Origin of the sequence: Chryseobacterium oryzae, assembly GCF_022811665.1 — a bacterium.
Classification (GTDB): Bacteria; Bacteroidota; Bacteroidia; order Flavobacteriales; family Weeksellaceae; genus Chryseobacterium; species Chryseobacterium oryzae.
Genome location: NZ_CP094529.1, coordinates 1,038,089 through 1,499,461 on the forward strand (window position 1 = coordinate 1,038,089; position 461,373 = coordinate 1,499,461).

The following is a 461,373-nucleotide window of genomic DNA, read 5'->3' on the forward strand; positions in this document are numbered from 1 at the left end:
TAACTCCCGCAATCATGAAAGGGATAGATAATACCTGTCCCGTATTCAGTCCAGCAATAGAAATGAATTCTTTTCCTTGAGGTTCTTTTAAAAATTCAACAAAAAATCTTATTGCCCAAAGGATAATAAAGAACAATCCGAAAAGCCATCCCTGTTGGTATTTTTTGTCTGTTTTTCTGTACAAAAACCATAAAAGAACGAATAATAATACATATCCGGTGGCTTCAAATAACTGTCCTGGGAATCTTGGGACAGTAACTCCGTATTCATCACTCATCTGCGGGAAAAGTATGGCAAACGGTGAATTGGGATCTGCAGGTTTACCTACAATTTCAGAATTGAAAAAATTTCCCATTCTTACAAAAGCACCTCCTAAAGCAACTACAATTCCTAATCTATCGTAAACCCAAAAAGGATTTTTCTTGATGATCTTAAATGAATAATAAAGCGTAGTTAAAATTAACGCAATGGTTGCCCCATGACTTGCCAACCCTGAAAACCCTGTAAATTCAAATTCCGGTTTTGTTCTTATCGGTAGAAATACACTTAAAAAATCTTGTTTGAAAAGCTCTGGCTGATAAAAAATTACGTGTCCTAATCTTGCTCCTAGAATGGTTCCTATTAAAGTCCATGTAAAAAGAGGATCCAAATATTTTTGGTTTACGTGGTCGATATCAAATATTTTTTTCATCAGCATATATCCGAAACCGAATGCAAAAACAAACATAAGACTGTAGAAATGCAGTGTAAAAGGTCCTAATTGTATTCCTACGGAAGGATCCCAAATTTTGTAGCTGGTTTTTAAAGAAATTTGGTCACTTTCTTTTAATGGCTGTTTGCTTTTGACAACGTATTTGTAATCTGATTTGTTTTCTGTAGGTTTAAAATTTTTGTCTAAAAACTGATACCCATTTTGTTTCAGAATAGAAAAAGAATTATCATAAAAAGCTCCCCAACCGTTTTTAGATTCCAGATTGGCAGAATTTACGATAACAAGACTGTTAGGAGCATTTTTTCCTGCAAAATCTGCAAACGTTTTTGCATCGGTAGTGGAGAATACTTTTACAGGAACCGCCTGATTATTCACCATCAAATCCGCATCAGAAACGCCATCCGGATAGCTTTGGGCAAAAGTATTCTGCACAAAAAAGGCAAGAATTAAAAGATAAACTCGAAAGATTATATTATTCATTATTAAAAATGTTTTAAAATTAATTTTTTTTATGAGGAACAGGATCATAACCGCTTCCTCCCCATGGATGACATTTTGAAATTCTCTTCGCACCCAGCCAAAACCCTTTAAAAATCCCATGAACCTGCAAAGCTTCTACCATATAATGGGAACAGGTGGGTTCATACCGACAGCTTTTGGGAAGTAAAGGCGAGATAAACCACTGATAAAACCTGATGAGAATTACCAGAGGAAAAGTGATTATTTTGTTGAATTTTTGTTTCAAAACATTGCAAAAATAGGGTAAAAAATTTAAAATTAGTTTAATTTTGTTAGAAGTTTCGGGGAAGGAATAATGTTTGCCTTTTACACAAAATCTGTATTTGCAGAGGCAAGTCTGTTATATAATTATTCCGCTAACTCATTCTTTAATTATATTTAATTCAAATTCAAAAAAAATTGGCTCAGAATATACCTTTAGCAGAACGATTACGACCAAAAACTTTGGATGAGGTTTTGGGGCAGGAACATCTTACCGGAGAAAAAGGTACAATTAGAAAAATGCTGGAAAATGATACCCTAAATTCTCTTATTCTATGGGGTCCGCCGGGAACAGGTAAAACCACTTTGGCTGAAATTATTTCTGAACAATCGGGGAGAAAATTTTTTAAACTTTCTGCAGTTTCTTCAGGCGTTAAAGATGTTCGGGATGTAATTGAAGATGCCAAAAAACAAAATCTTTTTTCCGGAAAATCGCCCATTCTTTTTATTGATGAGATTCACCGTTTCAATAAATCTCAGCAAGATTCTTTGCTTCATGCAGTAGAAAAAGGTTGGGTTGTTTTAATCGGTGCAACTACAGAAAATCCGAGTTTTGAAGTGGTGTCTGCATTGCTTTCCAGAAGTCAGGTTTATATTTTGAAAGCATTAAGCTACGAGAAATTGGAAGAACTGATTGATATTGCCGTTACAAAATTCAATAATGATGAAAATTCTCGTTTTCTCATTAAAGATAAAGCTGCATTTATACAATATTCGGGTGGTGATGGCAGAAAACTGATAAATTCTGTTGAGCTGGTTCTTAATCAGTTTAAAAATTCTGGCAAAAATGAGATTGATAATGAAGATGTTATGTCTGTGCTTCAAGAAACAATGGCATTGTATGATAAAAATGGAGAACAGCATTATGATATTATTTCGGCATTCATAAAATCTATGAGAGGCAGCGATCCCAACGGAGCTGTATATTGGCTTGCCAGAATGATTGCCGGAGGTGAAGATATTAAATTTATCGCCCGAAGAATGCTAATTTTGGCCTCTGAAGATATTGGTTTGGCAAATCCGAATGCACTTATAATGGCTAACAATTGTTTTCAGGCAATTAATGTTATCGGAAATCCTGAAGCAAGAATTTTACTGAGCGAAACTGCAATTTATCTGGCGGTTTCACCTAAAAGCAATTCTGCTTATGCAGCCATTAATGAAGCTTTGGCGTTTGTAAAGAAGACAGGAAATCTTCCGGTTCCGTTGCATCTTAGAAATGCTCCAACCAAGCTGATGAAAGATTTAGACTACGGAAAAGATTATAAATATGCACACTCTTACGATGGCAATTTTGTGGATCAGGATTTTTTACCTGAAGAAATAAAAGAAGTGAAATTTTATCAACCCGGAAATAATGCTACCGAAAAAAAGATTTATGACGAGTTGAAGAAGAAATGGCAAAATAAGTACGAGTAATTTACTTTACGGCGAAAATAAAACGGTCATTTCCGCTTAAATCCTGAATAAGTTCTGCGTTGCTGAAATTATTTTGATACAAAGCTAAAGTTTCCTTACCTAATTTTTGATTGATTTCTAAAAAAACAAGTCCGTTTTTGATGAGGTGATGATTGCTGTCTTGTGCGATTTTTCTGTAAAAAATAAGCGGATCGGAAGTTGGTGAAAACAATGCCATTTTGGGTTCGAATTCTTTTACAGAATCTTCAATTTCGGTTTCTTCATCTATTCCGATGTAAGGCGGATTGGAGATAATTACCTCGAAATTTTGATCTAAATGTAAATTCAGATAATCTGCATGGATAAAATTGATGTTTAAATGATGGTATTCGGCATTTTTTTTCGCTATTTCTAAGGCTTTTTCTGAAAAATCAATAGAAATTATTTCGGCACTAGGAAAATGTTTTTTTAAAACTAAAGGAATAATTCCGCTGCCCGTTCCGATATCTAATATTTTAAAATTATGAGCAGAAAAATCAGTGTTTTGGATTGTTTTTATGGCAAACTCCAGAAGTTCTTCGGTTTCTGGGCGTGGAATTAAAACATTTTTATCAACAAAAATTTTCATTCCGTAAAATTCTGTTTCTCCTAAGATTTGTTGGTAAGGTTTTCCTGTTTTTAATTCTGAAATAATTTCGAGAAATTTTTCTTTATTTTTTTCGGAAATTTCTTCATTGAGGAATTGTCTTTGCTGAAATGCATTTAAATCTAAAATCTTTTCCGCAAAAATCTGAAACATAAAATTACTTTCAGATTCCGAATATAAATCTGAAAGTTGCTGCGAAAAAATTGCCTTTATTTCCTTGAATTTCATCTTACAAAAACCAATTTTTTTTCTGTGGATTTCTCTTCATCTATTCTGTAGCCTTCGTAGTTGAACGCTTTTACATCATTAAGTGTTTTAGCATTGGTTTCTGCACAAAATCTTGTCACCAAACCGCGTGCGTGTTTTGTATAAACTACGATGGTTTTTGGTTTTCCGTCTTTCAGTTCATAAAAATCAAAATCAATTACTGTGTGATTAAGTTTTTTTCTGTCGATTACTTTTACATATTCATTACTTGCCAGATTAAGCAGGATTTCATTCTTTTTCATTTCAGAATTGAGTTGGTCGGTTACTTTTTCCGTCCAGAATTCGTATAAATTCTTGTGACCTTCAAATTCGAAGTTTCTACCCATTTCTAATCGGTAAAGCATTACTTTATCAGAAGGTTTCAGGAGACCATACAAACCCGAAAGCATTCTGTAGTTTTTCTGAAGATATTCTACTGCTTTTTTATCTAAACTTTTGGCATCTAAACCTCTGTAAACCTCTCCTGTAAAGGCGAATAAAGCGGGACAGGATTCTTTTGCCGAGGGTTTTGCTTTCCATTTTTGGTTTCTTTCCCAGTTTTCGTCTGCAAGTTTTGGCGAAATCTCCATTAATTCTGAAAGATATTTTGGTGATTTTTCTTTCAGATGAGATTGAATGAGTGCAGAATCATCAATGAATTTTGGAGTTGTGGATCTGAAAAAATCCGTTGTATAATCAATATTCATTAACTTGGCGGGAGAAGTTATAATTTTCATAGTTTTTATGAAGGATATTTTATTTGAATTTTTAAAATTTTGAGATTACTGGACTTGTTTTACTTATTCAGAATACAGTTAAATGTTTTGCATCCAACAGATTCATAGCCATTAATGAGATGAAATCTATAAGAAAGTGGCAGATAATCAGTATTTTAATATTCGAATATAATTTATAAAATATAGAGAAAACAATACCGATAAAAAATGGAATCACCACCTGACTAACTGTTCCGTAAGTGCTGTGCAAAATCCCAAATAACAACGCCGAAATTACGATACCCAATAACGGACTGTTGTATATTTTTTCAATTCTTGGCTGAATGTAAGCTCTCATCAATAATTCTTCAATTACACCGGCAGTTAGACACGTAAAAGCAATGAGAAGATAGTTATTTTGAAGCAGATTTTTAAATTCTAAAAGCCTGTCGCTAAGTTTTTCCTTGGTTAAAAGTTTAATAATGATATTCAGAAATGCTCCTCCGAAAGCGCATATTAAATACAGTACTACTACAGCACCGAAATAAAATACAATAGAATATTTTTTATCTTCCCAAACGAAAAAAGAACGATTCTCAAAGGTGAAATTATAGATTAAAACCATAATTAAAACCAACCATAAAGAAAGTCTGTTGTAAAAAAATAAATCTACAGTTAATGTTTTATAATGAAAAAACTGATTAATTAAAGGAATTGAATACAACATTGAAGCTGCAAGCATTACAAATGCCAATATAATTCCTAAAGAATATCTTCCGTTTACACTCATTTTTTTGCAGAACAGTCTATATTTCTCCTTTTCCCTGACGGATAATTTCGGGTTCTCCAGATGTTAAATCTACAATTGTAGATGCCATGTTATCTCCATATCCGGAATCTATGACGATATCCACCAAATGATCATATTTTTCGGCAATCAGTTCGGGATCTGTAGAATATTCAATAATTTCATCATCATCTTTAATAGATGTTGAAGCTATTGGATGCCCTAATTTTTCAACAATTAACTGCGGTATAGGATGGTCGGGAACTCTTATTCCTATTGTTTTGTGGTTTTTATAAGCTAACGGCAAACTTTTATTAGCTTCGAGGATAAAAGTATATGGTCCCGGAAGATGGCTTTTCAAAAATCTAAAAACAGAAGTGTCTATGGGTCTTGTAAAATCAGAAAGATGGCTGAGATTATTACAAATAATCGAAAATTTTGCTTTTTCCAGTTTTTGTTTTTTTATCTGGGCAAGTTTTTCCATCGCCTTAATGTCAAAAATATTACAACCTAAAGCATAAACCGTATCAGACGGATAAATAATTAATCCTCCGTTATTTAATGTTTTAATAACTTCATTAATGAGGTTTTCCTGAGGATTATCGGGGTATATTTTTAGAATTTTTGCCATAAACAAATGTACGAATATTTACTCTGAAACAAAGAATATGCCTTATTTAAAAGAAAAACTTGCAGTTGTAAAATAAATTCGTATATTTGCAGTCCAATATCGCGGGGTAGAGCAGTAGGTAGCTCGTCGGGCTCATAACCCGGAGGTCGCACGTTCGAGTCGTGTCCCCGCTACAAAGTTCACTTTTAGTGAAATAACAATACATCGCGGGATGGAGCAGTAGGTAGCTCGTCGGGCTCATAACCCGAAGGTCATCGGTTCGAGTCCGGTTCCCGCTACTAATTTAACGTTTTCGGTAAACGTTCAAAAAAATATACCGCGGGGTAGAGCAGTAGGTAGCTCGTCGGGCTCATAACCCGGAGGTCGCACGTTCGAGTCGTGTCCCCGCTACCAACAGGAGAATCAGAAACGGTTCTCCTTTTTTGTGTTTGAGAATCAATGGATTGTCATTTTTGAGGAAATTCAAAATTCTTGCAATTTGGTAAAAATTGAGCATTGGGAGGCACACTTTTAGGCATACCTTAAATTTTATAAATGATAAAAAATCAAAATAATTTTCGAATCCAATTGAATTTCTTTTCAGAATAAGGAGGATATTTTATTTTAGGCTCTCCCCAAGTTGCTTTTTCTAATACGGATTTTTGGTGTGAGAATGTTTCAAAACCAAATTTACCGTGATAACTGCCCATTCCGGAATTTCCAACTCCTCCGAATGGAAGGTTTTCATTTCCCAAATGCATTACCACATCATTAATACAGCCTCCGCCAAAAGATATTTTATCAAGAAAACTCTCTTTTTCATCTTGATTGTCACTAAAAAGGTAAGCTGCTAAAGGTTTGTCTTTGTCAAGGATATTATCCAAAGTTGTATTGAAATTAGCAAAAGAAATTACAGGCAGTAAAGGGCCAAATATTTCTTCTTTCATAATTTCATCATTCCAATTTATATTTGATAGAACAGTGGGCTGAATATATAATTGTTCTTCATCATAATTTCCACCAAAAATTAATTTATTCTTATCAATTAACGTTGTAAGCCGAAGAAAATTTTTGTGGTTAATAATTTTCGTATAATGTTCTGAATTTGCCTGATAGTCGAACTCTTTAATGTATTTTACTAAAATTTCAAGAAATTTTTCCTGAACCGATTCTTCCACTAAGAGATAATCAGGAGCAACACAAGTCTGTCCGGCATTAAGGTATTTTCCCCAGACAATTCTTCGTGCAGCAACTTCAAGATTGGCGTGTTGTGTAATAATTGTAGGCGATTTTCCACCTAGTTCTAAGGTTACCGGAGTTAAGTTTTCTGCGGCAGCCTTATATACAATTTTTCCTACGTGACTGCTTCCTGTAAAAAATATCTTGTCAAATTTATGTATTAGAAGTTGTGTGGTTTCTTCAATTCCACCTTCATACACATAAAGATAATCGGGAGGGAAATTTTCGTTAATCAATTTAGCCATTGTGTGCATTGTATTTTCTGCAATTTCACTAGGCTTCAGAATACAGCAATTTCCAGCAGCAATGGCTGCGATGATTGGTGAGAGCGAAAGCTGATAAGGGTAATTCCATGCTCCAATCACAAGAATATTACCGAGTGGTTCAGAGTAAATTCGACTTTTTCCAAATAGATTGGTAAAATTTGTTCTTACTTTTTTGGGTTTAGAAAGCGATTTTAAATTTTTAAGATAATATTTAATATCATTTAGAATAAAAGATATTTCGGTAGTGAAGGTGTCAAATTTCGATTTTCCAAAATCTTTATAAATAGCACTGAATAATAATTCTTCATTATTTATAATAATATCTCTAAGTTTCTCTAACTGTAATGTACGAAATTCAATATTTTTAGTCTGTTGAGTTTTGAAAAACTTTTTTTGAAGAGAGATTACCTGAGAAATTTCCATTGCTTGAACCTTTTTGCAATTTTAAGCAAATATTTTGCCCAAAATGTCTTCATAATCATAATTTAATAAAAGTATGATAAAATAATTCTATGTTTTTTAGAATACTGTGTGGCACTTTGTTTGCTCGAAGATATTTGAGTTAATAACAAAATATAAAATATCATGAAAAAACTATTCTTATTAGGAGCATTTGCTTTGTTTGGATCGGTAAATGCACAAAGTGGATTTAAATTAGGAGGGCACATTGGTGCACCGGTAGGAGATGCATCCAAAATGTCTACTTTTACCCTTGGTGTGGATGCAGCATATATGTGGACAATTATGAAAGGCTTGGATGTGGGAGTTACAACCGGATATTCTCATTTTTTCGGAAAAGATAGGTTTGATGATTTCGGATTTGTTCCTTTGGCTGCATCAGGTAAATATAAATTTGCTAAAGTACCATTGTTCGTAGGTCTTGATTTGGGTGGTGCAATTTCAACAAAAGACGGCATCAACAGTGGCTTGTATATTTATCCTAAAGTGGGTTACCAAATGCCAAATGCTGAATTATATTTAGGTTACCAAAATATAGGCAGTGAAAGAAGGGATTTCGACAGAGACAGAAGGATAGATTCTAATTTTGGAGCAATTAACTTAGGAATTAACTTTTTTCTGAAGTAAAAATACATTTTTATCTATCATATAACACTCCAATTGAAAAGTTGGAGTGTTTTTTGTGATATTTTTAAGTTTTTGGTATTTAAAACCTATTTTTTTAAAAAATTGATTTACAAAAACCTCCTGTTGATGCGTGATATTAATCATATTAACAAATTTTAATATAACATAAAAGCCTTATAAATTTGCAGCATAGAAAGTATTAAAATAGTTTAAAACATGAAAAAATTATTATTAACAGCTGCTGTTGTAGCTTTTGGTTTATCAAATGCGCAAATCGCTAAAGGAACTACTTATTTATCTGGAACTGTAGGATATTCTTCTGTAGAAGATAATAACGAAGATACTAAAGATGATAACTTTGCAGTTGTTCCAACTGTGGGTTATTTTGTAGCACCAAACTTAGCAGTAGGTTTAGGAGTTGGTTATGCTTCAACAAGTAAAAAAGAAAATTTCAACAATGGTTATGATAAAAATACAAACGCTGCTTTTGTAGTTGAGCCATTTGCAAGAAAATATTGGACTTTAGGAGATAAATTATATATCTTCGGACAGCTTTCTGTTCCAATGCATTTTGGTAACGAAAAATCTGAAGAAAATGTAAACAATACTACTGTTTCTCAAAAAGTTAACTACAATTCTTTCGGAGTTTCTGTAAAACCAGGTTTAGATTATTTCTTGAACAAAAACTGGACTATTGAAGCTACAATCGGAGAATTTGGTTACAGCACTTCTAAATATGATATCGACGGAGCTAAGAATGTAAACAACTTCAACTTCGGATTGAATTTAGCTAACGTAGGTGTTGGTGTAAAATATGTTTTTGCTAAGTAATTAACAAAATATAGTACATAAATCCCGGACTTAACGTTCGGGATTTTTTTATGCCACGAATCTAAATTTCATTTATAAAATAGAAATTATCTTCTGTACAGAATGCGTAAATTTGCTTTTTTACATTTTACAGAAAAACTTTATGGATAATATCATCAAAATACTCCAGTCGGGCGGAACCATACTTTATCCTACAGATACTATTTGGGGAATTGGTTGCGATGCAACAAATACAGAAGCTATTAATAAGATTTTTGACATCAAAAAAAGAGAAAAAAATAAATCTCTAATTATCCTTGTTGAATCTGAGAAAAGATTACAGGATTTAGTAGATGTTCCGGAAATGGCTTGGGAAATTATAGACTTAAGCGAAAAACCCGTTACCATCGTTTATGAAAATCCTAGAGGATTACCCAAAGAAATTTTAGCAGAAGATGGAAGCATAGGAATTCGCTTGGTAAAAAACGATTTTTGCAAAAAGCTGATATCTAAACTTAATAAGCCTTTGGTTTCTACTTCAGCCAATTTTAGCGGAGATAAAAGTCCGATGAAATTTTCTGATATTTCTGATGAAATTATTCAGCTTGTTGATTATGCTGTGGAAGAAGACCGGGATAAAGTTTCAAAGTATTCTGGTTCCTCAGTAATAAAAATCTGGAATGATAACAGAATTAAAGTTTTAAGAGAATAATTCTGTTTCTGATTTCGTATTGTAGAGTGAATCCTTCAAGCGAACCCTTATTCTCATTTCGACCTAAAATAGTTATCTTTGCAGCATGTTTAATCATTAATATTGGAATGATCTGAATTTTAATTCGTCAATTCCAAATTCTTAATGGTTTCGAATTAGATAAACTTTAATACAAGTTTTATCTGAACCTAAATTATACCGAAAATGTTCATTAATCTCGCCCAAAATAAAAATCTTAAACTCTTTAAACTTATTTCAGAAGCCGCATCCAAAAACAATCAGTCTGTTTACATTGTAGGAGGCTTTGTCAGGGATTTACTGATGAAAAGAAAAGCGTCAACCGATATAGATTTTGTCACAGAACAAAGCGGGATTGAGCTGGCTCAAAACGTTGGAAAAGAAATTGATCCTAAAATGAAAGTTTCAGTTTTTAAAACCTACGGAACTGCAATGATTCGCTATAAAGATTTGGAATTGGAATTTGTGGGAGCCAGAAAGGAAAGTTACACAGAAAACAGCCGTAAACCGGAAGTTGAAGGCGGAACTATAGAAGACGATCAAAAAAGACGGGATTTTACCATTAATGCAATGGCAATCTCCCTTAATCAGGATAATTTTGGAGAATTAATTGATCCTTTCGAAGGAGTAGAAGATTTAAATAAAGGTATTTTAAGAACCCCACTTGAACCTGAACAGACTTATTCAGACGATCCGCTCAGAATGATGAGAGCAATTCGTTTTGCATCAACTTTAGAATTCAAAATTGAAGAAAATTCTTTAAATGCGATCAAAAAGGAAGCAGAGCGACTCAAGATTGTTTCGATGGAGAGAATTATGGTTGAATTTAACAAAATTATGCTTTCCAAAAAGCCATCGGTAGGTCTTAAACTTATGGCAGAATTAGGTTTAATGCAGCTCATTATTCCAGAACTTATGGATCTGAAAGGAGTTGAGGAAGTTGAGGGACAAATGCATAAAGATAATTTTTACCATACGCTTGAAGTGGTAGACAATATTTCAGAAAATACCGATAATCTCTGGTTACGCTGGTCTGCCTTGTTACACGATATAGGAAAAGCTCCTACTAAAAAGTTTGTAGAAGGAACAGGATGGACGTTTCACGGGCACGAGTTTTTAGGATCCAAAATGGTTAAAACTCTTTTTCAAAGGTTAAAATTACCATTAGGAAACGATATGAAGTATGTTCAGAAAATGGTGAAGCTTTCTTCAAGGCCTATTGCACTTATTACCGATGATGCATCGGATTCTGCACTTAGAAGACTGCTTTTTGATGCCGGAGAAGACATGGAAGATTTATTCACTCTTTGTAAAGCTGATATTACTACAAAAAATTCCAAAAAACAGGAAAAATTCAAAAGAAATTTTGAATATGTAGCGGTTAAAATTAAAGAAGTGGAAGAAAAAGATCAGGTTAGGAATTTTCAGCCACCTATTTCCGGAGAAGAAATTATGAATATGTTCAATTTAAAACCTGGTCGCGAAATCGGAATTTTAAAAGATAAAGTAAAAGAAGCAATTCTGGAAGGCGAAATAGCCAATGACAGCGAAGAAGCAAAGAATTTTGTGATTTCAGAAGCTGAAAAACTAGGATTAAAACTTGCTTAAAATTTATAAAAAAATTCGGCGGCATCGAAGATGCCGCCGAATTTGTTGTTCAAAACCAGAAAATATTAGTTGGAATAAACTCCGTTTGCTCCCATTCCTACCGTAAATTTTTTGATGAAAGTTCCAGAAGTAGTGTAAACACTTATTTCGCTTGCCTGTGTAAAGCCTTTCACATCCGAAGTGAAAATTCTTCCTTCCAAAACATTAAATCCATATAAAGTAAAATATTGTCCACCATCAACTGCGGTAATAATTGGCGCTGTAGGTGCTGCGGTAGCATTCATATCCATAGAATAGATTTTGTTTGCAGAACTGTAGAAAAACTTACCACCATCAATTTGTAAATTAGTCGCATTGGCAACATTGCTCAACGTTATGTTTTTGGTAATAGTTCCTGCTGGAGAAATTTCGTAAATATAAGAATCTGTAGTACCAGTTGCAATTACATATACATTGTTGTTGTATGCAATGGTTTTATTGATGTTTCCGTTTGGAATAGATACCGGAGTGCCATCAATTTCGTTGGTTGTAGTATTAATCTTAGTTAAGGTAGTACCAAATCCGTAAGTAGCATTTTGTACAAAAATATTCCCTCCTGCAGCTACAACTCTCTCAGCTGTATTGGTAAACGGAATTTTTTTCACAAAAGACAAATCAGAAACTTTATAAATACTCACGTATTTTGCTCCCATGTACTGATCGTTAGATACATAAAGCATATTGTTGGCAATTGCCATGTATCTTGGCTGATTAATTTCAGTACTAATTGTACCTGCTTTTTTGAATGTATAACGGTTAACAACCTGAATTTTGTTGGAATTATTCAGCAGTAAAAAAGCTTTGTCTCCGTCGATAACCATCGTTTGAAGTACCTCTCCTAAATTTTCGCTACCGTTATTGGCTTTGTAAAGATCATTTTGCATCAAGCTTAGATCTTTTGTAATGAAACTTACATCTGCATTTGGCGTTCCGAAATTTCCTTCATTAGTAATAAGATATCCGTTCTGATAATTTATGGCAACCGGAATTTCTTCATAGTCGGATATACATGACACCGAAAAAATCAGTGCAAATGCAAAAAAAAGCTGTAGTAATCTGTTAAATTTCATAATATATAGATTTAAATATTTTAAAAATTAATGGTTGCGTAAATGCTGTAATTTCGCTGAGGCATATAATAATAAGCGACTGTTTGGTAAGCTGTATTGGTTATATTATTAACTCTGGCTCCCAATGTATATTTTTTTGTCAACGTTGCAGAAGCTCCTGCGTTCACTACGAAATAAGGATTAATTGCATATTTTCTGCTTTCATCGGCAGTGGTATAAGTAAGTCCGTTATATAAGCCTTGTGCGTAAATATTCAGGAAACGATATGCATAATCCAAATTAGCCGAAATTTTGTGCAGCGGAACATACATCAATTGTCTTTGTGTTTCCACATCGGTCGATTTTGTATAAATATATCCAGCAATCAGCCTCAAATTATGATGATTGAATTTTTTCTGATAAGTCAGCTGTGATTCTAAACCATAAGATTCCACTTTTTGAGTATTGAATGCAGACCAATACCCCATTGGTGTAGGAAGCCAGCGAATCATCTGGTCGATTTTCATGTAGTACGGACTTATTTTAAGGGTGAAATCAAAAGCCTTCAATTCATGCGTCATATCCGTCTGAAGAGATGTTTCGGGTTTCAGATTAAGATTTCCTCCCTGTTCCCAGTACAAATCATTGAACGAAGGAAATCGGAAATTTTTAGACACGTTAAGACTCATCTGATACCATCGATTGGCTTTCCATTTTCCCGAAAAAGAATACAAAAGCGGAGATTTAATATCTTCTACAAAGTCTTGTTTTATACCTGCTTCAAAACTAATTTTTGAACTTGGGAAATATCTCAGCAAACCTGCAACAGAGCCAACGTTTCTATGTACATTACTAATTCCTGATTGGTAGCCTTCTCCAATATTATGCTGAAATTCTCCGATTACATTAAGATTGAGTTGAGGAACAATAAAATAATTGAAATCGTTTTTTACGATATAGTTTTTTGCTGTTCCACCACTTGTTTTCGGGGCATTTATAATTCCGAAATACTGAAAATTGTCTTCCGTATAAGCGGTTTTCAAACTGTTGGATATTTTTTTATGATTAAAATCCCAAGCCAGTAAACTTCTTACCGTCTGTGCTTCGTATTTTGTTTTATTTCCGTTTTCCTCAAAAATAGGGTAGTTCTGTGTTGCATCAAACCATTGGCTTTGCCAGGAAACCGTGTTTTGTTGAGAAACTTTATAAGAAGTTCCTATATTGAAAGTGGTATTAAAAAATTTTCCGTTTCGGTTAATGTAATTTTTTTCTTCAACCTTGTAGTTGTTTTCGCTGATGAGGTAATTGGCAGAAGCTTTAAAACTGAATTTATCATTATTGAAAGAGCCTTTCGCAAAATTTTGATACGTACTAAAAGAACCTCCTTCTGAATGGATTTGTGCATTAAAACCTTTGTTGAAGCTCAAATCATTATTCAAATGAATGCTTCCTCCAATCGCTCCGCTTCCGTAAATCACACTTCCGCCTCCAGATTTCACTTCCATTTGGTCGTATCCGGAAAGGGCAATATTATTTACATCGCCTTGCCCTAAAAACAGAGAGTTAATGTTGATTCCGTTCCATACAAAGGCGGTCTGCTGAGCTGTTGTTCCTCTAAAAGAAGGTGAAGATACAGCACCCCGTCCATTTTCTTTAATATATACCGGTGACTGAAATCGCAGAACTTCTGATAGATTGGACGCATTTTTTTGAATATCTGCCGCAGATAATGTTTGAACCTCATGAAAAAGTTTAACCTTTTTCATCTGAGTATCGAAAATATAAAGGGTGTCAATCTGGGTTTCCTGACCAAAATAAAAATTCAGACTGAAGAATCCAGAAACTACAACGAATGCTTTTTTTAAACTCATATTACGCTTGTCTTTCCTCCGAAAACAATAATTTTAGGGTTAAATTCTGGCAGGTCTCCTGGCTTTCGTTTTTCTGTACCTTCCCGCTTTAGCAGTGGTTTTTCACAGAAAATTCTTATTACGATTTACAGTTGCGGGGACAGCTTGGGGTTTTCTCCCAATTCCCTCTTAGTTCCAATATATTGGAAACCAGAATTTTTACAAAGATAAGTTTTTAAACGAATTGGGCAATATGCGGATATTGGCGTTGCCTTTTCTTCGTAATTATCTAATTTTGTGTTGTCTATAAAAAAGTAGCATCAAAATAGAATGGGAGCAAATCTTTAATAGATGACACTTTAATAACATCATCATTCAAATTCGCAAAATACAATTCTATATTTTCATTCTGCTTGGTTTCATATTCTATAATACTTTGTCGGCATGCACCGCATGGAGGAATTGGCGGGTTATTTTCTGCAGATTCTTTAGGACCGCCAACAATAAATATTTTCTTGATTTTTTTGTCCGGAAAATTGGCTCCAACCCAAAAAAGAGTAGTTCTTTCGGCACATAAACCCGAAGGAAATGCAGCATTTTCCTGATTGTTACCAGAAAAAATTTCTTCATTCTCCAACAGAACTGCACATCCAACATAAAATTCTGAGTAAGGTGCATAAGCGTTTTTACGGGCTTTTTTGGCTTCTTCAAACAGTTTTTGCTCAATTTCGCTTAGTTCGTTTCTGTCTTTAAACTGTTGGTACCTTATTTCTATATTTTTTTCCATATTCATTTCAAAAAAGGGGAGTAAATGTAAACTATTTTAATCATTTAGGCAATAAGGTTTATGAATGTATTTTCGTATTTTTAATGTTTTAAAAATTAGTTAAATGTTATATACATCAATAAAATTCAGAAATGTTGAACTGAAAAACAGATGGGTAATGTCGCCTATGTGTATGTATTCTTGCGAAAACGGTCTTGCCAACGATTTTCATTTTGTACATTATGGCAGTCGTGCACAAGGCGGAACCGGGCTTATAATGGTTGAAGCAACAGGTGTGGAACCTAAAGGAAGAATTACCAATCACTGTATGGGGATTTGGAATGACGAACAGGCAGAAAAACTTCAAAAAATTGTCGATTTTGTACATGGAAACTCAGACAGTAAAATAGGAATTCAGCTTGCACATTCAGGAAGGAAGGGTTCTACATGGAATAATAAGCAGATTTCTCTTGAAGAAGGTTGGGAAACGGTGGCGCCAAGTCCTGTTCCGTATCAGCCGGGGGAGAGAGTGCCTCACGAATTATCTGTGGAAGAAATAAAAAATCAGATTGATAATTTTAAGAAAGCTGCAAAACGTGCTGTAAATGCTGGATTTGATGTAATTGAAATTCACGCAGCCCATGGTTATCTTGTTCATCAGTTTCTTTCACCGCTTTCTAACATTAGAACTAATGAATATGGGGGTAGTTTTGAAAATAGAATTAAATTTTTGATCGAAATTGTGGATGCTGTTAATGAAGAACTGAATGATAATGTTGCCCTTTTCGTGAGAATTTCAGGAACAGAATATGCTGAAAATGGTTGGAATATTAGTGATAGTGTAAAACTGGCAGAAATTTTAAAGAATCATCATGTAGATTTAGTTGATGTTTCTAGTGGCGGAAATATCCATGGAGCCAAAATTTCTGTGTTTGACGGCTATCAGGTTCCTTTTTCTTCCGCAGTAAGAGAACAGGCAAATGTAAAAACCGGAGCTGTAGGATTAATAACCAACGTGAAACAGGCTGAAGAAATTCTGCAAAATGGAGAAGCAGATCTTATTTTTGTAGCAAGAGAAATTTTAAGAAATCCTTATCTTGCGGTTCAGGGTTCTTTTGATATGAAAGAGAATTGTTTTTTTCCGCATCAGTATATGAGAGCTAAAATTTCTTAGATTTGTGAAATATAATTTAACATCATGCATATAGAAGATTTTATGCTTCCTTGTCCGAGTAAAAAGTTTTTGGGCATCGAGTGTTTTGGATGCGGAACTCAAAGAGCAATAGTTTTGGTGTTTCAGGGGAAGTTTCTGGAAGCCTTCAAAATGTTTCCTGCGGTATATACTCTTTTGATGTTTTTTGGTTTTGTCGCTGTCAATTTTTTAGATAAAAAAAGAAATTATGGGCAAATTCTTATATTTTTAGCGATAATTAATTCCATTATTATGGTTTTTTCTTATTTTTATAAACATTTTTTCAATTAATAAATTATAAACTTTAAAAAAATCAAATTATGAATCAACAAAAATTACCTAATGCACAGACGGTACTCATTTTAGGAATAGTATCTGTTGTCGGAACATGTTGCTGTACAGGTTTAATAGGAATTATTTGCGGAATTATTGGTCTTAATAAGTATAAAGCTGATAAGCTTTTGTATGACCAAAACCCATCAGAATATTCAGATTTCAATAATCTAAATACGGGTAGAATTTTGTGTATTATTGGTATTATCTTAGGAATACTTAATGTTGCTTATACCATTTTTGTCCTTGCAACAGTTGGTGTAAGTGGATATATGGAGCAAATGGAACAATTAAGAAATATGGGTAAATAACGTCATATAATAACTGAAATAAAAAAAGCTGTTTTAAATATTTAAAACAGCTTTTTTATTTTTACAACAAAATAACATTTTCAATTTTTGCAACTTCCTGGTAAATATTAATTACCTGATCGGCATCCAAAACAAAAGCATTAATATTGCAGGCTGTGTATTTGCCGTTTTTGCTTTCGCGGTTACTCAGTGTAAATTTAATTCCGTCGAAAACTTTGTAAATTTCTGTTATCTTCGACTGGTCTGTCGGAATAATGAATTTAAATAAATAATCCTCAGGAAAATCATGATGATTCTCCAGTTTTTCTTTTAATGATTTATAAAACTCTTCCGGGCTTGCGTGTTCGTTTCCTTGTAAAATTTCCATACTTTAAAGATACTAAAAAATATTATTTTCCGAAAGGCCCCAGTAAAGATGCAGAATTTTGCTTTTCATGATCTTCTATGATATTAAAAAGCCCATTTACGATTTGCTCTGAAGCCATTAAACTCAATCCGCTTGCATTTACCTTAGAATTATTATTGCCTCCTAAAAGACTTCCCAATAAATTGCTTCCCGATAATGCCGTATTAATTGTTTTTACAATACTGTATTTATTCAATTCCTGTTCAACTCTCGGAGCAATTGCCTGAATAAGCTGACCTTGTGTTTTTTCCTTTAAAATAAGCGTAGCAGTACCTTTTTCACCTTGTATAATTCTCGTTACATCCTGAGCATTAAGACTGTTTACGGCATTTTCTAATATAGGCTTAGAAATTCCGACAGTATAAACTGCAGCTTCAGCAATGTATTCTCTTTCTTTTGCTACAAGAGAAGGTGCAATTTTCTCTAATGTTGAATTAATATCTCTCAATTCTTTTGGTAAAGCTTTATCTACAAGGTTATTTTGAAGAAAAGCTTCTTTATTTCCATAAATATTTACTCCTTTATTAATACCTCCCAGTAAAACTCTTTTAATAACAGCCAATCCTAAATCTGAGGTGGCAATTGTTGTACAAGAGTTAAGGCTTGTACCTATAAATGCTGCTGAACCTATCGCAATAGAAGCAGCTATAATTATTTTTTTCATGTATAAATTTTAATTTTTGATGGATTTATTGGTTCTATTTTAATTTTCTCAGCTATAAGAATAGATTACCAACAATAACATTAGACAAACTTAATATTATTTTTTCAAACATGAATGCATGACAAAATTGATGCCTTTTTTATTAATCATTTCAAAAAAGAGTTCTTGGCTGCAATTTTGGAGATTTTCTGAGTTTGAACAAAATGTATTAAGTTCCGTTATTTTAATGAACTTGCAAAATATAGTAATATTTATATGATTTTATTTTGTGAAACAATAAATACCTAAATAAAAGAGCAGAATAAAATTAGCCAAGAATTTTATAATGTATAGTAAGTATTTCGTGATCCTTGTTTAATATCGTTTATCTTTACCCTAAACTTAAAAAATGAAAAAATTAGGCATCATTGGCTGTGGCTGGTTGGGGATACATATTGCAGAACGGTTATCTGACCGTTACGAAATCTTCGTAACCACAACCACAGAATCAAAAATTGGCGCTTTAGAATCCAAAGGCTTTCATACTACTTTGATGAATTTCTCTGATACCTTGGATTTTCAAATAAAAGAATGGAATGTTGCTTCAGACTTAGACGCCATCATCATCTGCGTTCCGTTTTCGGGACTTAGAGGTTCGCAAATCCCGATGAATGGCAAGCGCCAGAACTTACTCAATTTTCTGGGTGATTATAAAGGACAGTTGTTTCTGATGAGTTCTACAGGCGTTTATCCTCAAGCAGAGAAAGAATTTGTGGAAGAAGACCAACCTACTAAACAAGTAGAAAGTGAACAATTTATTCTGGAAAAATTTCCTCAAACCAATATTCTTCGGTTTGGTGGATTGATGGGCGGTGAAAGGCTTTTGAAGAATTATAATATTTCGAATCTGGAGCAGTTGGTGAATCATATTCACTACGTTGACATCTGCTCGGTAGTTGAGAAAATGCTGGAAAATCAATCCCAATCGAAAGTTTATAATGTAGTAGCACCCTTCCACCCAAATAAAGAAGAAGTGATTAATGCCCAGAAAAACTTACCTTATGAAGGTGAAAGAGCAACGATGGGCAGAACGATTTCTCCGGAAAAGATAATTAAAGAACTTGATTTTGAATTTCAGTATCCGGATCCGAGGTATTTTCATGTAGACAAATAACTCACTCCAAATATTTTTAAAGTCTTTTGATTTTCAAGGTTTTTATTTCTCCGGTTTTTACATCTTTTACAGTAAGCACCGATTCGTTATTGGAATTGCTGTTGTTTGAACGGAATAATTCGCATACATCCATATTTTTATAGTCCATGTCATTAAAATTCTGAATTTCATCACCGAGATTAAGATTTTTTTCAAGAGATTTATCCCATATAATTCCAACAACTAATTTGTTGTTCTGGATGGTTGGATAAATTTGCCACGGATGTAAGGCAATAAGTTCTTTATTTGCATCAGAATAAGGTTCAAAGTAAAATCTTTTTTTGTTATAATCGAGAGTTGTTTTGCCATATTCTAAAACTTTGTAACCTAACCTAGATTCTTTGCTGCTTGTTGTTGAAGATATTACGTTATTGAATTTGTCTTCAACAATGGTCATCAACGGGATTTCTATTGCAAACTGTTCAGTAGTGTCATTCATGCCGTGAAAACCATACACAAAACTGCCTTTGCTTTTAGCCAAGGTTTTAATGACGTTGTTTTTTTCATTGAAGAAATGATAGGCGGAGGTAGACATTTCATAAAAATTATCTGCACCGGTATCAAAAAGCACCTGATCTACCACTTTAACACCATCTTTTTGAAGAACAATTCTTATAAATGGGTTGCTTTGTGATTCAGATAGCTTCATGTCGAGATAAGAATTTCCTGTTATTGTAAGATTTTTCACATTATCAGTAATGGTAATCTGCTTTTTTTGATGATCGATTTGTACAACAGAATTTCTCAGCATATTGCTTCCGGTAATTCCTTCAACTCCAAAACATTTCATCATTGCTGTGGATGATTCGTCGAAAACGATTCCAGGTGTATTTAGAAAATCTATTTCGCCCCACTTCAAACTAGGAACTGTAGTAAGAATCATTTCCTGTTTTTTTCCTGAAGCGTCTGCAAGAGGAATACTACCCGTTTTTGGTAAAGAATATTCATCGAATATTTCCTTAGAAACAGCCATCGGAGCACCTGTGTCAAAAAGAAATTTGTGAGGTTTTCCGTTGATTGAAACATTCACAATTATTTTTTTCTTAACTAATTCGTAAGATAGGGTCTGATTGTATCTTTTTTGTGCAATATTTCCTGTGTTGAGATTGATGGGGGCTTGAGCTTTATCTAATACAAAACAGAAAGTGAAAAAGAAAAGAATTAATATATTTTTCATTCGGAAGAGAATTTTAATGATGAAGTATTGACAAATTTAGAAAAAACTTAGCAGCAAAGATTGTTTTTAATAAGATAAAAAATATTTAATTGCTAATAAACAACTTTTTGGAATTATTATTGACTCTTTACTAAAATGAAGTATTAATTCTATCATTAAGAAAAGAAATATTAGAATTATTACAACATCAATTTGCTTAACCAAAATATTTAGATATGAATTCGGATACCATCAAAACCATCGCAAAATACGGATTAGGTGCAATGCTCATTACTGCTGGTATTGGTCATCTTACGTTTGCAAGAAAAGAATTTCAGGCGCAGGTACCAGAGTGGGTTCCTTTGGAAAAAGATGATACTGTCGTGTATTCTGGCATTGTAGAGATAGCAATGGGTACAGCCATTATCGCAGCTCCTAAAAGATACGAATCTTTGGTCGGAAAAGTAGCCGCAGGATTATTTGCAGCAGTTTTCCCCGGGAATTACACCCAATATAAAGAAAGAAGAAATGCTTTCGGTTTAAATTCTGACAATAAAAGGCTTGCTAGACTTTTTATGCAGCCTCTTTTGTTGTATTGGGCTATAAAATCTACAGATTAATATTAATTCTAAACCTGTCTTTAAGATAGGTTTTTTGTTGGTTTATAAATGTTTATATTTGTTTCATAAACTGATGCGAGGGTGTATTCAAAATATTATAAACTGATTATTTTTATTTTTTTGTATGTTCTAATGGGGTTTTACGCAGTTCAGGATATTCGGCTTGTATATCCGACGTATTTTCCTAAACCAGTATATAATTTCAAGAAAAATCCTTTAAAAAGTTCTACCGTTGCATTAGGAAGACAACTTTTTTATGATCCTTTACTCTCTAGGAACAATACCATTTCATGCTCATCATGTCACAATTCAAAACAAGCATTTTCACATGCAGGAAATCATTTAAGCAAAGGTGTTGAAGATGGAATAGGAGAGCGAAATTCTCCTGCAATTTTTAACCTAGCTTGGCAGAAAACTTTTATGTGGGATGGTGTTGTAACGAATATTGATGTTCAGGCTTTAGCTCCCATTAATCATCCCAAAGAAATGGGAGAAGATATTAATGCAGTTGTTCGCAGACTGAATAAATCTAAAGAATACAAAGGACTGTTCTACAGAAGTTTTGGAGATAGTATTGCAACGGCAGAACGGACAATGAAGGCACTTTCTCAGTTTCAGCTTACTTTTATTTCTGCGGACTCAAAATATGATAAGGTAAAACAGAAAAAAGCTCAGTTTAATGCCTCTGAAAAAGCAGGATATGCACTTTACAAAGCCAATTGCAGTTCCTGCCATACCGAACCACTGTTTTCTACCTACGATTTTGCCAATAATGGGCTGCCTGTTGATCCTTCGCTGAATGATTTCGGAAGATGGAATAAAACAATGGAACCTCAAAACAAACAAATGTTTAAAATTCCGAGTCTTAGAAATCTCGCATTTACTTATCCTTATATGCACGATGGAAGACTCAAAACGTTAGATGAAGTTTTAGACCATTATGAGAAAGGAATAGAAAAAACTCCGACTTTAGCGAAACAACTGCAAAAACCCATTGTTTTTAACCAAAAAGAAAGAGTAAATCTTTTAGATTTTCTTGCAACTCTTAACGATTCTGCTTTTATTTCCAACACCGCTTTTCAGAAGAAATAGAATGGTTTTAAAATATCAAATATTTAATATGCAATTTCCATTTTCACTTTTTTGTTTTTGAGCCTTTCTGAGCTGAGTTTTTTCAGTAAACTGTTAACTTTATTTCGGGAAACGGCAACATACGAAGTGGTATCTTTTACTTCAATAAGTCCGACATCCTCTTTTTGAAGTTCCCCTTTTTTCATTAAAAAACCTACAATGTCTACTTTATTTACTTTATCTTTTTTTCCTGCACTTATGTAAACGGTCTGAAATGGTGTTTTCCCCGGAACTTTCGTAAAATCTTTTACCTCTTCTACCGGAACATTATTCTTAATGAAAGGGAAATTTTCTTCTTCAGTCATAATAAGATATACAAAACCTTTGGCATTCATTCTTGCAGTTCTACCGTTTCGGTGAATAAATGCGTCTTCTTTTGGTGGAAGCTGATAATGAACAATAGATTCCACTTCAGGAACATCCAATCCTCTTGCTGCTAAGTCGGTCGTGATTAAAACTCTTGCAGAATCGTTTCGGAATTTCAGCAAAGCACGTTCTCTTTCATCCTGTTCCATACCTCCATGAAAGGTTTCTCTGTCGATTCCTTTTTCACGTAAAAGTTCAGAAATACGGTCTACTGCTTCACGGTGATTGCAGAATATAAGGGTTCTTTTGTTTCCTATTTTGCAGATGAGGTGAAAAAGAGTATCTAATTTTTCTTCAGAAATTGTCATTACTTTTCTAAGCTGAATATCGGGTTTATTTTCTCCTAATTTAAGAAAATCTACCGTTTTTTCATTTTTCAGACCTGTAAATTTTGGGATTTCGTCCATGGCAGTAGCAGAAGTAAGAATTCTCTGCGACAGACCATTAAGATTTCCAATAATATAATCCATATCTTCCTGAAAACCAAGTTCCAAAGCTTTGTCGAATTCATCCAAAACAAGAGTTTTAATGGTTGAAGCATCAAAATTTTCATTTTGAAGGTGATATCTTATTCTTCCGGGAGTTCCGATTAATACGGCTGGAGCTTCAATTAAATTATTAATTTCAATTTTTTTATCATGACCGCCATAGCATACAGAAACTTTAAACTCTGTTCCCATTGTCTTGAAAACCTGCTCAATCTGTAATGCCAGTTCTCTTGCAGGAACCAAAATTAAAGCCTGAACTCCTGTTGTATTTTTTTTAAGATTTCTGAGAACCGGAAACAAAAATGCTAATGTTTTTCCCGATCCGGTAGGAGAGAGCAGAATAACATCTGTGTTGTTTTCTGTAGCTTTAAATGCAGATTTCTGCATCTGATTCATTTCCTGAATCTTGAGGTTCTGATAAATTGACTGTAATTCCATAATGCAAAGGTAAGTGAAAGATTTTTACTGCCATTTGAATTAATTTCAAGAAATTTGCTATAATAGTAGAATCATTTTTAATTAAAATATGTCTCCAGAAAAAATAAAACTTATTATCGACAGCTTCAACCGTTCAGAAACTTTACAATTTTATAAAGCAGAATTATTGGAAGTTGAAACAGATTTTGTTTCCATTAAAATTCCAAAAATGGATCTTATGACAAGAAAAGCCGGGATGTTTAACGGTGCAATGATTGCTTCTTTGGTGGATGTTTCGTCTGGATATGCCGCAGTAAGCCATTATGAAGAAGATTGCTATGTAGTAACTGTGGAGCTAAAAGTGAATTACTTGAGACCGGCAATGGGTGATGCATTGGTTTCAAAATCTTACGTAATAAAAGGAGGTTCTAAAATTAGTGTGATAAGAACTGAAATTTATACCATTAACAACAGTAATGATCACGAAAGTCATGTGGCTACTTCTTTAGTAACAATGATGAAAATTAAATAGACAGTTAAATAAAACAAACTTTTTGTAATTTTAATAAAATAAATTTTAAAACATGAATTTGATTATCCGATTATTCATCACGGCAATTGTGGCATTTTTGCTTACCAAAATTCTGCCCGGAGTACATTTCGACAGTTTTTCTTCGGCGGTAATTTTCGCTATTGTTATGGGAATTTTAAACTTAGTGGTAAAACCCATTCTCAGCCTTTTCAGTCTTCCGCTTACCATTATTACTTTGGGGTTTTTCTCGTTGGTTATTAATGCAGTAATTATTCTTATTGCAGATTATTTTATCGACAGTATGCATGTAGACGGATTTTGGTGGGCATTTATTTTTGGTATTGTCTTATCTGTAATTACTTCTTTGGCAAATTCTATCTTTTCTGAAGATTAATTCATTCTTAAAACGATTTTAAACAAAAAGTTCGGCGAAATGCCGAACTTTTTTATGATTATGAAGTAAAAAATGAAATTAAATTCCGTCGATAATTTCATTCAAAACTGTACTTGGTCTCATAGCTGCATACGTTTTGTAAGTATCAGGTTTGTAATAACCTTCAATGTTTTGCGGTTTACCTTGTGCCCCAATAAGTTCAGCATTAATAACTTCTTCGTTTTCTTTCATTGCCTGAGCAACAGGAACAAACTGTTTAGCTAATTCAGCATCTGCAGTTTGGTTTGCTAAAGCTTCAGCCCAATACATTGCCAAATAAAAGTGAGAACCTCTGTTGTCGATTTGTCCAACTTTTCTTGCAGGAGATTTATCAGTAGCTAAGAACTTAGCATTTGCTTCATCCAGTGCATCAGCCAAAACCTGAGATTTTGTATTGTTCTGAGTCTGTGCCAAATGCTCTAAAGATGCCTGTAATGCAAGGAATTCACCTAAAGAATCCCATCTCAGATAACCTTCTTCTAAGAACTGCTCAATATGTTTTGGTGCAGAACCTCCGGCTCCTGTTTCAAAAAGGCCACCACCATTCATCAACGGAACAATAGAAAGCATTTTGGCAGAAGTTCCAAGTTCAAGAATTGGGAAAAGATCGGTAAGATAATCTCTCAGTACGTTTCCGGAAACAGAAATGGTATCTTTTCCTTCTCTTGCTCTTTTTAAAGTTTCGGTCATAGCATCTTTTACATCCATAATTCTGATGTCAAGACCTGTTGTATCGTAATCTTTTAAGTATTTTTCAACTTTTTTGATGATTTCTCTGTCGTGAGCTCTTCCTTTATCAAGCCAGAAAATTGCAGGAGTGTCGGATAATCTGGATCTGTTTACAGCCAATTTTACCCAGTCCTGAATTGGAGCATCTTTCGTTTGGCACATTCTGAAAATATCACCTTTTTCAACTTTCTGAGAAAGCAGAGTATTTCCGTTTTCGTCCAGAACTTCTATGGTTCCTTCCGCAGAAGCCTGGAAAGTTTTGTCGTGAGAACCATATTCTTCAGCTTTTTGAGCCATTAAACCTACGTTTGGAACAGATCCCATAGTAGTAGGGTCCAATTTTCCGTGAGCTTTCATATCATCAATCACAGACTGATAGAAACCTGCATAAGAACGATCCGGAATAATACAAACGGTATCTTCTTCTTTTCCTTCTTTGTTCCACATTTTACCGCCTCCTCTTACCAAAGCAGCCATTGATGCATCTACGATAATATCAGAAGGAACATGGAAGTTGGTTATTCCTTTGTCAGAATTTACCATAGCTACTCTTGGTCCGTTTGCCAAAGCCGCTTCAATATCTGCTTTAATTTCAGCTTCCTGAGCATTGCCTTTTATTTTTTCGAAAAGATCGGCAAGACCGTTGTTTGGGTTGATGTCTAAAGCCTTGAAAGTTTCGGCATATTTAGTGAAAACATCTTTGAAGAAAGTTTCTACAACAGCTCCGAAGATAATAGGATCGGAGATTTTCATCATCGTAGCTTTAAGGTGAGCAGAAAGAAGTACGTTTCTGTTTTTAGCTTCTTCAATAGCTTGCTGAACGAATGCTTTTAAAGAATTAAGATTCATCACAGAAGAATCGATAATTTCACCCGCTTTTAAAGGAGCGAAATCTTTTAATGTATTTTCTGAACCGTCATTTCCTTTGAAAACGATTTTATATTGAGTAGCATTTTCTAAAGTGGTAGAAGTTTCTGTTCCGTAGAAATCTCCGCTTTCCATGTGGGCAACATCAGTTTTGCTGTCAGATGCCCAATCGCCCATTCTGTGAGGATTTGCTTTAGCATAATTTTTCACGGCTTTCGGAGCACGTCTGTCAGAATTTCCTTCTCTCAATACAGGGTTTACAGCACTTCCTAATACTTTGGCATATTTAGCTTTAATGGCTTTTTCCTCATCATTTTTAGGTTCTGCAGGATAGTTGGGAACAGCAAAGCCTTTAGATTGTAATTCTGCAATAGCTGCGTCTAATTGTGGTGCAGATGCGGAAATATTGGGTAATTTGATGATGTTTGCATCAGGCTGAGTAGCAAGCTCTCCCAATTCTGACAAAGCATCACCGATCTTCTGATCGTCTTTCAAAAATTCTGGGAAATTGGCTAAGATTCTTCCTGCCAAAGAAATATCCGGGACAGCGATCTCGATGTTTGCTGATTTTGTAAAAGCTTTTACAATAGGTAAAAACGAATGTGTTGCCAACATTGGAGCCTCATCTGTAAGGGTGTAATAGATTTTTGATTTTTCTGACATTATAATGTTAGTTTATTGTTTGAAATTTTAGATTCACAAATTTAGTTAAATTTTAATTTCTTTTAATTTAATAATCAATGAGATTTTCTACTTTAAGAATTTTTTAACCTTTATAAGGTAGGAAAAATTTTCTTTTATGACTAAATTTGAAAAACTAAAAAATAAATTATGTCCAATATTACCTTAAAAGGAAACCCAGTACATACAAAAGGAAGTTTGCCATCTGTAGGAACTACAGTAAAAGATTTTAATCTTGTAGATTCTTCGCTGAATGTAAAAACACTGGAGAGTTTTCAAGGAAAGAAAAAAGTATTTAATATTTTCCCAAGTATAGATACACCTACATGTGCATCTTCTGCAAGACAGTTTAACGAGCAGGCTTCAGCTTTAGAAAATACAGTGGTTATTAATGTTTCCAAAGATTTACCTTTTGCTTTGGGCAGATTCTGTGCAGCGGAAGGATTAAAGAATGTTGAAACTTTATCAGATTTCAGAAGTAGTTTTGGGGATGATTATGAACTGACAATTGAAGATTCTCCTCTAAAAGGTCTTTTGAGTCGTGCTGTAATCGTAACAGATGAAAACAATAAAGTTCTTTATACAGAACAGGTTGCTGAAATTGCTGATGAACCTAATTACGATGCTGCTTTAGAAGCATTAAAATAATTTCAAAAAAAAGATTTTCTAAAGCCTTGGAAAGTTAATTTCTGAGGCTTTATTTTTTTTAACCATATTTGTTAAGATGAAACGTTCCGGAACTGCAACATTACCGCTTCATTATGGAAAAGTACCGCCTTGGCTGTATGAACGTATGTCTGTTCTCGGACTTTCTATTGTTGAGGTAATTCTTGCCGATTACGGTAAAAATGAAGTTTTGAAAAGACTGGCAGATCCTTTCTGGTTTCAAAGCTTTGGTGCAGTAATGGGGATGGATTGGCATTCTTCAGGAATTACAACTTCAGTAATGGGTGCGCTAAAAAGGAGTATAAATCCTAATTCTAAAGAACTGGGGCTTTATATTTGCGGAGGTAAAGGCAGGTTTTCAAAAGAAACTCCAAATGAATTATTGGTGATTGCCGATAAAACAGGATTGAATGGAAACGAATTGGTTAGAGCCAGCAAATTATCTGCAAAAGTAGATAATACAGCTATTCAGGATGGTTACCAGTTGTATCTTCATAATTTTATTTTGTCGGATGAAGGAAACTGGTCGGTGGTGCAGCAGGGTATGAACGATTCCGATGGTACAGCGAGGCGTTACCATTGGCATTCTGAAAATTTAGAATCTTTTGTTGATGCTCCACATAAAGGGATTCAGGGAATTAATAGAGGAAATATTCTCAATTTAACAGCTACTGAAGCAGAGGAAAACAGAAAAGGTATTTTGGATATTTCTCATACCAGTTCAGAAAAAATAATGCAGGATTTTGCCAATCTTATTTTGCCATCTCATCATGATGTACGTGCTTCTGATGTCGATTTAAAAAAATTGGGAACTCTTTTGTATATGACCAGAGAAACGCAGCCGGAAAATTTCGAGGAATTACTTTTATTAAAAGGAGTAGGTCCCAGAACATTGCAAAGTCTTGCGTTGGTGAGTGAAGTAATTCATGGGGCGCCATCAAGATTTAAAGATCCTGCAAGATTTTCTTTTGCACATGGCGGTAAAGATGGGCATCCTTTTCCTGTTCCTATTCATGTGTATGATGAAACAATTTCAATTCTGAAAAAAGGAATTGAGAAGTCTAAACTTGGAAATTCAGATAAATTAAAATCAATTAATAAGCTTCATACCATTATTTCTGAAGCTGAAAAAAAATTTACACCCAATTTTAATATCGATGATGTTATAGAAGAAGAACGGCAAAACTCTTGGCGTTTTGGTGGTAAAACCGTTTTTGGTGACGCTGAAAAACCTTCTCCTCCAAAACCTATTCAGTTATCTTTGTTTTAAGAAAAATTAATTCTTTAAATGACCCAAAATATTTATTTCCAATAGTTAAAATGAAAAAAATTGGGTATAGTATTTAGTTTTCATAAAATTTCGGATACCATACTATTTCTATTCGGCTTGTGGTTTGTTATTCAATCATAAAAGTATGGTTATGAAAACGAAGAATACATCAAATTCCAAATCAAAAGTTCCTCAAGAAGGATTGTTTCCGGAAATTATTCGCGAAAACTATAAAGGAAGTAGTAAACTTCAGTTTAAAAAAGCTGTAATTACTGGCGGTGATAGCGGGATCGGACAAGCTGTAGCAGTACATTTCGCTCGAGAGGGAGCCGATGTAGCTGTTATTTATAAAGAAAGCGATGATGATGCAGCCGAAACCAAAAAGTTAATAGAAAAGGAAGGTCGAAGCTGTATTCTGTTGAAAGGTGATATTTCTAAAAAAGATTTTCAGGCTGAATGTTTAGATATACTAAAAAAATATTGGAATTCTTTCCACATTCTTGTTAATAACGCAGGAATTCAGTTTCCGAAAAATGAAATTTCTTCCATTTCGGATGAACAGATTAAAGAAACATTTGAGGTTAATATCATATCAATGATAAGTTTTACAAGAGATTGTTTAGAATTTATGAACAAAGGAAGTAAAATTATCTGTACTACATCGGTCACAGCGTATCGTGGAAGTGATCATTTAATAGATTACTCAGCTACAAAAGGAGCAATTGCTACATTTATACGTTCTTTAGCTGTGAATATTGCAGAAAAAGGAATTCAGGTAAATGGCGTTGCTCCAGGACCTGTTTGGACGCCTCTTGTGAAAGAAACTTTTGATGATTTGTCAACTTTTGGAAAAGATAATCCAATGAAAAGGGCAGGGCAACCTTCTGAAGTTGCTCCTGCTTATGTTTTTCTTGCTTCAGAAGATTCCAGTTTTATAACGGGAGAGATTATTCATGTCAATGGAGGAGATTTCGTGGGTGGATAATGTTTCAATAGTTCTGTAAAATACTTTTATGGCATCACCTTTATTTTTTTTGTTTTTTTGGATTTGAATTATAATAATGAATCGATTGTAATTGCTTTTTTTAATCAAAAATCAAAAGATTGATCACTATTTTTATCTCTCATCAAAAAATCTTATTTTTGCATATAAATTTAGTAAAAGTAAAGAATGAATTCCTACAAAAACCCATTGGAAGAGCGCTACTCCAGTGAAGAAATGCTGTTTAATTTTTCGCATAACAACAAGTTCCAGAACTGGAGAAAACTTTGGATTGCATTAGCCGAGATTGAAAAAGATTTGGGATTGGACATCACAGACGAGCAAATCGCAGAGCTAAAAGCCAATGCCGAAAACATCGATTATGCAAAAGCAGCTGAATATGAGAAAAAATTCCGACACGATGTGATGGCTCACGTTCACGCTTATGGAGATGTAGCGCCTTCTGCGAAAGGGATTATCCATTTGGGAGCTACTTCCGCATTTGTAGGAGATAATACCGATTTAATCCAAATCCGTGACGGACTTTTAATCTTAAAGAAAAAGTTAGTCAATGTGATGAAAAATCTTTCGGATTTTGCGATTCAATACAAAGATTTACCGACTTTAGGCTTCACGCATTTTCAGCCAGCGCAGTTAACAACGGTTGGGAAGAGAGCCACACTTTGGCTACAAAGTTTGGTTCTCGACATCGAAGAGCTTGACTTTTTCTTAGAAACATTAAGATTCAGAGGGGTAAAAGGAACAACTGGAACGGCGGCAAGTTTCCTGGAACTTTTCAACGGTGATTATTCTAAAGTTAAACATCTAGATAAAGAACTTTCCAAAAGATTCGGCTTCGAAAAAGTGTTCGGCGTTTCGGGACAGACTTACGACAGAAAAATCGATGCTAAAGTGGTTGCTTTATTGGGAAATATTGCGCAATCTGCCCATAAATTCACCAACGATTTACGTCTTCTTCAGAATCTTAAGGAGATTGAAGAACCATTCGAGAAAAACCAAATCGGCTCATCGGCAATGGCTTACAAACGTAACCCGATGCGAAGCGAAAGAATCGGAGCTTTGGCAAAATACGTCATGTCTTTAACCACAAGTTCTGCAATGGTAGCTTCAACCCAGTGGTTTGAAAGAACCTTGGACGATTCTGCCAACAAGAGATTAACCATTCCGCAGGCATTTTTAGCAGTTGATGCGATTCTGTTGATTTGGAATAATATTCTAAACGGCATTGTGGTGTATCCAAACAGAATCAACAAACATATTATGGAAGAACTTCCTTTTATGGCGACAGAATACATTATTATGGAGGAAGTGAAAGCCGGGGGCGACCGTCAGGAAATCCACGAAGTTATTCGCGTTCACTCAATGGAAGCTTCTAAAAAAGTGAAAGAAGAAGGAAAAGAAAACGACCTTATCGAGAGAATTCTGAATGATGATTCATTAAAACTAGACAAATCAAAACTAAAAGAAGTTCTTGACCCTAAAAATTTCATTGGTTTTGCACCAATCCAGACGGAAGAATTCATTGCCAATGAAGTTCAGCCGATTATTGATGCTAATCAAGAATTGATTGGCCTTGAAGCTGACCTTAAAGTATAAATCAATATGCAGTCTTTTTTTGGCTGCATATTTTTTTAAAGTAACCCAATTTTAAATATTGAAATGAAACGAAATTTTTTACCGCTGATTTTTTTAACTTTTTTTGTTTTGTCGTGTAATAAAAATTCAAAAAACGATACAGTTACAAATCATCATTCTGATACAATAGCGACTTCAAATAAAGAAGAAAAAGTTGAGAGTAAGGAAAGTTTTAATATCGAGTCAATACCTGTAAGTAACCAACTTACCGGAAGTTTTCCTTATTTTAAAATGCCTGAAAACTATGTTTTTAGAGATCCGAACCATTATAATGGAGATGGTCAAATAAAAGATATTGACAGAGAATATTTCTACGTTAACGGGAAGTATGTTATGCAGGAAGGGAAAACTTTCAAAGCTGATATTAGAGCTGAAGATAGTAAAAAATATAATGTTCTGGAACTTCAGAAAAGTTTTGATGACCTGATTTTCAAACTTGGCGGAGTAAAAGTCAATAATGGAGAAACTTTAAAAGAAGGTGAAGAAGAATCTTTGGCGAAAAGTGATCCCAACGCTTATACCAATGGATATTTGCATTCTTCCAATAATTGGAAAGATGTACATACTTATGTTATCAGAACGCCTGAAAATGTACTCTGGATTCAGTGTAATTATGGTTCAGAAAGTGCTTATTTAACTGTTTTGCAGGTTAGCGAATTTGTTAACAAAATGAGTATTCTTCCTGCGTCAGAGATTAAAAATCAATTGGATAAAAATGGTAAAGCAGTTTTACATATCAACTTTGACACGGATAAAGCAAGCTTGTCATCTGAAGGTAAAAGTGCTGTAGCAGAAATCAAAAAAGTTTTGGATCAAAATCCAACAATGAAAGTTTCTATGAATGGATATACCGATAATTCTGGAAACAAAAGCCATAATCTGAAACTCTCAGATGATCGGGCAAAAACAGTAAAAACTGAATTGGAAAACTCAGGAATTTCTTCTCAAAGACTTATTTCTAAAGGTTTTGGACAGGAAAATCCTATTGCCGACAACGGTAATGAAAAAGGAAAATCCGAAAACCGAAGAGTTGAAATTGTTAAAATTTAAGTATTAATAAATCTAATAAAACCATTCTTGATGCCATTTTTATCTGAAATCTTGTGTCTTGAATCTTGTGTCTATAAAAAATGAACAAAAGAATTTTCGTAGAAAAAAGAGGAATTTTCGATGTAGAAAGTCCAAAAATTTTTGATGAAGTAAAAGCGATAGTTCCGTCTATCCAAAGTGTAAAAGTGTATAACGTTTACGATATTTTTGGATTAAACGATAGCGAATTTGATAAAGTGGTCAATAGTACCTTTGTTGACCCGGTTACCGATATTTTAATTGATGAAAATCCTGCACAGGGAATTTACTTCGCCTTAGAATTTTTACCAGGACAATACGATCAACGTGCCGATTCTGCGCAGCAGTGCATTGCTCTGTTGACTGGAAATGAGAAATCAAAAGTTAGAAGCGGTAAGCTTATCGAGTTCGGAGGGGTTTCTGAATCTGACTTAGTTAAAATCAAGGATTTATTAATTAATAAGGTAGAATCTCAGGAGAAAGATTTATCAATTTTAGATATTCCTGCGGACGAAACACCGTCAAAGGTGATTGTTCACGAAGGTTTTATTGATTTTGATGACTCTCAACTTGCAGAATTCTTTAATAATCACGGTTTTGCTCTAGGATTGGATGATTTGAAATTCATTCAGGACTATTTTAAATCTGAAAACAGAAATCCAACAGAAACCGAACTGAAAGTTCTGGATACGTACTGGAGTGACCACTGCCGTCACACCACGTTTGAAACCGAATTATCAAGCATAGAATTCGAAGGTAAATTCAAACAAACTTTGCAAACAATTTTTGATGATTATATCGAAAAAAGAAAGTTCTTAGGACGTGAACTAAAGCCTATTTCCTTGATGGATTTGGCAACCGTTTGCGGAAGATATTTTCATAAAACAGGCCAATTGGAGAATCTCGTGGTTTCTGATGAAATCAATGCCTGTACCATCCAGATTGAAGCTGAATACGATGGCAAAAAAGAGCCTTGGTATTTGTTATTCAAAAATGAAACCCACAACCACCCTACTGAAATTGAACCTTTTGGTGGGGCTTCAACGTGTTTGGGTGGCGCTATCAGAGATCCTTTGTCTGGGCGTTCTTTCGTCTTTCAGGCGATGAGATTAACGGGTGCTGCTGATGTTTTGGAACCGGTTGATAAAACTTTGGCGGGCAAATTACCTCAGAAAACCATTACAAAACAGGCGGCGAACGGCTATTCGTCTTACGGAAACCAAATCGGTTTGGCGACCACAATGGTTTCTGAAATCTACGATGAAGGCTACAAAGCAAAAAGAATGGAAGTAGGATTCGTTGCCGGAGCGGTTCCTGTGGATTGGGTAAGACGTGAAAAACCGGAAGCTGGTGATTCGATTATCATTTTGGGTGGCGCAACAGGCCGTGACGGTGTTGGTGGAGCAAGTGGAAGTTCAAAAGAACAGGACGAAACCTCTATCCATACAATGAGCTCTGAAGTTCAGAAAGGAAATGCAGTGGAAGAGCGTAAAATCCAGCGTTTATTCAGAAATCCGGAAGTGACGAGATTGATTAAAAAATCAAACGACTTCGGAGCCGGCGGTGTTTCTGTAGCAATCGGTGAAATCGCTGATTCTTTGGAAGTAAACCTTGATGTTTTACCTTTAAAATATGAAGGCTTAAACGGAACCGAATTGGCTATCTCCGAATCTCAGGAAAGAATGGCAGTGGTGGTTGAACCAAAAGATAAAGAAAAATTCATCAAATTATGTGAAGCTGAAAATATTGTCGCGGTGGAAGTGGCAAAAGTGACAGATTCAGGAAGAATGCAGATGTTCTGGAAAGGTAATAAAATTGTGGACCTTTCAAGGGCATTTTTAGATACAAACGGTTGTTCTAAAAGCCAGGAAGTCAAGATTACGCATCTTGATGAAGTAAAAGAAGAAACGTCAGTATTTAACGAAGAAAATTTCTTAAAAATATTAAGTGATAAAAACGTCGCTTCTCAGAAAGGATTGTTGGAAATGTTCGATTCATCCGTTGGAGGAACGACGGTTGCGATGCCTTTAGGCGGGAAATACCAGCAGACGCTGATGGAAGGAAGTGTTCAGACTTTGCCAATTTTAGGAGCAAAAGATGTTGAAACAGTTTCTCTGGCGAGTTGGGGATTTGATGCTGAAATTTCTAAACAAAATTCTTTGCTGGGCGCTGCTTACGCTGTTGTAGAAAGTGTGGCAAAAATCGTGGCGATGGGTGGCGATTATAAAAACATCCGATTCAGTTTCCAGGAATATTTTGAGAAATTAGGTCAGAATCCAGAAAAATGGGGAAAACCTTTGGCTTCACTTTTGGGAGCTTATGATGCCCAGATTAATTTCGGATTGGCTGCCATCGGAGGCAAGGATTCAATGAGTGGAACGTATCAGGATCTGAATGTTCCGCCAACCTTGATTTCATTTGCCTGCGCCAATGGAGAAAAGAAAAACATTATCTCACCTGAATTTAAAGGTGATGGAAATAAAGTGTATTTCTTCAATCATATCCCTCAGGAAAATGGACTTCCGGATTACGATAAACTGAAAGCGATTTATGAACTTATTTTTGAGAACATCAAAGCAGGAAAAATCGTTTCTGTTAAAACGGTGAAAGAAGGCGGCGTTGCTGTTGCTTTGGCAAAAATGAGTTTCGGAAACAGATTAGGTGCTGACATTACAGTTGATGAAAACGTTTTGTTGGCGAAAAATATTGGTAGCTTAATTATTGAATCCAAAGAAGAATTAAGTTCGACAAATCTTCAATTAATCGGACAAGTTAAAGATTCAAATATTATTAAAATTAATGATGCTGAATTCTCAATTGAGAAACTTCTATCAGCTAATACAGATACATTCGAAAACCTCTTCCCAACGGTTGAAAAAGATAAATTGACGGTTGAAATCGATTCAGCATTAAACTCAATCAACCCAAGAAATATCATCATTAAAAACCACGGAATCGCTCAACCAAAAGTGTTTGCGCCGATTTTTCCGGGAACTAACTGTGAGTATGATACGCTGAATGCTTTTGCCAAAGAAGGTGCTGTAACAAGCAGTTTGCCTTTAATCAATATCAATCATCAGTTGTTGGATGAGAGCATTGATGCATGGGTAGAAGAAATTAAACAATCTCAAATTTTAGCATTTTCAGGAGGCTTCTCTGCGGGTGATGAGCCAGATGGTTCTGCAAAATTCATTGTGAACGTTTTGAAAAATGAGAAAATGAGAAATGCCGTTCACGAATTGCTGGACAGAGACGGGATGATTATCGGGATTTGCAACGGATTCCAGGCGTTGGTAAAATCTGGATTACTGCCTTACGGAAGAATTAAAGATTTGGACGAAAATTCTCCGACACTGGCTCACAACGCCATCAGAAGACATATTTCCCAAATGGTGCATGTAAAAGTCGTTAATGACGAATCGCCTTGGCTAAAAGGAATGAAAGACCAGGTTTATACCATTCCGATTTCTCACGGTGAAGGTCGTTTTATGGCGTCGGAAACAGAAATCCAAAAGCTGTATGAAAACGGACAGATTGCAACACAATACCTGGATCTGGAAGGGAATATTGCTCACGGAATGCCGTTTAATCCGAATAATTCCTTATTCGGAATTGAAGGTGTAACAAGCCCGGACGGGAAAATATTCGGTAGAATGGGACATCCGGAACGTTTTGCAGAAGGATTAATGAAAAACATTCCCACCGCGAATTACCACAATATCTTCAAAAATGGAGTGGAATATTTTAAGTAAATATTGATTCAAAATAATAAAAATAGCTGTCAATCTTGGCAGCTATTTTTGTTTCAAAAAAGAAATTTTATTATTTTATGTAACTGAAAATCAAAAATATAAAATATTTTATTTGAAAAAATAAAATTATATTGCAACATTCTAATCTTATTTTTGTCTTACTATTATAAAACAATAATTTAGAAAGATTTTATCTTTTGAAAACAACTACTACTTTGAACGACAAGGATTTGCTGGAACTTTGCCAACTGGGCAAAACCCAAGGCTATTCTCTGTTGTATCAAAAATATTCTAAGTTGGTTTTCAACTCGATTTATCGTATTGTGAATGACAGAGAGGAGGCGGAAGATATTTTGCAGGAGGTTTTTGTAAAGACTTTTTCGGAAATTAAAACACTGAAAAATGCAGAGAGTTTTGGTGGTTGGGTGAAGAGAATTGGAGTCAATCAATCACTGAATGCACTTCGGAAAAACAAAATTTATTTTGCAGAAATTGATGATGATAAAATGCTTGATGAAACTGATGAAGATGAACAGGAAAATTTGGAATTTCAGGTAAAAGAATTGCAGGAGGCGATAGCAGAACTCCCACCACAAAGCAGAACCATTGTCAATCTGTTTTTGTTTGAACAGATGTCGCAGGAGGATATTGCAAAAACGCTGAATATCCCGCACAGCACGGTGAGATGCTATTATCACCGGGCTAAAAAGAAAATTTTTGACAAATTATCTCAAAAGAAAGAAAATGAAAGATTCGCTTAAAAAATATATTGACGAACATCGGGATGAATTTGATTCGATGGAAGTTCCGGAAGGAAGTTTTGATAACATTATGGCAAAACTTAATCCTGAAAAAACCATTGATGAAACAATAAAACCATTATTTCCGGTCAAAAAATGGTTGGCGGCTGCGTCTGTGGTGATTTTGATTTCGGCTGGCATTTTCACTTTTTGGAATCAGAAAACGGAACAAACAATGCTTGTAAAACAATCGAAAACTAAAGAAAATAGTAATTCAGAAAATGTAAATTACAATAATTTAGACATTCCTGAGCCGAGAAAAATTGACTTACAAGAAGTGAAAAATGAAAATCAAAAATTAGCTCAAAACGCTCAGAAACCTGTTGATAAAATCCCGAATAAACCTAATTCCAGGACTAATTCTGATTCAGAAAAACAATCATCAGACAAGGAAAAAGCACTTGAATTGATGAACAATTCTTTTTCTGCCAGCAAACGATTAGAAGGTATCGCATTGATTAAAAATCAAGAGAAATATGATAATGAGATTATTGATTATTTATCAGAAAAAGCTTTGTCAGATGAGAACACCAACGTCCGATTAGCCGCTGTGGAAGCTTTGGAAAAGCACTCAAAAAACTCTAACATTGAAAAGCAAATGCAAAATATTTTCCTGCAACAGGATGACCCGATGGTTCAGAGAGAGCTAATCGCCATTTTAGGACAGAAAAAATCTTCTCAACATAACGCATCTGTTGATGCAAAACTGAAGGAACTGACCACCAATCCAACCACATTAGATTTCGTGAAAGACGAAGCCTATGCGGTATTATTACGATATTAAAAGCTTTTATATATACAACTCAACTTTAAAATTCAACTTTATGAAAAACATATTTTTAATACTCGCAATAGCGATGGTAACATCCATCCACGCACAGGAAACCGATTCTGACAGCACATCAATTTCCCATCATTCGAAAACCTATAAAGTCAAAAAAAACAGTGGTAAACTTCAAATCAATCTCGGAAAAGTAACGGTGGAAGGTTACAAAGGGAACGAGATTATTTTCTCTCTGGAAAATTCTGATGAAGAAGAAGACAAAAGAGCTGAAGGACTACAGGTAGTCAATGCTTTAGGACTGAAAGACAATACAGGATTAGGCATTAACCTTAGCGAAAAAGATGGTGTACTGGAAGTGAACCCTTTGAAGAAAATTTCGCATCCGGAAATCAAAATTATGGTTCCTCAGAATATGATTATTGCTTTCAAACATCAATCGCAATACGGTGGCGACGTGATTTTCAGAAATATCCAAAACGAAATAGAAATTGCAACCACTTACAACAAAATCGAATTGGAAAACATTACCGGTCCGGCAACTGTAAAATCGATCTATGGAAACATAGATGCTATTTTCTCCCAAAATGTGAAAGGTCCGTTATCCATCATTTCAATTTACGGTCACGTAGATGTGACGCTTCCCAAAGCGATTAAAGCGAATCTGAAAGCCACAACTTCTTACGGCGAAATCTATATGTCTCCCGACATAAAAGTGGTTGTAGAGGGCAAAAACGGAGATAATGATTTGGTTGGGAAAATCAATGGTGGTGGTTTGGACACTACAATAAGTTCCGATTATGGTAAAATTTATCTGAGAGCAAAATGAGAACAATTGTAAGCATTGCAGTCGGTTTGGTTTTTTATCTAAGCCCTGCGCAGAGCCAGATTAATAAAAGTTTCCCTGTGAAAGCCAATGAACAAGTAGTGATGAAATTCGATTATCCGGAAACCATTAGAGTAAGCACTTGGGAAGGAAACGAAATTCAGATTACAGGAACGGTGGATATTAATAATAATGAGTCTAATCAATATTTTAATATCAAAGATTCTAAAAGTGCGAACAGTCTTTTAATTGAAGGAAAAATTAAAGATATTGACAAAATCCCTCACAGAATTACGCTGAAAAATGGCAATGGGAAAATTGTTTTGCAATCTAAAGAAGATTTAAAGAAATATGCTAAAGAAAACAATCTGAAAAACTATTCAGTTACCAATGGCGCTGCTATTAACATCACGCTCGACATTAAAATTCCGAAATCGGTGAAAGCAAAAATAGAATCTACTTACGGCGTTGTAGAACTTGTGAATTACAATAGCAATATTGATGTAAACGCAATCTATGGCGGTATTGATGCCAAGATTGCGGAAAAAATTACCGGAAAAATTATGACCGAAACACAATTCGGAAAAGTGTATAGCAATCTGGATGCACCACTCAGCGGAAAAGATTTGGATAATTTTCAAACCTTTTTAACTGCAACTCCGGGAAGCGGACCACAATATAATTTGCAATCTAAATTCGGAAATATTTATCTTCGGAAATAAAAACAATTGGAAAACGAGAAATTAAATAAAAAAATGACGGTCATTAATGGCGGTCATTTTTCTGATTTGGACGGTTTTTATCAGGAAATCAATCGACTTTTTATGTCTGATGAAGATTGGAATGTCGGAACTTTAGATGGTTTTGATGATATTTTGTATAGCTATAAGGGTGAAATCATCTGGAAAGATTCTGAAAAATCGAAAAAGGATTTAGGTTTTGATTTAACTAAGGAATTTTACGACAATAGAATCAGAATTGGAAAACCTTTTAACGTGAAATTAATTCAGCAAAAGCTGGATGATTTGATGGAAGGAAAAGGGCAAACTCTTTTTGAAATTTTAGTTGAAATTATAGAATTTCACCAAAATATTAAGCTGGTTTTGGATTGAATTTTCTATGTGTTTTTGTCAAAGGAAAATGTATTTCCAATAGACCACAAATCCGATAATAACAGAAAGAATTGCCATAAGAACAACAGCTCCCGCAGAAATGTCTTTAATGAAGCCGATTTTTGGATCGAAGTCGGGCTGGATAAAATCGCAAATTTTTTCTATTGCCGTGTTAAAAATTTCAGCAACTAGAACTCCAAAAGAAACCGTTACAATAAGAATAGAATCAATATTAGAAAGTTTCAGATAAAAAATCAGTATCAGATTAACTACAAATGCTAAGCATTCCAGCTTAAAATTTCTTTCTGAAAGCATGAGGAAAATCCCATTGAGAGCGTGAAGAAAACTTTTTTGTAAAGAAGGTTTTCGCATTGATATTTAATTTCAAATTAGGTTTTCGGAAGTAGGAGACCTGTTTTTTTCTTTAGTGTTCAAAGATAAACTTATTTTGATGTTTGTTAATAACTCTCAGAATTAAATTTCTCAGTCTGTTTTGTATTTGTTATATTTGTAAAAACTTATTTTAAATCTATGAAATTTATTGTTTCAAGTGGTGAGCTGCAGAAGGCTTTACAAACTGTAAGTGGTGTAATATCAAGTTCTCAGTCGAGACCGATCTTAGAAAACTATCTTTTTGAGCTGAACGAAAATAATCTTACCATTACTGCATCTGATGGCGAAACAACTTTAATTACTTCTTTGGAAGTGAAATCTGATGATTCTGGTAGATTTGCCGTTCCTGCAAAGATTTTTCAAGATTTTATAAAAACTTATGGTGAGCAGCCTCTTACTTTGGCGGTGAAAGACAATGTGGAAGGAACAGGAAGTCAGCTTGAAATTTTAGATGAAAAAGATAATTTTGCCGTTGCTTTAGACAATGCAGACGATTATCCTGAAATCCCGGAATTTGATGCTTCACAGTCTGTTACAATGCCTGCAGGAGTTCTTTCCGAAGCTTTAACCAATACACTTTTTGCTACCAGTAACGACTCGCTTCGTCCTGTAATGACGGGTGTTTTATTTCAATTTGGAGAAAATGAAACCAATTTTGTTTCTACAGATTCTCATAGATTGGTGGTTTACAAAAGAACCGATTTGATGAATGCCGAACCGATGGAATTCATCATGCCTAAAAAACCACTTAATATTTTCAAAAATATTTTAGCATCATCCAACCAAGATGTAACGATAGATTTTAATGAAAATATGGCTAAATTTACTTTTGGTCAGCACGTTTGGATTTGTAGATTAATAGACGGAAAATACCCGAATTATACAGCGGTAATTCCTAAAGAAAACCCAAATGTTTTAACGATTAACAGAAATCTTTTACTCAGTGCAATTAGAAGAGCTTCTATTATGTCGAATAAATCTACCAATCAGGTAAGATTTAAGCTTTCAGGAAATATTCTTCACCTTCATGCAGAAGATACAGAATATGCAAACAAAGCAGATATGCAGATTCCTTGCGATTACAACGGGGAAGATATTAATATTGGTTTCAGTTCTAAATTTTTAACTGAAATGTTAGGGATTTTGGCAGCCGATGATATTACAATGAAAATGTCTCAGCCAAACAGACCGGGAATTATTGAGCCGCTAGATGGTTTAGAAGAAAACGAAAATATTTTAATGCTTTCTATGCCTGTTATTGGTTTGTAGGATTAAAATACGCATAAAAATAAAAGGATTTCAATATTTGGAATCCTTTTTTATTGTTTTGAATCTATCAAAATCAAATTATCAAAAGAAAAATGGAAATTGAAGTTAAAAAATGAACTAAGATTGGTTTTCTTTTTCCAAATTTTCAATAAGTTTTCCTTTTACTGCGGTAAATGTTAGATCTTTTGCTTCTGCGAATGAAATTTCATATTTTCTTTCAATATTTCTCAAATTCTCAGGAAATTTTTCGAGAAGATTATCGTAATACTGGTTTAAAAAAGTTTGGGATGGTAAAGTGTAGTTTATTTTAAGCTGAAACCTTCTGAGAAGAGCAGTGTCAATAATTTCCGGATGATTTGTCGCACAGATTAGCATCGCGTTTTCAGGATAATAATCTATAAGCTGGAGTAGGGTATTTACGAGCCTCCTCATTTCTCCAACGTCTTTATCATCACTACCTCTTGCTTTGCCTATCTGATCCAGTTCGTCCAGAAAAAGAACCGATTTTTCTCTTGCTGCTTTGTCGAAAATCATTTTAATATTTTGCGATGTTTCCCCAATTCTGGAAGAAACAATGTTGCTGAGATTCAGAATGATAATATTTTTATTCAAAGCATTGGCAATTGCCTTGGCGGTCATTGTTTTTCCGCATCCCGAACTGCCTTGCAATAGTATTTTGTTGTTAACAGGCAAACCAAATTCCTGAAGTTGCTTAATGTATGTATGTTCTTTAATAATCTGTATGATCTCTTTTTTGTTTTCAGGCGAAAGATATATATCATTCAAATTGAGTTCTTCTTTATCCTGAATAATAAGATTGTACAAATTCATTACTTTATGCTTAAAAACTGCACAAAGATACTGAGTTCTGAATTGATTTTAAAGTAAACGGAGAAAATGAAAGAGAAAAAAGGAAGTCTTATGTTTTTAGGCTCTTTTACTCCGGTTGAGTAAAAGAGCAGACAGTTTTAGAGAAAACTGCAAACATAAATAATAATAATTTGTTAAATAAGAAATGTTGTGTAGAGAATGAATTATCCTTCTCTTCTAACTGTTACAAAATATGAAGAAACTAAAACTGCACATGTTGCGATACCTATATAAGCGATCATAATTTTGAATTTTTTAATTATACTGATTTTTATTGATAATTTTGTAATGCAAATGTCGGGCAATCTTTTAGCTCCTCAAATAGTATAATTATGATGTTTATCAGTGTTGTTTGTTGTTTAAATGCTGTTTTTAGTATTTTCTAATTTGTTTTAATGATTGTTTTGTATGGGTTTGTAATGTTTATTTAATTGTGTTTTTGATAAAAAATTATTATATTTTTAATAATTGTATATTTTGTTTTGAATCTTCCATAAATACAAATCCAAAATATTTTCTTTTGAATTGATGATTTATCATCCTATTTTTTTGAACTAGATAATTGTCTTTAATAAAGTTTTTGATCTTTTTTGCAGAAGAAGCTTGTTCTCTTATTTTTGCCGGTTTCTTTTTTGGTAATTGTGCCACCACAAAGAGGGCATTTTTCTCGATGATATACCTGAAAATGTTTTCTGAGCTCATTTTTTATTTTCCATTTTAGAAAATCGAAGCTGTAATCTATTGTCTCTGAAATAATTTGTTGGAGAATTTTTTTTGGTATATTCTGAATTTTGCTTTCAGGATGTACTTTTGCACGGAATAATGCTTCATTTTTTATAATATTTCCGACTCCGGAAAATATTTCTTGATTCATCAATGCATCACAAATCAACATAGTAGGATGAGTGTTCATTTTTTCAATCGCTTTTTCAGTATTCCAGTTTTTGCTCATAACATCGGCTTCCCAATCTATGGTATTTAAGATACTTTCATCCACAATTTTTACAGAACAGGTATAAAAATACACAGTTCCGTTTTGAAATTTTAACCCAAGGCGCAAAGATTTCATTTCTGGTTTTTCTTCTAAGCTGTAAGATCCGAACATCAGCAAATGTATTCTGAAGATACAGTCATCAAAAATCAGGAAAGTTAGTTTTCCGAAAGTCTTAATTTTTTTCAGAACTTTGCCAGCTACGATATGTTCATCCGGAACTGAACTTCCTTCCGCATTAATTACTTTTTTGCCTACAAATTTCAGTAGGTCATCTTTCATCAGTAAAATGGTTGGTCCTTCTGGCATAATATCTATTTTGGATAAAAATTCAAATATTATTCCTCAGAAAATAAAATTTGCTTTAATTTTGAAAAATGATGAATTTGAATCAGATTTTTACCAGTCAGAGAACCGGTAATAATCCCAATACGGTGGCTTCGAGAACAGATTTTCAGAGAGATTTCGATAGAATAATTTTTTCTTCGGCTTTCAGAAGATTACAAAACAAAACACAGGTTTTTCCGCTTCCCGGAAGTGTTTTTGTGCACAATAGGTTAACACATTCTTTAGAAGTTTCTTCTGTGGGGAGAAGTTTGGGAAGTGTGATAGGAGAATATATTGCAGAAAATTTTAAATCTGAACTTAATGAAGAATCCAGAAATTTTTATCAGCATAATTTAGGAAATGTTGTCGCTGCAGCTTGTCTTTGCCATGATGTGGGAAACCCTGCTTTCGGGCATTCGGGTGAAGATGCGATTGCCAGTTATTTTGAAAGAAATGAAAACCAGATAAAACATCAGTTTTCCGAAAAAGAATGGGCAGATCTTGTTAATTTCGAAGGAAATGCAAATGCGATAAGAGTTTTAACGCATCAGCAACAGGGAAAAGATTTTGGAGGAACTCAACTTACCTTAACCACTTTGGCCAGCATTGCAAAATACCCTTGTGAAGCAGTGGCGAAGAAAAAAGGATATGTGCACAGAAAGAAATTTGGTTTTTTCCAGAATGAAAAAGAAACTTTCCTGGAAATAGCAAAAGGCGTAAAACTTATTTGTGAAAATAACCAACCCTATATTTTCAAAAGGCATCCATTCGTTTGGCTGGTAGAAGCGGCAGATGATATTTGTTATAACATTATAGATATGGAAGATGCTCACAGATTAGGAATTGTATCTACAGCAGATTGCAAAAATCTTTTTTTTGAGCTGGTGAAATCTGAAACAGACGATATAAAAAGAGTAGAAAATAAACTTAATTCTATCGGAAACGAAAACGAACAGATTTCTTACCTCAGAGCGAAAGTAATTAATGCATTAATTAATAAATCTGTTGAATTATTTAAGCTGAATTTTAATAAAATATTAGATGGAACCTTAGATAAAGCTTTGTTGGATATTTATAAATATGAAAACACAACTTTACAGGATATTGAAACTTTTTCAATTGAAAAAATTTACAATCACCGAGCAGTTGTAGAAATAGAAAACGCAGGATATAATGTGATGTATGAATTGCTGGATCATTTTATTCCATCAATTCTGAAAAAAGATGATGAGAGGAAATCTTATGACAAAAAAGCACTGAAATTACTGCCAAAACAGTTTGTGTATGAAAAAGGCAGCGACTATCAGAAAACCTTGGGAATTATAGATTTCGTGTCGGGAATGACGGATAATTACGCGACAGATTTATACAGAAAAATTAAAGGGATAGATATTGGGATGACTATGTAGACAAATGTTGGTTTTATTTCAGAAAATTTTTGTATCTTATCAACAAATCAAATATTAAAAAACTACTATGATCTATTTAGGTATTTTGGTCTTTTTCGGACTGATAACATTATTTGCTTCTTTTTTTACGGTGAAGCAGGAAACAGCGGCTATCGTTGAGCGTTTAGGTAAGCTTCATTCTGTTCGTCACGCAGGTTTACAGCTTAAAATTCCTTTTGTTGATCAGATTTCTAAAAGAATGAATTTAAGAATTCAGCAACTGGATGTAATTATCGATACCAAAACATTGGATAACGTTTTTATCAGAATGAAAGTTTCAGTTCAGTTTCAGGTAATCAGACAACAGGTTGCAGATGCATATTATCGTTTGGAAAATCCTGAATCTCAAATTACTTCATTCGTTTTTGATGTAGTGAGAGCAGAGGTTCCGAAGCTAAAACTGGATGATGTTTTTGTAAGAAAAGATGATATTGCAATTGCTGTAAAAGGTGAGTTGCAAGAGGCTATGAACAGTTATGGTTACGATATCATTAAAGCATTGGTTACGGATATCGATCCGGATGAGCAGGTAAAACACGCCATGAACAGAATTAATGCCGCTGAAAGAGAAAAAACTGCTGCAGAATACGAATCTGAAGCTCAGAGAATCAGAATTGTGGCAGTTGCAAAAGCAGAAGCAGAATCTAAAAAATTACAGGGACAGGGTATTGCAGATCAAAGAAGAGAGATTGCAAAAGGTTTGCAGGAGTCTGTACACATGCTTAATTCTGTAAATATTAAGCCTCAGGAAGCTTCAGCTTTAATCGTTGTTACACAGCATTACGATACTCTTCAGTCTATTGGTGCCAACAATAGAAGTAATCTTGTACTTCTTCCAAATTCGCCAACTGCAGCAAGTTCTATGCTTAATGATTTGGTGGTTTCCATGGCTGCAACGCAAAAAATGGATGATTTAGGAATTACCGGTAATAAATAATCATTAATATCATAAAAAAACAGCACTCAAATTCTTAGAAATTGAGTGCTGTTTTATTTTCAGTTGTCAAAACCGATGATTTTAGATATTATTCATAGGGTTTATATGATTATTGAATTTTTCTTTACCAATAAGAAGTTCAAAAAACAGTTTGAAATCTGATAGTAATGACCATAGCGGATATTTAAATGTAGCAGGCGTGTTTTTTTCTATAACTGCATGGCTGAACCATGCGAAACCGTATCCAAAAATCGGAACGTACCATAAAAATCTTTCTTTACCCGAATAAATTACATATCCTACAACAAACAAAACCAAAAGAGTACCTGTAAAATGGAAGATTCTTGTTCCGGTTTTACTGTGCTCTGTAAGATAAAACTTATAGAATTCTGAAAATGTTTTTATTCTGTCGGGCATGGCTTCAATTTTTTAATTATAATGAAAGCTATGCAATAAATCCGCCAAATTTTACAAAAATTTACAATGAGAAATGGTTATTTTTAAACAAAATATTCTCTATGTTATTTTTGAAAATTAATGAAGCACAAAAATATTTCTTATCTGTTTTTAAGTTTACTGTTTCGATAGCCATAACAAAAGTAAATAACCAAACCAACGGCAAACCAAATCCCGAAATAAAACCAGTTGTCGTGGCTCATTCCGGTTAATAAATACAAACAAGAACTTAAACCTATTAAAGGAATTAATGATAGGTTCTTAAGAAATGCAATAATACAAAGTCCCAAATTAATGAGAATAAAAAAGAAAATAGACGCTCGGAATTCGCCTTCTTTGGAATCTCCCCAATTCATCAGATTTTCAAAAAATTCTGGTTGAAAAATATAAAATCCAATTAATCCACCAATAAAAATTATTGGGAAAAGAATTTTTCCGTTGATGTAAGGAAGGTGAAATCTACCTTTAATTTTCTCTTTCGGAGGAAGGAGCAGTACACCTGCGCAAACCAATACAAAAGCGAAAATAGTCCCGATGCTGGTAAAATCCAGAATAAAACTTTTATCTGTAAAAATAATGGGAATTCCAACCACAATTCCTGTTACAACAGTTGCAAAAGCCGGGGTTTTGTATTTTGGGTGTACATTTTGAAATTTTTCAGGCATCAGTCCGTCACGGCTCATGGCGTACCATATTCTTGGCTGTCCCATTTGGAAAACCAATAATACTGTAGTAATGGCAACAATAGCAACAAATGAAACCGTAAGTTCCATCCATGCAACATTGGCGTTAGATTTTTCAAAAATGAAAGAAAGAGGATCTCCAACTCCGTCGAATTTTCTGTAATCTACCATTCCCGTAAGAACCAAAGTAAGACAGATATATATTACAGTACACAACACTAAAGAAATAATCATTCCCTTTGGCAATGTTTTCTGCGGATTTTTTGTTTCTTCCGAAAGTACACTCAATGCATCAAAACCTATATATGCAAAGAAAACTCCCGAGACAGCACTCATAACGCCGGCAAAACCATTTGGCATAAACGACGGCTTTCCTGTTTCTATACTTATGGGAGTCCAGTTGTCGGTATTCAGATAAGCAGCGCCTACTAATACAACAAGAACAATTACGGCAAGCTTCAGAATTACCAAAGAATTATTGAAGTTTTTACTTTCTTTTACTCCGCGGTAGCAGAGCCATGTTATGAGACCATTAATAACCAATGCGGGAATATCTACAATAAATTTAAGGCTTCCCAATAAAGGTGCAGTTTTCCATGCGTTGATAAGTTCTTTATTTTCGGAACCGTTCAAGAAAGCTTTTTTAGCTTCCGAATAGCTGCACGTTAAATAGTCTGGAATATGCATTCCCAAACGTTCTAGAAAACTTGTAAAATAATCTGACCAGGAAAAAGCGACATAAATATTTCCAAAAGAATATTCCATAATAAGTGCCCATCCGATTACCCATGCCATAAGTTCGCCAAAACTTGCATAAGCATAAGTGTATGCAGAACCTGCTTTGGGAATTCTGCTTGCAAATTCTGCATAACATAATGCCGTGAAACCGCAGGCAAAACCACAAATTAAATATAAAAGAATAACACCGGGACCGCCTCGGAAAACGGCTTCTCCCAAACTGCTGAAACTTCCTGCTCCAATTATAGCTGCAATACCAAAAAAGACGATATCCCAAACGCCCAAAACTCTTGCTAAACTGGTCGAAGTATCTGTTTCTGAGTAGTGTTTTCTTCTAAAAAGTTGATTCATTCAATAATTAATTTGAAATTGAAAAAAACAAATGTAATTATTTCTCTTAAATAATTATTGTTTTCTTAATATTTCTTTCAAGTTTGTTAAGAAGTATTAAATTTTTATTCACATATTAACATTATCATAAAACGCTTGTTTACATAATATATTTTGTATATTTTCGTTGGTAATTTGTGGATAAAATCTCATCAGAAATTTAATACAATCGGTCTCAAATTTGATTCTGATTTCCATTTAAAATTTGATATTAATGAAATCAAAAAAAATACTTTTAGCCGTTGCTGTTTTCTATTTCGGAATGTCTGAAGCGCAACAGTCTCAATACTTCACCCAAAAAGAAAACTATAGATTTAATCTTGCCGAAAACCTCTATCAGACAAAGGTTTATAATGCTTCTCAGTTCGAATACGCAAGACAGTATTTTTACAATCAGAATCTTGAGCAGTCTAAAAAAGAAGCAGCACAGTTTTTCGATAATGTAATAGGCGTTATTCTTCAAAAAAATCATGCAGAGGAGGGTTTAACTGCATTTATGAAAGAATATCCGAAATCTGCTTATTTTGCTCAGGCAAATTTACCTTTGGCAGATTATTATCTGGCTAAAAAGGATTTTAAAAAAGCTTTAGAAACCCTTAAAAAAGTAAATCAGTACCAACTTACCAAAGAAGAAAATACACAATATGTACTGAAACTTGGGTATGCAAAATTCATGACTGGAAATTCTAAAGGTGCTATTGATGCTCTTGAAGAAGCATATAAAACTGCAGACCAGTCTCAGAAAGGAGATATTGCCTATATGCTCGGTCATCTTCATTATTCTAAAAGAGAAAATAATGAAGCTTTCCAGTATTTTGATTCTATAAAAGACCAGCCGGAATTTTCTAAGTTAGTGCGTCCGTATTATGTACAGATGTATTATAACGATAAAGATTATGATAAGGCGATTGCGGAAGGAACCGCTTTACTGAATGAAAATCTATCAGATTCTTACAAGGCAGAAGTTCATAAGATTATTGGCGAAAGCTACTTTATGAAGAAAGATTATGATTCTGCTTATCCTCATCTTAAAGATTACCTTAGTGTACAGCAAAATCCTTCTGAGAACGATTTGTATGAAATGGGATTTGTGGCTGCACAGCTGAAAAAATATGATGAAGCTGTTTCTTACTACAATCAGCTTATCAATAGCAATTCTGCATTGGCTCAGAACGCTTATTATCAGTTAGGAAATGCCTATTTGGCGGTTGATAAAAAACAGGAAGCTCTTTCTGCATTCCGTTCTTCGTATCAGATGGATTATGATGCGACTGTAAAGCAACTGGCACACGAACAGTATGCTAAGTTAGGATATGATATCGGAAATCCATTTGAAAGTCCTACAACGGTAATTCAGAATTATATTGCAGCCAATCCGAGTGGTGCTAAAAATGCTGAAATGCGGTCTCTTTTGGTGAAATCTTATCTTTATTCTGGGAATTTTAAAGAAACGCTGAATGCGATTGATAAATTGCCCAATTCAACTCCGGAAACAGACAAAGTAGATCAGGAAGTTTCTTATTTATTAGGAACTGAAGAATTCAACAAAGGAAATTTTGATGAAGCTGAAAAATATTTCTTAAGAAGTCTGGAATTCGACATCAATAAAGAATTCAATTGCCGTGCTTTATATTGGCTGGGGCAGGTATATTACCAAAAAGGAAACTATCCATCGGCAATTGTACGATACGAAAAACTTCTTGATAAAACTTTTCCTGAAAAGCAACAACTTTATTATGACTTGGGATATGCTTATTTTAAGTCTAAAAAATTCGATCAGGCAGAGAAATATTTTACAGAATATTTGAAAAACCCAAAATCTGAATTTAAAAATGACGCCGAACTTCGTTTGGCAGATATTAATTATGCAAATAATGATTTGGATAATGCCATTGCAATTTATGATAAAAACAATGAAGATGCCACAGATTATACTTTGTATCAGAAAGCTCTTGCATTAGGTTTTAAAGGAGATCAGGCATCAAAAATCAATAATTTAAAAGTACTTATTTCCAAATATCCCAATTCGGAATATGTAGACGATGCACAATACGAAATTGGTGTAGCTTATGCATCGCAGGATGATTTTAATAATTCTAATGATTTCTTCGGAAAAGTGATAAAGTCTTCTTCGGATAAAGATTTGGTTGCTAATGCATCTATTTACAGAGCTCAGAATTATATCGATCAGAATCAAAATGATAAAGCATTATCAGAATTGAAATCTTTGGGCGAACAGTATAAGAATACGGCGTATGCACAGAAAATAGTTCAGGCTGCAAAACCAGTTTTTACGAAAAACGGAGATGTTTCCGGATACCAAAGCTTTGCAAGGAATATCGGAGTTAATGTAGATGCATCAGAGATTGATGAAATTAATTTATCTACCGGAAAACAATATTTTTCTAAAAAAGATTATAAAAATGCCATTTCGTATTATGAAAAGTATTTAACCCAAAATCCTACTGGTGACGGTCTTTATCAGGCTAAATATGAGTTGGGTGAAAGTTATTACCAAACCAATAACCCAACAAAGGCACTTTTGGTTCTTCAGGAAATTGCAAATATTCAAAATGATTATCAGGATGATGCTGCAACAAGAGTTGCACAGATTTATATTTCTCAGGGAAATTCTGCCGAAGCCAAAAAATATTTAGAAAATATTAAAAATTCATCCAATATTAATGTTAAAAACTACGCTAATATCGAATTGATGAAGATGTATGCAGAAGAAAAGAATTTTTCTGAAGCGGAAAAATTAGCCAACGCTGTTATTTCCAATAATAAAAACTCTGCGGCAGTTATAGAAACAGCAAAAGTTATTAAGGCGAGAAGCCTCATGAACTCGGGAAAAGACAAAGAAGCACAGTCTGCCTATACATCGTTGGAGAAATCTTCTAACACAGAAGTGGCTGCAGAAGCACTTTATGCAAAAGCATTCTACCAAAATAAAGGAAAAGCTTATAAATCTTCCAATGAAACAATTTTCAGATTGGCAAACAATTATGCATCAGAAGATTATTGGGGAGCAAAAGCATTGGTGCTGATGGCGAAAAATTATATTGGTTTGAAAGACAATTACCAGGCGAGTTACACTTGCGATCAAATCATCGCTAATTATACAGATTTCCCGGAAATTGTAGCAGAAGCAAAAGAAGTTAAAAAGACGATTAAAAAGTAAAAGTGTACTGTCGTATTTATGTAAGATGTATTTATGTTATTTAATCATTAATACTTTTTACTTTATACATTAATACAAGATATATGAACAAGAAAATTCAAATATTATCGATATTATTTCTGGGAATTTCATCAGTAGCGTTTTCTCAGATCAAAGAAGAAAGACTGATTCTTAATAAAAAAAGAGAACCGGAAGTAAAAAAGATTGAAAAGAAGAAAACCTCTGTGGAAACAGTAAAAAATTATCCACCGGAAGAGAAATCTGCAAATCCTGTGAAATATAATATTACAGATGTTCCGGCAGTTTCAGATTTCAAAACTTCAACCATTCAGGGGGAAGATGTTGCTCCTAAATTTGAAGGAACAGCTCAAAATAACTATTTCCAGATCGGAATGGGTAATTACGGGAAAATTTTAGCCGATGGTAATATCTCTAAAACCCTTGAAAATAAGCTAGAAGTAGGAGCAGATGTACATGTGCTTTCTACCAACGGGCTCAAAAAAGAGTATGCATGGGATTCTAAACAGAGTTCGGCAACTTTGGGTGCTTTTCTGAATTCTTATGGAGAAAAAGGCAAAATAAATGTGAACGCCGAATATGGTTTGGAAAACTATAATTATTACGGAATCTATGCTTTGGAACCATCTTCTGATGTTGATCTGAAGCAAAAGGTGAATCAGTTTAAAGTAAATGGTTATTATGATTTTTATTCGAATGAAATACTGAACGATGTAAGAGTAAAATCTTCATTTTTAACCGATCACTTTAATGCAAAAGAAAATCAGGCTTCGATATTGGCAAATTTTTCGAAACATGCTGTAAAACTTTCCGATAACGGAATTGTAATGAACGCAGATTTAGGCTTGGGATTAGAAACCGTAAAAACAGATTTTGCTTTGTTGAGTAAAAATTCTGCTACATTCTTTAATGCAGATATTGCTCCGAAATTAACTTTTGCGAAAGGGGAGTCTTATCTAACTCTTGGTTCAGTTTTTAATTTTCTGAATGCAAGGAATTCAAACATAATGTTTCCAGACGAAATTAAAAACAATAAAACGTATTGGTTTCCAAAAGCTGAATTTCAGGTTGCTGCATCTAATGAATTTAAATTTTATGGAGGAATTGATGGAGGTTTGAAAATCAATACTTACGGTGAATTATTACAGGTAAATCCGTTTTTGGTATCAGATCAGATGTTGAAGCCTACAGAAACTACTTATCACTTTTATGCAGGTTTACGAGGCGATATTGATGAAACTTTTAAATATGATGTTTCTGCAGGATTCGGAAAAATGAAAAATATTATGTTTTTCTCTGCCAATAACCTGTTTTCTAATCAGTTCACTTTAGACAGACCGGGGTACGATTTTGCGAATACTTTTTCTGCTGTGTATGATGACGGAAACGTAAGTGATATTAAAGGAAGTTTACAATACTTTCCATTAGAAAATCTTGTAGTAGATGCAGGTGTGAGATTTTTAAAATATGATTTGAAAAATTTTGAAAATATTTATAATGTACCTTTATTAACGGGAAGCGTTGGTGCAAAATATACAATGCTGGAGAAAAAACTCTCATTAGGTTTTAAGGGGATATTTGCAAGTGACAGAACCACAAACTCTTATATGCTTGAGGGAGTAGGGAATCCTGCATTGATGTTTCAGTCTACAGAAAACAGAAATGATAAAGTTGGAGGATATGCAGATTTAAACTTATCCGCAGAGTATAAAATTCATAAAAATTTCAGTATTTTCGCACTCGGAAATAATCTTCTAAGCAAAAAATACCAAACCTATAACGGTTACAAAGTTTTGGGTGCACAGGTTTTAGGAGGAGTGAAGATTACATTCTAAAAATTATTGATAAATGATAATATATGAACAACAATGATTTATCGCTTATATTATCATTTATCAATTGTAAAATAGGCTGCATAGTTTAATGGATAGAACTTCGGATTTCGGCTCCGACAGTGAGGGTTCGAATCCTTCTGCGGTCACAAAACGCCCTATTTTAGGGCGTTTTTCGTTTGTGCTTCAAAAATTTATCCTCTGACCAATAGAAAATATCATCACTTTTTTATTTCCGTTGCTTTTTTGCTATTCAAAATGAAACACACTAACTGATATTTTTTATTTATTTTCTCTCTTTATAATTTAATTAAAAAGTTCTGAATATCAACAAAGTATTATTCTGAGTTTTATTAAGCGCAAATAACTATATGCAAAAACAGAATTTCGGAGTTTTGGAATCGGGACAAAGGTATTTTGAAAATGACAGTATAGAAAATTTGGTAATTACCGTAGTTCTATGTTAAATTCTGCTATTTTTTAGGAATGTACCATTCATATCTTGGATTATTTTCAAAAGAAATTATCCTTAGAATTCCTTTGCGCATAGATAAGTAAATATCATTTCCGTCAATTAAAGCATTTGAAGGATACAACATTCCCCAATAAAAATGACTTGTTAAGATAGTAGTAATTTCATTTTTGCTGTCCAATTTTAATATATGCTTGTCAGTAATAATTAATTTGTTTCTATTATGTTCAACGGTGAAAATTGGAATTCCCTCGATTTTAGAAATTTCCTTGTAAATCCAATCTTTTTCCTTTTTGATTTCAAATATAGCTCCTCGTGATGAACCAAAATTATAAGACATTTCTGTGACAAATATTTTGTTGTTGAATTGAAAAATTTCCTGGACTCTCATACAACAATTTAATTCAGTAATTTCTTCGCCATTTTTTGAAATAACAAATAAGCTGCCTCCGAATTCTCCATTATTTACTCCTACTATATATTCATTACCAATTTTTTTTACTTTTCTATTATAAGAATTTATTGCAATATTTTTCTTGTAAATTTTCTCCCAAGGTAATTCTAATTTGTTTTCAGAATTTTTATTGAATTTCATTTGAATGATATTCCACTCAGTTCCTATTTTCTCAAATGTCCAATGTTCTTTCGAATCACCAGCATCAAAGATATTATTATCTAAAGGGAGGTCAGTTTTTTTCCAATCATTTAGATTGGGTTTTTGAGAAAATGAACTTATTGAAAAAAATAGAAAAAATAATCTGAATGTTTTATGCATAATTTTTTTTCAATAGAACTAAATTACAAAAAAATGTGGAATTGAAAAGCGGCGGCGGCAAAAAAAGTTTTGGATTTTTAATTCAGGCTTTAAACCCGCATTTTGCCAATACCGTGTTAGCTGACGTTTTTCTTATTTTTGAATTAATACATCAACATTTATAGAAGGTTCTCCAACCGAAAATTTTTTCCAATCTCCAAAATAATTTCTGTAGTATGTATTTTTAGAAAACGCAAAAATATTTCCGCCAAAATATAATCTACCATCTAAATTTTCATCAACTCGAACCAAAACAAAAAAATCTTGATTTGTCCAAATATTTTTGTCCTCCACATTCAATGAAACCTTATTATTCCTAATGTCATCTTCAGTTAGTTCTAACTTTAACGTTTCATTTGCTAAAGATTGAGAATCATCGGGAAATCCATTTTTTGCATTTTGTATGTCAAAAATTAAAACTGCTGGTTTATTGAGTTTGAAATTTACAATATTTACATTAATATTTTTAATTTTTAAATGTCTTTTGTTACTTATTTTTATTGCATATTCATTAAATATTTTATCTTTTTTTTCAGAATCATATCCACAATAATTTGTTTTAGAATTTGAGGTTCCAAAATTTCTTAAAATATACTTTTTAGGATTTATTATTACGGGTTCAATATTTATAAATTTTTCCTTTAATATAATTTGATGTGCTGAGTTTATAAAATCAGAAATCTTAATTTCAAAAGGTTGAAATTCACTAACAACAACTTTAAGATTTTTATTTTTTTCAATGTTTGAAAAATCAATTTGAAAATTTCCATTTTCATCAGAAATATCACCAATTTCTTCACTTTCGATTCCAACTCTTGCATTTTTGATTGGTTCGTTTTCTTTATCTACTATTTTCCCGGAAATTTTTTGAGCTTGACTTTGGAAAAAGAATAAAATAATTACTAAAAATATGTTTTTTTTCATTTCAGGCACAATATTTTGATAAAATGTAAGCTAACGGGAAAAGTATTGCTGAAGTGCGGGAGAAAGAAGAACTTTAGTTCAATTTCGACCAAGCGAAGCAATTGCTTTTTCCGTGAACTAAATTACAAAAAAATGTGAAACGGAAAAGCAAATGGGACAAAAGCTGTAAATAAGTTCAATTTAGCATTCAACCCCGCATTTTAGCAATAGAATGTTAGCTGCAGTTCTTTTATGAAATTATTATTGACACAATTATTGCAATAACTGAAATTACTAAAGCGATTAGACTTAGATTTATTGCTTTTTTATTCAGATTATATGATTGATAACTGTAAAAACTGGATGTCTATAGCGAAGAAGAAGGACATGGAGAGTTTACCAATACCTCAGAGGGCTTTAAAAATCTTGTTGAAGTTTATGGCGCAAGTTCTCATTACGTAATGGAGAGTACTGGCTGTTACCACGTTCTATTGGCGCTTTATCTCAGTAATAAAGAGATTAAAGTAAGTGTAGAAAATCCTTTGAAGATCAAACGTTTTATCCAGATGTGTCTGATACGTGTAAAGACGGATAAGGCTGATGCAAAGATGATCTGCAATTATGGTTTGAGTCATTGTCCGAAACTATGGGTTGCACCAGACGAAGTCCATCAATCCAGTAATAATCTGTTTAGTTTACTGCAGTATTACGAGAAACAGCGTACCTCATTGAAGAATAAGATCCATCGGGAGGAATCCTTAGGAAGTCCAAGTCGTGAGGTAATATCATCCTTAAAAAAGCTATTGAAGACTTATAATAAGGAAATGGATCAATTGGAGTTATCGTTAGAAAAGTTGGTAAGCTCAATTTACAAAGAAGAATTAAAGCTGCTGCGTAGTATTCCTGGAATCGGGGTTAAGACGAGTATTTTATTGGTGTTGATGAGTAATGGTATGCAAAATTTCGAGAGTTCGGGACAGTTGTGCAGCTATGCGGGTTTAACACCTGTAATCCGGGAATCAGGAAAGAGTGTACGTTCCCGTCCAAGAATCAGCAAGATGGGTAATGGGCTTTTGCGACGTCATCTGTTTATGTGTTCGTTCAATGCGGTGAAATACAATGGGAGCTGTAAGGCATTGTATGAGCGTATCAAAGGGAAGGGCAAGAGTGGGAAAGTAGGGATGATAGCGGTATGCAACAAACTTTTGAAACAGAGTTTCGGGGTATTGAAATCTGGGCAACCGTATAGTGAAAATTTTTCGTTAAAAACTGTATAGAAAATTTGGTTGTTACCATAGTTCTATGTTATGTGCAGTGCTATTTGATTCCGTTCAAAATTTTATTTTTCTAAAAATGGATTATTTCACTGCGATTAATACTTGTAATATCCAAGAAAACATCCAACAATTGCGAAAGTATGGTAAGTGCTAAGTTTGCTTTTTTTGTTAGTTATGATTAGCTTATTCTCCCCGAATCTTTCCATCTCTACGATACCAAATTTTCATTGTTTCATATTGTAGAGAAAAAAGATCGTCATTTAAGAATTCGTTATTATAATGGGAAGCGATTTTTTTAATTTTTTCTAAAATAACAACACCATTTTTTCTATTAAAATAATATTTTTTAATCGCATTATCTTTATTGACTTCAACTAATACTAAAGAATTATCAATCCTCTCTCTCTTTTCTGAATAACAGATTTTCTCTATTTTTGTTAAATCTTCTTTCTCCACTTGGTAATTGACTACCGGAAAATCGTTCTCTTTTGGCTTCTTATTTGTAAGAACAATTATTGAAGGTGGAGCATCACGAGAACCTATATAGTATATTGTTATTTCATAAACATTTATGTTTTTATTTTCTTTTTTAGAACAACCTAATAATAAAACTAAAAAAATGAGTAAATGTTTCATATTCTATCTTTTTAACCATCAATATTATTTGTTTTTCTTATCTTATTTTTTTTGATTTTAAGCGGAATTTTTGGAAGCATTGCACATAACGGAAAAAGCATTGGCGAAGTGCGGGAATTCGAAGAACTTTAGTTCAAGAAAGACCAAACTAAGCCGATGCTTTTTCAATGGAACTAAATTACAAAAAAATGTGGAATTGAAAAGCAGTAGCGGCAAAAAGTGATGGATTTTCAATTCAGAGTTTAACCCCGCATTTTGCCAATACCGTGTTAGCTGAAGGAATTTTTAAATATCTCTAATTTCAAGTTTTGCAGATTTCAAAATCATATTAAGTAACTCGTGAAATTTTTCATCTTTTTTCGGAACACCGATATAATAAAAATCCTTTTTGAAATTATCTTTTTGATATTTTATTTTCAATATTGGTGGATCCAACCATAAAGATTTAGAAGAATCCTTTTCAAAAATTTGATTATAAATACTTAAAATTTGTTGGTATTTTTCTTTTGAAATTTTTTTATTGTCAAAATATTCATTTTTTCTAAATATTTTGACAATTACTTTTTTGTTTCTCGGAACTAATGTTATATTAGTTTTATTTTCTCCAATAATTACAGCATTTGAGCTCTCAAACTCTAAAAATTCAGTTTGGTGAGTTTTGCACGAGCTTAAAATACAAATAAAAACAAGAAAAGTCACTAATTTACTCATGTTTATTCTTAAGTGGTTTGATGGTAAGGTGGATTCAAATTGCTAGTGCAACTTTTTATTTTTGTAAAAATATTTAAAATTTGTGATTTCTGAATAAAATATGGATAACTTTTTAGCCTTTTTGGCAAAAAGTTACCCACATTTTATTTTCAGCGACAACAACGGCGTTTTTCAATGTAATTGATTTAGAATAAGATTATTAAATACATCTTTCGGTGTTTGATAGTCTAATACCTTTCTTGGTCTTTCATTAAGCTGGTTTTGAACCTCTTTAATTCGTTTTTTAGAGATTTCGTTGAAGTCAGTTCCTTTAGGGAAATAGTCTCTTACAATCCCGTTCGAGTTCTCATTGGTAGGTCTTTCCCAGGGGGAATAAGGGTGTGTAAAATAGACCTGAACTTTGGTATTCTTAGTGAATAGTTTGTGCTCAGACATCTCAGTTCCATTATCATAAGTGAGAGTTTTCTTCATAGTTTTGGGGAGTTTTAAAAACTCTTTTTCAAAGGCTTTACGCACCGTTTCGGCGTTTTTGTTTTTCAGAGGGACAAGAATAATGGTTCTAGTGGTTCTTTCCACGAGTGTTCCAAGGCAGGATTTGTGTTCTTTACCGATGATTAAGTCACCTTCCCAATGCCCGGGAATCTCTCTTCCCAGGACTTCTTCCGGTCTTTCATCAATAGAAACACGGTCTTTAATTTTTGGTTCTAATACAGCTTTTGTTTTAAAGTTTCCTCTTCGTTTACGTTCTTGTCTGAGCTGTGATATGAGTTCTGCTTTTAGTTCTTTTTTCGAGTGAAGATAGATGTACATGTAGATGGTTTCGTGAGATACATTCATGGTTTTATCATTTGGATAAAGTCTTTTCAAAGTAACGGCAATTTGATCAGGTGACCAACGCAGGGCTAGTTTTTCGTGAACGAATAGTTGAAGTTTTGGATTGGTATTAATCTTATCTTTCCACCATTTTCTGTCTGAAGATCTCAGGAATGCCTTTCTATGGGCATTATCAGCGTAATAAGATTTGTGCGCATATCTATTTCTTTTGAGTTCTCGAGTAATGGTTGATTTACTTCGTCCAAGTTTTTGAGCAATTTTGGATGGTGAATACTGAAGATTTCTAAACTCTTCGATTTTCACTCTTTCGTGAAGGGTTAAACGCGTGTATTTTTTCATAGCAACAAATGGATTTTGTAAAGTTAAAATCTTTAACATTTGTTGCACTAGATTCCTGAACCGGCGTCTACCATTGCCGCTAACGGAAAAAGTATTGGCGAAGTGCGGGAATTCGAAGAACTTTAGTTCAAGAATGACCAAACGGAGCCAATGCTTTTTCAATGGAACTAAATTACAAAAAAATGTGGAATTGAAAAGCAGCGGCGGCAAAAGTTGCGGGAATTTTCAATTCAGACTTTAAACCCGCATTTTGCCAATACCGTGTTAGCTGCAGTCTCTTTATTTCCATTTTTTTCGTAACTTATTCCATTCATTCCAAAATGCAGAATAGCCAATTTTATTAAAGTCATTTTCTTCTATGACTTTTGGTTTACTTTTTCTGTAAAAGTCTTCAATTTTATCAGCAAATTCCAAAATAATTTTTTTATAAATTTTAAATTCTAATTCGGCTTCGTTTCCTTTTTCAGTTACGTGTTTTATTTTTTTATTGTCGGTGTGAGTTATTATCAATTCCACTTGGACAACCAACTATATTTACAAAATCATCGTTTTCATTTTCCGCAAAAAAATTAAATCCACAACAAGGAAGTAATTGACTTGCGTAATCATCTTTTTTATAATTTTCTTCTAATGTTCGCATTAAATATAATGCAGTTGAACTTACAGTTATTTCAGAAGTGTTTTCATCACAAATTATTTCATCACCGATTTTTACAAATAATTTTCCGTGTGCACATAAATCAAGTTCTTCATTCATATTTCCAAGCCAATATAAACTTAAAAGTTTAAATTCAAAATTTTCGGAATTCATTTGTTGACGGAGTTTTGGTGAGATTGCAGCTAACGGAAAAAGTATTGCTGAAGTGCGGGAGAAAGAAGAACTGAAAGTTAAATTTCGACCAAGCGAAGCAATTGCTTTTTTCGTGAAGCTAACTTACAAAAAAACTGCGGAACGAAAAAGCAATTGCGGCTGAATTTGCAGAATCTTCGATTCAAGAATTCAGCCCCGCATTTTAGCAATACGATGTTATCTGCAGTTACAATTTTCCGTTTATGATTTTTTTATAAAGTTCTTTGTTATGCTTTCTATTGTTAATCTTACTCATTGTAATCCAATAGAAAATTGGACTAAAGATTATTGCAATCAATAAAGGAATCCAATAAGTTTTAAATATGAAAAATGCTGTAGTCAATATTAGAATTAATAAAAATTCAAAATAATATTTGTCTTTTTCAGCAATTCTTTGTTTAATTATGATTAAATTTCCTTTCCTTTTGTTGATTCTCTCTTGAACCTTTTTTGTTAATTGTTCGACACTATAATAGGGATTGTCAAGATCAGAAAGAGTGAAGCAGATCGAAAATTCAATTTCTAAACTATCCATAAATCTATAGTATTTTCTAACTCCTTTAAAAGAGTTTTTAATTTGTCCTTTATTTTTTGGCGGAAATGTCAAATAATCCAAAAAATGAGATTCATCAAATTTAGTATTCGCTTTTTCTCGTTTTTTATTAAAAAGTTCTAGAATCTTATTTCCTATTTCAACTTGGGTCACTTTAGCAGCATTTTTGGAGTAATTGCAGATAACGGAAAAAGTATTGGCGAAGTGCGGGCTTTCGGAGAACTGAAAGTTCAAGAAAGACCAAACGTAGCCGATGCTTTTTCAATGGAACTAAATTACGAAAAAATGTGGAATTGAAAAGCAGCGGCGGCAAAAAAGCTGAGGATTTTCAATTCAGACCTAAACCCCGCATTTTGCCAATACAATGTTGTACGCAGTTTTTATTCTATATCTATAAAATTATTGAACTTTTTGATTTTGTCTAATCTGTCTTTTTCAATGGCTCTAATCATTTCTGGACTTGCGCCGTTCGTCAAATTAATTTTTAAACCACTATCATCAACATATACACCATTTCGTAGTTGTTTTGCAGGATCCAAAGTATAGGCTTTGTACACTTTTTTATATTTATCAGATTTAATCTCGATACTTTTTGAAAGAATACTCGGAAAGTAGTCTTCAACTAAATCACTTTTTTGAAGAGAAATAAGGTTAAAGTCATAATCTCCGGAATCGTCATTTGCTAAAAAAACTAATCCTGGTAAATCCTTGAAAAGATATGGACCATCTGAAACGGGAATTTCATTACTGTACCAAACTGTCCAATTCCGCCCAAGAATTTTAGCCGTTGCTTTTTGTAATTTATAATCTTTCCAATATTTTGTTTCATTACTGATTTTCCAAGAGGGTTTGTTCTCATTAATTTTATAAGAATCACCGTCTAAAGTTTTGACTAAATAAAAACCTGTTTTCGTTTTTACAACACCTAAAGGATAATTTGCTTTTTTGAAACTCTCAGTATTTATATCAAAACCTCCTTGGGGATTCTTATCTTTAATAGAAGTCATTAAAGAATCACTATAATAGTAGTTATAATTGTAAAATTTGCTAGAATTAGTTTTTGGCTTAATCATTAATACAAAATGTTCTGAAACAATAGAATCTTTACCTTTTTTTGGCTTAAATTTCATTTCGTAAACGACTTTATAATCTTGGGCAAAGGATAGATTAATTAATAGAATAGCAAGAAAAGTAAATAGTGATTTCATTGTAAAACTTTGATTTAAGGCAGTTTGTTGTACAAAATTGCGTACAACGGAAAAAGTATTGGCGAAGTGCGGGAATTCGAAGAACTTTAGTTCAAGAATGCCCAAACGTAGCCGATGCTTTTTCAATGGAACTAAATTAATAAAAAAATGTGGAATTGAAAAGCAGCGGCGGCAGAAAAGTGATGGATTTTCAATTCAGACTTAAACCCCGCATTTTGCCAATACCGTGTTATCTGCAGTTTTTATTGTATTTCTTCGCTTGCTTTATTTTTTACGTCTTCAACATTATATTTATTTTTAACGAAATATTCTTTAGGAACATTCAGCGTTTTTAATCCACCAACAGCAAAGCCTAATTTATAACCTTTATTATCTTCAGTTGTTAGAAAAACATTATCATATTTTTTGTCATCGGAAGGGATATAAAGCATTACATATTTGTTTGAATTGTCAGGAGAAATAAATTCATCATTTGATTTTGTTGTTGTCCAACCTTTAATGTTCGCATTGTAGAAAATTTCGTTTGGATAGTAAAGATAATTGATTAAAAAACAAAATGTTGTAAAATTAATTCCATAAGGAAAAGTCAAAACGAATTCATTTTGTGAAATTGCGGTTAATCTAATTATTGCCTGATAATTTTCTTTATTATAAGTATTACAAAATTGATTTAATGCTTTTTTAATATCATTATAATTCGCACCATTTATAATAACAATTCTGTCATTTACAATTTCGTTTTTTTCTGCAGGAAGTTTTGGTCTTGAATTATCGTTAAATTTATTTTCGTTTTTTGGAATACAAGATTTTATCAAAATTAAAATTCCAATTATTCCTAAAATTATTAAAATTACTTTCATAGCAGATGTTTGGAGAAAATTGCAGATAACGAATAAATATTGGCGAAGTGCGGCTTTTGAAAGACTAAAAGTTCAACCAAGACCAAACTGAGCAAATGCTTTTTTCGTGAAGACTAAATTACGAAAAAAGTCGAAACGAAAAAGCATTTTGCGGACAAAAAAAGTGGAGTAGTTCAACTGAGAATTCAAGCCCGCATTTTGCCAATATCCTGTTGTCTGCAGTATTTTTAATTCAAGAGAGTGAATTTCAGTGAAATTCAGTTTCGAAGAATTCAAAATCAAAGACGACAGTTTTACGTTTTTATTCTTAGTTTTTTAATTTTTGAGTTCACTTTTTCGGAATTTGAGATTAAATCCAATATTTGAATATTCAGTTTTTAGATTTACAATTTAATTCCAGAATTTAAGAACATTCATTACCAATTTTCATGATTTGAATTCAGTAATATTTGTTATTTTTTTAAATTTAGTTTGCTTTTTTGAATTTACTTCACTTTAATTCTGCTTTAATTCAAGGAAATTCAGAGCGTTTCGATTCAGTTCAATTTCAGAATTATTTCAAACTAAATTCAATACTTATTTTGAGATTTTTAGAATGATTTTTAAGTAAAATATTTAAGTAGGAAAAACCCTTTTAAATCCTTTCAAAATTTGAAAAAGTCTCTATTTAATGCCGCTTTGGTAATATTGCAGACAACGGAAAAAGTATTGGCGAAGTGCGGGCTTTCGAAGAACTGAAAGTTCAAGAACGCCCAAACGTAGCGAATGCTTTTTCAATACTGCTAACTTACAAAAAATTGCAGAATTGAAAAGCATGAGTGGATTATTTTTTTCTGCTTTTCAATTCATTACTTCTCCACGCATTTTGCCAATACAATGTTGTCTGCAGTTTTTTTTATTCATTTGATTTTAGGACTTGTAACATTATTTCATCATGCCTTTCTTTTGCTTCTTCGATAGATTTATAGTTTTGAAAATTATGATAATATGTTGCATAAAATAACCTATTGTCAACAATGAACATATTTCCAACGGCAATCATATTTCTTTGATTTGTACCACTTTTAATTGATACTAAAGTTACATTTTGTATTGAATTTGGAGTAAGCGAATAATTTTCTACAATTATAGGTTTTTCGAAAACATTATTTTTATTTATGTCTTCAAGTTTACTTTTCAAATACTTCCAATTTGATGAATTTACATATTCTTTAGCTCTTTCGTTAATACTATTTAAATATTCGTTATTAACATCTATATCATCATTACTATTTGTAACATAAATTTGAAAAAAATCATCAAATTGGTCTTCATACAATTTTTCTAAATTTTGAAATATTTTTTCATTAACAAAGTAAGCAACAAATGTGTTTCCAGGATAATTTTTACTTTGAATATAGTCTTTTGATTGTGGATTGAGAATGATATTGTGCATCCCTTTAATTTTTGGAACACATAACGTTGATTTTCCAAATTGAAATGAATTGTCACAATTTTTTTTTGTTGGATTTGTATTTGTATTTGTATTTAAGGAGTTATCAATACTGACATTGTTTTGAGATTTTGAACAACTAACTGCTAAAATTAAAAAAAGTATATTAAATATTTTCATATTGAGTTTTTATGCAGTTTCATTGTAAAATTGCAGACAACGGAAAAAGTATTGGCGAAGTGCGGTCGAAATTGAACGGAAAGTTCAATTTCGACCAAACGTAGCCGATGCTTTTTCAATGGAACTAAATTACAAAAAAATGTGGAATTGAAAAGCAGCGGCGGTAAAAAAGCTGTGGATTTTCAATCTTGACTTAAACCCCGCATTTTGCCAATACCGTGTTATCTGCAGTCTTTTTACATTTCATAGAGTGTTGTATAACAATCAACTCTGTAAGTTTCAATTCTTAAATTATATTCGTCTATATTTTTCGATTCGTTAAATAATTTATAAACTCTTCCATTCTCTTTATCCAAAATGTAAGTAGGTCTTATACCATTTTTTCTATCTTCTAATATTTCTTTAAATAATTTTGATGTTCTTTCCAAGCAATTTTTTGGCTCTTCATCCTTGTATTTTGATTTTCGAGGTGAAAATTCTACAAAATCTTCGAACATTTGAGGTTTTTTTTCAAGCATATCTTCTGTATTTAAAATACTTGTAATAAGTTGAATAAAAACTTGCTGTTTTTCGTCAACACTTAATTTTAAGTTAACTGCACTATTTTGGAGTTCTTTTTCGAACGTTGTATTTGTTTTAGAAAATTTGCTTTTTTCAGTTTCATTTTTAAAATTCCAAAAATCATAATACATATTTGAAAGAAAAGGAATTGCATAAAATTTATTTCCTTTTTGAAAGACTAAAATTTCGTCATAATCTGTTTTATCAATATTACGGTAAAGTGAAATTGCTAAAGAGTTAAATTCAACTTTCTTAATTTTTTCCAGTTTTTTGTCAATAAATGGAAATTGTTTAAGAACGAAATTTATGCTTTCTTGTTCATTTTCAGAAACTCTATTTAATTTTTCATTTTTACAAGAAAAAGCAAAACATAATACAAAAATTATTAAGATTCTGAATTTCATTTTGTTGCGGGGTTTTTGGAAGATTGCAGATAACGGAAAAAGTATTGGCGAAGACGGGCAAAAGGAATTCGAAGAATTCAATTTTGCGGAGTAGAAGCCAATGCTTTTTCGTGAAAACTAAATTACAAAAAAAGTTGTAACTAAAAGCATTGGCGGCTAAGAATATTCAAATTTTCAATTTGGATATTCAAGCCCGTTTTTGCCAATACCGTGTTATATAAATAATTCAATTTATTGTTACCAATTGCACTTAAAATACTGTAAATAAAGCATTTGTATTTTTATAATAATTAAATAAATGCAAAAAAAAGCAATTAAAATAGATAATTGTTGTACCAAATGTTGTATCTTTGAATTACAATGCTTCCGTTTATATCTTGTTGATTTCATGTTGCTTCATTGGATTGCATTGTCTTTCAAAATTAGTTCAATTTTCTAAAATTTCAAAGATTATGGCAACAGTTAAACTTGTTCTTAGAACACAGCAGAAAGATAAAAACGGAGACAGCCCCTTGTATATTCGGGTTATCAAAGACCGCAAGACCAGATTCATAAGCACAGGTTATAAATTCAAAGAAAACCAATGGGACGACGAAAAGCAGAGAGTACGCAAAAACTTCCCTAATTCTGCTAGAGTAAATGCGCTATTGTCCCAAAGGATTGCAGATGCGGAAGGACACGTTGCAGATTTAGAACGTAAAACAAAATCGGTTTCTGGTAGAAGATTAAAAGAAGCCATAAAAGGAAAAGGCTCGGTTAATTATTTTGCTTATGCCACTAATAGATTGGAGCAGATGAAAAATTCTGTTTCCTACAGAACACATAGAGGTTACAAAGATATTCTCGCAAAATTTGAGAAATACAATGGGAGTAAAGATTTGAATTTTGATGATATTACATTTAGCTTTCTTAAGGATTTCCAAAACTACTGCAGCAATACGCTTAGTAATAACAATACCACAATAAAATTGTCAATGACAGTTTTGGGTAAATTCTACAAAGATGCCATAAAAGAAGATTTGGTTGGTGCAAACCTATACCCTTTCGACAAAATCCAGATTAAAAAAGAAGCGGGAAAAAGAACTTTCCTAAATAAAGATCAGATTAAAGCTTTTTCAGAAATTGAAGTTAATCCGGAGACTAAGGCCCAAATTATAAAAGATATGTTTTTGTTTTCGGTTTATGCAGGAGGTCTACGTCTAAGTGATGTTTTGGAATTGAAATGGGAAAACATCAATCTTAACGAAAATAGAATTACCAAAACCATCCGGAAAACTGGAAGACTACACAGTTTTAAAATCGGACAGGTGGCAATCAGTATTCTCAACAAGTACAAAACAAAGGAAAGCGAAGAAACTCATTTTGTATTTCCAATGCTCGTAAATGATACGCCTTATTTTCAAAATAAAGAATACGCCAATGCAGAAATTGAGCGTTGTACTTCTCTCTGTTCTTTGCACCTTAAAAAAATCGGAAAAGCATTAAAGTTGCCTTTCAATTTATCATTTCATTTAAGCCGCCATACTTTTGCTACCAATGCTTTGAATAACGGAATGCGGATTGAGCACGTCTCAAAACTAATGGACCATTCAGACATTGGTATTACTCAAATCTATGCAAAAATCATTTCACAAGAGTTGGATGACGCCGTTGATAAATTCGTATTCTAAGAAAAAGTAAACAATTATTTTTTTTAACATGCTCAAAAGTAAACAAAAAGTAAAATTAAGTTTACATATAATGTAAACTTATTTATGCTTTTGTGATAAAAAGTTCACTATTTTAGACAAAAAGTTATATAACCTTTATATAACTTTTTGTTTTGTTAAAAATAATTTAAAATTTACTTTATTGTTTATTTCTGTTTTATTAATTTAGCTTTCAGATGATTATGATGAAATTTTGCAATTGACTTGAATGATAGACGAACAATTTTTATCAAAAACCTCCACAATGATTTACCAAGTGAAAGGAATACAGTTCAATGATCTAAAACACAAAGAGAGAAATGTCCGACCATTACAATTTATTGGAAACTTCACCGTTTTCTGAGTTTACTGTCGTTTCAAAAGGAAAGAATTTTGATGTTGATTTTGATATAGACAAAGAGTTAGTTACCGACTTGCATTCTTACTGCCAACAACTCATTTACAAAACCTTTGCAATTACGCATTCTCAAATTCCAGATTTTATCAATCATCATTGTAGCCTTGCTAAAAATCCTTTGCATTGGCTAAACAAATTTGAAAAACTTATCCAAGTTAATGTAGAACTATTTCATGGAGCTAGAAACGAGAGTAGAATGATGAAGTTTTATACCAGTATGGAATTGAAACGAAATAAATTGGTTGTAGCACAAAAGAAAATACCAAGTAAAAAACCACCACATCGAGAAATTAATGCTTTTTCAGACGAAAGATACTTCAGCTTCAAAGAAACAAAACTAAAAACGTACAACTACTTAACCATTCAAGAACAGGTATATTTTCTTACTTCCGAGATATTTGAGTACAGAACAGCAGACATAGAATTGGTAAATAATAAACTGCCTAATTTTGAATCGGAATGTGAGAAGCTAATCGGTAAAATTCAAACTCTCGCCAAGATGAAAGCGGATATGGAGCCTATTTCACAGTCCCTCCCTCCTACATTAATGCCATTTTCAAAACTCAAAATCAACTGTAATACCAATCAAATAGTCGATGTGTTTTACCAATTATCTAGAGAAATGTTTGTAGATGGAAAACCATTTATTGATGGCAGTGTCAATGACATTATTGCAATTATTGCCAATTCTTTTATAGACAAAGGGGGACTTCCTATAAGTCCCCTCACAATAAAAACTATTTTGAAACCTTCACGAGACGACAAACGTCCAAATTCTGAGAAAAGAATAGACTTAGACGACATTCTATAAAAAACTTAGTCCCCAGGAGACCATTTGGAGACCTGGGGACTTTTTTATTTCACACAACTTTGCTTCATAATTATAAAACAAGTTTTATTATGGAAGCAATTATTTTATCCAAAGAGCAATTCGACCAACTAATGACGAAAGTAAACGATATTGCCGACAAAGTACAATCCAAAACCACTCAAAAACAAGAAGTTTTTGTGGATAACGAAGAGTTTATCAAGATGATGAAAATCTCTCGCAGAACAGCACAAACCTGGCGAGACGAAGGAAAAATTTCATTCTCCCAAGTCGGCAACAAAATCTACTACAAACTTTCCGACATCGAACGCACAATGCAGGACTACTACAACAAATCATTTCAAAAGAAATAGTTGTAAACCAGGTCGACATAGGAAACGGAGGCGTAAAGAAAAATGAATGCTTTGGCGTAAAAAAATCTCTACTGTTTGAGCAAAGGCATAGCCAAAGCGAGTTTTAGAGATTTTAGTCAAAGCATTTGTTTTTTAGCCGAGTTTCCAAGTCTTGATCTTTTGGTTCTTTTATATCAAGATAAAAGAACATATAAAACTCATCTAAAATCCTCATTGTCACGCCGAGCTTGTCGAAGCATCTCAAAACATCAACTATCAACAATCAACCAACAGCCAAAATTATGAAAACCTCCATATTCCAAAACTTCAACGAAGTTACAGACACGCAACCCATTTCTAAAATTTTAGAAAACATACAAAACGGAACCTATAAAAATCAAGTCATCTACTTAAGAAAATCTTTGGCTGATAACAAAAAAGAAGCGGCAGAAAGAATCAAAAAATCACTACCTGCATTCACGCCTAGTGCAACATTCAAAGGGGGTAGGAAAATGGAATTTCTGCAAGATTACAATAAACTAATATGCTTAGATATCGATAAATTGGAAAAAACAAAACTAGCCGAAGTAAAATCAAAAGCCACACAAAACAAATACATTTATGCAGCCTTTATCAGCCCATCCGGAAACGGTTTAAAACTATTCGTAAAAGTAGACTCAGAACAAGAAAATCACAAAGAAACTTTTCTAAAATTACAACGATATTTTGAAGAATTATTGGCGATAGAAATTGATAGATCTGGCAAGGACATTACAAGACTATGCTTTATATCTTTCGATCCGGAACTTTTCACAAACGAAAATTCTACCATATTTACAACAGGTATACACGCCCAACAACCATCAACTGACAACTGTCAACCAAAATCTAACAGCCATCAACCATCAACCGACAACTACGATGTAATCTACGAGCACACAGTCCGCTTCACAGAGAAAAAAGAACAATTTATAGAGGGCAACCGCAACAATTTTGTCTTTCAATTAGCTAACAATCTCAACCGAAAAGGCGTTCCCGAATCAATGGCATTAGGCTATATTTTAGCCGATTATAATTATGATGACAAAGAGGTAACCATTGCCATAAAAAGTGCCTACAATAACACCGCAGACCATAACACAGACGAATTCAAACCGAAAAATAAAAGTGCAACAAATGAGAATAAGAAACCCACATCGGTGGCTGAGCTTGTCGAAGCCGACGACGAAGAAAAACCCAGCTTCATAGACCGATTAGAAATATTCCTAAACAACCGTTACAACTTCCGATACAACAAGGTATTAGGAAAATTAGAGTTCAAAACAATTAAAGCCACAAAGTTCAAACCAATGACCGACTTCACAGAAAACTCAATCCTACGAGAAATTCTAAAAGCTAAAGTGAAATGCAGCATCAATTCTTTACGGAATTTACTCCATTCCGACTATTGCGAAATGTTCGATCCTTTTGAAGTCTACTTTGAAAATTTGCCTAAAAATGAAAATGATTTAGATTACGTTCAGCAATTAGCAGATACAATTACCACCACAAAACAAGACCTTTGGCGTATCTGTTTTAAAAAATGGTTTGTCGCTATGGTAGCTTGTGTTTTGGATGAAAAGCAAGTCAATCAAACGGTAATAGTATTTTCGGGAAAACAAGGCTTAGGAAAAACAACTTGGATAGAAAAACTAATGCCCCAACCCCTCAAAGAATACATTTTTTCGGGAACCATCAATCCAACTAATAAAGACACTTTAATCCATCTGGCAGAATGTATGTTAATCAATCTCGATGAACTCGAGAATCTCAACCGTTCAGAAATTGGCAGCTTAAAAGAAATCATTACAAAAACCCATATCAGAATGCGAAAAGCTTACGGACACAACAACGAGAATATGCCAAGAAGAGCCAGCTTCGCTGGCTCAGTCAACACCGCTCAATTCTTGAACGACACCACAGGCTCACGCCGTTTTCTTTGCTTTGAAGTAGAGCATATCGAATATTCCCACAACATAGACATCAACAAAGTCTATGCACAGGCTTTTTCTTTATTTTCCAATGGCTTTCGCCATTGGTTCAACCAAGAAGAAATAAAAGAAATAAACCAAAACAACGAGCAATACCAACTCAGAAGTCCAGAAAAAGAATTGCTTTTAACATGGTTTGAACCTGCGGAAAAAGACAAAGCCCAATACTTCTTCAATACCACCCAAATAGCTCAAATTCTTTCCACAAGGGCAAATATCAATATCAATGAAGCAACAGTGCGCAAATTAGGAATGGCGTTGAAAAAGTATAATTTCAAAAAAATCGTTAAAAACAAAGTCTATGTTTACCCAATAATCCTCCACGAATACGAAGAAGTAGACAAAGACAACAAACAATTTGAAACTCCAAATTCTGAAACTTTGGAACAGCAAAAAATACCTTTTAGATTTGATAATTGATAGCGAGTGCAATAAAGCACTCGTTTTCCTTATATTTCCTCAAAGTAACAACGTAAGTAACGTAAGTGATTTTTCACAAAACACTTTTTAATTTTTTTCCTACGAAAAAAAAAATGCTGAACTAGAGTAGAATAGTGCAAACCGCGCACCTCGCTTCTTTTCTTTGCTCTTATCCCCTTCTTTTAAATAGTTTTTTTTAAACTCTAAAATAAAAATAATCTTTTTGCCGATTTTCTCTTACGTTCTTACGCATTTACGGTTTTCCGTAATTTGCGTTTGATTACTTTTTGTATATTTATAAATTGCTTAACACAATAAAATTATTTGCAAGTTTTTAAACTAAAAACCTAATAAACGATTAATTAATGATAGTCTCGGACATGACAATTGACGAAATTTATAGAAATGACGAATTAAGTGTTAGGTCTTATAATGTTTGTAAGTATAATGAATTGAACTCAGTGAATGATTTACATCAATATTTCCTAAAACATAAATCTTTTAATAAGCTAAGGAATTGTGGACGTAGATCTAATGATGAAATTATCGAAATTTATAAAAAATATAAGTATTCTGTTGAAATTGTTGAATCCAATGAAATAAAACCTTTAAAATTAGAAAATGTTATTGGTGAATTATCCAGAGTTCAAAGAGAGGTCGTTAATAGCTTCATCTTAGTTAATGTAGGTGCTTTGTCCGTGAGAAGTAAAAATGGTATAGCTCGCTATCTAGATGATAATTTCAAAATAAACAATTGGTGTTCAAAAATATTTATGAATGATAATTTTATACTTAGAAATATTGAAAATATTGGTGCAAAATCAATTGAAGAGTTAGATTTTTTTATTAATTCTATAAAGGATTTTATATACGAAGTCAGTAGTTTGAAAGATGAAAAACAAATACTAACTCTAAAAAATAAGTATCTAATTCAAAAAACATTTTCAACTTCTGATATACCTTCTGAAATATTGGAAGCCGATTCTATCTTTCAGCTCACCGATTTTTTGTTGATAAATAATTTGTTATTTAATTATAATCAAACTAAAATAGTACAAATGTCTTTCAAGTTTTATCTTGATTCGCAAATGCATAGTATTGAAAATGTTGCGCTTGAGCTTGATTTATCAAGAGAAAGAGTTCGTCAAATTAGAAAAGAAAGTGTAAATGAGTTATTTCAGAAATTAACATTTATAAAAAATTTTAATGATGATCTTCTTAAAAATTATAGTTTGGATGTTTCTGAAAAAATAATCAGAATTAAAGACGATACCGTTGAAAGGGTAAATCTTAGAAGTAATACCAATTTTTCTAAAGAATTTATATCGTGTATTCTATCTGTGTATCTAAATGATGAATTTGATTTAGTTGGAAATATTGAAGATTTATTACAAACAAAACTTTTTACTAGTAGAAATAGACACAATTGGAATAATTTCTATATCATACACAAAGACCTAAAAAATGTTGATTTTGTTTCATTATCAAATGATATTAGCTCAAGATTAAACGATCGGATAGAAGAAACATACTCATTTAGCTTTAAAAGTTATTTATCTAAATTTATTACGGATTCTGAAGAACTAATAGAACATATAGATTCTTTATTACCCATTGCTGAAACTATTATCAATGAGGAATTCAACTTATATCTTGATATAGATGATAATATTGTATTTAAGAAAAATACAAGTAAACAAGCTTACGAATATGCTTTTGAAGCTTTAGAAATTTTAGGAGTAGCTTCAAAAGTTGAGGATATAAAAGCTAAAATATTAGAAATTTATCCGCATTATGAAACTGATGAAGCAAAAGTTAGAGTATCAATGAAAAGAAAGGATGGTTTTGTACCCGTTGGAAGAGCAAGCGTATTTGGATTAAAAAAGTGGGAAAGTGAATTAAATGATTTTAAAGGTGGCACAATTAGAAGTATAACAAATGAATTTTTAGAAAAATTTGATGAACCAAAACATATTTCAGAAATTGCAGAATATGTACTTAAATTCCGCCCAGATACGAACGAAAAAAGTATTTACTACAATCTTAGGATGGAGGAATCTTCTTCCTTTATATTTTTTAAAAAATCATATGTAGGTTTAAATAATAAGGAATATTCAGAAGAATTTGAAGTTTTACAAGAGTCTGATAAAAGAGATAGAAACTCTTGGGAAGATCGTTATCAAGATTTGTTAGAATTCTTAGATTTAGAAAACCGACTCCCATTTTCAGCTAATGTACCAGATGAGGAAATAGGTTTGTATAGATGGCTCAATGTGCAGAAGGGAAAAATTAAATCAAAAAAATTATCCTCTGAAAAAGAGCAATTAGTTAATGGGGTATTTGAGAAGTTTCCTCAAATTAATGGCAGAAGACGTATAAATTCAGAAGAAAAATATAATGAATTATTGAACTTTATTGAACTTCATAAAAGACTTCCATCTGCAAATAGAGAAGACGAATATAAATTGTATCAGTTTTTTTACAACCAACGAAAATTACATAATATGAATGAACTAGATAAAAATGAAAAAAAATATTTTATGAAAGTAGCTAGTTTTTTTTAAAATAATAACTTATGAAAATAAAAGAGAATAAAATCATTCAAAATGAAAGACTTAAAGAAATCTGCATAGCTAAAGATGTTGATTACAAATCATTAGAGCCATTATTGGATTCTGTAAGAGCAAAAAAAATAAAACGTGTTAACTATCATCAACAAAAAATAGTTGATGTAATTGAAAAAGCTACAAAATGAAATTTTCCAATATAAAAATTAACAATTTTAAGCAATATTATCGTACTGTAGATATTGATTTGCAAACTGATAATGATAAAAATATTGTCATAATTGGAGGTAAGAATGGATATGGTAAAACAAACTTTTTACTTGCAATAGTTTGGTGTTTGTATGGAGAAAAGATTTCTCAAATTGATGATAATTTTAAAAAAGAAATTCAAAAAGAGAAAAACTACTCTTCTTTTATGCAACAATCTATCAATTGGTCCGCACAAAAAGAAGGTGTAGATTCTTTTTCTGTGAGTATTTTAATTGATGAAATAGAATTGCCTGAGATTAGTAAGTTATCTTCTAATGCTGAAAAAGTTTTAATCTCAAGGTCTCGAAATATAAACACGACGGAAGAAAAACTATCTATTGTTGACCCAATTTCTAATATTGAAATATTTGATAATGAGGAAGATAAATTTAATTTTATAAATGATTATATTATTCCTATTGATGCAGCAAAATTTGTTTTTTTTGATGCTGAGAAAATATCTGAGATAGCAAATTTATCTATTAAGGAAGAGGGAAGTTTTATAAATGACGCATTAGGCAAAATCTTAGGTTTGGATAGCTATGAGACCCTTATAGAAGATTTTGAGTATTACATCAACACATTGAAGAAGGAAGGTGCTAATAAAAATCTTCAAGAGGAAATTATTGACCGTGAAAAATCCATAGAATTATCAAATTTAGAAATCGAAAAATTAGAAGAGGAAAATGCTGAAAAGCTTAAAGAAATTGATGAATTAAAAAAGAAAATAAGAAAGTTTGATAACTTAATTTCTTCAAATAGCAAACAAGGAAATTCTAGTTTTGATAGAGATTCAATAGTACAAGAAATTGAAAAAATCAAAGCAAAAGAAGCTGAACTGAGCGAAAAATTTAACGAATTGAGTGAAGTTATTCCCTTGGTAATTTTGGCTGGAAAATTAGAGGAGGTTAGAGAACACATTACAATTCAAGGTACAAACGAAATTTCTTCAAGTTCTGAAAAAGAAAACTTAGAAAAAATAGAAAATTTTATCGAACTACTTTTCAATAAGCCACCAGAACCGGATAATTCAACAATGTCTTTTAGGGATAAAAGTTTTTATTATGAAAAAGCAAAAAAGCTGGGGAATGAACTTTACAATTCTGAAACTGATTATATAGAGTTAGAATTCGAGCACGATTTAAACAATGCCGAGAAAAAATTAATTGAAGATGCTATTAACTTAATACATTCTCAATCAAATGATTTGTTTCAAGCTACCATTGAAGAATTTAATATTATTGGAACAAAAAAAACAGATTTAATAAAGACTTTAAGTAAAATTGATGCAGATTTAGAAGATGATATTATATTAGAATATCTGTCAGAGAAGGAAACAGCTGAACATAACAATGCTTTAAACAACAGAAATATTGGAGAAAACACTCAAAAGATTCTTAAATTAAAAAAAGATATTACTCGTATAAATCAAGAACTCGTAAACCTCAGAAATAAAGTTGATATTAATGCTCAAAACAAAGTTAAAATCAAAGAAACAGAAAAGTACATTGAAGTACTTCGCTTATTCTTAGAAGAGCAAAAGAACAATCATAAAGATAGTTTAGAAAAGACTATTTTAAGTGAGCTAAAAATATTGATGCACAAACTTTCGAATGATGAGAATAGAAGCAAATTTATAGAGGATGTGCAAGTAACGATTTTAGCTGCAGGGCAAGGAATGAAAATCACTTTGCTTGACCAAGATGATAATGAAATACGAAAAGAAAGCTTATCCTCAGGCGAAAAGCAAATTTATATTTCTTGCTTAATTAAGGCTATTCTTAATGAATCTATCCAAAGTCTTCCAATATTTATTGATACACCTTTGGGAAGATTAGACGAAGAACACAGAGATAGTATTACAAAGAACTATTATCCAGCATTATCAGAGCAAGTTGTTTTGTTTTCAACTAATAGTGAGATTACACCTAAAAGATATAAAGATATTTCTGAAAATATTTCAAAAGCATATTTACTAAGCAATGATGGGGTGAATACAAACTTAAGACAAGGATATTTTAATACAATACATAATGATTAGATTTAAAATTGATATAGAAAGTACAGAATTGTTGGATAGAATAACAACAATCTATAATTTTAAAAGAGATACAATTACTGCGAGAATTGCATTATCATTAAGTATTGAGAAAGGTAAAGTTTATACAGAAGATATTTCTAGTTTACCGCAAAATGGAAGAGAATATACTCCTACTAGTAATATTTTTGGCAGACTGATTAATGATACAGACAATTTTACTTTGTATAAAACTATTTTTGATCAACATTATGGAAAAGAGCTTAGTGAAAATGATTTCGTAAGATTGTATAAATTACATTTAAAAGATGGACTCGATATTTGGAATACACAATTAGACAATTGCGATATTACAAAAGGTGAACATATTAGCATTTTATTGAAACCAATAAAAAAAGGTTTAACATTAAGATCTAATACACCATATATTTCCACTGACAGGAAGAAAAGTGATATTAGGGAATTTCAAGATCTACTTTCTTTTGAAATTGGAACTTCTGAAAACAATGAGCCAATTGTAATCAATATAAATGATTTAAGAGAGTTTGACAACAGAAATATTGCAATTGCAGGAATGGCTGGTTCTGGAAAAACCCAACTTATTAAAGATATTTTATATCAAATCTCAAAAAAATCAAATTATGAATTAAAATATATTTTCTTTGATTATAAAGGAGAAGGAAATCCCGAACAACTTAAGCCTTTTTTAGAAGCTACCAAAGCAAGTTTCGTCGATATTGTAAATGATGGAGGAATTGATTTTAATCCTTTCCTTTCAATTAATTTAGAAGAAAGGCAGAAACCTTTTAGTATTCGTGCTTTTGTTGATACAATTTCAACATTTGTTCCTCGTATGGGAGTAAGCCAAGAAAATATTCTTATTAGTTTAATCAATGATTTGCTAGATAGAAAAAATGGAACATATCCAACTATTGCTGAGTTGTTTAGCGACTTAGAAAACTATTACGAAGAGAATAGTATTAGACAAGATACACTATATGGTGTAGTACGAGATTTATCTACAAATATTTTTAATTGCGATCCAAATAATCCTGATATTTTAAGCAATAGTCTGTATTTAAATCTTCCTCCGGCATTATCGGATACACTTAGGCAGTTGGTTGTTTTTCTTTTGCTTAGATATTTCAATTCTTATTTTAGTTCTACCAACGATTGTGAGCCAAAGGAACATATCTTTCCTTTACGATACGTTATTGTAATCGATGAAGCGCACATCTATTTAAAAAATAAAAATGCTAGGAAAGCTTTAGAAGATTTGTTAAGACTTTTACGCTCAAAAGGGGTTATTGTCGTTATGCTTTCACAGGGTGTTGAGGATTATAAAACCAAAGACTTTGATTTTGCATCTCAAGTGAAATTACCAATATGTTTGAATATTCAGAATAAAGATTATAAGGCGATAAGCAACTTTGTTGGAACTCCAAATAGTAAGTATAAGTTGGAAACTGAGATTAAAAAATTAGACTCAGGTAAAGGACTAATTAATATTGGAGAACCCAAAATAATTGAATTGAGACAGTGGTGGAGAACGACTAAATTAGTTTGATTTATAGTGGAATGCATGTTCATAATTTCTTTATTGATTGAATGGAAATAGAAATTTATTTTTCAAAAGGATTAATTTCAGTTCGTACTTACAATATTTGTAAGAGAAATGATTTAAACACCTTGTTTATCATACAGGAATATTTGAATAAAAATAAATCTTTCAAAAAGTTAAGAGGTTGTGGATTAAAATCAACTTATGAATTAATTGATTTATGCAATCTTTCAGATGACTCTATAGAAACTGAGGATATTAATGATATTTTACGTAGCAATGTTAGTGAAAAAGAAAAAAGTTATGATTTTGAAAGTATTGTATTACCCAATAAAAATGGATTGAATTTTCTTACAGGAAGATTTATTAAAGAATTGGGGATTAATGAAGATACTGTTGAAAATTCTGAGAAACTATTTCAAATTCAATTATACTTGAAGCAGTTAAATATTGAATTTTTATCTAAATTATTTCCAAAAATTTTATTTCCAGATACAATACTGGATAATTTATCAGTTTTTTCATTTATTGATTTTATAACAGTTACAGATGGGTTCTTAAATATTGAAGAAAAAAAACTATTTCAACTTTATTTCACTTTAAATAGTGAATCAGACCAGGATTATAATGTTTTAAAATCCAATAAGTTTAAGCAACAAAGAGACGCTTTAAAACTATTAAATAAAATATCTATATGTTTTCAGATATTTCAGTCTATTGATGATGAGTCTATTAAAGAGATTTTGTACGATTCCGATGGAGATTTTTTTGTTTTTACAAACCAAGAATTTAAGTACATAAACGAGAAAAATAATACGAAGTTCACTGCTGATTTTGTAACATACACATTTTCACTTTTGAAACAAGATGAATTTACTTTAGTTGGAAGTATTAATCATTTTTTTTCAAAAAGAACCATTAATAGTGAAAAATTATTTTATTGGAAAAATAATTATCTAATTAAAAATGACTATTTCTTACTGTTTAGCTTTGACAATTTTGTAAATGACCTTGAAGAAAAATTGCATAATATAAGAGATAATGATTTTGAATTGTATTTTAAAAGTTATGCTAGTCGTTTTCTAAGTAGTAACGATGCTACAATTTTAGATAAATTATTGCCATTATTGGAGATCATATTAAATAACGAGTTTAATATGTTTTTAAGTTTGAATGATAGTATTTTATTTAAGAAGAAATCTAATAAATTTTTATATTCAATTGATACTTTGGATGATGTTATTAATGCAATTAGATTGAAACAATCTGTTTTTTTTGAAAATGGTAGATATGAAGATTTAGTGCCTATGCAACTTAAAGATATTGCTTTTATGATAAGAAAAGATTTGTCAACAGTTTCAAGAACCTTACTAAAAAAGCAATTTGTTCTTAATAACAAGCTTGTCCCTTATAAAATATTATTTAGTGATGGATCAATTAAAACGATTACAGGAAATAGTGTTTCACAGTATGAAATTATGAACAAAATTTTATTTATTATTAATTCTGAAGACAAAAGAAAACCATTGACTGATGACTCAATTATGATGATCTTAAATGAACAAGGATATATTATTGCAAGAAGAACTGTCGCAAAATATCGTGAAGAGAAATTGGGAATATTAAAAAGTACATTGAGGAAAGAAAAGAGTAACTCTAATAATATTAGCTAATTGTCAAGTATCAATATTTGTAGAGATTTTCTTTTTCTACTTAATCTTATGTATATTAAGAATGTCTAAATTTCATACTTTTGCACAATGAGCCAATTAGAAAAATCGCAGCTTTTTCAGTCCATTAAAAATCTTGTTGATACAGCAAGAAATAATATTGTTCGTAATGTAAATTCGGCGATGTTGTTAACCTATTTCGAGATTGGAAGAATGATTGTGGAGGACGAGCAAAATGGGAAAGAACGTGCAGATTACGCTAAAGAAACGCTTAAAAACCTAAGTAAACTCTTAAATTCTGAGTTTGGAAGAGGTTTTTCCGTTGATAATCTACAATGGATGAGGAAGTTTTTTCTAACTTATCAAAATTACGAGACACCGTCTCGTATTTCCAACGAAGAACAAAATTATGAGACACCGTCTCGTATTTCTCAAAAAACTGAAAACAAATCCAATACTAATGCAATTTCTTTTAATTTATCGTGGTCGCATTATATTCAATTGTTGAAAATCGACAATGAAGATGAAAGAAAATTCTACGAAATCGAAGCAGCTAATAATAATTGGAGCATTCGTGAACTGAAAAGACAATATTGTTCCGCAGTTTATGAACGTTTAGCTTTAAGTCGTGATAAAGAAGGTGTAAAAGAATTGGCTAAAAAAGGACAAATCATAGAAAAACCTACCGATGTTTTGAAAAGCCATTATGTCTTAGAGTTTTTAGACCTAAAAGAAGACAATCGCTATTCTGAAACCGATTTAGAAACAGAAATCATCAACAAATTAGAGCATTTTATGCTTGAATTGGGAAAAGGATTTTTGTTTGAAGGGCGACAACGCAGATTTACATTCGAGGGAGATAGTTTCTTTGTCGATCTGGTTTTTTACAATCGTTTGCTGAAATGTTTCGTTATTTTCGATTTAAAAATTGGGAAACTCACCCACCAAGACATCGGACAAATGCAGATGTACGTCAATTATTATGATAGAATGATAAAACTACCCGAAGAAAATCAAACCATCGGAATTATTCTTTGTAAAGAAGAAAACAAAACCGTTATCGAATTTACCCTTCCTGAAAACAATAAAACCATCTTTGCAAAAGAATACAAAGCCGTACTACCAAGCAAAGAAGAACTAAAACGCCAAATCGAAAAATAAAGAGATAAGTCCAAGATACGCCTCAGCAAATAACATAATCGAAATTATACGCACACGCCACCGCTACGGGGATTGCCTCCACTTCGTTACTGCAACTGCTAACAAGGTGCGCCTATAATTTGAGATTATGCTAAATGCTTCCCTACAGTCGGGCATAGCCCTTTGTGTCAGCCAACGCTCTGTCGTCCTTCGATTCATATTTTGTTAACAGTACAACTATTCTAATTTCCCACCCACCCATATTTTAGGATGCAAAAAAATGATGCAGAAGAGTAGTGTATTGCCAATCGCTACAGTCGCTTCATAGTTGAAACTATTTTAAAGGAAATAAAAAAATAGTTCATCTATTCAGCCACTTTCACTCACGCACATAGCAGTATTCCTTTCTTCCTACAGCTGCTTTTTCCTATGCAATATTTTCATCCCATTCCAAAAATGCGATTGTTTCATAGGCTAATAGTTTCAGTGCATTTTTGCATCGGTCTGAAAACGCTACCGCCAAGCTGCTTCCGTCAGGCAGTCATACAGCTATCTTTCCCTCCGCTTATCATACTTTCGTCTTGATTCTTGGTTCTTGTTTCTTGAATTTGTAGTAAAGCATCATTTTTTCGCGAGCTTTTTTACCCGTTTTTGCCTTTTCTTCCCTATGCTAAATCCAACCTTTTCCAGTTCCTTCACAATATGGTTATGCAAGCATATCCATACTGTTTCGTCACTGCACGCAGGAGTATGTCGCCAAAGCAAATCCCATCTGCTACATACCCCTGCCTTTCCCCTCGCTCACCATCTTTTGCCAAGCAACTTCCTTCACCTTTTTAACCATTCTTAGAACTTTTGGGTTCCTACAAAAAATAAAAAAAGCAAAGCAAGATAGGGGGCTTCCATTTCCAGCCGCTATGTTCAGTAAAGGTCAAGCACTTCGTGTTTTTGAAAAAAAGATTTTTGGCTAAAAAATATAGCAAAAAACTTTTTTCAAAAAACCTTGACAGAACGCCCCGCCCCCTTTTAATCGGCTTTCTTTTTTTCTTTTTTTTTCGGTTTTTTTCTTCGTTTTCTTTTAAAAATATTTCGGCGGAGCATGAATTTTTAAAACTCATGCTATGTCAAATTTCAAAGTACGCACGTACAATTCCGAAAAGGAAACGCCCAAAAATGCTCTATTTATCCTGTCAAGAGGAAAAAACGCAGGGAAACCACTATTTCAGCCTTGCCCCAACTGTTACATTCTGTATTGCAACAATTCCGAAGAACTCGAAAACCTATATTGGACCTTCTTCACCCTTTGGAAAAACGGTTTTTTTCACCCTTACCTTTGTGGAAGTGTTATCGAAATGCTTCGCCTTTTGGAACTAAAAAAGATTTTGCAAACTTTTATCGTTCCAAGCCTTACCAAGATGGAGCAAAACGAGAAAATCCTTTCAGATATCAAAGCCATTTATCAATTGGAGCAGAAGTTTACAAAACAACTGCAACAGCTTTCAGAACTTCGCTCCATTCTCGTAAGAAAGTACTATTTCCAAATCTAAAATTTCAAAATCCCCACTTCGGGGATTTTTCATTTAATTGAACTTTATTTCCACCCAAAGACGTAGATAAGTGCAACATATTTCGCCCTCCTAAATAACGGAATGCAAGAAGATGAAAGCAATAGAAGTATATAGAAAAAGCCCGACTAAAAGCCGAGCTGAAAAAGAGCTAATTGCGAGTTTTTTACTTTGAATCCTGGAGTGAATCTTGATCTAGCTTCGGATTTTCTGGATTTTTTTCTGATTTTTTTCCGAATTCTTCGGAGCTGATTGCCGTTTGTGATATCGCACTGGCAAGAGTTCCACCGAGAAGCAAATACCCACCAATACTGACTAGAGTAGCGGGCAATGCAACCGGAGCAGCCACTAAAGTACCACCGACAGCCGACAAAATAAGTCCTGCAGAGCGAATTATTTTAAACCATTTCGGAGTAGGTTCTTGGATTCTGTTTACTAAATTGAAATTATTTGCTTTCATTGTCTTGAATTTTTGTAAGGTTAAACTCTATTTTATTGACTCTTTGCTCCAAATATTCTACTTTTTGATTGAGTAGATCCTGAGAGTTTTTAAACTCAGTTTTGATCAGCAAAGCCATTGTTTTGACTTCGGAAATATCTCTTTCCATATTCTTGAAATCGGAGTGTAATTGCCTGATAAAATAAGCAACAACTGCCAATAAAAGACTTGAAACCGAACCAAACAGAATATTGATGTCTAAGGTTGCGTTCATGAGTTCCATGTTTTAGAATTGAAAATTGTTTTCGATGGAAATTCCATTATCCTTTCTGTTAAGAATGGATAGGAGTTTTGGATAAATCATTTTGTAAGCATCGGTACTTTGCAAAACCTGAAAATCACCATCTTTTTTAATATAACTAAGACCGCAAAGCGGACAACCAGCCGTTTGAGTAATCGTATTTCCAATATGGATATAAACAGCGTCAAAGGTTGGTAAACCGTCTATTTCTATCATTCCACGATGCATAACGGGAAACCTATTGGCGTAGTCTGCATTCTTGCCACCCCAAGTATTTAAGGTTAAATAAAATTCACCTGTCGGAATTGCCGTTTGCTTCATTATTTTTATTTCACGGATTTTGTCTTCCAACAAAAAACATTGAAAAATTCCGTCAATGTATAAATGCGAAAGCGTGGATTGTTTGCCTTGAGCAACACGAATTATTTTTGTTCTCATAACATCTTTTTATCAAAAAAGCCTTCCCGAATTGAGAAGGCTTTGATTAAACATTTTCTAAAAAACTTCCTCAATTTTGAGACAGTTACCGCTCGCAAAAGGGTAATACTGACTGTTGACCTCTTGGAAAAACTCAATTCCGATACACTGAACTACCGAAACATTAGCCCCTAATGTTGGTGTACCAGGGAATTGTGCAGTAATGGTAGAACCTGCATAAGCCGTATTTAACGGAATATATCCCGAATACTCAACGATAGTCAATTCGTTATTTGCCATATCGTCTGGCTCATAACTTCCTGTAGTCGGATTGTATGAAAAATCTGATAATACTGCTAAAGCATTAATTAAGCGAAAATGAGTTGAACCTGAAGGGGCAGAAATCAAATCAGCCGGATTAAACGGAGCAATTACAAAATCTGAAGAATCTCTTCCTGCAGTATGTGTAACATCATACGGAGCATTGAAAATACCACTAATAGAAAGATTTTTGTTGAACTCAAAACCTTCTAAATATTTTCGTTGTGTAGAAACTTCTACTTTTCGGTAGCCTCTGGCTTCCGTTCCGTCTTCCAAGTTGATTTTCTTCATAACAGAAGTTAATCTTCCTGTAACTTGTGAATCAGTAAATTTGCCCATTAACGCAGATAAAGCCGTTCTGAGCGACTTTCCAACTTTGGCGCATCCGCCAAATTCGTTCATATTTTCGCGAGTTCTTTCGAACTCAGGGGCGCTTTTCACTTGTTCGGCGGTAGGTCCGCCTACCATACCAGCGAAAAAACCTTCTTGCCCTTTGATTTTGAAATGTCTTACATCGCCAATTGTTCCGACGTATTTCATAAGACCTTTTTGTCTTGCCATGATTGTAAATTTTAAGTATTAGAAAAGAATGAAAAACACTGTTGTCTAGACAGATATAAATTTCTTGAATTAACTTTACATAAACAATAGATAATATACTGTAAACCAATGAAATACAATGCAGTTATACCAAATCAAACGGAAATAGACCGCAACTTATCCATAGTTGAGCAAGAAAATTATTTTCTAATGAAAGACATCCAAATAGAAACTCATTTGATAATTGAAAGAGTTTTAGACGGAGATAGTTTAATAGTGAGACAAGAATACGGGCAAATAAGAAAGGAAATAAGATTATACGGATTGGACGCTCCCGAAGTGAAGATAAGCCGAAAAACAAAGGAAGACGAAGTCAAAAGCCACGTTCCTGCATCTTTGTTGGTACAATATGGACTGATGAGTTTAGATTTTATGGTAACTCTTGCACCTGTTGGTACAAGAATTACCATTTTGACCGAACCCAAAAATAGAGTAGACTTCTGGAAAAGACAATTGGCTTATGTTATTCTACCGAACGGAAAATGCCTAAATGAAGAGTTAATAAAAAATGGCTATGCTAAAGCAAGCCACCATTATTACTGCGAAAAATTAACTATCTACCAAGCAATGAATTTTGAAGCCAAACAACAAAAGCGTGGAATCTATCTATTCATCGATGTTTTATGATTTGTTGTACATATGTTGTACTTTTTTAAACAAAAACGTAAGAAAGTACCATTAATAAAGGACATCTTATATAGACTTTATATAATACCGTGTTGTACGCAGTATTTTTGGCTCGTCGAATTGAATTTAGTGCCATTAAATTTGATTCAGAGAAGTGAAAATTCAAGTGCGACAAATATTTTCACTCATTTTTATCACACTTTTTATTCATGTCGATATTCACACAGTTTGTAAAAGTTAAAACTTTTTTTCAAAAATTTTCAGTGTAAAAATTTAAGAATTTTTTAAGTCAAATACATCCTTTTTTTAGTTTTTTATTCGAATATTATTCAAAAAATTTTGGAGAATTTTGCTTTAATTTTTGCCATTAATTTATTCAGTTAAATTTTAGAAAATATGAGAGAATTTAGTCATTTTCATAACAAAATTCAGCGTAAATATTTCAGAATTATTTTTCAAAAAACTCCTGAAATTGTTTTCAGCGCGAGTTTTGAGGATATTGCGTACAACGAATAAATATTGGCGAAGTGCGGGAATTCGAAGAACTTTAGTTCAACATAGACCAAACTGAGCAAATGCTTTTTTCGTGAAGACTAAATTACAAAAAATGTCGAAACGAAAAAGCATTTTGCGAACAAAAAAAGTGGAGTAGTTCAACTGTGAATTCAAGCCCGCATTTTGCCAATATCCTGTTGTCTGCAGTATTTTTAATTCAAGAGAGTGAATTTCATTGAAATTCAGTTTCGAAGAATTCAAAATCAAAGACGACAGTTTCCATTTTGAAATTTAGTTTTTTAATCCAAGATTTAAGAACTCTAGATTAAATCCAATATTTGAATATTTGCTTTTAAGATTTAGATTTTAAGTCCAGAATTTAAGAATATTTGATGCCAATATTGCAGAACTAAATTCAGTAATATTCGTTTCAATTTAGAATTTAGTCTGTTTTAAGCTTGCTTTGATTTCAGTTTATTTAAAGCATTTTTATTCAGATAATTTTCATGGAATTCAGTTTTTAAAATCCAATTATTATTCGATGCTTATTTGAAATTTTTAGAATTATTTTTAAGTCAAATATTTAGAAATAAAACCCCATTTAAATTATTTCAAAATTTGAAAAAGTCTCTATTTAACGCTACTTTGGTAATATTGCAGACAACGGAAAAAGTATTGGCGAAGTGCGGGCAAAAATGAACTTTAGTTCAATTTTCGACCAAACGTAGCCGATATTTTTTCCATGAAACTAAACTACAAAAAATATGTGAAATGGAAAAATAGCGGCGGCTAAATATTACGAATAGTTCAACTTTGCACTTCACCCCGCATTTTGCCAATACAATGTTGTCTGTAGTTTCTTTTAGCAATCACTATTTAATCATCATAATCATGATTTTCTTCTTCTTCATCTTCGTCTCCGACACGATTAATACTTCGATTTCCCGTTGAATAATCGGTTGAAATTTCATCTATTGATGTTGAACCACATTCTTCACAAGTCCTAATCGGATAATCATAAGCCATGTCACAACTTGCACATGCCCATTTTATCTCAGTTGAAAAATTATTCCACATAAAAAATTACCATTTAGGTTTTCCGTCTTTTCCAACTATTGTATTAGCAATATCATTTGCTGAATTAGAATTGCCATCTTTTTCTGTGCTGTCATAAAGTGTGCTTACATATCTTGCAACTCCTCGACCTCCATCTGAACTATATTCAGTATCTTTATCAGTTCTGTATCCGTTATTATTCAGTGCATTAGCAATATCTTCAAAATCAAGATTTTTTCCAGATCGTTTTGCTCCTTCTACCATTCCTCGTACAAAAGTGTCTTTTTCCTCATTTCTCATAATATGTAATTATTCCCGATTTATTCCACTTTGGAACTAAGGACATCGAATTGGAATGAATTTTTAAATTAAATTTCCCTGCCCGTTGTTTGAATATCCACTTTACATGGAATTACAGACAACGGAAAAAGTATTGGCGAAGTGCGGGAGAAATATGAACTTTAGTTCAAGTTCGACCAAACTGAGCCGATGCTTTTTCAATGGAACTAAATTACAAAAAAAATGTAAAATTGAAAAGCAGCGGCGACAAAAAAGGTGAGGATTTTCAATTCAGACTTAAACCCCGCATTTTGCCAATACAATGTTGTACGACGTTTTTACTTGATTCCATATTCTTTGAAATATTTTTTTACATTTTCTTTATTGTATTTGTCTTCTCCACGCCAAAAAAGTACAAAAGTCCAATCATGTTTTCCTGGTTCTTTTCGGTCAAATCTTAATGGTTGTAAAATATCTGCACAACCTAAAATTTCCATTAACATATGTCTTTCATTTTTAGAAGACTTAATTACTTCAGAAAGTCGATCTCTTAAAATACTCGGAGTTTCACCAATTTTCGAGGTATTAATCGTATCTAATATATTCTGAAATATTTGTATATCAATTTCTGTTGGCTGTGGTATTATTTCTTTTTGCAGTAGAGTTAAATCAAGCAAATTATATAAGCCATTTGAGTGTCTTACTCCGCTCCATTTTATTCTTTCAAAATTTAGAATATTTAAATCCTCATTTTCTCCAAATCCTAAAAGATAATCAGAATAATTATTTGTCTGTAATATTCTTTCGGCATTTCTGTAACTTGCTAATCCTGATCTCCAATCAAGTCTTTTATTTGTTAAACTAGAAAGAAAAGCGTTTGTAATTTTACTTAATGGAATTTCATTTACGGTTTTTCTTAATTTTTCAAGCAATTCTTTTTTTGTTATTGAAATAGGTTCAAACATTAAACCTTTTTCTTTCGCATACTCAAAATCTTCGCTTGATAATTTTCTATTTTCGTCACTCAACCAACCTTGAGAACTCCAAAAAGTTTTGAATAAAATGTTTTTTGCTTTTTTATCCACAATATTGTTTTAAAATGTCGTACAACTCTCAAATATACGAAAGTTTTAGAAATTAACAAGAAAAAGTTGTATTTTATTAAAGCTTTGCTAGAGAGATAATTAAATATAATTTTTATATTTGTTATACAAAATACGCAATTCGCATTTTGTATAACTTATGGAAGGTTCTTCAACTGATTTTCAAAGTGACTTTTTTCAAACTAAATTGGGAAGTCACAAAGATAGAAAAGTGATATGGGTGAAATTTGAGAAAAATTTTAACCTTATCAGAATTCTCAAGCAAACCACAAAATCTTTTTGGAGTAATTCTCAAAAATGCTGGTATGTTGCCGATAATAATTTTAACAGAAATCTGTTCGGAATCGAAAAACAAGTTATTGGGAAAGATGTTTTGATGAAAATTGGCACTATTAATTTACCTGAGCTAACGCGTTTTCAGGAACATATTATTCTTAAAGGTTACAGCCAAAATACGCTAAAAACCTATACCGTAGAATTTGCACAACTGCTTTATATTCTTAAAGATTTCCCTGTTCAGAGTCTGTCTGTAGAAAAAATAAGGAGTTATTTGTTGTATTGCCATCAGACTTTAGAATTGTCAGAAAATCAAATTCATAGTAGAATGAATGCACTGAAATTTTATTTCGAAAAAGTTTTGCGAAGAGAAAAAATGCTTTTGGAAATTCCAAGACCTAAAAAGAAACAAATTTTGCCAAAATATCTGGATCAGGAAGACATCAAAAATATTTTGAACGTTACCGAAAATCCAAAACATCGACTTGTCATTAAGCTTTGTTACGGAATGGGACTTCGTGTAAGCGAAATCGTCAATTTAAAAGTTGAAGACATAAGCAGTAGTAAAAAACGGGTTTTCATAGAAAATTCTAAAGGTAAAAAAGATCGTTACGTAAATCTTCCGGATAGTGTTTTAGATGATTTAAAAGTTTACCATGAAGAATTTAAGCCTCAAAAATATCTTTTTGAAGGACAATACGGGGGTCAGTACACCGTAAGAAGTGTACAGCAGATTTTCAAAACTGCAATGAAAAAAGCTAAAATTAATAAAACTGTAGGTATACATGCCCTAAGACACAGTTACGCAACTCATCTACTAGAATTTGGTACTGATATTTCCCTAATTCAAAAACTGTTAGGACATAATGATATTAAAACCACTCTTATTTACACCCATGTAGCTAAATCTGTTAAGAATGTACAGTCTCCATTAGATAAAATTTAATACTATCGTCTTTTTAAGTTGTTGATAATTAGCAATAAATCCATTTGCAAACGTTTACAAACGTATTTAAATGTTTTACTACCGATTAATTTTTTTCAATCTCGCAATCTTTGCAACAGAGATTAGAGAAAACAGTGAACGTCTCTTATCTGAGTTTAATAATTTAAAAAAATAAAGTTATGTCACTAAGAAACAAAGTAACATTAATTGGTTACACAGGAAAAGAGGTTGAAATGATTAACTTCGAAAATGGAGGGATAAAAGCTTCGGTATCATTGGCTACTAACGATCATTATACCAATGCAAAAGGCGAAAAAGTAGAAGAAACTCAATGGCACAGTTTGGTTGCGTATGGGAAAACAGCCGAAATTTTTCAGAAATATGTTCCTAAAGGAAAAGAAATCGCTATTGAAGGTAAAATTACCTACAGATCCTACGAAGATAAAGACGGTACAAAAAGATATATTACCGAGATTAGAGTAGAAGAACTACTTCTTTTAGGGAGTAAATAATCTATGAACTTTAAAATCATAATAGCATGAAAATTAAAGTTTTAAAAATCCGAATTGATGATGAACATCTGTTGGAAGATCAAAAAATAGTTGATTCTTTTTTGAAATCTCATGAAATTATTAAAGCTGAAACCGCATTTGTTCAGAATGAGCAGTTCTGGTCTGTTTTGATCTACTTTAATAATTTGGAAGATGTTACCAAAACAACAATAAAAGAGCCTAAAAGTTTGAAATATTCCGCAGAAAATGAAGACTTAAACAACGATGAAATAGAAATTTTGGAAGCTTTGAAGCTTTGGAGATCCGAAAAAGCAAAAGAACAGAATCTTCCTACTTATTTTATTGCAACCAATAAAGAATTAATTTCTGTAGCAAAATACAAGCCGGCAAAGAAAGAAGAGCTTTTAGACATTAAAGGTTTCGGAAAACATAAGATTGAAAATTATGGCGAAGAAATTTTGGAAATTTTAGACAGTGTTTAATCATCAAAAAATTTACTTGTGAAGTTTTTATTGATTTAAAAGTCCCTGCGATTGCTTATTTTTGCAGTTAATAATAATCAATCATTTATAAAAAATGAAGCCAGGTTTAGCAAAAGGAACCAGAGATTTTACATCGCTAGAAGTTTCAAGAAGAAAATACATCATCAATATATTACAGAAAAATTTCGAACTCTTTGGTTTTCAACCTTTGGAAACACCAAGTTTCGAAAATCTTTCAACACTCACCGGGAAATATGGTGAAGAAGGAGATCGTCTTATTTTTAAGATTCTGAATTCAAGCATTAATGAGGCTAAAGATGATAAAAAAACGCAAATGCTTAATGATTTTCAAAGAGCGTTAGAAAAACCTTTCAGCTCTGAAAATCTTACCGATAAAGCTCTTCGTTACGACTTAACTGTACCTTTTGCAAGATTTGTAGCCATGAATCATGGGAAATTAACATTTCCATATAAACGTTACCAAATTCAATCGGTTTGGAGAGCAGACCGACCTCAAAAAGGCAGATTCAGAGAATTTTACCAATGCGATGCAGATGTTGTAGGAAGCGAAAGTCTTTTGCAGGAAGTAGATTTGGTACAATTATATCTAAAATCTTTTGCTGAACTAAAAGTTTCAGTGACAATTCATATCAACAACAGAAAAATCCTTTCAGGATTAGCAGAATATGCAGGAATTACCGATAAACTAATCGATTTTACCGTAGCTCTAGATAAATTAGATAAAATTGGTAAAGATGGTGTTGTGAAGGAACTTTTGGAGAGAGGAATTTCTCAGGAGTCTATTAATAAACTGGATTTCCTGTTTAACCAATCTGATGATGCTTTAGAAAATCTTCTTCAGTTAAAAGAGAAATTCGCAGGAAATGAAATTGGCTTAAAAGGTGTTGAAGAACTAGAATTTGTAATTACTCAATCTTTAAATTTAGGTGTAGATATTCAGAATCTTGTTTTTGATATTACTTTAGCTCGTGGTTTAGATTATTATACCGGAGCAATTTTTGAAGTGAAAGCAGACGAAGCACAAATGGGTTCTATCGGCGGAGGTGGAAGATATGATAATCTTACTGAAGTTTTCGGGGTGAAAAACGTTCCGGGAATTGGGATTTCTTTCGGTCTTGACAGGATTTATTTGGTAATGGAAGAGCTGAACCTTTTCCCTGAAGAAGCCACATCTAATGTTGAATATCTCTTTGCGAATTTTGGTGGCGAAGAAACTATTGAAGCTTTAAAATTGATTATTCAGTTGAGGGAAAAAGGAATTTCTGCTGAACTTTATCCTGAAAATGCAAAAATCAACAAACAATTCACTTATGCTGAAAAGAAAGGCATAAAAAATCTTGTTTTTTTAGGCGAAGAGGAAATTAAAAACAGAACGGTAACTTTTAAAAACCTTGAAATTGGCGAACAAAAGACAGTTTCTCTTGATGAGTTTTTAGATTAAATTCAAATATAAAAAAAAATAAATGTAATCGCTTTTCTTTGGATGAGCGATTTTTTTGTTCACTTAAAACTCAATTAGCTTTACTAAATTTTAAAAATAGGAAACTACAATCTGCACGAAGTTTGTACTCTTTTAGAAACACTAAACAAATATTGATTATGAGTAAAGACATTTTACGAAAAGAACACGTGCTGGGATTAGGTGGAGTTGCAATAGGAACTGCTTTCGAAAAACTGACGGATGAACAGTCGTTCGAAATTTTAAATAAAGCCTGGAATGAAGGAATAAGATATTATGATACTTCTCCATGGTATGGGCTTACAAAGAGTGAGAGAAGATTTGGCGAATTTTTAAAGACGAAAAAACGAGAAGATTTTGTTTTCTCTACCAAAGTGGGAAGGCTTTTTACAGAAGTTTCAGCAGGCGAAGTCCCAAAAACAATGTGGAAGGATCCATTGAATTTCGATTTTGAGCATAATTATACTGCAGATGCAATTAAAAAATCTATTGATGAAAGTTTAAAAAGGACGGGTTTAACTCATATCGACATTGTGTATGTTCACGATTTATCCGAAGATCAGGTAGGAGACAGGTATGATTATTTTTTGGAACAGGCTAAAAATGGAGCTTTTAAAGTTTTATCAGATTTGAGAGATCAAGGGATAATTAAAGCTTGGGGAATGGGTGTTAATAAAATAGAACCTATATTAGATTGTCTGGAATTTGCAGATCCAGATATTTGCTTATCTGCCACACAATATTCTATCTTAGAACATGAAGACGCTGTAGATAGATTGTTACCTGCAGTAAAAAAAGCTGGTGTAAAGTTAGTTTCCGGAGCGGGATTTAATTCGGGATTTATCAATGGGAGAGATCGGTATAATTATAAAGATGTTATTCCTAAAGGAATGACAGAGAAAAGAAATCAGATTTCAGAAATTGCATCGAAATATAATATTAGCATTGTAGATGCTGCATTACAGTTTGTTTTGTCTGCCGACGAATTTGCATCCATAATTCCCGGAGCCAGCAAACCGGAACAGGTAAAAGATAATATGAAAGCTTGGAATACAGAAATTCCTAAGCAATTCTGGCTCGAACTTAAAGAAAAAGGATTGGTGTATGAAAAAGCACAACTTCCTATATAATTGTAATTCTAAACCTGCTTCGATGCAGGTTTTTTTATGTGGAACATACAAATAAGTTTATAAATTTCTTATTTTTACAAGAAAAGCAAAAATGCAAGATTATCTCGAAATAAACAGAAAATCATGGAATGCAAAGGTGGATGCCCATCTTCAGTCAGATTTTTATTTTGTGGAAGAATTTTTAAATGGGCGTACCTCTTTAAACTCCATAGAATTAGAACTGTTGGGGAATATTGAAGGTAAATCTATTCTTCATCTTCAGTGTCATTTTGGTCAGGATTCAATATCTCTTTCAAGAATGGGAGCGAACGTTACAGCAGTAGATCTTTCGGACAAAGCAATCGAAGCCGGGAACAATCTTGCTGAAAAGTGTAACCAAAAAGTAGAATTTATTTGCTCGGATATTTATGATTTACCGAATGTTTTAGATAAGAAATTCGACATTGTATTTACAAGCTATGGAACAATAGGCTGGATTCCTGATCTTGAAAAATGGGCAAAAGTTGTAAGTAAATATATGAAGCCGGGCGGCGAATTTATTATGGCAGAATTTCATCCTGTGGTTTGGATGTATGATGATGATTTTGAAAATGTTTCTTATAACTATTTCAACGAAAAGCCCATTGCAGAAACGTACGAAGGAACTTATGCCGATTTTTCAGCCGATATTGTACAGGATTATGTAATGTGGAATCATTCTCTTTCTGAAGTTTTTCAGAATTTAATTAATGAAAATTTGGAAATTCAAATCTTTAAAGAGTTAGACTGGTCGCCTTATCCATGTTTTAAACATATAGAAGAATTTGAAAAAGGTAAATGGCGTACAATAAAGTTTGGGAATAAAATCCCAATGGTATATGCCCTAAAAGCACAAAAAAAGTCATCTAACTGATGACTTTTTCTGTATATATGAATTTTTTGAATAATATATATATCGTAGATTTTAAATGTTTGAAGCTGTATCTTCTACTTTAGTTTTTGCTTCATCAAATTTGTTTTGTGCCTGAGAAACAACATCATTGGCTTTGTCTTTTAGATCATTACCCCATTTGTTGATGTTATCTTTTGCATTATTAATCTTATCTTTCACCGCTTGTTGTTGTTCTGGAGTAGATTTTTTGTATTTCCAATACGCTAAAGCACCTAATCCTAATAAAGCTAAAAGTCCGTTTGTTTTATTTCCCATGATTTCTGATTTTTTAATTGTTATTTTAAATTTATTAATAATAACTATGTAAAATGTGTGCCAAAAAACAAAAGGGTAATAATAAAAAAATGTTAATTTTTATTAGAATATTTCAAACTGATTTCCATCGTAGCTTGCAAATACCATTGTAGGATAAGAATCCTGATGGTATAGATTTCCGTTTTTATCTATGGCAATGGCACCCGCAAAACCGTCAATAGTTTTTAATTCGGTAAATGTTTTATCAAAAGCTTCTTTTAAATTTAAGCCATCGGTAACTCGTGTTACTATTTTGGCAGCCGTTGCATTACTTACAATATCTTCGCCTACACCGGTACAGCTTACGGCACAGAATTCGTTGGCGTAATTTCCTGCAACAGTGGCAGAATCTGATATTCTTCCGGGAATTTCGAAACCTTTTCCTCCTGTAGAAGTTGCCACTGCAAGTTTAAAATCTTTATCTAAAGCGACACAGCCAACTGTTCCTTTTCCTCCATTTTTTAGCTTTTCTTCGTATTCTTTTCTGCGTTGAGGAATTTCTGTAGAAAAGTTTTCGAATCCGTTTTCAGAAGCGTATTTTTTGGCTCCGCTTCCGCCTAAAACTCTGTCGTCTTCTTTCATAAGTCTCTGGGCTACAAATATTGGATTTTTTATATCTTCAATATTAATTACTCCGCTCATTTTTTGAGTAGTACCGTCCATTAAGGCTGCACTCATTCTTATAACTCCATCACTTTGAATTTGCGAACCTATTCCTGCATTAAAAAGTTCATCATCTTCCAGAAGAGATACCGCATACGCAACCGTTTCTACTGCCGAATGATTTTTTAAATATTCAAAAGACTTTTCAACAATACTTTTTAAAGAGTTTTGCTTGGCAATCTTTGTGTCTTTACTTTGGTCGCTTTCGGAGAAAAATCCTCCGTGGATGATGATTTTCATAAGAATTTTTTTGAGAGATGATGAGTAATATAGTATTTAAGCTAAGCTCAATACAATTAAAACTGAAGATTAATTAGGATAAGGAATAGCTTTATCCAGTTCAATAGGATAATAATACTTTTTTATATTTTCCTGTACGAATTTCCTCTGTTGATCCAGCTGTTCCTGACTTGTTATTTTACTTCCGTTAATAATAATTGTACCTCCATTTTTCAGGTTGTTTCTCATTTCAGAAACAGGATCGTGGTAATAATCGAGTTTTACCTTGTAAAATTGTTTTAAATTTACAGAAACCGGTTTTATTCCATAATGAGTTTCTAAAAAATTGCTGGTATCAAAAGTTTCATTAAGGTTGGTGCTTTTCACCAGTGAGTATTCAAAATTGTTTTTGTCGTCACTTAGTTGAAAAATTAAACCGGGAAGTCCACGAAATTTATATGGTCCTTCCTGAAACGGAATACTTGGACAAAACCAGGCGGTCCAGTTTCTACCACCAAAATTGGTGGTTGCTTTTTGCAAAGTATATTCACCTACTTTTTTGGTGTCATTATCAATTTTCCAAATCATTTCATCCTTTGAGTTGATTACAAAGTAATCAAACATATTATCGTGAAAGGCTTTGTTTTCAAACGTATTAATTTTCCTTAGAATGAGCTGGTCTGTTTGTGTATTTGTTTGATAATTGTGTCCCGTTTTTTTACTTAATGAGTCATTTTTAATAAAATCATAATCATAAAACTTTACATACTCTTTGTCAATATCCAAAACCATATTTGTTTTGGGAATTTGGGTGTTAGATTTTATTTGCAACTCATAAATGAATCTATGAGTTTGCGAAAAAGATTTCACAAAAAATAGTAAAGATAGAATGAAGATAATTTTTTTCATTTTCTACTGCTAAGCAAATTTCAGCGGAATTTCACCCAATTTTATGTCTGCGGAATAGGATTAAACTGCGAATTTTCTATCGTAAGAGTTTTGGTTTTAAGATCATAATGATCGTTCATAGACATTACATGTACAATAAGATTATCAATAGAAATTGGCTCTCCCAAATTAATATTGGTAAGATTGGTATCTTTAATAAATCTTCCGTCTACAATAATTACCAGTCCAGACCCTACGGCTGTCATCACATCATTATGAATAAAAAGCCCGGTATCTTCTCCTAAACCAATTCCCAAAGTTCTTGGATTATTTACTACAGCCTGAAAAAGTCTACCAATTCTTCCTCTCTGTACAAAATGGGTATCTACAATTACATTATCTATAAGACCAAGTCCTTGCGTAGTTTTTATTTCACCTTTAAGCAAGGCTTCCGAACTGCTTCCCTGATAAATCATGTTTTCTGATGCGGCAGCTGCACCGGCAGAAGTTCCGGAATAAATAAAATCCTGCTCCTGATATTTAAGCAAAATAGCGTCGTGAAATCTGGTTCCTCCAAGTATGGAAGTTAATCTCAGCTGATCTCCACCGGTAAACATTACCACATCTGCTGCATTGGCTCTTGCCACAATAGCATCAGAGTTGGCTTCTTCGCGGTTGTGGATATCAAGAATATTCACATTTTTAGCTCCCAAAAACTCGAAAGCTTTTTTATATTCTGCTCCCACAATTTGTGGAATTTGCGAAGCAGTTGTAATTACTTCTATAATAGAATTCTCTTTATTTTTAGATTCAGTAATGATTTTTCTTAAAATTCCGCGCTCGAAAAAGTTTAGATTTTTTTCTACATTCTGATCATAATCGGTTTCTGTAAAGCTGCCTTTATTCACAGCTCCGCCGATAATAATTAATTTTCCAACAGGTTTCATGGTTGCAAAATTAAAAAATTATAATTTGATGATGAAATTTATTGATGTTTTTATCGGAATGAAATTGATTTGTAACCTTTTACCGAATAAATATATTTTTTCGTAAATCTTCAAAAGAATTTAATATTTTTTTCATCTTTTGCATTATCTTTGATATGAAATGATGTTTTTATTAATGATAAGAAATTACGGAACTAAACTATGAAAATTGAAAAAATACAGGCACTTCGAGGTCCAAATATTTGGAGTATAAGAAGAAAAAAATTAATCCAGATGAGGCTGGATCTTGAGGAAATGGAAAATTTCCCCACCAATAAAATTGAAGGTTTTAGAGAAAGAATAGAAGAACTTTTACCGTCTCTTATAACCCATCGTTGTTCGGAAGGTGTAAGAGGTGGTTTTTTTCACCGAATTGAAACGGGAACTTGGATGGGACATGTGATAGAACATATTGCTCTCGAAATTCAGACTCTTGCAGGTATGGATACCGGTTTCGGAAGAACAAGAGAAACCAAAACTCCTGGTGTTTATAATGTGGTATTCGATTATATCGAAGAAAATGCAGGAATTTATGCCGCAGAACAATCTGTTGCCATTGCAGTAGCATTAATAGAAAATAAAGAATACGATATTAATGCCTGTATTCAAAAATTAAAAGAAATCCGTGAACGCGTAAGATTGGGTCCTTCTACCGGAAGTATTGTAGAGGAAGCTGTTTCAAGAAAAATTCCTTGGATTAGATTGGGTAATAATTCTTTGGTTCAGTTGGGTTATGGGGTAAATCAGGAAAGGTTTCAGGCTACAATTACCGGAAAAACAAGTTCGATTGCCGTAGATATTGCATGTAATAAAGAACTTACCAAAAGAATGCTTCATGATGCCGCAATTCCTGTTCCTATGGGAGATCTCATTATGGATGAAGGCGGTTTGAAAAATGTTGTTAAAAAGATAGGATTTCCCGTTGTGATAAAACCTTTGGATGGTAATCACGGTAAAGGTTCATCTATTAATGTAAATGATATTGAAGCTGCTTTAATAGGGCTAGAACACGCTCAGAAATATTCTAAAAAAGTTATTGTTGAAAAATATATTACTGGCTACGATTTCAGAGTTTTGGTTATCAATAATAAAATGGTAGCTGCAGCAAGAAGAGTTCCGGCACATGTTGTGGGTGATGGAGAATGTAATCTTCAACAATTAATTGATAAAGAAAATGAAGATCCTAGAAGAGGATATGGACACGAAAATGTGTTAACCGACATCAATGTAGATAAAGATACTCTAGAATTATTAGACAAACTTCATTATACATTAGAAACTGTTCCGCAAAAAGGAGAGGTAGTCTATTTAAAATCAACAGCCAATTTGTCTACAGGAGGAACATCCATTGACGTAACCGATATGGTTCATCCGGAAAACATTACAATGGCTGAAAGAATTTCGAAAATTATCGGTTTGGATGTTTGCGGAATCGATATCATGGCAGAAAATCTTACTCAACCTTTAAAAGAAAGTGGCGGAGCTATTATTGAAGTGAATGCAGCTCCTGGTTTCAGAATGCATCTTGCTCCAAGTGAGGGACTTCCAAGAAATGTTGCGGCGCCTGTTGTAGATATGCTTTATCCACCGGGAAAACCTTTTACTATTCCAATTATTGCTGTAACCGGAACCAATGGTAAAACAACCACAACAAGACTTATCGCACATATCGTAAAAAGCAATGGGTACAGAGTAGGCTTTACTACTTCGGATGGTATTTATATTCAGAATACCATGCTCACAAAAGGAGATACAACGGGTCCTATTTCCGCTGAATTTATTTTAAAAGATCCTACCGTAGAATTTGCTGTTTTAGAGACGGCGAGAGGTGGTATTTTACGTTCTGGTCTAGGTTTTGGGCAATGTGATATTGGAGTTTTAACCAATATAAAAGAAGATCATTTGGGGATGAATGATATTCATAATCTTAAAGATCTTACCAGAGTAAAAAGAGTTGTTCTGGACAGTGTTAAGAAGAACGGATGGAGTGTAATGAATGCAGATGACGAATATTCTATGAGGATTATTAATGATTTGCCAAGTCAGGTTGCTTTATTTAGTTTGGATGAAAATAATGAATACATTAAGAAATTCGCAAAAGAAGGCAGAACGACCTGTGTTTATGAAGAAGGTTTTGTGACGATTAAAAAAGGCGATTGGAAAATAAGAATTGGTAAAGCAAAAGATTTCCCGATTACCATGGAAGGAAAAGCTAAATTTATGATTGCGAATATTCTTGCAGCAAGTTTAGCATGTTACCTGTATGGTTTTGGGATTGAAGATATTTCTAATTCTTTAAGAACATTTATCCCAAGTGCACAGCTTACTCCGGGAAGACTTAATGTTTTCAAGTTTAAAAACTTTAAGGTTCTTATAGATTTTGCACACAATCCTGCAGGATATGAAGCTATTGAAGATTATCTGAAAAATGTTGAATCTACCAAAAAAATAGGAATTATCTCTGGAGTGGGAGACCGAAGAGATGAAGATATTAAACTTTGCGGAACTATTGCCGGAAGAATGTTCGACTATATCATCATTCGCAACGAAAAACATCTTAGAGGAAGAACGGAAGAGGAAATTAACGGATTGATAATTGACGGGATTCAGGCATCCGGAAGAGATGTAAGCTACGAAATTATCCCTAAAGAAATTGAAGCTTTGAAACATGCGATGAGCATGGCAGAAGAGGGTACTTTTATTACAGCATTAAGTGATGTTATCTCTAATGCAATAGATTTGGTGCAAGATTATCAGGCAAGAGAATTGCTTGAAGATGGCAAAATATAAATACAAAACGGCGGCATCGAAGATGCCACCGTTTTTTTTTGATTATTATTTCTGAGAGATTTATTCTTCAGCAAAAAATGCAGTAGAACTTCCAATCCAGATGGCATCTTTTTTATTGAAATCTACATTTACCATAGCTGCTTTCGTCATTCTTCCAAGATTTTCAATAAGAATAGGGTAGTCGTCATTTTCTCTCCAAATATACAGTAAACGGATTTCAGCTTTTGAAAATTCTCCGTTAATATCTTCAAAAATAGGTTCGTAATTTACTTTTCTCTGTAAAATATAATTTTCTTTATCCTGTATAGCATCAGTAATTTCCTTTGTGGGATTTAGATTAACTCCGCTTCCTGCAAAAGAAAATAAAGGCTTCAATACAAAATTTTCAAGATTTTCATCTGCTGGAAATTCATGTAGGAAATAACTTTTCGGTACAAACTGATGATTCAGCATCGGTAAAAGAAATTTTGAAATTTTGAAAAACCAGTTCGGATGGGTAATCCATTTTACATCGACATCTTCACGAAAATCAAATTCGAGATTAAGATTAGGTATTTTATCTAATTCGTCGAATATTACACGATTATAGATTCTTTTAATTTCAATTTTCTTTCCTTTATTTTCATAAAAAAGTTTTTTGCCTTCTTTTTTTACTTTGGTAAGACAAACTGTTTTTATACCTAAAAGTTTTTCAGTTAAAACAAAATCGATTAAAGTTTTTTGTTTTTCAGGAAAAATCTCCAGTAAAATTACATTTTCAGGATTTTCTTCTCCTATAATTAATTCTGATAAATATTTTTTTAAATCTTCTGAAGTTAATTCATTTTGAAGATCCGAAAGAAAAGGATAAACTTCACAAAGGGTATCTTCGAAAACTTTTTGGAAAGCGAATAGAGAAGGAAATGCCTGAAGTTCTATCAACTGAGGTTCTATGTTTCCGTTTTCGTTTCGGCAAATTCCAAAGTCGATTGTGAAAAAATGCGGCTGTTGAGTATCATTAGGAACTTTGCAATTCTCCGGAATAGCTTTTTCAAGGGTTCCTTCAGGTAAATTTTTAATCTGTTCGATAATGCTGTTGCTTGCATCCAGCAATTTAGCCTCAAATTCTTTAGTTAAGAATAAAGGACTTTCTGAAAGCCTGAAACTTGGCTGAATACCGCTTTTTTCCATCAAAAGTCTTTGAACTTCCTCATATTTTTGCGGAGTAAATTCTTTATTAAACTGTTTTCTGTATTTGGAAATCATATTTTTTCTTCTTTTTTGTGATTTAAAAAATCGAGCAGTAATTTGCTCGATTTTTTGTTTAATTTTTATTTCTTGTTCAGACTAAAATTTCATTTTTTTTTAAAATGTTTCTTTTCGCTGAATGTAAAAACCGAGGTAAAATCTGAGCCTGAGTGAGAATGATTTTATCTTCATCATTCATGCGGTCTACTGTTTCAAGATACTTTTCCATCCCGAAATTTTCGATCATGGCTTCTTTATTTTTTTCGTCTTTAAGATTTTCTATCATTCCTGCAGGATTCGCTTCAGGATGAAACTGTGTGCCAAAAATTTCATCAGAAAAACGAATAGCCATTACCGCTCTCTCCAAATTTATATGAGGTCTGAATTTTTCGATGGCAACAATCTGCATTCCGAGTTCCTCAAAACGATCCGTATCTGGTTTTATAAACTGATAAGCTCTGGAATCGACAGCATAAAAAGGATCGGGTAAATTTTTAAACAAAAATTCACTTTTACCTTCTTGCGTTTTATGTACCGGCATTACTCCGAAAGAATAGGATTTTCTTTTGCAGATATCTCCTAATTTCCAATGAATGCTTGCAAGCTGAAAAGAATGACAAATAAGGAAAAGATACTTTTTATGATCATTTTCAAGATTATGGCGATAAACAGAATCCAGAAAATCGGCAAACTTATCTTCCCATGCATGTCCTTCTCTGTGAGGATTTCCAGGTCCGCCAGATGAAATGAAAATATCAAAATCTTCAATATTGGGTATTTCGTTTTTAAACCTTACATCAAAAGTTTCGATAGAAATTTCTTCTTTAGATTCGTTTTTAAAAGTTTCTGAAATCTCTTTAATATTTCTAAATCCCTGATTGACATGGTTGTTGTTCATATCCAGCAACGCAATTCTTACCTCTGTCATAACTTTAAAATTTCGGCAAAGTTATTAAAAATTTATAAAGCAGCTTGGCTATGGGTAATTCCGTACTCAGTTTCAGAAATCATGTAATCTACTACTTTCTTCAAATCTCCGGTTTCTTCGTAAATTTTAAGCTGTCGGTCTGCTCCGGTTCCGTTTTCCAGAATTTTCCATGCATATTCTACTTCTTTTCGGCAGCCAAGATCGTCTACAACATCATCTATAAACTCCAAAAGTTCTTTCAGTAAATCAGGATAAGGTACAGATTCTTCTTTTCCGAAATCTATAAGTTTAGAATGAATTCCTTCTTTGGAAGCCCGCCATTTATTTTCATTTAAAAGCAGTCTTCTATAGCTTCTGAAACTTAAATTCTGCTGATGGAGTTTATAAATTTTAGCCACAAGACTTTGCATAATTGCTGCAAGACATACCGTTTCTTCTATTCTTAAAGGCATGTCGCAAATTCTAAACTCAATGGTAGGATAGAAAGGATGTACTCTTAGATCCCACCAGATTTTTTTAGCATTATCAATAGTTCCTGTTTTCACAAGAAGATCAACATAACTGTCGAATTCTGAAAGAGAATTGAAAAAGCTCGGAATCCCTGTTCTCGGAAATTTTACAAATACCTCCTGTCTGTAAGATTTAAAACCTGTATTTCTACCAATCCAAAAAGGTGAGTTGGTAGACAATGCATATACGTGTGGTAAAAAATAACGCATTACATTCTGAATTCTTACTCCTTCTTCACGATTAGGAATCCCAATGTGAACATGCAGACCAAAAATTAGATTCCCTCTTGCAACATCGCCCATGTCATCTACGATTTTATTATATCGCTCTCCATTGGTAATGGTATTGTGTTCCCAGTTGGAGAATGGGTGTGTTCCTCCGCCAGAAACACGGAGTCCCTGTTCATGAGCTGTTTTTATCAGGTGTCTTCTTAGATTGGTAAGTTCTTCTTTTGCTTCCTGAATGTTTTGGCATATTCCTGTTTCCATTTCAATCATAGATTCGTGCATTTCGTGCTTTAAGTTTTCGCTTAAAACAGCTTTTCCACCTTCTATAATTTTAGAAACATGAGAAATTAAATCGCGGCTTTCCACATCAATTATCTGATATTCTTCCTCGATTCCAATAGTAAATTGATGCATTTTCTTGTGTTTTTTTTAATGATAATTACTTTACAGAATCTTTCACGAATGTACCCCAAGAAATATTTGGTTTTCCGGGAACATATTCTTTAGCTTTTTCTATAGCTAATTTGGCAGCGTGTTCTACAATCCACGCAAAATTTTCTTCTCCAACAGAGTTTTTATCAGCATCCGGAGCAGGGTTACAGAAGTCGATTGCATAAGGAATGCCGTCTCTTACAGCAAATTCTACGGTATTAAAGTCGTATCCTAAAGCCTTATTCATCTTTAATGTATAATCGTGGATGGTTTTTAATAATTTTTTTAAATCTTCACCTTCAGTCTGATGTGTGGTTGCATATCTAAGATGATGAGGATTTCTAGGTTCATAAGGCATTATGTGTACATATTTTTGCCCCAAACAATATACTCTGTAATAATCTTGGAATACAATTTCTTCCTGAACCATCATTACAAGCTGCTCGGTTTCGCTGAGTTTGTTCCAAAGATCTTCAGGGTTTTCTACTCTGTAAACACTTTTCCAACCACCGCCATCGTGAGGTTTCATATATGCCGGAAATCCTACATAATTGAAAATGTAATCCCAATCGTGAGGAAATTTAAGGTTTCTGAAAGAGGTTTCTGAAGTATTTTCAGGTCTTTCGTGAGAGGGTAATAAAACGGTTTTCGGTAAAGGAATTCCCAATTTAGACATCAATGCATTATTGAAAAATTTTTCATCGGCACTCCACCAAAATGGATTGTTGATTACGTAAGTTCCGTTCAGTGCTGCATTTTTAAGGTATGCTCTGTAAAAAGGAACATCCTGAGAAATTCTGTCGATAATAACTGCATATCCGTAATCTGCACCTTGTTCAAGTTTATCAATATTAACGGGTTCGGCAATAATTTCACCTCCGCCCATTTCGTTTACTTTATCTATAAATGCCCATGGAAAAGTATCTTCCATCCCAAATAAAATTCCTACTTTTTTTGCCATAATCTTATTGTTTATTTTTTGTTTTTATATTATTAATTATTCAAAATGAGTTAAAACCCAATTTTTACTTTTATCCACAAATGGAGATCCACAGTAGGAGCATTTGTCTAATGTAGTATCATCATACGGTGCAGCACAATTCGGACATTCGTGGCTGTAAGATATTTCTAAAGGTAAAACAGCATCCTTATTTCTGGATAACGTCATGTAAAACTCTTGTGTTTCCAGTTCATTTACTTTTTGTATTGTATTGTTTGCCAATTTTACTTCAGAGTAAGTTGCTGAAATTTTAAACTTAAGATCAATAATATTTCCTTCAACAGAATAATCATCCAATGTTACAAAATTGGTATATAAACGATTGAATATGATACCATTATAACTGTTTTTTATACTGATGAGCTGTGAAAGAGTATTTTCATCTGAAAACTTATCCAGTTTATCAATTTTTCCTCCCGAAAATACTTCCATAATCTGCATAAAGATATTGGAAGCGATGTCTTCCATCTTCTGAACTGCAAATTCTTTATCGTGAGTAAATAGTGATAAAAAGTTCTGATCCAGCAATACATCCTGTTCTCCTTCATAATCGTCTTCTTGTGTAATTTCACATAAAATCCAGTCATAAGCAGCATTATTCACCAGTGTTCCGCAACTGCTGCATCTGCTTATTTCACCTAAATCATCCGATAAAACATCGCCACAATTTGGGCAATTATTACTGGTGTATAGATCTTTGCTTTCTACGTTTTGTTTTCGGATTAAAGTCCAGTATTCAACTATATTTTCTTCGTCGTAATCTTCATTGAATTTTGGATAAATCTCACTTATAAATTTGTCGCGAACCGAAAAAATAAACTCAATATCGGTAACATCGTAGCCATTATCTTTTCTTAAATCGGCAACTCGGATGTTTTCTATCCTAAGATTACTTAACTCGTTGCGTTGCGAAAGAGTATTCATAATAGAAATCTGGGTATGAAGTCTTTGATACATACCGTCTGACATCCATTTGCGTACATTCTTCAAATCCTTGTTTTGCCAGGCTTTTTGCATTTCTCTGAATGCAAAGGTGAGTTTCTTTTTATCTAATCCGTCCGGTAAAGGAACATCCGTATACTCATCAACAAAATTTTGATTGTTGTCTGTAAGTGTATTTCCAAACATGCTCGGAAATTTTTTCTTTAAATAGAAATAAACAACAATACAGATCACAATAAAAATGATAATTACAACAGGACTGATGGAAGAACTTCCTCCACCTCCTGAAGAATGACTGCTGTAAGAATGACCAGAAGAACTCCAACTGCTTCCACTGCTTCTAGAGCTGCTTCTGCTGCTTCTACCGCCACCGCCACCAAGTCTTGCGTATAAATTGGGAAGACTGTATAAAAACAGTAAAAATCCGAAATAATACTTTCTTTTCACCTCTGTATTTCTTCTTTTTTAATTGTGTAAAGGTGGTGGTGTGTTGGCAAACAGATTTTTGAGTTCATCTAAACTATTTGCTGAATCCCAATTTGCCATTCCATTTTTCCAAACCTGGGTGGTTGCAGAAAGACTTCCGTTTTGTACCAAAGGCAAGAGCTGTTCTATAGTGAAAGGACCAGTCTGCTGTCCGTTCACCGCCACAAAATATTGTGCAGAAGAAGGTAATGGAGGAGGAGCAGACTGAACTGCAGAAGATGTCTGATTCTGAGTGAAAACTCCAGCCATTGCATTTCCTACACCAATTCCTGCACCAATTCCTGCAAGTCCGCCCTCATTGGCTGCTGCAATTTCTATACTTTGCGCAGCTTTAAATTGAGAAAGTTTCTGCATATCCAATTTGTTTAATCTAGAATATTCAAAAATTTCTTTTTTAAGATCTTCCGGCATAGAAACATTTTCAATTAAAAATTTGGTAATTTCTAAACCGTAACCGGCAAATTCATCATTTAATTTTGTCTGACAAATTCGCGATAAATCTTCAAGATTGGCAGCGAATTTATCAATAGGAATGCTTCCGTCTCCAATGGCGGAAGAAAATTTGGTAACGATAATACTTTTTAGCTGTCCTATAACGTCTTCTGTTTCGTACGTATCGTTGGTTCCTGCAATTTCTTTGATGAATTTTCCTGCATCAATAACCTTGAAAGCAAAAGTTCCGAAAGATCTCAGCTCAATCATTCCAAATCGGTCATCATTAAGCACAATGGCATTTTTTGTCCCCCATTTCTGATCGATGAACTGTTTGGTGTTTACAAAAAATACATCTGCTTTAAATGGACTTTCAAAACCGTATTTCCAACCTTTTAAAGTAGCCAAAATAGGCATATTCTGGGTCTGTAAAGTGTACATTCCCGGGTTGAAAACATCTGCTATTGTTCCTTCATTAAAAAAAACTGCTTGCTGCGATTCTCTTACAGTGAGTTTCGCATTCATTTTAATTTCGTTATTGAATCTCGGAAATTTCCATACTATGGTATTCTGGGAATTATCCGTCCATTCTATAATATCAATAAATTCCTGTTTAAGTCTATCAAATAAACCCATTTTTCTTGGTTGTTGTGTGTTAAATTAATTAAAAAAAGCTTCAATGTAAATAGGAAAAGTCATTCTCCATAAAGGCCAATCGTGGTTGATCCATTTTTTTTCGTCGTACCAAAAATTGATTCCTTTAGAAGATAAAATTTCTGCCATTTCTACATTTTTATCTCTGCAAATATCTTCGTCTGATGTGCTTAGAACAATGTGCATGTGTTTGTATTTCCATGCTTCGTCGTTTCTTACAAATTCTCTCGGGCAGTTAAAATAAACCAGCTCGTCCGAATATCCATCCATGAAATTTCTGATACTGAATGCACCGGAAAGACAAAATAAATGAGATACAACATCAGGAAATCTGAATGCAAAATTGGCAGCATGATAACCTCCGAAACTTGCTCCCGCAACAGCAACTCTATGGGTTTGATGCATCTTTTGAATGTACGGAACAAACTCCTGAATTAAAAACTGCACATATTTTTCGTAATTTCTGATTCTTTGCTGAGGCGAAATATTTTCATCGTAAAAACTCCATGCATCAATGGTCTGAATATTATACAGCTTTACTTTACCCTGTTCAACAAAATAATTAATGCTGCTGTTCAGATGAAAATCGTGATTTTGAGTATATAAACCCTGCGAAGTAGGAAACATGATTATCGGATAACCGTAATGTCCCGTAACTTCTACTTTAAGGCTTGTTCCTAATATATGAGAATAATAATCTGTATGTTCTATTTTTGGCATTTAAATTTTTTTTAAAATGTGTCTTAATAAATAGTTTTGTTAAGTTAATTTCTAAATTAATTCTAAGAGCTCGGTTTATCTTTTGGAGGAAGAATATTAAGCATCTCTAGTTGAATTTTTTCTGCTGCAAAATCTAACCTTTCCTGCACGACATGAGCGTCTTTAGACTTGTAAACAATTCCTACATGATAATCTATCGGAATAAACTTTACCGCTTCTTCGCATTCAAAATCACTGTAATTTGGTGAAATATCCTTTATTAACGCTACAATTAATCCTGAGTAATAACCTGTTGGTTTGGCAACTTCGTAATTTTTACCTTTTAGTAATGCATCTTCTATTTTTGCCCATTCTCTCCAAATATTGATGTTGCTGGATGCTTCTACCAAGTCTGGAATATGAGCTCCACCAACCCGCGATGAAGTTTCTAAAAAATACCACTTTCCATCTTCTCTATTTCTAATGAATTCGGTATGAGTAGCCCCATTTAGAAGCCCGAAGCTTAATAAAACTTTAGCGTTAACCTTTTCCAAAGCTTTAAATTCATCGGAATATCTGCCCAATGTTTTTGTCCTGAAAACTCCGCCTTCATGAGAAACCTGCATCGGTGGAGCAAGGTATTTTGAAGCTGAGGTAAATACAATTTCTTTATTGAAAGTTAAACTGTCAACATGATAAACATCTCCTGGTTTGAAGCTTTCTAAAAGGAACAAATGTCTCTCTTCACCCAATTGTTCTAATGCATTCCAAAGTTCTTCCTGAGATTTTAATTTTTTTATACCAGAAGCAGAAGCTTCGGATCTTGGTTTTAAAACCCATGGAGCAGGAACCTTTTCGGTAAAATCCTGAACTTCCTGATCGTTAAAAACAGCCGTAAATTCTGGTACATTTATACCTGAATCTTTTGCTTTTTGCCGCATGGCAAGTTTATCCCGAAAATAGCGATGGGTTGTTTGTCCCATTCCCGGAATTCGGAAGGTTTCTCTTATGAGAGCTGCCTTTTCTACATCATAATCGTCGAGAGCGATTACAGCATCTATTTTTCGGCTTTTCATTAAGTGAGAAAACCCCTGAATAAGATGATCGAGATTCCATACCGAAGGTTTTACTTCTGGCATATAAAAAACTTCATCTATTGCATGCCAAGGCCAATTTTTTTCTTTTAAATTTTCGGAAGTAATGAGGATAATCTTATTGCCAAGATTTTTCATTTCGTCCATAAAATCGTATCCTTTGTAATAGCACGAAATACACACGATGGTTTTCTCCTTCATATAGTGATTTTTAAATTTTGTTAAATTATAAAAAATAAAAGCTTTTGTTTATTAATTATTTAATATTAAAATTTAATAATTGCTAAGCTTTTTTAAATTTACTAATCAATTATACAGAGAAATTTTGAAAAAAACTAATTTTTAATGATAATTTTCAATTAAATCCGCTAATAATTGTACGCCATAACCAGTTGCTGCCTTTTCTTTTGCATATCCTACATTTCCAAATGCAACTCCGGCAATATCCAAATGTGCCCAATTGGGATGGTTTTCTATAAACTGTTCTAGAAATTTTGCCGCTATAATGCAATCTCCTATAGGCTTCATGGAGATGTTTTTAAAATCTGCAACATCCGATTTAAAATCTTCCATCCAAATATCCCAAAGTGGTAAATTCCAAACCCTTTGATTGGTTTTGTTTCCAGATTTAATCAGTGTATTTTTCAGTTCTTCATTGTTGGAGAACATTGCTCCGCAAGTATCGCCAAACATTCTTACAGAACTACCGGTAAGAGTTGCCAAATCAATAAGAACATCGGTTTTGTAATTTTTGGTAAGATAAGACAGTCCGTCTGCTAATGTCATTCTTCCTTCTGCATCGGTGTTCAGAACTTCTATAGTTTTTCCGTTGTAGGCGGTGATAACATCACTTGGAAGATAGGCATTTTCCGAAACTGCATTATCGGTAATAGGTAAAATTGCCGTAATGTTTATTGGAAGCTGCATTTTTGAAGCATAAATAAGTGCTCCAATTACTGCGGTTGCTCCACCCATGTCAGATTTCATATAATGCATATTGTCTGATGGTTTAATGGAGATTCCTCCAGTATCAAAAAGTACACATTTACCTACTAATCCGAAGGTTTTTGCATTTTTTTCTGAAGATTTGTATTCCAAAATAGTAAAAGCGGCATCATAAGCACTTCCCTGATTAACAGCTAAAAAAGCTCCCAAACCAAGACTCTCACATTTCTTTTTGTTGAAACATGTGTATTTCAGATTGTATTTTTTTGCAGTATTCTTTAAGAAATCACTCAGCATATCCGGCTTTTTAAAGTTAGCAGGTTTGTTGAGCCATTCCTGACAGGCAAACTGACCTTCGCAAATCGCTGAGGTTCTTTCTGAAATCTTATCTAGTTTTTTCTGACTGATGTTGCTGAAATGCAATTCGAAAGCATCTTTCCAAAACGGATGATTTTCTTCAAACGGATAGTGGTAAGTTCCTAAGTAAAGTCCTTTAAAAAATTCTTCAAATTGTTTTTCTAAAATAAAATCGGCACTTAGAAGTGTTTTTACAGACTGAATGTTTTTTTTGTGTGATTGAGAAAATTTCATTCCGACTTGTTGAAATTCAAAGTTTTCTGAATTTTCTTTTCCTAAGCCAATGAAGTAAATAATGCTTTCTTCATTAGTTTGTACAAATACTTCATTCTTTTTACCGGAAAAAAAATGGGCAGTATTTTTATTGTATTTTTTGGAATTGTTTTTCCATGATTCTTCTGTGAAAAGTTCGAATATCTGACTGTATTGCTTATCTACTTTATTGTATAATTTCATTATAACTAAATTATTTTTGTATTTCTTGTTCTTGATGTGGTTTTACTTCCACCGGGTTTTCTGTATTGTTATAAAAAAGCCATTCAATAGCTCTTGGGAATTCCTGAGACCAGTAAAATTCGCTATGGGAACCATCGGGATTAATGCTGGTTTTAAATTCAAAATCGAAAAGATTTTTTTGCTCCCATTTTCGAAGGTAATTTTCGAAAATTTTTATTCTTTTTACCATTTTTGAACCTTCTTTTTCTCCACCGTACAAATAAATCTTGGTTTTAAAAGGTGTCCTGAAATTCATCATTGGGAAATTATTATTCGGTTCAACCCACAGAGATGGGGAGAAAATAAGTAGTTTAGAATATACTTCGGGATATAAAAAACCACTGTAAATACTGATGAGTCCACCTAAAGAACTTCCGCCAATTCCTGTATGATCACGGTCTTTTTTAGTTCGGTAATGGGTATCAACATAAGGTTTTAAAGTATCGGTAATAAATCTGATGTATTTTTTACCTTCCGAACCGTTTGCGACATGGTCATTATCAAAAATATATTCTTTTATTCTGTCTTCGCTTCCGTGTTCTACAGCAATCACAATAACTTCACCACGACCATATTCGGAAAGTATGGAAAGTTTTTTATCTATTTCCCAATTGCCATAAGGACTGCCTTCGTTAAATAAATTTTGAGCATCCTGAAGATAGAGAACCGGATAATTTTTTTCTGAAAAATAATAATCGTAAGGTAAAAGAGCCCAAATTTTACGGTAACGGTCTAACTGAGGGATGTAAAATTCTTCTGAAATAATTTCTACAATTGGGAAAAATTCTTCCTTAAAAGGTCCCCAATTTAATCTCCATTGTTCAACAAAATCTACAGTTTCATGAGAAGATGTTTCTATTTTTCTGTTTGGGGTAATGCTTCCGTATTTGTCCAGCTCTACGTTTTCCCAGCCTCCTTTGGTGAATTTATAATCTATAATCTCCGGAAGTTGATCATTATCTATTGTTATGTTGTAGGTATTGTCCTCAGATTTTTCTAGTTGAAAATTGTAGTCTTTAGGATTCCAGTTGTTAAAATTTCCGGTTATAAAAACAGGTCTTGCATCATTTTCAGCTGTTTTAAGTGTGAACTTCATTTCGTGTTTTATCTGTTTTAAACTTATAAAATTATTAATTTTTTTCAATAATTCGCATGAAAATTGATTTAAAAAAATATTCAATTCAAATAAAAAAATATCTATATTTGATAGTCATCGCATAATTTAGGAAGTTTAGATTTTATGCAGAGTGTTAAAAACAATTATGATGAATTTTGTTAAACCTTACACCCTTTTTACGGATCACGATATTTATCTTTTTAAAGAAGGTAAACATTACAAACTTTACGAAAAGTTTGGGGCACATTCTGTAGAAAAAGATGGTGTAAAAGGAGTTTACTTTTCGGTTTGGGCACCCAATGCCAAAAAAGTTTCTGTTATCGGAAATTTTAATAACTGGAATCACAGGGAGCATATTTTGTTCCCAAGATGGGATAAATCCGGTATTTGGGAAGGCTTTGTTCCTGGTCTTACTTGGGGAACACTATACAAATATGCGATTGAAACTCAAGGTAAAATTTTAGAGAAAAGTGATCCTTATGCATTAAGCTGGGAACAAAATCTTCAGGCAGCATCCTTGGTTTCCACCAATTGGTATGAGTGGAAAGATAAAGATTGGATGGATAACCGCTGGAAAAAAAACAGCTTGGAAGCACCCATTTCCGTATATGAAATGCATTTGGGTTCGTGGCTCCGAAATGAAAATGAACCCGAAAAATTCCTAAATTATAGAGATATTGCAGAAAAACTGGTTCCTTATTTAAAAGAAATGGGATTTACTCATGTAGAATTTATGCCGGTGATGGAGTATCCTTATGATCCCAGTTGGGGATATCAGATAACAGGTTTTTTTGCGGCAACTTCCCGTTTTGGCTCTCCTCAGGATTTAATGTTTTTAATAGATGAACTTCATCAGAACAGTATTGGGGTTATTTTAGATTGGGTTCCTTCCCATTTTCCGGGTGATGCCAATGGTTTACATCTTTTTGATGGTACTTATTTATATGAACATGAAGATCCGCGAAAAGGATTTCATCCAGACTGGAAATCTTACATTTTTAATTACGGAAGAAACGAAGTGAAATCTTTTCTGATATCTAATGCTGTTTTTTGGTTAGATCGCTATCATGCAGACGCACTTCGGGTAGATGCTGTAACTTCTATGCTGCATTTGGATTATTCCAGAAACGAAGGCGAATGGGAACCAAATATATTTGGAGGGAATGTAAATTTGGAAGCAAAAACTTTTCTGCAGGAATTTAATACCGCTGTTTATAAGGAATTTGGTAATAATATTATGACGATAGCGGAGGAAAGTTCAGATTTTCCTATGCTTACAAAGCCTGTGCATGAAGGAGGTGTGGGTTTTGGAATGAAATGGATGATGGGCTGGATGCACGATACACTTTTTTATTTTAAAAAAGAGGTTTCAGACCGGAAACATTTTCATCATAAGCTTACTTTTTCCTCTATGTACATGTACAATGAAAATTATATGATTCCCCTCTCTCATGATGAGGTTGTACACGGAAAAGCAAGTCTTATTTATAAGATGAAAGGTGACGAATGGCAGAAATTTGCTAATTTAAGAGCTTTATATGTTTATATGTATACTCATCCCGGTGCTAAACTTCTTTTTATGGGTGATGAATTCGGACAGACCGGTGAATGGAATTTTAAACAGAGTTTAGACTGGCATTTACTAAATTATCCCATTCATAAAGGTTTGCAGAATTTAGTAAGAGATATTAACCATTTGTATCGTGATGAAACGGCTTTGTTCGAAAATCAGTTTAAACCTGAAGGTTTTGAATGGCTTGAAGCAGATGATGCGAATCATTCAGTGTATATTTATCTGCGTAAAGGAACAAAAAAAGACGATGTTCTGATGATTGTTTTGAATCTTACTCCCAATGTGTTGGATTATAAAATTGGGATTGATTCTGGAGTGAGTTGGGAAGTAATTCTTAATTCTGATAATCATCTGTATGGAGGAAGTGGAGTAGATGCTCACATTTTCAAGAAAACTAATGAACCTTGCATGAATAAAAAACAGTCGATGTACATCAATTTACCGCCATTAAGCGGAATTGTTCTTAGACAGAAGAAAGACAAGAAAAATAAGTTGCAAAAAACAAAACAACACAAAAAATAAAAATGACAATATTTCATTTGAGTACCGAATGTTATCCGGTAGCAAAAGTTGGCGGACTTGCTGATGTAGTGGGTGCACTTCCAAAATATCAAAATAAAATAAAAGATATTAATGCCAAAGTGGTAATGCCTTGGTACAATAAACAATTTGTGTACGATTATGACTTTGAAACCGTTTTCGATGGTTTTATTCATCAGGGAAGTAATATGCTTCAGGTTCAGGTTTTAAAAGAACGTACAAATGTTTTGGGTTTTGAGCTTTATATGGTGAAAATTCCCGGTTTGCTCGATCGCGAAAATCCTTATGGTTATCAGGATGAAAGTTTTCAGTTTTTAGCATTTCAGCAAGGAATTTTGCATTGGCTTTCTGCGATGAAAATTCGTCCGGATGTTTTGCATTGCCATGATTATCATACTGGTTTGGTTCCTTTTATGATAGAAAACTGTCCCGAATTCGATTTCTTAAAAGGGGTGAAAACCATAGGAACCATACATAATGGAGAATATCAGGGGATGATGAGATGGGATATGGCGAATTATATGCCCGCTTTCGATCAGTATAAATGGGGACTTTTAGACTGGAACGGATTCATTAATCCTTTAGCAAGTATGATTAAATGCTGTCATGCTTTTACAGCAGTTTCCGAAGGTTATCTTGAAGAACTTTTTGTAAGCTTTCATGGTTTGGAAAGTTTGGTGAGAGAAGAATTTTCTAAAGCTTTCGGAATTATAAACGGTATCGATACGGAAGTTTGGAATCCACAGACTGATCCTATGATAGATTTTAATTTCAACAGTAAAAATGTTCTCAAAGTAAAGAATAAAAACAAAGAAAGACTTTGCAAAGAATACGGTCTGAATCCTAATTTGCCTCTTTATGCTTTCATAGGAAGATTTGCTACAGAAAAAGGAGCAGATTTGCTTCCCGATGTAATCTGGAGAAGCATTAAGCAAAGCTTTGGCGGTTTAAATATCATTGTTTTAGGCTCGGGTAATGCATATCTGGAGCAGCAATTGAAAGAGCTGGATTCTGTTTATTCTAATTTTGCTTCAGATTTGGGGTATAAAGAACATCTTTCCCATAAAATATATGCTTCGGCAGATTTTTTGTTGATGCCTTCCAGAGTAGAACCTTGTGGTCTTAACCAGATGTATGCAATGAGATATGGTACAATTCCTGTGGTAACATATACAGGAGGATTGAAGGATACGGTAAAAGATATTTCAACTGGAGGTTCAGGTCTTAATTTTACTTATCCCGGTGTTGATGATATCGTTCATGCGATGAGCAGAGGTCTTCAAATTTATAAAGATCGTTCTAAAATGGAAGAATTAATTCTTTCTAACATGAAATTTGATTTTTCTTGGGAGAAATCTGCAGAAAAATATATAGCTTTATATAAAAACTAAAATTCAGTTGATGAATAGCGGATAGCGAATCCGAATCAGTAAAAAATTCAGAAAGAAAAATAAAAAATTAATCATAAACCATTCAATAGATTCTAAATCTACAAATAAACCACAAATAACTTATGAACCGAAATGTTATTTCAATTGTTTTAGGAGGAGGCAGAGGCACAAGACTTTTTCCTTTAACCTATTCCAGATCTAAACCTGCAGTACCTATTGCCGGAAAATACAGATTAGTAGATATTCCTATTTCCAACTGTTTAAATTCAGGGTTAAATAAAATTCTTGTTCTTACTCAGTTCAATTCAGCATCTTTAAATTCTCATATCAAAAACTCATATCATTTTGATATTTTCAGTAAGGGTTTTGTAGATATTTTGGCTGCTGAACAAAATGTAGATAGCGACAGCTGGTTTCAGGGAACAGCAGATGCAGTTCGACAGTCGATGAAGCATTTGGAAAAATACGATTACGAATATATCTTAATTCTTTCTGGAGATCAGCTTTATCAGATGGATTTCAGAGAAATGTTAGATTTTCATATCGAAAAAGGTGGCGATGTTACCATTGCTACAATTCCTGTAAATGCTAAAGATGCAACAGGTTTCGGTATTTTAAAGTCTGATGATGAAGGTAATATAACTTCTTTTATCGAAAAACCTGGTTTTGATGAATTGAATGGTCTTCAGTCTGAAGTTTCAGAAAAAAACAAAATGAAAGGCAAAGAATACCTTGCTTCTATGGGAATTTATATTTTCACAAAATCTATTCTTAAAAAAATGTTTGAAGAGGGTGCGGGAGACGATTTTGGAAAAGATATTATCCCCAATTCTATAGGGAAATATACCACTTTAAGTTATCAGTACGAAGGGTATTGGACGGATATTGGAACTATTGAATCCTTTTATGAAGCCAATTTAGATCTTTGTCAGGATTTTCCTCAGTTCAATTTATTTTCTTCATCACCGATATTTACCCGTGCAAGAATGCTTCCGCCATCTAAAGTTAATGGTTCGTATGTGAGTAAAGCTGTTTTTGGAGACGGATCTATCATTATGGCAGATAAAATTGAAAATTCTGTGATAGGAAACCGTACGAGAATAGATAAGGGAAGTACAATTGTTAATTCTTACATTATGGGTGCAGATTTTTATCAGAATACGACCGAAATTGTAGAAAATGACAGAAAAGGTTTACCAAACATGGGGGTTGGTAAATATTGCTATATCGAAAAAGCCATTTTAGATAAAAACTGTTTTATTGGAGATAATGTTAGAATTATCGGTGGAAAACATCTTAAAGATGGCGATTACGGAACCCATTCTGTACAAGACGGTATTGTTGTTGTGAAGAAAGGTGCAGTTATTTCACCGGGAACTCACATTGGATAAGAGTTTAGAAGTTTGATGCTGGAAGAGGGATGTTTTTAGAAGTGAAAATTTTGAGGTTTTTTTTTACCGTCGAGTAACAAACATCAAACTTTCATCATCCATTAAAAATAAAAACAAGAGTGATCATAATATTGGTCACTTTTTTTATTTGTATTACTTTTGTGCAATGCGTTTTATTAAAATTATAACGGTTATTATTGCTTTGCTCGTAGGGATTTATGCAGCATCTATGTATTTTTTTGTGGATGACAGTAAAAAGTTCACGATAGAAAAAGAAGTAGATTTTCCTTTGGAAAAAGTGTTTGCCCAATTCAATAATCTGCAGAATTTTACCCGATGGAATAATTTTTTTGCCAGTTCAAAATCTATAGCCATAGATTATTACATTCCTTACGAAGGTCAGGGAAGTGCCATCAGTTATAATGATCCTAAAAGTGATGACGGTGGAGAAATGTTCATCAGATATTCCAATCCTAATAAAACTTTAAGATACCAGCTTTTCGAGGATGAAGATGAAAATCCGACTCTTATCGATGTTAAATTTTCTCCTGTTTCTGCCGAAAAAACAAAAATAACCTGGTTTGTTCATACACCAAAATTATCTTTACTGTCCAGAGCTCAAAATTTCTGGACGGAGGATAAATTTGCAGACAATATAGATAAGAGCATGCTTAATCTAAAAAATGTTCTCAGCAATAAAGTTGAAAAAGACAATATGCTCGCCACTATAAAATATGATAGTGTAATGGTGGAAAAGGAGGAAGAAAAGATGATTTTAGGCGTTAATGTAAGCGCTTCCAACAAAAAAGATGCTTTATTTAAAAACATCGTGATGAATTTTAATAAAGTGAACAATTTTGTAACGATGGATTTGGGCAAAAAAAACGATGAAATTGGTTATCCGGTTTTAATAACAGATGCAGATAATTATAAAGATAAAGAAGTTTCTTATTTTTTAGGAATTCCTTTGTCGAAAAAAATAGGAGTTACAGATAATAATTTCAGTTTCAGATCGGTAAACCCTACCGAAAACTATGTAATTTATTATAAAGGCAGCTACGAAAGAAGAATAAGAGCAATTCAGCAGCTCATTCAGAAAGCCAAAAAAGATGAAATGAGGTTTGGTGATGTGTATCAGACTTTTATAGAATCTCCTTCGGAAGGAAGTGACGTAAATATGAAGCTGTCTTTATCTGTTTATAAATAATTTTGAAACAAAAAAATTCAATGTAATTTTTGTCGTTCCCAAGTCGGTTTTTTTTATTAAATTTGAAGATTAATACGTTAAACAAAAATTTAATAATAGATAAACTGTAATAATGGACAGATTTTCATTCCTAAACGCAGCTCATTCTCAGTTAATTGAGGACTTATACCAACAATATTTAAAATTTCCTGACTCTTTAGAATCATCATGGAAAGCCTTTTTTCAAGGCTTCGATTTTGCTTTGGAAAACTACAGCGATGAGGAAAGCGTTCAGTATATACAAAATTCGGTAAATTCTGCACCGGTTGTACAACAGGTTTCTCAGGCGGCTTCCAATGGCGAAATCCCTGAACATATTAAGAAAGAATTTAAGGTAGTAAACCTTATTGAAGCGTACAGAACGAGAGGTCATCTTTTTACAAAAACAAATCCTGTTCGCGAAAGAAGACATTATACACCTACTTTAGATATTGAAAACTTTGGTTTGAGCAGTGCAGATTTGAATACTAAATTCAACTGTGCCACAGAAACCGGGATGAAAGAGCCTTCAACTTTGCAGGATATCATCACTCATCTTCAGCATATTTACTGCGATTCTATCGGTGTGGAATATATGCACATCAATAATGTTCAGGAGAAAGATTTTATCAAACAGTGGCTTCAGGTAAACGAAAATCATCCAATCCTTAATGCCAACGAAAAAACTGAAATTTTATTAAAATTAAATCAGGCAGTTGCTTTCGAAAATTATCTTCATACAAAATTTGTAGGACAGAAGAGATTTTCTTTAGAAGGTGGTGAAACATTAATTCCGGCCTTGGATCAGTTAATTTCGAGATCTTCTCAACTTGGTGTTGATGAGGTTGTTTTAGGGATGGCTCACCGAGGAAGATTAAATGTTTTAACCAATATTTTTGGTAAATCTTACAAACAGATTTTCTCAGAATTTGAAGGAAAAGAATTCGAAGAAGATGTATTTTCAGGGGACGTAAAATATCACTTAGGTTCATCTAAAAAAATTAAAACAGCTTCAGGAGAAGAGGTTTCTATTAATTTAACACCAAACCCATCTCACTTAGAAACCGTTGCCGCTTTGGTAGAAGGTATTTGCCGTGCAAAGGTTGATGATAAGTATAAAGACTTTTCTAAAGTTTTACCAATTATTATTCATGGAGACGGAGCGATTGCCGGACAGGGAATTGCTTATGAAGTCGCTCAAATGATGACTTTGGAAGGCTATAAAACTGGAGGAACTGTTCATATTGTTGTAAACAACCAGGTTTCGTTTACGACCAATTATATGGATGCAAGATCTTCAACCTACTGTACAGACGTTGCAAAAGTTACAGAATCTCCTGTAATGCATGTTAATGCAGACGATGCGGAGGCGGTAGTTCATGCAATTCATTTTGCTGCAGATTTCAGAGCGAAGTTTGGCAAAGATGTGTATATCGATTTGTTAGGATATAGAAAATATGGACATAACGAAGGGGATGAGCCAAGATTTACACAGCCAAATTTATATAAAACAATTTCTAAACATCCGAATCCGAGAGAGATTTATAAAGATTTACTATTGAAAGAAAACGTAGTATCTAATGAACTCATCGGTAAAATGGAAGCAGATTTTAAAGCGCTTTTAGATAAAGATTTTGATGCTTCTAAAGAAATTGAGAAAAATGTAATGGATCGTTTCATGGCAGATGACTGGACGAATTTTCCACTCGGAAAAAGAGGTGCAGTTCAGGAGCCTGTAGATACAAAATACAATTTGGAAAAGCTGAAAGAGTTGGCAGTTAAGATGTCTACACTTCCGGCAGATAAAAAATTCATCAATAAAATTACCAGACTTTTCGAAAACAGATTAAAAGCTATTGAAGCTGACAATTTAGATTGGGCACTTGGAGAATGGCTTGCGTATGCAACACTTTTATCGGAAGGTCATAATGTTAGAATTTCTGGTGAAGATGTAGAAAGAGGTACTTTCTCTCACAGACATGCTGTGGTAAAAACTGAAGATACAGAAGAAGAATATATTCCTTTAAGACATGTTTCTGAGAGCAGATTCGATATCTATAATTCTCACCTTTCAGAATATGGAGTTCTTGGGTTCGATTACGGGTATGCAATGGCTTCTCCAAATACATTAACAATCTGGGAATCTCAATTTGGAGATTTTGTAAACGGAGCTCAGATTATTGTAGACCAATATTTGGCTGCAGCAGAAGAAAAATGGAAAATTCAGGATGGTTTGGTAATGTTATTGCCTCACGGTTCGGAAGGACAAGGTGCAGAGCACTCTTCTGCAAGATTAGAAAGATTTCTAACGCTTTGTGCGAATGAAAATATGGTTGTGGCGAACATTACGTCTCCAGCCAACTATTTCCACTTACTGAGAAGACAATTAAAATGGTCTTTCAGAAAGCCTCTTATTGTAATGAGTCCGAAATCATTGTTAAGACATCCAAAAGTGGTTTCTCCTTTGGAAGATTTTGCCAATGGAAGTTTCCAACCTATATTAGATGATCCAAATGCAGAAGCTGGTAAAATAGAAAAATTAGTTCTTTGCTCTGGTAAACTTTACTTTGAACTTTTAGCTAAGCAGGAAGAATTAAACTGTGATACAGTTGCTTTGGTAAGATTCGAACAGCTTTATCCTTTACAGAATGATGCTATTGAGAAGATTTTTGCAAAATATAGCAATGCAAAATCTATTATTTGGGCACAGGAAGAGCCAGAAAATATGGGAGCTTGGTCTTATATTTTGAGAAATTTCAGAGATACAGGAATTCAGGTAATTGCTCCGGTTCCGAGTGGTGCTCCAGCTCCTGGAAGTTATAAAATGTTTGAAAAAAATCAGAACGCGGTAATCAACAGAGTATTCGATAGAGATGATGCTCCTGCCAAAAGACCTGTAACTGCTTAATAAAAATAGCAAGAAAATAGATTTTTGAAGTTAAGTTTTAAAAAACCTTTTTTCTTTTATCTGTTTTTAAAGTCAAAATAAAGAATAATAATAAATAAAAAAATAAAATACGATATGTCAGTTTTAGAAATGAAAGTTCCTTCACCGGGCGAATCAATAACCGAAGTTGAAATTGCAACTTGGCTTGTAAAAGATGGTGATTATGTTGAAAAAGACCAGCCAATTGCTGAAGTAGATTCAGATAAAGCTACTCTTGAGCTTCCTGCTGAAGAAAGTGGTGTTATCACTTTAAAAGCTGAAGAAGGTGATGTTGTTCAGGTAGGACAGGTAGTTTGTCTAATCGACAGAGATGCTGCAAAACCTTCCGGAAGTTCTGCTCCTGCTGAAGCTCCTAAAAAAGAAGAGGAAGCTCCAAAAGCTGCTGAGCCAGCAAAAACTGAAGCTCCTAAACCGGTAGCTGCGGCAGCCACTCAAACGTATGCAACAGGAACTCCTTCTCCGGCTGCTAAAAAAATTCTTGATGAAAAAGGAATTGATGCTTCCCAAGTTTCAGGTTCTGGAAGAGACGGAAGAATCTCTAAATCTGATGCTGAATTAGCGGCTGTTCCTGCTTTTGGAGGAAACCCTATGACTGCAACTGGATCTAGATCTACAACGACAACTAAACTTTCAGTTCTTAGAAGAAAAATCGCTCAGAGATTGGTTTCTGTAAAGAATGAAACAGCGATGTTAACTACTTTCAACGAAGTAGACATGTCTGAAATCTTCAGACTGAGAAAACAATATAAAGAAGAATTCGCTCAAAAACATGGAGTAGGACTTGGTTTCATGTCTTTCTTTACAAAAGCAGTTACAAGAGCTTTACAAATGTATCCTGATGTAAATGCTTCTATCGATGGAGATTATAAAGTAAACTATGATTTTTGCGATATTTCGATTGCAGTTTCCGGACCTAAAGGGTTAATGGTTCCTGTATTGAGAAATGCAGAAAATATGTCTTTTGCAAGTGTTGAAGCTAACATAAAAGACTTGGCAATTAAAGTAAGAGACGGAAAAATCACTGTTGATGAAATGACTGGTGGTACTTTTACAATTACCAATGGTGGTACTTTTGGTTCTATGATGTCTACGCCAATTATCAATCCGCCTCAATCTGCAATTTTAGGAATGCATAACATCATCCAAAGACCGGTTGCTATAGACGGACAAGTTGTAATTCGTCCTATGATGTACCTTGCGATGTCTTATGACCACAGAATTATTGATGGTAAAGAATCTGTAGGATTTCTTGTGGCAGTAAAAGAAGCAATAGATAATCCTGTTGAAATTTTAATGAATGGCGATGAGAAAAAAGGTTTAGGTTTATAAAAAATCTTTTTATCATTATTTAATATAATCTCGCCTTTCAAAAAGGCGAGATTTTTGTATCTTTTACTTTAAATTGAATGAGATGTTTTCTAAAATTACTTCCAATATAAAGGTTTCGGTAGTTCCGGAGTACGATATCAAGAACAGTTATCCCTCAGAAAACCGTTTTGTTTTTAAATACAATATCGTAATCGAAAATAAGGGAGAAGCTACCATCAAAATCCTCAAAAGAAAATGGCTCATTTTCGATTTGGGATTTGGCTTTACAGAAGTTGTTGGCGATGGAATTATCGGTTTAACACCTGATATTGAGCCTGATGAAAAATTTGCCTATTTTTCTAATGTAATGTTGCGTTCAGGAGTGGGGAATATGTCTGGAAAATATTTAGTTCAGAATTTAGAAACTAATGAAAATTTTGAAATAGATATCCCTAAATTTGAACTGCTTTCTGAAGTTTTAAGCAATTGATTTTAAGCTATAAACATTTAATTTTCGTTTTCATATAGTCAGAAATTTCTTCGTTAGTGGTTAATAAAAGTTTTTCAAAGGCTAGGAGTGAGATTTTAGCACAAGCTTCGGCATCATCTCCAGCTCTATGATGTTTAAATTCAATATTATGATATTCAGCTAAATGTTTTAAACCATAACGGGGAAGATAATCCCAAGATTTCTTTGCAAGCTGAATACTGCACAGATAATGCATTGTTGGAGCAAAAATTCCATAATGATTAAAACAGCCTCTTAAAACTCCGGCATCAAAACTTGCATTGTGGGCAATCATTAGAGTTCCGTACATCATTTCTTCAACTTCATACCAAATATCTTCAAATGTAGGAGCATCTTTTACATCTTCAGGATAAATTCCGTGTACATCTATATTTCTCGGATGGAAGTAAGGATAACTTGGCGGTTTAATAAGCCAGGTTTTAGTTTCAACAATCTTGGAGTTTTGTACGATGCAAATTCCCAACTCACAAGCAGAATTTTTCTCGTGAGTAGCAGTTTCGAAATCTAAAGCACAAAAATCCATCGATTGTAATATATTAAGTTAGATATTTTTCTGTCCAAGAAAGTGTTTGAAAATAAGCCACTTGCTTTGATAATAGTCTTTTTTTTGATGCTTTTGTCTGCGTCTTATTGTTTCAGGTAATTGAGCGTAAAATCCAAAATGACCTCTTGCCACAGCCCAAAGATGGGCAAAACCATTTTTATAGGCAAAGTAAAAAGATGCAACTCCGTCTAAGCATAACCGGAAAAAAATCAAAGGAATTAATTTTGGGAAAGGTAAGTTTTTTGCCATCATTGATAAATTATTCCGAATATTGAGAAAAGTTTTTTGAGGACTTTGTTTGTTTAAAGTACCGCCTCCTACGTGGTAAATTTTAGATTTTCCGGTATAATAAATTTTCCTTCCGGAATTAATTAATCTCCAGCAAAGATCTATTTCTTCCTGATGGGCAAAAAATCTTTCATCAAAACCATTTTGTTCCCAAAAATCTCTGGATCGAATAAAAAAACAACATCCGGAAGCCCAAAAAATTTCTTTTTCGTCGTCATATTGTCCTAAATCTTCTTCAACCTCATCAAAAACTCTTCCTCGGCAATAAGGATAACCTAAATTATCAATTAATCCGCCACCAGCACCGGCAAATTCAAACTTTGTCTTGTTTTCATAAGATAAAATTTTAGGCTGAATTGCTGCAATTTCGCTATTGTTTTCAAAAAGGTGTATTACAGGTTCAATCCAATTTGGAGTGACTTCCACATCAGAATTCAGAAGGCAATAATATTCTGCATTAATGTTCTTTAAACCTGCATTATAACCACCTGCAAAACCAAGATTTTCGGTATTAATTACAATTTTTATTTGTGGATATTCTCTTTTTAAAAAATCTACAGAATCATCTGTTGATAAATTGTCGATTACATATATCTCTGCTTCTTCAGAATTTTCAGTGACACTCGGAAGAAATTTTTCAAGCCAAACCTTGCCATTCCAATTAAGTATAACAACGGCAATCTTTTCATTTTTTACATTCATCTATTCTCCGTCGTAAGTTTTAATTGCGTCCTGATACTTCCATTTTCTGTGAGACCACAAATAGTTATCAGGATTTTTTCTGATTGTATTTTCAAGCAATTGATGAAATTTTTTAACCACTTCGTTTTTCACAAATTTCTCACCGTCGGGATAAATTCTATGGTAATTGACTTGGTAAAATCCTCTTTTTACCTTCTTCATTTCACAGTAAATAAAAATGAGATCCATTCTTGTAGCCAGTTTATCGTAACCAATAAAAGCGGGAGTGCTTTGGTTAAGAAATTTTAAACCATAATTTACATGAGCAATATGAGGAGTCTGGTCTGCCACAAACATATAAATAGATTCTCCATCATTGGGATTTCGGAAAATATTTAAGATGACTTCATTAGCTTCCAAAGCTTCGTTTCCGAATCTGTTGCGGACTTTTTTCATCTGGTCTTCCCAAAAACTACTGTTCACTTTTCTGTAAACAGGATGAGAATTTTTTTGCGGAGTAAGAGTTGCTAATGCATTGATCCATTCCCAGTTAAAAACATGACCTGCCAAAAGAATAATGTTTTTTCCTTCTGCTTTGGCTTCGTGGAATAATTCTTGATTAATATGCTGCATTCTTACCCGAGATTCTACTTCGGAAATACTGAAAGATTTAACGGTTTCTGCCAAATAATCTGAAAAATTGCGATAGAATTTTTTACGAATTTCGGTGATTTCTTCTTCAGATTTGTCTGGAAAAGAATGTTGAAGATTTTGGGTAATTACTTTTTTCCTGTATCCGATTAAATAATAATTGAGGAAGAAAATAATGTCCGAGAAAATATAAAGTATTTTCAGCGGAAGTTTAGATATTAAGTAGAGTATTTTTATTAATAAATTCATAAAACAGACAAATTTACTAATAAAATTTTTACGGTTTTAAATTTCAGCTTAATTACCTTTAATTTTTTAATTTTAACTGCTGAAATTAATGAGCAAAAGCTTTTACGGAGTTGAAGCAGTTGGTTATAATATTTTAATAAATTCATTATGAAAAAATTGTTGATAACAGGGCTTTTAAGCTTTGGAATCCTTACTTTCTCTCAGGAATTGAAAGAAAAAACGAATGAAAGAGAAACCAATAAAGCGCTGTTGATAAAAACAGATCATGCAGAATTGCAGGCTCAAAAAAAAGCAGCAGAAGAGAAATCTACATTACCAAAACCTTACAATCCGAAGGCTAATGCAGAACAGGATATTAAAAAACTAATTGCAAAAGCTAAAAAAGAGAATAAAAATATCATGATTCAGGCGGGTGGAAATTGGTGTATTTGGTGTTTAAGATTCAACCAGTTTGTTCAGACTAATGACGAGCTTAAAAAAATTGTAGATAAAAACTTTCTGTATTATCATCTTAATTATTCTCCCGATAATAAGAATGAAAAAGTTTTTGCTAAATACGATAAACCGGGAGATAAATTCGGATATCCAGTCTTTATTGTTCTCGATAAGACCGGAAAGCTCATTCACATTCAAAGAAGTGATGTTTTAGAAGAAGGTAAAGGATACGGCTTGGAGAAAGTAAAAGATTTTTTTCTACAATGGGTTCCTAAAAAGTAATAAAATAAATTTTATAAAACTTAAATCGGTTTGCAGGTAATGCAGCCGATTTTTTGTTTTAATTTAGATTTCTGTAAATTTTCCATTCTTCAAAACGATGCTGTATCATTTGTTTCATAAGATTGTAATTTTCGAAGCTGTCTTCAATATGATAAAAAGTTTCGTATTCAAAACCCATTTGCTCAGCTTTTAAGTCGAAAAGATGAATATAATCATTTGCGAAAGAACTGTATTCTTCCCCAAAATCTGTATCATCAACATAATAATCTTTCGCGAAACTATTTCCCATTTCAGTAAGATGTAATTCAGAAAAAACACCTTTCAGCTCATCAAGAATAAATTCTGCACCGGTTATTTGTTTTTGTTTGAGTTTTTCAAGACTAGTTGAAGCATTTTTCTTTAAGTCAGAAGAAATCATATTATTTTCAACACACCAAAAGAAAAACATACCTGTATGAGAAGCACTGTTTTGCTGAGGAAGATTCTTCGGGAAATCACTTCCGAAATGCCAGGAAGCATCGTCATATATAACCATAAATAGAGAGTTGATAATATTTTTCTGTTCGTTTCAAAGATATAAAAAATCATTTTTTCTTTGTTGGCTCCCGATAATTTTACTTCATTTGTATCATGAAAAATGCAGTTCTTATTACCATTGGTGATGAAATTCTTTCGGGCAATACGTTAGACAGCAATTCTAATTATATTGCAGCACAGCTTAAAGATGTTGGGATTACTGTTAAACAGATTTTTACAATATCTGATGAGATTGAAATAATTAAAAATACCCTTACATCTGCTTTCGAGATAGGCGATTTGGTGATAACAACCGGCGGTCTGGGTCCTACAAGAGACGATAAAACAAAAAAAGCACTTGCCGAATTTTTTAATGATGAAATCGCTTTAGATGAAGCTACTTTTGAACATCTTAAAGCTTATATGGAGAAACGCGGAAGAATAGAAATTCTGGAAAGAAACCGAGAACAGGCATTTGTTCCTACAAAATCAACTGTTTTTCAGAATCATTACGGTACTGCACCTTGTATGATGATGAAATATGGAAACAAACTTTCTTTCAGTCTTCCGGGAGTTCCTTATGAAGTAAAACCGCTCATAAAAGATCAAATTATTCCTTATTTGCAGGAAAAATTTAAGCTGGAATTCATCCAAAGCAGAATAGTTTCTGTTGTAGGAATTCCGGAAAGTATTTTGGCGGATAAAATTGAAAACTGGGAATTATCACTCCCGGAAAATATGCAATTGTCTTACCTTCCTATTGGGAACCGTGTAAAATTAAGAATTACAGCCAACGGGATAAATGAACAGGTTTTAAATATTCAGCTTGAAGATGAGATTCAAAAATTGTTTCCCATTATCGGAGAAAATATAATTGCAACTTACCAAGACAAAATAGAAGTGATTCTAGGGGAAATTTTAAGTGAAAAAAAACTGACAATTTCTACTGCAGAAAGTTGTACAGGAGGAGAACTGGCAAAAATGCTTACCTCGAATCCCGGAAGTTCACAGTATTTTTACGGAGGAATTGTAGCGTATGCAACCGAAAAGAAAACCAAAATTCTGAACGTTTCTGAAGGAACCATAGAGCGTTTTACCGTTGTAAGCGAAGAAGTAGCAAGAGAAATGGCAGAAGGCTGTCAAAATCTTTTCAGCACAGATATTTCTATTTCTTCAACAGGAGTTGCCGGTCCCGGAAAAGGAGAAGATGGAAAAGATGTAGGAACTGTGTATTATACTATTAGAGTGAATAATCATTCTCAAACTTTCAAACTGTTTCTTCCACATCTCGAAAGACAGGATTTCATTTACTTTGTTTCGCAGAAAATTCTTCAGGATCTGGTAGGAATTTTAATTGAAAAATAATTGGAAGTTTTTTAAGTAACAAAAATTTAAAAAGAGATACTCATTAATATGTAATTCAAAATCGTTAAGATTGTTTTGAGGAACCTTATTTTAAACCATTTCAATTTAACGATTATCTGGAATATAACCGATGAAATGAAATAATTTCATAATTTTAACAAAAAATAAAAGACTTATTTAAATATGAAAAGACTCACATTTTCCTTGTTTTTATTAGCAGGAGTTTGTTCACAGAGTACACTTACAGCCCAAACAAAATCTACTCAGGCTACAGCGCAAAAAGATAATGGGTTAGATATTAGTTTAATGGATCAGTCTGTACGTCCACAAGATGATTTTTACAATTACGTAAGTGGTAGTTGGATGAAAACAGCAAAAATCCCGGCGGATAAACCCACTTGGGGAAGCTTCAACAAGCTTGCTGATGATACCGATAATAATTCGATGACGATTCTTAACTCTCTTTTGAAAGATAAATTTGCAGACGGAAGTGAAGGGAAGAAAATTCAGGATCTCTATGCTACATATATGGATATGAAGAAGAGAAATGCAGACGGAATAAAACCAATTGGGGAAAACATCAAGAAAATTGATGCGATAAAAAATCTTACAGATTTACAGAATTATCTTGCATCGGTTACCAAAGAGGGAGACAATAATTTCTACGGATGGGGTGTTTATGCCGATTTGAAAAATTCTAATATGAATGCGGTATATTTAGGAGACGCTTCATTGGGTTTAGGAAGAGATTACTATCAGAAAGTTGATACCAAAAATACAGAAGCACTTGCTGAGTACGAAAAATATGTTGCATCTATGCTTTCTGAACTTGGATATAAAAATTCTGCAGCTTCGGCAAAAGCAATTGTAAATTACGAAAAAAGCATTGCTAAACATTTGCTTACCAACGAGCAAAGCAGAGACAATACTTTACAGTATAATCCTAAAACGATGGCAGAACTTTCTGCTCTTGTGAAGAATGTAGATTTACCATCTTACCTTAAAAAAGTGGGTGTGAAAACAGACCGAATCATCATTGGAGAATTAGATTATTACAAGAATTTTGATAATCTTGTAAATGCAAAAAATCTTTCGGTTATTAAGGATTATCTTAAATTTCACTTAATTAATGGCAGTGCTAATTATCTTAGTGAGAAATTAGGGAATATGAAATTTGCATTCTATGGTAAATATCTTAGAGGGCAACAGGAACAAAGAGCTTTAAACAAAAGAGGTTACGAATTAATCAATAGTTCTTTAGGGGAAGCTTTCGGTAAGCTGTATGTAGAAAAATATTTTCCTGCTGAAGCAAAAGCACAGATGGTTGAGCTAATTGATTATTTAAAGAAAAGCTTTGCAGTTCACATCAATAATTTAGAATGGATGTCTGCGGTTACGAAAGAAAAAGCAATGGCTAAATTGAATAAATTTACCGTAAAAGTTGCTTATCCTGATAAATGGAAAGATTATTCTAAACTGAATATCGTTCCGGAATCTAAAGGTGGAAATCTTTATGCCAACCTACAGAATATTTCTGAGTGGCAATATAACAGAGAATTGGAAAAAGTAGGAAAACCTGTTGATAAAACAGAGTGGGGAATGACTCCGCAAACGGTAAATGCTTACTACAATCCGGTTTTTAACGAAATCGTTTTCCCTGCGGCTATTCTTCAGCCACCATTTTTTAATCCTAAAGCAGATGCAGCGGTGAATTTTGGAGCCATTGGAGCTGTAATTGGACACGAAATGAGCCACGGATTTGATGATTCTGGAGCACAGTTTGATGCAGACGGAAATTTAGTCGATTGGTGGACACCAGAAGATAAAGCTAATTTTGAAAAAGCAACAAAAGCTTTAGCTTCTCAATACGACAAATACGAACCTGTGAAAGGAACTTTCGTTAACGGAACTTTCACCAATGGTGAAAATATTGCCGATTTGGGAGGAGTAAGTATTGCTTATGATGCATTGCAAATGTATCTTAAAGATAAAGGAAACCCAGGTAAAATAAGTGGTTTTACTCAAGATCAGAGATTTTTCCTAAGTTGGGCTACAGTTTGGAGAACATTATCCAGCGAAAAATATATGGTAAATCAGGTAAAAACAGATCCGCATTCGCCTGGTTATTTTAGAAGTTTTGGACCTCTTACTAACGTAGATGCTTTTTACAAAGCTTTCGATGTAAAACCTGGGGATAGACTATATAAAAAACCGGAAGAAAGAATTAAAATCTGGTAATTACTATAATTTATAACAAAACAAGGGCTGTCAAGAAAAAGATTTGACAGCCCTTTTTTGTTTTTGTACTGAATCAATCATTTTTCTCAATCACGATTATTAAATCTTAGTTTACGCTTTCTATTCCCTAAATTTGTAGTTTTTAAGAATAATAAGAATTTTAATGATAATGATTGATAAGATATATATTGAACGTAATAGGACAGATAAAAATAATCGCAAATACATTACGGTAGATAACGACAAAAATAATGTTAGAATTTATACTCTTAAAAATGGTCTGCAGATTTTTCTTTCCCAAAATTACGATGCTCCAAGAATACAGACTTTTATTCCCGTAAAAACAGGGAGTAATAATGATCCTTCAGACAATACAGGATTGGCTCATTATCTCGAACATATGATGTTTAAAGGAACTTCCAGACTTGGAACTCAAAACTGGGAGCAGGAAAAAGTGTTGCTTAATGAAATTTCAGAATTGTATGAAAAGCATAAAGCAGAGCAAAATTCAGATAAAAAGAAAGAAATTTATCAGGAAATAGACCGCCTTTCGCAGGAAGCAAGTAAATATGCTATTGCGAACGAATATGATAAAGCAATTTCGTCTTTGGGAGCTACAGGAACCAATGCTCATACTTGGTTTGATGAAACGGTGTACAAAAATAATATTCCTAAAAATGAACTCGAAAAATGGCTGAAAATTGAAAAAGAAAGATTTTCTGAAATGGTTTTAAGGCTTTTTCATACCGAACTAGAATCGGTATATGAAGAATTTAACAGAGCTCAGGATAATGATTCTCGATTGGTAAATTATGAGCTGATGGATGCTCTTTTTCCAACTCATCCTAACGGACAGCAGACTACTTTGGGAAATCCTGAACATCTGAAAAACCCTTCAATGAAAGCTATTCATAAATACTTTGATGAGTATTATGTTCCAAACAATTTTGCACTGGTATTAGTTGGAGATTTAGATTTTGAAGAAACCGTAGAGCTTATTGAAAAGTATTTTGGAACTATTCCTTACCGAGAATTACCTCAAAAAAATAAAATTACAGAAAAGCCGATTACAGAAGTGGTTGTTAGAACTGTAAAAAGTCCTACGACACCAAGAGTTCAGCTTGCTTGGAGAACCGATAGTTATGGCACTAAAGAAGCCATGCTAGCCGATATTACCGCAAATATTTTAAGCAATAGAGGAGAAGCGGGATTGTTGGATCTCAATATCAATCAGACCCAAAAAATGCTTTGGGCACAGGCATATTCTTTAGGATTAAAAGAATACGGTTATTTCTCTGTTGTAGCTGTTCCAAAAGAAAATCAAACTTTAGACGAAGCTAAAGATATGATTTTGGATCAGATTAATTTGGTGAAAAAGGGTGATTTCCCAGATTGGATGCTTCCTGCCATTATCAACGATTTCAAAATTCAGCGTCAGAAAGCCCTAGAAACGGCAGAAGGTTTGGCTACCAATCTTTATGATACTTATATAAAAGGAAGAACTTGGGCAGAAGAACTTAGTGAAATGGATTTATATGCTTCGTTTACCAAAGATGATATTGTTGAATTTGCCAATAGTTTTTTTAAAGAAAATTATGTGGTTATTAATAAAGAAAAAGGGATTAATGATAAGCTTTTAAGAGTAGAAAATCCGGGAATTACTCCTATACAAATTAACCGTGAAGCTCAATCTGAATTTTTAACGGATATTCTGAACGAAAAAACGGTGGACATTCTGCCTGAATTCGTTGATTATCGAAAGGAAATCAGCACAGATGTCATTAAAAATAAAAAGATAAGCTATGTGAAAAATAAATACAATGATATTGCACAGGTACATTTTATTTTTCCGATGGGGAGCGACAACGACCGGGAATTGGGGATATCTACTCAGATAATTCAATATTTGGGAACAGAAAAATTTTCGCCTGAAGATCTCAAAAAAGAATTTTTTAAAATTGGAATTACCAACGATTTCAAAACTGCTTCAGACCAGCTTACTATTTCGCTAAACGGTTTGGAATCTAATATTGAAAAAGGAATTGAGCTTTTGCTTCATTGGCTGTCGGATGTAAAACCGGAGCAGGAAATCTACAATCAGTTTGTAGAAACACTTTTAGAAAATCGTGAAGCGGTTAAAAAAGATAAAAACCGTATCATGACTGCACTTACCACTTATACAAAACTGGGTAAAACATCCAGATTTTTGGATATTATCTCAGAAAATGAGCTTAAAAATGCTCAAATTGAAGATTTTACCAATCGTATGAAGCAGCTTTTTAGATTTCCATATCAAGTTTTTTACTACGGAAAAGATTGGGGAAACTTTAAAAATTATATTTCCCTCTATATTCAGCCTGAAACCTGCAAAGTTGCGGAAGCAAAGATTTATCCAGAGCCGGAAACTTCCGGAAATGTATATTTTACAGATTATGATATGGTACAGATGGAAATGAGTAAAGTGGGAAGAGGAAAACTGGTGAATCCTGAAAATTTCGGTAAAATAAACGTTTTTAATGAATATTTTGGTCGTGGTTTGTCATCTATTGTGTTTCAGGAAATTCGTGAAAGTAAAAGTTTAGCGTATTCTGCGTATGTTTCCTATGCTCCCAATTCCGAACTTCACCATCACGATTATATTTCTACCTATATAGGAACTCAACCCGATAAGCTGCAAATTGCAGTCGATACCATGTCAGATTTGATGAATGAACTTCCTGAAGTACCCGTTCAGTTTGAAAATGCTAAAAAATCTGCTCTAAAACAGATTGCATCGACAAGAATTACCAGAACGAACCTGTTTTTCAATACTTTAAGACTTAAAAAACTTGGGATAACCCATGATTTCAGAAAAGATATATTTCGACAGATTTCAGATCTTACATTTGATGATTTGAGAGATTTTTACAATCAGGAAATTAAGTCTATACAATACAATACTGCAATAATCGGCAAAAAGGAAAATCTGGATGCTGAAGCAGCCCATCAAATGGGAACATTCTCGGAACTTAATTTGGAAGAAATTTTCGGGTATTAAATTTAAAGAACTGAAATAAAAAGACCATTTCATATTCATTGAAACGGTCTTTTTTTATTTTTAAACTCTATTTTTAGCTCAAGAAATTTATTTTACGATTTTCATTTCGTTGATTAGCCATTTAGAATCGGCAAATTTATCGATGATGAAAAGAATATACTTCATATCTACCATTATATTTCTACTGAAACGAGGATCATAATTAATGTCGCTCATTGTTCCTTCCCACTGTCTGTCGAAATTCAAACCAATTAAATTTCCTTTGGCATCAAGAGCCGGGCTTCCGGAATTTCCTCCCGTTGTGTGATTGGTAGCGGTAAATCCTACAGGAACATCTCCGGTTTTATCCTTGTAAATTCCGTAATTTTTTTGGTTGTAAAGATCAATCAGTTTTTTAGGAACATCAAATTCGTAGTCTCCCGGAACATATTTTTCCATAACTCCGGCTAAATGGGTTTGGTAATTGTACGAAACCGCATCTCTTGGGCTGGAACCTTTTACTTGTCCATACGTTACACGAAGCGTAGAATTGGCATCCGGAAAGAATTTTCTGTCTTTGTCGGTTTCCATTTGCTGTGCCATATACTTTTTCTGCAAAGCATCAATCTGTGTTTGTAGAGAAGAATATTTAGGATCTGCAGTTTTCATGTAAGCGTTTCTTACGTTGGCGAAAAGTAAAAAAACAGGATCCTTTTTTAGAGCAATGATTAAATTTTCCTGATTTGAAAATGCTTTATCTATATTCTCACTCAAAGAAGCTCCATTTACATTACTACGACCTGTAATTACAGAATTTTTTGAAATTTTCTCTAAGTTGATGATGTTTTTACTTTCATCTTTAAACTCTGTAAAACCTTCAGGTAAAAATTGCGATGCTGTTTTATTGGCATATAATGCCAAAAGTTTTGCGGTAACTTTTGCATCTAACTCTGCATTGTAATCTTTATAGAACGAACTGAGTCTGTTTTTGAATGATGTAATACTTTTCTCGTCCATTTTTCCAGCATCAAAAGCAGAAACAAAGTTGTAAAACATATTGGCAAGCGTTAATGTTTCCGCATTTCTTACAACTTCACTGTAATAAGCATTATTAAGTGCATAAGGAGCCTGTTCTGCATACAGCTTATTCATTTGTTCGATGGTCGTTTTTATTGCAGGATTTTTGGCAGCTAAAGAATTTTCGTAATTCTTTTTCTTTTGCACGGCATTAGATTTCTTTAAACCTTCCACTTCGCCAATCCATTTTTTCCAATAATTTGCAACAGAAGCGTATTTTGATGCATATTGTATTCTTGTAGCATCATCCGTACGCATTTTCTCATCTAAAGTTTTGAGTGCCACATCACGAACGGCAATCCTTGCAGGATCTATTTCGGTCATAATTTTTTCTACTGCAATTGCCGGAAGATACTCGGTGGTTCTTCCCGGAAATCCGAAAACAAAGGTGAAATCATTTTCTTTTTTATCTTTAATGGAAACCGGAAGATAATGTTTAGGCACATACGGTACATTGTCTTTAGAATATTCCGCAGGTTTATTGTTTTTGTCGGCATAAATTCTGAACATAGAGAAATCTCCAGTGTGTCTTGGCCAAACCCAATTATCGGTATCGCTTCCGAATTTTCCTATGCTTTGCGGCGGAGCTCCCACAAGACGGATATCTTTAAAAGTTTCTATAATGTAGGCGTAATATTTGTTGCCATAATACATCGGTTTAATCACCACTTTCTGATATGCTGCAGGATTAATTTCCGCAGAAACTTTTTGTATGTTGGCATTAATCTGAGCAGTTTCTAGATTAGAATTTCCCTGAAGAATTTTGTCTGTAACATCTTGTATATCTACAATAAAATCTACAGTAACACCAGGATTTGGAAGTTCTTCGCCATTATTTTTAGCCCAAAAACCATTGGTTAAAAGATCATTTTGAACCGTAGAATGCGACTGAATTTGTCCGTAACCGCAGTGATGATTGGTGAGTAATAATCCTTTCGGCGAGATAATTTCAGCTGTGCAACCGCCATTAAACTGTACAACTGCATCTTTAATGCTCGGTTTCTGAGTATTGAAAATGTCTTTTGCAGAAATTTTCATACCGAGGTCTTTCATTTCCCTTTCATTAAGCTCTGTCGGAATCCACATCCCACCATATTGCTGTGCTATTCCCAGAGAAAAACTGAAAAAAGCTGAGGCAATAAGAATATTACGTTTTATCATATAAAAAAAATTTTGACTAAAATACGCATTTTAGTTTTTTTATTAAACTAAAAAAAGTCTTTTCTGAATTTTAAAAATATCAGTAGAGACTTCTTACGTTTTTAACAAAATCTTGTAACGATTAACAAAAAGATGTTGAGGGAAGTGTTTTAAAGGTTATAAACAAATTTTCATCACTTGTGTTTCCTTTATAGCTGCAAAGGAAAACAATATTTTGAAAATAAAAAATGAACATAGGTTCATAAAAGCTGCTTTCTGATACGGCTTAAAGCTTGGGGCGTTATTCCTATATAGGAGGCTATATGCTTCAAAGGAACTTCTTGAATAAGCCTTGGATTAGAACGAAGTAAATTCATATAACGCTCTTCGGCACTGTGCGTTAATAATGATATTTCTCTTTGCATTTTCCTTACATACAGCTGTTCTGCAGAAATTCTTCCCAGATAATTACTGATTTTTGTAGTAGTATATAATTCCTCCAGATCATCAAAATGAATTCTGTAAAGCTCGCTATCAGTAACTGTTTTTACATTATAAGAACAAGGTGAACGGGTTATGAAAGAATCGTAAGCGCTCACAAACATATTTTCTGTAAGAAGAGAAAATGTAATTTCTTTAGAAGGTTCTGCAGGATGAATTTTGTTTAAAAAGAAACGTATAATACCTTTATCTATGAAGTAAAGATAGTTTTCTACTTCACCTTCTTTTAATATGATGGTCTTTTTAGGATATACAACTTTTTCGTATTTACTGAGATGATATTTTGCCTCTTTTGGACTAAGTTCCTCTATAGAATGGTAGAAGTGAGCGAGTTTTTGCATGAAAAAGTCGAATTTTAAAAATACAAAGTTACCGTAAATTTAAGTTAAAACTGATATGCAATGATTTTATCATCTTCCATTAAATTTTTCATTAATTTTTCATGGTTGCTATTTTTACCGGTAACTATCCAAGAAGTAGAAAGGTTTCCCTGAGTGTATTGCTGTTTTAATATTCGGAATTTCAAGTTGTTTTCTATGAATATATTTTCGCAGTAAGCAACATCGTGATAATTGGTTACGGCTATTTTATACTCCCGGATTTTATGTTCGCGATCGATAAATTTTTCAAAAAAAGTTAAAAAACTGAGAATAATTAAAATTAAGAAAGTTCCTAAAAAAGATAAATATACATATCCCGAACCCACTGCCATTCCGATTGAAGATGTTGCCCAAATGGTAGTAGCAGTGGTAATTCCGTCTATTTTGTTATCACCTTTAAAAATAACTCCGGCACCCAAAAATCCGATTCCGGTAATAATATTAGCCGCAATACGGTCAGGATTATTAACTCCGATTTTAATCGATAAAATAGTGAACAGACAAGACCCAAAGCAGATAAGAATAAAAGTACGCAAACCTGCCGATTTGTTCCTGTATTCGCGTTCGGCTCCGATAAGAACTCCTAAAATTACAGAAACAAAGATGAGTAAAAGCTCGTTTTGAATGGAGTGATCCTCGAGAAAATCCATAATTATTCTTATTTTCAATTTAAAAATACAATAATTTTTCTTAGTTCTGATGGAAATTCATGTTTTGTATTCTCACGGCATTTAAAATTGCAAGCAAAGCAACCCCAACATCTGCAAAAACGGCTTCCCACATTGTGGCAATACCGCCTGCTCCAAGAATTAGAACAATGGCTTTTACACCGAATGCCAATATGATATTCTGCCAAACAATCTTTTTGGTTTCTTTTCCTATTTTAATGGCAGTCGCAATTTTGGAAGGTTTATCATCCTGAATGATGACATCCGCAGTTTCAATGGTTGCATCGCTTCCTAATCCTCCCATCGCAATTCCCACGTCACTAAGAGCGATTACGGGGGCATCATTTAAACCGTCTCCTACAAATGCCACACTTTCATTCTTAGATTTAATGTTTTTTACCGAATTAACCTTGTCTTCCGGAAGAAGATCTCCAAAAGCATTGTCAATATTAAGGTTTTTGGCAATTTCCTGCACAACTGAAGATTTATCACCACTCAACATTGTAATTTTTATTCCTAAATTTTTAAGTTTAGAAACAGCTTCCTGTGCATCAGATTTAATTTTGTCGGCGATGGTTATATAACCGGCAAATTTATTTTGATAGGCAATTGCTATAACAGTTTCGTGAAATTTTGTTTCGTCAACATGATATTCAAGTCCGAATTTTTTCATCAACTTAAAGTTTCCTGCAAGAAAAACATTACCGTTTACTTCAGCTTTCAAGCCGTATCCAGGAACTTCTTCAACATTTTCTATATTTAAAGTATGGTCTATTTCTCCTGCAAATTCATGAATTGCCATTGCAATGGGATGTGTAGATTTACTTTCAACAAAATTGAGGTATTTAAGAATTTCAGACTGATTAAATTCCGGTTCTATTTTAATATCTTTTACCTTAAAAACGCCCTCGGTTAAAGTTCCGGTTTTATCCATGACAACATTTTGAACGGTTGACAAAATATCTAAGAAATTACCGCCTTTGAAGAGAATACCATTTTTGCTTCCCGCTCCAATTCCGCCAAAATATCCTAAAGGAATTGAAATTACCAATGCACAAGGACAAGAAATAACCAGAAATACCAATGCACGATACAGCCAGTCTTTAAAGTCGTAATTTTCAACAATAAAATAAGGAATTAAGGCAATTCCCAAAGCTAAAAAAGTGACAATTGGGGTATATATTTTGGCAAATTTCCGAATAAATAATTCTGTCTGAGCTTTCTGAGTTGTGGCGTTCTGAACAAGTTCTAAAATCCTGGACAGTTTTGAATCTTTGAATTTTCTCAGAATAACAATTTCTGAAACCGAATTCAGATTAATCATTCCTGCAAGAATCTCATCGCCTTTTTTCTTGGTATCGGGTGTGCTTTCGCCAGTGAGAGCAGAAGTATTAAAACTTGCTTTTTCGGAGATAAGTTCACCATCTAACGCTAGCTTTTCGCCCGGTTTTAGTTGGATAATATCACCAATTTCTGCTTCTTCTGCTTTTATTTTGAAAGTTTTGTTTTCTTTGAGAATAATAATTTCGTCTGGTCGCTGATCGAGTAGGGTTTTAATGTTTTTCTTTGCCCTCTGAACTGCCAAACTCTGAAAATTTTCTCCAATGGAATAAAACAGCATTACAGCCACACCTTCCGGAAATTCTCCAATTCCGAAAGCACCAAGAGTTGCAAGAGACATGAGAAAAAACTCCGAGAAAAAATCACCAAAACGGATGCTTTCCACAGCTTCTTTTAGCACCGGTACTCCAACAGGAATATAGGCGACAAGGTATAATATAAAACGAACCCAGCCGGAAAACCACTCAGGTTTTACATAATAATCCAGAAAAATTCCTGTCATTAATAAAATGAAAGAAATTCCTGCAGGAAGAAACATTTGAAAGATACTCTGGTCTGCAGAATCATGCGTATGACCATAAGAATGATCATGATCGTGATGATTTGCAGGTTCGGTATTAGGATGAGAACAGCATTCTTTTGACATTTGAAATATATTTACGACAAATGTAAAACAACAATCAATGCAACACTATTGCAAACTACTTTTGGCAATCTTTACAGATTCCGTTGGCTACAAATTTCAGTTCTTTAATTAAATAATCTTCGGGAAAGTGAATGTTTTCAAAACGCACTTCTTCCAGACAGGTTGTTTTTTTGCATTCTGTACAGTAAAAATGAAGATGGTAATCGTGATGTTGGCTTTCGTCACAATCGTCATGACACATTAGATATTGTGTAGTATTGTTTTCCTGAATACTGTGTATGAGACCTTTTTTTTCAAAAGTTTTAAGAGTTCTGTAGATGGTGCTGCGATCCGACTGTTGCAAAAGTTCTTCAAATTCCGATAAAGAAATTGCCTGAGAGCTTTTCATTAAAGCATCTAAAACAATCATGCGCATCGGTGTGATGGGAATGTCTTTTTGGGCAAGTTTTTTTTCAATGACTGAAACTTCCATGTTAAAATCTTCTACAAATTAAAATTGATATGCTTTTACATAAATCCCTTTAAATAACGGAATCCAATTTATTTTTCTATCAGATCCAAAAACTGTTGTTCGTCCAAAATGGTAATGGTCCCGATATCCTGAGCTTTTTTCAGTTTGCTTCCCGCTTTTTCGCCTACAACCAGATAATTTAGATTTTTAGATACTGCTGAAATGTTTTTTCCGCCGTGCTTTTCTACCATTTCCTCAGCAGATTCTCTTGTGAAAAGTGCCAATTTACCTGTAAAAAGAAAAGTTTTTCCTTCTAAAGCATTGGATAAAATTTCATTGGTATTTTCTCCTTTTTCCAATTGTACACCATAAGATTTAAGTCTTTCCAGCATTAAAATATTTTCAGAATTACTGAAAAAATCTGAGATACTTTCTGCTATTTTTATACCAATATCTTCAACCTGACAAAGCTCTTCTACACTCGCTTTTTTAAGTTCATCAATAGTAGAGAAATTTTTTACCAATTTTTTGGCAACGGTTTCTCCAACGTGCTTAATACCAATTCCGTATAAAACCTTTTCGAAAGCAACTTCTTTAGATTTTTCTATTCCCGAAATAATATTTTGTGCAGATTTTTCTGCCATTCTTTCTAGCGGAAGAAGCTGTTCTTTGCTTAATGTATAAAAATCTGCAGGATTTTCTATGAGTTTTTCTCTGTAAAGCTGTTCTATGGTTTCGCTTCCTAAGTTTTCTATATTCAATGCTTTTCTTGAAACGTAATGAATCATTCTTCCAACTACTTGAGGAGGACAGTGAAGTTCATTCGGACAGAAATGTATTGCCTGATCTTCAATTTTTACCAGTTCGGTTCCACATTCCGGGCAGTTTTTAATGTATTCTATTTCTTTGCTGTCAGAACTTCGTTTTTCGGTATTTACACCCACAATCTTCGGGATAATTTCTCCGCCTTTTTCTACAAACACAAAATCTTGTTCGTGTAAATCGAGTTTTTTAATGATGTCTTCATTGTGTAGCGATGCACGTTTTACCGTTGTTCCTGCTAATAAAACAGGCTTTAGATTGGCAACGGGTGTTATTGCACCGGTTCTTCCTACTTGGTAAGAAACGCTTTGCAGTTGTGTTTCTACTTTTTCGGCTTTAAATTTATAAGCCATTGCCCAACGCGGAGATTTTGCTGTATAACCGAGCTGTCTTTGTTGTTTTAAAGAATTTACTTTCAGAACAATACCATCAATTTCAAATGGGAGTTGATGCCTTTCGGTATCCCAAAAATTAATGAATTCTTTTATTTCATCCAGATTTCTGCACAGTTTTGCCTGATCTGAAATTTTAAAACCCCAATCCTGAGCTTTATGCAACAAATCCCAATGGGTTTCTGCAGGAGCTTCAGCCGAAACAAACTGATAGAGAACCGAAGAAAGTCTGCGTTTTCTCACTTCTCCGCTGTCCTGCATTTTCAAGCTTCCGCTGGCGGTATTTCTGGGATTCATGAAAGGATCGAACCCTTCTTCTTCACGAGTTTTGTTTATTTTGGCGAAATTTTTTCGTGTTAAATATATTTCACCACGCATAAAGAATCTTTCCGGAAAATCTCCAACAAGCTTCAAAGGAATATCCGAAATAGTACGAACATTAGCGGTAATTTCGTCTCCCTGAAAACCATCACCACGCGTTACGGCTTCTGTAAGTTTTCCGTTTTCGTATAATATGGAAATGGAAGCTCCGTCATATTTCAATTCGGCAACAAATTCTACAGGTTCATCAATGGTTTTAATAATTCTTTTTTCCCAGTCTTCAAGATCATTAAAATCGTAAGAATTATCAAGAGAATACATTCGGAACTGATGCTGAACAGTTGGGAAAATTTTTGTGACACCACCGCCAACACGAATGGTAGGAGAGTTGTCGTCATGAAATTCGGGGTATTTTGCTTCCAAATCCTGAAGTTTTTTCAGAAGCAAATCGAAATCCATATCAGAAATGCTCGGCTCATCTAAAAGATAATAGTTTTCATTGTGTTGATGAAGCTCTTTTCTTAACTGCTCTATGGTATGTTGAATGTTTTCAGACATGGGTTTTTCTTTAATTCAACAAAAATAATTAAATCCGACGTAAAAAATAAGCCAATTACATATTCTACGAAAATTAATAATGCGTAACATGTTTTAAAGAACTGACAATCTATCTTATAAATTCTGAGTTAAAAATTATTTAACATAATATTTCTATTTAATTTAAAAAATGTTAAAACTCCCTTAAACAAAGGATTCATAGCGACTCAATACCTTTGCGGCATCTAATTTATAAAAATGAAAAAAGTAAAAATTGTATTGGGTTTATTGTGTCTTAGTTTCGGGACACTGGCTTATGCACAAACTACTCAGGCTTCAATTGTTGGTAAAGTAATCGGTGTCGGTAAAAAACCACAAGAAAAAGTAAAAGTTACCATCATTAACGAATCTACCGGTTTTAAAACAGAAACAGAAACCAATTCTAGAGGTGAGTATATTTTTAAAGAAATCCCTTTGGGTGGACCTTATACTGTATTGGTAAATGATGAAAAAAGAGAAGGTTACAGCGTTAACTTTGGAGATCAGGTAACGGTAGATATGGATTTGGGCAACGAAAAAACTATTGAAGAAGTTGTTTTAGCTGGAAATCTTAAAAATAAAATCGGAAATTTGGGCGCAGCAACAGCAATTACTACCAAAAATATGGGTATTTTGCCTGTTAATGGTAGAAATTTTGCCAATCTGTCTGAACTTTCTCCTTTAAGCGGTAAAAACGGAAGCATTTCCGGACAGTTGGGTTCTTCTACGAATTTTACTATTGATGGAATGACTGCGAAAAACCCTACTTCAGCCGGTGCAACTACAAGCCGAAGTGGTGCTCCATTTTCGATTTCTATTGAAGCGGTAAGAGAATTTAAAGTAACAACCAACCAGTATGATGTTACTCTGGGAAGAAGTGGTGGTGGTACTATTAGTGCTGTTACCAAATCGGGTACCAATAAATTTTCTGGCAGTGCATGGGAATATTTAAGAACAAACTGGCTTTCTAGCAAGTATGATATTCGCGGAAATAAAAGAGATAATGATTTTTCTACTTCTCAGTTTGGTTTCTCATTGGGCGGGCCTATTATTAAAAACAAACTTCATTTTTTCACGGCGTGGGATCATCAGTTAGATTCCAGGCCGCTTCAGATTGCAGATATCAAATCTCATGATGATGAGTTGAGACTGAATACCACAACAGGTACTCTAAATAAATTTCTGGATATTGCGAGAGCAAAATATGGTGTTGCGAACAGTCCGCAATTCGGAAGTTTTGATAAAGTAAGAAATTCTGATGCTGCTTTTTTACGTTTAGACTGGCAGATTAACGAGAAAAATTTATTGACGTTAAGAAATAATTTCACTTACGATTTGAATAAAAACGGATTGGGCGATAATACGGCAATTAATGCTTTCGAATCTTATGGGAATGATAAAAACATGGACAACAGCTTATTGCTGACTTTAAGATCGAATATTAAGCCTAACATGACCAACGAATTGAAGGCGCAATATCTTTACACTTATCAAGACAGTTACCAAAACGATCAGCTTGGCCGTCCTGTACCAAGAGCGATTGTTGAGAACATCGTTTCCAGCATAGACGGTAAAGATAAAGCTACAAATATTCAGATTGGAGGACACCGTTTTGCTCAGGAAAGTTTTAAGAATAATGTATTTCAGATTGTAGATAATTTATATTACAATACAGATAAAATTAAATATACTTTTGGAGCAGATTTAATGTACACTATGGCAAGATCTGTATACGGAAGTGAAGTAAACGGTAGATTCCATTTCAGAGAAAATCCTGGGCAAACCGGAGATAATCTTTTCAATTTTAACAATCAGATTGCATACAGATTTTATAGAGAAGTGCCTTTAATGGATGATCCTTCTGTGAAATCTAACATTTACAATCTTGGAGTATATGGGCAGCTACAAACCAAAGTTGCAAAAGGACTAGACTTCATGGCGGGTTTAAGATTGGATTACGGTGGTTATCCGAAGGCGGGATTCAACCAAAAACTGTATGATGAAATGGGAATAAGAACAGATAATCAGATTAAATCTTTTATTATTCAGCCAAGATTCCAGTTCGACTGGAATATCAACGAAGGGAACAAAGATTTCTTGAAATTCGGAGCAGGTATATTCTCATCCGATATCAACAATTACATGATTATTAATAATCTTGTGTTCGATGGAAGACATTTAGCAACAGTGGATGTAAACCCTTCCCAAATTGGTCTTACTCCAAATTTCATAGATTATAGAAATAACTATGGGAGCATTCCAACATTATCTCAATATCAGGTTCCTACCATTAATTATACAGGAAAAGATGCTAAAATTCCTGTAGTTTATAAAGCGAATATTTCATATACACACTTCTTTAACGAACGTTTCAGAGCAGGTGTTGCGGGATATATGGCATTAGGAAGAAACAATTATTTCTACTATGACAGAAATATGGTAGCTAACCCTTATTTTACTCTGAATAACGAAGGTGGAAGAGGAGTTTATGTTCCTGCCGCAAGTATTAATTCTAACGGAACATTAGATTGGAAAAACGGAAGAATCAATAAAAACTTCGGAAGAGTATTAGAATTAGTGAGCGACGGAAAAGTAAATCAGTTTTCATTTGTAGTAGACACAAGTTACCGTTACTGGAAAGACGGAGAAATTACGGCAAGTTATACTTGGTCTGATATTAAAGACAATACTTCTTATAATGGGAACGTAGCCAACTCTGCAACCCTTTCTACAATGGTATCTGGTGATCCTAGAAATCTGAGAATGACGTATTCTGATAATCAGTTCAGAAATAAATTGGTTCTTTACGGTAATTCACCTACTATTGCAGGATTTACATTAGGAATTAGATACGCAGGAATGGGTGGAACGCGTTTCTCTGTAACAGCCGGAGGAAACGTAAATGGAGATTTTGTAGATTCTAACGATCTTGCTTATATCTTCCCGAATCTTACTCAGACACTTATTGATAATCCTGAAGTTGGAAATGCACTTAAAAATTATATCACAGACTATAATAATAAAATTGCCGAAAGAAATGGTGGAAAGAACGGATTTTACGGTGTTTGGGATCTTCGTGTAGCTAAGAAAATTAAATTTGAAAAAATCGGAGCATTCGAATTTTCAGTAGATATCTTCAATGTGGCAAACCTATTGAACAAAGAATGGGGAGTTAATAAATCTTATAACACGATGTCTTTGTACAGAATTACGGGATTCGACCAAGCTACACAACAGTTTAAATACAGTTTGAATACGAGTGGATTGGCGCCATTGAGTGGAAATCCTTATCAGATACAGATCGGAGCAAAATATTCGTTCTAAAAATCTAAAAAGTGAGTGGTTGGTTTTGAGGATATGATTATAAAGAAAATTATTCTGAGACTAACCATTTGCTTCATTTTAATTACCTTTATATGAAAGTTGAAAACTTTTTAGTTTAATATTAATTTATATTATGAAAAAAATTATCTTAGGGTTAGCAGTTTTAAGTACCGTTGTAATGAATGCGCAAACCCAGATTATTGCACACAGAGGCTATTGGCAAACCCAGCCGGAAACTACAGAAAATTCTCTCAAATCTTTAGAAAACTCTCAGAAGCTGAAGATCTATGGTTCTGAATTTGATGTCCGAATGACAAAAGATGGAGTTTTGGTAGTGAACCACGACGAGCATCATGCAAAAATGGAAATCTCTGAAACCAATTTTAAAGATCTTGAAAAAGTAAAATTATCCAATGGCGAAAATTTTCCTACGCTTAAAGATTATCTTAAACAAGGGAAAAAAGATAAAGCATTGAAGCTGATTGTCGAAATTAAGCCAGATAAAACGAAAGAAAAAGAAGACGAGCTTACAGCGAAAACCATCAAAATGATTAAAGACATGAAATTGGGCAGTCAATGCGAGTTCATTTCTTTTAGCTTGAATATCTGTAAGGAAATCAAAAAATTGGAACCCTCATTTAAAGTTCAGTATCTGAGAGGAGAACTTTCTCCAAAGCAGATTAAAGATGAAGGATTAGACGGAATAGACTATCATTACAGTATCTTCAAGAAAAATCCTACATGGATTTCTGAAGCAAACAGCTTAGGGCTAATTACCAATGCCTGGACGGTAAATGACATTGAAATTGCCAATGAACTGAAAGCAGAAAAAATTGGTTTTATAACGACCAATATTCCCGATAAACTTAAAGATTAAAATTAAATTTTTTTTCAAATACATAATCTGTCTCTGTGAAGAGGCAGATTTTTTTTGTCTCATGTTTTTTAATGTTAAATGGTCATTAAAGTACGATGAATAAAGGAAAAATCAAAATTAATTATCATTCATTCTTGTAAATGCCTTATAGAGAAGCTTTTATAAGAATCTGTTAAAAGTAAATTAATATTTTGTTTAAAAATTCTTTAAAAAATGTTAAAATGATATTAAAAATGTCGTCATAAAGCCTTTTTACTTTTGCACAAACAAAAACGAAATGCGTAAAGAGACTCAAAAAATACTTTTGTTATCTGTTTTAGGATTGGTAAGCATCAATCTTACAGCACAACAGAAAGTGAAGAAAGATTCCGTCAAGGTAATTGATGAAGTGGTAGTAACCGCTTTAGGTATTAAAAGGCACGATAAGTCTTTGGGATATGTAGCAGAAAAAGTTGGTGCTGAAGAGTTTGTAAAAACACAGAATAATAACTGGGCACAAGCCTTGGAAGGTAAAGTTGCCGGACTTAAAATTCTAACTGCAGGAGCAGGGCCTCTCGGTTCTGCACATATTACTTTAAGAGGAGCACAATCCATGAATCCTGCCAATAACCGTGCATTAATTGTTTTAGATGGAGTTCCTTTGGGTGGAACAGATACGGGAACGGGTAATTCGGCTTATGCAGCTGGTTCTGGAGGTGATCTTCCTGTAGATTTCGGGAATAATTTTAACAGTATAAACCCGGATGATATAGAATCTGTAACTATATTAAAAGGTGCAACCGCATCTGCTTTATATGGAGAAAGAGGTTCTGCCGGAGCGATTATGATTACCACGAAATCGGGTAAAAACAAAAAAGGTGGAATTAGAGTAACATTCAATTCCAACACAAGCTTTGATACCGTTTTAAGATGGCCCGATTATCAGTACGAATATGGACAAGGTACTCTTACCAAAGATAAAAACGGAAAGTTTTACTATACTTATGGCGCATCGCCGGATGGCGTAAATACAGGAGGAACAAGTAGTGCTTTCGGACCTAAATTCGATGGACAGAGCTATTTTCAGTACGATCCTACTACCGAAACGCAAAGTGCAGAAAGAAAACTTTGGAGACCTTATAAAAATAATATTAAGGATTTTTGGGGAGTGGGAACTACTTACGCCAATACAGTTAGTATTGAGTCTTCTAATGATAAAACTGCTTTCAGAACATCATTATCGTATGTTAAAAATAATTGGATGATGCCTAATACAGGTTTCGACCGTTTCAATTATGCATTGTCAATCGATCATAAACTGACAAGTAAACTAAGATTGGTTTCTAAATTTGCTTACAACCAGACAAAAAGTGATAATTTACCTGCAACAGGGTATAATAACCAGTCGATTTCCTATTTCATGATTTTTCAAAATCCTAACGTAGATTTAGATTGGTACAGACCAATTTGGAAAAGCGGAAAAGATCAGATAGATCAGATACATCCATTCAGTTCTTACATTGATAATCCGTTTCTTATTGCTTATGAAATGCTGAATGGAATCAATAAAAAATTCATTACAGGAAATATTACTGCAACTTATAACGTAACTCCCAATTTTGATATCATGCTTCGTTCGGGGATTGAAATTACCGATGAAGAAAGAACAACTAAAAGACCTTGGAGTTCTGCCAATTATCAGCAGGGGTATTACAGAGAACAATACATTAAAAATACAGAATATAATACCGATGTGCTTTTTACATGGCATAAAAGTTTTGGGAAATTTAATCTTAACACATCTGCCGGAGCTAATGTAAGAAACAATAAGTATGTTCAGAACGATTATCGTGCAATAGGATTACGTGTTCCGGGATTATACCAACTTACGAATGCCATGTTTCTCAATAGCAAATTTCCACAGCCTTATGATAAAGCTACAAACAGTATTTATGGATTGGCAAATTTTAATTATGACAATCTTTGGTTTGTGGATGTTACTGCAAGAAACGACTGGAGTAGTTCTCTTCCTAAAGAAAACCGTTCTTATTTTTATCCGTCTGTATCATCTTCATTAGTGCTTTCAGATATTTTAGGGCTTACTTCCGGAAAGTTTAATCTTTGGAAATTGAGAGGCTCTTGGGCACGAGTAGGTATAGGAACTACTCCTTATAATTTAACACAATATTTCAATTCCAGCGATTTTGTGGGTTCGGCAGAAGTAAGTTCTACGTATATGAACCCTAATCTAAGACCTGAAATGAGTACGAACATAGAAGCCGGGATGGATTTTTCTTTGCTGAAAAACCGAATTACTTATGGAATTACATTATACCAAAGTAACTCCAAAGACCAGATCGTAAGGGTTCCTACCATGATAGAAACTGGTTATTCTTCAAGATGGATCAATTCTGGGGAAGTAAGAAACCGAGGTATAGAAATGACTTTAGGATTGAACCCGGTGAGAACAAAAGATTTTTCATGGAATATCAATGCCAACTGGTCTATGAACAGAAATAAAATTCTTAGTCTTGCCGAAGAGTTCCGTGGCGAACCGTACACAATGGGAAGTATCGGTGGGGTAGTATTTTTCAATGCTGTTGTAGGAGGTTCTTTAGGAGATATGTATGGTTTCAAATTGAAGCGTTCTCCAGACGATCAGGTAGTATATGGTTCCGATGGTCTTACCGAAAAACCTTCACAAGTAGAAAAAATTGGGAATGTATATCCAAAATGGAGAGCAGGAATTCAGAATATGTTCCGTTATAAAAATATATCATTAAGTTTATCCTTCGATGGTCAGTTGGGCGGATTTGCCTATTCTCAATCTCATCACAAGATGTCGGAGCAAGGAAAGCTTACCAATACTTTAATGGGAAGAGATAATCCTTCAGGAACAATCATTGGTGATGGAGTGGTTCAGAATGCAGACGGAAGTTACTCTCCGAATACAAAACCGGTTGCACTCAATACCTATTATGCAGATTATTACAGACGTGCAAACGTAGAAACGAACTCTTTCAATACTTCATTTATCAAACTTAGAGAAGCGAATATTATGTTCCAGTTCCCAAGCCAGATGGTGAAGAATTTAAAAATGTCCGAATTAAGTGTTGGTCTTTTTGGTAGAAACCTTTGGGTATGGACTAAATTTCCATTATTCGATCCTGAAGTGGCTACTTTAGAAGACAACAATATCACTGCAGGGGTAGAAGTTGGGCAGTTGCCAACAGCCCGTACAGTGGGAATTCAACTTAATGCTAAATTTTAATCACCAGTTATGAAAAATACTTTAATAAAAATAGCCAGTCTTTGTTCTCTTGCATTGGTACTTTCTGCTTGCGACAATAGAAATTTTGATGAAATTAATACCGATACCAGTAAAATTCTGAATCCGACAGCGGGAAGTCTTTTGCCTCCTTTGCAATACAACATGGCTTCTGTAGGATATCTTAGATCTAATGATTTTAATTTTGATATCATGCAGAATGTAGTAGATTTTCCAAATGAAGGAAACACGCTCAGCAGATATTTTATTACAGAAAATACGGGAAACGGTTTCTGGAATAATTCTTACAAATGGCTAAAGCAGACTCGTGAAATGTACAACGCTGCATTAGCACAAAATAATGCCAATTATCAGGCAGTAGCATTGGTAATGAATGCCTGGATTTATTCTAATCTTACAGATACATTTGGAGATGTACCTTTCAGTGAAGCTTCAAGAGTAGATGAAGGAATTACACAGCCAAAATTCGATAAGCAGAAAGATATTTATGTTAAATTACTGAATGATCTGAAAGCAGCCAATTCACTTTTTGATGTGAATAAAAGCTTTTCTGATGCAGATCTTATCTACAATGCTAACGGAAGTTCTTCCAATGTTTTAAAATGGAAAAAATTCTGTAACACTTTATCGTTAAGATTGCTTACCAGAATTTTAAAAAAGAACGGAGAGGTAGATGTTTACACTCGTATTAATGAGATTGTAAACAATCCTACAACTTATCCTATTATGACGAGTAAAGACGATACTGCAGGAATCGACTTATCTGGTACAGCTCCTTTGTTGCCGCCAATTGCAAGACCTCAGGATTTTACTACTTCAAGAGCGGTGGGAGAATTTTTTATGGAAACATTAAAAGCCAACAACGATCCTAGATTATCTATGTTTTTTACTCAGGCAAAAGATTTGGCAACCAATGCTAATATTGGTTATAAAGGTGTACCTGCAGGGTATGCTCAGGGAACGGTTTTTAATTATCAGCCGTCCAATGTAAATCAGAATCTTGCAAAAGCTCCTATGAAATTGCTTATTCTTCCTTATGCTGAGCTTCAGTTTATTCTTGCTGAACTTTCCTTGAAAGGTATTATCTCCGGAAATGCACAGACATATTACGAAAATGGAGTGAAATCAGCTATTGAACAATGGAACAGTGTAGTGCCTTCAAACTATTTCGCTAATCCAAACGTAGCGTATGACGGAACATTGGAGAGAATTATGCTTCAAAAGTATGTGGCTCTGTTTTTTGTGGATCAGCAGCAGTGGTTTGAGAAAAAAAGAACAGGATTCCCGGTTTTACCTAATAACGGAGGTCTTCTGAATGACGGTAAATTGCCACAGAGATTAATGTATCCTACACAATCCCGTATTTTGAATACTACCAATTACAATGCCGCAGCTCAGTCTATTGGTGGAGATAACATTAATACCAAGGTTTGGTGGGGATTATAATCCATGTATAATTAAATACCATAAATAGTAATGAAAATCCAGTATATTTTAGCACTTACGATGATTTCATCTATGGCACTTTCTCAGACTTCGGTTTCGGGATATGTGTTCGAAGATGCCAATCACAATCAAAAAAGAGAAAATAAAGAGAAAGGTATTGAAGCAGTAGCTGTTTCTAACGGAACTCAGGTGGTACTCACCGATAAAAACGGAAGATACAGTTTGCCGGTGGCAGAAGGACAGACCATATTTGTTGTAAAACCATCAGGATATATGACGCCTGTTAATCAAAATAATCTTCCTCAATATTATTATCAGTACAAACCGAAAGGTTCTCCTGCAGACTTTAAATATAAAGGAACCGCTCCAACAGGTGAATTGCCAAAAGAGCTAAATTTTGCACTCAATAAACAAAATGAAAGCAAAAATTTTGATATTTTGGTTTTCGGAGATCCACAGCCTTATACAGAAAAGCAGTTAGATTATTTCAGGAGAGCAATTGTAAATGAAGCTAAAACAAATAAGAAAAAAGCAGTTTTCGGAATCAGTCTTGGAGATTTGGTAGGAGATGATTTAAGCCTTCAGAAACCTTATGCAGATGTTATGAAAGATATGGGTTTGCCTTGGTACAATGTAATGGGAAATCATGATATGAATTACGATGCAAAAGAAGATGATTTATCCGACGAAACTTTTGAGTCTAATTTTGGTCCTGCTAATTATTCATTTAACTACGGGAATGTGCATTTCATTATTCTTGATGATATATTGTACCCGGATCCGAGAGACGGAAAAGGATATTGGGGAGGATTTCGTGAAGATCAGCTTCAGTTTATTGAAAATGATTTAAAACTGGTTGACAAAAATAAGCTTGTCGTAGTTTCTCTTCATATTCCGTTGGAGCATACCAATGAAGATAATTTTAGAAATACAGACCGCCAAAAACTGTTCAATTATCTTGCTCCTTTTCAGAATGCACTTATTCTTTCGGCTCATACCCACATTCAGCAACAGCTTTTTTACGGAAAAAAAACAGGTTGGAGTGGTGCTAAAGAATTGCACGAATACAATGTAGGAACCACTTGTGGAGACTGGTGGTCGGGTACAGCAGATGAAATTGGTTTGCCGACTTCTACAATGAGAGATGGTACTGCGAAAGGATATTCTTTTATTAGTTTTAACGATAATCAGTACAAAATAAAATACAAAACAGCGGGAAAACCTGACGATTACCAAATACAGTTATACGTTCCGAAGGTAATTCCACATCCATCCAAAACTTCGGCAAAAATTCTTGCCAATTTCTTTATGGGAAGCAAAAAAGATAAGCTGGAATACAGGATAGACGGTGGGAAATGGGAAGAAATGGATTATAACGAAACAGTAGATTCCAATTTCGCATTGTCGGTTTTCAAATGGGATACTACTCCTACAATTTTGGCGGGAAGAAGACCTTCTAATCCGGAAAATTCAAAACATATCTGGACTGCAGATTTCCCTAAAAAACTTTCTTTAGGCAAACATACTGTTGAGGTAAAAGCTGTAGATATGTACGGAAATGAGTCTACTTCATCAGCAGAATTCGATGTTCAGAATGCTGTAATTATTCCTTAAAAATTTAATTTACTATACTTTCAATGAAGCCGGTTCTGTTATTCAGAATCGGTTTTTATTTTCAGAATAAAAAATAGTTTCAATGATTATTTGATGAAAAAAAGCCATTAAAACAGTTAAAATCAACTGAAATAACCTGAAATTTTATCCAAAAAAAGTTCATTGTAGTCAGATACTACAATATCAGCCAAATCATAACTCTGGTTTAGAGAATGTAAACTTTTATAGGCAGCACAGAAAATTCCTGCACGTTTTGCAGCCAAAATTCCGTTGGTAGAATCTTCAATTACCATACAGTTTTCCGTAGGTTCTTGGGCTAATTTTGCGGCAATCTGAAAAACTTCAGGGTGAGGTTTAGACTCTTTCAAATCTGCACCGCTTATTTTTCCTCCGAAATATTTTTCCAGATCAAATTTCTCAAAGACCATGTTTATGGTAGTCATGGTTGCAGAAGAAGCCAGAATAAGTTTAATTCCGTTATGGTAATAATGTTCAATTAAAGTTTTCACTCCCGGGATAAGATCAAATTCCTCATCATTATAAAAATAATCTTTAAAATGACTTCTTTTAATGGCGGCAATATCTTCGTGAGAATGCTTTAAATTGAATTGATTGATTAAAGTTTCACAAACTTTTTTGGTAGATGCACCCGTAAATGAAGAATACAAATCTGCTGAAACTTCAATTTCCAGTTCGTCAAAAGTTTTAAAATAGGCTTTTTTGTGAAGAGGTTCTGTATCTACAATTACGCCGTCCATATCGAACAGTACTGCTTTTAAAGGCATATTCTTATTTTTATACAAAGTTAGCGAATTTGTATCGGATGAAATAAAAATGCTTTTTAAAATGTATCTTTTGAAATAAGTATATTTCCGGCAATTTCCCAACTTCTTTGTATCTTTGGCAAAATATTTTTAATCTCAAATTGTTATAAAATTTTAATCAGAATATATGAAAACATACGCAGGAATTCCTGAAGAAAACGCTTCATTAGAAAATTCAAAAGTGGTTTTGGTGACTGTTCCTTACGATGGAACTTCAACTTGGGGAAAAGGTGCCGATAAAGGCCCGGAATTGTTCTTGGATGCTTCCGAAAATATGGAACTTTACGACATAGAAACAGGCACCGAACCTTATCTTGAAGGAGTATTTCTTGCAGGAGAAGTTGCAGAAAATTCTACTCCGGAAGCGATGACAGAAGCTGTTTATCAAAAAACAAAAGAGCTTTTGAAAACAGATAAGCTGTTTACACTTTTTGGCGGAGAACATTCGGTTTCTATCGGTTCTATTCGTGCTGTAGGAGAGAAGTATGATAATTTAACGGTACTTCAGTTAGATGCACATACAGATTTGCGTCCAGATTTTCACGGTTCTACTTCTAACCATGCGTGTGCGGTTTTTGAGGCTAATCAGAAACATAATTTGGTTCAGGTGGGAATCCGTTCGATGGATGCAGAAGAAAATCAATATTTACCGGAAGGAAGAGTATTTTTTGCTCACGAAATTGCCAACAACGAAAACTGGGTTAACGATGTATTAGAAAAAGTTTCAGGAAATGTATATATTACGATAGATTTGGATGCTTTCGATCCTTCTATTGCTCCGTCTACAGGAACTCCGGAACCGGGCGGTTTACAATGGTATCCAACGTTGGAATTGCTGAGAAAAGTATTCGAAAAATGTAACGTAGTTGCTTTTGATATTGTTGAATTGATGGATTCACCTTATTCTAAACCTACAGCATTTTTAGCAGCAAAATTATATTATAAGATGTTGGCATATTATCACATCAACAAAGATTAAAATTCCGCAGGAAACGGATTTTTTATTCAGTTTTTTCTCTTGAAATTTGTATAAACAAAAATAAATATGTCCGAGCAGAAAGAGTTTGATTATCAGAGAATTGCAAAAGCGATAGACTTCATTAGAGAAAATTTCAAAATGCAGCCTAATCTGGATGAAATTGCCGAAAAAGTAAATCTTAGTCCGGCTCATTTTCAGAAAATGTTTTCGGATTGGGCAGGAACCAGTCCGAAGAAATTTCTCCAGTTCATCAGTTTAGAACATGCCAAAAATTTGCTGAAAAACGACAAAGCAACGCTGTTTGATGTTACTTTAAGTACCGGACTATCCAGTACAAGCAGATTACACGATCTTTTTGTGAAAATGGAAGGAATGACACCGGCAGAATACAAAAACGGCGGAAAAAACTTGAAAATAAATTACAGCTTCTTCGAAAGTCCTTTCGGGAAAATGATTGCAGCTTCTACACATAAAGGAATCTGTTACATGGCATTCGAAGAAGAAAATGATAAAGCATTGGGAGATTTATATGTTAAATTTCCCAATGCTTCTTTTTTTGAATGCAAAGATGATTTTCAGGATAATGCATTGTCTATTTTCAATAAAGACTGGTCTCAATTAAATACCATTAAACTACATTTGAAAGGAACAGATTTTCAGCTTAAAGTCTGGGAGAGTTTGTTTACTATTCCAATGGGAAAACTGTCGACTTACGGTAATCTGGCGGAAAAAATAGGAAATCCTAAAGCTTCAAGAGCTGTCGGAACTGCCATTGGCAGTAATCCTGTTGCATTTCTCATTCCATGTCACAGAGTAATTCAGTCTTCAGGGAAAATAGGCGGATATATGTGGGGAAGTGAAAGAAAAGAATTGATGATTGGTTGGGAAAGTTCACATATTTATCCTGATTCAATTTAATAATATTTAGCCATTTTCCATTCTAATAATTTATTCTAATTATGAACGGTTTGTTTGATGATATTCAGGATTTCCCGATCAGTATTCTTCCCAAAGATGGAAAAACCGAATATTACGGGAAAATTTTCAACGAAGAAGAATGCGGAAAATATTACCAATATTTGTTGAATCAGATTCCTTGGGAAAATGATGAGGCAATCATTTTTGGGAAATTAATCATCACAAAAAGAAAAGTAGCGTGGTTTGGGGAAAAAGCGTTTGAATATACCTATTCTAACCGAACAAAATTGGCTAAAATATGGACTCCCGAATTGCTGGTTCTGAAGCAGAAGTGTGAGAAAATTTCTGGTGAAACGTATAATTCCTGTCTTCTCAATTTATATCATGATGGCAGCGAAGGAATGGCATATCACAGTGATGGCGAAAAAGATTTAAAGAAAAACGGAGCCATTGCATCGCTAACTTTTGGTGCAGAAAGGAAATTTTCGTTTAAGCATAAACAGACCAAGGAACGAATAGACATTTTACTGGAAAACGGAAGTTTACTGGTGATGAAAGATAATACACAGGAAAATTGGCTTCACAGACTTCCGCCAACTTCAAAAATTAATTTTCCAAGGATAAATCTTACTTTCAGAACAATCGAAAACTGATTTTTATGGTTGTTTTATAAAATTTATAATTTTTCTGATTTCAAAATCTTAAAAAAAGAAGTGTTTGATTAATTTTACCCGATGAAAAAGATTTTCTTATCATTATTACTCATGATTTCCAGTTGTTTATTTTCTCAACAGGCAAGAATTTTCAAAATAAAAAAATACAGAATTGCTACGTTGAATGAAAAGGTTCAGGAAACATCCGGCTTGAATATTTTTAACGGAAAATTATATACTTTTAACGACAGTGGAAATACTCCGGAAATTTTTGAGCTCAATCCAAAATCAGGAGAAATTCTGCAAAATTTCATTGTAAAAGCTGAAAATAAAGATTGGGAAGCCCTTACAAACGATGGTAAAAACTTTTATATCGGAGATTTTGGCAATAATTCTGGGACAAGAAAAGATTTGAAAATCTATCGCGTTCCTTTTTCAGAAAATACCATTGTAAACGATTCTTTAAAAGTTATTTCTTTTGAATATCCCGAACAGAAAGATTTTTCAGCCAAAAACAGATCTACAGATTTCGATGCAGAAGCAATGATTTTTCTCAATGGTAAAATACATCTTTTTACAAAAGAATGGGCTTCGAAATCAACGGCTCATTATGCAATAGATCCGCAAAATTCTGAAAAACAAGAAGCAATAAAGCTTGAAGCTTTCAAAACCAATTTTTTAGTTACCGATGCTTCTTATTTTGAAGGAAAATTATATTTAATAGGCTACACCAAAAAAACTGAAGTCTTTCTTGAAGTGTATAACGAAACCGAGCCAGGTATTTTTTTTAAAGAAAATCCGAAACGTTTTTTTCTGGGAAGCGCATTATCTATTGGTCAGATTGAAGGTATTGCGGTCAATTCGGAGGGGATTTATATTTCTGGGGAAAAATTCAGCTCTCCGCTTGGTGGAGAAAAACAAAGTCTATACTTCATCCCAAAAGAGAAGTTTAAGGATTAGACGAGTTTTAATCCAAAAAATTCTTCCAATAATTTTATTTTTTTTGATTATTAATAGCAATTGATTTTTTGGTTGCGAGATAAAAAAGCATACATTCAAATTAAATACTGTTAATATTTGCCGAAAACAATTATCTTTGTGGGAATTAATCAACAATCACCTTTCATTCTTACTTCGTGGCAAACATTGTAGAAGAAATCAAGAGACCGATCAATGAAGAAATGAAACTTTTCGAGCAGAAGTTTTATGAATCTATGCAGAGCAAAGTTCCTTTGTTGGATAAAGTTACCCGTTTTATCGTAACAACAAAAGGAAAGCAAATGCGTCCCATGTTCGTATTTCTCTGTGCCAAACTTACAGGTAATGTTAACGAAAAAACATATCGCGGAGCATCTATGATTGAGCTTATTCATACTGCAACACTCGTGCATGATGATGTGGTAGATGAAAGTTTCAAAAGACGTAATTTCTTTTCGATAAATGCATTATGGAAGAATAAAATTGCTGTTTTAGTAGGCGATTTTCTCCTTTCGAAGGCGGTTTTGCTTTCAACAGATCATAAAGATTATGATTTGCTGAGCGTTATTTCAAGAACAATTCGCGAAATGTCTGAAGGGGAACTTCTGCAGTTGGAAAAAGCCAGAAAACTGGATATTACGGAAGATGTCTATTACGAAATTATCAGGCAGAAAACGGCTACTCTTATCGCAGCCTGTTGTGAAATAGGGGCACTTTCTAACGGTGTAGACGAAGCTTTGGCGAAAAAAATGATGGATTTCGGAACATTTACCGGCATGGCATTTCAGATTAAAGACGATTTGTTTGATTATTTAAGTTCGAATATTATCGGTAAACCTGTAGGAATCGATATTAAAGAACAAAAAATGACTCTTCCTCTTATCCATACTCTCAAAATTGCAAACGAAACCGAAAGGAAGTATTATTTTGATACCATAAAACGTTACAACAACGATCAGAAAAGGGTTAAAGAACTTATTTCATTCGTAAAAAGTTCTGGTGGTTTAGATTATGCCGTTCAGGTAATGAAAGATTTTCAGCAAAAAGCCAAAAATATTTTGGATGAATTTCCGGATTCTGAGCCTAAAAAATCTCTACATCTTATGTTAGATTACGTTATTGAAAGAAAATTTTAGATTAAATAATTTTCACAGTTACGATAATCACAGATAAAACAATACAAAATAAAGCGGATAAAAATAAATAATCCGCAATCGTTTCGCACTTGTTTGCCAGCTTTTCTCTGTCGGTTCTTATAGACAGAAAAGAAAAAAAGCAGCTGAATGCAAAAAACAGACATGCAATACCTGCAAATTCATCAAGATGCGTATTGGAACTGAATTTCGAGATCTTTAAAGACGTAATAATCACCAGAGAAAACCCCAAAAGATTGCTGGAGGCGTTCAGAATATGGCTCGATTTTTTTTCCATAACGTAATTTTATACTAAGATATAGACAATAATTTTTATTATCAAATTTTTAAAAAATATTATTGAAAATTAAAATTAATTTAAAAAGTGTATATTAGCAAAATACTTCAAAATAAAAATATTTAATATTTGGCTATGCAGACAACCTATATTGAAACTCAGCAAATTTCCTTTCAGGACTTTAAAAATCAGATTCTTGAAGATTATAAACTCGGAAGAATTTCCCGTGAGATGTCTTATCTCGGACGAAGAGAAGTACTTACCGGAAAGGCTAAATTCGGGATTTTTGGGGACGGTAAAGAACTTCCGCAACTTGCAATGGCAAAAGTTTTTAAAAATGGCGACTTCCGTTCAGGGTATTACAGAGATCAGACCTTTGCACTTGCTGTAAATGCTTTGTCTGTAGAGAGTTTCTTTGCACAGTTATATGCAGATACAAGTGTTGAAAGAGAACCTGCTTCTGCTGGAAGACAGATGAACGGGCACTTTGCTACAAGAAGTTTAAATGAAGACGGAAGCTGGAAAGATTTAACGGCTCAGAAAAATATATCTTCAGATATTTCGCCTACTGCAGGACAAATGCCAAGATTGTTAGGTTTAGCTCAGGCTTCAAAAATATATAAATCTGTACAGTTTGAAGGTTCAGAAAAATTCTCGAAAGATGGTAACGAAATAGCTTTTGGAACCATTGGTGATGCTTCTACTGCAGAAGGTCATTTTTGGGAAACATTGAATGCTGCATGTGCACTACAGGTTCCGATGATTGTTTCTATTTGGGACGATGGATATGGGATTTCTGTTCCTACAATGAAGCAGAGAGCAAAAGCAGATATTGCTGAAATGCTAAGCGGTTTCCAGAGAAAAGAAGGAGAATTTCAGGGTTGCGAAATTATTCAGGTGAAAGCTTGGGATTATCCTGCATTATTGGATGCTTTTGCAAGAGCAGAGCAGTTTGCAAGAACAGAAAGTGTTCCGGTTGTAGTTCACGTTATTGAAGTAACGCAGCCACAAGGTCACTCTACATCTGGTTCTCACGAAAGATATAAAAATGAAGAACGTTTGGCTTGGGAATCTCAGTTTGACGGATTGGTGAAATTCAGAGAATGGATTTTAAATTATTCCATAGAAATTGAAGGCAAAGAAGAAGTTTTGGCAACTACAGAAGAATTGGATGCAATTGACGAAGAAGCCAAAAAAATAGTGAAAGCCGGACAAAAACAGGCGTGGGAAAACTATCAGAAAACTATTACAGATTTAATGAGCTCGGTTTTACCTCTTGTTGAAAATCTTAAAAGCCATAACTCTGAAATTGAAAGTTATATTTCCCAATTCAACAAATTGGTTTCTAAAGCGAAGAAAGATATTTTCCATTTGGTAAGAAAGTCTCTTTTGGCAACAAGAGGAACAAACTCTTCGGAGAGAAATTTGTTGATGCAGAAATACAACGAAATTTTTGAAGTTGAAAAAGATAATTATTCTTCTCATTTGTACTCTCAGTCACAATGGAAAGCTGAAAATGTTAAAGAAATTAAACCTGTTTTCTCAGACGCTTCAGAAACTGTAGACGGAAGAGTAGTAATTAGAAATAATTTTGATAAAATATTCGAAAAATACCCTGAAACTCTGGTTTTTGGTGAAGATGCCGGAAATATTGGTGATGTAAACCAAGGTTTGGAAGGCATGCAGGAAAAATACGGTGAACTTCGTGTTGCCGATACAGGAATTCGCGAAGCTACAATTTTAGGACAGGGAATTGGTATGGCAATGAGAGGTTTAAGACCTATTGCCGAAATTCAGTATTTAGATTATATTTTGTACTGTTTACAAGGGATGAGTGATGATTTGGCTACAGTTCAGTACAGAACAAAAGGAGGTCAGAAAGCTCCGGTAATTATCAGAACAAGAGGTCACAGATTAGAAGGAGTTTGGCATTCTGGTTCTCCAATGGCAGGGATTTTAAACCTTTCTAAAGGGATTTTGGTTTTGGTACCAAGAAACTTAACAAAAGCTGCAGGATTTTATAACACAATGCTTCAAAGTGATGATCCGGCAGTAATTGTAGAATGTTTAAATGGTTACAGACTAAAAGAGAAGCAGCCCGATAATTTAGGTGAATTTACCGTTCCTGTAGGAAAAATTGAAGTTACAAAAGAAGGAAAAGATGTAACTTTAGTAACTTATGGCTCTACATGGAGAATTGTAATGGAAGCTGCGGAAGAGTTAGAAAAATTAGGAATTTCTGCTGAAGTAATCGATGTTCAGTCGTTAATTCCTTTCGATTTAACACACGAAATTGCTGAATCTGTAAAGAAAACAAACAGATTGGTTGTTATAGATGAAGATGTGGAAGGCGGAACTTCAGCTTTTATTGCTCAACAGATTTTAGAGAAACAAAAGGCATTCAGATACTTAGATTCGGATCCAATGACAATATCTGCCAACAATCACAGACCTGCTTATGCCAGTGATGGAGATTATTTCAGCAAACCTTCTGCAGATGATATGGTGGAAAAAATCTATGCTATGTTTAATGAAACAAATCCACAGAAATATCCTGCGATATACTAATTTGGATTTCAAATAAATTTTAGAACCGCTTTCATTTTGGAAGCGGTTTTTTATATATTTTTGTTTCTAATTAAATCCATATTAAAACTAAGAAATGATGAACAGTAAAATCCGTTCTGTTATGTTTGCATGTCTCGGATTGCTTTTCGGGATGTCTGTAATGTATGTTTATAATAATTTTATTGCAGAAAAAAAGGCAGAAAATACAACGATAAATGATGTAAGATACGGTGAAACGAAAAATACTGATGAGTATAATAATTCTCAGAATTTTAATGATATTACTGAACTAACAGAAGAAAATAAAGTAATTTCTTATGTAAAAGAGAACCACCATCTTCCGGAATACTACATTACAAAATCTGAGGCTAAGAAACAAGGCTGGAATCCTTCTCAAGGCAATCTTTGTGAAGTTTTACCAGGGAAAGCTATTGGTGGAGATTATTTTGGCAATAGAGAAGGAAGGCTTCCTAAAGATGAAAAATATTTTGAAGCAGATGTAAATTACAGTTGCGGAAACAGAAATGCAGACCGTATTATTTTCACTAAAAATGGTGATGTGTACTTAACTAAAGATCATTACAGGAGTTTTGAAAAGAAATAGGCATAAATTTATTTCTAAAGCGTAATTTTGCACGAACTTTATTCTTAAAAATATGAAAACAACATATATCGACTTTGCAGAAATAGGAGATTACGAAGATTTTTACACCCAACTGAAAGAAAAAGTAAAACTTCCGGAATATTTTGGAGATAATTTGGATGCACTTGCAGACGTAATTACAGGAGAGCTGGAAATGCCATTTCATCTTGAATTTGTTAATATGAGTGTAGATCAGCTGGAAAACTTTGAAGATCTTCTCAATACGCTGGAAGATTTGGAAGAAGAATCTGAAGGTTTTTCTTTTGCTTATTATCTTGAGCAATATGAAGATGATGAAGACGATACCGAATAAAAAAATAATCCCGCAAAAAATTGCGGGATTATTTTTTATCTGAAATTAAGATTACTTTCCTAAAACTTCCAATAGAGGTTGTCCTACATTACCACTCGGGTTCTCAATTCGAAGAAACTGAGCTATAGTCGGTGCAATATCGGTCATATAATGCGTAGCGTTGCTTTCGCCATGAGAAACCTTCCAACCCATGAAAATAAGCGGAATATGAGCGTCATACGAGTTCCAAACACTGTGAGTAGTTCCTTTTTTAGCATAATTAGGAAGCATTCCGTCATGAGAAACAATTTGTATATCACCGCTTCTTTGCCAGTTATATCCGTTAATTATCCTAGATTTAATAGGTTCAGGAATTGGTGCAGAAGCAACTTCTTTTAGATCTACAGCATATAAAACACGAGGGTCTTTATTCAAATTATCAATAATGCTTTTTTTAATGGCTGCTTCATCCAGTTTTTTCTCTTTAATAAGTTCCTGATTAAGATATATCTGATAATTATCTATCCCCAGAATAATTTTGCTTGATGCATACTTTGCTTCCAGTTCTTCACCAAGATTTTTTTCCAAACCATCATCAAAAAAGCCGGTCATCATTTTGCTTTCTTTCATGTACCCTTCAGAATGTGCACCTCCGTGATCTGCGGATAAGAAAACAAGATAATTTCCTTCACCCACTTTTTTATCAAGAAGCTTGAAAAAGTTAGCCAGCTCAATATCCAATCTAAGATAAGTATCTTCAACTTCAATAGCATTGGGTCCGTAAGAATGCCCTACATAATCTGTAGAAGCGATGTTGATGGCAAGAAAATCTGTTATAGAGTCTTCTCCCAACTGATAACCGTCTATTGCCGCTTCTGCAAATCTTAAAGTGTAAGAATTTCCAAACGGAGTTGTTCTTAGTACCCCTTTATTTTCAGCATAATCTTTGGCTAAATTTGAATATGGAAAAACGGGTTTTTCTGCCTTTCCAACAGGTTTTTCCCAAGGAACGTCGTCTCTTGTACTTTCGGTGTACTGTTCAATAGGAAGTAGAGTATTCCAACCATTGGCAACCAGTTTTTCTGCCAGTTTTTGTTCGTTAAACTTATTTACCCAATTCGGAAGACTGTTCATGTAATAAGAACTCGTAATAAAGTTTCCGGTATTTTCATCAAACCAAAAAGCTCCTGTAGGATTGTGTCCTGCGGGTAAAATAGAAGCACGGTCTTTTAGAGAAACGCCAACCACTTTAGACTGGAAATTACTTGCCATTCTCAGTTGATCGGTTATTGTGGTACTCCAAAGATTTTTTGGAGAATGTCCGCCCACTTTTTGGCTAGTGGTTCCTACACCTTGTACTTCAGCATCTTCGGTACAGTAAATGCTTTTTCCGGTTTTTTTATCGGTCCAGTCATTTCCTGCAATACCGTGTATAGAAGGTACAGAACCTGTATAAATAGAAGTATGCCCAATTGCCGTAACTGTTGGAACATAAGGAATCATCACATTATTGAAAGAAAAACCCTTATTTAGAAGTCTTTTAAAACCATCATTCCCATATTTGTTATAATATCTGTACAGATAATCCCACCTCATTTGGTCGATAACAAGACCTACGACAAGTTTCGGTCTTTCGAGCTGGGTGTTTTTATTTTTTTGAGCATTAAAGTTTGCCGCGGATAAAAATACAACCGCAGCAATGGTAATTTTCCTTAACATTTTAGAACTAACTTTTAAGACTACAAATGTAAAGGTTTTTCATTTTTTAAGCTTGAAATTTTGGTTAAATTAAATTCATATAGATAAGAAGATTGAATATATTTGCAATCCAATATAATTATAGAGCATGTTTTCAAAAATAATAGTACACAGAGTAGGAAATAAAATTAATGGTGAATCTCTCATTCTTTCCCAAGAAGAGCTTCAGCTGGACGAAGGAACTGTAGAAATGCTGGAGAATTATTTTTTAGGTTCGTTCAAAACCGAAGAAACGTATCAGTTTTACAGCGATACTTATTTGGTAAATAATCCTGTTTTCAGCTCGGTTTCAGAAATTTTTGAAGATAAATCTAAATTTCTATGGGAATCTGAAAATATTGCCAAACATCTTTTCGATGCCGCCGAAAACCCAAGAGTTCAGGGAGGAGAATTGTTTATCGTGTTTTTTGAAGATGAAAGAGAAGGAACAGAAAAAGTAGACAAAATAGGAATTTTTAAAACTGAAAAGAGAGAGTCTTTCCTTAAAATATTTCCTCAGAACGAATCTTTTGAAATTGAAAAAGACCAGGGAATTAGTCTTTCTAAAATAGATAAAGCGGCGTTAATTTATAATAACAATAAAGAAAGCGGGTATGTACTGTCGGTTGTAGATAATAATAAAAATGGCGATATGTACTACTGGTTCGAAGATTTTCTGAAAGTGAAACAGCGTGATGACGAATATTTTCACACCCAGGAAGCTTTAATGGTTTATAAAGATTATATTACAAAACAGCTTCCGCAGGAATTTGAAGTTTCTAAAGCAGATCAGGCAGATTTCTTAAACAAGTCTATTCAGTTTTTTAAAGAAAAAGAAGAATTTAAGCTTGATGATTTTACGACTGAAGTATTGGGAGACGAACATGTAATTGAAAGTTTTAATAATTTTAAAACAGATTACGAACAAGATATGCAGATAAATATTGCTGAAGAATTCCCGATAAGCGAAGCGGCAGTAAAGAAAACGCAGAGACATTTTAAAAGTATCATTAAATTAGATAAAAACTTCCATATTTATATCCACGGAGACCGTAAAATGTTGGAACAGGGACAGGATGAAAAGGGCAAATATTACATGCTGTATTTCGAAAAAGAAGTTTAAAAATTCTGAAAATTTATTCATTTGAAACCAACCATTTCCATAGTAGTTGCAATATTTAATAGGAAAGATGAGCTTTTTGAGCTTTTAAATTCTCTTAATGCACAAACCGATAAAGATTTTGAAATCATTATTGTAGATGATGGCTCTCTCATAGATTTGAAACCCACCATCCATAATTTTGACGAGATTTTAGATATAAAATATTTCAGAAAAGATAATTCCGGACCCGGATTGTCCAGAAATTACGGTGCAAGAAGAGCATCCAAAGAATGGCTGGTTTTTGTAGACAGCGACGTAATTGTAGAAAAAGATTATATTGAACATATTAAAAATGACATTGTAAACATTCCTTGTGATGCCTTTGGAGGAGCCGATAAAGCACATAAAGGCTTCAATCTGATGCAGAAAGCTATTTCCTATTCTATGACTTCGGTTTTTACAACGGGAGGCATAAGAGGGAGCAAAAAAGCTGTATCCAGATTTCAGCCACGAAGCTTTAATATGGGCGTGAAGAAAGAAGTTTTTGAAAAAGTAGGCGGTTTTTCTGAGATGCGTATCGGTGAAGATCCGGATCTTTCGATGACGTTGTGGGAAAATGGTTATACCACTACATTTTTTGATGATATTGCCGTGTATCATAAGAGAAGAGTAGATTTTGGTAAATTTTCTAAACAGGTATATCAGTTTGGTTGTGCAAGACCTATTCTTAACCAGCGGCATCCAAAATATGTGAAAATTTCTTTTGCTTTTCCAAGCCTGTTTCTACTCGGATATATTTTAGGTTTTATAGAATATTTTCTACTGGGAAAAGGTGTTATTTTGGCATTTTATGGTCTTTACACATTTCTTGTATGCATCCATGCAATGATCGTTACACGAAATATTGCTATCGGAGCAATGGCTGTAATTTCTACCTACATTCAAATGTTTTCTTACGGTTATGGCTTTTTAAAATCTTGGATTTTATTAAATATTTTCAAAATTCAGCCTAAAGAAGCATTTCCAAAGCACTTTCATAAAGATTGATGAAATTTTATTATCTGTTAAATTCTGAAAAATCTGAATTTAAATAGTTTTAAATAATTTCTACTTAATAATAAAAGCTGTCCGAAGACAGCTTTTATCAGCAATAATTATAATATGGATGATGTTTCATATTGTAGAACACCTGTTTTCAGCATGCATTCTCGCATTTTTTCATATGTTCTTTGTATATCGTGATCCAGACCGATAGAGAATCTAATCAATCCATCGGAAATTCCCATAGCTTCTCTTTCTTCTTCCGGAATTTCTGAAGATGTTGAACTTCCGGAGCAAGAAAATAATGTTTTATAGAATCCCAAGCTCACTGCCAAATAACCCAAATTTTCCTGTTGCATCAATTCCATCAGTTCATTTGCTTTTTCGGTACTTCCTGCATCTAAAGTGAGAAGTCCGCCGAAGCCATATTCTTCATGCATCATGGTTTTCATCAGTTCATGGTTTTTATGAGATTTTAATCCCGGATAAGAGACTTTTAAGCCATCATTTTCAAATTTTTCAGCAAGAAACAACGCATTATAACTGTGTTGTTTTATTCGGATATGAAGTGTTCTCAGGTTTTTAAGAATACTTGCAGAACGCAAACTGTCCATGGTTGGTCCCAAAAGCATGCATGCTCCGTTGTTTACATTTTTGGTATCATCAATAAATTGCTGACTTCCACAATAAACACCACCCACAGTATCACTGCTTCCGTTGATAAATTTTGTAAGAGAATGAATGACAATATCGGCTCCTAATAAAGTTGGAGAAATAGAAAGTGGTGAAAAAGTATTGTCAACCACCAGTTTTAGGTTATGTTTTTTACAGATTTCAGAAAGTTTTCTAATATCTGCAACTTCTAGTAACGGATTGCTTACGCTTTCACAATAAATTATTTTTGTATTAGGCTGTATAGAATTTTCGATAGCTTCAAAATTGCCGATATCAACAAAACTGGTTTCTATTTGAAATGGCGGAAGAAAATTTTTCATGAAAGCATAGGTTCCTCCATAAATAGTTCTGCTCGAAATAATATGATCTCCACTTTTGCACAGTTGCATAAGAACAGAGGTAATTGCACCCATTCCTGAAGCGGTAACATTGGCTGTTTCCGTATTTTCCATTTTAGCTAATGCCTGCGAAAGATAAAGATTCATGGGAGAGGAGTGGCGAGAATACAAATAACAGCCTTCAGCATTTCCTTCAAAAGTATCGAACATGGTTTTTGCCGATAGAAATGTATATGTAGAGCTGTCTGAAATTGAAGGATTTACTCCTCCGAATTCACCAAAATATTGTAAATCCTGAATTTCGTTTGCTGCGTTGAAGTGTTTCATATTTTTTTGTTTAAAAATGAATAATTGGCATCTTTATTACAACAAATTGGTATATATTTAGAAAATAAAACTATTATTTAATAATTTTGTAGAATTAAAATTTATAGTTTTTAATAAACTATTCAATACATAAAAATATTTTCTATGAGTTTTGATGAAACCGACAGAAAACTGCTGAAATTTTTGCAGCAGGATGGTAAGCAAACCACCAAAGAGTTATCGCATAAGCTTAACCTTTCGGTGACTGCAGTGTATGAGAGAATTAAAAAACTCGAAAATTCTGGAGTAATTTCTAAGTATGTTGCCTTGGTCGACAGGGGGAAAATTGAGCGTAAATTTTTGGTTTTATGTCATGTAAAACTTACTCAGCATAAAAAAGAATTTGTAATGCAGTTTGAACGGGAGATAATGGATCTTCATGAAGTTTCAGAATGCTTTCATGTGAGTGGAGATTACGATTACATTCTGAAAATCTGTGTAAAAGATATGGAGGATTATCGCAATTTTATGCTTTCTAAACTTACTACATTACAGCATATTGCAAGTACACACAGTTCATTTACCATTTCGGAAGTGAAAAATACCACAGAAATTGTCATTTAAATTAAAGTTAAAGTTTTATATCTAAATAGCTGTTTTTGATTTTTCATTTCTATAAAATTTGAAGAATTCTGAAAACAATCATAAAAAAACTCTCAGAAAAAATCTGAGAGTTGTATCATTGAATTTTGGTTCAGTTATTTTCCAAACATTCCGCCCATTCCCGGCATATTTGGCATTTTGCTCATCATCTGCATCATTTGCTTTCCTTGAGGACCCTGCATCATCTTCATCATTTTACCCATCTGGTCGAATTGTTTCATCAATTGGTTTACATCTTCAATTTTTCTTCCGGCACCTTTTGCAATTCTGTTTTTTCTCTGAGTATTGATAATGGAAGGTCTTCTTCTTTCATCTGGAGTCATCGAGTGAATAATGGCTTCAATATGTTTAAATGCATCATCACTTATTTCTACATCTTTAATGGCTTTTCCAACCCCAGGAATCATTCCCATAAGGTCTTTCATATTACCCATTTTTTTGATTTGGTTAATCTGCTTTAAGAAATCGTCAAATCCAAATTCATTTTTAGCAATTTTCTTATGAAGTTTTTTGGCTTCTTCTTCATCAAACTGCTCCTGAGCTCTTTCTACTAAGGAAACAACGTCTCCCATTCCCAAGATTCTGTCTGCCATCCTTTCTGGGTAGAAAAGATCTAAAGCTTCCATTTTTTCTCCAGTAGAAATAAATTTAATTGGTTTTTCTACTACTGAACGAATGGTTAAAGCGGCTCCACCTCTTGTATCACCATCTAATTTAGTTAAAACAACTCCGTCGAAATTTAATGCATCATTGAATGCTTTCGCTGTATTCACAGCATCCTGACCCGTCATTGAGTCAACAACAAATAACGTTTCGTTAGGTTTAATGAAATAATGAACAGATTTTATTTCGTTCATCATCTGCTCATCAATCGCCAAACGACCTGCTGTATCCACAATTACGACATCATGACCATTAGATTTTGCAAAATTAATAGCATTTTCAGCAATGGTAGAAGGATTGGTTGCTCCTTCTTCGGTATACACAGGAACACCCGTTTGTCCACCCAAAACTTTTAGCTGATCGATAGCTGCAGGACGGTAAACATCACACGCTACCAAAAGAGGTTTTTTATTTCTTTTAGTTTTTAAATAATTGGCAAGTTTTCCCGAAAAAGTAGTTTTACCAGAACCTTGAAGACCTGCAATTAAAATAACAGAAGGTTTTCCCGAAAGATTGATGCCTTCCTGAGATCCTCCCATTAAATCTACCAATTCGTCATGAACAATTTTTGTCATCAATTGTCCCGGAGTAAGCGAGGTAAGAACGTTTTGTCCTAAAGCTTTATCCTGAACTCTTTTGGTAAGATCTTTGGCTACTTTATAATTAACATCGGCATCTACCAATGCTCTTCGGATTTCTTTTACGGTTTCCGCAACGTTAATCTCTGTGATTTTTCCGCGTCCGGAAATATTATGAAGTGCTTTGTCTAATTTATCCTGTAAACTATTAAACATACTGTGTCTGTATTATATAATTTGCAAAAATAAGAATTTTTTAAAGATTATGAAGTAAAGGAGCCTGCTAAAAAAATAATTATTGAGAAAATAAAGTGTTTGTAAGATTGGTAAGCTTGAAATTTTGAAAGATAATTTTACTTCTTAAATAATAATCGTGATGTATTTTAAAAAAAGCTGACTCATTTTGAGCCAGCCTTTTTTTATTTTGATTTCAGTGTTGATGAATATGGTATTGCTCCTTTTTCCTTCAATACTGTAGATTTTGAATTTTCATTAATAATAATGTTGAGATTATCATTTTTTGCATCATATAATATGGTTGTACTATAAGTGGGGCAATCATTTTTCTTGCAGCCTGTAGTTTTATAAATTTCATTTTCTTCCACAATAGGACTTTCTACATTGAAGTTTTTAACAATCGCATCATAATGTTTATCTGAAAGGGTTTTAATTCGGCTTCCGATTGTAGTATCTTCAAATAATTTAATCTCAGAAGGATATTTGCCTAAATTATTACTTATTATATTGGGTTCTTTATCACTTTTCTTTTCGATATTCGTACTATCGCTTTTAACAACTATAGTATCTTTATCATTGGTAATTACGGCTTCTTTTTTTTCTTTACAAGATTGAGTGAACATGAGGATACATGCTGTAGCAACAAAAATTTTTTTCATTTCTTTAAATTTTAAATTATTTTTTAAAAGTGAGATGACTATTGCCATAAAAATGCCAAATTGTATGATAAGTAATCATTTAATATCCAAAAATGCATATTTTTTTCGACATGATTCAGATTCATTTATCTTATTCAAAAAAAGCAAAGAAAAAATATGTGATACTATCTTAGATACATCAACACCGTTCTAAATATTTTTTTGGTAGTTTTGCAGCCAATGGAAAAATCTTTAATAGTTTTAAAAGGATTAGGCTTATTTTTATTGTTGTCGGCTTTGTTATTTCTACTACAATGGCAGTTGGCAGAAAATAATGTCTTAGTTCTAAATTACAGAATACATATTCTCATTTTTTTTGTTACGTTAATAAGTTTATTAACAATTCTAATTGTGTTTGCCCTGGAAAAAAAGAATATAATAGGATTTATTTTTCTTGGTTTTGTGGTTTTTAAATTTTTTGCAATGGGATACATTGCTGTTTTTCAGAAAGAATTCAGGCTTCATATCGTGCCATATTTTGTGCTGTATTGGGTTTACCTATTAATTGAAGTGATTTTTGTTTTAAAATTAGTTAAAAAACAAGACTAATATCATATAATATAAAGTAGTATAATAACTAATAATCGAATTAAAATTTATATTTTTGCAAAAATTTTAGAAATAAAGTCTAGTCATGAGTTTTAAAAAACTGTTAATTGCCCTTTATCTTTTTGTATTCTGCTTCTCTTTTGCAGAGACACACGAAGGCGCTGCAGAAGCTGCAAAGGATGAAAAGTACAATCCGGTTCCTTTTATTATGCATCACATTCAGGATGCTCACAATTGGCATCTTTGGGGAGAAGGACACAATTCTGTTGGGATTTCTTTACCAGTTATACTTTGGGATAATGGTTTGAAGGTTTTTAGCTCAGAAAAATTCGGACATGAAGAGGAGAGTGTAGCAGATATTGACGGGAAATTTTATAAAGTTTATCACAATAAAATTTATGAAACTAATGCAGCGGGAGATTTAGATATGCACGAAGGGCACCCAACCAACAAACAGCCTTTAGATTTTTCTATTACTAAAGTAGTTGCTCAGATGATTTTGGCTGCAGTTATTTTGTTAATTATTGGTTTTGCTACAGCAGCAAGTTATAAAAAATCTCAGGTTCCTACAGGAATTGCAAGGTTTATTGAACCTATTGTAGTATTTGTAAGAGATGATATTGCTTTGCAGAATATTGGTTCTGTTAGATATAGAAAATATGTTCCTTATTTGGTGACTTTATTTTTGTTCATCTGGATTCTAAATATATTAGGATTGCTTCCGGGAGCAGCAAATACAACAGGTAACATTGCATTTACAATGGTTCTTGCCGTATTTACTTTATTAATTGTAAACTTAAGCGGTAGAAAAACATATTGGATGCACATGTTCGATCCATTAGGAAGCAACATGCCTTTTGCAGGGAAAATATTAGTATATATTATTTTAGTTCCTGTAGAATTATTAGGAATTATTACTAAACCTTTTGCATTAATGATTCGTCTTTTTGCGAACATGACTGCAGGACACATCATCATTATGAGTTTAATTGCATTAATTTTCATTATGCAGACTTATGCAATTACTCCGGTGTCATTAGGTTTATCATTATTTATTTATGTATTGGAGGTATTGGTAGCGGCTTTACAAGCTTATATCTTTACAATGTTGACAGCATTATTTATTGGGTCGGCTGTAGAAGAGCCACACCACGATCATTAATTAAAATTAAAACGAAAACAACTTTTTAAATTATAATATTATGACAGGTAGTATCGCAGCAATCGGAGCTGGTTTAGCAGTTCTAGGTGTAGGATTAGGTATTGGTAAAATTGGTGGTAGCGCAATGGAAGGTATTGCAAGACAACCAGAGCAATCAGGAAAAATCCAAACTGCAATGATTATCGCAGCAGCTCTTATCGAGGGTGCTGGTCTATTCGGTATCGTAGTAGCGTTACTAGGAAACGGATAGTAAACAAACAGAATTCTACAAACGGTTGGTTTGTAGAATTCTTTTAAAAAAGTTAAAAAAACAAATTAAAAAATAATTGATATAAAATGGAATTATTAACTCCTTCAATTGGTAACATATTCTGGACAGCAGTAGTATTCTTATTATTGGTAATTCTTCTAACAACTTTCGCTTGGAAACCTATTCTTTCTGCAGTGAAAACAAGAGAAGATAATATTCAGGATGCTCTTAATCAGGCTAAATTGGCTAAAAAAGAGATGGAAGATCTTAAAGCAGATAACGAAAGAATTATGCGTGAAGCTAAAATCGAAAGAGATTCTATCTTAAAAGAAGCCAGAGAAATTAAAGACAGAATCGTAGCTGAAGCTAAAGACGCTGCTAAGTCTGAAGGAGATAAATTAATTGAAGCTGCAAGACAAACCATTAGCGCAGAGAAAAATGCTGCTATGGCAGACATTAAATCTCAAATCGGTACTTTGTCTGTAAATATTGCTGAGTCTATTTTAAAGCAAAAGCTTGAAAATAACGAAGCTCAGAATGAATTGGTTCAAAATTATTTAAATAAATCAAACCTTAACTAATAATGCTTACCTCTAAAGTAGCTAAAAGATACGCACAGGGTTTACTGGATTTTACGAAAGAATCCGGACAAACCGAAGCTGTTTTTGCTGAAATGAAAGATGTAGTGAAGTTAATGTCTGAATCTAAAGATTTGAACACATTCTTCATGACTCCTTATATTGATGCTCATAAAAAAACTGAGGTTGCGAAAGAAATTTTCAAAAGTTTTTCGCCTGTTTCTCAGAATTTAATCAAATTAATCATCAAAAACGGAAGAGAAAGTCAGCTTAAAAATGTAGCACAGCAGTTCATTAATAAAGTTGAAGATATCAACGGTATTCAGAGAATTACGCTTACAACAGCTACAGAGCTTTCCAACGAAAATATGGAGCAGATTTTAAGATCTACTAATCTTGTAAATCAATCTGCAACTTTCGATCTTAAGGTAAACGTAAATCCTGAAATTTTGGGAGGTTATATTTTAAGAGTTGGAGATCAGCAGATCGATGCATCTGTAAAATCAAAATTGAATAAGATTAAAAAAGACTTTCAGTTAAATTAAGAAAAAACAACCATACAATGGCAGAAATAAATCCGGCAGAAGTATCTGCGATCTTAAAACAGCAATTGGCCAACTTCGATACTCAATCTAATGTAGAGGAAGTAGGTACAGTTTTAACCATCGGTGATGGTATTGCTCGTGTATACGGGTTAGAAAACGTACAATACGGTGAGTTGGTGAAATTTTCTAGTGATGTAGAAGGTATCGTACTAAACCTTGAAGAAGACAACGTTGGTGTTGCTTTGCTTGGGGAAAGTAAATTGGTAAAAGAAGGAGACACCGTAAGAAGAACAAACAGAATTTCTTCAATTAAAGTAGGAGAAGGGATGTTGGGAAGAGTAGTAGATACTCTAGGAAATCCAATCGATGGTAAAGGTCCTATTACTGGGGATTTATATGAAATGCCGTTGGAAAGAAAAGCTCCGGGAGTTATCTATAGACAACCGGTAACTGAACCTTTACAGTCAGGTATCGTAGCTATTGACTCGATGATTCCTGTAGGAAGAGGGCAAAGAGAGCTTATCATTGGTGACAGACAGACAGGTAAAACTACTGTTGCGATTGATACAATTATTAATCAGAAAGAGTTCTATGATGCTGGTCAGCCAGTTTACTGTATCTATGTTGCTATTGGGCAAAAAGCGTCTACAGTAGCTCAGATTGTAAAAACTTTATCAGATAAAGGAGCTTTGGCATATACAGTAATTGTTGCTGCTAATGCTTCAGATCCTGTTCCGATGCAGGTGTATTCTGCAATGGCAGGAGCATCTATCGGAGAATATTTTAGAGACACCGGAAGACCTGCTCTTATTGTTTATGATGACTTGTCTAAACAGGCAGTTGCTTACCGTGAGTTGTCTTTATTATTAAGAAGACCACCGGGTCGTGAAGCTTATCCTGGAGACGTTTTCTATCTTCACTCAAGATTATTGGAAAGAGCAGCAAAAGTAATCGCTGATGATACTATTGCAAGCCAGATGAACGATTTACCTGAATCTTTGAAACCAATCGTAAAAGGTGGTGGTTCATTAACAGCACTTCCAATTATCGAAACTCAGGCAGGTGACGTTTCTGCGTATATTCCTACCAACGTAATCTCTATTACAGATGGACAGATTTTCTTGGAGTCAGATTTATTCAACTCTGGGGTTCGTCCTGCAATCAACGTAGGTATCTCTGTATCAAGGGTAGGAGGTAATGCTCAGATCAAATCAATGAAAAAAGTTTCTGGTACACTAAAATTAGACCAGGCACAATATAAAGAATTGGAAGCGTTTGCAAAATTTGGTTCAGACCTTGATGCTTCTACTTTAGCGGTAATCTCTAAAGGGGAAAGAAACGTAGAATTATTAAAGCAACCGGTAAACTCTCCACTTCCTGTAGACAGCCAAGTTGCAATGATTTACGCAGGTACTGAGAACTTAATGAGAAACGTACCTATCAGAAAAGTAAAAGAATTCCAATTGGAATATATAGAGTTCTTAAGATCTAAGCATCCTGAAACTATGGCTGCAATTAAAGCCGGAAAAATAGATAACGATATTACCGGTGTTCTTAAGCAAGCTGCTAATGATATAGCTGCTAAGTATAACTAAAAAATTCAATGTTTGAGGTTTAAAGTTCTAAAATGGGCTTTAAACCTTGAACTATAAACATTGAACCTACAAAATGGCAAACTTAAAAGAAATACGAGGAAGAATCAGTTCAATATCATCTACGATGCAAATTACCCGTGCGATGAAAATGGTTTCGGCAGCGAAACTTAAGAAAGCGCAGGATGCTATTGTAATGTTGAGACCTTATTCTGAAAAACTTCAGGAGATTATCCAGAATGTAAACTCTAGTTCAGATCCTGATCAGGTTTCTGTTTTTGCTCAGAAAAGAGATGTAAAAAAAGTACTTTTTATTGCGATAACTTCTAATAGAGGTTTAGCGGGTGCTTTCAACTCTTCTGTGGTAAAAGAACTCAACAATCAGTTTCAGGATAATGCTCAGTATGATATTGAAGTTCTTACCATTGGTAAAAAGGTGTACGATGCTGTAAGAAAAGGACGTTCTGTTTATTCTAACGAAAGCTCTGTTTACGATAATTTAAGTTTCGATAGAATTTCTAACATTACTGAAGGAGTAATGTCCAGTTTTAAGGAAGGTAAATTTGATGAAGTTTATTTAATTTACAATAAATTCATCAATGCAGCTACTCAGGAAGTTACCACAGAACAACTGCTTCCTATTTCTATGCCTGAAACTGAAGAAAATTTGGTAGAAACAGATTATATCTTTGAACCTAACAGAAGTGAGATTTTGGATAATCTAATTCCTAAGTCTATTAAAACTCAGGTTTTTAAAGCAGTTTTAGATTCTGTAGCATCGGAACACGGAGCGAGAATGACAGCTATGCATAAAGCTACCGATAATGCTCAGGCTTTGAAGAATGATTTGGTTATTTTCTATAATAAAGCAAGACAGGCTGCCATTACCAATGAGATTTTAGAAATTGTTTCAGGAGCAGAAGCACTGAAAAATTCTTAATCCAATTTCGTAAAAATATTAAGCACCGATACTTTCGGTGCTTTTTTTGTTATTATTATTTTGTATATCTTTGTAAAATAAATTATAAACTTCTAAATGGACTCGGACATAGTCAGGCTTTTGTTAGCCTTGTTTCTAGTATTATTAAATGGCTTTTTCGTAGCCGCAGAATTCTCAATTGTTAAAGTACGTTATTCACAAATTCAGCTTAAAGCTGCCGAAGGAAACTCTATGGCAAAGCAAGCTGAGCATATTATAAAGCATTTGGATGCATATCTTTCTGCAACTCAGTTAGGAATTACTTTAGCTTCTCTTGCCTTAGGTTTTGTTGGAGAAAGTGCTATGCATCATATGGTTCAGGGATTTCTTAATTATTTTAATATAGAATCTTTAGCACAATATTCTAATACGATTGCTTTAGTGCTTAGTTTTCTAATCGTTACCGTAATGCATATTGTTTTTGGGGAATTAATACCAAAATCTATAGCGATAAGGAAATCGGAACCGACAACGATGTTCATTGCCATGCCTTTACGCATTTTTTATATGGTTTTCAAACCGTTTATTTGGTTGATGAATTCAATGTCTAATGGTTTTTTACGATTAATTAAAATACCTCCGGCTACAGAAGGAGATATCCACTCTACAGAAGAACTTCAGCTTTTGGTGAAACAATCAGCAGATAGCGGAGAAATTGAAGAGGAGAACTACGAAATCATTAAAAATGCTTTCGATTTTACCGATCATTCGGCGAAGCAAATTATGGTTCCTAGACAGAATATTACTTCCATTAATTTCAGTGATGATGTTAATTCAATTATTAATGAAATTATGGACAGCGGTTATTCCCGTATTCCGGTTTACGAAAATTCTATAGATAATATTATTGGTATCCTTTACACCAAAGAAATTATCAGAGAATATGTAAAACGAAAAGGAGTTTTAAGCCATGATGATTTAAGAGAGTTGATGCGTGATTCGTTTTTTGTGGTTGGAAGCAAGAAAATTTCAGATTTATTGAAGATTTTTCAACAGAAAAAGCAGCATTTGGCAATTGTAATAGACGAATTTGGTGGTACTGAAGGAATTATTACCTTGGAAGATATTCTTGAAGAATTGGTGGGTGAAATTCAGGATGAGGAAGATGATGAAGAAAAACTGGTAGATAAAGTAGGAGAAAATACGTTTTGGGTAAAGGCAACACAGCCTTTAGACGAAATTAATGAGTCTTTGCCTAAAAAACTTCCTCTTTCGGAGGAAAGTGAATATAATACTTTGGCAGGATTTATTCTTCACGAATTGGAAGAAATTCCGGAAGAAAATCAGGAGTTCGATTTGGATGGTTATCATTTCAAAATACTGAAAATGAATAATAAAAGTGTTGAAATGGTTGAGTTGGAATACATTGAACCCAGTATTGTAGATGAATTAATAGACAAAATTGAAATTTAATAATGTTTTTTAATAATTCGATAAAAGATTACGAAAATCCCAAAAGAGAGTACGAGGAAGAGGTTTTAGTCTTGGATGAAACCGATGAAATATACAAATTAGTGCTTTATAATGACGATATCCATACCTTCGATGAAGTTATTGAAGCTCTTATACAAATTTGTAATCACGAACCCATGCAGGCTGAGCAATGTACCATGTTGGTTCATTACAAAGGAAAATGTACTGTGAAAACAGGCTCAATGGATCTTTTGAAACCGATGCACGAAAAACTTATTTCGAGAAGTTTAACAAGCGAAATTGTATAGAAAAAACTCCGGCAAATCGTCGGAGTTTTTTTGTTCTGCATTTTGCATTAATTCGGTTTTAGAGGAAAATACGGCTATCTTTAAGCTTCTCATTTCTATCTTCTAAATAAAATACTATATTTGTAAAAATAAAAACGAACACAAAAAATGCTTGTAATAGGAATTGCCGGAGGTACAGGCTCAGGCAAAACTACGGTTGTTGACAAGATTATTCAGCAGCTTGACATTGAAGGGATGAATATTCTTTCTCAGGACAATTATTACCATGATAATCATAATTTAACGTTAGCAGAAAGAGAAGCTTTAAACTACGATCATCCCAAATCTATAGATTTTGATTTACTCATCAGTCACGTAAAAGCGTTAAAAAATAACGAATCTATAGAACAACCTATTTACAGCTTTGTAACACACGGAAGAACCGGAGATCATGTAACTGTAGAACCTAAAAATGTTCTGGTAGTTGAGGGAATTTTGGTTTTAACCAATCCGGAGCTCCTTAAAGAGTTTGATCTGAAAGTGTTTGTTCATGCAGATTCGGATGAGAGACTAATTCGTAGAATCCGTAGAGATACGCAGGAAAGAGGGAGAGATTTGAATGAAGTTTTACACCGTTATCAAACTACCTTAAAACCAATGCATCAGGAATTTATTGAGCCTTCTAAAAATGAAGCCGATTTAATTATTCCGAACATGAGACAAAACTCTGTTGCTATTGATTTTTTAACCACTGTTATAAAAAATTCACTCAGAAAAAACTAAAATATGCCAGAAAAAGAACTTATTAAGGACATAAAGCCTAAATCTGAAACTTTCAGGTTTATTCAGAATTATATTCTGAACAAATATGTCATTACCATTGTTCTGTTTCTAGTATGGATGATTTTCTTTGATAAAACTTCTTTTTTGGTAATCCACGAGCTGAATGGAGAAATAGATAAATACCAAGAGCAGCTTCAGTATTACAAATCTGAGTACGAAAAGAATGATAAATTCTACAAAAAACTCATGAACAACAAATCTGAAAAAGAAAAATATGCACGAGAAAATTATTTTATGAAAAAACCTAACGAAGAAATTTTCATTCTTGTTGCCGACAGCTCTAAAGTGGCAAAAAAATAGTTTTCAAAATTACCCCAATACTCATCAGAATATGTCCAACGATACATTTACCAACTGGGAAAATTTAGTTAAAAAACAGCTTAAAACAGAAGATATTTATACCATTCTGAAAAAAGATAATCTTGAAGGAATTGAGGTGAAACCTTTTTACAATTCTATGGAAAAACAGTTACCCAATTTTCCTAAAGTGGAAGAAAGTACCCATTTGGTGGCAGATTATCACGAAAGTCTGGAAGACGATGTTTTTGCATTTTTACTCAACGAAAATGTTGAAAATTTAACGGGTAAAACGGTTTTTATCAATAATAAAGACTTAGCAGAACACATCAGTCCGCAGGAAGAAGATCAATATTTTTCTTTAATTGATGTTTTTGATGAAAAAAATGCAGAAATAAACGATCAGCTGGTTAAAGAATTATTGGCTAAAGATTTTACTCGAAATATCTGTATAGATGTTTCTTTGCATCAGAATGCTGGAGCTTCTATCGTTCAGCAGTTGGGGATTGCTTTGGCAAAGACCAAAGAACTTACTGAAGTTTACGGTTCTGAAATTTTAAGAAAATTGCTTTTCAGATTGGCTGTAGGAGGAAATTATTTCTTTGAAATGGCTAAAATCCGTGCTTTTAAACTTGTTTTTAATGAGTTTTCTAAAGAGTTTGATCTGGATGAAGTTCCTTACATTTTTGCAGAAACGTCATTAAGAAATAAATCTGTTTCAGACAGCGAAAATAATCTTATCCGTTCTACGCTGGAACTGGCTTCGGCAATGATTGGTGGTGCAGATGCAGTATATAGCAATGATTATCTGCTTAATCGTTCCACAGAAAATTCTCAGGAAATTTCTTTCAAACAGCAGATTGTATTAGCCTATGAAAGCATCATTAATGTATTTGAAGACGCTTCTAACGGAAGTTATTACATTGAAGATATCACAAAACAGATTGCCGAAAAATCCTGGAAATATTTTGTCGAAATTGAAGAAAAAGGAGGCTATTTAGACCTTTTGAAAGAAGGAAAAATTCAGGAAGACATTTTTAATCATGCATTGGAAGAGCAAAAATGGGTAGAAGAAGGAAAAATAAAGCTGATTGGGGTGAATCTGTATCCTAAATTGGAGATTAAAAAATCTGCGGAAGAATTATACCAAAAAGAAGAAATAAAAGCCGTTCGCTGGGCTGAAATGTATGAATAAGGTTATTTTACAGGAAGAAATTCAGCAATATATCCATGCAAATCTTACCAAAGATTTGCATTCTTTATTATTAAAAAAATCGCCGTTTCCCGAAGTTTCTATGCAGGAATTGGTACAGCAGATTAAAGGGAAACAGGTGGCACAGAAAAAATTTCCTTTTTTATTGAAAGAAGGAGTTGTTTTTCCGCCGCAAATCAATATAGAACAGTCTTCTTCTGAACTTACTGCAAAATATAAATCTGCTAAGATTAAAGGCAAAAAACTGGTTGATTTAACAAGCGGTTTCGGGATTGATGCCTATTATTTATCCGAAAACTTTGAAGAAGTTACTCTGGTGGAACAAAATACCGAACTTTTGGAAATCGTAAAGCACAATTGGGCTGTTTTAGGGAAGAAAGGAACATTTATTAATCAGCATTTAGAGGATTTTCTTAATGAAAATAAAGAAAATTTCGATACAATTTATTTAGATCCTGCCCGAAGAGATCATAATAAGAATAAAGTTTTTTTGCTTGAAGATCTTTCACCCAACATTATCGAAATTCAGGATAAACTGCTTTCCATTTCAAATGAGATTGTGATTAAGCTTTCTCCGCTGATTGATCTTAAATATCTTGTTTCTGCCTTAAAAAATGTAGCCAAAATTGATATTATTGCGGTGAAAAATGATGTAAAGGAAGTGGTGATTTACCAGAAACGTGATTTTTCAGGCGAAATTTGGTGTAACTGTATCAATCTCGAATCAGAAGAACCTGTATTTAATTTTCATTTAAGCAAGGAAAAAGATACCGTAGCAGAATATTCTGAACCGGAAAAATTTCTGTATATTCCGAATAATTCCATTTTAAAAGCAGGAGTATTTAATGTGATCTCAGAAGATTTTAAAATCAAAAAATTACATCCTAATACTCATTTATATACATCAGAGACCAAAATTAAAGACTTTCCCGGAAGAGTTTTAGAAGTTGAAGTTATTGATTCTAAACATATTAAGAAAAAAGAACAGTTTAATATAATATCTAAAAATTATCCGTTGAAACCTGAAGATATTAAGAAAAAATATCAGCTTAAAGATGGCGGAAATCGCTATCTTATTTTTACGCAATCCAAAAAAGGTAAAATAATATTAAAATCAGTATAAAAATGTTGCCGAAAAATGCAATATTTCTTATTTTTGGGCAATATAAAATTTAGGAATTAAAATATTCCGACCGATTATTTTAAAAAAATCTACATATGAAAAAATTAGTGCTGTGTTTAGCTCTTGCAACTGTAGCGGTAAGCTGTAAAAAAATTCAGGCTGGAGGAAATAAAAATATCATCAAAATGGAAGAAGGTGCAGAAAGATATTCTGATGATGTACAAGGTGGGGGCGAATCTCATGGTACTGAAGGTCATGGTACTGAACATGCTGAAAAAAAAGCGCAGGTTTCAATTGATTTGAATGGAGTTGCTTTAAAAGGTTTTGCCAACGGAATGGAAGATAATATGATAAAATATCTTAAATCCGGTCAATATGAAACAGCTACAGAAGACGGGCTAAAGAATGTGTGGTATAATTTTGATAATGTGAACTTTAAAATGGGTTCTTCTAATCAACTGGAAGCAGGTTCTCAGGAGCAGTTAGATAATTTAGCCAAAATTTTGAAAGCCTTCCCTGAAGCTAAAGTTAAAATCGGAGGATATACAGACAAAACTGGTGATGAAGCTAAGAATGTTCAGCTTTCCAAAGCAAGAGCAGAGTTTATTAAATCTGAGCTTTCTAAATTGGGTGTTAGTGCACAAATTGTTTCTGTAGACGGTTACGGAAGCCAGTTTGCAAAAGTAGATGCAAAAGCTTCTGATGCAGAAAGAGCTTCAGACAGAAAAATGGCTGTAAGATTTACAAAATAATTATCATATTAAATGAAAATATAAATGTCTTGTCTACGCAGGGCATTTTTTTTATTTTTAACAAAATAAATTTTTACAATGCAAGAAACTTTAAAATACATCAACGAAAATAAAAACCGTTTCGTGGATGAATTGTTTGAATTACTAAGAATACCTTCAATTTCAGCAGATCCTGCATATAAGGAAGATGTTCTGAAATGTGCCGATGTAGTAGCTTCTCACCTTAAAAATGCAGGAGCAGACCAAGTAGAAATATGCAAAACTGCGGGGTATCCTATCGTGTATGGCGAAAAACTGATTGATGATAAGCTTCCTACTGTTTTGGTATACGGTCATTATGATGTGCAGCCTGCAGATCCTTTAGAATTATGGAAAAAACCTCCTTTCGAACCTTATATTGAAAAAACTGAGCTACATCCAGACGGAGCCATATTTGCAAGAGGAGCGGCAGATGATAAAGGCCAATTTTTTATGCAGATTAAAGCTTTTGAAGCGATGATGAAAACAAATTCTTTGCCTTGTAACGTAAAGTTTATTTTAGAAGGTGAGGAAGAAGTGGGTTCTGTAAGTTTAGGAACGTGGGTAGAAGAGAATAAAGAGAAACTTTCTTGCGACTGTATTTTAATTTCAGATACGCATATTTACAGCAATGAGCAGCCTACAGTAACCACAGGTTTAAGAGGTTTAAGCTATGTGGAAGTTGAAGTGGAGGGACCGAACAGAGATTTGCACTCCGGGTTGTATGGAGGTGCAGTTCCTAATCCAATTCATGTTCTTTCCAGAATGATTGCTAAATTAATTGATGATGACGGACATATCACCGTTGATGGTTTTTATGACAATGTAGAAACTGTTTCGGATAAAGAAAGAGCAGAAATGAATAAACTGAAAGATAATCCTGAAGAGTTTAAAAAATCAATAGGATTAAATGACGTGGAAGGAGAAAAAGGCTACACTACTTTAGAGAGAACTTCTATTCGCCCTACATTAGACTGCAACGGAATTTGGGGCGGATATACAGGTGAAGGTGCAAAAACAGTTATTCCTTCTAAAGCTTTTGCTAAAATATCTATGCGTTTGGTACCTTATCAGACACCGGAAGAAATTACAGAAAAGTTTACCCGATATTTCGAGAAAATTGCTCCTTCTAATGTAAAAGTAAAAGTAACACCGCACCACGGAGGAATGCCTTATGTTTTACCTACGGATACTAAAGAGTTTTTGGCTGCAAAAACAGCCATGGAAACAGCTTTTGGAAAAGAGGTTTTACCTTACAGAGGTGGAGGAAGCATACCTATTACCGCTATGTTTGAGCAGGTTTTAGGGGCGAAATCTGTATTAATGGGCTTTGGTTTAGATTCTGATGCGATACATTCTCCAAACGAGCATTACGGTTTGTTTAATTTCTATAAAGGCATTGAAAGTATACCATTGTTTTTTGAAAATTATTCGAAGTAAAAAGTGAATTAATTTGTTAAATATTAGTCCTCATGAATTTTTTCTTGAGGATTTTTTAATTTTAATAAAAAAAATATCCTTTATATGTGAAGTTTTTTTCTATATTTACCATATAAAACTTAAATTTAATTATTATGAAAAAAATTCTATCTTCTTTATTGTTGACCTCGGCAACAATGATGATGTTTGGGCAAGCACAGATTTTGGTTAATCAAAATTTTGAAACATTGAATCTAGGAAATGTTAGTAGTGATCCTACAGGAACAACTGCTGGACAAGGAAATATTTATATCTCTGGAGGGGCAGTAGCAGATTATCAAATTTTTAACATTGATGCAGCAAATGGTAAATCTTTTAAGCTGACTTCAGGAGCGGGCGCTCCTCCTTCTACAGGAGCTAACACTAATAATAGATTAGCATTTATAGATTTTTCAGCTACCACTGCGACAACTACAAATAATATTATTGTATCAAGAGGTAAAATATATACTGGAGCAGCAACTGGAGCTGGTAGTATAGGGTTAAGTGTTTTTGGTACTCTTTATGGTACAACAACAGGTTATATCGGAGGTATTAAATATGATTATAGTACTAAAAGCATCATAGGTGAAGCTAATGTTAATGTTGCTACAACGCCTACACCTACTTCAGGTACTGTTGCTATAAGTTTTACGCCTGCACAAGTGTTTCCTGCCAATACTTGGGTTAATGTGGAACATCGATATAATAAAACGACAGGTGTTCATTCGTATTTTATAAATAATGCATTAGTTAGTACATATTCAGGTGGGAGTGTTACCATTAGTGGCACTAATTATACTGCTACTACGGTATCTGGATCTACCGCTTCAATTTCAGTTATTAGAAATAATACATCTACTGGTAATACAGTAACAAATGAAGCAGGATTGGATAATTGGGATGTTCAGTTTTCAAATAATACGTTATTATCTGTAAATGATATAAAAGAGGCATTGCCAGGAAAAATTTTGCTATCAATTTTCCCTAACCCAACTTCAGACATCCTAAACATCAAAACAGATTCTAAAATCAATGCAGTTTCTGTTGTAGACATGACGGGTAGAAAAGTAGATGTTAAATTAGATGGTGATAAAGTAGATGTAAGAAATCTTTCTGCTGGAGCTTATTTAATTAATGTTGAAACTAAAGAGGGTATCTCTACAGAGAAATTTATCAAGAAATAATAACTGATTATTTTCAGTACAAAAAATCGCTTCTTTTGGAGCGATTTTTTTATTTTAGAGAATTAAAATTAAAAAAAATGATTCAAAATAAAGTAGCATACATTACTGGTGGAACAAAAGGTATCGGTTTGGGAATTGCTGAAGTTTTATTGAAAAATGGCATTATGGTAGCATTTTCGGGAAGAAAAAAAGAGGATGTAGAAAAAGCTGAATATAATTTAAAACAAATCTCGCAAAATGTTTTGGGTATTGTTTCCAATGTAAAAAATCTGGAAAGTGAAAATGCTGCGATAGAATCTGTCAAGCAAAAGTTTGGGAGATTAGATTATGTGATTGCCAATGCCGGGTTAGGAATATTTAAGCCTGTAGATCAGCTTTCCGCAGAAGAATGGAATGATATGATAGATACCAATCTTACCGGAGTTTTTTATACGTTAAAAGCTTCAGTTGAAGAATTAAAGAAAACGGAAGGGTATTATATTACTATTTCCAGTTTGGCTGGAGCCAATTTTTTTGAAAACGGAACCGGTTACAATGCTTCAAAATTCGGGGTGGTTGGCTTTACTCAGGCTGCGATGATCGATTTGAGAAAATATAATATTAAATCGACAGTTATAATGCCGGGTTCGGTGGCGACTCATTTTAATGGTCATATCCCGTCCGAAAAGGATTCTTGGAAAATTCAGCCTGAAGATATGGGCAATCTTGTTTTAGATATTTTGAAAATGAATCCCAGAGTTTTACCGAGTAAGATTGAATTTAGAGCAACAAAACCTCAATCTTAATAACTTATAATGCGTTGAATAATAAATATATAACTGTTATGCATGCATAATATATTTTTTATTTATATTTACAAACGTAACAGACAAAAATTGCAATGCAGTTTTTTAATGAATATTAAGCAGGAAAAATAAATAATCAAAACAGAATATGAAAATATTAGTTTGTATCAGTAGTGTTCCGGATACTACTTCAAAAATCAACTTTACTGCAGATAAATCTGCATTCGACAAAAATGGTATTCAGTGGGTAATTAATCCTTTGGATGAATTTGCTTTAACAAAAGCGGTAAAATTGCAGGAATCTCAAGGTGCTACGGTAACCGTTATCAATGTTGGAGACGCAACTACAGAACCTGTGATAAGAAAAGCTCTGGCTATTGGAGCAAACGATGCAGTACGAGTAAATTTAGATCCTAAAGACAGTTTCTCAACAGCTAAAGAAATTGCTTCAGTTGCTCAAAATGGAGGTTACGATTTAATACTTTGTGGTAAAGAATCTATTGATTATAATGGAGGTTCTGTTCCAGGAATGGTTGCACAGCTATTGAATCAGCCTTTTGTGAATGCTTCTGTTGGTCTTGAAGTAAATGGTGCCGAAGCAACTGCTGTAAGAGAGATTGAAGGAGGTAAAGAAACTATTTCGGTGAAATTACCGGCTGTTTTTGCAGGTCAGAAAGGTTTGGTAGATGAAAAAGATCTTATTATTCCTAATATGAGAGGGATTATGTCTGCAAGAACAAAACCGTTGCAGGTAGTAGAACCTGTTTCTGCGGAAGTAAAAGTTCAGGGTGTTTCTTACGATTCAGTTCCTCCAAGAGCTGCCGTTAAAATGGTTTCCCCGGATAACCTTGATGAATTGGTAAGATTGCTTCACGAAGAAGCTAAAGTAATCTAAAAGCTGGAGCTGGAGGTCAGAAATAGGACGTTTAATTCGATTTCTAAATCCATTCTAATCTTTTAATCATTAAATTTTTTAATCTTTTAATTTAAAAAAAATGGCAGTATTCGTATACGCAGAAAACATAAACGGAGTTTACAAAAAAGCAGCTTTTGAAGCAGTTTCTTACGCAAAAGCAGTAGCAGACCAAACGGGAGATACCGTTACGGCAATTTCTGTAAATCCTACAGATTCTTCAGATTTATTATACAAATATGGAGCATCAAAAGTAATCAACATAAAAGACGAAGGTCTTAAAAATTTCTCGGCAAAAGCTTACGCACAGGCGGTAAGTGAAGTGGCAGACGGAAATATTATTGTTTTCCCTCACACTACCGATGCTTCTTCAGTAGCACCAATGTTGGCGGTAATGAAGAACTATTCTTTAATTACGAATGTTTTGGAAGCTCCCGAAAGCCAGTCTCCATTGCAGGTGAAGAGAAAAGCTTTTTCAGGAAAAGGATTTATGCATGCCAAAGCTGATGGAACAGGCGTTATTTTAACTGTTTCTCAAAATGCTTTCGGTGTAAAAGAAAATGCAGTTTCTGGGTCTGAAGAAGTAAAAAATCTTTCTGTTTCTAATGAAGATACCAAAGTAATTTCTCACGAGCAAAGTTCAGGGAAATTAGATTTAAAAGAAGCGGAAATTGTAGTTTCTGCAGGAAGAGGGCTAAAAGGCCCTGAAAACTGGGGAATGGTAGAAGATCTTGCTAATGTTCTTGGTGCTGCAACAGCTTGTTCTAAACCGGTTTCAGATATCGGTTGGAGACCTCACACAGAACATGTAGGACAAACGGGTAAAGCCATCGCACCTAATTTGTATATTGCCATTGGTATTTCTGGTGCTATTCAGCATTTGGCGGGTGTAAACTCATCCAAAACTATTGTAGTAATCAACAGTGATCCAGAAGCTCCTTTCTTCAAGTCTGCAGATTATGGAGTTGTTGGAGATGCTTTCCAGATTGTTCCTGCACTTACTGAGAAAATTAAAGCATTAAAAGGATAAATAGATTGATAAATTGTTGATCTTTTTAATTTGTTGTCTTTTTTAATTCAACTTGTTAATAAAGTTCATCACTTTACATCTTAATTCATCAATAAAAGCTCGGCTTCCGGGCTTTTATTTTTGTCTAAAAAGTAAAACCTACAATAAAAAATTAATTTATATTTGTAGTCATGGATTATAAACAGCTCATCATACGCGGAATATCGTATAGCCAGACGCAATCTGGAGCTTACGCATTGCTATTGGAACATGAAGAATCTCATATAAAATTACCGGTGGTTATTGGTAATTTTGAAGCCCAATCCATCTCTTTAGGCTTAGAAAAGGATATTCATCCGCCACGTCCGCTTACGCATGATTTATTTTCAAAATTCATTGTTTCTGCTAATTATCGGTTGATTTCGGTCATTATTTATCAGATTGTAGACGGTGTTTTTTTCTCAAATATCAACTTTAAGAATTCAGAAACTCAGGAAGAGCTTATTCTGGATGCCCGAACTTCGGATGCTGTTGCAATGGCAGTTCGGTTTGATGCACCTATTTTTACTACCCAACAGGTTCTCAATGAAGCAGGAATTCTTCTTGAACTGGAAGAAGTAGCTAAAGAAGACGAAAATTTTTCTGAAACAGTATCGTCTGAAGAAGGGCTGCAGTCGGTTTCTATGGATGAACTCCAAAAATTACTAGATGATGCAGTAAGAGAAGAGGATTTCGACACTGCTCTGGAAATTCAGGAAGAAATAAAAAGGCGCAAAAAGAAAATAGATTAAAGGATTATTACTAAAATAAAAATGAATTTAAAATTACGATTAATTATCCTGAGCTTTTTACAGTTTGGGGTTTGGGGAGCTTATCTTACTTCCATGGGTAATTACTTAGGTTCGGTAGGATTGGGTTCCAAAATCGGACTGTTTTATGCCATGCAGGGTATTGTTTCCATTTTTATGCCTGCCATTATGGGGATTATTGCAGACCGATGGATTCAGGCACAGAAACTTTTGGGAATTTCCCATTTTCTTGCAGCGATATTCTTAATATGGGCAGGATATTACGGAATGACGGCAGGGGAACATGTAGAATTTTCAAGGCTTTTTCTTCTTTACAGCTTAAGTGTCACTTTTTACATGCCGACCATTGCACTTTCTAATTCTGTAGCCTATACCGTTTTGGTGAATAATAATTTTGATACGATTAAAGCATTTCCGCCCATTCGAACTTTAGGAACGGTAGGTTTTATCTGTGCAATGCTTTTTGTGAATTTTGCAGGAATTAAAGATGGAATTTTCCAGTTTAATTTTTCAAATGCGACAGGTTTTCCGAGTTTCCAAAACAGTTATAGTCAGTTTTTTGTTTCAGGTGTTTTAGGAATATTGCTGTTTATTTATTCATTTACTTTACCGAAATGTGAGGTTAATCAAAGTACAGAAAAACGTACCCTTTCGGATGCTTTAGGGTTGAAAGCTTTTGCGCTCTTCAAAGAGAAAAAGATGGCAATCTTCTTTATTTTCTCTATGTTTTTGGGAGTTTCGCTACAAATTACCAATGGTTATGCCAATCCTTTCATTACAAGCTTCAAAGAAATCCCGGAATTTTCAAATACATGGGGATCCAACAATGCCAATGCATTAATTTCATTATCGCAGGTTTCAGAAACGCTTTGTATTTTACTGATTCCGTTTTTTCTGAAAAGATATGGGATTAAAAAAGTAATGTTGATGGCAATGTTCGCATGGTTCCTAAGATTCGGATTATTTGGTTTGGGAAATCCTGGTGGAGGAGTTTGGATGTTCGTTTTGTCGATGATTGTATATGGGATCGCATTCGACTTCTTTAATGTTTCGGGATCTTTATTTGTAGATAAAGAAACAGATAAAAGCATTAGATCTAGTGCACAGGGCGTTTTTATGATGATGACTAACGGTTTTGGAGCTACTATCGGTATGCTTGGAGCTCAAGAAGTCGTTAATCACTATGTTTTTTCGCAAACTGATCCTTTACTTCAACTGGAGGGATGGAAGACATCTTGGTATATTTTTGCTGGTTATGCACTGATAATTACCATTGCTTTTGCCATTGTTTTTAAACATAAGCATAATCCTAATGAATTAAAAGATATAAAACATTAATATTTTATTGTTTGATTTTTAATAAATTACAATGCACTTTTTTCTGAAAAGTGCATTTTTTTTATATTTTCAGGCAACCATTTTGAAATAAAACGGTCTTATATATAGAAACTAGTTAATGAAACATTTAGAAGAGAATTTCAAACTTGCCAAAAAACAGGATCGCAATGGCCAGAAAGCACTTTACGAAATGTTTTCTGCTAAAATGCTGGCGGTTGCAAATTCTTATACTAGCAACATTCATGATGCTGAAGATGTACTCATGAATGCTTTTCTAAAATGCTTTCAAAAGATTGGTGACTGTCGGGATTGGAAAAGTTTTCCTTTTTGGCTAAGGAAAATTGTTGTGAATGATTCTATAAGTTTCGTCAGGAAAAATAAAAACATCATGTATGCAGATTTGGAAGTTGCAGAGGATGTTTTGGAAGATCAGGATAATCATTTTTTTAATGAAATCAATATTGAAGAAATTTTTTCTCAGATGCCAATTGGTTATCGCCTGATTTTTAATTTGTATGTATTTGAAGACAAAAAACATCAGGAAATTGCAGAAATTCTCAATATTTCCGAAGGCACAAGCAAGAGCCAACTGAGCAAAGCCAAAAAATGGATTGCAGATTATCTAAAAACAAAAGAAAATGGAAAAAAAAATACTGAAACAATTAAAAACTGAGTACGAAAGCCTCGAAATAAAGCCTTCTGCCAATCTTTGGAATCAAATTGAAGGTGCATTGGAAAAAGAGTCTGAAACGGTTCAGAAACCTTTGTTTAAATGGTGGAAGTACGCTGCCGTAATTGTTTTTCTGATTTCGGTGAGTGGAATATTTTATGTCTTACAGGAACATTCTTCACCAGCTTCTGAAGTTAAAAATATTGTTGATAATTCAAAAAAGACAGAACAAAAATCAAATATAATAACGGTGGAATCTTCCACAGAAAAAAGAGTTGTTAATCATTCGCCTTCTGAAAATCAAATAAAAATAAAAGATAATTTTCCTTATACAGAAAGTAAAAAAAGCTCTGAAATTGTAATAAATAATAACATTAATTTTCATTCTCAAGATAATAATGTTATTGATAATAAGCTGATTGCAGAAGTAAAAAATGAGATTGTAATTCCTAAAAGTTCAGTAGCAGAAAACAAAAAAGTAAGCTACATTACTGCAGATGATCTTCTTTTGGGTAGAGAACTGGATAAAACCAGGGAAGAAAACTCCAACGATCAGCGTAGATTTGGCGTTATTGATATGAGTAAAATTAAGGGTCCAAATTCTTTAAAAATTTTTGGTATTACGGTGTATTCGGATTCTTTAAATAATAAATAATTCAGATGATTTTTATAGGATATTACTGTTTGGATTTTCCGAACAGAAGAACTTCACTGCCTGAAAATTCAAATCCAAAAATCATTTCTTCAAAAAAATAAACAATTAAATTTAACAAACATGAAAACCAAACTTACTTTAATTGCTGCTTTATTTGCATTTTGCTATGGGCACTCGCAGGATAAAAAATACACAGATGTTCAGATCAGAAATTATTCTAAAAAAATTGACAGTATTATTGTTTCCGAAAAGGGGAAAATGAATATTGAACTGGATGCGCTTGAAAAAAACTTTAAAGAGAATAAAATTTCTTCGGAAGAAAAGCAAAGCCGCCGTTCGGAAATTGCCCAAAAATATGAAGATATTATTAATGGTAAAGTTGAAGAACAAAAAAACACTCTCGAAGCCGCTACAAAAGAACTTGTGAAAAATTCTGTGATGGGGAAAAGCAGCATTTTTGAAGAATTAAAATTTTCTCAAAACAATGCCTTACTTAGTTTCAGAGATCCAAAAAAAACTAAAAAAGAGCTTTTGGAGAGCGTTGATATCAATTTTTCATTGGGTTTCACCAATCTTACAAAATCTGCAGGCTCAATGGCACTTTTTAATAAAGATTCAGATGTTCTTTTTGGTAAATCTACTTCATTAACGTTTGAAGTCCGTTACACCAATCAGTTAGGAAGCCTCACTTCTCCGATATTCTACAGGATTGGTTTAGGAGGGAGAAGCGATGGTTACAGACTTGCCGATTCTAAAGTGATTACACAAACAGGAAGCCAAATCTCGTTAAGTGATTTTTCTTTAGGAACTCTTAGAGGTTCATCAATTTCCAATAATTATGTTATTGTCCCGGTGGATTTTGTTTTCGTAATGAACCCGAAATATACAGTGGAAAATGGAGAAAAAATGCTGGACAATTCTAAAGGTAATTTCAGACTTACTGCTGGAGTTTATGGAGGTCTGCGTTATCTTAGCCAAAGTATTGTACAATTTGAAAATTTTAATGGCAACCGTTCTGCAAACAGAGAAAATATTAACGGCTCGGCAAATAATTTTCTTTTTGGAGGAAAATTGTCTGTAGGATATGGTGCTCTTAATGTATTTATTAAAAAAGATTTTACGGCAGCTTTTAATGATAATGCCCAATTAAGTAATAAATATGGTATTCAGATTGGTTTAGAATTATTGTATGTTAATTTTTAAATATTTCTAAAAATTAATTAAATATTAAATAATTGATAATTATTTACCTTTTTTTTTATTTAATAAGTATTATCATTATTAAATAAATGATTTTAAAACATACTTACAAAAAGTATGTTTTTTTTTGTACTTTGGCATTTTAAGACTTATGAAAAATATTCAGCTTTTAGGATTGGTTTTGGTAATCATAGGAAGTTTTCTTCCTTTGGTGCATGTTCCGGTAATAGGAAACTGGAACTACTGGAAAGTAGATCATTATCTGGCTATTGCCTGCTGGATTTTTAGCGGATTGGCATTATTGGGCATCGTAAACGGGATTCAGAAATTGGTTAAAACAAGTGCTGTTTTACTGATTGTTCTTTTTACTTTTACTATTTTGGCTACTAAATATCAGGCATTCAGTTATTTCAGTTTTTTACCATTCAAATCTTGGACAGAAACTTTGGCTTCAACCGTAAAATTGAAATGGGGATGGTTTGCTGAATTTGCAGGAGCTTTCATCTTGCTTTTCTTTTCTAAAGCTTCAAAAAATAATTTAAATTAATACAATATAAAAATCTACACATGAAAGAAGTATTCATTGTTTCCGCAGTAAGAACTCCAATGGGAAGTTTCATGGGAAGTTTATCAACAGTTCCGGCAACAAAACTGGGAGCTACAGTGGTAAAGGGAGCATTAGATAAAATAAATCTTGATCCTAAAAACGTACAGGAAATCTATATGGGAAATGTTCTTCAGGCAGGTGAAGGGCAGGCTCCTGCAAGACAGGTAGCTTTGGGTGCAGGGCTTTCTAACGAAACGCCTTCCACTACCATCAATAAAGTTTGTGCTTCAGGAATGAAAGCTGTTATGATGGCAGCACAATCCATCAAAGCAGGCGATATGGATGTTATTGTTGCCGGAGGTATGGAAAATATGTCTATGGTTCCTCATTATTACAATGCAAGAGTTGCCACGAAATTAGGTGATGTAAAAATGCAGGACGGAATGGTTCTAGACGGGCTTACAGATGTTTATAATAAAGTTCATATGGGTGTTTGTGCAGAAAAATGTGCAACAGACTATCATTTCACAAGAGAAGATCAGGACAATTTTGCCATAGAATCTTATAAAAGAGCTGCAAAAGCGTGGAGCGAAGGGAAATTTGCTGAAGAAATAGTGCCGGTATCCATTCCTCAGAGAAAAGGTGAGCCAATTGTTTTTGCTGAAGATGAAGAATATAAAGCGGTAAATTTCGACAGATTGCCAACGCTTCCAACGGTGTTCAAAAAAGAAGACGGAACAGTAACAGCAGCAAATGCATCTACATTAAATGACGGTGCTTCTGCATTAATTTTGGTATCTAAGGAAAAAATGGAAGAATTGGGTTTAAAACCTTTAGCTAAAATTGTTTCTTATGCCGATGCAGCCCAGGAACCGGAAAACTTTACAACAGCTCCTGCAAAAGCACTTCCTATTGCTCTTAAAAAAGCGGGTCTGGAAGTTTCGGATATTGATTTTTTTGAATTTAACGAAGCTTTTTCAGTAGTTGGTTTGGCGAATAATAAAATTTTAGGTTTAGATGCGTCCAAAGTTAATGTGAATGGTGGAGCAGTGGCTTTAGGACATCCGCTTGGAAGTTCTGGATCCAGAATTATTGTTACTTTAATCAATGTTTTAAAGCAAAATAACGGTAAATACGGTGCAGCTGCAATCTGTAACGGCGGCGGTGGAGCTTCTGCTATTGTTATTGAAAATATTTAATTATTGTTTTTAAATAAATCTTTGGAATCCGGAAGCAATAGTTTCCGGATTTTTTGTACTTCAATTTTGCTCCAAATGATTTGTTAATTAACGTGTTTCTTTATATATAAATCCTTTTCGCTTTAACAAATTAATAAAATTGATGCTAAAAAAAATAAAAACTCCTGAATGTTCAGCGGTTTTTCTATTTTTGTGAAACTAATTCCTTTAGATAATGTCTGAAAAAGAAATTCAACCGACTCAAAATATAAAGAATAACCCAAAAATTATGAAAGCCTGGGCAGTTTACGACTGGGCAAACTCGGTTTATTCATTGGTGATTACTTCTACCATATTTCCGATATATTATTCCATAATTACCACAGCGTACGAAAAGAAAGAGTTTGTGCAGGAAAGTGGAAGGTGGATTGATGTTCCTGTAAGACACATGATTCATATTTTAGGGAAAGAATATCAACCGGATGCAGTTTATGGTTATTCTTTAACAATTTCTTTTCTAATCGTGGTGCTTCTTTCACCATTTTTATCTTCATTGGCAGATACGATTGGAAACAAGAAATCTTTTCTTCAGTTTTTCTGTTATCTGGGAGCGACTTCTTGTATGGGATTGGCGATGTTTACAGGGATGCATAATGTTTTTTTAGGACTGCTTTTCAGTATAACCGCGAGTGTTGGGTTTTGGGGAAGTTTGGTTTTTTATAACTCTTTTCTACCCGATATTGCAACAAGAGATAAGCAGGATGCTTTGTCCGCAAAAGGATATGTTTACGGATATATTGGTTCTGTAGTTCTTGTGGTGCTTTGTTTGGTTTTAATTATGGTTTTGGCAAAAGGAGAAGAGCAGAAACTTATATTTACAAGAATTACATTTTTACTTACGGGAGCTTGGTGGTTTGGATTCTCTCAATATACATTCAAGCATTTGCCTCAGTTTGGGGATGTTAAAGAAAAACTTCCAAAGGATTTAGTACTTCTGAATTACAAAAATATCTTCAAAAAACATGAAGAACAAGGTGGCTTTTTCGAAGTTTTGAAAGATAATATCAGTTTTTACAAAGATATTGCCAAAGAAAGCTTTAGAGAGCTTTTCAGGGTTGGAAAAGGTCTTTTTAAAGACAGAAATCTGAAATTTTTCTTATCCAGCTTTTTCTTTTACAGTGTTGGGATGCAGACTATTTTCTTAATGGCAACCCTTTTTGGTAAAAGTGAGATTAATCTGGCTCAGGATAAACTTATTGGTACTTTGCTGATTATTCAGATTGAAGCTATTATAGGAGCTGTAATTTTCTCAAGACTTTCCAAAAGAGTCGGAAATAAAAACGTAATTTCTATTGCAGTCATTCTATGGATTGTTGCTTGTATTTGGGCATTCTTCCTGAACAAAGAAAATCCTACAGTAGAATATCAGTTTTATGGTGTTGCGGCCGTTGTAGGATTGGTGATGGGTGGTCTTCAGGCAATGTCCAGATCTACTTATTCTAAGCTTTTACCGGAAGATTCTATGGAAAATACTACTTTTTTCAGCTTTTATGATGTTCTAGAAAAACTTGCGATTATAGTTGGAACTTTCGTGTTTGCATTGTTTATAGATAAGTATGACGCATTAATTAATATTTTTGCCAAGATTAATATTGTCTTACCTTCAGCTTCAGGAATGAGATTTGCGGCTTTTTCTATGGCGATATTCTTCTTTATTGGTCTCATTTTGATCCGTTTTCTGAATGTACCTAAAAGACAGCACAGAGATACGTTATAAATGGCTTAAAATTTGTTAAAGTTTGAGCAGAATAGCTTAACTTTGCATAAACGTTTTAACACATAATGACGAACCCTTTATTTTACGCTAAAATTATCCTTTTCGGAGAGTACGGAATGATAGAAGATTCACAAGGTCTTGTAGTGCCGTATAGTTTTTATAAAGGAACTTTAAAGTTTTCAGACGAAAATTCTGATTCTGAATTTGAGAAAAAATCTAATGAGCACCTCATTAAATATGCTAATTTCCTTGAAAAACTGAATCTTCCTGAAAAGTTTAAGCTTGATGTTAACCGTTTTAAAGAAGATATTTCTCACAGACTTTTTTTTGATTCTAATATTCCACAAGGGTATGGTGTAGGAAGTTCGGGAGCACTGGTAGCCGCTATTTTTGAAAAATATTCCTTTCAAAAATATAGCCCGGAAAGTATTTCTAAAGACGATCTTAAAAATATTAAAGCCGTTTTTGGAGAAATGGAAAGCTATTTCCACGGTAAAAGCTCGGGAATGGATCCTTTGATCTGCTATATGAATCTACCGATTCTTATCGAAAACAAAGAAAATTTAGATAAAGTAGCCATTCCAAAAGGCGAAGAAGGTAAAGGAGCAATTTTTCTTATTGATTCCGGTATTACGGGTGAAACAGGTCCGATGATTCAGATTTTCTTTGAAAAAATGAAAACAGAAGGTTTCCGTAAAACGCTGAAAGAAGAATTTATACGCTATAATAATGCGTGTATAGATTCTTTCCTCAAAAAAGATATGAACCCATTCTTTAGAAACCTTAAAAAGCTTTCTCACTGGGCTTACGAACATTTTCGCCCGATGATTCCCGAAAGTATTTTCAATATCTGGAAAAAAGGACTGGATTCTAATGCATACTATCTGAAACTTTGCGGTAGCGGAGGCGGAGGATATATTCTAGGATTTACTAAAGATTACGAAAAAGCAGAAAAAATGCTTGAAGGTTTCCAAAAAGAAGTGATTTACAGATTCTAAAATTTTCAGAAAATGAATTCTGAAAAAGAAAACATCCGGGATAAAGATTTTATGTCTAAATCTCTGCTTTACAGAATCTCACAGTTTTTTGGATTTCTTCTAGGTGCCCGTTTTTTTGTTGCCATTTTGCTTACTTTTGCACTGTATGTTTCTACATATTTTTTATTCAATCAGGATGAAACTTTCAGAAATTTCGTTTTTGACTTCAAAGTTCACGGCATTATATTTTGTACCGTACTATCCATTCTTGCAGGCGGAATCATCAACCAGTTTTATGATGTAGAAAAAGATCATATTGCTAAACCTTTCAGAAGCAGAATTCAGAGTTTCATAAAGCAGAAATATTTTCTGTATGCTTATTTAGTATTAACACTTATTTCTCTCGGTGTTGCTGCTTTCATCTCGCACAGAGTTTTGGTATTCTTTATTGTATATCAGTTTTTTATGTGGTTTTACAGCCACAAATTGAGCCGTATTCTTATCATCAATAATCTTACTTTTGTAAGCCTTACATTATATCCTTTTTTTGGAATGATGGTTTATTATGAAACTTTTTCTAAAAAAGTTTTTCTCATGGCTATTTTTCTTTTTTTAATTCTGTTATGTATTGATATTGTAAAAGATATGCTGACAAAAACTGTAGATAAAACATTCGGATATGTCACCATTCCTAATTATTTCAGTTCCAAAACAACCAATACGATTGTTATTTCCATTTTAACCGTGATTATGGCAGTTTCAATGAAACTTATTAATAAAACAGGCATTTCCGGTTACATGTCTTACTATTTTGTATTGGGATTGTTTGTTATCATTATGTGTATTTACCTGTTAATTAATTCTTCCAGACAGATTAAAGTTTTAGTTCTCAATATATTAAGATTTTGGATTTTGGTAGGAATTGTTGCGATGCTTCTTACAGGAATTCAGGGTAAATTGTAAAGAAAAAGCTTTAATAAAGAGGTGGTTATTCTTACATTTGCAATAATAATTTTTACATAAAAAGAATGCCCATTTTTAACGATACTCAAGTTGCTTTTGCTGATAAAACAGATGCACAGTTAAGAAAAGCGTATTGGATGTTTAAAATGATTGAACAGCCTGCTTTAACCAATATTGGTACTTCTGTACTTAATTTTACGGTTCATAATAATTTTCCTTTTGTTACCGGAATTGTTAAAAATACACTCTTCGAGCAGTTTGTGGGAGGAGAAACCCGTGAAGAAAGTATGAAAGTTGTTAAACAGCTTTTTAAAAGAGGAGTAGGAAGTATTTTCGATTATTCTATTGAAGGAAAAGAAGACGAAGAAACTTTTGATGCAGTCTGCAAAGAGATTAAAGATATTGTGAGATTTTCTGTAGGAAATCCTGCAATACCTTTTATTGTTTTTAAACCAACTGCATTTGGAAGAATAGACCTTTATGAAGCGGTGGGAAATGGTTCAGAACTAACTTTAAGCCAGAAAGAAGAATGGTCGAGAGTGGTGAAAAGATTTGATGAAGTTTGCCAGCTTTGCCACGAAAACAACAAAAAAGTGATGGTAGATGCTGAAGAAACCTGGATGCAGGATGCAGCAGATCAGCTTTGTGAAGAAATGATGGAGAAGTACAACCAAGAAAAACCAATTGTATGGAACACCATACAGATGTACAGAACCGGTCGTTTAGAATATATGGAGCAACATCTTAACAGAGCCCAAGAACGAAACTACTTCATTGGTTATAAAATTGTTCGTGGTGCGTATATGGAAAAAGAGAGAGCCAGAGCTGTGGAGAAAGGATATGCAGACCCAATTCAGCCAACGAAAGAAGCATCAGATAAAAATTACAACTCAGGGATCGATTTTGTTATGAATCATCTCGATAAAGTTTCTGCATTTTTTGGTACTCACAATGAGATTTCTTCGGAGCTTATTATGGATAAAATAAATGCTAAAGGATTACCGCACAATCATGAAAACCTTTATTTCGGGCAGCTTTACGGCATGAGTGATAACATTACTTTCTATTTGGCAGATAAAGGGTATAATGTAGCTAAATATCTTCCTTACGGACCTGTAAAAGATGTTGTACCTTATCTTACAAGAAGAGCCAGAGAAAATACATCTGTTGCCGGACAAACCGGAAGAGAATTAGGCTTAATTAAAAAAGAACTGGAAAGAAGAAAAAAATAATTTTCTTTTTTTACAAATGATAAAACAAAAACTCCATTGCTAAATGGAGTTTTTTGTTGTTATTAAGGTTCAAAACTTTCAAATTTTCCATTTTCATAGAATAGAACAATACGTTTTATCTTATTTGTTTGATTATCTGTATTTTCTGTAATTACTTTTTTTGTTGAATTTTCTAATGGCTGAGAATTCAATATTTTCTGTTCTTCTTTACTTTGATATGATATAGGCGATTCTGACTGCGTTATATTTTCTTCTGTTTTTGGAAGATCAACATTCTCTAAAATCTCGTCTTCACTAATTAAGGTAAAAAGATCAGGAAGAGAAGTAGGTTTAGTTTTTTCTGTTTCATCATTCTGTTCTTCTTTAAGTTCAGACTTCAGCATTTCACCTTCACCATTTACCAGCCAATCCCATAAAATCTCGGGAAAACGAGATTTTATTTTAATAATGAATTCCAGAGAAGGTTTATTTCTCCCTGAAGTAACATGAGAAATTGAAGATCTCTGTACATCAATTTCGTCTGCAAATTCTGAAGGAGTATATCCTGAATATTCTATAATTTTTGAAATTCTTTCGTTTAAACTCATTTTTTCTTATTGAAAATGGTAATTACAAATGTAAATAAATTATTTACAAATATAAAATACAAATGTAAATAAAAACAGTTGCTATTGTAATACATTTGTAAACATAATATGTTGCTAAAAACCAATATATTATAAAATTTTCATTAGTTGTTAACAAATTATTGAAAACCATTTATTGATTTAACTATTCAATATTTATGTTAAAGTATTCCATGAGATAAATACTGTATGAACAATTTTTATGGCTTATATAAAGTGAATAAAATAATGATTCAATTATCTAGGCAATTAGCATCACCAATTAAACAATGGAGTAGGATAGGGCTTTCATGGAGTTTTTGCTGGGTTAAATTTAAATAATCCTGATATTACTTAGTTAAATTTCAGATTAGAGATCACGATTCATCGCTTACACAAGCATCCATTAGATATTCACTTAAATGCCTAAAATTATTTTTTCGAATTTGAATTTCAAAACAAAAAACAAGGAAATTTACATTTGTAATTATAGCAAAAAACAATGTTTTTCCACATTAGAAATGTTTAACCAAATAACACTCAAATGGGGAAAAGATGCCGTATTTTAACTTAAAGTATACCTTAATTAATTGTTTAATTAAAAATTATAAAGTACTGAATTTTAATTAAGTAAATTATTGTAATTAAATTATTAGCAATTAACATTTTTATCAACAGACAAAAAGGCAATTTGATTTGTTTAACGATTTTACAAATGTTAACCTTGTTTTATTTTGAAAAATCATTAAATTTGAATAATGTAAATTGTTATTAAATGAACTGGAAACATTTCTATACTGTAAATTCTGAATTTCCTAATCGCTATATTTCCCCTAAAAAATTATTTTCTTTTCTTAAGGAGAATTATTCGGAGTATATTACGGAAGTCGGTAGATCTTTTTTAGATTATCCTATTTATAAATTGTCGATTGGTAAGGGAAGTACCAAAGTTTTAGCATGGTCGCAAATGCACGGGAATGAATCTAATGCTACTCATGCAATGTTGGATCTATTGGAGAGTTTTAAAAATAGTCCTCAAACTGGAAAGGAATTACTCAGTAAAATCACTTTAGATTTTATTTTTATGCTTAACCCCGATGGTTCTGAAAAATGGACACGACTTAATGCTTCAGATATAGATCTTAATCGGGATTTTCATAATGAAGCAAGTAAGGAAATAAAGATTTTAAAAAAAATGGCAGCTTCCTCCAAATACGATTATGCACTGAATTTGCATGAACAGCGAACTATTTTCACAACAGATGGTATTCATCCGGCTACATTCTCCTTTCTTGCACCTTCAGAAAATATTGAGCGTACTATCACCGAAAACCGAAAAAAATGTATGGCAGTTATTGCGGAAGTTTATAAAGAACTCAGCACATTAATTCCTGGGCAAATTGGTAGATATTCTGATGAATTTTATCCTGCCTCTACTGGAGATAATTTCATAAAAGCAGGAATGCCCACTATTTTATTTGAAGGAGGACATTTTGTAGATGATTATACCAGAAAAGAAACCAGAAAGTATTATACCATTGCACTTTACTGTGCTTTAGAAGCGATGAGTACGCTTCGATCAGGAACCGATGGTTGGGAAATTTATAACGAAATTCCAGAAAATAAGGAAACTCATTACGATATTATTTACAGGAATGTAAAATTAAATACAGATCACGAATGCATTTTAGATATTGCAGTACAATACAGGGAAGTTTATGAATCAGGAAAAGATGAAATTTCGTTTATCCCGTATGTAGCCTTGGTAGGCGATGTAAAAGGAAAAAAAGGTTGGCTCGAAATAGACTGTTCCGGGAAAAAATTTATTTCCGAAACCAAATATCCCAAACTGGATGCAGAAGTAAGTTTTACCATAGAAGATTAAAATAAAAAGCGGAATTTTAATTCCGCTTTTCTTATATTTTTTAGTTAACAACTTTAATTCCGTTGGCAACAAATCTTATTTCTTCTTTAGGTTTTGTAATCGCATCAATTTCAGATTGAGGCTTTTTAGCATCTTGTGCATAGTGTTTTTGTTCGTCTACAGAAGTTACTTTTTTCTCTGCACTCCCTTCTAAAACAACAGTTTTGCCTTTAAGAGCAGTCGGAACGAAAAACCCATAATCTTTCATTTTAACGAAAAGCTGAGTATTATCTTCTGTCTCTAAAGTAAGCCAACAGCCTTTTTTGTCGCAAACATCTGTCACTTTTCCTTTTAGAGCAACGTTCTGAATTTTTTCATTTGCTTTTTTAAGCTTTTTGTTTAGTTTTTCAGGGCTTATTGCTTTAGACTCTGTTTTAGAATTTACTGCAGCACCATAAAAATCTCCTACCAAAGCACTTCCTTCCGGCGGTCCCATCTTTTTTGTTTCTTGGGCAAAAGCTAAAGTAGAAAAACTTACAGCAGTAGCTAATAATATTGCTTTAAATTTCATATTATTTATTTTTATCAAAAATACTAATAATATTTGAATAAAAATGATGAAAAAACTTGATAAAAAGCAGGTTGTTTCCATCACTGTTTAAAATGATTTCAAATAATAAACTACTGAAAATTTTTATGAGGAGCTTAATCCCGCTTTCCACTATATCTTTTTTGTTACGGCTTCCGCTTCGCTCCAGCCGAACAAAAAAGGATGCCGTTTCAATCGGGGCTAGGATTTTAGTCAGTCATTTAACTTAGAATGAATTTTATAGAATTATTTGGATTTTATAAATCTTATCCCCAATTCACTTTAGTACAGAAAATTCATTAAAATCAAAATTGATTAATTACATCAAAAAGCTAAAAATTTTAGAATAAATACATGAAAAAATAGTTTCATTTAATAATCAAACAAAATAAAAAACAATCTTATATTTAATTATATTTGAAATCTATACTCAACTATGCAGAAAAAACTAAAACTTTGGGATGCCATTATGCTTGTGATGGGCTCCATGATCGGAAGCGGAATTTTTATTGTAAGTGCAGATATGATGAGAAATCTCGGATCGGGTTACTGGCTAATCATTGTTTGGATTATTACAGGAATTATGACGGTTGCAGCTGCGATAAGCTATGGCGAATTGTCGTCTATTTTTCCAAAAGCAGGCGGACAGTACACTTATCTTACAGAAATTTTTGGAAAGAAAATGGGTTTCCTATACGGATGGGGACTTTTTACGGTTATCCAAACCGGTACTATTGCTGCTGTTGCAATGGCATTCGGGAAGTTTACGGCTTATTTAGTTCCTTGGCTTAATTATTCAGATCCTATTTTTCAAAGTGGTGAATTTCAGATTACTTATATTCAGATTTTGGCAATTTTTGTTATTTTATTGCTTACTTACATTAATACAAGAGGAGTAGAAAGCGGAAAACTTTTACAGAATTTATTTACGGGATCAAAAATTCTTGCTTTATTAGGTCTTATTGCTTTAGGATTTATTTTGGTAGATTTTTCTCATTTGGCAGAAAATTTTAGTTTCGGAACAGATGCATTCAATAATTTAAATAAAGATTCCAAAGGAAATTTTCTTAAAACAGGTTGGGAATCTATATCGGGAATGGCTTTACTGGGCGGAATTGCTGCTGCAATGGTAGGTTCGGTTTTCAGTTCTGTGGCGTGGGAAAGTGTAACTTTTGTTTCGGGAGAAATTGAGAATCCTAAAAAAAATGTCGTAAAAGCTATGATTTTAGGAACTTCTGCGGTAATGCTACTTTATATTGCTGTTAATTTTGTGTATCTTAATGCATTAGACCGCGATTCTATTGCTTTTGCTGCCAATGAACGAGTTGCAGTAACAGCTTCGCAAAGTATTTTTGGAAATGCCGGAACCATTATTATCGCTGTTTTGGTGATGATTTCTACTTTTGGATGTAATAACGGACTTATATTGGCTGGAGCAAGGGTTTTTCAGACAATGGCAAAAGACGGACTGTTCTTTAAATCGGCTATTAAAAATAACAAAAATCAGGTTCCTGAAAATGCACTTTGGATGCAGGGAATTTGGGCATCGGTTTTATGCTTGAGCGGTCAGTACGGAAATCTTTTAGACATGATTTCTTTCGTTATAGTTCTGTTTTATATGATTACCGTATTTGGAGTTATTTATCTGAGAATTAAAAAACCGGATCTTGAAAGACCTTATAAAACTTGGTTATATCCGATAACACCATTTGTATATTTATTTATAGGAACATGTTTCTGCGTTTTGCTTCTTATTTACAAACAGCAATATACTTGGCCAGGATTTTTAATGGTTTTAATTGGATTACCGGTATATTATTTAATCAATAGAAAGAAATAAACAAAAAATAAGCACTGCAAAGAGTGCTTATTTTTCACGAAAAATTGAATTTAATTCAGTTTTTCGGCAATATATTTTGCAGTATGGGATATTTTATTTTTTGCCAACTCTTCTGGAGTTCCGGCAAAAACTACTTCTCCACCATGTTTTCCGGCTTCCGGACCAATATCTATAATATGATCAGCACATTTCATAATATCAGGCTGATGTTCTATCACAATAACAGAATGCCCCAGATCTATTAATGCCTGAAGCGATTTTAATAATTTCTGAATATCGTTAAAATGAAGTCCAGTTGAAGGTTCATCAAACACAAATAAAGTTTTATCGGTGGTAACACCTTTTACTAAAAATGAAGCCAGTTTTACACGCTGTGCTTCACCTCCCGAAAGTGTAGAAGAACTTTGCCCAAGTTGAAGATATCCCAAACCAACATCCTGAAGCGGCGTAAGTTTAGTAACGATTTTATCTTCCTTATTTTCTCTGAAAAAATCTAAAGCTTCATCTACCGTCATGTGAAGAATATCCGAAATATTTTTTTCATCAAACTTTACTTCAAGAATTTCGCTTTTAAAACGTGTTCCTTTACAAGTTTCACATTCCAGTTCTATGTCTGCCATAAACTGCATCGACACATTAATAACGCCTTCACCTTTACATTCGTCGCATCTTCCGCCATCTACGTTGAAAGAAAAATGTTTAGGTTTATAGCCCATAAGTTTGGCACTTTTCTGCTTAGAAAACAAATCGCGAATGTCATCATAAGCTTTCAGATAGGTTACAGGATTAGAACGAGAAGATTTACCAATAGGATTTTGGTCAATCAGTTCAATATGTTTTATTAATTTTTTTGGAAATTCCACAGAGTCGTAATCACCCTTTTTTCCACCCATTCCCAACTGAATTTGGATGTCATTGGTAAGAATTTCTTTCATTAAAGTAGATTTTCCACTCCCTGAAACTCCGGAAATAACCACAAAACTTTCTAATGGAACATCTACATTAATGTTTTTTAGATTATTAGATCTCGCTCCTTTAATGTGAATAAATTCTTTGGCTTTTCTACGCTTTTCAGGAACTTTAATTTCTAATCTTCCGGTTAAATACTTGGAAGTAAGTGTATCTGCATTTTTAAGTTCCTTGAAATTACCCGCAAAAACAAGTTCTCCGCCTAAATATCCTGCTTCCGGGCCAATATCAATAATATAATCTGCCGCTCTCATCACATCTTCATCATGCTCTACAACGATAACTGTGTTACCAATGTCGCGAAGATTTTTAAGAACTTCTATTAAATTTTCGGTATCTCTCGAATGTAAACCAATGGAAGGCTCATCTAAAATATAAATAGAACCTACCAAAGAACTTCCTAAACTTGTAGCTAAATTAATTCTCTGGCTTTCTCCTCCAGAAAGCGTATTGGAAGTTCGGTTTAAAGTAAGATAACCTAAGCCAACTTTTAATAAAAATTCCAGTCGGGTGGAGATTTCATATAAAAGTCTTTTGGCAACTTCACGGTCATGATCCGAAAGCTTGAGATTGTTGATTAACGGTAAAAGTTCATCCAAAGGAAGTTCAATCATCGACTGAATGTTATATCCGTCGATTTTCACCCAAGTAGTTTCCTCACGCAAACGCAAGCCTTCGCAGGTTGGACAAAGAGTTTTGCCACGATACCTCGAAAGCATGACGCGATACTGTATTTTGTACAAATTTTCTTCTAGCATTTTGAAGAAATTGTTCAAAGAAGGAAATGTACTTTTAGCATCACCTTTCCAAAGGTAGTTTTTCTGCTCTTTGGTAAGTTGGTGATACGGTTTGTGAATCGGAAAATCTTTTGCTTTTTTAATAAAGTCTTTTTTCCATTCGCTCATACTTTCACCTTTCCATGCCGCAACAGCATCTTCAAAAACAGACAATGCCTTATTGGGAATAACTAAATCTTCGTCTATACCAATTACTTTTCCGTATCCTTCGCAAGTCGGGCAGGCTCCGTAAGGATTATTAAAACTGAAAAAATGAACATTTGGCTCTAAAAATTCGATTCCGTCGAGTTCGAATTTATTAGAAAATTCTTTTATTTTTCCTGTTTCTGTATTTTTAAGGGTACAATGTCCTCTTCCTTCATAAAAAGCCATTTGTATAGAATCTGCCAATCTCTGAAGAAAACTTTCATCATCTTCATACGTAAAACGGTCGATCACCAGATTAATGACCATTTCTTTTTCCGGGACAAAGCCAAAACTTTCAAGATCTTCAATTCCTGCCACATTTCCGTTCACTTCAAGCCTTGTAAAACCGGCAAGTTTAAGAACGTTGAGTGTTTCAGAAAAGTTTTCAGCATCAAAAACTAATGGAGCAGTTAATAAAAAAGGAGTTTCTTTCTTAGAATTTTTTATAAAATCTACAACATCTGTAACCGAATCTTTTTTTACTTCTTCGCCGGAAACGGGAGAAAATGTTCTTCCTATTCTTGCGAATAGAAGTTTCATATAATCGTAGATTTCTGTAGATGTTCCTACTGTAGATCGAGGATTAGAAGAAATTACCTTTTGCTGAATTGCAATGGATGGAGCAAGCCCTTTTATGTCGTCTACCTTTGGTTTTTCTAGCTTACCTAAAAACTGACGGGCATAAGAACTTAAGCTTTCCACATATCTTCTTTGTCCTTCGGCATAAATTGTATCGAATGCCAAAGAAGATTTACCACTTCCAGACACTCCGGTAATAACAATTAGTTTGTTTTTCGGGATGAGAACATCTATGTGTTTCAGGTTGTTAAGGTGTGCATTTTTAACGAAAACCTGTTTTTTTATATCTATTTCTGTTGTTGCAGCCATACTCGTATTAAGACCAACAAAATTACGAATTTTTGATGCTTAAACCTAAAGCGTTAAAAAAACTCGTTAGGTTTTTTATTTCCTAAAAATAATGTAGAAAACTTTTTCTTAAAAAAGTGAAAATAATTTTGCAGATTTTAATTTTAATATTAATTTTAATTTAGTGCTACTTTAATAACAAATTTAAATTTTTAGACATGAAAAAACTATTTTTAGTGGCAGCTTTAGGTGTTGCAGGTTTGGTAAGTGCTTCTGAACCGGTGAAAGGAAACGAAAAGGAAGTAGTGAGCCAAGAAAACGCTCAAAAACTTGAAAGAATGTGCGTTCAAGTATTAACAAGTTGTGGTAAACGTGCTGTTGCATGTGGAGAAACTACAATGGAAATTATAGGAAACGCTTTGGTTGCTGATGAGCTTTCTTGTCCTAGTCAAGACACTGGAGACCAAGGAGGATTATAAAAAAAATTCTAACTATTATTACATTCTCAAAAATTATTGTTTTGAGAATGTTTTTTTATTTACAATTATTATGAAAAATTACATTTTAATTTTACTTACTATTTCAAGTTTTATTTCTGCTCAGCAAAACTATGTTTTTACTTATCGAATGGACGCAAAATTAAGTACAACACAAGATTATAAAACAACAGAAGATTTCTACTTGTTTTCGAGTAAAACAGGATCGTTTTTTATTTCAGAAAAGTTCAATACAAGAGATTCTATTGCTCAAGACATAGCTAATAAAGGTTTTGAATCACTAAATCTCTCTAAAATTCCTAAAGCACAATTTAAGTTTATCGTTGAAAAAAATTATGCAAATAATATGGTAAATTTTTACGATAATATACTAAATTATAAATTTGTATATGAAGAAACACCCATTTTTGAATGGAGCATTTCAAATGAAAAGCTCAAAATTGGAGAGTTCAGTTGTACAAAAGCAACCATGACTCATTATGGCAGAGATTGGGTAGCTTGGTTTACAGAAGAAATTCCGTTACAGGACGGTCCTTATAAATTTTCACAATTACCGGGACTTATTGTAAGAATAAATGATACTCAAGATCATTTTAAATTCGATCTTTTTTCCATTAAGAAAATAGAACATAAAGATTTTAGTGAAAAGAAAAAGCTTTTATCTTATAAAAAAATCACTAAAAAGGAGTATTTAGAATCTATGCAAAATATCAATAAAAATATTGTAAAAGAAGCTTCTGACATCGGAATTACTTTAGATGAAGAAACTCAAAAAAGATTAAGCAAAAAAAGGAAAAGTGATAGAAATAAATTGGAACTAATACCATAATTAATAAGACATAAAGTTATTTGAAAACCTAAGTGATATTTTATCACTTAGGTTTTTCGATTTAAATAAGATTAATATTTCATGCCAAATATCATTTTCTGCTCTGATTGAAGTTTGTTAATTTTGAAACCTTCAAAATAATAACTTTTATGAGAAGAAAATTAGGTGCCATTCTTTTTTTGCTGGGAGCATTTTGTACAGAAGCACAGATAAAAACATCCGATATAGATTCAATAGAAATTCAGGGGAAATTTACAGCGACTACTTTTAAAAACGCCAATCAGAATATTTCTATCATTACGAAAGAAGAAATTCTGAATTCTCCTGCCGTAAGTATTGATGAAATTCTGCAACAGGTTCCGGGAATGGATATCAGAAGAAGAGGAGCCAACGGAGTACAGAGTGATGTAGGCTTTAGAGGAAATTCTTTTGAACAGGTGTTGATTCTGATTAACGGAATCCGCATGAATGATTCCCAGACAGGACATAATTCTCTAAATATTCCGGTAGATTTGGATGATGTAGAAAGAATTGAAATTGTAAAAGGTCCTGCTGCAAGAAGATTCGGGCAAAATGCCTATGCGGGAGCTATTAATATCATCACCAAAACTCAAATTGGAAAAAACGTAAAAATAAGTGCTAATGCAGGGGATTACAAAACATTTGGCTTTGGTCTAAATGCCAATGTAGGAAACGAAAAATTTTCACAGCTTTTACAGGCAAATTCCAATTCATCGCAAGGTTACAGACATAATACCGATTTCGACATCAGAAATGTGTATTACCAAAATCAGCTGAAAATAAAAAATGGTGACTTAAGATTACAGGCAGGTTTTTCTGAGAAAAAGTTCGGAGCCAATGGTTTTTATGCTTCGCCCCTTGCTACTGAACAGTATGAAGAATTGCAGGCTTCAATCATAAGTATTGCCCATCAACAGAATTTTGGGAAATTCAGACTTAACTCTAATGCATACTGGAGAAGAGGACAGGATATGTATCTTTTTAACAGAGAAAAGCCTGAAATCTACAGAAATATGCACATTGGGAATAATGTGGGCGGAGAAGTTAATTCAAGCTACACATCCAATCTCGGAACGACAGGTTTGGGAATAGAATTGAGAAAAGAATTCCTGGAAAGCAGTAATTTGGGAAGCAGAGAACGTTTTGTTACACAGTTTTTTTTTGAGCATCATTTTTCTTTTTTCGAAAAGAAACTGAATATTACACCAGGAGCTTCTTGGGCCAATTACTCCACCAACGGAAACTTTTTTTATCCCGGATTAGATATTGGCTATACTTTTTATCAGAATAACAAAATTTACGGAAATATTTCCCGCGTCCACAGAGTGCCGACTTTTACAGATTTGTACTATACTAGTAAAACTGAAAAAGGAAATCCCGATCTTTTGCCGGAAAATGCGGTGTATGCAGAACTTGGGTATCAATATCAAAACAAGAATATTATTGCAAAATTAAGCGGTTTCTTAAGAAATTCTAATAATGCGATAGATTGGACCAAAGTTTCTCTACAAGATCCGATTTGGTATTCTAAAAACATTGGAAAAACTGAAATTAAAGGAATCGAAACAGAAATAAGCTATCAGTCTTTCAGCTGGATGAAATTTACCGTCGGATATACTTATCTTGATAATAAACTGAAAGATATTAATGAACTCAATTCCCGTTACGCTTTAGATAATCTTAAACATCAGGTTGTTACAAAGCTTCAGACAAAATTTTTGAAATACTTCAGTAACGAATTGGTTTATCGATATAATGATAGAGTAAATCTTGGAAGTTATCATCTTTTAGACGAAAAACTGAGTTTTACTAAAAACAATCTTTCTGTATATGCTTTGGTAAATAATGTTACCAATACACAGTATACCGAAACTTTTGGCGTACCAATGCCTAATAGATGGTTTCATTTAGGATTTTCTTATAACATTCATATTAAGTAAACTTAACATTCGTGTAACATTAAATCCTATATTTTTGCAAAAAATTTATTGGATGAAACTTATTGTAAGTTTTGCTTTATTAATAAGCATAAGTATTTTGAAGGCTCAGGAACACGTATCTTCATTTAATGCACTAACGATTAACTATAAGTTTCATCCTAAATTTTTTATCTATGCGGAAGGACAGGCAAGAGGGATTGAAGATTATACTTATCCAGATTATTATGAGATAAAAGGAGGTTTGGGGTATAATCTCACCAAAAATCATAAACCATTTATAGGTTTAGGGAGATATGCCACTTATAAAAACCATGCCATAGATAAAGAAGAATTCCGTGTTTGGTTGCAGGATATTATTGATTTTAAAAAAGGAATCGTAAAATTTGAAAACAGATTCCGTGCAGAAAAATCATGGTTTTATGAGCCACAAAAAGACATCAGTTCAGAAAGAATCCGCTATCGTTACCGTCTTAATATTTCTGTACCTTTAAATTCTAAAAAAATTGGTCCAAAAACACTTTTTGCCAATGTTTACGACGAAATTTTCTTAGTAACACCCATGAAACCTACGTTTGCCAGAAACAGAGTTTACGGAGGTTTTGGATATCAGATTGATGATCATTTTGGTGTTTTGGGCGGTTATCTTTGGCAAAGAGAATTTGAAGCTAAAGGAAACAAAAATGTACATTTTGTATATCTTGCTCTCAACATCAATATAGACGACACTGGGAGTAAAACCAAAACCTACCATTTTCCCGGAGCAGATTAATATTTTTCTGTTAGATAGCGATAAGCTTTCAGGTATTTGTTGAATCTGTGGATGTCTTTTTGTGTAAGTTCCCGGTTCACCCTTCTAAGATCCATATTATCCCGAAGATCATTCAGTTTTACAGCAACAGCCAAAGGAGATCTTTCTGTACGTTTAATAAAATCTTCATACGCTTCTTCAGGATCGAACTTTGTAAGACAGCTTACCGCAAACAGAATATATTCCGGAAATCCTTCAGATCTTAAATACTCAAAACTGAATTCTTCTGCATGATCTTCTACCACGTCATGCAAAACACCAACAATTTTCTCGTCTAACGTTTTACCATATTCCATTACACGCATTACGTGGGCGATGTACGGAGCCTGATATTTATCTTTTTGTCCTTTATGTGCTTTATCAGCTATTTTTATTGCTTTATTTAAAAGTTCTTCTTTGGTCATTATTCTTGTAAAAAATAGTCTGCAAAAATAAAAAACAAAGCATATAAACTCAACAGTTCTGAATACAAATTTCAGAAATTAACAATAAATTTTATTAATATAGTTTATTTAGAAGCAATTTCTTTTTTCAAAACAGGTTCTAATGCATTAGGCATTTTATACTTTGAAGTATCTACAGAATTAACCTTTAATGCAGAATATAAATTGACGTTGTTAGGTATATAAACAGGCATCTTGTAAAGATTTGCAATTGCACTGTCTGGTTTACTTATGTATGGTGAGTTATAATATGGTGAATTATAAAATAGCGGTCTTTGTTGATAAAAAGTCTTTAAACTATCTATTTTAAAGGGTTTTATTTCAGTATTCTGAGCAGAAAAAACTCCTGTACCGGCGATTAAGAAAAAGAATAGGTTTTTCATAAGAATCAATTTAAAAATAAAATATTCATTATAATCGGTGAAAGATACAAATTATCTTTTATATCATACCATAATGAATTAAAAATGGCCGGAAAAAATCCGACCATTGTAAGTAATAAATAAAGGTTCTGTCTTATTTCGTATTTTCATTTATACGTCTGGAAGACAGGTTAAGAAAACGTTTTACGAGCATACACGCAGAAATCGTTAATCCTAAACCAAGGGCAATCCACATTCCGAATGCACCCATTTTAAGAGTTACACAAAGGAAATATCCCAAAGGAATCGTAATTAACCAATATGCAATAAAAGTATAAATCGAAGGAATCTTTACATCCTGCAATCCTCTAAGCATTCCCAAAGCGGTTACCTGAATTCCGTCTGAAAGTTGAAATAATGCTGCAATAATCATCAGTTTAGAGGCTAAAGTTATCACTTCAATTTCTTCGGGTTTTGTAAAGAAAGTAGGGAGAATATTTCGCCCTACAATAAATACAAATCCGCAGAAACACATAAAGAGAAAAGCAATTTTAAGATTGTTGATTCCTATTTTTCTTAGTTCAACAAAGTTTTTTTCGCCCAACTTTCTCCCAATCATCACCGTTGATGCAACACTGAAACCAATGCACAGATTAAAGGTAAAAGATGCCATACTTAAAGCGATTTGGTGAGAAGCGATATCGTGGGCAGAAATGAGTCCGCAAATAAATGCTGCTCCTGCAAAAGCAGTTACCTCAAAGAACATCTGTAAAGCAGTAGGGAAGCCTAGGCGAATCATTTTTTCGAACATTTTCTTAGAGAAAACCTGCATTTTTAAAGAAAAATCTTTAATATACTGTCTTGTTTTATTCTCTTTCAGCAAAACGAAATATAAGAATACCACCATGAAAATTCTGGCAATAAGACTTGCAAGAGCAGAACCCTTTACACCCATTTCTGGGAAAATCCATATTCCTTTAATGAAAACATAATTTAAAACAATATTAATTACGTTAGCAATAATGGTAGCTTTTGTAACCCCAATGGTATAAGACAAACCTTCTGAAACCTCTCTTAAAGTCTGAAATGCCATAAAAGGAACAATGCTGATTGCCATAATAGTCAGGAAATCTACAGTATCGGGTATAATTTTTTCCGGCTGACCAGAATGGTAGAGCAGAGGCATTGCCAAAAGCAATACTGCCATAAGAATGGTTCCTACCGCCATATTGATGACAAAACCATGACTGAAAACAGAATTAATGGTTTTGTGGTCATGTTGAGAATGAGCCTGAGAAACCAATGGCGGAATGGCAAACGAAAATCCCAATGCCAAAACAAACATGGAGAAAAATACGGCATTCCCAAGTGAAACTGAAGCTAAAGCATCTGCTCCCAATAATTTACCAACGATTATATTGTCGAAAAGGTTTACAGAAACCTGCCCAACCTGCGTAAGCATTACGGGAAGAGCAAGCGTTAAGGCTTCTTTGGTATAGTTTTTATTTAAAAAGTTCATATCATTACAAAAAAAAATCTGCAGCATAAATACTGCAAATTTTTATTATTTAAGACAATTAAATATTAATTATTTTCTTACAAAACTTGCAACATCTTCTTTAGAAACAGTGTTTCCACCAAGAATGATTAATCTTTCTACCACATTTCTCAACTCTCGGATATTTCCGGTCCATGATAGTTCTTTCAGTGCATCTATAGCAGTATCATCAAAGCTTTTTAAGGCAGTGCCATGCTCTTCGGATATCATTTTAGAAAAATGTTCTACCAAAAGTTTAATATCATCTTTTCTTTCATCCAAAGGCGGAACATAGATTTCAATTACAGAAAGTCTGTGGTACAGATCTTCTCTAAATCTTCCCTCAGCAATTTCTGTCTGCATATTTTTGTTGGTTGCCGCCAAGACACGTACATCAACTTTAATTTCTTTATCGCTTCCTACAGGAGAAACTTTACTTTCCTGTAAAGCACGCAACACTTTTGCCTGAGCAATAAGACTCATATCACCAATCTCATCTAAGAAAATCGTTCCGTTGTTGGCTTGTTCAAACTTTCCCTGTTTATCTTTAATAGCTCCGGTAAATGAACCTTTTACATGCCCGAAAAGTTCAGATTCTATTAATTCTGAAGGGATTGCAGCACAGTTTACTTCCACCATCGGACCTTTAGATCTTTCGCTTAAATTATGAATAGCGTGTGCAACCAATTCTTTACCAGCACCATTGGGACCTGTAATTAAAACTCTTGCGTCTGAAGGAGCCACTTTTTCAATCATCTCCTGAATTTTCTTCAAAGGAGCAGAATCACCAATCATTTGGTACTTTTTACTGACTTTCTTTTTAAGTGTTTTATTTTCAGATTGAAGATTTTTATTTTCTTTTTTTAGAGTTTCTTTAGCCAAAGCATTTTTTACGCTCGTAATCAGTCTATTGATGTCTATTGGCTTAGAAATAAAATCGTATGCGCCATCTTTAAGACAAGAAACTGCAGAATCGATATCGGCATGACCAGAAATCATGATGAATGTAGTTTCCGGTTTTAAGGCTAAACTCTGTTTCAAAAGTTCTGTTCCTGAAAGCTTCGGCATCTTGATGTCTGAAATTACAAGGGCAAAATCTTCTTTTTCTACCTGTTTGTAGCCTTCCAGCCCATCATCGGCGATTATAAATTCATAATCATTGAGTTCATCCGAAAGAATACTGTGGAGTACTCCGGAAATTGCTTTTTCGTCTTCTACAATAAGGATTTTTTGCATAGGTGCAAATTTAGTTAATTTTTGCTTGATTATTAGCAAATATCATTCCTAAAATCTATTTAGAATAATCTCTTCTGCCGAAAATAGCCGATCCTACACGTACTGAATTCGCACCGCATTCAATAGCCAAAGGAAAATCATCGCTCATTCCCATAGAAAGAGTCTGCAAAGTATGGATCTCACTTAATTCATCAAAAAGAGTCTTCAAAACTGAAAATTCTTTACGAATCTGGCTTTCATCTTTCGTAAAGGTTGCCATTCCCATTAATCCTGTAATTTCAACATGGGGAAATTCGCCGTTGGTGAATTTTGTGAATAAATCTTTGGCATCAGCAATTTCAAGTCCGAATTTACTTTCTTCATCAGCAATTTTCACCTGCAATAAAACTTTTATGGTACGTTGATGCTTCGCTGCTTCTTTATTAATTTCATTTAAAAGCTTCTCAGAATCTACACTTTGTATGGTATCTATAAATTCTGCAATATATTTAACCTTATTGGTCTGCAGGTGCCCGATTAAATGCCACTGGATATCTTTTGGAAGCAACGGGTATTTTTCGGTAAGTTCCTGAACTTTATTTTCTCCAAAAACTCTCTGTCCAAAATCATAAACTTCCTGAATAGCTTCAACCGGATGTGTTTTAGACACCGCAACCAATTGTACATTTTCCGGAAGCTGGTTTTTTATGTTATTGTAATTCTCCTCTAAACTCATAATGGCAAAGTTCTGAATTTAAGTTTAAATTATAGAAACTTTAGAGCAAAAACCTGTTTATATCTCTAGAAAACTTTCTGCATTATTGAAAAAGCGGTTTTACTTATTTCCTAAAAATAAAATTTAAAATGATAAAAAGTTAAATAACTTGAGCTCGGATAAGAATTTATAAAACACAAAGCTGAACAAATGTCTTTTCAAAATCTATAATTTAAAGTTTTATTATCCCAAACTCAAGTTGAATAATATTTAATCTAATTCAGCAGAATTTAATCTTAACGAATTTAAAATTACAGATAAAGAGCTGAAACTCATCGCTGCTGCTGCAATCATCGGTGAAAGAAGAATCCCGAAAAACGGATATAATAAACCTGCTGCAATCGGAATGCCTAAAACGTTATAGACAAAAGCAAAGAAGAGGTTTTCTTTAATGTTTCTCAGCAATTTTTCGCTAAGCGTTTTTGCTTTTGCAATTCCTAAAATATCTCCTTTCAGTAGAGTGATTTCTGCCGTTTCCATAGCAACATCGGTTCCTGTTCCCATGGCAATACCAATATTTGCCTGTGCAAGAGCAGGGGAGTCATTAATTCCGTCGCCGGTCATGGCAACAATTTTTCCCTGTTGCTGCAATTTTTTTACTTCATTCAGTTTATCTTCGGGAAGACAGCTGGCTTTGTAATGTTTAATGCCTAATTCATCTGCCACAGCTTTTGCGGTATGCTCGTTGTCGCCCGTCATCATCATCACATCAATTCCGTCATTTAATAAATGCTGAATTGCTTTTTTCGAACTTTCCTTAATTTTATCGGTAAAGCTTATTAATCCTAAAACCTCATTTTCTTGAGCGATATAAGAAATCGTATGGGCTTTTGACTGAATTTCTGTTGCTTTCGACTTTAAATCCTCTGAAATCTTAATATTATTGGAATTTAGAAGATTCTCATTTCCTAAATATATCATTTTTCCATTGATGATTCCTTTTACGCCTTTTCCTGAAATGTTTTCGAACTTTTCAACTTTTTCGGTAGTAATATTTTCGTCTTTAGCTTTTTTAATCACCGCATTAGACAGCGGATGTTCTGAATTTTGATTGAGTGAATAAGCCAACTTCAAAATTAAATTCTGATCGGCATTATGGGTTGCTTCAATATGTTCCAAAGAAGGTTTCCCTTCGGTTAAAGTACCTGTTTTATCGGTAATTACCACATTTACTTTATTCATAAGTTCAAGAGCTTCGGCATTCTTAATAAGAATTCCGTTTTTGGCTCCTTTACCAATTCCTACCATTAAAGACATGGGCGTTGCCAAACCTAAAGCACAAGGGCAGGCGACAATTAAAACCGCAACAGCATTCACAAAAGCAAATAAAGTTTTTTGACCTTCGGGACCGAAAATCTGCCATAAAATAAAGGTGATTACCGAAACCAAAATTACAGTAGGAACAAAAACTTTTGCCACTTTATCGGTAAGTTTCTGTATCGGAGCACGGCTTCTGCTTGCATCATTCACCATTTTTATAATTTTAGCAAGGAGCGTTTCATCACCCACTTTTTCGGCTTTCATCAAAAAAACCTGGTTTCCGTTAATTGTTCCCGAAGTAACCTTATCATCTGTATTTTTTTCTACAGGAATGGGTTCTCCTGTAATCATACTTTCATCCACCACAGAATTTCCTTCAGTAATGATGCCGTCTACAGGAATTTTTTCACCGGGTTTTACTTTTAATATATCTCCAATTTTAACCTCAGAAAGCGGAACTCTTTTTTCTTCATTATTTACCATTATATTGGCTTCGTCAGGAGAAAGATTCATAAGTTCTTTAATGGCATTTCCTGTTTTTTTATGGGCTAAAGCTTCCATTAACTGCCCTAAAATTACCAAAGTCATAATAACACAAACCGCTTCAAAATAAAGAGGAATTTCATGATTATGTCCCCGTATTTCATGCGGAAGTATGTCTGGAAATACTAATGCCACAATGCTGAATATAAATGCAGCAGCAACTCCCAAGGCAATTAAACTGAACATATTTAAGTTCCAGGTTTTAAAGGAAACCCAGCCACGCTTCATTAAAAACCATCCGGAATAAAACAAAACCGGCAACGTAAGAATCAACTCGAAAATCCCCTGAACCTGATGAGAAAAAGGAAAATCTATGAACATTCCGCCCATCGATAAAATAAATACGGGAACGGCAAATGCCAAAGAAATAAAGAATTTTTTTCTTAATATTTTGTAGGTATCATCTGTTTCTTCTTCGCCTTTTTCAGGATATTTCACCAGATCCATCCCGCAGACAGGGCAACCTACGTTGCTGTCGTAAGTTTTATCGCCCTCGCAAAACATTGGGCAGTAATATCTTCCCGCCATTTCATCTGTAACCTTGGGTTTTTCGTGTTGATGATTGTGATGATGAGAATGCGGTACGGAATTTTTTACCAAATCTTCGGTAATTTCTTCCAAATGCATGTGGCAAACCGGGCAGTCTGTTTTTTCATGATATACCTTATCGCCTTCACAGAACATCGGGCAATAGTATTTACCGATATTGTCTTTGAAGTTTTCGGGTAAGTGGGTAGAAGAATAAGTCGGTTTATAGTTAGAATCTTTCGCTAATTTCTCTTCAATCGGAACCAAATACATGTTACAGACCGGGCATCTTTTTCCCTGCTGAAAATATACTTTGTCACCTTCGCATTCCATCGGGCAGTAATATACCGAAGAAGGAGAAACCCTATCCTGAGGTTTAATAAAAGTCTGATCAGGATTACTCGGATCTTCAAGCTTATAATTCCCGATTTCTGAAAGGAAATGATTGAGCTCTTTAAGGCTGATTTCTTTATCTGAATGTATTTCGGCGGTGCTGTTCTCAAGATTGATCTCTGCCGAAACTCCTTCTAAACTGTTGAGTTGATCTGAAATTTTCTTCTGGCAACCCGAACAGGTCATTCCTAATACTTTATATTGTTGGTGCATAACTCTAAATTTATTACAAATTTCCAAAAACGATTTTGTAAGCTGTTATAAATTTAGGGATTATGTTTATATTATTTTGGAATAAGTTTTTTTAGATTTTAATCTTAATTAGATATCCATAATAGCTTTGCATTTATTTATCGCAAGTGAAATGAAGTATTTTAAGCAGACCATAAGAATGTGTTATATTTTGTCTAAAGGTTTTCTGTGTCCTGCTTTCAGTTTTTTAAATTCGGTAGGAGTGAAGCCTGTAACCGTTCTGAACTGTGATGATAAATGCTGTACACTTTTATAGCCTAATTTCCCTGCAATTTCTGTCAGATTAAATTCATTGTAAAGCAAAAGTTCTTTTACTTTTTCTATTTTTTGAAGAATAAAAAACTGTTCTATCGTTATATTTTCGTTTTGAGAAAAAGTTTTAGAAAGTGCACTGTAATCTTTATGTAGTTCGGAACTCAGATATTTAGAAAGCATAAAATTTTCGTCAATATCCAGCTTTGAAATTTTAATAATGATAAGACCTTTAACCTTATCTGCTAACTGATGGGCTGCTTCCTTAATTCTTTCGAACCCGGTTTCCACTAAGCGTTTTTCAATATTTTGCAGGTCTTTGGCAGAAATACCTTGTTCCGTTTCTACTTCGCCGAGATTAATAGACTTTATTTGAACAGAAAATTCATTAAAAATAGCCGAAACAGCAGAAATACATCTGTCGCAGACCATATTTTTGATGAATACTTTCATAAATTTTCTTTAAGCTTAAGGCGGTCTATCACAAATTCAACCTGAGTTTTGCCGTGTGGAGCCGGGTTTCCGTTCTCATCCAGATTTACCATTACAATTTTATCAACGGTAATAATGGTTTGATGCGTCATTTTATTTCTCACCTCACAGGCAAGGGTAAGAGATGTGGAGCCAAATTTGGCAACTTCGATACCAATTTCTATAATATCTCCCTGTTTTGCAGAGCTTACAAAGTTGATTTCCGAAATAAATTTGGTCACCACCTTTTTATTTTCCAGCTGAATAACGGCATACAAAGCAGCTTCTTCATCAATCCACTGTAATAATCTTCCTCCGAATAAGGATTGGTTGGGATTCAAATCTTCTGGTTTTACCCATTTTCTTGTATGGTAATTCATAATCTTGTATTCTGATGCAAATTTAGACTTTAAAATGCTTATTTCAAACCGAAGAATATTTAGTAAATCTAAAAGAGCTATTTGTATTCTCAATAATGTTTTTTGCTCTGTTCACCGAATATTTTAATGTTAAACTGTTGGTGATTGAGTTTTAAAAGGTCTGTTGAAAGTGCCAAAAATGCTTTGAAAGATCCAAAAAACAGGCTTGTTGATTATTAAATATTGTTAAAATATTAAAAAAACTGCGATAAATGCAAGTTTAGAGGTGTTTTTTTGAGGCTGATGTTAGGCTGAAATCATCTGAAACCATATATTTGCAACCTAAATTTTTATAAACATGAAAGAACTTATCGAAAAAATCAACGCAGAATTTGAAGCGTTCACTACAGAAGCCAACCAACAAGCTGAAAAAGGGAACAAGGCAGCAGGAACAAGAGCTCGTAAAGCAGCTTTGGAACTTAGCAAACTGTTCAAAGAATTCAGAAAAGTTTCTGTTGAAGAATCTAAAAAATAATAATGAAACCGGCTCTAAGCCGGTTTTTTTATAAAAGATGGGTTTGTAACTGTTAAATTATTCTAATTTGAACGGCAAACTTCCTAAAATATCTCACATTTCCTTAAATTCATTTAAAGTTTATTAAATATTTCAACTGTTGTAGAAATATAAGATATTTGAGATTATATTTGTTTCATAAAAAACGCTGCAATCCATTTGGTAATCAATCTTTGCTGTGATGTGTTGCATTTTAAAATTTATCTATGAAACAAATCTCTTTTCTATTCATTCTCTTTTCCGCTGTTCTTTACTCCCAGAAAATTCAGGTGTTGGATGAAGATAACAGTAAAGCAATTGCCAATGCCCGTATCGTTTCAGAAAATCAGATTGTGTATACCAATGAAGATGGCTTTGCACCCGTTTCCGCTCAGAATAAAAGTTTTGAGATTTCTGCACCGGGCTATCAGACACAGAAATTGAGTGCATTCCGAAATGTAGTTAAGCTTCAGGCTAAAGTTACCGATATTGATGAAGTTAAAATTGTGAATGTTAATCTAATGCCGTTATTTGAAGATTTATCCAAAAACTATCATAAAAGATATTATGATGAGCCCTCTTTATACGATGTTACGCTGAAGTCTAAATCTTTTAATAACAACCAACTGACTATGCTGGTTATTGCTGAAGCCAAAATGTGGACGAAGAGCAATTCTTATAATTACAAAGACGGTATTAGAAAGAATTATGATAATATTCTTCAGATGCAGCTGAATAATGTAAAGTATTTTAAAAAGAAAAAAGAAGGAGTTTTCAATTCTAAAAGTAATGATTTTAACCATGCAGACATGGGAGATTACTTTTTCAATTTTGAAATTCAGAGGCTAATTGCCAATATGAAAATGAAGAAAAGCAAAACCATTGGCAGACTTTTGGGAGAGAAGGGCGATCTTCAGCAAATTGGCATCAATATAAAATCTGAGAACGGCATTATCATAGAAGGTGAAATGGAATATAATAAAAAAGACAAGGTAATCACCTTTTACGAGGTAAATTATCAGCAGTCGGGTTATCCTCCATACAAAAAGAAAAATACGGAAGGCGTAGAATATGACTTTCAGCTTGGAGATGTTTGGGTTACTTTCGATTTTTATAAAAAAGATAAAACCTATGTTTCTGCATTAAAAAAGACAGAAGCAGATAACTTTAAGATTACCCACGACGGCATTACCGATGTAAGAAAATCGAGTACAGAAATGATCTATAATACTTTCAGCAAATCCGATAAAAAAGGTCTTGATCCTAAAGTAGATTTCAGTAAAGATTTCTGGGACAATGTACCTGTTAAAGAAGATAAGGAAACCACCATTCTTTTATCTCAGAAAGAACAGGATTTTGTAAATGGTAATTAGGTCTATAAAAATAATATAATATTATGAAAATCGTTTTATTAACCGCTTGTGTTCTGTTTTTTTCTCAGGTAAAAGCACAGACTTACCGTTTTATTTATGATGTGGAGTACAAAAAAGATTCTGCCGAAAGCAGTATAACCAAAGAAAATTACCATCTCGACATCCGCGATCAGCAGGTAAGATATTATCCTCGGGATTTTTACATTGGAGATTCTCTGGTGGCAAATAATCTGCCGATAGCGAAAGATATGAAATTCAATACCTCATCAATCCTTACCCATCAGAAGGGAAGTGATGGGTATGAAGAATATGATATTCTTGAAAATGTTGCTCTTAAACGGTCTTCTAAAAATACCCAAAATTGGAAGCTTAGCGAAGAAAAAAAGACTGTAAAAGATCTTACGTTACAGAAAGCAACCACTACATGGGGCGGAAGAAACTGGGTGGCATGGTTTGCTCCGCAAATTCCTTTTAATGAAGGTCCCTATAAATTTCATGGTCTTCCGGGGCTGATTGTAGAGCTGTATGATGACAACAATAATTACCGTTTCGAGCTGGTGAAGAATCAGAAATTAAAACAATCTTATCTTAATCAGTTTATGGATTATTTTATGCAGTCGGCAGTTCCGGTGAATGAGCAGAAATACAGAGAAGCCAAACTGAAATATTATGATTCTCCCATAAATTATCTTCGAAACGCAGTAGGACAAACCAAATCGAATGAAGAATTTTATCTGAATGACGGAACTCTTGTAAAGCAGGATAATTACCGTGAGGTAAACGAAAGGCTTAGAAGCTCTATCCGAAAATACAATAATCCTATAGAACTGGATAAGGTCATTCAATATCCTAAATAACCTCAGCTTAGTATTAAAAAACGATTCAGCAGCTCGGTATTGAGCTGCTTTTTATGTTGATAAACTATTAATTAATACATTATAGAATCATGGTAAGCTGAATTCTTTTTCTCGCTTCATCTACTTCTGTTACTTTTACCTGAACGTGTTGGTGGAGTTTTACCACTTCATTTACATCCGAAACAAAACCCTCTTTCAGTTGAGAAATATGTACCAGACCACTTTCTTTAATTCCCAAGTCTACAAAGCATCCAAAGGCGGTAATGTTATTTATAATACCGGGAAGAATCATTCCTGGTTTAAGATCAGATATTTTTTTAACGTTGGGGTCAAATTCAAAAACCTTGGTAGCTTTTCTGGGATCCAATCCTGGTTTTTCGAGCTCTTTCAGAATATCTTTAATCCCGATGATTCCAATAGTATCTGTAATATACTTTTCAGGCTGAATGGCAGCAATTTTTTCTTTATTAGAAATAAGTTCTTCTGTTTTTAATCCTAAATCTTTAGCCATTTTTTCTACAATTCCATACGCTTCCGGATGAACTGCCGAATTATCCAGAGGATTTTTCGCATGGCTGATTCTTACAAATGCGGCAGCCTGCTGATAAACCTTTTCTCCCAGTCGTGGAACTTTTTTCAGTTGCTTACGGTCTTCAAAAGCACCATTTTCAGAACGGTAGTTAACGATGTTTTCTGCCATTTTCTCCCCAATTCCGGAAACATAGCTCAACAGAGATTTACTGGCGGTATTCAGATTAATTCCTACAGCATTTACACATTTCATAACTGTAGAATCCAGTTCGCTTTTCAGCAGGGTTTGGTCTACATCATGCTGATACTGTCCTACGCCAATAGATTTGGCATCTATCTTCACAAGTTCTGCCAAAGGATCAGATAGTCTTCTTCCGATAGAAACTGCACCACGTACAGTAACATCAAAGGAAGGAAATTCATCTCTTGCAATTTTACTGGCAGAATATACTGAGGCACCTGCTTCCGATACAACAAAAACCTGAATAGGCTTATCGAAACCAATTTTTTTAATGAAAAACTCTGTTTCTCGGCTTGCGGTACCGTTTCCGATAGATATTGCCTGGATGTTGTATGCATTTACCATCGAACGGATTTTCTTCATTGCCATTCCCGACTCGTTTTGTGGAGCATGTGGGTATATGGTTTCATTGTGGAGCAAATCTCCCTTTTCGTCGAGACAGACTACTTTACACCCACTTTTGAATCCGGGATCAATAGACAGAATTCTTTTTTCGCCCAAAGGCGGTGCAAGAAGCAGCTGTCGTAGATTATCCGAGAAAATCTCAATGGCTTTTTTATCTGCTTTATCTTTCGCTTCCTGCAGTATTTCGTTGGAGATTGCAGGTTCCAAAAGTCTTTTATAAGCGTCTTTTATGGCGAGGGCAATCTGTTCGGCACATTCATTATCAGATTTTAGAATGGCATTTTCAATAAATTCCAGAGCTTCATCTTTATCTATTCCGATATTTGTTTTTACAAAACCTTCTGTTTCTGCTCTAAGCATAGCGAGAAGACGGTGAGAAGGTATTCTGTTAACATTTTCTTCCCAGTCGAAATACTGCGAAAATTTCTGTGCAGTCTCCTCGTCTTTTTTTGCTTTTACCACTTTTGAAGTGATGACCGCTTTTCTCTGAAAAAGTCTCCTCAGATTTTTGCGGACATACATATTTTCATTAATCCATTCGGCTATAATATCTCTTGCTCCCTGTAAAGCTTGTTCTTCTGAAGCAACAGTACCGTTGAGGTATTTTGATGCTAAAGACTCCAAATCGTGGGCTTTTTGGCTCATAATGATTTTCGCCAATGGCTCGAGACCTTTTTCTTTGGCAGCATCTGCCTTCGTTTTTTTTCTTTTCTTGAAAGGCAGATAAAGATCTTCAATCTCCTGCAGGTCGAAACTGCTTTCTATTCTTTGCTGCAAGTCTTCTGTGAGGGCATTTTGTTCCTCAATAGATTTCAGTATGCTTTCTTTTCTTTTAACAATTTCTTCAAACTGTCTGTTAAGCTTTGCAATTTGTTCAATCTGAACTTCGTCCAGATTTCCTGTAACATCTTTTCGGTATCTGGAAATAAAAGGAACCGTGCAGTCTTCGGAAAGAAGCTTAAGTGTATTGGCAATGCTTTTAGACGATATATTGAGCTGTTTCTGTATAAATTCTATAGAAGTCATTTCTGAATTTTGGAAAGCGAAAATAGTCTTTTGTAACGATAAAGCCAATCTTTGTGCAGGTAATTTAAAAAAAGAAACTGAAAATTATTTTAACCCATAGTATATTTTAAATTTTGTTTTAGGAAATAAGTGAAACAGTTTTTTTTGCATTATTTCAATATTTTATAAGATTCTTCGTCTGTCGTTGTGTTTTCATGTAATAAAGAAAAACTGAGGTTTTTTAATTAATTCTTTATAGGTAATAAAATTCATTCAACGAATTTAAAAAATCATAAAAAAGATACATTATTCAAGACTCTTTTTTTAATTGTTTTAATCATATATTATTATGAATGAATAATATTTAAAGTATTGAAAATTTGATCGTTAATTGTATTGAACTGCTGTTTTTTTTATTATTTTTAATTCCCTTAAAAAACACAAATCATGAAGAACAAAAAAGCTTTTAAAATTGCAGATTTGCTTATTGCATTAATCGAATCTCACAGAGAAATGCTGGATATTCTCAGAAAAGGTTTTCCTCATCTTCCTACTACCGACAAGAGTTTTTACAAAGATGCTGCCGATACCAAACGCGAGCTGCATGTAAGCGACAGTACCCTTTACCGATGGCGGAAAGAAGGTCTTATTGACTATACCATCATGAAAGGGAAAATTTATTACGATACCACATCAATTCTTAAATACAGAAAATAATTTTTTGTGTTTTTATCTAATACAATAGTACTTGGTTTGTATTAACCTTTTATCAATCCTATAATTTCATTTTTGTTTAGCATACATTTTATAAATCTTTATCCTGAACTCAATTTAATTAACACAAAATTTCTTGTTTTCAAAATAATCTCTGGTTAGGACATAATTCTTTGTCTGTTGTTCGGGTGTGCTTTGGGTAACCTTCGGAAAAAACATTTCTTTACCGAAGAAAACCCGAAGAAATAGGGAAGTATTTCCGAAGCAATTGTATGAAAACCTGTCAATTCCATTCAAATTAAGTCAAATCCTGTCATAGTCATTCAGTGGTGTACAACCTTTTGTTTTGTGTAATAACTTCGCTGTACTAACCCATAAAAAACAAATATCATGGCAAGTATTAAGAAAGGAATTCTTGGAGGATTCTCAGGTAAAGTAGGAACTGTAGTTGGAGCTAGCTGGAGAGGCATCGATATTATCCGAAGCCTACCCAAAGAATCTCAGAAAGATCCATCGGAGAAACAGCTGCTTCAACAGGACAAGTTCAGAATTGCAGTTACCTTTCTGCAACCGCTGAAGTCTATCCAATCTTTGTATTTTGGATCGGGAAGTGGAGTGAAATCCAGAGTGAATTTTGCAACATCTTATACCATTAGCGAAGCCATACAGGTTGTGGCGGGTGTACCGGAGCTTGTATACAGTAAAGTTTTAATTACCAAAGGAGAGCTTTCCGGTTTCCAAAATGCGGCGGTCACTATGCAGGCTGGAGGTGTTGTGGAGATAAGTTGGGAAGATAACAGTACACAGGGTAATGCGTCGGCTGGAGATCAGGTAAGTGTGGTTTGCTACTGTAAAGATCTAAAAGATTTTCAGATTTTTGAAGGTATAGCTGTCCGCAGTGATCTTTCCGTCACAGTAACGCTGCCCAATTTTTGTGTTGGTAAGCCGATAGAAGTTTACATCTATCTCAATACTGAAAAGCAGACTTTTGCCAGCAACAGTTTTTATCTTGGAGAGCACACCGCTATTTAGATTGAAAAGTCCACTTTTAAAGAGTGGATTTTTTTTGTTTTTTACAAAGCACAAAAAAAGGTTGGGTGCCCTTTCTTGAATATTTTAGTTCACTAATTATTTAATTTTCTTAATCGGAGCTCATTAAACATTTGTGCACAAAAAAACCTCCTGATTATGGACAAGAGGTGACCCAAATGTTTTCACAGCGGAATAATTTTTATCTATCTTTATTTTAACGTGTTATAATTTTTATGTTTCCGATTTAATAACCTAATGTTGTATGTATAGTTTTAATTACTATATTTGCATAACAATTACAACGTATTAATTTACTTCATTAGGTTGATTAAATCGTTTGTGAATTGCTTTCGAATCTTATTTTTGAATGATAACCTCTTGATAAAGAGATGGATAAAACGAAAAATCCCTCGATGTTGCCGCATCAAAGGATTGTGACTAAGAATTAAATGTTTAATTTTAAATAAATTAAAATGGAATTAAAAAATCTTATTTGCTTTCGTTCATTTAAGCATTGGCGAAGCAAAAAGATAGTTCATCTATCTAAGCCATTTTGTTTTTATTGCAAAAAGCATAAATAAAAACATTTTCATCAGGTGGTTTTTTAACCGCCTGATTTTTTGCAAATATAATAAAATTTCATAGGCTTTTAAATAAAAAAAGGCGAGTTGCCCCGCCTTAAATGTTTTCACAACGGAATAATCCTTATTGTGAATTGCTTTCGATTACAAATCTAAAAATAATATTTTTAATCTGTTTACGGTTTTCCGTAATATTTGATAAAAAATTCTTTTTAAATTTAAGAAATTCTAATAAACTTGATAATTATGACTAAAAATATACTCGGATTGGACCTTGGAGTTTCTTCAATTGGTTGGGCAGTTGTGCAGGAAGATTCTAAAAATTCTCACAATAATAAGATTATTAAGGTGGGAGTTCGTGTTAATCCTCTTACGGTGGATGAGCAAATTAATTTTGAGAAAGGAAAGCCCATTACGACCAATGCAAGCAGAACTATAGCGAGAAGTGCAAGAAGAAATTTACAGAGATTTAAGATAAGGAGAGAAAATCTTATTGATGTTCTGCAAAAGAGTAATATTTTAAAAGAAACAGACCTACTTACAGAGATAGGAAAAAATTCTACATTCCAAACGCAGGAGCTTCGAGCAAAAGCGGCAAATAGTAAAATTGAATTGTCAGAATTTGCGAGAGTTTTGATGCTCATCAATAAAAAACGAGGTTATAAAAGCAGTCGTAAAGCTAAAAATGATGAAGACGGACAGATTGTTGACGGAATGGCTGTAGCTAAAAAATTGTATGAAGAAAACCTAACGCCTGGAGAGTATTCTTATCAATTATTAGCCGAAGGAAAAAAACAATTACCAGATTTTTACCGTTCAGATTTACAAGCAGAATTTGATAAGGTTTGGGGTTTTCAAAAACAGTTTTATGCCGAAATTCTCACTGATAATATTTATAAAGAACTACAAGGAAAAAATAAAAATGCTACTTGGGCAATTTTAAAAGAGCCTTTTTCTCTTGTTGGAATTAAACAGACCGGGACAATGCAGGAAAAAAAGGTAGAAAGATACCTTTGGAGAAGTGAAGCTGTAAGGAAACAATTAGATTTTGAAAGTCTAGCTATTGTTTTTCAAGAGATAAACGGTAATTTGTATAGTTCAAGTGGTTATCTTGGTGCAATAAGTGACAGAAGTAAAGAATTATATTTTAATAATCAAACAGTTGGAGAATATCTGTATAAACAACTTAAAGGAAATCCTCATACAAAACTAAAAAATCAAGTTTTCTATCGGCAAGATTATCTGGATGAGTTTGAGAAAATATGGGAGACTCAATCTCAATATCATAAAGAGTTGAATAATGAATTGAAAAATGAGATTCGGGATGTCATTATTTTTTATCAAAGAAAACTGAAATCTCAGAAAGGTTTAATCAGCATTTGTGAATTTGAAAATAGAGAAATTGAAATCAAAGAAAACGGAAAAACCAAAAAGAAAACGGTTGGTTTAAAAGTAGCTCCAAAGTCTTCGCCATTATTTCAGGAATTTAAAATCTGGCAAGTTCTAAATAATTTACAGTTTCAAAATTTAGAAACAAAAGAAATTTTCCCAATTGATTTAGATTTTAAACAGTCAATTTTTGATGAAGTTAATATCAAAGGAAAACTTTCTGCTAAAGATGTTTTAGATATTGTTGGTTATTCCGGAAAGGAGTGGAAAACTAATTTTACTGACATTCAGGGTAATATCACCAATGAAAATCTCTACACAGCATTCCTGAAAATCATAGCGTGCGAAGGAATTGAATTTCCTAAACAGTTTAAATTAACAATCGAGGATGAAATCAAAGTTTCTAAAATTCATTCTTCATCAGATAATATAAAACAGTTTGTTAAAGAGAAATTTTCAGAATTAGGTATTGATACTTCTATTTTGTACTTTAATCCTGAGTTAGAAGGAAGTGATTTTGAGAAGCAGGCTTCTTATCAGCTTTGGCATTTATTGTATTCTTATGAAGGCGACGATTCTCCATCAGGAAATGAAAAGTTGTACGAACTTTTAGAAAAGAAATTCGGTTTCAAAAAAGAACATTCCAAAATATTGGCAGAGATTGGCTTTTCTCAGGATTACGGAAGTCTTAGTTCTAAGGCAATGCGAAAGATTTATCCTTATATAAAAGAACATAAATATAGTGATGCTTGTAATTATGCAGGTTATAATCATTCTAAAAACTCGTTAACCAAAGAACAACTTGAAAATAGGGTTTTAAAAGAGCAATTGGATATTCTACCTAAAAATTCATTACGAAATCCGGTGGTTGAAAAGATTTTGAATCAAATGATAAATTTGGTAAATGAAGTCACAAAAGAATACGGAAAACTTGATGAAATAAGAATAGAACTTGCTAGAGAACTAAAAAATAATGCAGAAGAGCGTGCAAACATGACTTCTGAAATCAGTAAAGCTACCATTCAACATCAAAAATATACAGAAGTTTTACAGAGAGAATTCGGTATTAAGTCGCCTTCGAGAAACGACATCATCAGATATAAGTTGTATTTAGAATTAGAGAAAAATCTTTTCAAGGATTTGTATACGGATGTACAAATTAAACGAGAAGAATTATTTACGGATAAATACGATATAGACCATATTATCCCGCAATCTCGCTTTTTTGATGATAGTTTTTCTAACAAAGTTTTAGTACCGCGAGGTGCCAATCTTAAGAAAGGAAATTTTACTGCTTTTGATTATTTAGGAAATGAAAGTACTGTTAAATTGGAGAAATTTCTTAACATTATCAAAGAACTGTATGATAAAGGTGCTATAAGCAAAGCTAAGCATGAAAAACTTCAGAAAAAAGGAAATGATATAGGCGATGGCTTTATAGAAAGAGATCTACGTAATACACAATACATTGCCAAAAAAGCGAGAGAAATACTTTTGGGAATTACAGATTATGTGACTCCAACTTCAGGAAGAATTACAGATAAACTTCGTGAAGACTGGAATCTCGTAAACGTAATGAAAGAATTAAATCTAGAAAAATATAAGAAGCTAGGTTTAACCGAAACTGTAATTAATTCTAAAGGCGAAGAAAAACAGAGAATAATTGACTGGACAAAAAGAAACGACCATCGTCATCACGCAATGGATGCGCTTACAGTGGCGTTCACAACTCATAATCATATTCAATATCTCAATTATCTTAATGCGAGAAAAGATGAAAACCATAAACAGCATAAGGTAATTTCAAACATAGAAAATCTTATTACAAAAGTTTTTGAAAAGAAAAATGGTTCAAAACAAAGGAGATTTATAGAGCCCATACCTAATTTCCGATTTGATGCTAAAAAACAGTTGGAAGAAGTATTAGTTTCTCATAAAGCTAAAAATAAAGTTGTAACAAAGAATAAAAATAAAACCAAATCAAAAAATGGTGAAAAAGTTAAAGTTGAATTAACGCCAAGAGGGCAACTTCATAAAGAAACCATTTATGGTAGTGCAAAATTCCTTAAAACTAAGGACGAAAAAGTTTCTGGAAAGTTTGATTTAGAAACAATTAATAAAGTTCAGAATAAGAATTATAAAGAAGCTTTATTAAAACGACTGAATGAATTTGGTGGAGATTCTAAGAAAGCTTTTACTGGGAAAAATATTTTAGCAAAAAATCCAATATTTCTTAATGATGAGAAAACGGAACAATTGCCTGAGTCCGTGACTTTAGCTTGGTATGAAATAGGCTACACAATCAGGAAAACTGTTAATCCTGATAATTTTAAAGATTATAAAAATCTAGATAAAATCATAGACAAGGGTACAAGGGATGTTTTAAAAGCTCGTCTTTATGAATTTAATGGGAATGCTAAAGAAGCATTTTCTGATTTAGATAAAAATCCAATTTGGCTTAATAAATCAAAAGGGATTTCTATAAAAACGGTTACTATTACAGGGATAAGTAATGCTGAAGTTTTGCATTATAAAAAAGACCATTTTGGAAAGGAAATTTTAAATGAAAACGGAAATAAAATTCCAGTAGATTTTGTTAGCACCGGTAATAATCATCACGTTGCGATTTACGAAGATGAAAAAGGAAATCTTCAAGAAAAGGTAGTTAGTTTTTATGAAGCAGTAGAAAGAGTAAATCAAGGTCTTTCAATTATTGACAAAGAACTTAACAGTAATTTAGGTTGGAAGTTTCTTTTTACGATGAAACAAAATGAGATGTTTTTATTTCCATCAGAAGAATTTAACCCAAAAGATATTGATTTATATGATGAAAAGAATCTGAACTTGATTTCTAAGAATATATTTAGAGTACAAAAGTTTACAACAAAAGATTACTTCTTTAGGCATCATTTAGAAACCAATGTTGAAGATAATGCTAAATTAAAAGGAATAACTTGGAGAAGAGAAGGAATTAATGGAATAAAAGATATTTTAAAAGTTCGTCTAAATCATTTAGGCAAAATTGTTCACGTAGGAGAATATTAAAATTTATTAAATATGATCACCCGCTCCATCTACATTGGCAATCCTGCTTATCTCAAGCTCAAAGACGAGCAGATGAAAATCCTTTGTCCGGAAACCAAAACCGAAAAGGGGAGCGTGCCTGTCGAAGATTTGGGACTTTTGATGTTAGACCATTTTCAGATTACCATTTCACATCATCTTATTCAGAAAATGATGGGGAATAACGTGGTGGTCATTAGTTGTGACGCCCATCATTTGCCGCACGGGATAATGTTGCCACTGTACGGACATACCGAACATTCCGATAGAGTAAAAGACCAGCTGGAAGCCAGCGAACCGCTGAAAAAACAACTTTGGAAACAAACCATTGAATGTAAAATCGAAAACCAAAAAAACGTCTTGATGAAGCTTGGAAACTATTACGAGCCAATGCTTGAGTATCAGAAAAACGTAAAATCTGGTGACATCACCAATATGGAAGGCATTGCTGCACAGCATTACTGGAAATATCTCATCAGTCTCGATTTTCTGCGGCAGCGTTTTGGAGATTCACCCAATCAGTTTTTCAATTTTGGATATGCGGTTCTCAGGAGCATTGTCGCCAGAGCCATTGTAGAAACCGGTTTGCTGCCTGTTCTGGGGATTTTTCATAAAAATAAGTACAATCCCTATTGCCTTGCGGACGATTTGATGGAGCCTTATCGTCCGTTCGTCGATTTGCTCGTGATGCAGTGGCTGAAAATCAATCCCGAAACAGAAGAACTCACCAAAGAATTTAAAGCCCACATTCTACAGATTGCCACCAAGGATGTGTTGATTGACGGTAAAACAAGACCCTTGTTAGTCGCTGTAAAAACCACAGCTTCATCGCTTTACAAATGCTATACCGGAGAAAAACGGCTCATTTCCTATCCAGAACTGCTATGATGATTCTTACAAGTTGGGCGTGCCCCAATGTTTTTTTTCCAACACCAAACCTCCAAAAAAAACAAAGGGTCGGTCTTCGCCTGCAATCTTTTTTGCCATCATATTTTGTCAGAATAAGTTCACGTGGAATAAGGCAAAAGGATTTCCGGCTACGCCCTCACGCATCGCAGCACGTCCAAAATACCGGTAAATGAACCAAGAACGTTTTAACGCCTACCGAATTATGTGGGTTTTAGTATTATACGACTTACCGACTGAGACCAAAGCCAATATGAAAGACGCCAACCGTTTTCGTAAAGGGCTGATTGATGATGGCTTTACGCTATTTCAGTTTTCGATGTATGTCCGTCATTGTCCAAGTCGTGAAAATGCAGAAGTTCACATCAAAAGAGTAAAGTTTATGCTCCCTAAAGCCGGTAAAGTAGCGATTATGTGCATTACCGATAAGCAATTTGGCGACATAGAGATATTTTTTGCCAGGAATAAAGAAGAGCCGCCACCAACCTTTCAACAACTAGAATTATTCTAAATTCCCAATCCTAAAAGTAAAAATAATCTACTGAAAACCAGTAGATTATTTTTTGAGGTTGTTGTGTATCTCAAAGATACTGAAAAATGAAAGCAATTCACAACCGACTATCCGAATAATGTTTGGAAGCCTTTGTTGTTGTGTATCTCAAAGATACTGAAAAATGAAAGCAATTCACAACCCTTTCGGAATAGATTCAAATCCCGCAGATGTTGTTGTGTATCTCAAAGATACTGAAAAATGAAAGCAATTCACAACTAAAGGCATAATGATATTAATGTAATTGGCGTTGTTGTGTATCTCAAAGATACTGAAAAATGAAAGCAATTCACAACAGAATTTGGAGAAGCGACATTGTTTGTCGTGTTGTTGTGTATCTCAAAGATACTGAAAAATGAAAGCAATTCACAACTCCATTATGCTCCAAAATATGAGTTAAAACGTTGTTGTGTATCTCAAAGATACTGAAAAATGAAAGCAATTCACAACCTATTGGCATTATTGTTAGTAACTATATAAGTTGTTGTGTATCTCAAAGATACTGAAAAATGAAAGCAATTCACAACAGCTAGTTTATCTGTATATTCTTTGCTGTCGTTGTTGTGTATCTCAAAGATACTGAAAAATGAAAGCAATTCACAACCGATTGTGTAGTAATTTTTAATTTTAGTTTGTTGTTGTGTATCTCAAAGATACTGAAAAATGAAAGCAATTCACAACTTATAAGTAAGTGATAGTGAGGTCTTTTAGGTTGTTGTGTATCTCAAAGATACTGAAAAATGAAAGCAATTCACAACTCAACGATGGGTAAACCATTTAGAAGGTTCGTTGTTGTGTATCTCAAAGATACTGAAAAATGAAAGCAATTCACAACGAATTAGAAATATTCATCATAATGTATTTTGTTGTTGTGTATCTCAAAGATACTGAAAAATGAAAGCAATTCACAACGGATAAATATTGCAGTCAAAGAAGTCCGAGGTTGTTGTGTATCTCAAAGATACTGAAAAATGAAAGCAATTCACAACAGGAGCTTGCGTTTCCTGTGTTTTTTGTTGGTTGTTGTGTATCTCAAAGATACTGAAAAATGAAAGCAATTCACAACTACCTGAAAAGGAATGGGATAAAATTGAAAGTTGTTGTGTATCTCAAAGATACTGAAAAATGAAAGCAATTCACAACCTATTGGCATTATTGTTAGTAACTATATAAGTTGTTGTGTATCTCAAAGATACTGAAAAATGAAAGCAATTCACAACCCCCGAGCGGGGGGCTACGCCCAAAAGCCAGTTGTTGTGTATCTCAAAGATACTGAAAAATGAAAGCAATTCACAACTTGCAAATAAGTTTTCTGAAAACTTTATGTGTTGTTGTGTATCTCAAAGATACTGAAAAATGAAAGCAATTCACAACTGAAGGAGAAAGATATATCACTACTGATATGTTGTTGTGTATCTCAAAGATACTGAAAAATGAAAGCAATTCACAACGGTTGGTTTGATGTTTTTGGCTTTTGATTTGTTGTTGTGTATCTCAAAGATACTGAAAAATGAAAGCAATTCACAACAAGTACTGACATCGTCCGCAATTCAAAGTAGTTGTTGTGTATCTCAAAGATACTGAAAAATGAAAGCAATTCACAACATAAAATCATGAATTGCCATTGCATCACCGGTTGTTGTGTATCTCAAAGATACTGAAAAATGAAAGCAATTCACAACAGTTTAATGCTATCCAGGTTTCTACTCAGGGTTGTTGTGTATCTCAAAGATACTGAAAAATGAAAGCAATTCACAACTGAAATTTTTAATTTGATAACACCTTATGCGTTGTTGTGTATCTCAAAGATACTGAAAAATGAAAGCAATTCACAACGACGTGCCGCGTCATTCCTGGTCCCTCTGGGTTGTTGTGTATCTCAAAGATACTGAAAAATGAAAGCAATTCACAACGCGGAATAAGTCGATCTTAACAACTGATCCGTTGTTGTGTATCTCAAAGATACTGAAAAATGAAAGCAATTCACAACTTAATTTTCCTTTCACTAAAGGAGAAAGCGGTTGTTGTGTATCTCAAAGATACTGAAAAATGAAAGCAATTCACAACTGCTGGTAGATTGGCAGCTTATCCGGTGCGGTTGTTGTGTATCTCAAAGATACTGAAAAATGAAAGCAATTCACAACAATAATTATTTGGAGTTTGCGGCGGAATTAGTTGTTGTGTATCTCAAAGATACTGAAAAATGAAAGCAATTCACAACTCGCTAATAAGCGGGGTTCTTCAATTAGGCGTTGTTGTGTATCTCAAAGATACTGAAAAATGAAAGCAATTCACAACTTGATAATTGCATTAATGTAAAGATCTTCTGTTGTTGTGTATCTCAAAGATACTGAAAAATGAAAGCAATTCACAACGAATGCTCCGTCATAATGTAGATATCCATTGTTGTTGTGTATCTCAAAGATACTGAAAAATGAAAGCAATTCACAACCAAAATACTCAGCGTTGAAAGTTACTGGATGTTGTTGTGTATCTCAAAGATACTGAAAAATGAAAGCAATTCACAACTGAATTTGAAATTTTCTTTTTCATAAGAAAGTTGTTGTGTATCTCAAAGATACTGAAAAATGAAAGCAATTCACAACATCTGCACAATTATCTAAAAGAGTCTGCAGGTTGTTGTGTATCTCAAAGATACTGAAAAATGAAAGCAATTCACAACTAAGGAGGATTACACCAAACTCTTCCATTCGTTGTTGTGTATCTCAAAGATACTGAAAAATGAAAGCAATTCACAACGAGGGATGAAGAATTAAACAATTCTTATATGTTGTTGTGTATCTCAAAGATACTGAAAAATGAAAGCAATTCACAACGCCTGTTACTATATTTGATACTGCAACAGCGTTGTTGTGTATCTCAAAGATACTGAAAAATGAAAGCAATTCACAACTAAAACACTAGGCGGACAGATATCTAATCTGTTGTTGTGTATCTCAAAGATACTGAAAAATGAAAGCAATTCACAACAAACCCATATTAACGACAAAACCAATCCCCGTTGTTGTGTATCTCAAAGATACTGAAAAATGAAAGCAATTCACAACAATTGAGTTATAAACAAAAAACTGAAACATGTTGTTGTGTATCTCAAAGATACTGAAAAATGAAAGCAATTCACAACGAACATTAGAAGGTTTACCAAATGTTGATGGTTGTTGTGTATCTCAAAGATACTGAAAAATGAAAGCAATTCACAACAAAAATTCATCATCTCCAGGAATAGTGTCTGTTGTTGTGTATCTCAAAGATACTGAAAAATGAAAGCAATTCACAACTATCTTTATTGTGATGTACAATACCTATATGTTGTTGTGTATCTCAAAGATACTGAAAAATGAAAGCAATTCACAACCACCTTTGCACGTTCCCCTTAATGGGCAAAGTTGTTGTGTATCTCAAAGATACTGAAAAATGAAAGCAATTCACAACATTGATGTTGCTGTTACTTTCCAGAGGTTGGTTGTTGTGTATCTCAAAGATACTGAAAAATGAAAGCAATTCACAACAAACGCTTTAGATTTATTAAGTATATCTTAGTTGTTGTGTATCTCAAAGATACTGAAAAATGAAAGCAATTCACAACAAGGTGCATTACCGACCAAAGATGAGTTGTGTTGTTGTGTATCTCAAAGATACTGAAAAATGAAAGCAATTCACAACGGTTTCTCCCATTGAGGAAGATATTAAGCAGTTGTTGTGTATCTCAAAGATACTGAAAAATGAAAGCAATTCACAACTTATGTGTGAAAATTCCGATTACTGCATTAGTTGTTGTGTATCTCAAAGATACTGAAAAATGAAAGCAATTCACAACTGTTGCTGTTGGAGAACCTGCGTTAAAATGGTTGTTGTGTATCTCAAAGATACTGAAAAATGAAAGCAATTCACAACGGTTTCTCCCATTGAGGAAGATATTAAGCAGTTGTTGTGTATCTCAAAGATACTGAAAAATGAAAGCAATTCACAACTGTTGCTGTTGGAGAACCTGCGTTAAAATGGTTGTTGTGTATCTCAAAGATACTGAAAAATGAAAGCAATTCACAACTTTCGGATAAATATCATCAAAAGAAATTGAGTTGTTGTGTATCTCAAAGATACTGAAAAATGAAAGCAATTCACAACAGCCTAAGAGGTTATAAAAATAAATCTGGTGTTGTTGTGTATCTCAAAGATACTGAAAAATGAAAGCAATTCACAACAGCTAGTTTATCTGTATATTCTTTGCTGTCGTTGTTGTGTATCTCAAAGATACTGAAAAATGAAAGCAATTCACAACCGATTGTGTAGTAATTTTTAATTTTAGTTTGTTGTTGTGTATCTCAAAGATACTGAAAAATGAAAGCAATTCACAACTCGCTAATAAGCGGGGTTCTTCAATTAGGCGTTGTTGTGTATCTCAAAGATACTGAAAAATGAAAGCAATTCACAACTTGATAATTGCATTAATGTAAAGATCTTCTGTTGTTGTGTATCTCAAAGATACTGAAAAATGAAAGCAATTCACAACGAATGCTCCGTCATAATGTAGATATCCATTGTTGTTGTGTATCTCAAAGATACTGAAAAATGAAAGCAATTCACAACTGAAAATGGTAAAATAAAACGTGATGATCAGTTGTTGTGTATCTCAAAGATACTGAAAAATGAAAGCAATTCACAACTCAACGATGGGTAAACCATTTAGAAGGTTCGTTGTTGTGTATCTCAAAGATACTGAAAAATGAAAGCAATTCACAACGAATTAGAAATATTCATCATAATGTATTTTGTTGTTGTGTATCTCAAAGATACTGAAAAATGAAAGCAATTCACAACGGATAAATATTGCAGTCAAAGAAGTCCGAGGTTGTTGTGTATCTCAAAGATACTGAAAAATGAAAGCAATTCACAACAGGAGCTTGCGTTTCCTGTGTTTTTTGTTGGTTGTTGTGTATCTCAAAGATACTGAAAAATGAAAGCAATTCACAACTACCTGAAAAGGAATGGGATAAAATTGAAAGTTGTTGTGTATCTCAAAGATACTGAAAAATGAAAGCAATTCACAACCATCGCCTCATTAGAACGGTCTATCTGCCAGTTGTTGTGTATCTCAAAGATACTGAAAAATGAAAGCAATTCACAACGCTTTTACCCGAATCTTGTATTTCGGTTTTGTTGTTGTGTATCTCAAAGATACTGAAAAATGAAAGCAATTCACAACATGGAGCAAAAATAAATATTATTAATAAAGGTTGTTGTGTATCTCAAAGATACTGAAAAATGAAAGCAATTCACAACGTTAACTCAAATCTATACAACGCCTCATCAGTTGTTGTGTATCTCAAAGATACTGAAAAATGAAAGCAATTCACAACCCTAAGTGGGGCAGATTATTATCATCATAAGTTGTTGTGTATCTCAAAGATACTGAAAAATGAAAGCAATTCACAACTAGTTGTTAAATTATTAGGGTGAAAATAATGTTGTTGTGTATCTCAAAGATACTGAAAAATGAAAGCAATTCACAACGGCTTTTGTTCGTGGGATGCCAACTATTGGGTTGTTGTGTATCTCAAAGATACTGAAAAATGAAAGCAATTCACAACAAAGTATTCATCATAATGTATTTTTGCGTGGTTGTTGTGTATCTCAAAGATACTGAAAAATGAAAGCAATTCACAACATTTCTCTCAATTATTGGATGAGTTCTTTAGTTGTTAATACTGAAAAATGAAATCCGGTTGAGGAAAAGCGATAGTAGATTCAGTGAAATAAGAAAGGAGAGGTTTGGCTGTTCTAAAGCAATTCATAATACATCCGATAAACCATTTCTCAAAGTAAGGGCATAAGTTTTTGAATACAAAATTGGGTGTATAAAAATGTAAAAAAAGCTTTTAGTGATTTTAATCTTCATGATTATTCATATAGATCAAAAAAGACCATTTTCATATAATACAAAATGGTCTTTTCTGTTCATTTATAGAGATATTGAATTTTTTTTACTGATTAAGCTTTCAATTTTTACCAGAACATCATCTATATCAAAAGGTTTAGGGATAAATTCGTCTGCTTCACAGGAATTAGTTACCTGTTCTGCTTTGGCATGAGCACTGATAATCATTACAGGGATATCGGCTGTTAAAGGATCTTGTTTAATCTGATTACAAAGATCTGTTCCCAAACCGTCCGGAAGTTTTACATCCAGAATAAAAATATCCGGAACCACAGATTTATCTCTGCTGTTGAACAATGCTGCGGTAGAGAAAGATCTTACATCATAATTCTCAAATGACAGGAGTAGCTGTAATGCATCACGGATGCCTGTCTCATCTTCTACGATAAATATTGTTTTCATGGTTACGGCATCACAAAAAGAGAGCCAATCTTCTTCAGTTATTAAAATTTGTAAAGTTGAAAGCGAAGAATAGTAATTTTCATACGCATTCCCAGTATATTTTATTTCTCTTATGAGTAATTATATTTTTATCTACTGCGAATAGTTTTTATTTTAAAAATTATTCATGAAAATTTCATAATAGATTAACAGTTTTTATTAAAATATTGTTTTGATTAAAATTTTATTAAAATAATTTCATAATATACTTTGCTATGAAATTATAAGTTGTATCTTGCAGACGTTTATATTTGGAATCAATATTATGTTCATTATTATGTTGCTTTTCTTTTATATTCCAATTTTTTATTAATTTTTTAATTTTTTTTAAATGAACATTTTTGTTTCAAACATCAACTACGCAACTAAAGAATATGAGTTGCACGATTTATTTGCAGAATTTGGCGATGTATCATCTGCTAAAATTGTAACAGACAGAGAAACTGGTCGCTCAAGAGGTTTCGGATTTATCGAAATGGGTGACGAAGAAGGGCAGCAGGCTGTAGAAGCGCTTAACCAAAAAGAATTTAACGGAAAAGTTCTTAACGTTTCTGAAGCTAAACCAAGAGAAGAAAAACCAAGAAGAAGTTTCGATAATAATAGAAGCGGAGGTGGTTATGGTAACAACCGTGGTGGAAACGGTGGTGGTTACGGAAACAACCGTGGCGGAAATGGCGGTGGAAACCGTTGGTAAAATAATGAAGCGGCTTTCGAGCCGCTTTTTTTATGCTTTGTTTTGTTCTTTTTTCTTCTTTTTCTTTTCTTTTCCCTTTTTACTCTTCTTAGTTTTCAGAACTTCTTCGGCATATTCCAGCTCCGGTTCTTTCTTTTTAGTGGTATTCAATTCAATTTTCAGATTGTAAGAATTTTGTAAATCTTCCTCCGTAAGAAAGTCTTCGCTCAGTAAAAAATCTACAATTTCTTTTCCTGATCCATTAAAAAAATGAGCAGCAAGTTCAGAAAGAATAAATTTCTTATATTCTTCTAAAGGCAATGCCGTTTTATATTTAAAGATTCTGCCTTCTTTCTCTGTAGACAGATAACCTTTCTCCACTAAAATTTTAAGATACGTAGAAACTGTATTCTGATGAGGTTTAGGTTCAGGATGCTGCTCCATAATATCTTTCAGATAAAACGTGTCTAGTTTCCAAAAAAGCTTCATTAAATTTTCTTCTGCAGAAGTGAGATGATTAATTTTCATAAAATATTCTTAGTGTTGAAATTGAATACTGCAATAAAGATAAATAAAAGATACCAAACTTGCGATACCGGCTCCCATAAATACTTCTTTTATGGTGTGTCTTTTCAAAATCACCCTTGTAATTCCTACCAAACAGGCAATCATTAGCCATAATAACCCCGCAATCCAGTCATAATGAAAGAAAAGTGCAGCTACGAAAACATTAAAAGCGGTGTGCATAGAACTTTTAATATATAAATTACTGTACTGTAAAGCAAAAAGAAGAATCAGAATAAAAAGCATTACAAAATCCAGAAAACCATGAACGAGATAATGATAGACCTGATACAACATAATACATACCGCAATAAATATATACAGACTTTTTCTCTGAATACGGTTAGAAACATCCATATTGGTATATTTTCCGGTTTTTACATTCCAATAAATCCATCCTATAATAGGAGCTATGGTGATTAATAATATAGGAAGAAAATGGAGTGCCGCTTCTTTTAAGGTATAAATTTTAATGCTGGAATAAACATAATAAATAAATAGCGAAACCAATGGATTGAAAAAATCTGAGATTATTCTCGAAATAATAAGAAGGGATGAAGTCTTTTTTTCTTCCATAAACTAATTCTGAAGTGTAAATATAATACTATAAACAAAAAAACAATTGTTCTGTGTATAATAAAAACAAAGTTTTTTTATATTTTTGCTCAACTATTTCATCATAAATAAGCAAGAGCTATCACATGAAAGAATTTTCAAAAGAAGTATACCTGAAGTGGTATGAAGATATGACAATGTGGAGAAGGTTTGAAGATAAATGCCGTTCTCTTTATTTAAAGCAAAAAATCAGAGGTTTTTTACACTTGTACAATGGTCAGGAAGCGATTCCTGCAGGTTTTACTCACGCAATGGATTTATCCAAAGATAGCATGATTACGGCTTACAGATGTCACATTCATCCAATGGCGATGGGAGTAGATCCTAAAAGAATTATGGCAGAACTTTGCGGTAAAGCAACGGGTACTTCCGGAGGTATGGGAGGATCTATGCATATTTTCAGTAAAGAACACCGTTTCTACGGAGGTCATGGTATTGTAGGGGGACAGATTCCTTTGGGTGCAGGTATTGCTTTTGCAGATAAATATTTCGACAGAAAAGCTGTAAATATCTGTTTCTTTGGAGATGGAGCTGCAAGACAGGGTTCTTTACATGAAACCTTCAACATGGCAATGAACTGGAAGTTACCGGTAGTTTTTGTTGTGGAAAACAACCAGTATGCAATGGGGACTTCTGTAAAAAGAACTGCTAACCATGAAGATATCTATAAATTAGGTCTAGGTTACGAAATGCCTTGTCTCGCTGTAGATGCTATGGATCCTGAAAAAGTGGCAGAAGCTGCTTACGAAGCGATTGAAAGAGCAAGAAGAGGAGACGGTCCTACTTTTATTGAAGCGAGAACTTACAGATTCAGAGGACATTCTATGTCGGATGCTGAACCTTACAGATCTAAAGAAGAAGTAGCTATCCATAAAAAAGATGATCCTATTGAGCTTGTAAAAGAAAGAATTTTAGAGCACAAATGGGCTACAGAAGAAGAATTGGAAGCAATAGACAATAAATCCAGAGATTTTGTTGAAGAGTGTATCGAGTTTATGGAAAACTCACCATATCCTGATCCTGATAAGATTTATGATTATGTGTATGCTCAAGAAGATTATCCTTTCTTAGATAAATTAGAAAACTAAAAGATAATAAATCAATTTGAAAGTTTGAAAGTTTGAAAATGATTTATTATCGTATCTTTTTTAATTTTCAAATTAACAAATTACCAAATTTTCAAATTAAAATAAATTATGGCAGAAGTTATTACAATGCCACGTCTTTCGGATACTATGACGGAAGGTAAAGTGGCGAAATGGCATAAAAAAGTAGGAGATAAAGTAAAAGAAGGTGATATTTTAGCAGAAATAGAAACCGATAAAGCTGTTCAGGATTTTGAATCTGAAATAGAAGGAACACTATTATACGTAGGAGTAGAAGAAGGAAATGCAGCTGCAGTAGATTCTGTTTTGGCAATTATCGGGAGCGAAGGTGAAGATATTTCTGGTTTAACAGGTGGTTCTGTTCCTTCTGCAACTGCTTCTGAAGAAAAAAAATCTGAAGAAGAATCTAAAACAGAAAACAGTTCTACAAGTGTTGAACAAACTACTGCGGAAATTCCTGTAGGAGTAGAAGTTATTACAATGCCTAGACTTTCGGATACCATGACGGAAGGTAAAGTGGCTAAATGGCATAAAAAAGTAGGTGATACTGTAAAAGAAGGAGATCTTCTTGCTGAAATTGAAACCGATAAAGCTGTTCAGGATTTCGAATCTGAATTTAATGGAGTATTATTAAAGCAAGGTGTTGAAGAAGGCGGTGCTGCTCCGGTAGATTCGGTTTTGGCTATGATTGGTCCTGAAGGAACAGATGTTTCGAATGTAGGAACTTCAATGCCGGCTGCAAAATCAGAAAAACCTGCCGAGCAAAAATCTGAAACTCAAAAAGAAGATAAAAAAGAAGATGTTGCTGTAAATCATTCTTCTTCAGAAAGAGTGGCTATTTCTCCTCTTGCTAAAAAAATGGCAGAAGAAAAAGGGGTAGATATTCATGCGGTGCAAGGTTCCGGAGAAAACGGAAGAATTGTGAAGAAAGATATAGAAAACTATCAACCTTCTGCATCTAAAGCATCAACTTCAACGCAACCATCAGCTCCTGCTGCTTCACAAGTGGCATTAAGCTTTGTACAGGGTGAAGATTCTGAAACTCCAAATTCACAGGTAAGAAATATTATCGCTAAAAGATTAAGTGAAAGCAAATTTACTGCTCCTCACTATTATCTGATGGTTGAAATTAATATGGATAAAGCCATTGAAGCTAGAAAAGAAATCAATTCTTTACCGGATACAAAAATTTCATTCAATGATATGATTATTAAAGCAACGGCTGTTGCTTTGAGAAAGCATCCACAAGTGAATTCTAGTTGGGCAGGAGATAAGATTATCCATAGAGGAAATATTAATATCGGTGTTGCAGTGGCAATTCCTGACGGATTGGTGGTTCCTGTACTTAAAAATACAGATCAGATGACGTATACTCAAATTTCCGAGTCTGTTAAAGATATGGCAGGAAGAGCTAAGTCTAAAGGGCTGAAAGCGAATGAAATGGAAGGTTCTACTTTCTCAATTTCAAATTTAGGAATGTTCGGAATTGAAACGTTTACAAGTATCATCAATCAGCCAAACGCTGCAATTCTTTCTGTAGGAGCTATTATTGAAAAGCCTGTTGTGAAAAACGGACAAATTGTGGTAGGAAATACAATGAAACTTTCACTTGCTTGTGACCACAGAGTGGTGGATGGAGCTACAGGAGCACAGTTTTTACAAACATTGAGAACTTATCTTGAAAATCCTCTAACATTATTACTCTAAGAGAATATAGATTCTTTTAAACATACTTAAACCTTCCAAATTTGGAAGGTTTTTTTGTATTCTTTAAATAATCGAGTTGAATAAGGATTTATAAAACGCAAAGGCTAAACAAAGTATTTAAATATTTGATTTACATGAATTGGAAATGATTAAATTGCCATTTATTTCTTTATTACTTTTGCTGAAGATGATTAAGTATTTTAAAATCAATAATTTGAAAATTTTCTTATTGAAATTCACGTTAATTAATCAATAAAAAAACTACTTACGGTTAGGAAAGTAGTTTTTTTTACGATAGCAATTGTTTTATTTTTTTCTCCAGTGAGTAGTATTTCTTGGTGGATCTCCTTCAAATACTTGAGTAAGTATTTTGGTAGAATCTGTCCTCATCAAGGTTGGATTTCCTTTATCAGGATTTTCTTTTGGATTTTCTTTTTCTTTTGAAGCGGTTCTCCAATGAGTGGTATTTCTTGGAGGATCACCGGGAATCATTCCTGTGGAAGTAGAATCTCTTGCCATTAACTGAGGTTCTGCGTTTTCTTTTGTAGCTTTCAAATCTTCTTCGAAACTGTCATCAGACTGTCTGCATGAAATGCTGCAGATTCCAACCATTGCTAAACTAAATAGTATAAACTTGTTTTTCATTGTACTAGGATTAAATGATTAACTTATTGTGATGTTTTTTGATGCTCGAAAGTACTTAATAACTCCACTTGAAACAAGAAATAGGGGGTTCGATTTATAAATTTTTACCAGTAAAAAGTAGAGTTATTACTTAAATAAGCAATTTATAATTTAAACTCAGGTACCTGAAATAGCTTATAATAAATAGTTTTTACGTATTTTTGATGAAATTTCTTAGTGAGAAACTAATGTTTAAAAAAATTTTTTCTTCTTTCTTTTTGTTGCTTGCTGTATTGCTGTATGCACAAGATTATTATTCGAAATTGAGAGAGAAATATTATAAATTTGAAGAAAATGATTCCAGAGCATTTGTATTTATCAATCAGTATATCCAAAAAGCTAAATCGGAGAATAATAACGAAGAGCTTTTTCAGGCATATAAAGATGCGATATTGTATTCGGAAGAAGACAAATTGCTTTACGCAGATAGTGCAATTGACGCTGCAAAAAAATCAGGGAAAGATGTACTTATTGGAGATGCATTTTTAAGTAAAGGTGCAATTTATTATTTCAATAAGAGGAAATTTCAACCTGCATTGGAAGAATATCTTAAAGCGTATGAATATCTTAAAGATTCTAAAGACGATTTTTTAAAATATCAAAATCTTTATCATATCGGGGTAGTAAAAAGTTATCTAGGTTACTATGAGGAAGCTTTGGAAATTTTCAATCAATGTATTGCTTATTTTGAACCAAAGTTATCGGATAAACTCCATAAAAACCTGTTGTTTAATAATAGAAAAGGGTATTTTAATTCTCTGCATCAGGCTATTATATGTTATCAGATGTTGGGGAAAAATTTGGAAGCAGACCACTTGCTTAGCAAAGCTATGAGCGCATTGCCTTCTTCCAAAGATTTTCTTTTGGAAAAAAGTTACTTTAATAAATGCTTAGGAATTTCAGAATTCAGGAAAAAGAATTACAACAAAGCAATTGTTTATTTTGATGAATCTTTGCCGGAATTAATTAAAATTAATGATTTTACCTGGATTTCTTATATCTACTATTATAAAGGCAGAAGCTATGAAATTCTCGGCAATCATGAGTCTGAAGTAAAAAATTATAAAAAAGTAGACTCTATTTTCAATAAAAATACTTTCATCCTTCCCGAGGTAAGAAAAAATTATGAAGGTCTTATCGAATTTTATAAAAAGAACGATAACCACAAGGAAGAACTGTATTATACCAATCAGTTACTGAAAGCAGACAGTATTATTGCTTCGGATTTCAAATATCTTTCAACAAAAGTTTATAAAGAATACGACACAAAAAAGCTTTTGGAAACAAAAGAAGATCTGGAAAAAAGTAACTCTTTTAATAAAATTTTTATTATCGTATGTCTTGCTGTAATTGGGTTTTTAGGTTTTGTAATATTTATGAGACTGAAAAAACAAAAAGATATTCAGAAAAGTTATGAGGAGTTGCTTAAAAAGATGCAAGAAAGTAAAAAGCAGACTCCGGAACTCTCAGTTCTGAAAAATGAATCTGCTTCTACAACAGATACAGAAAAGAACATCAAGTTTGATAGCTCTATTGTGGAAAAATTGTTGAGCGACATTCAAACATTCGAAAAAAATAAAGGTTATCTGGAGCAGGGATTAACTCTTAAAAAGCTTGCAGAACAGTTTAAAACCAATACTTCTTATCTTTCTCAGGTAATAAATGAATATAAAGGAAGTAATTTTAATACCTATATTAATGTATTAAGAATAAATTATGCAACGCAAAAAATCTATAATGATAAAGAATGGAGAAAATATTCTATAGAACATATTGCTTCTGCATCCGGATTCAACAACAGACAGAGTTTTTCTAATACATTTCTGGATCAAAATGGTATAAGACCAGCCGATTTTATCAAGAAAAGGATTAGTGAACTGGAAGAACAGAAAAATAATAGTTAATATATTATCCTGTAAAAAATAAAATCTAACTTTCAATTGGAAGTTAGATTTTTTATTAAATAATGTTGATGTGTAAAATTACTGTTTAGTTAAGTAGAGAAACAGGGTTCTTGTCCTAGTTTGTCAGAACCCTGATATTCTACATGAAAACTGAATGATGAAAAGTTATATAAATGATTAGGTGTCTTATAATTCTGATACAAATATAAATTGATACATTTTACAGAACAAACACTTGTGGTAAGCATTTATAAATATTAACGTGAAAACTTTAAATACTTAGTTTAACTGTTTGAATATCAATATATTTAATTTATACTTGAATTAAAAAAAAGCTGAATCAATTTGATTCAACTTTGTATATTTTATGTTTGAAACTGATTTAATCTAGCGGTTTTCTTCCTGAAATAATATTGTATAAAACAACAATTACCGCTATTACCAATAGAACATGAATAAGATAATTGGTACTGATGCCCGGGATGATATTTAGAATTCCCAATAGCCATACCACTATGCAGATTACTGCAACTAACCATAATACACTTTTCATAATAATATTTTTTTAAAGTTTGATGTATTATGATACTAGCATATTTTATGCCTTTTTTTTATAAAAAAAATTAAACCCCGCCAGATTGACGGGGTTTAATAAAAACACAAATGATGAAAAAAAATTTCGTGGCGAAAGTAAGATTTTTTTTTAATTTATGAAAGTTAGAATTCGTTTATATGCATATTTAATGGTATCAAAAGTAATAGGCCATAAAAAAGAATGAGATTTGTTAGCTAAACAATATTTTCGTGTTGTTTGGCAAGATTTATGATAGGGTAAAATACTTTTTAAGATGATAACAATACATGATTTTTATCTCTTTTAAAAGAATTTGTAAAGTTGATATTGTAGTATTGATGGTTTATGCGTAAATTAAATACATATTTCAATATTTTTTTAAAAACACAAATTTAATGAAACCAAAGAAAGTTCCCGGAGTACCATCTCAGCTTAAAGGCAGTTCTCACGATACTGAAACAAAAAAATTCCTAGATAATTCAGAACTTTTGAATTCAGAGTTTCAAAGAATTCAAAAAAAATTTTTAGACATCAATAGCTGGTCAGAATACTTTGAAAAAGGATTGCCTAAGTTTGAATTGCATAACAGCGATGGAACTCCCGTACAAAGATCTCCCCAAATTGGAGATTATATGAAAATTCTACTGAATACCCATTCTCCTAAAAATTATATTTGGGTAAGAATTGATATGATAGATTATACAAACCCAGATTCACTTATGATTCAGATAAGACCTTCTACCGTTCCAGGTCAACAATTTGCAGGTCGTATAGTCCATTTCTTTTCGTCCACGAGCACTTCTACATTTATCCTCTCGAAAGGCAAGGATTATATTAAAGCAGCAGTTTACGTAAGAAATGAAACGGCTAACAGTAATGCAAATTTCATCAATTCAATAAAAAATATATTTATATCGCTAAGTTCAAAATTGGGCAGTTCAAAAATTAACTGGAAGAATTTTACGGATGGTATTTTAAAATAATAAGTACCACATTTTCCCTTTAATAGGGCTTTAAGCATGAATATTGCTTGTTCATTATTTAATTTAACCCAATCATAAATATGAACAAGCTACAGCTTTATGGAAAATCAGTTCTCATTAGCGGTGCAAATAGTGGCATAGGAAAATCTGTTGCTTTACTTTTTGCCAATGAAGGAGCAAATATTGCCATCATCTATAACAGTGATGATGAAGAATCTGAAGAGACAAAAAATGAAATTTTGTCTTTAGGGAGAAAATGCTTTATTGTTAAAGGTGATGTTAATGATAATGAATTCTGCGAAGCGACAGCTAAATATATATCTGAAAAATTAAACGGTATAGATGTTCTCATTAATAATGCAGGAACGCAATTCCCATGTAATGATATTTCAGATTTAAAGGAGGAAAATGTAAGAAAAACCTTTGATACTAATATTATTGGGATGATTCTTCTTACAAAAGCTGTATTTCCTTATTTGAATACTGGTGCTTGTGTAATCAACACAACTTCTGCTACCGCTTATCAGGGGCATGAGGAACTTTTAGACTATTCTGCTACCAAAGGAGCTGTAGTTTCATTTACAAGATCTTTGGCATTGCAGTCTAAGCATAAAAATATTAGGGTAAATGCAGTGGCTCCCGGACCTGTTACTACACCGCTTACAAAAGAAACTTTTGGAGATGAAAAGGAAAATACAGATAAACCTCCGTTCGAAAGAAATGCAACTACAGAAGAAATAGCTTCAGTATACTTATTTTTATCAACCCCTTCTTCAGCTCAGATTACGGGGCAGGTTTTGCATCCTAATGGCGGAATTATTATTAATGGTTAAAAAAATTGATGATGAGCGTAGAAATTTTAGGCTTAATTGCAGGAACTCTCACTTCGGTGGCGTCAATGCCTCAACTGATTAAAGTAATTAAAACTAAAAACGTGGAAGATCTTTCGTTACTGATGTTGGTTATTTTAATTTGTGGGCTATCACTATGGGTTGGCTACGGTTTTCTTCAGGATGAACTTCCTATAATACTGTCGAATGCTTTTGCGGTGTTGATTAATGTTTGTCTGCTGATATTTTATTTTAGATTTAAAAAAAATAACAAAACACGTTTAATATGATTTCACTCATAAAATATGTATTGTAAATCTATTAGTTTTGAAGGTATAGATTACACCATAATATTTGTACATATCTATGTTTTTAACTCAAGTTTAGACTGTCTGATTTTATCAGGCAGTTTTTTTTATGTCATAATATTTAATCATAATAGTAAAACTAAAAGGGGAGTATAGAAAGTTTTTGTTGAGAATCATACTATTCCGTAATAAAAAAAATCTCCGACAATAATAAAAATTGCCGGAGGATCATGAATATATATAATTTGATTGGTCTTAATATGCAGTCGTTAAACTGCTGCTTTTGGATAAAGGTTACTAAAAATAGAATTAGTTTCTTTCCCAAAAAGGCAAGAGAAAATATTCTGAAATTCATGGATATATTTGCATTTAATAGCATTTCCATAAATTTTCAAACCTTCAATTACTTTTTTAGATCTTAAATCTATATCATACTTAATAAAAGATTCAGGTCTTTCATATCTAATTTGATGCATGGAAGTGTAAGTTTTGGCAAAACCAAACCTCTCTAGCCAATCTTCCGTAATTTTTATGGGTTTAATTTCATCTGCCGGAAGAGATATAGCATGCTCTTCATTTTCAATTCTTACAAAATAATTATCATTATTCTGAAAAATTTCAACGATATTAAAAATCTCATCGTTGTATTCAACTAAATTTTTAATTTTTAAATCTGTAACTTTCATAATATTTAGGGTGTATGGCGTTAATACTTATCTAAAACTGTATTTACAAATACTATGCCCGACATGATTAAAAATTGCCTTTCAATACTGTTTTTTCAAATTTTTTTAATATTTTACTAAAAACTATAAATTCTGTAGCCCGATTATTCTTTAACAGCTTTTTTATAAATTTCTAAAGCTCTTTCTCTTGCCAATTTGTGTTCTACAATAGGACTGATTTCTAAGTCTTTTTCTGAAAGCCATGTATTGACATATACTTCATCTCCATCGAATTTTTTTGCCTGTTCGGACGGATTGAAAATTCTGAAATAAGGAGCTGCATCGCAACCACAACCGGCCGCCCACTGCCAGTTTCCGTTGTTGGAAGAAAGTTCGTAGTCTAAGAGTTTTTCTGCGAAATAGGCTTCTCCCCATCGCCAGTCAATTAGAAGATGTTTGGTGAGAAAACTGGCGGTAACCATTCGGATTCTGTTATGCATAAAGCCGGTTTCGTTGAGTTGTTTCATCCCTGCATCTACAAGTGGATAACCGGTTTTTCCTTCGCACCAGAGTTTGAATTCTTTTTCATTGTTTCTCCAATTTATTTTTTCATATTTTTCCTTAAAACAGCGGGTGATAACTTTTGGGAAATGATAGAGAATCTGCATGAAAAACTCTCTCCAAATAAGTTCGTTCAGCCAAATTTCGTTGTGCTGTGAAGCAAATTCAACGCATTTTTTTACAGAAATAGTTCCAAATCTGAGTGCTACACCCAATTTTGTAGTATCATCCAGACCGGGAAAATCTCTGTTTTTATCATAAGATTCTATTTTTTTCTTGTTTAAAACTGGTTTTTGAAATGTATATTCTGTTTTTTTGAACCCAATATCTTTTAAACTATGAACTGTATTGAATTTTTGAGGTTTAAAATTTTTAAAATTGGTGGTTGAAGCTTTAATTTCAGTTTTTTTCAGCAGCAATTTCCATTTTTTGGAATAAGGAGTAAAAACAGTGTAGGGAAGTCCGTTTTCTTTTACAACATCATTTTTCTCAAAAATTACCTGATCTTTAAAATCTTTGAAAAGAATATTGCTGACATTCAATAGCTGAGCTATTTTTTGATCTCTATTAATTGCAGATGGTTCATAATCACGATTACAGAAAACGGTATCAACTTCATATTCTTTGATGATTTTTTTAAAAATATCTTCGGGTTTTCCGAGATAAGTTTTCAGAGTACTTCCATATTTTTTCAATTCATTATTAATTAGTTCTAAAGACTGATGGATGTAATCTAGCCTTTTGTCTTCCTTGTTTTCTAACTGATTGAGAATTTCTGTGTCGAAAATGAATATGGGTAACACTTTTGGTTCTGAATGTAAGGCTTCACTCAATCCTGTATTATCTTCAAGCCGAAGATCTCTTCTGAACCAGAAAATATTAATTTTGCTCATTTCTTTTAAATTTTTGAAAGAAAAATAAGTTCCATAAAATCATTTCGTAGCCGTAAACAGCATCTTCAACAGGAATGGTAAGCATTCTGAAACCCATAAAATCTTTAGGATTATAATTAACGATAGGAGTGTCTAAACCTGTTCCTGTAAGAATTCCATTTACTGCAAAGAATCCGGGCATGAGAATAAAATAAATAAAGGATGCTTTACCAATCCAACGTACTTTTAAAATGAAAAATAAAGTAAGAAGTGTTGCGGCTGTAGTTATAAAAGTTACCAATGAGTAAATTTTGTCTCTGAAAATAATTGCCAGAATAATGCAAGTAATTATAGAGAAAACCACAAGAAATTTTTCAGCGTTTTTGTTCCAGTCTAATCTGAAAAAAAGATCCAGACAGTAATAGGTAAAAACGCAGGAAAAAGGAATACAGATAAAAAAAAGCAATTCTTCTATCGGTAATCCTAAAATTCTGATTCCGATGAGATAACGGTCATTAAACCACCAAACTCCATGAGCGGTAAACCAAATATCCCAGGCAATAAAAAACACGGCAACAACGATTGATGCTGATAAAAAAGCCTTAAAATGTCTGTTAAATTTTATTTTAGGATGAAATGAAAAAATAAAACAGATAATTACCGCAAAAAAATTAACTGCGAGATAGATATAATGCGACATTTATGCTTTAGTTTTATTAAAAAACATTCTGAAATATTTTATTGGAACCCACAGAAATCCAAAACACTCTCCATGTTCTTTATGTGTATGTTTATGATGTTGCTTGTGTCCTCTTCTAATAGCAAGCAAATAGGGGTTTTTGGTGTTTTTGAGAATTTTAAATCTTTGATGAATGAAAATATCATGCACAAAAAAATAAGCCATTCCGTACAGTGTAATTCCTAAAGCTATATAAAAATAGGCGTTAAAATTTTTGATGGTTCCATAATACATCAAAGCAATTGTAGGTATTGCGAATATGACAAAAAAATAATCATTTCTTTCCATTTTACCTTCAGTGCTGTGGTCATGATGATCTCTGTGAAGAGTCCACAAAAATCCGTGCATGACGTATTTATGAATTAGCCATGTAATGCCTTCCATCAAGAAAAATGTAATAAGAATAATTAGAAAATTCATATAATAATCTATTTATGATTAAACATTTTATCTAAAACCTGTGTTCGGTAATCGAAAATATGTTTCAATTTCTTTTTAACAAGTAGTATATGAGCTATTTCTCCAAGAAATCCTAAGGGAAGTTCATAATCTACTTTATCTTTCATGAGAACTCCATTTTCATTTTCTATGAATTCATGATGGTGGTTCCAAAGTTTATAAGGTCCTTTTTCCTGAAAGTCTGTGAAACTTTTCCGGTCATTTACTTCTATAATTTTGGTTTGCCAAGACATTTTAATATTCAGTAAAGGAGAAACGTAATAATCAATGATCATTCCTTCGTAAATAGCATCATCCGAAAACTTTGTTCTCACAATAAAGTTCATTTCTTTCGGAGTAATTTTAGAAAGATTATTTGCAGATGAGAAAAACTTCCACGCTTCATCGATGGTACAATTTAGCTGTTGTTCTCGATATAATTGATGAATCATTTTTTTTGAATTTTAAAATTTTAGGATATTATTTTCCATTATTAATTTTAAAGCAACGACATTTTGTATTGTACATAACTGCTCATCATTAAAGAGAATTTTCTACCGTTTGAGATTCTTATCCTTTGATTGATTATTTTATTTGCTGAAGTTTTTTTAATTTTTTTAAACAAAGAAATATAATAGCGATATGCAAGATAAACTCCGAATTTTGATGATGTAGGAAGCTTTTTTATTCCTTCCAAAGCTTCTTTAAATTCGTCGTAAATTTCCTTTTCTATTTGATTTTTTACAATATTATCGAAGTAAGAAATGTCTACATTCGGAAAATAGCATCTTCCAAGAACATGATAATCGTCTTTCATATCTCGTAAAAAATTAACTTTCTGAAAAGCAGAGCCAAGCTTCATGGCGAATGGTTTTAATTTTGAGAAAAGTTCTTTGTCGCCGTTTACAAAAATGTGCAGACACATGAGTCCTACCACTTCAGCGGAACCCAAAATATATTCTTTATAAAGTTCAGAATCATAATCAATCTTTTGGAGATCCATTTCCATGCTTTTAAGAAACTGATTGATGAGTTGTACATCAATATTATACCTATGTACGGTTTGCTGGAAGCATTGTAAAATAGGATTAAGCGAAATTTTTTCCGTTAAAGCCTGATTGGTCTGCTCACGAAATCTTTTTAAAAGGGTAGAGCGGTCGTAACCGTGAAAACTGTCAACAATTTCATCGGCAAGTCTTACATAGCCGTATATTGCATACACAGAATTGCGGATGTTGGGAGAAAGTGCCAAAATACCAAGAGAAAAACTCGTGCTGTATTGCCTGGTGGTTTGTTTACTAATCTTATAAGAAAGTTCATCGAAAAGTTTTTTCATAATATTTTGTTTATTTGGAGGCTTCTGTTGCTGCAATTTTCCCTGAAATTATAGAGGGCGGAACACCTGGTCCCGGAACGGTTAACTGCCCTGTATAAAAAAGGTTTTTAATTTTTTTATTTCTTAAGGATGGCTTTAAAACTGCTGTCTGGTTTAATGTATTCGCCAAACCATATGCATTGCCTTCATAAGCATGATAATCTTCTTTGAAGTTTTGAATGCAGTAGCTTCTTTTATATTCTATCTTTTCAGAAATATTGGTGGTTTTGGTGTGTTTTTCAAGTCTTAAAATCATTTCTTGAAAATATTTTTCTCTCATTTCTTCGCTGTCGGTAATTCCTGTAGCAATAGGCATGAGGAGAAATATATTTTCGCCGTTTTCTGGGGCTACATTTTTATCTGTTTTAGATGGACAACATGCATAAAAAAGAGGTTTTGTAGGCCATTTCTTGTCGGTATAAATTTCTGCAGTATGAAGATCAAGATCATGCTCAAAAAATAGAGTGTGGTGTTTTAGATTGGGGATTTTTTCTTTAAATCCTAAATAAAAAATAAGACATGATGGAGCAAAAGTTTTATTTTTCCAATATTCCTCATTATAATTTCTATATTTTTCCGGAATTAATTTTTGTTCTGTATGATGGTAATCGGAAGAAGCGATAATGGTATCGAAAACAATTTCTTCATCATTTACAGTAATAGAACGTACTTTAGAATTACTTACATTAATTTTTTCTACGGCTGCATTAAGATGAATTTTTACGCCATTTTCAAGGCAAATTTCTTTCATTGCTTCAATCACTTTGTAAAATCCGCCCATAGGATACCAAGTACCAAGTTTGTAACCGCCGTAGTTCATTAAGCTGTAGAGTGCGGGGATATCTTTTGGAGCGGCTCCGAGAAAAATTACCGGAAATTCCATTAACATAATTAATTTCGGATGAGCGAAATGTTTTCTCACAAAACGATGAAAATTAGAAAGTAAATCTAATTTTAGAGCACTTTTGGCAATCTTTGGTGATACAAATTCCAGCCAAGAATGACAGGGTTTAATCACAAAATCTTTCATCCCCACTTCATATTTATATTGAGCATCTTTCATGAAGTCATCCAGCTTATTTCCAGCTCCCGATTCAGTTTGTTCAAAAAGATTTCTCATTTCCTGATAAGATTGTGGAAGCGACATATTTCCATCTTCAAAAACCATTTCAAACTGAGGATCTAAAGGAATAAGTTCATAATAATCTGAACTTTTTCTGTCGAAGTCATTAAAAAAATCTTCAATAATATCGGGCATCCAATACCAGCTTGGTCCCATATCGAATACATAGCCGTTATCGGTAGAAAACTGTCTTGCACGTCCTCCAATGCTGTCGTTTTTTTCAAAAATATGAACTTCATGACCGTTTTTTGCCGAGTATGCTGCAGTAGAAAGTCCTGAAAATCCTGAGCCGATAATTGCTATTTTTTTAGACATAATTAATTATTATTGAATGAATACTCAGAATAAACAGTTTCTATTAAGTTTTTAGTGTCAATATTTCTGCCAAAAATTTCAGAATGAAAATGATCGAGTTTATTAAGCAACCTTATTAGTTCATTTTTTTCTGAGTTGGTGAGATTTCCGCTTACAATTCTGGTTGCTTTGCGGATGTTGTTCATTTGTTTTTCGAGAACATCCAGACCTTTTTGGGTTATGCTGATTATTTTAGTTCTTTTATCAATATCAGAATCTTTCTGTAATACCCATTTTTGATTAATCAGTCTGTTGATGGTGAGAATTCCGACTGGTTTTTCCTGAACATTTCTTTTGATAAGTTCTGTTTTAGACATTTCTCCGAAAGATTTCAGATTAATGAGATAAATGAATTCTTCCTGTGTAGAAAATTCAGAATCGAAAATAGCAGATTTGGAGTACGTTTTTGCATATCTGTTGAGATGCACTAATAAAGTGCTTATTGCACTTTCTGCACTTCTTCCGTTTTCTTTTCCGTCCCAATAAATAGTGTTATCACTTGTGGTGGCTGAATGGTTATCGGAAATCCAACTTTTAAAACCTTCAATATCTGCGGTGTAAAGATTGTTTTTATTTTCAGAATCAAACTTTTCCAGCAGATGAATAACATCTTTCGTCAATTTGTAATTCATAATTCCATTAATTGTTTACAAATATATTAAAATAATCAAATAAAAGTATATTTATAAACTTAATTTGTTCTTGAAATTATTTATTGCATAATTTATTTAATCGTTGTAGCTTTGTAAACGGTTTTAGGTTTCAGATCAATCAGCTTCATAGAAGTATGAAGCAAATTTTATATATAAAAATGATCAACAAACCTTTACATACATTTCATATCCCGGTAATGGGATTGGCTTATACGATAGACAGCCCAATTCGGGTAGCTCAATACGGAATTTCTTCAGTTGTATCTATTATTGATGATGATATCATCGAGAAGATGAAAAATTTCTATAACTCTAAATTCAATTTAAATTATCAGGAAATATCCAAAAAAACGGAAGATTACCGTGCGAAAAGAATTACAGATTATCTTGATATGATGGATGATGTTGTAACCAAAAAGTTTGATGCTTTTAAAGAAGAAATTTCTAAAAGTAAGGAGTCTTTACAAAATTTCCTGTCGATTATTCCGCAATATTCGGATATGAAAAAAGGATTGACAGAAATTCTTAATCAGGGAGATTTCATAAGTTCTAAAATAAAAAGTTTTTTGGAAAGTAATTTTTCTCCCGGAAGTATTGATGTTAATATTATGACTAAAGTTGATAAAGATAACTATAAAAATCAACAGCAGCTTCCGGTAATTTTCAATAATGCACATTCTTCTCTAAGAGGTTTTGCCAACAGTAAATTATCTTCGTCACTGGTACTTTCAGCAGGCATGAATCCTCGATTATACAGTTATATTGAAGAGTTTGAAGATTTTTATCCTGATGCCCAAAATTCTATTAAAAAGAAAATAATCCTTAAAGTAAGCGATTTCCGCTCGGCGATGGTTCAGGGGAATTTTCTGGCAAAGAAAGGTCTTTGGGTTTCAGAATACAGAATAGAGTCTGGTTTAAACTGTGGCGGTCATGCATTTGCAACCGAAGGTTTATTGCTTGGTCCTATTTTGGAAGAGTTTAAGGCAAAAAAAGAGGAACTGATTTCTTCTGCTCACAGTCTAATGATAAAAGCACTTGAACAGAAAAATAAACCTATCCCTTTGCAGCCGCTTGATTTGAATATTACGGTTCAGGGTGGAGTAGGAACTGCTGAAGAACACGACTTTTTAATCGATAATTTCGAAATAAGCAGTGTAGGTTGGGGTTCTCCTTTTCTTTTGGTTCCTGAAGCCACCTGTGTGGATAAAGAAACCCGAAAACTTTTGGCAGATTCTAAAGAAAATGATTATTTCCTGAGTAATATTTCTCCTCTTGGTGTACCTTTCAATACCGTAAAAGGAACATCCAACGAAATTTTAAGAAGACAAAAAGAACAACGAAACAGATTGGGAAGTTCTTGTCCCAAGAAATTACTGGCTCTGAGCAAAGAATATTCTCCGGAAGGAACTTGTACGGCATCAAAAAAATATCAGCAAATCAAAATCGAGGAGCTTGAATCTCAAAAAGAAACACTCTGCGAAAAGGAATTCGAAAAAAAGAAAACTGAGATTACAGAAAAAGCATGTCTTTGTGTAGGACTTGTAAATTCTGCATATATGGATAATGACATCGAGATAAAAGGAGAAAAACAAGGTGTTGTAATTTGTCCGGGTCCCAATTTAGCCTATTTCGATAAAGAAGCTACGCTTCCGGAGATGATTGAACATATTTACGGAAGCAAAAATTTACTTTCTACTCAAAACAGACCGAATATGTTTATTAATGAACTGAAAATGTACATCAGTCATTTGCAGAAGGAAGTTTCTTCTTTGCATCAGCCAACTGCTTCTCAAATTAAAAAATGGAATGCTTTTAAAGCCAATATTCTGGAAGGAATTAATTTTTACAAAAATCTTTTCCAAAACACTTCTTATTTTTCCGGAACAAGGGAGAAAACCATACATCTTTTAGATAATTATGAAGCTGAAGTAAGTGAAATCACTATAAAAATTTAATACAAACTAAAAGCTGCTGACAAATATTAGCAGCTTTTTTCTTTTCCAGCTTTTCCTTTTGTTTCTTTTTTATTGGGAAATTAACTTTTTTCAAGTTAAACAGTATTTTAATTTAAATATAATTTGCGTTAAATTTATAATAAGAATATTCAAAATATAATGAAAAAAACATGAGATTTAATTTTTTCGCTTCTGAATGAATTTGCCATAAAATTTGAGTAGTGTGAATTATTTTAATTGATAATCAATATATATCCATCTATTATTCGTATTTAAAAAGCGTTTTAGTAAAACTGATATTTATTTTAATATTATAAATAAATTCTCAAAATTGGGATTTATTAATAACTGTTATAGATAATAATCATTAATTTAAACGCATTTTTTTTGAAAATTTGATAATCTTTGAAAATATAATTTTTAAATTGCACACAAATTGAAACGATGGCTAGAAAAGTTGTACAAGGTCCTATAAGAGACAAAGAAAAAACAAAACAGAAACTGTTGGCAGCAGTGGGGAAGATTCTTAAAACTAAAGGATATTCTGGTTTAATGGTAAGCAAAATTGCTGCTGTTGCAGGGTTTGATAAAAAACTTATTTATGAGTATTTCGGAAGTACCGATAAACTTATAGACGAATATGTAAAATCTCAGGATTACTGGAGCAGATTCGAGCTTCAAAACGATGCAGATTTATCCGATGGTGGTAAAGAAATGTCTAAGGTTGCCATTATTAATCAGTTCGACACGCTTAAAAAGAATAAAGAGCTTCAAAAAATCATGATTTGGGAAATGTCTGAAAGCAGACCAGTTCTTAAAAAACTTTTGGAGCAGAGAGAAATTGTGGGAGAAGAACTGTTCAAAAATATTACTGATCCTTATTTTGGAGATCAATCTGAAGACTACAGAGCTATATCTGCAATTTTGGTTGCCGGTGCTTATCATCTTAATCTTTTCACAGGTTATAACGGAAGTACTTTCTGCGGTATCGATATGAAAAGCGAAGAAGGCAGAGAAAAAATTAAAAAAGCAATTAAAGATATTATCGATTTTGCATACGAAAAGAAGTAGTTTGTTCACAACACTTTACCCAACTTTACCGTAATAAAATAGAAATTTGAAATTTTTATACTTTCAGATTAAAACTATATTTCTTATTTTTGACCAATGGAAAATTTTATTGTATCTGCTAGAAAGTATCGTCCTCAACAGTTTGACACTGTCGTTGGGCAATCTCATATTACAGATACATTAGAGCATGCGATAGAAGAAAATCAACTTGCTCAGGCTTTGCTTTTCTGTGGGCCGAGAGGAGTAGGGAAAACAACATGTGCCAGAATTCTTGCCAGAAAAATCAATGAAAAAGACGGTTCTGTTTCCGAAGACGGTTTTGCGTACAATATATATGAGCTGGATGCTGCTTCTAATAATTCCGTAGACGATATAAGAGAATTAATAGATCAGGTACGTTTTGCTCCTCAGGTTGGGCAGTACAAAGTCTATATTATAGACGAGGTTCACATGCTTTCTTCTGCAGCTTTCAATGCATTTTTGAAAACATTGGAAGAACCTCCTGCTCATGCAATTTTTATTTTGGCAACTACCGAAAAGCATAAAATTATTCCAACGATTTTATCGAGATGTCAGATTTATGATTTTAAAAGAATTACAATTCTTGATATTCAGAATCATCTTAAAAAAATAGCAGAAAAAGAAAGCATTCAGTATGAAGATGATGCACTGTATCTTATCGCTCAAAAAGCAGATGGCGCACTAAGAGATGCTTTATCTATTTTTGATAGGCTTTCTACATTTTCTCAAAAAAACATTACCCTTGCGAAAGCTGCGGAAGTTCTCAATATTTTAGACTACGATCAGTATCTTAACATTGCAGATTTAGCCAAAGAAAGTAAAATTCCGGAAGTTCTTTCTGCTTTTAACGAAATTGTAAAAAAAGGTTTCGATCCTCATCTTTTTATTGCGGGTTTAGGGAATCATTTCAGGGATTTAATGATGGCTCAGAATGCTTCAACAGTAGATTTAATTGAAGTTGGAGAACAAACTAAGCAAAAATTTGTTGAACAGGCTAAAAATTGGAGTCCTCAAAATCTTATTGATGGAATAGAAATCTGCAACCACGCAGATATTAATTATAAAAACTCCAAAAATCCCAGACTTACGGTGGAAATTGCATTAATGCAGTTGTCTTCACTTTCAAACGGATTAGATTCAAAAAAAAAAAGTTTATAATATTAGCCCCGTTTTTAGATGAAAAACAGGAGGTAATTTTAAAACCTAAACAGAAAGTTCCTAAAAAAGAAGAGAAATACGAAAGTATTGCAGAAAATGACAAAAAGGAGGAAATAAAGAAGGTTTCCAAACCATTGTCTAAGTCAGGAGTTTCTACGGGTTTCAGCATCAATTCATTTATCAATAAGGAAGAAAAAACAGAATCGGTTGAGAGTGTTCCTCAGATTTCAACAGAAAAACTTCCTACCAATCATTTTACAGATACTGATCTTCAAAATGAATGGAATAACCTTTTGAAGCAACTTCGTCAGAAAGATCCGGTAGTTTTTAATGCTATTAAACCCTTTAAGCTCATCAAAAAAGATGAGAATATTGTTCAGATCTCTTTTCCTTCAGATTCTGCCAAACTAGAGTTTGATAAAATCAGTATTGAATTTTTTAATCATTTCAAGCATAAAGTAAATAATCATTCTATTGAATTTCAGTTCAAAAAAGATTACGAAAATCTTAAAACGGAAATCATGACCAAGAGGAAAATTTTCGAAAAGTTTGTAGAAAAAAATCCATTATTGAAAGATCTTGATGATTTAATGAAGTTTGATTTGTCTTAGTTTGAGATTTTTTTCTTAGATTTATAAAAAATTAATAAAAATAGTATTTTGAAGCTTTTCAAAGTTTTATTTCAACCCGTTCAGTCTGAACATTATTCCATTCGTTTCCTGAGTGGAAGCTTATTTTTCACAGATATATATTATTGTGAAAGATTCCATTATTCGTTTTAGAATAATTCCAACTTTTCCTTTAAAGAGATAGAAATATCTTTTCATCAAATTTTATTTACAATTTTTGAGTATCAATTAATGATACCTTTTAATAATTTCAATAGCATAACTACATTATGATGAATTTAACAGATCTAAAAAATGACTGGATAAAAAGTTTTCCGGCACCTTTAATTATTGCAGGACCTTGCAGTGCAGAAAGTGAGCAGCAAATGCTCGATACAGCAAAAAGAATAAAAGAAAGTAATAAGCAGGTTTCTATTTTCCGTGCAGGAATTTGGAAGCCAAGAACCAAACCTAACGGATTTGAAGGAGTGGGCGTTATCGGGCTCAACTGGCTTAAAAAAGTTAAGCAGGAATTTGGATTTCAAACTGCAACGGAAGTTGCCAATGCACATCATGTTGAAGCGGCTCTTAATGCCGATGTAGATATTCTTTGGATTGGAGCAAGATCTACCGTAAACCCTTTCACAGTTCAGGAAATTGCCGAAGCATTAAAAGGGACAGAAAAAATAGTTTTGGTAAAAAATCCGGTAAATCCTGATTTAGCATTGTGGATCGGAGCATTAGAAAGACTTTTAGGACAAAATATTTTAAATTTAGGAGCCATACACAGAGGTTTTTCTACTTACCAAAAAACAAAGTACAGAAATAACCCGAATTGGCAGATTGCTTTAGATTTTAAAAGTCAGTTTCCCAATATTCCGTTAATTGTAGATCCTTCTCACATTTGCGGAAATCGAACCGGGCTGAAAGGTATCACTCAGGAAGCCCTAAACATGGGATACGAAGGTACTATGATAGAAACTCACTGCAATCCCGATGAAGCGTGGAGCGATGCTGCCCAACAAATTACTCCTGAGGTTTTAGCAGAAATGATTTCAGATCTGAAACTGAAAAATTCTGATATGTCTGGTTTTGAAGAAGAAATAGGAAGATACAGAACACTCATTTCTGATTTAGATTTTCAGGTGATTGAATTGATGTCGCAAAGAATGAAAATTTCAGAAAAAATTGGAAAACTTAAAAAAGAACATGATATTGCTATTTTTCAGCCGGATAGATGGAAAACCATCAACGAATATGCCATACAGAAAGCTGCAGAAACAGGCTTGTCTAAAGAATTTATAGACAAAATCTTTAAAGCAGTACACGAAGAATCTATCGACGTTCAGAATAATATTATCATAGACCGAAAATAAGCACCATTATAAAAACGCGTCATTTTCTTGAATTGACTATATTTGTATTCATAAAATGAAAGGAAAAGTCATAAAATCTACGGGAAGCTGGTATCAGGTTTTGGAAACAGAATCAGGGAAAATTTTTGAAGCAAGAATCCGCGGAAAATTTAAGCTGATAAAAACCCGACTTACCAATCCTCTTGCTGTTGGCGATTTTGTAGAATTTCAATTGGAGCAGGATGATATAGCATGGATTACCAAAATAGAGCCCAGAAGAAATTATCTCATCAGAAAATCGGTTAATCTTTCCAAAGAAGCTCATATTATTGCATCCAACATCGATTTGGCGTGTTTTATATTTACTTTAAAATATCCCGAAACTTCTTTAGGTTTTTTAGACCGGTTTTTGGCGTGTTGTGAAGCCTACAATATTACTCCGCTTATTTTATTTAATAAAATGGACGTTTTAGAAGAGGAAGAACAGGAATTTGTAAAAGATATTGAGTTTTTGTATAATGAAATAGGGTATAATACTTTAGAAATTTCCTCTTATTCCAAATTAAATCTTGATAAGCTCATTGATATTTTAAAAGATAAAACTTCTGTATTTTTTGGGCATTCGGGTTGTGGAAAATCTACTCTTGTTAATGCTTTACAGCCTGGTCTTAACCTTAAAACTTCTGAGATTTCCGATACACATCTCAAAGGAAAACATACCACTACATTTGCACAAATGCATTTTTGGGATTTTGGCGGAAACGTTATTGATACACCCGGTGTTCGGGAATTTGCGATGATTGATATAGAAAAGGAAGAAGTGCAGCACTATTTTCCTGAGATTTTCAAAAAGCGTGAAGACTGCAAATATCACAACTGTATGCATATTAATGAACCAAAATGTGCGGTAATTGAAGCTTTGGAAACAGGTGAAATTCAGCAGTCCAGATATTCTACGTATCTTAAGTTGATGGAAGAAGCAGAAGATATTGCTTTCAAATAGATCTTTAAACCATTAATAAACTGCGGAAGTTTTGTTATTAAATAACGAATTGTGTATTTTCGCAAAAGTTTTATGAAAAAAATAATATTCATATCGCTTTTGAGTCTTATAGGCTGCAAAAGAAATAATCCTGTACATCCTCCTGTTGGCGGAGTTTTGAATCAGAAAGATCTTGATGTTTCAAAAAACCGCTCAAAAAATCTTAATCTGATTGAACGAGAACAGATAAAAGACTGGATTAAAGGTCAGAAAACACCATATTTTCCGACACAGCTTAATTACTGGACAACCGTTGAAGGTTTAGATCATCGTGAAAAAAGACAAGACGAAACTCTTATTTCCTATTCTTACGATTTATACGATTTTGATCAGACCAAGATTTACGACAAGCCAATTACCCGACAAAATGCTAAATTTGGACATTTTGATGAACTAAAAGCAGTAGAAAATGCATTAAGATTCATGAAAGATGATGAAGAAATTACACTTCTCGTTCCTTCTTCTCTGGCATACGGTACTTATGGTGATGAAAATAAAATAGATAACGATATTCCTTTAATTATAAAATTAAAAGTTCTTTAAAATGAAATTTTTAAGCAAAAATATAATCTTAGCAGCGGCAAGCATTTCGCTTTTAAGCTGTACCCCAATTTATAAAAAAATGAATATAGACAAAGAAACTTACGCAAGTCTTAATGACGGACTTTATGCTAACCTTCAGACCAGCAAAGGTAACATGATTGTAAAGTTTGAAGACAAAAAATCTCCGGTAACTGTTGCAAACTTTATTGGTCTTGCAGAAGGTAAAATAGATAACACGGCAAAAGCAAAAGGTACTCCTTTTTATGATGGAACCATTTTTCACAGAGTGATAAAAGATTTCATGATTCAGGGAGGAGATCCTAAAGGAACAGGAATGGGAGATCCTGGATATAAGTTTGAAGATGAAAAAAATGATCTTAAGCATACAGGAAAAGGTATTCTTTCGATGGCGAATTCAGGACCAAATACAAATGGTTCTCAGTTTTTCATCACAGAAGTTGCTACGCCATGGTTAGACGGCAGACATACCATTTTCGGTAAAGTGGTAAAAGGTGAAGAGGTGATTGATGCAATTGCTAATGTAGAAAAAGGAGCACAAGACAAACCAACTACGGATGTTGTTTTAGAAAAAGTGTCTGTATTTAGTAAAGGTGACGAATACAAAAACTATGATGCTGCAAAAACTTTCAACGAAGGAAAAAGTAAAATTGCCGCAAATAACAAAGCTATGGCAGAAAAGGCTGAAGCTGATGCTAAAAAAGCTTTAGACGAACTTAAAAACGGAATGCAGGTTACGCCATCTGGTCTTTACTATAAAATTACTAAAATAACTGATGGCAAAACTCCAAAAGCAGGTGATAATGTACAGGTACATTACGCTGGAAAGCTTACAAACGGAACTGAGTTTGATTCTTCTTTCAAAAGAAATGAGCCATTAGAATTTCCTGTTGGAACCGGTAGAGTAATTAAAGGTTGGGATGAAGGGATTTTATTATTGAAAGAAGGAGAAACAGCTACTTTACTGATTCCGCCAGCAATGGGTTACGGAGAAAGAGGAGCAGGAGGAGTTATTCCGCCAAATGCATGGCTGATTTTCGATGTAGAACTGGTAAAAGTTCCATAATTACTTTTAACCACATCATATTCTAAAACCGTTTCGCACTGAAACGGTTTTTTGTTTAATTTGATTAGATTTAAAATTACCTTGTCTCTTTTTTGTACATTTGAAAAACTTAAATTTAAAAATGAAAAATAAAATATTCAGTTTCGCCTTAATAATTTTTTTTGCATTGGGTTTCGCTCAGAATGCGACTGGTACTGAAGATCAGTCTATAAGAAAATCGGTTGTATTTTTTGCCAATACGATTAAATATAAACAGCTTGATAAAACTATCGACTGTATTTATCCAAAATACTTTACGGTTTTTCCTAAAGAGCAAATGACGCAAATTCTGAATATGACTTACAATAATCCTTTTGTGAAAATTGATGTGAAAGACATGAAATTTGTATCCGTAGGCAAACCGGAACTTGTAGACGGCGAATATTTTTCTTTAGTGAGTTATTTTTTGAAAATGAGAGCAGATGTAAGTTCCATGAATGATGATATGAAGAAAAATATCAGCAAAATGCTTTCTTCCAAGTACGGAAAAAATAATATAGAGTATAATGCAAAAGAAGGTGCATATACCATTAATGCACCGATGTCTGTTTATGCTATTTCTAAAGATAAAAAAACTTGGAAAGTTGTTTATGCAGAGAAAGAATTAAAATCTCAGCTTACCAAAGTTTTACCTAAAAAGATCTTGGATAAAATGTAATTTATTTTTTCACGATAAATTTATGTACAGCTTTGCCTTCTTCCGACTTTACGGTACAAAGATAAACACCATTAATTAACTTTGAAATGTTAATGTTTTTTTCGTTCTCGTAAGAAGAAATTAGCTTTCCGGTCATATCATTTATTTCTATATTAAATTTTTTAATCTTTTCGGGTAGCTCCAAGTGAAGAATATCCTTGGCAGGATTTGGATAGACTTTTAAATATTCAAGATTATTTTCTTTAACTTCATTTGTAGATAAAAGAGAAGATGCCACGGCAAAATGTTGTAAAGCTCCAACAGCAGCTTTTCCTACATTGTAAACATATATGGGATCTACATTGGCAAAAGTATCATTTACAGTATGTTCATTATTACTTCTTACCGTTTCATAGAAACCGGTAATAATATCACCTTTTCCTTCAAAAGGCATATAATCTGATGAGTAAGCATTAGAAAGTACAGTTTGCAGAGGCGAATAAAGACTCGTACAAGTTGCCAATTCCTGAGTCATTGCCAAAGAAGGAGCGTTGTTTCCTGTCTGCCCATCCTGATCGCTTTCACAGTTGATGGTGTTATTCAGATTGCCAATTTGTCCTCCAACCTGATCTATATTGAAAACTACTTTAAGATTAAGCTGTCTTATATTATTTTGAAAAACAACATTGTTTACATAGTGATTGCTACCTATTAAACCTTGTTCTTCTCCTGAAAAGTGAATAAATTTCACAGAATATTCTGTAGGGATATCTTTTAAAATTCGGGCAGCTTCTAAAATTATTGATGTTCCACTTCCGTTATCGCTTACACCGGGACCAACAATAGTATCGTAATGTCCGCAAATAATTACATAGGTATTGGGATAAACCGTTCCTGTTTTAGTGATAATTAAATTTTTAGATGTTATGCTTCCATACGTAAAAGTATCTTCCGAAATCTGGTTGGTATTATAACCAAAAGACTGATATTTAGTTTTTAACCAGTTCAAAGTATCGGTATTTTCTGGAGAGCCCGTTGTTTTTACTCCCAAATTAGAAAATTCCTGAAGTAGAGTAGTAATATTGCTTTGTGTAACCTGGTTGGCTCTGTTTTGGTAAGCCTGTATAAATGTCTGAGCGTTAAAGCTGCAAGAAACCATTGAAAGAAGCAGAAATCCTGTTATTTTTTTCACTTTTAAAAAAGATTTTGGGCAAATGTAAATAATAAAAAAATCCCGAGCAAAAAACCCGGGATTTATATTGATAACAAAATATTTTACATTATTTTACTTGATCTACAACTGCTTTGAAAGCTTCAGGATGATTCATTGCTAAATCTGCTAAAACTTTTCTGTTAAGCTCAATGTTGTTCTTTTTAAGAGCCCCCATAAACTGAGAGTAAGACATTCCGTGCTCTCTTGCACCAGCGTTAATACGCATAATCCAAAGTGCTCTGAAATTTCTCTTTTTCTCTTTTCTACCACGGTAAGCATATTGCATTGCTTTTTGTACCGCGTTTTTAGCAACAGTCCAAACGTTCTTTCTTCTACCGAAAAAACCTTTAGCTTGTTTCATTAATTTTTTTCTGCGAGCTCTAGAAGCTACGGCATTTACTGATCTTGGCATAATTTAAATTGTTTTTTTGAAAAGGGCGGCAACACTGTTGCTCTTTGGTGCACCGTTTCAGGGTTAAAATGTTGAATTTTTTTAATTCTTATAAACCGGATAAAGATTTATAAAAACTACTTAATTGCTAATTGACGTTGAACGCTTTTCTCATCCACTTTAGCTACATAAGAAGTAGTAGTAAGATTTCTCTTCTGCTTAGTTTCTTTTTTAGTTAAGATGTGGCTTTTGTAAGCGTTTTTTCTTTTGATTTTACCAGTTCCGGTAAGAGCAAAACGTTTCTTAGCACCTGATTTCGTTTTTAATTTTGGCATTGTTTGCTTTTTTATGTTTTTGTTATCAATATTATTTTAAATGTAGCAATTTATCAATTTACCAATAATTTTTACATTGGTACATTATTATATTGTTACATTGATTATGGCGTGTCCCTCACTCGTTCATTCCGCTACGCTGCATTCACTCATTCGGGTCGGGCTATTCACTGTAAGTCCTCGCTCCAAGGCATTTCCTTTTTTGCTGTGGGCTTTTCGTTACTATCCCTCACGCAATAATTGCGACTGCAAAATTACAAAAAATAATAATACGAAAAGAGACTTTCATAGAAAATCTCTTTTGTTTATCGTAAATCATCAGAATAAAAAATGAATTTAATTCTGATAATAGATTATAAAATTATTTAGCCGGTTTTTTAGGACTCATCATCATAATCATTCTTTTACCTTCAAGCTTAGGAAGTTGGTCTACTTTACCTACTTGCTCCAGTTCCTGAGCCAATTTCAAAAGTAAAATTTCTCCCTGATCCTTAAAGATGATAGAACGTCCTTTAAAAAATACATACGTTTTCAGTTTAGAACCTTCTTCTAAAAACTTTTCAGCATGTTTTTTCTTAAATTCATAATCGTGATCATCAGTCTGAGGTCCGAAACGAATTTCTTTTACGACTACTTTTACCTGTTTAGCTTTAAGCTCTTTTTGTTTTTTCTTCTGCTCGTACAAAAACTTTTTATAGTCTAGTACTCTTGCAATAAAAGGCTCTGCCTTATCTGAAATGACAACCAGATCCAGTTCCTGCTCTTTAGCAATTTGTCTTGCCTTATCGATAGGGTATACACCTGGTTCTACATTATCTCCCACCAAACGAAGTTCTCTTACTCGGATCTTATCGTTAATCATGTGAGCGTCCTCTTGTTGTGGACGTCTCTGTGGGCCTCTGTTGTTAAATCTTTGTGCTATTGTATTAAATTTTATTGGTTAATCTTTGTTCATTAGATTGGCTAAAAAAATAACCAATCATTTTTTATTTTTATTGGAGAAATTTCATTTAGAAATTATGCTCCAAATTCAAATCCTGTTTTTGAAGCTTCTTTAAAATAAGTAACAAAATCTTCTATTTTCATTACTCCTAAATCTCCTTCACCACGTCTTCTAACAGAAATTGTGCCATCCTTTTCCTCATTTTCTCCTACTACAAGCATAAATGGAATCTTCTTTAATTCGGCATCACGAATCTTTTTACCAGTTTTTTCGTTTCTGTCGTCAATTAATCCGCTAATATCGTGATTTTCTAAAAGTTGTGAAACTTTTTTAGAATAATCTACATATTTTTCGCTAATCGGAAGAATAATAAACTGATCCGGAGCCAGCCATAATGGGAAATCTCCAGCCGTATTTTCTATTAAAATGGCTATAAAACGTTCCATAGATCCGAATGGTGCTCTGTGAATCATCACCGGTCTATGTTTTTCATTGTCGTTTCCTGTGTATGTTAAATCAAATCTTTCAGGTAAGTTATAATCCACCTGAATAGTTCCCAACTGCCACTTTCTTCCCAAAGCATCTTTCACCATGAAATCTAGCTTAGGACCGTAGAAAGCAGCTTCACCATATTCAGTTACGGTATTAAGACCTTTTTCTGTAGCAGCTGTTACAATTGCATTTTCAGCTTTTTCCCAATTTTCATCAGATCCAATGTACTTTTCTTTATTTTCAGGATCTCTTAAAGAAATCTGAGCCGTAAAGTCAGCAAATCCAAGAGAACCAAATACATAAAGAACCAAATCAATAGTTTTTTTAAACTCATCCATCAACTGATCCGGAGTACAGAATAAATGGGCATCATCCTGAGTAAATCCTCTTACTCTGGTTAAACCATGAAGCTCACCACTTTGTTCGTATCTGTAAACAGTACCGAATTCAGCATATCTTTTTGGCAAATCTTTATAGCTCCACTGTGAGGTTTTATAAATTTCGCAGTGATGTGGACAGTTCATCGGCTTCAGCATAAATTCTTCTCCTTCATTTGGAGTTTTTATTGGCTGAAAACTGTCAGCTCCATATTTATCCCAGTGTCCTGAAGTAACATAAAGCTGTTTTGCTCCGATATGTGGAGTCATTACAAACTCATATCCTGCTTTTTTCTGAGCTTCGGAAAGAAAATTTTCCAGTTTTTTTCTCAATGCAGTACCTTTAGGAAGCCAAAGAGGTAATCCTTGTCCTACTTTTTCTGAAAATGCAAAAATACCAAGTTCTTTACCCAGTTTTCTGTGATCTCTTCTTTTTGCTTCTTCTAATCTTTCAAGATATTCTGTAAGATCTTTTTGTTTAGGAAAAGATATACCGTAAACTCGTGTTAACTGAGGATTATTCTCATTTCCTCTCCAATAAGCACCCGCAGCATTTAAAACTTTAAAAGCTTTTACAATTCCTGTATTCGGAATGTGACCGCCACGACAGAGATCTGTAAAGTTGTCATGGGTTACAAAAGTAATTTCGCCATCATTCAGATTAGAAATTAATTCTACTTTATAAGGATTATCGGCATATGTTTTTAATGCTTCTTCTTTAGAAACAGGATATAATGAAAAAGTTGATCCTTTTTTAGCGTTTTCTAAAACTTTCTTTTCAATTTTTTCAAAATCTTTTTCAGATAAACTCTCGTCTCCGAAATCTACATCGTAATAAAAACCATTTTCAATTGCCGGACCGATAGTTAATTTAGCATTTGGATAAAATTCTAGGATAGCCTGCGCCAAAAGGTGGGCAGAAGAATGCCAGAAAGCTTTCTTGCCAAGATCATCATTCCAAGTCAGAAGCTGTACCGTAGAATCTGTGGTGATAGGTGTGGTGGTTTCTACTTGTGTACCGTTTACAACTGCGGAAATGGTATTTCTAGCCAATCCCTCGCTAATAGATTTTGCCACATCTAAAGGAGTAACTTCTCCTTCAAATTCTCGGACGCTTTGGTCTGGAAGTGTAATTTTTATCATTGTTAACTAAAAAATTTTAAGATGCAAAAATACGTAAATTTTATATGTTTAAAAAATACAGAGCAGATATTTCGCTTAAAAATGCTCTGTTTTCATTTTAAAAGTGAAAAGATTTTAAAATAAACAAAAAAATACTAAGCTTTCACTTAGTATTATCTGTTTTTCCTGTTTTACCTTTCGAAGATTTCTGAACATCTTTTTTGTCTACGTCTGGCGGATTTTGTTTCTGAGAAGAAGCAGGAATATCCCTAAAATCTTCGTTTTGCTTTTTTGTTTCAGCTGAATTTGCAGATTCTTTCTTTGGTTTATTTTCTTTGGAATCCATAAGTTTGAATTTTAAAGGTTTAGAATACCAATTTTACCGGTTTGGTCTTCTATTTTATAATTCAAAGCCTTTGCCAAAACGAAGATATTATTCAGGTTTTCCATTAATTGGGTGCGACCTTCATTTCTAAGTTTATTCTGATCCACAGAGTTAATTGCCGTCTGCTTGGCTTTCTGTGTAACATTTTTAATATCTTTTTCTGAAATTCTATTGAAAAAAGAATCGTCCATAGACTGTATTTCAACACTTGGAGTGATTCTTATTTCTGCATTGGGAAGTTCTGATATAACCAATTTTTTGTTAATTGAATCTACTTCAATTTTCATTTTATTAAGATCGTAAGAAACCTGAGCATCGGTTTTGGTATAAGTAATGATGCTGTTGCTCGTCATTTCCTTACCAAAAAATTCATAACTCATTTTTGTTTTCTGCATTGCGGAAAAATTCTGCTCCAAAACTACCATTTTGTTCATTTTAGAAATTTGGTTGGTAAGCAGATAATAATCTGATTTCTCTTTTTTCTCGCTTAAGCTGAAACACGATTTAAAACTAAAAAACAGGAGTAACATTAGTATAACTCCTGCAAAAAACGGTAATAAAATTTTTAAATTTCTCAATTTTCTTTTTTAAATATTTCTTTAATAACCGATCTGTCGTCTTTTTTTAAGATTTCTACAAGATCTCTTTCTATGTATCCTGTAGTCGGCATTTCAATGATTCTTCCAATTTCCTTGCCATATTTTTCTACAATAATGGTAGGAACTTTCTGGATGTTATATTTCACTTCATCTCCCGTTGGAGATTCTTTTTTTCTGTTTACAGCAATAATGGTGAGTCTTGAATCTGGATATTTCAATTCATCCAAAATTTTCATCAGCCTAGGGAAATCTCTGTGAGAATCTTCGCACCAAGTTCCCATGAACACAATAAGATTATAAGAATTGAATTTATCTTTTCTAAGCTCGCTCACTGCTTTTTGATCCAAAGCATATTCGTTAAACTCTTTCTGATACCAATCTGCATAAGGCTCTTTGGTAAATTGATCTTTTAACTGATGACCAAGAAGCATTTTTCCATCTGCGGTAGTTTCTACTTCACGGTTAACTACTAATTTCTGAGCATTGAACTCCTGTAGAGAAATTGCCAAAACAGACAGTGCAATAATTCGGGTAATAACTTTTTTCATTTTAGTTTTCTATTATTGATTTTAAATCTGCCGGAGAATAATATTTGTTTTTCAAAACCTTATGATCGGATTTTCGGTAAACATTGAATTTTTCTCCAGATTTTTCATAAAAAGATTCTACACCTTTTTCTTTATAAAATTCTACAGTTTCCTGTGCCTGTTCTTCTGTATCACAAGCTTTAGACATATTAGAACGCTGAACTTCGTTGAAGAGTTCTACAAATTTATTGCCAAGACCGAACTCTAGAACAGCTCCGCTTAATACATATTGCAAATCGCACAGTGCATCTGCAATTTCTACGATGTTATGGTCTTCAATTGCCTGTTTTAATTCGTTTAGTTCTTCCTGAAGAAGATCAACTCTCAGATTGCATCTTTCTTTGGAAGGAATTTGTGGAGTATCTAAAATTGGGGCTTTAAAAGTGGTGTGGAATTCTGCTACTTGGTTCAGGCTGTCAATTGTATCCATGAAATATATTTAATTTTAAGCAAAGATAAAAAAATGAAAACAGATATAAGTTTTGTAACCATTACTGTTCTTAAAAAACTGAAAAAAAGCTGCCAAAAAATGACAGCTTAATAATAATTATGCGAAAGGCAAAAGGAGTTCTTTAATACGCTTCATTGCTTCTTTTAAATCTTCTTCTGAAGCTGCATAAGAAAATCTTATGCATTCCGGACTTCCGAAAGAAACGCCTCCAACACAACCAACATGTGCATTTTCTAAAATAAACATGGCGAAATCATCTGCATTTTTTATTTCGTTTCCGTTAAGGTTTTTTCCGATGTAAAAAGAAATATCCGGAAAGAAATAGAATGCCGCTTTTGGTAAAAGAACCTTGAAACCAGGGATTTCTTTAATTAAATCATACATTAAATCTCTACGCTTTTTAAAAGCATCAATCATATAATGATATTCTTTAGGATCTGTTTTTAAGGCTGTTATAGAGGCTCTTTGGGCTACTGTATTGGCTCCGCTTGTCATTTGTCCCTGAATTTTTTCGCATGCTTTTGCAAGCCATTCCGGACAGGCAGAATACCCAATTCTCCAACCCGTCATGGCAAAAGCTTTAGACATTCCGTTGATGACTGCAGTTTGCTCATAAATTTCCGGAAACTGTGCAATAGATGTTGTTTTTGTTTCGTAGTTGATGTACTCGTATATTTCATCAGAAATAACTGTTACCTGAGGATATTTAGCAATAACTTTTGCCAGCGATTTAAGTTCATCATACGTATAATATCCACCTGAAGGATTGCATGGCGAACTGAAAAGTACTGCTTTTGTTTTTTCATTTATAGCTTCGTCTAGTTGCTCTGCTGTAATTTTAAAATCAGTTACGTACGATGTTGGAAGCATTACGGATGTTCCGCCCATCATTTTTACCATTTCATCATAGCTTACCCAAAAAGGAGTTGGTAAAATTACCTCGTCTCCATCGTTGATGATGGATGCCAAAACATTAATAATTGCCTGTTTTGCTCCATTGGATACACAAATTTGTGTAGGCTTATAATCTAAATTATTATCTCTTTTTAATTTTTCGGTAATAGCCTGTCGAAGTTCAAGAAAACCGGGAACAGGAGAGTAGTGGCTGTAATTTTCATTAATTGCATCAAAAGCTGCCTGTTTAATATTATCGGGAACATCGAAATCTGGTTCGCCTAATGTTAAACTTATTACGTCTATTCCGCTGGCTTTCATTTTTCTAGCCTTATTAGACATTACAAAAGTCTGAGAATATCCTAACCTTTTTACTCTGTCTGAAAGTTGATCCATATATAGTTTGTCTTTTTAACAAATATATAAAACTTAGTTTGAAGTGAATAAAATGATTACAATGTAATTTATATAGAACAAGAAAAGTGCTTTTTTATCACTAATAAAGGCATTTTTTATTTGTGCTTAATCTTTAAAACTACATCAGATTTCTGAATTTTTTTATGATTTTATTGCATCATTAATCTTCAAATAAAAAGCCGATTCTGAGAACCGGCTTTGTGTTATTGATATCTTTTATGCTCTTTATCTTTTACGAAAAATTTAGTAATGGGTTTAAACAATGCCTTATATTTTTCAGAATCGAAAAGCTGAGAATCTGTAAGTGCTTTGTAAGTCATTAAAACACCAAATGGAAACAGAATAATATTGGGAAGCCATGCTGCAAGATAAGGATTCATTTTTCCTGCCCATGCTAAATTTTCGAAACCTACATTTATGATGTAAAATATGATAAATATAATGATGGCGATAATTACCGGAACTCCCATTCCTCCTTTTCTGATGATAGAACCCAAGCTGGAACCAATCATGAAGAAAATAATACAGGTAAAAGAGTAGGTAAGCATTCTCTGCTGATACAATATTACTTTGCTGAAATATTTCTTGCTGGGATCAATTTCACTATCTTTTGTGTCGAGATTATTTTTAAAGTTTTCAAGTCTGGAGTAAGCGTTGGTAAGTGCCTGAATTTTATTGTCTTTTTTTAAAGTATCTAATTTATACTGCTGTTTTGTTGGTGCTTTGGTTTTACCCTGATCCATATAAGTAACCACCGAGTTTAGCTGGCTCAGCATTTCGTTACCTATCGTTTCATTAGTTACTTTATTGAGTTTTTTTGTATTATCAATCGTTGTAAATAATTCTCTAAAAGTCTGGAATCTATAATCTTCTGTAATATTTTCCTTTTCAATTGCTTTATCTATTAATTCGCTAATATCGAAATGGGTAATAAGAGTGTCGAATTTTGTTCCCTGATCGGGTTGTTTAAGGCGTACAGCATCAGATTTTCCGGCATAAGAGTCCTCAATTACATAGCCGTTATATAATATAAGCTGCATGTATTTTCTGTTTTTGGCGTTGGCAAATTTTCCTTTTTCGGCAACAATGGTTTGCTGATCGTCAAAATTACCTGCTTTTTTATGAATAAAAATTCCTTCCAAATCTCTGCCTTCTTCTCCTTTAATTTTGTCAAATTTTACCATGTATCCCGGAAGCTGATCGATAAACTGACCCGGAGTGAAATTTAACGCTGGTTTTGCTTGAGCAATATTAAAAAGCATATTTTTTGCTTTTCTCTGAAAATCCGGAATGATATTATTAGAAAAAACATAAAGCAGAATAGCAAGTCCTACAGAAACTCCGAAAAGAGGTGCCATAATTCGGGTAAGAGAAATTCCTGCAGCTTTCATTGCGGCAAGTTCATATCTTTCTCCCAACTCGCCAAACGACATAATACTCGCCAAAAGAATTGTGAGCGGAAGTACCATACTTACCACATTCACGCCTAAGTAGAAGAGAAGTTTTACAATCTGAAATGTTGTAAGACCTTTTCCCATAAACTGCCCAAGCTGAATCCAAATAATATTTACAATAAATATAAAAAACAGAACGCTGAATATGAAAAAAAACGGACCAAAAAAGGTCTTGATGATATATCGGTCTAATATTTTTAACATGCGCCAAAATTAATGAAAAAGCCACAAAGTTTTCTTTGTGACTTTAAATTTTAATATTTATTTAGAACTATAATTCTGTAACCAGAAAATTTTTGAATTTATTTTTATCAAAAACAAACATATTGGGATCTAACTGCTGGTTTTCTTTGTAGTCTTTAATAGAAATTATGGAGATGTCTTTATTGTTTCCATACTGTTCCAGTTTTAGCATTTGCTTTTTAGCAGAATCTACATAAAGATAAATGTAATTCAGTCCGTTTGCTTTTACTGGGGTTAATTTAATGAGATCAGCATTTACACCATCTACGTTCTTTTTTCCACTGTACGAAACATTATAATCTTTTCTGTAAGAAGTAAGATAATTAATTGGGGAGAACATTGCACTGCTTTCATTAGGTTTTGCAACGGTAACCTCCTTATCTTCAGTATTGATGTTGTAAATTTTATTACCATCGAAGATTTGCTCGGTTTCCATTATTTTAAGTTTATACTTATTGCCTGCAGAATAGTAAATTCCGGGCTCGGTTTTAGAAACTGTTCCGTTTACTCCGCTTCCAAAAGCAAATTTAAAATATGAATTTTTCTTAGAATTATAATTTGCGGTAATATCATCCAGTATTTTTTTTGCTTTTGCATCAATTTTTTGAGCCTGCACAAATCCTATACTTCCTACTACAAAAGTTCCTAAAACTATTTTTGAAATTACTTTTTTCATTTTATATCTAATTTTTCTATCCTTTAGACTTGTCAAAACACTTTTGGTTAAATTTTAGCCTCGCAAATCTTCCAAAAACTGTTCCAAAGAATGAAGATCGCTAATGAGAACTTCTCTGGCTTTGGCTCCGTTAAAACCTCCTACAATACCGCTTGCTTCAAGCTGATCCATAATTCTTCCCGCTCTGTTATAGCCTAACTTCAGCTGTCTTTGGAGCATAGAAGTAGAACCCTGCTGTGTAGAAACAATAATTCTTGCAGCATCTTCAAAAAGGGCATCTTTTTCGTTTGGATCGAAAGCTCCCACTGTACTTGTTGCGTCTTCAGAAACATATTCGGGAAGTAAAAATGCAGAAGCATATCCTTTCTGTTCACCAATAAATTCTGCCAATCTTTCAACTTCTGGAGTATCTACAAATGCACATTGAAGTCTTAAAATTTCATTTCCGTTAAAGTAAAGCATATCTCCTTTACCAATCAGCTGATCTGCTCCGGGAGAATCTAAAATGGTTCTCGAATCTACACTAGAAATAACTCTGAATGCAGCTCTTGCCGGGAAATTGGCTTTAATCATACCCGTAATTACGTTCACCGACGGTCTTTGTGTTGCAACAATTAAATGTATCCCAACGGCTCTTGCCAACTGTGCCAATCTTGCAATAGGAAGTTCTACTTCTTTACCGGCAGTCATAATTAAATCTGCAAATTCGTCTACTACCAAAACAATGTAAGGTAAATAACGGTGTCCATTTTCTGGATTTAATTTTCTTTCGCTGAATTTCTTGTTGTACTCTTTTAAATTTTTACAGAAAGCGTTTTTAAGAAGATCATATCTCTGATCCATTTCAACACACAGAGAGTTCAGCGTGTTGATAACTTTGTTGGTATCTGTAATAATAGCTTCTTCAGCATCCGGAAGTTTTGCTAAATAATGTCTTTCAATTTTAGAATATAAAGAAAGTTCTACCTTTTTAGGATCTACCATTACAAACTTCAGCTCGCTTGGGTGTTTTTTGTAGAGTAACGAGGTGAGAATTGCATTAATTCCGACCGATTTTCCCTGTCCGGTAGCACCTGCCATTAAAAGGTGAGGCATTTTAGACAAATCTGCCATAAATACTTCATTAGAAATGGTTTTTCCGAATACTACAGGAAGATCCATATCTGTATTTTGGAATTTCTGAGAAGCAATTACCGATCTCATGGAAACCATAGTAGGATTTTTTCTAGGAACTTCAATACCAATTGTTCCTTTTCCCGGCATCGGTGCAATAATTCTGATTCCCAAGGCGGAAAGATTTAAAGCAATATCATCCTGAAGTTTTTTTATCGAAGCAACTCTGATTCCTGCCTCCGGAACAATTTCGTATAATGTAACAGTTGGCCCTATCGTAGCTTTAATTTCTGCAATTCCTACATTAAAGTTTTTAAGAAGACCTACAATTTTGTTTTTGTTTTCTTCTAATTCTTCTTTGTTAATAGAGATTTCTTCATTGCCATAGTCTTTAAGCAAATCTATGGTAGGCATTTGAAATTTAGCCAACTCTAATCGGTGATCATATAGTCCATGTTTTTCTACCAATTCCTGAGATTGTCTGTCTGTATCATCAATAATATCAACAACGGGGGCAACTTCTACATTAAACTTTATATCTTCATTTGCAGGCGAAGAAAAAGTGTTTTTAACATCGAAAGCGTCTTCCGGAGTTACAGCAGGAATATTTTTCGGAGTTTCAAGGCTTAGATTAACTGAAGATATTGTAGGTTTTACCTCTTCTTCAAAAGATGTTTTATTCGGAGTGACGATGGTTTCAATATCGGCTTCAGGTTTTGATTCTTTAAAAGGAGATTCCTTTTTGGAATTGTTCTGATTGATGCTTCCCGAATTGTCGGTTACTTTTATATTTAAAGCTTCATTGCTGTTAATTTCTTCTTCAAGTTCCTGGTCTGCTTCGAAATTCTCGTCAGAATTAGGCATCATAGATTTTACTCTTCCGATTGTATTGTCGTTTAACTCGCTTAATTTAGCTTTAACAGAGCTTGGTCTCAGATTAAATTCAAGAATGAAATACAAAGCAATACTTACTACCAAAACTACCCAAAGACCTACTGTTCCGATAATGGCAGAAAGAGAATCCATAATTTGATATCCGTAAACACCGCTTAAAACTCCTTGTCCTTTGGTAATGGCTCCAAAAAGAATCGGAAGCCAACAAATGAAGAAGAGAGAATGTCCGAAAGTCATCCACGGCTTGAATATTTTCTTTTTCAAGATCATTGTTCCGAAAACCACAAACAGAAATGCGATAATAAAAGAAGCAATTCCTATGCTTTCAAAAATAAATATATTTCCTAACCAATCTCCGAGTTTTCCGAAAAGATTAGATGATTGTATGGTTTTGTCGAGCATGGTTCCTGCCTGGCTTTGGTCTGCCTTCCAATTCATAAGATAAGAGATGAAAGATAGGGTAAGAACACCTGCAAAAACAATAAAAGTTAACCCGAAAAATATACGTGGTTTGGATAATATTTTACCTGATTCTGATGTGGGAGCTGTCTGTTTTGATGATTTCTTTTCCATAATGTACGTACGGCAAATTTAATCTTTTTTTTAGATTTTAATAATCTTTTAATGGAAAAGAGATTTGTTTTTATATCCCTATTTTTTGCTATGAATTGTGTAGAAAGATTGAGATAAAATAACATGAATTTTATTTATTTAGAATTGTTTTAAATAAATAAAAACCACTTTTGGCTGATAAAAAACAGCTTTTTTTAGAGCTCTTTCGGTTTATCATCCTTATTTTTGCAAGTCAAGTAAAAAATCTCATGAAGAAACTCCAGGATATAATTATCTCAACCAGAACAATGGCTGTTCTGTTGCTGGTTTATGCGTTTTCTATGGCTTATGCTACATTTTTAGAAAACGATTACGGTACGCCAACTGCAAAAGCATTAATCTATGAAGCAAAATGGTTCGAACTTATTATGCTTCTGCTTATCATTAACTTTGTAGGTAACATTGGCAGATACAGGTTATGGAAAAGAGACAAATGGCCTGTTTTGGTTTTTCACCTTGCATTTATTCTCATTTTTGTTGGTGGTGCAATTACCCGATACATTAGTTTTGAAGGGCAAATGACCATTAGAGAAGGGCAAACCAGCAACGAAATTGTTACCGATAAGAACTTTTTCAAAATTAAGATTGAAGAAAAGGGTGACGCACTCGATTATCAGGATGTACCTTATTTAATGTCTCCGCTTCATAAAGATTTTAATGCTACGTATGATTTTCATGATAAAAAAATCAAGGTTAAAACATTAGATTATGTTCAAAGAAAAAAAGACAGCCTTGTAGCAGATGCCAATGCGCCAGAATATCTTCATTTGGTTTCTACAGCGGAAATGGGAAGACAGAATATCTTCATTAAATCCGGAGAAACAAAATCTATAAACGGAACGCTGGTTACTTTTAACCGTTCTATAGACGGAGCAGTAGAATTTAAGCAGGAAAACGGACAACTGATGATAAAAACTCCTGTTGATGCCAATTATATGACGATGGCAACTCAGGCGACAGGAACTACCAAAAAAGATGAATTTCAGCCTTTGGTTTTGAGAAGTTTATACAACATTAATGAACTTAAATTGGTAGTACCGGAAGGTTTAAAAAGAGGTAAACTAATTGCTGTAGAAGGTGATAGAAAAAAAGATCAGAATGTTCCGGATGCGATGACCATTGAGATTGAAGGTCCTAAAACCAAACAAATCGTAGAACTTTCTGTTGAAAAAGGAAATCCAAACGCCTTTAAGCAGGTTACCATGGATGGTTTGAATATTATGGTTGGATTTGGACCGAAAGTTTATAATACACCATTTGCCATAAAATTAGATGATTTCGTGATGGAAACTTATCCCGGAAGTTCTTCTCCAAGTGCTTATGAAAGTCACGTTAAAATTATAGACGAAGGCAAGCAAATTCCTTATAAAATCTACATGAATCACGTTTTAGACTATAAAGGATACCGTTTCTTTCAGGCTAGTTTTACTCCGGACAGAATGGGAACATTGTTATCTGTAAATCACGATTATTGGGGAACTTTAATTTCTTACATAGGATATACATTGTTATTCGGAGGAATGTTTTTTATGTTCTTTTGGAAAGGAACTCACTTTTGGAAACTCAATAAAATGCTGAAAGACATCAATAAAAAGAAAACTGCTGCAATTCTTCTTCTTTTGTTAAGTTTTGGTTTAAATGCCCAAAAAATTGAAACCCACGGAAAAACAGACGGAAGCAGAGAGCACGTACATTTAACGGAAGATGAGCACAATCATGCCGCAGAAGTATCGCAGCCACAGCAAAATTCTCTTGCGGCACCTTTAACGAAAATGAGAATGATTTCTCCTGACGAAATTATTGCTCAAAATAAAATCAGCCAGGAGCATGCAGATAAATTTGGATACCTTTTGGTACAGAATATTGAAGGGAGAATTGTACCGATTAATACTGAAGCTTTAGATGTTTTAAGAAAGCTTTATCAGAGAGATAACTTTAAAGGTTCAGATGGTAAATATTTAACAGCGGAACAATGGTTTATTTCTGTAAATACAGATACTCCAAGCTGGACAATGGTTCCATTGATTAAAATTGATGCTAAAGGTGGAAAGGATCTTTTGAAAAAGACTAAAGCTAATGAAGATGGATATACTTCTTTAATGAACCTTTTCCCTGCAGATAAAAACGGTAATCTTGCCTATATTTTGGAGTCTGATTATAACACAGCGTTTCGAAAAAAACCGGCAGAACAATCTGAATATGACAAGCAGGTTATTAAAATAAACGAAAAAGTACAGATTTTCAATGGATTTTTCAGCGGGCAGTTTCTGAGAATTGTTCCTGTGAAAAATGATCCCAATCACCGATGGAATTCTTGGTTAGATGCTAATATGGAACCGGATTTGGAATCTCAAAAAGTGATGGGACCTTATTTTGCTGAAGTTATTCAGGCTCAGAAATCCGGAAACTGGAGCAAAGCAGATATTGAGCTTAAAAAGCTTTCGGATTATCAGCAGAAATGGGGGAAAGCTGTAGTGCCTTCTCAATCGAAAATTGATTTGGAAGTTTTTATGAATAAAACCGACATCAATTTTAAGCTTCTAATTTTTTATACGTTAGTAGGAGGTTTACTGTTAATTCTTGGTTTTGTTGAATTGTTCAAACCTAATAAAATTCTTAATACAATAATCAGAGTTCTTATTTATATAGGAATTATTGGCTATATATTCCATTTCTTGGGTCTGATAGGGAGATGGTATATTTCTGGTCACGCACCTTGGAGTAATGGTTACGAAGCAATTATTTTTATTTCCTGGGTTGGGATTACAGCAGGTTTGCTTTTCTATTTCGGATTTGGTAAAAATAAAAATACATCTGCAGACGCACAATCGGCTCAGTTGCCTAAAAAATTATTCGGAACTAAAAACAATGCTAACGCATTAATTCCTGCAGCAGGGTATATGGTTGCGGTAATTATGATGGGATTTGCGCATGGAGCATCTTCATTAGATCCACAGATTACTCCTTTGGTACCGGTTTTAAAATCTTACTGGCTTATTGTACACGTAGCAATTATTATTTCAAGTTATGGTTTTTTCTCATTATCCATGATTATTGCAGTAATTTCTCTGGTGTTCTATATTATTGCAGATAAAAAATTATTCAAACTTCATAACGATACTACCTTAAAAGAATTGGCTATCGTTTCGGAAATGTCTACAACAATTGGTCTTTTTGCATTAACAGTAGGAACCTTTTTGGGAGGAATTTGGGCAAATGAATCTTGGGGAAGATACTGGAGTTGGGATCCCAAAGAAACTTGGGCATTTATCTCGGTAATGATTTATGCTTTCGTTTTACACATGAGATTGGTTCCGGGATTGAGAAGCAGATGGGCATTTCATGTAGCGACCATGTTCTCTTTCTGTTCTATGCTAATGACGTATGTTGGAGTTAATTATTACTTAACAGGATTACACTCTTATGCAGCGGGAGATCCTGTTCCGATTCCGGCTTGGGTGTATATTGGTTTTTCTACGATGCTTATTTTGGCTATTGCTTCTTACTTTAAGTTTGTAGCTTTAAAGAAGAAATAAAATAAAATTTAAATATTTTAAAATTCCTGAAAATTTATTTTCAGGAATTTTTTTTGTTCTATTAGTTTGATTTTAAATTCAATACTCAAAAATTATATATATCTTTATGATATCAAAATAATATCATTTTAAAAATTATAATTATGGAAAAAGTTTTAAAGCCTATGTCTGGCTATTTAGCACTTGTCATCAGTTTATTACTGCTTGCTTTTTGTGTTTACCTATTTATTATCGGCGTAGACGACAGAATTGATAATAACATTACTTATCTTATACTGTCTTTTGTCTGCCTATTTGTTACCTTTTTCTTTATGAAAGGTTTAATGATTATTCAGCCAAATCACTCCAGAGTACTGAATTTTTTCGGAAAATATGTAGGAACAGTAAAGGAAAACGGATTGTTTTTTATTAATCCATTATATTCTTCTCAGAAAATGTCTTTGCGTTCAGAAAATTTGCAGGGACAGACATTAAAGGTAAATGATAAAATGGGAAATCCAATAGAAATTGCCGTAGTTATGGTCTGGAAAGTGGGAGATACCTACAAAGCAGCTTTTGATGTGGAAAAATATGCAGATTTTGTAAAAATGCAGAGCGAAGCAGCAGTCCGTCATTTGGCAATGAGTTTCCCATACGATAATCTGGAAGACGATCATGCTCCGATCACTTTAAGAGAAGGTGGAGATAAAATTAATTCTATTTTAGAGCAGGAACTTACCGACAGACTTTCTAAGGCTGGAATTGTTATTCAGGAAGCAAGAATTTCCCACTTAGCGTATGCATCTGAAATTGCAGGAGCCATGCTTCAAAGACAACAGGCAACAGCGATTGTTGCTGCAAGAACAAAAATTGTTGAAGGAGCAGTAGGAATGGTAGATTTAGCTTTGAAAAAACTTTCTGAAGAAAATATTGTTGAATTGGACGATGAAAGAAAAGCAGCAATGGTGAGTAATCTAATGGTGGTTTTGTGTGGAGAAAAAGCTGCAACTCCGGTTCTTAATGCAGGAACTTTGTATAACTAAGGCAGATTATTTCACTACATTTTGTATTGAAAATATATCAAAGCAAGAAGAAAACAAAAGAAAATGAAATCAGAAAAAGCTCAGAACTCTTCAGAAAATAAATCTAAAAAATCTTTCGTAATAAGAATTGATGATTCTACCTATAAACTTCTGGAAAAATGGGCAAATGACGAATTCAGAAGCGTGAATGGACAAATTGAGTTTCTTCTCAATCAATCTCTTATCAATTCCGGAAGGAAAAAGAAAGAATAATCAACAGTAAAATTAACTTTTTATCCAAATAAAGAAAAGCTGAGAAATTTCTCAGCTTTTTGCGTTCAATATTTCAATTGAATTAATCAAATATCCCCGTTATGTAACCTGCAATAATGCTCCACGCATTTTTTCCCAGAAAATAGATAAGCGTAGAAGAAATAATTCCTTTTACTGTAAAAAATATAATTCCGCCAATTCCAAATTTCTTTACCAACCTTTTCCATCGTGAGCCTTTTTTTTCTTCAAGAGCGGGTTCGTCTATCGTCTTCTTATTTTCCATTTCTGAAATTCAAATGATTACCTTACAAAGATAAGCATGTTTATAATTAGTCCAAATAAAATGAATGCAAAAAAAATAAAATTTTTAGGTTGACAATATTTTTTTATCTTAGGCAAAACGAAAAGTTAAAATTGTATGTCAAAAAAAACCAAAGATTTTGGAATTGAAAAATCACTAAAAAATTTAGGAATTAAAGATGACAATAAAGGAACTTCTACCGGAGGAAAATTCTTTGCATCAGGAAAATCTATAGAGAGTTATTCTCCGGCAGACGGTAAGCTCATTGCCAAGGTAAAACTTTCGGGAGAGAAAGATTACGACAAAGTAGTAGAAACCGCACAAAAAGCATTTTTAGAATTCAGAACTATTCCTGCTCCAAAAAGAGGAGAAATTGTAAGACAGTTAGGTCTTAAACTGAGAGAATATAAAGATGATCTTGGTAAATTGGTTTCTTATGAAATGGGAAAATCTTTACAGGAAGGTTTGGGAGAAGTGCAGGAAATGATTGATATCTGCGATTTTGCAGTAGGTCTTTCCAGACAGCTTCACGGTTATACCATGCATTCTGAAAGACCAGGACACAGAATGTACGAGCAATATCATCCTTTGGGAATTGTAGGTATTATAACAGCATTTAATTTTCCGGTTGCGGTTTGGGCGTGGAATACCGCTTTGGCGTGGATCTGCGGAAATGTTACCATCTGGAAACCATCAGAAAAAACACCTCTTTGTGCAGTCGCTTGTCAGAATATTATGAGCGAAGTTCTTAAAGATAATAATCTTTCTGAAGGAATATCAAGTGTTTTGGTTGCCGATCACGAAATAGGACAAAAATTGGTAGATGATAAACGTGTTGCCTTAATTTCGTTTACAGGATCTACAAAAGTAGGAAGAAAAGTTTCTTCTAAAGTGGCTGAAAGATTCGGGAAATCTATCCTTGAACTTGGTGGAAACAATGCAATTATCATTTCTAAGGATGCAGATCTGGATATGTCTATTATCGGAGCAGTTTTCGGAGCGGTAGGAACAGCAGGACAGAGATGTACATCTACAAGAAGATTAATAATTCATGATAGTGTTTACGATGAAGTGAAAAACAGATTGGTAAAAGCTTACGGACAACTGAAAATAGGAAATCCTCTTGATGAAAGCAATCACGTTGGACCGCTTATTGATACCGATGCCGTAAAACAGTACGAAAATTCTATTGAAAAATGTAAAGCCGAAGGCGGAAATTTTGTAGTTGAAGGCGGAGTTTTATCAGGAAAAGGCTACGAGTCTGGCTGTTATGTTAAACCATGCATTGCGGAGGTTAAAAATTCTTATGAAATCGTACAACACGAAACTTTTGCTCCTATTTTATATCTCATTAAATATTCTTCATTGGATGAAGCAATTGCAATTCAGAATGATGTGCCGCAAGGTTTATCTTCTGCAATCATGACGCAAAATCTAAGAGAAGCAGAATTATTCCTTTCGCATGCAGGCTCAGATTGCGGAATTGCAAACGTAAATATTGGTACATCGGGTGCAGAAATCGGTGGTGCTTTTGGTGGTGAAAAAGAAACCGGAGGCGGTAGAGAATCTGGTTCGGATGTCTGGAAATATTATATGAGAAGACAAACAAATACCATCAATTACACAACCAATCTTCCTTTGGCACAGGGAATTAAATTTGATTTGTAAAAACATGTAAATCAGAAAAATAAAGATTTTGAAAAATGACTGAATGTTAATTTTCAGTATTATTTCTAAATTTATTCATTTCATCAAACTTCAATCACAATTATGGACAATACACTAGAAATTCATACAAATAAAATAAAAGAAACCGTAGGAAAACACGTTTTAGCAGACGGGTTCGATTTCGTGATGGATATTGAAAACTCGCAAGGATCTTGGATTCACGATTCTATTTCCGGGAAAAATTATCTGGATATGTTTTCGATGTTCGGTTCTGCGTCTATTGGCTACAATCATCCTTACTTGCTCGAAAAATCGGAATGGTTGGGGAAAATGGCAGTTAATAAGCCAACTTTGGCAGATGTTTATCCTAAAGAATATGCAGATTTTCTGGAAGTTTTCGAAAGGGTAGTTTTACCAAAAGAATTGCAGCTTGCATTTTTTATTGAAGGTGGAGCTTTAGCGGTTGAAAATGCAATGAAAGCGTGTTTCGACTGGAAAACAAGAAAAAACTTCGAAAAAGGCATTGATTTGGAAGCCGGAATTTGTATTCATTTCAGACAGGCATTTCATGGAAGAAGTGGTTATACTTTAAGCTTAACAAATACTTCAGATCCTAGAAAATATCAGTATTTCCCAATGTTTGAATGGCCTAGAATCCTTAATCCTAAATTAACTTTTCCTATTACGGAAGAAAACCTTGAGGAAACCATTAAAAACGAAAATTTAGCTCTTATTCAGATTACCGAAGCTATTCTTTCTCACCCTAATCAGGTGGCATGTATTATTATTGAACCAATTCAGGCTGAAGGCGGCGATAATCATTTCAGAGATGAATTTTTCCAGGGATTAAGAAATATTTGTGATGAGCATGAAGTCCTTTTAATTTTCGATGAAGTTCAGACCGGAATAGGAATTACGGGCAAAATGTGGGCATTCGAACATTTGAGTGTAAAGCCGGATATTATTTCTTTTGGTAAAAAAACGCAGGTTTGTGGCGTTTTAGCCAACAGAGAAAAGTTTGATGAAGTTCCGGATAATGTTTTTAGAGAAAGTTCCAGAATAAATTCAACATTTGGTGGAAATTTTATCGATATGCTCCGATTTCAGCTTGTAATGGAAGTAATAGAAAAAGAAAACCTTTTAGAAAATGTTCAGATTGTTGGCGATTACCTTTTGGACGGACTGAAAAATCTTGCACAGAAATATCCTGAAAAACTTTCTAACGCACGTGGAAAAGGCTTAATGTGTGCCATAGATTTGCCTTCGGGTGAGCAAAGAGACAGGTTACGAAATGTGCTGTACGAAGACCAATTAATTCTTTTAGCTTGTGGAGATCAGTCAGTTAGATTCAGACCACATCTTAATGTAACCAAAGAGGAAATTCAGATTGCTTTAGATAAAATTGAAAATAATATTAATAAAATTTAAAACTTCTCAATTTGGAATTTTAAAAAAAACTTTCTATATTTAGATACTCAAAATGTAAAGAATATGGATACAAATACGAGAGTGTCGGTTTTTGAAAGCGACAAACCTGCTGAAATTCAACTTATTAAATCTAAGTTAGATGATGCACAAATAGCCACCGATGTAGAAAATAATTATCTAACTTTTACAACTACTCCTACGGCAACTTCGCTGAAAGTGATGGTAAATCTTAAAGATGAAAAAAAAGCTTTTGAGATTATTGATGCCTATCTTCAGCAAAATGAAAATTAATTTAATTAAAAACAATTTCATAATTTTAAATTTTACTACTTCAGAAACCGAAAGTTATATCAGCTTTCGGTTTTTTTTGTAAAGGAAGGATGTAGTGCCTTTGGCATTAATTGTGTTGATACCATTTTTTTTAAGACTTCAATAAATTATTTCATGACCGATAATAATGTAATTACCTTTAGAAAAGCCAATTCTCAGGATATTGATGATATTTGGAAAATAATTCAGCAGGCAATAGAAAGAAGAAAAAAAGACGGAAGTACCCAATGGCAGAATGGTTATCCCAACAGACAGACCATTGAAAGAGATGTTGAAAAAGATTTTGCTTATGTTTTATTGGTAGACCATCAAATAGCGGTATATAGTGCCCTTATCATTAATGATGAACCTGCATACAGTAAAATTGACGGGAAATGGCTCAGTGAGGGAGATTTTATAGTTGTGCACAGGGTCGCGGTAGATAATAATTTTGCCGGAAAAGGTTTAGTTAAGATCTTATTTGAAAAGATTGAAGAATTTGCAGTTTCTCAAAAAATCAACAGTATTAAAGTAGATACCAATTATGATAATATGGCTATGCTAAAGATTTTAGAATCTAAAGGATATACCTATTGTGGAGAAGTTATGCTTGCTGATGGAATGAGAAAAGCTTTTGAGAAATTAATTATTTAAAAAACCTTCAAATAGTATTATTGATTGTGAAATAAAGAATTATTTATAAACTCTATTAAGTTTGTTCGTTTTGTTCCGAACTAATTAATATTTTTGAACCCAAATTCAAACTGATGAAGCAAACTTTAGAGGTAGATGAAAAAATTTTTCAGGATGCCGTGAGATTTTACGGAAATATTTTTAATCTTCCACCATTAGCATCAAAGATTTATTCTTATCTAATTTTCGATTTTAATAAAGTCGGAATTACTTTTGATGAGTTTGTAGAAGTTTTTTCGGCAAGTAAAAGTTCTGTTTCTACGAGTATTTGTCTGCTTCTTAATATACAGCTGATTGTTGATCTTAATAAAATAGACGAAAGAAAAAGATATTTTTTTGCCAATGATGATTATAAAAAAATAAGATTCGAAAAAATTGTTCAGAAAATGAAAGATGAGCTTAAACTGATGGATGAGCTCAAAAAATTCAGAAAAATAGACCATAACGAAGTGGATGAAAAAAATGAAGCCTACAAAGAACTATTAAATAAAAGTATAATTAATATTCAGGAATCTCTTAATAAACTATAATATGAAAAATAAACTTATTTTATTTTCTGCCGGAGCAGTAATGCTTACCGCGTGTAAAAAAGAAGCTCCAAAACAAGATGGTCCAAAACCATTTCCGGTAGTGTCTGTAGAAAATAAAAATATTGTGGGATACGATACTTATCCTGCAACTATTGAAGGGAGAATAAACAATGATGTAAGAGCTAAAATTCAGGGATATATTACTCAGGTTTTGGTGGATGAAGGTCAGTTTGTTACCAAAGGACAACCTTTATTCAGACTGGAAACCAATACTCTTAATGAAACCGCAGCCGCATCCAAAGCAGGAATTACTGCGGCAGAATCTAATATCGCAGCCGCTCAGGCTCAGGTAAATGCTGCAATGGTTGAAGTGAATAAGCTTAAACCATTGGTTCAGAAAAATATCATCAGTAATGTGCAGCTTCAGACAGCTCAGGCAAATCTGGTTCGTGCACAGGCTGGTTTACAGCAGGCTGCTGCGGCAAAAAAACAAGCGGTTGCCACTTATAAAGGTGTTGAAGCCAATATCGACTATTCTGTGATTCGTGCTCCAATTTCAGGAGTTATCGGGAAACTGCCATTAAAAGTGGGAAGTCTGGTTGGGCCAACAGATCAGACTCCGCTTACAACGATTTCAGATACCTCAGAAATATTTGCCTATTTTTCTATGAACGAAAAATCTTATTTCGACTTTTTAGAAAAATCAAAAGGGGCAAATGTTCCAGAAAAAATTAAAAATCTTCCTATGGTAGAGCTACAGCTGGCTAATGGAAGTATTTATCCTGAAAAAGGTAGAATTGAAGCGATTACAGGATCTATAGATCAAACCACAGGAACTATTCAGTTTAGAGTTGTATTCAAAAATTCACAAAAGCTTTTAAGCAACGGAAACAGCGGTACTATTAGATTTCCAAAATATTTTGATAATGTTTTGGTTGTTCCCGAGAGTGCTACTTACGAACAGCAGGGAATTGTTTATGTATATAAAGTAGATAAAGATACTGCTAAAAATGTAGTAGTGGATGTAATCGACCGAATTGATAATATGGCACTTCTAAAATCCGGGGTTAAAAAAGGTGAGAAAATTATTGCTGCAGGAACGGGGAATATAAAACCCGGAACAGCTGTAATTCCTAAACCTATAAGTATGGATAGTCTTGTTCAATCTGTAAAACCGAAATTTTAATATGATAAAAAAGTTTATTAACAGACCGGTTTTATCCACTGTAATTTCCATTCTCATCGTTATTTTGGGAGTTTTGGGGCTTACTTCACTTCCTGTTACTCAATATCCGGACATTGCACCGCCAACGGTAAGTGTAAGAGCCAATTATACTGGTGCGAATGCCGAAACTGTAATGAAAAGTGTTGTCGTTCCTTTAGAAGAACAAATTAATGGAGTGGAAGGGATGGATTACATTACTTCAACTGCTGGTAATGATGGTTCTGCACAAATTCAGGTGTTTTTTAAGCAGGGAATAGATCCCGATATTGCTGCGGTAAATGTTCAGAACCGTGTATCGAGAGCAAGTCCTCTATTGCCAAGTGAAGTTACGCGTTCTGGTGTTGTAACACAGAAACAGCAGACCAGTGCATTAATGTATCTTTCTTTCTATTCTGAAAATAAAAATATTGATGATGTTTATCTTCAGAACTTTCTGAATATTAATGTTATTCCGAATCTTCAGAGAATTAATGGAGTAGGAGAAGCTAATGTTTTTGGTGGAAAAAACTATTCAATGAGAGTTTGGCTGGATCCTGCAAAGTTAGCAGCTTACGGAATTACGCCTACAGATGTTACTACTGCTATCAACGAGCAGAGTAGAGAAGCTGCAGCAGGTTCTTTGGGACAAAACAGCGGAAGTGCTTTTGAATATATCATTAAATATGTTGGTAAATTCAGCGATAAGGAACAATATGATAATATTATTGTAAAAGCTTTACCAGACGGACAGAATTTAATGCTGAAAGATGTTGCAAAGGTAGAATTGGGCGGACTTTCCTATTCAGGTGTTGGTGAAAACGGAAATAATCCATCCATCAGTATGGGGATATTTCAAACTCCGGGATCTAACGCTCAGGAAATTATCGAAAAAATTAAAGCTCAGCTTAAAGCCAATGAAAGCACTTATCCCGAAGGTGTAAAATATACCTTTAACTTCGATACCAACGAATTTTTGGATGCCTCCATCGAAAAAGTTATTCACACCTTAATAGAAGCGTTTATCCTTGTATTTATTGTGGTGTATATATTCTTGCAGGATTTCCGATCCACATTAATTCCTGCGATAGCAGTTCCGGTATCTATTGTGGGAACATTTTTCTTTCTGAATTTATTTGGATATTCATTAAACCTCTTAACGTTATTTGCATTGGTATTGGCAATCGGTATTGTGGTGGATGATGCGATTGTTGTTGTAGAAGCTGTTCATGCCAAAATGGAAAACGGAATTTCGAATGCTAAAAAAGCAACTATCGAAGCAATGGATGAGATTACCGGAGCAATTATATCAATTACACTGGTTATGGCAGCGGTATTTATTCCGGTTACTTTCATTACGGGTCCAACTGGTGTTTTTTACCAACAGTTTGGTATTACGTTAATTATTGCTATTGTAATTTCAGCGATTAATGCATTAACATTAAGTCCGGTTTTGTGTTCATTATTTTTAAAGCCTCATGATGCTCATCACGAAGATTATAAAAATAAAAATTTCATTCAGAAGTTCTTTTATAAGTTTAATATCGCTTTTAGAACGATAACTGAACGTTATGCTAAAGGATTTACTTTTCTCATTAAGCATAAATGGGTTACTCTAATCATTTTTGCAATTACTGGGGGAATTATCTTCTGGACAAGTTCAACCATGAAAAAAGGTTTCGTTCCTACAGAAGACCGCGGAATTATCTTTACAGATGTTCAGCTTCCACCGGGAGCGTCGATGGAAAGAACCTATAATGTCTTGAAAACTCTTCAGGCAAGTGCATTAAAGATTCCGGGAATTCAGAATGTAACAATCTCTACAGGACGAGGATTATTGTCTGGAAACGGAAGTAATAACGGTCTTGCCTTTGTTAAACTAAAACCTTTTAATGACAGAAAAGGAGAAGGTTTATCTTCAGAAGAAATTACTAAAAAACTTTTTGGATTGGTAGGGAAAGTTCCGGATGCCAAAGTGGTGTTTTTTCAACCGCCGAGTGTTCCGGGATTTGGTAACAGTGCCGGTTTTGAAATGGTTTTGCTTGATAAAGCAGGCGGAGATTTTTCTGAACTCGATCAAAAAACCAATGAACTGATTGGTAACTTGATGAAAAGACCAGAAATAGAATTTGCACAAACTTCATTTAATACAAAATATCCGCAATATCAAATGGAGATTAATGTTCCTTTAGCCAAACAAAAAGGGATTTCTGTGAATTCTATTTTAGAAACAATGCAGGGTTATATTGGAGGAATTTACAGTGCAGATTTTACCAAATACGGAAAACAGTTTAGAGTAATGGTTCAGGCATTGCCCGAAAACAGAGAAAACGCCGAAAGCTTGAATCAGTTGTATGTAAAAACAAATCAAGGTGCAATGGCACCAATTTCTCAGTTTGTAACTCTTAAAAAAACGTATGGACCACAGTCTGTAGGCAGATACAACTTATTTACTTCTGTTAAGATTACAGGAGCTAACGCTGCAGGATACAGTTCCGGAGATGCAATTGCAGCAGTGCAGCAGGTTGCCGGAGAAACGCTGGATCAGAACTATTCGGTTGAATTTACTGGTTTATCCCGAGAAGAACTTGCTTCCGGATCTCAAACTGTACTTATTTTTGCATTGAGTTTGGTATTTGTTTACTTTATTTTGGCTGCACAGTACGAAAGTTATATTCTTCCTTTAACGGTTGTAATTTCGTTACCTTTAGGCGTAATGGGAGCATATTTTGGACAGAAAATAATGGGCTTGGAAAACAATATTTACTTTCAGATTGCATTAATTATGTTGGTGGGATTATTGGCAAAAAATGCCATTTTAATTGTTGAATTTGCTGTGCAGAGAAGACATCATGGCGAAAGTATTGTAACTTCTGCTATTAATGCTTCTAAAGCGAGATTGAGACCTATTTTAATGACTTCTTTGGCTTTCATTTTCGGATTGCTTCCATTGGTTTTAGCAAGCGGAATTGGAGCTGTTGGAAACAGATCTATTGCAACCGGAGCCGCTATTGGTTTGTTAATAGGAACTATTTTAGGCGTATTTGTAATTCCTGTTTTGTATGTTATTTTCCAGACTCTTCAGGAAAAAATAAAACCTATAAAACAAGAAGACATCAATCTAGCTGAATAAAAATCTTGAAGATTTAAAAATGAAAAATTTATCTATAATCATAAAAGGAACTGCTTTTTCTGTTTTAACATTGGCTGTATTGTCATCGTGTATGGTAAGGAAAGAATACGAAAGGCCACAAAATGCGGTTGACGAAAAACTTTACCGAACCGATATGCTTCCAAAAGATAGTATGAGCATCGGGAACGTTTCCTGGAAGGAAATTTTTACGGATCCTGTTCTTCAAAAGCATATAGACAGAGCTTTAGAAAATAATCTCGATGTAAGAATTGCTGTACAGAATATTATTTCTGCAGAAGCTTATCTTAAACAGGCAAAAGCTGCATACGAACCCACTGTATCTGTTGGACCGAACTATACTTTTCAGACCCAGTCTATCAACACACAGTTTGGGCAAATTATTGGTGAAAGAAGATATGTAAACCAATTCGATATCACTGCTAGTATCGGTTGGGAAGCAGATATTTGGGGTAAACTGAAATCTCAGCAAAAGGCTCAGCTTGCAACTTATCTCGGGACTTTAGCTGCTCATAAAGCTGTAAAAAGTGATTTGGTTGCTTCGATTGCTTCGGCATATTTTCAGCTGTTAACGTTTGATGATCAAAAAAAAATCATTCAGAAAACCATAAAATTACGTGAAGATAATTTAGAGACTACAAAAGCTTTAAAAGATGCTGGTGTTCTTACAGAAGTTGCCGTTCAGCAAAGTCAGGCTTTGGTTTATAACGCTAAATCTTTGCTTATTGATATTGATACCCAAATTTCTTTATTAGAAAATACTGTAAGCTTATTAATTGGAATTCCTTCTCAGAAAATAGAAAGAACGACTTTAGAATCTCAGAAAATACCAAATACTTTGGCGGTTGGTTTCCCGGTTAATTTACTTTCTAACCGTCCCGATGTGATGAGAGCAGAATTTAATCTGATGAATGCATTTGAGCTTACAAATGTTGCCAGAGCACAATTTTATCCTACTTTGAGATTAACAGGAAGTGGAGGTGTGCAGTCGGTAGATATCGATCATTTATTCAGCGTAAATTCATTGTTTGCGAATGTTGTTACAGGTTTGGCACAACCGGTATTAAACAGAAGACAGATAAAAACCAATTATGAAGTGAGTTTAGCCAATAAAGAAACAGCTTATCTTAATTTCAGAAAAACTATTTTGAATGCAGGAAAAGAAGTTTCGGATGCTATTAAAGTTTTTTCTGTACAGGATTCTTTTATTGATCTGAAGAAAAAAGAACTCCAATCGTATCAAAAATCTGTTGATTTCTCTCAGGAGCTTGTTAACTACGGTATGGCAAATTACCTTGAAGTTCTGAATGCGAGTGTAAATTCTTTAAATGCAGAACTCAATATTTCTAATGCTGAATACAATAAAATGAGAGCAGCAGTAAAATTGTATCAAGCTTTAGGAGGTGGCTGGAAGTAAAATAGTTAGTTATTGATATATTTAATCTTGTTAAAACGTGTATCGTTCGTTCGGTGCACGTTTTTCTTATACAAAAATTGTCAAGTAACAGATAAATACTTACATTTGCAAAACTGAAAAAATTGGGGAATTAGCTCATCTGGCTAGAGCGTTAGACTGGCAGTCTAAAGGTGACGGGTTCGATCCCCGTATTCTCCACATAACTATCTGATAATCAAATGTTTACATTTGGTTATTTTTTTTCTATTATTTAAAATCTAAAATCTAAATTCAATATTAAATTTAAGTTTTAATTATATACAATAGAAAGGTCAGGCTTCATCATAAAGCCTGACCTTTCTATTGAAATTAAGATTTGTTTAGAATTTATAGTTTAATCCTAACTGAAATACTCTGTTAGTATTGATGTTTTTCTGAGCATCGGTTACAGCATCAGAATTGTTGTAAATGTGCGTTAAGCTGTTTACATATCTTGCATTAATTCCTAAATTAGGAGTGAAATAATATCCAAGACCTATTCCCAAACCTACATTAAATTTCTTGATATCATCTTTGTTGATGCTTTCTGAAGCAGATAAAGTTTGTGTAGTTGTTGTACCTGAAACGGTGGTTGATGTTGTAGTTTCACCTTTGTATTTTCCATCCAGAAAATAACTGAATTCTGGTCCAGCTTCAACATAAAAATTATGTGCCGGCTTCATCTGAAGCATTAAAGGTACAGAGATATAATTAAGAGTTGTTGTATAATCCTGTTTCGTTCTTACTGTAGTAGAACCATTACTTACTTCATTATCTGAAACAACACTTTTAGCACCCATTTGGTTGTATAAAACCTCTGGCTGTAATGCAAATTTTTCTGATAATGGTACATTCACAAATACACCTGCATTAAAACCTATTTTCTGATTTTTGGCAGCCAATTTCTGCTCACTGAACTGTGAAGCGGTAGCCGCTCCTTTAATACCGAATCTTACCGGTTCTTTTACCTTCATTGGAGGAATAGGAGCTGGAGCTGGTTCTGGTTTTACTTCCTGTGCATATACCAACGATGTGGCAGCTACTGCCATTCCTAGAAATAACTTCTTCATAATTTTAAAATTAAATTTTACTTTTGTTTTAATACCTGATACTTCATACAGGTACTTTTATTTTGCAAAGTGCTTGCCAATAGGGGCATAACACGAATTATTTTAGAATAAAATCCGCTTTTTTGTATGCTAAGCATGGGATTAAAAAAAGAAATAAAAGTAAAGGTCAGCTCCAGAAATAGAGCTGACCTTTTATTGAAATCAAAATTGTTTGTTAGATTTTCAGCTTCTTAGAATTTATATGCTAAACCAACTTGGAAGTTGTTGTTTCTAATAGCATCCGAACCGTTAGGTCTGTTTTTTGCCACATCTGTTACACCAGCAGTATATCTTGCAGTAATCCCAAGATTATCTGTGAAATAATAACCTGCACCAAGACCAATTCCGAAGTTGAAAGTACTTAAATTATCTTTGTTGATGTTTTCGGTATAACTTGCTGTACTTGTAGATACGTTCGTTCCGTTAGTAACAGTAGTTGTTCTGTCACCTTTGTTTTTTGCAGAAATCATGAATCCAAATTCCGGACCAGCTTCTACATAAAAATTAGGGACAAAATTATACTGGAACATTACTGGTACAGAGATATAATCAAATTTAGTTGAATAAGACTCAACGTTTTTTGTTGTGATTCCTGCTAATGTATATTCATTTTTGCTATCCACTTTAGCACCTAACTGGTTATATAAAACTTCCGGTTGAATGCTGAAAGACTCAGCTACAGGAATTGTTGCAAATACCCCTGCATTAAATCCTATTTTAGATTTTTGATCTTCCAAACCAGCATCTTTAGATAAAGAAGAAACGTTCATACCAGCTTTTACACCAAATCTAACATCCGAAGATGACGATTTTGGAGTAGTTGTCTGAGCAAATGCCAAAGAAGTTGACAAAACTGCGATTCCTAAAATTAACTTTTTCATAACTTAAATTTTTAATATTTTACTAATTCTAATTTTAAATTTTACTACCCAACTTTTATTATTGGACGGGTGGTATCTTTCAAATTGTTTGCCAAAACGAAAAATTGTTGGTTAAAATGAAAAATCATCAACTCTCAACGAATTGATGATTTTTTATTTATCTGAAAATCAAACTATTAATTTATTATGTATTAAATATTAATTTTAACAATTTTTATTTTTTTGAATTAATATTCACTCAATTTTCGGTAAAAATTAAGGGCTTTTGTAATATTTTCAGTACTGCATTGATAGTCGAATGTACAAGATCCAATACCAGTAATTAAAGAAAAGTTTATTTTTTCATCTACATTTTTTTTATCGTTCAGCAGCAAATCGAAAATTTTAGAATCTTCATAAGAACTAATATCTAAGAAGGAAAAATATCTCTGAATGTGATGAATTACTAATTCTGATGTTTTTTCATCAATAAGATTTTCCAGATAAGCAAGATGCGTTTCGCAAATCATTCCCAATGCTACTGCTTCACCATGTAGAATTGGCTTTCCGTCTTCAAGGCAAAGACTTTCTATTGCATGACCAATGGTATGTCCGAAGTTGAGCGTCTTTCTAATATTTTTTTCAAAACAATCGGCATTCACAATTTCCTGCTTTATATTCATAGAATTAGGAATAAATTTTTCAATTCCCAAAGCATCCAAACTTTGAATTTGAATTAATTCTTCCCAATGCAATTTATCGGCAATTAAGCCATGCTTCAACATTTCGGCAAAACCACTTTTTAATTCTTTGGCAGGAAGGGTTTCTAAAAATTTTGGATAGAAATAAATTTGCTCCGGAAAAGCAAAAGTTCCTACCATATTTTTATAATTCATTAGATCAATTCCTGTTTTACCGCCGATAGACGCATCGCACATCGACAAAAGAGTAGTGGGAATATTAATAAACTGAATTCCTCTTTTATAGGTAGACGCTACAAAACCTCCCATATCCGTAATAACTCCTCCTCCCAGATTAATGAGCAAAGCTTTTCTGTCTGCATGCATTTCGGTAAGAATTTCCCAAAGCTGGTTGGCTGTCTGGATATTTTTCATTTCTTCTCCCGGCTCAATTTCCAAGATTTCGAAACTGATTTCTGTTTCCAGATTTGCCAAAAATAGTGGAAGGCAGTATTCATGGGTGTTTTCGTCAACCAAAATAAAAATTTTACTGAATTTTTTTTCAGAGATAAACTGATTAAGCTGAGAAAAACTATGGTCTAATATGGTAATCATTATGATGATTATTTAGGTTTGTATTATAAAAGCAGTACAAAGTTATGATTCTAATTTTTAACTCGTTATTAAATATAGTATCTTTGCAGAAATATTTAGCATGAGCAGAGACAACAATTCAGGAAAACCCAAAAGACCAAGAAGTTCAACAAGAAATAATTCTGATGGTTCTCGCGCTTCCAAATCCGGAAATTCCGGTTCAAAACCTTTCAAAAAACCTTTCCCGAAAGCAGGAGAACGTAATTCTGATTCCAGAAGAAGTAATACAAGCTATGAGGCGAGAATGGAAAAAAAATATTCGAAAATCGAAAAAGAGCCATATATTACCAATGCGGGAGAAGAAAAGAAATCTTTCAGCCCTAAAAGAGGTGGTGGCAAAAATTTCGATACAAGAAATAAATATGAAAGAGGTAGTCTGAAATATGGCAGAAGACCCAATGCAGCAGAAGAAAAAGATGGTGATAAAGCCAGATCATTTGTTCAGCAAAGAAGATTCAAAAAAGTTGAGAAAGATGTTCATAAAGATTCAATCCGTCTTAATAAGTATATTGCCAATTCAGGAATATGCAGCAGGAGAGAGGCAGATGAACTTATTACTCAGGGATTGGTAGAAGTTAACGGAAAAGTGATAACAGAAATGGGTTATCAGGTTCAGAAAACTGATAAAGTGGTTTTCGATGGACAAAGCATTACGCCCGAAAAACCTGTTTATGTACTTCTTAACAAGCCTAAGGGTTATATTTCTACAACGAAAGATGACAAAGCAAGAAAAACGGTGATGGATCTTGTTGCCAATGCTTCACCTTACCGTCTTTTTCCCGTGGGAAGGCTAGATCGTTCTACAACTGGAGTTATCCTTTTAACGAATGACGGGCACATGACGAAAAAACTTACCCATCCGTCTTTTGATGCCAAGAAAATTTACCATGTAACTTTGGATAAAAAATTAACTCATGAAGATATGAAGTTAATTGCAGAAGGAATTCGTTTGGATGAGGGAGTTGCAGTGGTAGACCAGATTTCTTTCATTGAAGGAAAACCAAAAACTGAAATAGGTATTGAAATTCATATTGGCTGGAACCGTGTTATCCGAAGAATATTCCAAAGATTAGGCTATGAAGTTGAAGCATTAGACCGCGTAATGTTTGCTGGTCTTACTAAGAAAAATATTAAAAGAGGACATTGGAGAATTCTCACCGAACTTGAAGTAAATAATCTGAAAATGCTTTAATATTTTTAGATTTTAACAATTAAAAAAGCAGTTTTACCATTCGTAAAACTGCTTTTTTTGTTTTTTATAAATCTCAATTTTATTTTAGCCCAAAATGGTTACACCTTTCTGAACCATTTCATAAATGGCGTCTTTACCATTATCAGGTTTTACGTTAACAGCTTTTGTTCCGTTAAAATGCACACAAGTAATATATCCGTTGGAAACAGCATCCAAAGCGGTAAATTTTACGCAATAATCTAAAGCTAGACCAACAATTTCCACCAGTTGAATTTCGTGGTATTTTAAGAAATCATCCAATCCTGTTTTCATAAAATGGTTATTGTCCTGAAAACCACTATAGCTGTCAATCTCCGTATTTTTACCTTTTTGAATGATGTGGGTAACTTTATCACGATTTAGATCCTTGTGGAATTCTGCACCAAAAGTACCTTCTACACAATGATCTGGCCACATAAACTGAGGAACACCATTCAGAATGATGCTTTCACCTACTTTACGGTTATTATTGCTTGCAAAACTTTTATGATTTGCCGGATGCCAGTCTTGAGTAAGAACAATCTGGTCGTACTGGTTTTCCTGCATCAAAAGATTAATATATGGAATAATAGAATTGGCTTCAGGAACGGCTAATGCACCACCTTCACAGAAGTCATTCTGTACATCGACGATAATAAGGGCTTTTTTCATAGAGAAAAGATAGAATTATTAATTAAATTTACCAAAATTAACCTTCAAAAACTTGTCCATAAAATTAAATTCGGACAAATCGGCATTTATGAAAGATTTTATAATTATTAGAAAACTTTATGACTGTTGATGAGTAATTAATTAAATAATTTATGCCATATAAAAGTTTGCATAACGAAGAAGATTTCGAAGAAATAAAGCGTCGAATTCTGCAACTGTCTACTAAATCTCAAAATAAATGGGGAAAGATGAATGTTGCTCAGATGATGCTTCATTGTGATAAAATTTTACAGATTGCATTGGGCAGCTTAAAAATTCCGTCTGTATTTTGGCTTTTTCGTATTGTTGGAGTTGTAACAAAATACGAAATTTCTGCTTTCAATAATGGAATTCCGCGAAATATGCCTACATTTAAAAAAGTTATCGTTAATTTTGACTGTGACTTTGAGCAGGCAAGAAATAATCTGCTCGTAAGACTGGATGAATACAAAAATGCATACCTAAATCATCAGTTACCGCTAAAACATGAACTTTTCGGTAGAATGCGGGAAAAAGACTGGGGATTTTTAGAGTATAAACATCTGGATCATCATCTAAAACAATTTAAAGTATGAGTTTTTTTGATAAAATATTTGGTGGAAAAAATGACGAACTGGAAGAAAAACACCAATGGAATTCTATAGAATCTGAAGAAGATTTAATGAAAGCTATTGATAATTCTTATCGTCATAAAATAGGAATTTTTAAACATTCTACAAGTTGTTTTATTAGCAAAACGGTACTCCGTAATTTTGAAAAAAAAATAAAACAGTCTGAAAATAAAGAGGTTGTAGAATATCTGTATTATCTTGATTTATTGGCATTTCGACCTATATCTAATAAAATAGCAGAAGATTTTGGTGTTCGTCACGAAAGTCCACAATTTTTGGTCATTGAAAATGGAGTAGTGGTAAACCATGCTTCGCACAACAATATATCGCTAAGCCAAATTCTGTAATGAAAAATATTCAAAATTATTTATCCAACGTCTTTGAAGTTCCTGCTGAAAAACTCAATATGTGTTCTTTGCAATATTCTTCAAAGAAAATATTAAAACACGAGTTTCTTTTACAGGCAGGAGAAGTCTGCAAGTACACTTTTTTTGTTGAAAAAGGTTTGCTAAGAATGTATTCTATCGATAAAAACGGAAAAGAACACATTATACAATTTGCACCAGAAAATTGGCTTATTGGCGACAGAACCAGTCTTTATTTCAGCGATAAATCTAATTATTATATTGAAGCTGTAGAAGATTCTGAGGTTTTGTTTTTAGAACACGATTTTTTCAAAAGACTGTTGGAAGAGTTTCCTAACAGTATAGAAAGAAATGATTTGCTTCTGCAAAAACATGTTAAAAGCCTTCAGGACAGGATAAATTCTCTGTTAGGAGAAACTGCAGAAGAAAGATATCTTAAATTTATAAAAATGTATCCAGATCTCATGTTGCGTGTTCCTCAGTGGATGATCGCTTCTTACTTGGGTATAACACCAGAAAGTCTTAGCAGAGTGAGAAAAGAACTCGCAAAGAAAAACTTTATTGCAGATTAAATATTATCACTACACAAAATTTTATTCAAGATTAAGTGTAGTGATAATTTTATGAAGATATTCCTGATCTCTTATTACTTTTTCGAACGAACTTTTCGCATAAGAATGGGAAACTTTATAATTCTCCTTCTCCATATTGTAAAAATCATTTTCTACATAACCTGAGAAATTCGCAGTATATTCTGAAATAAAAGTATCTAAAATTTTCTTTTTCAGTTCACAGATACTGCTGTTTTTAATCCTTTGAAGAGAATTAAGTATAAAAGATTTTTCTCCGCTAAAACTTATAACCTGAGAGACTTTTCCAATATTTCCCGCATTGGAAGAATTGGTTTCGTGTACAATAGGATTTGGCTCACTTTCAAATATCATGATTTTTAGTTTTAGGGTTTAACAGAGAAAATTTTTAATCAATCAGACCGAAGCTTTTCCTTCTACACCATCCGAATTATCGGTTTTAGTTCCGCTGATTGCAGCTGCAGCAAAACTGAGAAGACTTACAAGTTTACCAGCTTTTGTATCCCAATAATACGTATCTTTTGGAGCGACTTTTATAATAGATACATTGGGATCTTCTTTGCCATCGAACCACGCATTTGCCATTGGCGACCACTTATCTTCAATGGTAGCTCTATCTTTATAAATTGTTGCATTACCAAAAACCGAAAGATATTCTGAATCAGAATTATTCATGAAAAGCAACTGAACCCTATCGTCATCCTTAATCTGAAAATTTTTATTGCTGGTATCGCTACTAATGAACCAAAGGTTTCCCTCTTCATCAGTTTCTTGAAGTCCCATTGGTCTCGTATTAATAGGAACTGTATCTAATTCGGTACAAAACATGCAGAATTTTGCCTTTTCAGATAATTCTTTAATTTTTTTTACAGCTTCTCTGCTGTTTAGATTTTCTGTTGACATATTAAAATAATTTGGTGTTGAAATAAAATATATTGTTTTTGACTCTTCAAAAATCTAACCAAAAATGTGTCATAGATAAAGATTAATGTTTTTGTTTGATAATTTTATCTAAATAAATGATTATCAGCATGAAATAATGGATGAAAACCATTTGTGATTACAATCATAAAATTTATAATGCGTTAACTGTATATTCGTTATTCAATGTTATGAACACTAAATTTTAAATCACCAAATAAATTATTATTATGAAACAGTTAATCCTAACAATCGGCATGTCATCATTTTTTTTAAGTTGTAAATCAACCGATAACGGTAGAACCATCAAATCAGACAGTATAACTACAGAAGATACTTTACCTTTTAATAATTCTGTTGATCAATCTGATACTTTAACCACTATAAAAAGTGATTCATCCACAGTAAAACCGGAGACAGACAGTGCTAAAAGATAATTATTTTCATTATTAATATTTTAATTATCAACAAGTTGTAGTTTTATAGAATTACCATAAACTTTATTGAAATTTGAATGCTCTTTTTTGAATAATATTAATTGACAATAAGTTATGGCACAAAATATGTGTTTATATTGTAATGTATCATTCTCAAATAAGGTCATCTTTTGGTGAATCGGTTTATGAGCAATGAAATAATTCAACTAAAAACCAGATAATTATGAAAACAATAAGTTGCATGAAGATTGATGAAAAACTTTTGAAAGCTTACAGTGCGGAAGAAAAAATCTATCAGGAAAAAGAAACAATTTTTTCGGAAGGAGATGTTCCGGCATATTATTATCAAATTTTAGAAGGAGTTGTAAAGCTGAATAATTATAATGAAGAAGGAAAGGAATTTATACATAATATTTTAGCTGAAGGTCAGAGTTTTGGGGAACCTCTGTTATTTATTGATAAAAAATATCCTCTAAATGCAATAGCACTAAAAAAAACTAAAGTAGTACGACTACAAAGAAAAAATTTCATCAATCTTATTAAAGAAAACCCCAAAATTTCTTTAGAGATTAATGAATGCCTTTCTTACAGATTATATTATAAGGTTTTAATGATGCAAAATATGGCATCACAAAGCCCTTTAGCCCGAATTTCGGGACTTTTCGACTATCTTAAAAGTTATGCAGACTGTAAAGATCGTCATTCCTTCCACATTCAACTTACCCGACAGCAGATTGCCGATTTAACGGGTATGCGGGTTGAAACCATTATTAGAACCTTAAAAAAAATGGAAAGTGAAGGATTAATAAAAATTGAAGAAAGAAAAATTTATTTTTAGAAGCCCAATTTCATCACCAAAACCAAATCACACAATGGAATTTCAAGAAAAACTACTCAATTATATCAGTGAATCGCTGATCACCAGTAACGAAACGATTTCTGTTGCAGAAAGTGTTACCTCTGGTTTGCTGCAGCTAACGTTTTCTCAGATGCCTAACGCAGGAATGTTTTACAAAGGCGGAATTACTACTTACACGATTGATGAAAAAGTAAATTTGCTTCATGTAAACGAACAAGAAGCAAATGAATGCGACTGTGTTTCGGAAAACATAGCAGACCAAATGTCTCTTGGAGTCGCCAAATTGTTTAATACAGATTGGTCTATAGCGGTTACAGGTTATGCAAACCCTATTAGAAATTCAACTTTTAGAATTTTCTCACATTATTCAATTTCTTATAAAGGAGAAATTATCTTATCTAAAAAGCTGGAATTACACCCCAAAACTCATTCTCTTGAGGCTCAACAATATTACACAGAGTTTATTTTAGGCTGCTTCAAAGGTGAAATTAATAAATTATTGATTTTAAAGTAGTTAATATTAATTCATCTATTTAAGTGAAATAATTATTTGAAGAAAGCATTTTTCATATATTCTTTTTTAGAAAATAATTTTTTCTCTAATTCTCTAAAGAGATACCATTTAGGTACCACATCCGTTTTTATTTCACAATTAAATTGGTTAATTGCCATTTAATAAATTAAAAGATGATTTCTCAATAGAAATACATCCCACATTGATTAGAATCATAAAATAATTATTCTTTAAGTAATAATTTTGAGGTATAACATCTATTTAATGAAATCCTTTTTTCGGAATTTTAAAGTATTGAATATTAATAAATTATTTAAAATTTCATGATTTTCATTTTAAATGTTTTAACCAATAAATGATCAATAGTAAGACCAACGAAATATACATAATATGCCAGAAGAAGAGATTTTAAGACTAGCAAAAGAAAACTCACCCAGACTTCTCAGTAAATTTAAATCTACATATCCTGAATTTTTTTTGAAACTCACTGAAATTAATGCAAATCTTCAAAATTCAGAAATTATTTTTTGTATTTATCTAAAATTAAGATTAACGACAAAAGAAATCGCCATTTATACTTTTGTAACTCCAAAAGCAATACAAAATCGAAAAAATAGAATCCGTAAAAAATTAGGTATTTCTTCTGATACTGATATTTACAAATGGTTCGACAACTTATAAATTTTTAAACTTCATAGATTTCCGAATCTGTAAAAACATAGAATCTTCCTTTTTTAGGGAGATTTTTGGTATCTAATCCTGTAAACTCGCTAAAGGCAGGCAATAGCAATTGATTTTCGGAAATGACAAAGCAAGGTAATTTGATTTTTTTAACAGCAGAATTAATCACAAATCCGGGGTGAATATGTCCCGTAATTTGGAATTTTGACTGCTCTTTTTCAAAATCGTGAACGAAAATAAAATCATTAATTTCTAAAGATTTTGATTTATGATTAAGGCACAATTTTGATTCCAGTTTTTTTGAAATTTTATCGTGATTGCCTTCTATCAAATAAAATTGTAGGTCTGGATATTGATTCTTCCAAAAACAGAATTCATCCACCTCAGAATTGTCTCCGGCGTGAAGCAAATCACCAACAACGATAAATTTCTCAGGCTGAAAATATTCAATTAAAATAGATAATCGTTGCAAGTCATTTTCGAAAATTTGGTTGGATATTGCAATGCCGTTTTTTCTGAAATGAGCGGTTTTCCCGATGTGCAAATCTGATAAAATCAATGCTTTTTCTTTTTCCCAAAACAACGCCCGTTGATTGGTTAATGTAAAAACTTCGTCTTTAATATTGATATTTTTAGTAGCTATTTTCATTTTTTATTCTAATGTCTGTCAGATTTTGTTTCTGTTGACTAATTTTGTTTTGTGACAAACTTTGCAGCCCGACCTGAGTGGAGCTCTTTTTGTGGAGCTAAGCGAAATAAAAAAGCGGGAACGGAGGGCGGGTTAAGCTGCCCAAATAAATAAAATACTATTTAATTTTCCGCGCCTGCAAAATCAATTTCTGGATCCTCGCATCCAAATCCTCACTCGTCAAAGTCTGACGCAGACTATCGACTTTTATCGGGAAACTTAGTGGTGTAAAAGCATTGGCAAATTTCAGGACGATTTTTGATTTTTCGATTCTTTTAAAAGCTTCTACCAATCGATGTTCCTGAAGCTGCATATTAAAAACTTCTGTGTATGCTTGCCGCACCAAAAAATGATTGGGGTCGTGGTCTTCCAAAACTTTAAAGATTAATCCGGCAGAACTTTGTAATGATTTGTTGGACCGCTGCTGCCCGGGGAAATTTTGCACCACCATTCCGGAAATCACCGCAATATCACGGAATTTCCGTCGTGCCATTTCGGCGGCATTGATGCTGGAAATCACATCGGTCATCAGATTCTCACGGGTTAAAATTGTGTCTAAATTCTTTTCATTAAGCGGAATTTCCTTATCACTGAACAATTCAAAACCATAATCATTCATCGCCATTGAAAATGAAATCGGCGCCAGTTTTGAAATCCGGAAGGCAATCAAAGCGGCCATCACTTCGTGCACCAATCGCCCTTCGAAAGGATACATAAACAGGTGATAACCTTCTCGGGTTTTAATCATTTCAACCAAAAATTCATCCTCTTTCGGAATGTGCGACCGTTCTTCCTGATTGATTAAAAGCGGATGCAGAAATTTCAGTTCTTTCTCCGAGGCTTTAGGATTTAAAGCAATGGATAATTTTTCACGTAAAAACTGACCAAGATTAGAGCTCAAAGGCAATCTCCCGCCCAGATAACTCGGAGCCTGTGCTTTTCCTTTGGAAGCCCGGACAAAAACCGTCATATCCTTTATCATCGCTACTTCTAGAACTCTACCTGCCAAAATAAATTTCTCTTCTTTTTTTAACCTCGAGATAAAATATTCTTCCACCATCCCGATATAGCCGCCGGAAATAAATTTTACTTTCAGCATCGCATCACTCACAATCGCACCCATATTCATCCGGTGCAGCATCGCAATTCTTCGGGATGTCACCTTGTGTAGGCCATCTTCCATTACCACCACTTTGTGATATTCTTCATAGCTTTTCAGAGCACTTCCGCCAATGGTGAGAAATTCGATTACCGATTTCCATTCTTCATCAGTAATCTCCTGAAACGTGTAAATCTGCCTGATTCTTTCGTAGGTTTCTTGAGGATAAAATCCGTCGCCAATCGCCAAAGTCATCAGGAACTGAACCAGAATGTCGAAGCATAAAACCTGCGGTTCACGAGGTTCAATAACGTTTTGACTCACGGCTTCTTTTAGGGCAGAAACTTCTATGAGTTCTAAAGAATGCGTGGGGACACAATAGATTTTCGACGTTTCGAAAGGGGAGTGACCGCTTCGGCCGGCACGTTGCAGAAATCTCGCAACGCCTTTTGCAGAACCGATTTGAATCACAGTATCAACCGGTTTAAAATCAATTCCCAAATCCAGCGACGATGTAGAAACAACCGCTTTCAGTTTTCCGGAACTTAGATTTTCCTCAATCCAGCTTCGTAATTCTGAATCTATCGAACTGTGATGGATGGCGATTTGTCCGGCAAAATCCGGGTAAACATTCAGCAGAAGCTGGTACCACATCTCGCTCTGGCTTCTGGTATTCGTGAAGACAATCGTCGATTTGGAATTGAGGATAATCGGGACGACTTTATCTGCCAGTTTTTGCCCGAGATGACCAGCCCAAGGCAGAATCTCAACTTCGTCAGGAAAAACGGGAAGAATCTCAATTTTCTTATGTTCTTTAGCCGTAATTTTTGTTTTTTTGATATCATAAGGAATCAAAACTTCCATGGCTTCATCAAGATTTCCAATCGTTGCCGTGATTCCCCAGATTTTCAGTTTCGGAACATATTTTCTGAGCTGCGAAATTCCCAACTCTACCAAAACACCACGTTTGGAGCCTAACAATTCGTGCCATTCATCCACAACAATTGTCTTCATGTTTTTGAAAAAACGCTGATGATTTTTCTGTCCTAATAATAACTGCAAACTTTCTGGCGTTGCCACCAAAATTTCAGGCATATTTTTGACCTGTTGCTGACGGATTTTCGGGTCTGTATCTCCGTTTCTGACGCCGACTGTCCAATCCAGACCAATTCCGTCAATGGCTTCCTGCATCGCTTTGGCGATATCTTTGGACAGGGAACGGAGTGGGGTAATCCAAATCATTTTCAGTCCGCTTTGATAGGCTTCTGGATGATTGAGGAAATCAGAAATCAAAGCTAAAAAAACCGAATAAGTTTTCCCAAAACCGGTTGGAGCAATGACCATTCCGCTGTAACCGCTTCCAAACTTCTGCCAAGTCTGAACCTGAAATTTAAAAGGCGAAATCGATTTTTCCATCATCCAGTTTTGGATGATTTTGAAGCCGTTGGTGTTTTGGAATGTTGTCAATCGCTTTTTTTTGAATTGATAAATATTATTTATCAATTTTTCAGCCAATCACGTTGAAATGTTTTAAATTCATGTAAATACCTTGTTTAGGGTATTTTTTTTAAATTATTATAAGTTTATAGTTGTTTAAATTGTATAATTTGTAATTAGTTTTTTTTTTTATTTTTGTAATTCAGAAAACACATTATGATGATTAAATATTTTTTATTCTTTGCTATCATTGCATTTAATCCAATGAAGTCGCAAACAGGTTATGGCTATGTGGGATTTAATACTAATAACCCGCAAGCCAATCTACACTCAGTGGGGAGTGTCCGTTTAGAACATAAAACAATGGGGGAGGGCAAGATATTACGCGTACATGCAAATGGTAATATAGATTGGGCTCAACCCTATGTTCTTATGAAGATAACTGGTACGAATAATAATACTGGAGTAAACCTTGGAACTAACACTTCTTATACCGGTTATACCGGTGCAACTATAAATCTACCACCTGGTAAATGGGTTGTTAAATGTGCATTTCCTATTCAATTGTCTACAGGCGTTTTAAGTACATCTGAAGCTCTTTCTGTAAGTCTATATTTCTCCGATAACGATACTAACAACACATTAACTGCTGATAGCGAACCAAATTCTGCCACCAATATTATTGGTGTACTAAAGGGTAATGTTGCTCTTAGTATGATAGATGGTAATGTTATTATAAATAACCAAGGAACTTCAAATAAAACATATTATCTGTGGGCTACAAGATCAGATTATAATGTAAGTAATAACAGGACTGTAAAAAATGTGGCAGCAAGCACTTGGGGCGAGAATAATTTTTATGCATTTCCAATTGTAACAAATTAATAAAAAATTTTAATGATGAAATATTATCTTAGCTGCTCTGCGCTATTGTTTTGTATGCTGTTTTCAAAAGCACAAAATATAGGAATAGGAACTACTAATCCTACCTCAAATTTACATATTAAAAGTGATAAAGATTATATCTTAAGAATTATTGATGGTACTAATACCGACAATGAACAGTTTGCAATTGCAGCAGCAGATGCAACTGGCCTATTGGTAAAAACGCCAACTACTGTTTTTAAGAAAATTGCAATTTCAACTTTAGGAGCTTCTGGAGTTACATTGGCGACAGAAGATACTTGGGAAGATACGGGAACTACAATTTCTTTAGAAGTTGGCCGTTGGCTTGTGCAAACAGCTATTGCCATTGAGCCTAGTGCTGATGTTAGTAGTTTTATTGGGGATTATAGTAAGTACATAACTGTTCTTGGAAGTTTGGCAGATTCTACAGGTGCATTGGTGCCGACTCAAAATATTGAAGGGGATTCTAAAGGGACTTTTGGGGGAAATGGTTTATTCCGTGGAATTTTAGAAACCCCTTCAACCATTGGTGTAATGAAGGGGCTTATTGTAATTAATAATAATTCAGGATCTACAAAAACTTATCGCCTGATAGCTAAGCTACAAAGAGGTTCCGCTGGATTAAGTGCTATTAACATAAAAGAATTTGCAAAAATAACAAAAGCACAAAACCTTTTATTTGCCTTACCTTTTTTTTAAAATTAAACTATGAAGAAAACAATATTTTCGATTATAACTTTTATCGTACCTTATTTTTCGTTCTCACAGAGTATAGGAATTAATACAATACCAAGTAATACAGAAGTCGCAAAGGTAGTAATTGATAGTCCAACCCCAGGAAACGGTAGTGTAAAATTTCAAACAACAACAACGGCTCCTATAGCACAACAAGTTTTGGTGTCTGATGCTAATGGAAATGCAGTGTGGCAAAATTATAATTTAGATGCATCGGCAATATACCAAAATGTGCTAGTAAATTATACACCAACTCCATTTACCTTATCGGGAACTAGTAATAGTGGTGGTGGTTTTATTACACCTGCAACATATACTGGTGCTTCATTTGATCTTCCGGAAGGTATATGGGCCATCTATATAAGTATGAAAGCGACTGCAACATCCGGAACTACAACCACTCAACCTTTAGTTACTGGGCAAGGCCTTTGGATTAGACTTTTGATTGATAATAAGAGCACAAATTATACCTCACCATATTTTAGGATGAGGCAATTGAGTATAAGTGAAACGAATACCAACTTATATGATAATAATAACAATGGAACATTTGATCCTCCTTATTTAATTTCAGGAAATATTGTAGGTCCTAATTCTTCTGGACTTTTAAACGGGGAAATCTATCTTATTAACTGCGATTATAAATATAAACTTGCAGGCACAACAGGGACTGAAGTAACTGTTAATAAAAAGAATACATTTTATATAAAATTAAATGTAGAATCTTATGGAGGTAATACACCTAATACTCAGTTTAATGTAAGTGGTGTAGGTTCTCCTCCAAGTTTTTCTGGAGAAAACAGAATTGTTCCTATTTTTGCTGGGAAATGTCCTGTTAATTAAAACTAGCAAATTACTTAAAAAGACACTTTATATTTTTAAAGTGTCTTTTTACTTTATCAATTTCTTAATCTCCTCCAAATCATCAATCTCATCCACTTTTTTATCTTTTCGCCAGCGCACAATTCTGGGAAAACGTAGAGCAACACCGCTTTTATGGCGGTTGCTAAATCCAATGCCTTCAAAAGCAATCTCGAAAACCAATTCTGGTTTTACCGTTCTGACGGGACCAAATTTCTCAATTGCATTTTTATTCACAAACTTGCTGACTTCCATAATCTCTTTATCCGTTAAGCCGGAGTAGGCTTTGGCAATCGTGACCAGTTTATCCTCGTTTTTCACCGCAAATGTATAATCAGTGTAGTAGGCACTTCGGCGTCCGCTTCCTTTTTGGGCGTAGATCAGCACCGCATCAATCGTGAGCGGGTCTATTTTCCATTTCCACCAATCGCCTTTTTTTCTTCCCGAATGATAATGCGAATTTTTCTGTTTCAGCATCAGACCTTCGCTGTTAAGTGCTCTGGAATTTTCCCGGATTTGATCCAAATCTTCCCAGTTTTCAAATTCAATAACTTCGGAAAGTTGAATCTTTTCAGGAGTTTCATTACGTAATAATTCTTCCAGCATCGCACGTCTTGCCGATATGGGCTTTTCACGCAAATCATTGCCTTCCAGCTCCAGCAAGTCATAGACAAAAACCTGAATCGGAATGTCAGTCAACATTTTTTTGGTTAAAGTTTTTCGGTTAAGACGCTTTTGTAATTCATTAAAATTCAAAACCCGCTGGTCCTTCACCGCGAGTATTTCGCCATCCAGAACGAAATTTCCTTTCATATTCTGCACCACCTCTTTGATTTCCGGAAACTGCTCTGTCACCAGCTCTTCGCCTCGGGACCAAATAAAAACTTCGTCATTTCTGCGGATAATCTGTCCCCGGATGCCATCCCATTTGTATTCGATTTGCCATTCTTTAGGTTTTCCCAAATCATCCAAATCTTTTTCCAAGGGATAAGCCAGACAAAACGGATAGGGTTTAGAATTGTCCGGATTAATATGTTCTGCCGAAATTAACGATTGAAAAGAGGTGGTTTCCGGTTCCCATTTCCCCATCAAACTGTGGGTTAAAGCACTGGATTCCTGATTGGAAAATTTGGTCAGGGCATTGATCAAGGTTTTGTCGGAAACGCCGATTCTAAAACTGCCACCCAGTAATTTATTAAAAATCAAACGTTCGGTATAGTCCAAACCGTTCCAGGATTTTAGGACAAAATCTTTCTTTTCTGCCTCTGTTTTGTTCTTCAGCCCAATAATTTCTTTCATCCAATCTGACAAAGATTTATCGATTTGTTCAACAGGCGGCGGCAATATCAGCGAGAGCGTTTCACCCAAATCGCCCACCGAAGAATAGCTTTCCTGAAAAAGCCAGAAAGGCAATCCGGTAATTTCCAGTGCCCAATCTTTCATAAAGTTGGTATTCACATTGCGCTTTGGTCTTTTTCCTGTAAACAAGGCGATAAACCACACTTTGTCTTCATCCGGCGCACGCTCCAGATAATCAACGATGGCATCTATTTTTGCATTCGTTTTATTCGTGCTTTCCAGCGCATTGATAAGTTCAGCAAAATGTTTCATTTATCGACATTTTTTATTTGGGCAACTTTATCCGTCTTCCACTCCCGCTTTTTTATTCGTCGTACCTCCTCACAAAAAGAGCTCCGTTCAAGCCGGGCTGCGAGCGATTCAACGTTTTTACCTTGTTGCAATGATTAATTCAAATATTTTACAACTGGCTTATTCTTCATTTTTTAGAATTTTTTTTCTTCTTCAACTTCCTCATCATCGTCGCCGTAAAGTGTTTCCACAACATCCGATTTAATTCCGATTTCGTTCAGATATTTCGAGAAAACTTCTGTTTGTCCGTGCGTCACGTGGACAATTTCAGCTTCCGTAGCTTTAATCGCTTGCAGAAGGCCTTTCCAGTCGGCGTGGTCGCTCATTGGGAAACCTGCATCGGCACTGCGCCAGCGTCTTGCCCCACGAACTTGCATCCAGCCGGAGCAGATCGCAGTTGCAGGATTGGGGATTTTCTTTATGACATTAGAATCTAGCAAAGCTGGCGGTACAATCACAATTTCGCCTGCAACATGCTTTACACTTTCCCTGAAATCCGGGATTTCATACTCGGGAAGCACAATTCCTACTTCTTCAAAAGCCTGATTCAGTTTTCCAATAGAGTAATGCACATTAATTTTTCCCAAGCCTTCAACCGCTTTCATAATACGCTGGGCTTTCCCTAAAGAATAGCCTATAAAAACAGACGTTTTCTGGTTTTCTATGTTTCTTAAAACCCAGTTTTGCATTTTTTTGTTTAGATCATCCACTTCCAGCCAATTGTAAATCGGGAGGCCAAAAGTACTTTCTGTCACAAATTCGTTGCATTTCACGACTTCAAAAGGTGTACTCAAACCATCATCCTGAACTTTATAATCGCCGGAAACCACGCTCACATAGCCTTTATACTCCAACCTAATCTGTGCAGAGCCAATAATATGCCCAGCCGGATGCAAGGATACTTTGACACCATTGATATTAACAATCTCACCATATTCCACATTTTGACATTCGATATCCTCGCTGATTCTTTTGTGCAAAATAGGTTTGGTAAAATGGTGACAAAGGTATTTTTTCATCCCCCAGCGGGCGTGGTCAGCGTGTCCGTGCGTGATGATTGCCAAATCAACCGGACGCCAAGGATCAATATAAAATTTCCCTTGCGGACAATAGATACCTTTGTTGGTAAAAGTAATGAGTTTCAAAAGCGTGATAATTAATAGTTCTGATTATTCAAAAAACTGACCAAAATATTGTAAACAGAGATAAGAATCAATAATTATTCAGAAATTTGGAAAAAATGAATTAATGAAAATAATCGATATAGAAAAATGGAACAGAAAGGAACATTTTGAGTTTTTTTCTTCTATGAAAAGCCCATATTTTGGATTTACTACGGAAGTTGACTGTACAGTTGCCTTTAATTTAGCCAAAGAAAATAACCATTCCTTTTTCGCTGTTTATTTATATAAATCTATGGCTGCCATTCACACCATTGAAGAATTGAAATTAAGAATTGTGGATGATAAATTAATTGTGTTTGATGAAGTTCATGTTGGAAGTACTATTGGCAGAGAAGACGGTACTTTTGGATTTTCATTTTTTGAATATTCTCCTGATTTTACAATTTTTAATGAAAATCTGCAGAATGAAATACAAAGAGTGCAAAATTCTTCAGGTTTAGGAATTAGTAATGATATTTTACCTCTTAATCATATTAGACACACTACAATTCCTTGGAACACATTCACAAATGTACTTCATCCAACCAATTTTGATCCTAAAGAGTGTATTCCCAAAATTACTTTTGGTAAATTCAGTATTAAAAATAACAGGAAGATGATGCCTGTTTCTATTGAAGCTCATCACGGTCTTGCAGACGGAATTCATCTTGCTAAATATTTCGAAGAATTTCAGATACAGTTAAATGATTCCAAAATTTAAAATTTTGCTTTAAAACTGTTATCCATAATTGGAGTTACGCTAATAAAAACCTTATTTTTGCCTTTTATAACCTTTTTATGTCGATAAAAATAATTCTAAAATATTTCCCTGATCTTTCTGAAAAACAAATTGAACAGTTTACTAAATTGGAGGATTTGTATAAAGAATGGAATGAAAAAATTAATGTAATCTCCCGTAAAGATACCGATTCATTATACGAAAAGCATGTTCTTCATTCTTTGGGAATTGCAAAAATAATGGAATTTGCACCCGGAACAAAAGTTCTGGATATTGGAACTGGTGGTGGGTTTCCCGGGATTCCTTTGGCGATACTTTTTCCAGAAACAGAATTTACACTCATTGATTCTATCGGTAAGAAAATTACAGTTGTGAATGCAGTAAGCGAAGGAATTGGATTACAAAATCTAAAGCCTATACATGGAAGAGCAGAAAAAGTAAAAGATAAATTCCATTTTGTGGTGAGCAGAGCTGTAACCCAAATGCCGGAATTTTTGCGTTGGTTGAAAGGTAAATTCGAAAAAGAACAGTTCAACCCAAAACACAACGGAGTTCTCTATCTGAAAGGTGGAGATTTGGCTGAAGAACTTGCAGGGCTGAAATGCGAAATTTTTAATTTGAAAAACTATTTTGAAGAAGATTTTTTTGATACAAAAAAAGTTGTTTATCTATCAAAAGGTAATTTTAATTCGTAATTTAGCAAATAATATATTTATTTTATATTTATAAATTAATAAAAACCCATTACCGACATGAAAACCGTATCTTCTTTTTTATTGTTGATTTCAGCTTTTTGTTTCACTGCAATTTCCTGTAAAGATGACGAGAATTACGATACTATAGAATCTGTAGATAAAGTTAAAATTGATAGTGTAAAAGTTGTAAATGATACGATGTCTGTTTTTTCAGTACAAAGTATCAGGACATATTCTACTTATTCTTCAAAATGTCAGGGGTTTTATGGATATGATTATATTTACGCAAGTGATATTCAACGAGATGTCACTGCTTATCAATATTTCAGAACTGGAGATTGTGTAAAGAAACCTGTGGTAATTCCTAGTCAAATTAATTTCAGTCCACAAAAAAAAGGAGTGTATACTTTTAGATTTTGGAGCGGTAATAATACTTGGATTACTAAAAATATCGTTGTAAATTAATGAAGTATTTTTTGCTTTTCTGTATGTTGGGTTTCAATTTTTTACTTTCTCAAAAGATTGAATGGAAACCCGATAGAAAATTGATCTGGGAAAATTTTAAAAGCAAAAAAAATAATTTGGGAAACCCAGATATTGTTGCTTATACCCATTGTGGTTGGGAATATTCGGTAATTACTTCCAGCAATCTCAAAGTTCCTGTAAAAGTTGATATTCAGACCATTTTTAATGAAGATAAATCTTGGAAAGATGATAAAAGAATCAACGATTATGTACTGATCCACGAACAAAAACATTTTGACATCGCCGAAATTCATGCCAGAAAATTACGCAAAGAAGTAGCTGAAAAAATAAAGAATACAGCAGATTTCAAAAAGTATTTCAACTCAATTTATTCTAAAATATCTTCTGAATATAAAAATTATCAGGCTGAATACGACCGTGAAACAAAACACGGTATGAATAAGGAAAAACAGTCTGAATACAACGGGAAAATTTCGGAAGATTTAGAGAAACTAAATAATTACCAAAAGCTGTGAAATTTTTAAATAAAATTATAGACGAATTACTCTCTCAAAATAAAGATTTATCGCAGTTTAACATCGTTCTTCCGGGAAAAAGACCTATTGTTTTTATCCGACAAATCTTGGAAGACAGACAATATTCGGGATTTCTTCCTGATTTTTATACTATTGAGGAATTAATAACAAAAATTGTAAATCAACAGGTTATAGATGGTATTTCGCTTTGGCTTTTTGCATTTGAAGTGTATAAAAGTCTGAATCTTATCCCGAATGATGATTTTTCGGAATTTCTTAAATGGTTTCCTACCTTACAGAAAGACTGGGACGATATTCTGAAGTTTTCTGAAAGTGATGAAGCTGTTTTGCAGTATATGTTCGATGAAGAACGTATTAAAGAATGGGCTCAGGATTTAGGAGAAGATGAAGTTCCGAGAAAAAAGTTTCTGAATTTCTGGCGAAACATGAACATTTTTCTCCCTGAATTAAAAAAGAAACTGCACGAGAAAAACTGGGCAAGTCCGGGAATGATTCATGAAACGGCAAAAAACAAAATAGAAAATTTTGCTGAAAAGAATACCGATACTTTTATTTTCTGCGGTTTCAATGCATTTACCCCGGTAGAAGAAAAACTGGTAAGAAATCTTTTGCAGTGGAATAAAGCACAGTGTTTTTTTCAGGCAGATCATTATTATTTTGATGATGAAAGACAGGAAGCCGGAAAATTCCTGAGAAATCACAAATTATGGAAAGAATTTAATGACAGTCGAAGTTTTCAGTGGATTGAAGATGATTTCAACCAACCTAAGAATATTAAAGTCTATGAAGTTTCAGGAAATGTAACGCAGACCAAAATTTTACCTGAAATTTTTAGTAATATCAACAATAATACATACACCAATACCGCAGTCGTGTTATTGGACGAAAATCTTCTTCCGGCAACTTTAGATGTGATGCAAAATGTGGAAAATCTTAATATTACAATGGGGTTTCCGCTTAAAAATCTCTCATTTTCTAATGCCGTTAAGCAACTTTTTTACCTTCAGAAGCAACTGGAGAAAAATAAAACTTCTTATTATTACAGAGATCTCTTCCCGATACTCGAAGAACTACCAAAATCTGAGCAGGACGATCTTATCATCACTTCTTTCAAATCTAAGATTGAAGAGAGAAACATTGTCTATATCTCACAGAAACTTTTAACGGAATTACTGGGAAATCTCTCATATTTCAATCTTTTACAGAAAGCCGAATCTGAATATCATTTTTTGGATGAATTAATTACTTTCTGTCAGAAAATCAAATGGTTACCGCTTGATGATATTCAATATGAAAATATTTCCCATTTTGAAAATGCTTTCCGCTTAATCAGAAATCAAATTTCGCCTTATGGATTCGAGATTAAAATGGAAACATTAGAAATACTTATCAATCAGCATATTAATTCAGAAAGTATAGATTTTATTGGTGAACCTTTGAAAGGCTTACAGTTAATGGGGCTTTTGGAAACCCGTTTGCTTAATTTCGAAAATGTGATTCTTTTATCTGTAAATGAAGGGAAATTACCTTTAGGAAATTCTCAGAATACTTATATTCCTTTTGATATAAGAAAGCATTTTGATCTGCATACTTTCTTAGAAAACGACAGTATTTATGCATACCATTTTTATCGGCTGATACAAGATGCTAAAAATGTACATTTACTTTTTAATGCACTAAGTTCCGGCGTTAATACAGGTGAAAAGAGTAGATTTATTACTCAGATGGAAATGGAGAGCAATCATCATATCGAACATATTATTGTTGAAAATTCTTCAGAACCAATCATCAATAATCCTGTTGAAATTAATAAAACAGAAATTGTACAACAGCAGCTTTTGAAATGGAAAGAAAAAGTTTCTGCTTCGCATCTTACAAGCTATCTCTACAATCCAATAGATTTCTATCTCTCTAAAGTTCTTAATACATCCGAAACCGATGAAATTGAAGAAGAATTATCCATAAGAAATTATGGAAATCTGGTTCATTATACCCTTCAAGAAATTTATGAAGTATTAAAAGGTAAAGTTTTAAAAATTAAAGATTTACAGGATTCAATTCAACAAATAGATGATTTTATAGATTTAGGCATTGAGAAACTAAAACATCAGCCGGAATTTTATGATAAAGGAATGAATTTCATTCACAAAGCAATTGCAAAAAAAGTAATTGCCAATATTCTGAATTATGATTTAGAACTCTTAAAATCGGGTAATACACTTGAAATTATTGATATTGAAAAACGTTTCGAAAATGTAAATTTTTATCTGAATGAAGACCAATCGGATAAAGTTTCTTTCTATGGTTTTATCGACAGAATAGACAAGCTGAACGGTACCATAAGAATTATAGATTACAAAACTGCAAAAACAAAAAATCTTACTGTAAAAATAGACGAACTCAATCAGGAAGATTACTTTCAGAACAGCGATAGAAAACAAGCAATGCAGCTTTGTCTTTATCAGTTTGTAGTGCAGAGTTTACCAGAATTTTGGGGTTATCCCATCGAAACAGGAATATGGAGTTTTGCAGATGCTAAAAAAGGAGTTGTCTCGTTAGAATTTGCTCAGGGAAATCTAGACAATGCAATGGTTTCCATTAAAAATATTATTCTTGAGATTTTGAATCCTGATATTAGTTTTGTTGAAAACATTAAAACTTACAGTTATAATTAAAAAATTAAAAAATTAAAAAATTAAAAATTCGATAATTTATTTACTGAATTTTTACAATAAAAAAGTCCGTTTCTTAATATTTGAAACGGACTTTATTTTTATTTAGAAAGCATTAAAGCCTGTAATGTCAAGACCAGTAATCAGAAGGTGTACATCATGAGTTCCTTCGTAAGTGATTACAGATTCTAAATTGGCTGCATGACGCATCATTGGAAATTCTCCCATAATACCCATTCCGCCCAAAATTTGTCGGGATTCTCTTGCAATATCGATTGCCATTCTCACATTATTCCTTTTTGCCATAGAAATCTGAGCAGGAGTAGCTTTATGATTGTTTTTTAACGTACCCAATTGTAAACAAAGTAATTGCGCTTTGGTAATTTCAGTTAAAAATTCGGCAAGTTTTTTCTGTTGTAGCTGAAAAGATCCGATGGGTTTTCCAAATTGCTTTCTTTCTTTAGAATATTGTACCGCAGTGCAATAACAGTCGATTGCAGCACCAATTACCCCCCAGGAAATGCCATATCTAGCAGAATTTAAACACGATAAAGGACCTTTTAATCCCGTAACTCCCGGAAGAAGATTTTCTTTAGGAACTTTAACGTTATTAAATACCAATTCACCGGTTTTAGAAGCTCTCAAACTCCATTTATTGTGCGTTTCGGGAGTCGTAAAACCCTCCATTCCTCTTTCCACGATGAGTCCCTGAACTTTTCCTTCTTCATTTTTAGCCCAAACTACAGCAATATTGCACAGCGGTGCATTGGTAATCCACATTTTAGCCCCATTCAGAAGATAATGGTCTCCCATATCTTTAAAATAAGTTTCCATAGATCCGGGATCTGATCCGTGATTAGGTTCTGTAAGACCAAAAGAACCAATCATTTCTCCCGATGCAAGTTGTGGAAGATATTTTCTTTTCTGTTCTTCAGAACCGAATTCATGAATAGGAAACATCACCAAAGAACTCTGTACAGAAGCAGCAGAACGTACGGCAGAATCTCCTCTTTCCAACTCCTGCATAATTAATCCGTAAGAAATTTGATCTAAACCTGCTCCTCCATATTCTTCCGGAATATAAGGGCCAAGAGCACCTATTTTCCCCAATTCTTTCATGAGATTTGGTAAATCTGTATGATTTTGAGCTGCTTCATCAATTTTTGGCATCACAAAACTTTCTACCCAATCTCTTACAGACTGGCGGATAAGCTTGTGTTCTTCGGTTAGTAAAGCATCAATTCCGAAATAATCCGGAATGCTTGTGAGCGGATAGTAAGACATGAAATTTAATTTTTCTAAAAATAAGATTTTTTCACAATGCTGAAAAAAAAAGTTTACGAATCTCTCTTTTTTAGGAAAATATTTACTTCTTAAGGTTTTATATTTTAATGAAGTATTAAATTTAAGTATATTGAAACTAATATTTAATGCAGGAAATGATTGAATTTATACTTTTTTCATCTAAAAAAATTATTTTTATATATTTTTATTAATTTTACATTAAAAAATAAGTATTTGAATATCAAATAAATAACATCCAATGTTAACCAAATGTTAACTGAATATAAATTTAATATGAATTATTTTATATATCTTTGATTCATGGTTTTGGAAAATAGTGTTTTGACAGTTTTAATTAAAAACCTGTACATTATTAAAAACTATTACCTAAAAGTGATATATAATTAACAATAAACATAAGCTTTATGAAAAATAAAATTCAAATCTTAGTATCATCTATCATTATTTGCGGATTTGCCGGAATAATGAATAACGTAAAAGCTCAATCTACCAACAATAACACCATTGAAGAGGTTTTAATCAATAAAAATGATCCTTTCGCAGAAATAAGAAATCTTCTCGTTCAGAATTTCGATTTTACCAATTCAGATTACAAAGAAGGAATTGTAAATAGCGAAGTAAAATTCGATATTGCCGAAAATGGAAAAATTGTAAATGTTAGATCTAAAGGAGAATGCAAAAATGTGAGTAAAGAAATCGAAAATGTATTGTCTCACCTTCAATACAGAATAGATCCAGATAAACTCAGCCAGAACATGATTGCTTCTTCGTATGTAATGCCAGTGAAATTAGACATCAACAACAGATAGTTTAATTCCTTTTTTAAATATTTGCCAAACTGCTTGAAAAAGCAGTTTTTTTGTTGGTATATATTATTTACATTTGAATTTAAAATAATTATATTGGAGTCTATACTAAATATTGTATTCCGTTCACTTTGCGTGTATCTTTTCATGATATTTGCGATACGTCTTTTTGGTAAAAACCAGCTTTCGCAGCTTAATGCGGGAGATGTGGTACTACTTCTTCTTATTTCTAATGCGGTACAAAATGCAATGGTGGGAGAAAATACTTCGCTAGAAGGTGGGATTGTAGCTGCTCTGGTCTTATTTATCGCCAATTTCATTCTTAAAAGATTAATGTTTTCTAACAGATCTGTTGCAAAATTTTTAGAAGAAGATCCTGTAATCCTTGTGAAAGATGGAGTTGCTGATGCTACTGCATTAAGAAAAGTAAAAATTACCATTGATGAGTTAAATGAATCCATTCGCGAACATGGTATAGAATCTCTAAAAAACGTTAAATTGGCAATTCTTGAAGTAGATGGAAATGTAAGTATTGTTTCTGAAGATGAACACGATAAACAAACTCATTATTCCAGAATTAAAAGAAAATACAAAAGAAAATATCAGTAAAAATGAATTACGAAATAAGAGAAATGTTGCCGGATGATGAAAAAAGAGTTTTAGAAATTTTTCAACAGGGAATAGATTCCGGTATCGCTACTTTCGATACAGAATTACCAAGTTCCGAAGCATGGAACAGTAGTTTTTTTAATGAATGCAGATGGGTTTTGGAGAATGAAAACAATTTTGTAATTGGGTGGTGTGCTTTAAAACCCGTTAGCAAAAGAGCTTGTTTTCGTGGAGTAGCTGAAGTGAGTATTTATTTCGATCAAAACTATTTAGGTAAAGGTTTAGGAACAATCCTTCTTAAAAAACTCATTATTGACAGTGAAAATCATGGATTTTGGACCCTTCAGTCTAATATTTTCCCAGAAAATGAAGCTTCAATAAAATTTCATCAAAAAAATGGTTTCCGAACCTTAGGAACCAGAAAAAAAGTTGGAATTTTAAACAACGAGTGGAAAGATTTGGTAATGCTTGAAAAAAGAAGTGAAACAGTAGGCGTTTAGATAACAAACATTAAATTTTCTATTTTTTAAATTTGAATAACATTCATCTAAAGTTGATATTTTGGCATTTATATTGATTTATTGCTGGAAATCAAACAAACAAAATATGAAAAATTCAATCAAATTTTTAGTTGTTTTCTGTATAACATTTGCATTAGCAGCTTGTCACCCACCACCAAGACCGCCAGAGCCTCCGAAACCTCCTCATCCGAGACACGGAAGTTTAGAAAACAAAACCGAAAAAACACCTGATCTTTTGAACAAAAAAGTGATAATTAATTCCTCAAAAGATCAAGTTTAAAAAAAGTGAAAGCCCTTTGTTGAAAGGGCTTTCATTGTTATATTCTTTTTGTAATAGGATTCAAAGAAGTATTGAATATCATAATTTGGTCTGCAAATTTATTTTCTATTATTTCTATAATATTTAATAACTCGCTTTTATTAAACTCTTCCCGCTTTTCGTCATCTGAAAAAAGCAGGAGAAGATTGTAGTTTTTCCCTTCATCAATATAATCGCTTTGTACTTCAGAAAGGATATACTGGTCTACATCCATGAGATTTTCGGTCATCAAAATCAAACTTTCATTTACAAATTCTTCCCATGCTGTAATATTGGTTTTTATACAATGAAAAGTTATACTCAGTACACTCATATTTTAATATTTTTAAGATATTTTGACTAAAATTATCAGACAAAAATCGTTAAAATTTTTGTAACTTAGCACGTTATTAAAATTTGAAAATTAATTGTTTTCAGACATTTTTTTAAAAGTCTGATTATCATTGTAATAAAACTTATATATGCAAAAAGAAGGAGAAAGATTAATTCCTATCAACATTGTTGATGAAATGAAATCATCTTACATCGATTATTCGATGTCGGTTATTGTTTCGAGAGCATTACCAGATGTAAGAGACGGGTTGAAGCCTGTACACAGAAGAGTACTTTACGGTATGTATGGTTTGGGAGTTTTTTCAAACAGAAAATACTTAAAGTCTGCCAGAATTGTAGGAGATGTTTTGGGTAAATATCACCCTCATGGTGACTCTTCAGTTTATGATGCAATGGTGAGAATGGCTCAGCCGTGGAGTTTGCGTTATCCTCAGGTTGATGGGCAGGGTAACTTCGGGTCTATGGATGGAGATCCACCTGCAGCAATGCGTTACACAGAAGCAAGACTTAAAAAAATCTCTGATGAAATTTTATCAGATTTAGATAAAGAAACAGTTGATTTCCAGAACAACTTCGACGACAGTTTGCAGGAACCAACCGTAATGCCTACAAAAATTCCTAATTTATTGGTAAATGGTACTTCGGGTATTGCAGTAGGTATGGCAACCAACATGGCTCCACACAATCTTTCTGAATCTATAAATGCTATCTGTGCATATATTGATAATAGAGAAATTACTATTGATGAGTTGATGCAGCACATTATTGCTCCGGATTTTCCTACGGGAGGTATTATTTACGGTTACGATGGTGTAAGAGATGCATTCCATACAGGAAGAGGCAGAATTGTGCTTAGAGCAAAAGTAGGCTTTGAAGAAATAGGAAACAGAAATGCAATTATCGTATCAGAAGTTCCTTATCAGGTAAACAAAGCTGAAATGATTGCAAGAACTGCAGAACTCGTTAAAGAAGAAAAAATCCCGGGTATTTTCGAAATTAGGGACGAATCTGACAGAAATGGTTTGCGTATCGTTTATGAACTGAAGAATGACGCTATTCCTAATGTTGTTTTAAATTTACTTTATAAATATACTTCTTTACAAACTTCTTTCAGTGTGAACAATATCGCTTTGGTACATGGCAGACCAGAGCAGCTTAATTTAAAAGATATTATTCATCATTTCGTAGAGCACAGACACGAAATTATTGTAAGAAGAACTGAATTTGAGCTTAGAAAAGCAAAAGAAAGAGCACATATTCTAGAAGGTTTCATGAAGGTAATCGGATCTCAGGATTCTTTAGACAAAGCGATTTCTATTATTCGTCATTCTGCCAATCCTCAAGCTGCAAAAGAAGGTTTAATTGAAGCTTTCGATTTATCCGAAATTCAAGCTCAGGCAATTCTAGATTTACGTCTTGCCCGTCTTACAGGAATGGAGCTTGATAAAATTCGAGATGAATATGAAGCAATTATGAAGGAGATTAAAGATTTAGAAGATATTTTGGCAAACGAACCAAGAAGATTCCAGATCATTAAAGATGAATTGTTAGAAATCAAGGAAAAATATGGTGACGAAAGAAGAACAGAAATAGATTATTCTGGTGGAGAAATGTCTATTGAAGATATTATACCAAATGAAGCGGTTGTTCTTACCATTTCTCATGCAGGATATATTAAGCGAACATTGCTTTCAGAGTACAAAATTCAAAGTAGAGGAGGCGTTGGTAATAAAGCTGCTACTACAAGAGATTCCGACTTCCTAGAATATATAGTATCTGCAACCAATCATCAATACATGCTTTTCTTTACCGAAAAAGGAAAATGTTATTGGTTGAGAGTTTTTGAAATTCCTGAAGGATCTAAAACAGCAAAAGGAAGAGCGGTTCAGAATTTAATTAATATTGAACCGGATGATAAAATTAAAGCGTACATCAGAACCAATGATCTGAAAGATTCAGAATACGTTAATCAGATGAGTGTGGTGATGATTACCAAAAACGGAACCATCAAAAAAACTTCATTAGAAGCTTATTCCAGACCGAGAGTAAATGGTATTAATGCCATTGAAATTAGAGAAAACGACCAATTGTTGAGTGCATATCTTACCAATGGAGAATCTCAGATTATGATTGCAACCAAGAATGGTAAATGTATCAGATTCCCAGAAGAAAAGGTAAGAGAAGTAGGTAGAGGAAGTATCGGAGTTCGTGGGATTTCTATGGAGGATGACGATGAAGTAATTGGAATGATTGTTGTAAATGATGTAGAGCACGAAACCGTTCTTGTGGTATCTGAAAAAGGTTACGGTAAGAGAACAGCAGTAGAAGATTATAGAATTACCAACAGAGGTGGAAAAGGAGTTATTACCCTTAATATTACCGAAAAAACAGGTAATCTAATTGCGATTCAAAATGTGACCGATGAAGATGGATTGATGATTATCAACAAATCCGGAGTTGCCATCAGAATGGGAATGGATGAAATGCGTGTAATGGGTAGAAATACTCAGGGTGTTAGAATGATTAATCTTAAAAAGAATGATGAAATCGCTGCTATCGCCAAAGTTGAAATGGATAAAGAAGTCGCAGAAGATGAAATAAATGAAGAGACAGCTTCAGAAGCTGAATTATCCAATGAAAATATTTCAAATCAAGAAAATTTAGATCAAGAAGCTTCAGATAATGATGATCATTCAGGTTCTGAAGAATAATTAATACAATTAAAAAGTTACCTATGAAAAAGTTAATTTTAAGTGTGGCAATTACGCTTTCGGCTCTTGCTTTCGCACAAAAACAAGATCCTAAAGAGCTTAACGCAAAAATAGAACAGTCTAGCAAAATTGCTTATGATGCCTATAATGATAAAAATTATGCGGTTGCTGCACCCAAGTTTATTGAACTCTATAATCTTTTGAAAGCAAACGGCAATGATGAAAAAATATATATGTACTATGCAGGTGCAAGTCATGCTATGGCTAACAACCTAAATGAAGCAATAAATATTTATAGTGATTTGTTAAATTCTGGATTTACTGGTGTTCAGACACAGTATACAGCAAAAGAAGCTAAATCAGGACAGGTTGTCGCTTTAAATAAAGATATTTGGGAGGCTCTTAAAAAAATGGGTTCTAAAGATTATACAGAATATAAAGTTGAACAAACTAAAAGTGTAGAACCTGAAATTTATGAGACTTTATCTAATTTGTTACTGAATGTTAAGAAAAATGATGAAGCTTTAGCCATAATTGAAAAGGGATTGTCTAAATATCCTAATAATACCAAATTAAAAGAATATCAGGGAACAGCATTGTATGCAACTGGGAAAACAGATCAGTTTTTAACGAACTTAAAAGAACAGCTAGCAAAAAATCCTAATGATCCTACAAACTGGTATAACTTGGGAGTTTTACAATCTAAGAATGAGTCTACACAAGCAGAAGCTATAGAATCTTTTTCGAAAGCTATAAAATTAAAACCAAATTTTTCTGCAGCACATCAAAATTTGGTTTATGCTATTATTGGTGACGATTCTAAGGCTGTTGATGAAATTAACGCTTTAAGAAAAACCAATGCAGATAAAGCAACGCAGTTTATCGAAGCAAGAAAAGAAAGATTTGCAAAAGCACTTCCTTATGCAGAAAGCTGGTATCAGGTTGAACCTTCAAATATTGATGCTGTAACAGTGTTAAAGCAAATTTACATTATTACAAAAAACCCAACTAAAGTTGCGGAAATGAAAGCTAAAGAGGCTGCATTACAGTCATCTGCAAAGTAATAAGTATTTATAAAACATTTAAATCCGTCTGCTAATCTAATTTTGCAGACGGATTTTGTTTTTATTGCCCTTTAAAGATTAAAATCAACCTTAAATACTTTTTTCTGCAAAACTAAAAATATTAGCAAGTTCAACAGTGGAATATCCATTGCTTTTAATTTTTGAAGCATTAATCATAGCTTTTGCAAGTACAGAAGTCGGTAATGGTTTTTGGCTTTCGAAAAGTCCGAGTTTATTGGCAAACTTTATTATTCTGCTTCCTAAGACTTCTCCAGTTCTCTCCGAGTCTTTTCTCTCTAACATTCCCGGTTTGAAAATGGTAATCTTATCAAAATGAAGATTTTTAACCGCAACTTCCAGTTCACCTTTCATTTTAGAATAAAATATTTTAGATTGAGTATTTGCACCATAAGCAGAAACTAAAACATAATCTGATACATTATTTTCTTTTGCTGCTTTCGCAAATTCAAGCTGATAATCATAATCTACTTTTCGCTGTGCTTCTTTGCTTCCCGCATCTTTTAATGTTGTACCCAAACATGAAAATGCTACATCGCCAACGACAAGATTTTTCCATTCTTCAGGATTTTGAAAATTTACCACATGAGTTGTTAGTTTATCATTATATATCGTGAGCGGTTTTCTTACAAACACTATTACTTCACTGAAATCCTGATCGAGCAATAACTGCTGAACCAGTTCTTTTCCTGTGGCGCCTGTAGCACCAATTACGAGAGCTTTCATTGTCTATTATAGTATAAAATGTGTATTCTTTTTCTAAATTTACTAATTTTGAAATAATTGTCAGTATAAATTTAATTTACATCATTATTCACACGCATATTTATATTAAAACTCATACTAAATGGATGCCAACGAAATTTTAGAATACTGTCTTTCAAAAAAAGGAGTTACAGAAAGTTTTCCGTTTGATAATGAAACTTTGGTTTTGAAAGTTGGAACAAAAATGTTCCTATTAATGTCATTAGAGAGACAGCCTTTAAGCATTAATGTAAAAACAGATCCCGAATGGAGCCTAGAACTTCGTGAACAACACCCGCAAATTACCGGAGCGTATCACATGAACAAAATACATTGGAATTCGGTTTCTGTAGATGGTTTAAAAAGAGATTTACTTTTGAAAATGATTGATCAATCGTATGATTTGGTATTTAAATCTTTGACAAAGAAAATTAAAGAAGAAATTTTAAATTTATAAAATTATATAAAGCACAAATAACACAAATGAAATTTAGACTACTTTTTATATTAATATTTTACACTTCAAGATATTTTTGCCAAGACAATATTAATAATATTATAGAATATTCTTATATACATGATTTAAAGACTTCTGTGGAGGAGGATAGTGATTTTCTTTACTTTGATCAAGATAAAAGCATATATTTTCAGTACGGTAAGGCAAATGAAAAAATAAAATTTGAAGATATTAATAATTCTAATTTTAAAGCTGAATTACTTACGTATTTTTTTATCAATAATAACAGTAAAGATTATTTCTTTTTAGGATATAAGGTTCCTCCCAAAAAAATACTTACAACAGATACTATTCCGGAAATTAAATGGACAATAAATCCTACTAAAAAGAAAAAAATATTAGGATATGACTGTTTATTTGCTACGGCAATTTTTAGAGGAAGAAGTTGGAATGCATGGTTTACTAAAGAAATTCCGGTAAGTTATGGTCCCTGGAAGCTCCACGGATTACCTGGATTAATTTTAGAAGCTGAGGATTCTAGTACTGCTTACAGTTTTATTGTTAAAAAAATTACTCTTAATACTCAGGCTATATTAAATAAAATATTTTTGGATTATATTGAAGAGAAGAAAAAAAACTTAATTTCTTTTGAAGAATATATTAAAAAAGAGAATATACAAAAAAGAGATTGGTTTAATAAAATACTTGCTGAATTACCACTAGGAACTGAAATGCAAAATCCTATTTTAAGAGAAAATGACTTAGAAGTTCAGTTTGAATGGGAAAAATCTCCGGAAATATTTTAATGAAATATCCTATTTATGTATTAAAATCTTTTTTATTGATTTAAAGTGAATTCCAGATAGGAAATATTTTAAATATTTGATATTCATATAATAATTATTTTATCACAAAACAAAGACAAGTCTACTTCTTTAAATGCGTTTAAGCACTTATATAATATTTTCTGCTTAATAACGTTTGGAAGTATATCAAAAATATTTAAACACAAATAAATTTTAATTTCAAAATTTAATGCAATGAAAAAAAATATTTCACTATTGTTTTTAACAGTGAATTTTGCGGGTAATACATCAGCAATTGATAAAACCGCAAAGCCACAAAGTCTGTTTGTTAAAAAGATACTAAACTGCAAAATTGATTCTATAGATCTTCTCAAGAAGTTTTCCTGTTCATTTTTTATTACAACTGTTGTAAGAAATGCAAATACTAAATTCACCAATAATTATACTTTAAATAATGGCTTATAATAATTCGGTTATGAAGAAATTTTTGCTTACTCTTTTTGTGGTTCTATTTTCTTATGTAATAGGGCAAAACAAATCGATTGTTGTAGAATATAATTATTTTCCTGGTCAATACGAAGAAGAAGCCAGTAATAATTATTTATTTTTAAACGAAAATCATAATATTTTCTTTTTGTATGGTACTGCAGGAACTGAGCTTAAATTTGAAAATATCGAAAACGATTTTAAAAAAAGCCGTATTGGTAGTATAATAGACCACATTTCCGATAACAAACTGCTCTTTACGGGTTATATGACGGGTTCTAAAAGATACTTAACAGAAGATAATTTACCTAAAATTATTTGGAGCTTGAAAAATGAAAGTAAAGAAATTCTAGGTTATAAATGCTATAAAGCTGAAGGTACTTTTAGAGGTAGAAATTGGATTGCTTGGTATAGTCCACAAATTGCATCTCAATTAGGTCCCTGGAAAATTGGAGGATTGCCGGGTTTGGTTTTGGAGGCTTATACCGATAAAGATGAATATAAATATACAGCTAGAAGAATTCTGACTAATAGTAATTTAACTGTTCCGCAAGGAATTATTGATTATATTAATGAAAAGAAGGGTAGTATTATACCATTCAAGGAATATATAGAAAAAGAGAATGAATTTATACAAAGTTTGAGCAGTGAACAATTATCTAGTATGCCTACCGGAACTACATTAGTAAAACAACCTTTAAGAAATGCCCAAATTGAATCTATTTTCGAATGGGAGTATTAAGAAACTTTATGTAGATTTTCTTTAAATTTAAAATACATTGAATGCATTAAATTCATTTTATTCAGAATGAAAAAAATATTTACGATAATATTTATTTTAGTTATTGCTATTATAAAATCGCAATCAAAAATAATAATTGAATATGATTATAGTTTTGCTAATATGGATAATTTAAACGCATTCATTATAGGCAGTCAAGATAATTCTTTCTTCTTTTTTTCAAATGATGCAAACGCTACTTACAAGAGTTTGAAAGACAGTAACTTTTCTTCCGTTAATCAATTTTATATTTTTAATTACAATTTAAACGAAGAAAATTTTTTTCAAAGAATTTATCTCTTACCAAAAACGAATAATGTAACTTCTAAATTAGCTGTAGAAAAAATTAAGGATTTAGATTGGAAAATAACTTCTGAAACAAAACAAATTTTGGGATATAAAGTTTTTGCAGCAACAACGCAATTCAGAGGCAGAGATTATAAAGTATGGTTTTCTAAGGATTTACCTATTAGAGTATTTCCTTGGAAACTTAAAGGTCTGCCTGGTGCAATTCTTGAATTTGTAGATAGCGAAAATTTTATAAGAGGATATGCAAAAAAAATTATATTGAATTCTGAAGAAGAATTTCCAAATAAAGTTTTAAAATTTTTCTCAAAAGATGATTTGAATTTAGCAATACCATTTAAAAAAATGGTTGAGCTTGAAAATGAAGTTTTACAAGAACATATGAATGAATCTATAGCAGCTTTACCTAAAGGTGTAAAATATGCAGTTCCTAACATACGAGAAATGATGTTAGAGAAATCTTTCGAATGGAAGCAACCTAAACCTTAGTTAGTATTAATGAAAAATAGGTGAGCGTATATCAATATGATTGGGAATATAGAATAACTTGAAAATATCATGAATATTAAGACATTTTATTTTTTTCTTCTATCAGTAATTTGTAATGCTAGTTTCTTTGGACAACAAAATACTATTGTTGAATATAACTATCAATTTTTTGATGGTGGTGAGCCAACCTCAGAAAAACAATATTTAATTATTGGAAGAGATAAGACTTTTTACTTTACTTACAATGCAACATTAGATAGTTTAAAATTCAATGAAGATTTTATTTTAAAGAAAGGTTTTAATCTAAAATTTATCAGTAATAATAGTCTCATAGAATATAAAACTTCTCTCCCACAAAAAAGAGCTCTCGTTTCAGATTCTTTACCCAATTTTAACTGGAAAATACTTAATGACACTAAAATTATTTTAGGATATAATTGTCAAAAAGCATCTATAGTATTTAGAGGTAGAAAATATGATGTGTATTTTACAAAAGATATTCCTATAGATAAGGGACCTTGGAAGTTCAATAGTTTACCAGGACTAATTTTAGAAGTTTCAGATCAAAATAAATTTTTTAAGTTTGAGGCAACCAAAATATTCCTAAACAGCAAAATACCAATACCTCCTTTATTAGAAGATTTTTTTGAGAAGTATAAAAATAACATTATTCCTTATAAAAGATTTATTGAAGAAGAAAATAAATATTTGCTATACTTACATGAAATGATAAAAGCTAATAGTGCACCAGGTGCAATTTATGATAATATAAATTTGAGAGAATATTGTATAGAAAAGACTTTCGAATGGAATTAACCTTAAAAATTTGAATAAAAATATTTTCATTATTTATTAAAAGTAAAATTTTAAATACAATATTTTTTTTAACCTTTATTGTAACAAATCATTTTTATTCATGAGATTATTAATTTCTTTAGTTTTCATTTCAAATTTATTTTTTTCACAAGAAAATAAAATAAATTTTGTTCAATATATATTAAAAACGAGTAATGGCTACAATGAGACCAATAATTTAGATGTGTTTTTGTTATTTAATGATAGTAAGAAAATTTATTTTACGCCATTTTTATATAAAGATAAGCCTTATCAGCCAATTGATTTTGAAGATTTTACAAGACAAGACTTTTCAAAAAATGTTGATGAAATTGTTAAACACGATGCAGAAGACAATATCATTTATGAAAATAAATATGATATGATTAAAAATTCTGTTTATATAACAGCTGATAAAGTCAATTTTAATTGGAGTTTAAAAAATAATTTTAAAACTATTTTGGGATACAAAAGCCAACAGGCTCAAACAGAATTCAGAGGAAGAATTTGGACAGTTTGGTTTACAGATAAAATTCCTACACAATTTGGACCCTGGAAGTTTTATGGTTTACCTGGTTTAATCTTGGAAGCAAGAGATAATTTAGGATTATTTGAATATTCTGCAAATAAAATAATACTTAATTCTGATTATCAATTCAGTAAAGTTATTGAAAACTTTTTTGCTTATAAAGATAGAGCAATTGAGTATAAGAATTTTGTGGAGATTGAAAACAAAAATATAAAGACTCTTAATGAACAAATTAGGTCATCCTTTCCTAGAGGAACCGTTTTTTTAGATGATAATGAACCATTGAGAAAACTAAAATACGAATTGTCCTTTGAATGGGAAAAAGAACCTAAAAAACCTTAATGAATACTTGTGCTTGCTTTTTCTATATTATTCTTAAAAATTTCTGTGCAAACAGATGTTAAAGCTTTTCCGAAAATGAAAAAGTAGATTCACAAAATAATAGGTTTGCGAAATTTTTGTTTATTTTATATTTTTCATTAGATAATCGCAATAAAAAACAATTTAACATAATATTATATTTAAAAAAATCAAAATTACTATTGTGTAATTTATTTTCATTTTTTTGCTTTGTAATGTCAAAACAAAGTGTACAAATGTTTAAACACAAATTAATTTAACTTTAAAAATTTTAGAATGAAAAAAAATATTAAAGGACTGTTTTTATCAACAGGATTTATCTCGGTTTTATTCGCTGAGAAAGAAGTAATAGAATTATCATTAAAAATTATTAGATTTTGAAAAAGTTCTTCAAAGTATTATTCCTATTTTTATCAACACTATTCATTACAGCCCAAAATAACAGAAATACTTTGGTAGTTCAGTACGAATCCAAATTAATGGGAAATGAAATGTATTCAATTATGGTTGGTATAGAATCTAGAACAATTTTTTTCTATTCTAATGTAAAAGATGATATAAAAAATATATTTACTAATAATAAATTAGATATCAATCCCTATTTTGTATTTATTAATAATGGACAAGAGAATGTAATTTATAAATCTTTTAGTTTTTCTTCTCGAGAATATTATAAAAAAGGTGGATTGAGTATAGACAATTATCCTAAGATGATTTGGAAGATTTCAACTGAAACCAAAAATATTTTAGGATTTAAATGTCAAAAAGCTAATACTTCTTTCAGGGGAAGAGATTATACTGTTTGGTTTACCACAGAAATACCCGGGAATTATTTTCCTTGGAAATTTGAAGGATTACCTGGTGTAATTTTAAGTTTTTCTGATAAAGAAAAACTTTTTACATCTGAGGCAATTTCTGTAATTCAAAATAAAAATCCTTCGGTTGAATTTGAGGAAAAAATTGATAAATATTTTTCAACATATAAAAATTCTGCTATAAAATATCAGAAAGATATAGAAAATGAAGATAAATGGTTGTTAGAAAGAAGAAGCGAACGTAATGCTAGTTCTCCATTAGGCACAAATATTATTAAGTCTCATATAAGAGAATTAGATTTTGAAAAGGAATTCGAATGGGAAAAAGAACCTAAAAAGCAATAATGAAGAGCTGTCTTATTTTTTATATTATTCTTAAAAATTTCTGTACAAACAAAGGTTAAAGTATTTAGTATCTGAAAATAAAAAATAGATTCATAAGATGATATTTTTGCAAAATTTCTGTTATTTTTGTGTTTTTTATTAGATAATAGCAAAAAAAACCTATTTAACATAATATTATGCTTAAAAAAAATCAAAATTACTATTGTGTAATTTATTTTTTTTTTTTGCTTTGTAATGTTGAAACAAAGTGCAAAAATGATTTAAACACAAATTTATTTAACTTTAAAAATTTATTAGAATGAAAAAAAATATCATAGGACTGTTTTTAACAGAAGGAATTTCAGGAATTGTTTTGTTGTACCAGTTGATAAAGAGCAATCAAACAATTGCAAGCTTCTGTTGATGTTAACCCGTAATAAAAAAATGTGAAAACATACTTTTTCTTTTTTATATTACTTATTTCATTTCTAAAGGCACAAAATCATACTTCAACTTTAGTTGTTCAATATGATCGATGCTAATGAGAAATTCTATTTATTCCACTTTAGTTGGTGATGAATCAAAATCTATTTTCTTTTATTCTAAAATAACTGAGAATCAAAAAGAAAATGTCTTTAGAAATGAAAAAATTGATATTAATCCATATTTTGAATTCTCTTCAAAAAAAATGTATAAATCACTCTCATATGCCGCTAAGTTAAAATTAGGCAAAGGTGGTTTTAGCGAAGATGTATATCCAGAAATGCAATGGGATTTAAAAAATGATACAAAAGACATATTAGGATATAAATGCAGAAATGCTACCACTAATTTTAGAGGAAGAGAATATGAGGTTTGGTTTACTACAGAAATACCTGGAAATTATTTTCCATGGAAGTTTTCAGGACTTCCCGGCCTAATATTAAGCTATTCTGATAAAGAAAAAACTTTTTCAGGAACAGCAATTTCGATAGTACAGAATAAAATGGTTTCAAAAATTTTTAATGAACGAATAGATAAATTTTATTTACAATTTAAATCATCTGCCATTCCATATAAGGAAGAAATTTCTTATGATAATAATTGGCTTAATGAAAGAAAAAGAGAAGAAATATCAAGCATGCCATTAAATACGAACTATACTGATGTACCAATTAGGTCATTACTTCCTGAAATATCTTTTGAATGGGAAAAAGAACCTAAAAAGCCTTAATGAAGTACCTGTTTTTGCTTTTTTCTATATTATTCTTAAAAATTTCTGCGCAAACAGAGGTTAAAGGCTTAGTAGTATCTGAAAATAAACAAGCCGTTTCGAGAGCTAATGTGATTCTTACAGATACACAAGATAATATTATAACTTTCGTCTTTAGTAATAAAGACGGAAGTTTTTTATTAAATACAGATAAGTTTGGTCATTTTAATCTGCAGATTTCTGCAATGGGTTTTATTACTAAAAAATATTCTGTTTCAATCATCAAAAGAGGAGAAAATGTAGATTTTAAAACGATAACTCTAGAGACGGATAAAGTAAAAGAAATAAAAGAGGTTGTAATTAGCAGAACATCACCCATTAAAATAAAAAAAGATACGATTGAATATTCTGCGAAAAGTTTTTCGAACGGAACCGAGCAAAATGTGGAAGAATTATTGAAAAAAATGCCCGGAATTAAAGTTCTTAATGATGGTAAGATAAAATTCGGTAATAAAGAAGTTTCGAGAGTGATGGTAGAAAATGATGACCTTTTCGAAAAAGGGTATCAAACGCTAACCCAAAATATGCCGTCAAAGCCTATAGATAAGATCCAAGTGCTTAAAAACTATTCTAAGAATAAGCTACTCAAAAATATAGAGAATTCTGAAGGCATTGCTTTAAATCTTACTTTAAAAGAAGATGCTAAAGGAAAATGGTTTGGAAATACTATACTGGCTTCCACCAGCTACAAAGAGAATATGAGGCAGGGAAAACTCAATATTATGAATTTCACCAAAAGAAAGAAAGTTTATTTCTTGTTGAATGCCAATAATTCTGGACTGAATGAAATGAATGGAGTAGAATATCTCATTAATCCCAGTTCCGAAAATGATGTAGAAAATGTAGGAACCAATATAAATACTCTTTCTACCGTAAATTTGCACCAGAAAAACTTTCATTTTAATGATAAACGTACTAATTTTAATAACGATAGGCTAGCTTCGGTTAATTATATCTATAATTTCGAAACAGATTGGAAACTAAAGTTTGTAACCATTTTTAATGAAATTGAAAACAGTAATTATATTACTTCTTATAATCGTTTTAATTATCAGGGACTGGATTTCGTAAATAATGAAGAAAAAACATGGAAGCAGAACAATAGAAACATTGTAGGAAAAATAGAAATTTCTAAAGAATTTAAAAAAAATGCCAATCTTCAGTTTTACAATAAAATTTCTTCTTTAAATGAAAATAATAACAATATTTTCCTTTTTAATGAACAGCTCAATAATCAAATCGGGAAAAATGAATTATTTGCCACTGAAAATAGAATCAGCTATACAAAAAAAATAGACTCTTCTAGAGCTTTTGTGGCAGTGGGAAGATATATTTTCCAAAACAGACCATATAATTTTACCGATGAAAACGATGTATTTTCTCATATACTTAATAATCCAGACGCAAAAAAAGTAAATCAAACCATTAATTCTCAAATGAACTTTGGTGGTGTAAAATTATCTTTTATAAAAAAATATTCCGAAGAAAATAATCTGGAAATACAAATTGGTAACGAGTATCGCAAAGATTTTTTACAATCAGATTTACAGGTTTTTAATTCCGATAATATAGCCGTAGATTTCAATCATTCTGGGTTTGTCAATCAGACAGACTATCTTCAAAATACAGCTTTCGGACAATTAAAATTTTCGAAGAAAAATAAAAAGTGGAATTATGGTTTTTCAATTTTGAATCAAATAATTCACTCAGATTTAAATCAAAATAAAAATGATGGCTTTTATGTTTCTCCGACTGCCAATGTTGGTTATCAAAACTTAAAAACAGGAAATTTTAATATCAATGCTGGTAGACGATTTTCAACAATTTCAATAAACGATGTTTATACCCAATATATCTATCAAGGAAGCCGAAATTTCAGAAGAAATAATACAGATTTTATCGTTTTACCAGACTATAATTTTAGTTTTGCTTATAATTTAGGAGATCAATTGTCTCAATACCTTAATTTTAATATTAATTATTTCAGAAGCGAAGATTACCTTTCTAATAATATGATTGTAAATCCTAATTATACTTTCAATCAAACTATTTTGGTAAAGAATAGCAGTACAGTGTCTTCAAATTTAGAAGCAAGAAAATATTTAAAATTTTTGAAATCCAGGTTGAGTCTTTTGGGTTCTTATATGCAGTCTAATTATGAAAACAGCATCAACAACCAACCATTAATTAACACAAATTTTATCAATTGGAAAGCGGGTTTCGAAATGAAATCTGGATGGACAAAATGGGTAAACTATGAATTAGGATACGAATGGATTTTCAATACCATTTCTTCTGAAGTAAATTCTAATAAATACATCAATGAGAAAGGTTTTTTTAATCTTTATATTACTGTAAATCCTCAATTGAGAATAGAATCTTTCCTGGAATATTATAAATTCGGAAATACCAACCAAAAAACGACTCAGTTTCTGGATATTAAAGCAAATTATACCTCAAAAAAATATAATATGAGCATTTTTATTCAGGGAAATAATCTTTTAAATTCAAATAGTATTCAGCAATATTCTATTTCTTCGATTAGTGAGAGCTTATATACTCAAAGATTAATTCCTCGTCATGTTATTTTGGGAATAAACAAGAGTTTCTAGAAAGTAAATTCTTCGGTCAGTCTTTTATCCTCCTCCAGTCTTTCAATCAGTTTTTCAAGACCTTCAAATTTTATTTCTTCGTGAAGAAAATCTCGGAATTTTACGGTAATATTTTCACCATAAATATCTTCATTAAAATCTAAAATATAAACTTCAACAGTTAATTTATCCCCATTTACAGTAGGATTGGTACCGATGCTTAACATTCCTTTATATTTTTGGTTTCTTACAAAAACTTCAACAATATAAGCACCTTTTTTAGGAAGTAATTTTAAATTTTCAACTTCAATATTGGCAGTTGGGTACCCGATGGTTCTGCCTATTTTTTTCCCGTGAACAACAGTTCCGGAAACAGAGTAGTGGTAACCCAGCATTTCATTAGCTTCCAAAATATTGCCTTCCAATAAAGCTTTTCTTATTTTGGTAGAACTAATGTTGTTTTCATGAATATTTATCGCTTCCATCTGTTCCACTTCAAAATCCAACTCTTTGGATAATTTTTGGAGGAGTTCAAAATTTCCGCTTTTATTTTTGCCGAAAGAATGATCGTAACCGATAATTAAATATTTAACATTTAATTTTTCAACTAAAATCTGTCTTACAAATTCTTCTCCCGTAAGATTTCTGAATTCTTCATCAAACTCTTTCAGAAATAAATTATTGATGCCATATTTCTCCATCAATAAAGATTTTTCTTCTAATGTATTGAGAAGCTGCAAGTTTTCGTCAGGCTTAAAAACAAATCTTGGATGTGGCCAGAAAGTGAGAACAGCAGTTTCTAAATTGTTTTCAGAACCTATTTTTTTAAGTTCATCCATAATACACTTATGCCCAAGATGAACCCCGTCAAACATCCCTAAAGATAATGCTAAAGGCTTTTGAGAGTTATAATCACTAAAATTTCTGAAAACTTCCAACCTGAAAAATTTTTGACTGCAAATATAACTAATAAATGTAACAATGTATCAGTGCAAAAGTGTAACAATCTTCTAACGTAAATAAATAAGATATGATAATGAAAAATCTATTGGCAAATTGGTAGATTGTTATATTGCTAAATTGTTTGAAAAGTATGATAAAAATCTTTTTTTTAGCAATTGTGGGTTTGATAAGATTAATTATATTTGCACCAAGAAAAAATTTAGCAATGGCAAACCAAATTAAAGGAAAAATTTCTCAAATTATTGGTCCTGTAATCGACGTAGTATTCTCAAATGTGGAAGCAATTCCTAGCATTTATGACGCTTTGGAGATTACAAAAGGAAACGGTGAAAAAGTAGTATTAGAAGTAGAACAGCATATAGGTGAAGATACTGTAAGATGTATCGCAATGGATGCTACAGATGGTCTTACAAGAGGTCAGGAAGTAGTTGGTTATGGTAATCCTATTACAATGCCAATTGGTGAAGCTGTAAACGGAAGACTTTTCAACGTTGTTGGTGATGCTATTGATGGGCTTACAAATATTTCTAAAGAAGGTGGTCTTCCTATTCACAGACCAGCTCCTAAATTTGATCAACTTTCAACTTCTGCTGAAGTTTTATTTACAGGTATTAAAGTAATCGACTTGGTTGAACCTTATGCAAAAGGAGGTAAAATCGGTTTGTTCGGTGGTGCAGGTGTTGGTAAAACAGTATTAATTCAGGAGTTAATTAACAATATTGCAAAAGGACACGGAGGTCTTTCTGTTTTTGCCGGTGTAGGTGAAAGAACGAGAGAAGGAAATGACCTTTTGAGAGAAATGCTAGAATCTGGTATTATTAAATATGGTGACGATTTCATGCACTCTATGGAAAACGGCGGTTGGGATCTTTCTAAAGTAGATTTAGAAGTGATGAAAGATTCTAAAGCTGCTTTCGTTTTCGGACAAATGAATGAGCCACCAGGAGCAAGAGCTAGAGTAGCCCTTTCTGGTCTTACATTAGCTGAATATTATAGAGACGGTGGAGAAACAGGACAAGGTAGAGATGTACTTTTCTTTGTAGATAATATCTTCCGTTTTACACAGGCTGGTTCTGAGGTTTCTGCACTACTTGGTCGTATGCCATCTGCAGTAGGTTACCAACCAACTTTGGCATCTGAAATGGGTGCGATGCAGGAAAGAATTACTTCAACTAAAAACGGATCTATTACTTCTGTACAGGCAGTTTATGTACCTGCGGATGACTTAACTGACCCGGCTCCTGCAACTACATTTGCTCACTTAGATGCTACAACGGTATTAGATAGAAAAATTGCTTCATTAGGTATTTATCCGGCTGTAGATCCGTTGGCTTCTACGTCTAGAATTTTAGCTCCGGAAGTAATTGGAGAAGAGCATTACAACTGTGCACAGAGAGTGAAAGAAATTCTTCAGAGATATAAAGCTCTTCAGGATATTATCGCTATTCTTGGTATGGAAGAACTTTCAGAGGAAGATAAATTGGTAGTTTACCGTGCAAGAAAAGTTCAGAGATTCTTATCTCAGCCTTTCCACGTTGCAGAACAGTTTACAGGTATTCCAGGATCTTTGGTAGATATTAAAGATACTATTAAAGGATTCAACATGATTATGGACGGTGAGCTAGATCACTTACCAGAAGCTGCTTTCAACTTGAAAGGAACCATTGAAGAAGCTATTGAAGCAGGACAAAAAATGTTGGCGGATAACGCATAACAAATTAGACACAAGATTACAGATTCAAGACATGAGACTTTAACGTTGTCTGAAATCTGAAATCTGAAATCTTTAAATCTAAACTAATGAATATAAAAATTTTAACGCCAGAATACGTAATTTTTGAAGGAAATGTAAATTCTGTTTTGCTTCCGGGTAAAAATGGTGAATTTCATATTATGAAAGATCACGCAGGTATTGTTTCTTCTTTAGTGGGTGGAAAAGTGAAATTGTTTACCAATTCTATTGATGAAGCTTATGCTAAGCATTTTACTAAGGAAAATGATAAAGATTCTGTTTTTTCTTATCCTATCAAAAGTGGTGTAATAGAATTTAATAATGATAAAGGAATTATCCTTTGCGAATAATTAAATATAAAGCTAAATATATTTTCAGGAAAGTGTAACTTTGTTACACTTTTTTTTGTGGTCTAAAATTGAGTGGTATGCAGAAAGGTATTTTATTTTTTTTAATAATAATCTCTAGTTTTTTCTATGGGCAAAATATAAAGATAAAAAGAGGAATTGTAAGTCTAGAAGGGGTTCATGTTGCGAAAATGCTCTATAAATCCGGAGAATATACTTTTATGGATTTAAAAGAAACTCCTATTTTCACTGTTAAGTTTGTAGATAAAAGCATAGTAGATTCGGTAAGAGATAGCTATATTAAGCTAAACAGAATTTACAACAGAGAGAAAACATTAGATCTGGATTATATTTCTCCATCAGCATTTTCGGGCGAAGAAAAGTCTGCTGTATATACCTGCTTTAAAGCATTAAAAATCATCGATGAAAGAGGAATCAATATCAAAAATCTGGATGAACTCTTTCAAAACAATCCTAAAAGAAAATTAGATAATAAGACCAAAGAAGCATATACTACGAGGTCAAAAATAGATAAACTTAATATTACGGTAAATAATGTAGGAGAAATTCTCAGCAATGGAGTTCCTGTTGGCTATTTTACTAATTTACCTGTAAGTTTTGGCTCCGAAGATACCATATCAGATAAAACTTTTGTAGATATAGAAATTTATGATGCTAAAAGCAAATATATTGGGAAATACATTACGACTACAAAACAATTAAAAACTGCAAACGGAAAGACATATACTTTGTACCGTGAAATGTCAGGTAGAGCCTCTATTTTGAAATTTCCTACCTATAAAGCTATTGCAGAAAGAATGGCAATTCTAGATCCGAATTTTATCAAAGTAAAAGAAAAAATTGAGGTTGGAGAGGTTGTAAAAGATGGAATTATAAAGTAATTTTAAGCTTTATTTTGCTTTAAGAGCATCATTAAGATTACCGGAATTCCGAAAACCGAACTTATTACATTGATTGGAATATGACTTTTTTCCGCGATAATTGAAAAAAATACCATTATCAGCATTCCCAATAACATATTCAAAATCCATTGCTGCCAAATTTTGGCGGGATTATAAATTAACCTGCAAAAATGCGGCACTACAATTCCGATAAACAAAATTGGACCTAAAAATGCAGTTACGGATGCTGAAAGAAAGGAGGAAGAAACAATAATCAGCATTTTAAGCCTATTCAAATTCACTCCTAGACTTTGAGCGTAAGATGAGCCTAAAGAGTTTCCGATTAATGGTTTAATGGTTTTGAAAGAGAAAAACAAACCTAACAATACCAAAATTCCTAAAACATATATTTGGTTTCTCGTCACCATATTATTGGCTCCGAAAGACCAAAGTATATAGTTTTTAAGATTCTGATTTTCTGCATAAAACTGAAGAAGAGATACAACAGCTCCTGCAAAAGCGGAAACTAAAAAACCAAAAATAATAAGATAAGATTTATCCTGAAATTTCTTCGAAGCAGATAAAAGTATCAACATTAAAAGTAGACTTCCTGCAACAGCCGATAAACTGAGAAAGCTATTTTGCAGAAAATCTGGTAAAACAATGTCTTGAGAAAAAAAAATATAAAAAGCTACGGTAAGACTCGATACCGAGGTTATTCCTAGTATATCTGGTCCTGCTAAAGGATTTCTAAAATATTCCTGCATAAGAAAACCCGATGTAGGAATAGAAATTCCCGCCAAAAGCATAACCAAAACACGGTTAATTCGTATTTCAGCGATATCACTATTGGGCGAATTTAAAAAAAAATCCTTAAAACTTAAATTTAAAAATCCTGTATTGAGGTTAATAATTGATGCGAAAATAATGGCAACAAGCAAAACCAAAAACAGGATTTTGAATTTTTTAGACATATTTTAATTGCAAAATACGGAAAAAGTATTGGCGAAGTGCGGGAATTCGAAGAACTTTAGTTCAAGAAAGACCAAACGAAGCCGATATTTTTTTCGTGGAACTAAACTAAAAAAAATTGTGGAATGAAAAAATAGCGGTGACTAAAAATGATAAAATTTTTAATTCAGGCTTAACCCCGCGTTTTGCCAATACCTTGTTAGCTGTAGTTTCTTTTGTTTGCATAGAAGTTTTCAGCAATTATGTATGGTTGATTCAAGTTGAAATTATCGGGACTTACAATTTCATTTCCAAATATTAGAATCTTGATGTCAGTTTGTTCAGTTGAAAATTCATTTTCTATTTCTAAAGTAATATTTTCTTCTTCACAAAGCTTACTAAATGGATTTACTAGAATTTTTGGTAAGTTTATATATTCAGTTTCTATTTCATAAGTCATAAATTCTTTCATATTTTCAGGAATTTCTTTTTTGACAAATAGACTTTCTGTATTCCAAATGAAATCGTGCATATTTTTCCAAAACCCTAATTCTTTTTCTATCATTTGGTAAAATTTGCCAAGAAATTCAAATTTGTTCTTTGGAATTCCTTTTAACTTACATTGAATTTCAGGACTTTGAACTAATGAAATTAAAGGGTGATTTTCGTAAACATTAATTTTTAAATATGGCATTAAATTTCCAAAATCCAAATTTTTGAAACTAACTGTATTTTCTGCATTTATAATCCAATCATTTTCTTTCTCAGATTCGTCTATTAAAGTAATTCTCAATTCAACTTTTGAATTTTCTGCATCAAAATTTAGTTGTTTTAAGTATGTAAAACCTTGCGTTGAGAAATTTTCTGAATTTGTTAATTCAATTAGTTCTTTCATTGAAATTTTTTTGTGGATGGTTTTTATGAAATTACAGCTAACTTGTAAATAAATGCATTTCAGAGTTGATATATATTTTTAAAATATAAATCAACAAATATTTATTTTTTTTCTGATTTAGAATTCAACAATTTTTCAATTTTTTCGTTTAAATCTTGTTCAGACATCATCCCTAGAGTTTCATCGGTTTTATCGCCTTTTCTCATGAAAGTAAAAGGGATTGCAGAGCCTGTCCATTCCTTAAAATTATCGGAGAAAAATTTTTGATCAATAAGTTCTCCATCCAATAAAACTGTATTGTTTCGGATTTCCATTTCATCTGTAAACTGAGGAACTTTGGTATTCCATTCACTTTTACTGTCCAGACTCACGAAAGTAATTTTAACAGGTTTTCCTTTTAGTTCCTGAATTTTATTTTTGAAAAAAGGAATTTCATGTACGCATGGTCCACACCAGGTAGCAAAAAAATTCGTTACATAAAGCGTATCGTTTTTCTTCTGAAGATAGTTATTCATTTCTTGAATTGAAAGTGCTTTGAGTGGAGTTTTTGCATTTTCAGTTTTTGAAGTAGTAACAGAATCTTCTACCGATTTTTTTTCTTCGTTGTTTTCAACCTGCTTTTTACAGTTGAATAATGCAGTTGCTAAAAATGCGGATAATATTATTTTTTTCATATTTAGATTTAATTATATTCATACCCAGAAGGTCAGAATACTGTTAATGTGTAGTTTATTTCATTTTGCCGTTTTATTAAGAAGAAAAATCATTCTAAATTTCTTCTAAAGTAAAGCCACATATAACGTCATCATGATAATTTTTTATTATTTTTGAAATGAAGTATGGAACAGCAAATCTACAAAGGGAAACTTACACAGTTTCATTGGTTAAAAATAAAGAAAAAGGAACAACTTACCAAAAATACTTTTTCTATCGAATTCGAAATTCCTGAGAATTTACAAGATGCATTTACTTTTGAAGCAGGTCAGTTTGTAAGTCTGAAATTCGATTTTAATGGTAAAACAATCATCAATGATTATTCCATGACTTCTGCACCTTTTGAAAAAAAAATCACCTTAGGAATTAAAATTAATTCTGAAAATGGTGCAACGGCTTATATTTTTGAAAACTATAATTCTGGCGATAAAATACTGGTAAGTGAACCTGCGGGAAGATTTACATTGGTTTCTAAGCCCAGCGAATTCCGGACTATTGTTGGTTTTGCATCTGGAATTGGGATAACACCTATTTTAAGCCATTTCAAAAATATTCTGCATGAAGAACCCAGAACACGTTTGTTCCTGTTTTTCGGAAATAAAAGCTCCGAACATATTGCTTACCGCGAAGCACTCGACGAATTAGCCAAGAAATATGAAAACCGTTTTCAAGTTTTCTATTTTTATTCTCAGGAAAAAACTTCAAACCATTTTTTCTTTGGAAGATTAGACGAAAAAAAATTGAGTTTAATCATTAATCAGATTTTACATTTGGATGATACAGATGAAGAATCTACCATTTGGGATGCAGTAGATGAAGTATTAATCTGCGGAAAAGGGGAGATGATAAAATCTCTGGCAAACGCATGTTATCATCACGGTATTCCGAAAAAAAATATTCATTTTGAGCTATTCGAAGAATTTAACAGCGATATTTATCCTGTTGAAAAAGAATTTCCACTTATTACCGATATTCAAGTAGCGTTCAAACTTTTAGGGAAGAATTATGAAACTATTATTGAAGACAACCGTAATAAGATTCTTCAAACGCTGCTTTTACAAAATTTCCCAGTTCCATACTCCTGTAAATCGGGCATTTGCGGAAGCTGCGAATGCCAATTGGAAGAAGGAGAAGTAGAATTGCTGGAAAATGAATATTTAACCGAAAAAGAAGAATCTCAAGGTAAAATATTAGCATGTATGGCAATTGCTAAAAGTAAAAAAATAAAGCTTAATTTTGATTTTAATTGAGAATACTCAGAAACATATACAAATTTATTACTGCTTCCATAGAAATCGTTTTTCTTTTGGTATGTCTTTCTAATGCTTGGGTTTTTGGGGTTACCGGTGGAAGAACTTATAATAAAATCTCAAAAATTCCGCCACGGGAAGTTGCTTTGGTTCTGGGAACGTCTCCGAAAATGCGTTCAGGCTTATCCAATCCTTATTTTACCAAAAGAATGGATGCTACAGCATTGCTTTATCATCACGGAAAAATAAAAAAAATAATCGTAAGTGGCGAAAAAAGTAAAGGCTACAATGAACCTGCAGCCATGAAAAATTATCTTATTTATCAGGAAGGTGTTCCCGAAGATATTATTATTGAAGATCCCGAAGGATTTAACACTTATAAAAGTATTTTACGCTGCAAAGATGTATATAAAAAGAACAATGTTATTATTGTATCGCAAGGATTTCACAATCTGAGAGCACTCTTTTTTGCCAGAAATAATAATATGAATGCTTTGGGGTTTGATGCACAGGATGTTTCTAAACCAGAGAGTTATTACCGAAACCAAACCCGCGAAATTGCAGCGCGGGTCTTTGCGGTAATTTGTTTTATTTTCGGAATATCTCCTGATTAGAAAGGATATCCAAAAGCAATATTTAAAGTAGGTTTTAAGGGCTGAATTTTACTGAATCTCCATCTTTCTGTTTCTATTTGGTTTGGATCGTAAATTTTGTAAGCTAAATCTAGTCTTAAAGTGATGTAGGCAATATTTACTCTTAAACCAACGCCACTACCAATCCCCATTTCCTTAATAAAACGATTGAATTTAAACTGATCGTCGAAACCATTATCTTCAGTGTTCCATACGTTACCAATATCTGTAAATATGGCTCCTTCATACATTGATGTAAAAGGAATTCTGTACTCGATATTCGTTGTAAGTTTAATATTTCCCATTAGATAAGTTCTTACTTTCTCGTCGATTTGTGAACCTCCAGGTCCTAAACCTCCAAAAGCAACCCAGGCTCTAATGTCATTTGCTCCTCCGTTGAAGTAAGATCGAACAAAAGGCATTGTGGAAGAATTACCGTACGGAATCCCTAAACCTATGAACTGACGGAGTGCTAATGTCTGATTACCATTAAATTTAAAATACTTTCTTACATCAAAATCAAACTTTACAAACTGAGCGTAAGGAATGCCAAAAATTGTTCTTTCCGGACTTCTTAAAACTCCTCCGCCATCATTTCTTTTTTGGTTGAATAAACTTGGAATATTTCCTGCAAACTCAACTTTACCATTGAAGTAAAATGCATTGGGATAATCTTTTTTTCCAATTTCGTTGTAAATAAAATTATAAATCATTGAAGAAATAAGGACGTTCTGAGTTTGCCTGTCTTTGTTAACCAATGTTCCACGGAAAGCCAATAAATCATCGGTTTTTTTCTTATCTAGCGTATTCAGATAGCCATCATCTGTCATAATTTTCTCAGAAACCTGATCTCTGGTTAATTCTCCGGAATCGAACTCTTGTTTTAACTGCGGATTATAAATAAAGTAGTCGTCAAAAACAGTCTGTCTAACGTTATTATCATTCACAAAAAAATCATAATAACTGTCTTTATTTTTGGTTAAACTGAATAATGTATTGAACAAAGTTAACCTGTGAGATGCCTGATCATTTACGTTGGCGTAATAGTTTAATCCACTGTTAAAGTTGGTTCTTCCCAAACCAATATTGTTCTGAACCGATGCTCCCAAATTTATAGAAGTAGTAGGAGAGTATCGTTTTGGAATGAGCTTATAATAACTGAAAGGTAACAGCAATCTCGGAAAACTTAATGAAGCCTGTGCAGAATATTCGTAAGCTAAAATTCTTTTATCCAGATTTTTAGGATTTTTTATAGACCCAAAAGTTCCGGCAACACTTGTGGTAAGGTTCTCGGCACCGCCAAAAACGTTTCTTGTAATAAGATCTACGGATGGTGAAATACCAAAATTCAGTAGCTGAGAATAATTAAGATCAGTCCCTAATTTAAGTTCATATTTATCCAAAGGTTTTAGTAGATAAAAAACATCAACAATACTATCGTTAGGAGAATTTAATCCACCTTGTCTTAAAGAATCTTTGGCTTTAAGAATACTGAAATTATTCATTGCTACAAGATTTCTTTTGGTTAAATCTAATTTCTTCTGATCGTATTGAGTTCCATTTTCAACAATAATGGCTCTCCAAAGAGAAGAAGTATTGTACTGGTCATCAACTTTATGAAATCTTATTTTACGCAGACTGTCTTTCACAGTACGACGTGGAAAATCTGACGGACGCTGAACAACTGCGACATCTATATTTCCAAATGTTGCTCTTTTGTAAGGTCTGTCAAGAGAATCTTTATGAATTTCTAAAACAAGAGGTATATTTTTGTTGCTTTTGAGTGAATCTGCTACAAAACCTACTTCATCATTGCCTGCATTAAAGCGGTAATACCCATATTCTCTCATCATTTCATTAATTCTGGCAATTTCTTTCTCCAAAACGGTTTGGTCAAGCGTCTGACCTTTTCTTACCAAACTGCTATTGATATTCTGCCTGAAAACATCCTTAATTCCTGCATCCGGAATGTTATAATAATATTCCTGAATGGTGGTAGGTAAATTGTGCTTTATAGAATAATTTACACTTGCTTTCTTATTGGCTGAGTCTAGTTTTTGAGTATATTTTACTTCAGCATCCCAATATCCTCTATACGTGAGGCGATTTCCTATTTGCTGTGCACTTTTCGCAGTTCTTGTCTGGTCTAATATAACCGGCGGAGTTCCCCAACTGTGATAAAGCCTGTCCATAAAAAGACTCTTCCCAATATCTTTACGCATATTATATTTAATGAAAAGAGAATCCCTAAGCTTCTGATTTCTCATTTCGCTTGGGTACGTCATATATTCATTCAGTAAAGTGTCATACTTAGGATTGGCAGCATTATACCACATAAGACTCAAAGGCAGAAATAACAACTGCTTCTTATTAGGCTTTTGTTGAACATAGTCTTTCAGTTCATCATCAAAAAACTGTTTTGTATCTTCAAATTCAAAATTGTTTTCAGTAAGCAAATATTCTCTGTCCGGAACTTTTTTTGTGGTACTGCACGCATAAAGTAATCCTACAAATGTTGCAAATGATATTATTTTATAATACTTTTGAGGAGAATTTTTAAAATGCTTACCGCTCATACAATTAAAATTTTACAATCTTTAGATAAAAAAAAGTTCAGACAAAAATACAACTTGTTTTTGGTTGAAGGTAATAAAACTATCCTCGAACTTTCTAATTCTAAATTTAAAATTAAGGAAATATTTTCTACTCAGGAAAACATTTTTTTTTCCGATGATGTGAAGTTCACCCATATTACTGAAAATGAACTTAGAAAAATAAGTTTTCTTAAAACTCCAAAAGATTCTATTGCCGTCTGTCATCTTTTAGAAGAGGATGAGTTTATGGATAAAGATTTTCAATTGGTTTTGGATGGAATTCAGGATCCTGGAAATTTAGGAACCATTATAAGATTGGCTGACTGGTTTGGGATTGAGCAGATTGTTTGTAGTGAAGATACCGTAGATTTTTACAATCCAAAAGTGATACAGGCAACAATGGGCTCTTTTACAAGAGTTAAAATACATTATTGCAACCTGCAGAAATATCTTTCTGAAACGCAGAATACCAATATAGGAACAGATATGGATGGTGAAAATATATACAGTTTCGAAAAACCTGAAAAAGTAAATTTAATTTTAGGAAATGAAGGCAATGGTATGCGCAAGAAAACCGAAAATTTGTTGCATAATAAAATAACCATACCTAGATTTGGAAAATCTCAGTCTACGGAAAGCTTAAATGTTTCTATGGCTGCCGGAATTATTTTAGGGCAACTTTTCAGAATTTGAGTGTTTTAGAATTATTACCGTTATTTAAACTACAAAATTAACAACTCTAAAACACCCCAAAAGAATTATATAAGCTGTTCCATGCTGGAAACACTTTTAGATTTTTGATATGCTTCCAATTTTTTACGGACAAATTTTAGTGCCATTGGTGCAACATAGATAAGTGCAGCACCCAACATTTTCTTTTTCCAGTTAGAACTTCGGAAATTTTTCTTTGCATAATTGGCAACAAAAGCCGTTACAGCAAGTTTTACAACTGCATCTATTGCGTCACCTTTCATTGCACTTCCTGCAATTCCCATGGCGGTATTTTTACTTAGAAAAAGATCTTTTACTTCAGATGTAATTTGTTTGGCAATAACGTCTTTTCTCAATACTGTTTTTTCTTCTCCATCGTCATCTACTTTTTCCTGCAAATACTGATCTGTAAGACCATTGGTAAAAGCACTCAGACTTTCTTTGGTATTTTTAAAGGTAAGAAGAGCCTCCAAATCATTAATTTCTTCTTTCAGGAGTTTCTTTTTTCTTTTGAGTTCCTCCAGACTTTCGTAGTTTCTCCCCATAGTTTACTGATTTAAAAATTCAATTACTTTATTCGCTACCATCTTAACAATTTTTTTCTTGAAAACCACAACAATAATCATGATAAGCATATAAAATCCTGCAATGATAAGAAATCCCAGCGAATTATCATTAAGAGCTTTTCCTACAAGAAAGGCTAAGCCAAAATTAAAAAGAATGATAAAAAAGCCAAAAGCTACCAGCAAAATAACGAGATAGGCAATAACTCCTGCAGAAATAGAAGATTTTTCTGTTGCTTCAATTTTCAGCAGATCTATTCTTTTAGATGCATATTCTTTTATAGTTTCAATCATCCTTTTATTTTTTTAAAGTTATAAAAAAAGGAACTCATTTACAAAAGTTCCTTTTTATTATTTAATTTAAAATTAAATATTAATTTTTTAGATCATTCAAACCAGACTCTACATCTTTCACCATATCTGTAGTTTTAGATACAATTTGATCTTTGTATTTATCGTAACCATCTTTTACTGTATGGGCTACATTGTTTGCTGTTTCTTTAAAAGTTGAAGAAATATTCTGGTATTGATCTTTTACTTTTTCAGAAACTTCTCCGTATTTATTTTTAGCCTGATCTTTAAGATCATCCGCCTTATTCTTAATTTTTTTTCTCGTTTCTTTACCTTCTTCAGGAGCATAAAGCATTCCTAAAACTACACCTGCTGCAGCACCCGCTAAAAGTCCTGCTAAAATACCTGCTGTATTATTTTTTTTAGACATTTTTTGTTTTTTAATGGTTAGTATAATAGTTATCTGGTAAGTAAAATTGCAATTAACATACCAATTAGTTTTAATAATTAATAAAAATCGTTAATTTTTTTCAAATGATACAAAATTGCTTCAATGGTTTGAGATTTTGTTAGGTTGGAGTTGTCTATCTCAATTGCATCGACTGCTTTTTTTAGCGGTGAAATTTCTCTTTCACTATCGATGCGGTCTCTTTCGATTAAATTTTCTTTTACCTGATTTCTATCTGCCGGCAAACCTAATGAAAGAAGTTCTTCATATCTTCTTTTGGTACGTTCTTTAATACTTGCAGTAAGAAAAAACTTAAAATCTGCTGTGGGAAGCACTACCGTTCCGATATCTCTTCCATCCATAATAACTCCTTCGTTTCGGGCAATCGACCTTTGTGTTTCCAGTAAAAAATCTCTTACTTCTTTCTGTTTAGCAATTAAACTTACATGGTCAGAAACTTCAGCCGTTCTTATTTCTTTAGAAACATTAATTTCATTTACATATAAAACCAGCTCATCATTTTCTCTTTTAAATTCGAGCTTAATGGACTGCAAAGAATTGAAAAGTTTATTTAAATCTATCTCGCCTTCTTTATCAAGGCAATTCTGCAAAGCAAACCAAGTGATCCCACGATATAAAGCACCCGTATCCAGATGAACAATCCCAAGTTTTTCTGCAATAATCTTAGATATAGAACTTTTTCCTGTAGAAGAGTAGCCGTCTATGGCAATTACCGGTTTTTTCATAGTACAAATTTCAAGAATTTTTATGAAAAAATCAAGTATTGTTTATGTTTATAATGATGTTAATCTGCGTGGCGTGGGTTAAGATCTATAGAAATCCCAATCTGATTTACGTTAGAAGCATTATGATAACGAACATGTGCATAATCTACTCTAAATCTGGAAACCTTAATACCAAAACCTCCTGAAATTCCGGAAAAATTTCTTTGATCCAAAACAGCAAGTTCACTTCCTCGTCTAACGTTATATCCCAATCTGATATTAAAGTTCCTTTCCGGGAAAAGTTCTGCTCCTAGAGAAAAGTGGTCGGCAATTTTTCTTCCGAATCCAATTTTCTGATCGTTGATATTATAATCTGAAGAAATATCAAATTTCTGCAAATCGTGAGCAGTTAAAGTTACGGCAAGAGGAAAATTCTTTAAAATTTTTGTGTAACCCAAATCTATTCTGAAGGGGAGGTTTTCTCTTTCTCCATTAAAAGATTTCAACTGATAGCCAAAGTTACGGAGAACAACAGAAGCGACTTCTTTATTTATTTTACTATGATAGGTAATCCCCGCAGTTCCTGAGATTGCAGAAGAAGTATAAGTATCTATTTTTGAAGTAATAAAATTTAATCCTCCACCAATTGTCCAGTCTTCTTCAAACTGAAAAGCATAACCTGCACCCACAGCAACATCTGAAGCCGAAAATTCGCCCATTTCGAAACCACTTTCGTCAGTTCTGGGGATATTTCCGTAATTCATGTATCTAGCATTAAGGGTTACCATGTGCCCGTTATCAAGATCTCTTGCATAGGCAATTGTCCCGTATTTAGAATCTGCAAGATAAGCTGTTGCATTTACAGAAAGCTGGTTATGAGAATCCTTATTCAATAATGCGGGGTTGGCAATGGCAAAAGAAACATCCTGATCTCTAATGCTGATAACATCTCCGCCTAAAGCCGCCTGTCTTGCTGAAACAGGGATATTTAGAAAAGGATAAACATTTGTTCCGTTCTGTGCAAATGAAACAATTCCTGAAAGAAATAGTGGAAATAGTAATAATTTCTTCAAATCAGTATATAATTAATGCAAAAATAATTCTTTTTGCTATGTATCAAAATATTTACATCAATATTTATCTACAAATATTTTTCTTTTTTCAATATTTATAATGATTATATTTGCAGAGTTAATTTTTCAGACCAATTTATCTGAAATAAATTTTTAGAATTTAAAATGAAATATAAAAGAATCCTTCTTAAACTGAGCGGTGAAGCATTAATGGGAAACAGACAATACGGTATAGATAATGATCGTCTTACCGAGTATGCCCACGAAATTAAAAAAGTAGTAGACTCAGGTTGTGAAGTTGCCATTGTGATTGGAGGTGGAAACATTTTCCGTGGTGTTGCAGGAGCAGCTAAGGGAATGGATAGGGTTCAGGGAGATTATATGGGTATGCTTGCCACAGTTATCAACGGGATGGCATTACAGGGAGCTTTGGAAGATGCAGGAATTAAAACAAGACTACAGTCTGCCATTGAAATGGATAAAGTTGCAGAACCATTTATTAAAAGAAAAGCAGTAAGACATTTAGAAAAAGGTAGGGTAGTTATCTTCGGTGCAGGAACCGGAAATCCTTATTTTACAACCGATACCGCTGCAACATTAAGAGCTATTGAAATTGATGCGGATGTTATTCTGAAAGGAACAAGAGTTGACGGAATTTACGACAGCGATCCTGAAAAGAATGAAAATGCAGTAAAATATAACTCACTTACTTTTGATCAGGTTTATGAAAAAAATCTTAAAGTAATGGATATGACTGCCTTTACTTTGAGCCACGAAAATAAACTTCCCATCATTGTATTCGATATGAATAAAGATGGAAACCTTCTTAAAATTGTGGAAGGAGAAAATATTGGAACATTAGTTGATTTGTAATTAGTCTTTGTATTGATACTGAAAAACTTAAATATAACAGTTTAGGTATTTTATATTAAGTTTTAGACATTACTTATCAAAAATCAAATGTGTAATTTATCAAATTTTATTATCATAATGGAAGAATTAGATCTTATCGTAGAATCTGTAAAGCATGATATGGAAGCTGCTCTTAAGCATTTGGATCATGCATTTCAAAAAATCAGAGCTGGTAGAGCTTCTACAACAATGGTACAGGATGTAATGGTAGAATATTACGGAGCTCCTACACCAATTAATCAGGTTGCCAATGTATCTGTTCCGGATGCCATGACAATATCTATTCAGCCTTGGGACAGAACAGCGATTGGAGCAATAGAAAAAGCAATTATCAATTCAAACTTAGGATTTGCACCTTCAAATAATGGTGAAAATATTATTCTGAATGTTCCGCCTTTAACCGAAGAAAGAAGAAGAGATCTTGCAAAACAGGCAAAAGTAGAAGCGGATGATACAAAAGTTGTTGTAAGAAATGCTAGACAAAACGGATTGAAAGATCTTAAAAAACTTGAAGGAGTTTCTGAAGATCTTATTAAAAATATTGAAGCAGATATCCAAGTACTTACCGATAAATACGTAAAACTTTGCGACGATCATCTTAAAGTGAAAGAAGCTGAGATTATGAAAGTATAATTATTCGAATATTTTTACTTATAAAAACTTCTTTTTGAAAATTTCCAAAAAGAAGTTTTTTTATTTAATAATTTTTTCTATTTGCCTTGATAATCATGAATGCTAATCCTAAGCCCAAACCTGTTAGCATAGCAATTTTTGTTTTTTTTCCAGGAACGGGTAGTGATGTTTCTCCATAAATTCTATGTGGTTCTGAAGATTCTTCTAAAACATTACCCGGATCGTCCGGAGCATTTTTAAGTTTCATCATAAGACGCATTCCAGCAGAAGCAGTATTAATAACTGTTTTAGGAAATGCCTGATAAACATTTTTTAACAGCCATGAAGTAAAGTCTGGGAACAAATCCTTTTTAGGTTCTTTCGCAAGCTGTACAATTTTATCTGCAGTATCTCTAGGATCTGATGCAAATGGAGGAATTTTAAAATCTAAACCAGAATATTTTGCAGAATGCATATTTCCTGTAGAACGTTGAATTTGCGGATAAAGATTGGCAATATAAATCTCTGGAAACTCAGAAATTTCCCCGTGGAGACATTCCATCATTCCGCGGATCCCGAATTTGGTTGAAGAATAAACTGCACTGTAAGGAGCCGGCATAAATCCTCCAATAGAAATATTATTAATAAGAATGCCTTCGTTCTGTTCTTTGAACAATTTTAGGACATGATAAGCTCCATGCATATATCCAAAAAGATTGGTTTTTATCACCTGTTCATGTATTTCCATCGGTATTTCATCGAATTTACCGCTTGCCATAACTCCTGCATTATTTACCCAAATATCTATTCTGCCAAATTCTTTTACGGCAGCTTCTACAAGATTTTCCACCTCTTCAGATACGGAAACATCTGTAGGCACTGCAATTGCATTTACTCCTAAGTCTTTGCATAAAAGAACCGTTTCATCTAATGCTTTTTCGCCTCTGGCGGCAATAACAATATTACAGCCTTCAAATGCAAAGGCTTCTACAGTCGCTCTTCCGACACCGCTGCTTCCACCGGTAATAACGACAGTTTTTCCTCTAAGACTTCTTTTTTCTAAGTTGTTTTTTGATTTCATATCAGAAATGATTTTGGTTGATTTTATAATACTATCTATTTTTACACCAAAGACATTCTCTGAAATCTTTTTTACTCTGTAATTTAAAAAAACACAGACGAATACCTGTGTTTTTAATTATGCTAATTCAATAATTTACTTTCTATTTTTAATCTTCTGATTTTTATAGATATTTTCAGAATAAATTCCATTTTCAAAATAATAAGGTACAGAAACTAACGTTTTGTTTCTCTCAGGAATTAAAACATTAAAATGAAGATGAGCACCAGAAACATAGCCGGTTTCTCCACTTAAACCAATGGGTTGATTGCGTTTCACAAAATCGCCCACTTTCACAAGATTTCCATTTTTCTTTAAATGTGCATATTGTGTAAAAAGACCACTTTGAGGATGATAAACTGTAATAAAGTTAGAAAAATTCTCCCATTTTTTGTCATTTTTTCCAAATTCATAGTCTTTTATGACTCCTACAACAAAACCATCATCTGCAGAAGTAATGGTATCACCAACTTTCATATCAAAATCAACTGCATAACGCGAATAGGAAGTATTATGGGTGAAATTCCCATTATTTCCCTGCATTATTTTGTATTTTTTGCCTTTGGGAAAGGGTAAAGCAAGAATGTTTTTTTTAATTATTTTATTATCGTCACCCAGAGCCTGAAAATAACTGTAATTAAATTTTTTTACATCTAAATTAGGTATGAAAAATTTTATTTCACGCTTAGATCTTTCATTCAATAAAATTTTTAGGGTATCCTTAATCAATTCATTTTCTTTTAAATATTTCGAAAAAAAATTAATCCGTAATGGGCAATGTAGAGGATTCTCTAATTTTATTGACAAGGTATCTTTTGCATAATCAACAATGTATGAATATTCGAATTGATTGTATTTTTGTGTAGGTAATTCTTGTGCATTCAGCTTAAAAAAAGTTATACATATAAACAAAGCAATAATTGTCTTTCGAAAATACATTTCCATCGGTAGTGATATTTTTTCAAATATACATTCTCTCATTGAAATTTATAATATACATCATATTTTTTTTGCATAAAAATGCTATCTATATAAAGGATAAGTATTGTAAATTTATATTTAAATTGAATTTGAAATTATGAAAGTAGAAATTTGGTCAGACATTATGTGCCCATTCTGTTATATAGGTAAGAAAAATTTTGAAAATGCGTTAGATAAGTTACCTTTTAAAGACGAGATAGAAGTAGAATGGAAAAGTTTTCAGCTTGATCCATCACTGAATCCTTCCGAAACAATGACAACCCAAGAATATTTTACTGCAAAAAAAAGAATTTCGCGAGAACAAGGTCAGCAATTATCTGCACAAGTAATTGATATGGGAAAACGTGCCGGAATAGATTTTAATTTTAAAGATGCGATTATTACCAACACATATAATGCACACAAACTTCTTCATTTGGCTAAAAAATATAATAAAGCAATCGAGATGGAAGAGGAGCTTTTTAAAGCACATTTCCTCGATGGTAAAAATATCGGAAGTAATAGCGATCTTGTAGAAATTGGAGGAAATATAGGTATTCCTGAAGAAGAAATTGAAAAATGTTTAGAATCAAATGATTTTGATGCAGAAATTCAATCTGATTTTGATAAAGCAAAAGCTTATGGCGTTTCGGGAGTTCCTTTTTTTGTGTTTGATAGTAAATATGGAGTTTCCGGAGCTCAGCCTTCAGAAGTTTTTGAAGATACTTTACGCCAAACATATGCAGAAACAGAAAAATTGATAAAAAAAGATTCTGTTAACGATTTATCTTGTGGACCAGATGGTTGCTCAATTTAACATAGCATCTATAATATATTTTTGCTAATAGTTGATAAGAAATGAAATTTGCAATATTATGTAAGTTTCATTTTTTTTGTTCTTTTTAAAATAGTTTTTAATGAGTAGAAAAAATATTAGACTAATTTAGATTAATTTCAATTTCTTATCATTACATAAATTATTTAAGATGAATTGGAAAAAATACTCTATTTAACATAATATAAATTATAGGACTTTTTGAATATTTAAAACGTATCTATTTTGGCAGAATTTGGTTTTTTGAAAATTGTTAAAAATGAAAAATTCTTCATTCATTATAACTAAAAATTATACAGCCGATTCTCAGCGATTAGTAAATATGCTGTTATCATTAATGAATAGTCTAATTTTTGCTTTCATATCAACTTAGGATTACAACTAAAATTAAAAAGTATTAAATTTTAAAAAATCAATAAAAAATTATATATGAAAAACTTCACACTTACAATTGCTTTTGCAGTAATGTTCATTCAATGCAATAAAAATAAAGATACGAAGCCATTCCCAAGCAATAAAGATTCTTCACACATCAATTCAGAAACTGTAAAAACTGATAGCTTAGACGCTAAAACATTTTGCTATCTGGGAATTACCGGTAAAGACAGCGTTTTTGTAAGTTTAGATGATAATTTGGGAACAATTTCAGGTAAAATGAGCTATAAAAATTTCGAAAAAGATAGTTCCAAAGGTGAATTATCTGGTTATAAATCTGGCGATACCCTAAAACTCACCTATGAATTTGCAGCTGAAGGAACTGTAAGCAAAAGAGATATTTTCTTCATCCAAAAAGATAATTCACTTACTGAAGGCATAGGAACCCAAAAAGATGATAAAGGAACAATGCGATATTCAGACGAAAAAAAGATTGATTATAAAAACGGACAAGAACTGAAATCTGCAGACTGTGCACTTGTTACAAAAGCTTTAAAATAAATCACCAAAAAATCCTGATAGTTTCATTATCAGGATTTTACATTTTATTCTACAAATCAATATTTTAGTTTCTTCTGCTCATTAAAATTCTTAAAATATACCAGAACAAAAGCATGATAGAAGCAAAAAGCTGTAAAGATGCTCCTACGTACTGATCTGTACTGTAAGAATCTTTAAGTTTGCTGGTTTGGTACAAAATAGTTGCAGATGCAAGAATTACCATTCCTACAGAAAACCATAAACCAAGATTGAACCCGAAAATCATTCCAGCAACGATTAATCCAATAGCAATAAATCCGCCTATTGCAATAATATTTCTTAAAAAAGAAAAATCTTTCTTAGAAGTAAATGCAACATAAGAAATTCCAGAAAACATTGCTACTGTAAGCGTCGCTGCCTGAAAAATCACTTCTCCACCTCCTGCATAAGCCATTGCAATGTACATCATCGGCAAAAATATGATTGCTTCTAATAAGATGTAAATTCCTAATCCTAAATATTGGGTAGATCTGCTTTGTGCCAAAGACCATTTTGTAGCCAAAAAAGAAGCAAGCCAAAAAATTCCCAATACCAAAAGCCAACTGTATTTTTGCCCGACCATCATATAAATAAGGTCTGGTGGAACTACATTAAGCAAAATTGCTTCTACTGCAATAAAGGCGAGAATTGCCAATGCAACATGCATATATGTTTTTTTGTAAAATTCTGCTTTTTCAATATCTGTTGAATAAGCTACTAAAGAATCGTTCATCATGTTTATTTATTTATAATTTAAACTCACTAAATGTATACAAAATTTATCAGATAACTTCTAAAAATTTCATAGTATCTACATTATCTGCATAAGTATTCAGCTGAGGGTTTTGTGCTTCTCCAAAGTAGATAGAATCTATTCCAAGTTCATCTTTTGCAACTACGCATTGAATATTTTCTTCGTTTTCTGAAAGAAAAGTTTTTACTTCATCAAGAGATGTATACCTGCTGAAATTAATGACAGAAAGCGGACTGAATAATCCGTTATCTTCTTTAAGCATAACAAAATTATTATCCCAGAATTTATCCCCGTTTAACAGGTAAATTGCTCTATTATAATCATAATTATTGGCGTATTTATGATGATTAATAATGTCCTGAAATGCTATAAAACTCTCGAAAAGCCTGTCGATTACAAAATCTTCAGGAATAAAAATTCTTGTAACATTTCTACATCCCAGACCAAAGTACTGAAAAATATCTTTTGCAAGAAGAGCGAGTTCTTCCGGGGTTTCATCTCCCTTCAAAACGGAAACAGATGTTCTGTTTTTTCTGATGATATTTAAATGATTGTTGAAATAATATTCGAGATATCTTGCCGTATTGTTGCTTCCAGTGGCGATAACTGCATCAAAATTTTCTAATCTTTCAACATATTTGAAATTCATTTCCGAATCAGAAAATTCATTCCACATTTTCAACAGATAAGGAATCATTAATCGGTCTTTAGAAGATAATTTAATTAAAGGAATATGATTGCTTAAAATTACAGAAATCACATCATGAAATCCCACTAATGGGATATTTCCGGCAAGAATCAGTCCTACCCTTTTAGATGTTTTAGATTCGGAATATTCCTGAAGCCAAGAATTGATATTTTCTACGGTTAGTAATTCCGACCATTGTTTTAAAGCATCTTTTTGATTCTCAATGGTAAACCAAGGGTTTTCAATTTCAGATTTCTTTAATATCTGTTCAAATTCGGCTTCATTTTCATTAAAATCGATAGATTCTTTTACCAAAAAGTCTTTAATGTACTGCCCTAACCTGCTGAGTCCTAAAACTCTTTTTTCGTTATTCATAATTGCTGTAAAATTGGGGAATATTTTGTAATTTTGTGCAAATTTAAAAAAAATTAGCGATGGCTATTAAAATAACTGATGAATGCATTAACTGCGGAGCTTGTGAACCAGAATGTCCTAATAATGCAATTTATGAAGGAGCTGTAGATTGGAAAGCTTCAGAAGGAACAGAACTATCGGGAATGGTTACCCTTACTTCTGGTCTTACAGTGGATGCAAATGCGCCGCAAGAACCCGTAAGTGATGATGTTTACTTTATTGTTACAGACAAATGTACAGAATGTAAAGGCTTTCACGAGGAGCCACAGTGTGCTGCGGTATGTCCTGTAGATTGCTGTGTTCCAGATGAGGATCATGTAGAATCAGAAGAAGCGTTACTGAATAAAAAAGCATTTTTACACGGTGAATAAGAACTTCCGTCTCATCCAGTATGAGGCGGTTTTTAATTTTTTAAACAAATCTCTAATAATATTTAATAAAAGTAAAAACAGAAGAAATGAGTAAAAAACATAATTTCAGTGCAGGACCTTGCATTTTACCGCAGGAAGTTTTCGAAAAATCTGCAGCAGCAATTCTGGATTTCAATGGTATTGGTTTATCTATTTTGGAAATCTCCCACAGAAGTAAGGATTTTGTTCCGGTAATGGATGAAGCACGCGCAATCGTAAAAAGATTAATGAACCTTGGAGATGATTACGAAGTTTTATATTTAGGCGGAGGTGCAAGTCTTCAGTTTGCCATGGTTCCTTATAACTTGATGAAAGTTGGAGGAAAAGCAGCCTATCTAGACACAGGAACTTGGGCTGCAGGTGCTATAAAAGAAGCTAAAAAAGTAGGAAGTGTAGATATTGTTGGTTCTTCAAAAGAAGAAAACTATTCGTTTATTCCTAAAGATTATAAAGTAGGTGCAGAATACGATTATTTTCACTGCACATCAAACAATACCATTTACGGTACTCAGATGAAAAGCTTTCCAGAGGTAGATACACTTATGGTTTGTGATATGAGTTCGGATATTTTCTCAAGACAGTTAGATTTTTCTAAATTCGATTTAATCTACGCTGGAGCTCAGAAAAATATGGGACCTGCAGGAGTAACTCTGGTGGTAATTAAGAAAGAAATTCTTGAAAAAACAGGCAGAGAAAATATACCTTCGTACTTCGATTATGCTCAGCACATCAATAAAGAATCTATGTTGAATACTCCACCTGTATTCCCTGTTTATGCATCACTTCTCACTTTGCAACATTTAGAAAACAATGGCGGAATTGCCGCTGCTGAAGCAAGAAATGAAGCAAAAGCTAAATTATTATACGATGAAATAGATTCTAACCCATTATTTGAAACTTTCTGCGTAAAAGAAGACCGTTCTTTAATGAATGTTTCTTTTAAGCTGGTAGACGAAACCAAAAAAGAAGAGTTTGATGCAGCATGGAAAGCGGCAGGAATTAATGGTTTGAACGGTCATAGAAGTTTAGGCGGTTACAGAGCAAGTATGTACAATGCTTTGCCTATAGAAAGTGTTCAGGTTCTGGTAGATGTAATGAAATCGCTGAAGTAATTTCTTCGTAAAATCTTCGTCAATTATAAGATTATTTTCATTACAATAAATTTTCTTAATTTGCGACTCAGTTAAGAAAGAACAGATTACCAGATTAAAAAATCTTTAAATCAATTATAAGTAATGAAAGTTTTAGCTAACGATGGAATTTCCAAAGCTGGAGAAATTGCTTTAAAAGAAGCAGGAATTGAAGTATTAGACAATAGAGTTGCTCAAGATCATGTCATTAGTTTTATCAACGAGAACAATGTAGATGTTCTTTTGGTGAGAAGTGCCACAAAAGTGAGAAAAAACCTTATTGATGCCTGTCCTGGACTAAAAATAGTTGGAAGAGGCGGAATTGGGATGGATAACATTGATGTGGAATATGCAATTGAAAAAGGGTTATATGTTATTAATACTCCAACTGCCTCATCTAAATCTGTTGCAGAATTGGTTTTCGCCCATTTTTTCTCGTTGGCTAGATTTTTACACGAATCCAACAGATTAATGCCATTGGAGGGAGAAACTCACTTCAATGCCATGAAAAAAACTTTCAGTAAAGCGTATGAATTATCCGGTAAAACCTTGGGAGTTATAGGCTTTGGAAGTATCGGACAAGAAGTGGTAAAAATGGGGATTTCTTTGGGAATGAAAGTAAAAGTTCTTACCCGAAAACCTAAGACAGAAACCCTTAGTTTAGATTTTTTTGATGGTCAAAAACTTAATTTTGAAGTCACTTCTACCAATAATACAGACGAGTTCTTAAAAGAAGTAGATTTCATCAGTATCAACACCCCAAAAACTACAGAATATATCATTGATACTCCGCAGTTTGAAAAAATGAAAGATGGAGTTTTCATTGTAAATACTGCAAGAGGTGGCGTAATAAACGAAGTAACTTTATTAGATTTTATAGAATCCGGAAAAGTGGCAGGAGCAGCTTTAGATGTTTTCGAAAATGAACCGGCCCCCGAACTTATTTTACTGATGAATCCGAACCTGTCTCTTACCCCCCATCTTGGTGGAAATACCGTAGATGCGCAAGAAAAAATCGGTGTAGAGCTTGCCAAACAAATTATTGAAATTAAAAAGAAACTATAATATATATATGCCTGTTTTTAAACCTTTCCGTGGAATTAGACCTCATAAAGATCATGAAGCTACATTTCCTACACATCCTTTGGATAATTTTACACAGAGCGAAATTGCAGAAAAAGCGCAAGTAGAAAAAACTTACATCAACATGATTAAACCTTATGTTGTAAGTAAATCTAAGGATATTGACCGGAATTTAAGGAAAATACGTTCCACTTTTGAGGAACTTATGGAAGAAAATGTTCTTATTCAGGATAATTCTGCTTATTATCTTTACGAACAAATTTATCCTAACAAACAGGTATTCAGAGGGCTTTTAGGTTTAGCAAGCATTGAAGATTTCTGGGACGGAAAAATAAAAAGACACGAGAGTACGATTCCTCAGAAAAAGGAAAAACTGGCTCATTATCTGGAGAAAGTTAATCTTCAGGCAGAACCTGTTTTGCTTACGTATCCATCCAATTCTAAGATAGAATTACTGATGAATCATGAAGAGAAAAATGTTCCAATTTTTAATCATACGGACACCATAGGAATCAGACATAAAATATGGAGAATAGATAATCGTCTAAAACTTCAACAGTTTAAGGAAGTTATCGATCAAATAGATTCATTTTATATTGCAGACGGTCATCACAGAATTGGCTCTACAGCACTCAACGCAAAACGTCTGAAAGACAAGAATAAGAGACATAACGGTACAGAAGCTTACAATTTTGTATATAGTTTCATTGTTTCTAACCAATCTATTAAAATTCATGATTATAACAGAATTGTAAAAAGTATTGGTGACCTTTCTACTCAGGATTTTTTAGAAAAAATTGAAAAATATTTTTTAATTCACGAAAAAGGAGAAACACCATACTACCCTTCTCAAAAGTTTCATATTTCGATGTATTTGGATGGAAAATTCTATTCTCTTCACGTAAAGCATGATCTTCGTTCACAAGAAATGTCGTTAGATAATTTAGATCATCATATCTTAGATAAATATATTATCAATGAAATTTTGAATATTGAAGATTCTGATAGTTCCGATGAAATTATATACATCAAAGGAACTTCAAACATTGAAGGAATTAATATTTTAAAAGAAAAAATAGACAATGGCGAAGGTAAAGTAGGATTTGGTATTTATCCCGTGAGCTTTAACGACATGATAAAAATTTCTGATCTTAAGCTAAGAATGCCTCCAAAATGTACATTTATAGAGCCTAAATTGGTAACTGCCTTATTAATGTACGATATGAAACAATAACTATCTGTTTTTTTCTTTATTTTTATGCTCCGAAAAGAAAACGGTCAGTAAAAATGAAAAAGATTCTACTCATCATACTTCCACTCTTTTTGAGTGGATTTTTATTTTCGCAGAAATTAACTGTACGAAAACTAAAACCTGTTCCCAAATTCAATTATTCTGAAGAGTTTAAGAAGATTTCAGACGAAATTTTCCTTCACGGAACAGCATATAGTAATTTAGGCGAACTTACGAAAGGTATCGGAGCAAGATTCAGTGCCACTCCGGGATATGCAGCCGCAACGGAATGGGCAGAAAATAAACTGAAAGAAGCCGGTGCGGAAAATGTTTGGAAACAGGAAGTAAAAGTTCCGGTCTGGGTTCGTGGGAAAGAATCTCTACACATAAAAACCTCAAGTGGTGATTGGAAAAATATCCGAATGTTATCTTTTGGAAATTCTGAAGGAACAAAAGGGAAAGATCTTATTGCAGATATACTTTTGGTGAATGATATTCAGGAGCTTGTAAATCTCACAACGGCTCAGGTAAAGGATAAAATTATTTTTGTAAATTATGTTATAGATCCCACCATCATCAATACAACAAATTCTTATCTGATTGCAGCAAAATCTAAACTACTTTCTGCATCGGTTATTGGAAAAAAAGGAGCTAAAGCATTAATAATTCGCTCTCTAACCACAGCGTCAGATGATGTTCCGCATGCAAAAATGATTTATTACGAGCCAGACGATAAAGTTAGAATTCCTGCAATGACCATTGGAGTAAAATCTGCAGATGAATTGGAAAAGCTTTTAAAAACTCAAACAGTTAAGGCGAAGATTAATATGGCTGCAGAATCAAGAGGAGAAGCCATTAATTATAATGTAATTGGTGAAATTCCTGGTAAAAAAGACAATAAAATTATCCTTGTTGGAGCACAACTCGATTCTTGGGATTTCGCCGAAGGAGCCCATGATGATGGTGCAGGAGTAGCCCAGTGTATTGAAGTTTTGCGTACTTATAAAGCTTTGGGATATACTAATAATCATACTCTTAGAGTTATTCTTTATGCCAATAGCGAAAATGGAGGTCGTGGTAGAGATACTTACGAAAATCAATCAAGAAAAAAGGATGAAAAGCATATTTTTGCGTTAGGCACAGATGCCGGTGGCTACTCCCCTCGCGGATTTTCTTTAGATATGCCACCACAACGCCGAAAACTTATATTTGAATGGAAAAATTATTTTCTTCCTTATGGCATTTACGATTTTGAACAAACCGATGCCATTCAGGATATTGCTCCTTTAAAAAAACTCAGTATTCCTCTTGCAGAGTTAATTGTGGATACTCAAAGATATTTCGATTATCATCATTCTGAAAAAGACACATTCGATAAAGTTAGCAAAAGAGAATTGCTTTTAGGAGCTGTGGTGATGACTCAAATGGTTTTTATGATTGATAAAAATTGGTAGATTTAAAATTTGTCATTTTTTGCTTGGTCAAAATAAAAAAACATTTTATATTTGCACCACTGAAAACGAGAAATCGTAGTAAGTAAGGAGAGTTGGCAGAGTGGTCGATTGCGGCAGTCTTGAAAACTGTTGACTGTAACAGGTCCGGGGGTTCGAATCCCTCACTCTCCGCCAGTTGGGAACCAAAATAAGCTAAAACGCTGTAAACATCAATGTTTACAGCGTTTTTTGTTTTTCGGTAGTATCAAAGAAAAGCAAAAAAGACCATATTGAAAGTGACCTATTTAGTGACCTATCGTGAAAATATCAAAATAGGTCACTGAAATCTCTGGAAAACCCGACAAATAGGTAGTCTAACGATTGAAAATCTTGCAAAAAGTGGTAACAAAAAGTAAATTATTAAACAATTAAAGTTATCGCACAATGAACAAAACATTCAACCTGTTATTCTCCAACATTTTTTCGATGTCCTTATAATTGTAATATAATGTTCCATCAACACGAGTAAAAGATAAGCTACCGTTAATACGTAGATTTTGTAATGTTCCGCTAGAAATTTTCAAAAGTTCCCTAGTGTATTGTTTTGATGCGGTTAAATATGCATTTTTGTTTCCCCATGCATTTGCCGGAATTGACAAGTTAGATGTTGATGAAATGTCTGCTGTACTGTATGGTCAGGTACTACAGTAATCACATATTCAACAGGTTGTTTTTCCTTTGAAAAATCCCTCGGCGAAATTTCATTAAAATAATATAATCCCGGTTCCAGAATATAAACAGCCTGCCCTGATAAGGTAGTCGGTCTAGTTGTCACATAAGCAACAGCACCTCCTTTAGCAAGGGTATATGTTTTAGCAGTGAGTTGATTCCCTTTGGATTCGTTGGGGAATAATTCCGCCGTAGTAATTGACATCATTTGGTTTTCCGACCACTTTAAAAGTAGCTTCAGACGTTTGGTTATTGATACCAACCCGTCCCTCGAGTGATATAGTTATTAACAGTAAAAATAAATAAATGAATTTTCTCATCGGTATTTTGATTAAGATTTCTGAGACAAAATTGAGTGATAAAACCTTCTAAAACAATAGCAATCAAAACGTTTGGTTCAAAAACGATTAATCTGTACTTAGCTGAAAACGATGGGGATTAAAAAAGAAAGATTAAGTTGAATCCGTAATCTTATTTAAAATTTTGAGAATAATAAAAAAACAAGTTCCGCAGTTTTTTATCCCTTTTTTCAAAAAGGCAAGATCGTCATTGTAGTACAACTTGAAAAGTTTGTACGTACAATGACACATCTTGCTGTATTAGATTTTACTGTATCAGATTTTTAGATTTGCAGAAGTTAAAAATGAATTCTGTTAGATTTGCGTTTAAGAGAAAAAAAGTAATATGAGTAAATTTTGAAAAGTATACTCTTCAGGAATTATAATAGCACGTTTCTCATCAAGATCATGTCATTATAAGCATTTGAATAATTCACCCTGTCTCATTTTACACATCCTAAAAAATAACCTAGTGCTATTTTATTCAGCTTAAGAACCAACGATATCTGAAAAAAAAAAAACCGCAAAGATTTTGTCTTTGCGGTTTATAAATATTTATTCCGATAAAGTTATTTTTTCACCACCTTCTCTGTCACGACAGCCTTTTCCGTTTTTACTTTCACATAATAAACACCTGCTGTCAAATCACTCATATTAATTTGTGCATTTTTACTCTCTAATCTTCCTCTTAAAACACTTTGCCCAACGGAAGAATACACTTCATAGCTTTCCAAATTATTTTTGCTTTTGATCGTCAGGAAATCCTGAACAGGATTTGGATAAAACTGTAGAACAGCTTCAGCAGAGGTTTCTTCTACCGAAAGGTTACTACAAGGTGTCTTTGCATATTTTGTAAAGAAATTCTGAGATTTTCCCGCTGTAACATTTATCACCATAGTTGGTACATTATCATTAGCATCAGTAAACAATTGCTGATGGAAAAAACCACCTAAAACATAATTCCCGTCATTATCAACTGTTATTGCAGTAAATTCATCTGTAGTTCCTGAGTTGCTCCAAACTTCTCCCATTCCCAAGACTGCTCCTGAATCTTTGTTTAAACGAACCAAAATCGGGTCGACACCATATCCACTAGGTCGAACTAAGGAGTAGCTTCCCCATACAGAGCCTGCAGTACCGTGGGCAAAACCTATTTCATTAGCATTTTGTGCAAGTCTGCCTTTCATAAAACGATAGCCTTGTGTATTAACGCTGGTAGGTATTGCGTCTGGAATTTTAGCCCACTGAACATTACCTGCTGAATTTAACTTCATTATAAAAGGTATATGTCCAAAATATGTCACAGCAGGGAAAGTATAACTTCCAAAAGTAGCTGTTGAATTTAAAGAAGAGTACCGACCTGAAATATAAATGTCTGAGGTGTTTGCATCTTTGATAATAGAATGAATTTCATCATCCATAGTTGTTTGCCCATTGTCCAATTCCTTTCTCCAAGCTTCTGAGACTGTACTTCCTGAAACATTAAATGCAAGAAGAAAAGCCTGTTTGTTGAAAGAAGTATTATTAAAAGAAAAATCTGTGAAAGTACCAGTATCACCTCTTATTCCTGCTAAATAATAACGACTCAAGGCTTCATCATATACCATATTTACTTTACCTTGTTCAAGTCCTGAATAAGACTTCCTGTAATAGGCAAAAGAACAGGAGTTGCGGGTGTCATATTCCCAGTGGTACTATTATAATTAAATTTTACTAAGTAATATTGATAAGTATTTGTGAAACTTGAAGGAACAGTAATGAGACCATCCAAATGCGTTCCTGCTTTAAATCCTAAAATGGCATGAATGTTTTTTGATGAATCCATACACATCATTTGAGAATCACTTTGACGCAGTAGAAAATTCACATTCCCTTGTAAAGGCTTGTTCCAAACTAAATTCCCAGTAGATGAATTATATTTTAGAAGATAAGATGTTTTAAATCCTGCATCTTGAGTTGTCGCATCCATTGCGGTAATAGCTGGTAAGGTTTGACTGTTATCTAAATGTGTCGGGATTGAGCTTGTTTGGTAAGAATATCCTTCATTCCAAAGGCTTGCTAAAAGATATACTCCACCATTATTATCAACCTCAATATTCCATGCAGAATCAAGATTACCAGTTCCTCCAATTACCGTACTCCATCTTAAAATCCCTTGACAATCTGTAGAGTATATAATTAAATCACTATTTCCATAATTTGGTACTGATGTCCCATCAACATTTTGTCCCTGATTCCAAATTTTCGCCAAATAATACGTGTTATTATCACTATCAACAACTACATCTCTTATAGATTCATCTGAAGTATAAGTAAACCCAGAATTGCCAGACCCAGTCTGTCCTCCAGCTTGTTTCGCCCATTGCCATTGATACGTTTGGCTGATAAATAATCCCGGCAAAATGACTAAAACTGCACACCATTTTTGTAAAATTCTTTGCATAGTTATTGGTTTTTATTCTATCTCTTCACCACCTTCTCCGTCACGACAGCCTTTTCAGTTTTTACTTTCACATAATAAACACCAGCTGTCAGTCCACTCATATTAATTTGTGCATTTTTACTCCCTAATCTTCCTCTTAAAACACTTTGCCCAACGGAAGAATACACTTCATAGCTTTCCAAATTATTTTTGCTTTTGATCGTCAGGAAATCCTGAACGGGATTTGGATAAAACTGTAGACCAGCTTCAGCAGAGGTTTCTTCTACCGAAAGGTTACTACAAGGTGTCTTTGCATATTTTGTAAAGAAATTCTGAGATTTTCCCGCTGTAACATTTATCGCCATAGTTGGTACATTATCATTAGCATCAGTAAACAATTGCTGATGGAAAAAACCACCTAAAACATAATTCCCGTCATTATCAACTGTTATCGCAGTAAATTCATCTATGGTTCCCTGATTACTAAGAACGTCACCCATTCCCAAGACTGCTCCTGAATCTTTGTTTAAACGAACAAGAATTGGATCTGCTCGATCACCGCTTGGTCTGGTCATATTGTAGCTTCCCCAAGCACTTCCCCAACTTCCATGAGCAAAGCCTATTTCATTACCGTTTTGAACAATTCGACCTTTCATGAAACCATAAGTTGCATTACCAACGGTTCCTGGTGCCCCATCTGCAATCTTAGACCATAGGACATTTCCGGCTGAATTTAGCTTAACAACAAATGGAATGTGTCCATTGTATGACGTCGTCGGAAAAGTATAATTTCCAAAAGTTGCTGTTGAATTTACAGAAAAATATCGACCAGATATATAAATATCGGAAGAATTAGTATCTTTAATAATGGAGTGAATTTCTTCATCAGAATTTGCATTGCCAGCTTCAATTTCTTTTCTCCAAGCTTCTGTTACGATAGTGCCATTAACATTAAATGCCAAGAGATATGCTTCCTTTGTAAAAGAAATATTATTAAAGGAAAAATCAATCAAATTACCTGTACTACCTCTTGTTCCAGCTAAATAATAACGACTCAAACCTTCATCATATACCATATTTACTTTACCGTGTTCAAGTCCCGGATAAAGACTTCCTGTAATAGGCAAAAGAACAGGAGTTGCGGGTGTCATATTCCCAGTGGTATTATTATAATTAAATTTTACTAAGTAATATTGATAAGTATTTGTGAAACTTGAAGGAACAGTAATGAGACCATCCAAATGCGTTCCTGCTTTAAATCCTAAAATGGCATGAATATTTTTTGATGAATCCATACACATCATTTGAGAATCACTTTGACGTAATAGAAAATTTATATTGCCTTGTAATGGCTTATTCCAAATTAAACTACCGGTAGATGAATTGTATTTTAATAGATAGGATGTTTTAAATCCTGCATCTTGAGTTGTCGCGTCCATTGCAACAATGGCTGGTAGCGATTGACTATTGTCTAAATGTGTAGGAATTGAGGTTGGCTGATATGAATATCCTTCATTCCAAAGACTTGCTAAAAGATATACTCCACCATTATTATCAACCTCAATATTCCATGCAGAATCAAGATTACCAGTTCCTCCAATTACCGTACTCCATCTTAAAATCCCTTGACAATCTGTAGAGTATATAATTAAATCACTATTTCCATAATTTGGTACTGATGTCCCATCAACATTTTGTCCCTGATTCCAAATTTTCGCCAAATAATACGTGTTATTATCACTATCAACAACTACATCTCTTATGGATTCATCTACAGTATAAGTAAATCCAGAATTTCCAGACCCCGTCTGGCCACCAGCTTGTTTCGCCCATTGCCATTGATACGTTTGGCTGATAAATAATCCCGGCAACATGACTAAAACTGCACACCATTTTTGTAAAATTCTTTGCATATTATAATATTTTGTATTTGAACTTTAAACTTAGTAAAATAATTATGAAAATGCAGTGTTTATTCTCAAAACATTGCATTTTATAATGATTATTTTTTAATTAACTTACCTTGAAGTGCTTTTCCATTTGTATGGACAATCACAATGTAGACGCCTTGAAGCCACTCATCAATTGGGATTTCCAATTCTCCTGATGAAGATTTTAATTCTTTAACGAATTTAACTGTTCCTCTCGCATCAAAAATCTGAATCTGTTTTGCTTTTTCTTCCTTATTGCCTGTGTTAAAAGAAACATTTACTTTTTCTTTCGCAGGATTAGGGAAAATTTTTATTGTAGATTCTGAAACAGAGGACGATACATACTTATGGCTGGATGATTTATTAATATAATCCGGTATTTCAACCTTGGTTACTTTATTTTCATCTTTATTAGAGTTGAATTGCTTGAATTAATCGTAAGATCAGCCGATGAATTTGACGTAACAAAAAAAGTATTATCAAAATACCATGTATTACATTGTTTGACGAATATGCGCTTGGCACGTATAGAGTAATACATCTCCTTTAAAAAAAGACTTGGAACCTAAATATTTGTAGACGGTACCGTATCAGAAATTTTTATTTTTGATTAATCGATCTCTATTTTCATTCGCAATACCATCCATTCAGATCTTTAAAACCGTTATAAATCAAAGAACAGTCTTCCACATTTTTATATTGACTTAGCATTTTTGCTGTAACAGATTTCCCATTGCTATCATTATCCAAGAACAATGATATTTTATTATATTTTTTCAGTTCGTTTTCAACTCTAAAGAACATCGAAGTGGAATTAAGGATTAAAGAATCTGAATTTTGTTCTTTTTTCATATTTCTATACGTAAGATAATCAAAAAAACCTTCAAAGACTGTAATTTCATCAGATTCACTTTTTTGTGTTCTGACCGTTTATGCGAGTATAGAACTACACATACCGATGAGAAGCAATCAAAAAAAATATCAAAAACAGAAATATACTTTCAGAAAATCCAGAAAAAGAATTGAGACTTTATTCTCTCAACTTTGTGACCAATTTAAAATCAGAAATAACTACGCAAAATCTTTTAATGCTTTTAAAACAAGGATATTGAGTAAAATAACAGCTTTAACTTTCATTCAGTTTGTAAATGTTTTCGTTTTCAATAGAGAAATGAATAAGAATACTGATGTTCCTCAGGCATTGCAGGCTGCTAACGATTGGCTATTAATAAGCTGTTACACAGGACAACGTTTCTCTGATTTTATGGGTCTTGAAACCAATCATTTGAAAAATACAAAAGGTACAATATGTCTCTTATTTATACAGCAGAAGATTTTACTACCATTGCATCCTACAGTAATCAATAAATTGACAAAAAATGGAGAAATTTTTCCTCAACTAATGGATATTCAGCATTATAAATCTAAGATAATAGAAATAGCCAGACTTGCATGTATTAACGAAACCGTAAATGCAAGAAGAAGATTTGGTTTCCGTTCGCATGATGTGGAAATGGAAAAGTGAAATTGTCTCCAACCATATAAGCAGACGAAGTTTTGCGACTAATTTACCCACGCCTCTCCTAATGGACGCTACCGGGCACAGCACCGAACAGATGTTTCCGCAGTAAATCAACCCAGTCGACAATAATAGAATCTAACATTTTGACAAAATTTATATGGAACGAGCTTTAAGTTTGGTTTTGTCTTTATCTAAATAGATGGTATTGTTTATAATTTGAAAAAAATAAATGTATTTAGCCGCGGCTTACAATTAACTTTTCCATTTTACTTTCAAAGAATTGTTTCATAAACAAAAAGCCATACGCACAGTCAAGTATTATTTAGTTGTGTTTTATAAACGTATATTTTATACTCTCCATATTTATTTAGAAACTTAAAAACAAGATTAGCTTACATTTGTGTGTAGCTAAAAGGTATATCGACCCAAAGAAATAAGATAATAATCATAGAAAGCTGTAGGTAATAGTCAAGAAACCAAAACACTGAACTCTTACCTTAAAACTTTGGAATAGGAAGTTTACGATTTCCACTACCTGATGATAAAAGAAGAAGATTTTGTAATAGCAGAGAGTTTAAAATCTAAACTGCTTGGAATAGATATTGAAAGAAGAATGCTTATTCCCATTTTTCAGAAACATAACAAAAAAGTGGAAGTTTCAGATAGATTGAGTCAAGTTATTGATATTTTCTTTTCAGTTGTTATACTGGCTTTGCTTATGTTGATGTGAAAAATTATCTAAGTCTCATATTAATTTGTGAATAGATGCTAACAAATGAATATTTACAAATCGGCAGAAAAGCAATACTAAATTACTATTGAAATTATCTCAATAATTTCACTTACAATTAAGAATTAAACATGTCCAAACACACAATCCTACTCTTTTCTATTTTACCTATTTTTGTAATTTATTTTATAGAAAAAATATCAAATCTGTCTCTCTTATCTTGAGCTATACTAACTATAAAAAACTGTATAAAAGTAATTATGATTAAATTGCAGGAATTAGGAAATCGAATTTGTATAATTGGACCTAGCTCCAGTGGAAAATCTACATTAGCAAAAAAATTAAGTGAAAGACTTAACCTTCCAGTCTGTTATCTGGATCAGATAGCGCATTTTCCTAATTCTAATTGGAAACGTAGAGAAAAAAAAGATCTAAAGATAGATCATGATATTTTCCTTAAAAATAATAGATATTGGATAATTGAAGGAAATTATAGTTTTCTAATGACTGACAGATTTTCTAATGCAACTACTGTTATTTGGCTGGATTTTAAAGTGACAGGAACGTTAATTAGATATTTTATAAGGACTTTTAAAAATTCTAATAGCCGTATTGGAAATCTTGATGGAGTAAAAACACAAATTAGTTTGAAATTTGTTAAATATATTGTTTTTGATGCACCAAAAAATAGAAAAATATATAAAAAATTAATTGATCAATCAAACATAAAGCTACTTTATATTGATTCCTTTCATCATTTAAAAAAGTATTATAAAAAGTGGAATCTACATTAACCCTTAACTTACAGAGTAAAGCTACTTTTAATCTTGTTGATTTTTTGTAAGTTATCCTAGTTAATTCAAAATGAGATAATTATAGGGTATTACAATTTAAAATTAAAGTTGTACAAAAACTTTTAAGAAGAATTAAATAAGTAACTTTAAATTTGATAATGGGGAATTAAACAATTGACCAAAAATTAAATAAATTAATTCTAAAATCAATATTAGTAATATTTAAAATTCAATTATCAAAGTTGTTATAATATTGATTTGTATATCTAATGAAACAACCGTCATTTAAATAACGGTTGTTTATTTTTAGCACTATTTATTTAATTAAACAATTCTACTTCTTCTCCTTTTTCTACAGGATATTTTTCTGTAAAACAGCCAAAACAGTGGTTAGAAGAACCCAAAATTTCTTTTAGACTTTCAACACTCAAAAATTCTAAAGAATCTACTCCTAAATAATCTCTAAGCTCTTCAATAGACATGTTGGCAGAAATTAAATCATCTTTTGAAGGAGTATCTATTCCTAAATAACATGGTGCAATAATTGGCGGAGAAACACTTCGGAAGTGAATTTCTTTTACGCCGGCATCTTTAAGAATTTTCACCAATCGTTTAGAAGTTGTACCACGCACAATAGAATCATCAATAATAACAACTCTTTTACCTTTAATTTCAGAAATAATTGGATTGAGTTTCAGGTTCACTACCCTTTCTCTCATTTCCTGGGTTGGAACAATAAAACTTCTACCTATGTATCTGTTCTTAATTAAAACCGGACGGAACGGAATACCCGAAGCTTTAGAAAAACCAATAGCAGCCGGAACTCCCGAATCGGGAACACCAATCACCACATCGGCTTCCAATGGGGCCTGTTCCCAGATTTTCTCTCCAGATTTTTCTCTTATTTCATACACGTTGATATTTTCTAAGGAAGAATCGGGTCTTGCAAAGTAAATATATTCAAAAGAGCATATTCTCTGTTTACCTTTTTCTTCATCTACCATGTAAGAATGAAGTTTTCCCGGTTCATTTTCATTGGTGTAAATAATTTCTCCAGGCAATATATCGCGAACATATTGTGCACCCACTGCATCTAAAGCCACAGATTCTGAAGCAACAACATAAGAATTCTCATTAATTGCTCCTAAAACCAAAGGTCTGATTCCGTTAAAATCCCGAAATGCGAAGAATTTGTTTCTCGTCATTCCTACCACAGAATAGGCACCTTCAATTTTTTCCATTGTTGCTTTAATTGCGGAACGAAGGCCAAGATCAAGATTTTTTTGAATTAATCTCAAAATAACTTCAGAATCGGAAGTAGCCCGGAATACCACTCCTTCTGCTTCCAATTCTTTTTTCAGCTCTTTGGCATTGGTAAGATTCCCATTATGTGCAATGGAAAGTATAATCTGGTCGTATTCATTTTTGGCGAAAAATGGCTGAAAATTATACTTCTTTTTGTCTCCTGCAGTGGTATAACGTGTATGTCCGATTGCAGAATTTCCCATAAAAGTTTCCGGATCCGAGATCTCTTTGTAAACATCTAAAACCAAACCTTCATCTTTCATGTTGGTAATTTTACCGTTTTTAAGAACGGAAATACCACATGCTTCCTGACCTCTGTGCTGCAATGCAAAAAGCCCGAACTGAGAAAGAGAAAACGTATCCAAATCGTCGTCCGAATACATACCAAATATTCCGCATTCTTCGTTAGGTGCGTCTAATCTTTCTTCCTCCTGCGTTCTGAAAAGATTTCTTCCGTAGGTTTGGGTTTCAAATTGTTTTAAATATTCACTTTTATGAATGTCTAAACTTTTCATTTCTATTTTTTCTATTGATGCTAGAAGTCAGATATCAGATCTTAGTCTAAAAACTAACTTCAGTTTAATTTTGTTAAATAACAAATCATTTTCAGAGCTAAAAATCTAGCATCTGATGCCTGACATTTGAAATCTTACTTATTAAGTACAGCTTTCAATCTATTGTATATCTCAACATAAGCTTCAGTAACTTCGCCAAGATCTCTTCTGAATCTGTCTTTATCCAGCTTCTTCATGGTATCTTTATCCCAAAGTCTGCAAGTATCAGGAGAAATTTCGTCTGCAAGGATGATTTCACCGTCAGCAGTTTTTCCTAATTCAATTTTGAAGTCAACCAAGATGATGTTCATTTTGTCGAAAAGGTCGATCAGGATTTCGTTGATATCAGAAGTTAATTCATACATTTCATCGAGTTCTTCATACGTTGCAGCTCCTAAGAAAACTGCGTGATGATCGTTGATAAGCGGATCTCCCAACTCGTCTTTTTTGTAGCAGATATCGAAGATGGTTACAGGAGATTTAATTCCTTCTTCCACTCCTAATCTCTGTGCCATACTTCCTGCAGAATAATTTCTTACTACCATTTCCAAAGGAATAATAGAAACTTTCTTTACCAATTGCTCTCTCTCGTTCAATTGTTTAATGAAATGAGTCTTAATCCCTTTTTCATTCAAATATTCAAAAATAAGAGTGGTAATAGCGTTGTTCATTTCGCCTTTTAAATCTACAGATCCTCTTTTCTGAGCATTAAATGCAGTAGCATCATCTTTAAAACGTACTACAACTTCATTAGGATTATCGGTAGCAAAAACTTGTTTCGCTTTACCTTCGTACAACATTTCTTTCTTTTCCATTTTATAAAATTACTTTTTTAGATAGATTTATATTTTAATTAAAATTCCAGTTAAAATTGCCATTCCGAAACTTAATAAAGTCCCGATTAATACATATTCTGTAAGTTTTCTCTGTTTTGCCTGTGCCAAGTCGCTGAATCTGAAAACAGATTTCGCAGCAATCATAAAACCTACTCCTTCCCAGTGGTTTACGGTTATGAAGGTAAAAACCATTAATCGCTCTAATATTCCAATATATTTTCCTGCATTCGAGAGAGATTCATTCTGATTGTTTCCTTCTTCTTCTGTTACGGGAGTCCAAGATGATAATAATATCTTTATAAAAATTGATGCAGGTGTTGTTAAAAATATAACAGCCATCAAAATTTTTAAATAATTATGATTTTTAAATACTTCAAGATTAAATTCCTTAAAATAAAAAGAAAACAAAGCAATCACCAAAAGGTGTAATGCCTGATCGATAAAAAACCAGTTTTTTTTGGTTTCAGCAGTTTGAAATTTTAATTTACAGACATCTATAATGAAATGCGAAATTCCCACTCCAACAGCAACCCACCAAAGTTCAAGATTCCAAAGGAAAATAAAACTCAGAATAGTGTGAATGAGTACATGAAAGTATAAATATTTGCTTTTCAGAATTTTACTTTCTTTATCTGCAACCCAAGCGTTTGGCTGAAGAATAAAATCTCCAATTAAATGTGCTGATATGAGTTGTGCGAAAATCATTTTTTAAAGCTCTGAAATTTTCTTTTTAAAATACTGATTGGTTTCTACGATAAGTTCGTAATTGGCACGTTTCAGCCTTTGGCTTACAGAAGATTGCGAAATATTGAATTTTTTTGCCAAATCTTCCTGTGTACTGTTGGGATTCATAATCATTTCGTGGATGATTTCTGAGGTAGCCATTGTCCAGTTATCAAAATCTTTTGAAGCCCATTTCAGAAGGATATTCAGATCGCAGTCTACAGAATCGTTGGATGTTTTTATAGAAACGGTATGTCCGTCACTTTTCAAGTCATTGAGTAATCTTCCTGAATTTACATAAGCAGATCCGTTAGATTCGGTGATTTTTTCGGAAGAAAAATTTTCGTCTCCGATGCCAATGGCAATTCTAACGTCTAAATTTTCCTGACTTTTTATTAATGATTTTATGGCTAAAAAACACCAAAAAACATCATCTATTTTGCATTTCAGCTGAAATTCGTCTCCTCTGTAAATTTCCCATACTTTTGGTGCACTTCCCCATTTTTCAAGAAGATTTTTAAGTCTGGTAATCCATACTTCTGTAGCAGAATGCTGTGAATTGATAATATCTCCGGTAATAACGGCAATCATTCTGCAAATATAATCATTATAACTTATAAATAAAAACTATAAGTAAAAAACCTTATAAATAGTCATTATTATGTGTAAAGCTTATATCATGTAGATCCATCAACAAAATATGGTTTATAAGTTGTGAATTTTAACATTAAGTTCATCAACCGTATAAAAAATATTGTCTACATTTACTCTGCAAAACAAATCCAAATGAAATTTACTTTTGCTTTTTTCGTACACGAAATTGCAATTAAGTTTAAAATAAAAATTTAAGCACAGCATCGTCGGCTGTGCTTTTTTGTTGTTGTCTAACTAAAAAATGAGATGTTTTTATCTACTGAGTCCGTTCCTAAAGAGCGGACTCTTTTATTGTGAATATTTCTTTTCCACTGAAGAAAATATGATTTAAGAAGAAAAAAATTCACCAAAATACCACAAAATACCTGAAGGATCGTGCACAAAACATTCTTTTCCCCAATCCATCATTCTAACAGGAGTTAATTTTACACCAGAATACTTTTCTGTTAAATTTAAGGAGACTAAATCATTCCAAAATTTGTCTGTATCTTCAACTTCCACAAAAATCATGGTATTATCTATCCATTCTTTAGCATTGTAATCCTGAAGGTAAAACGCAAAATTTCCTTTGATAAAAACTGATTTCAAAATTTGAAGCTCCGATGAAAGGTCTAATCGATTTTATACTGATGTCCATCCGCTATTTTTTATCTACAACAATTCTTTCTTTACGATTTGCCAGTTCCCAGGCTGTTGCGAAAATAAGCTGAGTTCTTTTTTGCAGTAAAGGAAAATCTATTTTTTCTACATCATCTGTTGGCTCATGATAATCTTCGTGAATTCCGTCAAAGAAAAATGCAACCGGAATATTATGTTTGGCAAAATTGTAATGATCTGAACGGTAATACAGTTTTTCAGGATCATTAGGATCATCGTATTTGTAATTCAGTTCAAGATTGTTAATCTTGATGTTTGCTTCTTCAATAATGGTTTTCAACTGTGAACTCAACATTTCTGAACCAATTACATACACATAATTTTTGCCTCTATTTTCCGGATCATCCCGACCAATCATATCAATATTAAGATCGGCAACCGTATTCCCAAGAGGAAAAACAGGATGATCTGAATAATATTCGGAGCCAAAAAGCCCATGTTCTTCACCGGTTACATGCAGAAAAAGTATAGATCTTTTGGGGCCATTTCCTGCCTTTTTAGCCGTCTGAAAAGCTTTTGCAATCTGCATAACTGCTACAGTGCCGCTCCCATCATCATCTGCACCGTTATAAACAACATTATTTTGTGTTCCTACATGATCGTAATGGGCAGAAATCACAATAATTTCCTCCGGTTTTTCGCTTCCCTCAATAAAGGCGAGAATATTTTCGGAATCGGGTAAATTAGAACCACCTTTTTGTTGCATATAAGATGCAGGAACTTTCTGATAATAAGATCCCAAAGACTTTGGAAAAGAAATCCCAAGATTTTTGTAAAAACGAATCATATATTCACCTGCTTTTTTCTGTCCGCGACTTCCGGTATCTCGTCCTTCCATTTCATCGGAGGCAATAACGGTTAAATTTTGCTTTAAATCCTCAAGTTTAATTTCTTTAAAGGCAGATAAAAAACCAATCTCTTTCGGATTTTGTTTTTCCTTATTTACTTCATTATTAACTTGTGTAGTAACACAGCTCAACAACAAAGAAATGGCTAAAAGCGGAATGAATATTTTTTTCATAGAAATTATTTGAAGTTTTAAAATATTATACTTGAAATTATTAATCAGTTAAAAAGAAGAATATTTATAAGTCTATTTTGCTTTAAAATTAACAAAAAAAATCAAATTGTTTTGCAGATATTATTTTTTTATATATTTGATATAAGACTATATGGCAAAAATTTACGAATTTAATGACTTTACGTTTTTTACTGAAATGTCGGAGTTGGCTTCGAGACATCAAAGTTATGATTTGTCGTTAGGACTTCCCGATTTCGAGGTAGATTCTCGGCTGAGAGAGTATCTGAAAGAAGCGGCAGATTTATGTTCGCACCGTTATGAATCTCTTACGGGAAATGCAATGTTAATTGACGGAATTATTACTCTGCATTCTAAAAGAAATCATCGTTTAGATTTAAAAAAGGAAGAAATTAATATTGTTCCCTGCTCTACTTTTGCGTTGTTTACAGCTTTAAAATCTATCCTTAATTTTGGAGATGAAGTTATTGTTATTCAGCCGTCTTATTATACTTATGCTCCTTCTATCACAATTAATGGTGGAATTCCCATTTATTATGACCTTGAAGAAGATTTCAGTGTAGATTGGACAAAACTTCGTGATTGTATTTCGAAAAAAACGAAAGCCATTATTGTAAATTCACCCCAAAATCCAACGGGTAAAGTCTGGAAAAAGGAAGACTGGGATCATCTTTATGAAATTATTAAGAACGAAGAAATTTATTTGATTTCAGAGGAAATTTACGACATTTACTGTTACGATTCTGTATACCATTACAGTTCTTTTCTTCATCCGGAGCTTAAAAAAAGAACATTCTGTATATTTTCTTTCGGGAAAATGTTTCATGCAACAGGCTGGAAAGTAAGTTATCTTATAGCAGCTGAAAATCTGTTGGAAGAATTCAGAAATTATCAACAATATATTTCTTACAGTACCAATGCTCCGTGCCAATATGCGATTGCCAACTTTTTAAAGATTTTTGAACCTGAAGATAACAGAAAACTGATGCAGGATAAAAGAGATACTTTCAATCATTTGTTGCAATACACCCCTTTGAAAACTGAACAAATCGCAGAAGGTGGTTTTTTTCAAATCGTTAATTTTCGTGAAGTAAATAAAAAAATGACGGATGTTGAATTTTCTAAATGGCTTACTGTAGAAAAGAAAGTATCATGTTTACCACTTTCAGCATTTTATAATTCCAAACAAGATTCTGATTATATAAGATTCAGTTTTGCAAAAAAGGATGATGTCATTATTCAGGCTCTGGAGCATTTAAGCAGAAACCTTTAGATAAAAGAAAAATGACCATCTTAAACACAAAAAAACAGATGAAATTATTCATCTGTTCTTCTATTTTATTTTGAAAATTCAAAGACTATCCTCCAAATTTATCCGAATAATCTTTTTTAGATGCTTCAATTACCTTTTTAGCATGATCTGCACCGTAAATTTCCTGAATTCTGCATTTTGCAGGCTCATCCGGTAAATTTTTATAGGTTAGGAAATAGTGCATCAATCTGTTTACTTCAGCCTTTGGTATTTCTGAAATATCTCTGAACTGTCCGAAAACATGATCGTTTACCAATACAGCAACAATTTTATCGTCTGCTTCGCCACCATCAATCATCTTGAATCCACCAATTGGGACAGCTTCCAATAAAACACCTCCAGTAATGTTATGAGAACTCAAAACACAAATATCCAAAGGATCGTGATCTCCGGTAGTAACATCTGTTGCACCGCTTTCTACAGCAAGTTTCATTACTTCTGTATCGCAATATGTTTTAGGTACAAAACCGTATAATGCAGGGATGATATTAGAAAATTTCTGAGGTCTGTCTATTTTAAGATAACCTGTTGTTTTATCTATTTCATATTTAATAGTGTCTGAAGGAACAATTTCCACAAAAACATTCACAACGTTTGGCGAATCTTCTCCCGCAGAAATTCCGTGCCATGGATGGGCTTTAAAATTTGGAATCATGATTTTTTATTTATTTTTCAATTAAGCAATGATTATAATTTCCCTTCTTAAATCTTCAATGGTAGCACCAATAAAATCGTTTTCATTTATATAATTCATAATGAAAACAGTTTTAAATTCATTAAGATCGGGATTGTTGTTTAAACTTGTATACGTTTTGTGCAATAAGTCTATAATGGCATTTTTAGAATCTACAATATTCTGCCAAGAATTTTTGGTAATATACAACTGCTGCGATGCATTATATTCGAATTCTTCGTTGATCGTTTTCTCGGTAAGAAAAATGAATTCGTGCACTGCAAGATCTTTATCGAACTTCAAAATAAGGTTGGAAGGTTTTATTCTTTCCAGAAAAAGAGTCATTCTTTCGTAAGAATGGGTTTTGTTTTCGGAGTTAGATTTTACAGAAAGCAGTTTTAGCTCCTGATTTTTTAAATTAATATAGGTATGCACAAACTGTCGCAGCAAAACCAAAAAAGGTATTGCAATAACAAGTGCAGCAGCATACGGAAGATAATCTGAAAAGTTTACCATAATTTAAGGACGCAAAATTAATAATAAAATATGTTTTCGGAATGCTTTTTCGGATAAATCTTTTTCAGAGTGAAATATATAAATTTTGAAGACATATTAATGATTATAAAAATCTAATTCAATTTTTTAAACTTCAAATAAGGCAGGTCTTTGAGTAACTTCATGATAGCATATACTTTGCTCATCAAAATAATGATAAACAAGGCTTTTTCTTGTTCTGCTTTTATCAATATGAGGTTCGCCACCATGCAAAATATTGGCATGCCATATTAAAAGATCTCCTTTTTTTGCTCGGAAAACTTCTTTTTTAAGACCTAATTCTTTTACTTTTCCCTCCAAAAATTCTTCATAAGCTTTATAGCTTTTTTTACCAATTTTCAGGAAACTTCCTTCATTATCGTAATCGGAATTCAGGAAATAAGGAAGTTTATGGCTTTTAGGAATATAATGTAATGCGCCATTGTTTTCGTCTACATCTTCTAACGCGATCCAAACTCCGAGTAAACCGCCCAACGGATAAGTAGTCATGTGAATGCTGTCTGAATGCGTTTTCTGCTGACTTCCATTAATAAAATTAATGCTCTGAAAAAGTTTGGCATCTCCATCCATTAAAACCGATAAAAATTCTAAAAGTTTTGGGTCTGTTCCTATTTTTTTCAATATTTCTGAATGATGAATGACAAACATCAGTTTTCCTGCATAACGAAATTGTATCGTTCCGTCTTTTAAAAGTCGGTCTATTTCGCTATTTATGTTATCTACCGTTTCAGAACTCAGATAATTCTTTAAAATAAGATAGCCATTTTCATCGAAACCTTGTGCACTGATCTGATTTTCTTGGCTTAAATTTTTGTAAAATTCAGTATTAAAAAGCTTCTGAGCATTCAACTGTCTTTCTTTTTCGGGAAGATGTGCAAAATCTTTGCTCGAAATGCTCGAAAAATAACTTTTATTAATCCCAAATTTTCTGTAAAGCGGAATATTATGTTTGAGTTTTTTCTTATTGAAAAAGTTATAAATAACGTATGGAAGCTTGTAATTACGGATTTTCTTTAGCATTACGTAAATGGTTCATAAAACAGATATAAATGTAGGGAATAATATTTAAAATGCTGTTTAACCAACTATTAAATTAAGATTTCATGATAAATTTCAAGCTAAGCATTTTTTTGATAAGATCTTTTTTGGAATAGCTGATGGAAGTATAAGGACGAAGTTCTGGCCGGAATCCACGAAAAAATTCTTCAACATTCGGAATTTCTCCTCCTTCAAAATCAAAAATACGTTGGCTGATATTTTCTTGTATGCTATGATCTATTAATGTGGAAGCTCCCGAAACTTTTACAAAATCTTTATCGTTAAAAGTGCCTAAAAGTGCAACCGTACAATCATCCATATAAGTAATAATTACATTAATTACTTTTTCTTTCAAAAAAAACGCAGATAATTCTATACAGCCATTAATATCCATTTTCTTAAAAATATTTATGAAAGAGGCAACATCAGCTTCTTTGCTAGCTCCCAAAAAATTTTCTCTGATAAAATTTTCCACTTCGATAAAATTCACCTTTCTGATTTCAGAATTTTTAACAACTTCATCATCCAGACGGAGCTTTCTTTTTCTTTTCGGAGAGTATTGCGAAAATACCGTTTTATAATCTTTAGGAGTAATGAGGAAGTTTTTTTTGGTCGTAAGAGAAGTTTTAAATTGATTAAACTCATTAAAATTGTAAATCCTGATCAGATAATTTTGAGTTAAATACTTCAGAAAAGCTTCATTAATTTCAATATGATCTTGTTTTGAAAATATTCCTAACTGTTGACAAAGCATTGGGTTATGAACTATTTTCTTTCCCATTTTTTGTACAAACGGAACGGGCATTACCGCTTCATAATCGTTGTAAATCAGGAGTTCCCAATGTTTATCTGAAGTAATATCTAAGAATAATTTTGTTGCAGAATACTTGCGTTGAACAGAGTTTTCCAGACAATTGGAATATTTTTCAAAATCAATTTCGTGGTACTGTAATCTTCTAATCATAATAAACCTTCATCGGCAAAGCTAAGATAAGAGTTTTGAGTAATAATTAAATGATCCAAAAGCTGAATATTCATCAGGTTTCCTGCATCTTTTATTTTTTTGGTAATACTAATATCTTCAGCACTCGGTTTTTTATTTCCGGAAGGATGATTGTGAGCAATAATAAGACCTGTAGAAAAATGTTCTAAAGCAGTTTTAAACAAAATTCTAACATCTACAATAGACTGGCTTATTCCGCCTTGGGTTAATTGCGAAAAGTGAATTACTTTATTGCTTTGGTTTAAGAAAACTGCCCAAAATTCTTCTGTTCTGAGATCGGAAAGATGGATTTTCAAAATATCATAAGCCTCTTTGCTGCAAGAAATTTGTGGCTTCTCTGGAATTTCTTGTGCAGACCGTCTTCTGCCAATTTCTAAAGCAGTGGCAATAGAAATAGCTTTTACTTCGCCCACTCCTTTAAATTTCATTAAATCTTTTATGGTAAGAAGACTCAACTGATGCCAATTGTTATTCACAGAATTCAGAATTGTTCTTGCCAGTTCCACAGCGGATTCTTCCCTACTGCCACTTCCCATAATGATGGCTAAAAGTTCTGAATCTGAAAGAGAATTTTTACCTTTCAGGAGGAACTTTTCTCTGGGACGGTCGTCTTCAGCTAAAAATTTTATAGACATCTTGTTTGTGTTTTCTTTCACACAAATGTAATAAAAAAAAGCTTAAGAACTTAAGAAGAGATGCTATTCGATAATCATTCCGTCTTTCATCACTAATTTGCGGTCGGTAATTTCTGCCAACTGCGGGTTGTGAGTTACAATTACGAAAGTTTGGTTGTATTTATCTCTCAAGTCGAAAAATAGACGATGAAGATCATCCGCATTTTTTGAGTCTAAATTTCCGGTAGGTTCGTCTGCGTAAATAATTTTTGGTGAATTAATTAACGCTCTTGCAACTGCAACTCTCTGTGCTTCACCTCCGGAAAGCTGATTGGGCTTATGATTAATTCTATGTGCTATTTTAAGATCTTCGAAAAGCTGTTGTGCTTTTTCCATCGCATCTTTTTCGTTGCTGCCGGCAATTTTTGTAGGAAGCAAAACATTTTCTAAAGCAGTAAATTCTGGTAATAACTGATGAAACTGAAAAACAAAACCAATATTTTGATTTCTGAATTTTGAAATCTGCTTATCATTCATATTGATGAAAGACTCACCATTCAGGGTAATTTCTGTGCCGTAATTTTTAGGGTTAGACGCGCTGTCTAATGTTCCTAAAATCTGAAGAAGAGTAGATTTTCCTGCTCCGGATTCTCCCACAATAGAAATTACTTCGCCTGTTTTAATATGGATATTAACACCTTTCAATACCTCCAGATCTCCATAAAATTTATGAATATTAGTCGCTTTAATCATGCTTCAAAAATAGTGAAAATTTTTACTTTCTATAACGAACTTTTTTTCGTTTTGCTAAGATCCTTCCTTTTTAATGAGAATTCTAAATGTTGTCCCTTTGCCAATTTCGGTCTGAGAAATTTTAATATCTCCGTTGTGATATTCCTGCACTACTCTTTTGGCTAAACTTAAACCTAATCCCCAACCTCGTTTTTTGGTAGAATAACCCGGTTTAAAAGCATTATTTGCCTGAGATTTTGTCATTCCGCTGCCGCTGTCTTTTACTTCAACTAAAATATTTTTATTCCGTTCGAAAACAGACATTTGTAAGGTTCCTTCACCTTTCATAGCATCAACAGCATTTTTTACCAAATTTTCAATTACCCAGCTCATTAAAATTTTATTGTGCGGAACCAAAATTTTATAGGTAGGAATCTGTAACGTGAAATCTATTTTTTTTGAAATTCTTGTTCTGAGATAATCAAAATTATCCTGAATGGTTTTATTAAAATCAAGATCATTCAGTTCAGGAACAGATCCTATTTTAGAAAATCTTTCGGATATTGTTCTCAGACGTTCGATGTCTTTTTCGATTTCTACAACACCTTCAGAATCAGGATTTTCAAGTTTCATAATTTCCATCCATCCGATCATCGAAGAAAGCGGCGTTCCTATTTGGTGTGCAGTTTCTTTGGCTAAACCCGCCCAAAGATAACCTTCGTCTGTCTTTTTTACTGTTCTTAAAAACCAAAAAGAGAATAGAAAATAACTCAATACAAATAATCCTAACAGATATGGAGAATATTGCAGATAATTGAGAACTTTTGAGTTGTCGTAATAAACAAACTGATCGTTTCCTCCCTGTACTTTTATTTCGATGGCAGGATATTTTTTTTCCATTTTTTTTGCGAGTTCTACCACATCTTTCGTTTCTGTTTTAAAATCTTTCGGAAGATTTTTAAACTCTATAACCTGATCGTTCTTATCCAGAATAATTACGGGAATTGTGGTATTAGAACTGTAAATATTAAGCAGTAAACCCTGAACTTCCAAACTTGGTGTAACGGCATCCTGCTGAAATTTAATCGCATTTACCAAAATATCTACCCTTTTTATTTCTTCTTTTTTAAGATAATTAATAACCAAAGTAGACGAAATAACGATAGAGATAACCACTAAAGTCATCATTGCAAAAATAAACCAGTTATTGAATCTGGCAAAAATAGACCGTTTTTTCAATGTATTTATTTTAAAACACTTAGAATTTTCTGCAATTCTGTACTTCCGCTTCCCTGATAGTTATTGATGATGGCAGAATACACATATTTTTTTCCATCTTTTGCGGTGTGATAGCCTGCATAAGATTTTGTATCTCTCATGGTTCCGCTTTTCATTTTCATTCCGTTATCCTGTGTAGGAAATCCTTCGTAATAACTGGAAAACCAAGGCTGTTTTTTAGCATATAATAAAGCTTGAACTTCAGCTTTTGCAGAAACATAATTTTGAGGTGAAAGTCCGCTCCCATCAGCAAAATTAATCATATTAGAGTTGATCCCTTTTGATGTCCAAAACTCTTTTAAATACGCTACACCGCTTTTGAAGCTTGAATTTTGTTTTTTTTCTTTTCCCAATGTTTTTATAAGAGCTTCTCCATATAAATTCACACTTTTTCTCAAAAACCAATAGACAATTTTATCTAGTGTTGGAGATTCATAATGGAGGATAACTTTATTTTTTGAAATATTGAATGGAGATTTACCTTCAATTTCTAGTTGTGAATTGGTAACAACTTTACCGGAAATTTCAATGTTCGATTCTTTCAACCATTTTATAGCTTCTACACCTAACTGTAAAGGAGGATTTGGAACAGCTCCGGAAACTGTCGTTATTTTTCCGGAAGGTAAATTTCCGTTGATTAAAGCTACATCAGAATGAGGCGCAGTAAAAATTAAACTTTGGTCTGAATTTCCGCTTGCTTTGAGATCATTCAGCCATTGTACACCTTCTAAAGGATAAGAAAAGCTTTTAAAATCGGTTCCGCTGATATTGATGTCGAATTGGTTTTCTCTCCAGTTAATTCCCCAAATCCCTGCTCCATAATAATTCCCCAAATCATCCCACGGCCAGCCTCCGGGAATTGTCTGATGATCAAAATAAGAATCATCAATAATTAAATCGCCAGAAATTTTTGTAATTCCGGTTTTTTTTAAAGCTTCTAAAAATTTTTGTTTGAAATTTTCAGGTTTGAAACCTTCATACCGCCAACTTCCCAATGTAGGATCACCATTAGAGGAAATAAATAAATTTCCGTTCAAATTTCCACTAGAAATTGTACCTGAATAAGAAGCGGTTGTTTGGTAGGTGTAATTTTTTCCTAAAGTTTCTAAAGCAGCTGCTGCAGTAAAAATTTTCTGTGTTGAAGCAGTGGAAAGTCCTTTATTTCCGTTATATTCATAAATTAGCTGACCATTTTCATCTGCAACGTACAAAGAAATATTAGATGAAACCGCCAAAGGAGAATTCATGAGATTTTTGGTCGCAGTATCCAGTTTCTGCGAAATATTTTGTGCAAAAACTATTTGTGTAGAAAAAACTGATATCGCGATTATTTTTTTCATTATTAATAAAAATTTAAAATTGAGATTCGATTTTATTTGCAATGATGAATAGGTTATAATCTGCTTCCCGCTTCAATTTCGTAAGGTTCTTTTCCTTGCTCAAAAATCCTTGTAGATTCGCTTCCTTCTACGGTTATTGTGCTTCCTACCCTGCGAATCCAGTTTCCTTCCCGAAGACCAATTACTTTAGTATTATTCTGCGTTAAAAATTCTTTAATTCTCGTTTCTCTGGTTTCTCCATTATGCTTAAGATCGGGATTTGGATCTAAATAATGCGGATTGATATTGAACGGAACCAATCCCATACAATCGAAACTTGGCGGATATACAATCGGCATATCGTTGGTTGTTTTCATATTCTGTCCGCCAATATTACTTCCTGCGCTGCATCCCAAGTACGCTTTTCCTTTTTCTACATTTTGTTTCAGAACAGACATCAGATTTTCTTCGTGTAAAGTTTTTACAAGTAAAAAAGTGTTTCCGCCGCCTGTAAAATATCCTTTTGCCGAGTTTAAGGCTTCAGTCTTATCTTCAAATTCGTGCAGCCCTTTTACAGAGATATTTATTGTTTTGAAGAATGATTTTGCTTTTTCTGTATATTCTTCATGAGAAATCCCTCCTGGTCTTGCAAACGGAATAAAAATAATTTCGTCTATTCCTTTATATAATTCTATTAATTCTGCTTTTAAATACTCAAGATATTCCCCTCCAAAAAGCGTTGAAGTTGAAGCCAATATAATATTCATGGTGTAATTACTGTTAATATATTTCAGATAAAAACAAAGATAATTAAAACTAATCATTTTCCTATCAAACCACTAATTACAAAGTATTCATTATATTTGCGGGAATAAATCTATAAATCGAATGAAATTTTTTATTGACACTGCGAATTTAGAGCAGATTAAAGAAGCTAAAGACTTGGGAATTTTGGATGGTGTAACCACAAATCCGTCTTTGATGGCAAAAGAAGGAATTCAGGGTGCCGAAGCAATTAAAAACCACTATAAAGCAATCTGCGAAATCGTAGACGGAGATATATCTGCAGAGGTACTTTCTACTACTTACGAAGAGATGATTAAAGAAGGAGATGAGCTTGCTGCGATTCATCCTAATATCGTTGTTAAAATCCCAATGATTAAAGATGGTATTAAAGCTTTAAAATATTTTTCGGATAAAGGAATTAAAACAAACTGTACTTTAATTTTCTCTCCGGGACAGGCTTTATTGGCTGCAAAAGCTGGAGCTACGTATGTATCTCCGTTTTTAGGAAGATTAGATGATATTTGTACAGATGGTCTTAATTTAATTCAGGAAATCAGATTAATTTTTGATAATTATATGTACGAAACTGAGATTTTAGCAGCATCTATCCGTCATTCTATGCACATTATCGACTGTGCTAAAATTGGTGCAGATGTAATTACTTCTCCTCTTCCTCCAATCTTGAGCTTGTTGAAGCATCCTTTAACAGACAGCGGATTGGCTCAGTTTGTAGCAGATTCTCAGAAATTAGCTTAAGAACAAGCGTTCAACAATAAAAAAATCCCGAAATATTTAGAAATATTTCGGGATTTGTATTTTAGTATATTTTTACCATTGAGAACTTCTCCGTCTTTTTTCTATCATATGATCCACCGAAAACCTTCCGGCTCCAAATGAGATAATCATTAAATAAACGGATAAATACAATAAGCTTAATTCTCTTTTATCAAAACCGTCAGAACCGTGTACAACAAATGCTGCAATAATCATGGTGAATATTAAAAATCCGGTTGCTATTCTTGTAAACAAGCCCAAAATTATAAAAATTGAACAGACAAATTCGGCAAAAACCGTTAATGTCAAACTCACTTTTGTCCCTAATCCTAAGAAATCGAAAAATTGAATTTCACCGCCTTCTATTAATTGTTGAAGTTTCGGAAATCCGTGAGAAATCATAGCGAATCCTACAAATAACCTAACCACGAAAATAACAATATCCCAAAGCAAAGGATTGGTTTTTGAGTTTAAATAGCTCATTGAATAAAAAATTTACATAAAGGTAATAAAAATCTTTATTATAAAGGAAATTGGCTATCAATTTGTTTATCTGTATCCGAAGTTTTTAAGATCACGATCGTTTTTTCTCCAGTCTTTTTTCACTTTTACGAAAAGGTTAAGATGGATTTTTTTTGCAAAAAACTTTTCCAGATCTATTCTAGCTTCAGTACCTACTTTTTTAATAGCTTCCCCTTTATGCCCAATTAAAATTCCTTTTTGGGTATCTCTTTCCACATAAATAATAGAATCTATAAAAATAATTCCCTCTTTTTCTTTAAACATTTCCGTTACTACTTCAACAGAATAAGGTATTTCTTTATCATAATTCAAAAGAATTTTTTCTCTAATAGCTTCGTTTACAAAAAATCTTTCAGGCTTATCCGTATACATATCTTTATCGTAATATGGCGGATTTTCTGGTAACATAGACTTCAATTTTGGAAGAATAATGTCTGTATTGAAGGCATTGAGTGCAGAAATAGGAAGAATTTCAGCTTTTGGAATTCTTTCGTGCCAATCGGATACCAGTTTTTCTAAACCTTCCTGATTGGTTTGGTCTACTTTATTCAATAACAAAAGTACCGGTACCGGAATTTTATTAAGTTTATCTATTAAGAACTCCGAAGGTTCTGCTTTATCGGTAACATCTACGATAAAAAGAAAAACATCAGCATCCTGCAAAGAATCTTTTACAAAATCCATCATTTTTTCCTGAAGACCGTATTTAGGATCTAAAACTCCCGGCGTATCCGAGAATACAATCTGTAAGTCTTCTTCATTATAAATTCCGAAAATTCTATGTCTGGTAGTTTGAGCTTTTTGGGTAACAATAGCCAGCTTCTCTCCCATCAGCTGATTAAGAAGAGTAGATTTTCCGGCATTTGGTTTTCCAACAATATTTACAAATCCTGCTTTGTGCATTTATTTTGTTTAAATTTTAATGTTCTGTTTTTTAAGTTTTGCAAAGTTACTAAAACAAAAATAGACAATCTTCATAGTTCAATTTAAAAGCTTTATTTTTGAGCTTTAAAATCAGAAATAAATACTATGAACTGGATTATTTTAATTATTGCAGGATTATTTGAAGTAGCTTTTGCATCTTGCCTAGGAAAAGTAAAAGAAACCAACGGAAATGAAATGTATTGGTGGTTTGCAGGTTTTTTAGCTTGTTTAACCGTTTCTATGCTTTTGCTGATTAAAGCAACAGAAACTTTACCAATAGGAACAGCGTATGCGGTATGGACAGGAATTGGAGCCGTAGGAACTGCATTAGTAGGTATTTTTGTATTTAAAGATCCTGCAAGTTTTTGGAGAGTATTTTTTATTTGTACTTTAATTGGTTCTGTAATTGGTTTAAAAGCAGTTTCACACTAACTTACCAATGAAAATATAATTAATAAACTGAAACGGCTTCAAAAAATGAAGCCGTTTTTTAGTTTTTTTGTACAATCGGTAGAATTTCGTTTTTTCTTAATCCGTATTTCTTTATTTCCTCATCGGTAAATTTTTGAGAATAAAAATTAACTTCAGTAGTGAAACCCGCAGATTTTAAACGGTCAAAATAATCCATTCCATACCAACGGACATGATCGTACTGTCCGAAGTGCTTTTGTCTTTCTTTTGGATCTGTAATTGTAAAATCTTCATACGTTTTTTGCAGAGAATTTTTCATCGGAACCTGTAATATTCCCCAACCTCCAGGCTTCATTACCCGATAAAGTTCTTTCATGGCTTTAGAATCGTCTTGAATATGCTCTAAAACGTGGTTGCAAAATACTACATCAAAACTATCGTCCGGGAAAGGAAGATTTAGTATATCTGCTTTAACATCAACAATTGGAGAATACAAATCTGCAGAAATATAATTAAGATTGCTCATTTTTTTAAACTTTCTTAAAAATTCCTGCTCTGGAGCAATATGAAGAACTTTATAATTTTTTATAAAAAAATCTGTTTCATTCTGAAGATAAAGCCACATTTGGCGGTGTCTTTCCAGACTTAAAGTTCCTGGTGATAATGCATTTTCTCGCTGATTTCCATATCCGTAAGGAAGAAATTTCCGGTAAGATTTCCCATCAATAGGATCTAAAAACTGATTTCCTTTGAAAAACTGATAAATAAGTGGACGTGCCCAAACACTCATCTGGATAAGTGCCGGTCTCGGAATTTTATTAAGCAAAAACTTAGTAAGCTTTTTCATTTAAAAGTCTAATTGAAAAGCTTTTTCTTCATCGGTTACTATTCCCAAAGCATCATAAATATACTGAAATGTAGAAAGCAATACAGGTTTACCATTAATTACGGCTACATCATGTTCAAAATGTGCAGAAGGCTGGTTATCTAAGGTAGTAACCGTCCATCCATCATTATGGAACTTTACTTTTTCTGTTCCCAAATTAATCATGGGTTCAATAGCAATTGTTAAACCGTCTTTTATCACTTTTCCACTTCCCTGTCTTCCATAATTAGGTACTTGAGGATCCTCATGCATTTTTCTGCCTACACCATGACCAACCAATTCTCTTACAACACCATAACCTTCTTTTTCACAGTGATTTTGAATAGCAAACGAAATATCTCCAATTCTTTTTCCTCTTACACACTGCTCAATTCCTTTATAAAGAGATTCTTTAGCAACTTTCAATAATTTTTTGGTTTCAGGTTTTACCTCTCCAATTTCGAAAGTATATGCATGATCTCCTACAAAACCATTAAGAATTGCACCACAATCTACGGAAAGAACATCACCTTCTTTTATTTCCTCATTACTCGGAAAACCATGTACTACCTGCTCATTTGGGGAAATGCATAATGAATATGGAAAACCTCCATATCCTAAAAATGCGGGTTCTGCTCCATGATCTTTAATAAAATCGTGTGCTAATTTATCTAAATATAAAGTAGTAACTCCCGGTTTGATTTCTTTAGCCAACATTCCTAATGTTCTGGAAACCAAGCGTGCACTTTCTTTCATCAGACGAAGCTCGTCTATATTTTTAAGTTGAATCATTGTTTTAATTTGCCAATGTATTAGTTACATCAATGTAACAATTTAAAAGTTTAATAATGTAACAATTATCATAGGTGAATTGCTACATTACTATATTGTTATATTAGTTATTCTACCAGAATAATCCTTTTTTCTTTTCTTTTTTAAGCTTTGAATAAGCTAAAACCTCTCTCCCTTCCACACGGAATTCAATTCTTTCTTTGATGATGTTATAAATCTCTCCCCATCCCGGAAAACCACCGATGTTTCTGTCATCTATAAACCAGTCTGCATCTAGTTTTCTGGATTGTTTTTCAGAATCAAAAACTTCTCCTTCAAAACTTGAATTTACAGCATAAAATTCTAATCCGTTTTGTCTGCAGAATTCTACAGCTTCATCTAATGTTTTACCGTGTCTGTAAGTCCAAAGTATGAGTCTATAACCTTCTGACTGTAATTTTTTGAGGGTTTCAAAAGCAAATATTTTAGCTTTTCCGATGGCTGGATATGCATCATCTACAATCGTTCCATCAAAATCCACCGCTATTTTTTTATTTTGTAACATTTTTGCGTTTTAAACTTTGCAAAGATAAGAAATAAATAAAAGAGTGCCGAAAAACTATCGGCACTCTCTTTTATAATTTAATGTTAAAAATAGTCTAGTTTTTCACCCAACTAAATTCAAACTGCAAATCTGGAGTAGAAAGTCTGTCTGTAATTTTCTGCAATCTTGATGGAAGTTTCATAAGGTATTCCTGAGCTTTTTCTGCTTTTTCTGTAAGCCCTTTAATATGCTCTATTTTCCATTCGTCCAGAAGATCTTTCATGATGTTGATGTAATCTTGTCCGGTGTAAACCATGCATCTTTGTGCAGCATCCGAAAAATGTCCCCAAAGTTCTCCCGCTTTCTGGCCAGACTGTCTCATCATGTGTGCAGGCATTACTATTTTTTTTCTCATCATGTCTTCAAATGCCAAAATCATTTCTGATGGGTCTAATTCTAGAATTCTAGTTACAAAATGTTTATAGGCTTTAGCATGTCTAGCTTCGTCTGCAGCAATAACACCGCACATTTTTGCTAGTTTGCCGTTACCTGACTGTTTTGCCAAAGTACCTACCCTTCTGTGAGAAATATTAGTTGCTGTTTCCTGAAAACTTGTGTAGACAAAGTTTCTGTACGGATCCATACTTGTTCCAAGATCAAAACCGTCGCTAATAAGGTATTGTGTAGTAATTTCAACTTCACGCATATTAACTCTACCGCAGAGATAAAGATATTTATTCAATAAATCTCCGTGTCTGTTTTCTTCAGCTGTCCAAGATCTAACCCAGTTTGCCCAACCTACTTTTTCTTCCTGATTTACTCCGTCTACTCCCATTAACCAAGATTCGTAAGAAGGCAAAGCTTCCTCCGTAATACAGTCGCCAATGAGTGTTACAAACAAATCGTAAGGCATCTCTCGTGCAAAAGTCTGAATTTCTTCTAAATCGTATTTAAAACTTTCACTGGATGGATCCGGTAAAAAATCTGAAGGTTGCCATATTTTTTCAATTGGAGTCAAAAAATTCTCAAGAAAAGAACTGACTTCCTTTTCCAAAATACCCATTACCTCTTTTCTTACCAGCTTATTGTACATCTAAAAATAAAATTATTAATTAACAAAGATATGATTTATTTATTATTTAAAGCATACTATTGTATGTATCTCATATTATCTCTGATATAAATCATAAAAAAAACAGCGCTTCTACTGAATAACGCTGTTTTTGAATTTTTATTATAAAAAACTAGGAAACTAGTATATTACCCGTCATTACTGCAGGAATTTCCACTCCCATTACAGATAGAATTGTAGGAGCAACATCACCTAATTTACCTGGTTTTAAATTCCATGATTTATCTTTATCCATTACAATAAAAGGTACCAAGTTGGTAGAATGCTGAGTGTTTGGAGATCCGTCTTCATTAATCATTACATCAGAATTACCATGATCGGCTAAAATAAAAACAGCATAATTGTGTTCGTACGCCATAGTTGCAACTTTTTCAATACATTGGTCTACCGTTTCTGCAGCTTTTACTGCAGCTTCAAAAACACCTGTGTGTCCTACCATATCTGTATTTGCAAAATTTAAGCAAACGAAATCTGCAGTTTCATTTTCCAATTCGGGTAAAATTGCATTGGTAATATCGTATGCGGACATTTCTGGTTTTAAATCGTAAGTAGGAACGTCTTTCGGACTCGGGCACAATAATCTTTTCTCACCGTGAAACTCATCTTCTCTTCCTCCTGAAAAGAAAAATGTAACGTGCGGATATTTTTCGGTTTCAGCAATTCTTATTTGTGTTCTTCCGTTTCTTTCCAAAATTTCACCCATTGTTTCTTTTAGAACTTCTTCATCAAAAACAACATTTACATTTTGGTAAGTTTTATCGTAATTGGTAAGCGTAATATAATGCAGGTCTAATTTGTGCATAGAATATTCCGGCATATCGTGTTGGCAAAGCACTTCTGTAATTTCTCTACCTCTGTCTGTACGGAAGTTGAAGCAGATAACCACATCTTTATCCGTAATTTTTGCTACAGGAACCACATTACCCATCTGAGTAGTTTTAACCAAAATTATCGGCTTAATAAATTCGTCGGTAATATTTTCTTCATACGAAGATTTAATGGCTGATAAAGCATCTGTAGTCTGTAATCCTACTCCTTCTACCATTGCATCGTAAGCAAGTTTTACACGTTCCCATCTTCTATCTCTGTCCATAGCGTAATATCTACCAATGATGGAAGCTAACTTACCCGTAGTTTGGCTCATGTGATTCTGCAATTCTTCAACAAAACCCAATCCGGAATGCGGATCGCAATCTCTCCCGTCTGTAAATGCGTGTACATAAACGTTTTCCTTTAAACCAAAATCGTTCGCAGCCGATAATAAACCTTTTAAATGATTGATATGAGAATGAACACCGCCATTAGAAACCAAACCTATAAAATGAATGTTTTTATTTTCGAGTTTTGCATATGCGAATGCATCCTGAATTACTTTTTCGTGGCCTAAAGTTCCGTTTTCCACAGCCATGTTGAGTTTTACCAGATTCTGATACACAACTCTACCTGCACCCAAATTCATATGCCCCACTTCAGAGTTCCCCATTTGTCCTGCAGGAAGCCCAACTGCTAAACCGCTTGCTTCCAGAGTAGTATGAGGGAATTTTTGTAAACAGCTATCTATGAATGGCGTATTTGCCTGTGCTAAGGCAGAAACATTTGGATTTTTTCCTAAACCCCATCCATCAAGTATTGCTAATATTGCTTTTTTAGACATTTTCTAATTTTTTAACAAACAAATTTATTGATTTTATGATGAATTATAGCATTTGAAAGCTTTAATTTTATTCAGTAAAGAATATTTTAAATGACAGATTATTAATTTTATTTTTAATTTTGTTTTATGGATTTAAGAGATCAATTAAAAAACCTTTTTCCTGATCATGAAGAACAGGATTTTGAAATGCCGGAAGAAAAATTCAAGCAAAAAGAACCTCTCATCTGTAAATTTGAAAAAAAAGGCAGAAACGGAAAACCTGTAACGATTGTTGAAGGTTGGGAAGGCAATGATGACGATTTAAAAAAAATATCTAAAAAAATTAAAACAACATTAGGAATAGGTGGCTCCGAGAAAGATGGCACAATTATTATTCAAGGTGATAACCGCGACAAAATAATGACTATTCTTAAAGATATGGGTTATAAAACCAAAAGAGTTGGCGGTTAGTTAATAATGAGCTTTCTTTAAAAAAATTGCCATCATCAAAGAAAATGACGACAGCAACAGAGAAAGTAAAAATAATAATTGCAAAACTATACATCATTTATTACACGAATTTTAATGATAAATGAATTTATAGTTATCTTTAAAAAAGTTTAATTAAAACTAAATTCTTATCTTAACGCCCCCATTTTTAATAAAAAAATTATGCTTAATAAATTGGCAGCTTCAGAGTTGGTTCTGAACGATGATGGTAGTGTTTATCACCTTAATCTTCTTCCTGAAGATATTGCAGATAAAATAATATTGGTTGGTGATCCCGACAGAGTTCCGAAAGTTTCAAAATACTTCGATAAAGTAGAAATTAAAAAGAACAAAAGAGAGTTTTACACGCATACCGGGACTTTGCGAGGTGAAAGAATTTCGGTAATGTCTACCGGAATTGGTACCGAAAACATCGATATCGTAATGAACGAACTTGATGCTTTGGTAAATATCGATTTAAAAAATAAAGAATTTAAGAGCAGTCATCATTCGCTCAGCCTTTTCAGAATGGGAACTTGCGGAAGTGTAAATCCCGATGTAAAGGTTGATAATATGCTTGTTACCCAAAATGTTGTCGGCTTAGACGGATTAATGAACTTTTATCAGGATTATCAATTTGAAAACGATTTCTCCAAAAAGTTTTTAGATCAGTTTCCTTATGAAAAGGTAAAGTCTATGCTTTATTTTTCGGAATGGTCTGAAGAATTGAGTTCTTTATATAGCGATGCGGCTTATCATGGTAATACGGCAACTTTTCCCGGTTTTTATGCTCCGCAAGGAAGACAACTTCGTTTGAAAGCTTTGGATGATAAGTTTCTAGAAACTTTAAATGAACTGGGAATTACCAATTTTGAAATGGAAACCTCTGCAATTTATGCGTTTTCAAAATTATTAGGACATAAAGCAATAACGGTAAATAATGTTATTGCCAACAGACGACGTGGAGAATTTTCTGCAGACCATCATGCTTCAGAAAAAAATCTGATTGAATGGGTTTTAGATAGAATAATTAAATAAATTAAAAAAAGGATTTCAAAATTTGAAATCCTTTTTTTAAAATTCGTTGATTGTTACATAAAAATGTCCTGAGCTTAAACTCGCGGGTGAATTTGAAATATTGGTTAGATTAATTACAGCATCTGCTGTAGAATTAACTCTTGCATTAGACATAGCAAAAGTTGTACCTAGAAAATTACCATCGGGAGTAACTGTTATTGTCGCTTTTGTGGAAGACAATAATCCTGCTGGAATTGTAATACTTAATGTAGTTGTTTGTCCTGCACCCAAATTATTTATTGATATGGAAGGATATACATCAAAACTGATAAGATTTTTCTGCAAAGTACCCTTTTCTCCCAGTTTATATTGTCCATTTACATCCAACTTTGCTGATGTATTAGGTGTACTGGTACCAATTCCAACGTTTGCATTATTATTGCCTAAAACAATAGCGTTAAACTGCGAAGTAGAAGCACCATATCCAATAGCAGTTGAATTTTGTCCAGTAGCTGAACTTTGATTTCCAATAGCAGTTGAATTTTGATTATTGGTAATAGAATTTATTCCAATAGCAGTTTCACCGTTAGAATTTGTCTTAGAATTATATCCTATTGCTATTGATTGATATCCTGCAGCTTCCGAATTTTCTCCAATTGCGGTTGCATCATTAGAAGTCACCTTTGCATTATATCCAATTGCGGTTGCTTGATATGCTGCATTAGCCCCATTTCCAATTGCTATTGCATTTTGTGCGGCTGTGGAAGAAGTTCCTAAAGCCACCGAATTATTAACACCCAAACGACCTGCTATTGATGAATTAATTTTAAAAATTAAATCATCATAAGTTGAAGTTCCCAAAGCTAAAGAAGTTGAACTTCCAGAATATGTACCGATATTTGTTCCAGTAGTATTCCAACCATTACTGCTTCCTCCTCCTCCAGCTGAAAGTATATTCCATTGAGAGTTATTCCAGTAATATAATCCTACAGGGGCAAGACCTCCATTACCATTATTCCATACTAAAAGTCCTATTGCAGGAGATGATATTGTTGAAGCATCCGTTGTAGAAGTTAATGCTACACTGGTTAATAGTAATCCTTTATTTGAACTATTTAAATGCAATATTGATGAAGCATCAGGCGTTGATGTACCAATCCCAACCTGAGAAAGCAAATAATTGGATGATAACAACGCAATTAAGCTTGAAGATATTAGTGAGATTCTTTTCATTTCAGTTATTCAGGATGCAAATTTACACAAATTTTTAAGACTATTTAATAACTATTCAAAATTATATTTTATAAATATTTAATATACAGTTATTTGCGAAATTTAAAAAGATCGACATACATAATATATCTATTTGAAAAAAATATTTAGAAGAGTAAGTTTATTTTCAAAATTATTTTTGATTTTTTTAAACTAATAAATATGTTGCAAATTAAAAAATAAGAAATTTAATTTTTAGGAGAAATAATTCTGTAGCTATTAATGATACAAAAATTATGATTTTTTTAACTTTTGTAAAATTATTTAGGAATACTTATTGTGTAACTATAGATATAACATACTAAATTAAAATATTATGAACAATCAAGATTACAACAAAGCTGAAAAAGCAGTAGACAACACAGAAAATACTTTAAGAAATGCTGCAACTGATGCAAAATGGAAAATCAGTGATTTGGCAGACAGAGCTAGAGATTACATCAACGAAAAAAGGAATAATGATGAAGAAGCTTCTCATGAAGATTGGCTAGACAGAGTTAAAGCAAACGTATCTGATACTTGGGAAGATATAAAAGACGGAGCAAACGAAGCTTGGGAAAAAACTAAAGATGCTGCAGAAGATGTAAAAGCAGAATGGAATAAGAAAACAAACTAATAGTTTTTTAATCTTATATATATTATCAGAAACGAAGTCTTTTTTTAAGGCTTCGTTTTTTTGTTATGCTTTAAACACAAATATTTGTTACATTTGTAGCTTAATAAACATTAAAAAATTATGTCATACGGTTTACTTAAAGGCAAGAAGGGAATTATTTTTGGAGCCCTTAATGAACAATCTATCGCATGGAAAGTTGCAGAAAGATGTCACGAAGAAGGTGCAGAATTTATCTTATCTAATGCTCCTATTGCTCTTAGAATGGGCGAGTTAAACGGTTTAGCTGAGAAAACTGGTTCTGAAGTGATTGGTGCAGATGCAACTTCGGTAGAAGATCTTGAAAAACTTTTTGATGCCGCTATTGCTAAATTTGGAAAAATAGATTTCATACTTCACTCTATAGGAATGTCTATCAACGTAAGAAAAGGTAAACATTATACAGATATGAATTATGATTGGCTGGAAAAAGGTTGGGATATTTCTGCGGTGTCTTTCCACAAAGTGATGAGAGTGGCTTATGAGAAAAATTGCATGAATGAGTGGGGAAGTATTTTAGCACTTACTTATATTGCAGCTCAGAGAACATTTCCAGACTATAACGATATGTCTGATAATAAAGCTTATCTAGAAAGTATTGCTAGAACTTTCGGAAATTATTGGGGAGAAAGAAAAGTACGTGTTAATACAGTATCGCAATCTCCAACACCTACAACAGCTGGTAGTGGCGTGAAAGGTTTTGGTGGTTTCTTAGGATACGCTGAAGATATGTCTCCTCTGGGTAATGCAACAGCTTCAGAATGTGCAGATTACTGCGTGACTTTATTCTCAGATCTTACTAGAAAAGTAACAATGCAGAATCTTTTCCATGATGGTGGTTTCAGCAGTTCTGGGGTTACTCAAAAAGTTATCAGCAAATACGATGCAGAATAATCGTTTCTAAATGATATTAAAAATCCGTCAACATTTAATGTTTGACGGATTTTTGCATTTTATCTAAAATTCTTTTTTCAGGAATTTTCCGGTAAGGCTTTTTTTAGACTTTATTATTTCTTCGGGAGTTCCCTGAGCCACGATTTGTCCGCCATGTTTACCGCCTTCAGGTCCTACGTCTATGATATAATCTGCCATTTTTATTACGTCCATATTGTGTTCAATAATAATAAATGAATTCCCTAAATCTACCAACTGATTGATAGCATCCATAAGTATTTTTACATCTTCAAAATGAAGTCCAGTTGTGGGTTCATCTAAAATATAAAGCGTATTTCCGGTCTGTCTTTTAGAAAGTTCAGTTGCCAGTTTTATGCGTTGGGCTTCTCCTCCAGAAAGCGTTGTAGATTGCTGACCTAAAGTTATATATCCTAAACCAACATCGTTTAAAGTTTTAACCTTTGCAAAAATTTTCGGAATGGGCTGAAAGAAATCAACTGCTTCATCTATTGTCATTTCCAAAACATCCGAAATAGATTTTCCTTTATATCTTACCTCCAGTGTTTCTCTGTTAAAACGTTTTCCATTACAGGTTTCACAATGAACATAAACATCTGGTAAAAAATTCATTTCAATAACTTTAAGACCTCCACCCTGACAAGTTTCGCATCTTCCACCTTTTACGTTAAAAGAAAACCTTCCGGGCTTGTATCCTCGAATTTTAGATTCTGGTAATTCAGCAAATAGATTTCTTATGTCTGTAAACATTCCTGTATAAGTTGCAGGATTAGATCTTGGGGTTCTTCCGATAGGAGTTTGGTCTACATCTACAATTTTGTCGATATTTTCAAGGCCTTCAATTTTCTTGTAAGGTAAAGGTTCCTGAACAGCTCTGTAAAAATGCTTGTTCAGAATAGGATATAACGTACCATTAATTAATGAAGATTTCCCACTTCCTGAAATACCGGATACTACAACCAATTTTCCTAAAGGAATATCGAGAGTAACATTTTTCAAATTATTTCCTGTTGCACCTTTTAGAACGATATTTTTGCCGTTTCCTTTACGTCTTTCAGCAGGAATTTCTATTTTTCTCTTTCCGTTGATATATTGGGCTGTAATCGTATCTGCATTCACTAAATCTTTCGGTTTCCCCTGCCACAGAATCTCACCTCCAAATTTTCCGGCTCTTGGACCTACATCCAAAACTTCATCGGCTTCCAAAATCATGTCTTTATCATGTTCCACAACCAACACAGAATTTCCTATATCGCGGAGATTTTTTAATGAATTAATCAATCTTTCATTATCTCTTTGATGAAGCCCGATACTGGGTTCATCCAAAATATACAAAACATTCACAAGTTGAGAACCAATCTGAGTAGCTAGTCGAATTCTCTGAGATTCTCCTCCCGAAAGTGTTTTAGAGCTTCTGCTTAGACTTAAATAATCTAAACCGACATCTAATAAAAACTGAAGTCTGGTTTCAATTTCCTTTAAAATTTCATGAGCTATGATGGCATTTTTTTCTGAAAACTTATGTTTAACATCCGCTAACCATTCTTTTAGATCAGATAAACTTAATGCATTAATTTCAGCAATGTTTTTACCATCGATTTTAAAACTTAGACTTCCAGGTTGAAGTCGTGTTCCTTTACATTCAGGGCAAGTTTCTTCGGTAGTAAAATGTCTTTCCAGTAAAATAGCTTCGTAAGACTCTCTTTCTTCAATCATTTCTTCCATAAATGGAATAAGACCGTCAAAACTAATTTTTATTTTTTTTGTAATTCCGGCATATTTCAAGTCTTTATTAAACTCTTTATGACAGCCATTGTAAATATAATCTAAAGCTTCTTTAGGAATATCTTTGAAAGACGTAGTTAAATCTAGGCCAAAAATCTCCAGAATATTTTTAATTTGAGAAAGAATGTATTTATTAGATTTTATATCTTCAAGAGGCAATAAACCACCTTGGTTAATCGATAATTTATCATTTTCAACAAAATAATCTGAATTTATTTTCTTGATAGTTCCTAAACCTTTACAATTCGGGCAGCTTCCTTTCGGAGAGTTGAAAGAGAAAGTATTAGGTTCAGGTAATGCCAATGAATGACCTGTTTCTGCATCCATTAAATTTTTAGAAAAATATTCGATATCGCTGCTTCCTAATTTCTGAATTCCAATTAAACCCTCTCCCATTTCCATGGCTGTACGCAAAGACTTTTCCATTCTTGCTTCGGAAGCACTTTCTCCAATAATCCAGCGGTCGATTACAATATCGATATCGTGAGTTTTGTAGCGGTCTAGCTTTAAATCATATTCAATATCCTGCAATTCACCATCAATTCTGGCTTGTCCGTATCCTTTTTTAGCCATTTGTACAAAAAGTTCATGGTAATGTCCTTTTCTAGACCGAACAACAGGTGCCATCAGCATGATTTTTTCACCCTTATAATTTTCTTTAATGGTTTCGAGAATCTGTTCTTCGGTATAGCTTACCAGTTTTTTTCCAGTTGTTTGAGAATAGGCATCAGAAACTCTTGCAAACAGCAAACGGAGAAAATCATACAGTTCGGTAACAGTTCCTACCGTAGAACGAGGATTTTTATTGGTCGTTTTTTGCTCAATAGCAATTACAGGAGATAATCCTTCAATTTTATCGACATCCGGACGTTCTAAACCTCCTAAAAACTGTCTTGCATAGGCAGAAAAAGTTTCTATGTATCTTCTCTGTCCTTCAGCAAAAATAGTATCGAACGCAAGTGAAGATTTTCCGCTACCAGAAAGCCCGGTAATTACTACCAGTTCGTTTCTCGGAATTTTTACATTGATGTTTTTAAGATTATGTTCACGGGCACCGTAAACTTCTATATATTCTGTTGATTTACTCATAATTTGGTGTGATTTTACCAGAAAATCACGCTGTGCAAAATTACGGAATTTATGGTAATTTCAGCATCAAAGTTTCTGGTAATTATTCGTCTATAAATCGCTTGTTTTTAAACAAATTTCAATCCAAATAAAGCTTTAAAAAACAAAAAAGCCGGAAAAATCCGGCTTCAATTATATATTGTAGATGTTCTTAAACAGTTTCCATAACATGGTTTACAAGGACTCTCCATCCAAAAGAATCATCAGAAAGATTGGTCTGTAAATTCACCAAATCGTTTTTAAGTGTTACTGCATAGCTTTCTTCATCGGACAATCTTGGCAATTCTAACTTTTCTCCATTGTATCCTAAAGCTTGGAAAACAGTTGTAACAACAGCAGTTCCTACTCCCCAAACTTCTTTCAGGGTTCCATTTTTTTGAGCTTCAATAACTTCTTTTACTTTTACTGGCTCAATTTTCACTTCTATTCCTCTTTTTTTAGCAAGCTGAATGAAACTGTCTCTTGTAACACCATCAAGAATTTTCTCAGAAGTCGGAGGCGTAAAAATTGTATCGTTAATTCTTACAAAAACGTTCATAGTTCCACTTTCCTCAAAATATTCGTGTGTAGCATCATCTGTCCAGATAATTTGCTCATAACCTTCTTCTATTGCCAATTGTGTTGGGTAAAAAGATGCCGCATAGTTCCCTGCTGCTTTTGCAGATCCTACTCCACCGTTTGCCGCTCTAGAATAATGATCAGAAATTTTCACAGAAACTGGTTCTGTGTAATACATTTTTGCTGGTGTTGCAACAATTGCAAACATATATTTGTTGGCTACTCTGGCTTTTAAAGCTTCTTCAGTTGCGAAAATTAAAGGTCTTATGTATAAAGACATTCCTTCACCTTGCGGAATCCAAGCTCTATCTACATCTACTAAAGCTTTTAACCCTTCAATAAACATTTCTTCTGTAACTTCAGGCATTGCAAGACGCTTAGCAGATTTGTTGATACGTTCAAAATTCTTTTCAGGCCTGAAAAGGAAAACCTGTCCATCTTTGTCTTTGTAGGCTTTCATACCTTCAAAACACGCTTGTCCGTAATTTACTCCCATCATGGCTGGTGTAAATGGTAGAGGACCGTAAGGAACCAATTTTACTTCTCCCCATTTTCCGTTTTCGTACTCGCAGATGATCATGTGATCGATGAAAGTATTTCCAAAAGAAAAGTTGTTAGGATCGAAAGTAGAAATTCTGGAGTTTTCAGTTTTTTGAATTATCATTTTTAAAATTTTTTATGATGTTCTACAAATTTAATATAATTTTTTAAATATAAAAATTTTAGGTTAAATTTGAAAAAAAAATAGCTTGAAAAGAGAGATTAAAACCACCAATGATGGCAGTAAAACATTGTTTATAAATGAGTTAAATGAAAACTATCATTCTCATCACGGTGCATTACAAGAGGCAAAACATGTGTTTATTAAAAACGGATTAAATTTAGTTTATGATTATGAAATCAACATTTTAGAACTCGGTTTTGGAACAGGTTTGAATGTTTTAGTAACAATTGATGAATATTTAAAAACTGACAAAAATCATATCATAAATTATTTTTCTCTTGAAAAGTATCCCATAAATGAATCTGAAATAGAAGATTTGGCATATTTTGAATTATTTGATAACGCAGAATTAAAGAATATTTATCAGAAAATTCATCATAGTGAATGGGAAAAAAATATTGAAATTACCGAAGGCTTCAACCTGAAGAAAATTAATTGTGACTTTTTCGATCTTGCAAATATTGAATTACCCGCAATTAACCTTGTTTACTTCGACTGTTTCGGAGCTCGAGTCCAGCCAGATTTATGGGAAAAACCTCTTTTCGAAATGGTTGCAGATAAAATGACGCAAAACGGATTGTTAACAACTTATTCATCTAAAGGAAGTGTGAGAAGAATTTTACAGGACCTCAATTTTAAAGTTGAGAAAAAAGATGGGCCTCCTGGTAAAAGAGAAATGATTAATGCGATTAAGCTTTAAAAACATTGCTTATCTCACAATCTGTTCATTTAAAATTTACTTACATTAGCTAAACAAAATAGTTATTATGATTAACAGTTTCAACATTAGAGTGTATGCTTGCGTAGTTAAAGATAAAAAAGTTCTTACGCTTTTTGAAGAGTATGCAGGAGAACCATTAATGAAATTTCCTGGTGGCGGTTTGGAATTTGGAGAAGGATTGAAAGAATGTCTTAAAAGAGAATTTACAGAGGAACTGAATGTAGATATTGAAATTGTAGAACACTTTTATACTCAGGAAGATTTTTTAGTTTCACGATTTCGAGATAACGAGCAACTGCTTACGATATATTACTTAGTTAATATTGTGAACGAAGAAGATTTCATTATTCTTGATCCTTGCATAGAAAAAGCAGAATGGCTATCCATAGACCAGCCCGAAAACCCGTTTTCATTGCCAATTGATAGAATAGTTTTTAATAAGCTGAAACAAAAATTCCTGTAGAAATCTACAGGAATTTTTGTTATCTCGAAACTTTAAAATCTTTTGCTCCCGGATATGGTTCTAAATAACCAGAATTCCAGTTCGACTGAAGTAAAGACTCTAAAAATTCATCTGTTCTGTTTTTATGTGGATTATATTGGTCTTTCAGATCTATATCTGCCATTTTCCCTTTTAAATTCCACCAAAAAGCACTCCATCCGCCACGCAATTCTTTAATAATTTCAAAAACATTTTTTCCGGTAGCACGATTCATCAATTTTGCAAAAACCTGCCCTTCAGTAGTAGTAAGATCTTTTAACTGTTTTTCGTACTGATCTGCAAGCATATTTTGTCGGTCTCTTACGTATTTGCGTTTTGCCGCAGAGTCCATATTGCTCATTTCAATATTAATATCCCTGTATTGTTGTAATGCTGTTAAAAAAAGCGGATATACACGATATAATTTTTTATTCAGAAAATAATAGTAATTTTTATCCAACTGATTGTTAAATCTCGGTTTATTGAGCAACGTAAGCTCATCCATTACCACTACGGTTTCCCCATTTATTTCGTAGATTTTTGCTTTTTGTCTTTCATCATAATAATATTTGTTTCCAAATTCGTCTTTCTGAAGCTGATCTTGAGGATACTGATCTAAAGACTTAGTAATCACAGAATCTTTCTGCCCGAAGAAGTGCGCACCTAAAAACATGAGAAAAAGGCAGATAATTTTATGAAATTTCATTATTTTTACAGGTATTAATAACAAAATTCATTAACAAAAATCATTCCTTTCTTATGAAATTTGAAAAGAAATCGATGAAATTCCTGGAAAAATACCTTAATACATCATCTCCAACAGGTTATGAACACGAAGGGCAAAAAATCTGGATGGATTACATCACTCCATACGTAGACAAAGTAGAAGTAGATCATTATGGTACCTGCTACGGAATCATCAATCCCGAAGCCGAGTTTAAAGTAGTTATAGAAGCCCATGCTGATGAAATTTCTTGGTATGTAAATTATATTACCGATGATGGATTAATTTATGTCATTAGAAACGGTGGATCAGATCAAACGATTGCACCTTCAAAAACGGTAAGTATTCATGGTGAAAAAGGCATTGTAAAAGGTGTTTTCGGATGGCCGGCGATTCATACAAGAAGCAATAATCAGAATGAACCTACTCCAAAAATCGAAAACATATTTATAGATTGCGGCGCTACATCCAAAAAAGAAGTTGAAGAGCTTGGAATTTTCGTAGGATGTATGATTACCTATCCGGACGAATTTTTTGAAATGAATGACCGATATTTTGTGTGCAGAGCTTTAGATAACAGAATCGGAGGATTTATGATTGCCGAAGTTGCAAGACTTTTAAAAGAAAACAAAAAATCTATTCCGTTCGGTCTTTATATAACCAATTCTGTACAGGAAGAAGTGGGCTTATACGGAGCAGATATGATTGCCGATACCATTAAACCCAATATTGCTATTGTTACAGACGTTACCCACGATACCACAACTCCAATGATTGAGAAAAAGAAAGAAGGAGACCAAAAATGTGGCAACGGACCGGTAGTTTTCTTTGCCCCAAGTGTACATCATAAAGTTCGGGAACTTATTATAGAAACTGCAAAAAACAAAAAAATACCTTATCAACGTGCTGCAGCGAGCAGAGCAACAGGAACAGATACCGATGCTTTTGCTCATTCTAACGGTGGCGTTCCAAGTGCTTTGATTTCCTTACCTTTGCGATATATGCATACAACGGTAGAGATGGTTTCTAAAGAAGATGTTTCTAATGTTATAAAACTTATCTATGAAACACTTCTGAAAATTACTCCGGAAATGAAATTAAAGTATCATTAAATAAGCTAAAAACATTTAAGCAAAAGTAAAATGAAAACAAAGCTAATTGCTCCTTCCCTTTTGGCTGCAGATTTTGGGAATCTGCAAAGAGATATTGAAATGGTTAACAACTCTCAGGCAGATTGGTTGCATATCGATATAATGGATGGAAGATTCGTCCCTAATATTTCTTATGGTTTCCCCGTAATGAAAACTGTACAGCAACACAGCAAGAAATTTGTAGATGTACATCTCATGATTGTAGAGCCCGATCAATACGTAGATGAATTCATAGATCATGGAGCTGACCTTATTTCTGTACATTATGAAGCTTGCACTCATCTACACAGAACTATTCATCATATCCAAAGTAGAGGTATAAAAGCGGGCGTAGTTCTTAACCCTTCTACTCCTGTCTTAATGTTAGAAGATATTATTGCTGATGTTGATTTGGTTCTCTTAATGAGTGTAAACCCCGGATTTGGCGGGCAAAAATTCATAGAAAATACCTACAAAAAAATTGCAGAAACCAAAGATCTTATTTTAAGCAATAACTCTACAGCACTTATTGAAGTTGACGGAGGTGTAAACTTGGAAAATGCAGCAAAACTTTTCGAAGCCGGTGCAGATGTTCTTGTTGCAGGAAATGCGGTCTTCTCCGCAGAATCTCCTGAACGTACCATCGAACTTATGAAGGTTTAAGAAATAAAACACATAAAAAGTCCGCTTTGCAGTTTGTAAAGCGGACTTTTATTAACTAAATAACGTTTAGAATTCAATTAATCTGTTTTAAATTATTTGCTAAAATTTAAAATTAAATTCAAAACTATTTTGAAATTCGGCTAAATAAAAAATCCGGAAATAATTCCGGATATATATTTTTTAAACAAAAAACTAATTAGAAAATTTCTCTTCCGGAAAAGTGAAATTGTGCTTCAATTAGAGCATTCTCATTAGAATCTGAACCATGAACTGCGTTTTCACCAATGCTTCTTGCAAATATTTTTCTGATTGTACCTTCAGCAGCTTCAGCAGGATTTGTAGATCCGATTAGAGTTCTGAAATCTTCAACAGCATTATCTTTCTCCAAAACAGCTGCTACAATTGGACCTGAGCTCATAAATTCTACAAGTTCGCCATAAAAAGGTCTTTCAGCATGAACTTCATAGAATTTTTTTGCATCAGCAACAGTAAGTTGAGTTAATTTTAATGCTTTAATTTTGAAACCTCCTTCTGAAATTTTTCCTAAAATAGCTCCAATGTGACCATCTGCAACAGCGTCAGGTTTAATCATTGTAAATGTAATATTTGACATATCTTTTTGAATATTTTTTTAACGGTGCAAAAGTACAAAAAATAATGAAAATAAATATTTAAATTAATTTTAACAATTTCTAACACATATTAAGAAATTCGCATCTCTTTTTTGGCATACTAATTGTTATTACAATAGCGATTCTCATGTTTAATTTGAGTTTTCATGGTTATTAGTTTTTACCCAGCTTCGGCTGGGTTTTTTTTGAACCACACTCCCTCAACACTTCAGATCTACTATTTTCTACTTTATTTGTCCTTAATTATTATTTTTTAATAAACTGATAAACTTTACCTTCAAGATTTAGTAAATAATTTCCAGAAGAAAGATTTTTCACCGTAATAGATTTTTTATTTCTGAATGGATTGTTTTCAGAAATCATTAACCTTCCGGACATATCAAAAATTTTAGCCGTTGAAATTTTTTCTGTTGCTCCTTCAACAAAAATAAATTCTTCAGCCGGGTTTGGATAAATTCTAATATTGTTTTCTTTATTCTTTACAGACTCTTCTGTAGCTAAATTTCCTAAGTTCTGACAGTAATTACTCGGATAAGAATTCCATTCTGTTATACTGAATAAATTTGCAGGTTGATTTACTGTAGATTTTCTATACAAAGAAACATTTGCTAAAACCGAAGAATTATTTACTCCAGAAACTCCCATAACATCTATGGGTGAAGATTTATATCTTAATTCTAAATATTGGCTTCCAGAATACGTCATTTGCGGAGCGGAAGTAGCTAATTTTGCCTGATCCACAGTGTAACACGAAAAATTAGCACTAGGATTTATCACCACAAATGATTCATTATTCTCAATAATTCCTTCCAATTCATAAGGTGATGGAAAATAGTAGCTGCTACTACTAGGAAACTGTATAAACAAACGATAATTATTAAGATTAACAGAATGTCCTGTTTTATTTGTTATCTCAATTGCCTTATTATTAGATGTTCCTTCCAAATATTTTGTTATAATTAAATCTTTTGCATAACTATCATTTCCTAAAGTTGTTGCAGAAATACTATTACTATCGGCAGACAATAGATATCCGTTATCATAAGCTTTTACAGTATAAGTATAAGAAGTAGAAGGATTAAGGTGATCTGCACTGAATGTAGTTTCTCTGGTAGAGCCAATTAAAACACCGTTCTGATAAATTTTATATCCAATAACATCAGAGCTGCTGCTTGGAGACCAGCTTAAGGTATTAAAATAAGCACTGTTCTGAGTTACCGTTAAATTTTGCGGAGATTGTGGTGCAATATTATCTGGAGTTTGTCCCCAAATATCATTTACCCAAGAAGGATTGTCAATAAAAGGATTTCTATTTTTCTGTAAATTATATACAGCATTATTTCTGTCGATTTCCCTCTGAGAAACAGGATCTTGCTGGTGCCATTGTAAAAGCATCGCAATATACGCATTATCGAAAGCTCTTTCTTCGGTGCCGTCTAGTGGACATTGGTCATTTGCCGGTGTAATTGTACTTGAAGAACTGTAATCATAATTAAAACTGTTCAGCTTACCTTCATATCTTACCACAAAATAAAGCAGACTTCTGGCAACATCTCCTTTAAATTCATCAATAGGTTCATACACTCTAGATGCATAAGGATAATTGGGAATACCACTATTTCCAATTTTTGAACCATTACTAAAAGTATTATATATAGTAGAATTTGCAATTCCATAAGGATAATTGCTTCTTCTCTGGTTGATATAAGCATCCGCCGGAATGATATAAAATATATCGGAATACATAGGATAATTACCATTGAAAGTACTCTGTGGCATCATGTGTTCTCTATTATATCCTGCTCCTTCGGCAGATGCACTACTGGCTACATTTGCAGAAGTGTACTCATATAAATCTGGTCCATTAGGTATTTCAGAATAAATATCTAATAAAATCGTTGTATTACTTGGTCCATGATCATAATATTTATCCAAATCTGTTTGATTGTAGAAATTAGGCAAGTCACCATAATGCCAATTGACAAACTTATTGGAAATAATTTCATGAAGCTTAGATTTCAAAGCATATCCTGTAAGTCCTGAAGTTCCGTTATAATATCCTGACGGAGCCTGCGCCGATACCATTACCGATAAAAAAAATATAGAAACCAGTGTTTTTTGCATATCATCAAAATTGGACGGCTAAAATAGCTATTAAATCTAATACAATACTATTTTTTTAAATTAATATTATGTTAATGTATTAATTTAATTTACATTGATTTTCAGCATTTTGCAACTAATGAATATCATGAAATAGAAATTTCTTTCTATTTTCAACAATTTAATTATCTTTGGGAAATAACTATATGTAATATGAATACAGAAACGATTAACAACATTAAAATGATAGCAGAAACAGCAAAAGAATTTGCTGAAAAAAATATTAGACCTAATATTATGGAATGGGACGAAAGCCAGACTTTCCCTAAAGAACTTTTTCATCAGTTAGGCGATATGGGCTTTATGGGAATTGTAATTCCTGAGGAATATGGAGGTTCCGGTCTTGGCTATCACGAGTATGTTGCTATTCTTGATGAGATTTCTCAGGTAGATCCTTCAATTGGGCTTTCTGTAGCGGCTCACAATTCGCTTTGTACCAATCACATCTACGAATTTGGTAATGAAGATCAGAAAAAGAAATGGCTTCCGCAGTTGGCAACAGGAAAAGTAATTGGAGCTTGGGGATTAACTGAGCACAATACTGGTTCAGACTCAGGGGGAATGTCTACTACTGCCGTAAAAGATGGAGATGAATGGATTATAAATGGAGCTAAAAACTTCATTACTCATGCTATTTCTGGAGATATTGCTGTAGTAATGACCAGAACAGGTGAAAAAGGAGCTAAAAATAATTCTACTGCATTCGTTTTAGAAAAAGGAATGGCTGGTTTTACTTCTGGTAAAAAAGAAAATAAATTAGGAATGAGAGCTTCAGAAACGGCTGAACTTATTTTCGACAATGTAAGAGTTCCCGATTCTCACAGATTAGGAGAAGTAGGTGAAGGTTTTAAACAAGCAATGAAAATTTTGGATGGAGGAAGAATTTCTATTGCAGCTCTTAGTTTAGGTACTGCAAGAGGAGCTTATAAAGCTGCTTTAAAATATGCTAAAGAAAGAAAACAGTTCGGAAAATCTATTTCAGACTTTCAGGCAATCAACTTTATGCTTGCAGATATGGCAACTGAAATTGATGCTGCAGAATTATTAATCCAAAGAGCATCTACACTCAAAAACGCAAAACAGAAAATGACAAAAGAAGGTGCAATGGCAAAATTATATGCATCTGAAGCTTGTGTAAGAATTTCCAATAATGCTGTTCAGATTTTCGGAGGATATGGTTATACCAAAGATTTCCCAGCAGAAAAATTCTACAGAGATTCTAAACTTTGTACCATTGGTGAAGGAACTTCTGAAATCCAAAGATTGGTTATTGGAAGAGATATTACTAAATAATCTTAAATTCTTTACAAAATATAAGGCTCAACACAATATGTTGGGTCTTTTTATTTAGCTTAAATTAATATAGATTTTATTTATCGAAAATCATTTTTTTGATAGATAAAAAACTCTAAATTTGCAGTATAAATAACAATCAAAAAAATAAAAATTATGTCTTTAGTTGGAAAAAAATTCCCAAATGTTACTGTTGATGCAATGTCTGATATGGGCGACGATTTAAGAATAAATGTATTTGAAGAAGCAACTTCAAAGCAACAAAAAGTTCTTTTATTCTGGTACCCAAAAGATTTTACTTTTGTTTGCCCAACAGAGCTTCACGCTTTTCAGGAAGCTTTACCAGAGTTTGAAAAAAGAAACACAAAAGTAATTGGTGCATCTTGTGATACTAACGAAGTTCATTTTGCATGGTTAAATGTTGCAAAAGACAACGGAGGAATTGAAGGTGTTACTTATCCTTTATTGGCAGATACACACAGACAGTTGGCAAATATTTTAGGAATCGTAGATCAGGATTTCGAATACAATGAAGAAGGTGAAGAAGTTTTCACAGGTTCTAACGTAACTTACAGAGCAACTTACTTAATTGATGAAACCGGAAAAATCTTCCACGAATCTGTAAACGATATGCCTTTGGGTAGAAACGTGAAAGAATATTTAAGATTAATTGATGCTTATACTCACGTTCAGAAATTTGGAGAAGTTTGTCCTGCAAACTGGGAAGAAGGTAAAGATGCTATGAAAGCTGACAGAACTTCTACAGCAGAATATTTAGCTAAAAACTAAGAGAAAATAAATCTGAAAATGAGATAATACAATTCAGAGTTTTTAACATCTGTTATTATCTCATTTTCAATTTAATACATTTTAAAATTTAAAATTATGTATACAGAATTAACAGAAGACACTTTACAGGATATTGTAAAAAGTAATGATAAAGTTGTGGTACAGTACGGAGCAACATGGTGTGGAAACTGTAGAATTATGAAGCCGAAATTCAAAAAACTAGCTTCTGAAAACGAAAGTATTCCTTTTTTGTATGTTGATGCCGAAAAACTTCCGGAAAGCAGAAAACTGGCTAAAGTAGATAATCTGCCTACTTTTGCGATCTTCAAAAACGGTGAATTGCTAAACCAGGTACAATCTAATCAGGCAGAAAGTCTTACCAATTTATTTAACGAATTAGCGTAATGAAATTACCCATCATAAGACAGTTTTATCAAACACAAACTCGCGAAAATCTTGAAAAGACTTTAGAAGTTTTAGAAAGTTTTTCAGAATTCAGAGGAACATCAGAAGAAGATCTTAATGTTGCAGGTGAACTTATCACCAATATCTGTGGAGCATTGGAAGTTCATAATAATGTACAGGATGGAATGAGTGAGAAAGACGCACTTAATTCTTTTGCACAAAAAGTTTTGGGATCTATTGATAGATAAAACTTCCCATCATCATAAAAAATGCAGCTATAAAATATAAGCTGCATTTTTTTATTTTCTAATTTGTCTGATAAATTCTTCCACAGCTTCATCTGGCGTACACCATGAAGTAATGAGACGTATGGCAGAATATTCTTCATCTACTTTTTGCCAAACATAGAAATCAAATTGATGAGATAAAATATCAATTAATTCATTGCTTAAAATTGGGAAAATCTGATTGGTGTAAGTATCTGCAAGAAAATGAAATCCCATTTCAGTTAAAGATTTTTTTATTTTCATTGCCTGTTGATTGGCATTTTTTGCCAAGTTGAAATACAGGTTATTTTTCATTAATTCTAAAAACTGAATTCCTAAGAGCCTTCCTTTTGCCAATAATGCTCCTTTCTGTTTAATATTAAACCCGAAATTAGGCTGCAATTCTTTATTATTGATGATAATGGCTTCACCTAATAAAGCTCCGTTTTTAGTTCCGCCTAAATAGAAAACATCGGTTAGTTCAGCAATATCTTTTAAGGTAAGATCAGATATTTCTGAAGTTAAAGCATGACCTAATCTCGCACCGTCCATAAAGAGATAAAGATTGTTTTCTTTACAAAATTTTGAAAGATTTGTAAGTTCTTCTTTCGTGTAAATAGTTCCCAGTTCGGTAGAATTAGAAATATAAACCAATTTTGGCATCACCTGATGCGGAATATTTTTATTGCTTTCTAAAACTGGAATAATATCGGTTGGGAAAAGTTTTCCTTCCTTATTTTCAATCCCTAAAATCTTATGTCCAGTTGCTTCAATCGCACCGGTTTCATTATTCAGAATATGTCCAGCATTTGCAGAAATTACACATTGATAAGGTCTTAAAATAGAGGAAATAACAATTAAATTGGCTTGAGTTCCGCCGGAAACAAAATAAATTTCAGAATCTGGATTTTCTATTTTTTCACGTAGCATTTTTTTAGCTTCCAGAGAGTATTTATCTTCACCGTAACCCGGCTGCTGATCCAAATTATTCCGCACAAGAGATTCTAAAATCTGGGGATGACAACCCTCAGAATAATCGTTTTTAAAAGAAAATTTCATATTGCAAAATTATGAAATACCAACCAACTCTCCATAAATCTTAAAATAATTTGTTAGATTTGTAGTTATAAGTATCTAACATTTTGAAAGCAACACTTACAGAAGAAAACTATCTTAAAGCCTTATTTCATGTTGTAGACAGCGAGGGAAAAGTAACCATTAACGAACTGAGTAAATTTCTCAGTGTTAAAATGCCCAGCGTGAACAATATGATGAAAAAATTTGCAGAAAAAAAATGGGTTATTTATGAAACTTATAAACCTCTTAAAGTTACAGAAAAAGGAAGAAGAGAAGCGGCTTTGGTTGTAAGAAAACACCGCTTAACAGAAATGTTTCTCGTAAAAAAAATGAATTTTGGTTGGGAAAATGTGCATGAAATTGCCGAACAATTAGAGCATGTTCATTCTAAAATTTTCTTCGATAAAATGGATGAAATTTTAGATTTTCCGAAATTTGATCCTCACGGAGAGCCTATTCCCGACAAAGATGGAAATATTATTTCTCAGGATTTACAAAAATTAAGCAACTGCAAAGTAGGAGAATCCGTAATTTTCGCTTCCGTTACCCTTTCTGACGACGCTTTTCTCAATTATCTTACCGAAAGAAATTTACTTTTGAACAGCAAGATAAAAATTGTAAAAATTGAAGATTTCGATCAATCTATCACCATAGAATTATTAGGAAAAACTGAAATTTTAAGTAAAAAAGCAAGTGATAAAATTTTAGTAAAACATTAAAAAAGCGGATTATTTAAAATCCACTTTTTGTTTATCTAAGATATTTCAAAATTTCTTCGTCTGTAGGTTTCACTTTACTTGGGAAACTGTCGATAAGTTTACCATTCTCGTCGATTAAAAATTTAGTGAAGTTCCATTCTATTTTTGTATCTTTTACTCCATTAAGGCTTTTTTCGGTAAGAAATTTAAAAATTGGAGCCATGTCTTCACCTTTTACCGAAACTTTAGAAGCCAAAGGAAAAGTAACACCATAATTTTTCTGACAAAAAGCTCCGATTTCTATATTCGTTCCTGGTTCCTGACCTCCAAAATTATTGGCAGGAAAACCTACAACCACCAATTTTCCTTCAAATTCTTTAGATAATTTTTCTAAATCTTCATACTGAGGAGTAAAACCACATTTTGAAGCCGTATTTACAATTAAGATTTTTCGGTCTTTAAAATCGGCAAAGTTTATTTTTTTACCTTCTTCAAGAGCATCTACGGTATAATCGTATATTGATCTTGACATCACTTTTTGGGTTTTTGTTTTGGAAACATCATTTTTTTTCTGAGCACAGCTGTTAAAAAATGCTGCAAGAGAAATAACTACTATAAAAAGCTGTTTCATAATTGAAAATTATTTATTTTATTAAAATTTAAAGCTATTGGCAGGAAATACTTTATTGATTTCTACTTTATTGAGTAGCATCACATAATCGCCGTCTTTTTTTGCACTGGAAGATTCTATCCTGAAAGGCATCATCAAATTCCCTACCTTTTTATAGTCTGAATACAACAAAGTTTCATCTTTTTTTATTTCCTTTAAAAGCATGAAAGATTTTGTGTCGAAATAATAATAATTTTTATTTACGTTTTTTGTAAGCTCAACTTTATGGCAGTAAATCTCTCCTACTTTTTCTTTTCCGAGATATTTGGCTTCAAAACCTTTGTTTTCCCAATCTATAAAATCGTTATCGAAGCTTTCGGGAACGTATTGTTTATATTCCTGAACTTTATTGGTTGCATAATTCATTGCATAACCTTTTGTTCCGTCATAACCTTCAATAGCCGTATCTTTTCCGCCCATTGTAATGACGGTTTTGGTTAAATTTGGTCTTTGCTGAAATATTTTTATTGGATATTCATCTTTAATTCCTAAAACTACTTTTCCCTGTAATAATACCGAATTTAATAACTTCCAATTCGTTAATCCTCCCGATAATTCAATGTTTTTATCTATAATATCTTTAGCAGTCTGTGCAAAAGTTAATTGTGAAATAATCAGGACGAAAACTAAAAGTAATTTCTTCATTAATTTTATTTATAATTCAAATATAAGGCTTTAAATAATCTACCCATGTATCAATCTAAAAATTTACCGATTATTCTGATATAATTTTTCTTGCTTTTTCCAAATCTTCGGGAGTATCTATTCCCACTCCAATAAAATTGGTTTCAATAAGCTTAATTTTCATTCCATACTCCAGATAACGGATACATTCTATTTTTTCTGAAATTTCCAAAGGTTTCATTTCCAGTTTAGAAAACTGGAGAAGTGCATGTTTTCTGAACGCATAAACACCAATATGCTTAAAATAGGCAACATCATAAGAAATTTCTCTGTGAAAAGGGATAACCGAACGGCTAAAATACAGCGCAAAACCATTATTATCGGTAATCACTTTTACGTTGTTAGGATTTTCAATCTCTTCCTTTTCGTGAAGCCTGATTTTTAAAGAAGCTAAAGAAATTTCCTGATTATCGTCGGCTTTAAAAACTTGAATAAGTTGCTGAAGTGGTTCCAGTTTTAAAAACGGTTCATCTCCCTGAACATTGATAACGATGTCACAGTCGATATTCTGTACCGCTTCTGCAATACGGTCACTTCCTGTTTCATGTTGACCGGTCATTACTGCTTTTCCTCCGTTATTTACAATTTCATTAAAAATAATTTCAGAGTCTGTTGCTACAAAAACTTCATCAAAAAGACCCGTTTCCAAAACGTTTTGATAGGTTGTTGTAATAACTGTTTTTTCACCCAAAATCTGCATGAGCTTTGCCGGGAAACGGCTTGCTTCGTAACGAGCAGGAATTACAGCGATAATTTTCATGATTATAATGTAAGAAATTAAAGTACAAACAGTGTAACAATTATGTAACTGTTACACTGTTGAATAACTTTGGTCTTTATTTTAAATTATTTAAAGCTTTTTCCAGTTTCGGTAACATGGCTTCAATTTCTTTAATATCTAAACCACCCACTGAAGCTCTGAACCAAGGTTCGGATTTTGCCTCACCAAATGCAGAAAACGGAACTAATGCAACACCTGCATCATTAATTAAGAAAAAAACTAAATCAGAAGAAGTTTCTATTGTACTTCCATCTGGTTTTGTCTTTCCAATATAATCTAATTTAATGGTAAGATATAAAGCTCCCATAGGTTCAATACTGTCAACAGAAAGTCCTTTTTCTTTCAAATCCTGAATTCCTTTATGAAGAACCTTCAAACTTGCTTCCAGTCTACCTTTAAATTCGTTTATAAAAGCATTTACTTCGTCCGGATTTTGATAATATTTTGCTGTAGCTTCCTGCTCTGGCTTTGGTGCCCAAGCTCCAACGTGCGTTAGAAGCGCTTTCATTTTATCAATAATATGTGATGGTCCAAATCCCCAACCTACACGTACTCCTGTAGCTGCAAGACATTTAGAAATTCCATCAATATAGATTGTATATTCTTTCATTTCAGGGAAAAGCGAAACAGGATTAACGTGTTCTGCCCCAAAAGTAAGATTAGAATATATCTGATCGTACATTAAGTACAAAGGTTTTTCATCTTCACCTCTATTTTTATTTTCTTCTAAAATTAATTCGCAGATTTCAGAAAGTTGCTCCTTCGTGAACATTGTTCCCGTAGGATTAAGAGGTGAGCAAAGCGATAAAAGTACAGCTCCTTTTAGATGTGGTCTTAAATCGTCTGCAGTGGGAAGAAAGTTGTTTTCGGTAGTCGTTTTTACTTCTACAGCATCAGCCGAAGTTAGATAAGCGTAGTGATTATTGTTCCAGGAAGGAATTGGATACACTACTTTGTCACCTTCGTCTACAATTGTTTTGTACACAGCATAAATTAATGGTCTAGAGCCCGCTGTAATTAAAATATCATTGGGAGAATAATCTAAATCCCATCTTTTCTTTAAATCTTTGGAAACTTCTGTTCTTAAAGATAAAAGTCCGTTTGCGGGCGGATAATTGGTAAGATTGTTCTGATAAGCTTTCTGAATTTCTTCTTTCAACTTTAAAGGAATCGGATAAATATTAGAATTCAAATCACCAATCGTAAGATTAGCAATCTCCGCTCCTTTTGCCTTTAAATCGTTTACTTCATTTCCTATTTTTACAATTTCAGAACCAATGAGGTTCGCCGCTAATTTTGAAACTTTCACTTTACTTTTATTTAAATTTATTTACTATTTTATTTCGATATTTATTTTTTTATAAATCTCTTCTTCGGGAAGTTTTGCATCGAAAAGACTTATAATTTCTCTGGATTTTCTGGCAACATTAGAATTCGGATATTTTTTAATTATTCTGTTGAATTCCTGTCTGTTTTCATCATATAATTTTCCATCTGCCCGTTCAAAAGTCGGAGTATTATCCATTCCGAAAAGATAATCGTACAGGTAATTATTGTAGATTTCCTTTACTTTCGGGATTAAAGAAGATTGAGGATATTTCTTAATGAAATTTTCCCAAAATATTGTTCTTTCCCCCAATTCATTCCAAGGAATAACAATTCCTGCATCTGCTTGATAAAGCCCTTCGCTTTCTTTGGCAAGTTGACCAATATAAGCATTATAATCCGGAGTTACTTTATTTTTGAATATAGAAAAATAATGATCAGGAACAGACCATATTTCGGTATATCCTTCTCCTACTTCTGTAAATTCAAGACCACCTTTCTTCAGTTCGGCACTCAGTTTCTTTATATTTTCAGGAAACTTGTAACTATTACTTTCGGAGTCATAATAAGTCACATATTCTTCCAAGATTTTACTAAGACTTTCGCTTAAACAAGCTGTATATTTTTCACGAATCTTGATATAATCTTCGTATAATTTATCATTTTGTTCGGGTGAATTTTGAGTAATTTCTTTCTCGGTTTTCTGTTGATCCCATTGTAGTGCAACAATATAATCTTTAGTTTTATTTTTAGAAGAACATGCAGTATCAATTGGTACAAAAGAGTTTTCTTTCTCTTTTATTTTGGAAATTGTATCTTTTTCAGATTTATTGTCTGAGATTACCGATTTCTGTTTTTTACATGAAAAAACAGAAATCAGTAAAATAAAAGCTACAATACTTTTCTTTATCATTAATTTAATTAGGAAAATTAATCTAATTTTAAATCTTTTCTTACTTCTTCAATTTTTGCTTCCAAAGACTTTAATTTTTCAATAAAATCTGCTTCAGAAGTAACAGAATCTTTTACAGAAAGATAGAATTTAATTTTTGGTTCTGTTCCCGAAGGTCTTACACAAACCTTTGTTCCGTCTTGAGTATAGAAAATAAGAACATTCGATTTCGGAATATCATTCATTACCTGTTTTTCGTTCTTAGAAACGGTAAAACTTGTCTGTTCCTTGAAATCTTTTATTTCTTCTACCAAAGAACCCGCTAATTCTTTAGGCGGATTTTCTCGGAAGTTTTTCATCATATTCTGAATTTCTTCAGCTCCATCTCTTCCTTTTCTCACCAGGTTAATCAAACCTTCATAGTACATTCCTACTTCCTGATAAATTTCTATGAGATATTGATACATCGTTTTACCGTTGGCTTTGCACCATGCAGCAATTTCACAAGCTAAAAGAATACTTCCGCAAGAATCTTTATCCCGAACGAAATCTCCCGTCATAAATCCGAAACTTTCTTCACCACCACAGATAAATTTTTCTTTTCCTTCAAAATCGCGAATCATTTTCCCGATCCATTTAAATCCTGTTAAACCTACTTTACAGTCTACACCAAACTGATTGGCAAGATCGAAAAATATATCTGAAGTTACGATTGTAGAACCAATAAACTCTTTTCCGGTAATTTTACCCTGTTTTTTCCATTGGTCTAAAATATAATACGTTAAAATTGTATTACACTGATTACCATTTAATAACTGAATTTCTCCATCCAAATTTCTCACAGCAATTCCCAATCTATCTCCATCCGGATCGGTCCCGATAACAATATCCGCATTGGTGATTTTTGCAAGATCCATAGCCATTTCTAAAGCAGCCGGTTCTTCAGGATTTGGAGAATCTACGGTTGGGAAATTTCCACTTGGAATCATTTGTTCTTTTACCAGATCAATTTTCTTGAAACCAGCTTTTTCTAAGGCTTTTGGAACTGTGGTGTAAGTGGTTCCGTGGATAGAAGTAAAAACAATATTCAGATTCCCTTTTCCTACATTTTGGTACGTTGAATTTTCAATACAAGCATCAATATAAACATCGTCCTGCTCTTCTCCTACCCATTCTATAAGATCATCATTTCCATTAAACTTAATTTCCTCAAATTTCACGGAATATACTTCGTTGATAATCGCTTCATCATTTGGCGGAACAATCTGTGCCCCATCATTCCAATAAACTTTATAACCATTATATTCTGGCGGATTATGAGAAGCTGTTAAAACAATACCGGCATTACATTTTTTATTTCTCACGGTAAAAGACAATTCAGGAGTTGGTCTGTGATCTTTAAAAAGCAAGACTTTAATTCCGTTTGCTGTTAAAACATCAGCAACCAATTTTCCGAATTCTTTAGAGTTATTTCTTACATCATAAGCAATGGCAACTTTAATTTCTTCACCTGGAAATTGCTTTAATATATAATTCGCAAGTCCCTGTGTTGCTTGTCCTAAGGTGTATTTATTTAAACGATTAGTTCCAACACCCATTATTCCTCTCATTCCACCAGTTCCAAATTCTAATTCTCTGTAAAATGAATCTTCTAAATCTGGAGAATTGCTTTCTATTAAAAGTTGAACAGCATCTCTTGTTTCTTTATCGAAAGTTTCGGAAAGCCAAAGCTTAGCCTTTTCTAATGTTGTCATATTGATATATTTTTTTTAGCTTGATTTGGGAAATTAGAACCTAATGGTTTTACTTCCGGTTTTATACTTGTATTAATTTTAAAGCTTTGTTATATTTTATATACTAAAATCAATTTAAAGTATTCAAAACAATTCTTTAATTCAGTTTTTTATTTTCTACTTTAGCTGTTTTATCTGCCTTAAACACTCGGATCGGGTCATTATAATAAACAAATTTAGCTGTATTTTTTACATTTCCCTTCAACGAATCTTTTACATTTACTTCAGCATAATTTCCGTTTTTAGAATCCAGATTCAAGTTGGTTATTTTCCAATAAGGAGCAATAAGGCTTGCCGTATCGGATATTTTAATAACCGCATCTTTTGTTTCGCCCAGAAAATTCGCACGACTTCTGTTAAGCATTTCTACTTCTGCTTTTCTTGTATTGACAGAACCCATAAAAGTAGCGTAATTTTTTAAATTAAGCTTAAAATTATCATTTTTAATTTCACTGGAAACATTCATCTCCACCGAATCTGAAAGAGAAACGATCTCAGGATTATATTTTGAATAAATAGTAACATTATAAAAATCTACACCAGCAACTTTTCTTTTTTCTTTTATGAAAAGTGTTTTATCCTCAACATTAATATCAAGATTATCTGCAATATTGGGATAAGTTTCAACTTCTACAAAATTTTTGTGGCCTCTGGCGTAAAACACACGAAACTTACCATCCAGATTTAAATTGACGAATTCTTCTACATTAATATCCTTTTTGTCTAAATTTCCTTTAGGAGAAATTTTACCGCAAGAAACTACAGAAATTAATAGGATTGTAAAAAGTATTTTTTTCATGTAAATGAAGTAATTTATTAATCAATAAAAAGATTATATGTTTTTTTTATTTGGAAATTTCCGAAAACAGAGGATATCCAATAAATAATAAAATAATAATTAAATCTGATACTAAGAGAATCTTGCTTAAAACCAATCTCTGATTTTTTATTACTTTTTTATCAAAATAATAATTAAAAACAAAGAGTAAAAGTGGAATAAGAAACAAATAAAATTTTCTTTCTACAACTTTTGTAAAAGATTCTATTACCTTAAAATTTTGCCAGATAATCATCAAAAAAAAGAAGATAACCAGAATATTTATGAATATCAGAATTATTTTTTTAATCATTATTAAATAATTTCATCAATATTATAATTCTTATGTTCTCGGTTGGTTCTAATAATCATTTCTCCTAAAAATCCTGCAATAAATAGTAAAGTTCCCATCAACATCATCGTTAATGCAATATAAAACCAAGGATTATTGGTAATTAAATGACCATAAATACCTCTTGCAACATCAATTAGTTTGGAAATTCCAAGCCAAAAAGCAGATAAAAATCCTACGATAAACATGAGTGTTCCCACTGCACCAAAAAAATGCATTGGTCTTCCTCCGAAACGACTTACAAACCAAAGTGTTACAAGATCCAAAAAGCCACGGATAAATCTCTCCGTTCCAAATTTAGATGTTCCGTAAGGTCTTGCCTGATGCGGTACTTCTTTTTCTGTAATTCTTCTGAAACCTGCATTGGCAGCCAAAACAGGAATATATCTGTGCATATCTCCATAGACATCTATAGATTTTACAACTTGTCTTTTATATGCTTTTAAACCACAGTTAAAATCATGTAAATAAACCCCAGAAACCTTTCTTGCCGCCGCATTGAATAGTTTTGAAGGAATATTCTTAGTCATTACATTATCGAAACGCTTCTTTTTCCAGCCGGAAACAATATCGTAATTATCTTCTATTACCATTCTGTATAATTCGGGAATTTCTTCCGGAAAATCCTGAAGATCCGCATCCATAGTAATAATTACATCGCCGTTTGTTCTTGCAAAAGCTGCATGCAACGCCTGAGATTTCCCGTAATTTCTGGAAAATTTTATGGCATGAATTTGAGGATACTGAACTTTCATGTTTTCTATGATGCTCCACGAAAGATCTGTACTTCCGTCGTCCACAAACCATACTTCGTAAGATAAGTGGTTGGTTTTGCAGGTATTATCAATCCTTGAAAATAACTCTTCAAGAGATGCTTCCTCGTTCAGCAACGGAATAACGATAGATAAATTCATTTAATTTTAGTAAAAATTTATTCTTGATTAGGTTCTTCGGTATACGTTTTTTTTGTTCTGAAAAAAGCTCCGAAAAACAAAGACAAAACTACGTAAAATATCAGAATTGCCGCAAAATATCCGGAGAAATGACTTGCCGTAAGCATATCTTTTCCTTTAATGATTTTCGGATCGAATCTTTGAAGTCCTTCTTTGTATTTTTCCTCTAATTCATCGATATCTTTTTGATGTTTTAAGATTTTTTTCGCAGAATCGTATTCTTTATCCAACTCTGCTTTCTGTCTGGTTACGTATTGATAATTAAGCAATTGTTTTGCATCGGTATCTACATAATTCAGGAAAACAAAAATACTTGCTACAGAAAGCAATCCGCCTAAAAACATAGGAATAAATGCTCGTTTAAAGGCTTCTCGGAATCCCATTCTATGAGTATTCCAACGCGATTTTACCGACCAAAATGCAGTTACGGCATAAATAACAGGAAGAACAAAAGCATTGGCTTTCAATGATATATCAAAATAGTTAACTCCTGAAAAGAAAAAATAGACTACAAAAAAAACAATCATTGTAGCTGCATAAAGTAAAATTCCTAAGGTTACCGGACTCTTCGTCATAATTTCAGTTTTAAGAAAATTTTTAAAAAAATAGTACTCTAAAATTCAGCATTTTAGCTGTTTTAAAGGCATTTTCTAGTGATTTTTCTTTAATATTATTTTTAAGTTTATAATTAATTCCTATCTTTGCAACGGCAAGTCCTAAACAACCAGCTCCTGAGAATCCTCCAGGGTGGGAACGCAGCAAAGGTAATTGGTCGTAGCGGTGTGATTTAGGTAGCTTGCCATTTTTTTTTGGTTTTAATTGAAGAGAGGTAATTTGAAAATTATCTTTTTTTGTTTTTATAAACTTCAACATTTACTTTCAAATTTTCAAATTACCTTTCAATATTGATTAAAGTTCGAACGTTTCTCCTAATTTTGGTAAGATGAGTTCTACATTTTTATCTGCAAAATGCTTCTTTGCATTTTCATGATTAATTTCTATCGGTGGAAAGGTATCAAAATGACATCCGATTACTTTAGGTGTTTTTAATAATTCTGAGGCCGCAAATGCTGCTTTTCTGGCACACATGGTATAATGACCTCCAATCGGCAATATAGAAAGATCCAGGTTGCCATAGAGAGTGGGAAATATCTGCATGTCTGCCATTACTCCTGTATCTCCTGCCAAATAAATATTCTTCCCTTCAGGAAGTCTGAAAATATATCCTACAGGCACTCCACCATACGTTCCGTCTGGAAAAGAACTCGTATGATGAGCCGGAACCATAGAAATTTTAAGATCATCTATTTTTGCAGAACCTCCTAAGTTAATATCATTTTTATTTTCTGCATTTTTAAAGTAAGCACAAATTTCCGGTTGCCCAATGATGGCTGCTTCCGGATAATGCTGTAAAACTTCGCGTACATCGGCAATATGATCTCCATGAGCATGGGTTAACAAGATATAATCTATTTTCTGAGCCGAAATATCGAAACCAGATTCAGATTTTTTATAATTGTAAAAAGGATCAGAAAGAATTGTTTTGTCTTTGTAATTGAACAAAAAACAGTTCTGTCCTAAAAATTGTATTTTCATAATATTATTTTAAATTTTAGCCGAAATAATTTAAACCAACAGCTGTAAGTATTGCCATCATTAAGGTCATGATTCCAACCTGTTTAAGAAAAGGATCTAGTTTTTTGGGTTCTTTAATCTTCATGATTTCGCGACGAACTTTCATCATAGGAAGAAATAAAATCATTACTATGAATACGTAATATTTTTGAGATTCAATAAAACCATTGTTTCCTAAAAATACCAAAATCAATATTAAAGGGAGCTGAAGAAGAACAATTTCATAAATCATAGCATTTTTGAATCCTATCCTTAAAGCCAAACTTTTTTTACCGGATAATCTGTCGCTTTCGATATCGCGCATATTATTCAGGTTCAAAACAGCCATACTCATCATTCCCACTGCAGTTGCCGGAAGCAAAATATCCCATGAAAACGATTTTGTAAATAAGAAGTAACTTCCACCAACAGAAACCAATCCGAAGAAAATAAAAACAAATAAATCTCCTAAACCCATGTAGCCATAAGGTTTTTTTCCAACAGTATATCCTATTGCTGCCAAAATACTCGCCACTCCAAGTCCTATAAAAATGTAAAATTCATTTAAATAATCAGGAATGAAAGCAATATACAAAAGCGCAACAGTCGCCACAAAAGAAAGAGCTGAAAAGAGAATAACTGCATTTTTCATCTGTTTAGCCGTAATTCTACCTGAAGCCACAGCTCGTGCTTCTGCTTCTCCTATTCTGTCTTTATCTGTTCCTTTTACACCATCACCATAATCATTAGCATAATTGGATAAAATCTGATAAAGAAGCGTAACCAATAATGCCAAAGCAAAAATTTTCCAATCCCAGATTCCTCCATCTTCTTTGAGTCTCCATTTTGCAATGAAAGATCCCATGATAATTCCGCTTAACGATAACGGCAACGTTCTAAGCCTTGCGGCTTTTATCCAGTCAGTCATAATTTATGAGTAATGAATAATGGGCAATAGGTAATATAAAATCTGAAGATTACAATTACTTATTGCTCATTACTGATATTAATCTGTTTCAATTTTATAAATGCAGTAATTGAGCAGCTTCTTAAGCTTCACAAAATTTAAAGCGATCATTTTAAAGCGCCCTGCAGAGGTATAAAAAGTGATACTTCCCAAGTTTGTTTTTCTTTGCCAAAAATACTGAGAAATTTTCACAGTCTGAAGTTTTTCGACCTCAAAAGTTCGGTTATCAACATCCCAGATTCCAGATTTCAGTCTGATAAATCTTTCGTTGTAAAATAATCTTAAGTTTCTGAAAGAAATCAGAATAAATAATTCTGTTAAAACGATATAAGTTACCGCTAAAAACCAGTATTTTATAAATAATTCTTTCTCAATTGCGAAAACTAAAATCAATGGTAAAACAATCCACTGAAAAGTATGGACGATAATTAATCTGAAATTCGGTTTTAACGCATTTTCAAAAACAGGATTTTCTTTCCATATCGTAGAAATCAGTTTTTCTTTTTCGAGATTGTTGATTCCGGGAACAGCAGCGACATTTTTCTCATCTTCCTCTTCATTTTTTCCGATTTGCAGGAATTTCACGTAAGAAATTTTCATTTTCTTCTGAATCCAGTTCTGAGTTTCGGTAATGACCTGAACTTTCGATTTGTTGACAATTGAATTTCTTGTATTAAATAAACCATATTCAAAAGAAAAGCTCTGATTGTTTTCTGTGATTTTAAAATTGAAAAATTTAATCATGGTACGAACTGCATTTACAATGATTCCAACAAGAATAACGACCAAAACAATTCCTAAAATAACGGGAATAGAAAACGCTAAAAACTCAGCTTCAACAGTGTCGTAATCCAGCTGCTTTTCAAATTCCACCTTTTTTAGCACATTACTAAGCTCGGAAAACCCATAAATCAGTAAACTGACCATTGCTAAAAAACTGCGTACATAATTTGCCGTTATTCCGTATTTTAAAATACTTGCCGTTGAAATTTTAATGGAACGAGGTTGTTTAATTTCTTCATTCACTAAAACATCATCTGCTTTTTCTAAAGGTTCAACAGCAATTTCCGTTAAAAGATATTTCTTGAGGTCGATTGCATTCTGTTTCGTTAATGCGGAAATCTTGACTTCCTTTTCAGAACTTCCCGGAGTGTCAATTTCAAGTTTATAGATGTTAAAAAACCGATGAATAAATGGTTGTGAGATATTAACCTCCTGAATATTTTTCTTTTTGATCTTGGTCACCGAAGTATTGATGATTCCTTCGTGAATAACGAATTCTTCATTCTCATCATCGATATAATATTTAAAATGAAAGTACTGTAAAATTGCTGAAACAATTAGAATTAAAATTGCTGCAATAATTGCAACAATAATCATCCATGATTCTACTTTTTCTTTTTTAACGAAGAAAAGAACAATTAAAACCCATAAGTTTTTAATCACTATTCCAATATTGTACAAGAAAAGCAAAACGATGCCCGTTTTCGACTGTCTTTGAGGCTGAAAAAAAGAATTACGCATCTCCTCCATCTTCTGTTTTTTCTGCTGAAATAGTTCCGCGAATGTGATGATTAATTCCTTCTGCAATCTCTTCAGGTAAGCCGTTGATTGTAATATCTCCACCACTTACTCCAGCTGTAAAAACGGCAATTGATTTTAGGTTTAATATTCTTGAAAACCAACCTTGCTCAACTTTTACATGTTGAATTCTGTTAAAAGGAACGATAATAATGCTTCTTTTTAACCAACCGTATTGATACAGCAAATCTTTTTCACGAACTGCATATTTTCGGAATTTAAAACCAATTATAGCATTTAGAAAAAGAAAGACAATCATCAGAAAAATTCCGATAATAATTATCCAAACCTGAAGCAGACTTAAATTGAAATAAAAGAAATAAAAAGCAACACCAACTGCTCCAACTAAAAAAATAGAAAATAATACAAGATTTAATAAAATAATCTTGAGATATTTTGGTGAAACAGCCGTCAGTTTCAAATCATTGAAATCGGGAATCTTAAGGTCGAAAATCTGAGGATTTTGAAAGTTTTGATTCATAATAAAGAGCTCTGCAGATGACGCAGATTTTTTCATTATATCTACAAATTATCTTGAAGAATAAATTATTTTTAACGCTCTGTTTGTCATTCAGAAGGAATCTCAATACGCTGGAAAAAAATAAGTTTAGATTCCTTCGGAATGACAAAGCCACGTTGATGTCATCTTTAATTAAAAATGAATATTCACTTAATTTTTAGAACTTCCATAAAATTACAAAATAATAGGCAATGAAATTACTCATTACCTATCACTTATTATTTATATTAAGAAATCCACTTATCTTTTCCGAAGTCTGGCTTTCTTTTTTCAAGGAAAGCATTTCTTCCTTCTTTTGCTTCTTCGGTCATATAAGCCAATCGTGTAGCTTCGCCTGCAAAAACCTGTTGACCGACCATTCCGTCATCGGTAAGATTCATGGCAAATTTCAGCATTCTGATAGACGTTGGAGATTTTGCTAAAATTTCCTGAGCCCATTCATAAGCAGTATCTTCTAATTCATCGTGAGGAATTACGGCATTTACCATTCCCATTTCGAAAGCTTCCTGCGCTGAATAATTTCTTCCCAAAAAGAAAATCTCACGCGCTTTTTTCTGTCCAACCATTTTCGCTAAATAAGCTGAACCGTAACCTCCGTCAAAGCTCGTTACGTCCGCATCTGTTTGTTTAAAAATAGCGTGTTCTTTACTTGCTAAAGTTAAATCACAAACAACATGAAGAGAATGACCTCCGCCAACTGCCCATCCCGGAACAACCGCAATGACAGCTTTAGGCATAAAACGGATTAATCGCTGAACTTCCAAAATATTAAGACGGTGTCTTCCATCTTCACCCACATATCCCTGTTGTCCTCTCGCTTTTTGGTCGCCACCGCTGCAAAATGCCCAACCTCCATCTTTTGGACTTGGCCCTTCACCAGATAACAAAACAACACCAATAGAAGGGTCTTCAGAAGCATCATAAAAAGCATCATACAATTCTGAAGTTGTTTTTGGTCGGAAAGCATTTCTTACTTCCGGTCTGTTAAAGGCAATTCTTGCAACACCATTGCATTTTTTATAGGTAATATCTTCGTATTCCTTAACGGTTTTCCAGTCGATCATTTTGTAAAATTTTCCCAAAGATAAAGAATTAGGAAGAATTTTCAGTTCCTTACAGAAAGGTTTATTGATAATAATTCTGAAGCAAAATTTAATTGATTAGATTAAATCTTTTTGAAGTTTATTTTATAATGAAAAATTTGAGAATGTTATGATAAAACTTCTTTGTATAGATTCATTACTGCGTTGGCAATAGGCTCGTCATTAAATTTCTGAACAAATTCAAAGCCTTTATCTGCACGTCTTTTACGCTCCGATTCGTTTTCCCATAAAAATTTTATTTTAGAACGAATGTCCTGAACATTTTGAGGGTCAATATATAAAGAATCTGGCCCACCTGCTTCCGGAAGACAGCTTGTGTTGCTTGTAATAACAACAGTTTTAGAAAAAAGAGCCTCAATAACGGGGATTCCGAAGCCTTCAAAAAAGCTTGGATAAATGAATATATCAGCAAGTTTATACATTACCGCAAGTTCTTCCATAGAAACACCTTCCAGAAATTTAACAGTGATTTTATTCTGCTGAACGAACTGCTCTACTTTTTTGAAGTACTTTGTTTTCTTACCTACCACAATTAAAGGAATATTGGTATCTTTCAATGCTTTTACTACATTCAGAAGGTTTTTCCTTTCTTCAATGGTTCCAACATTAAGAATAAACCTCTCGGGAAGCTCGAATTTTTCCTTTGCTCGTAAAATCAATTCTTCATTTTGGTTTTCTTTAAAAGCTTTATGACAACCTTGATAAATGACTTCAATTTTAGATTCTGGAACTTTTAAATAAGTGATTATATCTCTTTTTGTCTGTTCTGAAATAGCAATGATTTTATCTGCTAAATGAGCTGCTTTTTTAAATTTCCAAAGATGAATTTTACGGTCGAAAAAAGAATAATATTGAGGGTATCTTACAAAAATAAGATCGTGAATGGTCACAATTTTTTTTATGGGTTTTTTATCCCAAACCAAAGGCAACTCTCCGGATAAACCATGAAAAATGTCGGCATTCTGTTTTTGAGCATCTTTCCCCATTTTCAGCTGTCTAGACATTTTACCTTTAGACGTTTCAATAAAATGAACATTGGTATTACTTAAAATATCCGAACCTCTTTGAGATTTATTTTTATTAAATAGAATATATTCATTATCAGTAAAATAGGCAGCCAATATTCTTACAAGATCGCGAGAATAATTCCCCAGACCAGAAGTGTTATGGAAAAATCTTTTAGCATCAAATGCGATCTTCATTACTTAATTTGTTTTTGAAATTCCTGAAATGTTCCGAATGAATAGTTTTTACTTTTTAACCATGAAACAAATTCATCAAATCTTTGAACCATCTCTTTTCCTGAATTTTTTACGGTAAATGCTGGTAATTTAAATGCAGCATCTTTAATCTCCGAAAACTCCCAAGGATGAAAATAAATATTAAGATACTTATCTTTTTTCAGAACATCTGAAGCTAGTTTTTTATAAAAAAAGAAAGGAAAATTATGAAAACTCAGCCAAAACAGAGGAATTCTAAAATTTGGTGAAACAGAAGCCGGGATCTGAATAACATTTCCTTCGTTAAAATACGTTCTCGAAACTTTAAGATTATTGTATCTCCCCGGAAGAAAGGTCGGGTTAATAGATGAATTGTAAGAATAACCTGCATCTTCAACGGCATTTTTACTTACGGGCATCATTCTCGGCATTCTTAATCCGGTTACTTTTACCGAAAATAATTCTTCGAGCCTTTCTTTTGATTTTTTGAGGTGACTTTCTTCAAATTCTGAATGAAACCAAGTGTGAGAAGCCAGTTCGTGCCCTTCGTTCAAAAGTCTTACAATTAAATCTTTACTATTTTCTGCAAAAACCACTGTTGAAAAAAAAGTAGCTTTTACTTGATGCTTTTTCAGAATATCTAAAATTCTCTCAACCCCTTTTTGAGAGATTGAAAGCTGTTTTTCGAAAGAAATTTCACCGTTGTACTCCAATGGCATATCAAATTCCTCAATATCAAAACTTAATAAAACCATTTAAAAGTTTTTATTTTTAATAATATAATTAGGTCTTTCTTTAACCTGTTTAAAAATTTTACCCAAATATATACCCATAATCCCAAGAATAATCAGCTGAAGTCCACCAAAGAAAACAATCGTCATAATTAACGATGCCCAGCCAGAAATTTCAGTTTTAGCAACGAAAGCATACAAAACGTACAAACCGTAACCTACAATAGAAAATGCAGAAAACAGAAATCCTAAATAGGCAGCAAGGTACAGTGGTTTTACACTGAATGCGGTAATTCCTGTAAACGCAAATGTGATCATTTTTTTAAGATTATAGCTGCTTTCGCCTGATAATCTTTCGTTGGCTGTAAATTCTATTCCGGTCTGTTTAAAACCCATCCAGCTTGTTAAACCTCGAAGAAACAAATCGTCTTCGTTGAAATTTTTCATTACCTCGATGGTATTGGCATCCATAAGCCGAAAATCTGAACCGCCACCTTTAGTTAAATCTACATCCGACATTCTTGACAAAATTTTGTAAAAAAAATCGGAAGTTTTCCGTTTAAAATAAGAAATCTGTTTGGGATATTTTCTGATGGTATAAACAATATCGTAGCCCTCTTCCCACATTTTAATCATTTGAGGAATCATTTCCGGAGGATGCTGAAGATCTCCGTCCATAGAAATTACTGCATTTCCATCAGCATTATCCATACCTGCTTTTACGGCAGGTTGATGTCCGAAATTTCTAGAAAATTCTATAAATTTCACCTCATTATATTTTGCAGAAAGTTCTTCAAGTTTCTGTTGGGTATTGTCTCGGCTGCCATCATTTACAAAGATAATTTCAAAATCGTAGTTCACCAGTCCATCAAAAACCTCTTTAATTTTTTGATGAACTAAGGCAACATTTCCCTCTTCATTGTGGGCAGGGATTACTATTGAAATTTTCTTCATCCTCTAGAATATTGTTTTTGCAGAATATTTACGTGTAAGAAGCTCGTAACTAAGTTTCAGCCAAATTAAAATACACGGAAGTGCTTTTATAGAATATTTCTGAATAAAATTTTCTTTTACAAATTTTGGAAAAAGATCCGAAGTAGAAAAACTGGTAAACAAGATAAGAAATACCAGCATCGCAATTTCTGCTTTTCCTTTTTTCTCCTGAATAAAAAACCAAATTAATGCTCCGGATACAGCAATAATATATGTTGGCGGTTCTGAACCAGAACTGAAAAGAACAACAAATAATAATGATGATGCTAAAATAGAAAGCTGAAATCCTAAATGTTTATACTGAGAAATTCTGATATAAGGAAGCAGAAACAAAGGAATTCCAAAAGCAAAAAATAAAGTGTTTGGAATTGTTGGATCACCTAAAATTCTTCTGAAAAACCCCATTAAAGAGATGTCCTGCATATTTCCCAGTCTTTGGTTTTCGATATTCTTATGCTGAAGCTCTACAAACCAGTCTTTATAGGACTGTAAACCAAAATTGGCTGATGAATACAGCATCGGAATTACTAAAAACGCTAAAGAAATAACAACTAAAGACAAGATAAATTTCTTTTTATCTTTTACGAAAAAGAATGAAGAAAGCCCAATAATTCCGTATATTTTCACAAACAAACCTATACAAATAGCAAGAGCAGACTGTGTTTCTTTTTTTTGATAAATCATCGTGAAAGAAAGAATAATAAGCCCCGTAAGTGCGACATTAAACTGCTGATGGAGACTTGCCGTAATAAATTCCTGAAGACAAAACCACAGGAAAAGCGATTTGGTCATTTCTGAAAATGGCAATGTTTTTACCGCATACAAAAGTACCAGAACATTGGCAACATTCCATAAAATAAGACCCAACCAATCGGGCAAAATTGCAAACGGAGCGATAAGCACTCCAAAGAAAATTCCGTAATGGTTGAGATCTAAATACTCAGGATAATGAAGATATAGATTTCTTTCTTTTAATGTATTGAAAAACACATTTTTGAAGATAAGATAATTGTTGATTGCATGAAAACTGCTTCCGCTTTTCAGACAATTCAAATATTTTGAAACTGCTGTAATTACGGAAACGATAATATAGATGCTAAAAATATATTTCGGGTTGGAAATTATTTTCAGAAGCTTATCTCCAAATTTTTTCATTACTCCAGATATTACAGTTCATTATACTGCCACATTATTCTCTCTTAATGCATCGTTTAAAGAAGTTTTTTTATCTGTGGATTCCTTTCTTTTACCGATAATTAAAGCACATGGAACCTGATATTCTCCTGCCGGAAATTTTTTGGTATAACTCCCCGGAATTACTACTGATCTTGCTGGTACTCTGCCTTTAATTTCTACCGGAGAATCTCCTGTAACATCAATAATTTTTGTGGATGCTGTTAATACCACATTGGCACCTAAAACTGCTTCTTTTTCTACATGTACGCCTTCTACAACAATACATCTGGAACCTACAAAACAGTCGTCTTCAATAATGACCGGTGCGGCTTGCAAAGGTTCCAAAACACCTCCAATACCAACTCCACCACTTAAATGAACATTTTTACCAATTTGGGCACAGCTTCCAACAGTTGCCCAAGTATCTACCATTGTTCCAGAATCTACATAAGCACCGATATTAACGTAAGACGGCATCATAATTACTCCCGGAGCAATATAAGCACCTTCTCTTGCAATTGCGTGTGGAACCACTCTCACGCCTTTTTCAGCATAGTTTCTTTTTAAAGGCATTTTATCATGAAACTCAAATGGTCCTACTTCAATGGTTTCCATTTTTTGAATAGGAAAATACATTACCACTGCTTTTTTCACCCATTCATTTACCCGCCATCCGTTTTCGGTAGGCTCTGCTGTACGAAGCTCTCCTTTATCTACCAAAGAAATAACTTCTCTTATAGCTTTTTGGCTGTCTTCATTCTGCAATAATTCTCTGTTTTCCCAAATGTTCTCAATCGTTTGTTGTAGTGACATGATAATGTTTAAATTGTGTTAAAAAATGCTGTCAAAGATACAAAACTTTAGTATAAGATAGGATTTTAGCCGAAATTTTATAGAGAAATAAGACGAGCTTTTTTAAGGTTGGAAAAATGATTTTTTAAAGTGTGAAAAGAATTTTGAAAACAGATTACAAAACCCTCTGAGCATGAAGATACGCTTTGTTCCAATACTTTTCGTTTAAAGAAGATATAATAACACCTTTAGAAGTTGATGCGTGAATAAATTTCACTTCTCCATCTTTTTCTATGGTATGAACAATCCCGACATGCGAAACCCGAGAACCTCCAGATGTTGCGAAAAAAAGTAAATCCCCGGGCTTTACGATTTCTATATCTATAGATTTTCCTGCCAAAGCCTGATCTGATGATCTTCTCGGAAGCTGAAAATTGTTTTCAATAAAAACTTTCGCAGCAAACCCAGAACAATCGAAACCTTCTGAAGTATTTCCCCCAAATTTATAGGGAGCACCCAAATACTTTTCTGCATCCTTCAAAAGTTTTTTCAGCGATCCTGAGATTTTTCCGTCGAATTCTGAAACTAAGTGCCTAGAACTTTCAAACTTCACATTATTATTCTTGTTATCGGTTTTTACTGCAGATACATTTTTACTGCTTCCGCATGAGTTCATTAACGTAGAAAACACAATACCTAAAGCTATGTATTTTAAAGATTTAATATGAAAAGTTCTATGTTCCATGTCGGGTGTTTCATTATCATTCAAAAAACAATTTATTTAATTCTTATAGAATATCGAAGTGATTCAAATTTACAAAATATTGAATATACTGATTATCAATAAATTATTTTCATTCAACAAATATAAATTTTATTTTTAAATTATGCAATAACTATACTACAACTATACTTTAATTATGCTTTAATATTTATTTTAAATGATATAAATTTCTATATTTGCAGAATTAATGATCTTATGGCGACTTACGAAAGCTTTATAAAACTTAACGGAACGATTGGAGATTTGGTCTTCTATAATCTCAACGGGAAAAATATTGTCCGAAAAAAAAGTGGTTTTAATAAAGCAGCATATAAGAAAAGTCCCACTTATGAAAAAGTAAGGCAAAACAGTTCAGAATTCGGACACTGCTCGAAAATTGGGAAATTAATAAGATCCTGTATTACAGACCATATAGCACAAGCAAACGATCCTCTACTCTATCAGAAATTTGCCAAAGCGATGACGAATATTAAAGACTGCGACACATATTCCGAAAAAGGAAAAAGAATTGTAAAATTGGGTTTAGAAACTGTTAAAGGAAAAAATATTTTAAGAGCGTTTCAATTTGGAAATATTTCTTCTCTTACGCAAAACACTCATATTTTTCTAGGATTGTGGGATAAGAGTTTGGTTTTTGGAAAAGAAACGGATGCCGACCAAGTTGACATTGTAAGTATTGATATTGATTATGATAACTACTCATCACAATATTTTGAAGAAAAAATAAAGCTGGATCATCAGCAGGAAATTAACTTTCAAAATCAGTTTGAAGGAAAAGAGCTTATTTATTTTATCTGTTTCAGAAAAGAAGGTAAAGTTACAAGAATGGGATTTGCATAAAAAAGCCCGCAAATAAATTTGCAGGCTTTATACTTAGTTTATAATTTATATTATTTTTTGCTGTCTTTCAACCCAGTCCAGGTTCCGGATCTTTTTGGCGTAGGAGAATCGTTGTTCCAAGTTCCGTTTGCTTTTTTATCAAGAGTTAAATTTCCTGAAAATTGCCCATCTTCCGGTAAAACCAAATCTGCAGTAAGCTGACCAGATTTATTTAAGAAGCCAGATATATTATAATTCTCATTATTCGTTTCAGAATGCATAGTTCCTGTAACTTTTCCGTCGCTGGCTACTACAAAGTTCCAAACGCCTTTATCGGTTCCTACATAAGTTCCGGACCATGTTCCGATGTAATCATAAATTGTTTCGTCATCTGAACTACATCCGATTAATAAAAAAGCAGCCCAAAAAAGCATAAAAAGTTTCTTCATAGTTTGCAATAGTTTATGAAATATGTTTAATTATTCAATTTATTTCCAAAAATCGACCTAAAGATTAAATATCATTTTCAGAATATCTACTATATATACATATTTTTGAATTGGACAAATATATCAATTTAATTTAATAGTTTTTCATTTTCAACTCATATTTTAAAAAAAATAATGTAAAACGCATGACAAGAAAAAACGATTGTAATTGCTGATTTCATTCTTGGTTCAGATAAATTAAATTCAGCGAAATCTATTTCGAAAATAATTTTCTTGATGATATTTTAGTCCAATTAGAACATACTATCAACAAATAAAATTTTAAATTTAGGCTTTCTAAAAAAATCTTATGAATACAATAAATATTCAGGAAAAGTTTTCCTTATTTTCAGAGTTTTGGTCTCCAAAAATAGTTGGCGAACTGAACGGTCAATATGTAAAATTGGTAAAACTGAAAGGAGAATTTGTCTGGCACAAACATGATCATGAAGATGAAATGTTTTTGGTAATAAAAGGACTGCTTAAAATAGAATTCAGAGATAGAACAGAAACAATCCACGAAAACGAATTTATCGTTGTTCCAAAAGGTATAGAACACAAACCTGTTGCAGATGAAGAAGTTTGGGTAATGCTTTTTGAACCCAAAGAAACACTCAATACCGGCGATATAACAAGTACATTTACAAAAGAGAATTTAGAATCTATTTAAAAAATTATATTAAATCCTAAAGCTAAATTTTCTTATTTTTTACTCTTTATTATATCTAAATTTCATTAAAAACATTTATTGTATAATAATATTTTTAATATAGTTCTTTATAATGTGAATTAATTATTAAATTTAAATATTCTCTATTTCTTAACAGTAAATAATTTTAACAAAATTTTATGATTTATACTGTGTAACAAATATTCCCTTTAAAGTGTCTTATGTTAAAATGAAGTTTTCATGAGAAACATATTAGTGCCCATTGCATTATTAGCAAGTACGCTATCAATAGCACAGACAAAAACCGATACCATAAAGACTAACGAAAAGGAAATTGAAGCCGTTACATTTGTAGCTAAAAAACCTACGGTTGAATCTAAGGTTGACCGCACCGTTTTTAATGTAGCCAACAGCTCCATTCTTGCAGGAAATACAACTTGGGATGTTCTTAGAATGACGCCTCTGGTAAGTATAGACAATAACGATGCGCTTCGTGCCGAAGGTGAAATGGTTACCGTTTACATTAACGACAGAAAGTCTGTATTTACCGGCAAAGTGCTTAAAGATTATTTGCAAACTATTCCTGCGGATAATTTATTGAAAATTGAAGTCATAACCAGTCCGTCCTCGAGATACGAAACGTCTGGTTCTGTCATTAATATAGTTCTAAAAAAACGTGATGATGAAGGAATTAAAGGAAGTGTAACTTTTAACAACAGACAGAATACCAAAAATTCTCAGTACACCAATTTTAATCTTAATTATCATAAAGATAAATTTACCCAGACAATAGTAGGAAGTTACAGCGACAATACTTATGTACAGAAAAACTCGATTTTAAATACACTATACGAGAATAATGATGTAACGCAGATTATTTCCGAAAATGTTTATAAAGGCAAAAATCCTTCCCTGTCTTCTACTTCAGAATACGAAATTAACAGTAAAAATTCAATAGGATTAATTCTTGAGGCATATCAAGGGAAACGCTTCAGCAATTCTCAGTCAGATGGTACGAGATATTTAGATGGGGAACTCAACAATTCTTTCAGCCAAAGCCAAAACGCATCTGTATTGAGCAGAAACTTAGGAACCAATCTTTTCTATAAATATTATGATAAAGAGAAAAATAAAATTTTAGATATTAATTTGGGAGCCAATTATGATGGTTCCGATGAGGATAATTTGTTCGTAAAAACCATATCTTCTCTTAGCAATACGAATATTACAGGTATTCTTTCTGACCAGGAAGCCCGAAATTATTATCTGAAAGTAGATTATACCCAACCTATAGGAAAATCTGGCGGAAATATAGAAGTGGGAGGTAAAATAGACATTAACAACAATGTAATACCATACAATCTCTATGGGAATAATCTGAGTAATCTTTCTACTTTTGATAATTTCAGATATAAAGATAATATCAATTCCTTGTATGCTAATTTCAGCAAGACATTCTTCGAGAAGTTAGAAACCAGAGTAGGTTTGCGTTATGAATATATAAATTATACTGCTGAACAGGATGTTGCAGGAAGCAAAAGAAAAGAATCTTACGGAAAGCTTCTTCCCAACTTATTGCTGAAATATTCTTTCTCCAAAAATTATGATCTTAGCCTAACGTACAACCGATCTCTATGGAGACCTTGGTATTCTGAGTTTAATCCTTTTCTTATTCCCAATAATGACGGAATTTTTTACAGAGGTAATATCAACTTAAACCCAAACCCGAACGACCGACTTTATATGAAACTTGGAATTCTGAAAAAATATTTTCTTTCAGCAAGATATTCTTTTACCAATCAGGATTACTGGACTGCCTATGTAGTAGAAAAAGGATCGGTTCCTCAATTGGATAAAACCATTGCAGAACCTCAAAATTTTAATGGAAAAGTGCATAAATATTCCGTAAATGCCAATACCAACCAAACATTTCTGAAGAATAAACTAAACGTTAATTTAGGCTTCGGATGGAATTATATTGATAACAGTGATTTTAACCAAAGAAACGACCTTAAAGCAAAAGATTACATTAGTTTCTGGAGCAGTTCTGCAAATTTTTCCTACACCAATTTATTCAATAAAAACATCAATTTAAGTGCTTGGGTAGAAGTTTCTAACCAGAATAACGGGAATTCTTACGCCAACCGAACCAATGTTTTTCACAACATTTCGGCAACTAAGATTTTTCCTAAAACACAAATGGAAATCAGTCTTCAGCTAATGAACATTTTCCAAAGACCTAATTTCGATTCTACAACGTTTAGCCAAACAGGAACTTTCAGAAATTCTGTTAAATCCGACTGGTATGGCTTTTCTTTAACGTTTGTGAAGCGTTTTGGTAACCAAAAAGTTAAAGAAAACTCTAAAACTGACGTGGAAAAGAACGGAGGTGGCGGTAAATAAGCTTTAATTTTATCTTGTAGCGAGAGTGATAGTTCTAAATTATCACTCTTTTTTATTTCTAAAAGCCTGTTCAAATTTCAAATTTATTTTAACAATAAGAAACCTTTAGATTCGAAAAAATCACCGTCAAACTAAAACTATTTATTTTGAATAACATAAAAAAATCAAGATATTGAACTGAGTAGTTAATTTTCATTTAGAAAATCAACAAAAGGCAAAAAAATTATTGAATAAAATTTAAACAAGCTGTAAAAATCTTTTACTATTTTTTTGAATATTGAATTGAAAAATACCATTTATGGCATAAAAGTTATTATATACTATGCAAAAAATACAGTAATGGAAAAAAGCTTACTGAATGAGTATTTTGAATTGACTATAAAAAAACAATTTGATATTGATATCAATGCGGAATGCGAATTTTCTCTCATCGAAAATTTAGTATCTAAAAAAATGATTGTGGCACCCACTTTTAGTGAAAAGATAAATGAAAACCAAGATTTGAAACGGTTTTTCCATGCAATGATTAACGAAATAAACCTTGAAATCTACGACCGAAAATTTATAGAAAAGAGAATTAGCGATATAATAGACGAAAATTCTCGTCTAAGAGAAATTGGCTAAAAAAACTCCTGCACTATAAAAATGCAGGAGTTTTTTTAAATATATTTTGCTACTTTTTCTTCCAGATCATCCAGATTAAAAGGTTTGGCGACATAATCGTCTGCCATTGCTTCTTTTGCCAAAGCAACAATATCGTTATTCGCAGTAACATAAATTACAGGAATATTCTTGAAATCTTCGTGATTCTTAAGAAGTCTGGTTGCTTCTACTCCACCAATTTTAGGAATCCAATTATCCATCAAAATAACATCCGGCATAAAATCTGAAACTTTCTCCAAAATATCATGACTGGTTTCAGATATTTCCACCTGATAGCCATTTTCTTCAAAAATGATTGTAATTACTTCTAAAATGGTTTTATCATCATCAAAAATTAATATTTTTTTGTTCATATAATTTTAAAAATTAAATTTTAGTTACTAGTTTATTCAATTTGGTTAATAAGTTCTGCCAGATTTTGAGGCGTAATCAATAAATCATAATTAAGCTGTTGCTCTGCCTGTCTTGGCATATAATCTACTTCTGCTGTATCAGGATTCTGAATCCAAACTTTTCCTCCATATTTTTTAATGTAAGCCAACCCTTCCACACCATCTGCATTTGCTCCGGAAAGTAAAATACCAATAATAGTTTTACCAAAAACTTCCGCAGCAGATTTAAAAGTTACGTCTATCGACGGACGAGAATAATTCATCTTTTCGGAGCTGTCTAAAGCCATTATCTTTTTATTCTCGAAAAGTAAATGATAATCTGCAGGCGCAATATATATTTTATTTTTTACAATTTCTGTTTTATCGTCCACTTCAATTACCTCTGATGCTGTAAACTGCTGAAGCAAGACCTGAAGAATATTACTGGAATTCGCTTTTCTGTGCAAAACCAAAATAATCGGAAAAGAAAATTTATTGTCAAGATTCTTAATCAGCTCAAGAATAATCTGCAGACTTCCCGCAGATCCTCCAATTACAACTAATTCAGTTTTATTGAAATCTTCTTCCCTCATTATTTAAGACTCGATTTTTTTCCAGATTCGCTGGTCATCAATTTGATGATAATTTTTGTCTAATTTAGAAAATCTTAATGTTTCTTTTGCCCCTAAAGCTAAAAATCCTAAATTTTCTAAGCTGTTATCAAAAAGATTAAAAACTCTTTCCTGCAAGTTTCTATCAAAATAAATGAGAACATTTCGGCATATTATCAGTTGAAAACTGTTAAACGAACTGTCGGATACCAAGTTATGCGTGGATAAAATAAGTTTTTCTTTGAGGCTTTTATCGAATACAACACTATTATAATTAGCTGTATAATAATCTGAAAAATCTTTTTTTCCTCCCGAAAGAATATAGTTTTCCGAATAAAGTTTCATCTGCTGCAAAGGAAAAACTCCTGCTCTTGCAGATTCTAAAACAGAAGGATTAAGATCTGTACCGTAAATTAGCGATTTGTGATACAAATTTGCCTCTTTTAGTAAAATTGCAACAGAATAAGCTTCTTCACCGGTAGAACATCCTGCAACCCATATTCGGATTAAAGGATAGGTACCCAATTGTGGCAGAATTTTCTCTCTTAATGCTTTGAAAAATGAAGGATCCCTAAACATTTCCGTTACATTAACCGTGATTTCTTCTATAAATCTTTTCAGATAATCGGGTTCGTTCATCAAGGTATAACGGAGTTCTGCAAAACTGGTAAATTTGTCGATAAGACAGATACGGTTTACTCTCCGCTTAAAAGATGCCCTGCTGTAATCGGAAAAATCGTATCCGTACAGATCATAAACATCTTTAATAAGATATTCTACTTCTTCATCTTTTACAATACTTGGTTCCAGCATTTCAAGTTAATTTTTGAATGGCAGACATCAGAATATCAACATTGATAGGCTTGGAAACATAATCCTGCGCTCCGGCATCTATACATTTCTGACGGTCTTCCGGCATTGCCTGAGCCGTAACCGCAATTACCGGAATATGGTTTATACCAGGAGTTTCGCGGATGATTTTCAGGGCTTGATAACCATCAATCTCAGGCATCATCATATCTAACAATATCACTAAAAATTGGTTGTCATTTTTCAAAACATCAATAGCTTCCTGTGCCATTGTACAGCTTTCAATCTGATATCCTTTAGCTTTAAGCGTAAGTTTCAGGGCAAATATATTACGTGGATCATCATCCACAATGAGTATTTTATTATTCATCAGAATTTTTGCTGTTTAACTTTCATATAACCAAACACGCAGCAGTGATAAAAGCTGGTCTATATCTACCGGTTTTGATATGTAATCTGAAGCTCCCGCAGTGATGCATTTTTCTCTTTCTCCAATCATAGATTTTGCAGTAACCGCAATTATCGGAAGTCTTGTAAACTTAGGCATTTTTCTAATTTCTCTAATGGTTTCGTAGCCATTCATTTCAGGCATCATCATATCCATCAAAACAACATCTACATCTGGGTTTTCTTTAATCTGCTGTAGTGCTTGTTTCCCGTCCATTGCTACAACTACTTCCACTTTATATTTCTCTAAAGCTTTGGTGAGTGAGAAAATATTTCTTGCATCATCATCGGTAATAAGTATTTTTTTATTGCTCAAAACTTCTGTTAAAGAACCTAATGATTTACTTCGGACAGCTTCCAAAGTACTGTTTTTCTCCTCTACAAGATGCAAGAATAAACCTACTTCATCTAAAATTCTTTGGTAAGAATGTGCTGTTTTTACGACAATAGAGTCTGCATACTGTTTTATCTTAAGTTCTTCAGACTTAGAAAGATTGTTTTCTTTAAAAATGATAATAGGAAGATTCTCCAGACCTTCAAAACTTTTGATGGATTCTACAATTTGGTATTCGCTACCTTTGGAGGCACTTATATCGAGAATTACACAATCAATTTTATTTTCTTTGAATGCTTTAACACTATCTTCCACATTGCTTTCTACCGATAATGAAATATTAAGATTACCAAGAAAATAAGAAAGTGCAGTTGCATGTTTTGCATTTTCCTCCACAATTAAAACTTTTTGAGGTGCTTTTTGGAGGGCTGCCTCTATTTTTCTGAACATATCATCCATTTGATCGAGTGCAACAGGTTTGTTGATAAAATCTATGGCACCTCTCATTAAGCTTTCTTTTTTCACATGTAAAGCAGACATCATGTGAACCGGAATGTGTTTCGTTTTTGGATTAGACTTCAAATCATCCATTACTTGCCAACCGTCTTTTACAGGAAGCTGAACATCCAATAAAATAGCTTTTGGATGATATTGCAATGCAGATGTAAGTCCAAAATCCCCTCTCACTACAATAACACCTTTGTAGTTCTGCATTCTGGAATATTTTAATAAAGCTTTTGCAAAATTGGTGTCATCTTCTATAATAAGGATAACATTATCTTCTTTGGTAATGTTGTTTCTATCATCTTCAACTTCATCCGGTATTTCTAAAACATTAATAGTCTTATCATGTTCTTTATCATCCAAAATATGCTGAATTTGTTCCACATCTTCACGGATAATTTCTACAATATCCTGATCTGTGTCGTGCTGTTCTACTTCTGAAACCTCTTTTACAGGAATAATCAGGCTAAATTCACTTCCTTCGTTCACTTTGCTTTTCAAAATAAGCTCTCCACCTAATAATCTGGCAATTTCGCGACTAATAGATAACCCTAAGCCTGTACCTCCAAATTTTCGCCTTGTTGAGCCATCTGCCTGTTGAAATGCTTCAAAAATAATTTTCTGCTTATCTTCTGCAATGCCAATTCCTGTATCTTTTACGGAAAAATTAATAAAATCTTTTCTTGATTTCTCTTTTGTAATAGATAGACTGATGCTTCCTTCTTTAGTAAATTTAAGCGCATTAGAAAGCAGATTTCTTAAAACCTGATCTACTCTGAGACGGTCAGTTTTGATAACCGTACTTAAATCTTCATCTATATTAATATCAAACTGAAGATTTTTCTCCTGAAATACAGGATTAAAAAGATTTTTAAGGTCTTTTACAACATCATTAATAGATACATCTTCGTAATCTAAAGTCATTTTACCCGATTCTATTTTAGCCAAATCTAAAATTTCATCAATTAATGTTAAAAGGCTGCTTCCAGAACTCTGAATAACTTTTGCAGATTCTATCTGATCTTCATTGAGGTTTTCGTCTGGATTTTCTGCCATCAGTCTAGAAAGCAAAAGAATAGAATTAAGCGGAGTCCGCAGTTCATGCGACATATTTGCCAAGAATTCAGATTTATATTTGGTGCTGAGAGCAAGTTCTTCTACCTTTTTCTGAATTTCAATATTTCTTTCGGCAATAAGATGATTTTTTTCTTCTAGTAATCTGGAACGCTCTTCCAATTCAGCATTTGCCTGCATCAGCTCTTCCTGCTGTACTTTCAGTTCTTCTTCGGAGGCCTGTAATTTCTGGGTCTGGCTTTCTAATTCGGTATTAAGATTCTCGAGTTCTGCGTGCTGCACCTGCAATTCTTCCGACTGAGCCTGTGTTTCTTCCAGCAACTGCTGCTCTTTTTCTCTTCTTTTTGCTGCACTTAAAGCAATACCTATGTTTCTTGTTGATTCTAAAAAATATTCTACTTTGTCATCCTCGAAATTCGAAGGCGAGCCCAATTCTATAACACCTATACAAAAACCATCTGCAAAAATCGGCAACAGTAAAATCCCATAAATCTGAATAGTGCTGCTCGCAAAAGTTACTACAAAATCTTCCTGACGAAGATTATTGTAAATCTTCATTTTTTCTGTACTAAAAACCTGTCCTACAATACCCTCACCAACTTCAAAGGTCTTTTTCATATTGCTTTCTAGTCCGAAAGCTGCAGTAAGTTTTAAAATTCCTTCATCGTAAATATAAAGCGAACCATTGATGCATTTACCATATTCAATAAGTTGAAAAAGAGACTTTTCTGAAACATCTTTTACCGATTTATTGCCTACAAGAGATTCATTTAAAATAGCCAAACCTTTCTGCTTCCAGTCGCTTTTATTAATTTGATCGAAAGAGTTTTTAAGAGATTCTGTCATGTGATTTAACGAGTCTGCAAGATCGCCGAGATCGTCTTGAGAATAATCTTCAGCTTTCTGACTGTAGTCTCCATTGGCTACTCTGTTGGCAATTTGCTGTATTGCTGTAACCCTTTTGTTGATTTCCAAATCTTTTGATCTTAAAGCTGCTTCGAGCTTTTCTCTGCGGATAAGATCTGCACGTAATTTAAAATAGAAAAATGCCGTAACTGCGATTGCAGAAAGTGCAGAAAAAATAATAAAAAGAACGGTTGTATTAGAAGATTTGTTAAGTATTATGGTTTTTTCCTCAAGATTGGTATCTTCACTTTTTACAAATTCGTCTACAATCTTCCGACATCTGTCCATATCACTTTTACTTTGTAAAATCTGATCCTGAGTCATGATAATCCCTTTTCTTCTGTTATCTACAATAAGTTTAAGATTATCAATATTCCGCTGAACATTTATTTTGAGTAAATTGAAGCGTTTCTGCTGTTGCTTATCTTCAATATCTAAGCTTTCTGCACGTTTTATTGCCAAAGAGTATTCATGCAGACTTCTTTCATAAGGTTCTAAAAAACTTTCTTTTCCTGTGAGCTGATATCCGCGGCTTCCGGTTTCTGCATCTAAAAGTGAAACTAAAATATCCTTTACAGCGGTTACAGATCTGCGGCTTTTACCTAAGCTTTCCCTATGGTTCATCTGATTCTGAATACTTAGATAAGAAGCAACAGAACTCGTTATTAAAATAATAAGTGAAAAGCTTACACCAAACTGTAAATTTCTGAGTATTTTTCTTGGCATAAAATTAATTTAGAGGTAATGTAAAATAAAATGTAGAACCTTCATCTAAAATACTGGAAACTCCTATAGTACCATGATGCTGTTTAATAATTTCTGAACAGATGTAAAGACCGATTCCCATCCCCTGAAACTGAAGCGAAGATTCTTCAACCCGGTAAAATTTCTGGAAAACAGCTTCCTGTTTATAATCGGGAATACCAATTCCGAAATCGGTAACACTTACTTTTACCTCCTGTTCTTCTTCATCTACAAAAGTGGTGACAATAATCTGATTATTCTCCGGCGAATATTTTATTGCATTGGTTAAGAAATTAATTAAAACCTGCTCTACCCTAATGTCATCTAACGGAATAAGAATATCGGGAATTATGCCATGTCGCTCTATTTTCACTTTATTATCATTCGTCTGAAGAATATTTTCAATGGTATTCTGAATAAGTTTTTCCAGATTGATAGGTTTTTTATTGATTTTCAACTTACCATTTTCAATTTTCGAAACATCGAGTAAATCTGTTATTAAAGTATTGAGTTTCTCGATCTGATCGTGAACTTTTACCATGAAACCAGCTTCAGCAGTAGTTTCGCTAAGTTTAAGTTTTCTGTCTAAAAGCTGAATATATGCTTTAATACTGGTAAGAGGTGTTTTCAGTTCATGACTGGCTATACTCAGGAATTCATCTTTTTCCTTTTCAATTCTTTTCTGAGCATCAATATCTGTAAATGTTCCTACCCATTTTTTAAGTATATTATCTTCAAAAACCGGGGTAACTCTAAGCAAATGATACCTAAAATCTCCAGATTCTGTATTTTTAATTCTAATTTCAAGATCAAGAGGCTTACTTTTCTTTTTGCATCGTTCAAATTCTTCCTGAATTACATAATCATCGGGATGCGTTTCCGGGAAAACCTTTTCTGAATTGGAATACTGATACCATTTACCATTCACAAAATCTATGACTCCATCTTCATTAAGCGTAAAAGCTATCTGAGGAAGAGATTCTAACATAAGGTGAAATTGCTCAATCTGAGATTTCATGGTAACCTGAGATTCTCGTCTGCCTTTTACTTCCAACTCAAGATTTTGCTGAGTTTTTTTCATCTCCAGATTTTTTTCCTGAAGATTGTAAAAGGTTTTTACTTTCAGCATCAGAATTTCCGGATCTACAGGTTTTGTAACATAATCTTTACCTCCGGAAGCATAACCTTTGGTAATAAATTTTTTCTCGGTATTTACTGCCGAAAGAAATATGATGGGAATATCCTTCGTTTTGCTATAACCAGATAAGGCTTCTGCAACTTCAAAACCATCCATTTCGGGCATTTGTACGTCCAAAATTATTAAAGCGTAATTATTTTTGAGTGCTTTGCCTAATGCCTGTTCCCCAGAATCTGCGGTATCTACATCGAAATCTTTAGATTCTAAAAGTTTTTTTAATGAAAAGAGATTATTCGGATTGTCATCAACAATTAAAATCATAAAAATAAAATTCAGTGTTAGCTTAAAAAGATTACATTCAAAAATACTTATAATAAACAGATAAAAAATTATGTGTGGTAGATTTTTATCTATTCGGAAAGTGTTTTAAAAATATCTCAAAACAAGTAGCAAAAATTGTACAAAAGTTCAATAATGCTAACAATTTAAATACCTTAATCTTTTTTATTGCTTACAAGCACGGTTTACACCTTATTTTATGACAAATATCATTAATGAAGAACAGCTATTTCTCTACAATTTTAAAATCCTGTTTTTTATGTAAATACTTTTCTATGGCTAAAACAACGCCGAAATTATCGTTAGATTCCGCTTCAAAATGGGCAATATTTTTCACTGACGGATGTGCATTTTCCATTGCAAAGGAAAATTTGGAGTTTCTAAGCATTTCTGCATCATTCATATAATCGCCAAAAGCCATTGTTTCTGAGGGAAGAATATTTAATTTTTTCTGAATAATCTCTAATGCTTTTCCTTTATTAATGTTTCGGTTCATTATATCTACCCAATATTGCCCAGAAATAACCACTTCTAGATTTTCGTTGGCAAAATGTTTGAGATAAGGATAAAGATTTTCTTCTGAACCTCCAGAGTGGTACACTGCAATTTTAAAAGCATCATCATCCACTTCATCCATCAAATCGGGTACCTTCTGGTTTTCTGTATAATATCTTGTAAAATAATTTACAAAATCTTCATCATCACTTTCGTAGTAGGCTTTGCTTTTGGCAGAAAGTACAGCTCTCGCTCCGGGAATCTCTCGGATTGTTTTAATAATTTCTGATACAAATCTGTGGTCTAATTTATCTGCAAAAAGTTCTTTATTCTTATAAATTACATAACCGCCATTTTCAGCAATAAAACCAATTTCATCCTCAATATCTTTAAAATACTGAGTAATTCCGGGCATTTGTCTGCCACTTGCCGGTACAAAAAGAATATTTCTCTTCTTCAGTTCCTGGTAAATCGCCGGAAAATCTGGGCTCACCTCATATTCTGAATTGAGAAAAGTGCCATCCATATCGGTAACAATCAGCTTTATGTCGTTCATAAATTATAATTTAAAATCTTGAATTTTCTATTGCTATAAAGGCTTTGCAAAGATAAAATAAGTTTTTTATTTTGTTTTATAATGAACAGTGGATAGATTTTTCAATATTTCTGCGCTTTGCTCAGGAGTAATATCTCGCTGGGCTTCTGCCAACATTTCGTAGCCTACCATAAATTTTTTCACTTCGGCATTTCTTAACAAAGGCGGGTAAAAATGCATGTGGAAGTGCCATTCCGGGTGTAATTCTCCGTCTGTTGGCGACTGATGAATTCCTGCTGAATATGGAAATGACATTTCAAAAAGATTGTCGTATTTTGTAGTTAAGTCTTTAATGATGGATGCGAGAGATAATTTTTCGGTTTCGGAAAACTGTATCAGATTTTCTATTTTTCTTTTGCTTACAATCATAGTTTCGTAAGGCCAAACTGCCCAAAACGGAACAACTGCTACAAAATCTTCATTTTCAAGAATAATTCTTTCTCGCTTTTCGAGTTCTTGCTGAATGTAATCGGACAAAAGAGATTTTCCCGTTTTTTCAAAATACGCTTTAAAATTTTCCTGAGTTCTTGCCACAAGAGAAGGAATTGAAGATTGTGCCCAAATCTGACCGTGAGGATGTGGATTACTGCATCCCATCATCTGACCTTTATTTTCGAAAATCTGTACATGATTGATATAATCAATATTTCCTAACTCTTCATATTGTTTTTGCCAAAGATCAACTACATTTTTAATGTCTTCAACCTCCATTTCCGGTAAAGTTAAACTGTGGTTATCCGAAAAACAGATCACACGATTGATGCCTCTTTCTGGTTGCAGAGAGAAAAAATCTGATTTCTGAGGCGGGAATTCAACATCATCTTTCATTAAAGATCCAAAATCATTATCGAAAACATACGTTCCTTTATAATTTGGATTTTTTTCACCGTTTACACGAATATTTCCAGAACACAAGTAACAGCTTTCATCATGAATAGGAAGTTTCTCTTCTATTCTTTTTTCGGTTTGTCCCTGCCATGGTCTGTTTGCACGTTGTGGTGAAACCAAAATCCACTCATCCAAAAGCGGATTGTATCTTCTGTGCGGATTTTTTTTATGGTCAAACGATGATTTCATTTCTATTGTATTCATTAATTCCGTCTGATATTTTCACTCTGTAAACTTTCATTTCGATATCGAAAGCCTTTTTATATTGATTAGCAATAGTTTCTATTACCAAATCTACATTCTTATCTTTTATCAAGTTAATGCTACAACCGCCAAAACCACCACCCATAATTCTAGCTCCTGCTACTCCATTTTCTTGCAAGGTTTTTTCCACCATAAAGTCGAGTTCATCACAGCTTACTTCAAATTCGGTAGAAAGTCCGTTATGTGTTTCTATCAGGAGATTTCCAAGAGATGAAACATCACCTTTTGCCAAAGCTTCAGCTGCTTTTTGTACTCTTTCAATTTCATCGAGAAGATAGCGGCATCTTTTGTAAGAAATCTCTCCCATTTCATCTTTTAATTCATCCAGCATTTCAATACTGAAATCTCTGAACTTTTCTACCTCGGGAAATCTTTCCCCAAGAACTTTTTTGCCGCGATCGACATCTTTTCTACGGTCATTATACCCTGATGTAAGATGTGTATGTTTTACACAACTGTCGAACAAAACCAAACTATAGCCTTCAAGATTAGCTTCAAAATACTGGTGTTCCAGAGAGTTGCAATCGAGCATTATTACCTGATGTTCTTTCCCAAAAACCGAAGCAAACTGATCCATTATACCACATTTTACTCCCACAAAAGTATGTTCGGACTTCTGACCAATGACTGCCAGTTCTTTTTTATCTAAATTTAAACTGAAAATTTCGTTGAGAAGAAACGCAAAACCGCATTCTAATGCTGCCGAAGACGACAAACCAGAACCCATTGGTATATTGCTGGAAAAAGCAATCTGTAAACCTCCGACTTCTTTTCCTATTTCCTGAATAGCATTAAAAACTCCCAATAAATAATTAGCCCATATTTTTGAAACTGGTGATTGTTTTTCATTAACATTAAAACTGAAAGTATCATTGAAATCTTTAGCAAAAAATGTGATTTCGGCATCATCTGTTTTTCTTACCGCAAAACAAATATGTTTATCTATTGCCGCCGGAAGTACAAACCCATCGCTGTAATCTACATGTTCACCAATAATATTTATTCTTCCGGGAGCTAGAAAAATTCTTTCCGGCTCGGTTTCAAAAACAAATCTAAATGCATCTTTCGTGTTCTGAATTAGCTTCTCCTTCATTAAAGTTTTTATTGTAATGTTCAACTTAAATATAAATATTCACTTATTTTCAGAAATCATTTTAAATGGAAAATTAAGCAAATAATTTTAAGTGTTAAATATACATTTATTTGATGGAATTTATACAATCAGAAAATTAAATTCTTTTCTGTACTGAGACGGACTTTTTTTAATATACTCTTTAAAAGTTTTATTAAAATAGCTGAAATTGTTGAAACCACTCTCAAAACATACTTCTGTAATACTCATTGGTTTTTCTGCAAGAAGCTTCAAAGAATGGGTAATGCGGTATTCATTAACAAACTGAGTGAAGGTTTTATTTGTTATTTTCTTGAAGTACCGACAAAAAGAAGGAACTTTCATATTTGCAAGTTCTGCAATTTCTTCCAAAGTAATCTGTTCTTTAAAATGATCTTTAACGTAATTGAAAATACGGTTTATTCTTTCATTATCTTCCACATGAGTCTGAAGGTAATATTTACCCGCATTCAGAATTCTGTAATCTTCAGAAACAGAAAGATCATGAAGAATTTCAAAGAATTTTAAAAGTTTATTTACACTTTGTAGTTCATGCATCTGAGAAATTTTACTGCCTATGGCTTTTTTTATCTCATCACCAAACACCATTCCGCTTTTGGATTTTTCCAGCATTGCCGCAATCTTTGCCATTTCCTGAACCTCCCAAATTTTATCACCCAAAAAATTTGGTTTGAACTGAATTACAATCTCATGTTCGTTATTGGTATTTTCGTTGGTTAATCCGCAGTGGGGCAAATTACTCCCGATTAAAACGAGATCCCCATCTTTAAAGTAAGTAATACTGCTTCCTATTTGTCTTTTTCCAGAACCTCCTTTTACCAGTATTAACTCAATCTCAGGATGATAATGCCAAAAATGAGATTTAATATTCTCATTGGTTTGAAACTTCAGCGAAGTAAAACTGCTTCCAATATTGGGATTTATTGCTTCAAAGGCAGGATTATGATGCTTCATGGAAAATTTATTTACAAATATAGCTTAAATTAACTCACTATAATCAGTTAACAATTAATTAATGTTAAAATAGAATATAAATATGAAAATTTCATTCTAAAATAAAATACATAATCAACATACATTTGCTATGTAATCATTGAACAATAAACACGGTATAATATGAAGAATGTATTTAAAATTATAAGCATTGCAGGTGCACTTCTAATATCTTCCAAGGCAATGAGTAAAGAGAAAGATTTTTCTATTTCTTTTGGGAATATTGCATCGCAAACATTGAGCTTTGAAGTAAATAATGCTGAAAATATTTCTTTATTTATTTACAATGATGCAGATGGAGAGATTTATTCTGAAAAAGTAGGAAATCTGAATCACGTTACAAAGACGTACAACATGGGTAATTTTGAAGATGGAACTTATTTTCTAATCGCAGAATCGGAGCATAAGCTTGAAAAATACAAAATTCAGATTAACCGTAAAAATATGACTTTGGAGAAAACTCCTGTTAAAGAAATCATTAAACCGGAATTTGTTATCAACGGAAATAAAGTTAGCCTTAAAATGGATAATCTACAAGGTTCTGTAAATGTTTCGGTACAAGATTTATCTAATAACATCTATTTTAATGAAGCAAGAACTCCGAAGGATGGCAATATAAATATCAGTTTTCAACTAAACCCAAAAACATCTGAAAATTACATTATAGCTGTTGAAAGAAACGGCGATATTTTCAGTAGAATGATTAGTTTAAAATAAAAAATAAAGGTTCATATAGTTAATGCCGCTCTGTTTTCTTAGACAGGGCGGCATTTTGTTTAATTATGATGTCCCATATCGAGTTTGATTTTCTTCAAATCTTCAAGCTCATGAACAGGCTTTTCGATATCAGACGGAATTGGTCTTTTGGAAAATGTCTGAAAATATAGCAGGCATGCATCTTTCCACCAAACGGCATCTTTTGCCTGAATTTTTAATTTTTCCTGAACCTCAGAGAATCTTTGCGCATCAACATAAGGTTTGATATTCTCCCAGGTTTTCTGGTAGCCTCTAACACCCAGAACGCCCGAATCGTATTTGTAACATAGCTCGTCCCAAAGTGTTTTTCCATCTTTCATTTTATAATCCCACGGCACATGATGAAACCAGAGAATCAGGTTTTCCGGCGTGGTTTTGATATTACCGTAAATCTCATTAAGTGGCGGAAAATAATCAGAAATCGCATTGCTGCCGGTTTTGGTTCTATCGAAGCCAATTCCTTCTGCATTCGCCTGATGATAATACACCGGCGACCAATCGGGTCTTCCGCCTTTGTAATCGCCCCAAGGTTCTGGCCCGTAATGATGACCACTTGCAAAAATATGATGAAGACCAAGCGGCATCATATAATCTACCGCTGTTTCCCGAGAACTGAGCATCATATTTTTTACAGGATTCACAAATTTTTTGTTATCGCTAAAGGTCATTTTAAGCCACTCATCTGCAATCTGTTCCGATGACAAATCGTGATTCCACGACAACCGCCCAAATGCATACCAATTGGCTTGTGCAAAATGGTGACCCGTCCAGTTTTTATCCTCGCCGATGTTGGCAACAGCAGAAATTGCTGTGAGTTTTGCCGGACGCAATGTGCCATCCGTAATTTTTGCAATCGTAGAACCTTGCCCATCCGAATAGGTATCGCTATCCAAGGTTTCTTTGAATAAAGGTGCGAGATAAACCAAATGATTGGAGAAACCCAAATACTCCTGAGTGATTTGAAACTCCACCATTTCAGACGTTTTTCTCAATGCTCCGAAAAGTGGATTAAAGGCTTCTCTTGGCTGAAAATCTATCGGTCCGTTTTTGATCTGAATAATGACGTTATCTCTGAATTTCCCATCCAGAGGAACAAATTCCAGATACGCCTGTTTCGCACGGTCTTCTTTACTCGGACTGTACACAAATGCCCTCCACATCACGATTCCGCCATAAGGCTTCAGAACATCGGCAAGCATATTAGCGCCATCAGCGTGGGTTCTTCCATAATCCTGCGGCCCGGGCTGACCTTCTGAATTGGCCTTGACTAAAAATCCGCCAAAATCCGGAATCAGTTTGTAAATTTCGGCAGCTTTGTCTTTCCACCACTTTTGGACATCTTGGTTCAGTGGATCAGAATTTTCGGTTTTTCCTAAAACTTTTGGTGATGAGAAATTGACCGAAAGATACACTTTGATGCCATAAGGTCTGAAAATATCTGCTAAAATTTTGACTTTTTTAAGGTAATCTTCCCGAAGCATATTCGGGGACGCATTAACGTTATTCAGTACCGTTGCATTGATTCCGATGGATGCATTGGCGCGTGCATATTCTTCGTATCTTGGCGAAATTTTATTTGGCAAATCTTCCCATTTCCACAACGAATGTCCCGCATAGCCACGCTCAATCGTTCCATCCAGATTATCCCAATGATTCAGGATTCTTACATCATAAGAAGGTTTTTCTTCGAGCTTAAGATTAGAAAAACTGGTTTTCTGCTGTTGCATATTTAGCAAATGGTAGCTCCCGTACAACAATCCCAAATCTGTTTTTGCCAAAATGCTGATTTTCTTTGGAGTAGAAATGATTTTGTATCCGTCTTTAAAATTTGCCGGAAGTTTATCAATCTTCAAATCCACAGCTTGCCCTGTCCAATGCTGATTCAGTTCTTTTTTTGCGATTTCAATAGTCGGACTTTTACTGTTTGAGTTAACAATATTTCTGGTTTTGGAATTGAAAGGATATCTCAGCCACAGCTGGCTTCCGTCTTCAGCAAAAGCCATTAACGGAATGATTAGAAAGCATAAAATATATCTTCGAAAATGTTGTATTGATAAATAATTCATAATTTAAGTTTTAGCTGAACCAGATTCGATATTGTCTTTTAAACGGGCTAAAATCCTTGTGTATTAATGGCTATCTAAACCTTCAATCATTTTGATTTTGCCATTTTCATCATACTCCAACTCAACCACTTTCATACTTCTAAGCCAGGTTTTACCTTCACTTGGTACACAATCGTGGAAGAAGAGATACCATTTCCCTTTATATTCTACAATGCTGTGATGCGTGGTCCAGCCAACAACCGGCGTTAGGATTTCACCCTGAAAAGTAAAAGGTCCATAAGGATTATCGCCCGTTGCATAGCAAATCAGATGGGTGTCTCCTGTGGAATATGAGAAGTAATATTTCCCGTTGTATTTGTGCATCCACGAGGCTTCGAAAAAGCGGTGTTTGTCACCATGAAGCAAAGGATTTCCGTTTTCGTCGAGAATTACAACATCTTTTGGTTCTTCGCCAAACTCCAGCATATCATCACTCAAAGCCACAATTTTAGAAGCAATTGCAGGCTCGTTATCTTGTGGCAATAAGGCACATTCTAAAGCTTTGTTATTGCGGTAGCGTTGTAATTGTCCGCCCCAGATTCCGCCAAAATACATATAATGCTTGCCATCATCTTCGAAAAGACAAGGGTCTATACTATAGCTTCCCAACATCGGATGTTTTTCCGGAACAAATGGTCCGTAAGGTTTATCGCTTACCGCAACCCCGATTCTGAAAATGTCATTTCGGTCTTTTAGTGGGAAATACATATAATATTTGCCGTTTTTATGAGCCACATCACAGTCCCACAACTGTCTGCCCGACCAAGGAATATCTTTTACCGAAAGCACCACACCATGGTCTGTTATTTCGCCGTTTTCTACATCATCCAAAGAGAAAACATGATAGTCATTCATGTCAAAATGATCGCCGTTATCATTTTCTTCGATGCCACTTTCCCAATCGTGAGACGGATAGATGTATAATTTGTCTTCGAAAACATGTACCGAAGGATCTGCCATATAATCTTGCGGGAAGAGGTATTTTGATTTGTTCATTTCTTTATTTAGAATTTAGATATTAGATTTTAGACTTATTTGCCTTTAGTTAATTCAATGATTTTCTCCACAACAGGCTTGGTTTGGAAATTTCTGTCGAAAAGGAGCGGATAATCGGTTCTGCCTTTTACCGGAAAGTCATTTTTCCACGATTGATTATCTGTTACGCCCCAAAGTGTTACGCGTCTTATTTTTTCCTGATGTTTGATAAATAGCTTAAAGAAATCCAGATAACGGTTTTCCCATTCTTTTTCAACATCTGCGGGCAAACCTTTGGTATAGGGATTCATTTTAGCCTGATATTCTACAGTATCGGCTACGTTAGCAGATGTCCCCCAAGGAGATGGCAACGGGCTGATTTCCATTTCGGTAACGTTTACTTTTACGCCTGACGATGCATAATCTACGATGGCTTTTTCGTATTCTTCTAGTTTTGGAGTGTCTAATCCAACGTGCGTCTGCATCCCAACGCCATCAATACGGATTCCTCTGGATTTTAGATTGTTGACGATTTTGATGACCGTCTTTACTTTTTCTGGATACCATTCGTTGTAATCGTTGTAGTATAATTCGGCGTTGGGATCAGCTTCTTGTGCATATTGAAAGGCAAGCGGAATAAATTCTTCGCCCAAGATTTCGTAAAACTTACTTTTTCTGTAAGTTCCGTCTTCCATAATGGCTTCGTTGACGACATCCCAACCTTTTACCCGACCTTTGTATCGGGTTACAAGCGTATTGATATGGCTTTTCATCCGTTGTTTCAGAACTTCCGGAGAAACGTCTTTACCATTGTTGTCCACAAAAAACCATTTTGGTAATTGCGAATGCCAGATCAAGGTGTGACCGATGATAAACATTTTGTTTTTTTCCCCGAATTCCACGAATTTATCGGCATCATCGAAAAAGAACTTCCCTTCCTGCGGCTGGATGAACATCGATTTCATACAGTTTTCTGCCACGATGGAACTGAATTGTTTTTTGATAATATCATCTGATTTTATATCGGTACCATGGATCTGAGGCAAATCCATTGCTGTCCCAATATAGAATTGGTTTTTGTAAGCATCTTTCAGAGAATCTTTGCTCGATACGGAGTGAGCTGTTTTGCACGAGACCGAAAGGCTTAAAATTCCTAATAAAGCGATTATTTTTTTCATAGTTTAATTTTTCTAGTTATTTCTGATATCCCGAATTGACAGCAGCCCGGCTTGAGCGGAGCTCTTTTTCTTTTTTCTCAAAAAAGAAAAAAGCGGGAGCGGAAGACGGATTAGCTGCCCAAAAAAAGATCAATTAATTCTCAGATTGTCTTCTTTCTTTGAGCTCCTGCTCCAATTGTATTTCCATTTTTTTGTTGATGGGATACAACAACAGCAATGCGCAAGCGATAAAAAACGGTATTGCCGGGAAAACGCTTACCAGCATCTTGGCACCGGTTGCAACCGTTTCTGGCTGAACGACATTTGCCACACCTTCAGAAGAAATGTAGCCGTAATGCCCAATAATAGAAGAAACCAAAGAGCTACCAATGCTGAGACCCACTTTTAAACCAACCATCATCGCCGAGAAAATAATTGCTGTGGCGCGGCGGTTGTTTTTCCATTCAGAATAGTCGGCGACATCGGCAATCATCGCCCAAAGCAATGGTGTGCTGATGCCATAGAAAAAGCCGTGCAAAATTTGGGAAAAGAACATCAAACCGACAGATTTTGGAGGGAAAAATACAAATGCCAGAACAAACAAAGTCGAAATAAACAACGATACCATAAAAGTGTCTCTTTTGCCATATTTATCTGCAAATCGTTTCGAAAATGTGATGCCGACAATCATCATAATAATGCCACCCGCATTAAATAATCCGAAACCTGCGGAACGTGGATCTTCGCCAAAGAAATTCATCCCGATGGAACTGAAAAATCCGGTAATAGGCGAAATGAAATTCTTGAGCGAATTTTCATCCACATAATTATTAAAATAATAAACGTAAGAACCGCCCTTCATCGCCAGCGTAACGAAAATAAGTGCTGTTACCGCTAATGTAATCAGCCATGGTTTATTTTTGCTAAGGTCTTTCAGGTCGTCTTTCAGGCTAGATTCTTGTTCCGGTTTGGGGATTACCCGCTCCTTGGTTGTTAAAAAAGTGATAATCAACATAATCGTCCCGATGATGGCAAGCCACGTCATAACCACTTCGATTCCGGCAGCTTTGTCACCTTTTCCTGCTGATAAAATAATCGGCAACATAAAAACCTGAACAAAAAACTGTGCAAACATCACCGCTACAAAACGATAAGACGAAATACTATTCCGTTCTCCCATATCACCCGTTATTACGCCACTTAAGGCAGAATAAGGCAAATTATTCGCAGCATAAAGCAACAGCAAAATACTGTATGTGGCAGCGGCATAAATGATTTTCCCCTGATACGAAAAATTGGGAGTACTGAATGCAAAAAGCGCAGCTGCACCAAGCGGAACGGCAGAAAACAAAATCCAGGGACGGAACTTCCCCCATTTGGTTCTGGTTCTGTCTGCCAAAGCACCAATCAGAGGATTGAAACCAAAACCTGCCACCAACCCTACAATCAGGGTAATAACAGATGCGGTTTCGGGCTTTAGTCCGTATATATCGGTGTAAAAGTAGGCCAAATAAGTTACCAAAGTCTGGAACACCAAGTTGGCCGCCAAATCTCCCAAACTATAACCGATTTTTTCGACTACAGATATTTTTTGAGATGGATTATTCATTTTGATGATGGATAAATGATTATTGTTAATTGATATTTTATTTCTCTGTGGTGAAAGGTAATGCCGGAAGTCCTGCTGTATTTTTCAGGTTTCCATCCGGATTATCTGCCCAATCGTATCGTACAGCAGTTGGGTGAGATACAGCATCACTCCAAACTACTATGTTTTTTCCGTTTGTTTTGGCTTTTGCCCAAGACCATTTGCCGTCAGAATTTTTGATACTGAAGCCTGTCAGCGCTCCAACTTTTGCAAAATTATCAGTTCCTGATTTGAAGGTGAGTACCACTTTATCGCCTTCCGTTTTCATGGATTGATAAACCGGTCCGTCCGCCAAAATATTTTGTCCATAAGCAATTTTCAAAGCCTGCAAAGCCAAACGGTCACCTACTGATTTTTTGTTGAGAGGATGGATATCATTCCATTCGCCCAGATCAATAGTAACGGCCAATCCGGTTTTTGGAACATCCAGCGAAACCAAACGCTGCTGATTTCTGAATTCTGCCCAGTTGCTTTCAATCGGTTGAGATTTTGCTTCCATAAAATTAGCCAACTGAACGATTAAAAACGGCATCTCTTTCTGATTCCATTTGCTTCTCCAATCGGTAATCATCGTGGTAAGCAAATCGCGATATTCAGAAGGTTTTCCGGTATTACTTTCGCCCTGATACCAAAGTGCACCTTTGATGCTGTAATTAATTAAAGGATTAATCATCGCATTGTACAAACCGGTTGGTTTCCAACGGATGAAGGTTGTTCCCGGCGCCATTTTTTCCATTTTAGCACCGATTTTATATTTCCATTCGGATTTTAAATCGATTTTTTGACCGTCAACTTCGAGGTAATACGGCTTATCTTTGATAAATTCTCCTCTGCCACCACCATTAGAAATCCTAACAGCAATAACATTTTTGCCTTCTTTAAGAATCCCCGCAGGAACATCATACCAACGCGGCGGATACTCGTAGGTTACGTTGCCCACTTTCACACCATTGATGTAGGTTACATCGGCATCTTTGATTCTCCCAAGATTCAAAAATGCAGGTTTTTTTGCCTGATTTTTAGTTAAAACAATTTCTTTTCTGAACCAGACAGAACCATCAAAAGCACCTTCTTTATCTTCCCAAGAACCAGGGATTGTCATTGTTTTCCAAGCGGAATCATCCAAATCAAAATTCTCCCAATGTTGGTTGAGTCCTAAATCGCGTTGGTCAAGCTCAGAATACCAGGCTTTACCTGCGGCTTGTTCATTAGATTCTGTGGTTTTTATCAACTCATCGCTCTGCCATTTTTTGGCTTCATCCAGATATTCGGGATACTTTTTAAGCGATTTTTCGTCCATCCAAGCCTGGATCGGAGAACCGCCCAAACTAGAATGAATGATGCCCACCGCTACTTTATTTTTTTCGCTTATTTCTTTAGCAAAAAAATACGCCACGCCAGAAAAATTAAGAATGGTTTGAGGATTGGTAGCTTCCCATTTTCCGCCATCTAGTTCTGTTTGTGGTGACTTAAAATTATATTTTTGAGGAACCGTGAAAAATCTGACGTTTTGATTATTAGCATTCTTTATTTCGTTGCTGTATAAGGGAGTCAACCGACGCATCGGCAATTCCATATTCGATTGTCCGGAAGCGAGCCAGACATCACCAATCATAATGTCTTTCAGCGAGATTTCGTTAATGGTCATTGTGTAAGGACCACCTGCTTTTTGCTCGGGAAGTGAGATTTTCCAGTTTCCTTGCTGGTCTGCTACCGTTTTGTAGTTTTTGTTGAGAAATTTTACTTCTACCCTTTCTCCGGCATCGGCTTTGCCCCAAATGTTGAGTTTTTGGTTGCGTTGCAAAACCATCCCGTCTGAAACCAAATTGGGAAGCGTAATTTTTGCCTCGAAAAGCAGGCTGATGAATGTACAGACCAATAAAGTCAGGATTCTGGTTATGTTTTTATGATTCATTTTTTTTATTTTTAAACGGTGATTGCTAAATTTCTGAAGCCGAATCGCTCGCAGCCCGGCCTGAGTGGAGCTCTTTTTGTGCAGCGCAGCGGAACAAAAAAGCGGGAACGGAGGACGGATAAAGCTGCCCAAAATAATTTAACAACATAGGGGGCGATTTTCTATTGTGGTTCATTGGTTAGTAAGCGGATTTCGATAATTTTTGGCGTCAGAGATTTTTCTTTTGAACTGAATCTCACGTTCAGGATTTCTTTATTTTTTTCTGAATCCGGAATTGGGATCAACAAAAATTGTGGAGAAATCCCCATTTTTCCGTCGAAGTCTTTTGAGTAAACTTTCGATCCGTTAATTTCGGCATTCAGCGTTCTGTTGTTGGTGTCGAAATATGTGATGTAGAGGTATTTTGCATTTTTATTTTTGTTCTTCATCTGGTAACTAAACCAGCTTTTTGCCTCGCGAAAATGGCGGTCTTCCATATATCCGGTGTTAGAATCTTTGCTGTCGAAGAAATGATCGGACTCTGGTTGCTGCTCGCCCAACTGAATTTTGTCTGCGGTGATGCGCTCCAACTTTCTGATCTGTTCTTCTTCTTTGGCTTTCTGATTTTGAATAATTTGGATTTTATCTTCTGTCGCCTGAGGAAAGTAAATAATATAACGCTCTTCGTGGATTTTATAAAACGGAACAAGCTCTAACCCGTCTCCGAATTTGTTCTGAGGATACAAACCATCGAGTTTAAAACTCAGATCATTGGCATTATTAGGCTTTAAATGAGCCAAAACAGCATCCGAATTGCCCAAAATAGTCGGGATCTCATTCAGCGGAATCTGTGGTCCGTGGGCAATATGACCGCCTCGGCTGTCATCAGCAAAAAGCCCGTCCTGATTTTGTTTTCCGTAAGTTGCTGCTAAAACAACAGGGCCGTATTTGAAGGCATAATAATCGGAATGATCCGGAAGCTGCTCCGCAGAAAGGTGCATTGGCAGTTTTATTTCTACAACATCGCCTTTTTTCCATGGTCTGTCGAGATTAGCATAACCATGACTGTCAATAATAAAATTAGATTTTTTGCCATTCACCAAGATAACAATTTGGTTTTTGTCGCACCAATCAGGGATACGGATTTTCAAATTGATTTTTGATTTTGAAACGACATCAAATATTAGTTTTGTAGAAGCCGATTCGGGAAAATTATTTTCTTGCCTCAGCACTGTTTTTTTCTCTGACCATTTTAAAACAGATGGAATGAACAGATTGACGTACAAATCGTTATCCGTATGGGCATAAATCATCTCACCATATTTGGCGTGATTTTCTAAACCCGAACCCACGCAACACCAAAAACTGGTTTCTGGCTGAGAATATACTCTGTAATGGCCGGGGCGCATCGGCGTAAAATAGACAAAACCACCTTTTTCGGGATTTTGAGTGGATAAAATATGGTTGTACAAAGCTTTTTCGTAAAAATCTAAATAACTTGATTTTGGATTGGTAGCAAAAAGTTCTTTGGTCAGCTTCAGCATATTGTAGGTATTGCAGGTTTCTGGGCCTTCTATACTTTTTATCATTCCGCTGAAATCGTTGGTTGGGTTAAAATGCTCGCTCACACTGTTGCCGCCGATAATGGCTGAACGTTTTTGGGTAACATTATTCCAGAAAAAATCTGCCGCACTGCTCCATTCTTTGTTATGTTCTAAATCTGCAATCCTTTTGAATCCTATAACTTTCGGAATCTGTGTATTAGCGTGGATGCCGGTGAGTTTGTCCTCATGAATCAGCAATGGGTTAAGAATCGCCAAATGAGAAAAACGCTTGGCGAGAGTTAGATATTTTTGATTTTTTGTAATATCGTACACATCCGCAAAAACCTCGTTCAGTCCGCCGTGCTCACTGCGCAACATATCCTGAATCTGAGCATCAGAAAGCTGAGAGACTTCTTGCACCATCCAATCTGCAAGTCTAACGAGCATTTTTTTTGCTTTCGCATTGTCTGCATACCAATAAGCATCGCGCAAGCCAGCATAGATTTTATGAATATTGTATAACGGAACCCAACGGTCATTAAGACCGAAAGTGGCTGCACGAATATCGCCTTCGGCTATTTCTTTCCAGATTTTTTTGCCATTCGGCACGCCAGAGAGATAGCCATTTCCGGAAGCCTCCTGACAGCGTTCTAATTCGTCCACCATATAATCCAGGCGCTGTCTTATTTTTTGATCGCCTGTGGAAGCGTACATCAACGCCAATGCTGAAAGATAATGACCGCCGATGTGCCCGTCTAATCCTGTATTTTCCCAATTCGGGTAATTCTGTTTTTTAGGATTGAGACCCGCTTCTTTGAGATAAGGCGCCAGCAAACGGTCTGCATCCATCGACATCATATAGCTCTTGTCTGTCTGCATTGCTTTGCTGAAAATACTTTCTGATAAAACCACCTTATTGAGCGGAAAATAACTGACAATTTTGGTCACCTGACCAAAAGCAAGTGTCCCAAATCCTAAGAATATTATCAGTGATTTTTTAATCATAATAAATGTAATTTCAACATTTCTAAAATAAAGGAAAGATTCTATATGGCAAAGAAATTTGGAGTTTCATTGATAGGAATCAAAAAAAAAATAATTTAATATCAACCTGAAAAAGTTAAAAACCCGGAATACTTATCATAAAAAATAAGAATACAAATAATTTAGATTATCAGACATATACACAAAAGTGACTGATATAAAAATGAATACCGTATGAAGCGCATAATTAATTTAAAACGAAAATAAAGACTTATCGTAATTTTTATATTAAGTATGTTATTAAATTTGTGATTTATTCAAATTAGGGATAATTTCAATTTTAACATATTTTTAACATTCAATTCATTTATTTTTAATGTGAAATATTGATAGAAATTAATGATTCATCAACTTTATTGCTCCCAAAATAGTAGTACAAAGCCTGAATTGAAAAAGAAATTGAAAATAACTTTAAAATAAAGTGTTTAAATTACATTTAAATTTCTTTAATTGATTAATAGATAGATAAAAGCACTAACTTTGCCTAAAATATTTACGATGAAACAAGACTATTCTCATTATCCACGTCATTTGGTCGCTGTAGACTGCATTATTTTCGGTTTCGATGGCGAGAATCTGAAAATTCTTTTGGTACAAAGAAATTTTGAGCCAAAAATGGGAGAATGGTCGCTGATGGGAGGTTTTATCAATGATAACGAAACGTCTGACCAAGCTGCCAACCGTGTTCTTAATACACTAACCGGTTTAGAAAACATCTATCTGGAACAGCTTAATACTTATACAGAAATCCACCGAGAACCAACTGCCAGAATTATGTCGATTTCGTATTACGCATTGATTAATATCGAAAAAGACATTCAAATCAATGAGAAATATAGTGCCAAATGGTATAATCTAAAAGAGCATCCAGAGCTGATTTTCGATCATAATGAAATGGTAAAAGATGCCGTTTTGAGACTCCGCCGAAGAGCTTCTACCCGACCCATCGGTTTTGAGCTATTGACGGATAAATTCACGATGAAAGATTTGCAAAATCTGTACGAAGCTATTTTTGATGAAAGCTATGACAAGCGAAATTTCACAAGCAAAATCAATGCGCTGGATATTCTCATAAAAACAGAAGAAAAAGATATGACCTCCTCCAAAAAAGGCTCTTTCTTATATCGTTTCGACGAGAAAAAATATCAGAAAAAGCTGGCAGAAGGTTTTATGTTTAAGATATAGACTTTATACTTAAATTAATGCAAACTCCTTTATGGTCAGAGTATTGCAGGTCAGTATTCCACTCCGAAGTTTCAATCTCAAATCGGTTCATTAGCGATTGACTGATAACTATATGGTCGATATTATTTTTGAGATGATGCGTTATATTTTGCAGGTGATTATCTTTAAAACATTCTATAAATTTTTCCCGGGCAAAATGTGTAAAATAATAATTATCTGCAAAAGAAGTGTTTAAATCGCCGGCATAACAAAAATTACCCAACTGTGAAAATTTGTCGATATCATTAATTTGTTTCTGAAGGTCAGATTTAAAATTTTTGTCAGAATATCCCGTAATTCCTACAATAGTTCCGTAGACTATAACATTTGCTAAATCAGTTTCAATTTCTACGCAGCAAGCAGTAAAAGCATCGTAAGTTTCATACGTATTTTTAATCGGAAATTTAGAAAATACAGCCACTCTTCTTTCACTTTCCGCATAATTATAAGGCTCTTTTGGTAGCTGTTTTGTTTCCACATTAAATGGATAGAATGGCAATTCCACAAGGCTATCAAATTCTGTGAGAATTAAAATATCTGCATCTATTTTTTGAATATTTTCTATAACTGCCTCAAGATTCTTTTTCTTTTTAAGCCGTTCGATATTCCAAGTGGCAATTTTCATTTTAAATTTTATAAAAATTAAATTTACGAACTATTTGCTAACATCAAAATAGAAGGTTATTTCTACACAGATATTTTTCTTACAGAGAAACAATTACGAATTGCGTAGTAAAACAAAAACAGGACTCCAAAACGGAATCCTGTTATATTTTCATTAAAATTTAATTTTACCAAAATCTGACATAAATCGCTGTCAGTAAAAGTAAAGTGATCACAATTAGCACCATTGTTCTGTTATCAACTTTGAACATTGTAGCGTCTATCGCAAATGCTTTTGGATTGAGTTTTGGCCCAGAAAGACTAATCAATACCATTACCAAAACGGTGAAGAAGAAAGACCATCCCATATTAATCAAAAACGGAATTTCTGTAATGGTATGTACCACGCCATTTTCTAGCTTTTCGTAGGTAAAAGCGGTGTAAAGCCAAGTTTCTTTCCCAAAAATGTCAACAGCAAAACTATTGAAGAAAATTGCCAGTACAAAGCCCAAAATCACACCAACCAAAGCCGCAGTTCCGGTTGTTCTCTTCCAAAACATTCCTAAAAGGAACATGGCAAAAACGCCCGGGCTGATAAATCCTGTGTA

The 461,373-nt window shown here is 33.2% G+C and carries 427 protein-coding genes, 6 tRNA genes, 1 other RNA gene, 1 pseudogene, 1 CRISPR repeat array and 1 riboswitch (2 of these 437 only partly in view); of the genes and pseudogenes, 227 read left to right on the forward strand and 208 right to left on the reverse strand.

The window, feature by feature from the left end:
* Both lgt and yidD read right to left on the reverse strand, forming a co-directional pair.
* Positions 1-811, reverse strand: the 5' portion of a protein-coding gene (gene lgt / locus MTP08_RS04805; protein WP_394803770.1) for a prolipoprotein diacylglyceryl transferase. The gene continues 62 nt to the left of window position 1, outside the view; the window shows 811 of its 873 coding nt (coding positions 1-811); the start codon lies at positions 809-811; its stop codon lies off the left edge, out of view.
* Positions 812-1,211: 400 nt separating this feature from the next.
* Positions 1,212-1,457, reverse strand: a complete 246-nt coding sequence (yidD, locus tag MTP08_RS04810; protein WP_209389713.1) for a membrane protein insertion efficiency factor YidD — start codon at positions 1,455-1,457, stop codon at positions 1,212-1,214.
* 173 nt (positions 1,458-1,630) lie between these two features.
* On the opposite strand from yidD, the gene MTP08_RS04815 reads away from it, so the two are divergent.
* On the forward strand, positions 1,631-2,911 hold the full coding sequence (locus MTP08_RS04815) for a replication-associated recombination protein A (protein ID WP_209389714.1): 1,281 nt from the start codon (positions 1,631-1,633) through the stop codon (positions 2,909-2,911).
* Between the two features lies 1 nt (position 2,912).
* On the opposite strand, the gene prmC is transcribed toward MTP08_RS04815, so the two are convergent.
* The 4 genes from prmC to MTP08_RS04835 all read right to left on the reverse strand — a co-directional run bounded on the left by prmC (position 2,913) and on the right by MTP08_RS04835 (position 5,916).
* The gene (gene prmC, locus MTP08_RS04820) at positions 2,913-3,764 is read right to left on the reverse strand and encodes a peptide chain release factor N(5)-glutamine methyltransferase (protein ID WP_243577272.1); all 852 of its coding nucleotides are present in this window, start codon (positions 3,762-3,764) and stop codon (positions 2,913-2,915) included.
* Positions 3,761-4,519 carry a peroxide stress protein YaaA gene (yaaA, locus tag MTP08_RS04825; protein ID WP_243577273.1) on the reverse strand — a complete coding sequence of 253 codons (759 nt, stop codon included), beginning with the start codon at positions 4,517-4,519 and terminating at the stop codon, positions 3,761-3,763. The genes prmC and yaaA overlap by 4 nt, the downstream gene beginning before the upstream one ends.
* A 67-nt stretch (positions 4,520-4,586) precedes the next feature.
* Entirely contained in the window at positions 4,587-5,288 is a 702-nt protein-coding gene (locus tag MTP08_RS04830; RefSeq protein ID WP_243577274.1) for a CPBP family intramembrane glutamic endopeptidase, read from the reverse strand.
* Between the two features lie 16 nt (positions 5,289-5,304).
* A complete protein-coding gene (locus tag MTP08_RS04835; RefSeq protein ID WP_243577275.1) occupies positions 5,305-5,916 on the reverse strand; it encodes an L-threonylcarbamoyladenylate synthase in 612 nt (203 codons plus the stop codon).
* Between the two features lie 100 nt (positions 5,917-6,016).
* On the opposite strand from MTP08_RS04835, the gene MTP08_RS04840 reads away from it, so the two are divergent.
* From MTP08_RS04840 to MTP08_RS04850, 3 genes are all read left to right on the forward strand, one after another.
* A tRNA-Met gene (locus tag MTP08_RS04840) sits at positions 6,017-6,089 on the forward strand.
* Between the two features lie 32 nt (positions 6,090-6,121).
* Positions 6,122-6,194, forward strand: a tRNA-Met gene (locus MTP08_RS04845).
* Positions 6,195-6,233: 39 nt separating this feature from the next.
* Positions 6,234-6,309: transfer RNA gene (locus MTP08_RS04850), tRNA-Met, on the forward strand.
* Between the two features lie 152 nt (positions 6,310-6,461).
* Here the strand turns inward: MTP08_RS04850 and MTP08_RS04855 are convergent.
* Positions 6,462-7,823: an aldehyde dehydrogenase gene (locus tag MTP08_RS04855; protein ID WP_243577276.1), complete on the reverse strand. Its 1,362-nt coding sequence runs from the start codon at positions 7,821-7,823 to the stop codon at positions 6,462-6,464.
* 162 nt (positions 7,824-7,985) lie between these two features.
* Here MTP08_RS04855 and MTP08_RS04860 point away from each other — a divergent pair, with 162 nt between their 5' ends.
* From MTP08_RS04860 to MTP08_RS04875, 4 genes are all read left to right on the forward strand, one after another.
* Entirely contained in the window at positions 7,986-8,486 is a 501-nt protein-coding gene (locus MTP08_RS04860; protein ID WP_209390628.1) for a hypothetical protein, read from the forward strand.
* Between the two features lie 216 nt (positions 8,487-8,702).
* Complete coding sequence (locus MTP08_RS04865) at positions 8,703-9,317, forward strand: outer membrane beta-barrel protein (protein WP_243577277.1); 615 nt, start codon at positions 8,703-8,705, stop codon at positions 9,315-9,317.
* A gap of 142 nt (positions 9,318-9,459) precedes the next feature.
* On the forward strand, positions 9,460-10,008 hold the full coding sequence (locus MTP08_RS04870) for an L-threonylcarbamoyladenylate synthase (protein ID WP_243577278.1): 549 nt from the start codon (positions 9,460-9,462) through the stop codon (positions 10,006-10,008).
* A gap of 204 nt (positions 10,009-10,212) precedes the next feature.
* Positions 10,213-11,634 (forward strand): CCA tRNA nucleotidyltransferase, encoded by a 1,422-nt coding sequence (locus MTP08_RS04875; protein WP_243577279.1) that lies wholly within the window; start codon positions 10,213-10,215, stop codon positions 11,632-11,634.
* A 65-nt stretch (positions 11,635-11,699) separates the two neighbouring features.
* Here MTP08_RS04875 and MTP08_RS04880 read toward each other — a convergent pair whose 3' ends face one another.
* The 3 genes from MTP08_RS04880 to cdd form a co-directional block, all read right to left on the reverse strand.
* On the reverse strand, positions 11,700-12,743 hold the full coding sequence (locus MTP08_RS04880; protein ID WP_243577280.1) for a YncE family protein: 1,044 nt from the start codon (positions 12,741-12,743) through the stop codon (positions 11,700-11,702).
* A 20-nt stretch (positions 12,744-12,763) separates the two neighbouring features.
* Complete coding sequence (locus tag MTP08_RS04885; protein WP_243577281.1) at positions 12,764-14,593, reverse strand: TonB-dependent receptor plug domain-containing protein; 1,830 nt, start codon at positions 14,591-14,593, stop codon at positions 12,764-12,766.
* A gap of 31 nt (positions 14,594-14,624) precedes the next feature.
* A riboswitch (cobalamin riboswitch) is annotated at positions 14,625-14,802 on the reverse strand.
* Positions 14,803-14,876: 74 nt separating this feature from the next.
* The gene (gene cdd / locus MTP08_RS04890; RefSeq protein ID WP_243577282.1) at positions 14,877-15,359 is read right to left on the reverse strand and encodes a cytidine deaminase; all 483 of its coding nucleotides are present in this window, start codon (positions 15,357-15,359) and stop codon (positions 14,877-14,879) included.
* Between the two features lie 103 nt (positions 15,360-15,462).
* On the opposite strand from cdd, the gene namA reads away from it, so the two are divergent.
* From namA to MTP08_RS04905, 3 genes are read left to right on the forward strand one after another with little or no spacing between them, the layout of a single operon-like run.
* A complete protein-coding gene (gene namA / locus MTP08_RS04895; RefSeq protein WP_243577283.1) occupies positions 15,463-16,512 on the forward strand; it encodes an NADPH dehydrogenase NamA in 1,050 nt (349 codons plus the stop codon).
* 24 nt (positions 16,513-16,536) lie between these two features.
* Positions 16,537-16,821 (forward strand): DUF2752 domain-containing protein, encoded by a 285-nt coding sequence (locus MTP08_RS04900; RefSeq protein WP_209390620.1) that lies wholly within the window; start codon positions 16,537-16,539, stop codon positions 16,819-16,821.
* Between the two features lie 29 nt (positions 16,822-16,850).
* Entirely contained in the window at positions 16,851-17,174 is a 324-nt protein-coding gene (locus MTP08_RS04905) for a CCC motif membrane protein (protein ID WP_209390619.1), read from the forward strand.
* A gap of 61 nt (positions 17,175-17,235) precedes the next feature.
* Here the strand turns inward: MTP08_RS04905 and MTP08_RS04910 are convergent, their stop codons facing one another.
* The gene (locus MTP08_RS04910; protein ID WP_243577284.1) at positions 17,236-17,541 is read right to left on the reverse strand and encodes a DUF493 family protein; all 306 of its coding nucleotides are present in this window, start codon (positions 17,539-17,541) and stop codon (positions 17,236-17,238) included.
* A gap of 22 nt (positions 17,542-17,563) precedes the next feature.
* A complete protein-coding gene (locus MTP08_RS04915) occupies positions 17,564-18,244 on the reverse strand; it encodes a DUF4197 family protein (RefSeq protein ID WP_243577285.1) in 681 nt (226 codons plus the stop codon).
* Positions 18,245-18,632: 388 nt separating this feature from the next.
* Between MTP08_RS04915 and MTP08_RS04920 the strand changes: the two genes are divergently transcribed.
* Positions 18,633-19,397, forward strand: coding sequence for a Rossmann-fold NAD(P)-binding domain-containing protein (locus tag MTP08_RS04920; RefSeq protein WP_243577286.1), 765 nt, complete (start codon positions 18,633-18,635; stop codon positions 19,395-19,397).
* A gap of 16 nt (positions 19,398-19,413) precedes the next feature.
* Here the strand turns inward: MTP08_RS04920 and MTP08_RS04925 are convergent, their stop codons facing one another.
* Positions 19,414-20,613: a retropepsin-like aspartic protease gene (locus MTP08_RS04925; RefSeq protein ID WP_243577287.1), complete on the reverse strand. Its 1,200-nt coding sequence runs from the start codon at positions 20,611-20,613 to the stop codon at positions 19,414-19,416.
* A gap of 215 nt (positions 20,614-20,828) precedes the next feature.
* On the opposite strand from MTP08_RS04925, the gene MTP08_RS04930 reads away from it, so the two are divergent.
* Positions 20,829-21,212 (forward strand): DoxX family protein, encoded by a 384-nt coding sequence (locus MTP08_RS04930; RefSeq protein WP_243577288.1) that lies wholly within the window; start codon positions 20,829-20,831, stop codon positions 21,210-21,212.
* A gap of 132 nt (positions 21,213-21,344) precedes the next feature.
* A complete protein-coding gene (locus tag MTP08_RS04935) occupies positions 21,345-22,304 on the forward strand; it encodes a cytochrome-c peroxidase (RefSeq protein WP_243577289.1) in 960 nt (319 codons plus the stop codon).
* A 23-nt stretch (positions 22,305-22,327) separates the two neighbouring features.
* Here MTP08_RS04935 and MTP08_RS04940 read toward each other — a convergent pair whose 3' ends face one another.
* The gene (locus MTP08_RS04940; protein ID WP_243577290.1) at positions 22,328-23,635 is read right to left on the reverse strand and encodes a DEAD/DEAH box helicase; all 1,308 of its coding nucleotides are present in this window, start codon (positions 23,633-23,635) and stop codon (positions 22,328-22,330) included.
* Positions 23,636-23,723: 88 nt separating this feature from the next.
* Here MTP08_RS04940 and MTP08_RS04945 point away from each other — a divergent pair, with 88 nt between their 5' ends.
* Both MTP08_RS04945 and MTP08_RS04950 read left to right on the forward strand, forming a co-directional pair.
* Positions 23,724-24,146 carry a PaaI family thioesterase gene (locus tag MTP08_RS04945; protein WP_243577291.1) on the forward strand — a complete coding sequence of 141 codons (423 nt, stop codon included), beginning with the start codon at positions 23,724-23,726 and terminating at the stop codon, positions 24,144-24,146.
* A 52-nt stretch (positions 24,147-24,198) separates the two neighbouring features.
* Entirely contained in the window at positions 24,199-24,540 is a 342-nt protein-coding gene (locus MTP08_RS04950; protein ID WP_209390973.1) for a phage holin family protein, read from the forward strand.
* 78 nt (positions 24,541-24,618) lie between these two features.
* Here the strand turns inward: MTP08_RS04950 and MTP08_RS04955 are convergent, their stop codons facing one another.
* Positions 24,619-26,838 carry an NADP-dependent isocitrate dehydrogenase gene (locus MTP08_RS04955; protein ID WP_243577292.1) on the reverse strand — a complete coding sequence of 740 codons (2,220 nt, stop codon included), beginning with the start codon at positions 26,836-26,838 and terminating at the stop codon, positions 24,619-24,621.
* A gap of 168 nt (positions 26,839-27,006) precedes the next feature.
* Between MTP08_RS04955 and tpx the strand changes: the two genes are divergently transcribed.
* The 11 genes from tpx (at position 27,007) to MTP08_RS05010 (ending at position 39,769) form a co-directional block, all read left to right on the forward strand.
* Positions 27,007-27,504 (forward strand): thiol peroxidase, encoded by a 498-nt coding sequence (tpx, locus tag MTP08_RS04960; RefSeq protein WP_243577293.1) that lies wholly within the window; start codon positions 27,007-27,009, stop codon positions 27,502-27,504.
* Between the two features lie 76 nt (positions 27,505-27,580).
* The gene (locus tag MTP08_RS04965) at positions 27,581-28,792 is read left to right on the forward strand and encodes a DUF763 domain-containing protein (RefSeq protein ID WP_243577294.1); all 1,212 of its coding nucleotides are present in this window, start codon (positions 27,581-27,583) and stop codon (positions 28,790-28,792) included.
* Positions 28,793-28,943: 151 nt separating this feature from the next.
* Positions 28,944-29,777 carry an SDR family oxidoreductase gene (locus tag MTP08_RS04970; protein ID WP_243577295.1) on the forward strand — a complete coding sequence of 278 codons (834 nt, stop codon included), beginning with the start codon at positions 28,944-28,946 and terminating at the stop codon, positions 29,775-29,777.
* A gap of 186 nt (positions 29,778-29,963) precedes the next feature.
* The gene (purB, locus tag MTP08_RS04975) at positions 29,964-31,391 is read left to right on the forward strand and encodes an adenylosuccinate lyase (protein WP_243577296.1); all 1,428 of its coding nucleotides are present in this window, start codon (positions 29,964-29,966) and stop codon (positions 31,389-31,391) included.
* 63 nt (positions 31,392-31,454) lie between these two features.
* Positions 31,455-32,480: an OmpA family protein gene (locus MTP08_RS04980; protein ID WP_243577297.1), complete on the forward strand. Its 1,026-nt coding sequence runs from the start codon at positions 31,455-31,457 to the stop codon at positions 32,478-32,480.
* Between the two features lie 80 nt (positions 32,481-32,560).
* Entirely contained in the window at positions 32,561-36,250 is a 3,690-nt protein-coding gene (locus MTP08_RS04985) for a phosphoribosylformylglycinamidine synthase (RefSeq protein WP_243577298.1), read from the forward strand.
* 197 nt (positions 36,251-36,447) lie between these two features.
* Positions 36,448-37,011 (forward strand): RNA polymerase sigma factor, encoded by a 564-nt coding sequence (locus tag MTP08_RS04990; RefSeq protein ID WP_243577299.1) that lies wholly within the window; start codon positions 36,448-36,450, stop codon positions 37,009-37,011.
* A complete protein-coding gene (locus MTP08_RS04995; protein ID WP_243577300.1) occupies positions 36,995-37,834 on the forward strand; it encodes a HEAT repeat domain-containing protein in 840 nt (279 codons plus the stop codon). The genes MTP08_RS04990 and MTP08_RS04995 overlap by 17 nt, the downstream gene beginning before the upstream one ends.
* 40 nt (positions 37,835-37,874) lie before the next feature.
* Positions 37,875-38,660, forward strand: a complete 786-nt coding sequence (locus MTP08_RS05000; protein ID WP_243577301.1) for a DUF4097 family beta strand repeat-containing protein — start codon at positions 37,875-37,877, stop codon at positions 38,658-38,660.
* Positions 38,657-39,379, forward strand: a complete 723-nt coding sequence (locus tag MTP08_RS05005) for a DUF4097 family beta strand repeat-containing protein (protein ID WP_243577302.1) — start codon at positions 38,657-38,659, stop codon at positions 39,377-39,379. Before MTP08_RS05000 ends, MTP08_RS05005 begins: the two co-directional genes overlap by 4 nt.
* A 33-nt stretch (positions 39,380-39,412) precedes the next feature.
* Positions 39,413-39,769 (forward strand): ribonuclease inhibitor, encoded by a 357-nt coding sequence (locus MTP08_RS05010; RefSeq protein ID WP_243577303.1) that lies wholly within the window; start codon positions 39,413-39,415, stop codon positions 39,767-39,769.
* Between the two features lie 18 nt (positions 39,770-39,787).
* On the opposite strand, the gene MTP08_RS05015 is transcribed toward MTP08_RS05010, so the two are convergent.
* Entirely contained in the window at positions 39,788-40,141 is a 354-nt protein-coding gene (locus tag MTP08_RS05015; RefSeq protein ID WP_243577304.1) for a diacylglycerol kinase family protein, read from the reverse strand.
* 159 nt (positions 40,142-40,300) lie between these two features.
* Between MTP08_RS05015 and dnaN the strand changes: the two genes are divergently transcribed.
* Positions 40,301-41,431: a DNA polymerase III subunit beta gene (gene dnaN / locus MTP08_RS05020; protein ID WP_243577305.1), complete on the forward strand. Its 1,131-nt coding sequence runs from the start codon at positions 40,301-40,303 to the stop codon at positions 41,429-41,431.
* 117 nt (positions 41,432-41,548) lie between these two features.
* Here the strand turns inward: dnaN and MTP08_RS05025 are convergent, their stop codons facing one another.
* A complete protein-coding gene (locus MTP08_RS05025) occupies positions 41,549-42,262 on the reverse strand; it encodes an AAA family ATPase (protein WP_243577306.1) in 714 nt (237 codons plus the stop codon).
* A gap of 607 nt (positions 42,263-42,869) precedes the next feature.
* Positions 42,870-43,601, reverse strand: coding sequence for a DNA-formamidopyrimidine glycosylase family protein (locus MTP08_RS05030; protein ID WP_243577307.1), 732 nt, complete (start codon positions 43,599-43,601; stop codon positions 42,870-42,872).
* Between the two features lie 71 nt (positions 43,602-43,672).
* On the opposite strand from MTP08_RS05030, the gene dgt reads away from it, so the two are divergent.
* Positions 43,673-45,028, forward strand: a complete 1,356-nt coding sequence (dgt, locus tag MTP08_RS05035) for a dGTP triphosphohydrolase (RefSeq protein WP_243577728.1) — start codon at positions 43,673-43,675, stop codon at positions 45,026-45,028.
* A gap of 67 nt (positions 45,029-45,095) precedes the next feature.
* Complete coding sequence (locus MTP08_RS05040) at positions 45,096-46,004, forward strand: SPFH domain-containing protein (RefSeq protein WP_209390519.1); 909 nt, start codon at positions 45,096-45,098, stop codon at positions 46,002-46,004.
* Positions 46,005-46,085: 81 nt separating this feature from the next.
* On the opposite strand, the gene MTP08_RS05045 is transcribed toward MTP08_RS05040, so the two are convergent.
* A complete protein-coding gene (locus tag MTP08_RS05045) occupies positions 46,086-46,421 on the reverse strand; it encodes a DUF962 domain-containing protein (RefSeq protein WP_243577308.1) in 336 nt (111 codons plus the stop codon).
* Between the two features lie 140 nt (positions 46,422-46,561).
* Positions 46,562-48,232: an APC family permease gene (locus tag MTP08_RS05050; protein WP_209390521.1), complete on the reverse strand. Its 1,671-nt coding sequence runs from the start codon at positions 48,230-48,232 to the stop codon at positions 46,562-46,564.
* Between the two features lie 253 nt (positions 48,233-48,485).
* Between MTP08_RS05050 and MTP08_RS05055 the strand changes: the two genes are divergently transcribed.
* The 3 genes from MTP08_RS05055 (at position 48,486) to MTP08_RS05065 (ending at position 53,451) form a co-directional block, all read left to right on the forward strand.
* A complete protein-coding gene (locus tag MTP08_RS05055; protein WP_243577309.1) occupies positions 48,486-51,452 on the forward strand; it encodes a tetratricopeptide repeat protein in 2,967 nt (988 codons plus the stop codon).
* 83 nt (positions 51,453-51,535) lie between these two features.
* Positions 51,536-53,305: a TonB-dependent receptor gene (locus tag MTP08_RS05060; protein WP_243577310.1), complete on the forward strand. Its 1,770-nt coding sequence runs from the start codon at positions 51,536-51,538 to the stop codon at positions 53,303-53,305.
* 74 nt (positions 53,306-53,379) lie between these two features.
* Positions 53,380-53,451: transfer RNA gene (locus MTP08_RS05065), tRNA-Arg, on the forward strand.
* 324 nt (positions 53,452-53,775) lie between these two features.
* On the opposite strand, the gene MTP08_RS05070 is transcribed toward MTP08_RS05065, so the two are convergent.
* Positions 53,776-54,549, reverse strand: a complete 774-nt coding sequence (locus MTP08_RS05070) for a hypothetical protein (protein WP_243577311.1) — start codon at positions 54,547-54,549, stop codon at positions 53,776-53,778.
* A gap of 132 nt (positions 54,550-54,681) precedes the next feature.
* Complete coding sequence (locus tag MTP08_RS05075) at positions 54,682-55,512, reverse strand: carboxypeptidase-like regulatory domain-containing protein (RefSeq protein WP_243577312.1); 831 nt, start codon at positions 55,510-55,512, stop codon at positions 54,682-54,684.
* 338 nt (positions 55,513-55,850) lie between these two features.
* Between MTP08_RS05075 and MTP08_RS05080 the strand changes: the two genes are divergently transcribed.
* Positions 55,851-56,768: an IS110 family RNA-guided transposase gene (locus MTP08_RS05080; RefSeq protein ID WP_243577729.1), complete on the forward strand. Its 918-nt coding sequence runs from the start codon at positions 55,851-55,853 to the stop codon at positions 56,766-56,768.
* Positions 56,769-56,951: 183 nt separating this feature from the next.
* Here MTP08_RS05080 and MTP08_RS05085 read toward each other — a convergent pair whose 3' ends face one another.
* The 5 genes from MTP08_RS05085 to MTP08_RS05105 form a co-directional block, all read right to left on the reverse strand.
* Complete coding sequence (locus MTP08_RS05085; protein ID WP_243577313.1) at positions 56,952-57,404, reverse strand: hypothetical protein; 453 nt, start codon at positions 57,402-57,404, stop codon at positions 56,952-56,954.
* 285 nt (positions 57,405-57,689) lie between these two features.
* On the reverse strand, positions 57,690-58,115 hold the full coding sequence (locus tag MTP08_RS05090; RefSeq protein WP_243577314.1) for a hypothetical protein: 426 nt from the start codon (positions 58,113-58,115) through the stop codon (positions 57,690-57,692).
* A gap of 171 nt (positions 58,116-58,286) precedes the next feature.
* Positions 58,287-59,288, reverse strand: a complete 1,002-nt coding sequence (locus tag MTP08_RS05095; RefSeq protein WP_243577315.1) for an IS30 family transposase — start codon at positions 59,286-59,288, stop codon at positions 58,287-58,289.
* 484 nt (positions 59,289-59,772) lie between these two features.
* Positions 59,773-60,099, reverse strand: coding sequence for a hypothetical protein (locus MTP08_RS05100; RefSeq protein ID WP_243577316.1), 327 nt, complete (start codon positions 60,097-60,099; stop codon positions 59,773-59,775).
* A gap of 226 nt (positions 60,100-60,325) precedes the next feature.
* A complete protein-coding gene (locus MTP08_RS05105) occupies positions 60,326-60,844 on the reverse strand; it encodes a hypothetical protein (protein WP_243577317.1) in 519 nt (172 codons plus the stop codon).
* On the opposite strand from MTP08_RS05105, the gene MTP08_RS05110 reads away from it, so the two are divergent.
* Positions 60,836-60,988 carry a hypothetical protein gene (locus MTP08_RS05110; RefSeq protein ID WP_243577318.1) on the forward strand — a complete coding sequence of 51 codons (153 nt, stop codon included), beginning with the start codon at positions 60,836-60,838 and terminating at the stop codon, positions 60,986-60,988. The genes MTP08_RS05105 and MTP08_RS05110 overlap by 9 nt on opposite strands.
* An 83-nt stretch (positions 60,989-61,071) precedes the next feature.
* Here MTP08_RS05110 and MTP08_RS05115 read toward each other — a convergent pair whose 3' ends face one another.
* From MTP08_RS05115 to MTP08_RS05130, 4 genes are all read right to left on the reverse strand, one after another.
* Positions 61,072-61,899 carry a GLPGLI family protein gene (locus MTP08_RS05115; protein WP_243577319.1) on the reverse strand — a complete coding sequence of 276 codons (828 nt, stop codon included), beginning with the start codon at positions 61,897-61,899 and terminating at the stop codon, positions 61,072-61,074.
* 242 nt (positions 61,900-62,141) lie between these two features.
* On the reverse strand, positions 62,142-62,759 hold the full coding sequence (locus MTP08_RS05120; RefSeq protein WP_243577321.1) for a hypothetical protein: 618 nt from the start codon (positions 62,757-62,759) through the stop codon (positions 62,142-62,144).
* Positions 62,760-63,654: 895 nt separating this feature from the next.
* Positions 63,655-64,371, reverse strand: a complete 717-nt coding sequence (locus tag MTP08_RS05125) for a hypothetical protein (protein ID WP_243577322.1) — start codon at positions 64,369-64,371, stop codon at positions 63,655-63,657.
* A 236-nt stretch (positions 64,372-64,607) separates the two neighbouring features.
* Positions 64,608-65,336 carry a hypothetical protein gene (locus MTP08_RS05130; RefSeq protein WP_243577324.1) on the reverse strand — a complete coding sequence of 243 codons (729 nt, stop codon included), beginning with the start codon at positions 65,334-65,336 and terminating at the stop codon, positions 64,608-64,610.
* 452 nt (positions 65,337-65,788) lie between these two features.
* On the opposite strand from MTP08_RS05130, the gene MTP08_RS05135 reads away from it, so the two are divergent.
* The 11 genes from MTP08_RS05135 to MTP08_RS05185 all read left to right on the forward strand — a co-directional run bounded on the left by MTP08_RS05135 (position 65,789) and on the right by MTP08_RS05185 (position 81,825).
* A complete protein-coding gene (locus MTP08_RS05135; RefSeq protein ID WP_243577326.1) occupies positions 65,789-67,006 on the forward strand; it encodes a site-specific integrase in 1,218 nt (405 codons plus the stop codon).
* 338 nt (positions 67,007-67,344) lie between these two features.
* A complete protein-coding gene (locus MTP08_RS05140) occupies positions 67,345-68,253 on the forward strand; it encodes a hypothetical protein (RefSeq protein ID WP_243577327.1) in 909 nt (302 codons plus the stop codon).
* Positions 68,254-68,342: 89 nt separating this feature from the next.
* A complete protein-coding gene (locus tag MTP08_RS05145) occupies positions 68,343-68,624 on the forward strand; it encodes a helix-turn-helix domain-containing protein (RefSeq protein WP_243577328.1) in 282 nt (93 codons plus the stop codon).
* Between the two features lie 281 nt (positions 68,625-68,905).
* Positions 68,906-71,053 (forward strand): VapE domain-containing protein, encoded by a 2,148-nt coding sequence (locus MTP08_RS05150; protein WP_243577329.1) that lies wholly within the window; start codon positions 68,906-68,908, stop codon positions 71,051-71,053.
* Between the two features lie 380 nt (positions 71,054-71,433).
* Complete coding sequence (locus MTP08_RS05155; protein ID WP_243577330.1) at positions 71,434-73,617, forward strand: helicase associated domain-containing protein; 2,184 nt, start codon at positions 71,434-71,436, stop codon at positions 73,615-73,617.
* Between the two features lie 11 nt (positions 73,618-73,628).
* A complete protein-coding gene (locus tag MTP08_RS05160; protein WP_243577331.1) occupies positions 73,629-73,808 on the forward strand; it encodes a DNA modification system-associated small protein in 180 nt (59 codons plus the stop codon).
* Positions 73,805-75,910 carry a DNA sulfur modification protein DndD gene (gene dndD / locus MTP08_RS05165; RefSeq protein WP_243577332.1) on the forward strand — a complete coding sequence of 702 codons (2,106 nt, stop codon included), beginning with the start codon at positions 73,805-73,807 and terminating at the stop codon, positions 75,908-75,910. The genes MTP08_RS05160 and dndD overlap by 4 nt, the downstream gene beginning before the upstream one ends.
* The gene (locus MTP08_RS05170) at positions 75,903-77,474 is read left to right on the forward strand and encodes a DndE family protein (protein WP_243577333.1); all 1,572 of its coding nucleotides are present in this window, start codon (positions 75,903-75,905) and stop codon (positions 77,472-77,474) included. Before dndD ends, MTP08_RS05170 begins: the two co-directional genes overlap by 8 nt.
* 41 nt (positions 77,475-77,515) lie before the next feature.
* Positions 77,516-79,141 carry an RNA polymerase factor sigma-54 gene (locus tag MTP08_RS05175; protein WP_243577334.1) on the forward strand — a complete coding sequence of 542 codons (1,626 nt, stop codon included), beginning with the start codon at positions 77,516-77,518 and terminating at the stop codon, positions 79,139-79,141.
* Between the two features lie 87 nt (positions 79,142-79,228).
* The gene (locus MTP08_RS05180) at positions 79,229-80,299 is read left to right on the forward strand and encodes a PDDEXK nuclease domain-containing protein (RefSeq protein ID WP_243577336.1); all 1,071 of its coding nucleotides are present in this window, start codon (positions 79,229-79,231) and stop codon (positions 80,297-80,299) included.
* 1,100 nt (positions 80,300-81,399) lie between these two features.
* Positions 81,400-81,825, forward strand: a complete 426-nt coding sequence (locus MTP08_RS05185; protein ID WP_243577339.1) for a DUF6943 family protein — start codon at positions 81,400-81,402, stop codon at positions 81,823-81,825.
* Positions 81,826-82,009: 184 nt separating this feature from the next.
* On the opposite strand, the gene MTP08_RS05190 is transcribed toward MTP08_RS05185, so the two are convergent.
* Genes MTP08_RS05190 through MTP08_RS05205 form a run of 4 tightly spaced genes read right to left on the reverse strand, consistent with a single transcriptional unit; the run spans position 82,010 to position 83,882 of the window.
* Positions 82,010-82,303, reverse strand: a complete 294-nt coding sequence (locus MTP08_RS05190; RefSeq protein ID WP_243577341.1) for a hypothetical protein — start codon at positions 82,301-82,303, stop codon at positions 82,010-82,012.
* Positions 82,290-82,556 (reverse strand): hypothetical protein, encoded by a 267-nt coding sequence (locus tag MTP08_RS05195; RefSeq protein ID WP_243577342.1) that lies wholly within the window; start codon positions 82,554-82,556, stop codon positions 82,290-82,292. Before MTP08_RS05195 ends, MTP08_RS05190 begins: the two co-directional genes overlap by 14 nt.
* 12 nt (positions 82,557-82,568) lie before the next feature.
* Positions 82,569-83,021: a DUF5675 family protein gene (locus tag MTP08_RS05200; RefSeq protein ID WP_243577344.1), complete on the reverse strand. Its 453-nt coding sequence runs from the start codon at positions 83,019-83,021 to the stop codon at positions 82,569-82,571.
* A gap of 57 nt (positions 83,022-83,078) precedes the next feature.
* On the reverse strand, positions 83,079-83,882 hold the full coding sequence (locus tag MTP08_RS05205; protein ID WP_243577345.1) for a hypothetical protein: 804 nt from the start codon (positions 83,880-83,882) through the stop codon (positions 83,079-83,081).
* A gap of 189 nt (positions 83,883-84,071) precedes the next feature.
* Here MTP08_RS05205 and MTP08_RS05210 point away from each other — a divergent pair, with 189 nt between their 5' ends.
* Positions 84,072-84,548, forward strand: a complete 477-nt coding sequence (locus MTP08_RS05210; RefSeq protein WP_243577346.1) for a thermonuclease family protein — start codon at positions 84,072-84,074, stop codon at positions 84,546-84,548.
* A 1,371-nt stretch (positions 84,549-85,919) separates the two neighbouring features.
* On the opposite strand, the gene MTP08_RS05215 is transcribed toward MTP08_RS05210, so the two are convergent.
* From MTP08_RS05215 to MTP08_RS05225, 3 genes are all read right to left on the reverse strand, one after another.
* On the reverse strand, positions 85,920-86,120 hold the full coding sequence (locus tag MTP08_RS05215) for a hypothetical protein (RefSeq protein ID WP_243577347.1): 201 nt from the start codon (positions 86,118-86,120) through the stop codon (positions 85,920-85,922).
* Positions 86,121-86,126: 6 nt separating this feature from the next.
* On the reverse strand, positions 86,127-86,399 hold the full coding sequence (locus MTP08_RS05220) for a hypothetical protein (RefSeq protein WP_243577348.1): 273 nt from the start codon (positions 86,397-86,399) through the stop codon (positions 86,127-86,129).
* Positions 86,400-86,716: 317 nt separating this feature from the next.
* Positions 86,717-87,463: a hypothetical protein gene (locus MTP08_RS05225; protein ID WP_243577350.1), complete on the reverse strand. Its 747-nt coding sequence runs from the start codon at positions 87,461-87,463 to the stop codon at positions 86,717-86,719.
* A gap of 157 nt (positions 87,464-87,620) precedes the next feature.
* Between MTP08_RS05225 and MTP08_RS05230 the strand changes: the two genes are divergently transcribed.
* The 6 genes from MTP08_RS05230 to MTP08_RS05255 all read left to right on the forward strand — a co-directional run bounded on the left by MTP08_RS05230 (position 87,621) and on the right by MTP08_RS05255 (position 93,199).
* Positions 87,621-88,703 carry a tyrosine-type recombinase/integrase gene (locus MTP08_RS05230; RefSeq protein WP_243577351.1) on the forward strand — a complete coding sequence of 361 codons (1,083 nt, stop codon included), beginning with the start codon at positions 87,621-87,623 and terminating at the stop codon, positions 88,701-88,703.
* Between the two features lie 179 nt (positions 88,704-88,882).
* Positions 88,883-89,215: a single-stranded DNA-binding protein gene (locus tag MTP08_RS05235; RefSeq protein ID WP_209390160.1), complete on the forward strand. Its 333-nt coding sequence runs from the start codon at positions 88,883-88,885 to the stop codon at positions 89,213-89,215.
* Positions 89,216-89,241: 26 nt separating this feature from the next.
* A complete protein-coding gene (locus tag MTP08_RS05240) occupies positions 89,242-89,697 on the forward strand; it encodes an HRDC domain-containing protein (RefSeq protein ID WP_243577352.1) in 456 nt (151 codons plus the stop codon).
* Positions 89,698-89,791: 94 nt separating this feature from the next.
* Positions 89,792-91,159, forward strand: a complete 1,368-nt coding sequence (gene hisS, locus MTP08_RS05245) for a histidine--tRNA ligase (RefSeq protein ID WP_243577353.1) — start codon at positions 89,792-89,794, stop codon at positions 91,157-91,159.
* A 158-nt stretch (positions 91,160-91,317) separates the two neighbouring features.
* Entirely contained in the window at positions 91,318-92,307 is a 990-nt protein-coding gene (locus tag MTP08_RS05250) for an aldo/keto reductase (protein WP_243577354.1), read from the forward strand.
* Positions 92,308-92,398: 91 nt separating this feature from the next.
* Positions 92,399-93,199: a class I SAM-dependent methyltransferase gene (locus MTP08_RS05255; RefSeq protein ID WP_243577355.1), complete on the forward strand. Its 801-nt coding sequence runs from the start codon at positions 92,399-92,401 to the stop codon at positions 93,197-93,199.
* A gap of 51 nt (positions 93,200-93,250) precedes the next feature.
* Here the strand turns inward: MTP08_RS05255 and MTP08_RS05260 are convergent, their stop codons facing one another.
* The 4 genes from MTP08_RS05260 to MTP08_RS05275 form a co-directional block, all read right to left on the reverse strand.
* Positions 93,251-93,493 (reverse strand): YtxH domain-containing protein, encoded by a 243-nt coding sequence (locus MTP08_RS05260; protein WP_209390165.1) that lies wholly within the window; start codon positions 93,491-93,493, stop codon positions 93,251-93,253.
* A 102-nt stretch (positions 93,494-93,595) separates the two neighbouring features.
* Positions 93,596-94,435: an isoaspartyl peptidase/L-asparaginase gene (locus MTP08_RS05265; protein WP_243577356.1), complete on the reverse strand. Its 840-nt coding sequence runs from the start codon at positions 94,433-94,435 to the stop codon at positions 93,596-93,598.
* A 69-nt stretch (positions 94,436-94,504) separates the two neighbouring features.
* Entirely contained in the window at positions 94,505-95,323 is an 819-nt protein-coding gene (locus MTP08_RS05270; protein ID WP_243577357.1) for a GLPGLI family protein, read from the reverse strand.
* Between the two features lie 41 nt (positions 95,324-95,364).
* Positions 95,365-96,249 carry a cyanophycinase gene (locus tag MTP08_RS05275; RefSeq protein ID WP_209390168.1) on the reverse strand — a complete coding sequence of 295 codons (885 nt, stop codon included), beginning with the start codon at positions 96,247-96,249 and terminating at the stop codon, positions 95,365-95,367.
* Between the two features lie 201 nt (positions 96,250-96,450).
* On the opposite strand from MTP08_RS05275, the gene cphA reads away from it, so the two are divergent.
* On the forward strand, positions 96,451-99,078 hold the full coding sequence (gene cphA, locus MTP08_RS05280; protein WP_243577358.1) for a cyanophycin synthetase: 2,628 nt from the start codon (positions 96,451-96,453) through the stop codon (positions 99,076-99,078).
* A 60-nt stretch (positions 99,079-99,138) separates the two neighbouring features.
* Here cphA and MTP08_RS05285 read toward each other — a convergent pair whose 3' ends face one another.
* The 10 genes from MTP08_RS05285 to MTP08_RS05330 all read right to left on the reverse strand — a co-directional run bounded on the left by MTP08_RS05285 (position 99,139) and on the right by MTP08_RS05330 (position 110,602).
* Complete coding sequence (locus tag MTP08_RS05285) at positions 99,139-100,323, reverse strand: hypothetical protein (protein WP_243577360.1); 1,185 nt, start codon at positions 100,321-100,323, stop codon at positions 99,139-99,141.
* A gap of 76 nt (positions 100,324-100,399) precedes the next feature.
* Complete coding sequence (locus tag MTP08_RS05290; protein WP_209390171.1) at positions 100,400-101,233, reverse strand: type 1 glutamine amidotransferase; 834 nt, start codon at positions 101,231-101,233, stop codon at positions 100,400-100,402.
* 32 nt (positions 101,234-101,265) lie between these two features.
* Positions 101,266-102,384, reverse strand: a complete 1,119-nt coding sequence (locus MTP08_RS05295; RefSeq protein ID WP_209390172.1) for a carboxylate-amine ligase — start codon at positions 102,382-102,384, stop codon at positions 101,266-101,268.
* Positions 102,385-102,409: 25 nt separating this feature from the next.
* Positions 102,410-103,363, reverse strand: coding sequence for an ATP-grasp domain-containing protein (locus MTP08_RS05300; protein ID WP_209390173.1), 954 nt, complete (start codon positions 103,361-103,363; stop codon positions 102,410-102,412).
* 36 nt (positions 103,364-103,399) lie between these two features.
* A complete protein-coding gene (locus MTP08_RS05305; protein WP_243577361.1) occupies positions 103,400-104,791 on the reverse strand; it encodes a TIM44-like domain-containing protein in 1,392 nt (463 codons plus the stop codon).
* An 18-nt stretch (positions 104,792-104,809) separates the two neighbouring features.
* A complete protein-coding gene (locus MTP08_RS05310) occupies positions 104,810-105,898 on the reverse strand; it encodes an SPFH domain-containing protein (RefSeq protein WP_243577362.1) in 1,089 nt (362 codons plus the stop codon).
* 24 nt (positions 105,899-105,922) lie between these two features.
* On the reverse strand, positions 105,923-106,636 hold the full coding sequence (locus MTP08_RS05315; protein ID WP_243577363.1) for an alpha/beta hydrolase-fold protein: 714 nt from the start codon (positions 106,634-106,636) through the stop codon (positions 105,923-105,925).
* A 62-nt stretch (positions 106,637-106,698) separates the two neighbouring features.
* Positions 106,699-107,910: an ATP-grasp domain-containing protein gene (locus MTP08_RS05320; protein WP_243577364.1), complete on the reverse strand. Its 1,212-nt coding sequence runs from the start codon at positions 107,908-107,910 to the stop codon at positions 106,699-106,701.
* Between the two features lie 141 nt (positions 107,911-108,051).
* On the reverse strand, positions 108,052-109,467 hold the full coding sequence (locus tag MTP08_RS05325) for a leucyl aminopeptidase family protein (protein ID WP_243577365.1): 1,416 nt from the start codon (positions 109,465-109,467) through the stop codon (positions 108,052-108,054).
* A 10-nt stretch (positions 109,468-109,477) separates the two neighbouring features.
* A complete protein-coding gene (locus MTP08_RS05330) occupies positions 109,478-110,602 on the reverse strand; it encodes an alpha/beta hydrolase-fold protein (RefSeq protein WP_243577366.1) in 1,125 nt (374 codons plus the stop codon).
* A gap of 169 nt (positions 110,603-110,771) precedes the next feature.
* Between MTP08_RS05330 and glgB the strand changes: the two genes are divergently transcribed.
* The 7 genes from glgB (at position 110,772) to apaG (ending at position 121,488) form a co-directional block, all read left to right on the forward strand.
* Positions 110,772-112,718 (forward strand): 1,4-alpha-glucan branching protein GlgB, encoded by a 1,947-nt coding sequence (glgB, locus tag MTP08_RS05335; protein ID WP_243577730.1) that lies wholly within the window; start codon positions 110,772-110,774, stop codon positions 112,716-112,718.
* Between the two features lie 2 nt (positions 112,719-112,720).
* A complete protein-coding gene (locus MTP08_RS05340; RefSeq protein ID WP_243577368.1) occupies positions 112,721-114,127 on the forward strand; it encodes a glycogen synthase in 1,407 nt (468 codons plus the stop codon).
* Between the two features lie 122 nt (positions 114,128-114,249).
* On the forward strand, positions 114,250-115,518 hold the full coding sequence (locus tag MTP08_RS05345; RefSeq protein WP_243577369.1) for a glucose-1-phosphate adenylyltransferase: 1,269 nt from the start codon (positions 114,250-114,252) through the stop codon (positions 115,516-115,518).
* Positions 115,519-115,684: 166 nt separating this feature from the next.
* Positions 115,685-116,725 carry an SRPBCC family protein gene (locus MTP08_RS05350; protein ID WP_243577370.1) on the forward strand — a complete coding sequence of 347 codons (1,041 nt, stop codon included), beginning with the start codon at positions 115,685-115,687 and terminating at the stop codon, positions 116,723-116,725.
* A gap of 112 nt (positions 116,726-116,837) precedes the next feature.
* Positions 116,838-119,651, forward strand: a complete 2,814-nt coding sequence (locus MTP08_RS05355) for a 2-oxoglutarate dehydrogenase E1 component (RefSeq protein WP_243577371.1) — start codon at positions 116,838-116,840, stop codon at positions 119,649-119,651.
* A gap of 114 nt (positions 119,652-119,765) precedes the next feature.
* Positions 119,766-121,019, forward strand: coding sequence for a 2-oxoglutarate dehydrogenase complex dihydrolipoyllysine-residue succinyltransferase (gene odhB / locus MTP08_RS05360; RefSeq protein WP_243577373.1), 1,254 nt, complete (start codon positions 119,766-119,768; stop codon positions 121,017-121,019).
* Between the two features lie 82 nt (positions 121,020-121,101).
* Complete coding sequence (gene apaG / locus MTP08_RS05365) at positions 121,102-121,488, forward strand: Co2+/Mg2+ efflux protein ApaG (protein ID WP_209388496.1); 387 nt, start codon at positions 121,102-121,104, stop codon at positions 121,486-121,488.
* A 7-nt stretch (positions 121,489-121,495) separates the two neighbouring features.
* On the opposite strand, the gene MTP08_RS05370 is transcribed toward apaG, so the two are convergent.
* Genes MTP08_RS05370 through MTP08_RS05380 form a run of 3 tightly spaced genes read right to left on the reverse strand, consistent with a single transcriptional unit; the run spans position 121,496 to position 123,940 of the window.
* Positions 121,496-122,050, reverse strand: a complete 555-nt coding sequence (locus MTP08_RS05370; RefSeq protein WP_209388495.1) for a 3'-5' exonuclease — start codon at positions 122,048-122,050, stop codon at positions 121,496-121,498.
* Between the two features lie 18 nt (positions 122,051-122,068).
* Complete coding sequence (locus MTP08_RS05375; protein ID WP_243577374.1) at positions 122,069-123,061, reverse strand: glycosyltransferase family 2 protein; 993 nt, start codon at positions 123,059-123,061, stop codon at positions 122,069-122,071.
* Complete coding sequence (locus MTP08_RS05380; RefSeq protein WP_243577375.1) at positions 123,062-123,940, reverse strand: lysophospholipid acyltransferase family protein; 879 nt, start codon at positions 123,938-123,940, stop codon at positions 123,062-123,064. It lies immediately after the preceding gene.
* 147 nt (positions 123,941-124,087) lie between these two features.
* Between MTP08_RS05380 and MTP08_RS05385 the strand changes: the two genes are divergently transcribed.
* On the forward strand, positions 124,088-124,657 hold the full coding sequence (locus MTP08_RS05385; protein ID WP_243577376.1) for a thioredoxin family protein: 570 nt from the start codon (positions 124,088-124,090) through the stop codon (positions 124,655-124,657).
* A 58-nt stretch (positions 124,658-124,715) separates the two neighbouring features.
* On the opposite strand, the gene MTP08_RS05390 is transcribed toward MTP08_RS05385, so the two are convergent.
* Positions 124,716-125,192 (reverse strand): DUF7832 domain-containing protein, encoded by a 477-nt coding sequence (locus tag MTP08_RS05390; RefSeq protein WP_243577377.1) that lies wholly within the window; start codon positions 125,190-125,192, stop codon positions 124,716-124,718.
* A 95-nt stretch (positions 125,193-125,287) separates the two neighbouring features.
* Here MTP08_RS05390 and MTP08_RS05395 point away from each other — a divergent pair, with 95 nt between their 5' ends.
* The 3 genes from MTP08_RS05395 to MTP08_RS05405 all read left to right on the forward strand — a co-directional run bounded on the left by MTP08_RS05395 (position 125,288) and on the right by MTP08_RS05405 (position 131,813).
* Entirely contained in the window at positions 125,288-126,538 is a 1,251-nt protein-coding gene (locus MTP08_RS05395) for a CinA family nicotinamide mononucleotide deamidase-related protein (protein WP_243577379.1), read from the forward strand.
* 183 nt (positions 126,539-126,721) lie between these two features.
* Positions 126,722-128,776, forward strand: coding sequence for a M13 family metallopeptidase (locus MTP08_RS05400; protein WP_243577380.1), 2,055 nt, complete (start codon positions 126,722-126,724; stop codon positions 128,774-128,776).
* Positions 128,777-128,945: 169 nt separating this feature from the next.
* The gene (locus tag MTP08_RS05405; RefSeq protein WP_243577381.1) at positions 128,946-131,813 is read left to right on the forward strand and encodes a M16 family metallopeptidase; all 2,868 of its coding nucleotides are present in this window, start codon (positions 128,946-128,948) and stop codon (positions 131,811-131,813) included.
* Between the two features lie 87 nt (positions 131,814-131,900).
* On the opposite strand, the gene MTP08_RS05410 is transcribed toward MTP08_RS05405, so the two are convergent.
* From MTP08_RS05410 to ligA, 6 genes are all read right to left on the reverse strand, one after another.
* Positions 131,901-134,030 (reverse strand): S46 family peptidase, encoded by a 2,130-nt coding sequence (locus tag MTP08_RS05410; RefSeq protein WP_243577382.1) that lies wholly within the window; start codon positions 134,028-134,030, stop codon positions 131,901-131,903.
* Positions 134,031-134,269: 239 nt separating this feature from the next.
* Positions 134,270-134,851 (reverse strand): Crp/Fnr family transcriptional regulator, encoded by a 582-nt coding sequence (locus tag MTP08_RS05415; RefSeq protein ID WP_243577383.1) that lies wholly within the window; start codon positions 134,849-134,851, stop codon positions 134,270-134,272.
* 44 nt (positions 134,852-134,895) lie between these two features.
* Positions 134,896-135,540 carry an MgtC/SapB family protein gene (locus MTP08_RS05420; RefSeq protein ID WP_243577384.1) on the reverse strand — a complete coding sequence of 215 codons (645 nt, stop codon included), beginning with the start codon at positions 135,538-135,540 and terminating at the stop codon, positions 134,896-134,898.
* Between the two features lie 40 nt (positions 135,541-135,580).
* A complete protein-coding gene (locus MTP08_RS05425) occupies positions 135,581-137,545 on the reverse strand; it encodes a heavy metal translocating P-type ATPase (protein WP_243577386.1) in 1,965 nt (654 codons plus the stop codon).
* A gap of 55 nt (positions 137,546-137,600) precedes the next feature.
* Positions 137,601-138,017, reverse strand: a complete 417-nt coding sequence (locus tag MTP08_RS05430) for a Fur family transcriptional regulator (RefSeq protein ID WP_243577387.1) — start codon at positions 138,015-138,017, stop codon at positions 137,601-137,603.
* A gap of 68 nt (positions 138,018-138,085) precedes the next feature.
* Positions 138,086-140,089, reverse strand: coding sequence for an NAD-dependent DNA ligase LigA (gene ligA, locus MTP08_RS05435; protein ID WP_243577388.1), 2,004 nt, complete (start codon positions 140,087-140,089; stop codon positions 138,086-138,088).
* A gap of 237 nt (positions 140,090-140,326) precedes the next feature.
* Here ligA and MTP08_RS05440 point away from each other — a divergent pair, with 237 nt between their 5' ends.
* The 5 genes from MTP08_RS05440 (at position 140,327) to MTP08_RS05460 (ending at position 150,636) form a co-directional block, all read left to right on the forward strand.
* Positions 140,327-143,431, forward strand: a complete 3,105-nt coding sequence (locus tag MTP08_RS05440) for a TonB-dependent receptor (RefSeq protein ID WP_243577389.1) — start codon at positions 140,327-140,329, stop codon at positions 143,429-143,431.
* Positions 143,432-143,564: 133 nt separating this feature from the next.
* Entirely contained in the window at positions 143,565-144,308 is a 744-nt protein-coding gene (locus MTP08_RS05445) for a glycerophosphodiester phosphodiesterase family protein (RefSeq protein WP_243577390.1), read from the forward strand.
* Positions 144,309-144,585: 277 nt separating this feature from the next.
* Entirely contained in the window at positions 144,586-147,558 is a 2,973-nt protein-coding gene (locus tag MTP08_RS05450) for a SusC/RagA family TonB-linked outer membrane protein (RefSeq protein WP_243577391.1), read from the forward strand.
* 9 nt (positions 147,559-147,567) lie between these two features.
* Positions 147,568-149,022, forward strand: a complete 1,455-nt coding sequence (locus tag MTP08_RS05455) for a SusD/RagB family nutrient-binding outer membrane lipoprotein (protein ID WP_243577392.1) — start codon at positions 147,568-147,570, stop codon at positions 149,020-149,022.
* Positions 149,023-149,052: 30 nt separating this feature from the next.
* The gene (locus MTP08_RS05460; protein ID WP_243577394.1) at positions 149,053-150,636 is read left to right on the forward strand and encodes a calcineurin-like phosphoesterase C-terminal domain-containing protein; all 1,584 of its coding nucleotides are present in this window, start codon (positions 149,053-149,055) and stop codon (positions 150,634-150,636) included.
* Between the two features lie 122 nt (positions 150,637-150,758).
* Here MTP08_RS05460 and MTP08_RS05465 read toward each other — a convergent pair whose 3' ends face one another.
* Positions 150,759-151,421, reverse strand: a complete 663-nt coding sequence (locus tag MTP08_RS05465; protein ID WP_243577395.1) for an HAD family hydrolase — start codon at positions 151,419-151,421, stop codon at positions 150,759-150,761.
* Positions 151,422-151,587: 166 nt separating this feature from the next.
* Between MTP08_RS05465 and speB the strand changes: the two genes are divergently transcribed.
* The 5 genes from speB (at position 151,588) to MTP08_RS05490 (ending at position 156,124) form a co-directional block, all read left to right on the forward strand.
* Positions 151,588-152,439, forward strand: a complete 852-nt coding sequence (gene speB / locus MTP08_RS05470; RefSeq protein ID WP_243577396.1) for an agmatinase — start codon at positions 151,588-151,590, stop codon at positions 152,437-152,439.
* Between the two features lie 66 nt (positions 152,440-152,505).
* Positions 152,506-153,357, forward strand: a complete 852-nt coding sequence (locus tag MTP08_RS05475) for a bifunctional helix-turn-helix domain-containing protein/methylated-DNA--[protein]-cysteine S-methyltransferase (protein WP_243577397.1) — start codon at positions 152,506-152,508, stop codon at positions 153,355-153,357.
* Positions 153,358-153,398: 41 nt separating this feature from the next.
* A complete protein-coding gene (locus tag MTP08_RS05480; RefSeq protein WP_243577398.1) occupies positions 153,399-154,010 on the forward strand; it encodes an alpha-ketoglutarate-dependent dioxygenase AlkB family protein in 612 nt (203 codons plus the stop codon).
* An 81-nt stretch (positions 154,011-154,091) separates the two neighbouring features.
* Positions 154,092-154,970: a hypothetical protein gene (locus MTP08_RS05485; RefSeq protein WP_243577399.1), complete on the forward strand. Its 879-nt coding sequence runs from the start codon at positions 154,092-154,094 to the stop codon at positions 154,968-154,970.
* 176 nt (positions 154,971-155,146) lie between these two features.
* Positions 155,147-156,124 carry a polyprenyl synthetase family protein gene (locus MTP08_RS05490; RefSeq protein WP_209388471.1) on the forward strand — a complete coding sequence of 326 codons (978 nt, stop codon included), beginning with the start codon at positions 155,147-155,149 and terminating at the stop codon, positions 156,122-156,124.
* 1 nt (position 156,125) lies between these two features.
* On the opposite strand, the gene MTP08_RS05495 is transcribed toward MTP08_RS05490, so the two are convergent.
* The gene (locus tag MTP08_RS05495; protein WP_209388470.1) at positions 156,126-156,419 is read right to left on the reverse strand and encodes a hypothetical protein; all 294 of its coding nucleotides are present in this window, start codon (positions 156,417-156,419) and stop codon (positions 156,126-156,128) included.
* Between the two features lie 135 nt (positions 156,420-156,554).
* Between MTP08_RS05495 and MTP08_RS05500 the strand changes: the two genes are divergently transcribed.
* The 3 genes from MTP08_RS05500 to MTP08_RS05510 all read left to right on the forward strand — a co-directional run bounded on the left by MTP08_RS05500 (position 156,555) and on the right by MTP08_RS05510 (position 159,943).
* Positions 156,555-158,987 carry an alpha-ketoacid dehydrogenase subunit alpha/beta gene (locus tag MTP08_RS05500; protein WP_243577400.1) on the forward strand — a complete coding sequence of 811 codons (2,433 nt, stop codon included), beginning with the start codon at positions 156,555-156,557 and terminating at the stop codon, positions 158,985-158,987.
* 97 nt (positions 158,988-159,084) lie between these two features.
* A complete protein-coding gene (locus MTP08_RS05505) occupies positions 159,085-159,591 on the forward strand; it encodes a ribonuclease domain-containing protein (protein ID WP_243577731.1) in 507 nt (168 codons plus the stop codon).
* A gap of 52 nt (positions 159,592-159,643) precedes the next feature.
* Positions 159,644-159,943, forward strand: a complete 300-nt coding sequence (locus MTP08_RS05510) for a barstar family protein (RefSeq protein ID WP_243577401.1) — start codon at positions 159,644-159,646, stop codon at positions 159,941-159,943.
* 51 nt (positions 159,944-159,994) lie between these two features.
* Here MTP08_RS05510 and pafA read toward each other — a convergent pair whose 3' ends face one another.
* A complete protein-coding gene (gene pafA, locus MTP08_RS05515) occupies positions 159,995-161,641 on the reverse strand; it encodes an alkaline phosphatase PafA (RefSeq protein ID WP_243577402.1) in 1,647 nt (548 codons plus the stop codon).
* A gap of 127 nt (positions 161,642-161,768) precedes the next feature.
* Between pafA and MTP08_RS05520 the strand changes: the two genes are divergently transcribed.
* Both MTP08_RS05520 and MTP08_RS05525 read left to right on the forward strand, forming a co-directional pair.
* Positions 161,769-162,782 (forward strand): nucleoid-associated protein, encoded by a 1,014-nt coding sequence (locus MTP08_RS05520; protein WP_243577403.1) that lies wholly within the window; start codon positions 161,769-161,771, stop codon positions 162,780-162,782.
* 21 nt (positions 162,783-162,803) lie between these two features.
* The gene (locus MTP08_RS05525) at positions 162,804-163,808 is read left to right on the forward strand and encodes a glycosyltransferase (RefSeq protein ID WP_243577404.1); all 1,005 of its coding nucleotides are present in this window, start codon (positions 162,804-162,806) and stop codon (positions 163,806-163,808) included.
* A gap of 107 nt (positions 163,809-163,915) precedes the next feature.
* On the opposite strand, the gene MTP08_RS05530 is transcribed toward MTP08_RS05525, so the two are convergent.
* The gene (locus tag MTP08_RS05530; protein ID WP_243577405.1) at positions 163,916-165,142 is read right to left on the reverse strand and encodes an aminotransferase class I/II-fold pyridoxal phosphate-dependent enzyme; all 1,227 of its coding nucleotides are present in this window, start codon (positions 165,140-165,142) and stop codon (positions 163,916-163,918) included.
* A 144-nt stretch (positions 165,143-165,286) separates the two neighbouring features.
* On the opposite strand from MTP08_RS05530, the gene MTP08_RS05535 reads away from it, so the two are divergent.
* Positions 165,287-165,745, forward strand: a complete 459-nt coding sequence (locus MTP08_RS05535) for an Lrp/AsnC family transcriptional regulator (protein WP_209388463.1) — start codon at positions 165,287-165,289, stop codon at positions 165,743-165,745.
* A gap of 134 nt (positions 165,746-165,879) precedes the next feature.
* Here the strand turns inward: MTP08_RS05535 and ffh are convergent, their stop codons facing one another.
* Both ffh and MTP08_RS05545 read right to left on the reverse strand, forming a co-directional pair.
* Positions 165,880-167,241 carry a signal recognition particle protein gene (ffh, locus tag MTP08_RS05540; protein WP_243577406.1) on the reverse strand — a complete coding sequence of 454 codons (1,362 nt, stop codon included), beginning with the start codon at positions 167,239-167,241 and terminating at the stop codon, positions 165,880-165,882.
* Between the two features lie 203 nt (positions 167,242-167,444).
* On the reverse strand, positions 167,445-167,921 hold the full coding sequence (locus MTP08_RS05545; RefSeq protein ID WP_243577407.1) for a hypothetical protein: 477 nt from the start codon (positions 167,919-167,921) through the stop codon (positions 167,445-167,447).
* A gap of 219 nt (positions 167,922-168,140) precedes the next feature.
* On the opposite strand from MTP08_RS05545, the gene MTP08_RS05550 reads away from it, so the two are divergent.
* The 30 genes from MTP08_RS05550 (at position 168,141) to MTP08_RS05695 (ending at position 196,259) form a co-directional block, all read left to right on the forward strand.
* Positions 168,141-168,509 (forward strand): hypothetical protein, encoded by a 369-nt coding sequence (locus MTP08_RS05550; RefSeq protein ID WP_243577408.1) that lies wholly within the window; start codon positions 168,141-168,143, stop codon positions 168,507-168,509.
* Positions 168,510-168,594: 85 nt separating this feature from the next.
* Positions 168,595-169,671 carry a F0F1 ATP synthase subunit A gene (gene atpB, locus MTP08_RS05555; RefSeq protein WP_209390028.1) on the forward strand — a complete coding sequence of 359 codons (1,077 nt, stop codon included), beginning with the start codon at positions 168,595-168,597 and terminating at the stop codon, positions 169,669-169,671.
* A 40-nt stretch (positions 169,672-169,711) separates the two neighbouring features.
* Complete coding sequence (atpE, locus tag MTP08_RS05560; protein ID WP_034675836.1) at positions 169,712-169,921, forward strand: ATP synthase F0 subunit C; 210 nt, start codon at positions 169,712-169,714, stop codon at positions 169,919-169,921.
* 86 nt (positions 169,922-170,007) lie between these two features.
* Complete coding sequence (locus tag MTP08_RS05565; protein ID WP_243577409.1) at positions 170,008-170,502, forward strand: F0F1 ATP synthase subunit B; 495 nt, start codon at positions 170,008-170,010, stop codon at positions 170,500-170,502.
* A gap of 2 nt (positions 170,503-170,504) precedes the next feature.
* A complete protein-coding gene (gene atpH, locus MTP08_RS05570; protein ID WP_209390030.1) occupies positions 170,505-171,044 on the forward strand; it encodes an ATP synthase F1 subunit delta in 540 nt (179 codons plus the stop codon).
* Between the two features lie 17 nt (positions 171,045-171,061).
* Complete coding sequence (gene atpA, locus MTP08_RS05575; protein WP_209390031.1) at positions 171,062-172,639, forward strand: F0F1 ATP synthase subunit alpha; 1,578 nt, start codon at positions 171,062-171,064, stop codon at positions 172,637-172,639.
* 73 nt (positions 172,640-172,712) lie between these two features.
* Positions 172,713-173,576: an ATP synthase F1 subunit gamma gene (gene atpG, locus MTP08_RS05580; RefSeq protein WP_243577410.1), complete on the forward strand. Its 864-nt coding sequence runs from the start codon at positions 172,713-172,715 to the stop codon at positions 173,574-173,576.
* A gap of 96 nt (positions 173,577-173,672) precedes the next feature.
* Positions 173,673-175,028, forward strand: a complete 1,356-nt coding sequence (locus MTP08_RS05585) for a hemolysin family protein (RefSeq protein ID WP_209390033.1) — start codon at positions 173,673-173,675, stop codon at positions 175,026-175,028.
* A 2-nt stretch (positions 175,029-175,030) separates the two neighbouring features.
* Positions 175,031-175,336, forward strand: a complete 306-nt coding sequence (locus MTP08_RS05590; protein ID WP_209390034.1) for an ATP-dependent Clp protease adaptor ClpS — start codon at positions 175,031-175,033, stop codon at positions 175,334-175,336.
* Positions 175,337-175,483: 147 nt separating this feature from the next.
* A complete protein-coding gene (gene udk, locus MTP08_RS05595; protein ID WP_209390035.1) occupies positions 175,484-176,098 on the forward strand; it encodes a uridine kinase in 615 nt (204 codons plus the stop codon).
* 3 nt (positions 176,099-176,101) lie between these two features.
* Positions 176,102-176,458 (forward strand): FtsB family cell division protein, encoded by a 357-nt coding sequence (locus tag MTP08_RS05600; RefSeq protein WP_209390036.1) that lies wholly within the window; start codon positions 176,102-176,104, stop codon positions 176,456-176,458.
* 31 nt (positions 176,459-176,489) lie between these two features.
* Positions 176,490-177,650 carry a methylmalonyl-CoA mutase family protein gene (locus MTP08_RS05605; RefSeq protein ID WP_243577411.1) on the forward strand — a complete coding sequence of 387 codons (1,161 nt, stop codon included), beginning with the start codon at positions 176,490-176,492 and terminating at the stop codon, positions 177,648-177,650.
* The gene (locus tag MTP08_RS05610) at positions 177,643-178,791 is read left to right on the forward strand and encodes a class I SAM-dependent methyltransferase (RefSeq protein ID WP_243577412.1); all 1,149 of its coding nucleotides are present in this window, start codon (positions 177,643-177,645) and stop codon (positions 178,789-178,791) included. The genes MTP08_RS05605 and MTP08_RS05610 overlap by 8 nt, the downstream gene beginning before the upstream one ends.
* 95 nt (positions 178,792-178,886) lie before the next feature.
* On the forward strand, positions 178,887-179,543 hold the full coding sequence (locus MTP08_RS05615; protein WP_243577414.1) for an OmpA family protein: 657 nt from the start codon (positions 178,887-178,889) through the stop codon (positions 179,541-179,543).
* Positions 179,544-179,621: 78 nt separating this feature from the next.
* Positions 179,622-181,001 carry a dipeptidase gene (locus MTP08_RS05620; RefSeq protein WP_243577416.1) on the forward strand — a complete coding sequence of 460 codons (1,380 nt, stop codon included), beginning with the start codon at positions 179,622-179,624 and terminating at the stop codon, positions 180,999-181,001.
* Between the two features lie 158 nt (positions 181,002-181,159).
* The gene (locus tag MTP08_RS05625; RefSeq protein WP_243577417.1) at positions 181,160-182,206 is read left to right on the forward strand and encodes a T9SS type A sorting domain-containing protein; all 1,047 of its coding nucleotides are present in this window, start codon (positions 181,160-181,162) and stop codon (positions 182,204-182,206) included.
* Positions 182,207-182,283: 77 nt separating this feature from the next.
* On the forward strand, positions 182,284-182,991 hold the full coding sequence (locus tag MTP08_RS05630) for an SDR family oxidoreductase (protein ID WP_243577418.1): 708 nt from the start codon (positions 182,284-182,286) through the stop codon (positions 182,989-182,991).
* A 148-nt stretch (positions 182,992-183,139) separates the two neighbouring features.
* Positions 183,140-183,886 (forward strand): electron transfer flavoprotein subunit beta/FixA family protein, encoded by a 747-nt coding sequence (locus MTP08_RS05635; protein WP_243577419.1) that lies wholly within the window; start codon positions 183,140-183,142, stop codon positions 183,884-183,886.
* A 100-nt stretch (positions 183,887-183,986) separates the two neighbouring features.
* Positions 183,987-184,934, forward strand: a complete 948-nt coding sequence (locus tag MTP08_RS05640; RefSeq protein WP_243577420.1) for an electron transfer flavoprotein subunit alpha/FixB family protein — start codon at positions 183,987-183,989, stop codon at positions 184,932-184,934.
* A gap of 170 nt (positions 184,935-185,104) precedes the next feature.
* A complete protein-coding gene (locus tag MTP08_RS05645) occupies positions 185,105-185,704 on the forward strand; it encodes a bifunctional nuclease family protein (protein ID WP_209390045.1) in 600 nt (199 codons plus the stop codon).
* A gap of 21 nt (positions 185,705-185,725) precedes the next feature.
* The gene (locus MTP08_RS05650) at positions 185,726-187,060 is read left to right on the forward strand and encodes an MFS transporter (RefSeq protein WP_243577421.1); all 1,335 of its coding nucleotides are present in this window, start codon (positions 185,726-185,728) and stop codon (positions 187,058-187,060) included.
* 118 nt (positions 187,061-187,178) lie between these two features.
* The gene (locus MTP08_RS05655; protein ID WP_243577423.1) at positions 187,179-187,733 is read left to right on the forward strand and encodes an RNA polymerase sigma factor; all 555 of its coding nucleotides are present in this window, start codon (positions 187,179-187,181) and stop codon (positions 187,731-187,733) included.
* The gene (locus MTP08_RS05660) at positions 187,699-188,385 is read left to right on the forward strand and encodes a hypothetical protein (RefSeq protein ID WP_243577425.1); all 687 of its coding nucleotides are present in this window, start codon (positions 187,699-187,701) and stop codon (positions 188,383-188,385) included. The genes MTP08_RS05655 and MTP08_RS05660 overlap by 35 nt, the downstream gene beginning before the upstream one ends.
* Before the next feature lie 120 nt (positions 188,386-188,505).
* Entirely contained in the window at positions 188,506-189,588 is a 1,083-nt protein-coding gene (locus tag MTP08_RS05665) for a hypothetical protein (RefSeq protein WP_243577426.1), read from the forward strand.
* Positions 189,589-189,736: 148 nt separating this feature from the next.
* A complete protein-coding gene (locus tag MTP08_RS05670; protein WP_209390050.1) occupies positions 189,737-190,132 on the forward strand; it encodes a hypothetical protein in 396 nt (131 codons plus the stop codon).
* A 20-nt stretch (positions 190,133-190,152) separates the two neighbouring features.
* The gene (locus MTP08_RS05675) at positions 190,153-191,331 is read left to right on the forward strand and encodes an acetyl-CoA C-acyltransferase (RefSeq protein ID WP_243577427.1); all 1,179 of its coding nucleotides are present in this window, start codon (positions 190,153-190,155) and stop codon (positions 191,329-191,331) included.
* 214 nt (positions 191,332-191,545) lie between these two features.
* On the forward strand, positions 191,546-193,087 hold the full coding sequence (locus MTP08_RS05680) for an MFS transporter (protein WP_243577429.1): 1,542 nt from the start codon (positions 191,546-191,548) through the stop codon (positions 193,085-193,087).
* Positions 193,088-193,152: 65 nt separating this feature from the next.
* Positions 193,153-194,085 carry a mevalonate kinase family protein gene (locus MTP08_RS05685; RefSeq protein ID WP_243577430.1) on the forward strand — a complete coding sequence of 311 codons (933 nt, stop codon included), beginning with the start codon at positions 193,153-193,155 and terminating at the stop codon, positions 194,083-194,085.
* Between the two features lie 12 nt (positions 194,086-194,097).
* The gene (locus MTP08_RS05690) at positions 194,098-195,027 is read left to right on the forward strand and encodes a UbiA family prenyltransferase (protein WP_243577431.1); all 930 of its coding nucleotides are present in this window, start codon (positions 194,098-194,100) and stop codon (positions 195,025-195,027) included.
* Positions 195,028-195,092: 65 nt separating this feature from the next.
* The gene (locus tag MTP08_RS05695) at positions 195,093-196,259 is read left to right on the forward strand and encodes a proline dehydrogenase family protein (protein WP_243577432.1); all 1,167 of its coding nucleotides are present in this window, start codon (positions 195,093-195,095) and stop codon (positions 196,257-196,259) included.
* Positions 196,260-196,321: 62 nt separating this feature from the next.
* Here the strand turns inward: MTP08_RS05695 and MTP08_RS05700 are convergent, their stop codons facing one another.
* Complete coding sequence (locus MTP08_RS05700; RefSeq protein WP_243577433.1) at positions 196,322-196,846, reverse strand: helix-turn-helix domain-containing protein; 525 nt, start codon at positions 196,844-196,846, stop codon at positions 196,322-196,324.
* 793 nt (positions 196,847-197,639) lie between these two features.
* On the opposite strand from MTP08_RS05700, the gene MTP08_RS05705 reads away from it, so the two are divergent.
* A complete protein-coding gene (locus MTP08_RS05705) occupies positions 197,640-198,749 on the forward strand; it encodes a M14 family zinc carboxypeptidase (RefSeq protein ID WP_243577434.1) in 1,110 nt (369 codons plus the stop codon).
* Between the two features lie 40 nt (positions 198,750-198,789).
* Here the strand turns inward: MTP08_RS05705 and MTP08_RS05710 are convergent, their stop codons facing one another.
* The gene (locus MTP08_RS05710; protein WP_209390058.1) at positions 198,790-199,299 is read right to left on the reverse strand and encodes a DUF4920 domain-containing protein; all 510 of its coding nucleotides are present in this window, start codon (positions 199,297-199,299) and stop codon (positions 198,790-198,792) included.
* Positions 199,300-199,753: 454 nt separating this feature from the next.
* Here MTP08_RS05710 and MTP08_RS05715 point away from each other — a divergent pair, with 454 nt between their 5' ends.
* A complete protein-coding gene (locus MTP08_RS05715) occupies positions 199,754-201,157 on the forward strand; it encodes an APC family permease (protein WP_243577435.1) in 1,404 nt (467 codons plus the stop codon).
* Between the two features lie 50 nt (positions 201,158-201,207).
* Here the strand turns inward: MTP08_RS05715 and uvrA (MTP08_RS05720) are convergent, their stop codons facing one another.
* Positions 201,208-203,997 carry an excinuclease ABC subunit UvrA gene (gene uvrA, locus MTP08_RS05720; RefSeq protein ID WP_243577436.1) on the reverse strand — a complete coding sequence of 930 codons (2,790 nt, stop codon included), beginning with the start codon at positions 203,995-203,997 and terminating at the stop codon, positions 201,208-201,210.
* Between the two features lie 197 nt (positions 203,998-204,194).
* On the opposite strand from uvrA (MTP08_RS05720), the gene MTP08_RS05725 reads away from it, so the two are divergent.
* The 4 genes from MTP08_RS05725 (at position 204,195) to MTP08_RS05740 (ending at position 208,032) form a co-directional block, all read left to right on the forward strand.
* Positions 204,195-204,455, forward strand: a complete 261-nt coding sequence (locus MTP08_RS05725) for a hypothetical protein (RefSeq protein ID WP_243577437.1) — start codon at positions 204,195-204,197, stop codon at positions 204,453-204,455.
* Between the two features lie 70 nt (positions 204,456-204,525).
* Positions 204,526-205,302, forward strand: coding sequence for a GLPGLI family protein (locus MTP08_RS05730; protein ID WP_243577438.1), 777 nt, complete (start codon positions 204,526-204,528; stop codon positions 205,300-205,302).
* A gap of 149 nt (positions 205,303-205,451) precedes the next feature.
* The gene (locus MTP08_RS05735; protein WP_243577439.1) at positions 205,452-207,263 is read left to right on the forward strand and encodes a TonB-dependent receptor plug domain-containing protein; all 1,812 of its coding nucleotides are present in this window, start codon (positions 205,452-205,454) and stop codon (positions 207,261-207,263) included.
* 52 nt (positions 207,264-207,315) lie between these two features.
* On the forward strand, positions 207,316-208,032 hold the full coding sequence (locus tag MTP08_RS05740; RefSeq protein ID WP_243577440.1) for a DUF2490 domain-containing protein: 717 nt from the start codon (positions 207,316-207,318) through the stop codon (positions 208,030-208,032).
* On the opposite strand, the gene MTP08_RS05745 is transcribed toward MTP08_RS05740, so the two are convergent.
* The 8 genes from MTP08_RS05745 to MTP08_RS05780 all read right to left on the reverse strand — a co-directional run bounded on the left by MTP08_RS05745 (position 208,029) and on the right by MTP08_RS05780 (position 216,482).
* Positions 208,029-208,475: a phosphohydrolase gene (locus MTP08_RS05745; RefSeq protein WP_209390292.1), complete on the reverse strand. Its 447-nt coding sequence runs from the start codon at positions 208,473-208,475 to the stop codon at positions 208,029-208,031. The two genes, MTP08_RS05740 and MTP08_RS05745, sit on opposite strands and share 4 nt — an antisense overlap.
* A gap of 104 nt (positions 208,476-208,579) precedes the next feature.
* Complete coding sequence (locus MTP08_RS05750) at positions 208,580-208,897, reverse strand: hypothetical protein (RefSeq protein WP_243577441.1); 318 nt, start codon at positions 208,895-208,897, stop codon at positions 208,580-208,582.
* A gap of 133 nt (positions 208,898-209,030) precedes the next feature.
* Positions 209,031-210,395: an MATE family efflux transporter gene (locus MTP08_RS05755; protein ID WP_243577442.1), complete on the reverse strand. Its 1,365-nt coding sequence runs from the start codon at positions 210,393-210,395 to the stop codon at positions 209,031-209,033.
* 69 nt (positions 210,396-210,464) lie between these two features.
* The gene (locus tag MTP08_RS05760; RefSeq protein ID WP_243577443.1) at positions 210,465-211,649 is read right to left on the reverse strand and encodes a sigma-54-dependent transcriptional regulator; all 1,185 of its coding nucleotides are present in this window, start codon (positions 211,647-211,649) and stop codon (positions 210,465-210,467) included.
* Positions 211,650-211,704: 55 nt separating this feature from the next.
* A complete protein-coding gene (locus tag MTP08_RS05765) occupies positions 211,705-212,364 on the reverse strand; it encodes a YggS family pyridoxal phosphate-dependent enzyme (RefSeq protein WP_243577444.1) in 660 nt (219 codons plus the stop codon).
* A gap of 249 nt (positions 212,365-212,613) precedes the next feature.
* Positions 212,614-215,340, reverse strand: a complete 2,727-nt coding sequence (locus tag MTP08_RS05770; protein WP_243577445.1) for a heavy metal translocating P-type ATPase — start codon at positions 215,338-215,340, stop codon at positions 212,614-212,616.
* A 183-nt stretch (positions 215,341-215,523) separates the two neighbouring features.
* A complete protein-coding gene (locus MTP08_RS05775; RefSeq protein ID WP_243577447.1) occupies positions 215,524-216,084 on the reverse strand; it encodes a helix-turn-helix domain-containing protein in 561 nt (186 codons plus the stop codon).
* On the reverse strand, positions 216,081-216,482 hold the full coding sequence (locus tag MTP08_RS05780) for an acyl-CoA thioesterase (RefSeq protein ID WP_209390296.1): 402 nt from the start codon (positions 216,480-216,482) through the stop codon (positions 216,081-216,083). Before MTP08_RS05780 ends, MTP08_RS05775 begins: the two co-directional genes overlap by 4 nt.
* A gap of 337 nt (positions 216,483-216,819) precedes the next feature.
* On the opposite strand from MTP08_RS05780, the gene MTP08_RS05785 reads away from it, so the two are divergent.
* From MTP08_RS05785 to MTP08_RS05795, 3 genes are all read left to right on the forward strand, one after another.
* The gene (locus tag MTP08_RS05785) at positions 216,820-216,996 is read left to right on the forward strand and encodes a histone H1 (protein WP_076394683.1); all 177 of its coding nucleotides are present in this window, start codon (positions 216,820-216,822) and stop codon (positions 216,994-216,996) included.
* A 245-nt stretch (positions 216,997-217,241) separates the two neighbouring features.
* Positions 217,242-218,387 carry a carboxypeptidase-like regulatory domain-containing protein gene (locus MTP08_RS05790; protein ID WP_243577449.1) on the forward strand — a complete coding sequence of 382 codons (1,146 nt, stop codon included), beginning with the start codon at positions 217,242-217,244 and terminating at the stop codon, positions 218,385-218,387.
* Between the two features lie 23 nt (positions 218,388-218,410).
* Positions 218,411-219,244 (forward strand): GLPGLI family protein, encoded by an 834-nt coding sequence (locus tag MTP08_RS05795; protein ID WP_243577450.1) that lies wholly within the window; start codon positions 218,411-218,413, stop codon positions 219,242-219,244.
* Positions 219,245-219,323: 79 nt separating this feature from the next.
* On the opposite strand, the gene MTP08_RS05800 is transcribed toward MTP08_RS05795, so the two are convergent.
* On the reverse strand, positions 219,324-221,447 hold the full coding sequence (locus MTP08_RS05800; RefSeq protein ID WP_243577451.1) for a Tex family protein: 2,124 nt from the start codon (positions 221,445-221,447) through the stop codon (positions 219,324-219,326).
* A gap of 426 nt (positions 221,448-221,873) precedes the next feature.
* On the opposite strand from MTP08_RS05800, the gene MTP08_RS05805 reads away from it, so the two are divergent.
* From MTP08_RS05805 to cas2, 5 genes are all read left to right on the forward strand, one after another.
* The gene (locus MTP08_RS05805; RefSeq protein ID WP_209390282.1) at positions 221,874-222,143 is read left to right on the forward strand and encodes a MerR family transcriptional regulator; all 270 of its coding nucleotides are present in this window, start codon (positions 221,874-221,876) and stop codon (positions 222,141-222,143) included.
* A 387-nt stretch (positions 222,144-222,530) separates the two neighbouring features.
* Positions 222,531-223,172, forward strand: a complete 642-nt coding sequence (locus tag MTP08_RS05810) for a DUF6266 family protein (protein ID WP_243577452.1) — start codon at positions 222,531-222,533, stop codon at positions 223,170-223,172.
* Positions 223,173-223,999: 827 nt separating this feature from the next.
* The gene (cas9, locus tag MTP08_RS05815) at positions 224,000-228,187 is read left to right on the forward strand and encodes a type II CRISPR RNA-guided endonuclease Cas9 (protein WP_243577453.1); all 4,188 of its coding nucleotides are present in this window, start codon (positions 224,000-224,002) and stop codon (positions 228,185-228,187) included.
* A gap of 12 nt (positions 228,188-228,199) precedes the next feature.
* The gene (gene cas1 / locus MTP08_RS05820) at positions 228,200-229,093 is read left to right on the forward strand and encodes a type II CRISPR-associated endonuclease Cas1 (protein ID WP_243577454.1); all 894 of its coding nucleotides are present in this window, start codon (positions 228,200-228,202) and stop codon (positions 229,091-229,093) included.
* A 190-nt stretch (positions 229,094-229,283) separates the two neighbouring features.
* Positions 229,284-229,622, forward strand: coding sequence for a CRISPR-associated endonuclease Cas2 (gene cas2 / locus MTP08_RS05825; protein ID WP_243577455.1), 339 nt, complete (start codon positions 229,284-229,286; stop codon positions 229,620-229,622).
* Between the two features lie 57 nt (positions 229,623-229,679).
* A CRISPR array of direct repeats spans positions 229,680-235,347; the repeat unit is 47 nt; unit sequence GTTGTTGTGTATCTCAAAGATACTGAAAAATGAAAGCAATTCACAAC.
* A 294-nt stretch (positions 235,348-235,641) separates the two neighbouring features.
* Here cas2 and MTP08_RS05830 read toward each other — a convergent pair.
* Positions 235,642-236,019 carry a response regulator gene (locus MTP08_RS05830; protein ID WP_243577457.1) on the reverse strand — a complete coding sequence of 126 codons (378 nt, stop codon included), beginning with the start codon at positions 236,017-236,019 and terminating at the stop codon, positions 235,642-235,644.
* A gap of 370 nt (positions 236,020-236,389) precedes the next feature.
* On the opposite strand from MTP08_RS05830, the gene MTP08_RS05835 reads away from it, so the two are divergent.
* Positions 236,390-236,752 carry an RNA recognition motif domain-containing protein gene (locus MTP08_RS05835; protein WP_209390276.1) on the forward strand — a complete coding sequence of 121 codons (363 nt, stop codon included), beginning with the start codon at positions 236,390-236,392 and terminating at the stop codon, positions 236,750-236,752.
* Between the two features lie 30 nt (positions 236,753-236,782).
* Here MTP08_RS05835 and MTP08_RS05840 read toward each other — a convergent pair whose 3' ends face one another.
* Together MTP08_RS05840 and MTP08_RS05845 are read right to left on the reverse strand one after the other, a co-directional pair.
* A complete protein-coding gene (locus MTP08_RS05840; protein WP_243577458.1) occupies positions 236,783-237,259 on the reverse strand; it encodes a BlaI/MecI/CopY family transcriptional regulator in 477 nt (158 codons plus the stop codon).
* Between the two features lie 9 nt (positions 237,260-237,268).
* Positions 237,269-237,871 (reverse strand): phosphatase PAP2 family protein, encoded by a 603-nt coding sequence (locus tag MTP08_RS05845; RefSeq protein WP_243577460.1) that lies wholly within the window; start codon positions 237,869-237,871, stop codon positions 237,269-237,271.
* 125 nt (positions 237,872-237,996) lie between these two features.
* On the opposite strand from MTP08_RS05845, the gene pdhA reads away from it, so the two are divergent.
* Entirely contained in the window at positions 237,997-238,998 is a 1,002-nt protein-coding gene (gene pdhA, locus MTP08_RS05850; protein ID WP_209390273.1) for a pyruvate dehydrogenase (acetyl-transferring) E1 component subunit alpha, read from the forward strand.
* Between the two features lie 108 nt (positions 238,999-239,106).
* Positions 239,107-240,723: a pyruvate dehydrogenase complex dihydrolipoamide acetyltransferase gene (locus MTP08_RS05855; RefSeq protein WP_243577461.1), complete on the forward strand. Its 1,617-nt coding sequence runs from the start codon at positions 239,107-239,109 to the stop codon at positions 240,721-240,723.
* A 306-nt stretch (positions 240,724-241,029) separates the two neighbouring features.
* On the opposite strand, the gene MTP08_RS05860 is transcribed toward MTP08_RS05855, so the two are convergent.
* Positions 241,030-241,368 carry a hypothetical protein gene (locus MTP08_RS05860; protein WP_243577462.1) on the reverse strand — a complete coding sequence of 113 codons (339 nt, stop codon included), beginning with the start codon at positions 241,366-241,368 and terminating at the stop codon, positions 241,030-241,032.
* 227 nt (positions 241,369-241,595) lie between these two features.
* Here MTP08_RS05860 and MTP08_RS05865 point away from each other — a divergent pair, with 227 nt between their 5' ends.
* Complete coding sequence (locus MTP08_RS05865; RefSeq protein WP_243577463.1) at positions 241,596-243,311, forward strand: helix-turn-helix domain-containing protein; 1,716 nt, start codon at positions 241,596-241,598, stop codon at positions 243,309-243,311.
* A gap of 382 nt (positions 243,312-243,693) precedes the next feature.
* Here MTP08_RS05865 and MTP08_RS05870 read toward each other — a convergent pair whose 3' ends face one another.
* A complete protein-coding gene (locus tag MTP08_RS05870) occupies positions 243,694-243,864 on the reverse strand; it encodes a lmo0937 family membrane protein (protein ID WP_209390358.1) in 171 nt (56 codons plus the stop codon).
* Positions 243,865-244,280: 416 nt separating this feature from the next.
* Here MTP08_RS05870 and MTP08_RS05875 point away from each other — a divergent pair, with 416 nt between their 5' ends.
* From MTP08_RS05875 to MTP08_RS05885, 3 genes are all read left to right on the forward strand, one after another.
* Positions 244,281-244,868 carry a hypothetical protein gene (locus tag MTP08_RS05875; protein WP_243577464.1) on the forward strand — a complete coding sequence of 196 codons (588 nt, stop codon included), beginning with the start codon at positions 244,281-244,283 and terminating at the stop codon, positions 244,866-244,868.
* Positions 244,869-244,948: 80 nt separating this feature from the next.
* Positions 244,949-245,701 carry an SDR family oxidoreductase gene (locus tag MTP08_RS05880; protein ID WP_243577465.1) on the forward strand — a complete coding sequence of 251 codons (753 nt, stop codon included), beginning with the start codon at positions 244,949-244,951 and terminating at the stop codon, positions 245,699-245,701.
* A gap of 11 nt (positions 245,702-245,712) precedes the next feature.
* A complete protein-coding gene (locus tag MTP08_RS05885) occupies positions 245,713-245,988 on the forward strand; it encodes a SemiSWEET transporter (protein WP_243577466.1) in 276 nt (91 codons plus the stop codon).
* Between the two features lie 287 nt (positions 245,989-246,275).
* Here MTP08_RS05885 and MTP08_RS05890 read toward each other — a convergent pair whose 3' ends face one another.
* The 8 genes from MTP08_RS05890 to MTP08_RS05925 all read right to left on the reverse strand — a co-directional run bounded on the left by MTP08_RS05890 (position 246,276) and on the right by MTP08_RS05925 (position 252,765).
* Entirely contained in the window at positions 246,276-246,692 is a 417-nt protein-coding gene (locus MTP08_RS05890; protein ID WP_209390354.1) for a hypothetical protein, read from the reverse strand.
* Between the two features lie 143 nt (positions 246,693-246,835).
* A complete protein-coding gene (locus MTP08_RS05895; protein WP_243577467.1) occupies positions 246,836-248,125 on the reverse strand; it encodes a cryptochrome/photolyase family protein in 1,290 nt (429 codons plus the stop codon).
* Positions 248,112-248,804 carry a lycopene cyclase domain-containing protein gene (locus MTP08_RS05900; protein WP_243577469.1) on the reverse strand — a complete coding sequence of 231 codons (693 nt, stop codon included), beginning with the start codon at positions 248,802-248,804 and terminating at the stop codon, positions 248,112-248,114. The genes MTP08_RS05895 and MTP08_RS05900 overlap by 14 nt, the downstream gene beginning before the upstream one ends.
* Entirely contained in the window at positions 248,805-249,263 is a 459-nt protein-coding gene (locus MTP08_RS05905; RefSeq protein ID WP_243577471.1) for a sterol desaturase family protein, read from the reverse strand.
* 8 nt (positions 249,264-249,271) lie between these two features.
* Positions 249,272-249,733, reverse strand: coding sequence for an SRPBCC family protein (locus MTP08_RS05910; protein WP_243577473.1), 462 nt, complete (start codon positions 249,731-249,733; stop codon positions 249,272-249,274).
* Positions 249,734-249,780: 47 nt separating this feature from the next.
* A complete protein-coding gene (locus tag MTP08_RS05915; RefSeq protein WP_243577474.1) occupies positions 249,781-250,617 on the reverse strand; it encodes a phytoene/squalene synthase family protein in 837 nt (278 codons plus the stop codon).
* Positions 250,618-250,627: 10 nt separating this feature from the next.
* Positions 250,628-252,094 carry a phytoene desaturase family protein gene (locus MTP08_RS05920; RefSeq protein WP_243577475.1) on the reverse strand — a complete coding sequence of 489 codons (1,467 nt, stop codon included), beginning with the start codon at positions 252,092-252,094 and terminating at the stop codon, positions 250,628-250,630.
* A gap of 2 nt (positions 252,095-252,096) precedes the next feature.
* Complete coding sequence (locus MTP08_RS05925; protein ID WP_243577477.1) at positions 252,097-252,765, reverse strand: MarR family winged helix-turn-helix transcriptional regulator; 669 nt, start codon at positions 252,763-252,765, stop codon at positions 252,097-252,099.
* A gap of 179 nt (positions 252,766-252,944) precedes the next feature.
* On the opposite strand from MTP08_RS05925, the gene MTP08_RS05930 reads away from it, so the two are divergent.
* The 9 genes from MTP08_RS05930 (at position 252,945) to MTP08_RS05970 (ending at position 262,320) form a co-directional block, all read left to right on the forward strand.
* On the forward strand, positions 252,945-254,741 hold the full coding sequence (locus MTP08_RS05930) for a hypothetical protein (protein WP_243577732.1): 1,797 nt from the start codon (positions 252,945-252,947) through the stop codon (positions 254,739-254,741).
* Between the two features lie 444 nt (positions 254,742-255,185).
* Positions 255,186-255,812 carry a TetR/AcrR family transcriptional regulator gene (locus tag MTP08_RS05935; protein ID WP_209390345.1) on the forward strand — a complete coding sequence of 209 codons (627 nt, stop codon included), beginning with the start codon at positions 255,186-255,188 and terminating at the stop codon, positions 255,810-255,812.
* Between the two features lie 96 nt (positions 255,813-255,908).
* Positions 255,909-256,991: a DNA polymerase III subunit gamma/tau gene (gene dnaX, locus MTP08_RS05940; protein WP_243577478.1), complete on the forward strand. Its 1,083-nt coding sequence runs from the start codon at positions 255,909-255,911 to the stop codon at positions 256,989-256,991.
* Between the two features lie 134 nt (positions 256,992-257,125).
* Complete coding sequence (locus MTP08_RS05945) at positions 257,126-257,602, forward strand: hypothetical protein (protein WP_243577480.1); 477 nt, start codon at positions 257,126-257,128, stop codon at positions 257,600-257,602.
* 290 nt (positions 257,603-257,892) lie between these two features.
* Entirely contained in the window at positions 257,893-258,975 is a 1,083-nt protein-coding gene (locus MTP08_RS05950; protein WP_209390359.1) for a chorismate mutase, read from the forward strand.
* A 55-nt stretch (positions 258,976-259,030) separates the two neighbouring features.
* Positions 259,031-259,957, forward strand: a complete 927-nt coding sequence (gene rsgA / locus MTP08_RS05955) for a ribosome small subunit-dependent GTPase A (protein WP_243577482.1) — start codon at positions 259,031-259,033, stop codon at positions 259,955-259,957.
* 72 nt (positions 259,958-260,029) lie between these two features.
* Positions 260,030-260,539, forward strand: coding sequence for an FKBP-type peptidyl-prolyl cis-trans isomerase (locus MTP08_RS05960; RefSeq protein WP_243577483.1), 510 nt, complete (start codon positions 260,030-260,032; stop codon positions 260,537-260,539).
* Positions 260,540-260,618: 79 nt separating this feature from the next.
* Entirely contained in the window at positions 260,619-261,623 is a 1,005-nt protein-coding gene (locus tag MTP08_RS05965; RefSeq protein WP_243577485.1) for a peptidylprolyl isomerase, read from the forward strand.
* 121 nt (positions 261,624-261,744) lie between these two features.
* The gene (locus MTP08_RS05970; RefSeq protein WP_243577487.1) at positions 261,745-262,320 is read left to right on the forward strand and encodes a hypothetical protein; all 576 of its coding nucleotides are present in this window, start codon (positions 261,745-261,747) and stop codon (positions 262,318-262,320) included.
* Position 262,321: 1 nt separating this feature from the next.
* Here MTP08_RS05970 and MTP08_RS05975 read toward each other — a convergent pair whose 3' ends face one another.
* The 13 genes from MTP08_RS05975 to MTP08_RS06035 form a co-directional block, all read right to left on the reverse strand.
* On the reverse strand, positions 262,322-263,491 hold the full coding sequence (locus MTP08_RS05975; protein WP_243577489.1) for a M28 family peptidase: 1,170 nt from the start codon (positions 263,489-263,491) through the stop codon (positions 262,322-262,324).
* Positions 263,492-263,579: 88 nt separating this feature from the next.
* Positions 263,580-263,924, reverse strand: coding sequence for a 50S ribosomal protein L20 (rplT, locus tag MTP08_RS05980; RefSeq protein ID WP_209390338.1), 345 nt, complete (start codon positions 263,922-263,924; stop codon positions 263,580-263,582).
* A 116-nt stretch (positions 263,925-264,040) separates the two neighbouring features.
* The gene (rpmI, locus tag MTP08_RS05985) at positions 264,041-264,238 is read right to left on the reverse strand and encodes a 50S ribosomal protein L35 (protein ID WP_034676300.1); all 198 of its coding nucleotides are present in this window, start codon (positions 264,236-264,238) and stop codon (positions 264,041-264,043) included.
* Between the two features lie 361 nt (positions 264,239-264,599).
* A complete protein-coding gene (gene infC, locus MTP08_RS05990) occupies positions 264,600-265,100 on the reverse strand; it encodes a translation initiation factor IF-3 (protein WP_243577490.1) in 501 nt (166 codons plus the stop codon).
* Positions 265,101-265,255: 155 nt separating this feature from the next.
* Positions 265,256-267,193, reverse strand: a complete 1,938-nt coding sequence (gene thrS / locus MTP08_RS05995) for a threonine--tRNA ligase (RefSeq protein WP_243577492.1) — start codon at positions 267,191-267,193, stop codon at positions 265,256-265,258.
* 142 nt (positions 267,194-267,335) lie between these two features.
* On the reverse strand, positions 267,336-267,518 hold the full coding sequence (locus MTP08_RS06000; RefSeq protein WP_243577494.1) for a hypothetical protein: 183 nt from the start codon (positions 267,516-267,518) through the stop codon (positions 267,336-267,338).
* An 11-nt stretch (positions 267,519-267,529) separates the two neighbouring features.
* On the reverse strand, positions 267,530-268,135 hold the full coding sequence (locus MTP08_RS06005) for a DUF4230 domain-containing protein (protein ID WP_243577496.1): 606 nt from the start codon (positions 268,133-268,135) through the stop codon (positions 267,530-267,532).
* The gene (locus tag MTP08_RS06010) at positions 268,132-268,704 is read right to left on the reverse strand and encodes a TlpA family protein disulfide reductase (RefSeq protein WP_243577497.1); all 573 of its coding nucleotides are present in this window, start codon (positions 268,702-268,704) and stop codon (positions 268,132-268,134) included. Before MTP08_RS06010 ends, MTP08_RS06005 begins: the two co-directional genes overlap by 4 nt.
* 1 nt (position 268,705) lies before the next feature.
* A complete protein-coding gene (locus tag MTP08_RS06015; RefSeq protein WP_209390332.1) occupies positions 268,706-269,173 on the reverse strand; it encodes a pyrophosphohydrolase domain-containing protein in 468 nt (155 codons plus the stop codon).
* A 117-nt stretch (positions 269,174-269,290) separates the two neighbouring features.
* A complete protein-coding gene (locus MTP08_RS06020; RefSeq protein WP_243577499.1) occupies positions 269,291-270,484 on the reverse strand; it encodes a pyridoxal phosphate-dependent aminotransferase in 1,194 nt (397 codons plus the stop codon).
* Between the two features lie 224 nt (positions 270,485-270,708).
* Positions 270,709-272,163, reverse strand: a complete 1,455-nt coding sequence (locus MTP08_RS06025) for an LptF/LptG family permease (protein ID WP_243577500.1) — start codon at positions 272,161-272,163, stop codon at positions 270,709-270,711.
* Between the two features lie 67 nt (positions 272,164-272,230).
* A complete protein-coding gene (locus tag MTP08_RS06030) occupies positions 272,231-272,878 on the reverse strand; it encodes a LolA family protein (RefSeq protein ID WP_209390329.1) in 648 nt (215 codons plus the stop codon).
* Positions 272,879-272,932: 54 nt separating this feature from the next.
* Positions 272,933-275,458 (reverse strand): FtsK/SpoIIIE family DNA translocase, encoded by a 2,526-nt coding sequence (locus MTP08_RS06035; protein WP_243577502.1) that lies wholly within the window; start codon positions 275,456-275,458, stop codon positions 272,933-272,935.
* A 248-nt stretch (positions 275,459-275,706) separates the two neighbouring features.
* Here MTP08_RS06035 and ccsA point away from each other — a divergent pair, with 248 nt between their 5' ends.
* From ccsA to MTP08_RS06050, 3 genes are all read left to right on the forward strand, one after another.
* Positions 275,707-279,033: a cytochrome c biogenesis protein gene (ccsA, locus tag MTP08_RS06040; RefSeq protein WP_243577504.1), complete on the forward strand. Its 3,327-nt coding sequence runs from the start codon at positions 275,707-275,709 to the stop codon at positions 279,031-279,033.
* Between the two features lie 143 nt (positions 279,034-279,176).
* Positions 279,177-280,055 carry an SPFH domain-containing protein gene (locus tag MTP08_RS06045; RefSeq protein ID WP_209390809.1) on the forward strand — a complete coding sequence of 293 codons (879 nt, stop codon included), beginning with the start codon at positions 279,177-279,179 and terminating at the stop codon, positions 280,053-280,055.
* A gap of 63 nt (positions 280,056-280,118) precedes the next feature.
* Positions 280,119-280,307 (forward strand): Arc family DNA binding domain-containing protein, encoded by a 189-nt coding sequence (locus tag MTP08_RS06050; protein ID WP_209390810.1) that lies wholly within the window; start codon positions 280,119-280,121, stop codon positions 280,305-280,307.
* A gap of 82 nt (positions 280,308-280,389) precedes the next feature.
* On the opposite strand, the gene MTP08_RS06055 is transcribed toward MTP08_RS06050, so the two are convergent.
* Complete coding sequence (locus MTP08_RS06055) at positions 280,390-280,590, reverse strand: hypothetical protein (RefSeq protein WP_243577506.1); 201 nt, start codon at positions 280,588-280,590, stop codon at positions 280,390-280,392.
* A 135-nt stretch (positions 280,591-280,725) separates the two neighbouring features.
* Here MTP08_RS06055 and amaB point away from each other — a divergent pair, with 135 nt between their 5' ends.
* The 9 genes from amaB (at position 280,726) to MTP08_RS06100 (ending at position 291,203) form a co-directional block, all read left to right on the forward strand.
* Positions 280,726-282,276, forward strand: a complete 1,551-nt coding sequence (gene amaB, locus MTP08_RS06060) for an L-piperidine-6-carboxylate dehydrogenase (protein ID WP_243577508.1) — start codon at positions 280,726-280,728, stop codon at positions 282,274-282,276.
* 102 nt (positions 282,277-282,378) lie between these two features.
* The gene (gene lat / locus MTP08_RS06065; RefSeq protein ID WP_243577509.1) at positions 282,379-283,704 is read left to right on the forward strand and encodes an L-lysine 6-transaminase; all 1,326 of its coding nucleotides are present in this window, start codon (positions 282,379-282,381) and stop codon (positions 283,702-283,704) included.
* Between the two features lie 63 nt (positions 283,705-283,767).
* A complete protein-coding gene (locus tag MTP08_RS06070; protein ID WP_209390814.1) occupies positions 283,768-283,995 on the forward strand; it encodes a DUF2007 domain-containing protein in 228 nt (75 codons plus the stop codon).
* Between the two features lie 153 nt (positions 283,996-284,148).
* Positions 284,149-284,667 (forward strand): GNAT family N-acetyltransferase, encoded by a 519-nt coding sequence (locus MTP08_RS06075; RefSeq protein ID WP_243577510.1) that lies wholly within the window; start codon positions 284,149-284,151, stop codon positions 284,665-284,667.
* Between the two features lie 113 nt (positions 284,668-284,780).
* Positions 284,781-285,236, forward strand: a complete 456-nt coding sequence (locus tag MTP08_RS06080) for a transcriptional regulator (protein ID WP_243577511.1) — start codon at positions 284,781-284,783, stop codon at positions 285,234-285,236.
* 1 nt (position 285,237) lies between these two features.
* The gene (locus tag MTP08_RS06085) at positions 285,238-286,422 is read left to right on the forward strand and encodes an efflux RND transporter periplasmic adaptor subunit (protein ID WP_243577512.1); all 1,185 of its coding nucleotides are present in this window, start codon (positions 285,238-285,240) and stop codon (positions 286,420-286,422) included.
* Position 286,423: 1 nt separating this feature from the next.
* Positions 286,424-289,570, forward strand: a complete 3,147-nt coding sequence (locus tag MTP08_RS06090; RefSeq protein ID WP_243577513.1) for an efflux RND transporter permease subunit — start codon at positions 286,424-286,426, stop codon at positions 289,568-289,570.
* A gap of 19 nt (positions 289,571-289,589) precedes the next feature.
* Positions 289,590-291,005: an efflux transporter outer membrane subunit gene (locus tag MTP08_RS06095; RefSeq protein ID WP_243577514.1), complete on the forward strand. Its 1,416-nt coding sequence runs from the start codon at positions 289,590-289,592 to the stop codon at positions 291,003-291,005.
* A 124-nt stretch (positions 291,006-291,129) separates the two neighbouring features.
* Positions 291,130-291,203, forward strand: a tRNA-Ala gene (locus tag MTP08_RS06100).
* A gap of 161 nt (positions 291,204-291,364) precedes the next feature.
* On the opposite strand, the gene MTP08_RS06105 is transcribed toward MTP08_RS06100, so the two are convergent.
* The 3 genes from MTP08_RS06105 to aroB all read right to left on the reverse strand — a co-directional run bounded on the left by MTP08_RS06105 (position 291,365) and on the right by aroB (position 294,287).
* Positions 291,365-292,093: a porin family protein gene (locus MTP08_RS06105; RefSeq protein ID WP_243577515.1), complete on the reverse strand. Its 729-nt coding sequence runs from the start codon at positions 292,091-292,093 to the stop codon at positions 291,365-291,367.
* Positions 292,094-292,323: 230 nt separating this feature from the next.
* Positions 292,324-293,013 (reverse strand): porin family protein, encoded by a 690-nt coding sequence (locus MTP08_RS06110; protein ID WP_243577516.1) that lies wholly within the window; start codon positions 293,011-293,013, stop codon positions 292,324-292,326.
* A gap of 227 nt (positions 293,014-293,240) precedes the next feature.
* Positions 293,241-294,287 (reverse strand): 3-dehydroquinate synthase, encoded by a 1,047-nt coding sequence (gene aroB / locus MTP08_RS06115; protein ID WP_243577517.1) that lies wholly within the window; start codon positions 294,285-294,287, stop codon positions 293,241-293,243.
* 100 nt (positions 294,288-294,387) lie between these two features.
* Between aroB and MTP08_RS06120 the strand changes: the two genes are divergently transcribed.
* Positions 294,388-295,518 (forward strand): pseudouridine synthase, encoded by a 1,131-nt coding sequence (locus MTP08_RS06120; RefSeq protein ID WP_243577518.1) that lies wholly within the window; start codon positions 294,388-294,390, stop codon positions 295,516-295,518.
* A gap of 84 nt (positions 295,519-295,602) precedes the next feature.
* Here the strand turns inward: MTP08_RS06120 and pncA are convergent, their stop codons facing one another.
* Positions 295,603-296,208 carry a bifunctional nicotinamidase/pyrazinamidase gene (gene pncA / locus MTP08_RS06125; protein WP_243577519.1) on the reverse strand — a complete coding sequence of 202 codons (606 nt, stop codon included), beginning with the start codon at positions 296,206-296,208 and terminating at the stop codon, positions 295,603-295,605.
* A 152-nt stretch (positions 296,209-296,360) separates the two neighbouring features.
* Between pncA and MTP08_RS06130 the strand changes: the two genes are divergently transcribed.
* The 3 genes from MTP08_RS06130 to MTP08_RS06140 are packed head-to-tail and all read left to right on the forward strand — an operon-like array spanning position 296,361 to position 297,795.
* Positions 296,361-296,822: a DUF1569 domain-containing protein gene (locus tag MTP08_RS06130; RefSeq protein ID WP_243577520.1), complete on the forward strand. Its 462-nt coding sequence runs from the start codon at positions 296,361-296,363 to the stop codon at positions 296,820-296,822.
* Complete coding sequence (gene ytxJ, locus MTP08_RS06135; protein WP_243577521.1) at positions 296,819-297,205, forward strand: bacillithiol system redox-active protein YtxJ; 387 nt, start codon at positions 296,819-296,821, stop codon at positions 297,203-297,205. Before MTP08_RS06130 ends, ytxJ begins: the two co-directional genes overlap by 4 nt.
* Positions 297,205-297,795 (forward strand): Crp/Fnr family transcriptional regulator, encoded by a 591-nt coding sequence (locus MTP08_RS06140; RefSeq protein WP_243577522.1) that lies wholly within the window; start codon positions 297,205-297,207, stop codon positions 297,793-297,795. The genes ytxJ and MTP08_RS06140 overlap by 1 nt, the downstream gene beginning before the upstream one ends.
* 21 nt (positions 297,796-297,816) lie before the next feature.
* Here MTP08_RS06140 and MTP08_RS06145 read toward each other — a convergent pair whose 3' ends face one another.
* Together MTP08_RS06145 and MTP08_RS06150 are read right to left on the reverse strand one after the other, a co-directional pair.
* Entirely contained in the window at positions 297,817-298,167 is a 351-nt protein-coding gene (locus MTP08_RS06145; protein WP_243577523.1) for a hypothetical protein, read from the reverse strand.
* A gap of 42 nt (positions 298,168-298,209) precedes the next feature.
* Positions 298,210-298,716, reverse strand: coding sequence for a pyridoxamine 5'-phosphate oxidase family protein (locus tag MTP08_RS06150; RefSeq protein WP_243577524.1), 507 nt, complete (start codon positions 298,714-298,716; stop codon positions 298,210-298,212).
* Between the two features lie 248 nt (positions 298,717-298,964).
* On the opposite strand from MTP08_RS06150, the gene MTP08_RS06155 reads away from it, so the two are divergent.
* The 4 genes from MTP08_RS06155 to MTP08_RS06170 all read left to right on the forward strand — a co-directional run bounded on the left by MTP08_RS06155 (position 298,965) and on the right by MTP08_RS06170 (position 301,225).
* Positions 298,965-299,171 (forward strand): hypothetical protein, encoded by a 207-nt coding sequence (locus MTP08_RS06155; protein WP_243577525.1) that lies wholly within the window; start codon positions 298,965-298,967, stop codon positions 299,169-299,171.
* A gap of 223 nt (positions 299,172-299,394) precedes the next feature.
* Positions 299,395-300,009, forward strand: coding sequence for a Crp/Fnr family transcriptional regulator (locus tag MTP08_RS06160; RefSeq protein WP_243577526.1), 615 nt, complete (start codon positions 299,395-299,397; stop codon positions 300,007-300,009).
* Between the two features lie 34 nt (positions 300,010-300,043).
* Positions 300,044-300,544, forward strand: a complete 501-nt coding sequence (locus tag MTP08_RS06165) for a CinA family protein (protein ID WP_243577527.1) — start codon at positions 300,044-300,046, stop codon at positions 300,542-300,544.
* Between the two features lie 390 nt (positions 300,545-300,934).
* A complete protein-coding gene (locus MTP08_RS06170) occupies positions 300,935-301,225 on the forward strand; it encodes a helix-turn-helix transcriptional regulator (protein ID WP_209389330.1) in 291 nt (96 codons plus the stop codon).
* A 4-nt stretch (positions 301,226-301,229) separates the two neighbouring features.
* Here the strand turns inward: MTP08_RS06170 and pdeM are convergent, their stop codons facing one another.
* Both pdeM and MTP08_RS06180 read right to left on the reverse strand, forming a co-directional pair.
* On the reverse strand, positions 301,230-301,874 hold the full coding sequence (pdeM, locus tag MTP08_RS06175; protein ID WP_243577528.1) for a ligase-associated DNA damage response endonuclease PdeM: 645 nt from the start codon (positions 301,872-301,874) through the stop codon (positions 301,230-301,232).
* Positions 301,875-302,031: 157 nt separating this feature from the next.
* Positions 302,032-304,431 carry a ligase-associated DNA damage response DEXH box helicase gene (locus tag MTP08_RS06180; protein ID WP_394803771.1) on the reverse strand — a complete coding sequence of 800 codons (2,400 nt, stop codon included), beginning with the start codon at positions 304,429-304,431 and terminating at the stop codon, positions 302,032-302,034.
* Between the two features lie 234 nt (positions 304,432-304,665).
* On the opposite strand from MTP08_RS06180, the gene MTP08_RS06185 reads away from it, so the two are divergent.
* From MTP08_RS06185 to MTP08_RS06195, 3 genes are read left to right on the forward strand one after another with little or no spacing between them, the layout of a single operon-like run.
* The gene (locus MTP08_RS06185; protein ID WP_243577530.1) at positions 304,666-305,334 is read left to right on the forward strand and encodes a hypothetical protein; all 669 of its coding nucleotides are present in this window, start codon (positions 304,666-304,668) and stop codon (positions 305,332-305,334) included.
* A gap of 12 nt (positions 305,335-305,346) precedes the next feature.
* Entirely contained in the window at positions 305,347-306,054 is a 708-nt protein-coding gene (locus MTP08_RS06190; protein ID WP_243577531.1) for a hypothetical protein, read from the forward strand.
* Between the two features lie 9 nt (positions 306,055-306,063).
* Positions 306,064-306,933 (forward strand): hypothetical protein, encoded by an 870-nt coding sequence (locus MTP08_RS06195; protein ID WP_243577532.1) that lies wholly within the window; start codon positions 306,064-306,066, stop codon positions 306,931-306,933.
* Positions 306,934-306,981: 48 nt separating this feature from the next.
* On the opposite strand, the gene MTP08_RS06200 is transcribed toward MTP08_RS06195, so the two are convergent.
* Together MTP08_RS06200 and MTP08_RS06205 are read right to left on the reverse strand one after the other, a co-directional pair.
* On the reverse strand, positions 306,982-308,562 hold the full coding sequence (locus tag MTP08_RS06200; protein ID WP_243577533.1) for an ATP-dependent DNA ligase: 1,581 nt from the start codon (positions 308,560-308,562) through the stop codon (positions 306,982-306,984).
* 173 nt (positions 308,563-308,735) lie between these two features.
* Positions 308,736-309,746 carry a ligase-associated DNA damage response exonuclease gene (locus MTP08_RS06205; protein ID WP_243577534.1) on the reverse strand — a complete coding sequence of 337 codons (1,011 nt, stop codon included), beginning with the start codon at positions 309,744-309,746 and terminating at the stop codon, positions 308,736-308,738.
* 103 nt (positions 309,747-309,849) lie between these two features.
* Here MTP08_RS06205 and MTP08_RS06210 point away from each other — a divergent pair, with 103 nt between their 5' ends.
* The 5 genes from MTP08_RS06210 (at position 309,850) to MTP08_RS06230 (ending at position 314,895) form a co-directional block, all read left to right on the forward strand.
* Entirely contained in the window at positions 309,850-310,485 is a 636-nt protein-coding gene (locus MTP08_RS06210; protein WP_243577535.1) for a chloramphenicol acetyltransferase, read from the forward strand.
* A 77-nt stretch (positions 310,486-310,562) separates the two neighbouring features.
* Positions 310,563-311,198, forward strand: coding sequence for a 16S rRNA (guanine(527)-N(7))-methyltransferase RsmG (gene rsmG / locus MTP08_RS06215; RefSeq protein WP_243577536.1), 636 nt, complete (start codon positions 310,563-310,565; stop codon positions 311,196-311,198).
* 57 nt (positions 311,199-311,255) lie between these two features.
* Positions 311,256-311,663: a hypothetical protein gene (locus tag MTP08_RS06220; protein ID WP_243577537.1), complete on the forward strand. Its 408-nt coding sequence runs from the start codon at positions 311,256-311,258 to the stop codon at positions 311,661-311,663.
* The gene (locus tag MTP08_RS06225; RefSeq protein WP_243577538.1) at positions 311,663-312,199 is read left to right on the forward strand and encodes a DUF922 domain-containing protein; all 537 of its coding nucleotides are present in this window, start codon (positions 311,663-311,665) and stop codon (positions 312,197-312,199) included. Before MTP08_RS06220 ends, MTP08_RS06225 begins: the two co-directional genes overlap by 1 nt.
* Complete coding sequence (locus MTP08_RS06230) at positions 312,196-314,895, forward strand: PD-(D/E)XK nuclease family protein (protein ID WP_243577539.1); 2,700 nt, start codon at positions 312,196-312,198, stop codon at positions 314,893-314,895. Before MTP08_RS06225 ends, MTP08_RS06230 begins: the two co-directional genes overlap by 4 nt.
* A 102-nt stretch (positions 314,896-314,997) precedes the next feature.
* On the opposite strand, the gene MTP08_RS06235 is transcribed toward MTP08_RS06230, so the two are convergent.
* Positions 314,998-316,176 carry an acyl-CoA dehydrogenase family protein gene (locus MTP08_RS06235; RefSeq protein WP_243577540.1) on the reverse strand — a complete coding sequence of 393 codons (1,179 nt, stop codon included), beginning with the start codon at positions 316,174-316,176 and terminating at the stop codon, positions 314,998-315,000.
* A gap of 425 nt (positions 316,177-316,601) precedes the next feature.
* Between MTP08_RS06235 and MTP08_RS06240 the strand changes: the two genes are divergently transcribed.
* From MTP08_RS06240 to MTP08_RS06255, 4 genes are all read left to right on the forward strand, one after another.
* On the forward strand, positions 316,602-317,006 hold the full coding sequence (locus MTP08_RS06240; protein ID WP_243577541.1) for a hypothetical protein: 405 nt from the start codon (positions 316,602-316,604) through the stop codon (positions 317,004-317,006).
* A 93-nt stretch (positions 317,007-317,099) separates the two neighbouring features.
* Positions 317,100-317,612, forward strand: coding sequence for a DUF421 domain-containing protein (locus MTP08_RS06245; protein ID WP_209389319.1), 513 nt, complete (start codon positions 317,100-317,102; stop codon positions 317,610-317,612).
* 2 nt (positions 317,613-317,614) lie between these two features.
* Positions 317,615-318,112 carry a GNAT family N-acetyltransferase gene (locus MTP08_RS06250; protein WP_243577542.1) on the forward strand — a complete coding sequence of 166 codons (498 nt, stop codon included), beginning with the start codon at positions 317,615-317,617 and terminating at the stop codon, positions 318,110-318,112.
* A gap of 106 nt (positions 318,113-318,218) precedes the next feature.
* Positions 318,219-318,413, forward strand: coding sequence for a hypothetical protein (locus MTP08_RS06255; protein WP_243577543.1), 195 nt, complete (start codon positions 318,219-318,221; stop codon positions 318,411-318,413).
* Positions 318,414-318,450: 37 nt separating this feature from the next.
* On the opposite strand, the gene MTP08_RS06260 is transcribed toward MTP08_RS06255, so the two are convergent.
* Positions 318,451-318,765 (reverse strand): DUF4286 family protein, encoded by a 315-nt coding sequence (locus MTP08_RS06260; protein WP_243577544.1) that lies wholly within the window; start codon positions 318,763-318,765, stop codon positions 318,451-318,453.
* A gap of 148 nt (positions 318,766-318,913) precedes the next feature.
* Between MTP08_RS06260 and gyrA the strand changes: the two genes are divergently transcribed.
* On the forward strand, positions 318,914-321,496 hold the full coding sequence (gene gyrA / locus MTP08_RS06265; protein ID WP_243577545.1) for a DNA gyrase subunit A: 2,583 nt from the start codon (positions 318,914-318,916) through the stop codon (positions 321,494-321,496).
* A 23-nt stretch (positions 321,497-321,519) separates the two neighbouring features.
* On the forward strand, positions 321,520-322,560 hold the full coding sequence (locus MTP08_RS06270) for a tetratricopeptide repeat protein (RefSeq protein WP_243577546.1): 1,041 nt from the start codon (positions 321,520-321,522) through the stop codon (positions 322,558-322,560).
* Positions 322,561-322,650: 90 nt separating this feature from the next.
* On the opposite strand, the gene MTP08_RS06275 is transcribed toward MTP08_RS06270, so the two are convergent.
* Positions 322,651-323,304, reverse strand: coding sequence for an NAD(P)H-binding protein (locus MTP08_RS06275; RefSeq protein ID WP_243577547.1), 654 nt, complete (start codon positions 323,302-323,304; stop codon positions 322,651-322,653).
* 121 nt (positions 323,305-323,425) lie between these two features.
* Between MTP08_RS06275 and MTP08_RS06280 the strand changes: the two genes are divergently transcribed.
* From MTP08_RS06280 to MTP08_RS06325, 10 genes are all read left to right on the forward strand, one after another.
* Positions 323,426-323,779, forward strand: coding sequence for an MmcQ/YjbR family DNA-binding protein (locus tag MTP08_RS06280; RefSeq protein ID WP_243577548.1), 354 nt, complete (start codon positions 323,426-323,428; stop codon positions 323,777-323,779).
* Between the two features lie 26 nt (positions 323,780-323,805).
* The gene (locus MTP08_RS06285) at positions 323,806-324,585 is read left to right on the forward strand and encodes a GLPGLI family protein (protein WP_243577549.1); all 780 of its coding nucleotides are present in this window, start codon (positions 323,806-323,808) and stop codon (positions 324,583-324,585) included.
* Between the two features lie 234 nt (positions 324,586-324,819).
* Positions 324,820-325,050, forward strand: a complete 231-nt coding sequence (locus MTP08_RS06290) for a hypothetical protein (RefSeq protein ID WP_243577550.1) — start codon at positions 324,820-324,822, stop codon at positions 325,048-325,050.
* Complete coding sequence (locus MTP08_RS06295) at positions 325,040-325,813, forward strand: GLPGLI family protein (protein WP_243577551.1); 774 nt, start codon at positions 325,040-325,042, stop codon at positions 325,811-325,813. The genes MTP08_RS06290 and MTP08_RS06295 overlap by 11 nt, the downstream gene beginning before the upstream one ends.
* Positions 325,814-325,879: 66 nt before the next feature.
* Positions 325,880-326,647, forward strand: coding sequence for a GLPGLI family protein (locus MTP08_RS06300; RefSeq protein ID WP_243577552.1), 768 nt, complete (start codon positions 325,880-325,882; stop codon positions 326,645-326,647).
* Between the two features lie 69 nt (positions 326,648-326,716).
* The gene (locus MTP08_RS06305) at positions 326,717-327,463 is read left to right on the forward strand and encodes a GLPGLI family protein (protein ID WP_243577553.1); all 747 of its coding nucleotides are present in this window, start codon (positions 326,717-326,719) and stop codon (positions 327,461-327,463) included.
* Between the two features lie 100 nt (positions 327,464-327,563).
* Positions 327,564-328,352: a GLPGLI family protein gene (locus tag MTP08_RS06310; protein ID WP_243577554.1), complete on the forward strand. Its 789-nt coding sequence runs from the start codon at positions 327,564-327,566 to the stop codon at positions 328,350-328,352.
* A 395-nt stretch (positions 328,353-328,747) separates the two neighbouring features.
* Positions 328,748-329,530, forward strand: a complete 783-nt coding sequence (locus tag MTP08_RS06315; protein WP_243577555.1) for a GLPGLI family protein — start codon at positions 328,748-328,750, stop codon at positions 329,528-329,530.
* Between the two features lie 520 nt (positions 329,531-330,050).
* On the forward strand, positions 330,051-330,722 hold the full coding sequence (locus MTP08_RS06320; protein WP_243577556.1) for a GLPGLI family protein: 672 nt from the start codon (positions 330,051-330,053) through the stop codon (positions 330,720-330,722).
* Positions 330,722-333,373 carry a carboxypeptidase-like regulatory domain-containing protein gene (locus MTP08_RS06325; RefSeq protein ID WP_243577557.1) on the forward strand — a complete coding sequence of 884 codons (2,652 nt, stop codon included), beginning with the start codon at positions 330,722-330,724 and terminating at the stop codon, positions 333,371-333,373. Before MTP08_RS06320 ends, MTP08_RS06325 begins: the two co-directional genes overlap by 1 nt.
* Here MTP08_RS06325 and MTP08_RS06330 read toward each other — a convergent pair.
* Complete coding sequence (locus MTP08_RS06330) at positions 333,370-334,290, reverse strand: bifunctional riboflavin kinase/FAD synthetase (RefSeq protein ID WP_243577558.1); 921 nt, start codon at positions 334,288-334,290, stop codon at positions 333,370-333,372. The genes MTP08_RS06325 and MTP08_RS06330 overlap by 4 nt on opposite strands.
* Before the next feature lie 230 nt (positions 334,291-334,520).
* On the opposite strand from MTP08_RS06330, the gene atpD reads away from it, so the two are divergent.
* The 3 genes from atpD to MTP08_RS06345 all read left to right on the forward strand — a co-directional run bounded on the left by atpD (position 334,521) and on the right by MTP08_RS06345 (position 337,296).
* Complete coding sequence (gene atpD / locus MTP08_RS06335) at positions 334,521-336,029, forward strand: F0F1 ATP synthase subunit beta (RefSeq protein WP_209391122.1); 1,509 nt, start codon at positions 334,521-334,523, stop codon at positions 336,027-336,029.
* Positions 336,030-336,115: 86 nt separating this feature from the next.
* Entirely contained in the window at positions 336,116-336,397 is a 282-nt protein-coding gene (locus tag MTP08_RS06340; RefSeq protein WP_209391121.1) for a F0F1 ATP synthase subunit epsilon, read from the forward strand.
* 77 nt (positions 336,398-336,474) lie between these two features.
* Complete coding sequence (locus MTP08_RS06345; RefSeq protein ID WP_243577559.1) at positions 336,475-337,296, forward strand: hypothetical protein; 822 nt, start codon at positions 336,475-336,477, stop codon at positions 337,294-337,296.
* A gap of 2 nt (positions 337,297-337,298) precedes the next feature.
* Here the strand turns inward: MTP08_RS06345 and MTP08_RS06350 are convergent, their stop codons facing one another.
* From MTP08_RS06350 to MTP08_RS06360, 3 genes are all read right to left on the reverse strand, one after another.
* On the reverse strand, positions 337,299-338,270 hold the full coding sequence (locus MTP08_RS06350; RefSeq protein ID WP_243577560.1) for a FecCD family ABC transporter permease: 972 nt from the start codon (positions 338,268-338,270) through the stop codon (positions 337,299-337,301).
* Positions 338,271-338,467: 197 nt separating this feature from the next.
* Positions 338,468-339,142 carry a hypothetical protein gene (locus MTP08_RS06355; protein WP_243577561.1) on the reverse strand — a complete coding sequence of 225 codons (675 nt, stop codon included), beginning with the start codon at positions 339,140-339,142 and terminating at the stop codon, positions 338,468-338,470.
* Positions 339,143-339,243: 101 nt separating this feature from the next.
* Positions 339,244-339,816, reverse strand: coding sequence for a TlpA family protein disulfide reductase (locus tag MTP08_RS06360; RefSeq protein WP_243577562.1), 573 nt, complete (start codon positions 339,814-339,816; stop codon positions 339,244-339,246).
* Between the two features lie 165 nt (positions 339,817-339,981).
* On the opposite strand from MTP08_RS06360, the gene MTP08_RS06365 reads away from it, so the two are divergent.
* Both MTP08_RS06365 and MTP08_RS06370 read left to right on the forward strand, forming a co-directional pair.
* Positions 339,982-341,106, forward strand: coding sequence for a ferredoxin--NADP reductase (locus MTP08_RS06365; RefSeq protein WP_243577563.1), 1,125 nt, complete (start codon positions 339,982-339,984; stop codon positions 341,104-341,106).
* Positions 341,103-341,720, forward strand: a complete 618-nt coding sequence (locus MTP08_RS06370; protein ID WP_243577564.1) for a SanA/YdcF family protein — start codon at positions 341,103-341,105, stop codon at positions 341,718-341,720. Before MTP08_RS06365 ends, MTP08_RS06370 begins: the two co-directional genes overlap by 4 nt.
* Here MTP08_RS06370 and tamL read toward each other — a convergent pair.
* A complete protein-coding gene (tamL, locus tag MTP08_RS06375) occupies positions 341,717-344,314 on the reverse strand; it encodes a translocation and assembly module lipoprotein TamL (protein WP_243577565.1) in 2,598 nt (865 codons plus the stop codon). The genes MTP08_RS06370 and tamL overlap by 4 nt on opposite strands.
* On the opposite strand from tamL, the gene MTP08_RS06380 reads away from it, so the two are divergent.
* Entirely contained in the window at positions 344,300-345,025 is a 726-nt protein-coding gene (locus MTP08_RS06380; RefSeq protein ID WP_243577566.1) for a TrmH family RNA methyltransferase, read from the forward strand. The genes tamL and MTP08_RS06380 overlap by 15 nt on opposite strands.
* Positions 345,026-345,090: 65 nt before the next feature.
* On the opposite strand, the gene MTP08_RS06385 is transcribed toward MTP08_RS06380, so the two are convergent.
* From MTP08_RS06385 to porQ, 5 genes are all read right to left on the reverse strand, one after another.
* Positions 345,091-345,588 (reverse strand): phosphoribosyl-ATP pyrophosphatase, encoded by a 498-nt coding sequence (locus tag MTP08_RS06385; protein ID WP_209390999.1) that lies wholly within the window; start codon positions 345,586-345,588, stop codon positions 345,091-345,093.
* Positions 345,589-345,591: 3 nt separating this feature from the next.
* Positions 345,592-345,900, reverse strand: a complete 309-nt coding sequence (locus tag MTP08_RS06390; RefSeq protein WP_209390998.1) for a phage holin family protein — start codon at positions 345,898-345,900, stop codon at positions 345,592-345,594.
* Between the two features lie 79 nt (positions 345,901-345,979).
* Positions 345,980-346,327 (reverse strand): YtxH domain-containing protein, encoded by a 348-nt coding sequence (locus MTP08_RS06395; protein ID WP_209390997.1) that lies wholly within the window; start codon positions 346,325-346,327, stop codon positions 345,980-345,982.
* Between the two features lie 77 nt (positions 346,328-346,404).
* Positions 346,405-347,091, reverse strand: coding sequence for a (d)CMP kinase (gene cmk, locus MTP08_RS06400; protein ID WP_243577567.1), 687 nt, complete (start codon positions 347,089-347,091; stop codon positions 346,405-346,407).
* A 59-nt stretch (positions 347,092-347,150) separates the two neighbouring features.
* The gene (porQ, locus tag MTP08_RS06405; protein WP_243577568.1) at positions 347,151-348,143 is read right to left on the reverse strand and encodes a type IX secretion system protein PorQ; all 993 of its coding nucleotides are present in this window, start codon (positions 348,141-348,143) and stop codon (positions 347,151-347,153) included.
* A 165-nt stretch (positions 348,144-348,308) separates the two neighbouring features.
* On the opposite strand from porQ, the gene pyrH reads away from it, so the two are divergent.
* Both pyrH and frr read left to right on the forward strand, forming a co-directional pair.
* Positions 348,309-349,016, forward strand: coding sequence for a UMP kinase (gene pyrH, locus MTP08_RS06410; RefSeq protein WP_209390994.1), 708 nt, complete (start codon positions 348,309-348,311; stop codon positions 349,014-349,016).
* A 117-nt stretch (positions 349,017-349,133) separates the two neighbouring features.
* The gene (gene frr / locus MTP08_RS06415) at positions 349,134-349,688 is read left to right on the forward strand and encodes a ribosome recycling factor (protein ID WP_243577569.1); all 555 of its coding nucleotides are present in this window, start codon (positions 349,134-349,136) and stop codon (positions 349,686-349,688) included.
* A gap of 64 nt (positions 349,689-349,752) precedes the next feature.
* Here frr and MTP08_RS06420 read toward each other — a convergent pair whose 3' ends face one another.
* Both MTP08_RS06420 and MTP08_RS06425 read right to left on the reverse strand, forming a co-directional pair.
* Positions 349,753-350,748: an SDR family NAD(P)-dependent oxidoreductase gene (locus MTP08_RS06420; protein WP_243577570.1), complete on the reverse strand. Its 996-nt coding sequence runs from the start codon at positions 350,746-350,748 to the stop codon at positions 349,753-349,755.
* A gap of 135 nt (positions 350,749-350,883) precedes the next feature.
* The gene (locus MTP08_RS06425) at positions 350,884-351,516 is read right to left on the reverse strand and encodes a M23 family metallopeptidase (RefSeq protein ID WP_243577571.1); all 633 of its coding nucleotides are present in this window, start codon (positions 351,514-351,516) and stop codon (positions 350,884-350,886) included.
* Between the two features lie 349 nt (positions 351,517-351,865).
* Here MTP08_RS06425 and MTP08_RS06430 point away from each other — a divergent pair, with 349 nt between their 5' ends.
* Both MTP08_RS06430 and MTP08_RS06435 read left to right on the forward strand, forming a co-directional pair.
* Complete coding sequence (locus tag MTP08_RS06430; RefSeq protein WP_243577572.1) at positions 351,866-352,564, forward strand: DsbA family oxidoreductase; 699 nt, start codon at positions 351,866-351,868, stop codon at positions 352,562-352,564.
* A 447-nt stretch (positions 352,565-353,011) separates the two neighbouring features.
* Positions 353,012-353,518: a hypothetical protein gene (locus MTP08_RS06435; RefSeq protein WP_243577573.1), complete on the forward strand. Its 507-nt coding sequence runs from the start codon at positions 353,012-353,014 to the stop codon at positions 353,516-353,518.
* 64 nt (positions 353,519-353,582) lie between these two features.
* On the opposite strand, the gene MTP08_RS06440 is transcribed toward MTP08_RS06435, so the two are convergent.
* Together MTP08_RS06440 and MTP08_RS06445 are read right to left on the reverse strand one after the other, a co-directional pair.
* A complete protein-coding gene (locus MTP08_RS06440) occupies positions 353,583-354,272 on the reverse strand; it encodes a Bax inhibitor-1/YccA family protein (RefSeq protein ID WP_243577574.1) in 690 nt (229 codons plus the stop codon).
* A 46-nt stretch (positions 354,273-354,318) separates the two neighbouring features.
* Positions 354,319-355,353, reverse strand: a complete 1,035-nt coding sequence (locus tag MTP08_RS06445; RefSeq protein WP_243577575.1) for an acyl-CoA reductase — start codon at positions 355,351-355,353, stop codon at positions 354,319-354,321.
* Between the two features lie 59 nt (positions 355,354-355,412).
* Between MTP08_RS06445 and MTP08_RS06450 the strand changes: the two genes are divergently transcribed.
* From MTP08_RS06450 to MTP08_RS06475, 6 genes are all read left to right on the forward strand, one after another.
* Positions 355,413-355,763 carry a 4Fe-4S binding protein gene (locus MTP08_RS06450; protein WP_243577576.1) on the forward strand — a complete coding sequence of 117 codons (351 nt, stop codon included), beginning with the start codon at positions 355,413-355,415 and terminating at the stop codon, positions 355,761-355,763.
* An 86-nt stretch (positions 355,764-355,849) separates the two neighbouring features.
* The gene (gene serC, locus MTP08_RS06455; RefSeq protein WP_243577577.1) at positions 355,850-356,914 is read left to right on the forward strand and encodes a 3-phosphoserine/phosphohydroxythreonine transaminase; all 1,065 of its coding nucleotides are present in this window, start codon (positions 355,850-355,852) and stop codon (positions 356,912-356,914) included.
* A gap of 123 nt (positions 356,915-357,037) precedes the next feature.
* Positions 357,038-357,997 carry a D-2-hydroxyacid dehydrogenase gene (locus MTP08_RS06460; protein WP_243577578.1) on the forward strand — a complete coding sequence of 320 codons (960 nt, stop codon included), beginning with the start codon at positions 357,038-357,040 and terminating at the stop codon, positions 357,995-357,997.
* A 7-nt stretch (positions 357,998-358,004) separates the two neighbouring features.
* Positions 358,005-359,249, forward strand: a complete 1,245-nt coding sequence (locus MTP08_RS06465; RefSeq protein ID WP_243577579.1) for a DUF1015 domain-containing protein — start codon at positions 358,005-358,007, stop codon at positions 359,247-359,249.
* A gap of 53 nt (positions 359,250-359,302) precedes the next feature.
* Positions 359,303-360,700: a M28 family peptidase gene (locus MTP08_RS06470; protein ID WP_243577580.1), complete on the forward strand. Its 1,398-nt coding sequence runs from the start codon at positions 359,303-359,305 to the stop codon at positions 360,698-360,700.
* Positions 360,701-360,786: 86 nt separating this feature from the next.
* Positions 360,787-360,874: transfer RNA gene (locus MTP08_RS06475), tRNA-Ser, on the forward strand.
* 418 nt (positions 360,875-361,292) lie between these two features.
* Here MTP08_RS06475 and MTP08_RS06485 read toward each other — a convergent pair.
* The 6 genes from MTP08_RS06485 to MTP08_RS06505 all read right to left on the reverse strand — a co-directional run bounded on the left by MTP08_RS06485 (position 361,293) and on the right by MTP08_RS06505 (position 366,951).
* Complete coding sequence (locus tag MTP08_RS06485; RefSeq protein ID WP_243577767.1) at positions 361,293-361,616, reverse strand: hypothetical protein; 324 nt, start codon at positions 361,614-361,616, stop codon at positions 361,293-361,295.
* Between the two features lie 699 nt (positions 361,617-362,315).
* On the reverse strand, positions 362,316-363,353 hold the full coding sequence (locus MTP08_RS06490) for a T9SS type A sorting domain-containing protein (RefSeq protein WP_243577581.1): 1,038 nt from the start codon (positions 363,351-363,353) through the stop codon (positions 362,316-362,318).
* Positions 363,354-363,355: 2 nt separating this feature from the next.
* Positions 363,356-364,189, reverse strand: coding sequence for an NHL repeat-containing protein (locus MTP08_RS06495; RefSeq protein WP_243577582.1), 834 nt, complete (start codon positions 364,187-364,189; stop codon positions 363,356-363,358).
* A 17-nt stretch (positions 364,190-364,206) separates the two neighbouring features.
* Positions 364,207-366,081 (reverse strand): T9SS type A sorting domain-containing protein, encoded by a 1,875-nt coding sequence (locus MTP08_RS06500; protein WP_243577583.1) that lies wholly within the window; start codon positions 366,079-366,081, stop codon positions 364,207-364,209.
* Between the two features lie 89 nt (positions 366,082-366,170).
* Complete coding sequence (locus tag MTP08_RS14765) at positions 366,171-366,479, reverse strand: T9SS type A sorting domain-containing protein (protein WP_394803772.1); 309 nt, start codon at positions 366,477-366,479, stop codon at positions 366,171-366,173.
* 247 nt (positions 366,480-366,726) lie between these two features.
* A complete protein-coding gene (locus MTP08_RS06505) occupies positions 366,727-366,951 on the reverse strand; it encodes a toprim domain-containing protein (protein ID WP_243577584.1) in 225 nt (74 codons plus the stop codon).
* Positions 366,952-367,030: 79 nt separating this feature from the next.
* Between MTP08_RS06505 and MTP08_RS06510 the strand changes: the two are divergent.
* The 3 genes and pseudogenes from MTP08_RS06510 to MTP08_RS06520 all read left to right on the forward strand — a co-directional run.
* A pseudogene (locus MTP08_RS06510) lies at positions 367,031-367,276 on the forward strand (transposase); the annotation flags it as partial.
* An 883-nt stretch (positions 367,277-368,159) separates the two neighbouring features.
* Positions 368,160-368,351 carry a hypothetical protein gene (locus tag MTP08_RS06515; protein ID WP_243577585.1) on the forward strand — a complete coding sequence of 64 codons (192 nt, stop codon included), beginning with the start codon at positions 368,160-368,162 and terminating at the stop codon, positions 368,349-368,351.
* Between the two features lie 260 nt (positions 368,352-368,611).
* Positions 368,612-369,145, forward strand: a complete 534-nt coding sequence (locus tag MTP08_RS06520; RefSeq protein WP_243577586.1) for a P-loop NTPase family protein — start codon at positions 368,612-368,614, stop codon at positions 369,143-369,145.
* Between the two features lie 320 nt (positions 369,146-369,465).
* Here MTP08_RS06520 and purF read toward each other — a convergent pair whose 3' ends face one another.
* The 6 genes from purF to MTP08_RS06550 all read right to left on the reverse strand — a co-directional run bounded on the left by purF (position 369,466) and on the right by MTP08_RS06550 (position 374,895).
* Positions 369,466-370,965, reverse strand: coding sequence for an amidophosphoribosyltransferase (gene purF, locus MTP08_RS06525; protein ID WP_243577587.1), 1,500 nt, complete (start codon positions 370,963-370,965; stop codon positions 369,466-369,468).
* Positions 370,966-371,099: 134 nt separating this feature from the next.
* On the reverse strand, positions 371,100-371,819 hold the full coding sequence (gene purC / locus MTP08_RS06530; RefSeq protein WP_209389344.1) for a phosphoribosylaminoimidazolesuccinocarboxamide synthase: 720 nt from the start codon (positions 371,817-371,819) through the stop codon (positions 371,100-371,102).
* 27 nt (positions 371,820-371,846) lie between these two features.
* Positions 371,847-372,545 (reverse strand): DUF3307 domain-containing protein, encoded by a 699-nt coding sequence (locus MTP08_RS06535; RefSeq protein WP_243577588.1) that lies wholly within the window; start codon positions 372,543-372,545, stop codon positions 371,847-371,849.
* Between the two features lie 3 nt (positions 372,546-372,548).
* Positions 372,549-373,154, reverse strand: a complete 606-nt coding sequence (locus MTP08_RS06540) for a SatD family protein (protein ID WP_243577589.1) — start codon at positions 373,152-373,154, stop codon at positions 372,549-372,551.
* A 390-nt stretch (positions 373,155-373,544) separates the two neighbouring features.
* Entirely contained in the window at positions 373,545-373,805 is a 261-nt protein-coding gene (locus MTP08_RS06545) for a VOC family protein (protein ID WP_317233007.1), read from the reverse strand.
* A gap of 52 nt (positions 373,806-373,857) precedes the next feature.
* Positions 373,858-374,895, reverse strand: coding sequence for a M28 family metallopeptidase (locus tag MTP08_RS06550; RefSeq protein ID WP_243577590.1), 1,038 nt, complete (start codon positions 374,893-374,895; stop codon positions 373,858-373,860).
* 151 nt (positions 374,896-375,046) lie between these two features.
* Between MTP08_RS06550 and MTP08_RS06555 the strand changes: the two genes are divergently transcribed.
* Entirely contained in the window at positions 375,047-376,186 is a 1,140-nt protein-coding gene (locus MTP08_RS06555; protein WP_243577591.1) for an aminotransferase class I/II-fold pyridoxal phosphate-dependent enzyme, read from the forward strand.
* An 85-nt stretch (positions 376,187-376,271) separates the two neighbouring features.
* Here the strand turns inward: MTP08_RS06555 and MTP08_RS06560 are convergent, their stop codons facing one another.
* From MTP08_RS06560 to pepE, 9 genes are all read right to left on the reverse strand, one after another.
* Positions 376,272-376,880, reverse strand: coding sequence for an inorganic pyrophosphatase (locus tag MTP08_RS06560; RefSeq protein ID WP_243577592.1), 609 nt, complete (start codon positions 376,878-376,880; stop codon positions 376,272-376,274).
* 21 nt (positions 376,881-376,901) lie between these two features.
* Positions 376,902-377,414 (reverse strand): DUF7935 family protein, encoded by a 513-nt coding sequence (locus MTP08_RS06565; RefSeq protein WP_243577593.1) that lies wholly within the window; start codon positions 377,412-377,414, stop codon positions 376,902-376,904.
* A gap of 126 nt (positions 377,415-377,540) precedes the next feature.
* Positions 377,541-378,473 (reverse strand): phytanoyl-CoA dioxygenase family protein, encoded by a 933-nt coding sequence (locus MTP08_RS06570; protein ID WP_243577594.1) that lies wholly within the window; start codon positions 378,471-378,473, stop codon positions 377,541-377,543.
* A 73-nt stretch (positions 378,474-378,546) separates the two neighbouring features.
* Entirely contained in the window at positions 378,547-379,455 is a 909-nt protein-coding gene (locus tag MTP08_RS06575) for a hypothetical protein (protein WP_243577595.1), read from the reverse strand.
* Positions 379,452-380,129 (reverse strand): RadC family protein, encoded by a 678-nt coding sequence (gene radC / locus MTP08_RS06580; protein WP_243577596.1) that lies wholly within the window; start codon positions 380,127-380,129, stop codon positions 379,452-379,454. The genes MTP08_RS06575 and radC overlap by 4 nt, the downstream gene beginning before the upstream one ends.
* Positions 380,130-380,192: 63 nt before the next feature.
* Entirely contained in the window at positions 380,193-380,861 is a 669-nt protein-coding gene (locus MTP08_RS06585) for an ABC transporter ATP-binding protein (protein ID WP_209390644.1), read from the reverse strand.
* A 54-nt stretch (positions 380,862-380,915) separates the two neighbouring features.
* On the reverse strand, positions 380,916-382,079 hold the full coding sequence (locus MTP08_RS06590; RefSeq protein WP_243577597.1) for a sensor histidine kinase: 1,164 nt from the start codon (positions 382,077-382,079) through the stop codon (positions 380,916-380,918).
* Positions 382,080-382,084: 5 nt separating this feature from the next.
* Positions 382,085-383,458, reverse strand: coding sequence for a D-alanyl-D-alanine carboxypeptidase/D-alanyl-D-alanine endopeptidase (gene dacB / locus MTP08_RS06595; RefSeq protein ID WP_243577598.1), 1,374 nt, complete (start codon positions 383,456-383,458; stop codon positions 382,085-382,087).
* A gap of 53 nt (positions 383,459-383,511) precedes the next feature.
* Positions 383,512-384,204: a dipeptidase PepE gene (gene pepE, locus MTP08_RS06600; protein WP_243577599.1), complete on the reverse strand. Its 693-nt coding sequence runs from the start codon at positions 384,202-384,204 to the stop codon at positions 383,512-383,514.
* A gap of 121 nt (positions 384,205-384,325) precedes the next feature.
* Here pepE and fsa point away from each other — a divergent pair, with 121 nt between their 5' ends.
* The gene (gene fsa, locus MTP08_RS06605) at positions 384,326-384,979 is read left to right on the forward strand and encodes a fructose-6-phosphate aldolase (RefSeq protein ID WP_209390647.1); all 654 of its coding nucleotides are present in this window, start codon (positions 384,326-384,328) and stop codon (positions 384,977-384,979) included.
* Positions 384,980-385,051: 72 nt separating this feature from the next.
* On the opposite strand, the gene MTP08_RS06610 is transcribed toward fsa, so the two are convergent.
* Both MTP08_RS06610 and era read right to left on the reverse strand, forming a co-directional pair.
* Complete coding sequence (locus MTP08_RS06610; RefSeq protein WP_243577600.1) at positions 385,052-385,480, reverse strand: DoxX family protein; 429 nt, start codon at positions 385,478-385,480, stop codon at positions 385,052-385,054.
* A 66-nt stretch (positions 385,481-385,546) separates the two neighbouring features.
* Positions 385,547-386,422 carry a GTPase Era gene (era, locus tag MTP08_RS06615; protein WP_243577601.1) on the reverse strand — a complete coding sequence of 292 codons (876 nt, stop codon included), beginning with the start codon at positions 386,420-386,422 and terminating at the stop codon, positions 385,547-385,549.
* A 126-nt stretch (positions 386,423-386,548) separates the two neighbouring features.
* On the opposite strand from era, the gene MTP08_RS06620 reads away from it, so the two are divergent.
* Positions 386,549-386,875 carry a DMT family transporter gene (locus MTP08_RS06620; RefSeq protein ID WP_243577602.1) on the forward strand — a complete coding sequence of 109 codons (327 nt, stop codon included), beginning with the start codon at positions 386,549-386,551 and terminating at the stop codon, positions 386,873-386,875.
* 58 nt (positions 386,876-386,933) lie between these two features.
* Here MTP08_RS06620 and MTP08_RS06625 read toward each other — a convergent pair whose 3' ends face one another.
* The 5 genes from MTP08_RS06625 to gpmI form a co-directional block, all read right to left on the reverse strand.
* Complete coding sequence (locus MTP08_RS06625; protein WP_243577603.1) at positions 386,934-387,701, reverse strand: class I SAM-dependent methyltransferase; 768 nt, start codon at positions 387,699-387,701, stop codon at positions 386,934-386,936.
* Positions 387,702-388,511: a type I methionyl aminopeptidase gene (map, locus tag MTP08_RS06630; protein ID WP_209390652.1), complete on the reverse strand. Its 810-nt coding sequence runs from the start codon at positions 388,509-388,511 to the stop codon at positions 387,702-387,704. It abuts the gene before it with no gap.
* A gap of 112 nt (positions 388,512-388,623) precedes the next feature.
* Positions 388,624-389,055 carry a BT0820 family HAD-type phosphatase gene (locus tag MTP08_RS06635; protein ID WP_209390653.1) on the reverse strand — a complete coding sequence of 144 codons (432 nt, stop codon included), beginning with the start codon at positions 389,053-389,055 and terminating at the stop codon, positions 388,624-388,626.
* A 94-nt stretch (positions 389,056-389,149) separates the two neighbouring features.
* Entirely contained in the window at positions 389,150-390,127 is a 978-nt protein-coding gene (locus MTP08_RS06640; protein ID WP_243577604.1) for an acyl-ACP desaturase, read from the reverse strand.
* 151 nt (positions 390,128-390,278) lie between these two features.
* Positions 390,279-391,820: a 2,3-bisphosphoglycerate-independent phosphoglycerate mutase gene (gene gpmI / locus MTP08_RS06645; RefSeq protein ID WP_243577605.1), complete on the reverse strand. Its 1,542-nt coding sequence runs from the start codon at positions 391,818-391,820 to the stop codon at positions 390,279-390,281.
* 126 nt (positions 391,821-391,946) lie between these two features.
* Between gpmI and MTP08_RS06650 the strand changes: the two genes are divergently transcribed.
* Complete coding sequence (locus MTP08_RS06650) at positions 391,947-392,270, forward strand: translation initiation factor (RefSeq protein ID WP_243577606.1); 324 nt, start codon at positions 391,947-391,949, stop codon at positions 392,268-392,270.
* A 201-nt stretch (positions 392,271-392,471) separates the two neighbouring features.
* Entirely contained in the window at positions 392,472-393,326 is an 855-nt protein-coding gene (locus tag MTP08_RS06655; protein WP_243577607.1) for a nucleoside phosphorylase, read from the forward strand.
* A gap of 36 nt (positions 393,327-393,362) precedes the next feature.
* On the opposite strand, the gene MTP08_RS06660 is transcribed toward MTP08_RS06655, so the two are convergent.
* On the reverse strand, positions 393,363-394,538 hold the full coding sequence (locus tag MTP08_RS06660; protein WP_243577608.1) for a hypothetical protein: 1,176 nt from the start codon (positions 394,536-394,538) through the stop codon (positions 393,363-393,365).
* Between the two features lie 355 nt (positions 394,539-394,893).
* Here MTP08_RS06660 and MTP08_RS06665 point away from each other — a divergent pair, with 355 nt between their 5' ends.
* Together MTP08_RS06665 and MTP08_RS06670 are read left to right on the forward strand one after the other, a co-directional pair.
* On the forward strand, positions 394,894-395,193 hold the full coding sequence (locus tag MTP08_RS06665) for a hypothetical protein (protein WP_243577609.1): 300 nt from the start codon (positions 394,894-394,896) through the stop codon (positions 395,191-395,193).
* Positions 395,194-395,313: 120 nt separating this feature from the next.
* Positions 395,314-396,123: an enoyl-ACP reductase FabI gene (locus MTP08_RS06670; RefSeq protein WP_243577610.1), complete on the forward strand. Its 810-nt coding sequence runs from the start codon at positions 395,314-395,316 to the stop codon at positions 396,121-396,123.
* 63 nt (positions 396,124-396,186) lie between these two features.
* Here the strand turns inward: MTP08_RS06670 and uvrA (MTP08_RS06675) are convergent, their stop codons facing one another.
* Both uvrA (MTP08_RS06675) and MTP08_RS06680 read right to left on the reverse strand, forming a co-directional pair.
* Entirely contained in the window at positions 396,187-399,015 is a 2,829-nt protein-coding gene (gene uvrA, locus MTP08_RS06675) for an excinuclease ABC subunit UvrA (protein WP_243577611.1), read from the reverse strand.
* Positions 399,016-399,205: 190 nt separating this feature from the next.
* Positions 399,206-400,276 (reverse strand): branched-chain amino acid aminotransferase, encoded by a 1,071-nt coding sequence (locus MTP08_RS06680; protein ID WP_243577612.1) that lies wholly within the window; start codon positions 400,274-400,276, stop codon positions 399,206-399,208.
* Positions 400,277-400,361: 85 nt separating this feature from the next.
* Between MTP08_RS06680 and mnmD the strand changes: the two genes are divergently transcribed.
* The gene (gene mnmD / locus MTP08_RS06685) at positions 400,362-401,036 is read left to right on the forward strand and encodes a tRNA (5-methylaminomethyl-2-thiouridine)(34)-methyltransferase MnmD (RefSeq protein ID WP_243577613.1); all 675 of its coding nucleotides are present in this window, start codon (positions 400,362-400,364) and stop codon (positions 401,034-401,036) included.
* Positions 401,037-401,103: 67 nt separating this feature from the next.
* The gene (locus tag MTP08_RS06690) at positions 401,104-401,520 is read left to right on the forward strand and encodes an NUDIX domain-containing protein (RefSeq protein ID WP_243577614.1); all 417 of its coding nucleotides are present in this window, start codon (positions 401,104-401,106) and stop codon (positions 401,518-401,520) included.
* Between the two features lie 19 nt (positions 401,521-401,539).
* On the opposite strand, the gene MTP08_RS06695 is transcribed toward MTP08_RS06690, so the two are convergent.
* Positions 401,540-402,244: a DUF4294 domain-containing protein gene (locus MTP08_RS06695; RefSeq protein WP_243577615.1), complete on the reverse strand. Its 705-nt coding sequence runs from the start codon at positions 402,242-402,244 to the stop codon at positions 401,540-401,542.
* A gap of 53 nt (positions 402,245-402,297) precedes the next feature.
* Here MTP08_RS06695 and chrP point away from each other — a divergent pair, with 53 nt between their 5' ends.
* Together chrP and rpe are read left to right on the forward strand one after the other, a co-directional pair.
* The gene (gene chrP / locus MTP08_RS06700) at positions 402,298-403,374 is read left to right on the forward strand and encodes a chryseobasin maturation metalloprotease ChrP (protein ID WP_243577616.1); all 1,077 of its coding nucleotides are present in this window, start codon (positions 402,298-402,300) and stop codon (positions 403,372-403,374) included.
* 30 nt (positions 403,375-403,404) lie between these two features.
* Complete coding sequence (gene rpe, locus MTP08_RS06705) at positions 403,405-404,055, forward strand: ribulose-phosphate 3-epimerase (RefSeq protein ID WP_243577617.1); 651 nt, start codon at positions 403,405-403,407, stop codon at positions 404,053-404,055.
* 196 nt (positions 404,056-404,251) lie between these two features.
* Here rpe and MTP08_RS06710 read toward each other — a convergent pair whose 3' ends face one another.
* Positions 404,252-404,668 (reverse strand): nucleoside-diphosphate kinase, encoded by a 417-nt coding sequence (locus MTP08_RS06710; RefSeq protein WP_243577618.1) that lies wholly within the window; start codon positions 404,666-404,668, stop codon positions 404,252-404,254.
* 265 nt (positions 404,669-404,933) lie between these two features.
* A complete protein-coding gene (locus tag MTP08_RS06715) occupies positions 404,934-406,811 on the reverse strand; it encodes an endonuclease (RefSeq protein WP_243577619.1) in 1,878 nt (625 codons plus the stop codon).
* Positions 406,812-407,003: 192 nt separating this feature from the next.
* Between MTP08_RS06715 and MTP08_RS06720 the strand changes: the two genes are divergently transcribed.
* From MTP08_RS06720 to MTP08_RS06735, 4 genes are all read left to right on the forward strand, one after another.
* The gene (locus MTP08_RS06720) at positions 407,004-408,143 is read left to right on the forward strand and encodes an acyl-CoA dehydrogenase family protein (RefSeq protein WP_243577620.1); all 1,140 of its coding nucleotides are present in this window, start codon (positions 407,004-407,006) and stop codon (positions 408,141-408,143) included.
* Positions 408,144-408,299: 156 nt separating this feature from the next.
* Positions 408,300-408,932 (forward strand): peroxiredoxin, encoded by a 633-nt coding sequence (locus MTP08_RS06725; RefSeq protein WP_209390633.1) that lies wholly within the window; start codon positions 408,300-408,302, stop codon positions 408,930-408,932.
* Positions 408,933-409,028: 96 nt separating this feature from the next.
* Positions 409,029-409,337, forward strand: a complete 309-nt coding sequence (locus MTP08_RS06730) for a thioredoxin family protein (protein WP_209390634.1) — start codon at positions 409,029-409,031, stop codon at positions 409,335-409,337.
* The gene (locus tag MTP08_RS06735; protein WP_243577621.1) at positions 409,337-409,585 is read left to right on the forward strand and encodes a DUF6952 family protein; all 249 of its coding nucleotides are present in this window, start codon (positions 409,337-409,339) and stop codon (positions 409,583-409,585) included. Before MTP08_RS06730 ends, MTP08_RS06735 begins: the two co-directional genes overlap by 1 nt.
* Positions 409,586-409,636: 51 nt before the next feature.
* On the opposite strand, the gene MTP08_RS06740 is transcribed toward MTP08_RS06735, so the two are convergent.
* Positions 409,637-410,662: a threonine aldolase family protein gene (locus tag MTP08_RS06740; RefSeq protein WP_243577622.1), complete on the reverse strand. Its 1,026-nt coding sequence runs from the start codon at positions 410,660-410,662 to the stop codon at positions 409,637-409,639.
* Between the two features lie 83 nt (positions 410,663-410,745).
* On the opposite strand from MTP08_RS06740, the gene MTP08_RS06745 reads away from it, so the two are divergent.
* Positions 410,746-411,399 (forward strand): metal-dependent transcriptional regulator, encoded by a 654-nt coding sequence (locus MTP08_RS06745; protein WP_243577623.1) that lies wholly within the window; start codon positions 410,746-410,748, stop codon positions 411,397-411,399.
* 31 nt (positions 411,400-411,430) lie between these two features.
* Here MTP08_RS06745 and MTP08_RS06750 read toward each other — a convergent pair whose 3' ends face one another.
* The 9 genes from MTP08_RS06750 to MTP08_RS06790 form a co-directional block, all read right to left on the reverse strand.
* Positions 411,431-412,009 carry a glutathione peroxidase gene (locus MTP08_RS06750; protein ID WP_243577624.1) on the reverse strand — a complete coding sequence of 193 codons (579 nt, stop codon included), beginning with the start codon at positions 412,007-412,009 and terminating at the stop codon, positions 411,431-411,433.
* A 21-nt stretch (positions 412,010-412,030) separates the two neighbouring features.
* Positions 412,031-412,693, reverse strand: a complete 663-nt coding sequence (locus tag MTP08_RS06755; RefSeq protein ID WP_209389350.1) for a histidine kinase — start codon at positions 412,691-412,693, stop codon at positions 412,031-412,033.
* Between the two features lie 70 nt (positions 412,694-412,763).
* A complete protein-coding gene (gene kdsB / locus MTP08_RS06760; RefSeq protein ID WP_243577625.1) occupies positions 412,764-413,492 on the reverse strand; it encodes a 3-deoxy-manno-octulosonate cytidylyltransferase in 729 nt (242 codons plus the stop codon).
* Positions 413,493-413,568: 76 nt separating this feature from the next.
* Complete coding sequence (locus MTP08_RS06765; RefSeq protein ID WP_243577626.1) at positions 413,569-414,822, reverse strand: pyridoxal phosphate-dependent aminotransferase; 1,254 nt, start codon at positions 414,820-414,822, stop codon at positions 413,569-413,571.
* Between the two features lie 24 nt (positions 414,823-414,846).
* On the reverse strand, positions 414,847-415,752 hold the full coding sequence (locus tag MTP08_RS06770; protein ID WP_243577627.1) for a hypothetical protein: 906 nt from the start codon (positions 415,750-415,752) through the stop codon (positions 414,847-414,849).
* A gap of 17 nt (positions 415,753-415,769) precedes the next feature.
* Positions 415,770-417,485: a phospho-sugar mutase gene (locus MTP08_RS06775; RefSeq protein WP_243577628.1), complete on the reverse strand. Its 1,716-nt coding sequence runs from the start codon at positions 417,483-417,485 to the stop codon at positions 415,770-415,772.
* A 136-nt stretch (positions 417,486-417,621) separates the two neighbouring features.
* On the reverse strand, positions 417,622-418,323 hold the full coding sequence (locus tag MTP08_RS06780; RefSeq protein WP_243577629.1) for a GIN domain-containing protein: 702 nt from the start codon (positions 418,321-418,323) through the stop codon (positions 417,622-417,624).
* A 333-nt stretch (positions 418,324-418,656) separates the two neighbouring features.
* Positions 418,657-419,607, reverse strand: a complete 951-nt coding sequence (locus MTP08_RS06785) for a glycosyltransferase family 2 protein (RefSeq protein WP_243577630.1) — start codon at positions 419,605-419,607, stop codon at positions 418,657-418,659.
* Positions 419,608-419,624: 17 nt separating this feature from the next.
* Entirely contained in the window at positions 419,625-420,221 is a 597-nt protein-coding gene (locus MTP08_RS06790; RefSeq protein ID WP_209389357.1) for a DUF4199 domain-containing protein, read from the reverse strand.
* A 132-nt stretch (positions 420,222-420,353) separates the two neighbouring features.
* Between MTP08_RS06790 and ffs the strand changes: the two genes are divergently transcribed.
* Positions 420,354-420,451: signal recognition particle sRNA small type (gene ffs, locus MTP08_RS06795), an RNA gene on the forward strand.
* A 104-nt stretch (positions 420,452-420,555) separates the two neighbouring features.
* On the opposite strand, the gene MTP08_RS06800 is transcribed toward ffs, so the two are convergent.
* The 11 genes from MTP08_RS06800 to MTP08_RS06850 all read right to left on the reverse strand — a co-directional run bounded on the left by MTP08_RS06800 (position 420,556) and on the right by MTP08_RS06850 (position 431,088).
* Positions 420,556-421,242 carry a metal-dependent hydrolase gene (locus tag MTP08_RS06800; protein WP_243577631.1) on the reverse strand — a complete coding sequence of 229 codons (687 nt, stop codon included), beginning with the start codon at positions 421,240-421,242 and terminating at the stop codon, positions 420,556-420,558.
* 16 nt (positions 421,243-421,258) lie between these two features.
* Positions 421,259-422,188 (reverse strand): 1,4-dihydroxy-2-naphthoate octaprenyltransferase, encoded by a 930-nt coding sequence (menA, locus tag MTP08_RS06805; RefSeq protein WP_243577632.1) that lies wholly within the window; start codon positions 422,186-422,188, stop codon positions 421,259-421,261.
* 78 nt (positions 422,189-422,266) lie between these two features.
* Positions 422,267-423,751 (reverse strand): PH domain-containing protein, encoded by a 1,485-nt coding sequence (locus tag MTP08_RS06810; protein ID WP_243577633.1) that lies wholly within the window; start codon positions 423,749-423,751, stop codon positions 422,267-422,269.
* Positions 423,744-424,325 carry a PH domain-containing protein gene (locus MTP08_RS06815; RefSeq protein WP_243577634.1) on the reverse strand — a complete coding sequence of 194 codons (582 nt, stop codon included), beginning with the start codon at positions 424,323-424,325 and terminating at the stop codon, positions 423,744-423,746. Before MTP08_RS06815 ends, MTP08_RS06810 begins: the two co-directional genes overlap by 8 nt.
* A 230-nt stretch (positions 424,326-424,555) precedes the next feature.
* Positions 424,556-425,392 (reverse strand): 1,4-dihydroxy-2-naphthoyl-CoA synthase, encoded by an 837-nt coding sequence (locus tag MTP08_RS06820; protein ID WP_209389362.1) that lies wholly within the window; start codon positions 425,390-425,392, stop codon positions 424,556-424,558.
* Between the two features lie 146 nt (positions 425,393-425,538).
* Positions 425,539-426,633 carry a glycosyltransferase family 4 protein gene (locus tag MTP08_RS06825; RefSeq protein WP_243577635.1) on the reverse strand — a complete coding sequence of 365 codons (1,095 nt, stop codon included), beginning with the start codon at positions 426,631-426,633 and terminating at the stop codon, positions 425,539-425,541.
* A complete protein-coding gene (locus tag MTP08_RS06830; RefSeq protein ID WP_243577636.1) occupies positions 426,633-427,406 on the reverse strand; it encodes a polysaccharide deacetylase family protein in 774 nt (257 codons plus the stop codon). Before MTP08_RS06830 ends, MTP08_RS06825 begins: the two co-directional genes overlap by 1 nt.
* Positions 427,407-428,336: a glycosyltransferase family 2 protein gene (locus tag MTP08_RS06835; RefSeq protein WP_243577637.1), complete on the reverse strand. Its 930-nt coding sequence runs from the start codon at positions 428,334-428,336 to the stop codon at positions 427,407-427,409.
* A gap of 3 nt (positions 428,337-428,339) precedes the next feature.
* The gene (locus MTP08_RS06840; protein ID WP_243577638.1) at positions 428,340-429,530 is read right to left on the reverse strand and encodes a glycosyltransferase family 87 protein; all 1,191 of its coding nucleotides are present in this window, start codon (positions 429,528-429,530) and stop codon (positions 428,340-428,342) included.
* 21 nt (positions 429,531-429,551) lie between these two features.
* A complete protein-coding gene (locus MTP08_RS06845; RefSeq protein ID WP_243577639.1) occupies positions 429,552-430,364 on the reverse strand; it encodes a 2,3,4,5-tetrahydropyridine-2,6-dicarboxylate N-succinyltransferase in 813 nt (270 codons plus the stop codon).
* A gap of 154 nt (positions 430,365-430,518) precedes the next feature.
* The gene (locus tag MTP08_RS06850) at positions 430,519-431,088 is read right to left on the reverse strand and encodes a C40 family peptidase (protein ID WP_243577640.1); all 570 of its coding nucleotides are present in this window, start codon (positions 431,086-431,088) and stop codon (positions 430,519-430,521) included.
* A gap of 234 nt (positions 431,089-431,322) precedes the next feature.
* On the opposite strand from MTP08_RS06850, the gene MTP08_RS06855 reads away from it, so the two are divergent.
* Positions 431,323-431,967, forward strand: coding sequence for a hypothetical protein (locus MTP08_RS06855; RefSeq protein WP_243577641.1), 645 nt, complete (start codon positions 431,323-431,325; stop codon positions 431,965-431,967).
* Positions 431,968-432,017: 50 nt separating this feature from the next.
* Here MTP08_RS06855 and MTP08_RS06860 read toward each other — a convergent pair whose 3' ends face one another.
* Complete coding sequence (locus MTP08_RS06860; RefSeq protein ID WP_209389367.1) at positions 432,018-432,395, reverse strand: hypothetical protein; 378 nt, start codon at positions 432,393-432,395, stop codon at positions 432,018-432,020.
* Positions 432,396-432,744: 349 nt separating this feature from the next.
* On the opposite strand from MTP08_RS06860, the gene MTP08_RS06865 reads away from it, so the two are divergent.
* The 3 genes from MTP08_RS06865 (at position 432,745) to MTP08_RS06875 (ending at position 436,131) form a co-directional block, all read left to right on the forward strand.
* Positions 432,745-433,104, forward strand: coding sequence for a cupin domain-containing protein (locus tag MTP08_RS06865; protein WP_243577642.1), 360 nt, complete (start codon positions 432,745-432,747; stop codon positions 433,102-433,104).
* A 240-nt stretch (positions 433,105-433,344) separates the two neighbouring features.
* Positions 433,345-435,507, forward strand: a complete 2,163-nt coding sequence (locus MTP08_RS06870; protein ID WP_243577643.1) for an outer membrane beta-barrel family protein — start codon at positions 433,345-433,347, stop codon at positions 435,505-435,507.
* 339 nt (positions 435,508-435,846) lie between these two features.
* On the forward strand, positions 435,847-436,131 hold the full coding sequence (locus MTP08_RS06875; RefSeq protein WP_243577644.1) for a hypothetical protein: 285 nt from the start codon (positions 435,847-435,849) through the stop codon (positions 436,129-436,131).
* 35 nt (positions 436,132-436,166) lie between these two features.
* Here the strand turns inward: MTP08_RS06875 and MTP08_RS06880 are convergent, their stop codons facing one another.
* From MTP08_RS06880 to MTP08_RS06925, 10 genes are all read right to left on the reverse strand, one after another.
* Complete coding sequence (locus MTP08_RS06880; RefSeq protein ID WP_209389371.1) at positions 436,167-436,523, reverse strand: response regulator; 357 nt, start codon at positions 436,521-436,523, stop codon at positions 436,167-436,169.
* Positions 436,524-436,555: 32 nt separating this feature from the next.
* Positions 436,556-437,134 (reverse strand): chemotaxis protein CheB, encoded by a 579-nt coding sequence (locus MTP08_RS06885; protein WP_243577645.1) that lies wholly within the window; start codon positions 437,132-437,134, stop codon positions 436,556-436,558.
* Positions 437,135-437,137: 3 nt separating this feature from the next.
* Positions 437,138-437,965, reverse strand: a complete 828-nt coding sequence (locus MTP08_RS06890; protein ID WP_243577646.1) for a CheR family methyltransferase — start codon at positions 437,963-437,965, stop codon at positions 437,138-437,140.
* Position 437,966: 1 nt separating this feature from the next.
* Complete coding sequence (locus tag MTP08_RS06895) at positions 437,967-438,332, reverse strand: response regulator (protein ID WP_243577647.1); 366 nt, start codon at positions 438,330-438,332, stop codon at positions 437,967-437,969.
* 15 nt (positions 438,333-438,347) lie between these two features.
* The gene (locus MTP08_RS06900) at positions 438,348-441,953 is read right to left on the reverse strand and encodes a response regulator (RefSeq protein ID WP_243577648.1); all 3,606 of its coding nucleotides are present in this window, start codon (positions 441,951-441,953) and stop codon (positions 438,348-438,350) included.
* Between the two features lie 4 nt (positions 441,954-441,957).
* A complete protein-coding gene (locus MTP08_RS06905) occupies positions 441,958-443,430 on the reverse strand; it encodes a hybrid sensor histidine kinase/response regulator (RefSeq protein WP_243577649.1) in 1,473 nt (490 codons plus the stop codon).
* 244 nt (positions 443,431-443,674) lie between these two features.
* Positions 443,675-444,499 carry an HAD family hydrolase gene (locus tag MTP08_RS06910; RefSeq protein WP_243577650.1) on the reverse strand — a complete coding sequence of 275 codons (825 nt, stop codon included), beginning with the start codon at positions 444,497-444,499 and terminating at the stop codon, positions 443,675-443,677.
* 66 nt (positions 444,500-444,565) lie between these two features.
* Positions 444,566-445,630, reverse strand: coding sequence for a UDP-glucose--hexose-1-phosphate uridylyltransferase (locus MTP08_RS06915; RefSeq protein WP_243577651.1), 1,065 nt, complete (start codon positions 445,628-445,630; stop codon positions 444,566-444,568).
* Entirely contained in the window at positions 445,599-446,783 is a 1,185-nt protein-coding gene (gene galK / locus MTP08_RS06920) for a galactokinase (protein WP_243577652.1), read from the reverse strand. The genes MTP08_RS06915 and galK overlap by 32 nt, the downstream gene beginning before the upstream one ends.
* 120 nt (positions 446,784-446,903) lie before the next feature.
* A complete protein-coding gene (locus tag MTP08_RS06925; protein WP_243577653.1) occupies positions 446,904-447,776 on the reverse strand; it encodes an AraC family transcriptional regulator in 873 nt (290 codons plus the stop codon).
* Between the two features lie 162 nt (positions 447,777-447,938).
* Here MTP08_RS06925 and MTP08_RS06930 point away from each other — a divergent pair, with 162 nt between their 5' ends.
* The gene (locus tag MTP08_RS06930; RefSeq protein WP_243577654.1) at positions 447,939-448,532 is read left to right on the forward strand and encodes a hypothetical protein; all 594 of its coding nucleotides are present in this window, start codon (positions 447,939-447,941) and stop codon (positions 448,530-448,532) included.
* A 59-nt stretch (positions 448,533-448,591) separates the two neighbouring features.
* Here the strand turns inward: MTP08_RS06930 and MTP08_RS06935 are convergent, their stop codons facing one another.
* The 6 genes from MTP08_RS06935 to MTP08_RS06960 all read right to left on the reverse strand — a co-directional run bounded on the left by MTP08_RS06935 (position 448,592) and on the right by MTP08_RS06960 (position 458,899).
* A complete protein-coding gene (locus MTP08_RS06935; RefSeq protein ID WP_243577655.1) occupies positions 448,592-450,637 on the reverse strand; it encodes an alpha-glucuronidase in 2,046 nt (681 codons plus the stop codon).
* Between the two features lie 63 nt (positions 450,638-450,700).
* Entirely contained in the window at positions 450,701-451,672 is a 972-nt protein-coding gene (locus tag MTP08_RS06940) for a glycoside hydrolase family 43 protein (protein ID WP_243577656.1), read from the reverse strand.
* A gap of 35 nt (positions 451,673-451,707) precedes the next feature.
* Positions 451,708-452,829: an endo-1,4-beta-xylanase gene (locus MTP08_RS06945; RefSeq protein WP_243577657.1), complete on the reverse strand. Its 1,122-nt coding sequence runs from the start codon at positions 452,827-452,829 to the stop codon at positions 451,708-451,710.
* A 133-nt stretch (positions 452,830-452,962) separates the two neighbouring features.
* On the reverse strand, positions 452,963-454,417 hold the full coding sequence (locus MTP08_RS06950) for an MFS transporter (RefSeq protein ID WP_243577658.1): 1,455 nt from the start codon (positions 454,415-454,417) through the stop codon (positions 452,963-452,965).
* Positions 454,418-454,454: 37 nt separating this feature from the next.
* Positions 454,455-456,371 (reverse strand): sialate O-acetylesterase, encoded by a 1,917-nt coding sequence (locus MTP08_RS06955; protein WP_243577659.1) that lies wholly within the window; start codon positions 456,369-456,371, stop codon positions 454,455-454,457.
* 161 nt (positions 456,372-456,532) lie between these two features.
* A complete protein-coding gene (locus tag MTP08_RS06960) occupies positions 456,533-458,899 on the reverse strand; it encodes a glycoside hydrolase family 127 protein (RefSeq protein WP_243577660.1) in 2,367 nt (788 codons plus the stop codon).
* Positions 458,900-459,436: 537 nt separating this feature from the next.
* Between MTP08_RS06960 and MTP08_RS06965 the strand changes: the two genes are divergently transcribed.
* Positions 459,437-460,123 carry an NUDIX hydrolase gene (locus tag MTP08_RS06965; protein WP_243577661.1) on the forward strand — a complete coding sequence of 229 codons (687 nt, stop codon included), beginning with the start codon at positions 459,437-459,439 and terminating at the stop codon, positions 460,121-460,123.
* On the opposite strand, the gene MTP08_RS06970 is transcribed toward MTP08_RS06965, so the two are convergent.
* Positions 460,113-460,787, reverse strand: coding sequence for an endonuclease/exonuclease/phosphatase family protein (locus MTP08_RS06970; RefSeq protein ID WP_243577662.1), 675 nt, complete (start codon positions 460,785-460,787; stop codon positions 460,113-460,115). The two genes, MTP08_RS06965 and MTP08_RS06970, sit on opposite strands and share 11 nt — an antisense overlap.
* Positions 460,788-460,953: 166 nt before the next feature.
* A protein-coding gene (locus MTP08_RS06975; RefSeq protein WP_243577663.1) for a sodium:solute symporter family transporter crosses the window boundary here: on the reverse strand, positions 460,954-461,373 show its final stretch. Its footprint extends 1,308 nt past the window's final position; 420 of the gene's 1,728 nt are visible here — the last part of the coding sequence; its start codon lies beyond the right edge, outside the window; its stop codon occupies positions 460,954-460,956.

Excerpts from the sequence above, each read along its gene's own strand:
- prmC (WP_243577272.1), bottom strand. The coding sequence starts at position 3,764 with ATGAAATTCAAGGAAATAAAGGCAATTTTTTCGCAGCAACTTTCAGAT.
- yaaA (WP_243577273.1), bottom strand. The coding sequence starts at position 4,519 with ATGAAAATTATAACTTCTCCCGCCAAGTTAATGAATATTGATTATACA.
- MTP08_RS04830 (WP_243577274.1), bottom strand. The coding sequence starts at position 5,288 with ATGAGTGTAAACGGAAGATATTCTTTAGGAATTATATTGGCATTTGTA.
- MTP08_RS04835 (WP_243577275.1), bottom strand. The coding sequence starts at position 5,916 with ATGGCAAAAATTCTAAAAATATACCCCGATAATCCTCAGGAAAACCTC.
- MTP08_RS04855 (WP_243577276.1), bottom strand. The coding sequence starts at position 7,823 with ATGGAAATTTCTCAGGTAATCTCTCTTCAAAAAAAGTTTTTCAAAACT.
- MTP08_RS04860 (WP_209390628.1), top strand. The coding sequence starts at position 7,986 with ATGAAAAAACTATTCTTATTAGGAGCATTTGCTTTGTTTGGATCGGTA.
- MTP08_RS04865 (WP_243577277.1), top strand. The coding sequence starts at position 8,703 with ATGAAAAAATTATTATTAACAGCTGCTGTTGTAGCTTTTGGTTTATCA.
- MTP08_RS04870 (WP_243577278.1), top strand. The coding sequence starts at position 9,460 with ATGGATAATATCATCAAAATACTCCAGTCGGGCGGAACCATACTTTAT.
- MTP08_RS04875 (WP_243577279.1), top strand. The coding sequence starts at position 10,213 with ATGTTCATTAATCTCGCCCAAAATAAAAATCTTAAACTCTTTAAACTT.
- MTP08_RS04880 (WP_243577280.1), bottom strand. The coding sequence starts at position 12,743 with ATGAAATTTAACAGATTACTACAGCTTTTTTTTGCATTTGCACTGATT.
- MTP08_RS04885 (WP_243577281.1), bottom strand. The coding sequence starts at position 14,593 with ATGAGTTTAAAAAAAGCATTCGTTGTAGTTTCTGGATTCTTCAGTCTG.
- cdd (WP_243577282.1), bottom strand. The coding sequence starts at position 15,359 with ATGGAAAAAAATATAGAAATAAGGTACCAACAGTTTAAAGACAGAAAC.
- namA (WP_243577283.1), top strand. The coding sequence starts at position 15,463 with ATGTTATATACATCAATAAAATTCAGAAATGTTGAACTGAAAAACAGA.
- MTP08_RS04900 (WP_209390620.1), top strand. The coding sequence starts at position 16,537 with ATGCATATAGAAGATTTTATGCTTCCTTGTCCGAGTAAAAAGTTTTTG.
- MTP08_RS04905 (WP_209390619.1), top strand. The coding sequence starts at position 16,851 with ATGAATCAACAAAAATTACCTAATGCACAGACGGTACTCATTTTAGGA.
- MTP08_RS04910 (WP_243577284.1), bottom strand. The coding sequence starts at position 17,541 with ATGGAAATTTTACAAGGAAACGAACACGCAAGCCCGGAAGAGTTTTAT.
- MTP08_RS04915 (WP_243577285.1), bottom strand. The coding sequence starts at position 18,244 with ATGAAAAAAATAATTATAGCTGCTTCTATTGCGATAGGTTCAGCAGCA.
- MTP08_RS04920 (WP_243577286.1), top strand. The coding sequence starts at position 18,633 with ATGAAAAAATTAGGCATCATTGGCTGTGGCTGGTTGGGGATACATATT.
- MTP08_RS04925 (WP_243577287.1), bottom strand. The coding sequence starts at position 20,613 with ATGAAAAATATATTAATTCTTTTCTTTTTCACTTTCTGTTTTGTATTA.
- MTP08_RS04930 (WP_243577288.1), top strand. The coding sequence starts at position 20,829 with ATGAATTCGGATACCATCAAAACCATCGCAAAATACGGATTAGGTGCA.
- MTP08_RS04935 (WP_243577289.1), top strand. The coding sequence starts at position 21,345 with ATGGGGTTTTACGCAGTTCAGGATATTCGGCTTGTATATCCGACGTAT.
- MTP08_RS04940 (WP_243577290.1), bottom strand. The coding sequence starts at position 23,635 with ATGGAATTACAGTCAATTTATCAGAACCTCAAGATTCAGGAAATGAAT.
- MTP08_RS04945 (WP_243577291.1), top strand. The coding sequence starts at position 23,724 with ATGTCTCCAGAAAAAATAAAACTTATTATCGACAGCTTCAACCGTTCA.
- MTP08_RS04950 (WP_209390973.1), top strand. The coding sequence starts at position 24,199 with ATGAATTTGATTATCCGATTATTCATCACGGCAATTGTGGCATTTTTG.
- MTP08_RS04955 (WP_243577292.1), bottom strand. The coding sequence starts at position 26,838 with ATGTCAGAAAAATCAAAAATCTATTACACCCTTACAGATGAGGCTCCA.
- tpx (WP_243577293.1), top strand. The coding sequence starts at position 27,007 with ATGTCCAATATTACCTTAAAAGGAAACCCAGTACATACAAAAGGAAGT.
- MTP08_RS04965 (WP_243577294.1), top strand. The coding sequence starts at position 27,581 with ATGAAACGTTCCGGAACTGCAACATTACCGCTTCATTATGGAAAAGTA.
- MTP08_RS04970 (WP_243577295.1), top strand. The coding sequence starts at position 28,944 with ATGAAAACGAAGAATACATCAAATTCCAAATCAAAAGTTCCTCAAGAA.
- purB (WP_243577296.1), top strand. The coding sequence starts at position 29,964 with ATGAATTCCTACAAAAACCCATTGGAAGAGCGCTACTCCAGTGAAGAA.
- MTP08_RS04980 (WP_243577297.1), top strand. The coding sequence starts at position 31,455 with ATGAAACGAAATTTTTTACCGCTGATTTTTTTAACTTTTTTTGTTTTG.
- MTP08_RS04985 (WP_243577298.1), top strand. The coding sequence starts at position 32,561 with ATGAACAAAAGAATTTTCGTAGAAAAAAGAGGAATTTTCGATGTAGAA.
- MTP08_RS04995 (WP_243577300.1), top strand. The coding sequence starts at position 36,995 with ATGAAAGATTCGCTTAAAAAATATATTGACGAACATCGGGATGAATTT.
- MTP08_RS05000 (WP_243577301.1), top strand. The coding sequence starts at position 37,875 with ATGAAAAACATATTTTTAATACTCGCAATAGCGATGGTAACATCCATC.
- MTP08_RS05005 (WP_243577302.1), top strand. The coding sequence starts at position 38,657 with ATGAGAACAATTGTAAGCATTGCAGTCGGTTTGGTTTTTTATCTAAGC.
- MTP08_RS05010 (WP_243577303.1), top strand. The coding sequence starts at position 39,413 with ATGACGGTCATTAATGGCGGTCATTTTTCTGATTTGGACGGTTTTTAT.
- MTP08_RS05015 (WP_243577304.1), bottom strand. The coding sequence starts at position 40,141 with ATGCGAAAACCTTCTTTACAAAAAAGTTTTCTTCACGCTCTCAATGGG.
- dnaN (WP_243577305.1), top strand. The coding sequence starts at position 40,301 with ATGAAATTTATTGTTTCAAGTGGTGAGCTGCAGAAGGCTTTACAAACT.
- MTP08_RS05025 (WP_243577306.1), bottom strand. The coding sequence starts at position 42,262 with ATGAATTTGTACAATCTTATTATTCAGGATAAAGAAGAACTCAATTTG.
- MTP08_RS05030 (WP_243577307.1), bottom strand. The coding sequence starts at position 43,601 with ATGCCAGAAGGACCAACCATTTTACTGATGAAAGATGACCTACTGAAA.
- dgt (WP_243577728.1), top strand. The coding sequence starts at position 43,673 with ATGAATTTGAATCAGATTTTTACCAGTCAGAGAACCGGTAATAATCCC.
- MTP08_RS05040 (WP_209390519.1), top strand. The coding sequence starts at position 45,096 with ATGATCTATTTAGGTATTTTGGTCTTTTTCGGACTGATAACATTATTT.
- MTP08_RS05045 (WP_243577308.1), bottom strand. The coding sequence starts at position 46,421 with ATGCCCGACAGAATAAAAACATTTTCAGAATTCTATAAGTTTTATCTT.
- MTP08_RS05050 (WP_209390521.1), bottom strand. The coding sequence starts at position 48,232 with ATGAATCAACTTTTTAGAAGAAAACACTACTCAGAAACAGATACTTCG.
- MTP08_RS05055 (WP_243577309.1), top strand. The coding sequence starts at position 48,486 with ATGAAATCAAAAAAAATACTTTTAGCCGTTGCTGTTTTCTATTTCGGA.
- MTP08_RS05060 (WP_243577310.1), top strand. The coding sequence starts at position 51,536 with ATGAACAAGAAAATTCAAATATTATCGATATTATTTCTGGGAATTTCA.
- MTP08_RS05070 (WP_243577311.1), bottom strand. The coding sequence starts at position 54,549 with ATGCATAAAACATTCAGATTATTTTTTCTATTTTTTTCAATAAGTTCA.
- MTP08_RS05075 (WP_243577312.1), bottom strand. The coding sequence starts at position 55,512 with ATGAAAAAAAACATATTTTTAGTAATTATTTTATTCTTTTTCCAAAGT.
- MTP08_RS05085 (WP_243577313.1), bottom strand. The coding sequence starts at position 57,404 with ATGAAACATTTACTCATTTTTTTAGTTTTATTATTAGGTTGTTCTAAA.
- MTP08_RS05090 (WP_243577314.1), bottom strand. The coding sequence starts at position 58,115 with ATGAGTAAATTAGTGACTTTTCTTGTTTTTATTTGTATTTTAAGCTCG.
- MTP08_RS05095 (WP_243577315.1), bottom strand. The coding sequence starts at position 59,288 with ATGAAAAAATACACGCGTTTAACCCTTCACGAAAGAGTGAAAATCGAA.
- MTP08_RS05100 (WP_243577316.1), bottom strand. The coding sequence starts at position 60,099 with ATGAATTCCGAAAATTTTGAATTTAAACTTTTAAGTTTATATTGGCTT.
- MTP08_RS05115 (WP_243577319.1), bottom strand. The coding sequence starts at position 61,899 with ATGAAATCACTATTTACTTTTCTTGCTATTCTATTAATTAATCTATCC.
- MTP08_RS05120 (WP_243577321.1), bottom strand. The coding sequence starts at position 62,759 with ATGAAAGTAATTTTAATAATTTTAGGAATAATTGGAATTTTAATTTTG.
- MTP08_RS05125 (WP_243577322.1), bottom strand. The coding sequence starts at position 64,371 with ATGAAAATATTTAATATACTTTTTTTAATTTTAGCAGTTAGTTGTTCA.
- MTP08_RS05130 (WP_243577324.1), bottom strand. The coding sequence starts at position 65,336 with ATGAAATTCAGAATCTTAATAATTTTTGTATTATGTTTTGCTTTTTCT.
- MTP08_RS05135 (WP_243577326.1), top strand. The coding sequence starts at position 65,789 with ATGGCAACAGTTAAACTTGTTCTTAGAACACAGCAGAAAGATAAAAAC.
- MTP08_RS05140 (WP_243577327.1), top strand. The coding sequence starts at position 67,345 with ATGTCCGACCATTACAATTTATTGGAAACTTCACCGTTTTCTGAGTTT.
- MTP08_RS05145 (WP_243577328.1), top strand. The coding sequence starts at position 68,343 with ATGGAAGCAATTATTTTATCCAAAGAGCAATTCGACCAACTAATGACG.
- MTP08_RS05150 (WP_243577329.1), top strand. The coding sequence starts at position 68,906 with ATGAAAACCTCCATATTCCAAAACTTCAACGAAGTTACAGACACGCAA.
- MTP08_RS05155 (WP_243577330.1), top strand. The coding sequence starts at position 71,434 with ATGACAATTGACGAAATTTATAGAAATGACGAATTAAGTGTTAGGTCT.
- MTP08_RS05160 (WP_243577331.1), top strand. The coding sequence starts at position 73,629 with ATGAAAATAAAAGAGAATAAAATCATTCAAAATGAAAGACTTAAAGAA.
- dndD (WP_243577332.1), top strand. The coding sequence starts at position 73,805 with ATGAAATTTTCCAATATAAAAATTAACAATTTTAAGCAATATTATCGT.
- MTP08_RS05170 (WP_243577333.1), top strand. The coding sequence starts at position 75,903 with ATGATTAGATTTAAAATTGATATAGAAAGTACAGAATTGTTGGATAGA.
- MTP08_RS05175 (WP_243577334.1), top strand. The coding sequence starts at position 77,516 with ATGGAAATAGAAATTTATTTTTCAAAAGGATTAATTTCAGTTCGTACT.
- MTP08_RS05180 (WP_243577336.1), top strand. The coding sequence starts at position 79,229 with ATGAGCCAATTAGAAAAATCGCAGCTTTTTCAGTCCATTAAAAATCTT.
- MTP08_RS05185 (WP_243577339.1), top strand. The coding sequence starts at position 81,400 with ATGTCAAATTTCAAAGTACGCACGTACAATTCCGAAAAGGAAACGCCC.
- MTP08_RS05190 (WP_243577341.1), bottom strand. The coding sequence starts at position 82,303 with ATGAAAGCAAATAATTTCAATTTAGTAAACAGAATCCAAGAACCTACT.
- MTP08_RS05195 (WP_243577342.1), bottom strand. The coding sequence starts at position 82,556 with ATGAACGCAACCTTAGACATCAATATTCTGTTTGGTTCGGTTTCAAGT.
- MTP08_RS05200 (WP_243577344.1), bottom strand. The coding sequence starts at position 83,021 with ATGAGAACAAAAATAATTCGTGTTGCTCAAGGCAAACAATCCACGCTT.
- MTP08_RS05205 (WP_243577345.1), bottom strand. The coding sequence starts at position 83,882 with ATGGCAAGACAAAAAGGTCTTATGAAATACGTCGGAACAATTGGCGAT.
- MTP08_RS05210 (WP_243577346.1), top strand. The coding sequence starts at position 84,072 with ATGAAAGACATCCAAATAGAAACTCATTTGATAATTGAAAGAGTTTTA.
- MTP08_RS05215 (WP_243577347.1), bottom strand. The coding sequence starts at position 86,120 with ATGTGGAATAATTTTTCAACTGAGATAAAATGGGCATGTGCAAGTTGT.
- MTP08_RS05220 (WP_243577348.1), bottom strand. The coding sequence starts at position 86,399 with ATGAGAAATGAGGAAAAAGACACTTTTGTACGAGGAATGGTAGAAGGA.
- MTP08_RS05230 (WP_243577351.1), top strand. The coding sequence starts at position 87,621 with ATGGAAGGTTCTTCAACTGATTTTCAAAGTGACTTTTTTCAAACTAAA.
- MTP08_RS05235 (WP_209390160.1), top strand. The coding sequence starts at position 88,883 with ATGTCACTAAGAAACAAAGTAACATTAATTGGTTACACAGGAAAAGAG.
- MTP08_RS05240 (WP_243577352.1), top strand. The coding sequence starts at position 89,242 with ATGAAAATTAAAGTTTTAAAAATCCGAATTGATGATGAACATCTGTTG.
- hisS (WP_243577353.1), top strand. The coding sequence starts at position 89,792 with ATGAAGCCAGGTTTAGCAAAAGGAACCAGAGATTTTACATCGCTAGAA.
- MTP08_RS05250 (WP_243577354.1), top strand. The coding sequence starts at position 91,318 with ATGAGTAAAGACATTTTACGAAAAGAACACGTGCTGGGATTAGGTGGA.
- MTP08_RS05255 (WP_243577355.1), top strand. The coding sequence starts at position 92,399 with ATGCAAGATTATCTCGAAATAAACAGAAAATCATGGAATGCAAAGGTG.
- MTP08_RS05260 (WP_209390165.1), bottom strand. The coding sequence starts at position 93,493 with ATGGGAAATAAAACAAACGGACTTTTAGCTTTATTAGGATTAGGTGCT.
- MTP08_RS05265 (WP_243577356.1), bottom strand. The coding sequence starts at position 94,435 with ATGAAAATCATCATCCACGGAGGATTTTTCTCCGAAAGCGACCAAAGT.
- MTP08_RS05270 (WP_243577357.1), bottom strand. The coding sequence starts at position 95,323 with ATGAAAAAAATTATCTTCATTCTATCTTTACTATTTTTTGTGAAATCT.
- MTP08_RS05275 (WP_209390168.1), bottom strand. The coding sequence starts at position 96,249 with ATGAAACCTGTTGGAAAATTAATTATTATCGGCGGAGCTGTGAATAAA.
- cphA (WP_243577358.1), top strand. The coding sequence starts at position 96,451 with ATGAAAATTGAAAAAATACAGGCACTTCGAGGTCCAAATATTTGGAGT.
- MTP08_RS05285 (WP_243577360.1), bottom strand. The coding sequence starts at position 100,323 with ATGATTTCCAAATACAGAAAACAGTTTAATAAAGAATTTACTCCGCAA.
- MTP08_RS05290 (WP_209390171.1), bottom strand. The coding sequence starts at position 101,233 with ATGACAGAGGTAAGAATTGCGTTGCTGGATATGAACAACAACCATGTC.
- MTP08_RS05295 (WP_209390172.1), bottom strand. The coding sequence starts at position 102,384 with ATGCATCAATTTACTATTGGAATCGAGGAAGAATATCAGATAATTGAT.
- MTP08_RS05300 (WP_209390173.1), bottom strand. The coding sequence starts at position 103,363 with ATGGCAAAAAAAGTAGGAATTTTATTTGGGATGGAAGATACTTTTCCA.
- MTP08_RS05310 (WP_243577362.1), bottom strand. The coding sequence starts at position 105,898 with ATGGGTTTATTTGATAGACTTAAACAGGAATTTATTGATATTATAGAA.
- MTP08_RS05315 (WP_243577363.1), bottom strand. The coding sequence starts at position 106,636 with ATGCCAAAAATAGAACATACAGATTATTATTCTCATATATTAGGAACA.
- MTP08_RS05320 (WP_243577364.1), bottom strand. The coding sequence starts at position 107,910 with ATGAAGGAGAAAACCATCGTGTGTATTTCGTGCTATTACAAAGGATAC.
- MTP08_RS05325 (WP_243577365.1), bottom strand. The coding sequence starts at position 109,467 with ATGAAATTATACAATAAAGTAGATAAGCAATACAGTCAGATATTCGAA.
- MTP08_RS05330 (WP_243577366.1), bottom strand. The coding sequence starts at position 110,602 with ATGAAGTTCACACTTAAAACAGCTGAAAATGATGCAAGACCTGTTTTT.
- glgB (WP_243577730.1), top strand. The coding sequence starts at position 110,772 with ATGAATTTTGTTAAACCTTACACCCTTTTTACGGATCACGATATTTAT.
- MTP08_RS05340 (WP_243577368.1), top strand. The coding sequence starts at position 112,721 with ATGACAATATTTCATTTGAGTACCGAATGTTATCCGGTAGCAAAAGTT.
- MTP08_RS05345 (WP_243577369.1), top strand. The coding sequence starts at position 114,250 with ATGAACCGAAATGTTATTTCAATTGTTTTAGGAGGAGGCAGAGGCACA.
- MTP08_RS05350 (WP_243577370.1), top strand. The coding sequence starts at position 115,685 with ATGCGTTTTATTAAAATTATAACGGTTATTATTGCTTTGCTCGTAGGG.
- MTP08_RS05355 (WP_243577371.1), top strand. The coding sequence starts at position 116,838 with ATGGACAGATTTTCATTCCTAAACGCAGCTCATTCTCAGTTAATTGAG.
- odhB (WP_243577373.1), top strand. The coding sequence starts at position 119,766 with ATGTCAGTTTTAGAAATGAAAGTTCCTTCACCGGGCGAATCAATAACC.
- apaG (WP_209388496.1), top strand. The coding sequence starts at position 121,102 with ATGTTTTCTAAAATTACTTCCAATATAAAGGTTTCGGTAGTTCCGGAG.
- MTP08_RS05370 (WP_209388495.1), bottom strand. The coding sequence starts at position 122,050 with ATGGATTTTTGTGCTTTAGATTTCGAAACTGCTACTCACGAGAAAAAT.
- MTP08_RS05375 (WP_243577374.1), bottom strand. The coding sequence starts at position 123,061 with ATGAATGTAAAAAATGAAAAGATTGCCGTTGTTATACTTAATTGGAAT.
- MTP08_RS05380 (WP_243577375.1), bottom strand. The coding sequence starts at position 123,940 with ATGAATTTATTAATAAAAATACTCTACTTAATATCTAAACTTCCGCTG.
- MTP08_RS05385 (WP_243577376.1), top strand. The coding sequence starts at position 124,088 with ATGAAAAAATTGTTGATAACAGGGCTTTTAAGCTTTGGAATCCTTACT.
- MTP08_RS05390 (WP_243577377.1), bottom strand. The coding sequence starts at position 125,192 with ATGGTTATATATGACGATGCTTCCTGGCATTTCGGAAGTGATTTCCCG.
- MTP08_RS05395 (WP_243577379.1), top strand. The coding sequence starts at position 125,288 with ATGAAAAATGCAGTTCTTATTACCATTGGTGATGAAATTCTTTCGGGC.
- MTP08_RS05400 (WP_243577380.1), top strand. The coding sequence starts at position 126,722 with ATGAAAAGACTCACATTTTCCTTGTTTTTATTAGCAGGAGTTTGTTCA.
- MTP08_RS05405 (WP_243577381.1), top strand. The coding sequence starts at position 128,946 with ATGATTGATAAGATATATATTGAACGTAATAGGACAGATAAAAATAAT.
- MTP08_RS05410 (WP_243577382.1), bottom strand. The coding sequence starts at position 134,030 with ATGATAAAACGTAATATTCTTATTGCCTCAGCTTTTTTCAGTTTTTCT.
- MTP08_RS05415 (WP_243577383.1), bottom strand. The coding sequence starts at position 134,851 with ATGCAAAAACTCGCTCACTTCTACCATTCTATAGAGGAACTTAGTCCA.
- MTP08_RS05420 (WP_243577384.1), bottom strand. The coding sequence starts at position 135,540 with ATGGATTTTCTCGAGGATCACTCCATTCAAAACGAGCTTTTACTCATC.
- MTP08_RS05425 (WP_243577386.1), bottom strand. The coding sequence starts at position 137,545 with ATGTCAAAAGAATGCTGTTCTCATCCTAATACCGAACCTGCAAATCAT.
- MTP08_RS05430 (WP_243577387.1), bottom strand. The coding sequence starts at position 138,017 with ATGGAAGTTTCAGTCATTGAAAAAAAACTTGCCCAAAAAGACATTCCC.
- ligA (WP_243577388.1), bottom strand. The coding sequence starts at position 140,089 with ATGTCTGAAAACATTCAACATACCATAGAGCAGTTAAGAAAAGAGCTT.
- MTP08_RS05440 (WP_243577389.1), top strand. The coding sequence starts at position 140,327 with ATGAAAAAAGTAAAAATTGTATTGGGTTTATTGTGTCTTAGTTTCGGG.
- MTP08_RS05445 (WP_243577390.1), top strand. The coding sequence starts at position 143,565 with ATGAAAAAAATTATCTTAGGGTTAGCAGTTTTAAGTACCGTTGTAATG.
- MTP08_RS05450 (WP_243577391.1), top strand. The coding sequence starts at position 144,586 with ATGCGTAAAGAGACTCAAAAAATACTTTTGTTATCTGTTTTAGGATTG.
- MTP08_RS05455 (WP_243577392.1), top strand. The coding sequence starts at position 147,568 with ATGAAAAATACTTTAATAAAAATAGCCAGTCTTTGTTCTCTTGCATTG.
- MTP08_RS05460 (WP_243577394.1), top strand. The coding sequence starts at position 149,053 with ATGAAAATCCAGTATATTTTAGCACTTACGATGATTTCATCTATGGCA.
- MTP08_RS05465 (WP_243577395.1), bottom strand. The coding sequence starts at position 151,421 with ATGCCTTTAAAAGCAGTACTGTTCGATATGGACGGCGTAATTGTAGAT.
- speB (WP_243577396.1), top strand. The coding sequence starts at position 151,588 with ATGAAAACATACGCAGGAATTCCTGAAGAAAACGCTTCATTAGAAAAT.
- MTP08_RS05475 (WP_243577397.1), top strand. The coding sequence starts at position 152,506 with ATGTCCGAGCAGAAAGAGTTTGATTATCAGAGAATTGCAAAAGCGATA.
- MTP08_RS05480 (WP_243577398.1), top strand. The coding sequence starts at position 153,399 with ATGAACGGTTTGTTTGATGATATTCAGGATTTCCCGATCAGTATTCTT.
- MTP08_RS05485 (WP_243577399.1), top strand. The coding sequence starts at position 154,092 with ATGAAAAAGATTTTCTTATCATTATTACTCATGATTTCCAGTTGTTTA.
- MTP08_RS05495 (WP_209388470.1), bottom strand. The coding sequence starts at position 156,419 with ATGGAAAAAAAATCGAGCCATATTCTGAACGCCTCCAGCAATCTTTTG.
- MTP08_RS05500 (WP_243577400.1), top strand. The coding sequence starts at position 156,555 with ATGCAGACAACCTATATTGAAACTCAGCAAATTTCCTTTCAGGACTTT.
- MTP08_RS05505 (WP_243577731.1), top strand. The coding sequence starts at position 159,085 with ATGAACAGTAAAATCCGTTCTGTTATGTTTGCATGTCTCGGATTGCTT.
- MTP08_RS05510 (WP_243577401.1), top strand. The coding sequence starts at position 159,644 with ATGAAAACAACATATATCGACTTTGCAGAAATAGGAGATTACGAAGAT.
- pafA (WP_243577402.1), bottom strand. The coding sequence starts at position 161,641 with ATGTTAAGGAAAATTACCATTGCTGCGGTTGTATTTTTATCCGCGGCA.
- MTP08_RS05520 (WP_243577403.1), top strand. The coding sequence starts at position 161,769 with ATGTTTTCAAAAATAATAGTACACAGAGTAGGAAATAAAATTAATGGT.
- MTP08_RS05530 (WP_243577405.1), bottom strand. The coding sequence starts at position 165,142 with ATGAAACACTTCAACGCAGCAAACGAAATTCAGGATTTACAATATTTT.
- MTP08_RS05535 (WP_209388463.1), top strand. The coding sequence starts at position 165,287 with ATGAGTTTTGATGAAACCGACAGAAAACTGCTGAAATTTTTGCAGCAG.
- ffh (WP_243577406.1), bottom strand. The coding sequence starts at position 167,241 with ATGTTTAATAGTTTACAGGATAAATTAGACAAAGCACTTCATAATATT.
- MTP08_RS05545 (WP_243577407.1), bottom strand. The coding sequence starts at position 167,921 with ATGAAAAAAATTTTTGTTGCTACAGCATGTATCCTCATGTTCACTCAA.
- MTP08_RS05550 (WP_243577408.1), top strand. The coding sequence starts at position 168,141 with ATGGAAAAATCTTTAATAGTTTTAAAAGGATTAGGCTTATTTTTATTG.
- atpB (WP_209390028.1), top strand. The coding sequence starts at position 168,595 with ATGAGTTTTAAAAAACTGTTAATTGCCCTTTATCTTTTTGTATTCTGC.
- atpE (WP_034675836.1), top strand. The coding sequence starts at position 169,712 with ATGACAGGTAGTATCGCAGCAATCGGAGCTGGTTTAGCAGTTCTAGGT.
- MTP08_RS05565 (WP_243577409.1), top strand. The coding sequence starts at position 170,008 with ATGGAATTATTAACTCCTTCAATTGGTAACATATTCTGGACAGCAGTA.
- atpH (WP_209390030.1), top strand. The coding sequence starts at position 170,505 with ATGCTTACCTCTAAAGTAGCTAAAAGATACGCACAGGGTTTACTGGAT.
- atpA (WP_209390031.1), top strand. The coding sequence starts at position 171,062 with ATGGCAGAAATAAATCCGGCAGAAGTATCTGCGATCTTAAAACAGCAA.
- atpG (WP_243577410.1), top strand. The coding sequence starts at position 172,713 with ATGGCAAACTTAAAAGAAATACGAGGAAGAATCAGTTCAATATCATCT.
- MTP08_RS05585 (WP_209390033.1), top strand. The coding sequence starts at position 173,673 with ATGGACTCGGACATAGTCAGGCTTTTGTTAGCCTTGTTTCTAGTATTA.
- MTP08_RS05590 (WP_209390034.1), top strand. The coding sequence starts at position 175,031 with ATGTTTTTTAATAATTCGATAAAAGATTACGAAAATCCCAAAAGAGAG.
- udk (WP_209390035.1), top strand. The coding sequence starts at position 175,484 with ATGCTTGTAATAGGAATTGCCGGAGGTACAGGCTCAGGCAAAACTACG.
- MTP08_RS05600 (WP_209390036.1), top strand. The coding sequence starts at position 176,102 with ATGCCAGAAAAAGAACTTATTAAGGACATAAAGCCTAAATCTGAAACT.
- MTP08_RS05605 (WP_243577411.1), top strand. The coding sequence starts at position 176,490 with ATGTCCAACGATACATTTACCAACTGGGAAAATTTAGTTAAAAAACAG.
- MTP08_RS05610 (WP_243577412.1), top strand. The coding sequence starts at position 177,643 with ATGAATAAGGTTATTTTACAGGAAGAAATTCAGCAATATATCCATGCA.
- MTP08_RS05615 (WP_243577414.1), top strand. The coding sequence starts at position 178,887 with ATGAAAAAATTAGTGCTGTGTTTAGCTCTTGCAACTGTAGCGGTAAGC.
- MTP08_RS05620 (WP_243577416.1), top strand. The coding sequence starts at position 179,622 with ATGCAAGAAACTTTAAAATACATCAACGAAAATAAAAACCGTTTCGTG.
- MTP08_RS05630 (WP_243577418.1), top strand. The coding sequence starts at position 182,284 with ATGATTCAAAATAAAGTAGCATACATTACTGGTGGAACAAAAGGTATC.
- MTP08_RS05635 (WP_243577419.1), top strand. The coding sequence starts at position 183,140 with ATGAAAATATTAGTTTGTATCAGTAGTGTTCCGGATACTACTTCAAAA.
- MTP08_RS05640 (WP_243577420.1), top strand. The coding sequence starts at position 183,987 with ATGGCAGTATTCGTATACGCAGAAAACATAAACGGAGTTTACAAAAAA.
- MTP08_RS05645 (WP_209390045.1), top strand. The coding sequence starts at position 185,105 with ATGGATTATAAACAGCTCATCATACGCGGAATATCGTATAGCCAGACG.
- MTP08_RS05650 (WP_243577421.1), top strand. The coding sequence starts at position 185,726 with ATGAATTTAAAATTACGATTAATTATCCTGAGCTTTTTACAGTTTGGG.
- MTP08_RS05655 (WP_243577423.1), top strand. The coding sequence starts at position 187,179 with ATGAAACATTTAGAAGAGAATTTCAAACTTGCCAAAAAACAGGATCGC.
- MTP08_RS05660 (WP_243577425.1), top strand. The coding sequence starts at position 187,699 with ATGGAAAAAAAAATACTGAAACAATTAAAAACTGAGTACGAAAGCCTC.
- MTP08_RS05665 (WP_243577426.1), top strand. The coding sequence starts at position 188,506 with ATGAAAACCAAACTTACTTTAATTGCTGCTTTATTTGCATTTTGCTAT.
- MTP08_RS05670 (WP_209390050.1), top strand. The coding sequence starts at position 189,737 with ATGAAAAATATTCAGCTTTTAGGATTGGTTTTGGTAATCATAGGAAGT.
- MTP08_RS05675 (WP_243577427.1), top strand. The coding sequence starts at position 190,153 with ATGAAAGAAGTATTCATTGTTTCCGCAGTAAGAACTCCAATGGGAAGT.
- MTP08_RS05680 (WP_243577429.1), top strand. The coding sequence starts at position 191,546 with ATGTCTGAAAAAGAAATTCAACCGACTCAAAATATAAAGAATAACCCA.
- MTP08_RS05685 (WP_243577430.1), top strand. The coding sequence starts at position 193,153 with ATGACGAACCCTTTATTTTACGCTAAAATTATCCTTTTCGGAGAGTAC.
- MTP08_RS05690 (WP_243577431.1), top strand. The coding sequence starts at position 194,098 with ATGAATTCTGAAAAAGAAAACATCCGGGATAAAGATTTTATGTCTAAA.
- MTP08_RS05695 (WP_243577432.1), top strand. The coding sequence starts at position 195,093 with ATGCCCATTTTTAACGATACTCAAGTTGCTTTTGCTGATAAAACAGAT.
- MTP08_RS05700 (WP_243577433.1), bottom strand. The coding sequence starts at position 196,846 with ATGAGTTTAAACGAAAGAATTTCAAAAATTATAGAATATTCAGGATAT.
- MTP08_RS05705 (WP_243577434.1), top strand. The coding sequence starts at position 197,640 with ATGAACTGGAAACATTTCTATACTGTAAATTCTGAATTTCCTAATCGC.
- MTP08_RS05710 (WP_209390058.1), bottom strand. The coding sequence starts at position 199,299 with ATGAAATTTAAAGCAATATTATTAGCTACTGCTGTAAGTTTTTCTACT.
- MTP08_RS05715 (WP_243577435.1), top strand. The coding sequence starts at position 199,754 with ATGCAGAAAAAACTAAAACTTTGGGATGCCATTATGCTTGTGATGGGC.
- uvrA (WP_243577436.1), bottom strand. The coding sequence starts at position 203,997 with ATGGCTGCAACAACAGAAATAGATATAAAAAAACAGGTTTTCGTTAAA.
- MTP08_RS05725 (WP_243577437.1), top strand. The coding sequence starts at position 204,195 with ATGAAAAAACTATTTTTAGTGGCAGCTTTAGGTGTTGCAGGTTTGGTA.
- MTP08_RS05730 (WP_243577438.1), top strand. The coding sequence starts at position 204,526 with ATGAAAAATTACATTTTAATTTTACTTACTATTTCAAGTTTTATTTCT.
- MTP08_RS05735 (WP_243577439.1), top strand. The coding sequence starts at position 205,452 with ATGAGAAGAAAATTAGGTGCCATTCTTTTTTTGCTGGGAGCATTTTGT.
- MTP08_RS05740 (WP_243577440.1), top strand. The coding sequence starts at position 207,316 with ATGAAACTTATTGTAAGTTTTGCTTTATTAATAAGCATAAGTATTTTG.
- MTP08_RS05745 (WP_209390292.1), bottom strand. The coding sequence starts at position 208,475 with ATGACCAAAGAAGAACTTTTAAATAAAGCAATAAAAATAGCTGATAAA.
- MTP08_RS05750 (WP_243577441.1), bottom strand. The coding sequence starts at position 208,897 with ATGAAAAACCTATTCTTTTTCTTAATCGCCGGTACAGGAGTTTTTTCT.
- MTP08_RS05755 (WP_243577442.1), bottom strand. The coding sequence starts at position 210,395 with ATGAACTTTTTAAATAAAAACTATACCAAAGAAGCCTTAACGCTTGCT.
- MTP08_RS05760 (WP_243577443.1), bottom strand. The coding sequence starts at position 211,649 with ATGCAAAAAATCCTTATTGTAGAAGACGAAAAAGCAATTTCCGGAGTA.
- MTP08_RS05765 (WP_243577444.1), bottom strand. The coding sequence starts at position 212,364 with ATGAGTTTAGAGGAGAATTACAATAACATAAAAAACCAGCTTCCGGAA.
- MTP08_RS05770 (WP_243577445.1), bottom strand. The coding sequence starts at position 215,340 with ATGCACCAACAATATAAAGTATTAGGAATGACCTGTTCGGGTTGCCAG.
- MTP08_RS05775 (WP_243577447.1), bottom strand. The coding sequence starts at position 216,084 with ATGAAAGTATTCATCAAAAATATGGTCTGCGACAGATGTATTTCTGCT.
- MTP08_RS05780 (WP_209390296.1), bottom strand. The coding sequence starts at position 216,482 with ATGAATTACCATACAAGAAAATGGGTAAAACCAGAAGATTTGAATCCC.
- MTP08_RS05785 (WP_076394683.1), top strand. The coding sequence starts at position 216,820 with ATGAAAGAACTTATCGAAAAAATCAACGCAGAATTTGAAGCGTTCACT.
- MTP08_RS05790 (WP_243577449.1), top strand. The coding sequence starts at position 217,242 with ATGAAACAAATCTCTTTTCTATTCATTCTCTTTTCCGCTGTTCTTTAC.
- MTP08_RS05795 (WP_243577450.1), top strand. The coding sequence starts at position 218,411 with ATGAAAATCGTTTTATTAACCGCTTGTGTTCTGTTTTTTTCTCAGGTA.
- MTP08_RS05800 (WP_243577451.1), bottom strand. The coding sequence starts at position 221,447 with ATGACTTCTATAGAATTTATACAGAAACAGCTCAATATATCGTCTAAA.
- MTP08_RS05805 (WP_209390282.1), top strand. The coding sequence starts at position 221,874 with ATGAAGAACAAAAAAGCTTTTAAAATTGCAGATTTGCTTATTGCATTA.
- MTP08_RS05810 (WP_243577452.1), top strand. The coding sequence starts at position 222,531 with ATGGCAAGTATTAAGAAAGGAATTCTTGGAGGATTCTCAGGTAAAGTA.
- cas9 (WP_243577453.1), top strand. The coding sequence starts at position 224,000 with ATGACTAAAAATATACTCGGATTGGACCTTGGAGTTTCTTCAATTGGT.
- cas1 (WP_243577454.1), top strand. The coding sequence starts at position 228,200 with ATGATCACCCGCTCCATCTACATTGGCAATCCTGCTTATCTCAAGCTC.
- cas2 (WP_243577455.1), top strand. The coding sequence starts at position 229,284 with ATGAACCAAGAACGTTTTAACGCCTACCGAATTATGTGGGTTTTAGTA.
- MTP08_RS05830 (WP_243577457.1), bottom strand. The coding sequence starts at position 236,019 with ATGAAAACAATATTTATCGTAGAAGATGAGACAGGCATCCGTGATGCA.
- MTP08_RS05835 (WP_209390276.1), top strand. The coding sequence starts at position 236,390 with ATGAACATTTTTGTTTCAAACATCAACTACGCAACTAAAGAATATGAG.
- MTP08_RS05840 (WP_243577458.1), bottom strand. The coding sequence starts at position 237,259 with ATGAAAATTAATCATCTCACTTCTGCAGAAGAAAATTTAATGAAGCTT.
- MTP08_RS05845 (WP_243577460.1), bottom strand. The coding sequence starts at position 237,871 with ATGGAAGAAAAAAAGACTTCATCCCTTCTTATTATTTCGAGAATAATC.
- pdhA (WP_209390273.1), top strand. The coding sequence starts at position 237,997 with ATGAAAGAATTTTCAAAAGAAGTATACCTGAAGTGGTATGAAGATATG.
- MTP08_RS05855 (WP_243577461.1), top strand. The coding sequence starts at position 239,107 with ATGGCAGAAGTTATTACAATGCCACGTCTTTCGGATACTATGACGGAA.
- MTP08_RS05860 (WP_243577462.1), bottom strand. The coding sequence starts at position 241,368 with ATGAAAAACAAGTTTATACTATTTAGTTTAGCAATGGTTGGAATCTGC.
- MTP08_RS05865 (WP_243577463.1), top strand. The coding sequence starts at position 241,596 with ATGTTTAAAAAAATTTTTTCTTCTTTCTTTTTGTTGCTTGCTGTATTG.
- MTP08_RS05870 (WP_209390358.1), bottom strand. The coding sequence starts at position 243,864 with ATGAAAAGTGTATTATGGTTAGTTGCAGTAATCTGCATAGTGGTATGG.
- MTP08_RS05875 (WP_243577464.1), top strand. The coding sequence starts at position 244,281 with ATGAAACCAAAGAAAGTTCCCGGAGTACCATCTCAGCTTAAAGGCAGT.
- MTP08_RS05880 (WP_243577465.1), top strand. The coding sequence starts at position 244,949 with ATGAACAAGCTACAGCTTTATGGAAAATCAGTTCTCATTAGCGGTGCA.
- MTP08_RS05885 (WP_243577466.1), top strand. The coding sequence starts at position 245,713 with ATGAGCGTAGAAATTTTAGGCTTAATTGCAGGAACTCTCACTTCGGTG.
- MTP08_RS05890 (WP_209390354.1), bottom strand. The coding sequence starts at position 246,692 with ATGAAAGTTACAGATTTAAAAATTAAAAATTTAGTTGAATACAACGAT.
- MTP08_RS05895 (WP_243577467.1), bottom strand. The coding sequence starts at position 248,125 with ATGAGCAAAATTAATATTTTCTGGTTCAGAAGAGATCTTCGGCTTGAA.
- MTP08_RS05900 (WP_243577469.1), bottom strand. The coding sequence starts at position 248,804 with ATGTCGCATTATATCTATCTCGCAGTTAATTTTTTTGCGGTAATTATC.
- MTP08_RS05905 (WP_243577471.1), bottom strand. The coding sequence starts at position 249,263 with ATGAATTTTCTAATTATTCTTATTACATTTTTCTTGATGGAAGGCATT.
- MTP08_RS05910 (WP_243577473.1), bottom strand. The coding sequence starts at position 249,733 with ATGATTCATCAATTATATCGAGAACAACAGCTAAATTGTACCATCGAT.
- MTP08_RS05915 (WP_243577474.1), bottom strand. The coding sequence starts at position 250,617 with ATGAAAAAACTTTTCGATGAACTTTCTTATAAGATTAGTAAACAAACC.
- MTP08_RS05920 (WP_243577475.1), bottom strand. The coding sequence starts at position 252,094 with ATGTCTAAAAAAATAGCAATTATCGGCTCAGGATTTTCAGGACTTTCT.
- MTP08_RS05925 (WP_243577477.1), bottom strand. The coding sequence starts at position 252,765 with ATGAATTACAAATTGACGAAAGATGTTATTCATCTGCTGGAAAAGTTT.
- MTP08_RS05930 (WP_243577732.1), top strand. The coding sequence starts at position 252,945 with ATGATCAACAAACCTTTACATACATTTCATATCCCGGTAATGGGATTG.
- MTP08_RS05935 (WP_209390345.1), top strand. The coding sequence starts at position 255,186 with ATGGCTAGAAAAGTTGTACAAGGTCCTATAAGAGACAAAGAAAAAACA.
- dnaX (WP_243577478.1), top strand. The coding sequence starts at position 255,909 with ATGGAAAATTTTATTGTATCTGCTAGAAAGTATCGTCCTCAACAGTTT.
- MTP08_RS05950 (WP_209390359.1), top strand. The coding sequence starts at position 257,893 with ATGAATTTAACAGATCTAAAAAATGACTGGATAAAAAGTTTTCCGGCA.
- rsgA (WP_243577482.1), top strand. The coding sequence starts at position 259,031 with ATGAAAGGAAAAGTCATAAAATCTACGGGAAGCTGGTATCAGGTTTTG.
- MTP08_RS05960 (WP_243577483.1), top strand. The coding sequence starts at position 260,030 with ATGAAAAAAATAATATTCATATCGCTTTTGAGTCTTATAGGCTGCAAA.
- MTP08_RS05965 (WP_243577485.1), top strand. The coding sequence starts at position 260,619 with ATGAATATAGACAAAGAAACTTACGCAAGTCTTAATGACGGACTTTAT.
- MTP08_RS05970 (WP_243577487.1), top strand. The coding sequence starts at position 261,745 with ATGAAAAATAAAATATTCAGTTTCGCCTTAATAATTTTTTTTGCATTG.
- rplT (WP_209390338.1), bottom strand. The coding sequence starts at position 263,924 with ATGCCAAGATCAGTAAATGCCGTAGCTTCTAGAGCTCGCAGAAAAAAA.
- rpmI (WP_034676300.1), bottom strand. The coding sequence starts at position 264,238 with ATGCCAAAATTAAAAACGAAATCAGGTGCTAAGAAACGTTTTGCTCTT.
- infC (WP_243577490.1), bottom strand. The coding sequence starts at position 265,100 with ATGATTAACGATAAGATCCGAGTAAGAGAACTTCGTTTGGTGGGAGAT.
- thrS (WP_243577492.1), bottom strand. The coding sequence starts at position 267,193 with ATGATAAAAATTACACTTCCAGACCAAAGCGTCCGAGAATTTGAAGGA.
- MTP08_RS06000 (WP_243577494.1), bottom strand. The coding sequence starts at position 267,518 with ATGGATTCCAAAGAAAATAAACCAAAGAAAGAATCTGCAAATTCAGCT.
- MTP08_RS06010 (WP_243577497.1), bottom strand. The coding sequence starts at position 268,704 with ATGAAAAAAGTTATTACCCGAATTATTGCACTGTCTGTTTTGGCAATT.
- MTP08_RS06015 (WP_209390332.1), bottom strand. The coding sequence starts at position 269,173 with ATGGATACAATTGACAGCCTGAACCAAGTAGCAGAATTCCACACCACT.
- MTP08_RS06020 (WP_243577499.1), bottom strand. The coding sequence starts at position 270,484 with ATGGATCAACTTTCAGACAGAGTAAAAAGGTTAGGATATTCTCAGACT.
- MTP08_RS06025 (WP_243577500.1), bottom strand. The coding sequence starts at position 272,163 with ATGTTAAAAATATTAGACCGATATATCATCAAGACCTTTTTTGGTCCG.
- MTP08_RS06030 (WP_209390329.1), bottom strand. The coding sequence starts at position 272,878 with ATGAAAAAAGTAATTTCAAAAATAGTTTTAGGAACTTTTGTAGTAGGA.
- MTP08_RS06035 (WP_243577502.1), bottom strand. The coding sequence starts at position 275,458 with ATGGAAAAGAAATCATCAAAACAGACAGCTCCCACATCAGAATCAGGT.
- ccsA (WP_243577504.1), top strand. The coding sequence starts at position 275,707 with ATGAAGAAACTCCAGGATATAATTATCTCAACCAGAACAATGGCTGTT.
- MTP08_RS06045 (WP_209390809.1), top strand. The coding sequence starts at position 279,177 with ATGGAAAAAGTTTTAAAGCCTATGTCTGGCTATTTAGCACTTGTCATC.
- MTP08_RS06050 (WP_209390810.1), top strand. The coding sequence starts at position 280,119 with ATGAAATCAGAAAAAGCTCAGAACTCTTCAGAAAATAAATCTAAAAAA.
- MTP08_RS06055 (WP_243577506.1), bottom strand. The coding sequence starts at position 280,590 with ATGGAAAATAAGAAGACGATAGACGAACCCGCTCTTGAAGAAAAAAAA.
- amaB (WP_243577508.1), top strand. The coding sequence starts at position 280,726 with ATGTCAAAAAAAACCAAAGATTTTGGAATTGAAAAATCACTAAAAAAT.
- lat (WP_243577509.1), top strand. The coding sequence starts at position 282,379 with ATGGACAATACACTAGAAATTCATACAAATAAAATAAAAGAAACCGTA.
- MTP08_RS06070 (WP_209390814.1), top strand. The coding sequence starts at position 283,768 with ATGGATACAAATACGAGAGTGTCGGTTTTTGAAAGCGACAAACCTGCT.
- MTP08_RS06075 (WP_243577510.1), top strand. The coding sequence starts at position 284,149 with ATGACCGATAATAATGTAATTACCTTTAGAAAAGCCAATTCTCAGGAT.
- MTP08_RS06080 (WP_243577511.1), top strand. The coding sequence starts at position 284,781 with ATGAAGCAAACTTTAGAGGTAGATGAAAAAATTTTTCAGGATGCCGTG.
- MTP08_RS06085 (WP_243577512.1), top strand. The coding sequence starts at position 285,238 with ATGAAAAATAAACTTATTTTATTTTCTGCCGGAGCAGTAATGCTTACC.
- MTP08_RS06090 (WP_243577513.1), top strand. The coding sequence starts at position 286,424 with ATGATAAAAAAGTTTATTAACAGACCGGTTTTATCCACTGTAATTTCC.
- MTP08_RS06095 (WP_243577514.1), top strand. The coding sequence starts at position 289,590 with ATGAAAAATTTATCTATAATCATAAAAGGAACTGCTTTTTCTGTTTTA.
- MTP08_RS06105 (WP_243577515.1), bottom strand. The coding sequence starts at position 292,093 with ATGAAGAAGTTATTTCTAGGAATGGCAGTAGCTGCCACATCGTTGGTA.
- MTP08_RS06110 (WP_243577516.1), bottom strand. The coding sequence starts at position 293,013 with ATGAAAAAGTTAATTTTAGGAATCGCAGTTTTGTCAACTTCTTTGGCA.
- aroB (WP_243577517.1), bottom strand. The coding sequence starts at position 294,287 with ATGATTACCATATTAGACCATAGTTTTTCTCAGCTTAATCAGTTTATC.
- MTP08_RS06120 (WP_243577518.1), top strand. The coding sequence starts at position 294,388 with ATGAGCAGAGACAACAATTCAGGAAAACCCAAAAGACCAAGAAGTTCA.
- pncA (WP_243577519.1), bottom strand. The coding sequence starts at position 296,208 with ATGAAAAAAGCCCTTATTATCGTCGATGTACAGAATGACTTCTGTGAA.
- MTP08_RS06130 (WP_243577520.1), top strand. The coding sequence starts at position 296,361 with ATGCCATATAAAAGTTTGCATAACGAAGAAGATTTCGAAGAAATAAAG.
- ytxJ (WP_243577521.1), top strand. The coding sequence starts at position 296,819 with ATGAGTTTTTTTGATAAAATATTTGGTGGAAAAAATGACGAACTGGAA.
- MTP08_RS06140 (WP_243577522.1), top strand. The coding sequence starts at position 297,205 with ATGAAAAATATTCAAAATTATTTATCCAACGTCTTTGAAGTTCCTGCT.
- MTP08_RS06145 (WP_243577523.1), bottom strand. The coding sequence starts at position 298,167 with ATGATATTTGAAAGTGAGCCAAATCCTATTGTACACGAAACCAATTCT.
- MTP08_RS06150 (WP_243577524.1), bottom strand. The coding sequence starts at position 298,716 with ATGTCAACAGAAAATCTAAACAGCAGAGAAGCTGTAAAAAAAATTAAA.
- MTP08_RS06155 (WP_243577525.1), top strand. The coding sequence starts at position 298,965 with ATGAAACAGTTAATCCTAACAATCGGCATGTCATCATTTTTTTTAAGT.
- MTP08_RS06160 (WP_243577526.1), top strand. The coding sequence starts at position 299,395 with ATGAAAACAATAAGTTGCATGAAGATTGATGAAAAACTTTTGAAAGCT.
- MTP08_RS06165 (WP_243577527.1), top strand. The coding sequence starts at position 300,044 with ATGGAATTTCAAGAAAAACTACTCAATTATATCAGTGAATCGCTGATC.
- MTP08_RS06170 (WP_209389330.1), top strand. The coding sequence starts at position 300,935 with ATGCCAGAAGAAGAGATTTTAAGACTAGCAAAAGAAAACTCACCCAGA.
- pdeM (WP_243577528.1), bottom strand. The coding sequence starts at position 301,874 with ATGAAAATAGCTACTAAAAATATCAATATTAAAGACGAAGTTTTTACA.
- MTP08_RS06180 (WP_394803771.1), bottom strand. The coding sequence starts at position 304,431 with ATGATGGAAAAATCGATTTCGCCTTTTAAATTTCAGGTTCAGACTTGG.
- MTP08_RS06185 (WP_243577530.1), top strand. The coding sequence starts at position 304,666 with ATGATGATTAAATATTTTTTATTCTTTGCTATCATTGCATTTAATCCA.
- MTP08_RS06190 (WP_243577531.1), top strand. The coding sequence starts at position 305,347 with ATGATGAAATATTATCTTAGCTGCTCTGCGCTATTGTTTTGTATGCTG.
- MTP08_RS06195 (WP_243577532.1), top strand. The coding sequence starts at position 306,064 with ATGAAGAAAACAATATTTTCGATTATAACTTTTATCGTACCTTATTTT.
- MTP08_RS06200 (WP_243577533.1), bottom strand. The coding sequence starts at position 308,562 with ATGAAACATTTTGCTGAACTTATCAATGCGCTGGAAAGCACGAATAAA.
- MTP08_RS06210 (WP_243577535.1), top strand. The coding sequence starts at position 309,850 with ATGAAAATAATCGATATAGAAAAATGGAACAGAAAGGAACATTTTGAG.
- rsmG (WP_243577536.1), top strand. The coding sequence starts at position 310,563 with ATGTCGATAAAAATAATTCTAAAATATTTCCCTGATCTTTCTGAAAAA.
- MTP08_RS06220 (WP_243577537.1), top strand. The coding sequence starts at position 311,256 with ATGAAAACCGTATCTTCTTTTTTATTGTTGATTTCAGCTTTTTGTTTC.
- MTP08_RS06225 (WP_243577538.1), top strand. The coding sequence starts at position 311,663 with ATGAAGTATTTTTTGCTTTTCTGTATGTTGGGTTTCAATTTTTTACTT.
- MTP08_RS06235 (WP_243577540.1), bottom strand. The coding sequence starts at position 316,176 with ATGTCTTACTATCCGCTCACAAGCATTCCGGATTATTTCGGAATTGAT.
- MTP08_RS06240 (WP_243577541.1), top strand. The coding sequence starts at position 316,602 with ATGAAAAATAAAATTCAAATCTTAGTATCATCTATCATTATTTGCGGA.
- MTP08_RS06250 (WP_243577542.1), top strand. The coding sequence starts at position 317,615 with ATGAATTACGAAATAAGAGAAATGTTGCCGGATGATGAAAAAAGAGTT.
- MTP08_RS06255 (WP_243577543.1), top strand. The coding sequence starts at position 318,219 with ATGAAAAATTCAATCAAATTTTTAGTTGTTTTCTGTATAACATTTGCA.
- MTP08_RS06260 (WP_243577544.1), bottom strand. The coding sequence starts at position 318,765 with ATGAGTGTACTGAGTATAACTTTTCATTGTATAAAAACCAATATTACA.
- gyrA (WP_243577545.1), top strand. The coding sequence starts at position 318,914 with ATGCAAAAAGAAGGAGAAAGATTAATTCCTATCAACATTGTTGATGAA.
- MTP08_RS06270 (WP_243577546.1), top strand. The coding sequence starts at position 321,520 with ATGAAAAAGTTAATTTTAAGTGTGGCAATTACGCTTTCGGCTCTTGCT.
- MTP08_RS06275 (WP_243577547.1), bottom strand. The coding sequence starts at position 323,304 with ATGAAAGCTCTCGTAATTGGTGCTACAGGCGCCACAGGAAAAGAACTG.
- MTP08_RS06280 (WP_243577548.1), top strand. The coding sequence starts at position 323,426 with ATGGATGCCAACGAAATTTTAGAATACTGTCTTTCAAAAAAAGGAGTT.
- MTP08_RS06285 (WP_243577549.1), top strand. The coding sequence starts at position 323,806 with ATGAAATTTAGACTACTTTTTATATTAATATTTTACACTTCAAGATAT.
- MTP08_RS06290 (WP_243577550.1), top strand. The coding sequence starts at position 324,820 with ATGAAAAAAAATATTTCACTATTGTTTTTAACAGTGAATTTTGCGGGT.
- MTP08_RS06295 (WP_243577551.1), top strand. The coding sequence starts at position 325,040 with ATGGCTTATAATAATTCGGTTATGAAGAAATTTTTGCTTACTCTTTTT.
- MTP08_RS06300 (WP_243577552.1), top strand. The coding sequence starts at position 325,880 with ATGAAAAAAATATTTACGATAATATTTATTTTAGTTATTGCTATTATA.
- MTP08_RS06305 (WP_243577553.1), top strand. The coding sequence starts at position 326,717 with ATGAATATTAAGACATTTTATTTTTTTCTTCTATCAGTAATTTGTAAT.
- MTP08_RS06310 (WP_243577554.1), top strand. The coding sequence starts at position 327,564 with ATGAGATTATTAATTTCTTTAGTTTTCATTTCAAATTTATTTTTTTCA.
- MTP08_RS06320 (WP_243577556.1), top strand. The coding sequence starts at position 330,051 with ATGAGAAATTCTATTTATTCCACTTTAGTTGGTGATGAATCAAAATCT.
- MTP08_RS06325 (WP_243577557.1), top strand. The coding sequence starts at position 330,722 with ATGAAGTACCTGTTTTTGCTTTTTTCTATATTATTCTTAAAAATTTCT.
- atpD (WP_209391122.1), top strand. The coding sequence starts at position 334,521 with ATGGCAAACCAAATTAAAGGAAAAATTTCTCAAATTATTGGTCCTGTA.
- MTP08_RS06340 (WP_209391121.1), top strand. The coding sequence starts at position 336,116 with ATGAATATAAAAATTTTAACGCCAGAATACGTAATTTTTGAAGGAAAT.
- MTP08_RS06345 (WP_243577559.1), top strand. The coding sequence starts at position 336,475 with ATGCAGAAAGGTATTTTATTTTTTTTAATAATAATCTCTAGTTTTTTC.
- MTP08_RS06350 (WP_243577560.1), bottom strand. The coding sequence starts at position 338,270 with ATGTCTAAAAAATTCAAAATCCTGTTTTTGGTTTTGCTTGTTGCCATT.
- MTP08_RS06355 (WP_243577561.1), bottom strand. The coding sequence starts at position 339,142 with ATGAAAGAACTAATTGAATTAACAAATTCAGAAAATTTCTCAACGCAA.
- MTP08_RS06360 (WP_243577562.1), bottom strand. The coding sequence starts at position 339,816 with ATGAAAAAAATAATATTATCCGCATTTTTAGCAACTGCATTATTCAAC.
- MTP08_RS06365 (WP_243577563.1), top strand. The coding sequence starts at position 339,982 with ATGGAACAGCAAATCTACAAAGGGAAACTTACACAGTTTCATTGGTTA.
- MTP08_RS06380 (WP_243577566.1), top strand. The coding sequence starts at position 344,300 with ATGCTTACCGCTCATACAATTAAAATTTTACAATCTTTAGATAAAAAA.
- tamL (WP_243577565.1), bottom strand. The coding sequence starts at position 344,314 with ATGAGCGGTAAGCATTTTAAAAATTCTCCTCAAAAGTATTATAAAATA.
- MTP08_RS06385 (WP_209390999.1), bottom strand. The coding sequence starts at position 345,588 with ATGGGGAGAAACTACGAAAGTCTGGAGGAACTCAAAAGAAAAAAGAAA.
- MTP08_RS06390 (WP_209390998.1), bottom strand. The coding sequence starts at position 345,900 with ATGATTGAAACTATAAAAGAATATGCATCTAAAAGAATAGATCTGCTG.
- MTP08_RS06395 (WP_209390997.1), bottom strand. The coding sequence starts at position 346,327 with ATGTCTAAAAAAAATAATACAGCAGGTATTTTAGCAGGACTTTTAGCG.
- cmk (WP_243577567.1), bottom strand. The coding sequence starts at position 347,091 with ATGAAAAAACCGGTAATTGCCATAGACGGCTACTCTTCTACAGGAAAA.
- pyrH (WP_209390994.1), top strand. The coding sequence starts at position 348,309 with ATGAAATATAAAAGAATCCTTCTTAAACTGAGCGGTGAAGCATTAATG.
- frr (WP_243577569.1), top strand. The coding sequence starts at position 349,134 with ATGGAAGAATTAGATCTTATCGTAGAATCTGTAAAGCATGATATGGAA.
- MTP08_RS06420 (WP_243577570.1), bottom strand. The coding sequence starts at position 350,748 with ATGAAATCAAAAAACAACTTAGAAAAAAGAAGTCTTAGAGGAAAAACT.
- MTP08_RS06430 (WP_243577572.1), top strand. The coding sequence starts at position 351,866 with ATGAAAGTAGAAATTTGGTCAGACATTATGTGCCCATTCTGTTATATA.
- MTP08_RS06435 (WP_243577573.1), top strand. The coding sequence starts at position 353,012 with ATGAAAAACTTCACACTTACAATTGCTTTTGCAGTAATGTTCATTCAA.
- MTP08_RS06440 (WP_243577574.1), bottom strand. The coding sequence starts at position 354,272 with ATGATGAACGATTCTTTAGTAGCTTATTCAACAGATATTGAAAAAGCA.
- MTP08_RS06445 (WP_243577575.1), bottom strand. The coding sequence starts at position 355,353 with ATGAATAACGAAAAAAGAGTTTTAGGACTCAGCAGGTTAGGGCAGTAC.
- MTP08_RS06450 (WP_243577576.1), top strand. The coding sequence starts at position 355,413 with ATGGCTATTAAAATAACTGATGAATGCATTAACTGCGGAGCTTGTGAA.
- serC (WP_243577577.1), top strand. The coding sequence starts at position 355,850 with ATGAGTAAAAAACATAATTTCAGTGCAGGACCTTGCATTTTACCGCAG.
- MTP08_RS06460 (WP_243577578.1), top strand. The coding sequence starts at position 357,038 with ATGAAAGTTTTAGCTAACGATGGAATTTCCAAAGCTGGAGAAATTGCT.
- MTP08_RS06465 (WP_243577579.1), top strand. The coding sequence starts at position 358,005 with ATGCCTGTTTTTAAACCTTTCCGTGGAATTAGACCTCATAAAGATCAT.
- MTP08_RS06470 (WP_243577580.1), top strand. The coding sequence starts at position 359,303 with ATGAAAAAGATTCTACTCATCATACTTCCACTCTTTTTGAGTGGATTT.
- MTP08_RS06485 (WP_243577767.1), bottom strand. The coding sequence starts at position 361,616 with ATGATGTCAATTACTACGGCGGAATTATTCCCCAACGAATCCAAAGGG.
- MTP08_RS06490 (WP_243577581.1), bottom strand. The coding sequence starts at position 363,353 with ATGGTATATGATGAAGCCTTGAGTCGTTATTATTTAGCAGGAATAAGA.
- MTP08_RS06495 (WP_243577582.1), bottom strand. The coding sequence starts at position 364,189 with ATGCAAAGAATTTTACAAAAATGGTGTGCAGTTTTAGTCATTTTGCCG.
- MTP08_RS06500 (WP_243577583.1), bottom strand. The coding sequence starts at position 366,081 with ATGCAAAGAATTTTACAAAAATGGTGTGCAGTTTTAGTCATGTTGCCG.
- MTP08_RS06505 (WP_243577584.1), bottom strand. The coding sequence starts at position 366,951 with ATGAAAAAAGAACAAAATTCAGATTCTTTAATCCTTAATTCCACTTCG.
- MTP08_RS06515 (WP_243577585.1), top strand. The coding sequence starts at position 368,160 with ATGATAAAAGAAGAAGATTTTGTAATAGCAGAGAGTTTAAAATCTAAA.
- MTP08_RS06520 (WP_243577586.1), top strand. The coding sequence starts at position 368,612 with ATGATTAAATTGCAGGAATTAGGAAATCGAATTTGTATAATTGGACCT.
- purF (WP_243577587.1), bottom strand. The coding sequence starts at position 370,965 with ATGAAAAGTTTAGACATTCATAAAAGTGAATATTTAAAACAATTTGAA.
- purC (WP_209389344.1), bottom strand. The coding sequence starts at position 371,819 with ATGGAAAAGAAAGAAATGTTGTACGAAGGTAAAGCGAAACAAGTTTTT.
- MTP08_RS06535 (WP_243577588.1), bottom strand. The coding sequence starts at position 372,545 with ATGATTTTCGCACAACTCATATCAGCACATTTAATTGGAGATTTTATT.
- MTP08_RS06540 (WP_243577589.1), bottom strand. The coding sequence starts at position 373,154 with ATGATTGCCGTTATTACCGGAGATATTATCAATTCACAGCATTCTGCT.
- MTP08_RS06550 (WP_243577590.1), bottom strand. The coding sequence starts at position 374,895 with ATGAAAAAAATATTCATTCCGCTTTTAGCCATTTCTTTGTTGTTGAGC.
- MTP08_RS06555 (WP_243577591.1), top strand. The coding sequence starts at position 375,047 with ATGGCAAAAATTTACGAATTTAATGACTTTACGTTTTTTACTGAAATG.
- MTP08_RS06560 (WP_243577592.1), bottom strand. The coding sequence starts at position 376,880 with ATGATTCCAAATTTTAAAGCCCATCCATGGCACGGAATTTCTGCGGGA.
- MTP08_RS06565 (WP_243577593.1), bottom strand. The coding sequence starts at position 377,414 with ATGGTAAACTTTTCAGATTATCTTCCGTATGCTGCTGCACTTGTTATT.
- MTP08_RS06570 (WP_243577594.1), bottom strand. The coding sequence starts at position 378,473 with ATGCTAAAGAAAATCCGTAATTACAAGCTTCCATACGTTATTTATAAC.
- MTP08_RS06575 (WP_243577595.1), bottom strand. The coding sequence starts at position 379,455 with ATGATTAGAAGATTACAGTACCACGAAATTGATTTTGAAAAATATTCC.
- radC (WP_243577596.1), bottom strand. The coding sequence starts at position 380,129 with ATGTCTATAAAATTTTTAGCTGAAGACGACCGTCCCAGAGAAAAGTTC.
- MTP08_RS06585 (WP_209390644.1), bottom strand. The coding sequence starts at position 380,861 with ATGATTAAAGCGACTAATATTCATAAATTTTATGGAGATCTGGAGGTA.
- dacB (WP_243577598.1), bottom strand. The coding sequence starts at position 383,458 with ATGAAAAAAATAATCGCGATATCAGTTTTTTCTACACAAATAGTTTTT.
- pepE (WP_243577599.1), bottom strand. The coding sequence starts at position 384,204 with ATGAATATTATATTGGCTTCAACTTCAACGCTTTTTGGAGGGGAATAT.
- fsa (WP_209390647.1), top strand. The coding sequence starts at position 384,326 with ATGAAATTTTTTATTGACACTGCGAATTTAGAGCAGATTAAAGAAGCT.
- MTP08_RS06610 (WP_243577600.1), bottom strand. The coding sequence starts at position 385,480 with ATGAGCTATTTAAACTCAAAAACCAATCCTTTGCTTTGGGATATTGTT.
- era (WP_243577601.1), bottom strand. The coding sequence starts at position 386,422 with ATGCACAAAGCAGGATTTGTAAATATTGTTGGAAAACCAAATGCCGGA.
- MTP08_RS06620 (WP_243577602.1), top strand. The coding sequence starts at position 386,549 with ATGAACTGGATTATTTTAATTATTGCAGGATTATTTGAAGTAGCTTTT.
- MTP08_RS06625 (WP_243577603.1), bottom strand. The coding sequence starts at position 387,701 with ATGAAAAAGCTTACTAAGTTTTTGCTTAATAAAATTCCGAGACCGGCA.
- map (WP_209390652.1), bottom strand. The coding sequence starts at position 388,511 with ATGATTCAACTTAAAAATATAGACGAGCTTCGTCTGATGAAAGAAAGT.
- MTP08_RS06635 (WP_209390653.1), bottom strand. The coding sequence starts at position 389,055 with ATGTTACAAAATAAAAAAATAGCGGTGGATTTTGATGGAACGATTGTA.
- MTP08_RS06640 (WP_243577604.1), bottom strand. The coding sequence starts at position 390,127 with ATGTACAATAAGCTGGTAAGAAAAGAGGTAATGGGTATTTTGGAAAAG.
- gpmI (WP_243577605.1), bottom strand. The coding sequence starts at position 391,820 with ATGTCTAAAAAAGCAATATTAGCAATACTTGATGGATGGGGTTTAGGA.
- MTP08_RS06650 (WP_243577606.1), top strand. The coding sequence starts at position 391,947 with ATGGATTTAAGAGATCAATTAAAAAACCTTTTTCCTGATCATGAAGAA.
- MTP08_RS06655 (WP_243577607.1), top strand. The coding sequence starts at position 392,472 with ATGCTTAATAAATTGGCAGCTTCAGAGTTGGTTCTGAACGATGATGGT.
- MTP08_RS06660 (WP_243577608.1), bottom strand. The coding sequence starts at position 394,538 with ATGAAAAGAATCTCACTAATATCTTCAAGCTTAATTGCGTTGTTATCA.
- MTP08_RS06665 (WP_243577609.1), top strand. The coding sequence starts at position 394,894 with ATGAACAATCAAGATTACAACAAAGCTGAAAAAGCAGTAGACAACACA.
- MTP08_RS06670 (WP_243577610.1), top strand. The coding sequence starts at position 395,314 with ATGTCATACGGTTTACTTAAAGGCAAGAAGGGAATTATTTTTGGAGCC.
- uvrA (WP_243577611.1), bottom strand. The coding sequence starts at position 399,015 with ATGAGTAAATCAACAGAATATATAGAAGTTTACGGTGCCCGTGAACAT.
- MTP08_RS06680 (WP_243577612.1), bottom strand. The coding sequence starts at position 400,276 with ATGATAATTCAAAAAACTGAAAACTCCAGAATTTCTACTTTCGATCCT.
- MTP08_RS06690 (WP_243577614.1), top strand. The coding sequence starts at position 401,104 with ATGATTAACAGTTTCAACATTAGAGTGTATGCTTGCGTAGTTAAAGAT.
- MTP08_RS06695 (WP_243577615.1), bottom strand. The coding sequence starts at position 402,244 with ATGAAATTTCATAAAATTATCTGCCTTTTTCTCATGTTTTTAGGTGCG.
- chrP (WP_243577616.1), top strand. The coding sequence starts at position 402,298 with ATGAAATTTGAAAAGAAATCGATGAAATTCCTGGAAAAATACCTTAAT.
- rpe (WP_243577617.1), top strand. The coding sequence starts at position 403,405 with ATGAAAACAAAGCTAATTGCTCCTTCCCTTTTGGCTGCAGATTTTGGG.
- MTP08_RS06710 (WP_243577618.1), bottom strand. The coding sequence starts at position 404,668 with ATGTCAAATATTACATTTACAATGATTAAACCTGACGCTGTTGCAGAT.
- MTP08_RS06715 (WP_243577619.1), bottom strand. The coding sequence starts at position 406,811 with ATGCAAAAAACACTGGTTTCTATATTTTTTTTATCGGTAATGGTATCG.
- MTP08_RS06720 (WP_243577620.1), top strand. The coding sequence starts at position 407,004 with ATGAATACAGAAACGATTAACAACATTAAAATGATAGCAGAAACAGCA.
- MTP08_RS06725 (WP_209390633.1), top strand. The coding sequence starts at position 408,300 with ATGTCTTTAGTTGGAAAAAAATTCCCAAATGTTACTGTTGATGCAATG.
- MTP08_RS06730 (WP_209390634.1), top strand. The coding sequence starts at position 409,029 with ATGTATACAGAATTAACAGAAGACACTTTACAGGATATTGTAAAAAGT.
- MTP08_RS06735 (WP_243577621.1), top strand. The coding sequence starts at position 409,337 with ATGAAATTACCCATCATAAGACAGTTTTATCAAACACAAACTCGCGAA.
- MTP08_RS06740 (WP_243577622.1), bottom strand. The coding sequence starts at position 410,662 with ATGAAATTTTCTTTTAAAAACGATTATTCTGAGGGTTGTCATCCCCAG.
- MTP08_RS06750 (WP_243577624.1), bottom strand. The coding sequence starts at position 412,009 with ATGAAACAGCTTTTTATAGTAGTTATTTCTCTTGCAGCATTTTTTAAC.
- MTP08_RS06755 (WP_209389350.1), bottom strand. The coding sequence starts at position 412,693 with ATGAAGAAATTACTTTTAGTTTTCGTCCTGATTATTTCACAATTAACT.
- kdsB (WP_243577625.1), bottom strand. The coding sequence starts at position 413,492 with ATGAAAATTATCGCTGTAATTCCTGCTCGTTACGAAGCAAGCCGTTTC.
- MTP08_RS06770 (WP_243577627.1), bottom strand. The coding sequence starts at position 415,752 with ATGATAAAGAAAAGTATTGTAGCTTTTATTTTACTGATTTCTGTTTTT.
- MTP08_RS06775 (WP_243577628.1), bottom strand. The coding sequence starts at position 417,485 with ATGACAACATTAGAAAAGGCTAAGCTTTGGCTTTCCGAAACTTTCGAT.
- MTP08_RS06780 (WP_243577629.1), bottom strand. The coding sequence starts at position 418,323 with ATGAAAAAAATACTTTTTACAATCCTATTAATTTCTGTAGTTTCTTGC.
- MTP08_RS06785 (WP_243577630.1), bottom strand. The coding sequence starts at position 419,607 with ATGAATTTATCTATCGTTATTCCGTTGCTGAACGAGGAAGCATCTCTT.
- MTP08_RS06790 (WP_209389357.1), bottom strand. The coding sequence starts at position 420,221 with ATGACGAAGAGTCCGGTAACCTTAGGAATTTTACTTTATGCAGCTACA.
- MTP08_RS06800 (WP_243577631.1), bottom strand. The coding sequence starts at position 421,242 with ATGAAAATACAATTTTTAGGACAGAACTGTTTTTTGTTCAATTACAAA.
- menA (WP_243577632.1), bottom strand. The coding sequence starts at position 422,188 with ATGACTGACTGGATAAAAGCCGCAAGGCTTAGAACGTTGCCGTTATCG.
- MTP08_RS06810 (WP_243577633.1), bottom strand. The coding sequence starts at position 423,751 with ATGCGTAATTCTTTTTTTCAGCCTCAAAGACAGTCGAAAACGGGCATC.
- MTP08_RS06815 (WP_243577634.1), bottom strand. The coding sequence starts at position 424,325 with ATGAAAAAATCTGCGTCATCTGCAGAGCTCTTTATTATGAATCAAAAC.
- MTP08_RS06820 (WP_209389362.1), bottom strand. The coding sequence starts at position 425,392 with ATGATCGACTGGAAAACCGTTAAGGAATACGAAGATATTACCTATAAA.
- MTP08_RS06825 (WP_243577635.1), bottom strand. The coding sequence starts at position 426,633 with ATGAAGATCGCATTTGATGCTAAAAGATTTTTCCATAACACTTCTGGT.
- MTP08_RS06830 (WP_243577636.1), bottom strand. The coding sequence starts at position 427,406 with ATGGTTTTATTAAGTTTTGATATTGAGGAATTTGATATGCCATTGGAG.
- MTP08_RS06835 (WP_243577637.1), bottom strand. The coding sequence starts at position 428,336 with ATGAAGAAAATTTCAATAGTAATCCCTGCCCACAATGAAGAGGGAAAT.
- MTP08_RS06840 (WP_243577638.1), bottom strand. The coding sequence starts at position 429,530 with ATGAAAAAATTTGGAGATAAGCTTCTGAAAATAATTTCCAACCCGAAA.
- MTP08_RS06845 (WP_243577639.1), bottom strand. The coding sequence starts at position 430,364 with ATGTCACTACAACAAACGATTGAGAACATTTGGGAAAACAGAGAATTA.
- MTP08_RS06850 (WP_243577640.1), bottom strand. The coding sequence starts at position 431,088 with ATGGAACATAGAACTTTTCATATTAAATCTTTAAAATACATAGCTTTA.
- MTP08_RS06855 (WP_243577641.1), top strand. The coding sequence starts at position 431,323 with ATGGCGACTTACGAAAGCTTTATAAAACTTAACGGAACGATTGGAGAT.
- MTP08_RS06860 (WP_209389367.1), bottom strand. The coding sequence starts at position 432,395 with ATGAAGAAACTTTTTATGCTTTTTTGGGCTGCTTTTTTATTAATCGGA.
- MTP08_RS06865 (WP_243577642.1), top strand. The coding sequence starts at position 432,745 with ATGAATACAATAAATATTCAGGAAAAGTTTTCCTTATTTTCAGAGTTT.
- MTP08_RS06870 (WP_243577643.1), top strand. The coding sequence starts at position 433,345 with ATGAGAAACATATTAGTGCCCATTGCATTATTAGCAAGTACGCTATCA.
- MTP08_RS06875 (WP_243577644.1), top strand. The coding sequence starts at position 435,847 with ATGGAAAAAAGCTTACTGAATGAGTATTTTGAATTGACTATAAAAAAA.
- MTP08_RS06880 (WP_209389371.1), bottom strand. The coding sequence starts at position 436,523 with ATGAACAAAAAAATATTAATTTTTGATGATGATAAAACCATTTTAGAA.
- MTP08_RS06885 (WP_243577645.1), bottom strand. The coding sequence starts at position 437,134 with ATGAGGGAAGAAGATTTCAATAAAACTGAATTAGTTGTAATTGGAGGA.
- MTP08_RS06890 (WP_243577646.1), bottom strand. The coding sequence starts at position 437,965 with ATGCTGGAACCAAGTATTGTAAAAGATGAAGAAGTAGAATATCTTATT.
- MTP08_RS06895 (WP_243577647.1), bottom strand. The coding sequence starts at position 438,332 with ATGAATAATAAAATACTCATTGTGGATGATGATCCACGTAATATATTT.
- MTP08_RS06900 (WP_243577648.1), bottom strand. The coding sequence starts at position 441,953 with ATGCCAAGAAAAATACTCAGAAATTTACAGTTTGGTGTAAGCTTTTCA.
- MTP08_RS06905 (WP_243577649.1), bottom strand. The coding sequence starts at position 443,430 with ATGATTTTAATTGTTGATGACAATCCGAATAATCTCTTTTCATTAAAA.
- MTP08_RS06910 (WP_243577650.1), bottom strand. The coding sequence starts at position 444,499 with ATGAACGACATAAAGCTGATTGTTACCGATATGGATGGCACTTTTCTC.
- MTP08_RS06915 (WP_243577651.1), bottom strand. The coding sequence starts at position 445,630 with ATGAATACAATAGAAATGAAATCATCGTTTGACCATAAAAAAAATCCG.
- galK (WP_243577652.1), bottom strand. The coding sequence starts at position 446,783 with ATGAAGGAGAAGCTAATTCAGAACACGAAAGATGCATTTAGATTTGTT.
- MTP08_RS06925 (WP_243577653.1), bottom strand. The coding sequence starts at position 447,776 with ATGAAGCATCATAATCCTGCCTTTGAAGCAATAAATCCCAATATTGGA.
- MTP08_RS06930 (WP_243577654.1), top strand. The coding sequence starts at position 447,939 with ATGAAGAATGTATTTAAAATTATAAGCATTGCAGGTGCACTTCTAATA.
- MTP08_RS06935 (WP_243577655.1), bottom strand. The coding sequence starts at position 450,637 with ATGAATTATTTATCAATACAACATTTTCGAAGATATATTTTATGCTTT.
- MTP08_RS06940 (WP_243577656.1), bottom strand. The coding sequence starts at position 451,672 with ATGAACAAATCAAAATACCTCTTCCCGCAAGATTATATGGCAGATCCT.
- MTP08_RS06945 (WP_243577657.1), bottom strand. The coding sequence starts at position 452,829 with ATGAAAAAAATAATCGCTTTATTAGGAATTTTAAGCCTTTCGGTCTCG.
- MTP08_RS06950 (WP_243577658.1), bottom strand. The coding sequence starts at position 454,417 with ATGAATAATCCATCTCAAAAAATATCTGTAGTCGAAAAAATCGGTTAT.
- MTP08_RS06955 (WP_243577659.1), bottom strand. The coding sequence starts at position 456,371 with ATGAATCATAAAAACATAACCAGAATCCTGACTTTATTGGTCTGTACA.
- MTP08_RS06960 (WP_243577660.1), bottom strand. The coding sequence starts at position 458,899 with ATGATTAAAAAATCACTGATAATATTCTTAGGATTTGGGACACTTGCT.
- MTP08_RS06965 (WP_243577661.1), top strand. The coding sequence starts at position 459,437 with ATGAAACAAGACTATTCTCATTATCCACGTCATTTGGTCGCTGTAGAC.
- MTP08_RS06970 (WP_243577662.1), bottom strand. The coding sequence starts at position 460,787 with ATGAAAATTGCCACTTGGAATATCGAACGGCTTAAAAAGAAAAAGAAT.